General features: G+C 71.5%; 421 protein-coding genes, 1 tRNA gene, 5 pseudogenes and 2 riboswitches. Of the genes and pseudogenes, 189 read left to right on the top strand and 238 right to left on the bottom strand.

Translation table 11 applies throughout. The features are described from left to right. Positions 1-264 precede the first annotated feature (264 nt). A complete protein-coding gene (locus AQI95_RS22240) occupies positions 265-915 on the bottom strand; it encodes a DNA-3-methyladenine glycosylase (RefSeq protein WP_067126249.1) in 651 nt (216 codons plus the stop codon). Between the two features lie 100 nt (positions 916-1,015). Here AQI95_RS22240 and AQI95_RS22235 point away from each other — a divergent pair, with 100 nt between their 5' ends. The 3 genes from AQI95_RS22235 to AQI95_RS22225 all read left to right on the top strand — a co-directional run bounded on the left by AQI95_RS22235 (position 1,016) and on the right by AQI95_RS22225 (position 3,057). Next, positions 1,016-1,798: a sporulation protein gene (locus tag AQI95_RS22235; RefSeq protein ID WP_067126246.1), complete on the top strand. Its 783-nt coding sequence runs from the start codon at positions 1,016-1,018 to the stop codon at positions 1,796-1,798. Between the two features lie 45 nt (positions 1,799-1,843). Continuing rightward, positions 1,844-2,383, top strand: coding sequence for a YbhB/YbcL family Raf kinase inhibitor-like protein (locus AQI95_RS22230; RefSeq protein WP_067126243.1), 540 nt, complete (start codon positions 1,844-1,846; stop codon positions 2,381-2,383). 167 nt (positions 2,384-2,550) lie between these two features. Beyond that, entirely contained in the window at positions 2,551-3,057 is a 507-nt protein-coding gene (locus AQI95_RS22225; protein ID WP_067126240.1) for an HNH endonuclease, read from the top strand. Between the two features lie 109 nt (positions 3,058-3,166). On the opposite strand, the gene AQI95_RS22220 is transcribed toward AQI95_RS22225, so the two are convergent. The 3 genes from AQI95_RS22220 to AQI95_RS22210 all read right to left on the bottom strand — a co-directional run bounded on the left by AQI95_RS22220 (position 3,167) and on the right by AQI95_RS22210 (position 5,521). Continuing rightward, on the bottom strand, positions 3,167-4,126 hold the full coding sequence (locus AQI95_RS22220; RefSeq protein ID WP_067126237.1) for an SPFH domain-containing protein: 960 nt from the start codon (positions 4,124-4,126) through the stop codon (positions 3,167-3,169). A gap of 110 nt (positions 4,127-4,236) precedes the next feature. Next, a complete protein-coding gene (locus tag AQI95_RS22215; RefSeq protein WP_067126234.1) occupies positions 4,237-4,668 on the bottom strand; it encodes an NfeD family protein in 432 nt (143 codons plus the stop codon). 61 nt (positions 4,669-4,729) lie between these two features. After that, positions 4,730-5,521 (bottom strand): ABC transporter ATP-binding protein, encoded by a 792-nt coding sequence (locus tag AQI95_RS22210; RefSeq protein ID WP_067126231.1) that lies wholly within the window; start codon positions 5,519-5,521, stop codon positions 4,730-4,732. Between the two features lie 150 nt (positions 5,522-5,671). On the opposite strand from AQI95_RS22210, the gene AQI95_RS22205 reads away from it, so the two are divergent. Further along, positions 5,672-6,460, top strand: a complete 789-nt coding sequence (locus AQI95_RS22205) for a hypothetical protein (RefSeq protein ID WP_079071388.1) — start codon at positions 5,672-5,674, stop codon at positions 6,458-6,460. 172 nt (positions 6,461-6,632) lie between these two features. Here the strand turns inward: AQI95_RS22205 and AQI95_RS22200 are convergent, their stop codons facing one another. The 3 genes from AQI95_RS22200 to AQI95_RS22190 all read right to left on the bottom strand — a co-directional run bounded on the left by AQI95_RS22200 (position 6,633) and on the right by AQI95_RS22190 (position 8,828). Continuing rightward, positions 6,633-6,878 (bottom strand): chaplin, encoded by a 246-nt coding sequence (locus AQI95_RS22200; protein ID WP_067126225.1) that lies wholly within the window; start codon positions 6,876-6,878, stop codon positions 6,633-6,635. 170 nt (positions 6,879-7,048) lie between these two features. Continuing rightward, the gene (locus AQI95_RS22195; RefSeq protein WP_067126222.1) at positions 7,049-7,690 is read right to left on the bottom strand and encodes a response regulator; all 642 of its coding nucleotides are present in this window, start codon (positions 7,688-7,690) and stop codon (positions 7,049-7,051) included. Further along, complete coding sequence (locus tag AQI95_RS22190; RefSeq protein ID WP_067126219.1) at positions 7,683-8,828, bottom strand: GAF domain-containing sensor histidine kinase; 1,146 nt, start codon at positions 8,826-8,828, stop codon at positions 7,683-7,685. Before AQI95_RS22190 ends, AQI95_RS22195 begins: the two co-directional genes overlap by 8 nt. A 229-nt stretch (positions 8,829-9,057) precedes the next feature. Here AQI95_RS22190 and AQI95_RS22185 point away from each other — a divergent pair, with 229 nt between their 5' ends. The 3 genes from AQI95_RS22185 (at position 9,058) to AQI95_RS22175 (ending at position 11,917) form a co-directional block, all read left to right on the top strand. Further along, positions 9,058-9,753 carry an SDR family NAD(P)-dependent oxidoreductase gene (locus AQI95_RS22185; RefSeq protein ID WP_067126216.1) on the top strand — a complete coding sequence of 232 codons (696 nt, stop codon included), beginning with the start codon at positions 9,058-9,060 and terminating at the stop codon, positions 9,751-9,753. After that, a complete protein-coding gene (locus tag AQI95_RS22180; RefSeq protein ID WP_067126215.1) occupies positions 9,750-10,895 on the top strand; it encodes an S-adenosylmethionine:tRNA ribosyltransferase-isomerase in 1,146 nt (381 codons plus the stop codon). The genes AQI95_RS22185 and AQI95_RS22180 overlap by 4 nt, the downstream gene beginning before the upstream one ends. Before the next feature lie 299 nt (positions 10,896-11,194). Then, positions 11,195-11,917, top strand: coding sequence for a transglycosylase SLT domain-containing protein (locus tag AQI95_RS22175; protein WP_067126214.1), 723 nt, complete (start codon positions 11,195-11,197; stop codon positions 11,915-11,917). An 85-nt stretch (positions 11,918-12,002) separates the two neighbouring features. Here AQI95_RS22175 and AQI95_RS22170 read toward each other — a convergent pair whose 3' ends face one another. Further along, a complete protein-coding gene (locus AQI95_RS22170) occupies positions 12,003-14,642 on the bottom strand; it encodes an ABC transporter ATP-binding protein/permease (protein WP_425264892.1) in 2,640 nt (879 codons plus the stop codon). A 227-nt stretch (positions 14,643-14,869) separates the two neighbouring features. On the opposite strand from AQI95_RS22170, the gene AQI95_RS22165 reads away from it, so the two are divergent. Beyond that, positions 14,870-16,642, top strand: coding sequence for a streptophobe family protein (locus tag AQI95_RS22165; protein WP_244188811.1), 1,773 nt, complete (start codon positions 14,870-14,872; stop codon positions 16,640-16,642). Between the two features lie 213 nt (positions 16,643-16,855). After that, on the top strand, positions 16,856-18,079 hold the full coding sequence (serB, locus tag AQI95_RS22160; RefSeq protein WP_067126206.1) for a phosphoserine phosphatase SerB: 1,224 nt from the start codon (positions 16,856-16,858) through the stop codon (positions 18,077-18,079). Between the two features lie 69 nt (positions 18,080-18,148). On the opposite strand, the gene AQI95_RS22155 is transcribed toward serB, so the two are convergent. The 4 genes from AQI95_RS22155 to AQI95_RS22145 form a co-directional block, all read right to left on the bottom strand. Continuing rightward, positions 18,149-18,667: a SixA phosphatase family protein gene (locus AQI95_RS22155; protein ID WP_067126203.1), complete on the bottom strand. Its 519-nt coding sequence runs from the start codon at positions 18,665-18,667 to the stop codon at positions 18,149-18,151. A 78-nt stretch (positions 18,668-18,745) separates the two neighbouring features. Further along, positions 18,746-18,952 (bottom strand): hypothetical protein, encoded by a 207-nt coding sequence (locus AQI95_RS22150; RefSeq protein WP_067126198.1) that lies wholly within the window; start codon positions 18,950-18,952, stop codon positions 18,746-18,748. A 183-nt stretch (positions 18,953-19,135) separates the two neighbouring features. Continuing rightward, complete coding sequence (locus AQI95_RS49855) at positions 19,136-19,255, bottom strand: SGM_5486 family transporter-associated protein (protein ID WP_279617016.1); 120 nt, start codon at positions 19,253-19,255, stop codon at positions 19,136-19,138. Positions 19,256-19,333: 78 nt separating this feature from the next. Beyond that, complete coding sequence (locus AQI95_RS22145) at positions 19,334-20,677, bottom strand: CynX/NimT family MFS transporter (protein ID WP_208614236.1); 1,344 nt, start codon at positions 20,675-20,677, stop codon at positions 19,334-19,336. A gap of 70 nt (positions 20,678-20,747) precedes the next feature. On the opposite strand from AQI95_RS22145, the gene AQI95_RS22140 reads away from it, so the two are divergent. Then, entirely contained in the window at positions 20,748-21,440 is a 693-nt protein-coding gene (locus tag AQI95_RS22140) for a FadR/GntR family transcriptional regulator (protein WP_067126195.1), read from the top strand. Between the two features lie 235 nt (positions 21,441-21,675). Here AQI95_RS22140 and fabI read toward each other — a convergent pair whose 3' ends face one another. Both fabI and fabG read right to left on the bottom strand, forming a co-directional pair. Then, the gene (fabI, locus tag AQI95_RS22135) at positions 21,676-22,443 is read right to left on the bottom strand and encodes an enoyl-ACP reductase FabI (RefSeq protein WP_067126194.1); all 768 of its coding nucleotides are present in this window, start codon (positions 22,441-22,443) and stop codon (positions 21,676-21,678) included. Between the two features lie 5 nt (positions 22,444-22,448). Then, positions 22,449-23,153: a 3-oxoacyl-[acyl-carrier-protein] reductase gene (fabG, locus tag AQI95_RS22130; RefSeq protein WP_067126193.1), complete on the bottom strand. Its 705-nt coding sequence runs from the start codon at positions 23,151-23,153 to the stop codon at positions 22,449-22,451. A gap of 247 nt (positions 23,154-23,400) precedes the next feature. Here fabG and AQI95_RS22125 point away from each other — a divergent pair, with 247 nt between their 5' ends. The 3 genes from AQI95_RS22125 (at position 23,401) to tyrS (ending at position 27,659) form a co-directional block, all read left to right on the top strand. Further along, on the top strand, positions 23,401-24,924 hold the full coding sequence (locus tag AQI95_RS22125; protein WP_067126190.1) for a TldD/PmbA family protein: 1,524 nt from the start codon (positions 23,401-23,403) through the stop codon (positions 24,922-24,924). Continuing rightward, on the top strand, positions 24,921-26,324 hold the full coding sequence (locus tag AQI95_RS22120) for a TldD/PmbA family protein (RefSeq protein ID WP_067126188.1): 1,404 nt from the start codon (positions 24,921-24,923) through the stop codon (positions 26,322-26,324). The genes AQI95_RS22125 and AQI95_RS22120 overlap by 4 nt, the downstream gene beginning before the upstream one ends. 66 nt (positions 26,325-26,390) lie before the next feature. Then, positions 26,391-27,659 carry a tyrosine--tRNA ligase gene (gene tyrS / locus AQI95_RS22115; RefSeq protein ID WP_067126184.1) on the top strand — a complete coding sequence of 423 codons (1,269 nt, stop codon included), beginning with the start codon at positions 26,391-26,393 and terminating at the stop codon, positions 27,657-27,659. Between the two features lie 100 nt (positions 27,660-27,759). Here tyrS and AQI95_RS22110 read toward each other — a convergent pair whose 3' ends face one another. Beyond that, complete coding sequence (locus AQI95_RS22110) at positions 27,760-28,047, bottom strand: GlsB/YeaQ/YmgE family stress response membrane protein (RefSeq protein WP_067126181.1); 288 nt, start codon at positions 28,045-28,047, stop codon at positions 27,760-27,762. Between the two features lie 246 nt (positions 28,048-28,293). Between AQI95_RS22110 and AQI95_RS22105 the strand changes: the two genes are divergently transcribed. Further along, a complete protein-coding gene (locus AQI95_RS22105) occupies positions 28,294-28,686 on the top strand; it encodes a DUF3099 domain-containing protein (RefSeq protein ID WP_067126178.1) in 393 nt (130 codons plus the stop codon). A gap of 215 nt (positions 28,687-28,901) precedes the next feature. Further along, positions 28,902-29,120: a hypothetical protein gene (locus tag AQI95_RS22100; RefSeq protein WP_067126176.1), complete on the top strand. Its 219-nt coding sequence runs from the start codon at positions 28,902-28,904 to the stop codon at positions 29,118-29,120. A 93-nt stretch (positions 29,121-29,213) separates the two neighbouring features. Here the strand turns inward: AQI95_RS22100 and moaA are convergent, their stop codons facing one another. The 3 genes from moaA to AQI95_RS22085 all read right to left on the bottom strand — a co-directional run bounded on the left by moaA (position 29,214) and on the right by AQI95_RS22085 (position 32,354). Then, positions 29,214-30,203 (bottom strand): GTP 3',8-cyclase MoaA, encoded by a 990-nt coding sequence (gene moaA, locus AQI95_RS22095; protein ID WP_067126172.1) that lies wholly within the window; start codon positions 30,201-30,203, stop codon positions 29,214-29,216. 172 nt (positions 30,204-30,375) lie between these two features. Next, positions 30,376-32,001: a solute symporter family protein gene (locus AQI95_RS22090; RefSeq protein ID WP_067126169.1), complete on the bottom strand. Its 1,626-nt coding sequence runs from the start codon at positions 31,999-32,001 to the stop codon at positions 30,376-30,378. Continuing rightward, the gene (locus AQI95_RS22085) at positions 31,998-32,354 is read right to left on the bottom strand and encodes a DUF485 domain-containing protein (RefSeq protein ID WP_067126167.1); all 357 of its coding nucleotides are present in this window, start codon (positions 32,352-32,354) and stop codon (positions 31,998-32,000) included. The genes AQI95_RS22090 and AQI95_RS22085 overlap by 4 nt, the downstream gene beginning before the upstream one ends. Positions 32,355-32,512: 158 nt before the next feature. On the opposite strand from AQI95_RS22085, the gene AQI95_RS47385 reads away from it, so the two are divergent. The 4 genes from AQI95_RS47385 (at position 32,513) to AQI95_RS22070 (ending at position 36,880) form a co-directional block, all read left to right on the top strand. Beyond that, a complete protein-coding gene (locus AQI95_RS47385; protein ID WP_159056556.1) occupies positions 32,513-32,653 on the top strand; it encodes a hypothetical protein in 141 nt (46 codons plus the stop codon). 130 nt (positions 32,654-32,783) lie between these two features. After that, positions 32,784-34,301: a S8 family peptidase gene (locus AQI95_RS22080; protein ID WP_067126164.1), complete on the top strand. Its 1,518-nt coding sequence runs from the start codon at positions 32,784-32,786 to the stop codon at positions 34,299-34,301. Positions 34,302-34,392: 91 nt separating this feature from the next. After that, complete coding sequence (locus AQI95_RS22075; RefSeq protein ID WP_067126162.1) at positions 34,393-35,769, top strand: CoA transferase; 1,377 nt, start codon at positions 34,393-34,395, stop codon at positions 35,767-35,769. Between the two features lie 100 nt (positions 35,770-35,869). Continuing rightward, positions 35,870-36,880 carry a CopD family protein gene (locus AQI95_RS22070; RefSeq protein WP_067126160.1) on the top strand — a complete coding sequence of 337 codons (1,011 nt, stop codon included), beginning with the start codon at positions 35,870-35,872 and terminating at the stop codon, positions 36,878-36,880. 33 nt (positions 36,881-36,913) lie between these two features. On the opposite strand, the gene AQI95_RS22065 is transcribed toward AQI95_RS22070, so the two are convergent. The 6 genes from AQI95_RS22065 to AQI95_RS22040 all read right to left on the bottom strand — a co-directional run bounded on the left by AQI95_RS22065 (position 36,914) and on the right by AQI95_RS22040 (position 43,152). Next, the gene (locus tag AQI95_RS22065) at positions 36,914-37,960 is read right to left on the bottom strand and encodes a zinc-dependent alcohol dehydrogenase family protein (RefSeq protein ID WP_067126158.1); all 1,047 of its coding nucleotides are present in this window, start codon (positions 37,958-37,960) and stop codon (positions 36,914-36,916) included. Positions 37,961-38,079: 119 nt separating this feature from the next. Next, positions 38,080-38,790 (bottom strand): VIT1/CCC1 transporter family protein, encoded by a 711-nt coding sequence (locus tag AQI95_RS22060; RefSeq protein ID WP_067126157.1) that lies wholly within the window; start codon positions 38,788-38,790, stop codon positions 38,080-38,082. Positions 38,791-38,878: 88 nt separating this feature from the next. Continuing rightward, complete coding sequence (locus AQI95_RS22055) at positions 38,879-40,135, bottom strand: amidohydrolase family protein (protein WP_244188808.1); 1,257 nt, start codon at positions 40,133-40,135, stop codon at positions 38,879-38,881. Then, a complete protein-coding gene (locus tag AQI95_RS22050) occupies positions 40,132-41,454 on the bottom strand; it encodes an amidohydrolase family protein (protein ID WP_067126156.1) in 1,323 nt (440 codons plus the stop codon). The genes AQI95_RS22055 and AQI95_RS22050 overlap by 4 nt, the downstream gene beginning before the upstream one ends. Before the next feature lie 13 nt (positions 41,455-41,467). Continuing rightward, complete coding sequence (locus AQI95_RS22045; protein ID WP_067126152.1) at positions 41,468-42,352, bottom strand: SDR family NAD(P)-dependent oxidoreductase; 885 nt, start codon at positions 42,350-42,352, stop codon at positions 41,468-41,470. A 5-nt stretch (positions 42,353-42,357) separates the two neighbouring features. Next, positions 42,358-43,152: an acetoacetate decarboxylase family protein gene (locus AQI95_RS22040; protein WP_067126149.1), complete on the bottom strand. Its 795-nt coding sequence runs from the start codon at positions 43,150-43,152 to the stop codon at positions 42,358-42,360. A 147-nt stretch (positions 43,153-43,299) separates the two neighbouring features. Here AQI95_RS22040 and AQI95_RS22035 point away from each other — a divergent pair, with 147 nt between their 5' ends. The 6 genes from AQI95_RS22035 (at position 43,300) to AQI95_RS22010 (ending at position 48,983) form a co-directional block, all read left to right on the top strand. Further along, positions 43,300-43,983 (top strand): TetR/AcrR family transcriptional regulator, encoded by a 684-nt coding sequence (locus tag AQI95_RS22035; RefSeq protein WP_067126140.1) that lies wholly within the window; start codon positions 43,300-43,302, stop codon positions 43,981-43,983. 195 nt (positions 43,984-44,178) lie between these two features. After that, positions 44,179-45,162, top strand: a complete 984-nt coding sequence (locus AQI95_RS22030; protein ID WP_067126383.1) for a DEDDh family exonuclease — start codon at positions 44,179-44,181, stop codon at positions 45,160-45,162. Positions 45,163-45,276: 114 nt separating this feature from the next. Then, on the top strand, positions 45,277-45,510 hold the full coding sequence (locus AQI95_RS22025) for a hypothetical protein (protein ID WP_079071386.1): 234 nt from the start codon (positions 45,277-45,279) through the stop codon (positions 45,508-45,510). A 49-nt stretch (positions 45,511-45,559) separates the two neighbouring features. After that, a complete protein-coding gene (locus AQI95_RS22020; RefSeq protein ID WP_079071385.1) occupies positions 45,560-46,357 on the top strand; it encodes an SURF1 family cytochrome oxidase biogenesis protein in 798 nt (265 codons plus the stop codon). 80 nt (positions 46,358-46,437) lie between these two features. Next, positions 46,438-48,222, top strand: a complete 1,785-nt coding sequence (locus AQI95_RS22015) for a glycoside hydrolase family 15 protein (protein WP_067126131.1) — start codon at positions 46,438-46,440, stop codon at positions 48,220-48,222. A 5-nt stretch (positions 48,223-48,227) separates the two neighbouring features. Further along, the gene (locus AQI95_RS22010) at positions 48,228-48,983 is read left to right on the top strand and encodes an SDR family oxidoreductase (RefSeq protein WP_067126130.1); all 756 of its coding nucleotides are present in this window, start codon (positions 48,228-48,230) and stop codon (positions 48,981-48,983) included. Positions 48,984-48,995: 12 nt separating this feature from the next. Here AQI95_RS22010 and amaP read toward each other — a convergent pair whose 3' ends face one another. From amaP to AQI95_RS21985, 5 genes are read right to left on the bottom strand one after another with little or no spacing between them, the layout of a single operon-like run. Beyond that, the gene (gene amaP / locus AQI95_RS22005; protein WP_067126381.1) at positions 48,996-49,577 is read right to left on the bottom strand and encodes an alkaline shock response membrane anchor protein AmaP; all 582 of its coding nucleotides are present in this window, start codon (positions 49,575-49,577) and stop codon (positions 48,996-48,998) included. 5 nt (positions 49,578-49,582) lie between these two features. Next, positions 49,583-50,194 (bottom strand): DUF6286 domain-containing protein, encoded by a 612-nt coding sequence (locus tag AQI95_RS22000; RefSeq protein WP_067126128.1) that lies wholly within the window; start codon positions 50,192-50,194, stop codon positions 49,583-49,585. Beyond that, a complete protein-coding gene (locus AQI95_RS21995; protein ID WP_067126126.1) occupies positions 50,194-50,586 on the bottom strand; it encodes an Asp23/Gls24 family envelope stress response protein in 393 nt (130 codons plus the stop codon). Before AQI95_RS21995 ends, AQI95_RS22000 begins: the two co-directional genes overlap by 1 nt. A 6-nt stretch (positions 50,587-50,592) precedes the next feature. Then, positions 50,593-50,787, bottom strand: coding sequence for a hypothetical protein (locus AQI95_RS21990; RefSeq protein WP_023551711.1), 195 nt, complete (start codon positions 50,785-50,787; stop codon positions 50,593-50,595). A gap of 48 nt (positions 50,788-50,835) precedes the next feature. Continuing rightward, positions 50,836-51,309: an Asp23/Gls24 family envelope stress response protein gene (locus tag AQI95_RS21985; RefSeq protein WP_067126121.1), complete on the bottom strand. Its 474-nt coding sequence runs from the start codon at positions 51,307-51,309 to the stop codon at positions 50,836-50,838. Between the two features lie 99 nt (positions 51,310-51,408). On the opposite strand from AQI95_RS21985, the gene AQI95_RS21980 reads away from it, so the two are divergent. After that, entirely contained in the window at positions 51,409-52,131 is a 723-nt protein-coding gene (locus AQI95_RS21980; protein ID WP_067126117.1) for a nucleopolyhedrovirus P10 family protein, read from the top strand. Positions 52,132-52,232: 101 nt separating this feature from the next. Here AQI95_RS21980 and AQI95_RS21975 read toward each other — a convergent pair whose 3' ends face one another. From AQI95_RS21975 to AQI95_RS21960, 4 genes are all read right to left on the bottom strand, one after another. Beyond that, a complete protein-coding gene (locus tag AQI95_RS21975; RefSeq protein WP_067126109.1) occupies positions 52,233-53,036 on the bottom strand; it encodes an enoyl-CoA hydratase/isomerase family protein in 804 nt (267 codons plus the stop codon). Positions 53,037-53,165: 129 nt separating this feature from the next. Continuing rightward, the gene (locus AQI95_RS21970; protein WP_023551707.1) at positions 53,166-53,387 is read right to left on the bottom strand and encodes a helix-turn-helix domain-containing protein; all 222 of its coding nucleotides are present in this window, start codon (positions 53,385-53,387) and stop codon (positions 53,166-53,168) included. 338 nt (positions 53,388-53,725) lie between these two features. Further along, a complete protein-coding gene (locus tag AQI95_RS21965) occupies positions 53,726-55,324 on the bottom strand; it encodes an ABC-F family ATP-binding cassette domain-containing protein (protein ID WP_067126106.1) in 1,599 nt (532 codons plus the stop codon). 119 nt (positions 55,325-55,443) lie between these two features. After that, complete coding sequence (locus tag AQI95_RS21960) at positions 55,444-55,896, bottom strand: hypothetical protein (protein WP_244188807.1); 453 nt, start codon at positions 55,894-55,896, stop codon at positions 55,444-55,446. Positions 55,897-56,148: 252 nt separating this feature from the next. Here AQI95_RS21960 and ypfJ point away from each other — a divergent pair, with 252 nt between their 5' ends. Beyond that, positions 56,149-57,039 carry a KPN_02809 family neutral zinc metallopeptidase gene (gene ypfJ / locus AQI95_RS21955; RefSeq protein WP_067126103.1) on the top strand — a complete coding sequence of 297 codons (891 nt, stop codon included), beginning with the start codon at positions 56,149-56,151 and terminating at the stop codon, positions 57,037-57,039. Between the two features lie 77 nt (positions 57,040-57,116). Beyond that, the gene (locus AQI95_RS21950; RefSeq protein WP_067126101.1) at positions 57,117-57,530 is read left to right on the top strand and encodes a VOC family protein; all 414 of its coding nucleotides are present in this window, start codon (positions 57,117-57,119) and stop codon (positions 57,528-57,530) included. A 16-nt stretch (positions 57,531-57,546) separates the two neighbouring features. Here AQI95_RS21950 and AQI95_RS21945 read toward each other — a convergent pair whose 3' ends face one another. From AQI95_RS21945 to AQI95_RS21935, 3 genes are all read right to left on the bottom strand, one after another. Further along, complete coding sequence (locus tag AQI95_RS21945; protein WP_208614235.1) at positions 57,547-58,953, bottom strand: hypothetical protein; 1,407 nt, start codon at positions 58,951-58,953, stop codon at positions 57,547-57,549. 180 nt (positions 58,954-59,133) lie between these two features. Further along, a complete protein-coding gene (locus AQI95_RS21940) occupies positions 59,134-60,261 on the bottom strand; it encodes an alpha/beta hydrolase (RefSeq protein WP_067126091.1) in 1,128 nt (375 codons plus the stop codon). 90 nt (positions 60,262-60,351) lie between these two features. Then, complete coding sequence (locus AQI95_RS21935; protein ID WP_067126088.1) at positions 60,352-61,014, bottom strand: class II aldolase/adducin family protein; 663 nt, start codon at positions 61,012-61,014, stop codon at positions 60,352-60,354. 189 nt (positions 61,015-61,203) lie between these two features. On the opposite strand from AQI95_RS21935, the gene AQI95_RS21930 reads away from it, so the two are divergent. From AQI95_RS21930 to cobI, 10 genes are all read left to right on the top strand, one after another. After that, the gene (locus AQI95_RS21930) at positions 61,204-61,959 is read left to right on the top strand and encodes a lysozyme (protein ID WP_067126085.1); all 756 of its coding nucleotides are present in this window, start codon (positions 61,204-61,206) and stop codon (positions 61,957-61,959) included. Between the two features lie 154 nt (positions 61,960-62,113). Further along, the gene (locus AQI95_RS21925) at positions 62,114-63,364 is read left to right on the top strand and encodes an inorganic phosphate transporter (RefSeq protein WP_067126082.1); all 1,251 of its coding nucleotides are present in this window, start codon (positions 62,114-62,116) and stop codon (positions 63,362-63,364) included. A gap of 31 nt (positions 63,365-63,395) precedes the next feature. Next, entirely contained in the window at positions 63,396-63,623 is a 228-nt protein-coding gene (locus tag AQI95_RS21920) for a hypothetical protein (RefSeq protein WP_067126080.1), read from the top strand. A gap of 142 nt (positions 63,624-63,765) precedes the next feature. Further along, positions 63,766-63,907: riboswitch (cobalamin riboswitch) on the top strand. A 98-nt stretch (positions 63,908-64,005) separates the two neighbouring features. Then, positions 64,006-64,971 (top strand): cobalamin biosynthesis protein, encoded by a 966-nt coding sequence (locus AQI95_RS21915; protein ID WP_067126077.1) that lies wholly within the window; start codon positions 64,006-64,008, stop codon positions 64,969-64,971. Next, positions 64,968-66,476, top strand: coding sequence for a cobyric acid synthase (locus AQI95_RS21910; RefSeq protein WP_067126074.1), 1,509 nt, complete (start codon positions 64,968-64,970; stop codon positions 66,474-66,476). The genes AQI95_RS21915 and AQI95_RS21910 overlap by 4 nt, the downstream gene beginning before the upstream one ends. Beyond that, complete coding sequence (cobN, locus tag AQI95_RS21905; protein ID WP_067126069.1) at positions 66,473-70,123, top strand: cobaltochelatase subunit CobN; 3,651 nt, start codon at positions 66,473-66,475, stop codon at positions 70,121-70,123. The genes AQI95_RS21910 and cobN overlap by 4 nt, the downstream gene beginning before the upstream one ends. A 169-nt stretch (positions 70,124-70,292) precedes the next feature. Then, entirely contained in the window at positions 70,293-72,302 is a 2,010-nt protein-coding gene (locus tag AQI95_RS21900; RefSeq protein ID WP_067126066.1) for a putative cobaltochelatase, read from the top strand. Continuing rightward, positions 72,302-72,901 (top strand): cob(I)yrinic acid a,c-diamide adenosyltransferase, encoded by a 600-nt coding sequence (gene cobO, locus AQI95_RS21895; protein WP_067126063.1) that lies wholly within the window; start codon positions 72,302-72,304, stop codon positions 72,899-72,901. Before AQI95_RS21900 ends, cobO begins: the two co-directional genes overlap by 1 nt. Then, a complete protein-coding gene (locus tag AQI95_RS21890; RefSeq protein ID WP_208614234.1) occupies positions 72,901-74,247 on the top strand; it encodes a cobyrinic acid a,c-diamide synthase CobB in 1,347 nt (448 codons plus the stop codon). Before cobO ends, AQI95_RS21890 begins: the two co-directional genes overlap by 1 nt. Then, positions 74,244-74,993, top strand: coding sequence for a precorrin-2 C(20)-methyltransferase (gene cobI, locus AQI95_RS21885; RefSeq protein ID WP_067126374.1), 750 nt, complete (start codon positions 74,244-74,246; stop codon positions 74,991-74,993). The genes AQI95_RS21890 and cobI overlap by 4 nt, the downstream gene beginning before the upstream one ends. Before the next feature lie 14 nt (positions 74,994-75,007). On the opposite strand, the gene AQI95_RS21880 is transcribed toward cobI, so the two are convergent. Continuing rightward, positions 75,008-75,742 (bottom strand): ZIP family metal transporter, encoded by a 735-nt coding sequence (locus AQI95_RS21880; RefSeq protein ID WP_067126059.1) that lies wholly within the window; start codon positions 75,740-75,742, stop codon positions 75,008-75,010. 125 nt (positions 75,743-75,867) lie between these two features. Here AQI95_RS21880 and cobM point away from each other — a divergent pair, with 125 nt between their 5' ends. From cobM to cobC, 6 genes are read left to right on the top strand one after another with little or no spacing between them, the layout of a single operon-like run. Then, complete coding sequence (gene cobM / locus AQI95_RS21875; protein ID WP_067126057.1) at positions 75,868-76,686, top strand: precorrin-4 C(11)-methyltransferase; 819 nt, start codon at positions 75,868-75,870, stop codon at positions 76,684-76,686. Continuing rightward, complete coding sequence (locus AQI95_RS21870; protein ID WP_067126054.1) at positions 76,683-77,972, top strand: bifunctional cobalt-precorrin-7 (C(5))-methyltransferase/cobalt-precorrin-6B (C(15))-methyltransferase; 1,290 nt, start codon at positions 76,683-76,685, stop codon at positions 77,970-77,972. Before cobM ends, AQI95_RS21870 begins: the two co-directional genes overlap by 4 nt. Next, on the top strand, positions 77,969-79,651 hold the full coding sequence (gene cobJ / locus AQI95_RS21865) for a precorrin-3B C(17)-methyltransferase (protein WP_067126051.1): 1,683 nt from the start codon (positions 77,969-77,971) through the stop codon (positions 79,649-79,651). The genes AQI95_RS21870 and cobJ overlap by 4 nt, the downstream gene beginning before the upstream one ends. Continuing rightward, positions 79,648-80,235, top strand: coding sequence for a precorrin-8X methylmutase (locus AQI95_RS21860; protein ID WP_067126048.1), 588 nt, complete (start codon positions 79,648-79,650; stop codon positions 80,233-80,235). Before cobJ ends, AQI95_RS21860 begins: the two co-directional genes overlap by 4 nt. Beyond that, on the top strand, positions 80,232-81,164 hold the full coding sequence (locus AQI95_RS21855) for a sirohydrochlorin chelatase (RefSeq protein ID WP_067126045.1): 933 nt from the start codon (positions 80,232-80,234) through the stop codon (positions 81,162-81,164). The genes AQI95_RS21860 and AQI95_RS21855 overlap by 4 nt, the downstream gene beginning before the upstream one ends. Further along, positions 81,154-82,218: an Rv2231c family histidinol phosphate aminotransferase CobC gene (gene cobC / locus AQI95_RS21850; protein ID WP_079071384.1), complete on the top strand. Its 1,065-nt coding sequence runs from the start codon at positions 81,154-81,156 to the stop codon at positions 82,216-82,218. Before AQI95_RS21855 ends, cobC begins: the two co-directional genes overlap by 11 nt. A gap of 145 nt (positions 82,219-82,363) precedes the next feature. Here the strand turns inward: cobC and AQI95_RS21845 are convergent, their stop codons facing one another. The 5 genes from AQI95_RS21845 to AQI95_RS21825 all read right to left on the bottom strand — a co-directional run bounded on the left by AQI95_RS21845 (position 82,364) and on the right by AQI95_RS21825 (position 87,002). Then, positions 82,364-83,266, bottom strand: a complete 903-nt coding sequence (locus AQI95_RS21845; protein ID WP_067126042.1) for an SCO1860 family LAETG-anchored protein — start codon at positions 83,264-83,266, stop codon at positions 82,364-82,366. Between the two features lie 154 nt (positions 83,267-83,420). Beyond that, positions 83,421-84,512 (bottom strand): amidohydrolase family protein, encoded by a 1,092-nt coding sequence (locus AQI95_RS21840; protein WP_067126039.1) that lies wholly within the window; start codon positions 84,510-84,512, stop codon positions 83,421-83,423. A 17-nt stretch (positions 84,513-84,529) separates the two neighbouring features. Then, complete coding sequence (locus AQI95_RS21835; protein ID WP_067126036.1) at positions 84,530-85,324, bottom strand: amino acid ABC transporter ATP-binding protein; 795 nt, start codon at positions 85,322-85,324, stop codon at positions 84,530-84,532. After that, entirely contained in the window at positions 85,321-86,163 is an 843-nt protein-coding gene (locus AQI95_RS21830; protein ID WP_067126033.1) for an amino acid ABC transporter permease, read from the bottom strand. Before AQI95_RS21830 ends, AQI95_RS21835 begins: the two co-directional genes overlap by 4 nt. Next, complete coding sequence (locus AQI95_RS21825; protein ID WP_067126029.1) at positions 86,160-87,002, bottom strand: transporter substrate-binding domain-containing protein; 843 nt, start codon at positions 87,000-87,002, stop codon at positions 86,160-86,162. Before AQI95_RS21825 ends, AQI95_RS21830 begins: the two co-directional genes overlap by 4 nt. 175 nt (positions 87,003-87,177) lie before the next feature. Here AQI95_RS21825 and AQI95_RS21820 point away from each other — a divergent pair, with 175 nt between their 5' ends. Then, positions 87,178-88,278 carry a pyridoxal-phosphate-dependent aminotransferase family protein gene (locus AQI95_RS21820; protein ID WP_067126026.1) on the top strand — a complete coding sequence of 367 codons (1,101 nt, stop codon included), beginning with the start codon at positions 87,178-87,180 and terminating at the stop codon, positions 88,276-88,278. A gap of 138 nt (positions 88,279-88,416) precedes the next feature. Here AQI95_RS21820 and AQI95_RS21815 read toward each other — a convergent pair whose 3' ends face one another. Beyond that, positions 88,417-89,313, bottom strand: coding sequence for an alpha/beta fold hydrolase (locus AQI95_RS21815; RefSeq protein WP_067126024.1), 897 nt, complete (start codon positions 89,311-89,313; stop codon positions 88,417-88,419). Between the two features lie 641 nt (positions 89,314-89,954). On the opposite strand from AQI95_RS21815, the gene ectA reads away from it, so the two are divergent. The 4 genes from ectA to thpD are packed head-to-tail and all read left to right on the top strand — an operon-like array spanning position 89,955 to position 93,123. Beyond that, positions 89,955-90,482 (top strand): diaminobutyrate acetyltransferase, encoded by a 528-nt coding sequence (gene ectA, locus AQI95_RS21810; protein ID WP_067126022.1) that lies wholly within the window; start codon positions 89,955-89,957, stop codon positions 90,480-90,482. 13 nt (positions 90,483-90,495) lie between these two features. After that, on the top strand, positions 90,496-91,767 hold the full coding sequence (gene ectB, locus AQI95_RS21805; protein ID WP_067126020.1) for a diaminobutyrate--2-oxoglutarate transaminase: 1,272 nt from the start codon (positions 90,496-90,498) through the stop codon (positions 91,765-91,767). Between the two features lie 51 nt (positions 91,768-91,818). Beyond that, positions 91,819-92,223: an ectoine synthase gene (locus AQI95_RS21800; protein WP_067126018.1), complete on the top strand. Its 405-nt coding sequence runs from the start codon at positions 91,819-91,821 to the stop codon at positions 92,221-92,223. 6 nt (positions 92,224-92,229) lie between these two features. After that, positions 92,230-93,123 carry an ectoine hydroxylase gene (thpD, locus tag AQI95_RS21795; protein ID WP_067126015.1) on the top strand — a complete coding sequence of 298 codons (894 nt, stop codon included), beginning with the start codon at positions 92,230-92,232 and terminating at the stop codon, positions 93,121-93,123. A 54-nt stretch (positions 93,124-93,177) separates the two neighbouring features. Here the strand turns inward: thpD and AQI95_RS21790 are convergent, their stop codons facing one another. The 4 genes from AQI95_RS21790 to AQI95_RS21775 all read right to left on the bottom strand — a co-directional run bounded on the left by AQI95_RS21790 (position 93,178) and on the right by AQI95_RS21775 (position 96,649). Beyond that, a complete protein-coding gene (locus AQI95_RS21790; RefSeq protein WP_067126368.1) occupies positions 93,178-94,236 on the bottom strand; it encodes an aminotransferase class V-fold PLP-dependent enzyme in 1,059 nt (352 codons plus the stop codon). 110 nt (positions 94,237-94,346) lie between these two features. Beyond that, complete coding sequence (locus AQI95_RS21785; RefSeq protein WP_067126013.1) at positions 94,347-95,075, bottom strand: DsbA family oxidoreductase; 729 nt, start codon at positions 95,073-95,075, stop codon at positions 94,347-94,349. Between the two features lie 75 nt (positions 95,076-95,150). Next, the gene (locus AQI95_RS21780; protein WP_208614233.1) at positions 95,151-95,654 is read right to left on the bottom strand and encodes a GNAT family N-acetyltransferase; all 504 of its coding nucleotides are present in this window, start codon (positions 95,652-95,654) and stop codon (positions 95,151-95,153) included. Beyond that, positions 95,651-96,649, bottom strand: a complete 999-nt coding sequence (locus AQI95_RS21775; protein WP_244188806.1) for a GlxA family transcriptional regulator — start codon at positions 96,647-96,649, stop codon at positions 95,651-95,653. Before AQI95_RS21775 ends, AQI95_RS21780 begins: the two co-directional genes overlap by 4 nt. Positions 96,650-96,698: 49 nt before the next feature. Here AQI95_RS21775 and AQI95_RS21770 point away from each other — a divergent pair, with 49 nt between their 5' ends. After that, positions 96,699-98,090, top strand: coding sequence for an MFS transporter (locus tag AQI95_RS21770; RefSeq protein ID WP_067126011.1), 1,392 nt, complete (start codon positions 96,699-96,701; stop codon positions 98,088-98,090). Here the strand turns inward: AQI95_RS21770 and AQI95_RS21765 are convergent. Both AQI95_RS21765 and AQI95_RS21760 read right to left on the bottom strand, forming a co-directional pair. After that, the gene (locus AQI95_RS21765) at positions 98,044-98,652 is read right to left on the bottom strand and encodes a DUF1349 domain-containing protein (protein ID WP_067126359.1); all 609 of its coding nucleotides are present in this window, start codon (positions 98,650-98,652) and stop codon (positions 98,044-98,046) included. The two genes, AQI95_RS21770 and AQI95_RS21765, sit on opposite strands and share 47 nt — an antisense overlap. Positions 98,653-98,693: 41 nt before the next feature. Beyond that, a complete protein-coding gene (locus AQI95_RS21760; RefSeq protein ID WP_079071383.1) occupies positions 98,694-100,223 on the bottom strand; it encodes an aldehyde dehydrogenase (NADP(+)) in 1,530 nt (509 codons plus the stop codon). 157 nt (positions 100,224-100,380) lie between these two features. Here AQI95_RS21760 and AQI95_RS21755 point away from each other — a divergent pair, with 157 nt between their 5' ends. The 5 genes from AQI95_RS21755 (at position 100,381) to AQI95_RS21735 (ending at position 105,712) form a co-directional block, all read left to right on the top strand. Then, on the top strand, positions 100,381-101,154 hold the full coding sequence (locus tag AQI95_RS21755; protein WP_067126006.1) for an IclR family transcriptional regulator: 774 nt from the start codon (positions 100,381-100,383) through the stop codon (positions 101,152-101,154). A gap of 124 nt (positions 101,155-101,278) precedes the next feature. Next, positions 101,279-102,271, top strand: coding sequence for a hypothetical protein (locus AQI95_RS21750; RefSeq protein WP_067126004.1), 993 nt, complete (start codon positions 101,279-101,281; stop codon positions 102,269-102,271). Beyond that, the gene (locus AQI95_RS21745) at positions 102,256-103,548 is read left to right on the top strand and encodes a sensor histidine kinase (RefSeq protein ID WP_067126002.1); all 1,293 of its coding nucleotides are present in this window, start codon (positions 102,256-102,258) and stop codon (positions 103,546-103,548) included. Before AQI95_RS21750 ends, AQI95_RS21745 begins: the two co-directional genes overlap by 16 nt. Continuing rightward, complete coding sequence (locus tag AQI95_RS21740; protein ID WP_067126000.1) at positions 103,545-104,204, top strand: response regulator transcription factor; 660 nt, start codon at positions 103,545-103,547, stop codon at positions 104,202-104,204. The genes AQI95_RS21745 and AQI95_RS21740 overlap by 4 nt, the downstream gene beginning before the upstream one ends. A gap of 53 nt (positions 104,205-104,257) precedes the next feature. Then, on the top strand, positions 104,258-105,712 hold the full coding sequence (locus AQI95_RS21735; RefSeq protein WP_067125998.1) for a peptidoglycan D,D-transpeptidase FtsI family protein: 1,455 nt from the start codon (positions 104,258-104,260) through the stop codon (positions 105,710-105,712). Between the two features lie 75 nt (positions 105,713-105,787). Here the strand turns inward: AQI95_RS21735 and AQI95_RS21730 are convergent, their stop codons facing one another. The 7 genes and pseudogenes from AQI95_RS21730 to AQI95_RS21705 form a co-directional block, all read right to left on the bottom strand. Beyond that, positions 105,788-106,585, bottom strand: coding sequence for an HAD family acid phosphatase (locus AQI95_RS21730; protein WP_067125996.1), 798 nt, complete (start codon positions 106,583-106,585; stop codon positions 105,788-105,790). Between the two features lie 186 nt (positions 106,586-106,771). Beyond that, a complete protein-coding gene (gene araD, locus AQI95_RS21725; RefSeq protein WP_067125993.1) occupies positions 106,772-108,514 on the bottom strand; it encodes an L-arabinonate dehydratase in 1,743 nt (580 codons plus the stop codon). Then, positions 108,502-109,413: a dihydrodipicolinate synthase family protein gene (locus tag AQI95_RS21720; protein WP_067125991.1), complete on the bottom strand. Its 912-nt coding sequence runs from the start codon at positions 109,411-109,413 to the stop codon at positions 108,502-108,504. Before AQI95_RS21720 ends, araD begins: the two co-directional genes overlap by 13 nt. Then, positions 109,410-110,075, bottom strand: coding sequence for a GntR family transcriptional regulator (locus AQI95_RS21715; protein ID WP_067125989.1), 666 nt, complete (start codon positions 110,073-110,075; stop codon positions 109,410-109,412). The genes AQI95_RS21720 and AQI95_RS21715 overlap by 4 nt, the downstream gene beginning before the upstream one ends. Before the next feature lie 133 nt (positions 110,076-110,208). Beyond that, positions 110,209-110,970: an MBL fold metallo-hydrolase gene (locus tag AQI95_RS21710; RefSeq protein ID WP_067125987.1), complete on the bottom strand. Its 762-nt coding sequence runs from the start codon at positions 110,968-110,970 to the stop codon at positions 110,209-110,211. Between the two features lie 90 nt (positions 110,971-111,060). After that, positions 111,061-111,290: pseudogene (locus AQI95_RS45045) on the bottom strand (DinB family protein); the annotation flags it as partial. Further along, positions 111,256-111,651: pseudogene (locus tag AQI95_RS21705) on the bottom strand (DUF6010 family protein); the annotation flags it as partial. The pseudogenes AQI95_RS45045 and AQI95_RS21705, both read right to left, overlap by 35 nt. A gap of 143 nt (positions 111,652-111,794) precedes the next feature. Between AQI95_RS21705 and AQI95_RS21700 the strand changes: the two are divergent. Continuing rightward, on the top strand, positions 111,795-113,033 hold the full coding sequence (locus AQI95_RS21700; protein ID WP_067125985.1) for an MFS transporter: 1,239 nt from the start codon (positions 111,795-111,797) through the stop codon (positions 113,031-113,033). Here AQI95_RS21700 and AQI95_RS21695 read toward each other — a convergent pair. Together AQI95_RS21695 and AQI95_RS21690 are read right to left on the bottom strand one after the other, a co-directional pair. Then, positions 112,961-114,133 carry a hypothetical protein gene (locus AQI95_RS21695; RefSeq protein ID WP_067125983.1) on the bottom strand — a complete coding sequence of 391 codons (1,173 nt, stop codon included), beginning with the start codon at positions 114,131-114,133 and terminating at the stop codon, positions 112,961-112,963. The genes AQI95_RS21700 and AQI95_RS21695 overlap by 73 nt on opposite strands. Positions 114,134-114,164: 31 nt before the next feature. Beyond that, positions 114,165-115,106, bottom strand: coding sequence for a 5-dehydro-4-deoxyglucarate dehydratase (locus AQI95_RS21690; protein ID WP_067125980.1), 942 nt, complete (start codon positions 115,104-115,106; stop codon positions 114,165-114,167). 228 nt (positions 115,107-115,334) lie between these two features. Here AQI95_RS21690 and AQI95_RS21685 point away from each other — a divergent pair, with 228 nt between their 5' ends. The 7 genes from AQI95_RS21685 (at position 115,335) to AQI95_RS21655 (ending at position 122,950) form a co-directional block, all read left to right on the top strand. Then, the gene (locus tag AQI95_RS21685; RefSeq protein WP_067125978.1) at positions 115,335-116,144 is read left to right on the top strand and encodes an NAD-dependent epimerase/dehydratase family protein; all 810 of its coding nucleotides are present in this window, start codon (positions 115,335-115,337) and stop codon (positions 116,142-116,144) included. Positions 116,145-116,625: 481 nt separating this feature from the next. Then, on the top strand, positions 116,626-117,396 hold the full coding sequence (locus tag AQI95_RS21680) for a DeoR/GlpR family DNA-binding transcription regulator (protein ID WP_067125976.1): 771 nt from the start codon (positions 116,626-116,628) through the stop codon (positions 117,394-117,396). A 147-nt stretch (positions 117,397-117,543) separates the two neighbouring features. Next, positions 117,544-118,914, top strand: coding sequence for an ABC transporter substrate-binding protein (locus AQI95_RS21675; RefSeq protein WP_067125973.1), 1,371 nt, complete (start codon positions 117,544-117,546; stop codon positions 118,912-118,914). Further along, positions 118,911-119,849: a carbohydrate ABC transporter permease gene (locus tag AQI95_RS21670; protein WP_067125972.1), complete on the top strand. Its 939-nt coding sequence runs from the start codon at positions 118,911-118,913 to the stop codon at positions 119,847-119,849. Before AQI95_RS21675 ends, AQI95_RS21670 begins: the two co-directional genes overlap by 4 nt. Next, positions 119,846-120,673, top strand: a complete 828-nt coding sequence (locus tag AQI95_RS21665) for a carbohydrate ABC transporter permease (protein ID WP_067125970.1) — start codon at positions 119,846-119,848, stop codon at positions 120,671-120,673. Before AQI95_RS21670 ends, AQI95_RS21665 begins: the two co-directional genes overlap by 4 nt. Next, a complete protein-coding gene (locus tag AQI95_RS21660; RefSeq protein ID WP_067125968.1) occupies positions 120,670-121,659 on the top strand; it encodes a zinc-dependent alcohol dehydrogenase family protein in 990 nt (329 codons plus the stop codon). Before AQI95_RS21665 ends, AQI95_RS21660 begins: the two co-directional genes overlap by 4 nt. 88 nt (positions 121,660-121,747) lie before the next feature. Then, positions 121,748-122,950: a TerD family protein gene (locus AQI95_RS21655; RefSeq protein ID WP_067125966.1), complete on the top strand. Its 1,203-nt coding sequence runs from the start codon at positions 121,748-121,750 to the stop codon at positions 122,948-122,950. Between the two features lie 126 nt (positions 122,951-123,076). Here the strand turns inward: AQI95_RS21655 and AQI95_RS21650 are convergent, their stop codons facing one another. The 6 genes from AQI95_RS21650 to AQI95_RS21625 all read right to left on the bottom strand — a co-directional run bounded on the left by AQI95_RS21650 (position 123,077) and on the right by AQI95_RS21625 (position 130,261). Next, complete coding sequence (locus AQI95_RS21650) at positions 123,077-123,643, bottom strand: TetR/AcrR family transcriptional regulator (RefSeq protein ID WP_067125964.1); 567 nt, start codon at positions 123,641-123,643, stop codon at positions 123,077-123,079. Between the two features lie 92 nt (positions 123,644-123,735). Beyond that, entirely contained in the window at positions 123,736-124,404 is a 669-nt protein-coding gene (locus tag AQI95_RS21645) for a 2'-5' RNA ligase family protein (RefSeq protein WP_244188805.1), read from the bottom strand. 37 nt (positions 124,405-124,441) lie between these two features. Next, positions 124,442-125,014: a hypothetical protein gene (locus AQI95_RS21640; RefSeq protein WP_067125960.1), complete on the bottom strand. Its 573-nt coding sequence runs from the start codon at positions 125,012-125,014 to the stop codon at positions 124,442-124,444. A gap of 227 nt (positions 125,015-125,241) precedes the next feature. Further along, on the bottom strand, positions 125,242-126,825 hold the full coding sequence (locus tag AQI95_RS21635) for a TROVE domain-containing protein (RefSeq protein ID WP_067125958.1): 1,584 nt from the start codon (positions 126,823-126,825) through the stop codon (positions 125,242-125,244). A 373-nt stretch (positions 126,826-127,198) separates the two neighbouring features. Beyond that, positions 127,199-128,671 carry an alkaline phosphatase PhoX gene (locus AQI95_RS21630; protein ID WP_067125956.1) on the bottom strand — a complete coding sequence of 491 codons (1,473 nt, stop codon included), beginning with the start codon at positions 128,669-128,671 and terminating at the stop codon, positions 127,199-127,201. Positions 128,672-128,833: 162 nt separating this feature from the next. After that, positions 128,834-130,261 carry a hypothetical protein gene (locus AQI95_RS21625; RefSeq protein WP_067125954.1) on the bottom strand — a complete coding sequence of 476 codons (1,428 nt, stop codon included), beginning with the start codon at positions 130,259-130,261 and terminating at the stop codon, positions 128,834-128,836. Positions 130,262-130,525: 264 nt separating this feature from the next. Here AQI95_RS21625 and AQI95_RS21620 point away from each other — a divergent pair, with 264 nt between their 5' ends. Then, positions 130,526-132,352, top strand: a complete 1,827-nt coding sequence (locus tag AQI95_RS21620) for an endonuclease/exonuclease/phosphatase family protein (RefSeq protein ID WP_067125951.1) — start codon at positions 130,526-130,528, stop codon at positions 132,350-132,352. 12 nt (positions 132,353-132,364) lie between these two features. Here the strand turns inward: AQI95_RS21620 and AQI95_RS21615 are convergent, their stop codons facing one another. From AQI95_RS21615 to AQI95_RS48025, 5 genes are all read right to left on the bottom strand, one after another. Beyond that, positions 132,365-133,102: an SRPBCC family protein gene (locus AQI95_RS21615; protein WP_067125949.1), complete on the bottom strand. Its 738-nt coding sequence runs from the start codon at positions 133,100-133,102 to the stop codon at positions 132,365-132,367. Between the two features lie 14 nt (positions 133,103-133,116). Next, a complete protein-coding gene (locus AQI95_RS21610) occupies positions 133,117-133,770 on the bottom strand; it encodes an ArsR/SmtB family transcription factor (protein WP_067125944.1) in 654 nt (217 codons plus the stop codon). 86 nt (positions 133,771-133,856) lie between these two features. After that, complete coding sequence (locus tag AQI95_RS21605) at positions 133,857-134,111, bottom strand: hypothetical protein (protein ID WP_067125941.1); 255 nt, start codon at positions 134,109-134,111, stop codon at positions 133,857-133,859. A gap of 39 nt (positions 134,112-134,150) precedes the next feature. Beyond that, on the bottom strand, positions 134,151-134,855 hold the full coding sequence (locus tag AQI95_RS21600) for a hypothetical protein (protein ID WP_067125938.1): 705 nt from the start codon (positions 134,853-134,855) through the stop codon (positions 134,151-134,153). Then, positions 134,852-134,992: a hypothetical protein gene (locus tag AQI95_RS48025; RefSeq protein ID WP_167361955.1), complete on the bottom strand. Its 141-nt coding sequence runs from the start codon at positions 134,990-134,992 to the stop codon at positions 134,852-134,854. The genes AQI95_RS21600 and AQI95_RS48025 overlap by 4 nt, the downstream gene beginning before the upstream one ends. Before the next feature lie 167 nt (positions 134,993-135,159). Between AQI95_RS48025 and dapA the strand changes: the two genes are divergently transcribed. Then, a complete protein-coding gene (dapA, locus tag AQI95_RS21595; protein WP_067125935.1) occupies positions 135,160-136,062 on the top strand; it encodes a 4-hydroxy-tetrahydrodipicolinate synthase in 903 nt (300 codons plus the stop codon). A gap of 66 nt (positions 136,063-136,128) precedes the next feature. Continuing rightward, a complete protein-coding gene (locus AQI95_RS21590) occupies positions 136,129-136,635 on the top strand; it encodes an HAD domain-containing protein (protein WP_208614232.1) in 507 nt (168 codons plus the stop codon). Between the two features lie 249 nt (positions 136,636-136,884). On the opposite strand, the gene AQI95_RS21585 is transcribed toward AQI95_RS21590, so the two are convergent. From AQI95_RS21585 to AQI95_RS21575, 3 genes are all read right to left on the bottom strand, one after another. Beyond that, on the bottom strand, positions 136,885-137,562 hold the full coding sequence (locus AQI95_RS21585; RefSeq protein ID WP_067125929.1) for an HNH endonuclease family protein: 678 nt from the start codon (positions 137,560-137,562) through the stop codon (positions 136,885-136,887). A gap of 508 nt (positions 137,563-138,070) precedes the next feature. Next, complete coding sequence (locus AQI95_RS21580) at positions 138,071-138,898, bottom strand: ABC transporter permease (protein ID WP_067125926.1); 828 nt, start codon at positions 138,896-138,898, stop codon at positions 138,071-138,073. After that, on the bottom strand, positions 138,895-139,815 hold the full coding sequence (locus AQI95_RS21575) for an ATP-binding cassette domain-containing protein (protein WP_208614231.1): 921 nt from the start codon (positions 139,813-139,815) through the stop codon (positions 138,895-138,897). Before AQI95_RS21575 ends, AQI95_RS21580 begins: the two co-directional genes overlap by 4 nt. 207 nt (positions 139,816-140,022) lie before the next feature. Here AQI95_RS21575 and AQI95_RS21570 point away from each other — a divergent pair, with 207 nt between their 5' ends. From AQI95_RS21570 to AQI95_RS46555, 3 genes and pseudogenes are all read left to right on the top strand, one after another. Then, positions 140,023-141,198, top strand: coding sequence for a sensor histidine kinase (locus tag AQI95_RS21570; protein WP_067125920.1), 1,176 nt, complete (start codon positions 140,023-140,025; stop codon positions 141,196-141,198). Next, on the top strand, positions 141,195-141,857 hold the full coding sequence (locus AQI95_RS21565) for a response regulator (RefSeq protein WP_067125917.1): 663 nt from the start codon (positions 141,195-141,197) through the stop codon (positions 141,855-141,857). The genes AQI95_RS21570 and AQI95_RS21565 overlap by 4 nt, the downstream gene beginning before the upstream one ends. 179 nt (positions 141,858-142,036) lie before the next feature. Then, a pseudogene (locus AQI95_RS46555) lies at positions 142,037-142,435 on the top strand (UTRA domain-containing protein); the annotation flags it as partial. 176 nt (positions 142,436-142,611) lie between these two features. Here AQI95_RS46555 and dapD read toward each other — a convergent pair. From dapD to AQI95_RS21490, 14 genes are all read right to left on the bottom strand, one after another. Continuing rightward, on the bottom strand, positions 142,612-143,598 hold the full coding sequence (gene dapD, locus AQI95_RS21555; protein WP_067125914.1) for a 2,3,4,5-tetrahydropyridine-2,6-dicarboxylate N-succinyltransferase: 987 nt from the start codon (positions 143,596-143,598) through the stop codon (positions 142,612-142,614). Between the two features lie 63 nt (positions 143,599-143,661). Further along, positions 143,662-144,201, bottom strand: coding sequence for a TetR/AcrR family transcriptional regulator (locus tag AQI95_RS21550; RefSeq protein ID WP_067125911.1), 540 nt, complete (start codon positions 144,199-144,201; stop codon positions 143,662-143,664). Continuing rightward, the gene (locus AQI95_RS21545) at positions 144,201-144,524 is read right to left on the bottom strand and encodes a DMT family transporter (RefSeq protein WP_067125908.1); all 324 of its coding nucleotides are present in this window, start codon (positions 144,522-144,524) and stop codon (positions 144,201-144,203) included. Before AQI95_RS21545 ends, AQI95_RS21550 begins: the two co-directional genes overlap by 1 nt. A 37-nt stretch (positions 144,525-144,561) precedes the next feature. After that, the gene (locus AQI95_RS21540) at positions 144,562-145,260 is read right to left on the bottom strand and encodes a hypothetical protein (RefSeq protein WP_067125905.1); all 699 of its coding nucleotides are present in this window, start codon (positions 145,258-145,260) and stop codon (positions 144,562-144,564) included. Between the two features lie 110 nt (positions 145,261-145,370). Beyond that, the gene (locus tag AQI95_RS21535; protein WP_067125902.1) at positions 145,371-147,962 is read right to left on the bottom strand and encodes a CHAT domain-containing protein; all 2,592 of its coding nucleotides are present in this window, start codon (positions 147,960-147,962) and stop codon (positions 145,371-145,373) included. A 3-nt stretch (positions 147,963-147,965) separates the two neighbouring features. Next, positions 147,966-149,606 carry a tetratricopeptide repeat protein gene (locus tag AQI95_RS21530; protein WP_159056555.1) on the bottom strand — a complete coding sequence of 547 codons (1,641 nt, stop codon included), beginning with the start codon at positions 149,604-149,606 and terminating at the stop codon, positions 147,966-147,968. 186 nt (positions 149,607-149,792) lie between these two features. After that, positions 149,793-150,125: a metal-sulfur cluster assembly factor gene (locus tag AQI95_RS21525; protein ID WP_067125896.1), complete on the bottom strand. Its 333-nt coding sequence runs from the start codon at positions 150,123-150,125 to the stop codon at positions 149,793-149,795. After that, the gene (gene sufU / locus AQI95_RS21520; protein ID WP_067125893.1) at positions 150,122-150,589 is read right to left on the bottom strand and encodes a Fe-S cluster assembly sulfur transfer protein SufU; all 468 of its coding nucleotides are present in this window, start codon (positions 150,587-150,589) and stop codon (positions 150,122-150,124) included. Before sufU ends, AQI95_RS21525 begins: the two co-directional genes overlap by 4 nt. Before the next feature lie 18 nt (positions 150,590-150,607). After that, complete coding sequence (locus AQI95_RS21515; protein ID WP_067125890.1) at positions 150,608-151,864, bottom strand: cysteine desulfurase; 1,257 nt, start codon at positions 151,862-151,864, stop codon at positions 150,608-150,610. Beyond that, a complete protein-coding gene (sufC, locus tag AQI95_RS21510; protein WP_067125887.1) occupies positions 151,861-152,625 on the bottom strand; it encodes a Fe-S cluster assembly ATPase SufC in 765 nt (254 codons plus the stop codon). Before sufC ends, AQI95_RS21515 begins: the two co-directional genes overlap by 4 nt. A 7-nt stretch (positions 152,626-152,632) precedes the next feature. Continuing rightward, positions 152,633-152,968, bottom strand: coding sequence for a non-heme iron oxygenase ferredoxin subunit (locus AQI95_RS21505; protein ID WP_067125884.1), 336 nt, complete (start codon positions 152,966-152,968; stop codon positions 152,633-152,635). Beyond that, entirely contained in the window at positions 152,965-154,149 is a 1,185-nt protein-coding gene (sufD, locus tag AQI95_RS21500; RefSeq protein WP_067125881.1) for a Fe-S cluster assembly protein SufD, read from the bottom strand. Before sufD ends, AQI95_RS21505 begins: the two co-directional genes overlap by 4 nt. Before the next feature lie 57 nt (positions 154,150-154,206). Next, entirely contained in the window at positions 154,207-155,628 is a 1,422-nt protein-coding gene (gene sufB / locus AQI95_RS21495) for a Fe-S cluster assembly protein SufB (protein ID WP_067125879.1), read from the bottom strand. Next, positions 155,625-156,359, bottom strand: coding sequence for a helix-turn-helix transcriptional regulator (locus AQI95_RS21490; protein WP_067125877.1), 735 nt, complete (start codon positions 156,357-156,359; stop codon positions 155,625-155,627). Before AQI95_RS21490 ends, sufB begins: the two co-directional genes overlap by 4 nt. Before the next feature lie 183 nt (positions 156,360-156,542). Here AQI95_RS21490 and AQI95_RS21485 point away from each other — a divergent pair, with 183 nt between their 5' ends. From AQI95_RS21485 to AQI95_RS21470, 4 genes are all read left to right on the top strand, one after another. After that, positions 156,543-157,358 (top strand): AAC(3) family N-acetyltransferase, encoded by an 816-nt coding sequence (locus tag AQI95_RS21485; RefSeq protein WP_067125874.1) that lies wholly within the window; start codon positions 156,543-156,545, stop codon positions 157,356-157,358. Between the two features lie 31 nt (positions 157,359-157,389). Continuing rightward, positions 157,390-158,364: an ABC transporter ATP-binding protein gene (locus AQI95_RS21480; RefSeq protein WP_244188804.1), complete on the top strand. Its 975-nt coding sequence runs from the start codon at positions 157,390-157,392 to the stop codon at positions 158,362-158,364. Continuing rightward, a complete protein-coding gene (locus AQI95_RS21475) occupies positions 158,364-159,140 on the top strand; it encodes an ABC transporter permease (RefSeq protein WP_067125871.1) in 777 nt (258 codons plus the stop codon). Before AQI95_RS21480 ends, AQI95_RS21475 begins: the two co-directional genes overlap by 1 nt. 67 nt (positions 159,141-159,207) lie before the next feature. Further along, complete coding sequence (locus AQI95_RS21470) at positions 159,208-160,218, top strand: COX15/CtaA family protein (protein ID WP_067125868.1); 1,011 nt, start codon at positions 159,208-159,210, stop codon at positions 160,216-160,218. Positions 160,219-160,292: 74 nt separating this feature from the next. Here the strand turns inward: AQI95_RS21470 and AQI95_RS21465 are convergent, their stop codons facing one another. The 3 genes from AQI95_RS21465 to AQI95_RS21455 form a co-directional block, all read right to left on the bottom strand. Continuing rightward, complete coding sequence (locus AQI95_RS21465) at positions 160,293-161,399, bottom strand: amidohydrolase family protein (protein WP_067125866.1); 1,107 nt, start codon at positions 161,397-161,399, stop codon at positions 160,293-160,295. A gap of 92 nt (positions 161,400-161,491) precedes the next feature. Next, entirely contained in the window at positions 161,492-161,812 is a 321-nt protein-coding gene (locus AQI95_RS21460; protein WP_067125862.1) for a hypothetical protein, read from the bottom strand. Positions 161,813-161,904: 92 nt separating this feature from the next. Further along, entirely contained in the window at positions 161,905-162,861 is a 957-nt protein-coding gene (locus AQI95_RS21455) for a heme o synthase (protein WP_067125858.1), read from the bottom strand. A gap of 380 nt (positions 162,862-163,241) precedes the next feature. Between AQI95_RS21455 and tkt the strand changes: the two genes are divergently transcribed. From tkt to pgl, 5 genes are read left to right on the top strand one after another with little or no spacing between them, the layout of a single operon-like run. Further along, a complete protein-coding gene (gene tkt, locus AQI95_RS21450; protein WP_067125855.1) occupies positions 163,242-165,329 on the top strand; it encodes a transketolase in 2,088 nt (695 codons plus the stop codon). Between the two features lie 33 nt (positions 165,330-165,362). Continuing rightward, entirely contained in the window at positions 165,363-166,481 is a 1,119-nt protein-coding gene (tal, locus tag AQI95_RS21445) for a transaldolase (RefSeq protein ID WP_067125852.1), read from the top strand. A 1-nt stretch (position 166,482) separates the two neighbouring features. Continuing rightward, positions 166,483-168,021, top strand: coding sequence for a glucose-6-phosphate dehydrogenase (gene zwf, locus AQI95_RS21440; RefSeq protein ID WP_067125849.1), 1,539 nt, complete (start codon positions 166,483-166,485; stop codon positions 168,019-168,021). Then, a complete protein-coding gene (opcA, locus tag AQI95_RS21435; protein WP_067125846.1) occupies positions 168,018-169,091 on the top strand; it encodes a glucose-6-phosphate dehydrogenase assembly protein OpcA in 1,074 nt (357 codons plus the stop codon). The genes zwf and opcA overlap by 4 nt, the downstream gene beginning before the upstream one ends. Next, a complete protein-coding gene (gene pgl / locus AQI95_RS21430) occupies positions 169,088-169,870 on the top strand; it encodes a 6-phosphogluconolactonase (protein WP_067125843.1) in 783 nt (260 codons plus the stop codon). The genes opcA and pgl overlap by 4 nt, the downstream gene beginning before the upstream one ends. A gap of 48 nt (positions 169,871-169,918) precedes the next feature. On the opposite strand, the gene AQI95_RS21425 is transcribed toward pgl, so the two are convergent. The 5 genes from AQI95_RS21425 to AQI95_RS21405 form a co-directional block, all read right to left on the bottom strand. Further along, positions 169,919-170,758, bottom strand: coding sequence for a carbohydrate ABC transporter permease (locus tag AQI95_RS21425; protein ID WP_067125841.1), 840 nt, complete (start codon positions 170,756-170,758; stop codon positions 169,919-169,921). 10 nt (positions 170,759-170,768) lie between these two features. Next, on the bottom strand, positions 170,769-172,121 hold the full coding sequence (locus tag AQI95_RS21420) for an ABC transporter permease (RefSeq protein ID WP_067125838.1): 1,353 nt from the start codon (positions 172,119-172,121) through the stop codon (positions 170,769-170,771). Between the two features lie 2 nt (positions 172,122-172,123). Then, entirely contained in the window at positions 172,124-173,449 is a 1,326-nt protein-coding gene (locus AQI95_RS21415; RefSeq protein ID WP_067125836.1) for an ABC transporter substrate-binding protein, read from the bottom strand. A gap of 65 nt (positions 173,450-173,514) precedes the next feature. Next, a complete protein-coding gene (locus AQI95_RS21410) occupies positions 173,515-175,125 on the bottom strand; it encodes a glycoside hydrolase family 13 protein (protein WP_208614230.1) in 1,611 nt (536 codons plus the stop codon). Positions 175,126-175,260: 135 nt separating this feature from the next. Further along, the gene (locus tag AQI95_RS21405) at positions 175,261-176,559 is read right to left on the bottom strand and encodes an ABC transporter substrate-binding protein (protein ID WP_067125833.1); all 1,299 of its coding nucleotides are present in this window, start codon (positions 176,557-176,559) and stop codon (positions 175,261-175,263) included. A 304-nt stretch (positions 176,560-176,863) separates the two neighbouring features. On the opposite strand from AQI95_RS21405, the gene AQI95_RS21400 reads away from it, so the two are divergent. Genes AQI95_RS21400 through AQI95_RS21390 form a run of 3 tightly spaced genes read left to right on the top strand, consistent with a single transcriptional unit; the run spans position 176,864 to position 180,467 of the window. Beyond that, the gene (locus AQI95_RS21400) at positions 176,864-177,379 is read left to right on the top strand and encodes a PadR family transcriptional regulator (RefSeq protein ID WP_067125831.1); all 516 of its coding nucleotides are present in this window, start codon (positions 176,864-176,866) and stop codon (positions 177,377-177,379) included. After that, positions 177,376-178,152, top strand: coding sequence for an ABC transporter ATP-binding protein (locus AQI95_RS21395; RefSeq protein ID WP_079071380.1), 777 nt, complete (start codon positions 177,376-177,378; stop codon positions 178,150-178,152). Before AQI95_RS21400 ends, AQI95_RS21395 begins: the two co-directional genes overlap by 4 nt. Before the next feature lie 32 nt (positions 178,153-178,184). Further along, positions 178,185-180,467, top strand: coding sequence for an ABC transporter permease (locus tag AQI95_RS21390; protein ID WP_067126345.1), 2,283 nt, complete (start codon positions 178,185-178,187; stop codon positions 180,465-180,467). A 21-nt stretch (positions 180,468-180,488) separates the two neighbouring features. Here the strand turns inward: AQI95_RS21390 and AQI95_RS21385 are convergent, their stop codons facing one another. The 13 genes from AQI95_RS21385 to uvrC all read right to left on the bottom strand — a co-directional run bounded on the left by AQI95_RS21385 (position 180,489) and on the right by uvrC (position 197,235). Next, positions 180,489-181,241, bottom strand: coding sequence for a hypothetical protein (locus AQI95_RS21385; RefSeq protein ID WP_067125827.1), 753 nt, complete (start codon positions 181,239-181,241; stop codon positions 180,489-180,491). Between the two features lie 136 nt (positions 181,242-181,377). Further along, positions 181,378-183,033 carry a glucose-6-phosphate isomerase gene (gene pgi / locus AQI95_RS21380; RefSeq protein WP_067125824.1) on the bottom strand — a complete coding sequence of 552 codons (1,656 nt, stop codon included), beginning with the start codon at positions 183,031-183,033 and terminating at the stop codon, positions 181,378-181,380. Positions 183,034-183,085: 52 nt separating this feature from the next. Beyond that, complete coding sequence (locus AQI95_RS21375; RefSeq protein WP_079071379.1) at positions 183,086-184,354, bottom strand: MFS transporter; 1,269 nt, start codon at positions 184,352-184,354, stop codon at positions 183,086-183,088. A gap of 120 nt (positions 184,355-184,474) precedes the next feature. Further along, positions 184,475-184,810, bottom strand: coding sequence for an RNA polymerase-binding protein RbpA (locus AQI95_RS21370; RefSeq protein ID WP_079060169.1), 336 nt, complete (start codon positions 184,808-184,810; stop codon positions 184,475-184,477). 216 nt (positions 184,811-185,026) lie between these two features. Then, positions 185,027-185,257 (bottom strand): preprotein translocase subunit SecG, encoded by a 231-nt coding sequence (gene secG / locus AQI95_RS21365; RefSeq protein WP_067125821.1) that lies wholly within the window; start codon positions 185,255-185,257, stop codon positions 185,027-185,029. Positions 185,258-185,371: 114 nt separating this feature from the next. Further along, positions 185,372-186,148, bottom strand: coding sequence for a triose-phosphate isomerase (gene tpiA, locus AQI95_RS21360; protein ID WP_067125818.1), 777 nt, complete (start codon positions 186,146-186,148; stop codon positions 185,372-185,374). A 3-nt stretch (positions 186,149-186,151) separates the two neighbouring features. Beyond that, positions 186,152-187,363 carry a phosphoglycerate kinase gene (locus AQI95_RS21355; RefSeq protein ID WP_067125814.1) on the bottom strand — a complete coding sequence of 404 codons (1,212 nt, stop codon included), beginning with the start codon at positions 187,361-187,363 and terminating at the stop codon, positions 186,152-186,154. A gap of 133 nt (positions 187,364-187,496) precedes the next feature. Next, positions 187,497-188,504 (bottom strand): type I glyceraldehyde-3-phosphate dehydrogenase, encoded by a 1,008-nt coding sequence (gene gap / locus AQI95_RS21350; protein ID WP_067125812.1) that lies wholly within the window; start codon positions 188,502-188,504, stop codon positions 187,497-187,499. Between the two features lie 366 nt (positions 188,505-188,870). Then, positions 188,871-191,825 carry a M14 family metallopeptidase gene (locus AQI95_RS21345; RefSeq protein ID WP_079071377.1) on the bottom strand — a complete coding sequence of 985 codons (2,955 nt, stop codon included), beginning with the start codon at positions 191,823-191,825 and terminating at the stop codon, positions 188,871-188,873. Between the two features lie 172 nt (positions 191,826-191,997). Then, a complete protein-coding gene (gene whiA, locus AQI95_RS21340) occupies positions 191,998-192,987 on the bottom strand; it encodes a DNA-binding protein WhiA (protein WP_067125808.1) in 990 nt (329 codons plus the stop codon). Continuing rightward, the gene (locus AQI95_RS21335) at positions 192,978-194,045 is read right to left on the bottom strand and encodes a gluconeogenesis factor YvcK family protein (RefSeq protein ID WP_067125805.1); all 1,068 of its coding nucleotides are present in this window, start codon (positions 194,043-194,045) and stop codon (positions 192,978-192,980) included. Before AQI95_RS21335 ends, whiA begins: the two co-directional genes overlap by 10 nt. Further along, positions 194,042-195,061 (bottom strand): RNase adapter RapZ, encoded by a 1,020-nt coding sequence (rapZ, locus tag AQI95_RS21330; RefSeq protein ID WP_067125803.1) that lies wholly within the window; start codon positions 195,059-195,061, stop codon positions 194,042-194,044. The genes AQI95_RS21335 and rapZ overlap by 4 nt, the downstream gene beginning before the upstream one ends. Next, positions 195,058-197,235 (bottom strand): excinuclease ABC subunit UvrC, encoded by a 2,178-nt coding sequence (gene uvrC / locus AQI95_RS21325; protein WP_067125800.1) that lies wholly within the window; start codon positions 197,233-197,235, stop codon positions 195,058-195,060. Before uvrC ends, rapZ begins: the two co-directional genes overlap by 4 nt. A 598-nt stretch (positions 197,236-197,833) precedes the next feature. Between uvrC and AQI95_RS21320 the strand changes: the two genes are divergently transcribed. Continuing rightward, positions 197,834-198,781: a hypothetical protein gene (locus tag AQI95_RS21320; RefSeq protein WP_067125797.1), complete on the top strand. Its 948-nt coding sequence runs from the start codon at positions 197,834-197,836 to the stop codon at positions 198,779-198,781. Between the two features lie 143 nt (positions 198,782-198,924). On the opposite strand, the gene AQI95_RS21315 is transcribed toward AQI95_RS21320, so the two are convergent. Continuing rightward, positions 198,925-199,353, bottom strand: coding sequence for a Rieske (2Fe-2S) protein (locus AQI95_RS21315; protein WP_067125794.1), 429 nt, complete (start codon positions 199,351-199,353; stop codon positions 198,925-198,927). A 336-nt stretch (positions 199,354-199,689) separates the two neighbouring features. On the opposite strand from AQI95_RS21315, the gene AQI95_RS21310 reads away from it, so the two are divergent. After that, positions 199,690-200,796, top strand: coding sequence for a LacI family DNA-binding transcriptional regulator (locus AQI95_RS21310; RefSeq protein ID WP_067125789.1), 1,107 nt, complete (start codon positions 199,690-199,692; stop codon positions 200,794-200,796). Positions 200,797-200,816: 20 nt separating this feature from the next. Beyond that, positions 200,817-201,728, top strand: coding sequence for a carbohydrate kinase family protein (locus AQI95_RS21305; RefSeq protein WP_067125786.1), 912 nt, complete (start codon positions 200,817-200,819; stop codon positions 201,726-201,728). Between the two features lie 147 nt (positions 201,729-201,875). Here AQI95_RS21305 and uvrA read toward each other — a convergent pair whose 3' ends face one another. Beyond that, the gene (uvrA, locus tag AQI95_RS21300; protein WP_067125782.1) at positions 201,876-204,902 is read right to left on the bottom strand and encodes an excinuclease ABC subunit UvrA; all 3,027 of its coding nucleotides are present in this window, start codon (positions 204,900-204,902) and stop codon (positions 201,876-201,878) included. Between the two features lie 224 nt (positions 204,903-205,126). On the opposite strand from uvrA, the gene AQI95_RS21295 reads away from it, so the two are divergent. From AQI95_RS21295 to AQI95_RS21235, 14 genes are all read left to right on the top strand, one after another. Then, positions 205,127-205,813 (top strand): maleylpyruvate isomerase family mycothiol-dependent enzyme, encoded by a 687-nt coding sequence (locus tag AQI95_RS21295; protein WP_067125780.1) that lies wholly within the window; start codon positions 205,127-205,129, stop codon positions 205,811-205,813. A 45-nt stretch (positions 205,814-205,858) separates the two neighbouring features. Continuing rightward, the gene (locus AQI95_RS21290) at positions 205,859-206,512 is read left to right on the top strand and encodes an MBL fold metallo-hydrolase (RefSeq protein WP_067125778.1); all 654 of its coding nucleotides are present in this window, start codon (positions 205,859-205,861) and stop codon (positions 206,510-206,512) included. A gap of 100 nt (positions 206,513-206,612) precedes the next feature. Then, complete coding sequence (locus tag AQI95_RS21285; protein WP_067125776.1) at positions 206,613-207,008, top strand: hypothetical protein; 396 nt, start codon at positions 206,613-206,615, stop codon at positions 207,006-207,008. Beyond that, positions 207,005-207,547 carry a hypothetical protein gene (locus AQI95_RS21280; protein ID WP_067125774.1) on the top strand — a complete coding sequence of 181 codons (543 nt, stop codon included), beginning with the start codon at positions 207,005-207,007 and terminating at the stop codon, positions 207,545-207,547. The genes AQI95_RS21285 and AQI95_RS21280 overlap by 4 nt, the downstream gene beginning before the upstream one ends. Beyond that, on the top strand, positions 207,544-207,906 hold the full coding sequence (locus AQI95_RS21275) for a DUF6907 domain-containing protein (RefSeq protein WP_067125772.1): 363 nt from the start codon (positions 207,544-207,546) through the stop codon (positions 207,904-207,906). Before AQI95_RS21280 ends, AQI95_RS21275 begins: the two co-directional genes overlap by 4 nt. Next, positions 207,903-208,103, top strand: a complete 201-nt coding sequence (locus AQI95_RS21270) for a hypothetical protein (protein WP_067125770.1) — start codon at positions 207,903-207,905, stop codon at positions 208,101-208,103. Before AQI95_RS21275 ends, AQI95_RS21270 begins: the two co-directional genes overlap by 4 nt. Beyond that, positions 208,100-208,354 carry a hypothetical protein gene (locus AQI95_RS21265; RefSeq protein ID WP_067125768.1) on the top strand — a complete coding sequence of 85 codons (255 nt, stop codon included), beginning with the start codon at positions 208,100-208,102 and terminating at the stop codon, positions 208,352-208,354. The genes AQI95_RS21270 and AQI95_RS21265 overlap by 4 nt, the downstream gene beginning before the upstream one ends. After that, positions 208,351-209,478: a hypothetical protein gene (locus AQI95_RS21260; protein WP_067125759.1), complete on the top strand. Its 1,128-nt coding sequence runs from the start codon at positions 208,351-208,353 to the stop codon at positions 209,476-209,478. The genes AQI95_RS21265 and AQI95_RS21260 overlap by 4 nt, the downstream gene beginning before the upstream one ends. Beyond that, the gene (locus tag AQI95_RS48020; protein ID WP_167361954.1) at positions 209,478-209,651 is read left to right on the top strand and encodes a hypothetical protein; all 174 of its coding nucleotides are present in this window, start codon (positions 209,478-209,480) and stop codon (positions 209,649-209,651) included. Before AQI95_RS21260 ends, AQI95_RS48020 begins: the two co-directional genes overlap by 1 nt. Next, positions 209,648-209,983 carry a hypothetical protein gene (locus AQI95_RS21255; protein ID WP_067125747.1) on the top strand — a complete coding sequence of 112 codons (336 nt, stop codon included), beginning with the start codon at positions 209,648-209,650 and terminating at the stop codon, positions 209,981-209,983. Before AQI95_RS48020 ends, AQI95_RS21255 begins: the two co-directional genes overlap by 4 nt. Positions 209,984-210,077: 94 nt before the next feature. After that, entirely contained in the window at positions 210,078-210,287 is a 210-nt protein-coding gene (locus AQI95_RS21250) for a hypothetical protein (protein WP_067125744.1), read from the top strand. Next, positions 210,284-210,487: a hypothetical protein gene (locus AQI95_RS21245; protein ID WP_244188803.1), complete on the top strand. Its 204-nt coding sequence runs from the start codon at positions 210,284-210,286 to the stop codon at positions 210,485-210,487. Before AQI95_RS21250 ends, AQI95_RS21245 begins: the two co-directional genes overlap by 4 nt. Positions 210,488-210,507: 20 nt before the next feature. Then, positions 210,508-210,831 carry an NUDIX hydrolase gene (locus tag AQI95_RS21240; protein ID WP_244188802.1) on the top strand — a complete coding sequence of 108 codons (324 nt, stop codon included), beginning with the start codon at positions 210,508-210,510 and terminating at the stop codon, positions 210,829-210,831. Positions 210,832-210,916: 85 nt separating this feature from the next. Continuing rightward, positions 210,917-213,079, top strand: a complete 2,163-nt coding sequence (locus tag AQI95_RS21235) for an FtsK/SpoIIIE domain-containing protein (protein WP_067125738.1) — start codon at positions 210,917-210,919, stop codon at positions 213,077-213,079. A gap of 195 nt (positions 213,080-213,274) precedes the next feature. On the opposite strand, the gene AQI95_RS21230 is transcribed toward AQI95_RS21235, so the two are convergent. Continuing rightward, entirely contained in the window at positions 213,275-213,823 is a 549-nt protein-coding gene (locus AQI95_RS21230; protein ID WP_159056554.1) for a hypothetical protein, read from the bottom strand. 124 nt (positions 213,824-213,947) lie between these two features. Here AQI95_RS21230 and AQI95_RS21225 point away from each other — a divergent pair, with 124 nt between their 5' ends. The 6 genes from AQI95_RS21225 to AQI95_RS49850 all read left to right on the top strand — a co-directional run bounded on the left by AQI95_RS21225 (position 213,948) and on the right by AQI95_RS49850 (position 218,190). Then, positions 213,948-214,679 (top strand): DUF6879 family protein, encoded by a 732-nt coding sequence (locus AQI95_RS21225; RefSeq protein ID WP_067125734.1) that lies wholly within the window; start codon positions 213,948-213,950, stop codon positions 214,677-214,679. A 10-nt stretch (positions 214,680-214,689) separates the two neighbouring features. Next, positions 214,690-215,529 (top strand): helix-turn-helix domain-containing protein, encoded by an 840-nt coding sequence (locus tag AQI95_RS21220; protein ID WP_067125731.1) that lies wholly within the window; start codon positions 214,690-214,692, stop codon positions 215,527-215,529. Positions 215,530-215,616: 87 nt separating this feature from the next. Beyond that, positions 215,617-216,081: a hypothetical protein gene (locus AQI95_RS21215; RefSeq protein WP_067125729.1), complete on the top strand. Its 465-nt coding sequence runs from the start codon at positions 215,617-215,619 to the stop codon at positions 216,079-216,081. 715 nt (positions 216,082-216,796) lie between these two features. Further along, positions 216,797-217,297: a glycine-rich domain-containing protein gene (locus AQI95_RS21210; protein ID WP_067125727.1), complete on the top strand. Its 501-nt coding sequence runs from the start codon at positions 216,797-216,799 to the stop codon at positions 217,295-217,297. Positions 217,298-217,375: 78 nt separating this feature from the next. After that, positions 217,376-218,029, top strand: coding sequence for a class I SAM-dependent methyltransferase (locus AQI95_RS21205; RefSeq protein ID WP_067125725.1), 654 nt, complete (start codon positions 217,376-217,378; stop codon positions 218,027-218,029). A 26-nt stretch (positions 218,030-218,055) separates the two neighbouring features. Continuing rightward, positions 218,056-218,190, top strand: coding sequence for a hypothetical protein (locus tag AQI95_RS49850; RefSeq protein ID WP_279617015.1), 135 nt, complete (start codon positions 218,056-218,058; stop codon positions 218,188-218,190). Positions 218,191-218,255: 65 nt separating this feature from the next. Here AQI95_RS49850 and AQI95_RS21200 read toward each other — a convergent pair whose 3' ends face one another. Genes AQI95_RS21200 through AQI95_RS21190 form a run of 3 tightly spaced genes read right to left on the bottom strand, consistent with a single transcriptional unit; the run spans position 218,256 to position 223,389 of the window. Beyond that, complete coding sequence (locus AQI95_RS21200) at positions 218,256-218,519, bottom strand: hypothetical protein (RefSeq protein ID WP_067125723.1); 264 nt, start codon at positions 218,517-218,519, stop codon at positions 218,256-218,258. Next, positions 218,516-223,162 carry a hypothetical protein gene (locus tag AQI95_RS21195; protein WP_067125721.1) on the bottom strand — a complete coding sequence of 1,549 codons (4,647 nt, stop codon included), beginning with the start codon at positions 223,160-223,162 and terminating at the stop codon, positions 218,516-218,518. Before AQI95_RS21195 ends, AQI95_RS21200 begins: the two co-directional genes overlap by 4 nt. Further along, on the bottom strand, positions 223,162-223,389 hold the full coding sequence (locus AQI95_RS21190) for a helix-turn-helix transcriptional regulator (RefSeq protein WP_067125718.1): 228 nt from the start codon (positions 223,387-223,389) through the stop codon (positions 223,162-223,164). Before AQI95_RS21190 ends, AQI95_RS21195 begins: the two co-directional genes overlap by 1 nt. A 239-nt stretch (positions 223,390-223,628) precedes the next feature. Between AQI95_RS21190 and AQI95_RS47380 the strand changes: the two genes are divergently transcribed. Continuing rightward, the gene (locus tag AQI95_RS47380; protein WP_159056553.1) at positions 223,629-224,111 is read left to right on the top strand and encodes a hypothetical protein; all 483 of its coding nucleotides are present in this window, start codon (positions 223,629-223,631) and stop codon (positions 224,109-224,111) included. On the opposite strand, the gene AQI95_RS21185 is transcribed toward AQI95_RS47380, so the two are convergent. The 11 genes from AQI95_RS21185 to AQI95_RS21135 all read right to left on the bottom strand — a co-directional run bounded on the left by AQI95_RS21185 (position 224,054) and on the right by AQI95_RS21135 (position 231,300). Further along, entirely contained in the window at positions 224,054-225,118 is a 1,065-nt protein-coding gene (locus tag AQI95_RS21185) for a site-specific integrase (protein WP_244188801.1), read from the bottom strand. The genes AQI95_RS47380 and AQI95_RS21185 overlap by 58 nt on opposite strands. Before the next feature lie 500 nt (positions 225,119-225,618). After that, on the bottom strand, positions 225,619-226,107 hold the full coding sequence (locus tag AQI95_RS21180; protein ID WP_067125714.1) for a hypothetical protein: 489 nt from the start codon (positions 226,105-226,107) through the stop codon (positions 225,619-225,621). 16 nt (positions 226,108-226,123) lie between these two features. After that, positions 226,124-226,312: a hypothetical protein gene (locus AQI95_RS21175; protein WP_067125711.1), complete on the bottom strand. Its 189-nt coding sequence runs from the start codon at positions 226,310-226,312 to the stop codon at positions 226,124-226,126. Further along, positions 226,309-226,686 (bottom strand): hypothetical protein, encoded by a 378-nt coding sequence (locus tag AQI95_RS21170; protein WP_067125709.1) that lies wholly within the window; start codon positions 226,684-226,686, stop codon positions 226,309-226,311. The genes AQI95_RS21175 and AQI95_RS21170 overlap by 4 nt, the downstream gene beginning before the upstream one ends. Continuing rightward, the gene (locus tag AQI95_RS21165) at positions 226,683-226,991 is read right to left on the bottom strand and encodes a hypothetical protein (RefSeq protein ID WP_067125707.1); all 309 of its coding nucleotides are present in this window, start codon (positions 226,989-226,991) and stop codon (positions 226,683-226,685) included. The genes AQI95_RS21170 and AQI95_RS21165 overlap by 4 nt, the downstream gene beginning before the upstream one ends. A gap of 323 nt (positions 226,992-227,314) precedes the next feature. Then, a complete protein-coding gene (locus AQI95_RS21160) occupies positions 227,315-229,615 on the bottom strand; it encodes a bifunctional DNA primase/polymerase (RefSeq protein WP_067125705.1) in 2,301 nt (766 codons plus the stop codon). Beyond that, positions 229,612-229,809 carry a hypothetical protein gene (locus AQI95_RS21155; RefSeq protein ID WP_067125703.1) on the bottom strand — a complete coding sequence of 66 codons (198 nt, stop codon included), beginning with the start codon at positions 229,807-229,809 and terminating at the stop codon, positions 229,612-229,614. The genes AQI95_RS21160 and AQI95_RS21155 overlap by 4 nt, the downstream gene beginning before the upstream one ends. Before the next feature lie 181 nt (positions 229,810-229,990). After that, positions 229,991-230,185, bottom strand: a complete 195-nt coding sequence (locus AQI95_RS21150; RefSeq protein ID WP_067125701.1) for a hypothetical protein — start codon at positions 230,183-230,185, stop codon at positions 229,991-229,993. Further along, entirely contained in the window at positions 230,182-230,736 is a 555-nt protein-coding gene (locus AQI95_RS21145) for a hypothetical protein (protein ID WP_067125697.1), read from the bottom strand. The genes AQI95_RS21150 and AQI95_RS21145 overlap by 4 nt, the downstream gene beginning before the upstream one ends. A gap of 136 nt (positions 230,737-230,872) precedes the next feature. After that, positions 230,873-231,058 (bottom strand): hypothetical protein, encoded by a 186-nt coding sequence (locus AQI95_RS21140; protein ID WP_067125696.1) that lies wholly within the window; start codon positions 231,056-231,058, stop codon positions 230,873-230,875. Then, the gene (locus AQI95_RS21135; protein ID WP_067125693.1) at positions 231,055-231,300 is read right to left on the bottom strand and encodes a helix-turn-helix transcriptional regulator; all 246 of its coding nucleotides are present in this window, start codon (positions 231,298-231,300) and stop codon (positions 231,055-231,057) included. Before AQI95_RS21135 ends, AQI95_RS21140 begins: the two co-directional genes overlap by 4 nt. 117 nt (positions 231,301-231,417) lie before the next feature. Between AQI95_RS21135 and AQI95_RS46550 the strand changes: the two genes are divergently transcribed. Further along, complete coding sequence (locus AQI95_RS46550) at positions 231,418-232,101, top strand: hypothetical protein (RefSeq protein ID WP_067125690.1); 684 nt, start codon at positions 231,418-231,420, stop codon at positions 232,099-232,101. A 9-nt stretch (positions 232,102-232,110) separates the two neighbouring features. Here the strand turns inward: AQI95_RS46550 and AQI95_RS21125 are convergent, their stop codons facing one another. After that, positions 232,111-233,628, bottom strand: a complete 1,518-nt coding sequence (locus AQI95_RS21125; protein ID WP_067125688.1) for a recombinase family protein — start codon at positions 233,626-233,628, stop codon at positions 232,111-232,113. Between AQI95_RS21125 and AQI95_RS21120 the strand changes: the two are divergent. The 4 genes and pseudogenes from AQI95_RS21120 to AQI95_RS21105 form a co-directional block, all read left to right on the top strand. After that, positions 233,605-233,846: pseudogene (locus tag AQI95_RS21120) on the top strand (MBL fold metallo-hydrolase); the annotation flags it as partial. The gene AQI95_RS21125 and the pseudogene AQI95_RS21120 overlap by 24 nt on opposite strands. Before the next feature lie 313 nt (positions 233,847-234,159). Then, a complete protein-coding gene (locus tag AQI95_RS21115) occupies positions 234,160-235,044 on the top strand; it encodes an ABC transporter substrate-binding protein (protein ID WP_067125684.1) in 885 nt (294 codons plus the stop codon). Then, on the top strand, positions 235,041-235,961 hold the full coding sequence (locus tag AQI95_RS21110; protein ID WP_067125682.1) for an amino acid ABC transporter permease: 921 nt from the start codon (positions 235,041-235,043) through the stop codon (positions 235,959-235,961). The genes AQI95_RS21115 and AQI95_RS21110 overlap by 4 nt, the downstream gene beginning before the upstream one ends. Beyond that, complete coding sequence (locus AQI95_RS21105) at positions 235,958-236,716, top strand: amino acid ABC transporter ATP-binding protein (RefSeq protein WP_067125680.1); 759 nt, start codon at positions 235,958-235,960, stop codon at positions 236,714-236,716. The genes AQI95_RS21110 and AQI95_RS21105 overlap by 4 nt, the downstream gene beginning before the upstream one ends. A 59-nt stretch (positions 236,717-236,775) precedes the next feature. Here AQI95_RS21105 and aroQ read toward each other — a convergent pair whose 3' ends face one another. Beyond that, positions 236,776-237,249: a type II 3-dehydroquinate dehydratase gene (gene aroQ, locus AQI95_RS21100; RefSeq protein ID WP_067125677.1), complete on the bottom strand. Its 474-nt coding sequence runs from the start codon at positions 237,247-237,249 to the stop codon at positions 236,776-236,778. 210 nt (positions 237,250-237,459) lie between these two features. On the opposite strand from aroQ, the gene AQI95_RS21095 reads away from it, so the two are divergent. Beyond that, on the top strand, positions 237,460-238,731 hold the full coding sequence (locus AQI95_RS21095) for an MFS transporter (protein WP_067125675.1): 1,272 nt from the start codon (positions 237,460-237,462) through the stop codon (positions 238,729-238,731). A gap of 22 nt (positions 238,732-238,753) precedes the next feature. On the opposite strand, the gene AQI95_RS21090 is transcribed toward AQI95_RS21095, so the two are convergent. The 6 genes from AQI95_RS21090 to AQI95_RS21065 form a co-directional block, all read right to left on the bottom strand. Next, entirely contained in the window at positions 238,754-239,854 is a 1,101-nt protein-coding gene (locus AQI95_RS21090) for a calcium:cation antiporter (protein ID WP_067125673.1), read from the bottom strand. 151 nt (positions 239,855-240,005) lie between these two features. Next, positions 240,006-241,007 (bottom strand): TerC/Alx family metal homeostasis membrane protein, encoded by a 1,002-nt coding sequence (locus AQI95_RS21085; RefSeq protein ID WP_067125671.1) that lies wholly within the window; start codon positions 241,005-241,007, stop codon positions 240,006-240,008. A gap of 219 nt (positions 241,008-241,226) precedes the next feature. Further along, entirely contained in the window at positions 241,227-243,278 is a 2,052-nt protein-coding gene (locus tag AQI95_RS21080) for a TerD family protein (protein ID WP_067125669.1), read from the bottom strand. 57 nt (positions 243,279-243,335) lie between these two features. Then, entirely contained in the window at positions 243,336-243,914 is a 579-nt protein-coding gene (locus AQI95_RS21075; RefSeq protein ID WP_067125667.1) for a TerD family protein, read from the bottom strand. 158 nt (positions 243,915-244,072) lie between these two features. After that, positions 244,073-246,211 (bottom strand): excinuclease ABC subunit UvrB, encoded by a 2,139-nt coding sequence (gene uvrB, locus AQI95_RS21070; protein ID WP_067125665.1) that lies wholly within the window; start codon positions 246,209-246,211, stop codon positions 244,073-244,075. Positions 246,212-246,251: 40 nt separating this feature from the next. Continuing rightward, complete coding sequence (locus tag AQI95_RS21065) at positions 246,252-247,130, bottom strand: MHYT domain-containing protein (RefSeq protein ID WP_067125663.1); 879 nt, start codon at positions 247,128-247,130, stop codon at positions 246,252-246,254. 280 nt (positions 247,131-247,410) lie between these two features. Between AQI95_RS21065 and AQI95_RS21060 the strand changes: the two genes are divergently transcribed. Then, complete coding sequence (locus AQI95_RS21060) at positions 247,411-248,280, top strand: glycerophosphodiester phosphodiesterase (RefSeq protein WP_067125660.1); 870 nt, start codon at positions 247,411-247,413, stop codon at positions 248,278-248,280. Positions 248,281-248,321: 41 nt separating this feature from the next. Further along, entirely contained in the window at positions 248,322-248,876 is a 555-nt protein-coding gene (locus AQI95_RS21055; protein WP_067125658.1) for a methylated-DNA--[protein]-cysteine S-methyltransferase, read from the top strand. A gap of 106 nt (positions 248,877-248,982) precedes the next feature. Here AQI95_RS21055 and AQI95_RS21050 read toward each other — a convergent pair whose 3' ends face one another. Then, complete coding sequence (locus AQI95_RS21050) at positions 248,983-249,414, bottom strand: VOC family protein (protein ID WP_067126332.1); 432 nt, start codon at positions 249,412-249,414, stop codon at positions 248,983-248,985. Between the two features lie 98 nt (positions 249,415-249,512). Here AQI95_RS21050 and AQI95_RS21045 point away from each other — a divergent pair, with 98 nt between their 5' ends. Together AQI95_RS21045 and AQI95_RS21040 are read left to right on the top strand one after the other, a co-directional pair. Then, positions 249,513-250,421 (top strand): pseudouridine-5'-phosphate glycosidase, encoded by a 909-nt coding sequence (locus AQI95_RS21045; protein WP_067125656.1) that lies wholly within the window; start codon positions 249,513-249,515, stop codon positions 250,419-250,421. After that, positions 250,406-251,341, top strand: coding sequence for a carbohydrate kinase family protein (locus AQI95_RS21040; RefSeq protein WP_067125654.1), 936 nt, complete (start codon positions 250,406-250,408; stop codon positions 251,339-251,341). The genes AQI95_RS21045 and AQI95_RS21040 overlap by 16 nt, the downstream gene beginning before the upstream one ends. A gap of 68 nt (positions 251,342-251,409) precedes the next feature. Here AQI95_RS21040 and AQI95_RS21035 read toward each other — a convergent pair whose 3' ends face one another. Continuing rightward, positions 251,410-252,255, bottom strand: a complete 846-nt coding sequence (locus AQI95_RS21035; RefSeq protein ID WP_067125652.1) for a methyltransferase — start codon at positions 252,253-252,255, stop codon at positions 251,410-251,412. A gap of 220 nt (positions 252,256-252,475) precedes the next feature. Here AQI95_RS21035 and corA point away from each other — a divergent pair, with 220 nt between their 5' ends. Continuing rightward, positions 252,476-253,603, top strand: a complete 1,128-nt coding sequence (corA, locus tag AQI95_RS21030) for a magnesium/cobalt transporter CorA (RefSeq protein ID WP_067125649.1) — start codon at positions 252,476-252,478, stop codon at positions 253,601-253,603. A gap of 32 nt (positions 253,604-253,635) precedes the next feature. Here corA and AQI95_RS21025 read toward each other — a convergent pair whose 3' ends face one another. Continuing rightward, complete coding sequence (locus AQI95_RS21025; protein WP_067126329.1) at positions 253,636-254,268, bottom strand: nucleoside/nucleotide kinase family protein; 633 nt, start codon at positions 254,266-254,268, stop codon at positions 253,636-253,638. A 417-nt stretch (positions 254,269-254,685) separates the two neighbouring features. On the opposite strand from AQI95_RS21025, the gene AQI95_RS21020 reads away from it, so the two are divergent. The 3 genes from AQI95_RS21020 (at position 254,686) to AQI95_RS21010 (ending at position 257,724) form a co-directional block, all read left to right on the top strand. After that, positions 254,686-255,381: a DUF2293 domain-containing protein gene (locus tag AQI95_RS21020; RefSeq protein WP_079071393.1), complete on the top strand. Its 696-nt coding sequence runs from the start codon at positions 254,686-254,688 to the stop codon at positions 255,379-255,381. A gap of 171 nt (positions 255,382-255,552) precedes the next feature. Further along, a complete protein-coding gene (locus tag AQI95_RS21015; protein WP_067126323.1) occupies positions 255,553-256,032 on the top strand; it encodes an anthrone oxygenase family protein in 480 nt (159 codons plus the stop codon). A gap of 204 nt (positions 256,033-256,236) precedes the next feature. Then, on the top strand, positions 256,237-257,724 hold the full coding sequence (locus AQI95_RS21010) for a glutamate synthase subunit beta (RefSeq protein WP_067125646.1): 1,488 nt from the start codon (positions 256,237-256,239) through the stop codon (positions 257,722-257,724). 45 nt (positions 257,725-257,769) lie between these two features. On the opposite strand, the gene AQI95_RS21005 is transcribed toward AQI95_RS21010, so the two are convergent. After that, positions 257,770-258,288 (bottom strand): carboxymuconolactone decarboxylase family protein, encoded by a 519-nt coding sequence (locus AQI95_RS21005; RefSeq protein ID WP_067125643.1) that lies wholly within the window; start codon positions 258,286-258,288, stop codon positions 257,770-257,772. 46 nt (positions 258,289-258,334) lie between these two features. On the opposite strand from AQI95_RS21005, the gene pdxR reads away from it, so the two are divergent. After that, the gene (pdxR, locus tag AQI95_RS21000) at positions 258,335-259,756 is read left to right on the top strand and encodes a MocR-like pyridoxine biosynthesis transcription factor PdxR (RefSeq protein WP_067125639.1); all 1,422 of its coding nucleotides are present in this window, start codon (positions 258,335-258,337) and stop codon (positions 259,754-259,756) included. Positions 259,757-259,790: 34 nt separating this feature from the next. On the opposite strand, the pseudogene AQI95_RS49085 reads toward pdxR, so the two are convergent. The 3 genes and pseudogenes from AQI95_RS49085 to AQI95_RS20985 form a co-directional block, all read right to left on the bottom strand. Next, positions 259,791-260,063: pseudogene (locus AQI95_RS49085) on the bottom strand (SAM-dependent methyltransferase); the annotation flags it as partial. A gap of 73 nt (positions 260,064-260,136) precedes the next feature. Then, positions 260,137-260,391: a DUF397 domain-containing protein gene (locus AQI95_RS20990; RefSeq protein ID WP_067125633.1), complete on the bottom strand. Its 255-nt coding sequence runs from the start codon at positions 260,389-260,391 to the stop codon at positions 260,137-260,139. Beyond that, positions 260,392-261,252 (bottom strand): helix-turn-helix domain-containing protein, encoded by an 861-nt coding sequence (locus AQI95_RS20985; RefSeq protein ID WP_067125630.1) that lies wholly within the window; start codon positions 261,250-261,252, stop codon positions 260,392-260,394. It abuts the gene before it with no gap. A gap of 224 nt (positions 261,253-261,476) precedes the next feature. Between AQI95_RS20985 and AQI95_RS20980 the strand changes: the two genes are divergently transcribed. Together AQI95_RS20980 and AQI95_RS20975 are read left to right on the top strand one after the other, a co-directional pair. Further along, entirely contained in the window at positions 261,477-262,250 is a 774-nt protein-coding gene (locus AQI95_RS20980; protein ID WP_425264891.1) for an ATP-binding protein, read from the top strand. Positions 262,251-262,414: 164 nt separating this feature from the next. Continuing rightward, complete coding sequence (locus tag AQI95_RS20975) at positions 262,415-262,807, top strand: hypothetical protein (RefSeq protein ID WP_067126320.1); 393 nt, start codon at positions 262,415-262,417, stop codon at positions 262,805-262,807. 152 nt (positions 262,808-262,959) lie between these two features. Here the strand turns inward: AQI95_RS20975 and AQI95_RS48010 are convergent, their stop codons facing one another. The 5 genes from AQI95_RS48010 to AQI95_RS20955 form a co-directional block, all read right to left on the bottom strand. After that, positions 262,960-263,136, bottom strand: a complete 177-nt coding sequence (locus AQI95_RS48010) for a hypothetical protein (protein WP_167361953.1) — start codon at positions 263,134-263,136, stop codon at positions 262,960-262,962. Positions 263,137-263,290: 154 nt separating this feature from the next. Then, positions 263,291-263,953: a DUF899 domain-containing protein gene (locus AQI95_RS20970; RefSeq protein WP_067125628.1), complete on the bottom strand. Its 663-nt coding sequence runs from the start codon at positions 263,951-263,953 to the stop codon at positions 263,291-263,293. A 111-nt stretch (positions 263,954-264,064) separates the two neighbouring features. Beyond that, the gene (locus AQI95_RS20965) at positions 264,065-265,234 is read right to left on the bottom strand and encodes a cytochrome P450 family protein (RefSeq protein WP_067125626.1); all 1,170 of its coding nucleotides are present in this window, start codon (positions 265,232-265,234) and stop codon (positions 264,065-264,067) included. Between the two features lie 20 nt (positions 265,235-265,254). After that, on the bottom strand, positions 265,255-266,607 hold the full coding sequence (locus AQI95_RS20960; RefSeq protein ID WP_067125624.1) for an amidohydrolase: 1,353 nt from the start codon (positions 266,605-266,607) through the stop codon (positions 265,255-265,257). 15 nt (positions 266,608-266,622) lie between these two features. Continuing rightward, entirely contained in the window at positions 266,623-268,470 is a 1,848-nt protein-coding gene (locus AQI95_RS20955) for an FUSC family protein (RefSeq protein ID WP_107121705.1), read from the bottom strand. 386 nt (positions 268,471-268,856) lie between these two features. Between AQI95_RS20955 and AQI95_RS20950 the strand changes: the two genes are divergently transcribed. Together AQI95_RS20950 and AQI95_RS20945 are read left to right on the top strand one after the other, a co-directional pair. Then, complete coding sequence (locus AQI95_RS20950) at positions 268,857-269,195, top strand: Pepco domain-containing protein (protein ID WP_067125622.1); 339 nt, start codon at positions 268,857-268,859, stop codon at positions 269,193-269,195. Positions 269,196-269,202: 7 nt separating this feature from the next. Further along, positions 269,203-271,743, top strand: a complete 2,541-nt coding sequence (locus tag AQI95_RS20945) for a DNA/RNA helicase domain-containing protein (protein WP_341849472.1) — start codon at positions 269,203-269,205, stop codon at positions 271,741-271,743. Positions 271,744-271,891: 148 nt separating this feature from the next. Here the strand turns inward: AQI95_RS20945 and AQI95_RS20940 are convergent, their stop codons facing one another. Both AQI95_RS20940 and AQI95_RS20935 read right to left on the bottom strand, forming a co-directional pair. Then, entirely contained in the window at positions 271,892-272,731 is an 840-nt protein-coding gene (locus tag AQI95_RS20940) for a nucleotidyltransferase domain-containing protein (RefSeq protein WP_067125620.1), read from the bottom strand. A gap of 4 nt (positions 272,732-272,735) precedes the next feature. Next, positions 272,736-274,688, bottom strand: a complete 1,953-nt coding sequence (locus AQI95_RS20935; protein ID WP_067125618.1) for a toll/interleukin-1 receptor domain-containing protein — start codon at positions 274,686-274,688, stop codon at positions 272,736-272,738. 38 nt (positions 274,689-274,726) lie between these two features. Here AQI95_RS20935 and AQI95_RS20930 point away from each other — a divergent pair, with 38 nt between their 5' ends. From AQI95_RS20930 to AQI95_RS20920, 3 genes are all read left to right on the top strand, one after another. Beyond that, positions 274,727-275,347, top strand: a complete 621-nt coding sequence (locus tag AQI95_RS20930; protein ID WP_067125616.1) for a hypothetical protein — start codon at positions 274,727-274,729, stop codon at positions 275,345-275,347. A gap of 165 nt (positions 275,348-275,512) precedes the next feature. Then, the gene (locus AQI95_RS20925) at positions 275,513-275,929 is read left to right on the top strand and encodes a RidA family protein (protein WP_067125614.1); all 417 of its coding nucleotides are present in this window, start codon (positions 275,513-275,515) and stop codon (positions 275,927-275,929) included. Continuing rightward, positions 275,926-276,381, top strand: coding sequence for a GNAT family N-acetyltransferase (locus AQI95_RS20920; RefSeq protein WP_067125612.1), 456 nt, complete (start codon positions 275,926-275,928; stop codon positions 276,379-276,381). The genes AQI95_RS20925 and AQI95_RS20920 overlap by 4 nt, the downstream gene beginning before the upstream one ends. Positions 276,382-276,623: 242 nt before the next feature. On the opposite strand, the gene AQI95_RS20915 is transcribed toward AQI95_RS20920, so the two are convergent. Together AQI95_RS20915 and AQI95_RS20910 are read right to left on the bottom strand one after the other, a co-directional pair. Then, positions 276,624-277,394, bottom strand: a complete 771-nt coding sequence (locus AQI95_RS20915) for an aspartate/glutamate racemase family protein (protein ID WP_067125609.1) — start codon at positions 277,392-277,394, stop codon at positions 276,624-276,626. Between the two features lie 5 nt (positions 277,395-277,399). Further along, positions 277,400-278,866, bottom strand: a complete 1,467-nt coding sequence (locus AQI95_RS20910) for an NCS1 family nucleobase:cation symporter-1 (protein ID WP_067125605.1) — start codon at positions 278,864-278,866, stop codon at positions 277,400-277,402. A 191-nt stretch (positions 278,867-279,057) separates the two neighbouring features. Here AQI95_RS20910 and AQI95_RS20905 point away from each other — a divergent pair, with 191 nt between their 5' ends. Further along, positions 279,058-279,720 (top strand): GntR family transcriptional regulator, encoded by a 663-nt coding sequence (locus AQI95_RS20905; protein ID WP_067125603.1) that lies wholly within the window; start codon positions 279,058-279,060, stop codon positions 279,718-279,720. A 47-nt stretch (positions 279,721-279,767) separates the two neighbouring features. Here AQI95_RS20905 and AQI95_RS20900 read toward each other — a convergent pair whose 3' ends face one another. Both AQI95_RS20900 and AQI95_RS20895 read right to left on the bottom strand, forming a co-directional pair. Next, entirely contained in the window at positions 279,768-280,463 is a 696-nt protein-coding gene (locus tag AQI95_RS20900) for a uracil-DNA glycosylase (RefSeq protein WP_067125600.1), read from the bottom strand. Between the two features lie 130 nt (positions 280,464-280,593). Further along, entirely contained in the window at positions 280,594-281,982 is a 1,389-nt protein-coding gene (locus AQI95_RS20895) for a M20/M25/M40 family metallo-hydrolase (protein WP_279617014.1), read from the bottom strand. Positions 281,983-282,163: 181 nt separating this feature from the next. Here AQI95_RS20895 and AQI95_RS20890 point away from each other — a divergent pair, with 181 nt between their 5' ends. Next, positions 282,164-283,051: an RNA-binding S4 domain-containing protein gene (locus AQI95_RS20890; RefSeq protein ID WP_067125597.1), complete on the top strand. Its 888-nt coding sequence runs from the start codon at positions 282,164-282,166 to the stop codon at positions 283,049-283,051. A 111-nt stretch (positions 283,052-283,162) separates the two neighbouring features. Here the strand turns inward: AQI95_RS20890 and AQI95_RS20885 are convergent, their stop codons facing one another. The 3 genes from AQI95_RS20885 to AQI95_RS20875 all read right to left on the bottom strand — a co-directional run bounded on the left by AQI95_RS20885 (position 283,163) and on the right by AQI95_RS20875 (position 285,508). Further along, positions 283,163-283,630: a DoxX family protein gene (locus tag AQI95_RS20885; RefSeq protein WP_067125595.1), complete on the bottom strand. Its 468-nt coding sequence runs from the start codon at positions 283,628-283,630 to the stop codon at positions 283,163-283,165. A 104-nt stretch (positions 283,631-283,734) separates the two neighbouring features. Continuing rightward, complete coding sequence (locus AQI95_RS20880; RefSeq protein ID WP_067125592.1) at positions 283,735-284,418, bottom strand: class I SAM-dependent methyltransferase; 684 nt, start codon at positions 284,416-284,418, stop codon at positions 283,735-283,737. A gap of 130 nt (positions 284,419-284,548) precedes the next feature. Further along, complete coding sequence (locus tag AQI95_RS20875; protein WP_067125589.1) at positions 284,549-285,508, bottom strand: acyltransferase domain-containing protein; 960 nt, start codon at positions 285,506-285,508, stop codon at positions 284,549-284,551. 111 nt (positions 285,509-285,619) lie between these two features. Between AQI95_RS20875 and AQI95_RS20870 the strand changes: the two genes are divergently transcribed. Beyond that, positions 285,620-285,916: a DUF6343 family protein gene (locus AQI95_RS20870; protein WP_208614228.1), complete on the top strand. Its 297-nt coding sequence runs from the start codon at positions 285,620-285,622 to the stop codon at positions 285,914-285,916. A 123-nt stretch (positions 285,917-286,039) separates the two neighbouring features. Here the strand turns inward: AQI95_RS20870 and AQI95_RS20865 are convergent, their stop codons facing one another. From AQI95_RS20865 to AQI95_RS20855, 3 genes are read right to left on the bottom strand one after another with little or no spacing between them, the layout of a single operon-like run. Next, positions 286,040-286,420: a tetratricopeptide repeat protein gene (locus tag AQI95_RS20865; protein WP_067125583.1), complete on the bottom strand. Its 381-nt coding sequence runs from the start codon at positions 286,418-286,420 to the stop codon at positions 286,040-286,042. Positions 286,421-286,470: 50 nt separating this feature from the next. Further along, the gene (gene coaE / locus AQI95_RS20860; RefSeq protein WP_067125580.1) at positions 286,471-287,082 is read right to left on the bottom strand and encodes a dephospho-CoA kinase; all 612 of its coding nucleotides are present in this window, start codon (positions 287,080-287,082) and stop codon (positions 286,471-286,473) included. A gap of 45 nt (positions 287,083-287,127) precedes the next feature. Next, the gene (locus AQI95_RS20855) at positions 287,128-288,066 is read right to left on the bottom strand and encodes a PAC2 family protein (RefSeq protein ID WP_067125577.1); all 939 of its coding nucleotides are present in this window, start codon (positions 288,064-288,066) and stop codon (positions 287,128-287,130) included. Between the two features lie 255 nt (positions 288,067-288,321). Here AQI95_RS20855 and AQI95_RS20850 point away from each other — a divergent pair, with 255 nt between their 5' ends. Then, a complete protein-coding gene (locus tag AQI95_RS20850) occupies positions 288,322-289,284 on the top strand; it encodes a right-handed parallel beta-helix repeat-containing protein (protein WP_067125575.1) in 963 nt (320 codons plus the stop codon). Between the two features lie 158 nt (positions 289,285-289,442). On the opposite strand, the gene rpsA is transcribed toward AQI95_RS20850, so the two are convergent. After that, complete coding sequence (gene rpsA, locus AQI95_RS20845; RefSeq protein ID WP_067125571.1) at positions 289,443-290,936, bottom strand: 30S ribosomal protein S1; 1,494 nt, start codon at positions 290,934-290,936, stop codon at positions 289,443-289,445. Between the two features lie 373 nt (positions 290,937-291,309). Here rpsA and AQI95_RS20840 point away from each other — a divergent pair, with 373 nt between their 5' ends. Together AQI95_RS20840 and hrpB are read left to right on the top strand one after the other, a co-directional pair. After that, positions 291,310-292,146 carry a class I SAM-dependent methyltransferase gene (locus AQI95_RS20840; RefSeq protein WP_107121704.1) on the top strand — a complete coding sequence of 279 codons (837 nt, stop codon included), beginning with the start codon at positions 291,310-291,312 and terminating at the stop codon, positions 292,144-292,146. A 154-nt stretch (positions 292,147-292,300) separates the two neighbouring features. Next, positions 292,301-294,826, top strand: a complete 2,526-nt coding sequence (hrpB, locus tag AQI95_RS20835; protein WP_067125565.1) for an ATP-dependent helicase HrpB — start codon at positions 292,301-292,303, stop codon at positions 294,824-294,826. Here the strand turns inward: hrpB and pgfA are convergent. From pgfA to AQI95_RS20825, 3 genes are all read right to left on the bottom strand, one after another. Continuing rightward, a complete protein-coding gene (gene pgfA / locus AQI95_RS20830) occupies positions 294,816-295,808 on the bottom strand; it encodes a cell envelope lipid trafficking protein PgfA (RefSeq protein ID WP_067125562.1) in 993 nt (330 codons plus the stop codon). The two genes, hrpB and pgfA, sit on opposite strands and share 11 nt — an antisense overlap. Positions 295,809-295,845: 37 nt before the next feature. After that, positions 295,846-295,980: an SPW_0924 family protein gene (locus AQI95_RS46545; protein WP_107121703.1), complete on the bottom strand. Its 135-nt coding sequence runs from the start codon at positions 295,978-295,980 to the stop codon at positions 295,846-295,848. 193 nt (positions 295,981-296,173) lie between these two features. After that, complete coding sequence (locus tag AQI95_RS20825) at positions 296,174-297,946, bottom strand: lytic transglycosylase domain-containing protein (protein ID WP_067125559.1); 1,773 nt, start codon at positions 297,944-297,946, stop codon at positions 296,174-296,176. Between the two features lie 315 nt (positions 297,947-298,261). On the opposite strand from AQI95_RS20825, the gene AQI95_RS20820 reads away from it, so the two are divergent. Next, entirely contained in the window at positions 298,262-299,149 is an 888-nt protein-coding gene (locus tag AQI95_RS20820) for a DUF4184 family protein (RefSeq protein ID WP_067125556.1), read from the top strand. Here the strand turns inward: AQI95_RS20820 and AQI95_RS48340 are convergent. Together AQI95_RS48340 and polA are read right to left on the bottom strand one after the other, a co-directional pair. Further along, a complete protein-coding gene (locus AQI95_RS48340) occupies positions 299,040-299,477 on the bottom strand; it encodes a hypothetical protein (protein WP_208614227.1) in 438 nt (145 codons plus the stop codon). The genes AQI95_RS20820 and AQI95_RS48340 overlap by 110 nt on opposite strands. Before the next feature lie 390 nt (positions 299,478-299,867). Beyond that, positions 299,868-302,594: a DNA polymerase I gene (polA, locus tag AQI95_RS20810; protein ID WP_067125550.1), complete on the bottom strand. Its 2,727-nt coding sequence runs from the start codon at positions 302,592-302,594 to the stop codon at positions 299,868-299,870. Between the two features lie 181 nt (positions 302,595-302,775). On the opposite strand from polA, the gene AQI95_RS20805 reads away from it, so the two are divergent. From AQI95_RS20805 to AQI95_RS20735, 15 genes are all read left to right on the top strand, one after another. Beyond that, the gene (locus AQI95_RS20805; RefSeq protein WP_067125547.1) at positions 302,776-305,139 is read left to right on the top strand and encodes an FdhF/YdeP family oxidoreductase; all 2,364 of its coding nucleotides are present in this window, start codon (positions 302,776-302,778) and stop codon (positions 305,137-305,139) included. A 48-nt stretch (positions 305,140-305,187) separates the two neighbouring features. Next, positions 305,188-305,652 carry a hotdog fold thioesterase gene (locus AQI95_RS20800; protein WP_067125543.1) on the top strand — a complete coding sequence of 155 codons (465 nt, stop codon included), beginning with the start codon at positions 305,188-305,190 and terminating at the stop codon, positions 305,650-305,652. Positions 305,653-306,068: 416 nt separating this feature from the next. Beyond that, a complete protein-coding gene (locus AQI95_RS20795) occupies positions 306,069-307,079 on the top strand; it encodes a threonine ammonia-lyase (protein WP_067125538.1) in 1,011 nt (336 codons plus the stop codon). 237 nt (positions 307,080-307,316) lie between these two features. Continuing rightward, positions 307,317-308,417, top strand: coding sequence for an acyl-CoA synthetase family protein (locus tag AQI95_RS47375; RefSeq protein ID WP_159056552.1), 1,101 nt, complete (start codon positions 307,317-307,319; stop codon positions 308,415-308,417). Further along, entirely contained in the window at positions 308,414-309,625 is a 1,212-nt protein-coding gene (locus tag AQI95_RS20785) for an aminotransferase class V-fold PLP-dependent enzyme (RefSeq protein WP_067125532.1), read from the top strand. Before AQI95_RS47375 ends, AQI95_RS20785 begins: the two co-directional genes overlap by 4 nt. Then, positions 309,622-311,127 carry an amino acid adenylation domain-containing protein gene (locus tag AQI95_RS20780; protein ID WP_067125529.1) on the top strand — a complete coding sequence of 502 codons (1,506 nt, stop codon included), beginning with the start codon at positions 309,622-309,624 and terminating at the stop codon, positions 311,125-311,127. The genes AQI95_RS20785 and AQI95_RS20780 overlap by 4 nt, the downstream gene beginning before the upstream one ends. After that, positions 311,124-311,381, top strand: a complete 258-nt coding sequence (locus AQI95_RS46540; protein WP_067125526.1) for an acyl carrier protein — start codon at positions 311,124-311,126, stop codon at positions 311,379-311,381. The genes AQI95_RS20780 and AQI95_RS46540 overlap by 4 nt, the downstream gene beginning before the upstream one ends. Next, positions 311,378-312,394, top strand: coding sequence for a TauD/TfdA family dioxygenase (locus tag AQI95_RS20770; RefSeq protein WP_067125523.1), 1,017 nt, complete (start codon positions 311,378-311,380; stop codon positions 312,392-312,394). Before AQI95_RS46540 ends, AQI95_RS20770 begins: the two co-directional genes overlap by 4 nt. Positions 312,395-312,465: 71 nt before the next feature. Further along, positions 312,466-313,443: a DMT family transporter gene (locus AQI95_RS20765; RefSeq protein ID WP_067125520.1), complete on the top strand. Its 978-nt coding sequence runs from the start codon at positions 312,466-312,468 to the stop codon at positions 313,441-313,443. Next, positions 313,436-314,293, top strand: coding sequence for a thioesterase II family protein (locus tag AQI95_RS20760; RefSeq protein WP_067125517.1), 858 nt, complete (start codon positions 313,436-313,438; stop codon positions 314,291-314,293). The genes AQI95_RS20765 and AQI95_RS20760 overlap by 8 nt, the downstream gene beginning before the upstream one ends. 388 nt (positions 314,294-314,681) lie before the next feature. Beyond that, entirely contained in the window at positions 314,682-315,914 is a 1,233-nt protein-coding gene (locus tag AQI95_RS20755; protein WP_067125514.1) for a branched-chain amino acid ABC transporter substrate-binding protein, read from the top strand. A 121-nt stretch (positions 315,915-316,035) separates the two neighbouring features. Next, positions 316,036-316,968: a branched-chain amino acid ABC transporter permease gene (locus AQI95_RS20750; protein ID WP_067125511.1), complete on the top strand. Its 933-nt coding sequence runs from the start codon at positions 316,036-316,038 to the stop codon at positions 316,966-316,968. Positions 316,969-316,973: 5 nt separating this feature from the next. Beyond that, positions 316,974-318,797, top strand: coding sequence for a branched-chain amino acid ABC transporter permease (locus AQI95_RS20745; RefSeq protein WP_067125508.1), 1,824 nt, complete (start codon positions 316,974-316,976; stop codon positions 318,795-318,797). Positions 318,798-318,803: 6 nt separating this feature from the next. Beyond that, positions 318,804-319,688 carry an ABC transporter ATP-binding protein gene (locus tag AQI95_RS20740; RefSeq protein ID WP_067125503.1) on the top strand — a complete coding sequence of 295 codons (885 nt, stop codon included), beginning with the start codon at positions 318,804-318,806 and terminating at the stop codon, positions 319,686-319,688. Beyond that, complete coding sequence (locus AQI95_RS20735; protein WP_067125501.1) at positions 319,685-320,401, top strand: ABC transporter ATP-binding protein; 717 nt, start codon at positions 319,685-319,687, stop codon at positions 320,399-320,401. The genes AQI95_RS20740 and AQI95_RS20735 overlap by 4 nt, the downstream gene beginning before the upstream one ends. Before the next feature lie 74 nt (positions 320,402-320,475). Here the strand turns inward: AQI95_RS20735 and AQI95_RS20730 are convergent, their stop codons facing one another. Next, entirely contained in the window at positions 320,476-321,132 is a 657-nt protein-coding gene (locus AQI95_RS20730) for an ANTAR domain-containing response regulator (RefSeq protein ID WP_067125497.1), read from the bottom strand. 100 nt (positions 321,133-321,232) lie between these two features. Between AQI95_RS20730 and AQI95_RS20725 the strand changes: the two genes are divergently transcribed. Next, positions 321,233-321,307 (top strand) — tRNA-Leu (locus AQI95_RS20725). Positions 321,308-321,383: 76 nt separating this feature from the next. Here AQI95_RS20725 and pyk read toward each other — a convergent pair. From pyk to AQI95_RS20690, 7 genes are all read right to left on the bottom strand, one after another. Next, on the bottom strand, positions 321,384-322,820 hold the full coding sequence (pyk, locus tag AQI95_RS20720; protein ID WP_067125495.1) for a pyruvate kinase: 1,437 nt from the start codon (positions 322,818-322,820) through the stop codon (positions 321,384-321,386). Positions 322,821-323,029: 209 nt separating this feature from the next. Next, positions 323,030-324,442 (bottom strand): lysine N(6)-hydroxylase/L-ornithine N(5)-oxygenase family protein, encoded by a 1,413-nt coding sequence (locus tag AQI95_RS20715; RefSeq protein WP_067125492.1) that lies wholly within the window; start codon positions 324,440-324,442, stop codon positions 323,030-323,032. Then, on the bottom strand, positions 324,439-325,797 hold the full coding sequence (locus AQI95_RS20710) for a pyridoxal phosphate-dependent decarboxylase family protein (RefSeq protein ID WP_107121709.1): 1,359 nt from the start codon (positions 325,795-325,797) through the stop codon (positions 324,439-324,441). Before AQI95_RS20710 ends, AQI95_RS20715 begins: the two co-directional genes overlap by 4 nt. Before the next feature lie 183 nt (positions 325,798-325,980). Continuing rightward, a complete protein-coding gene (locus AQI95_RS20705; RefSeq protein ID WP_067125486.1) occupies positions 325,981-326,811 on the bottom strand; it encodes an NAD(P)H-binding protein in 831 nt (276 codons plus the stop codon). A gap of 110 nt (positions 326,812-326,921) precedes the next feature. Further along, positions 326,922-329,456: an aminopeptidase N gene (pepN, locus tag AQI95_RS20700; protein ID WP_067126309.1), complete on the bottom strand. Its 2,535-nt coding sequence runs from the start codon at positions 329,454-329,456 to the stop codon at positions 326,922-326,924. Positions 329,457-329,562: 106 nt separating this feature from the next. Then, positions 329,563-329,910: a chorismate mutase gene (locus tag AQI95_RS20695; protein WP_067126306.1), complete on the bottom strand. Its 348-nt coding sequence runs from the start codon at positions 329,908-329,910 to the stop codon at positions 329,563-329,565. A gap of 5 nt (positions 329,911-329,915) precedes the next feature. Next, on the bottom strand, positions 329,916-330,833 hold the full coding sequence (locus AQI95_RS20690; protein WP_067125483.1) for a helix-turn-helix domain-containing protein: 918 nt from the start codon (positions 330,831-330,833) through the stop codon (positions 329,916-329,918). Between the two features lie 181 nt (positions 330,834-331,014). Between AQI95_RS20690 and AQI95_RS20685 the strand changes: the two genes are divergently transcribed. Both AQI95_RS20685 and AQI95_RS20680 read left to right on the top strand, forming a co-directional pair. Next, entirely contained in the window at positions 331,015-332,769 is a 1,755-nt protein-coding gene (locus tag AQI95_RS20685; RefSeq protein ID WP_067125481.1) for a glycoside hydrolase family 35 protein, read from the top strand. Between the two features lie 58 nt (positions 332,770-332,827). Next, positions 332,828-333,709, top strand: coding sequence for a hypothetical protein (locus tag AQI95_RS20680; protein ID WP_067125478.1), 882 nt, complete (start codon positions 332,828-332,830; stop codon positions 333,707-333,709). On the opposite strand, the gene AQI95_RS20675 is transcribed toward AQI95_RS20680, so the two are convergent. Both AQI95_RS20675 and AQI95_RS20670 read right to left on the bottom strand, forming a co-directional pair. Beyond that, positions 333,706-334,614 (bottom strand): SDR family oxidoreductase, encoded by a 909-nt coding sequence (locus tag AQI95_RS20675; protein ID WP_067125475.1) that lies wholly within the window; start codon positions 334,612-334,614, stop codon positions 333,706-333,708. The two genes, AQI95_RS20680 and AQI95_RS20675, sit on opposite strands and share 4 nt — an antisense overlap. After that, positions 334,611-335,360: an SDR family oxidoreductase gene (locus tag AQI95_RS20670; RefSeq protein WP_067126303.1), complete on the bottom strand. Its 750-nt coding sequence runs from the start codon at positions 335,358-335,360 to the stop codon at positions 334,611-334,613. Before AQI95_RS20670 ends, AQI95_RS20675 begins: the two co-directional genes overlap by 4 nt. Positions 335,361-335,454: 94 nt before the next feature. Here AQI95_RS20670 and AQI95_RS20665 point away from each other — a divergent pair, with 94 nt between their 5' ends. From AQI95_RS20665 to AQI95_RS20650, 4 genes are read left to right on the top strand one after another with little or no spacing between them, the layout of a single operon-like run. Further along, entirely contained in the window at positions 335,455-336,198 is a 744-nt protein-coding gene (locus tag AQI95_RS20665; protein ID WP_067125473.1) for an enoyl-CoA hydratase family protein, read from the top strand. Continuing rightward, on the top strand, positions 336,199-337,050 hold the full coding sequence (locus tag AQI95_RS20660) for a CoA transferase subunit A (RefSeq protein ID WP_067125470.1): 852 nt from the start codon (positions 336,199-336,201) through the stop codon (positions 337,048-337,050). Further along, complete coding sequence (locus AQI95_RS20655; RefSeq protein WP_067125467.1) at positions 337,047-337,826, top strand: CoA-transferase subunit beta; 780 nt, start codon at positions 337,047-337,049, stop codon at positions 337,824-337,826. The genes AQI95_RS20660 and AQI95_RS20655 overlap by 4 nt, the downstream gene beginning before the upstream one ends. 4 nt (positions 337,827-337,830) lie before the next feature. Next, entirely contained in the window at positions 337,831-338,895 is a 1,065-nt protein-coding gene (locus AQI95_RS20650; RefSeq protein ID WP_079071391.1) for an NAD(P)H-dependent flavin oxidoreductase, read from the top strand. Positions 338,896-338,961: 66 nt separating this feature from the next. Here AQI95_RS20650 and AQI95_RS20645 read toward each other — a convergent pair whose 3' ends face one another. From AQI95_RS20645 to AQI95_RS20635, 3 genes are read right to left on the bottom strand one after another with little or no spacing between them, the layout of a single operon-like run. Beyond that, positions 338,962-340,119 carry an acetyl-CoA C-acetyltransferase gene (locus AQI95_RS20645; RefSeq protein WP_067125464.1) on the bottom strand — a complete coding sequence of 386 codons (1,158 nt, stop codon included), beginning with the start codon at positions 340,117-340,119 and terminating at the stop codon, positions 338,962-338,964. 40 nt (positions 340,120-340,159) lie between these two features. Then, positions 340,160-340,771 carry a TetR/AcrR family transcriptional regulator gene (locus AQI95_RS20640; protein ID WP_067125461.1) on the bottom strand — a complete coding sequence of 204 codons (612 nt, stop codon included), beginning with the start codon at positions 340,769-340,771 and terminating at the stop codon, positions 340,160-340,162. Positions 340,772-340,798: 27 nt separating this feature from the next. After that, positions 340,799-341,584, bottom strand: coding sequence for an SDR family oxidoreductase (locus AQI95_RS20635; RefSeq protein ID WP_067125459.1), 786 nt, complete (start codon positions 341,582-341,584; stop codon positions 340,799-340,801). Positions 341,585-341,644: 60 nt separating this feature from the next. Here AQI95_RS20635 and AQI95_RS20630 point away from each other — a divergent pair, with 60 nt between their 5' ends. After that, complete coding sequence (locus AQI95_RS20630; protein WP_067126297.1) at positions 341,645-342,784, top strand: acyl-CoA dehydrogenase family protein; 1,140 nt, start codon at positions 341,645-341,647, stop codon at positions 342,782-342,784. Beyond that, positions 342,784-343,788 carry an acyl-CoA dehydrogenase family protein gene (locus AQI95_RS20625; protein WP_067125455.1) on the top strand — a complete coding sequence of 335 codons (1,005 nt, stop codon included), beginning with the start codon at positions 342,784-342,786 and terminating at the stop codon, positions 343,786-343,788. The genes AQI95_RS20630 and AQI95_RS20625 overlap by 1 nt, the downstream gene beginning before the upstream one ends. Positions 343,789-343,831: 43 nt before the next feature. On the opposite strand, the gene AQI95_RS20620 is transcribed toward AQI95_RS20625, so the two are convergent. The 4 genes from AQI95_RS20620 to AQI95_RS20605 all read right to left on the bottom strand — a co-directional run bounded on the left by AQI95_RS20620 (position 343,832) and on the right by AQI95_RS20605 (position 351,973). Then, positions 343,832-344,557 (bottom strand): VWA domain-containing protein, encoded by a 726-nt coding sequence (locus AQI95_RS20620; RefSeq protein WP_067125452.1) that lies wholly within the window; start codon positions 344,555-344,557, stop codon positions 343,832-343,834. Between the two features lie 159 nt (positions 344,558-344,716). Beyond that, the gene (locus AQI95_RS20615) at positions 344,717-346,180 is read right to left on the bottom strand and encodes a glutamate synthase subunit beta (protein ID WP_067125448.1); all 1,464 of its coding nucleotides are present in this window, start codon (positions 346,178-346,180) and stop codon (positions 344,717-344,719) included. Continuing rightward, entirely contained in the window at positions 346,173-350,765 is a 4,593-nt protein-coding gene (gene gltB, locus AQI95_RS20610; protein ID WP_208614226.1) for a glutamate synthase large subunit, read from the bottom strand. The genes AQI95_RS20615 and gltB overlap by 8 nt, the downstream gene beginning before the upstream one ends. A 476-nt stretch (positions 350,766-351,241) precedes the next feature. Next, on the bottom strand, positions 351,242-351,973 hold the full coding sequence (locus AQI95_RS20605) for a VIT1/CCC1 transporter family protein (protein ID WP_067125442.1): 732 nt from the start codon (positions 351,971-351,973) through the stop codon (positions 351,242-351,244). 296 nt (positions 351,974-352,269) lie between these two features. On the opposite strand from AQI95_RS20605, the gene AQI95_RS20600 reads away from it, so the two are divergent. The 7 genes from AQI95_RS20600 to AQI95_RS20570 are packed head-to-tail and all read left to right on the top strand — an operon-like array spanning position 352,270 to position 360,039. After that, positions 352,270-353,391 (top strand): ADP-ribosylglycohydrolase family protein, encoded by a 1,122-nt coding sequence (locus AQI95_RS20600; protein ID WP_244188800.1) that lies wholly within the window; start codon positions 352,270-352,272, stop codon positions 353,389-353,391. After that, positions 353,388-354,506 (top strand): ADP-ribosylglycohydrolase family protein, encoded by a 1,119-nt coding sequence (locus AQI95_RS20595; RefSeq protein ID WP_067125439.1) that lies wholly within the window; start codon positions 353,388-353,390, stop codon positions 354,504-354,506. The genes AQI95_RS20600 and AQI95_RS20595 overlap by 4 nt, the downstream gene beginning before the upstream one ends. Positions 354,507-354,514: 8 nt before the next feature. Continuing rightward, the gene (locus AQI95_RS20590; protein ID WP_079071369.1) at positions 354,515-355,726 is read left to right on the top strand and encodes an ADP-ribosylglycohydrolase family protein; all 1,212 of its coding nucleotides are present in this window, start codon (positions 354,515-354,517) and stop codon (positions 355,724-355,726) included. Next, the gene (locus tag AQI95_RS20585; RefSeq protein WP_067125437.1) at positions 355,714-357,090 is read left to right on the top strand and encodes an ADP-ribosylglycohydrolase family protein; all 1,377 of its coding nucleotides are present in this window, start codon (positions 355,714-355,716) and stop codon (positions 357,088-357,090) included. Before AQI95_RS20590 ends, AQI95_RS20585 begins: the two co-directional genes overlap by 13 nt. After that, entirely contained in the window at positions 357,087-357,980 is an 894-nt protein-coding gene (rbsK, locus tag AQI95_RS20580; protein WP_067125434.1) for a ribokinase, read from the top strand. Before AQI95_RS20585 ends, rbsK begins: the two co-directional genes overlap by 4 nt. Before the next feature lie 53 nt (positions 357,981-358,033). Then, positions 358,034-359,230 carry a CaiB/BaiF CoA transferase family protein gene (locus tag AQI95_RS20575; protein ID WP_208614225.1) on the top strand — a complete coding sequence of 399 codons (1,197 nt, stop codon included), beginning with the start codon at positions 358,034-358,036 and terminating at the stop codon, positions 359,228-359,230. Then, on the top strand, positions 359,227-360,039 hold the full coding sequence (locus AQI95_RS20570; RefSeq protein WP_067125431.1) for an HpcH/HpaI aldolase/citrate lyase family protein: 813 nt from the start codon (positions 359,227-359,229) through the stop codon (positions 360,037-360,039). Before AQI95_RS20575 ends, AQI95_RS20570 begins: the two co-directional genes overlap by 4 nt. A gap of 66 nt (positions 360,040-360,105) precedes the next feature. On the opposite strand, the gene lgt is transcribed toward AQI95_RS20570, so the two are convergent. From lgt to hisI, 11 genes are all read right to left on the bottom strand, one after another. After that, positions 360,106-361,077, bottom strand: a complete 972-nt coding sequence (gene lgt, locus AQI95_RS20565) for a prolipoprotein diacylglyceryl transferase (protein WP_067125428.1) — start codon at positions 361,075-361,077, stop codon at positions 360,106-360,108. 105 nt (positions 361,078-361,182) lie between these two features. Beyond that, positions 361,183-361,956, bottom strand: a complete 774-nt coding sequence (locus AQI95_RS20560; RefSeq protein ID WP_067125425.1) for a DsbA family protein — start codon at positions 361,954-361,956, stop codon at positions 361,183-361,185. Positions 361,957-362,074: 118 nt separating this feature from the next. Next, positions 362,075-362,893, bottom strand: coding sequence for a tryptophan synthase subunit alpha (gene trpA, locus AQI95_RS20555; protein WP_067125422.1), 819 nt, complete (start codon positions 362,891-362,893; stop codon positions 362,075-362,077). After that, on the bottom strand, positions 362,890-364,173 hold the full coding sequence (trpB, locus tag AQI95_RS20550; RefSeq protein WP_067125419.1) for a tryptophan synthase subunit beta: 1,284 nt from the start codon (positions 364,171-364,173) through the stop codon (positions 362,890-362,892). The genes trpA and trpB overlap by 4 nt, the downstream gene beginning before the upstream one ends. A 118-nt stretch (positions 364,174-364,291) precedes the next feature. Continuing rightward, on the bottom strand, positions 364,292-364,477 hold the full coding sequence (gene trpM / locus AQI95_RS45010) for a tryptophan biosynthesis modulator TrpM (RefSeq protein ID WP_079071368.1): 186 nt from the start codon (positions 364,475-364,477) through the stop codon (positions 364,292-364,294). Between the two features lie 21 nt (positions 364,478-364,498). Further along, positions 364,499-365,308 (bottom strand): indole-3-glycerol phosphate synthase TrpC, encoded by an 810-nt coding sequence (trpC, locus tag AQI95_RS20545; RefSeq protein ID WP_067125416.1) that lies wholly within the window; start codon positions 365,306-365,308, stop codon positions 364,499-364,501. Between the two features lie 134 nt (positions 365,309-365,442). Continuing rightward, complete coding sequence (locus AQI95_RS20540) at positions 365,443-365,907, bottom strand: DUF2752 domain-containing protein (RefSeq protein ID WP_067125413.1); 465 nt, start codon at positions 365,905-365,907, stop codon at positions 365,443-365,445. Between the two features lie 122 nt (positions 365,908-366,029). Next, positions 366,030-366,290, bottom strand: coding sequence for an HGxxPAAW family protein (locus AQI95_RS20535; RefSeq protein ID WP_067125410.1), 261 nt, complete (start codon positions 366,288-366,290; stop codon positions 366,030-366,032). Between the two features lie 178 nt (positions 366,291-366,468). Beyond that, entirely contained in the window at positions 366,469-367,107 is a 639-nt protein-coding gene (locus AQI95_RS20530; protein ID WP_067125407.1) for a TIGR02234 family membrane protein, read from the bottom strand. Between the two features lie 70 nt (positions 367,108-367,177). After that, positions 367,178-368,656 carry an anthranilate synthase component I gene (locus AQI95_RS20525; protein WP_067125404.1) on the bottom strand — a complete coding sequence of 493 codons (1,479 nt, stop codon included), beginning with the start codon at positions 368,654-368,656 and terminating at the stop codon, positions 367,178-367,180. A gap of 11 nt (positions 368,657-368,667) precedes the next feature. After that, positions 368,668-369,084, bottom strand: coding sequence for a phosphoribosyl-AMP cyclohydrolase (hisI, locus tag AQI95_RS20520; RefSeq protein ID WP_067126289.1), 417 nt, complete (start codon positions 369,082-369,084; stop codon positions 368,668-368,670). Positions 369,085-369,167: 83 nt separating this feature from the next. Here hisI and AQI95_RS20515 point away from each other — a divergent pair, with 83 nt between their 5' ends. Beyond that, on the top strand, positions 369,168-369,803 hold the full coding sequence (locus AQI95_RS20515; protein ID WP_067125401.1) for a TIGR03085 family metal-binding protein: 636 nt from the start codon (positions 369,168-369,170) through the stop codon (positions 369,801-369,803). A 34-nt stretch (positions 369,804-369,837) separates the two neighbouring features. Continuing rightward, positions 369,838-370,236, top strand: coding sequence for a glyoxalase/bleomycin resistance/extradiol dioxygenase family protein (locus AQI95_RS20510; RefSeq protein ID WP_067125398.1), 399 nt, complete (start codon positions 369,838-369,840; stop codon positions 370,234-370,236). A 16-nt stretch (positions 370,237-370,252) separates the two neighbouring features. Here the strand turns inward: AQI95_RS20510 and AQI95_RS20505 are convergent, their stop codons facing one another. The 12 genes from AQI95_RS20505 to hisD all read right to left on the bottom strand — a co-directional run bounded on the left by AQI95_RS20505 (position 370,253) and on the right by hisD (position 378,561). Beyond that, positions 370,253-371,488 carry an MFS transporter gene (locus tag AQI95_RS20505; RefSeq protein ID WP_067125395.1) on the bottom strand — a complete coding sequence of 412 codons (1,236 nt, stop codon included), beginning with the start codon at positions 371,486-371,488 and terminating at the stop codon, positions 370,253-370,255. A 13-nt stretch (positions 371,489-371,501) separates the two neighbouring features. Further along, positions 371,502-372,089 (bottom strand): ArsR/SmtB family transcription factor, encoded by a 588-nt coding sequence (locus AQI95_RS20500; protein WP_067125393.1) that lies wholly within the window; start codon positions 372,087-372,089, stop codon positions 371,502-371,504. 86 nt (positions 372,090-372,175) lie between these two features. Next, complete coding sequence (locus AQI95_RS20495; RefSeq protein ID WP_067125390.1) at positions 372,176-372,550, bottom strand: hypothetical protein; 375 nt, start codon at positions 372,548-372,550, stop codon at positions 372,176-372,178. Next, positions 372,547-372,765 carry a hypothetical protein gene (locus tag AQI95_RS20490; protein ID WP_067125387.1) on the bottom strand — a complete coding sequence of 73 codons (219 nt, stop codon included), beginning with the start codon at positions 372,763-372,765 and terminating at the stop codon, positions 372,547-372,549. The genes AQI95_RS20495 and AQI95_RS20490 overlap by 4 nt, the downstream gene beginning before the upstream one ends. A gap of 67 nt (positions 372,766-372,832) precedes the next feature. Next, the gene (hisF, locus tag AQI95_RS20485; RefSeq protein ID WP_067125384.1) at positions 372,833-373,588 is read right to left on the bottom strand and encodes an imidazole glycerol phosphate synthase subunit HisF; all 756 of its coding nucleotides are present in this window, start codon (positions 373,586-373,588) and stop codon (positions 372,833-372,835) included. Between the two features lie 6 nt (positions 373,589-373,594). Beyond that, on the bottom strand, positions 373,595-373,990 hold the full coding sequence (locus tag AQI95_RS20480) for a RidA family protein (protein WP_067125381.1): 396 nt from the start codon (positions 373,988-373,990) through the stop codon (positions 373,595-373,597). A 16-nt stretch (positions 373,991-374,006) separates the two neighbouring features. Continuing rightward, the gene (gene priA / locus AQI95_RS20475) at positions 374,007-374,729 is read right to left on the bottom strand and encodes a bifunctional 1-(5-phosphoribosyl)-5-((5-phosphoribosylamino)methylideneamino)imidazole-4-carboxamide isomerase/phosphoribosylanthranilate isomerase PriA (RefSeq protein ID WP_067125377.1); all 723 of its coding nucleotides are present in this window, start codon (positions 374,727-374,729) and stop codon (positions 374,007-374,009) included. A 3-nt stretch (positions 374,730-374,732) separates the two neighbouring features. Then, positions 374,733-375,383: an imidazole glycerol phosphate synthase subunit HisH gene (gene hisH / locus AQI95_RS20470; RefSeq protein WP_067125375.1), complete on the bottom strand. Its 651-nt coding sequence runs from the start codon at positions 375,381-375,383 to the stop codon at positions 374,733-374,735. Next, the gene (locus AQI95_RS48005) at positions 375,374-375,538 is read right to left on the bottom strand and encodes a hypothetical protein (protein ID WP_167361952.1); all 165 of its coding nucleotides are present in this window, start codon (positions 375,536-375,538) and stop codon (positions 375,374-375,376) included. Before AQI95_RS48005 ends, hisH begins: the two co-directional genes overlap by 10 nt. A gap of 4 nt (positions 375,539-375,542) precedes the next feature. After that, complete coding sequence (gene hisB / locus AQI95_RS20465) at positions 375,543-376,136, bottom strand: imidazoleglycerol-phosphate dehydratase HisB (RefSeq protein WP_031166423.1); 594 nt, start codon at positions 376,134-376,136, stop codon at positions 375,543-375,545. Beyond that, positions 376,133-377,239, bottom strand: coding sequence for a histidinol-phosphate transaminase (locus AQI95_RS20460; RefSeq protein ID WP_067125372.1), 1,107 nt, complete (start codon positions 377,237-377,239; stop codon positions 376,133-376,135). Before AQI95_RS20460 ends, hisB begins: the two co-directional genes overlap by 4 nt. Continuing rightward, a complete protein-coding gene (gene hisD, locus AQI95_RS20455; RefSeq protein WP_067125369.1) occupies positions 377,236-378,561 on the bottom strand; it encodes a histidinol dehydrogenase in 1,326 nt (441 codons plus the stop codon). The genes AQI95_RS20460 and hisD overlap by 4 nt, the downstream gene beginning before the upstream one ends. Before the next feature lie 173 nt (positions 378,562-378,734). Here hisD and AQI95_RS20450 point away from each other — a divergent pair, with 173 nt between their 5' ends. From AQI95_RS20450 to ybaK, 4 genes are all read left to right on the top strand, one after another. Continuing rightward, the gene (locus AQI95_RS20450; RefSeq protein ID WP_067125366.1) at positions 378,735-380,312 is read left to right on the top strand and encodes an oxidoreductase; all 1,578 of its coding nucleotides are present in this window, start codon (positions 378,735-378,737) and stop codon (positions 380,310-380,312) included. Positions 380,313-380,473: 161 nt separating this feature from the next. Further along, positions 380,474-381,562, top strand: a complete 1,089-nt coding sequence (locus AQI95_RS20445) for a hypothetical protein (protein WP_244188799.1) — start codon at positions 380,474-380,476, stop codon at positions 381,560-381,562. A gap of 11 nt (positions 381,563-381,573) precedes the next feature. Next, positions 381,574-382,314 carry an LON peptidase substrate-binding domain-containing protein gene (locus AQI95_RS20440; RefSeq protein ID WP_067125363.1) on the top strand — a complete coding sequence of 247 codons (741 nt, stop codon included), beginning with the start codon at positions 381,574-381,576 and terminating at the stop codon, positions 382,312-382,314. Between the two features lie 49 nt (positions 382,315-382,363). Continuing rightward, positions 382,364-382,867 carry a Cys-tRNA(Pro) deacylase gene (gene ybaK, locus AQI95_RS20435; protein ID WP_067125360.1) on the top strand — a complete coding sequence of 168 codons (504 nt, stop codon included), beginning with the start codon at positions 382,364-382,366 and terminating at the stop codon, positions 382,865-382,867. 42 nt (positions 382,868-382,909) lie between these two features. Here the strand turns inward: ybaK and AQI95_RS20430 are convergent, their stop codons facing one another. The 4 genes from AQI95_RS20430 to AQI95_RS20415 all read right to left on the bottom strand — a co-directional run bounded on the left by AQI95_RS20430 (position 382,910) and on the right by AQI95_RS20415 (position 386,887). Then, positions 382,910-383,551: an AAA family ATPase gene (locus AQI95_RS20430; RefSeq protein WP_067125357.1), complete on the bottom strand. Its 642-nt coding sequence runs from the start codon at positions 383,549-383,551 to the stop codon at positions 382,910-382,912. 34 nt (positions 383,552-383,585) lie between these two features. Further along, on the bottom strand, positions 383,586-384,407 hold the full coding sequence (locus AQI95_RS20425) for an ABC transporter permease (protein WP_067125354.1): 822 nt from the start codon (positions 384,405-384,407) through the stop codon (positions 383,586-383,588). Positions 384,408-384,492: 85 nt separating this feature from the next. Beyond that, positions 384,493-385,506, bottom strand: a complete 1,014-nt coding sequence (locus tag AQI95_RS20420) for an ABC transporter ATP-binding protein (RefSeq protein WP_067125352.1) — start codon at positions 385,504-385,506, stop codon at positions 384,493-384,495. Positions 385,507-385,672: 166 nt separating this feature from the next. Further along, positions 385,673-386,887: an NYN domain-containing protein gene (locus AQI95_RS20415; protein ID WP_067125331.1), complete on the bottom strand. Its 1,215-nt coding sequence runs from the start codon at positions 386,885-386,887 to the stop codon at positions 385,673-385,675. A 225-nt stretch (positions 386,888-387,112) separates the two neighbouring features. Between AQI95_RS20415 and AQI95_RS48000 the strand changes: the two genes are divergently transcribed. Beyond that, entirely contained in the window at positions 387,113-387,277 is a 165-nt protein-coding gene (locus AQI95_RS48000) for a hypothetical protein (protein WP_167361951.1), read from the top strand. Between the two features lie 93 nt (positions 387,278-387,370). Here the strand turns inward: AQI95_RS48000 and dnaE are convergent, their stop codons facing one another. Further along, a complete protein-coding gene (gene dnaE, locus AQI95_RS20410) occupies positions 387,371-390,910 on the bottom strand; it encodes a DNA polymerase III subunit alpha (protein ID WP_067125327.1) in 3,540 nt (1,179 codons plus the stop codon). Between the two features lie 170 nt (positions 390,911-391,080). Between dnaE and AQI95_RS20405 the strand changes: the two genes are divergently transcribed. The 4 genes from AQI95_RS20405 (at position 391,081) to AQI95_RS20390 (ending at position 395,874) form a co-directional block, all read left to right on the top strand. Then, entirely contained in the window at positions 391,081-392,406 is a 1,326-nt protein-coding gene (locus tag AQI95_RS20405; protein WP_067125324.1) for a DUF2252 domain-containing protein, read from the top strand. A 68-nt stretch (positions 392,407-392,474) separates the two neighbouring features. After that, complete coding sequence (locus AQI95_RS20400) at positions 392,475-393,164, top strand: hypothetical protein (protein WP_067125321.1); 690 nt, start codon at positions 392,475-392,477, stop codon at positions 393,162-393,164. Between the two features lie 132 nt (positions 393,165-393,296). Then, on the top strand, positions 393,297-394,109 hold the full coding sequence (locus tag AQI95_RS20395) for a DsbA family protein (protein WP_067125318.1): 813 nt from the start codon (positions 393,297-393,299) through the stop codon (positions 394,107-394,109). 94 nt (positions 394,110-394,203) lie between these two features. After that, the gene (locus AQI95_RS20390) at positions 394,204-395,874 is read left to right on the top strand and encodes an alkaline phosphatase D family protein (protein WP_067125315.1); all 1,671 of its coding nucleotides are present in this window, start codon (positions 394,204-394,206) and stop codon (positions 395,872-395,874) included. Positions 395,875-395,880: 6 nt separating this feature from the next. On the opposite strand, the gene AQI95_RS20385 is transcribed toward AQI95_RS20390, so the two are convergent. From AQI95_RS20385 to AQI95_RS20360, 6 genes are all read right to left on the bottom strand, one after another. After that, complete coding sequence (locus tag AQI95_RS20385) at positions 395,881-396,459, bottom strand: dienelactone hydrolase family protein (RefSeq protein WP_067125312.1); 579 nt, start codon at positions 396,457-396,459, stop codon at positions 395,881-395,883. 104 nt (positions 396,460-396,563) lie between these two features. Further along, positions 396,564-398,150 carry a Na+/H+ antiporter gene (locus AQI95_RS20380; protein WP_067125309.1) on the bottom strand — a complete coding sequence of 529 codons (1,587 nt, stop codon included), beginning with the start codon at positions 398,148-398,150 and terminating at the stop codon, positions 396,564-396,566. Between the two features lie 95 nt (positions 398,151-398,245). Next, entirely contained in the window at positions 398,246-398,713 is a 468-nt protein-coding gene (locus AQI95_RS20375) for a GNAT family N-acetyltransferase (RefSeq protein ID WP_067125306.1), read from the bottom strand. Next, positions 398,710-399,654: an RluA family pseudouridine synthase gene (locus AQI95_RS20370; protein WP_067125303.1), complete on the bottom strand. Its 945-nt coding sequence runs from the start codon at positions 399,652-399,654 to the stop codon at positions 398,710-398,712. The genes AQI95_RS20375 and AQI95_RS20370 overlap by 4 nt, the downstream gene beginning before the upstream one ends. A 100-nt stretch (positions 399,655-399,754) precedes the next feature. Beyond that, a complete protein-coding gene (lspA, locus tag AQI95_RS20365) occupies positions 399,755-400,399 on the bottom strand; it encodes a signal peptidase II (protein ID WP_067125300.1) in 645 nt (214 codons plus the stop codon). Positions 400,400-400,458: 59 nt separating this feature from the next. Next, complete coding sequence (locus AQI95_RS20360; RefSeq protein WP_067125297.1) at positions 400,459-401,586, bottom strand: TraR/DksA family transcriptional regulator; 1,128 nt, start codon at positions 401,584-401,586, stop codon at positions 400,459-400,461. A 605-nt stretch (positions 401,587-402,191) separates the two neighbouring features. Between AQI95_RS20360 and ileS the strand changes: the two genes are divergently transcribed. Beyond that, a complete protein-coding gene (ileS, locus tag AQI95_RS20355) occupies positions 402,192-405,353 on the top strand; it encodes an isoleucine--tRNA ligase (protein WP_067125294.1) in 3,162 nt (1,053 codons plus the stop codon). A 216-nt stretch (positions 405,354-405,569) separates the two neighbouring features. Here ileS and AQI95_RS20350 read toward each other — a convergent pair whose 3' ends face one another. The 16 genes from AQI95_RS20350 to rsmH form a co-directional block, all read right to left on the bottom strand. Further along, a complete protein-coding gene (locus AQI95_RS20350) occupies positions 405,570-406,730 on the bottom strand; it encodes a DivIVA domain-containing protein (RefSeq protein ID WP_067125291.1) in 1,161 nt (386 codons plus the stop codon). 55 nt (positions 406,731-406,785) lie between these two features. Next, positions 406,786-407,073 (bottom strand): YggT family protein, encoded by a 288-nt coding sequence (locus AQI95_RS20345; RefSeq protein WP_067125289.1) that lies wholly within the window; start codon positions 407,071-407,073, stop codon positions 406,786-406,788. 60 nt (positions 407,074-407,133) lie between these two features. Further along, positions 407,134-407,775: a cell division protein SepF gene (locus AQI95_RS20340; protein ID WP_067125286.1), complete on the bottom strand. Its 642-nt coding sequence runs from the start codon at positions 407,773-407,775 to the stop codon at positions 407,134-407,136. Between the two features lie 128 nt (positions 407,776-407,903). Further along, the gene (locus AQI95_RS20335; RefSeq protein WP_067125284.1) at positions 407,904-408,623 is read right to left on the bottom strand and encodes a YggS family pyridoxal phosphate-dependent enzyme; all 720 of its coding nucleotides are present in this window, start codon (positions 408,621-408,623) and stop codon (positions 407,904-407,906) included. Between the two features lie 6 nt (positions 408,624-408,629). Beyond that, positions 408,630-409,361 carry a peptidoglycan editing factor PgeF gene (pgeF, locus tag AQI95_RS20330; RefSeq protein WP_067125282.1) on the bottom strand — a complete coding sequence of 244 codons (732 nt, stop codon included), beginning with the start codon at positions 409,359-409,361 and terminating at the stop codon, positions 408,630-408,632. Further along, the gene (gene ftsZ / locus AQI95_RS20325) at positions 409,358-410,566 is read right to left on the bottom strand and encodes a cell division protein FtsZ (RefSeq protein WP_067125280.1); all 1,209 of its coding nucleotides are present in this window, start codon (positions 410,564-410,566) and stop codon (positions 409,358-409,360) included. Before ftsZ ends, pgeF begins: the two co-directional genes overlap by 4 nt. A gap of 279 nt (positions 410,567-410,845) precedes the next feature. Then, the gene (locus tag AQI95_RS20320) at positions 410,846-411,640 is read right to left on the bottom strand and encodes a cell division protein FtsQ/DivIB (protein ID WP_067126282.1); all 795 of its coding nucleotides are present in this window, start codon (positions 411,638-411,640) and stop codon (positions 410,846-410,848) included. A 26-nt stretch (positions 411,641-411,666) separates the two neighbouring features. Further along, entirely contained in the window at positions 411,667-412,755 is a 1,089-nt protein-coding gene (gene murG / locus AQI95_RS20315; RefSeq protein WP_067125278.1) for an undecaprenyldiphospho-muramoylpentapeptide beta-N-acetylglucosaminyltransferase, read from the bottom strand. A gap of 6 nt (positions 412,756-412,761) precedes the next feature. Then, a complete protein-coding gene (gene ftsW, locus AQI95_RS20310; RefSeq protein ID WP_067125276.1) occupies positions 412,762-414,123 on the bottom strand; it encodes a putative lipid II flippase FtsW in 1,362 nt (453 codons plus the stop codon). A 68-nt stretch (positions 414,124-414,191) separates the two neighbouring features. After that, the gene (murD, locus tag AQI95_RS20305; protein ID WP_067125273.1) at positions 414,192-415,628 is read right to left on the bottom strand and encodes a UDP-N-acetylmuramoyl-L-alanine--D-glutamate ligase; all 1,437 of its coding nucleotides are present in this window, start codon (positions 415,626-415,628) and stop codon (positions 414,192-414,194) included. Further along, the gene (mraY, locus tag AQI95_RS20300; RefSeq protein WP_079071365.1) at positions 415,610-416,683 is read right to left on the bottom strand and encodes a phospho-N-acetylmuramoyl-pentapeptide-transferase; all 1,074 of its coding nucleotides are present in this window, start codon (positions 416,681-416,683) and stop codon (positions 415,610-415,612) included. The genes murD and mraY overlap by 19 nt, the downstream gene beginning before the upstream one ends. Then, a complete protein-coding gene (locus AQI95_RS20295) occupies positions 416,680-418,086 on the bottom strand; it encodes a UDP-N-acetylmuramoyl-tripeptide--D-alanyl-D-alanine ligase (protein ID WP_067125268.1) in 1,407 nt (468 codons plus the stop codon). Before AQI95_RS20295 ends, mraY begins: the two co-directional genes overlap by 4 nt. 28 nt (positions 418,087-418,114) lie before the next feature. After that, complete coding sequence (locus tag AQI95_RS20290; protein ID WP_067125266.1) at positions 418,115-419,635, bottom strand: UDP-N-acetylmuramoyl-L-alanyl-D-glutamate--2,6-diaminopimelate ligase; 1,521 nt, start codon at positions 419,633-419,635, stop codon at positions 418,115-418,117. Between the two features lie 165 nt (positions 419,636-419,800). Then, on the bottom strand, positions 419,801-421,765 hold the full coding sequence (locus tag AQI95_RS20285; RefSeq protein WP_067126279.1) for a peptidoglycan D,D-transpeptidase FtsI family protein: 1,965 nt from the start codon (positions 421,763-421,765) through the stop codon (positions 419,801-419,803). A gap of 5 nt (positions 421,766-421,770) precedes the next feature. Continuing rightward, entirely contained in the window at positions 421,771-422,346 is a 576-nt protein-coding gene (gene ftsL / locus AQI95_RS20280; RefSeq protein WP_067125264.1) for a cell division protein FtsL, read from the bottom strand. A 42-nt stretch (positions 422,347-422,388) separates the two neighbouring features. Next, positions 422,389-423,345: a 16S rRNA (cytosine(1402)-N(4))-methyltransferase RsmH gene (rsmH, locus tag AQI95_RS20275; RefSeq protein ID WP_079071364.1), complete on the bottom strand. Its 957-nt coding sequence runs from the start codon at positions 423,343-423,345 to the stop codon at positions 422,389-422,391. Positions 423,346-423,765: 420 nt separating this feature from the next. Here rsmH and AQI95_RS20270 point away from each other — a divergent pair, with 420 nt between their 5' ends. From AQI95_RS20270 to AQI95_RS20255, 4 genes are all read left to right on the top strand, one after another. Further along, the gene (locus tag AQI95_RS20270; RefSeq protein WP_067126276.1) at positions 423,766-424,314 is read left to right on the top strand and encodes a beta-class carbonic anhydrase; all 549 of its coding nucleotides are present in this window, start codon (positions 423,766-423,768) and stop codon (positions 424,312-424,314) included. A gap of 260 nt (positions 424,315-424,574) precedes the next feature. Continuing rightward, positions 424,575-425,651 (top strand): AAA family ATPase, encoded by a 1,077-nt coding sequence (locus tag AQI95_RS20265; protein WP_425264890.1) that lies wholly within the window; start codon positions 424,575-424,577, stop codon positions 425,649-425,651. After that, positions 425,651-427,012 (top strand): DUF58 domain-containing protein, encoded by a 1,362-nt coding sequence (locus AQI95_RS20260; protein WP_067125258.1) that lies wholly within the window; start codon positions 425,651-425,653, stop codon positions 427,010-427,012. Before AQI95_RS20265 ends, AQI95_RS20260 begins: the two co-directional genes overlap by 1 nt. After that, positions 427,009-429,393: a transglutaminase TgpA family protein gene (locus tag AQI95_RS20255; protein WP_067125255.1), complete on the top strand. Its 2,385-nt coding sequence runs from the start codon at positions 427,009-427,011 to the stop codon at positions 429,391-429,393. The genes AQI95_RS20260 and AQI95_RS20255 overlap by 4 nt, the downstream gene beginning before the upstream one ends. 258 nt (positions 429,394-429,651) lie before the next feature. Here the strand turns inward: AQI95_RS20255 and AQI95_RS20250 are convergent, their stop codons facing one another. The 3 genes from AQI95_RS20250 to AQI95_RS20240 all read right to left on the bottom strand — a co-directional run bounded on the left by AQI95_RS20250 (position 429,652) and on the right by AQI95_RS20240 (position 431,829). Beyond that, positions 429,652-430,035 carry a DUF3040 domain-containing protein gene (locus AQI95_RS20250; protein ID WP_067125252.1) on the bottom strand — a complete coding sequence of 128 codons (384 nt, stop codon included), beginning with the start codon at positions 430,033-430,035 and terminating at the stop codon, positions 429,652-429,654. Positions 430,036-430,312: 277 nt separating this feature from the next. After that, on the bottom strand, positions 430,313-431,140 hold the full coding sequence (locus AQI95_RS20245; protein WP_067125249.1) for a class I SAM-dependent methyltransferase: 828 nt from the start codon (positions 431,138-431,140) through the stop codon (positions 430,313-430,315). 125 nt (positions 431,141-431,265) lie between these two features. Beyond that, positions 431,266-431,829, bottom strand: a complete 564-nt coding sequence (locus tag AQI95_RS20240) for an SAV_6107 family HEPN domain-containing protein (RefSeq protein ID WP_067125245.1) — start codon at positions 431,827-431,829, stop codon at positions 431,266-431,268. A gap of 171 nt (positions 431,830-432,000) precedes the next feature. Between AQI95_RS20240 and AQI95_RS20235 the strand changes: the two genes are divergently transcribed. The 5 genes from AQI95_RS20235 (at position 432,001) to AQI95_RS20215 (ending at position 438,095) form a co-directional block, all read left to right on the top strand. After that, positions 432,001-432,813 carry an ATP-binding cassette domain-containing protein gene (locus AQI95_RS20235; RefSeq protein WP_067126273.1) on the top strand — a complete coding sequence of 271 codons (813 nt, stop codon included), beginning with the start codon at positions 432,001-432,003 and terminating at the stop codon, positions 432,811-432,813. Further along, the gene (locus AQI95_RS20230) at positions 432,800-434,884 is read left to right on the top strand and encodes a YhgE/Pip domain-containing protein (protein ID WP_067125241.1); all 2,085 of its coding nucleotides are present in this window, start codon (positions 432,800-432,802) and stop codon (positions 434,882-434,884) included. Before AQI95_RS20235 ends, AQI95_RS20230 begins: the two co-directional genes overlap by 14 nt. 47 nt (positions 434,885-434,931) lie before the next feature. Further along, on the top strand, positions 434,932-435,561 hold the full coding sequence (locus AQI95_RS20225) for a TetR/AcrR family transcriptional regulator (protein WP_067125238.1): 630 nt from the start codon (positions 434,932-434,934) through the stop codon (positions 435,559-435,561). Positions 435,562-435,933: 372 nt separating this feature from the next. Beyond that, the gene (locus AQI95_RS20220) at positions 435,934-436,536 is read left to right on the top strand and encodes a DUF4126 domain-containing protein (protein ID WP_067126270.1); all 603 of its coding nucleotides are present in this window, start codon (positions 435,934-435,936) and stop codon (positions 436,534-436,536) included. 47 nt (positions 436,537-436,583) lie between these two features. After that, positions 436,584-438,095, top strand: a complete 1,512-nt coding sequence (locus AQI95_RS20215; protein ID WP_067125235.1) for a phytoene desaturase family protein — start codon at positions 436,584-436,586, stop codon at positions 438,093-438,095. Positions 438,096-438,109: 14 nt separating this feature from the next. On the opposite strand, the gene AQI95_RS20210 is transcribed toward AQI95_RS20215, so the two are convergent. The 6 genes from AQI95_RS20210 to AQI95_RS20185 all read right to left on the bottom strand — a co-directional run bounded on the left by AQI95_RS20210 (position 438,110) and on the right by AQI95_RS20185 (position 443,058). Then, a complete protein-coding gene (locus AQI95_RS20210; protein WP_067125232.1) occupies positions 438,110-439,048 on the bottom strand; it encodes an SCO2102 family sporulation regulator in 939 nt (312 codons plus the stop codon). 56 nt (positions 439,049-439,104) lie between these two features. Further along, the gene (metF, locus tag AQI95_RS20205; protein ID WP_067125229.1) at positions 439,105-440,028 is read right to left on the bottom strand and encodes a methylenetetrahydrofolate reductase [NAD(P)H]; all 924 of its coding nucleotides are present in this window, start codon (positions 440,026-440,028) and stop codon (positions 439,105-439,107) included. A 109-nt stretch (positions 440,029-440,137) separates the two neighbouring features. After that, a complete protein-coding gene (gene thiE / locus AQI95_RS20200; protein ID WP_067125226.1) occupies positions 440,138-440,785 on the bottom strand; it encodes a thiamine phosphate synthase in 648 nt (215 codons plus the stop codon). A gap of 93 nt (positions 440,786-440,878) precedes the next feature. After that, complete coding sequence (locus AQI95_RS20195; RefSeq protein WP_067125223.1) at positions 440,879-441,244, bottom strand: Rv2175c family DNA-binding protein; 366 nt, start codon at positions 441,242-441,244, stop codon at positions 440,879-440,881. A gap of 186 nt (positions 441,245-441,430) precedes the next feature. Beyond that, positions 441,431-442,675, bottom strand: coding sequence for an NAD(P)/FAD-dependent oxidoreductase (locus AQI95_RS20190; protein WP_244188798.1), 1,245 nt, complete (start codon positions 442,673-442,675; stop codon positions 441,431-441,433). Between the two features lie 32 nt (positions 442,676-442,707). Beyond that, a complete protein-coding gene (locus tag AQI95_RS20185) occupies positions 442,708-443,058 on the bottom strand; it encodes an avidin-fold protein (protein ID WP_067125218.1) in 351 nt (116 codons plus the stop codon). 53 nt (positions 443,059-443,111) lie between these two features. Then, positions 443,112-443,223: riboswitch (TPP riboswitch) on the top strand. Here AQI95_RS20185 and thiO point away from each other — a divergent pair. From thiO to AQI95_RS20170, 3 genes are all read left to right on the top strand, one after another. Further along, entirely contained in the window at positions 443,221-444,381 is a 1,161-nt protein-coding gene (gene thiO, locus AQI95_RS20180; RefSeq protein ID WP_067126266.1) for a glycine oxidase ThiO, read from the top strand. Its footprint overlaps the riboswitch before it by 3 nt. Further along, positions 444,378-444,596 (top strand): sulfur carrier protein ThiS, encoded by a 219-nt coding sequence (thiS, locus tag AQI95_RS20175; protein WP_067125215.1) that lies wholly within the window; start codon positions 444,378-444,380, stop codon positions 444,594-444,596. Before thiO ends, thiS begins: the two co-directional genes overlap by 4 nt. Positions 444,597-444,599: 3 nt before the next feature. Then, on the top strand, positions 444,600-445,394 hold the full coding sequence (locus AQI95_RS20170) for a thiazole synthase (RefSeq protein WP_067125212.1): 795 nt from the start codon (positions 444,600-444,602) through the stop codon (positions 445,392-445,394). Positions 445,395-445,441: the final 47 nt, after the last annotated feature.

Below are 445,441 nucleotides of genomic sequence, written 5' to 3'. Positions count from 1 at the left end.
CCTTTCGGCGTCCGATTCCCGGTCGGCGGGATTTGTCTTGGGGCTTTTGGCTTTCGCCGCGGCCCTTTCGACATTCACTACGTTAGCGCATTCTCTCGGCGACTCATAATCGAGTCTCGCGGCTTCGAATTCGGGCACACGGGCGCGCCGAAATCGACCCCGCTGAGGGGTTGTAGCTAGGTAGTGGGTGGCCGCTCCGGCTGCTGGCTATTGCCGTACCCGGTTCAGTGGCTCGGGCCACATTACGCACCTTCGTAGGGTGCGTCAACTTGAGCGGCGCCTCGGCGCATGGGCCCGATAGGGGCTCACCGTCGGGTCGTTGGCCACCCAATAGCGCCAGGGATGGATGTCGCCGTTCCCGCCTTCGCCGGCGACTCCGGTGCGGGGGCCGCTTCGTACCTGGTCAGCGGGGACGGGCATACCGGTCAGCATGCGCAGCGGGGTCTCGCCCAAGGCGCACGCGTCCGTGCCGTCCAGGCTTCGGTCGACTTCCAAGGCCGTCGCCAGGCGGGCCGGGCCCTTGGCCAGTTCCTTGTCGTTCCGGGCCGAAAGTCGCCGTTTGCGAGCCAGTTCGACGCCCTCGACGATCTCGCCGGCGCGGAGAAGGACGGCGCTCGCCCGGCCCTCGGGCCCGCAGACGAGGTTCATGCAGTGCCACATGCCATAGGTGAAGTAGACGTACACATGGCCGGGCGGCCCGAACATCACCGCGTTGCGGGCGGTGCGACCGCGGTAGGCGTGTGAGCCGGGGTCGTTCGGACCGTCGTACGCCTCCACCTCGGTGAGGCGCAGGGCGATCGGGCCGTCGGGGGTCGTGCGGACGAAGACGCGGCCGAGCAGGTCCGGTGCCACGTCCAGGACCGGGCGGTCGAAGAACTCTCGGGGCAGTGGCGTACGGTCCGGGGGCGCGATCATGCCGTCCGAGGGTAGTGCAGCCGGGACACCGGGTCGGCGGAACCGGTCGGGGACGGATCGCGTTTGTAGGGGTCGAGGGTCCTTCGTAAAGGGAGAGTCAATGGCGTTCAAGAAGCTGCTCGCGAGCCTCGGTGCCGGTGGGGCGTCGGTCGAGACCGTGCTGACCGAGGTCAATGTCGTGCCGGGCGGGGTCGTCCAGGGTGAGGTGCGCATCCAGGGCGGGTCGGTGGACCAGGCCATCGAGGGGCTGTCCGTCGGTCTGCAGGCCAAGGTCGAGGTGGAGAGCGGCGACCAGGAGTACAAGCAGGACATCGAGTTCACGAAGGTGCGGCTCGGTGGGGCCTTCGAGCTGCAGGCGGGTGCCGTGCACGCCGTTCCGTTCGGACTGGAGATCCCCTGGGAGACGCCGGTCACCATGATCGACGGGCAGGCGCTGCGCGGGATGCACATCGGGGTGACGACCGAGCTGGCGATCGCGCGTGCGGTGGATTCCGGCGACCTGGACCCGATCAACGTGCATCCGCTGCCGGCGCAGAAGGCGATTCTGGACGCCTTCATCCAGCTGGGCTTCCGCTTCAAGAACGCGGACATGGAGCGTGGTCACATCCGGGGTACGCGTCAGCGGCTGCCGTTCTACCAGGAGATCGAGTTCCACCCGCCGGCGCAGTACCGGGGTCTGAACCAGGTCGAGCTGAGCTTCGTGGCCGATGAGCACGCGATGGACGTCGTACTGGAGATGGACAAGAAGCCGGGCCTGTTCAGCGAGGGCTCGGACACCTACCGGTCCTTCCAGGTGGGGCAGCACGACTGGCAGGGGACCGACTGGGCGGCTTATCTGAACCAGTGGCTGTCCGAGGTCGGCAGCAAGCGCAACTGGTTCTAGGCTCGGAAGCTGCTGGTTGCAGATCATCGATCAGGAGGTACCGAGGTGACCGAGCTCAAGCGGCGGCCGCTCCCCCACGACTTCCATCCGCCCGTGCCGTCGTTCACCGTGACGAGCGCGGACCTCGCGGAAGGTGCGACGTTGGGCAGCGCCCAGGTCTATGCGGAGGGCAACACCTCGCCGCAGCTGCGCTGGGCGGGCTTCCCCGCGCAGACCAAGAGCTTCGCCGTGACCTGCTACGACCCCGACGCGCCGACCGGCAGCGGGTTCTGGCACTGGGTCCTGTTCGACATCCCGGCCTCCGTGACGGAGCTGCCGGCGGGTGCGGGCAGCGGGAAGTTCGAGGGGCTGCCCGAGGGTGCGCTGCATGTGCGCAACGACTACGGGTCGAAGGACTTCGGTGGTGCCGCGCCGCCGCCCGGGGACGGGCCGCACCGGTACGTCTTCACGGTGTACGCGGTGGATCAGGAGAAGCTTGGACCGGACGCCGATGTCTCGCCCGCCGTGATCGGCTTCAATCTGCGGTTCCACGCGATCGCGCGTGCGCAGCTCATCGGTGAGTACGAGAATCCCGCGCAGAGCTGAGCGCAGCGCCACGATTCAGCTGAGCGTTCATTGAACGTTTGCCCGCCCCCGGTCTTGGAAGTGATCGGGGGCGGGCATTTTTTATTGCGTTGTCCATCTCGGCGCGCCCGTCCAGAGTTGATCCAAGCCCGCCGGGGGTGGGCAGGTGCGCACGGGAGGTGGGCTGGATGCGGGACACACTGGTTCTGAATGCGAGCTTCGAGCCGCTGTCGACGGTGACGCTGAATCGAGCCGTCGTCCTGGTGCTCCAGGACAAGGCCGTCGTGGAGGCTGCCCATCCCGAACTGCGCATGCGCGGTGCCGATGTGGACATACCCGCGCCCCGGGTGATCAGGCTGTGCAGATATGTACGGGTGCCGTTCCGAAGACAAGCTCCCTGGTCGAGGCGGGGTGTGCTGGTCCGGGACCGGCACCGGTGCGCGTACTGCGGGCGCAGGGCCACAACCGTGGACCATGTGCTGCCGCGGGCGCAGGGTGGGCAGGACACCTGGCTGAACACGGTGGCCGCGTGTGCCGAGGACAATCACCGCAAGGCCGCCCGGACTCCTGAGGAGGCGGGGATGACCTTGCTGAAGGAGCCGTTCGAGCCGACGCCGGCCGATGCGATGCTCTTGGCCCTGGGCCGGGACGACTTCGACGCGCTTCCTGAGTGGCTGGCTCGTGATGCGGCCTGATCGTCTGCCCGGCGGTTTCAGTCGGCGGCTGCGGGTCGTGTGTGGTTTCTCGCGCAGTTCCCCGCGCCCCTGAAGGGCGCGGGAGGAACCCCGCGTTCTCCAGCGGCGCTCAGTCGATGCTGGGCTTCTCCCAGCGGTCCGGGCCGTTGTTCTGGGGCGGGACGGACTTGCCGTTGTTGCCCGAACCGCCGCCCAGGGGGCCGAAGTTGCCCATGGCGCCGGAGAGGCCCTTGAGGGCGTCGCCGATCTCGCTGGGGACGATCCAGAGCTTGTTGGCGTCGCCCTCGGCGATCTTCGGGAGCATCTGGAGGTACTGGTAGCTCAGCAGCTTCTGGTCCGGGTCTCCGGCGTGGATGGCCTCGAAGACCGTACGGACCGCCTGGGCCTCACCCTCGGCGCGCAGGGCGGCGGCCTTGGCCTCGCCCTCGGCGCGCAGGATCTGGGACTGCTTCTCGCCCTCCGCGGTGAGGATGGCGGCCTGGCGCGTACCTTCGGCGGTGAGGATCGCGGCGCGCTTGTCACGGTCGGCGCGCATCTGCTTCTCCATCGAGTCCTGGATGGAGGTGGGGGGCTCGATGGCCTTGAGTTCCACGCGGTTGACGCGGATGCCCCACTTGCCCGTCGCCTCGTCGAGGACGCCGCGCAGGGCGGCGTTGATCTCCTCGCGGGAGGTCAGGGTGCGTTCGAGGTCCATGCCGCCGATGATGTTGCGGAGCGTGGTGACCGTCAGCTGCTCGATCGCCTGGATGTAGCTGGCGACTTCGTAGGTGGCCGCGCGGGCGTCCGTCACCTGGTAGTAGATGACCGTGTCGATGTTGACGACCAGGTTGTCCTGGGTGATCACCGGCTGGGGCGGGAACGGTACGACCTGTTCGCGCAGGTCGATGCGGTTGCGGATGGTGTCGATGAACGGGACCACGATGTTCAGGCCCGCGTTCAGGGTGCGTGTGTAGCGGCCGAAGCGCTCGACGATGGCGGCGCTGGCCTGTGGAATGACCTGGATGGTCTTGATCAGGGCGATGAAGACCAACACCACCAGAATGATCAGGACGATGATGACCGGTTCCATCGTGGTCCCCGTACCCCTCTCCGCCTCGGCGCCTTCGGCAGATCTCATGCTTGCAGAAGATCTTGCTGGTCGAGTCTGTCAGACTTCGCCCAACTCGTGGGCCGGTTGTCTCAGATGACGATGGCGGTGGCCCCTTCGATGTCCACGACGTCCACCTCCTGGCCCACTTCGTAGGCGCGGTCGGTGGCGAGGGCGCGAGCCGACCAGATCTCTCCGGCGAGCTTGATACGGCCGCCGGAGCCGTCGACGCGTTCCAGGACGACGGCCTGCCTGCCCTTCAAGGCGTCGATACCGGTGGCGAGTTGGGGGCGTTGCCTGCTGTGCCGGGCCGCGATGGGGCGGACGACGGCGATGAGCGCGACGGAGACGACGACGAAGGCGAGGACCTGGATCACGGTGCCGAGGCCGAGTCCCGCGACGACCGCCGCCGCGACGGCTCCCACCGCGAGCATGCCGAACTCCGGCATCGCCGTCACCACGAGCGGGATTCCGAGTGCCCCCGCGCCGACGAGCCACCACACCCATGCGTCGATGTCGTCCACGTGGTCATGGTAGGACCGGGGCCGGGCGGCGGACAGGGCGCGAACCGGGGTTGGGGCAGCGTCAGGACAGCGGCAGGCCCTGAGCGGTCCAGCGCTCGCCGACCTGTTCGACGACGAGCGGGAGACCGAAGCAGCGGGAGAGGTTGCGAGAGGTCAGTTCCAGCTCGATCGGCCCGGCGGCGAGCACCTTGCCCTGACGGATCATGAGGACGTGGGTGAAGCCGGGGGCGATCTCCTCGACATGGTGCGTGACCATGATCATCGAGGGGGCGATGGGGTCACGGGCGAGTCGGCCGAGGCGGCGCACCAGGTCCTCGCGGCCGCCGAGGTCGAGGCCGGCGGCGGGCTCGTCGAGCAGGAGCAGCTCGGGGTCGGTCATCAGGGCGCGGGCGATGAGGGTGCGCTTGCGCTCGCCCTCGGAGAGGGTGCCGAACTTCCGGTCGACGTAGTCGGTCATGCCGAGACGGTCGAGGAAGGCGCGGGCGCGCTGCTCGTCGACCTCGTCGTACTCCTCGTGCCAGCCGGCGGTCATGCCGTAGGCGGCGGTGAGGACGGTCTGCAGGACGGTCTGGCTCTTGGGGAGCTTCTCGGTCATGGCGATGCCGGCCACGCCGATGCGCGGGCGCAACTCGAAGACGTCGACCCTGCCGAGGGTGTCGCCGAGGATGGTGGCGGTGCCCTTGCTGGGGAAGAGGTAGCTGGAGGCGACGTTCAGGAGGGTGGTCTTGCCGGCGCCGTTGGGGCCGAGGATGACCCAGCGCTCGCCCTCCTTCACCGACCAGGAGACCTGGTCCACCAGAGCCCGGCCCTCGCGGACCACGGATACGTCCTGAAGCTCCAGAACATCGCTCATGAGCGCGTTGTCTCCCCTTGCAGTGTGGCCGGTCTCGGCTCTCGCGTACGCCTGTGGCTCGGTCCGCCGCGCCGGTGGGCGCAGCCCCCATGAAATCTACGCCACGAGTGCCCGGCTCCATTCCATCGGTCCGGTCCTTAGGGTGGAGGCATGCTCTCGGAACCGCGTTCAGGACGCCTTGCCGCTTGGGGAAATGCCCTTTTGGCCGGACTTGTCTCGCCGGATGACGCCGTTCTCGCCATTGTGGGCGAGGACACGGTGCACCGGGTGGAGGGGCTGCCCGGGGAGTCCGCGCCGGTCGGGCTGACGCTCGCGCTGGGGCGGCTGCGGACGCTGGGGGTGACCGGCTTGCGGGTGGCACTGCCCGCGCCGGGGCATCCGCTGGGTCTGAGCGGGCCGCCGGACTTCAATGCGCGGGCCTTGGCGGCCGAGGAGGCGGTGGTCTGCTTCGGTGCCGCGTACGGCCTGGTGCCTGAGGCGTACGAGGCCGGGCCCGAGGGTGATGTACATGCCGAGGTGGTCTGGCACGTACTGCCGGTGCGGGAGGCTCCGCCGGCCGACGTGCCGTCGCTGGGCGAGGCCGAGCGGGAACTGGCGGAGGCGCTGCACGAGGCGACCGCGGTGCTGTCGAAGCTGGATGTCGCCGGGTCGGGCCCGGTGGCGGAGGCGGCGATCGACGCGTACCGGGCGCGGGCCGAGCGGGGGCGCGAGGTGCTGGCGCCGGGATACCCGCCGCGTGCGGTGCGGGTGTTGGAGCTGGCGCAGCGGGTGGGGCTGCTGGTCTCGCTCGCGCACGACCGGGGGCACGGGGCGGCGGTCACCTCCGCGGAGATGGCTGCCCGGTCCGAGGCTCTGCGACCTGTGGAGCGGACGGCCCGGAGGGCGCAGGTCGCGGCGTACAACTCCATCGTGGAGGAGCGGGAGCGGGGGGTGCGGTAGGCCGCCCGGTTCCTGACGGCGGCGGGGGGGTCCGAAGGGCGGCGCCCCTCGGACCCCTATCGGCCTGGACGGCCTCGTCCTCGCAGCGCCGGACGGGCTGAGGGGTGAGCGGTACCAAGCCGACAGGCCCCCCGGTGCACACGGGAGGCCTGTGGTCGCTGTGGGCCGCGCCTCAGTGGTTGGTGGCGCTGTTGCCGAAGGCCGGGTTCAGCACGCCGACCACGCTCAGGCTGTTGCCGGACACGTTCACGGGGATGTGCACCGGGGCCTGGATGACGTTGCCCGAGACAACGCCCGGGGAGCCCTGGGCGTCGCCGCAGGCGTGGGCGCCGCCCGTGGCGGAGGCCATCCCCGCACCTGCGGCCACCAGGCCACCGGCCACCATCGTCACGGCCGCGGCCTTCTTCAGGTTCTTCACTTTCCAACCCCTCCTAGACATTCACCGCGGCGGTTCGCCGCAGCACGCACTGAGAACGGCGGAGATCGCCGGTGGTTGCGCCGTCCGGGGGACATTCCCACGACGGTATGAATCTCAGTCCATAGCCTGACCCTTCACGTTGCCCTCGGTGATGCCGTGGCGAGGGCGTTTCAGCCGGTCAGGCCGTGGCGAACGGCCCACAGCGCGGCCTGGGTGCGATCGGCGAGGTCGAGCTTCATCAGGATGTTGGAGACATGCGTCTTGACGGTCTTCTCGGACAGGACGAGGGCGCGGGCGATCTCGCGGTTGGAGCGGCCGTCCGCGATCAGGCCGAGCACCTCGCGCTCCCGCTCGGTGAGCGAACCGCCTCTGCTCTGTGGGGAGTTGGCCTCGTCCTGGGAGAGCAGGACGCCGGCGACCTCCGGCTGGAGCAGGATGTGTCCGGCGTACACCGAGCGGATGGCGCCGGCGAGGGCGTCGGGGTCCACGTCCTTGTAGACATATCCGGCGGCGCCCGCACGCAGGGCCGGTACGACCGTGCGCTGCTCGGTGAAGCTGGTGACGATCAGCACGCGCGCGGGGTTGTCCAGTTCGCGCAGGCGGCGCAGGGCGTCGACGCCGTCCATGCCCGGCATCTTGACGTCCATCAGCACGACGTCCGGTCGCAGTTCCTCGGCCTGGGCGACGCCCTCGGCGCCGTCGGCGGCCTCGCCGACGACCTCTATGTCGTCCTGCACTTCCAGGAAGGTGCGCAGGCCCCGGCGGACGACCTGGTGGTCGTCGACGAGCAGCACCCTGATCGCGTCAGCCACCGGGGACCTCCATCTCGATCGTGGTGCCCTTGCCGGACACCGATTCCACGGTCAGCGTGCCGCCGACGCCGCTCGCGCGGTCCCGCATCGAGACCAGGCCGAGATGCCGCCCGGCGCGGCGGACCGCCGTCGGGTCGAAGCCGCCTCCGTCGTCGGTGACGCGCAGCACGGCCCCGCCGCCGCGCCGCCGCACGCTCACGTCGACGTGCTCGGCGCCGGAGTGGCGCAGTGCGTTGTGCAGGGCCTCCTGGGCGACCCTGAGCAGGGCTTCCTCCTGGGCGGCGGGCAGGGCGCGAAAGCCGGTGCTGGCGAAGGTCACACGTGCGGTGTGGGCGCGGTCGAGCACCTGGGTCTGGGTGCGCAGGGTGGCGATCAGGCCGTCCTCGTCCAGGGCGGCGGGGCGCAACTCCACGACGGCGGCGCGCAGTTCGTCCGCGGCCTCGGCGGCGAGCGCGGCGACCTGGTGCAGTTCGCCCTTGGCGCGGGCGGGGTCGCGGTCGACGAGGGCCGCCGCGGCCTGGGCGGTCAGGCGCAGCGAGAAGAGCTTCTGGCTGACCGCGTCGTGCAGTTCGTGTGCGAGGCGGGAGCGCTCCTCGGCGATGGTGAGTTCGCGGCTGCGTTCGTAGAGCCGGGCGTTGGTGAGGGCGATGGCGGCGTGCTGGGCGAGGATGGCGAGCAGTTCCTCGTCCTCGGCGGTGAAGCCGCAGCCGCCCTCCGGCTTGGGGCAGTTCTTGTTCGCCAGGAAGAGGGCCCCGATCACCTCGTCGCCGTCGCGGATGGGCAGGCCGAGGAAGTCGGCCAGGTCCGGGTGCGCGGCCGGCCAGCCCTCGAAACGGGGGTCCTTGCGCACGTCGGCGAGGCGCTCGGGGCGGGCCTCGTGCAGCATCGCGGCGAGGATGCCGTGCTGGCGGGGCAGCGGGCCGATGGCCTTCCACTGGGCATCGCTGACGCCGTCGACGACGAACTGGGCGAAGCCGCCGTGGTCGTCGGGGACGCCGAGGGCGGCGTACTGCGCGTCGAGCAGCTCGCGGGCGGAGGCGACGATCGTCTTGAGGACGTCGCGCACCTCCAGATGCCTGCTCATGGCCAGCAGCGCGGAACTGACCGCGGCGAGGCCGGACCGGGGGCCTTGACTCATGACCTCACGGTACCGGCGGGGTGTGACAGCGGGGATCGGACCTGTGGCGGCCGTGCCCGGTCCGTCGGCCCTAGGACCGCCGGTGTAGGTCCCCGGGCCCCGGACGTGCGGAGTACGCCGAAGGACCCCTCCGTTTCGGGGCTCGCGTCCGAGGCGGCCGGGGCGGTGCCGTCCCTACGTTGTGGTCACCGCCCGACGGCGGGCGGTGGGCGACGAGGGGACGGTAGTCATGCCGGTGGCGATCATCACGGGGGCCTCGAAGGGCCTGGGGCGGGCGCTCGCGACGGCGCTGGCCGCGCGGGGCTGGGATCTGGTGCTGGACGCCCGGGGCGCGGCCGCCCTGCGGGAGGCCGCGCAGAGCGTCGCGGGGCACGGCACGCGCGTGGAGGCGCTCGCCGGGGATGTGGCGGATGCCGGGCACCGGGCCGCGCTGGTGGCGGCCGCGGGTCGGCTGGGCGGGGTGGATCTGCTGGTGAGCAATGCGAGCGCGCTGGGGTCCGAGCCGCTGGTCCGGCTGGCCGAGCTGCCCCTGGAGGGACTGCGGCGGGCGCTGGAGGTGAACGTGGTGGCCGCGCTGGGCCTGGTCCAGGAGGCGCTGCCGCTGCTGCGCCGGGCGCCGGGCGGCACGGTGATCGCGGTCAGTTCGGACGCGGCGGCCGAGGCGTATGCGACATGGGGCGGCTACGGCGCCTCGAAGGCTGCCCTGGACCAGCTCGCGGCGGTGCTGGCCGTGGAGGAGCCCGGTCTGCGGGTGTGGGCGGTGGATCCCGGGGACATGGCGACCGACCTGTACGCGGCGGCCGTACCCGGCGACGGTGATCCGCGTCCGGCGCCGGACACGGTCGTACCGGCGTTCCTGCGGTTGATCGAGGAGCGCCCGGCCGGTGGGCGGTACGCGGCGCCGACACTGCTGGAGCGGCGATGAGGACGGGGTTTCGGGTACCGGAGGGGCTGTCCGCGCGCGTGCCCGTCGAGCAGCGCGGTCCGGGGCTGGACCGGGACGCCGTACGGCTGCTGGTGTCGTGCGGTACGCGGGTGACGCATCACGCGTTCTCGGAGCTGCCCCGGCTGCTGCGGGCCGGGGACCTGCTCGTGGTGAACACCTCGCCCACGCTGGCCGCGGCGGTGGACGGGCGGATCGGGCACGCGCGCGTGGTGGTGCACTTCTCCACGCGCGGGGACGACGGCCGGTGGGCGGTCGAGCTGCGGGAACCGGACGGACGGGGTACCACGCACCCGCGTGCGGGCACGCGCGCGGGGACAGAGGGGATAGAGGGGATAGAGGGGACGGAGGTGGTACTGCAGGGGGCGGGGCGGCTGGTGCTGGAGGAGCCGCTCGGCCCGCGCGGGCAGCGGCTGCGGTGGGCGCGGGCGGCCGGGGACGTGCTGGAGGTGCTGCGCGCGCACGGGCGGCCGATTCGTTACTCCTATACGGAGCGGGATCAGCCGCTCTCGGCGTACCAGTCGGTGTTCGCGCTGCCGCCGCCGGACGGGGCGGGCAGCGCGGAGATGCCGAGTGCGGCGCGGCCGTTCACCGCGCGGCTGGTGGCGGAGCTGGTGAGCCGGGGTGTGTGGTTCGCGCCGGTCACGCTGCACACCGGGGTGGCGTCGGCGCAGGCGCACGAGCCGCCGTATCCGGAGCGGTTCGTGGTGCCGGAGGCCTCCGCGCGGCTCATCAACGCCGTGAAGGCGGGCCGGACCGGGCGTGCGGCGCCTGCCGGGCCGAGCGGTGGCGGGAGGGTCGTCGCGGTCGGTACGACGGCCGTACGGGCCGTGGAGTCGGCGGCCGGGCCGGACGGGGTGGTGCGGGCGGCCGAGGGGTGGACGGATCTGGTCGTGACGCCGCAGCGCGGGGTGCGGGTGGTGGACGGGCTGCTGACCGGGCTGCACGAGCCGGAGGCCTCGCATCTGCTGATGCTGGAGGCGGTCGCGGGGCGGGCCGGGGTCGACCGGGCGTACGAGGAGGCCCTGCGGGGGCTCTACCTCTGGCACGAGTTCGGCGACGTCCATCTCATCCTCCCGGAGGAGAGCCCTCACACAGAGCGTTGCGACGGCAACTCCTGGTGAGACTGTTACGTCTCCGATGTGAGCCCGCACATAGGGCCCACATCACGTACGACCGGACATAGGAGGTAAACCCTCCCGGGGTGAACGGGGCAGACGGTCCAATCTGTCCCGTTTTGCCCTTCCCTGATCCACTATCGAGGATCGTACGTCACACCTTTGCCTGGGCATTTTGCGGCCGCTAAGAATTGCTCCCGTCGCTCAGCGCCGCGGGTCTTCGGACCCCGGCGTTCGTGCGGGAGGACCGATTCCCCCGGCGGACGCAGGAGCGACCTCCGCGCCAACGAAGAGGTCCAGCAGCCATGCCCAAGAACATCCTCAGCCGTGCTCATAGCAGTACCCTGACCAAGCAGACCAAGATCGCCATCGCCGGCGTCGCCGCCCTCGGCACCGCCGCCCTGGCCCTCTCGGCCGTCCCCGGCAACGCGGACACCGTCACCACCGGCGCCCCGGCCACCACCTCGCAGGTCGCCGCCGGCGCGACGCTGAAGAACGTCAAGGGCACGGTCACCGACCAGCTCGCCACCGAGTCGGTCAAGCTCGACAAGCTCGCCGCGCAGAAGAAGGCCGCCGCCGAGGCCGCCGCCAAGAAGGCCGCGGTCGACGCCGCCGCCAAGAAGGCCGCGCAGGAGCGCGCCGGCCAGCCGGCCGCGAACCGTTCCGCCGAGCGTCTCGACATGCAGCCGGTCGCCGCGAAGATCTACGCGAACAACCTCGACGGCTGGATCCGGCAGTCGCTGGACATCATGAAGCAGCACAACATCCCGGGCTCCTACTACGGCCTGCACCGCAACATCATCCGTGAGTCCTCGGGCAACCCGATGGCCATCAACAACTGGGACATCAACGCCGTCAACGGCATCCCGTCCAAGGGCCTGCTCCAGGTCATCCAGCCGACGTTCAACACGTACCACGTGCCCGGCACGTCGTGGAACATCTACGACCCGGTTGCCAACATCACCGCCGCCGCCAACTACGCGGCCCACCGGTACGGCTCGATGGACAACGTCAACAGCGCGTACTGAGGTCGGCGCGGACCTCTGACGTACGCCGAAAGGGCGGCACCCCGCTGGGGGTGCCGCCCTTCGGCGTTGCCGAGCCTGCGACCGGCTACTTGCGCATGACCTCCGGCTCGTGGCGACGCAGGAAGCGGGCCACGAAGAAGCCGCAGATCACACCGAGCAGGATCAGGATGACCATGTCCATGCCCCAGGCGCCGGCCGTGTGGTTCCACAGCGGGTCGGTACTGCCCGGGTCGTCGGTGTTCGGGGCGATGTTGTTGAAGTCCAGCGTGGTGCCGGCGGCGGCCACACCCCAGCGCGACGGCATGAGGTACGACACCTCGTTCACACCGAGCGTGCCGTGCAGGGTGAACAGGCAGCCCGTGAAGACGACCTGGATGATCGCGAACATCACCAGCAGCGGCATGGTCTTCTCGGCGGTCTTCACCAGCGAGGAGATCACCAGACCGAACATCATCGAGGCGAAGCCGAGCGCCATGATCGGCAGGCACAGTTCCAGGAGGGTGGAGGCGCCGAGGATGAGCCCCTGGTCGGGGATGTCACGGCTGGAGAAGCCGATCACGCCGACCAGCAGGCCCTGCAGCACGGTGACGGTGCCGAGCACGACCACCTTGGACATCAGGTACGCCGACCGGGACAGGCCGGTCGCCCGCTCCCGCTCGTAGATCACCCGTTCCTTGATCAGCTCACGCACGGAGTTCGCGGCGCCCGCGAAGCACGCGCCGACCGCGAGGATCAGCAGCACCGTGGTGGCGGTGCCGTTGGGGACGTGCAGGCCCGTCTGCGGGTTGATCGCCGCGTTGACCCGCAGGCCGCGGTTGTGCTGGATCGGCAGGCTGACCGCGCCGAGGACCGCCGGCAGGACCACCGACAGCAGCAGGAAACCGCGGTCGGAGGCGATGACCGACACATAGCGCCGGATCAGGGTCAGCAGCTGCGAACCCCAGGCCTGCGGCTTGGGCGGCCTGATGGCCTGCGGCGGAGGCATGTGATGCACGGACTGCGGAGCGACCGAATCGATGTCCGCCGCGTACATCTGGTAGTGCTGCGAGCCCTTCCAGCGGCCCGCCCAGTCGTAGTCGCGGTAGTTCTCGAAGGCGGAGAAGACATCGGCCCAGGTGTCGTAGCCGAAGAAGTTCAGCGCCTCCTCCGGCGGGCCGAAGTAGGCCACGGAGCCGCCCGGCGCCATCACCAGCAGCTTGTCGCACAGCGCCAGCTCGGCCACCGAGTGGGTGACGACGAGGACCGTACGGCCGTCGTCGGCGAGGCCGCGCAGCAGCTGCATGACATCGCGGTCCATGCCCGGGTCCAGACCGGACGTCGGCTCGTCGAGGAAGATCAGCGACGGCTTGGTGAGCAGCTCCAGGGCCACCGAGACACGCTTGCGCTGGCCACCGGAGAGCGAGGTGACCCTCTTCTCCTTGTGGACGTCCAGCTTCAGCTCGCGCAGCACCTCGTCGATGCGGGCCTCGCGCTCCTGCGCCGTGGTGTCGGCCGGGAAGCGCAGCTTGGCCGCGTACTTCAGGGCCTTCTTGACGGTCAGCTCCTTGTGCAGGATGTCGTCCTGCGGGACCAGACCGATGCGCTGACGCAGCTCCGCGAACTGCTTGTACAGGTTCCGGTTGTCGTACAGCACCTCCCCCTGGTTGGCGGGCCGGTAGCCGGTGAGCGCCTTGAGCAGGGTGGACTTGCCGGAGCCGGACGGGCCGATGACCGCGACCAGGGACTTCTCCGGGACGCCGAAGGAGACGTCCTTCAGGATCTGCTTGCCGCCGTCGACCGTGACGGTCAGATGGCGCGCGGAGAAGGAGACCTCACCGGTGTCGACGAACTCCTCGAGCCGATCGCCGACGATACGGAAGGTGGAGTGGCCGACGCCGACGATGTCGGCCGGGCCCAGCTGCACCGAGCCGCCCTTGGCGATCGGCTGGCCGTTGACGTAGGTGCCGTTGTGCGACCCGAGGTCGCGGATCTCCAGACGGCCGTCGGGCGTGGCGTGGAACTCGGCGTGATTCCTGGAGACCTGCAGGTCGGAGACGACCAGGTCGTTCTCCAGGGCACGGCCGATGCGCATGACCCGGCCGAGGGAGAACTGGTGGAACGTGGTCGGGCTGCGGTCGCCGTGGGCCGACGGCGCCCCCGCGCCACCACCGGGTGCCTGCTGCGCGAACTGATCGGCGGAAGCCGACTGCTGCTGCGGGAACGCGGGCGCCTGCTGCTGCCAGTCCGGCTGCGGGGCCTGCGGCTGCGCGGGCGCCTGCTGCGGGATCGATGCCTGCGGCGGTGCGCCGGCCGCCTGCTGATGTGCGGCGGCCGCCTGCTGCGGGGCCGGCTGAGCCCAGCCGGGCGCGCCGGCGCCCTGCGCGGCGTACGGCGCCGGCTGCTGCTGGCCGGCGGCGGCTCCGGAGAGGTTCAGCCGCGGTCCGTCGGTCGCGTTGCCGAGGTGCAGCGCCGCGCCCGGACCGATCTCCATCTGCTGGATCCGCCGGCCCTGCACGAAGGTGCCGTTGGTGCTGCCGTGGTCCTCGATGACCCAACTGCGGCCGTTGAAGCTGACCGTCGCATGCCGCCAGGACACCCTGGCGTCGTCGAAGACGATGTCACCCTGCGGATCGCGGCCGAGGGTGTAGGGCCTGGACGGGTCGAGCGTCCAGGTCTGTCCGTTTGATTCCAGTACGAGTTCCGGCACTCCATGCCCCACTGAGTTGTCCCCCGAAGTTACCCCCATCACAGGGAGTCTAGGGATGTCGAACATCGTGGGGAACTATTCCAGGCTCCGCCCTCTGACCGAAAGCCGGGCCTTGTCATGAGCGCCCGCGCGCGCTCCAACTCGCCCCCTCGACGGGGTTGAAACCGGGCCGGAGAGTGGTAATTCCGGCGAGGGGGACAAGCGCGGCCGCGCCGCGTGTGGGGGTCTGCCAGGAAGCGGATCGGGGGGCTGCGATGAACACCGCCATGAGGGCCGGCGGGAGTGCCGGGCGCGCGCGACGCGCTTCGGCGGTGCCCGTCAGGGACGTCCTGCTGTCCGCGATCGCCGCGGTGAGCTGGGCGTTGACGGCAATGGCGGGCACGGCCGCGCTCGGCCTGCACCTCCTGAAGGCGGACGCGGCGGGTCCACTGGGCCCCATGACGGCGGCCGTTGTGGCACTCGGGGCGGGTGGTTCGGTCACACCGTCGGGCAATGTGTCCGCCTTCGGCCTGAAAGGCGCGGAGTCCCACATCGCCGTCGAGATCGCGCCACTCGGGGTGGGCCTGGTCGGTGCCCTGCTGGTGTCGTGGTTCTTCCTACGGTCCCTGCGTACGGCCGGAGTTGCCGTCGCGCCCGCCGAACTCCTTGTCCGCGCGGGCACGGTGGTCGCGCTCTTCGTGGCGATGCTGGCCGCTCTCGCCCAGGCCGGTCATGACGTCGTCACCGTCGACGGCGGCTCGCTCGCGCCGCACCGGATCGACGCCCTCGTCCATGCCAAGGCCGCGGTCGGCTTCAGGGTGGACACGGCGGCCACGCTCCTCGGTGGCGCGGGCTGGTGCAGCGGCGCCTTGCTGATCGCCCTGCTCGCCTCCCGGCGCACCCCCCTTCCGCCCGGTTGGTCCGTCGTGCACCGGGTGGTACGGCCCGCGGTCTCGGCGCTCGTGACCGTACTGCTGACGGCCGTCGCGGCGGGGCTCGCGGCGGCGGCGTACGCGGCGATCGGCGACGACCACCCGGGGCGGATCGCGGGCGCGGCCCTGCTCGGTGCGCCGAACGGCGTCTGGCTCGGCCTTCCCCTCGGTCTCTTCGTCCCCTGGGACGGCCACGCCACCGGCGTCCTCGCCGGGTTCCTCCCGCACCCGCTGGACCGGCTCCTCGGCACACGGTCCGACGGGCCCGTGACGCTGGGCCGTCTGGCCGAGCTGGACGGCCGGGTGTGGCTGCTGGCCGTGGCGGCGGCCCTGGCGATGCTGCCGGCCGGTGTCCTGACCGCGCTGCGCACGCCGGTACTGCGACCGCCCGACAGCGCCCTCGGGCTCGCCGCCCGGTGCGCCCTGGGCCTCGGCATCAGCACCGCGCTCGCCCTGCCGCTGCTCGCCCGTCTGACGGACGTCTCCCTGACCGCCTCCCTGTCCGTCCTCGGCGCCGACGCCCTCGGCACGGCCCTCCGTCTGCACGGCCACCTCGGCGCGGCTCTCCTGCTCGGCGCGGCGTGGGGAGCGGGCGCGGGAGCGGGCGGAGCCCTGACGGCTTGGGCGACCGGGGCGGTGGGGGTGCGGGCCGTACGGACGACCGGGGCGGTGGGGGCGCAGGCGCCACGGGTGGGCGAGGCAGCGGAGGCGAGGGCGGTGGGGGCGACGGAGGCAGCGGGAGGCCGGGCGGGGCGTGGCGCGACGGCGAAGCGGGGGGCGGCGGAGCGAGAGTGGCCGCCGGAGCGGGGCGGGGCGGCGGAGGCGGGCATGCCGGCAGAGCGGCACGGGTCGGTGGGGCGGCACGGGCCGGTAGAGCGAGGCGGGGCGGTGGGGGCATCGACCGGGAGCGGCTCCGGTGCAGGAGGTGGCCGGCGACCTGGGGAGGACGGTGGTCCTGGGCCGTACGCACCGAGTGCGCCGTATCGGCCGCCGAACCCGGACACGAACCCCTATCTCCATCTCCAGGTGCCGGAGGACCTGCGCGACGCGGCGCCGGAGGCCGGGCAGGACGGTGCCGGCGGGCGGCCGCCCTCAGCGCCGCCGGGGAAGCCGGGGCACCGCGGGTGACTCGGCCGGAGCAGCCGCCCGGGATCGCCCCCGGCCCTGCCCGTCAGGGCATCTCGTGGCACAGTCGTGGTGGAGCCGGGGCCGCCGTGCCGGGCGCGCGAGGTGTCTCGCGGTCGCAAGATCCCTGACACCGGGGCGACACCCATTGTTCCGTGTCCGTCAGGCGGACCTCGGCGGCGGACGGCACTGGGTGCCGGATACGGTGGTGACACCATGAGCGCTTCGCAGACCGCTGCTTCACAGACCCCCGAGGTCCCCACTCTCCTTGTCAAGATCTTCGGCAAGGACAGGCCGGGCATCACGGCGGGCCTCTTCGACACCCTCGCCGCGTATCTCGTGGACGTGGTCGACATCGAGCAGGTCGTCACCCGGGGTCGCCTGGTGCTGTGTGTGCTGGTCACCCAGCCTCCGGCCGGCCTGGAGGGCGATCTGCGGGCGACCGTGCACAGCTGGGCCGAGTCGATGAAGATGCAGGCGGAGATCATCTCGGGGCACGGCGACAACCAGCCGCGCGGCCTCGGGCGCTCGCTGGTGACCGTCCTCGGCCATCCGCTGACCGCCGAGTCGACAGCCGCCATCGCCGCCCGGATCGCGAAGACCGGCGGCAACATCGACCGTATCTTCCGTCTCGCCAAGTACCCGGTGACGGCTGTGGAGTTCGCCGTCTCCGGTGTGGAGACCGAGCCGCTGCGCACCGCTCTCGCCTCCGACGCGGCGGCACTGGGTGTCGACGTGGCCGTGGTGGCGGCGGGGCTGCACCGGCGCGCTCAGCGTCTCGTGGTGATGGACGTGGACTCGACCCTGATCCAGGACGAGGTCATCGAGCTGTTCGCGGCGCACGCCGGCTGTGAGGACAAGGTCGCCGAGGTGACGGCGGCGGCGATGCGCGGGGAGCTGGACTTCGAGCAGTCGCTGCACGCGCGCGTGGCGCTGCTGAAGGGGCTGGACGCCTCGGTGGTGGAGAAGGTGCGCAACGAGGTCCGGCTGACCCCGGGGGCCCGCACCCTGATCCGCACGCTGAAGCGGCTCGGCTACCAGGTCGGGGTCGTCTCAGGTGGCTTCACCCAGGTCACGGACGATCTGAAGGAACGGCTCGGCCTGGACTTCGCGCAGGCCAACACGCTGGAGATCGTCGACGGCAGGCTCACCGGCCGGGTCACCGGCGAGATCGTGGACCGCGCGGGCAAGGCGCGGCTGCTGCGCCGGTTCGCCGCGGCGGCCGGGGTGCCGCTGTCACAGACGGTGGCGATCGGCGACGGCGCCAACGACCTGGACATGCTGAACGCGGCCGGGCTGGGTGTCGCCTTCAACGCCAAGCCGGTGGTCCGCGAGGCGGCGCACACGGCGGTGAACTTCCCCTTCCTCGACACCGTCCTGTATCTGCTGGGCATCACCCGCGAAGAGGTCGAGGCGGCGGACACGCACGACGAGGACTGACCCCGCTCCGGCCGTCCGGGACACCCCAGGGCCCGGTGCCGCCTCTGTGGTGCCGGGCCCCTTCGTCCGTCAGCTGTGCGGAGTCCAGAAGTCCACGAGCTTGGCCACGCCGTGCTCCACGGACTTCCAGGAGCCCTCGAAGCTGAGCACCGCGAAGGCGGCGGTCGGGAAGCCGCTCTGGTTCATCCGTGCGAGGAGATCGCCGTCGGCTTCTCCCGCGAGGGCGTCGGCGAGCGCGTGGACGCCCGGGTTGTGGCCGATCAGGACGAGGTCGCGCACGTCGTCCGGTGTCTCGTTGAGCAGGGCGATCAGCTCGCCCAGGGAGGCCTCGTAGACCCGCTCCTCATAGACGGTCCTCGGTCGCTGCGGGAACTCCTGGACGGCGAGCTTCCAGGTCTCGCGGGTCCGGACCGCGGTGGAGCACAGGGCCAGGTCCAGGGCGATTCCGGTGTCCGCCAGCCTGCGGCCCGCGACCGGGGCTTCCTGACGGCCGCGCTCCGCGAGGGGCCGTTCGTGGTCGGCTTCCTGGCCCCAGTCGGCCTTCGCATGCCGGAGGAGGACGATCCTGCGAGGTTGTTCGACGCTCATGGCGCCCAGCTTCGCATGAAACGGGCCGTGCGGCGCAGGGAGTTGACATGCGGATTCACCGCGCACAGGGGCTTGTGGTCAGCGCGTGAGAAGTTGCTGGGCGCGCTCGAAGAGATGCGTGATCGCGGGGTCGCTGCTCGCCGCGTGTGCGTCGGACGGGTTCAGTATGAGCACGAGCAGCGCGATGAAGGCGAGCGCGGGCAGCGCGAGGGCCCACCAGGGCAGCCGGATGTCCACGCCGCCCGTGGTCGCCGGGTGGGGCCGGGAGTGGGTGCGGGCCGACATGATCGCCTCCGTGGGGCTTCGAGCGGGTCCGTGACCGCGTCGTGCGGTCACATCTCGAAGCTACGGAATCCGGGGCCGCCAACCCATCCGGACTTCCACCCAGTTGACCCTGACCCTCACCCCCTAGGGGATGGTGGGGCTAGCCCCACCATCCGCCCGCGGAGGCGGTCCGGGAAGCGGCCGTCACGGGGAGGCGAGGGTCGCGACGATGGCGATGATCACGAAGATGGCGAAGAACGAGCCGAAGACGATCACCATCTTCTTCTGGCCGTTCTGCGGGTTCGGGTCGAGCACAGGCTGCATGCGCCCAGTTTCGCACCCGCCCTCGGGCGCCCGGCGCCGGGGTCGGCACACCACCCCCGCGGGACCCACCCGCGAAGGTCAGCCCGCGGTCGCCTCCTCCTCCACCGTGCGGTCGCGGCCCGCCAGGAAGCCGACCACCATCTGCGGCACCATCAGGGCCGCCATGAGGGCGATCGGCACCCCCCAGCCGCCGCTCTGCTGGTAGAGCACGCCGACCAGCAGCGGGCCGGGGATGGAGATCAGGTAGCCGGTGCTCTGCGCGAACGCGGACAGCTGGGCCACGCCCTGGCCGCTGCGGGCCCGCATCCCGACCATCGTCAGGGCCAGCGGGAAGGCGCAGTTGGAGATGCCGAGCAGCAGGGCCCAGGCCCAGGCGCCGCCGGCGGGCGCGAGGTACAGGCCGGCGTATCCGGCGAGCCCGCACACGCCCAGGACCAGCACGATGGGCCCCTGGTGGGGCAGGCGGGTGGCGACCCGCGGGATGACGAAGGCCAGCGGCACGCCCATCGCCATGGTCACGGCGAGCAGCACGCCCGCGGTGCCGGCCGGGACACCGGCGTCCCGGAAGATCTGCGGCATCCACCCCATGGTGATGTACGCGGCGGTGGCCTGGAGGCCGAAGAAGGCGGCGAGCGCCCAGGCGGTGCGGCTACGGGTGATGCGCAGGGGCGCGGGCTGCGCCACGGACGCGTGGTGTTCCCGCGCCGGGCGCTCCTGCGGCGGTGCGGACGCGGCGGCGCGGCCGCGTACGAGCGGCAGCCAGGGCAGCACGGCGGTGCCCGCGAGGACGGCCCACACGGCGAGGCCGGACCGCCAGCTGCCGCCCATGGCGTCGGTCAGGGGCACGGTGACGGCGGCGGCGAGCGACGTGCCGAGGGCGAGGGCCATCGAGTACAGGCCGGTCATGGAGCCGACCCGGTCGGGGAACCAGCGCTTGACGATGACCGGCATGAGCACATTGCTGACGGCGATGCCCATCAAGGCGAGCGCGCTGGCCGCCAGGAAGCCGACCGTGCCGCCGAGGAACGGCCGTATCAGCAGGCCCGTGGTGATGGCGACCATGCCCGCGCACACGACGGCGGCCGGCCCGAAGCGGCGGGCGAGCCGGGGGGCGGTGACGCCGAAGACGGCGAAGCACAGCGGGGGCACGGAGGTGAGCAGGCCCGCCACGCTCCCGCTCATGCCGAGCCCGTCGCGGACCTCCTCCAGGAGCGCGCCGAGGCTGGTGATGGCCGGACGGAGGTTCAGCGCGGACAGCACGATGCCCACGACGACCAGGCGGGTCGTCCACGCGCGCGTGCGGCTCGCGCCGGGGGTCGTCTCGGGGGTTCTCGTCGCGGCGGCCGTACCGCGTTCGGGCGATGACATCGCCGTACGGGTCTCCACTGTCCGGGTTTCCTCACATGCCATGAGACCCATCATAGAATCATGGGATGATTGGTTGTCCACTCTCGGAGCGTCCAGGCCCGGGACTGTCGTGCGAAGGTGTGCCATGCCCTTGAGCCACCCGCGCCGTTCGGCGCTGTCCGAGCAGGTCATCGCGGAGTTGCGAAGCCAGATCACCTCCGGCGAATGGCCGGTCGGCTCGCGTATCCCGACGGAGCCGGAGCTGGTCGAGCAGCTCGGTGTCGCCCGCAACACGGTGCGCGAGGCCGTCCGCGCGCTCGCGCACAACGGACTGCTGGACATCCGGCAGGGCTCCGGCACCTATGTGGTGGCGACGAGCGAGCTGGCCGGTGTGATGCACCGCCGGTTCGCCGGCGCCGACCCCCGGCACATCGCGGAGCTGCGCGCGGCCCTGGAGTCGGCGGCGGCGAAACTGGCCGCCGAACGGCGCACCGAGAAGGACCTCAAGCAGCTGGACGCGCTCATGGAGCGGCGCGAGGAGGCCTGGGAGACGGGCGACGCGGAGGCCTTCGTGGCGGCCGACGCCACCTTCCACCTGGCCGTCGTGGCCGCCTCGCACAACGACGTGATGACGGCGATGTACGCCGATCTGGGCGAGGTGCTGCGGGACTGGCTGCGCGCGGACGTGGGCGCGGAGCTGACCCCCGAGACGCACATGGACCACGCCCGCCTGGTGGACGCGATCCGCGCCGGGGACGCGGAGGCGGCGGCGGCCGAGGCCGCGAGCTATCCGTTCCTGTGCCGGCCGGACCGGTTCAGCGCGCGCTCCGGCGGCTGAGCCGGACGGGGCGGACTTCCCTCCGGCACCGACCCGCGAGCCGTACGGTCATGGCGGGCCCGGTGTCCACCGGTGCGCTGTCGGTGTCGCCGTCCCCACCGTGGCGCACCGCGGTGCCTCGCCCCAGGCCGTCGCCGCGTCCCCGTCGACGTGTCCCGTGTCCCCTGCGGCACGGCCGAGGCCCGCGCCCCGGAAGGGACGCGGGCCTCGGCCGTCGCTCATGCGTCGGCGGCGGTCACGCGCCGATCGCGTGCAGACCGCCGTCGACGTGGATGATCTCGCCGGTGGTCTTCGGGAACCAGTCGCTCAGCAGGGCGACGATGCCCTTGCCGGCCGGCTCCGGGTCCTTCAGGTCCCACTCCAGCGGGGAGCGGCTGTCCCACACGGAGGCCAGCTCGCCGAAGCCCGGGATGGACTTGGCGGCCATGGAGCCGATCGGGCCCGCGGAGATGAGGTTGCAGCGGATGTTCTGCTTGCCCAGGTCACGCGCCATGTAGCGGTTGGTGGCCTCCAGGGCGGCCTTGGCCGGGCCCATCCAGTCGTACTGCGGCCAGGCGAACTGGGCGTCGAAGGTGAGGCCGACGACCGAGCCGCCGTTCTGCATCAGCGGCAGGCAGGCCATGGTCAGGGACTTCAGGGAGAACGCCGAGACGTGCATGGCGGTGGCCACCGACTCGAACGGGGTGTTGAGGAAGTTGCCGCCGAGCGCGTCCTGCGGCGCGAAGCCGATGGAGTGCACGACGCCGTCGAGGCCGCCCAGCTCCTCGCCCACGACGTCGGCCAGCCGCGCGAGGTGCTCCTCGTTCGTCACGTCCAGCTCGATGACCTTGGTGGGCTTCGGCAGCTTCTTGGCGATGCGCTCGGTCAGCGTGGGTCGCGGGAACGCGGTCAGGATGATCTCCGCGCCCTGCTCCTGGGCCTGCTTGGCCGCGTGGAAGGCGATGGAGGACTCCATCAGCACACCGGTGATCAGGACGCGCTTGCCCTCGAGGATTCCGCTCATGGTGATCAGTGACCCATTCCCAGTCCGCCGTCAACAGGGATGACGGCTCCAGTGATGTACGAGGCGTCGTCCGAGGCGAGGAACCGCACCGTCGCGGCGATCTCCTCCGGCTGCGCGTAACGGCCGAGCGGCACCTTGGACACGATCTCCTGGCGCTGCTCGTCGGTGAGTGCCTTGGTCATGTCGGTGTCGACGAAACCGGGCGCGACGACGTTGAAGGTGAGGTTGCGCGAGCCCAGCTCACGGGCGAGGGAGCGCGCGAAGCCGACCAGGGCGGCCTTGGAGGCGGCGTAGTTCGCCTGACCCGCGGAGCCGAGCAGGCCGACCACGGACGAGATCAGGATGACGCGGCCCTTCTTGGCGCGCAGCATGCCGCGGTTGGCCCGCTTGACGACGCGGAAGGTGCCGGTGAGGTTGGTGTCGATGACCGAGGTGAAGTCCTCCTCGGACATGCGCATCAGGAGCTGGTCCCTGGTGACGCCGGCGTTGGCGACGAGGACCTCGACCGGACCGTGCTGGTCCTCGATCTCCTTGTAGGCCTGCTCCACCTGCTCCGGGTCGGTGATGTCGCACTTGACGCCGAGGAACCCGGCCGGCGGCTCACCCGAGCGGTACGTGATCGCGACCTTGTCCCCGGCATCGGCGAATGCGCGGGCGATGGCGAGGCCGATGCCCCGGTTTCCTCCGGTGACGAGAACCGAGCGGCTCAACGGATCACCCTTTCCCTAGCGGTCTGCAGCAGTCGTACCCGCCGCCCGAACACGTCGATGACAGGCGGCTTCGTCAAAAACCTATCGGTAGCGCCGCTCGCTCGGGCAATCGGGCACCGACAGTGGCGCGAGTGAGTCCCTGTCGGATCCCTACAGAAAGACCGGCGCGGGAGGGAAACCGTGTAGTCCGCGGGGCACGTCCACGACATGATCGGACCCGACAGGCCACGACAGCAGGGAGACCTCGGTGCCTCATTCCATCGACGAAGCCTTCACGGCGCTTCCCCTACGGTCCCTCGCCGACGCCGCGCTGGCACGCGCGCGTGCGCTCGGGGCCGAGCACGCGGACTTCCGGTTCGAGCGGGTGCGCAGCGCGTCCTGGCGGCTGCGGGACGCCAGGCCCGCCGGATCGTCGGACACCACCGACCTCGGCTACGCGGTCCGGGTCGTGCACGGCGGCACGTGGGGCTTCGCCTCCGGTGTGGATCTGACCATGGACGCGGCCGCCCGGGTGGCCTCCCAGGCGGTGGCCATGGCCAAGCTGTCCGCTCAGGTCATCAAGGCCGCAGGCGCGCAGGAGCATGTCGAGCTGGCCGACGAGCCGGTGCACGCGGACCGGACGTGGGTGTCGTCGTACGAGATCGATCCCTTCTCGGTGCCCGACGAGGAGAAGGCCGCGCTGCTGGCGCAGTGGAGCGCACGGCTGCTGGCCGCGAACGGGGTCAGCCATGTGGACACCTCGCTGCTCACCGTGCACGAGAACAAGTTCTACGCCGACACCGCCGGGACCGTGACGACCCAGCAGCGGGTGCGGCTGCATCCGGAGCTGACCGCGGTGTCGGTGGACGACTCCAGCGGCGAGTTCGACTCGATGCGGACCCTCGCGCCCCCGGCCGGCCGGGGCTGGGAGTATCTGACCGGCACCGGCTGGGACTGGGACGAGGAGCTGGAGCGGATCCCGGAGCTGCTGGCGGAGAAGATGCGGGCGCCGAGCGTGGAGCCGGGCCTGTACGACCTGGTGGTCGACCCGTCCAATCTGTGGCTGACCATCCACGAGTCCATCGGCCACGCCACCGAGCTGGACCGCGCGCTCGGCTACGAGGCCGCCTACGCCGGCACCTCCTTCGCCACCTTCGACCAGCTGGGCAAGCTGAGGTACGGCTCCGAGCTGATGAACGTCACCGGCGACCGCACCGCCGAGCACGGCCTCGCGACCATCGGGTACGACGACGAGGGCGTCGCGGCGCAGTCCTGGGACCTGGTGAAGGACGGCACGCTGGTCGGCTACCAGCTGGACCGGCGGATCGCGCGGCTCACCGGGTTCGACCGCTCCAACGGGTGCGCCTACGCCGACTCCCCCGCGCATGTGCCGGTGCAGCGCATGGCCAACGTCTCGCTCCAGCCGGACCCGGCCGGGCTGTCCACCGAGGACCTGATCGGCGGCGTCGACCGGGGTGTCTACGTGGTCGGCGACCGGTCCTGGTCCATCGACATGCAGCGGTACAACTTCCAGTTCACCGGGCAGCGCTTCTTCAAGATCGAGAACGGGCGGATCACCGGGCAGCTGAGGGACGTCGCCTACCAGGCGAACACGACCGACTTCTGGGGCTCGATGGCCGCGGTGGGCGGTCCGCAGACCTATGTCCTCGGCGGTGCCTTCAACTGCGGCAAGGCCCAGCCCGGACAGGTGGCCGCCGTGTCGCACGGGTGCCCGTCCGCTCTCTTCAAGGGCGTCAACATTCTGAACACCACGCAGGAGGCCGGTCGATGAGCGCCCGTACGAACAAGCCGCACGAGATCGTCGAGCAGGCGCTCGCGCTGTCCCGGGCCGACGGCTGTGTCGTCATCGCCGACGAGCACTCCACCGCCAACCTGCGCTGGGCGGGCAACGCGCTCACCACGAACGGTGTGACGCGCGGTCGTACGCTCACCGTGATCGCGACCGTGGACGGCAAGGAGGGCACGGCCTCCGGTGTCGTGTCGCGCTCGGCGGTCACCGCGCGGGAGCTGGAGCCGCTGGTGCGGGCCGCCGAGAGCGCCGCGCGTGGGGCAGAGCCCGCCGAGGACGCGCAGCCGCTGGTCGTCGACGTGCCGGAGGCGCCGGACTTCACGGACGCGCCGGCCGAGACCTCCTCCGCCGTGTTCGCCGACTTCGCGCCGGCGCTCGGCGAATCGTTCGCACGCGCGCGTGCGGGCGGCCGGGAGCTGTACGGCTTCGCCAACCACGAGCTGGTCTCGACGTACCTGGGTACGTCCACCGGACTGCGTCTGCGGCACGACCAGCCCACCGGCACGCTGGAGCTGAACGCCAAGTCGCCCGACCACACCCGCTCGGCCTGGGCAGGCCGCTCCACACGGGACTTCAAGGACATCGACCCGGGCGCGCTCGACGCCGAGCTGGCCGTACGGCTCGGCTGGGCCGAGCGGCGGGTGGAGCTGCCCGCGGGCCGCTACGAGACGCTGCTGCCGCCCACGGCCGTGGCGGACCTGCTGATCTACCAGCTGTGGTCGGCGTCGGGCCGGGACGCGGCCGAGGGCCGCACGGTCTTCTCCAAGCCGGGCGGCGGCACCCGCGTCGGCGACAGGCTCTCGGAGCTGCCGCTGACCCTGCGCAGCGACCCGAACGAGCCGGGCCTGGAGTGCTCGCCGTTCGTGGTCGCCCACTCCTCGGGCGGCGACCAGTCCGTGTTCGACAACGGGCTGCCGGCCCACGCCACCGAGTGGATCGGCCAGGGCGTGCTGAGGCACCTGACCACCACCCGGCACAGCGCGGCCCTGACCGGGCTGCCCGTGGCCCCGGCGCTGGGGAACCTGATCCTGGACGGCGGGAACGACCGCTCGCTGCAGGACATGGTCGCGGACACCGACCGTGGCGGGCCCTGCCTGCTGCTGACCTGCCTGTGGTACATCCGCGAGGTCGACCCGGCGACGCTGCTGCTCACGGGCCTGACCCGGGACGGCGTGTACCTCGTGGAGAACGGCGAGGTGACCGGGCAGGTGAACAACTTCCGGTTCAACGAGTCGCCGGTGGACCTGCTGCGGCGGGCCACGGAGGCGGGGCGTACGGAGAAGACGCTGCCGCGCGAGTGGAGCGACTGGTTCACCCGGGCCGCGATGCCCGCGCTGCGGATCCCGGATTTCAACATGAGCTCTGTCAGTCAGGGCGTATAACCTCGTAGGCGTTCGCAGTCGGGCGTCGTCCGGCTGCCCGAAGATCACCGAGGAGACAAGAGAACCGTGACGGACATCGTCGACGAGCTGAAGTGGCGGGGGCTCATCGCCCTCTCCACGGACGAGGACGCATTGCGCAAGGCGTTCACGGACGGTCCCGTCACGTTCTATTGCGGCTTCGACCCGACCGCGCCCAGCCTGCACCTCGGCAACCTGGTGCAGATCCTGACGATGCGCCGCATCCAGCAGGCGGGCCACCGCCCGCTGGGCCTGGTCGGGGGGGCCACCGGTCTGATCGGTGACCCGAAGCCCACCGCGGAGCGCACGCTGAACGCGCCCGAGACCGTCGCCCAGTGGGTGGAGCGGCTGCGCGCGCAGATCGAGCCGCTGCTGGACTTCGAGGGCCCGAACGCCGCGGTCATGGTCAACAACCTGGACTGGACCCAGGGCCTGTCGGCCATCGAGTTCCTGCGGGACATCGGCAAGCACTTCCGGGTCAACAAGATGATCGCCAAGGAGGCCGTCTCCCGTCGGCTCAACTCCGAAGCGGGCATCAGCTACACCGAGTTCAGCTACCAGATCCTGCAGGGCATGGACTTCCTGGAGCTGTACCGGCGGTACGGCTGCACGCTGCAGACCGGCGGCAGCGACCAGTGGGGCAATCTCACCTCCGGCACCGACCTGATCCACCGGGTCGAGCCGGACGCCGTGGTGCACGCGCTCGGCACCCCGCTGATCACCAAGGCGGACGGCACCAAGTTCGGCAAGACCGAGTCCGGCACGGTGTGGCTCGACCCCGAGATGACCACGCCGTACGCGTTCTACCAGTTCTGGGTCAATGCCGACGACCGGGACGTCGCCAAGTTCCTGCGCATCTTCAGCTTCAGGTCCCGCGAGGAGATCGAGGAGCTGGAGCGGCAGACCGAGGAGCGTCCGCAGGCTCGCGCCGCGCAGCGGGCGCTCGCCGAGGAGCTGACGACGCTGGTGCACGGCGCCGACCAGACGGCGGCGGTGATCGCCGCGTCGAAGGCTCTCTTCGGGCAGGGCGAGCTGGCGGATCTGGACGGCAGGACGCTGGCCGCGGCGCTGTCCGAGGTGCCGCACATCCAGGTCGCCGAGCTGGGTCCCGTGGTCGATCTGTTCGCCGAGGTCGGGCTCGTCGCCAGTAAGTCCGCGGCGCGGCGGACCGTGAAGGAGGGCGGGGCCTACGTGAACAACGTGAAGGTCGCCGCCGAGGATGCGGTGCCGGCGGCCGAGGAGCTGCTGGACGGGCGGTGGCTGGTGCTGCGGCGAGGGAAGAAGAACCTGGCCGCGGTGGAGGTCACGGGCGCCTGAGCGCCGAACGGGGCGTGGGTGATCTGGCGACTGCGGCTTCGTCGTGGTCGATCGCGCAGTTCCCCGCGCCCCTTTCGGGGCGCCTCCCCTCAGCGGGTTGTCAGGCTCCGACGCGCTGCTGCTTCTTCTTCCCCAGCGTCGCCATGTAGAGGGCGTCCACGGCCGCGACGATGATGATCGCGGCCACCAGCTGGAAGATGTGCCGGCTCCAGTCGATGCCGGGGGTCGCCGCGACTCCCACGGCGCGGGCGACCGCGTTGCCCACGATGGCGCCCAGAATGCCGCAGATGGTGGTCAGCCACAGCGGGCTGTGCTGTTTGCCCGGGATGACCGCCTTGGCGATGATGCCCAGCACGAATCCGACGATGATCGCCCACAACCAGCCCATGACTGCCTCCTCGTACGGCTCGACGTGAGCATTACGGCCAGTGTGGGTCGGTGCGCCGTACGGCGCATGTCGGGGTCCCCCGTGCGCGGCAGTGCCGAGGGGATTACCGCAGGCAGCGGGCGACCCGGTCTCGTAGGCGGCGCAGCCGCGGCGTAACGTGGGAGAGGTCCCGGCCGGTTCCCCGCCGGGCCTGGGACGACGGTGCGGGCCGGGGGAGAGTCCGATGCGGGCGGATGGTGGAATGTGATGCGGAAACAGCACGGTGGCGGCGCCCAGGTTTTCCGGATCACCGGTGCCCGGACGGGACTCGCCGAGGATGTACGGGGCCGGCAGCGGCGGTACGTCATCTCGATGACGATCCGCACGGCGTCGGTGATCCTCGCCGTCACGCTGTGGAACGTCGAGCGGTACGTCGCCGTCGTCGCGCTCGTGGCGGGCGTTCTGCTTCCCTATGTGGCCGTGGTGATCGCGAACGCGGGCCGGGAGCGGCCGCCGTCGCTGCCCTCGACGTTCGTCACCGCGCCGATGCGGCCGATGATCACGCCGCCGCGGGCGGAGGAGCCGGAGGCGGAATCCGTTCCGGAGGACGCGGCAGCTCATCCGACGGGGGCGCACGGTGAGCGGTCCGACCCGGCGTGAACGCGGCGGGCGCGACGCAAACGGAATGCGACCCCCCGTCAAGCTCAAGAAAAGCTCAGATCAATCGTGCAGTTCCAGTGCCGGGCGGCGGGGTACCCGTGACATACTGCGTACGCGCTCCGCATCCCCCGTCGGAGCGACGGACCGACGCCGGGCAGCTCCCCCCGTGGCTGCTCGGCGTCGCCTTGTCCGGGCCTCTTTCTGCGAGACGAACCGTGAGTGACGAGACCCCCATCTGCTCCGCCAAGGGCTGCCGCACCGCTGCGGTGTGGGTGCTGGCGTGGAACAACCCGAAGATCCATACGCCGGAGCGGCGCAAGACATGGCTCGCGTGCGAGGAGCACCGCGAGCATCTTTCGCAGTTCCTCGGGGTTCGGGGATTCCTCAAGGACGTGGTCCTGCTGACGCAGTGGCAGGAGGAAGGAAGCGGCTGAGGACCGGGGTCGGTCACGGCTTCGGTGCGCTCTCGCGCCCGCGCGGCGCAGCCGCACATCCACGCAGTCCGCGTGCCCTTTCGGGTCGGCCGCTCAGCCCCCGATCGCGGACATGGGCCTGTCCGGCTGCACGAACGACGGGTCGTCCAGGCCCGCCCCCGCCTTCTTCCCCCACATCGCCAGCTTCCAGATGCGGGCGATCTCCTCGTCCGGGGCGTCGGAGCGCAGGGCTGCGCGCAGGTCGGTCTCCTCGGTCGCGAAGAGGCAGGTGCGTATCTGGCCGTCGGCCGTGAGGCGGGTGCGGTCGCAGGCCGCGCAGAAGGGGCGGGTGACCGAGGCGATGACACCGACCCGGTGCGGGCCGCCGTCCACCAGCCAGCGCTCCGCCGGTGCCGAGCCGCGGGCGCCGGCGTCCTCGGGGGTGAGGTCGAAGCGGGTGCGCAGGGAGGCGAGGATGTCCCCCGCGGTGACCATGCCGTCGCGCTTCCAGCCGTGCTGGGCGTCCAGGGGCATCTGCTCGATGAACCGCAGTTCATAGCCATGCTCCACGGCCCAGGCCAGGAGGTCGGGGGCCTCGTCGTCGTTCAGCCCCGGCATCAGGACCGAGTTGATCTTGACGGGGGTGAGACCGGCCGCGTGCGCGGCTTCCAGACCCTCGATCACGTCCTTGTGCCGGTCGCGCCGGGTCAGGGTCTTGAAGACCTCCGGGCGCAGGGTGTCCAGGGAGACATTGACCCGGTCCAGACCGGCGGCCTTCAGGGCGGTCGCGGTGCGCTTCAGGCCGATGCCGTTGGTGGTGAGGGACATCTGAGGCCGCGGCGCGAGGGCGGCGACGCGCTCGACGATGCCGACCAGGCCGGGGCGCAGCAGGGGCTCGCCGCCGGTGAAGCGGACCTCCTCGATGCCGAGCGTGCGCACGGCGATGTCGATGAGGCGGACGATCTCGTCGTCCGTGAGCAGGTCGGGCTTGGCCAGCCACTGCAGGCCCTCCTCGGGCATGCAGTACGTACAGCGCAGATTGCAGCGGTCGGTCAGCGAGACCCTCAGGTCGGTGGCCACTCGGCCGTAGGTGTCGATGAGCACGTGGGCCCCCTCCCTCTTCGCTCCACTCAGTTTCCGTCACGGGTGAGCCGCCCGTCACCGACGAGCCTACGTGACACCGCTGACATCGACGGCGACCCGATCCGACGAGGTGCGGGGCGGCCGCGTCGTAGGACCGTACAGGCCCGGACGACGCGGCCGTCGTACGAAGGTGTCAGTGTGCTCCGGTGCCGGTCAGGGACCGCACCTCCAGTTCGGCGTACTTGCCGGCGTCCGGGGCCTCCTTCGACAGCAGGGTGCCCACGGCACCGAGCAGGAAGCCGACGGGGATGGAGATGATGCCGGGGTTCTCCAGCGGGAACCAGTGGAAGTCCACGTCGGGGAACATCGAGGCCGGGCTGCCGGAGACCACCGGTGAGAACAGCACCAGGCCGACGGCGGTGACCAGGCCGCCGTAGATCGACCACAGGGCGCCCGAGGTGGTGAACCGCTTCCAGAACAGGCTGTAGAGGATGGTCGGCAGGTTGGCGGAGGCGGCGACCGCGAAGGCGAGGGCGACCAGGCCGGCCACGTTCAGGTCGCGGGCCAGGGCGCCGAGGAGGATCGAGACCGCGCCGATGCCGACGGTCGCCCAGCGGGCCGCGCCGATCTCCTGCTTCTCGGTGGCCTGCCCCTTCTTGATGACGTTGGCGTAGATGTCGTGCGCGAAGGACGACGAGGAGGCCAGGGTCAGGCCGGCGACGACCGCGAGGATGGTGGCGAAGGCGACCGCCGAGATGCTGGCGAGCAGGACGGCGCCCCAGGTGGAGTCGACGCCGCCCAGATGCAGCGCCAGCAGCGGTGCCGCCGTGTTGCCCGCCTTGTTGGAGGCGATGATCTCGTCCGGCTTGATGAGGGCGGCCGCACCGAAGCCCAGGGCGAGGGTCATCAGGTAGAAGGCGCCGATCAGGCCGATCGCCCAGATGACCGACTTCCGGGCGGCCTTGGCCGTGGGCACGGTGTAGAAGCGGATCAGGATGTGCGGCAGGCCCGCGGTGCCGAGGACCAGGGCGATGCCGAGCGAGAGGAAGTCCAGCTTGCTGGTGCCGGTGGCGCCGTACTTCAGGCCGGGCTCCAGGAAGGGCGCGCCCTTGCCGCTGTTGTCGGCGGCCTTGCCGAGCAGGTCGGAGATGTTGAAGTGGAACTTCAGCAGCACCAGGAAGGTCAGCAGCAGGGCGCCCAGGATCAGCAGGACCGCCTTGACCATCTGGACCCAGGTGGTGCCCTTCATGCCGCCGATGGTGACGTACACGATCATCAGGACGCCGACCAGGGCGACGATGCCGATCTTGCCGCCGTCGCTGGTGATGCCGAGCAGCAGCGAGACGAGGACTCCGGCGCCGGCCATCTGGGCCAGCAGGTAGAAGATCGAGACCACGATGGTGGATGTGCCCGCCGCCGTACGGACGGGGCGCTGGCGCATCCGGTACGCCAGCACGTCGCCCATGGTGTAGCGGCCGGAGTTGCGCAGCGGCTCGGCGACCAGGAGCAGGGCGACGAGCCAGGCGACGAGGAAGCCGATGGAGTACAGGAAGCCGTCGTAGCCGAACAGGGCGATGGCGCCGGCGATGCCGAGGAAGGACGCGGCGGACATGTAGTCGCCGGAGACGGCGAGGCCGTTCTGGAATCCGGTGAACTGCCGTCCACCGGCGTAGAAGTCGGCGGCGTCCCGGGTCTGACGGCCCGCCCAGACGGTGATGACGAGGGTCGCGGCGACGAACACCGAGAACAGCGTGATGATCAGCGTCCGGTGTTCGCTCGCCTCACCGGCGGCCAGCAGGGTGTGCGCTGCGGGGCTCATGCGCCGCCCTCCATCCGGGACTTGATGGCCTCGGCCTTCGGGTCGAGTTCGGTGGCGGCGTGCCGGGCGTACCACCAGGCGATGAGGAAGGTGGTGAGGAATTGAGCGAGACCCAGGACGAGCGCGACGTTGATGTTGCCGACGACCTTGGTGCCCATGAAGCCGCCCGCGTAGTTGGAGAGCAGCACGTACAGCAGGTACCAGGTGATGAAGGCGATGGTCAGCGGGAAGGCGAAGGAGCGGTGGGCGCGGCGCAGTTCACCGAACTCCGCGCTCTGCTGCACCTCGGCGAACTCCTCGGTGGAGGGAAGGGGGGTCCCCGGTGCGGCCGGGGGCGGTGTCTCGGTGGCCACGAAATCTCCTCGCGTGCGGATCCGATGACGAACGGGGGGGATCGATGGTGCTCACGCTCTCTGCCCAAGGTCCACGACGCCACGCGAAGATCGGTTCAAGTCCTATGAGTTCTTTCGCAAGCGGTCTGGGCAAGCCATTGCCAAGACATTGCTGTGCGGTGGGCCATGGGGATAGCTTCTGCCTGCACCAGTGGACGCCGCCTGCACCGGCGGAGCACGCGTCAAGCGCCAACGGCTTCTACGGCTTCTACGGCTTCTACGGCTTCAGCGCGGTCGACGCGCCGCGCGCCGTCCGGTAGTCAAGTAGCCGCATTGATCAGGCAGTTCCCGCAGCGCTCAAGGCCCTTCCCGCACTACCCGGACCTCCCGAGCATCCCGGATTTCCCGCACGCCACGCTCGCACCGCGAACGAATGGAGAGAACCGACCCATGACTGCGCCCGAGCCGCGCTACCGCCGCGCTCTCGCGATCCCGGCCGGAATGGCCTTGGCCACGGCACTCGCGTTCCTGCCGAACGTCACCGCGTCCGCGGCGGACCGCACCCCCGCGGCCACGGCCGACGGCCCCCTGCTCAGCTATGTCGTCAACATCCCTCCGGGGCACGGCGTTTCGGCGCATGTGCGCAGGGCGATCACCGAGGCCGGCGGCTCGGTGGTGATCGCCTACGACCAGATCGGTGTGATCGTCGCCCACTCGGCCGACCTCGACTTCGCCCGGGAGATGCGCGCGGTGCCCGGGGTGGACTCGGCCGGTGCCACGCGCAACGCGCCGCTGCCCGCACAGTCCACCACCGACGTCGGCACGCCGAGGGTGCTGAGCGCCGAGCAGGTGGCCGAGGCGAAGGCCACGGACGGTCAGGACCCGCTGGAACCGCTCCAGTGGGACCTGCCGGCCATCAAGGCGGACAAGGCGCACGAGAAGACCCTGGGCAGCCCGGACGTCACGGTCGCGGTCATCGACACCGGCGTGGACGACACCCACCCGGACATCGCGCCCAACTTCGACCGCGCGGACTCCGCCAACTGCGTCACCGGCAAGCCCGACACGACGGACGGGTCCTGGCGGCCGAGCACCACGGAGAGCCCGCACGGCACCCATGTGGCGGGGGAGATCGCGGGCGCGAAGAACGGCGTCGGCATCACGGGCGTGGCGCCGGGCGTCAAGGTGGCCGGCATCAAGGTCGCCACCCCGAAGGGGTACTTCTACACCGAGGCCGTGGTCTGCGGCTTCATGTGGGCGGCCGAGCACCACGTCGACGTGACCAACAACAGCTACTACACCGACCCCTGGTACTTCAACTGCACCGGCGACCCGGACCAGAGGGCACTGGTGGACGCCATCACCCGGGCCTCTCGGTACGCGGAGAGGAAGGGCACGGTCAACGTCGCGGCGGCAGGCAACGAGCGCTACGACCTCGCGTCCGACTCGATCACCGACCCGGCCTCCCCGAACGACGGCACCCCGGCGGACCGGGTGATCGACCCACACACGTGCTACGACATACCGACCCAGCTGCCGGGGGTCGTGACGGTCGCGGCGACGGGCGCCAAGGGCCTGAAGTCGTCCTACTCCAACTACGGCCTCGGGGTCGTCGACATCGCCGCGCCCGGCGGCGACTCGACCGCCTACCAGAAGCCGGAGCCCCCGGCGACGAGCGGGCAGATCCTGGGCCCGCTGCCGGGCGGCAAGTGGGGATACATGTCCGGCACGTCGATGGCGACCCCGCATGTCGTGGGCGTTGCCGCATTGATCAAGTCAACCCATCCACATGCACCGGCCTCGCTGGTCAAGGCGCTGCTGTACGCGGAGGCCGACGCCACACCGTGCACGGACCCGTACGACATCGACGGTGACGGCAAGGTCGACGCGGTCTGCGAGGGGTCGAGGAACCACAACGGCTTCTACGGCTTCGGCACGGCGGACGCACTGGCCGCGGTGACCGAGTAACCGATCACGGGCAGTCAGGCAGCCGGGCAGTCGGGCAGCATGGGTGCCGACCGCGCATATATTGATCCAGTCGATAATGCATAGTGCATTCATGACTGCTATCAAGTTCGCGTGGTCCGCCCTGGGCGGCGATCCCGCCCGTCTCGCCCGGCTGACCACGGTGGCGCGGGAGGGCGCGCTGGAGGCGCGCCTTCCCGTACGGGATCTCGCCCGCGCCTGCGTCGGCGCCTGTGCGCTGGCCGCCGCCGAGCTGGCGGGCCGACGGGCCGGGCTCGCCGAGGTACCCGCCGTCCGGGTCGACGACGGCGCCGTGGCGGCCGCCTTCCACAGCGAGCGGCACCTGCTGGTCGACGGGCGGGCGCCGGTCGCCTTCGCGCCGCTGTCGCGGTTCTGGCGGACCGCCGACGGCTGGGTGCGTACGCACGCCAACTACCCGCACCACCGGGCCCGGTTGCTCGGCGCACTGGACCTGCCGGCGAACGCCCCGGTGGCGGCGGTGGCCGCCCGGTTCGCCCAGTGCTCCGCGCTGGCGGCCGAGGAGGCCGTCCACGGCGCCGGCGGCCTCACCGTGGCCCTGCGCGACCCGAAGGAGTGGCAGGCCCACGAGCAGGCCGCCGAGGTGGCCGCACGGCCCCTGGTCGAGCGCGAGCGGCCGACCACCGCGCCCGCGCGCGTGCTCGCGCCGCTGGACCCGGCCACCGCTCCCCTGCTGCCCGCCGCCGGACTGCGGGTGCTGGACCTCACCCGGGTCCTCGCCGGCCCGGTGGCCACCCGCACCCTCGCCCTGCTGGGCGCGGACGTGCTGCGCGTGGACGCCCCCTGGCTTCCCGAACTCCCCGACCTGCACGCCGACACGGGCTTCGGGAAGCGGTCCGCCACGCTCGACCTGGGCGCCGAACCGGACGCTTTCGAGGAGCTGTTGGCCACCGCCGACGTCGTCGTCACGGGCTACCGGCCGGGCGCCCTCGACCGGTTCGGGCTCTCCCCGCAGGCGTTGTTCGCGCGCAGGCCTGATCTGGTCGTGGCACAGGTCTCGGCGTGGGGCGCGTACGGCCCCTGGGCCGCGCGGCGCGGCTTCGACAGCCTGGTGCAGGTCGCGACCGGGATCGCCGTGACCGAGGGCTCGGCCGAGGAGCCCGGCGCGCTGCCCGCGCAGGCGCTGGACCACGGCACCGGCTATCTGCTCGCGGCGGCCGTCCTGCGGGCGCTGACCGAGCAGTCGTACGACGGAGGCGGACGGCTCGTACGGCTGGCGCTGGCCCGGACCGCTCACTGGCTGACGGACGGGATCCGGCCGACCGCGGGCGCCGGGGCGCCGTACGAGGGGCCGGAGGCCTGGCTGACCGAGACGGACGGCCCGCTGGGGCGGCTGCGGCACGCACGGCCGCCGGTGACCTTCGCCGGCGGCCCCGCCGACTGGGCCCGGCCGCCGGTGCCCTGGGGGTCGGACAGCGCGCGCCGGCACTGAATCCGCGGGCAGCCGGAAGCGCACGCATGCATGAAATGCCGTACCCTCGTTCGTTTTCCGGGACTTGCCCGGTTCTGCGGTGGCTGGCGAAGATCGCGGGGTGCGCTTGATACGACCGACCGCCGGGGCGACCGACGCGAGGAGCCCCGCCCGGCGGCCCGGCATCGGCCGAGCCGCCGCTCTTGTGATCCTGGTGGCGCTGGGCGCCCTGATCCCGCTGCTCGGGCCGTCGGCGGCGCTGCACGGCACGGGGGAAGCCGCCGCGCCGGGGGTCGGCGGCATCGGGCTGCTGCGCACGGTGCTGATCGCCGCCGCGAGCGTGCCCCTCGGCGAGCTGTTCGTGCACCGGCTCGCCCGGCGTCTGCCCGGGGCCCCGCCCGAACGGCCGCGCAGCTGGGCGCCGTTCGCCACCACGGCCGGATTCGTGGCCGCGCTGGCGCTCGCCGCGGTGGTGTCCGCCGGCGATCTGGTCCCGCACCGCCTCGGCCAGATCGACGTCGGCGGCCTGTACGGCTCCCGTGACGGCCGGCTGGCGCTGCTGGAGGTCAACGGCTTTCTGCTGGCGGCCCTGTGCGCGCTCGCCCGGCGCCCGGCGGCACAGGTGTGGCCACTGGCCGCGGTGGTGGTCGCGGAGGCCTTGCGCGCGCATCCCACGACCGAGCAGAGCCCGCTGATCGGCTCGGGTCTGACGCTGGTGCACCTGACGTGCGCGGCGCTGTGGAGCGGCGGTCTGCTGTCCGCGCTGCGGCTGCTCAGGCGGTGGCGGGGCGACCCGGCCGGGGCCGCGCTGCTCGCCCTCTACGCGCGCGTGGCGGCCGCCCTGCTGGCGGCCATCACCGCGACGGGCGTGTGCAGTTCGCTGCGCCGCATGCCGTCGGCCACGATCCTGGACCAGCTGACGACGACGGCGTACGGACGCACCCTGCTGGCCAAGGTGATCCTGGTCGCCGCCGTCGCGCTGCTCGCCCTGTGGGCCCGGGTACGGCTCGGCCGCGCCGCCGACCCGCTGACCGCGTACACGCCCGCGCGGGCCGAGGTGATCGCCCTGGGCGCGGTCGTCGCGGTCTCGGGACTGCTCACCGCGCTGCCGCTGCCGATCCGCTGGACCTAGCGGGGTCCAGCGGATCCAGGCGACCTAGGAGATCTAGCCGTTGGTGACGAGCACCTTGAGGGCGGTGCGCTCGTCCATGGCCTTGTAGCCGTCCGGCACGCCCTCGATGCCGACGGTCATGTCGAACACCGGCGAGGGGTCGATCGTGCCGTCCAGGACGTCGGGCAGCAGCTCGGGGATGTAGGCGCGGACCGGGGCGACACCGCCGCGCAGGGCGATGTTCCGGTCGAACATGACGCCGAGGTCGAGGCCGGTGCCGCTGCCGTGGGGCACGCCCACGAAGCCGATCGCGCCGCCGTCGCGGGTGATGTTGACCGCCGTCCGCATGGACTGCTCGGTGCCTACGGCCTCCACGACGGCGTGCGCGCCCTGGCCACGGGTGAGTTCCCGGACCGCCTCGACGGCCGCGTCCCCGCGCTCGGCGACGACGTCGGTGGCGCCGAAGCGGCGCGCGATGTCGGTACGGACCTCGTGCCGGCCCAGCGCGATGATCCGCTCGGCGCCGAGCCGCTTGGCGGCCAGGACGGCGCACAGGCCGACGGCGCCGTCACCGACGACGGCGACCGTGGCGCCGGGGCGGGCGCCCGCGCCGAGGGCGGCGTGGTGGCCGGTGCCGAGGACGTCGGAGAGGGTCAGCAGGGCGGACAGCAGATGGTCGTCGGAGGCCGCGTCCGCCGGCAGCTGGACCAGGGTGCCGTCGGCGAAGGGCACGCGCACGGCCTCGCCCTGGCCGCCGTCGTAGCCGACGGAGCCCCAGAAGCCGCCGTGCTCGCAGGACGTCGTCAGGCCCTCGCGGCAGTAGTCGCAGACGCCGTCGGACCACATGAAGGGCGCGACCACGAGATCGCCCCGCTTGACCGTGCTCACCTCGCCGCCGGTCTCCTCCACGACACCGAGGAACTCGTGCCCGATGCGCTGGCCCGGCTGCCGGGCCGCCTCGCCGCGGTAGGCCCACAGGTCGCTGCCGCAGATACAGGCGCGCAGCACCCGTACGACGGCGTCGGTGGGCAGCTGCACCACCGGCTCGGGAACGTCGTCCACGCGCATGTCGTACGGGGCGTGGATGGTGGTGGCGCGCATGGCGAGGGTCCTTCTCGTGCGGGGTCGTGCGGTGTGCTCAGGGGGTGGTCGAGCGCACCTCACGGTACGCCGTGGCCGGTGGTCGCCGCTCGGCGAGGGTGCCGTACCCGCGGGGAGGGTCAGACGCCCACCGCGCCCAGCAGGCTGCCCGCCGCATAGGTGACCCCCATGGCCAGCGCCCCGCCCACCACATTGCGCAGCACCGCCCGCTCGGGGCCCGCCGAACCGAGCCGGGAACTGGTCCAGCCGGTGAGGACGAGCGCGGCCAGGACGGAGACGACGGTCACGGGCAGCCGCCAGGCGGCCGGGGGCAGGACGATGGCCAGCAGGGGCAGCAGTGCGCCCACCGTGAAGGCCAGGAAGCTCGCCCAGGCGGCGTGCCAGGGGTTGGTCAGGTCGTCCGGGTCGATGCCCAGCTCCACGCGCGCGTGGGCCCGCAGCGCGTCCCGCGCGGTGAGCTGTTCGGCGGCCTCCCGGGCCACCTCGCGGGACAGGCCGCGCTCCTCGAGCAGCGTGGTCAGCTCCTGCAGCTCGGCCTCCGGCTGCTCCCGCAGTTCCCGCTTCTCCAGGGCCAGCGCGGCCACCTCGGAGTCGCGCTGGGTGGACACGGAGACGTACTCGCCGGCCGCCATGGACATCGACCCGGCGAGCAGACCGGCCAGTCCGGCGGTGAGCAGGGCGGACCGGCTCTCGGTCGCGCCGGCCACGCCGACGACGATGCCGGCGGTGGAGACGATGCCGTCGTTCGCGCCGAGCACGGCGGCCCGCAGCCAGTTCAGCCGCGAGCCGAGCGCGCCCCCGTGGGCCTCTTGGTGGGTGGGTGCCGTCACAGCAGGGAGGATCGCACCCCGACGCCCACCCGCGCCGCACCGACGCTCCCCCACCGCCGCCGACAGCCGTGATCACCGGCTCCCGCCCTCACCACACCCGAAGCGACGCCCCCCGGGCGAAAACGGGGCTGGTCGCGTCTGCCGGAGGTTCCGGCAGCGGCTCGGCGACCTCGGTCACCGTGGGGCCCACCTTCGCCGCGACCGGGTCGAGGAGGGCGAGGTCGAAGCCGTAGAGGCGGGCCGCGTTGCCGCCGAGCATGGCGGTCAGCTCCTCGCGGGGGACGCCCGCGTAGGCGAACCTCAGGGCCTCACGGGTGTAGGGGTGGGTGCCCTCGTCGTGCGGGTAGTCGCTGCCCCACATGATCTTGTCGACGCCGATGCGGTCGCGCAGCGGCACCTCGTGCGGGCGCATGAAGCTGGCGCCGACGTAGCAGTGCTCGCGCCACACCCGGGACGGCGCCTCGCCCATGCTCTCGGTCAGTCCGGCGCCGAACCTGGCTTCGGCGGTGGCGGCGTTCGAGGCCGCCGACACCAGCCGGCCGTGGTAGTAGTCCAGCATGTCGAGGACGCCGGGGATCCAGCCGGAGCCCTGCTCGGTGAGCACCAGCTTCAGCCCGGGGTGGCGGCGGAAGACACCGCCGAAGACCAGGTGCCACAGGGCGCGGTGGGAGAACCAGGTCGTCTCGACCATGAAGACGGCGCGGGCGGCCGGTTCGTTGCCGAGCGGTGGTGAGGCGCCGCCCGCGTGGTGGTTGACGGGGACGCCGAGTTCCGCGCAGGCGGCCCAGATCGGGTCGTACGCGCGCGAGTACAGCTCGGGCAGGCCGGAGCCCGGCGGGGCACCGGGCAGCATCAGGCCGCCCTTCATGCCCGCCGACGCGGCCCGCCTGATCTCCTTGACCGCCTCGTCGACGTCGCCCAGGAGGATCTGGAAGACACCGGCCCGGCGGCCCGGTGCGGCCGCGCAGAAGTCCGCGAGCCAGCGGTTGTGGGCACGCAGGCCCGCCCAGCGCCGCTCGAGGTCGTCGGCGGTCAGCGGCTGCGTCATCAGCGAACTCGACGGGAAGAACGGCGGGATGGTGTTCGGGAATATCACCTCCGCGACGATCCCGTCCGCCTCCAGCTCCGCAAGGCGCCGCTCGGAGTTCCAGTTCCGGTCGGCCGTGTCGGCGAGCAGGTCCTCGTGCGGATTGACGTAGGTGGCCGCCCAGACGTCGAAGTCGTCGTGGTAGCGCTTCTCCAGGTACGGCTTGTAGTCGAGGAGATCGGCGCCGGCGTGGCAGTCGGCGGAGATCACGGTGTAGCGGTCGTCGTTCATCAGGTCACCCCCAGAGCCGTCGTTCATCGGGTCGCCTCCGGCGTCGGCAGGCCCGAGGCCGGGCCCAGCACCGGGAAGTCGTGGTCCGTCAGCCAGTGCCGGCCCGTCTCGCGGGAGCGCGCCCAGGACGCCTCGACCGCCGTCTGGTCGGCCGGCTGGCCGAGGTCGGCGGGGGTCGGGCCGATACGGCGGGCCAGGGGCGCGAGCTTCGCCACGTCGAAGCCGAAGACCTCGGCGGCGGCGAGGCCCAGCATGCGGCGGGTCTCGGCGACGGGGATGTCGTGGAAGGTGCGGCGCAGCCACGCGCGCGTGTCGGGCCAGGTGCCCTCGGGGTGCGGGAAGTCGCTGCCCCAGAGGATGTTGTCGACGCCGATCTCGTACCGCTGGGCCAGTTCGCGCCGCTTGGTGTTGGTGGCGCAGACGAAGACCTGCCGGTCCAGGTACTCGTGCGGAGCGCGCTTCAGCTCCTGGAACGGGGAGAGCTTCTTGCCGCCGTGCGCGCCGAGGTAGAGGCGGTCCATGAACCACAGCAGGTTCGGCAGCCACCAGCAGCCGGACTCGGCCACGCCGAAGCGCAGGCCCGGGTGGCGTTCGAAGACGCCGGACCAGAGCAGGAACCACAGCGGCCGGGCGGGCCACCAGGTCACCTCGCTCACATAGATGCCGAGGTGCTCGCCGTACTCCTCGCGCGGGGCGGCGCCGGAGTGCGTGAGGACCGGCATGCCGCACTCGGCGGCGGCCGCCCACACCGGGTCGTAGCGCCGGTCGTGGTACGGCTCCCGGCCGGCCCACATCGCCGGGATCATCAGGGCGCCCAGGCCGGACTCCTTCGCCCGGCGGACCTCGGCGACGACCTCGGGCACCTCGCCGGTGATCGGCAACAGGGCGACTCCGCAGTGCCGTTCGGGGTGTTCGGAGACGAACTCCGCGAGCCAGCGGTTGTGCGCCCTGGCGCCCGCCATGCCCAGCTCGGGGTCCTGGTCGCCGGAGAGGCCGAGGCCCACGCCGAAGGGGGCGGCGGTGCGGCTGTCGACGGCGTCGGCGTCCGGGAAGACCACCTCGGCGGCGACACCGTCCCCGTCCAGCTCCTTCAGGCGCTGCGCGGTGTCCCAGCCGCCGCGCAGGCCTTCCTCGTTGTCCCGGAACCACCGGTCGGCGAAGGCCTCGTTGCGGATGCCGAGCCGCGTCGCCTCCTCGCGGCGCCGGTCGCGGCCCGCGAGGAACTCGTCGAAGTCCCGGTGGAAGCGGGACTCCAGATAGGGCCGGTACTCCTCGGTGGGCAGTCCGGCGTGGCAGTCGGAGGAGATGATCAGATACGGGTCCCCGCCGGAAACAGCGTCGGTCACAGCAGCCTCCCGGTCAGTCGAGTACGAAGCTTTCGAGGTACGACGGGTTCGCCCGGTCCAGCATCGAACGGGACCGCGCGTGGATCTGGGCGTCGCTGTGCTCGCTCGTCGGCAGCAGCCAGAAGCGGTCCTCGCGCAGGCCGGCCACGACGAGGTCGGCGACCTCCTCGACGGGCGTGAAGCGGATCTCCTTGCCGGCCTCGCGCATCGCCGCCTCCCACTGGTCGAGGCTGCGGTACGGGGTCCTGCGCGGGCGCTGCTTGGCGTAGCGGGCGGGGCGGTTGCGGTGCGACTCCCACAGGCCGGTGCGCAGCATGTGCGGCCCCGGAAAGAGCACGGAGGCGCCCACGCGCGCGTGCTCGGCCTTCAGATGGGCGTACAGGGACTCGGTCAGGGTGACGACGGCCGCCTTGGTGACCGCGTAGACCGAGGCGGTCGGCAGGGGGGCGATCCCGCCGTCGCTGGAGGACGTGTTGACCACATGACCGGGTTGACCCGACTTGATCATCCTGGGCACGAACGCCTGGACGCCGTGGAAGACACCCCACACGTTGACGGCGAAGGCCCACCGCCAGTCGTTCGGGTCGTGCTCCCACATCCGGCCCTCGGCGCCCGAACCGACGCCCGCGTTGTTGCACAGGACGTGCACGGCGCCGTAGGTGTCGTAGGCCTCCTCGGCCAGCTCCATGACCTGGGCGCGTTCGCCGACGTCGACCACGCGCGCGTGCACGTCGGCGCCCTCGGCCCGCAGATCCGTCGCGGCCTTGTCGAGGGCGGTCTCCTCCACGTCGGCGAGGACCACCTTGAGGCCCTCGGCGGCGAACCGCCGGGCCATCGCGAGTCCGATCCCGCTCGCCGCGCCCGTGACGACGGCGACCTGTCCGGCCTGCAGGTCCATGCGGCTCAGCTCCCCTCGGGCGGCGCGTCGAGGATCTGCAGCGGATCGTCGTAGCGCTGGTGGACGTACGGCAGCAGCGCCTGGGCGTCGACCCGTTCGACGACCCGGCCGCTCTGGTCGCTGGTCTTCTCGCCGATGGTGATCTCGCGCAGCCGCAGCACCGGGAGGTCGGCCACCGGGTCGTACGCCGACTCGCGCAGGACGACCTCACCGGCGACGCGCTCCAGTCGGCGCACCTTCTCGTGGCGGACGCAGTGCACCAGCACCGGGTCGGTGTCGAAGCCCGAACCGTCCACCGCGGGAAGGAACTTGAAGTAGAAGTCGGTCTTGCGGCTCGGCTCCGGCAGCGGCAGTTCGGCGTCCACCGTGCCGCGCACCTCGGCGAAGGCGATGCCGTGCCGGCTCATGACCGCGCGCACGCCCGCGCCGTCGCGCTCGACCGTCACCTCGCCGAGCTTCTTGGGCTCGCCGAAGACCTCGCGTCCGCCCGTGAGGGCGCGCTCGTGGGTCATCGGCATGACCAGCGGATACCAGCCCTCGACCGCACCGTGCGCGGCGGCCACCGCGAACGAGCCCGCGCCGAGCGGGTATCCGGGCAGGTCGACCGCGCTGATGTTGACCCGCGCGAGCGGGCTGCCGGTGGGTTTCAGGGGTGGCGGCAGCACCGCCGCGACCGCGTCCGGGTCGGTCTCCCAGACGGCCACCACCCCGGTGGACCAGATGTCGGGAAGCCGCGTGCTCGCGGTGCGGGTCGCCTCGATCTCCCGTTCGGTCCGTGCGCCGTACCGTACGCGTGCCATACGTCGTACCGCCCTTCTTCTGGCGCGCCCATGTCCGACGGCCCCCATTTCTGACGGGCCGTCATCTGTAACACTGTTACAGCAGTCCTCGCCCGGGGTAAAGAGCCGGGGGTAAAGACACGCGTACGCCTACGACTTGGGAGGATCATGGCGAGCGGGACGAGGAGTGCGCTGACCCGGGAGGCGGTGCTGGAGGCCGCCGCTGATCTGGTGAAGCGGCACGGGCCGGACGCACTCACCATGCGGGCGCTCGCATCGGCGCTGGGCACCGCCGTGACCTCGATCTACTGGCACGTCGGCGGCCGTGAGGCCCTGCTCGACGCCCTGGTGGAGCGGACCGTGGCCGAGCTGGGCGAGATCCGCCCCCGCGGACGCACGCCGGAGGAGCGCGTGGTCGGCGTCGCGGGCGACCTGCGCCGGCAACTGCGCGACCATCCGCATCTGGTGGCCCTGGTGCACGAGCGGGGGCTGACCGAGCGGATGTTCCTGCCCGCCCAGCAGGCCCTGGTGCGCGAGGCGCACGCCGCCGGACTGCGAGGCACCCGTGCAGCCGAGTTCGTGCGGGCCGTGCAGTTCCAGGTCGTCGGACATGTGCTGGTGGAGCGCAACCGCGAGCGGGCCCCCGCCCAGCACCCCGACGAGCACGACCTGTGGCGCACCGAGACCGCCGGGGACGACCCCGCGCTGGCGCGTGCGCTGGCCCGACCGGTGGACAGCGAGCGGCTGTTCGTGACGACCGTGAGAGCGCTGGTACGGTCCCTGCTGCCGGCCGACGCGGCAGGTCCCACCCACCTGTCCGGCTCGTCCGACTCGTCCGGCTCGGCCGGCTGAGGAACACCGGTCGGCGGTCGGCGGTCGGCGGAGGAACACCGACACGAACGACGGGGAAGCTCCGGCCGGGTCGTCCGAGAGACGCACGACGCGCACGCGCGCGTGTGCGACGTTCGAGCGGCCGGACGGCCTCGCGGGCCGCCGGAGCGCCCTGAAGGTCGGGGCTGTCGGTCGCGGCCCGTATCCTCAATGACCATGCTCGAAGACCGTGCGACCGCAGTGTCCTCCCCCACCCAGTGGCCGGCCGCGTACCCGAAGGGATACGCGGTCGTTGACGTGGAGACCACCGGCCTGGCCCGGGACGACCGGATCATCTCGGCGGCCGTCTACCGGCTGGACGAGCGCGGCGAGGTCGAGGACCACTGGTACACCCTGGTCAACCCGGAGCGCGATCCGGGGCCCGTGTGGATACACGGTCTGACGAGCGAGGTGCTCGAAGGAGCGCCGCTCTTCGCGGACGTCGCCGAGGAGTTCGCGGCCCGGCTGGACGGCCGGGTGCTGGTCGCGCACAACGCCGTCTTCGACTGGCAGATGATCGCGCGGGAGTACGCGCGCGCACAGCGCGAGGCGCCGGTGCGTCAGCGGCTGTGCACCATCGCACTGTCGAAGGAGCTGGGACTGCCGCTGCCCAACTTCAAGCTGGAGTCGCTGGCGGCGCACTACGGCGTCGTACAGCAGCGGGCGCACCACGCGCTGGACGACGCGCGCGTGCTGGCGGAGGCGTTCCAGCCCAGCTTGCGCGCCGCCGCGGCGGGCGGCGTGCGGCTGCCGCTGCTGGAGTGCCGGCCGCTGACGGAGTGGTCGGACCGCCCGGTGCCCCGCCAGTCGTCCGGCGGCTACGGCGCCTATCGGCCGACCAGTTGGCGTCCCTCCCGCAGGAAGACCGCGTGCCCCTACCCCAATCCGGGTCGCTACGAGGACGGCAAACGCCTCAAACAGGGCATGCGGGTGGCGTTCTCCGGAGACACCTCCGTGGACCGCGAGCTGCTGGAGGACCGGGCCACCGAGGCCGGTCTGCACATCGCGTCCAGCATCTCGCGGCTGACCAGCCTGCTGGTGACCAATGACCCCGACTCGGGTACGTCCAAGGTGGTCAAGGCGCGCCAGTTCGGCACGCCGGTCGTCGACGAGGCCGCGTTCGGGCAGCTGCTGCGGGACGTCGAGCCCGCCGACGGGTGAGCGCGGGAGACGAGGGACCGCACCGAGACGAGCGATCGTACGAAAGAGTGATCGGCACACGACTCACCCGGAACCCGCTCGCCCTCGCCTCGGCGACGGCTCACCCTGTGGCGCATGGCGAAATGTGAAGTTTGCGGCAATGACTACGGGATGACCTTCGAGGTCCATGCACAGGGCTCGGTTCATGTGTTCGACTGCTTCTCCTGTGCGATCCACCGGATGGCTCCCCTCTGCGAGCACTGCAGGGTGCAGATCATCGGCCAGGGCGTGGAGGCCGACGACAAGTGGTACTGCGGCGCGCACTGCGCCCGCGCCGAAGGGAAGACGGGAATCGTCGACCGGGTGTGACCCGGTACCCGCCTGAATGCACCCCACGGCCCGGAGGTACCGTCGTGGGGTGCACCGCTACCGCTTCCTGTTGTCCCGCCAGTGGGTGATCCTCACCATCGTCGCGATCGCGCTGATCCCGACGATGATCAGGCTGGGTTTCTGGCAGAAGCACCGCTACGAGGAGCGCACCGCGCGCAACGACCTGGTGTCCTCGGCGCTGCACGCCGAGCCGGTCCCGGTCGAGCGGCTGACCTCCCCGGGGCACGCCGTGACCCGCACCGAGAGGTACCGCACGGTCACCGCGACCGGCACCTTCGACACCGCCCGGGAGGAAGTGGTCCGGCGCCGGACCAACTCCGACAACGAGGTCGGCTTCCACGTCCTCACCCCGTTCGTCCTCACCGACGGCAAGGTGGTGCTCGTCAACCGCGGCTGGATCCCCGCCGACGGAGCCCAGACCGCCTTCCCGAAGATCCCCGCCCCGCCGTCCGGCCGGACGACCGTCACCGGGCGGCTGATGGTCGACGAGACGACCGCGGCGAGCGGCATCAAGAACGTCAAGGGCCTCCCCGACCGCCAGGTCATGCTGATCAACAGCGAGCAGGAGGCGCACCGGCTCGGCGCGCAGGTGCTCGGCGGCTACGTCGAGCAGACCGCACCGATGCCCAAGAACGGCTCGCCGGAGCAGATCTCCGACCCGGGCAGCGAGGACGCCCCGCTGAACTACGCGTACATGCTCCAGTGGTGGCTGTTCGCCGCGGGCGTCCCGGTCGGCTGGTGGTTCCTCGTCCGGCGGGAGATCCGCGACCAGGAGCAGGCCGCGGCGGAGACGGAGCCGAAGGAGACGGAACCGGCCGCCGTATGACGCGGGGCCGCCCCGCACCGCGTCACTCCCCCGGCGCACCGACTGGTTGAGCCCGCCGACCCGCCGGGAAACCGGATCGCGTGAACGCACGCATCGAGGACTACGCCCTCATCGGCGACGAGCAGACCGCCGCGCTGGTCGGCAGGGACGGCTCGATCGACTGGCTGTGCCTGCCCCGCTTCGACTCCGGCGCCTGCTTCGCCCGGCTGCTCGGTGACGAGGACCACGGCCACTGGCGGATCGCCCCCGAGGGAGCGCGCACATGCACCCGGCGCGCCTACCGGCCCGACACCCTCGTCCTCGACACCGAGTGGGACACCCCCGACGGCACGGTCCGCGTCACCGACCTGATGCCGCAGCGCGACCGCGCCCCCGACGTCGTACGCATCGTCGAGGGCGTCGGCGGCCGGGTCACCGTGCACAGCACCCTCCGCCTGCGTTTCGACTACGGCTCGGTCGTGCCGTGGATGCGCCGCTCGGACGGACACCGGGTGGCCGTCGCGGGGCCGGACTCGGTCTGGCTGCGCTCGGAACCGGCCGTGCGCACCTGGGGCGAGGACTTCGGCACCCACTCGGAGTTCACCGTCGCCGAGGGCGACCGGGTCGCGTTCGTGCTCACCTGGCACCCCTCGCACGAGCGCCGCCCTCCGCTCACCGACCCCTACGAGGCGCTGAGCGGCAGCGTCCACGACTGGCGGCGCTGGACGAACCGCTGCCGCTACGACGGACCGTACCGGGACACCGTCGTACGGTCCCTGATCACTCTCAAGGCGCTCACCTACGCCCCGACCGGCGGGATCGTCGCCGCGGCCACCACCTCGCTGCCCGAGGAACCGGGCGGCGTGCGCAACTGGGACTACCGCTACTGCTGGCTGCGCGACTCCACCCTCACCCTCAACGCCATGCTGGCCGCCGGCTACCACAAGGAGGCCGAGGCCTGGCGCGACTGGCTGGTGCGCGCGGTGGCGGGCGACCCGGCAAAGCTGCAGATCATGTACGGCCTCGCGGGCGAGCGCCGGCTGCCGGAGTGGGAACTGCCGTGGCTGCCCGGCTTCGCCGGCTCGGCGCCCGTACGCGTCGGCAACGGCGCCGTCGACCAGCTCCAGCTGGACGTGTACGGCGAGGTCATGGACTCGCTGTCGCTGGCGCGCGGCGAAGGCCTGCCCGGCAAGCCGCACATGTGGGCGCTGCAGCGCGCGCTGATGACGTTTCTGCAGTCGGCCTGGCGGCAGCCCGACGAGGGCCTGTGGGAGGTGCGGGGCGGCCGGCGCCAGTTCGTGCACTCGAAGGTGATGGTGTGGGTGGCCGCCGACCGCGCCGTACGGACGCTGGAGGCGTACCCGGAGCTGGAGGGCGATGCGGACGGCTGGCGGGCGATGCGCGACGAGGTGCACCGGGAGGTGTGCGAGCAGGGCTACGACTCCCGGCGCCGGACCTTCACCCAGTACTACGGCTCGCGCGAACTGGACGCCGCCCTGCTCCTGATCCCCCGGGTCGGTTTCCTGCCGCCCGACGACCCCCGCGTCATCGGCACGGTCGACGCGATCCGCGCGGACCTGGGCCACGGCGGCTTCGTGCGCCGCTACGACACCGACGCCGTCGGCGTCGACGGCATGCCGGGCGGCGAGGGCGCCTTCCTCGCCTGCTCGTTCTGGCTCGCGGACGCCCTGCACATGACGGGCCGCACGGCCGAGGCCCGGGAACTCTTCGAGCGGCTGGTGGCCCTCACCAACGACGTGGGACTGCTGTCGGAGGAGTACGACCCCGGGCTGGGCCGCCAGGTGGGCAACTTCCCGCAGGCCTTCAGCCACATCGCCCTGGTGAACACCGCTCTCACGCTCTTCGGCGACGGGCGGGCAGGATAGGGGCCATGGATCTTGGACTGAAGGACCGGGTGTACGTCGTCACCGGGGCGACCCGCGGGCTGGGCAACGCCGCCGCGCGGGAACTCGTCGCCGACGGGGCGAAGGTCGTGATCAGCGGCCGGGACGCGAAGGGGGCGGCCGACGCCGCCGCCGAACTCGGCCCGAACGCGATCGGCGTGGCCGTGGACAACTCCGACCCGCGGGCGCCCGAGCGGCTGATCGCGGCCGCCCGTGAGCACTTCGGGGGCTTCCACGGCGTTCTGGTGAGTGTGGGCGGGCCGCCGCCCGGGTTCGCCGCGGACACCACCGACGAGCAGTGGCAGAGCGCGTTCGAGTCGGTGTTCCTCGGTGCGGTGCGGCTCGCGCGGGCGGCGGCGGCCGAGCTGGAGCCGGGCGGGGTGATCGGGTTCGTGCTGTCGGGTTCGGTGCACGAGCCGATTCCGGGGCTGACCATCTCCAACGGGCTGCGGCCCGGTCTCGCCGGGTTCGCCAAGTCGCTCGCGGACGAGCTGGGGCCGCGGGGTGTCCGGGTTCTGGGACTGCTTCCGGGGCGCATCGACACGGACCGCTTGCGCGAGCTGGACGCGTTGTCGGCGGATCCCGAGGCCACCCGGGCCGCGAACGAGTCCCGGATTCCGTTGCGCAGGTACGGGACGCCGCAGGAGTTCGGGAAGGTCGCGGCGTTCCTGCTGTCCCCGGCGGCTTCCTATCTGAGCGGGGTCATGGTGCCTGTGGACGGGGGCATGAGGCACGGGTTCTGACGGGGCCGGGCCTCAAGTGACCCTATCCGCGCGGTGCTTGACCGCCCTCAGGCGTACCTCGGCCGGCAGGGACGCCAGTCCCGTCGACTCGCGGGCGTGGGCCAGGGCCTGGGCCGTGACCTCGTTCAGGGCCGTCGACGGATCCACGTACGGGTCGAGCTGGAGCCGGATCCTCGCCGTGGGTGCCGTACGGCGTCCGCGCAGGTAGACCTCCGCGTGGGCCACGCCCTCCTGCCGGACCGCGTCATGGGCCAGAGCCGTCTCCAGGGCGCGGCCGCGCAGGAGTGCGCAGGCGCCGTCGCCGGTGTCGAGAAGGATCTCGGCCGGCCGACGGCGGCGCAGGAGCGTGGTCAGCCACCACAGGGCGAGCAGGACGAGGACCGTCAGACCGGCGAGGACGGCCGGCCACCACCAGGCGGTGCCGCGCCAGCGGGTGCGCTCGGCCCGGGTGAGCAGGACGTCGTGCGGGCCGGTGTGGATCCACCAGGAGGGCGGCGGCGCGCCCAGGCCGACGGCCAGGACCGCGCCGCCGAGCCCGAGCAGGAGCAGCCCGGCGAGGGCCAGCGGGACGCGGTGGAGGCCACCCCGGCGCATCGCCGTCACCTCTTCCGTCCGAGCCGTGCCACTTGGAGGGACAGCGCGGGCGGCCGGTCCAGGCCGAGCCCCCTGACCGTGTCCGTGAGCACGGTGTCCAGGTCGGCGCGTACGTCGTCCAGGTCGCGGAAGTGCGAGACGGCACGCACGTCGGCCTTCCGACGGCGCATCCGCACCCGGACGGACCGGACCCCGGACACGTCCATGGCCCGGTCGCGCAGCAGCAGTGCCGCCGTCTCCCGGTCGACCGCGGCGCGCACGTCGGGACGCGGGCGCCGCATGGGCAGCAGACCGCGCAGGCCCGGGGTGGCCGCGAGGGCGATGAGCCAGAGGCCGAGTGCGGCGGCGACGGCCGCGCCGGCCAGCACCCAGGTGTCGTCCAGGGGCCGTTCGGCCAGTTGCCGGGCCAGGGCGCGGCGCCAGCGCATCGCGGGGTGATGGGCGCGTACGGCGGCGATGTCGTACAGCAGGAGACCGGCGCCGGCCAGCAGCAGGACCGCGACGGCGGCGGCCGGGGCGCGGCGCGGCGACCAGAAGCGGCCACTGCCCGCGGCGGCGGGCGGCGTGGGGGCGGGGTCCTTGTCGAGGGTCGGGGTGCTCGTACGCGGCTCGCTCATCACGCCCTCCCGTGCGGTGCCGGGTGCAGCCGTTCGACCTGGACGGCGACCTCGGTCACCACCATGTCCACCAACGCGCCTACCCGCTCGGTGACTCGGCGACGCACGGCGGCGCAGTGGGCGCCGATGTCGCAGGGGTAGCCGAGTTCGAGATGGACGCTCAGGCGGGCCCGCTCCGTGGGGGTCTCCCCGTTCGAGCGATGCCGGGGGTGGGAGAGCACCACGACCGTCGCGTGCGGGGCGGCGGCGTCGGCGGGCAGTGGCGGCAGCGCCTCGCGGGCGGCCTGCGCGGCGATCTTCGCGACCACGCGGTCGGCGATCCGGGTGGCGCCGCGCTCGCCCGGCGGCACGAGGGCCGACGGCGGGCGCTCCGCCCCGGTCTCGGCGGTCACCGCCGCTCACCGCCGCCGGTCGCGCCGGTCGTCGCGGGTACGGAAGAAGTCACCCAGTTCCAGGTCGCCCTCGGCGAACCGGCCGGCGACGAACCCGATCGCCCCCAGCGCCGCCACCAGCAGGAAGGCGCCGAAGCCGCCGAAGTAGCCGGCGAAACCCAGCGCCATTCCGGCGATCATGCCGACCACGGCCATGCTCATGCAGCGCTCCTCAGCTCGTCGCGTGTGCGGTGTCGGGTCGCCGGTGCGTCACTGGATGCGCGGCGGCTCGGGTTCCTCGTCCTCTTCCTCGGGCAGCTTCACGTCGCTGACCGCGATGTTGACCTCGACCACCTCGAGACCGGTCATGCGCTCCACGGAGGCGATCACGTTCTCCCGTACGGCATGGGCGACATCGGCGATCGAGACGCCGTAGTCCACGACGATCTCCAGGTCGAGCGCGGTCTGCACCTCGCCGACCTCGGCCTTCACCCCCCGTGTCACCGACTTGGAGCCGCCCGGTACCCGGTCGCGCACGGCGCCGAAGGTGCGGGCGAGGCCACTGCCCATGGCGTGCACGCCGACGACGTCCCGGGCGGCGAGCCCGGCGATCTTCTCCACGACACCGTCGGCGATGGTCGTTCGTCCCCGGGTCGCCGGATCCCCGCCGCCGCGCCGGGTCGTCTTGCGGGTCGGCACCTGCGGCTCGTGCTCGCCCTCGGGGGTCGTCGTCGTGTCGGTCATCACCGTACGTCCCTTCGGTCGTCGTCCCCTTCGGTCGTCCTGTGCCCACCGTATGCAAGGTTCCCCGGTCGCGCGCCGGTGATACGGCAGGCTGGAGGAATGACGGCGGACCGGTGGACGGAGTCAGTGCGGCGCCAGGTCGCGCTGGGCAGGCTGCTGCCGCTCGGCGGGCCACGCGACGGCGCGTGGATCGCGGAGGGCGCGGCGGCCGCGGTACTGCGGCGGGCGGCTGGGGACGAGGTGCCGGAGATCCGGCTGGGCACGCTGCGGCTCGCGCTCGCCGCCCCCGAAGAGGCGGACGAGCCCGTCGTGCCGGCTCCGCCGAGCGCGCTGCCGCCGGGCGGACTGCGGTTGACGGCGGACTTCGCCGCGACGGCCGCCGAGCCGCTGCCCGCCGTGGCGTCCCGGCTGCGGCTGACGCTGGCGACGGCCGCGACGCGGCTGCTCGGGCTCATGGTGAGCGAGGTGGACCTGCGGGTGACCGACCTGCTGGAGGCGGCGGAGCCGCCCCTTCGGGTGCGCGTGCCGCAGCCGGCGGCCGCGCGAGAGCCCACGGACCTCGACGAGGCCCGGGTGGCCGCGGCCGCCCTGGCCGTCCCCGGCGTCCGCGCACTGACGGCTTGCCTCGGCGGCCTCGGCCGTGCGGTGCTGCTGCAGGAACGCGCGACCGAGTCGGCGCTGGCGCACCGGCACGCCCGCGTGGAGCTGGCGACGACGGCGGACCGCCGGACCCTCGACGTGGCCCGGCAGGTCCGCACGGCCGTACGGGACACGCTGGAGGACCGACCGACGGTGGCGGTGCTGGTGACGGCGGTCGGCTGAGCGCGCGGGCTACGGGCGGCCGTTGCGCCCGCTCGGGCGAGGTCGGGAGTGGGGGCGGGTGGGCGCAGCGGCCGGTGCGGGACGCCCGGCCGGTGCGGGGCTCATTCGCCGAGCCCGGCCAGCTCCCGCAGTCGCCGAGCCTGAGCGGCTCGCTCCGCCGCACGCTGGGCCTCGTAGTCCCGGCCCTGCGCCCCGCGCAGCAACGCCTTGGTCTCCACGACCGCGTCCCTCGGCGCGGCCAGCAACGCCGCGGTCAAGTCCCCTACGGCCGCGGTGAGTTCCGCCGCCGGCACGGCGGCATTGGCCAGCCCGCACGCCACCGCTTCCGCCGCGCCGACAGACCGTCCCGTGGCGCAGATCTCGAGCGCGCGGGCGTACCCGACGAGACCGACCAGCGGGTGCGTGCCGGTCAGGTCGGGTACGAGGCCGAGGCTGGTCTCGCGCATGGCGAACTGCACGTCGTCCGCGACGACTCGCAGATCGCACGCGAGCGCGAGCTGGAAACCGGCCCCGATGGCGTGGCCCTGCACGGCGGCGATGGACACGATGTCGTTGCGCCGCCACCAGGTGAACGCCTCCTGGAACTCGGCGATGCTCGCGTCGAGCCCGGCGTCGTCACGGCGCGCGAGATCGATGAAGGTCGGCTCGCCCGGGATCCCCTCCGGAGTGAACATCTGCCGGTCCAGCCCGGCGGAGAAGGACTTGCCCTCGCCGCGCAGCACGACGACGCGGACGGAGCCCGGCAGCAGCTGACCGGCCTCGGTGAGCGCCCGCCACAGAGCGGGGCTCTGCGCGTTGCGCTTGTCCGGGTTGGTCAGCGTCACCGTGGCGAGCGCGTCGTCGACGGTGAGCCGTACGCCGTCCTTGTCGAGTACAGGAGCGAGGTCCTGGTCGGGCGAAGCCATGGGGCGCCTCCGATGGGTGCGGTCATCCGGGCATGCCCGAGGGCATGCTTAAGTGACTGCACAGTAACCACCCGGCCGATCAGATTCCCGACCGGGTGGCCACCATCGAAGTCGATGGACCGCCCGGCGTCAGACCGATGCGGCCTTCTTGCCCCGGGTCGCTCCGCCACGCCCACGCAGGACGACGCCCGACTCGGTGAGCATCCGGTGCACGAAGCCATACGAGCGGCCGGTCTCCTCGGCCAGCGCCCGGATGCTCGCACCGGAGTCGTACTTTTTCTTGAGGTCTGCCGCGAGCTTGTCGCGCGCGGCGCCGGTCACCCGGCTGCCCTTCTTCAGAGTCTCGGCCACCCGTGCCTCCTCATGGGAAGTGCGCTCTGGTCTCCTCATGATCACCCCTCTTGGGCGTGATGGCCACCCATTCGGCAAGGTCCGTGAGACATCGTTGTGACGACAGGAGCGGATCCCCACAAGCGGAATGGGAGATTCCATGGGGTGGTGTCCACGGGGCCGTCCGGGTGGATTCGTGAAGTACCAGGTCAGCGATGCGAAACGGCCGATCCCTTGGCGCGCAAGGGATCGGCCGGAAAATTCGTGTACGACACACCCCGATACGAGGAGATCTCACACAGATGATGGATCACGGATGAGCCGAATGATCCATACGAAGTGGATCAGCGGGCGTCGACTCAGGCCAGGGCGACGAGATCCGCGTAGTCCGAGCCCCACAGGTCCTCGACACCGTCCGGCAGCAGGATGATCCGCTCGGGCTGGAGCGCCTCGACGGCACCCTCGTCGTGGGTGACGAGGACGACCGCGCCCTTGTAGGTGCGCAGGGCACCGAGGATCTCCTCGCGGCTCGCGGGGTCGAGGTTGTTGGTCGGCTCGTCGAGGAGGAGCACGTTCGCCGAGGAGACGACCAGGGTGGCCAGGGCGAGCCTGGTCTTCTCACCACCGGAGAGGACACCGGCCGGCTTGTCGACGTCGTCGCCGGAGAAGAGGAACGAGCCCAGCACCTTGCGCACCTCGACCAGGTCCATGTCGGGGGCGGCCGAGCGCATGTTCTCCAGGACCGTGCGCTCGGGGTCGAGCGTCTCGTGCTCCTGGGCGTAGTAGCCGAGCTTGAGTCCGTGGCCGGGGACGACCTGGCCGGTGTCGGGCTTCTCGACGCCGCCGAGCAGGCGCAGCAGGGTCGTCTTGCCGGCGCCGTTGAGGCCGAGGATGACGACCCGGGAGCCCTTGTCGATGGCCAGGTCGACGTCGGTGAAGATCTCCAGGGAGCCGTACGACTTCGACAGACCTTCGGCCATCAGCGGGGTCTTGCCGCAGGAGGCGGGCTCGGGGAAGCGGAGCTTGGCGACCTTGTCGGACTGGCGGACGGCCTCCAGGCCGGAGAGCAGCTTGTCGGCGCGGCGGGCCATGTTCTGCGCGGCGACGGTCTTGGTGGCCTTGGCGCGCATCTTGTCGGCCTGCGCGTTGAGCGCGGCGGCCTTCTTCTCGGCGTTGGCGCGCTCGCGCCTGCGGCGCTTCTCGTCGGCCTCGCGCTGCTGCTGGTAGAGCTTCCAGCCCATGTTGTAGACGTCGATCGTGGAGCGGTTCGCGTCCAGGTAGAACACCTTGTTGACGACCGTCTCGACCAGGTCCACGTCGTGGCTGATGACGATGAAGCCGCCGCGGTACGTCTTCAGGTAGTCGCGCAGCCAGATGATCGAGTCGGCGTCGAGGTGGTTGGTCGGCTCGTCGAGCAGCAGGGTGTCGGCGTCCGAGAAGAGGATGCGGGCCAGCTCGATACGGCGGCGCTGACCACCGGAGAGGGTGTGCAGCGGCTGGCCGAGGACGCGGTCGGGCAGGTTCAGCGCGGCGGCGATGGTGGCGGCCTCGGCCTCGGCGGCGTACCCGCCCTTGGTGAGGAACTCCGTCTCCTGGCGCTCGTACTGCTTGAGGGCCTTCTCGCGGGTGGCGCCCTTGCCGACGGCGATGCGCTGTTCGTTCTCGCGCATCTTGCGGATCAGTACGTCGAGGCCGCGCGCGGACAGGACCCGGTCGCGGGCGAGGACGTCCAGGTCGCCCGTGCGGGGGTCCTGCGGGAGGTAGCCGACCTCGCCGGAGCGGGCGATCTGGCCGGCGGCCGGGATGCCCTCGCCCGCCAGGCACTTGGTCAGGGTGGTCTTGCCTGCGCCGTTTCGGCCGACGAGGCCGATGCGGTCGCCCTTGGCGACACGGAAGGTGGCGTTCTCGATGAGGACGCGCGCACCGGCGCGCAGCTCGATACCGGAGGCGGAGATCACGGACAGACTCCAGGGCGTACTGGGATTGACGGGTGGGCGGCTGAGGACGTTCCCGCCGTCTAATGCGCGAGGAGAATGGCCATGAGGATAAGTCTAACGGGGGCGTGCAAGCGGTTTTTCTACGTCCGCGCGTTCGGTCCGTGCCGCGGGAGATCGTTGTCGAGGGGCGTGCGGTCCGGGGTGATCCGCCCGAGATCGTCCAGGGCCACGAGCCGCCCCGTCCAGGCGCCCTGCGCGCACGGCTGGGCGATCAGCAGGGCCGCGCCGCGCCGTACGGCTCCCTCGGGCCGGAAGGCGCAGCTCGGGCGGGCGGGCAGGATCCGGCGCAGATCGCCGTCGGCGATGCGGTACGCGGTGACGCGGGGCGGGGCGACGACCGCGAGGATGCCGCGGTCCAGGGGGCGCAGGACGCCGGTGCCGCCCTGGACGGGGAGCCACTCGGCCGCGTCGGGCAGGGCACGGTGCCAGCGGACCGAGCGGCCGTCGGTGTCGGTGAGCAGCCCGTCCTCCCAGAGGGCACGGTCCGAAGGGCTCGGGGCGGGGCGCGAGGAGGCGGTGGAGGGCGGGGGCACGAGGTGCGGGGAGGCGGTGAGGGGGCCCGCTGGGCGGGTGGCGGGTGGCCACCTCTCCCCCTTCCGTGTCCTCGGCCTCGGAACAGGCGCCGAGCGTAGTCGTGGGCGGTGGTGGGCACGCAGCGCCCGGGCGGGTGGGCGTGGGAAGTCGCCCGTTCGGGTGTTCGTCCGGCGGTGGGGCGGCGCGGTGGGTACGGATGCCGCCAGGCTTCGGACGACGGACGTGACGGTGCGGGCAGAGGGCGGTGACGCGTGCAGTTCGACGACGACGCGAACCTCGACACCTCCGAGGTGCAGGACCGGCGCGGCAGCCGGATCCCGGGCGGCCGGACGACCGTCGGGGGCGGTCTGGCAGGGCTGATCGCGCTGCTGCTGGCGCTGTTCCTGGGCGTGGGCCCGGAGCAGCTGGGCCTGTCCTCCGGCGGTGACACGGCCGCGCCCGCCGCGTCCTCGCTGGCGCAGGTCCAGCAGACCTGCCGTACCGGCAGGGACGCGAACGCCCGGGACGACTGCCGGGCGGTGGCCGTCGTGAACAGCGTGCAGGACTTCTGGACGCAGGAGTTCCGGCGGCGGCACGCGACGTACAGCACCTCGCCGACCGTGTTCTTCAGGGGCCGGGTCGCCACGGCGTGCGGGACGGCGAGTTCGGCGGTGGGGCCGTTCTACTGCCCGGGTGACCGCAAGGTCTATCTGGACCTGGGCTTCTTCGACGAGCTGCGCACGAAGTTCGGGTCCACCGGCGGCCCCTTCGCGCAGGCGTACGTGATCGCGCACGAGTACGGCCACCACGTCCAGGATCTGCAGGGGATCCTCGGCCGCTCCCAGGACGGGCTGACCGGTGCGAACAGCAACTCGGTGCGCACGGAGCTGCAGGCGGACTGCTACGCGGGCGTCTGGGCGCATCACGCGACGACGACACCGGACGAGTCGACCGGGCGGCCGCTGATCACCAGCCTCACCGCCGCCGACATCCGCGACGGCCTGGACGCCGCGGCGGCCGTGGGCGACGACCGGATCCAGGAGCGGTTCCAGGGCCGGGTGACACCGGAGGCCTGGACGCACGGATCGGCGCGGCAGCGGCAGCAGTGGTTCCAACAGGGCTACCGGACCGGCGACATGAAGCAGTGCGACACATTCCGCTGAGGCGTTGTCAGTGGGGGCTGCAAGACTGAACGGGACGCCACGGAACCGGCGTACGACGGCGTACGAAGGAGATCGGCATGGCAGGCATGGGTGGTGGACGGCCGAGCATCTATCCGTCGCTGCTGTACACGGACGCGAAGGCGGCGATCAGGCAGCTGACGGAGGCCCTCGGCTTCACCGAGCTGTCGGTGTACGAGACGGAGGACGGCAAGGTGATGCACGCCGAGCTGGTCCAGGGCAACGGCGCGGTGATGATCGGATCCAAGGGCCGGGGCGGCCGTTTCGACGCGCTGATGAAGGGCGCCGGGCCCACCGGGGTGTACGTCGTCGTGGACGACGTGGACGCCCACCACCAGCGGGCCCTGGAGCACGGCGTGGAGATCCTGATGCCCCCGACGGACCAGGACTACGGCTCGCGGGACTACATGGCCCGCGACGCCGAGGGCAACGTCTGGAGCTTCGGGACGTACGCCCCGGAGATCGGCGCCTGAGCGACCCCCGCGTCGCTCATCCCCCGGTGTGCACCTGGAAGGCGGCCCGGCGCACGGCCTTGGCCAGGGCCGGGTCGGGGTGCGCGGCGGCGAGCGCGACCAGGACCTGCACGGTGCGCGGGTGACCGACGGCGCGGACCTCGTCGAGCAGCTGGGGGACGGTGGGCTGCAGCGCGGACTCCAGATGCCGGACCAGCATCGGCGCCTCTCCGTGGTCGGCGACGGCGGCGGCGGTGTCCACCCACAGCCAGGTCGCCTCTTCGCGGGTGAGGACCTCGTGGGCGTCCTCCGGGTCGACCCCGTCGTGCTCGGCGAGCCACAGCAGGGCGTACGGCCGCAGGGCCGGCTCGTCCACGACGGCGCGCACGTCGGGTTCGGCGGGGGCGCCGACGACGCGCAGCGCCTCGAAGGCCAGGCCGCGCAGCAGGGCGTCCTCGCCGCGCGCGCCGTGGATCAGCTCGGTGACGGCGTTGCCGACGGGGCGGGCGGCGAGCCAGGCGCGGTATTCGGCGCGGGCGGCGTTGGGGCGGAGCTGGGCGCAGCCGCGGAGCATGTCCTCGGCGGACTGCTCGATGTTGCCGGCCGGACTCTGCGCGGCCACGCAGATCTGCTCCAGCTTGACCCACACCGCCCAGCTGCCCAGTGGGGTGAGGGTGGCCTGGCCGGCGCCGTGGGTCAGGGCGCCGACGAAGGCGAGGGCCTGCAGTGCCCAGTCGAGGAGCGGGGCGAGCGGGGTGTCGTCGGCGGGTGCGAGGTCGGGCGCGGCGGGGGGCTCGGTGCCGGGCCCGTAGGGGACCTCGCAGCGTTCGGTGCGCAGTTCGGTGACCCGCTGCTGGAGCAGGTCGAGCAGCTGCTCGACCGGGACGGGACCGGCGGACAGCTGGAGGAAGGAGAGCACCTGGGGCATGGCCGAGACGACTTCGGCGACGGCGGCCGGCCCCTGCTCCTCGGGCTCCGGGGAGGCGAGCGACCAGGCGTCGAAGAGGGCGACCCAGCCGCGCAGTACGGCGCTGTCGTCGCGGTCCCAGGCGCGCAGTCGCCAACCGGGGCGCGCGCTGTCGCCGTGCACCTCGACCAGTCCGGCGAGGCGCGCGATGTCCCAGTCGGCGCAGACCTGAGCGGTGCTCAGGCCCAGATCGACGGCGGCCCGTTCGGCGGTGGCGGCGGAGAGGGTGGCCTTGCCGTCGGCGGTGGCGCCGTCGCTGCCGGGGCCGAGCGCGGTGTCGGCCCAGCGGGCGACGCGGACCGGGCCGGCCAGCCCGATGCGGGCCATTCCGGCCAGTTCAGCGGGGGCGGGGGTGCCCTCCGGCGGCCGGGGTGCGGGGCGGCGAGGGCGCCGCTGGTTCACAGCTCTGGGGGCGGCGGCCAGGGGTCGCGGTCGGACGAGTCGGAGCCTGGAGTCGCGCGGGATACGGGACGTCACGGGTGCAGTCTTCCGGTTGACGGTCCGAAAACCCAAACGGAATGTCACGGCGGGCGACGGGGCTGGCCAAGGCACGGGGGCCGACGCGGGGCGAAGAGCCACGATCAGGCCAGTCGTACGACCTTAAACGGAATGCCTGGCACCGGGGCGGACGGGGTGGGTGCCGAAGTGGACGACCGGTCACACCAGTGGAGTCAGGAAGCGGCGCAGTCGCTCCTCGTACTCCTTCGGGTCGGCGTTCCACATCGCCGCGTGCGGGGCCTGCCGCACCGTGTGCAGGGCGACCAGACCGCTGCGGCGGGCGGCGAGGCGGCGGGACAGCTCCCAGGGGGCCACCTGGTCGTCGGGGCCGTGGAAGATCAGGGTCGGTACGGTGAGCCGCTCGGAGTCGGTGATCTCGGCGAGCCCGTCGGCGTGCAGGCCGGCCCGGCCCTGCGCGGCCCGTACGGCGAGCGGCAGCAGCGGCTGCGGGGTGTGGCGGGCCCGGGCGAGGGCGCGCAGCGTGGCCTCCCAGCTGAGCACCGGCGAGTCGAGGACGAGCCCGACGACGCGCTCGCGCACCGGGGAGTACTCGGCGGCGCGCAGGGCCATGGTGGCGCCGGTGGACCAGCCGAGCAGGACGACCCGGCGGGCGCCGTAGCGGACGGCGTAGCGGATCGCCGCGTCCAGGTCGCGCCACTCGGTCTCGCCGAGGTGGTTCAGTCCGTCCGGCGGGCGGGGGGCGCCGAGGTCGCCGCGGTAGGCGAGCGCGAGGACCGGCACCCTGCGGGCGTGCAGCGGGGCCATGAGGTTCATGGCCTGTTCGCGGGTGGTGCCGAGGCCGTGCACGGCGATCACCCAGGTGTCCCGGGCCCCGGGCACGAACCAGGCGGGCAGTTCGCCGAGTTCGCCGGGGATGTCGATGTCGGCGTGGTCGAGGCCGAGGGCGGTGCGGGGATTGCCCACGTACAGGTTCGGGGTGAGCCACACCGTGTCGCCGGAGGCGAGGGTGCCGTGCGTGACGCGCTCCAGGCGGCGTACGACGGTGTCGGCCGCGTGCCGGGCCGCCTCCAGGACGGGGCCGACGACCGCGTGGGAGCCGTCGCCCGCGAGGCCGTAGGTGCCGGGGCGCAGCGAGGCCAGATCGCGGGTGAGCGTGATCTGGCCGGCGGCGGTGCCGTGCACGGTGAGGCGGGGTTCGGTGGGCAGCGGGCGGCCGGCGGGCGCCTTCAGCGCGGCGTCGCTGGCGAGCCGGCCGGCGGCGACGGACGCCATGCCGGCGGCGAGGACCGCGGTGACCGCGGTGGCGGTCGCTTTGACGGTGCGCACGGGTCCAGTGTCCTGGGGGTTGCCGTCACCGGCCAGCCGAGGTGAGGGGGCCTGGGCAGGCCGTAAAGGCGGGGACGGCCCGGCGAGGGGTCACCTCCGCTGTCCGTACCCCCGCAACCGCTCCCCCACCTCCGCCAGTTGCGCCGGCGTCAGCAGGGACGGGGTGCGGCCCGGTACGGAGGACGCCGTCAGCCACAGGCGGCACATCCACTCCAGCTGGGCGGTGCGGTCGTAGGCCTGGTCGAGCGTGGTGCCGTAGGTGATCGTGCCGTGGTTCTGCAGGAGGCAGCCGGAGCGGTCGGCCAGGGCGCGGAGCATGTGCGCGGCCAGTTCGTCGGTGCCGTAGGCGGCGTAGGGGGCGACGCGGACGGGGCCGCCGAGGGCGGCCGCCATGTAGTGGACCAGCGGCAGCTCGGGGACGAGGGTGGAGACCGCCGTGGCGTGCACGGCGTGGGTGTGGACGATCGCGCGGGCGTCGGTGGTGCGGTAGACGGCGAGGTGCATGGGCAGCTCGCTGGTCGGCACCAGTGTGCCGAGCACCTGGCGTCCGGTGAGGTCGACGCCGGTGAGGTCGTCCGGGGTGAGCCGGTCGTAGGGCACGCCCGAGGGGGTGACCAGGACGAGGTCGCCGACGCGTGCCGAGACATTGCCCGAGGTGCCGACCACCAGCCCGTCGGTTACGGTGCGCCGTGCCGTGGCGACCAGTTCCGCCCAGATCCGTTCGTGCTCCGCGTCCCGCCGCTGCTCAGCCATGCCGCGATCCTGCCAGCCGGGCTCGTGGACAGGGGGCGAGCGGGGGCTTGTGGCCGGAAGCGCGTACCCCCGAACGGGCGGAAATCAGGATGAATCGCTCCGAAAGGGCGCTGATTCGCTGATCGTCAGGCCTTCAATGGTCCCCCTTGCCCGCCGGACGATCCCGCGTCCGCCGACCCGGGGAGACACATGGCCCGTGAACGCACCCGTCCCCGTCGCCGCGCCGGTGTCCTCGTGGCGACGACCGTCGCGCTCACCCTCGCGAGCACCGCGACCGCGACGGCCGGACCTGCGGCACTGGCCCCGGGCAAGCCCCGCGGCCACGACGTCTCGTCGCACCAGAAGAGCGTCGGCTGGCCCGCCGCCCACTCCAAGGGCGCACGGTTCGTCTACGTGAAGGCGACCGAGTCCACGAACTACCGCAACCCCTATTTCGCACAGCAGTACGACGGCGCGCGCGAGGAGGGCCTGATCCGGGGCGCGTACCACTTCGCGCGGCCGGACAAGTCCTCCGGCGCCAAGCAGGCCGCGTACTTCGTGCGGCACGGCGGCGGCTGGCGGCCGGACGGCTGGACGCTGCCGCCCGCGCTCGACGTCGAGTACAACCCGTACAACAAGAAGCACAAGTGCTACGGGCTGAGCAAGGCGCACATGGTCCGCTGGATCCGTTCCTTCAGCAACGAGGTCAAGCTGAAGACCGGCCGCCGCCCGGTGATCTACACCTCGCCCCAGTGGTGGAAGCTGTGCACCGGCAACAGCCGCGCGTTCTCGAAGAGCCACCCCTTGTGGATCGCCCGCCACGGCGCCAAGAAGCCGGGTGCACTGCCGGGCGGTTGGCGGTACTGGACGTTCTGGCAGCACCAGGCCAAGGGCCGGCTGCCGGGTGACCAGGATCTCTTCAACGGGTCCACGAGCCGGCTGCGGCTCTTCGCCCGGACCCGGTAGTCAAGGGGCGCTTGGGGCGCCGGAGCCGAACCGGTGCGAAACGGAACACCACCCCCTCCCCCAAGACACCCTCAAGCCCGTCTCAGTTCACCTTCCGTTCATCCAGGTTGCCTACGTTCGTCCAGCCAACGACCTCAAAAGATTGCCTGGGTAAATGGAAAGCTTCTCGCTGATCCTCGCGATTGTGGTGGTAACCGCACTCGCGTTTGATTTCACGAACGGTTTCCACGACACCGCGAACGCGATGGCCACCACCATCTCCACAGGCGCTCTGAAGCCCAAGATCGCGGTGACCATGTCCGCCGCGCTCAATCTGGTGGGCGCCTTCCTCTCCGTGGAGGTCGCGAACACGATCTCCAAGGGTCTCGTCGACGAGACCGGCATCCGCCCCGAGGTCATCTTCGCCGCCCTGGTCGGCGCGATCCTCTGGAACCTGGTGACCTGGCTGGTGGGCCTGCCCTCGAGTTCCTCGCACGCCCTGATGGGCGGTCTGATCGGTGCCGCCATCGCCTCCGCCGGCTTCGGTGCCGTGCACGGCGACGTCCTGGTCACCAAGGTGCTGCTCCCGGCGGTCGCCGCACCGGTCGTGGCAGGCATCGCGTCGATGCTGGCCACCCGCTTCTCCTACGGCATCGGCGGCAAGGCCGAGGGCGAGGCCACCCGCAAGGGGTACCGCGCCGGCCAGATCGCCTCCGCCGGCCTGGTCTCCCTCGCCCACGGCACCAACGACGCCCAGAAGACGATGGGCATCATCACCCTCGCGCTGGTCGCGGGCGGTGCCGTCGCCCCCGGCTCCAACCCGCCGGTCTGGGTCATCCTCTCGGCCGGCCTGGCCATCGCGCTCGGCACCTACATCGGCGGCTGGCGCATCATCCGCACCATGGGCACGGGCCTGACCGACCTGGAGCCGCGCCAGGGCTTCGCCGCCCAGACCAGCGCCGCGACCGCCATCCTGGCCTCCTCCCACCTGGGCTTCTCCCTGTCCACCACGCATGTCGTCTCCGGCTCGGTGATGGGCGCGGGCCTCGGCCGCAAGGGCGGGGTGGTCCGCTGGTCCACCGCGACCCGCATGGCCGTCGCCTGGGTGCTCACCCTGCCGGCCGCCGCGCTGGTCGGCGCGGGCGCCGAGACCGTCACGGACCTGGGTGACTGGGGCACCGCCGCCGTCGCCGTCTTCCTGGTCGCCGCCAGCGCCACGATCTGGAAGATCTCCCGCCGTGAGGTCGTCGACCACACCAACGTCGTCGCCGACACCGCGGAGCCGGCCGGCGTGGTGACCACCGCCATCGCCGCGGTGACCCCGCCCCCGGCGGGCACGATCAGCGAGGACCTGACGGCCACGATCCCCTCCCCGGCCGCTTCGGAGCCCGCGCCCCGGGCCGTCCCGCCGACCGCCACCGTCTGACCCCGGCCACCCGGTTACCGAAGGAAGCATCATGAAGATCGACTGGGCAGCCATCGGCTCCGTCTTCGGCGTCAGCCTCGTGTCCACCGTCGCGCTGGTGGCCCTGTTCACCCTCGGCATCAACGGTCTGGCCCGACGCGAGAAGGCGGCCGCGCAGGGCGGCTCCGCCGGCCTCGCCGTCACCGGCGCCTACGTCTGCTTCGCCGCCTGCGCGGCGGCGGTGGCGTACGGCATCTATCTGATCGTCGCCAAGGCCTGACGGCCCGCCACGCGCCCAGCACCGCCGAGGCTCCCCTCCGTTCACCGCGCAGGGGGGCCTTTGCCGTGCCCGAAGGCCCCGGGCACCCCGCGATGTGGGGATCGGCACACTCTCCTCGTGCAGGTCAACGGCAAGTTGACGGCCGTTCCGGGCCCGTGGTGGACTGCCCGGGCCATGTACGGCGGCAGAAGAGGAAGCCGGTGCGAATCCGGCGCGGTCCCGCCACTGTCACCGGGGAAGAACCCCCGGGAGCCAGGAACTCTCGCCGCCGCATCTCGTCGTACCAGGGCGCGGACACCCTGAGTGAGGACACGGATCACCATGCCCGGCTGCCGAAGGACCCGTACCAGGCCCGCTCCTGTACCCACGGCCGGCTGAGCCGATGGGTGCCGATCGCAGTTACGCGTACGGCGCCGCCGCCGGCCTTCTCGGTGATCTGCTCCTCGGCGATCCGCGCCGCGGGCATCCGGTCGCCGCGTTCGGGCGTGCGGCGGCTGCCGTGGACCGCGCGTTGTGGCACGACCACCGCGGCTGGGGCGCCGTGCACACCGTGGTGTGCGCCGGCGGCGCCGTCGCACTCGGCACGCTCGCCGCACGCGCCGTACGCCCCTGCCCCGCCGCCTCCGTCGCGCTGACCGCCGCCGCCACCTGGGCGGTCGTGGGCGGCACTTCGCTCGCCCGGGAGGCCCGTGCCGTCGGCGCCGCCCTGGAGCGCGGGGACGTCGAGGCGGCGCGGGCGCGGCTGCCGCATCTGTGCGGCCGGGACCCGCAGGCGCTGGACGCCGACGGGATCGCGCGGGCCGTGGTCGAGTCGGTCGCCGAGAACACCTCCGACGCCGTGGTGGGCGCGCTGGTGTGGGGCGCGGTGGCCGGGGTGCCGGGGCTGCTCGGCTTCCGGGCGGTCAACACGCTGGACGCGATGGTGGGTCACAAGTCCCGCCGCTACCGGCGCTACGGCTGGGCCTCAGCCCGGCTCGACGACCTGGCCGGCTGGCCGGGGGCACGGCTGACCGCCGTACTCGCCACCGCGGCCGGACCCGACCCCCGGGGTGCCCTGCGCGCCTGGCGGGCCGACGCCGGCAAGCACCCGAGCCCCAACGCGGGCCCCGTCGAAGCGTCGTTCGCGGGCGCCCTCGGCGTGCGCCTCGGCGGCACGCTCTCCTACGGCGGCCGGGTCGAGCACCGGCCCGTGCTGGGCGGAGCCACCGGCCGGGCGGTCCGGGCCCCCGACATCGACCGGGCCGTACGGCTCTCGCGCCGCGTCGGCCTGCTCGCGCTCGGCACCACGCTCGGCGCGCGCCTCGTCGTCAAGGGCCTCGTCAAGGAGTTGAAGGGACGTGGGAAGTGAACGGGGGACTCCTCGTCGCCGGCACCACCTCCGACGCCGGCAAGAGCGTCGTGACGGCCGGGATCTGCCGGTGGCTGGTGCGTCAGGGCGTGAAGGTCGCGCCGTTCAAGGCGCAGAACATGTCGCTCAACTCCTTCGTGACCCAAGAGGGCGCGGAGATCGGGCGGGCGCAGGCCATGCAGGCCCAGGCCTGCCGGATCGAGCCGACCGCGCTGATGAACCCGGTGCTGCTCAAGCCGGGCGGCGAGCAGAGCAGCCAGGTGGTGCTGCTGGGCAGGCCGGTGGGCGAGCTGAGCGCGCGCGGCTACCACGGCGGGCGCCAGCAGCGGCTGCTCGGCACGGTGCTGGACTGCCTGGCCGAGTTGCGGGGCACGTATGACGCGGTGATCTGTGAGGGGGCGGGTTCTCCGGCGGAGATCAATCTGCGGCGGACGGACATCGTGAACATGGGGATCGCGCGGAACGCGCGGCTGCCCGTGCTGGTGGTGGGCGACATCGACCGAGGGGGCGTGTTCGCCTCCTTCTTCGGAACCGTCGCCCTGCTCTCGCCCGAGGACCAGGAGCTGATCGCCGGATTCCTGGTGAACAAGTTCCGGGGCGATGTCTCGCTGCTGGAGCCCGGGTTGGAGATGCTCCAGGGCCTCACCGGGCGGCGCACCTACGGCGTGCTGCCCTTCCGGCACGGGCTCGGCATCGACGAGGAGGACGGGCTCCGGGTGTCGCTGCGCGGCACGGTCCGCGAGTCGGCCGTGTCCCCTCCCGTCGGCGAGGACGTGCTGCGGGTCGCCGTGTGCGCGATCCCGCTGATGTCCAACTTCACGGACGTGGACGCGCTGGCCGCCGAACCGGGCGTCGTGGTGCGGTTCGTGGACCGCCCGGAGGAGCTGGCGGACGCGGACCTGGTGGTGGTCCCGGGCACGCGGGGCACGGTGCGCGCGCTGGCGTGGCTGCGCGAGCGCGGGCTCGCCGACGCCCTCGTCCGCAGGGCCGCCGCGCACAAGCCCGTCCTCGGCATCTGCGGCGGGTTCCAGATCCTCGGCGAGCACATCGAGGACGAGGTCGAGTCGCGCGCCGGCGCGGTCGACGGGCTCGGGGTGCTGCCCGTGCGGGTGCGGTTCGCCCGCGAGAAGACCCTGACCCGGCCGGTCGGAGAGGCGCTCGGCGAGCGGGTCGAGGGGTACGAGATCCACCACGGCGTCGCCTCGGTCGAAGGCGGCCGGGCCTTCCTGGACGGCTGCCGGGTCGGCCAGACCTGGGGCACCCACTGGCACGGCTCGCTGGAGTCGGACGGCTTCCGGCGGGCCTTCCTGCGCGAGGTGGCCGCCGCCGCGGGCCGCCGCTTCGTGCCCGCGCCGGACACCTCCTTCGCCGCGCTGCGCGAGGAGCAGCTCGACCGGCTCGGCGACCTGATCGAACAGCACGCGGACACCGACGCGCTCTGGCGGCTCATCGAGTCGGGCGCGCCGCAAGGACTGCCTTTCATTCCACCGGGAGCGCCCGCATGAGCACAGTGTTGTTGTTGTCCACCGCCGACACGGACCTCCTGGCGGCCCGGGCCGCCGGCGCGGACTACCGCATCGGCAACCCGACCCGGGTGGACGTCACCGAGGAGCTGCCGGGGCTGCTCGACGGCGCCGACCTCGCCGTCGTACGGCTGCTGGGCGGCAAGCGCGCCTGGGAGGAGGGGCTGGCCGCGCTGCGGGCGGCCGGGATCCCGACCGTGCTGCTGGGCGGCGAGGCCGTACCGGACGCGGAGCTGATGGCCGAGTCGTCGGTGCCGGCCGGTGTGGTGGCGGAGGCCCTGAAGTACCTGGTCGAGGGCGGCCCGGCGAACCTGCTGGAGCTGTCCCGGTTCCTGTCCGACACCGTGCTGCTGACCGGCGAGGGCTTCGAGGAGCCGCGCAAGATGCCGGAGTACGGCGTCCATGGCTCCTACGCGGTGCGGGAGGGCCGTCCGACCGTGGGGGTGCTCTTCTACCGGGCGCACGAACTGAGCGGCAACACCGCCTTCGTGGACACCCTGTGCGAGGCGATCGAGGCGAAGGGCGCGAACGCGCTTCCCGTGTACTGCGGGTCGCTGCGCGGTGCGGACGCCGGGCTGTACGAGCTGCTGGGGCGGGCCGACGCGCTGGTCGCCACGGTGCTCGCGGCGGGCGGCACGCACGCCTCGCAGGCCTCGGCGGGCGGCGACGAGGAGTCCTGGGACATCGGCGCCCTCGCCGATCTCGACGTCCCCGTCCTGCAGGGACTGTGCCTCACCTCCTCGCGCGCCGCCTGGGCGGAGTCGGACGCGGCCCTGTCCCCCATGGACGCGGCGATGCAGGTCGCGATCCCGGAGTTCGACGGCCGGCTGATCACCGTGCCGTTCTCGTTCAAGGAGCAGGGCCCGGACGAGGTCCCGGTGTACGTCGCCGATCCCGAGCGGGCGGGCCGGGTGGCCGCCATCGCCCTGCGCCACGCCCGGTTGAAGCACAAGCCGAACGCCGAGAAGAAGGTCGCGCTGGTCTTCACGGCGTACCCGACCAAGCACTCGCGGGTCGGCAACGCGGTCGGTCTGGACACCCCCGCGTCGGCGGTGCGGGTGCTGGACGCGCTCCGGGACGCCGGGTACGGGCTCACCGAATACCCGAGCGGCGGCGACGAGTTGATCCACCGGCTGATCGCGGCCGGCGGCCACGACGTGGAGTGGCTGACGGAGGAGCAGCTGGCGGCGGCGCCCGCGCGGGTGCCGCTGGCGGACTACCGGGCGTGGTTCGAGCAGCTCGACCCGGGCCTGAAGGAAACCATGCTGGAGGCGTGGGGCGAGCCGCCGGGCAGCCTGTACGTGGACGGCGAGGACATCGTGCTCGCCTCCCTCCGGTTCGGGAACGTCGTGGTCATGATCCAGCCGCCGCGCGGCTTCGGCGAGAACCCGATCGCGATCTACCACGACCCCGACATGCCGCCCTCGCACCACTACATGGCGGCGTACAGGTGGCTCGAGAACTCCTTCGGCGCGGACGCGATCGTGCACATGGGCAAGCACGGCACGATGGAGTGGCTGCCGGGCAAGGGGCTCGGGCTGTCGCGCGGCTGCGCGCCGGACGCCGTACTCGGCGACCTGCCCCTGATCTACCCGTTCATCGTCAACGACCCCGGTGAGGGCACCCAGGCCAAGCGGCGCGGGCACGCCACGGTCGTCGACCACCTGGTGCCGCCGATGGCCCGCGCCGACACCTACGGCGACCTGGCCAAGCTGGAGCAGCTGCTGGACGAGTACGCGCTCGTCTCCGACCTGGACCCGACGAAGGCCCCGGCGGTCCGCGCCCAGATCTGGACCCTGGTCAAGGCGGCCGAGCTGCACCACGACCTGCACGTGGACGAGCAGCCGGACGACGGCGACTTCGACGAGTTCGTCATGCACATCGACGGCTATCTGTGCGAGATCAAGGACGTGCAGATCCGCGACGGTCTGCACATCCTGGGCGGCGGACCGGTCGGCGAGCCGCGCGTGAACCTGGTGCTGGCCGTGCTGCGGGCGTCCCAGGTGTGGGGCGGCCGGGCGAACGCTCTGCCGGGTCTGCGCGCGTGCCTGGCCGCCCACTTCGGGCTGGTCGAGAAGGAGCTGCTGGCCGAGCCCGGTGCCCCGGTGAAGGTGCCGGTGGAGCTGACGGACCTGGTGGAGGGGCCGGCGCGGACGGCGGCCGACGCGATCGACCTGCTGGAGCAGCTGTGCCGGCGGATCGCGACGGACATGGAGGAGCGGGCCTGGGAGCGGGTGGCCGTACCGGCGGTCCTGCGGGACGCGCTCGGCGCCGAACTCCCCGACGGTGTGGCCGTGCTGGAGTTCGCCTGCGACGAGGTCGTCCCCCGGCTCGCGCGGACCACGGACGAGATCGGGCACATCCTGCGGGCCCTGGACGGCGGTTACGTCCCGGCGGGCCCGTCGGGTTCGCCGACCCGAGGCCTGGTGAACGTCCTGCCGACCGGGCGGAACTTCTACTCCGTCGACCCCAAGGCCATTCCGTCCCGGCTGAGTTGGGAGGTCGGCCAGTCGCTCGCGGACTCGCTGGTGCAGCGCTACCTCCAGGACACGGGCGAGTACCCGAAGTCCGTCGGCCTGACGGTGTGGGGCACCTCCGCCATGCGGACCCAGGGCGACGACATCGCCGAGATCCTGGCGCTGCTGGGCTGCCGTCCGGTGTGGGACGACGCCTCGCGCCGGGTGACCGGCTTCGAGGTCGTGCCCCTGGCGGAGCTGGGGCGCCCGCGCATCGACGTCACGGTCCGGATCTCCGGGTTCTTCCGGGACGCGTTCCCGCACGTCGTCGGGTTGATCGACGACGCGGTGCGGGCGGTGGCGGAGCTGGACGAGCCCGCCGGGAGCAACTTCGTCAAGGCGCACGCCGACGAGGACACCGCCGAGCACGGTGACCGGCGACGAGCGACGGCCCGGGTCTTCGGCTCGAAGCCGGGCGCGTACGGCGCCGGCCTGCTGCCGCTGATCGACGCCCGCAACTGGCGCAGCGACGCCGATCTGGCCGAGGTGTACGCCGTCTGGGGCGGCTACGCCTACGGGCGCGGGCTCGACGGGCGGGCGGCGCGCGGGGACATGGAGACCGCGTTCAAGCGGATCGCGGTGGCGGCGAAGAACGTCGACACCCGGGAGCACGACCTGGTCGACGCGGACGACTACTTCCAGTACCACGGCGGCATGGTCGCCATGGTCCGGCACCTGACCGGCGCCAACCCGGAGGCCTACGTCGGCGACAGTGCCGTACCGGACCAGGTCAGGACGCGGACGCTGGGCGAGGAGACGCACCGGGTGTTCCGCGCCCGGGTGGTCAACCCGCGCTGGATGGCGGCCATGCGCCGGCACGGCTACAAGGGCGCCTTCGAGATGGCGGCGACCGTGGACTACCTGTTCGGCTACGACGCGACCGCGGGCGTGGTCGACGACTGGATGTACGAGAAGCTCAGCGCGGAGTACGTCTTCGACCCGGAGAACCGGGACTTCATGAAGCAGTCCAACCCGTGGGCGCTGCGCGGCATCACCGAGCGGCTCCTCGAGGCTGCGGACCGGGGCCTGTGGGCGGAGCCGGACCAGGAGACCCTGGACCGGCTCCGGGCGACCTACCTCGAGCTTGAGGGAGATCTGGAGGGCGACGAGTGAGTGCCCTCGGAACCCCCGCGTCGGCGGGGAGCACAGTGCGCGGACTGCTGTCGACTTGGCAGCGCCCGGGCCACCCCCGCTGCTGCGGGGAGCTGCGAGGCAGCATGACACGCCGGTTCCAGACGTACGACCGACTCCCGCACCAGCCGCTCGAAGGAGTGATCGCAGCGTGAGCAAGCCGTTTCCCTTTACTGCTGTCGTTGGACAGGACGACCTGCGGTTGGCGCTGCTCCTCAACGCGGTGAGCCCCGCCGTCGGCGGTGTTCTCGTGCGTGGCGAAAAAGGCACCGCGAAGAGCACGGCCGTACGCGCCCTTTCGGCGCTGCTGCCCGAGGTGGCTGTCGTCCCCGGCTGCCGCTTCTCCTGTGCCCCGGCGGCGCCGGACCCGAACTGCCCCGACGGCCCGCACGAGCCGGGGGCCGGTTCGGCACGTCCGGCGCGGATGGTGGAACTGCCCGTCGGCGCCTCCGAGGACCGGCTGGTCGGCGCACTGGACATCGAGCGGGCGCTCGCGGAGGGCGTGAAGGCGTTCGAGCCGGGCCTGCTGGCCGACGCGCACCGGGGCATCCTCTACGTCGACGAGGTCAACCTCCTCCACGACCACCTGGTCGACCTGCTGCTGGACGCGGCGGCGATGGGTGCCTCGTACGTGGAGCGCGAGGGCGTCTCCGTGCGGCACGCGGCGCGCTTCCTGCTCGTCGGCACGATGAACCCCGAAGAGGGCGAGCTGCGGCCGCAGTTGCTGGACCGGTTCGGGCTGACCGTGGAGGTCGCGGCCTCGCGGGAGCCCGACCAGCGGGTCGAGGTGGTGCGCCGCCGGCTGGCGTACGACGACGATCCGGGCGGGTTCGCCGCGAAGTGGGCGGACGAGGAGGCCGCCGTACGGCAACGGATCACGGCGGCAAGGGAGTTGCTGCCGCAGGTGCGGCTGGGCGACGGTGCGCTGCGGCAGATCGCGGCGACCTGCGCGGCCTTCGAGGTGGACGGCATGCGCGCCGACATCGTGATGGCGCGTACGGCGACCGCGCTGGCCGCGTGGGCCGGGCGGACGGACGTGCTCGCCGAGGACGTCCGGCAGGCGGCGCTGCTGGCGCTGCCGCACCGCAGGCGGCGCAACCCGTTCGACGCTCCGGGGCTGGACGAGGACAAGCTGGACGAGACGCTGGAGCAGTTCTCCGGCGAGGACCAGGGCGACGACGATCCCGACCCGGACGGACCGGGTGGACCGGACGGCGGGGGCGGCCGGCCGCAGCCCGACTCCGGACCCCAGGGCGGCGGGGAGAGCGCCGCGCAGCCAGAGGCCGGGGAGGACGGGCAGCCGCAGGCGTCCGGTGCGCGCGAGCAGTCGGCCGTACGGGCCGCCGAGCCCTTTCGCACCAAGGTGCTGAGCGTGCCCGGCATCGGCGAGGGTGCCTCCGGGCGGCGGTCGCGGGCGCGCACCGAGCACGGGCGGACGACCGGGGCCCGGCGGCCCCGGGGGACGCTGACCAAGCTGCACCTGGCCGCGACCGTGCAGGCCGCGGCCCCGCACCAGCGGGCGCGCGGCCGGTCCGGACCGGGGCTGGTGATCCGCCGCGACGATCTGCGGCAGGCGACCCGCGAGGGCCGCGAGGGCAACCTCGTGCTGTTCGTGGTGGACGCCTCGGGGTCGATGGCGGCGCGGCAGCGGATGGGCGCGGTGAAGGGTGCGGTGCTGTCGCTGCTGCTCGACGCCTACCAGCGGCGGGACAAGGTGGGGTTGGTGACCTTCCGGGGGTCCGGCGCGCAGGTCGCGCTGCCGCCGACGTCGTCCGTGGACGCCGCCGCCGTACGACTGGAGTCGCTGCCGACCGGCGGCCGTACGCCGCTGGCGGCCGGGCTGCTCAAGGCGCACGAGGTGCTGCGGGTGGAGCGGCTGCGGGATCCGGCGCGCCGGGCGCTGGTCGTGGTGGTGACCGACGGGCGGGCCACGGGCGGGGCGGAGCCGGTGGCGCTCGCGGGGCGGGCGGCGCGGCTGTTCGCGGCCGAGGGGGTCGCCTGCGTGGTCGTGGACTGCGAGTCGGGGCCGGTGCGGCTGGGGCTCGCCGGGCAGCTGGCGGGCGAGCTGGGCGGCAGCGCCGTCACGCTCGACGAGCTGCGGGCCGACTCGATCGCCGGGCTGGTCAGGGATGTGCAGGGGACGTCGAGGAGGGCCGCGTAATGCCGCAGGGACAGCCGAGTGTCGTACCCGATGACGGTCTGACGACCCGTCAGCGTCGGAACCGGCCGCTGGTCGTCGTGCACACCGGTGTCGGCAAGGGCAAGTCCACGGCCGCGTTCGGGCTCGCGCTGCGCGCCTGGAACCAGGGGTGGCCGATCGGGGTGTTCCAGTTCGTCAAGTCGGCGAAGTGGAAGGTCGGCGAGGAGAACGCGCTGCGCGTGCTCGGCGCCAGCGGCGAGGGTGGCAGCGTCGACTGGCACAAGATGGGCGAGGGCTGGTCGTGGGTCCAGCGGGACGCCCAGATGGACAACGAGGAGAAGGCCCGGGAGGGCTGGGAGCAGGTCAAGCGGGACCTGGCGGCCGAGACCTACCGGCTGTACGTGCTGGACGAGTTCGCCTATCCGATGCACTGGGGGTGGGTGGACACCGACGAGGTCGTGGAGGTGCTGCGCGAGCGGCCTGGCACCCAGCATGTCGTGATCACCGGACGGAACGCGCCCGAGAAGCTCGTCGACCTCGCGGATCTCGTCACCGACATGTCCAAGGTCAAGCACCCCATGGACGCCGGGCAGAAGGGCCAGAAGGGCATCGAGTGGTGATGAAGTCGGTGCCTCGGCTGGTCGTCGCCGCGCCCTCCTCGGGCAGCGGCAAGACCACCGTGGCCACGGGGCTGATGGCCGCCTTCGCCGCGCGGGGGCTCGCCGTGTCCCCGCACAAGGTCGGACCGGACTACATCGACCCCGGGTACCACGCGCTGGCGACCGGGCGGGCGGGGCGCAACCTCGACGCGTACCTGTGCGGGCCGGAGCTGGTCGCTCCGCTGTTCCTGCACGGGGCGCGCGGGTGCGACCTGGCCGTGGTCGAGGGTGTGATGGGGCTGTACGACGGGGCGGCGGGGGAAGGCGAACTGGCCTCCACCGCCCATGTCGCCAAGCTGTTGCGGGCGCCGGTGGTGCTGGTCGTCGACGCGTCCTCGCAGTCCCGGTCGGTGGCGGCGCTGGTGCACGGGTTCGCGTCGTGGGATCCGCAGGTGCGGGTCGGGGGCGTGATCCTGAACAAGGTGGGCTCCGACCGGCACGAGGAGCTGCTGCGTCAGGCGCTGGACTCGGCCGGGGTGCCTGTCCTCGGTGTGCTGCGGCGGGCCCCGCAGGTGGATACGCCTTCTCGGCATCTGGGGTTGGTGCCGGTGGCCGAACGGCGGACCGACGCCGTGGACGCCGTGGCGGCGATGGCCGCGCAGGTCGGTCAAGGGTGTGATCTCGAAGCCCTGCTGGCACTGGCGCGAAGCGCGGGAGGGCTCTCCTGCGCGCCTTGGGAGGCGCCGGTCACCGCAGCGGGCAGGCGCGAGGTGGTCGCCGTCGCCGGCGGTCCCGCCTTCACCTTCTCCTACGCCGAGCACACCGAACTGCTCACCGCCGCCGGTGCCGAGGTCGTCACGTTCGATCCGCTTCGGGACGAGCAACTCCCGAGCGGCACGGCGGGCCTGGTCGTCGGCGGCGGCTTCCCCGAGGTGTACGCCGGTGAGCTGTCCGCCAACGAGCCGCTGCGCAGGGCCGTCGCGGAACTGGCTCTCGGCGGCGCGCCCGTGGCCGCCGAGTGCGCCGGGCTGCTCTATCTCTGCCGGGAGCTGGACGGAGCGCCCATGTGCGGGGTGCTGGACGCCACGGCACGCATGACGGAACGGCTCACGCTGGGCTATCGGGACGCCGTGGCCGTCGGGGACAGTGTGCTGGCCGTCGCCGGGACGCGGATGCGGGGGCACGAGTTCCATCGCACGGTCGTCGAGCCCGGCGCCGGCGCCGCTCCCGCGTGGGGCGTGCGGGCGCCCGTACGGCGGGTCGAAGGTTTTGTACAGCAGGGCGTGCACGCGAGTTATCTGCACACGCACTGGGCGTCCGAGCCCGGTGTCGCCCGTCGGTTCGTGGAGAGGTGCCGGACGTCATGAGCAGCAGGCTGATCGGTGTCGGGGTCGGTCCCGGCGATCCGGAACTGGTGACCGTCAAGGGGGTCAACGCCCTGCGCGCGGCCGATGTCGTCGTCGTACCCGTCATGGCCGATCCCGACGGGAGAGACGGCGGCGAGCCGGGGCGCGCCGAGGCGACCGTGTTGCACTACGTGCCCGAGGACAAGGTCGTCCGGGTGGTGTTCGCGCTGAACGAGCGCAGCGACCGGGCACGGCGGGAGGCCGCCTGGGACGCGGCGGGCGAGCGGGTCGCCGGGCTGCTGAAGGAGCACGCGGCCGTCGGCTTCGCCACCATCGGCGATCCGAACGTGTACTCCACGTTCACCTATCTCGCGCAGACGATCGCCGAGCTGGTGCCGGGTGTCGTGGTGGAGACCGTGCCCGGGATCACCGCCATGCAGGATCTGGCGGCGCGGTCCGGTGCCGTGCTGACGGAGGGCACCGAGCCGCTGACGCTGGTGCCGGTGACGGCCGGGTCGGCGGTGCTGAAGGAGGCGCTGGCCGGGCCGGGGACCGTCGTCGCGTACAAGTTCGGGCGGCAGGCCGCCGAGGTCGCCGAGGCGCTCGAGGAGACCGGGCGGCTCGGCGACGCCGTGTGGGGTTCGGCGCTGGGTCTGCCGGAGGAGTCGGTACGGCCGGCCGCCGACCTGGACGGGACGCCGCTGCCGTATCTGTCGACGCTGATCGCGCCCCCGCGCCGGGACGGCGGACGGGGCGGCAAGCTGTGAGGCGGCCGGTCCGCTCAGCCGCCGGAGAGGCCGACCACCAGCCAGATGAAGGCCGCGCCGGCCACCGTGCACAGCAGGGTCGAGCGCGCGGGGTGCTCGTGGTGGGCCTCGGGCAGGATCTCGGCCGCGGCGAGGTAGAGCAGGACGCCGCCGAAGAGGCCGAGGTAGCCGCCGAGCACCGCTTCGGGGATGTGGAAGAAGGCGGTCGACAGCGCGCCCACCAGGGGTGCGCAGGCGTCGGCCACCAGCATCCCGATGGCGCGGCGGCGGGCGTTGCCGTACAGGCTCGTGAGGGTGAAGGTGTTGAAGCCGTCGGCGAAGTCGTGCGCGATCACGGCGAGCGCGACGGCCGTGCCCATGCCTCCGCCCACCTGGAAGGCGGCGCCGATCGCCACGCCGTCCATGGCGCTGTGCCCCACCATCGCGGCGGCGGCCGTCAGGCCCACCTCGGGCGCCCGGTGGTTGTGCCCCTCGGCACCGCCGTGGGCCGCCTGGCGTGCGGCCAGCGTCCGCTCCACCAGGTGGGCCAGCAGGAATCCGGCCACGAACAGCAGCAGGGCGGCGGGTACGCCGAAGACCTCGCGGTCGGCGGCGTGCAGCGCCTCCGGCAGCAGGTCCAGGCCGACCACGCCGAGCATCAGACCGCCGGCCAGGCCCAGGACCAGGTGCCGACGGTCGGTCACGCGCTGAGCCGTCCAGCCGCCGGCCAGCGTCATCAGGAACGCGCCGAGCGCGACGAAGACCGCCATAGGCCCTTGCTATCCGATCGAGGCGCCTTCGCGCACATCCGGCACCGATCGCACTCCCCCAGACCCTGACATTTCACCGATTTCGACTTGCGTCTCCGACGCTCCCGCACGAGAGGACCTTTCCCATGGCCGATGCCCCCACCGGCAAGGTGACGTTCGTCGGTGCCGGCCCCGGCGCCGCCGATCTGCTGACATTCCGCGCCGCGCGCGCGATCGCGGAGGCGGACGCGGTGATCTGGGCGGCCAGCCTGGTCCAGGCGGAGGTCCTCGAGCACGCGCGTGCCGAGGCGGAGATCCTGGACTCGGCGGCCATGTCCCTGGAGGACGTCGTCGCCGTCTACCGGCGCGCCCGCGCCGAGGGGCTGAAGGTGGCACGGATCCACTCCGGCGATCCGGCACTGTGGGGCGGCACGCAGGAGCAGTTGGACCGGTGCGCGGAGATCGGGATCGCCACGGAGGTCGTGCCCGGCGTCTCGTCCTTCTCCGCCGTCGCCGCTCTCGCGCAGCGCGAGCTGACGATCCCCGAGGTCGCGCAGTCCGTCGTGCTGACCCGGCTGGGCGGCGGCAAGACGCCGATGCCGCCCGGCGAGGAGGTGCGCGAGTTCGCCCGGCACGGCACGACGATGGCGATCTTCCTGTCGGCGGCGCGCAGCGGGCAGCTGGTGCGCGAGCTGCTGGAGGGCGGGTATCCGACGGACACCCCGGTCGTCATCGCCTACCAGGCCACCTGGCCGGAGGAACTGGTCGTCAGGTGCACGATCGGCACGCTGGAGGAGACGGTCAAGGAGCACAGGCTCTGGAAGCACACGCTCTTCCTGGTCGGCCCGGCGCTGGACGCGCACGGCACCCGCTCGCACCTGTACCACCCGGGTCACTTCCACGGGTACCGCAAGGCCGACCCGGAGGCCCGGCGGGCCCTGCGCGAGCAGAGGACGAAGAGTTGATCACGGTCGTCGGTACGGGGACGGGCGCCCCGGTCGCCGAGGACGTCCTCGCGGGCGCCGCGCTGGTGGTCGGCGGACGCCGGCACCTGGACGCGGTACGGCTGCCCGAGGGGGCCGAGCCGGTCGTGCTCGGGCCGCTGGCGCCCGCCCTGGACACCATCGCCGAGTACCTCGGCAAGGACCTGCCGGTGGTGGTGCTGGCCTCCGGTGACCCCGGCTTCTTCGGGATCGTGCGGGCGCTGGCCGAGCGGTTCGGCGCCGAGCGGCTCGATGTGCGGCCGGGGGTGTCCTCCGTGGCGACGGCGTTCGCGCGGATCGGGCTGCCCTGGGACGACGCGGTCGTGGTGAGCGCGCACGGCCGGGATCTCCGCAGTGCGGTGAACGTCTGCCGGGCCCGTCCCAAGGTGGCCGTCCTCACCGGCCCCGGAGCCGGCCCGGCCGAACTGGGCGCCGCGCTGACCGGTGCCCGGGTGCCGGCCGGCGACCGGGGGGCCGCTCCCGGCCCGGTGGCCGCCGGTGGCCGGGTGTTCGTCGTCGCGAGTGCGCTCGGTGATCCGGGGCGGGAGCACGTGGAGCGGGTGACGCCCGCCGAGGCGGCGGCCCGGGACTGGGGGACGGCGGTCAGTGTCGTGCTGTGCCTGGACGAGGCGCGCGCACTCGGCGCGGCGCGCACCGTCGCGGGCGTGCCGGAGCGGCCGACGCGCTGGGCGCTGGACGAGGGCGAGTTCGCGCACCGGGACTCGATGATCACCAAGTTCGAGGTACGGGCGCTGGCGCTGGCCCGGCTCGGGCCCCGGCTGGGCGACCTGGTGTGGGACGTGGGCGCCGGCTCGGGCTCGGTGGCGGTGGAGTGCGCGCGGCTCGGCGCGGCCGTCGTCGCCGTCGAGAAGGCGGCGGACGGGGTGGAGCGCGTCCGGGCCAACGCCCGCGCCCACGGCGTCGACGTCGACGTGGTGCACGGCTCGGCGCCCCACGCGCTGGCGGGTCTCGCCGACGATCCCGACGCGGTCTTCGTCGGCGGCGGGGGCGGCGAGCTGCCCGCCGTCGTCGCCGAATGCGCCCGGCGGGCACGGCGGACCGTGGTCGTCGCCATGGCCGCACTCGACCGGGTGCCGGCGGCGCGCGAGGCGCTCACGGCCGCCGGGTTCGCCTGCGACGGGGTGCTGCTGCAGTCCTCGCGGCTGGCACCGCTGCCGGGGGACGTGACCCGGCTCGCGGCGACCAATCCTGTGTTTCTGCTCTGGGGCGTGCGAACCCCGGTTCTCAGCAAGGGAGTTGACGAGTGATCGGCCTCATTTCCGCCACCGCGGCGGGGGCGGCGGCGCGGGACCGGCTGGCCGCGGCCTGGCCGGACCGGACGCGGGTGTACGAGGGTCCCGTCGGGGAGGCGGTACGGGCCGCGTTCGCCGAGTGCGAGCAGCTGGTGTGCTTCCTGGCGACGGGCGCGACGGTACGGCTGCTCGCACCGCTGCTCGGCGACAAGACGTCCGACCCGGGTGTGGTGTGCGTGGACGAGGGCGGCCGGTTCGCGGTGTCGCTGGTCGGCGGACACGGCGGCGGCGCCAACGAACTCAGCCGTGCGGTAGGTGCGTTGCTGGGCGCGGAGCCGGTGGTGACGACCGCCACCGACTCGGTCGGACTGGCCGCCCTGGACACGCTGGGGCTGCCGTACGAGGGCTCGGTCGCCCTGGTCTCGCGCGCCCTGCTGGACGGCGAACCGGTCGCCCTGGAGGTCGAGTCGCCATGGCCGCTGCCGCCGCTGCCGGTCTCGGCGCACGGGTCGTACACCGTCCGGCTGACGGACCGGGCCGCCCCGGCCGGTGAGCGCGAGGTGCTGCTCAGGCCGCCGTCGCTGGTGGTCGGGGTCGGTGCGTCCAAGGGCGCGCCGGCGGCGGAGGTCCTCGGGCTGATCGAGGAGGCGCTGCGCGAGGCGGGGCTCTCGGCGCGGTCCGTGGCCGAACTCGCCACCGTGGACGCCAAGTCGGCGGAGCCCGGCATCGTCGCCGCCGCCGAGCGGCTCGGGGTGCCCCTGGTGACGTACTCCGCCGAGGAGCTGGCGGCGGTCGAGGTGCCGAACCCCTCCGAGGCGCCGCTCGCGGCCGTCGGCACGCCGTCCGTGGCGGAGGCCGCGGCCCTGGTGCGCGGCGGTGAACTCCTCGTGCCCAAGCGGAAGTCCAGCGCCCGGCCCGCCATGGCGACCTGTGCCGTCGTCCGGCGTCCGGGGCGCGGGCGGCTCGCGGTGGTCGGGCTCGGACCCGGCGCCCGGGATCTGCTCACCCCGCGGGCGGCGGCCGAGCTGCGCCGGGCCTCGGTGCTGGTCGGGCTCGACCAGTACGTCGACCAGATCCGCGACCTGCTCAGGCCCGGCACCCGGGTGCTGGAGTCCGGGCTCGGCGCCGAGGAGGAGCGGGCTCGCACGGCGGTCGCGCAGGCCCGCCTGGGGCATGCGGTGGCGCTGATCGGCAGCGGGGACGCGGGCGTGTACGCCATGGCCTCCCCGGCGCTCGCCGAGGCGTCGGACGACATCGACGTGGTCGGGGTGCCCGGGGTGACGGCCGCGCTGGCCGCCGGGGCGATCCTGGGCGCGCCGCTGGGCCACGACCACGTCTCCATCAGCCTGTCCGACCTGCACACGCCGTGGGAGGTCATCGAGCGGCGGGTGCGGGCGGCGGCCGAGGCGGACCTCGTCGTCACCTTCTACAACCCGCGCTCCCGGGGCCGCGACTGGCAGCTGCCCAAGGCGCTGGCGCTCCTCGCCGGGCACCGGGAGCCGACGACGCCGGTGGGTGTCGTACGCAACGCGTCCCGGCCGGACGAGTCGAGCCGGGTGACCACCCTCGGCGGACTCGACCCGGCGACGGTCGACATGATGACGGTCGTGACCGTGGGCAACACCGCGACCCGGATCATCGCCGGGCGCATGGTGACCCCGCGCGGCTACCGCTGGCAGGAGGACAACCGGTGAACCGGATCGTGCACCCCATCGAGCAGGAGTCCTTCCGGCGGCTGCGCGCCCGCCTGGACACCTCGCACTTCCCGCCGCTGACCCGGGCGGTGGTGGAGCGGGTCATCCACTCCGCCGCCGACCTGGAGTACGCGAGCGACCTCGTCATGGACGAGGGCGACCTGGAGCGGGGCCGGGCGGCGCTGCACGCCGGGGCGCCGGTCGTCGTGGACGTGGAGATGGTCGCGGCCGGCATCACCCGCCGGGAGACCGTCTGCCGGCTGGGGGAGGCCGTCTCCGGCCCCGGGCTGACCCGTTCCGCGCATGCCGTCCGGCTCGCCCACGAGCAGGTGGGGCCGGGCGCGCTGTGGGTGATCGGCTGTGCGCCGACCGCCCTGGAGGAGCTGCTCGCCCTGGACGCCTCCCCCGCGCTCGTCATCGGCCTGCCCGTCGGCTTCGTCGGCGCGGCCGAGTCCAAGGCCGCGTTGCGCGAGAGCGGGTTGCCCGCCGTGAGCAACGTGTCCGAGAAGGGTGGCTCGGCGGTCGCCGCCGCGGCGCTCAACGCCCTTCTGTACCACCCCGTTTCAGCTGAGGAGACCTCGTGACCACCCCGCCCGCCCTGCTCATCGCCGGACACGGCACCCGTGACGACGCCGGAGCCGAGGCGTTCCGCGACTTCGTCCGGCAGCTCGGGCGCCGCCACCCCGAGCTGCCCGTCGCGGGCGGCTTCATCGAACTGTCCCCGCCGCCGCTGGGCGACGCCGTCGCCGAGCTGGTCGAGCGGGGCGTACGCCGGTTCGCGGCGGTGCCGCTGATGCTGGTGTCCGCCGGGCACGCCAAGGGCGACATCCCGGCCGCGCTGGCCCGTGAGAAGGAACGGCACCCGGGCATCTCGTACACCTACGGCCGCCCGCTGGGCCCGCACCCGGCGCTGCTGAACGTGCTGGAGCGGCGGCTGGACGACGCGCTCGGGGGCACGGCCCGCACGCCCGAGGACCGGGCGGACGTCACCGTGCTGCTCGTCGGGCGCGGTTCCACCGACCCCGATGCCAACGCCGAGGTGTGCAAGGCGGCGCGGCTGCTGTGGGAGGGCCGCGGGTACGCCGGGGTGGAGACGGCGTTCGTGTCGCTCGCGGCGCCGGACGTGCCGAGCGGGCTGGAGCGGTGCGCGGCGCTCGGGGCGCGCAGGATCGTCGTCCTGCCGTACTTCCTGTTCACCGGGATCCTGCCGGACCGGGTGCGGCAGCAGACCGAGGGATGGGCCGCGGCGCACCCGGAGATCGAGGTGCGGTCGGCGGACGTCATCGGGCCCGAGCCGGAGCTGCTGGACCTGGTGATGGAGCGGTACGAGGAGGCCGTCAAGGGCGATCTGCGCATGAACTGCGACTCGTGCGTGTACCGGATCGCGCTGCCGGGCTTCGAGGACAAGGTGGGACTGCCGCAGCAGCCGCACTTCCACCCGGACGACGACGGCCACCACCACGGTCACGGGCACCACCCGCACGGGGGGCACGCACACAGCCATGCGCACTGAGGACACCGGCGGGTCCGGGCACGATCTGCGGCATCACGGGGACGCCGAAGTGCGGGACGACGGGGCCGCGTTGGTCGACCTCGCCGTCAACGTGCGGGCGGACACCCCGCCGCCGTGGCTGCGCGAGGAGATCGCCGGTTCGCTGTCGTCCCTCGCGGCCTACCCGGACGGGCGGGCGGCGCGGGCGGCGGTGGCGGCGCGGCACGGGCTGCCGGTGGAGCGGGTGCTGCTGACGGCGGGCGCGGCGGAGGCGTTCGTGCTGCTGGCCCGCGCGCTGAAGGTACGGCGACCGGTCGTCGTGCACCCGCAGTTCACCGAGCCCGAGGCGGCGCTCAGGGACGCGGGGCACACCGTGGACCGGGTGCTGCTGCGGGAGGAGGACGGGTTTCGGCTGGATCCGGCGGCGGTGCCGCAGGACGCCGATCTGGTGGTGATCGGGAATCCGACGAACCCCACGTCCGTACTGCATCCGGCGGGTGCGATCGCCCGACTGGCCCGTCCCGGGCGGGTGCTGGTGGTCGACGAGGCGTTCATGGACGCGGTGCCCGGTGAGCGGGAGGCGCTGGCCGGGCGGACGGATGTGCCGGGGCTGGTCGTGCTGCGCAGTCTGACCAAGACATGGGGGCTGGCCGGGCTGCGCATCGGGTACGTACTGGCCGCTTCGGAGATCGTCGCCGAACTGGAGCGGGCCCAGCCGCTGTGGCCGGTGTCGACGCCCGCACTGGCCGCGGCCGGGGCGTGTGTGACGCCGCGGGCGCTGGCGGAGGCGGGGCACGCGGCGCATCGCATCGCGGCGGACCGGGCGCATCTGGTGGCGGGGCTGTCGGATCTCGCTTCGCGGGGAGTGCGGGTGGTGGAGCCCGCGCAGGGGCCGTTCGTGCTGGTCCGGATGGCGGGGGCGGCCGGGGTGCGGCGTCGGTTGCGTGACCTCGGCTATGCCGTGCGGCGGGGGGACACCTTTCCGGGGCTCGGCGAGGAGTGGGTGCGGGTCGCTGTGCGGGACCGGGTGACGATGAGCGGATTCCTGGCGGCCCTGTCCGCATCCCTTCGGTGACCGGGGCCAGTCCCGCCGCCCCGCCCACGGCGGGAGCCGCTCCCTGCCCGGTGTGACGGCGGGCAGGGAGCGGCGCACGGGGAACCGCGGGTGGGGAGCCGCGGGTGGGGAGCCGCGCGTGGGGCGCGCGGTCGGGGACGTGGCGTCAGTTCCTGCGGCGTCGGGCCACCGCCACCGCTCCCCCGCCGACCAGCACCAGCGCCAGCGCGCCACCCGCGATGTACGGGGTCGCGGAGCTGCCACCGGTCTCCGCGAGGTCGGCCCGGGCCCCCTGCGGCTTCACGTCGGCGCCCGGGTCGTGGCTCTGCACCGGGTGCCCGGTGGGCGCGGCCATCGGCGACTCGCAGGTCGCCTTGGCCAGAGTGATCGTTCCTTCTACGTCGGCCACGTTGAGCTTCAACGGGTTGACGGAGACCTTGAGTTCGAGGGCGGTGGCGGCGGCCGTACGGGTCGTGGTGCGCCGCTGGGCGAGGTCGAGCCGGACCTCGCCGACGCCGGGCACCTTCACCTGCGTCGCGCCGCCGGCGGTGAGCGTGACGCGCTTGCCGAGGACCGTGACCGCGCCGAGGACGTTCGCCGAGGCGGCCGGGGCCTCGCCGACCTCGCAGGTCGCCTTGGCGGTGACCGTGCCGACCTCGATCAGGGACAGCAGGGGCAGGCCCGGGACGTGCAGCCGGGCGTCGACGAGCCGGACCGAGCCCTCGGCGCGCCGCGACGTCACCGTGGCCTTCGCGGCGGCGACGTCCGCGCCGAGGATGGTGAACGGCTTGCCGCCGGCCACGCCGTCGAGCCGGGTGGACAGCGCGGTCCGGTCGGCGCTTCGCGGTGCCTGGACCTCATTGAGGGAGACCGCGAGCGGGATGTCGACCGATCTGTTGAGCAGGGACACGTCGAGCCCGGTACGCAGGACGACGGCGGAGGCGCGACCGTGGTCGGCGGTCGCGTGCGCGGCGCCCGCGCCCAGGACCGCGGGAGACGCGGCCAGGGCGGTGACCGTCGCGACGGTGGCGAGACGGCGTGCGGGCATGCGGAAGTTGTTGCTGTTCAAGGTGGTGGGACCCCCAGAGGAAACGTGCTTGGGACCCGTCAACCTTGTACGCACTGTGGGTGAACGGTCAGCGATCCTCGGTCACTTCACTCATTCGAGGAGAATCGGCACATCTCTTCGAATCGTGAGGCACACGCGTTCCCTCGCGTCTCGATCACTCCACGACCCGCCCGTCGAGCACCACCCGGCGCGGCGCCGCCAGCACCCGTACGTCCGCCCGTGGATCGCCCTCGTACACCACCAGGTCTGCCGGCGCGCCCTCCTCCAGGCCGGGGCGGCCGAGCCAGGCGCGGGCACCCCAGCTCGTCGCCGACACGGCCGCCACGGCGGGGACGCCCGCGGTGACCAGCTCCGCCACCTCGCCCGCGACCAGGCCGTGGGCGAGGGAGCCGCCCGCGTCCGTGCCGACGTACACCGGGATCCCGGCGTCGTAGGCGGCGCGCACGGTGTCGTAGCGGCGCTCGTGCAGCCGGCGCATGTGCGCGGACCAGCGCGGGAACTTGCTCTCGCCGCCCGCCGCGAGCTGCGGGAAGGTGGCGATGTTGACCAAGGTGGGGACGATCGCGACGCCCCGCTCGGCGAAGAGCGGAATCAGGTCGTCGGTCAGGCCGGTGGCGTGCTCGACGCAGTCGATGCCCGCCTCGACCAGGTCGCGCAGGGGGTCCGTCGCGAAGCAGTGCGCGGTGACCCGGGCGCCGAGCCGGTGCGCCTCCGCGATCGCCGCCCGCACCGCCTCGCGCGGCCAGCAGGCGGACAGGTCGCCGAGGTCGCGGTCGATCCAGTCGCCGACCAGCTTGACCCAGCCGTCGCCGCGCCGGGCCTCCTGGGCGACGTAGGCGACCAGGTCGTCCGGTTCGATCTCCCAGGCGTAGTTGCGGATGTAGCGGCGGGTGCGGGCGATGTGCCGGCCGGCCCGGATGATCTTCGGCAGGTCGGCGCGGTCGTCGATCCAGCGGGTGTCGGAGGGCGAGCCCGCGTCCCGCAGCAGCAGGGCGCCCGCCTCCCGGTCGGTGAGCGCCTGCTTCTCGGCGGTGTCGGCGTCGACCGGGCCGTGCGCGTCGAGGCCCACATGGCAGTGCGCGTCGACCAGGCCGGGCAGCACCCAGCCCTCGACGGTGCGGATGTCGCGGGCGCCGGCGGGGCGGTCGTAGGACACGCGGCCCCCGACCACCCACAGCTCGTCGCGGACGTCCTCGGGTCCGACGAGGACCCGCCCCTTCACGTGCAGCACGGCGCCATCGCTCATGCCCGCACCCTAACGACCTAGGACCGGTCCTTCCCCACCCGGTCGGAGGTCCCCTCCTCCACTTCGGCCATCGCCGGGTCGAGCAGCCGGGAGAGGAAGTGCCGGGTGCGTTCGTGCTGGGGGTCGCCGATGACCTGCGCGGGGTTGCCGTCCTCGACGATCACGCCGCCGTCCATGAAGACGACCCGGTCGGCGACCTCGCGGGCGAAGGTCATCTCGTGGGTGACGACCATCATGGTCATGCCCTCCTGGGCGAGCCTGCGCATCACCGCGAGGACGTCGCCGACCAGCTCCGGGTCGAGCGCGGAGGTCGGCTCGTCGAAGAGCATCACCTCGGGGCCCATGGCGAGGGCGCGGGCGATCGCCACGCGCTGCTGCTGGCCGCCGGAGAGGGAGGACGGGTAGGCGTCCGCCTTCTCGGAGAGGCCGACGCGGGCCAGGTTCTCGGCGGCGATCCTCGCGGCCTCCGCCTTGTCCCGCCCGAGGACCCGGCGCTGCGGGAGCGTGAGGTTCTCGGTGACGCTCAGGTGCGGGAACAGGTTGAACTGCTGGAAGACCATGCCGATCCGGCGGCGTACGGCGTCGATGTCGACGTCCGGGTCGGTGATCTCGGTGCCGCCGACGAAGACCTGGCCCTTGGTGGGCTCCTCCAGCAGGTTGACGCAGCGCAGGAGGGTCGACTTGCCGGAGCCCGAGGGGCCGATGACACAGACGACCTCGCCCTGGCCGATCTCCAGGTCGATGCCCTTGAGCACCTGGTTGTCGCCGAAGGACTTGTGCAGGTCGCTTACCTGGATCTCCGGGCGGCTCACCGGATCGCCTCCTGGGACTTGGATTCCATGCGCCGGACGACATAGCTGAGCGGGATGGTCACCAGCAGGTAGCACAGGCCCGCGACGAGGATCGGCGTCGAGTTGGCGGTCGTACTGGCCAGATCGCGGCCGAACTTGGACAGCTCCCGCTCCTCCAGGGTGACGCCGAGGAACAGCACCAGCGAGGAGTCCTTGAACAGCAGGACGAGTTCGTTGGTGAGCGGCGGCAGGATGATCCGGAAGGCCTGCGGGACGATGATGGAGACCATGGCCTTCGCGGGCGAGAAGCCGAGCGAACGGGCCGCCTCCATCTGCCCCTTGGGCACGGCCTGGATGCCGGCCCGGATGGTCTCCGCCATGTACGCGGCCGAGACCAGGCCGAGGGCGAGGGCGACCTTGCCGTAGGTGCCGCCGACGATCTCCGTGCCGGGGAAGGCGAGCGGGACGGCGACGCCGACGAAGATGAAGATCAGCAGGGCGGGCAGGCCGCGGAAGATCTCGATGTAGACCGTCGCCAGCCAGCGGTACGGGCCCACGGAGGACAGCCGCATCAGCGCGATGACCATGCCGAGGACGAGTCCGACGACAAAGCCGGACAGCGTGTAGAGCACGGTGTTCTTCAGCGCCAGCGTGATGACGTCCGGGAACATCTGCCGGGCGATGCTGCCCTGGGCGAACTGGTTCCGCAGCCGGCCCCAGTCCGCCGTGGCCGCGAAGGCGGCCACGGCGGCGACGAAGACGACGTACTGGACACCGCGCGAGAGCCGGCGCTTCTGGCGTCGCGTCAGCCTCTTCTTCTTCGGCCGGCTCGGCTGGAGTTGTGTGCCGGTGTCGGTCATGAGGCGGCCGGGGAGGCGACGGAGGCGTCGTACGGGCCGATCCACTTCTCGTAGATCTTCTTGTAGTCGCCGTCGGCCTTGGCGTCCTTGAGGGCCTTGTTGATGGCGTCGAGCAGGGCCTTGTTGCCCTTCTTGACCGTGAAGCCGTACTGCTCGCCGGTCTTGAGGTTGTCGACGACCTTGAACTTGTCGGCGTTGGCCTTGTCCTTCAGCCAGCCCTGGACGACCGGGTAGTCGATGACGACCGCCTGGACCTGTCCGGTGCGCAGGCCGTTGAGGACCGCGTCGGAGGACTCGAAGGAGATCGGGTCGTAGCCCTTGCTCTTGACGTAGTCCTCACCGGTGGTCTGCGCCTGGGAGCCGAGCTTCTTGCCCTTGGCCTTGACGTCGGCGAGCGAGTTGACGCCGCTGCTCTTGTCGACGAGGACGGCCTGGGTGGCCTCGAAGTACGGGTCGGAGAAGTCGACGTTCTTCTTGCGCTCGGGCGTGATCGTCATGCCCGCGGCGGCCACGTCGCACTCGCCGGAGTTCAGGAAGGCGCCGGTCTTGAAGTTCTCGAACGGCGTGTCGAGGATCTGCTGCTTGACGCCGAGGTTCTTGGCGACGAGGTCGATCAGGGAGACGTCGAAGCCCTGCACCTTGCCGTTGATCTCCGACTGGAACGGCGGGTACGGCAGGTGGGTGCAGGTGGTCAGCTGACCGCCCTTGGCGAGGTGCACGCCCTTGACGGTCGTCGGGCCGCCCCCCGAGCCGCTGGAGGTGCAGCCGGCCACGAGCACCAGCCCGGCCGTCGCGGTGGTGGCTGCCAGAAGGCGGGTCCGGCGTCCGAGCGTTTTCATGGGGGGATCTCCGTCTGAGGGACCTTGTGCGAGAACTGTGGGTTCCGATTATAAGGAAGAGTTTGAGTCTCTCAAATCAAACCCATGGTTACAGACGCGTTCCACTTAAGATCGGTGGAGTCATCCCCGGGCCGTCAACCCGGCAATCACGCCCTTGGACGAAGAGAGAAGCGCCGTGACCCACCCCTTCCTCGACCTGCCCCCGCTGAGTGCCCAGCGCTTCGCCGCGATCGAGGACGGGGTGGCCCGGCTGCTGGACACCCGGCAGGACGTGCTGATCACGCAGGGCGAGGCCCTGCTGCCGCTGGAGGGTGCGATCCGCGCGGCGGCCGGGCCGGGCACGGTGGCCCTGAACGTGATCACGGGCCCGTACGGCCAGACCTTCGGCGACTGGCTGCGCTCCTGCGGCGCGACCGTGCACGACATCTCCGTCCCCTTTCACACGGCGGTGACCGCCGCACAGATCCGGGAGGCGTTCGCCGAGCACCCCGAGATCGACTTCGTGTCCCTCGTCCACGCGGAGGCGGCGACCGGCAACACCAACCCGGTCGCGGAGATCGGCGAGGTGGTACGGGAGCGGGGTGCGCTGTTCTACCTGGACGCGGTGGCCTCCGTGGGCGCGGAGCCGGTGCTGCCGGACGCGTGGGGCGTGGACCTGTGCGTGATCGGGGCGCAGAAGGCGATGGGCGGCCCGGCGGGTGTGTCGGCGATCTCGGTGAGCGAGCGGGCCTGGGCCCGGATGGCGGCGAACCCCGACGCGCCGCGCCGCTCCTATCTGTCCCTGCTGGACTGGAAGGAGCGCTGGATCGACGCCGGCCGGCGGGCGCTGCCGCACGCTCCGGCCCAGTTGGAGATGCTGGCGCTCCAGGCGTGTCTGGAGCGGATCGAGTCGGCGGGGCTGGACGCGGTGATGGCCCGGCACCGCACCGCCGCGCTGGCCACGCGGGCGGGCGCGGTCGCCCTGGGCGGGGGCCTTGAGCCGTATGTGCACGAGGCGAAGGACGCGGCACCGGTCGCCACGACCCTGCGGGTGCCGCCCGGCGTCGTCGCCTCGGAGCTGGTGGCTCGGGCGCTGCGCAGCGACCCCGCGCTGCCGCTGGCCGCGGGCGGGGGTGCGCTGGCCGAGGAGATGATCCGGGTCAACCACTACGGCGCGGACGCGAATCCGGGAGCCGTACGGGCAAGCCTGACGGCGGTGGGCACCGCGATGGCGGAGGCCGGGGTGCCCGTGGACCTGGTGGCCGCCGGTCGGGCGGTGGACGGCCACTGGCGCTGAGCGTCCGCCACAGGATCCTGCCGACGTGCGCCGGGCCGACCCGTGATCCTGCGGCGTCGACGGCCCGGCGCGTCGGGCGGGGGCAGCCTGCCGGCCGCCCCCGCCCGGCCCGCTGGGTGACGCTTCGCGCCCGGCGGGTCAGACGATCAGCCGGTCGAGGATGCCCGCCGTCTCGGCCGGCTTGAGCAGGAACCCGACGTGACTGGTGGCCAGGGTGTGCACGTCGTAGGGATTGCCGGGCGTCAGGGCGTCGGCCTCGGCGATCAGACGGTCCTGCATGGCCACGGGAAGCGACCGGTCGTCGGAGAGGCGGATGTAGGTGCGGGCGATGGTGCCCCAGGTGTCGGCGTGGCCGCGTGCGTCGGACATCATCACCGCCAGGGACTCGTCCGGCTGCAGGATGTTGAGGAAGGCCCGGAACTGCTCGTCGCTGCCGTCCGCCATCATCGCCGCCTTGAGTGCGGCCAGCATGACCGGGTCGGCGGTGCGGTAGTTGGCCCGGCCGACACCGAGCGCGGTGGGGTCGCCGACGTTCAGCGCGGCCAGCGGGGCCAGCAGGTTGTCGGCGAACTCGGGCTCCTGCATGTAGGCGACGGGGGTGGGGCGTTGCACGCACGACCAGCCGGAGATGTAGACGAGCCGGCTCACCAGGTCGGGGATCGTGTTGCCCACCCCGGTGATCGTGGTGCCGCCGAGGCTGGCGCCCACCAGGACCACCGGCCCGTGCTCGGCCACCCGCCGGACGACGTCGACGACCATGTCGACGTTGTCCTGGAGGGTGACGTCGGCCAGCCCGGACGGTTCGGCCGCCCACGCGTCGAGGTCCTGCGGGGCCTGGTAGGCGGCGGGGTACTGCGCGTCGAAGCCGTGCCCGGGCAGGTCCACGGCGAGGCTGCGATGCCCGAGCAGCGCCAGCTCGCGCTGGAGGGGCGTCCACATCAACGAGCTGGAGCACACGCCGTGTACGAGCACGAACGTCGCGTTCGCGTCGCGGGCCGGGCGCGGGCGGGGAGAGGTGCTGGAGACAGAAGTCATACGGGTCGGTCCAATGTCCGGTGGGCGGCGCGGCGGGCATGCCTGACGGGCCGTTGCCCGCGCGGTGCACCGCGCGGCTGAAGGGAGAAACGGGCGCACCTGTCACCAGGCGCGACGCGGATCTGCGGCCGGGCGCACACAAGCCGACGGCAGCGCTCGACGAGCGCGTGCCGGTCGCTCGGGCGACTGCGGCGACAGAAGTCTCAGACGGTCCGGAGGCGGACGAACATGTAGGACATGGCAGGGACCCTACCCGATCATGGATCACCGACGGGTCCGATTTCCCGCCGCCGGGGAGGACCGGGCTCGGCGGCCGGGCGGGCCGAACGGGAGCCGGCGCGGACGGAACCAGCGGACGGAACCAGCGAGGCGTGAATTCAATTTACTTTCACAATTCCCGCCAATTCCCTGAAAGATAGCTTCCCGTATTCTTCTGCCCGCTTTTCACGAGGCTAAACGGGGGAGTTTTCCAGCGGGTTTCTGGCGGGCCCTTGACGGTTTCCTGGCTGTGACACACTCCACACGAGTGGCGATTTGCACTGATTTTTCATGGGGTAATCCGGGCATTTAGGTCGGGTTCCTGCACAGCACAGCGACCACGCCCGTGCATTTCTCAATTCGCCTCGCTAAATTCGTGCCGCATGACTGCCGCACCCGCAGACCTGTTGATCGACCAGCCGGCGGTGACCGACGGAGCAGCGCTCTGGCGTCTCGCCAAGGAATCGAAAACCCTCGACCTGAACTCCTCGTACAGCTATCTGCTGTGGTGCCGGGACTTCGCCGGCACCTCGGCGGTGGCACGTGGGGAGGGCGGGGAGCCGGTCGGTTTCGTCACGGGCTATGTGCGGCCGGAACGCCCCCGCACGCTGCTCGTGTGGCAGGTGGCCGTCGACTCCGCCCACCGCGGTCTCGGCATCGCCGCCGCGCTGCTGGACGGGCTGACCGCTCGGCTCACCGCCGAGCACGGCGTCACCGACGTGGAGACCACCATCACCCCGGGCAACACCGCGTCCGAGCGGCTGTTCGCCTCGTTCGCCGCCCGGCACGGGGCGCGCCTGGAGCGCGAGGTGCTGTTCCCCGCCGAGCTGTTCCCTGAAGGCGCGCACGACCCCGAAGTGCTGTACCGCATCGGCCCGTTGACCGACGTCACCCCCCACTCCGCCCACTGAGGAGCGATTCACCGTGACCATCACCCAGCCCGACCTCAGCGTCTTCGAGACCCTCGAGTCCGAGGTCCGCAGCTACTGCCGCGGCTGGCCCACGGTCTTCGACCGCGCGCAGGGCAGTCGGATGTACGACGAGGACGGCCATGCCTACCTCGACTTCTTCGCCGGGGCCGGCTCACTCAACTACGGCCACAACAACCCCGTGCTCAAACGGGCGTTGATCGACTATCTGGCACGGGACGGGGTGACCCACGGCCTGGACATGTCGACCACGGCCAAGCGGTCCTTCCTGCAGGCCTTCCAGGATCTGGTGCTGCGCCCGCGTGATCTGCCGTACAAGGTCATGTTCCCGGGCCCGACCGGCACCAACGCCGTGGAGTCCGCGCTGAAGCTGGCCCGGAAGGTGAAGGGGCGCGAGGCGATCGTGTCGTTCACGAACGCCTTCCACGGCATGTCGCTGGGGTCGCTCGCCGTGACCGGCAACGCCTTCAAGCGGGCCGGCGCCGGCATCCCGCTGGTGCACGGCACGCCGATGCCGTTCGACAACTACTTCGACGGCACGGTCCCGGACTTCCTGTGGTTCGAGCGGCTCCTGGAGGACCAGGGCTCCGGGCTCAACAAGCCCGCCGCCGTGATCGTGGAGACCGTGCAGGGCGAGGGCGGCATCAACGTCGCCCGGCCCGCGTGGCTGCGCGCGCTGAAGGAGCTGTGCGAGCGGCAGGACATGCTGCTGATCGTCGACGACATCCAGATGGGCTGCGGCCGTACCGGCGCCTTCTTCTCCTTCGAGGAGGCGGGGATCGTGCCGGACATCGTCACGGTGTCCAAGTCGATCAGCGGCTACGGGCTGCCGATGTCGCTGTGCCTGTTCACGCCGGAGCTGGACGTGTGGGAGCCCGGCGAGCACAACGGCACCTTCCGCGGCAACAACCCGGCGTTCGTCACCGCCACCGCGGCGCTGGAGACGTACTGGGCCGACGGCTCGGCCATGGAGAAGCAGACCCGCAGCCGCGGTGAGCAGGTCGAGCAGGCGCTGATCTCCATCACCGAGGAGAACCTCGCCGATGTGAAGGAGTACCGCGGACGCGGTCTGGTGTGGGGCATGGAGTTCCACGACAAGGACCGGGCCTCGCGGATCGCGCGGCGGGCCTTCGAACTCGGGCTGCTGATCGAGACGTCCGGCCCGCAGGGCGAGGTCGTCAAGCTGCTGCCCGCCCTCACCGTCACCCCCGACGAGCTGGACGAGGGTCTGCGCATCCTCGCCCGTGCCGGCCGGGAGACCGTCTGAACCGCACGAACCGACAGAGCCGACAGAGCCGACCAGGAGGAAGAGCACCACGTGATCGTCCGATCGTTCAAGGACATCGAAGGCACCGACCGGCACGTCAGGGCCGAGTCCGGCACTTGGGAGAGCAAGCGGATCGTCCTCGCCAAGGAGCGGGTCGGCTTCTCCCTGCACGAGACCATCCTGTACGCCGGGACCGAGACGTCGATGTGGTACGCCAACCACGTCGAGGCCGTCGTCTGCACCCGGGGCGAGGCCGAACTGACCGACCGGGAGACCGGCACGACGTACACCATCACCCCCGGCACCATGTACCTCCTCGACGGGCACGAGCGGCACACGCTGCGTGTCAAGGAGGACTTCCACTGCATCTGCGTGTTCAACCCGCCCGTGACCGGACGGGAGGACCACGACGAGAACGGCGTCTACCCCCTGCTCACCGAGCCCGAGGAGGTGTGAGAACCCATGACCACTGCCACCGTCACCGATCTCTACCCGACCCGCGGTGCCACCGAGGCGACCGTCCCGCGCCAGGACCCGGTCCTGTGGGGCTCCCCGGACGCGCCGGGCCCGATCCCCGCCGCGGACCTGCACGCGTACGACCGTGACGGCTTCCTCGCCGTCGACCAGCTGATCGGCCCGGACGAGGTCGAGGTCTACCGCCGTGAGCTGGAGCGGCTGGTCACCGACCCGGCGATCCGCGCCGACGAGCGCTCCGTCGTGGAGCCGCAGTCGAAGGAGATCCGCTCGGTCTTCGAGGTGCACCGGATCAGCGAGGTCTTCGCGAACCTGGTGCGTGATCCGCGCGTGGTCGGCCGGGCCCGGCAGATCCTCGGCTCGGACGTGTACGTCCACCAGTCCCGGATCAACGTCAAGCCGGGGTTCGGCGCGAGCGGCTTCTACTGGCACTCGGACTTCGAGACCTGGCACGCCGAGGACGGCCTGCCGAACATGCGCACGGTGTCCGTCTCGATCGCCCTGACCGAGAACTTCGACACCAACGGCGGCCTGATGATCATGCCGGGCTCGCACCGTACGTTCCTGGGCTGCGCCGGTGCCACGCCCACGGACAACTACAAGAAGTCGCTGCAGATGCAGGACGCGGGCACCCCGTCCGACGAGGCGCTGACCGCGCTGGCGGGCGAGCACGGCATCCGGCTGTTCACCGGCCGGGCCGGCTCGGCGACCTGGTTCGACTGCAACTGCATGCACGGCTCCGGCGACAACATCACGCCGTTCCCGCGCAGCAACGTCTTCATCGTGTTCAACAGCGTGGAGAACGCGGCCGTTGCACCCTTCGCGGCTCCGGTGCGGCGGCCCGAGTTCATCGGGGCGAGGGACTTCACCCCGGTCCGCTGAACCCATGAGCGCCACAGGGGCCTCCACCCGCGCGGTGGAGGCCCCTGGCACGTGTCAGGCCAGGGCGTTCAGCAGGCGGTCCACGTCCGTCTCGGTGTTGTAGAGGTGGAAGGCGGCACGGAGGTTGCCCGCGCGGTCGGAGACCTCGATGCCGGCGCGGCTCAACTCCGGCTGGCGGGAGCCGAGTCCGGGGACGGAGACGATCGCCGAGCCGGGGGCGGGCACCGGTTCGTGGCCGAGGGTGACGGCTCCGGCGCGGAAGCGGTCGGCGAGACGCACGGCGTGGCCGTGCAGGGCGGACACCCCGATCTCCTCGAGCAGTTCGAGGGAGCCGCGCAGTCCGGCGTAGGTGAACAGGGCGTGGGTGAGGTCGAAGCGCCGTGCGGAGTGGGCGAGTTCGGCCACCGGGCCGTAGCAGCTGTCCCAGGGGGCCTCGCCCGCGACCCAGCCGGCGAGCAGCGGGACGAGTCCGCCGAAGTCCTCGGGGACGGTGAGGAAGGCCGCGCCGTGCGGGCCGAGCAGCCACTTGAAGGAGACGGTGGCGGTGAAGTCGTACTGCGCGGCGTCCACGGGGAGCCAGCCGGCGGCCTGGGAGAAGTCGACGTAGGTGCGGGCGCCGTGCTCGCGGGCGGCCTCGCGCACGGCGGTCAGGTCGGCGAGCCGCCCGTCGGCGGACTGGGCGGCGCTGACCGCGACGAGCGCGGTGCCCGGTCGGACGGACTCGGCGATCCGTTCCAGCGGGGCCGTGCGCACCTTGAGATCGCCGCGGACGTGGAACGGGTTCAGCACGGAGGTGAAGTCGTCCTCGGCGGTGAGGACTTCGGCGCCCGCGGGCAGCGAGTGGGCGAGCACGCCGGTGTGCGCGGCGACCGAGGCGCCCGCGGCGACCCTGGTGGCCGGGACACCGGCCAGCCGGGCGTACGCCGCCCGGCAGATCTCCACGTTCTCGTAGAGCGGGAGCAGCGGCCGGCCCTCGGCCCGCATCAGCGCCGCCTCGTGCAGGGCTGCGACCGCGCGGGCGGGCAGCAGGCCGGTGCTCGCGGTGTTCAGGTAGCTGGTCTTCGGGCTGAACTCGGCGCGGACGAGGCTGTCGAGCTTCTCCGTGGTGCCCATCTCCGTGGTGTCCATGGGACCACTCTGCGTCCCCTGGGACCACCCGTCCATTGCCGATTTCTGCGTGGTTGGTCCCAGGGCTCCTTATACAACGGCTCCGGCCTGCGGTTTCAGCCCTGCTGGGGCACCGCGCACCCGTCGGGACCGCAGGCCGCGCCGTCTCCCCCGTCACTCTGATCGACCAGCGTCAGCGGGGAGCGCTCGCCCCAGGCCTGGTCCAGCGCCCGGCTGAAGACCTCGGCGGGCTGGGCGCCGGAGACGCCGTACTTCCGGTCGAGGACGAAGAACGGCACGCCGGTCGCGCCGAGCTGGGCGGCCTCGCTCTCGTCGGCCCGGACCTCGTCCGCGTAGCGGGACGGGTCGGCGAGCACCGCGCGGGCGGCCTCGGCGTCGAGACCGGCCGCCACGGCCAGCTCGACGAGCCGCTCGTCGCCCTCGGTGAAGACGGAGCGCTCCTCGGCGAAGTTCGCCCGGTACAGGATCTGGATCAGCTCGTCCTGCCGGCCCCGCTCCTTGGCGAAGTGCAGCAGGCGGTGCATGTCGAAGGTGTTGCCGTGGTCGCGGCCCCGGGTGCGGTAGTCCAGGCCCTCGGCGGCGGCCTGGGCGCCCAGGTTGTCCTCGCCGGCCTCGGCCTGGGTCTCGCTCATGCCGTACTTCCTGGTGAGCATGGTGATCACCGGCTGGACGTCGCCCTTGGCGCGGCCCGGGTCCAGCTCGAAGGAGCGGTGCACCACCTCGACGTCGTCGCGGTGCGCGAAGGCGGCCAGCGCCTTCTCGAAGCGGGCCTTGCCCACATAGCACCAGGGGCAGGCGATGTCGCTCCAGATCTCGACGCGCATGTCTTCGGCTCTCCAGGTCGTACCGGCGCGGAGGCTCTCCCCGCCGCCAGTACGTGAACGTTCAAACAGCCGTGTTCATTCCCCGGGGACGGAGAAGCGCAGGAACAGGTGGTGGTCGCCCTCGGCGGGCGGGTTCTCGGGGTCGGGGACCCAGCCCTGGCGGGCGTAGAAGCCCTGGGCGCGGGTGTTGTCCGTGTGCACGTCGAGTACGGCCGTGCGCCTGCCGTCGGCCCGCCACTCCTCCACGCAGGCCGCGTGCAGGGCCGTTCCGATGCCGGAGCGCCAGCGGTCGGGGTCCACGTGGAACTGGAAGAGCTTGACCGTGTGGGCGGGTGCGCCGTCCGGGGTGCGGAAGGAGGCGATGCCGACGATCCTGCCCTGCTCGACGGCGCACAGCACATGGCCGTCGGGGCGCTCGATGGAGCCGCGCCAGGCCTCGACCCAGTCGAAGCCGGCCTGCGGGAGGCCGGCCGGGTAGTACGTCGAGCGGGCCCGTACGTGCAGATCGGCGATGACCTCGGTCTCGGCGGGCACGGCGGTGCGGATCACCACAGCGCCCCCGGCGCGTTCACTGATCATGCAACGGAGGACGTGACGGTGTCGGTGCCGGTTCCCAGGCGGCTGAACTGGACCCGGTACGCGCTCGGGGTGAGACCGGTGCGGCGGACCATGTGGGCGCGCAGCGAGTCGGCGGTGCCGAGACCGCAGGCGCCGGCCACCTGGTCCATCGGCAGCGTGGTGGTCTCCAGCAGTTCCTTGGCCCGTTCGATGCGCTGGTGCAGCAGCCACTGCAGGGGACTGACCCCGCTCTCGGCGTGGAAGCGGCGGGTGAGGGTGCGCACCGAGACCCTGGCGTGCCGGGCCAGGTCCGTGAGGGTGAGCGGCTTGTCGAGGTTGCGCATGGCCCAGCCGCGGGTGTCGGCGCAGACGGTGCCGCGTTCGGGCGGCAGCGGGGTGTGGGTGAACTGGGTCTGGCCGCCGGGGCGGACCGGCGCGACCAGGGCGAGCCGGGCGACCTCGTTGGCGACGGCGGCGCCGTAGTCGGTGCGGATGACGTGCAGGCACAGGTCGATGCCGGCGGCGTAGCCGGAGGACGTGAGGAACTGGCCGTCCTGGGCGTACAGGACGTCGCCCTGGACCTCGATGTCGGGGTGGCGGCGGCGCAGTTCGTCGGCGTGCGCCCAGTAGGTGGTCGCCTTGCGGCCCTTGAGCAGGCCGGCCTCGGCGAGCGAGAAGGCGCCGGTGCAGATGGAGGCGATGCGCACACCCCTGTCGGCGACCTCGCGCAGCGCCCGCAGCACCCGCGGGTCGGGCGAGAGAGGCCGGCCGGTGCCCGCGACGATCACGGTGTCCGCGTCCCGCATCGCCTCCAGGCCGTGCGGGATGTGCAGGTCGAGGGTGCCGGTGGTGGACACGGACCCGGGTTCGGGCGCGCAGATGACCACCTCGTAGCCGGGCTGCGTGTCGATCTCGACCTTGTTGAAGAGCAGTTCGGGGATGGCGAGGTTGAACATCGACACGGGCGGGGACGCGACGACCGCGACACGCAGCATGGCCAGAACCTCCGGATGCATGGCATTCAGGTCACTACTGTATGCCCACGCGGGTCAGCAGCATGGAGTCATGTCGACCGACCAGACCCTCCAACCGGACCGAACCGCCCTCGACAAGGGCGAGTTGGCATCCGGCCACACCCCGGCCCTCACCCTGACCACCGCTCTGCTGGGCTTCGCGTTGATCACCCTCGACGCGTCCGTGGTGAACGTGGCCCTCCCGGACATCGGCTCCGCGCTCGGCGGCGGCATGTCCGGCCTGCAGTGGGTGGTGGACGCATACACACTGGCCTTCGCCGCTCTCATGCTCTCCACCGGCGCCTTCGCCGACCGGGTCGGGGCGAGCCGGGCCTACGCCCTCGGCCTCACCGTCTTCACGCTCGCCTCGGCGGCCTGCGGCCTCGCGCCGACGCTCCCGGTGCTGATCGGCGCGCGGGTGCTGCAGGGCGTCGCGGCGGCCGTCGTCCTGCCCGCCTCGCTGTCCCTGGTGCGGCAGGCCTACGGCGAACCGGCGCGCCGGGCCAAGGCGGTGGCGCTGTGGGCGGCCGGGGGCTCGGTCGCGGTGGCGCTGGGCCCGGTGGCGGGCGGCGCGCTCACCACGGCCTGGGACTGGCGCGGGATCTTCTTCATCAACCTGCCGCTGGGCGCGGTCGCCCTGCTGATGCTGACGCGCGCGCCGCGCTCCGAGCGCCGCCCGGCCCCCCTGGACCTGGCCGGCCAGCTGACGGCCGTGCTCGCGCTGACGGCCCTGACGTTCGCGGTCATCGAGGGCGGTCCGACGGGCATCGTGGCCTTCGTCGTGGCGGTGGCGGCCGCCGCCCTGTTCGTCCGGGTCGAGTCACGGCAGTCGCACCCGGTCGTCCCGCTCGGCCTGTTCCGGGATCGCGCGATCCGGGTGGCCGTGGCCGCCGGGGCCGCGTGCAGCGTGTCCTTCTACGGCGTGGTGTTCGTCTTCTCGCTCTTCTTCCAGCAGGTGCAGGGCCGTTCAGCACTGTCCACCGGGCTGCTGTTCCTGCCGATGTCCGGGCTGATCGCGGTGACCAACGTGGTGTCCGGAAAGCTCGCCGGCCGCTACGGCCCCCGCATGCCGATGCTGCTCGGCCAGGCGCTGGCCGCGGCCGGACTGCTGGGTCTGCTGTCCGTCGGCTCCGGCACGCCCGCGGCCGTGGTGGCCCTGCTGCTCGTCCCGATGGCCCTCGGCTGCGCGCTGACCGTCCCGCCGCTGACGGCCGTCATGATGGACGCCGTACCGGCCGAGCGTGCGGGGCTCGCGGCCGGGGTGCTCAACGCGGCCCGACAGGTGGCCGGCGGCCTCGGGATCGCGGTGTTCGGCGCGCTGGTGAGCGGGGGCTTCGCCGCGGGCATGCGGGCGAGCCTGCTGCTGGGCGCGGCCCTGTTCGTCCTGACCTTCGCCCTCAGCTGCCGTCTCGGAGGTCGTCCGGCCAGCCGGGCCGGAAGGTGAGGTGGTCGTACGTCACCACGCACCCCTCCCCCAGCGGCGACTGGGTCATGAAGCCGACGAGGGCGGCGCCGGTCTCCTTCTCGTCGCCCAGCGTGAACAGCCGGACGAAGGTCCACCGCTCGCCGTCCCGGGAGGCGTGGAAGGCGAGGGCCCGACCGGTCCTGCTGATCCGCAGCCACACCGAACTCCCGTCGACCGTGAAGGAGTTGCAGTCGTCGGAGTGCCCCCGGGTGACCACCGTGCAGACGGTGGGCACGTCCGGGGAGTACTCCAGGCACAGCTTGGCCCAGGCCCGCTCGCCGACGTGGACGTACAGCACTCCGGCGTCGAAGGAGGCGCCGAACCCGACCGTGACACGGGCGATCAACTGGAAGTCCCCTTCCGGCGCGCCCAGCAGCCGCGGCGCGTCGGCGGCGGGGTCCAGGGCCTGGCCGGTGGGCGTGACGAACCGGTCCTGCCGGGGCCCGGCCCACCCGGTCAGCACGCCGTCCTCGTACGACCAGTGCCCGTCGGGTCCATAGGTACGGAGGGGAAAGGGGATCTCGGGAAGTTCCACGTCCATCGGCCGATTGTCGCAGGGGAACCGCACGTGCCCGAGGGGCGCTACCGCTCCAGCACCCCGTTGAACCTGCGCGGAAGCCCCAGGGGGTTCTCGTCCGTCAGCTCGACCGGCAACAACGCGGCGGGCGCGTTCTGATAGGCCACCGGCCGCAGCCACCGCTCGATGGCCGTACCCCCGACGGAAGTCGACGTGGAGGTCGTCGCGGGGTACGGCCCGCCGTGATGCTGCGCGGGCGCCACCGCGACCCCCGTGGGCCACGCGTTCACGACCACACGGCCCGCCAGCGGAGTCAGCTCGGCGAGAAGCTCCGCGCCGCGGCCCTGCCCGGCCGCCTCCTCGGCGGACAGCTGCACGGTCGCCGTCAGGTTGCCCGGCAGCCGGGACAGGACGCCCGCCGCCTCGTCCTCGTCCGCGTAGCGGGCCACCACGGTGACCGGCCCGAAGCACTCCTCCAGGAGCTGGTCGTACGCCCCTTCCTCGGCCAGCCTGGCGGCCGGCACCGCGAGGAACCCTGCGCTGACGCTGTGCTCGCCGCCCGCGCCCGGGGTGACCGGGGAGTCCACGTCGGGCAGCTTCGCGCGCTCGGCGACCCCGGCGATGAAGTCGTCCCGCATCCGGTGGTCGAGCAGCACTCCCGCCTCGGTGTCGCTCACCGCGTCCGTCAGGGCCTTGACCAGGCCGTCCCCCGCCGCACCGGACGGCACCAGCACCAGTCCGGGTTTCACACAGAACTGCCCGACCCCGAGCGTCATGGACCCGGCGAGCCCGACGCCGATCGCCTCGCCCCGCTCGGCGGCGGCGGCCTGCGTCACCAGGACCGGGTTGAGCGAGCCCAGCTCGCCGTGGAACGGGATCGGCACCGGACGGGCGGCGGCCGCGTCGAACAGCGCACGCCCGCCCCGGATCGAACCGGTGAAGCCCGCGGCGGCGACCGACGGGTGCTCGATCAGGTCGATGCCCGCCCGGAAGCCGTGCACGAGGCCCACGACGCCTTCGGGGATGCCGTGCTCCGCGGCGGCCCGGCGCAGCACCTTGGCGACCAGTTCGGACAGGGCCGGGTGGTCGGGGTGGGCCTTGACGACGACCGGGCAGCCCGCGGCGAGCGCGCTCGCGGTGTCGCCGCCGGCGACGGAGAAGGCGAAGGGGAAGTTGGAGGCGCAGTAGACGGCGACGACGCCGAGCGGGACCTTGTAGCGGCGCAGGTCCGGGATGGGCGGGGTCGCGGTGTCGTCGGGGTGGTTGATGACGACGTCCAGGAAGGCGCCCTCGTCGACGATGTCGGCGAAGGCCCGCAACTGGTAGCCGGTCCGGGCGAGTTCGCCGGTCAGCCGGACCGGGCCGAGGGCGGTCTCGGCGTCCGCGGTCTCGATCAGGCCGTCCCTGGCCGCTTCCAGGCCCGCGGCGGCCGTGCGCAGGAAGGCGGAGCGCACCGCGCGGTCGGCGAGGGCGCCCCGCGCGGCGTGGGCCGCCCTGACCGCGGTGTCCACCTCCTCGGCTGTGGCCTCCACCGCAACCTGCTCACGCCGCTTCCCGGTGCGCGGGTCGACACTCCAGACTGGTACTGCTGCCACCGCGGGTCCCTCCAGACGAGACTGCGCTTCACTGGGTCACCCATCAGCCGCGTTCGATATACTGAACGCTGTCTCTGATGATGAATTCGCTGTTCGGAGACTACATATCTCGGGACCTGAATATCCAGGCCCCCGTCGGACGAAGGGGTCAAGGGCGATGACGGCAGGCGACGCAGCTGGCGGGGCGCAGGTCAAGTCCGCGGTACGGACCGTTGAGCTGCTGGAGTACTTCGCCGGCCGGCCCGGCATGCACTCCCTCGCGGCCGTGCAGGAGGCCGTGGGATACCCCAAGTCCAGCCTGTACATGCTGCTGCGCACACTCGTGGAGCTGGGCTGGGTGGAGACGGACGCGACCGGCACGCGGTACGGCATCGGGGTGCGGGCGCTGCTCGTGGGCACGTCGTACATCGACGGCGACGAGGTCGTGGCCGCCGCGCGGCCGACCCTGGACCGGCTCTCCGACGACACCACGGAGACCATCCACCTGGCCCGGCTCGACGGCATCAACGTCGTCTACCTGGCCACCCGCCAGTCCCAGCACTACCTGCGCCCCTTCACCCGGGTGGGGCGCCGGCTGCCGGCCCACTCCACCTCCCTCGGCAAGGCGATCCTCGCCACGTACTCCGACGAGCAGGTGCGCAAGCTGCTGCCGGAGACCCTGCCCGCGCTCACCGAACACACCCTCACCGACCGCGAGAAGCTCATCGAGGAGCTGCATCAGGTGCGGGAGCAGGGCTTCGCGGTCGACCGCGAGGAGAACACGCTGGGCCTGCGCTGTTTCGGCGTGGCGATCCCGTACCGCACCCCGGCCCGGGACGCGATCAGCTGCTCGGTGCCGGTGGCCCGGCTGACGCCCGCCCACGAACAGATGATCAAGGACGCGCTGTTCGACGCGCGCGACCGGCTGACGCTGGCGACGCGTCGGCTGTAGACCGCGCCGCGGGTCGGACCGGGTGCCGTGTCCCCCTCGGCACCCGGCGTCTCCCCCGTGCGGCGGAGACGGATCGTCGGCGGGCAGGAAGCGCACCGGCCCGCTCGCACGGGAGCGTTGGGGCATGACCCAGTCAACCGCTCTCGGCCCGGCCGCCACCGGCATCTCCGCATGGTCCCGGCTGCTGCGCCTGCTCGCCGTCACCGCCTGTCTGCCGTATCTCGCCCTCAAGGTCGCCTGGATCGCCGGGAGTCATGCCGGGATCCCGGACGGAAGCCCGCTGCTGGAGCACCGGGTGACCATGATCGTCGCCAATGGGCTCACCGTGCTGATGGACGCGGCCGTGGTCGTGCTGGCGCTGCTGCTGACCCGTCCCTGGGGTCGGCGGGTGCCCGCCTGGCTGCTGGCCGCACCGATGTGGGTCGCCACCGGCCTGCTCGCGCCGATCATGGCCGGATTCCCGGCGCAGTTGGTGCTCCATGCCGTGCACGGAGGCGGCGACAGCGGCGGGAGCGGCGGCGGGGACAAGCCGTTCCTGGCCGGCTGGGTGTTCGACGTGGTGTACGGCGGGTTCATCGTGCAGGGCCTGGCCCTCGGGGCGCTGTTCGCCGCGTACGCCCGCAACCGGTGGGGGCAGCTGTGGCGGGGACGGCTGCGGGAGCTGCCGTCCCGCGGCACCGCGACCGGCCGGTGGGGCCCGGTGACGGTGGCGGTGCTCGCGCTGTTCCCGCTCGGCACCAGGCTGCTGTGGGCCTGCGGCGGCACGGCGGGGCTGGGCACGAAGCACCCCGGGGGCCGGCTGATGGACGTGCTGATGCTGGTCTCCCTGGCCGCCGCCGTGCTCGGCGTCCGCCAGCTCGCGCTCCCCCGCGGCGGCGCACTGCCGGTCGCGGTGCCGCTCGCCCTGGCCTGGATCGGCTCCGGTGCCGCCGCCTGCTGGGGCGCCTGGACGGCCCTCGGCGCCCTCGCCACCGCGCAGAACGCCGCCGATCGCCCGACAACGACGCTGGCTCTCACCTACGCTGGGCAGGTGATCACCGGCTTGCTCGTGCTCTCCCTCACTGCCCGCTTCCTCGCGGACCGGTCCACCGAGGCCGCCCGGTGCGCGGGGCGTTGAGGCGGCTCTTCGGCGGGCGGGCGCGGCGCCGGTGGGTCCATCTGATCCTGGGCGGCGCGCTCGCGATGCCGTACGTCCTCGTCGGCTCGGTGATCGTCGGACCGCTCACCGGCGTGGACGACGTCTTCGGTTCGCTGCCGCTGCAACTCGCCTCGTTCGCCCTGGGGTTGCCGCTCGCGGCGGTGACCTCCCTCTTCCCGCTGACCCGGCCGCTGGAGTCCGCCGCCGTACGCGCCCTGTGCGGTGTCGACGGGGACGACGCCCTCGCCCACGGCCCGGCCCGCACCCGGGCCGAACGGGCGCGCACCGCCCTCTGGTTCACGCTGCATCTCGGGTTCGGCGGGATCGTCGCGGGGATGTCGCTGGCGGTGCCCCCGTTCGCGGTCGTCCTGATGGTGCTGCCGCTGTTCGCCGGGCTCCGCCACTCCCCGCTCGACCTGCCCGACGTCCTCGACCACGGCTGGACGTCGGCGCTCAGCCCGCTCGCCGGCCTGGCCGTACTGCTCGCGCTCGCCGGGTGCGCGGCGGGCTGCGGGGCCCTGCTGGCCCGCTGGGCACCGGCGCTGCTCGGGCCCACCCCCCAGGACCGGCTGGCCGCAGCCGAGGCCCGCGCCGCCGATCTCGCTGTACGCAACCGGCTCGCCCGCGAGCTGCACGACTCCGTCGGCCACGCCCTGAGCGCCGTCACCCTCCAGGCGAGCGCGGCCCGCCGACTCCTCGGCACCGACCCGGAGTTCGTCCGCGAGGCGCTCGCCGCGATCGAGGAGACCACCCGGCGCACGGTCGGTGAACTCGACGCCGTGCTCGGCGTGTTGCGGGACGGCGACGCTCCGGGCACCGCACCCGCGCCGACGCTCGCGACCGACCTGGACGGACTGCTGCGCCGCACCCGGGCCGCCGGACAGCCCGTGTCGGCCACCGTCGGCACCGACCCCGCCGCGCTGCCCCCGCTGGTCTCCCGGGAGGCGTACCGCATCGTGCAGGAGGGCCTGAGCAACGCCCTGAAGCACGCCGGCACACCGGTCGCGGTGCGCATCGCCGCCGACGACGGCCATCTGGAGATCACCGTCGAGAACGCCCTGGGCACCGCACGCTCCCCCCGCCCCGGCGGCGGTCACGGTCTGCGGGGCGTCGCCGACCGGGTGCGGCTGCTCGGGGGCACGGCGCGGGCGGGGCCGTCGGCGGACACCTGGTGCCTGTCCGTACGACTGCCCCTGACCGCGCCCGCGACCACGGCCGAGGCATCCGCCCGGCCACTGCCGAGAGGAACCGCATGACCCGGCCCGCCGTCCGGATCGTCCTCGCCGACGACGAACGCATGGTCCGCACCGCCCTGCGCGCCATCCTCTCCGCCGAACCGGACCTGGAGGTGATCGGCGAGGCGACGACCGGCGCGGAGGCCGTGTCGCTGGTCCGGGAACTGCGCCCCGACGTCGTGCTCATGGACGTGCGCATGCCGGAGACCGACGGCATCCGGGCCACCGAACAGATCCTCACCACCCTGGAGCCGCCGCCCCGGATCGTCGTCGTGACCACCTTCGAGAACGACTCGTACGTGTACGACGCCCTGCGCGCCGGCGCCGCCGGCTTCCTGCTCAAGCGGACAGACGCCGACACCCTGGTGCAGACGGTACGGCTGGTCGCGCACACCGACAGCCTGCTGTTCCCGGCGGCCGTACGGGCCCTCACGGCCGGACACGCGCGCCGGACCACCCCGTCCGCGCCCTGGGTGGGCAAGCTCACGGGACGCGAGCGCGATGTGCTGCGGCACATGGCCGACGGGCTGACCAACGCCGAGATCGCCCGGCGGCTGGAGGTGGGACCCGCGACCGTGAAGTCGCATGTGGCGGCCGTCCTCGCGAAGACCGGCGCCCGCGACCGCACCCAGGCGGTGATCGCCGCGTACGAGGCCGGTTTCCTGAACACACGATGAGAAAACGGACGTACGGGAACGACCGGCCCCCTTCCGATCGTCTACGAAGCGGGATGAACAAGACGATCAGGCGGGCGTCCGTCTTCGCACTGCTGCTCGTGCTCGCTCTGCTGGCCAGGGCGACATGGGTGCAGTTCTACGACGGCAAGGCCCTCGCGGACGACAACGACAACCGGCGGAACGCGATCCGGACCTACTCGCAGCCGCTCGGCAACATCATCGTGGCCGGAAACGCCGTCACCGGCTCCACCCGGACCAAGGGAGGTGATCTCGAGTACAAGCGGACGTACACGGACGGCAAGCTCTACGCGTCCGTGACGGGCTACGCCTCGCAGGCCTACGCCCCCACCCAGCTGGAGGGCATCTACCAGGACCTGCTGGACGGCACGGACAACCGGCTGAAGACCGTGATGGACACGCTCACCGGCAAGCGCGCCGACCCGGGCGACGTGCTCACCACGATCGACCCGACCGTGCAGAAGGCGGCCTACCGCGCGCTCGGCGACAAGAAGGGCGCGGCCGTCGCGATCGACCCGAAGACCGGCAAGATCCTCGCCGTGGTGTCGACGCCGTCGTACGACCCCTCCACACTCACCGATGCCAACACGGCCGGGAGCGCCTGGAAGCAGCTGACCACGGACGGGCAGAAGCCGCTCGTCAACCGCGCGCTGCGCCAGCCGCTGCCGCCGGGTTCGACGTTCAAGCTGGTCGTGGCGGCCGCCGCGCTGGAGAACGGGCTGTACAAGAACGTGGACGATCCCACCGACAGCCCCGACCCGTACATCATGCCGGGCACCACTCGCCCGCTGGAGAACGAGAACAGGTCGGCGCCCTGCAAGAACGCCTCGATCCGCACGGCCCTGCGGTACTCCTGCAACAACGTCTTCGGCCATATGGCCGTCGAGCTCGGCCAGGACAAGGTCAAGGCCATGGCCGAGAAGTTCGGCTTCAACGACGACAAGCAGGACGTGCCGGTGCGCGCCTACGCCAGCGTGTATCCCTCCGGCATGGACAAGGCGCAGACCGCGCTGTCCGGCATCGGCCAGTTCGACGTCACCGCGACCCCGCTGCAGATGGCCATGGTGTCCGCGGCCATTGCCAACGGCGGCAAGCTGGTCTCGCCGCACATGGTCTCGAAGATCGCCGACAGTGACGGCGATGTGCTGCAGAACTTCGACGACGGCGCGGACGACAAGGAGATCGTCAGCTCCTCCACCGCCGAGCAGCTCCAGTCGGCGATGGAGACGGTGGTCAAGGACGGCACGGGCACGAACGCGCTGATCGACGGGGCCACGGTCGGCGGCAAGACCGGCACCGCCCAGCACGGCGAGAACAACAGCAAGACGCCGTACGCCTGGTTCACGTCCTTCGCGAAGTCCGACAGCAACGGCAAGGAGGTCGCCGTCGCGGTCATGGTCGAGCAGTCGGACGCGGCGCGGTCGGAGGTCAGCGGCAACGGACTGGCGGCGCCGGTGGCCAAGGCGATGATGCAGGCGGCCCTGAAGTAGGCGGCCCCGAAGGGCGTGCCGCGGGGTGATCGCGCGCGCGGTTCCCGCGCCCCTGGGGGCGCGGGAACCGTACCGTCAGGAGACGAAGTAGGTCGGGTTCGGCAGCTTGTACGTGCGGTCGGCGTAGCCGCCGTCGAGGTCCGAGTACTGGTCGCCGAAGTTGGCGATGACCTCGTAGCCGAGGTCGTCCTCGATGTGCTTGCGGGTGCCGGACTTGTACTGCACGGTCGTGCAGTTCCAGGTGCCCGGGGTGGCGCAGTCGCCCAGGTAGGCCGGCGGGTTGGCCTTGTCCTTGAGGAACATGTGGTCGGCGTCGAGGTTCACATCGGCGCCGACCTTCTTCAGGTTGGCGACGGCGGCGGTGCGCTGTGCCTCGCTCAGGCCGGAGTTGTAGAAGACCTCGACGCCCTTGGACTCGGCGTAGCGGACCAGCTCGGGGCTGCCGAAGACGGCGGGCCGGTCGGCGCGGTTCACGTAGTCGTTCCACGTCGTGGAGTTGTACGTGTAGTTGTAGCGCTTCTCGTAGTCGAGGCTGAGCAGCAGCGTGTCGTCGATGTCGAAGACCACGGCCGGCTTCTCGCCGTGACGGTGCGCCTTGCGGGCCGCCTTGTCGATGTAGCGCTTGGCGTCGGCGTCGAGGTGCGCCAGGTCCTCGGCGTACGGGCTGTCCGGGGACGCCTGGTAGACGCCGTTGGCGTCGGCGGTCGTGCCGTAGTAGGTGTCGATGTCCTTCACCAACTGCCCGATGTTGTAGGGCTCGTGGGTGGAGTTCGCCGTCGACTGCCCGGCGGTGGCCGCGCCCGCGCTGTACAGCGCGAGGCCGGCAAGAGCGCAGGCGGCACCGGCGGCGACGACTCTGTGGGACTTCCGCATGGATTCTCCGGATCTGGTGGATGAGAGTGATGTGCCAGGTCAGAGACTGTCTACGCGCATCACACCGCTGTGCGCGAGCGGTGTTATCCGATCGATACGCCGCCGATCGGGAAATCCACTGCACCGGTGGGCAGTTCACCACGCCGGCCGAGGCCGGCGGTGGCCGGGGAGGGCGCGGGGGCGCGCTCAGCCCGCGTACGGTTCGGGCACCGTGCCCGGCCGCGCCAGGAACTCGAAGTCGCAGCCGGTGTCCGCCTGGGTGATCTGCTCGGTGTACAGCGCGCCGTACCCGCGCTCGTACCGCACGGGCGGCGGCGTCCACTGCGCCCGGCGCCGCGCCAACTCCTCGTCGTCCACGACGAGTCGGAGCGTTCGTGCCTCGACGTCCAGGGCGACGAGGTCCCCGGTGCGCACGAGCGCCAGCGGGCCGCCGACGTACGACTCCGGCGCCACGTGCAGCACACAGGTGCCGTAACTCGTGCCGCTCATCCGGGCGTCGGAGATGCGGACCATGTCCCGCACGCCCTGCTTCAGCAGATGGTCCGGGATGGGGAGCATGCCGTACTCGGGCATGCCGGGGCCGCCCTTGGGACCGGCGCCCCGGAGCACCAGCACACTGTCCGCGGTGATGCCGAGCGCGGGGTCGTCGATGGTGCGCTGCATGGTCCTGTAGTCGTCGAAGACGACGGCCGGGCCGGTGTGCCTGAGCAGACGGGGCTCGGCGGCGATGTGCTTGATGACCGCTCCGTCGGGGCAGAGGTTGCCGCGCAGGACCGCGACGCCGCCCTCCCCGGCGACCGGCCTGTCGCGGGGTCGGATCACGTCGTCGTCGTGCACCCGCGCGCCCTCCAACTGCTCGCGCAGGGTGTCGTACGACACCGTCGGCCGGTCCAGGTGGAGCAGATCGGTGATCCGGGTGAGGAAGCCGGGCAGGCCGCCGGCGAAGTGGAAGTCCTCCATGAGGTACTTCCGGCCGCCGGGGCGGACGTCGGCGAGGACGGGCACGGTCCGGGCGATGCGGTCGAAGTCGTCCAGCGTGAGCCGCACACCGGCCCGGCCCGCCATCGCGATCAGATGGATCACGGCGTTGGTGGAGCCGCCGAGGCCGAGGACGGTGGTGACGGCGTCCTCGAAGGCCTCACGGGTGAGGACGTCGTTCACCGTGCGGCCCCGGTGGACCAGTTCGACGGCGGTCATGCCCGCCCTGGCGGCCATCCGGTCGTGCCCCGAGTCCACCGCGGGGATGCTGGACGCGCCCGGCACGGTCACGCCGAGCGCCTCGGCGGCGGCCGTCAGCGTGGACGCCGTGCCCATGGTCATGCAGTGACCGGGCGAGCGGGCCAGGCCGCTCTCCAGCTCGGCCGTCTCGCAGTCGCCGATGAGGCCCGCGCGCCTGTCGTCCCAGTACTTCCACATGTCGGTGCCGGAGCCGAGGACCTCGCCTCGCCAGTGGCCCGGCAGCATGGGCCCGGCCGGTACGAACACGGCGGGCAGGTCGACGGAGGCGGCGCCCATGAGCAGCGCCGGGGTCGACTTGTCGCAGCCGCCCATCAGCACCGCGCCGTCGACGGGGTAGGACCGCAGCAGTTCCTCGGTCTCCATCGCGAGCAGGTTGCGGTAGAGCATCGGGGTCGGCTTCTGGAAGGTCTCGCTGAGGGTGGCGACCGGGAACTCCAGCGGGAAGCCGCCCGCCTGCCACACTCCGCGCTTCACGGCCTGGGCGCGATCCCGCAGATGCACATGGCAGGGATTGATGTCGGACCAGGTGTTGAGGATCGCGACGACCGGCTTGCCGAGGTGCTCCTCGGGGAGGTAGCCGAGCTGACGGGTGCGGGCGCGGTGGCTGAAGGAGCGCAGGCCGTCGGTGCCGTACCACTGGTGGCTTCTGAGTTCCTCCGGCCGCTTGCGGGGCGCGTTCACCTCGACCATCCGGCGGCGATGGCGGCGACCTCGGCGCGCGCCTCCTCGGGCAGGGGCCTGCTCGGCGGGCGGACGTCGCGGCGGCACAGGCCGAGGGCGGCGAGGGCCTCCTTGACGACGCTCACGTTGTCGGCCGAGCCGTGGGCTGCGCGCAGTTCCTCGAAGCGGCGGATCTGCTCCCAGACCTTCATGGCGGCCGGGTGGTCGCCGCACCGGAGCGCCGCCAGCATGGCCAGGGCCAGGGACGGGGCGACGTTCACGAGTCCGGAGGTGAAACCGGTGGCACCCGCGGAGAAGTAGGACGGGGCGTACGGCTCGGCGAGGCCGGCGACCCAGACGAAGCGGTCGAGGCCGGCGTCCCGCGCGAAGCCCGCGAACCGGACGGCGTCCGGTACGGCGTACTTCACGCCGATGACGTTCGGGCAGTGGTCGGCGAGTTCGGCGAGCCGGGCGCCGGGCAGCCGGTCGCCCCGGATGTAGGGCACCACGCCCAGCTCGGGCACGGAGTCGGCGATCGCCCGGTGGTAGTCGACCCAGCCGGCCGCCGAGACATAGGGGTGGACGGGCTGGTGGACCATGACCATCGGGGCGCCGACGTCGCGGGCGTGCGAGGCGGAGGCGACGGCGGTGGGCAGGTCGTGGCCGACGCCGACCAGCACCGCCGCGCGGTCACCGGCTTCCTCGACGGTCGACTCGGTGACCAGACGGCGCTCCTCGGGGGCCAGGGCGTAGAACTCGCCGGTGTTCCCGCCCGGGGTGAGGGTGCGGATCCCGGCGTCGAGCAGGCGGCGCAGCAGGGCCCGATGGGTGCCGGTGTCGACGGAGCCGTCCGCGGCGAAGGGTGTCACCGGGATGGCCACCACGTCGGCCAGGGCCGCCCGTTGGGACTCGAACGTCACGCCGCTCATCGATGCCCTTCCTCCTGCCGAGGGTCGGTGTCCGAGGGGAAGGCACGCGCCACGAAGGACGCGATGTGGGCGTGCAGGGCGCCCGCGGCGCCGTCGGCGTCACCGGCGAGCGCGAGCCGGAGGATCTCCCGGTGCTCGGCGGCCTCCCGTTCCCAGGAGGAGTCGGCGGCCCAGGCGACGGCGGAGACCAGCGCGGCCTGGTCGCGGACCTCGTCCAGCATCCGGCCGAGCAGCGGGTTGCCGCAGGGCAGGTACAGGGCACGGTGGAACTCCCGGTTGGCGAGGGAGCGTTCGGCGGTGTCGGTCGCGGCGTCGGCCCGGTCCAGCGCGTCGTGCGCGGCGTCGAGGGGCGCCCCTCGCCCGACGGTCCTGCGCAGCGCCTCCGGTTCCAGCAGCAGCCGCACGTCGTAGACCTCGCGCGCCATGTCCGCGTCCACCATGCGCACCGTGACGCCCTTGTACTGGCTCATCACGACGAGTCCGGTCCCCGCGAGGGTCTTCAGCGCCTCGCGCACCGGGGTCTTGGACACCCCGAACTGCGCGGCCAGCTCCGTCTCGACCAGGGCCTGCCCCGGGGTCAGCCGGCCGGTGAGGATGCGGTGTCTGATCGCGTCCAGCACGACCTGCGTGCGGGACGGGATCGGGGTGGGCACGGAGGTCATACGGCCCTCTCTGATCTCACGTAGTGCGTCTCATATATCGCGTCTCATATATGACGTACGAAGTACGACGCGTCGAAAGTAGGAGGGGTCCCGCCTTTCGTCAATGCTTCCGACAAAGGAGGGCCGGGGCTTCTCAGACGGTGTGGACGTCGCCCTCGACGGCGGCACGGGTGAGCCGGCCGGAGACCGCGGCGGCGCGTGCGGTGGCCTGCTCGCGGGTGAGCGTGGGGCCGACATGGGTCACGAGCAGGGCGCGCACCCGCGCCTCGAAGGCGATGCGCCCGGCGTCCTCGGGCGTCAGATGCACCTGCTCGCGGTCTTCGCCGTCGCGATGCGCGTCGATGTCGGCTTCGCACAGGAACAGGTCTGCGCGCGAGGCGAGTTCACCGAGCGCGGCACAGGGTCCGCTGTCCCCGGAGTAGGCGAGGACGCTCCCCTGGCACTCGGCGCGCAGCCCGTACGCCTCGGTGTCGTGCGCGACGGCACGGGCGGTCAGCCGGAGGTTCCAGTGCCGGACGTCATGGCCGTCGTACAAGGTCCGGAAGTCGAGGACGCCCTTGAGGAAGTCGACGTCCGCCCGCCCGAGGAAGCCGGCCAGCCGATCGGCGCAGTCCTGCGGGGCGTACACCGGGATCGGGGCGGGCGGAGTCGCCCCGCCGTAGGCGAACGCGTAGGCGGCCGCCAGCAGATCGGCGCTGTGGTCGGCGTGCAGGTGGGAGATCCAGATCGCGGTGAGCCGCGCGGGGTCCGTGTGCCGTTGCAACGCGGCGAAGGTGCCGGGCCCCGCGTCCACCCACACCTCGGCACCCCCGCCGGACAGCAGATATCCGGAGCAGGGCCGGTCGGGGCCGGGGTGCGGGGAGGCGGTGCCGAGGACGGTGAGGGTGAGTGGCATGGGGGGAGAGTACGACGGCCGGGGCCCCCGCTTCGGCGCACTCGGCCAAGTGGAACCCTGGCGTCACATGGTCGTGCCTCGGCACGGGAACCGGCCGGTGGCGCGGGCCAGGTCCCATCCGTGGATGACGAGTTCGTCGGCGACGGCACCCCTGGCTCGCCCGGCAGGTCCACCCCGCCGGCGCGGGTCGTACCGGTCCGGGCGGCCGGATCGCGCCAGGCGTCGGCGAGTTCGTCGAGGGCCTTGGGCAGCTCCTCGCACCGGTCGGGGCCGATGTCCGGCACGGCGGCGTTCGGGTCGGTGTCGGTCGTCGTGCCGAGGTGACCGGCCCCCGCCGAGGCACCACACCGCGATCACCGGGTCGCACAGCGCGCACCCGAACGAGGAGTCGTGGGCGAACGGGACGATCGGGTGGCCCTTGAGGTGGTGCACGACGTCCCAGGCCGTGTGCAGCAGCCAGCCGACGCCGATCCAGGCCCAGGAGTCCAGCCCCTTGTAGGCGACGAAGGTGGCCACCGCGGTGAACGCGAACTCCCAGCCGCCGAGGCCGCCGCCACTGAGGTAGGCGGCACCCGCCCCTGCCACCATGACCGCGTTGAGGCGGCGTCGCTGGGGCTCGGGGACCAGGGACATGAGGAGGACGTAGAGGAGTCCGATCAGGATCGGGGCGATGTAGCGCATGCGGCCGACAGTAGGTTCGGGCCGGCGGGCGCCCCAGGGGCATTGCCGACAGGTTCCGACGGATTGCCGCCGCCTCGCACAGCGCCCGGATAAGGCACCTTGCCGATCCGCCCCGGCTCTCCTTAGCCCCACGATGAGCAGGCATGACGACTTCCTGGCCCCTGCTGCGCGTCCTGCGGGACCGCAACGCCGGGCTGTATCTCACGAGCCTGCTGGTGTCCGCCTTCGGCACCTCCTCGCTGTGGCTGGCGTCGGGCGTGTGGGTCAAGGACCTCACCGGGTCCGACGGCCTGGCCGCCCTGTGCATGCTCGCCATGTGGGCGCCCGCCCTCGCGGGCCCGGCGCTCGGCACGCTCGCCGACCGCGTGCGCCGCAGGCCCCTGCTCATCGCCATGGACCTGGGACTCGCGGCCGCCCTGCTCACGCTCTTCACCGTCCGCTCCCCGGGTGGACTGTGGCTGCTGTTCGCCGTCCTGCTCCTGTACGGCACCGTCGCCGTCGTCGCCGAGGCCGCCGAGTCGGCCCTGGTCGCCGCCGCCGTCCCCGGCGACCTCCTCGGCGACTTCAACGGGCTGCGGCTGACCGTCACGGAGGGCATGAAAGTCCTCGCGCCGCTGACCGGAGCGGGCCTGTACGCGGCGTTCGGCGGTGCGGCCGTCGCCTGCCTGGACGCCGGCACGTTCGTGGTCGCCGCCGGGCTGTGCGCACTGCTGCGGGTGCGCGAGGCCCGGCCCGCCCGGTCCGCCGGCTGGCGGCGGGAGACCGTGCGGGGCGTCCGGCATCTGTGGGGGCACCCGGGGCTGCGCCCGCTGGTCCGGGCGGCCGGTACGACGATGCTCCTCGGCTCCCTGAGCGCGACGACGACGTACGCCGTCGTGGACCGCCTGGGCCACTCCCCCGCCTACACGGGCGTGCTCTACGCCGTCCAGGGCGCCGGTTCGGTGACGGCCGGGCTCGTCGCCGGGGCCGCGCTGCGGCGGCTCGGCGGGCACCGGCTCGCGGCGGCCGGGATCGCGCTGAACGCTTTCGCGGTCGCCGCGCGGGCACTGCCGTGGGACGCGGTGGCCCTCGCGTCCGCGCTGGCGATCGGTCTCGCCCTGCCCTGCCTGCTCGTCGCGACCTTCACCGCCGTCCAGCGGGAGACGCCCGGCCCGATGCTGGGCCGGGTGACGGCCACCGCCGGCACACTGGTCCTCGGGCCCAACGCCATCGGGCTGGGCCTCGGCGCGGGCCTGGTCGAACTGGCCTCACCCGCGCTGCTGTTGCCCCTGTACGGCCTCGCCCTGCTGCTGACGGCGGCCACGCTGGCTCAGCGCGCGGACCGCGCCGACAAGGCCTCACGCACCGCGGCGAGGTCCGGGTCCGACGCCAACCCGACGTGATAGAGCCGCAGTTCCGTCGCACCCTGCGCACGCGCGCGTGCCGCGTCCGCCGCGAGCGTGCCGGGGCTGCCGCCCATCCCGGAGACGACGGTGAAGTTGGCTGCCAGCACCGTCCGCTCCCGCGCCTGTTCGGCGAAGGGCGCCAGCAGGCCCGTACCGCCCGTGCACGGGACGACCACGCCGTCGGCGACGGAGAGCACATGGGCGGGGTCGACGCCGACGTTGGCCCCGCAGCGGTAGGAGACCGGATCGGCGTGCAGCAGCACCTGGAAGCCGGCCGGTGCGGCGGCGCGCACGGCGGCGACGGCCTCCTCCTGGAGCGTGGCGGCGGTGCCCTCGCGCCACGCGCGCGTGCGGGCCGCCGTCTCCTCACCGAGCAGCTTCGCCACCGTGGGCCAGCCCTCGTCGGCCGCCGCGCCCCGCCACAGCGGCTCCAGCGCGGCCCGCACGGAGGCGGCCAGCACGTCGGCGTCCAGGGCCTGTTCGCCGTACCCGGCACGGCAGGACGGGCAGAAGCACAGGGACATCAGATACTGCCCGGCCTCGCCGAGACCGACCCCGGAGATCTTGTCGTGGGCGTGCAGATGCGCCAGCCCGTACCAGCCGAGGGACTCCAGCTCGGTGCCGTGCGCGCCGGGCCGTACGGCGGCCTCGGCGGCCAGGTCCACCAGGTACGCGCGCGTGCCGGGCTGGGCGATGCAGGGCGCCCAGGGGTAGCGGTCGCCGTAGGCGTTGACGACGCAGATGTCGGGATGCTCGGCGCCGAGGCGGGAGTTGTGGGCGAGGACGACCCAGGTGTGCACCGCGAGACCGGCGGCGGCCAGCGCCCGCGCGGCCTCGCCGTAGGCGTCGCCCGGGGCCCAGCGGCCGGCGCCGTAGGGGCGCAGGCCGCGGCCCGCCCAGCGGTCGCCCGGCGGGTAGAGGACGGCCGCGTACTCGGCGGTGACGATGCGCCTGCGGGGGTGGCGGGGGGTCAGGGCGCGGGTGGAGTGGTAGGCGGCGGCGAGGGTCACCTGCTCCACGCCCAGCGCGGCGATGCGCGCCGGGGCGTCCGGGTCCCCGTCGACGTCCCAGGGGTAGACGAACGCCGATGCCTTCACGCGTCCTCCTCCGAGCCGTTCCGGCGTGCGCTCACGCGTCCCCCTCCAGCAGCGCGTATCCCCGTTCGATCAGCTGGGCGAGCTGTTTGACGTGGTCCTCCGCCGGCTCGTGCAGCGGGGACCGGACCTCGCCGACGTCCAGGCCGCGCAGCCGTACGCCCGCCTTGACGAGCGAGACGGCGTAGCCGCGGCCCTGGGCGCGCAGTTCCACGAAGGGCCGGTAGAAGCCGTCCAGGAGGCGCCGCACGGTCGCCGTGTCACCGAAGGTCAGGGCCTGGTGGTAGGCGAGGGCGATCTCCGGGGCGAAGCAGAAGACGGCCGAGGAGTACAGCGTGACGCCGAGGGCGTGGTAGGCGAGCTGGGTCTGCTCGGCGGTGGGCAGACCGTTGAAGTACAGGAAGTCGCCGGGGACCTCGGTGCGTACGGCGCTGATGATCCGCTGCATCAGATCGAGGTCGCCGAGGCCGTCCTTGAGGCCGGTGATCCCGTCGGTACGGGCGAGTTCCACCACCGTCCGGGGCGTGAAGACGGCGTTGTCGCGCTGGTAGACGATGACCGGCAGGGCGGTGGCCGCGGCGATCTCCCGGTAGTGCCGCAGCAGGCCTTCCTGGTCGGCGAGGACGAGGTACGGCGGCATGGCGAGCAGGCCGTCGGCGCCGGCCGCCTCTGCGAGACGCGCGTAGCGGACGGCGAGCGCGGTGCCGTAGCCGGCGCCCGCGACGACCGGGACGCGTCCGTCGGTCGCCTCGACGGCCGCCCGGACGCAGGCCTCGAACTCCTCCGGCAGCAGCGCGTGGAACTCCCCGGTGCCGCAGGCGGCGAACACGGCGGAGGCTCCGGCGGCGACGCCCCGGCGGACATGGGTGCGGTAGACGTCGAGGTCGAGGGCGCCGTCCGGGCCGTAGGCCGTGACGGGGAAGAAGAGCGGCCCGCGGGGATCGCTGAGCCGTTCGGTGAGAGGGGCTGGCGTCACGGGCTCTCCCTTGAAACACACCGGTACCGAAACCCACCGGTGCACGTTTATGATTCACGTCTACATTTCTGAACGTGACCACGCTACGGGGCCTTCTTGCGGCAGGTCAAGCAGGCAAACTGGCAACTCCGAAGCGGATTCACGGAGATCAGGCACCACTTGACGTTGCACGGCGAGACTCTCTAACTTGTCCACGTATGTGAATATCGGCTACAAGGAGAATCCAGGATGCCCGCTCCCCGCACCGTCCTGCTCACCGGCGCCGCCGGCGGGCTCGGCACCCTGATGCGGTCCCTGCTGCCGGAGTACGGCTACACGCTGCGCCTCTTCGACATGCGGCCCGTCGAGGGCGAGCCGGACGCGATCACCGCCGACCTCGGCGACAGGCAGGCGCTGCGCGAGGCCGTGCGGGGCGTGGACGCGGTGCTGCATCTCGCGGGCATCTCCCTGGAGGCCCCCTTCGAGAAGATCCTGAAGGCGAACATCGAGGGCACCTACAACCTCTACGAGGCCGCCCGCGAGGAGGGCGTGCCGCGGATCGTCTTCGCCTCCTCCAACCACGCCGTCGGCTTCACCCCCGCCCCGCGCGCGGGCGAGCCGCTGATCCCGGTCGACACCCCGCGCCGCCCGGACACCTTCTACGGCCTGTCCAAGTCCTTCGGCGAGGACCTCGCCCAGCTGTACTGGGACAAGCACGGCCTGGAGACCGTCTCGGTGCGCATCGGCTCCTGCTTCCCGGAGCCGACCGGCGTGCGCATGCTCTCGGTGTGGATGAGCCCGGCCGACGGCGCCCGCCTCTTCCACGCGGCCCTGACCGCCGAGGGGGTCGGCCACACCGTGGTCCACGGCTCTTCCGCCAACACCCGGCTGTGGTGGGACCTGACCAGCGCGCGGGCGCTCGGCTACGAGCCGCGGGACGACTCCGAGCCGTACGCCGAGAAGCTGATCGCCGAACAGGGCGAGCTGGACCCGGAGAACCCGGCGCACAGCCACCTCGGCGGGCACTTCGTGAACGATCCGCCGATCTGGCCGTACTGAACCCTCCGGGGACCCGCTCCGGCGGACCGGGGGCGACCGCGCGGGCAGTGTCCGCGCACTCACCGGACACTCCTGGAGCGCCTGCCGGGCCCCACCGGGCAGCCCTGGAGCGCTCCCCGAACACGCCGCGAGCGCGTGCGGAGCGCGTCCGGAAGCCCGCGGGTGACGGAAAACGAACCCCGAGCGCACGGGCGGGCACCGAACGGGCCCGCCCGCCGTCGTTCCCGGGCATCCGGGACGCCCGCTCTCACCCCGCCCCGCACGATCCCGCAGGTCCGCGCCGGGCACCCGGTCGGGCAAACGGGCACAGACGGGCAGGATCGGGCGCCCGCCAGGCTTGGCCACCACCGCACACCCGCTGTAGAACTTTGCCCACGGGCCCGAACGGGCAGCAACCGATCGAACCGCGGACGCGTGACATCGGTTGAGGCGTCCCGAAGGCGAACGGGCCATGGGGCACAGAGGGAAGGCGGGTGACGGCATGAGCACGAGGACGGCGGAGGAACGCCAGCGCGCGATCGTACTGGCCGCGCGTGCGACCGGCGCGGTCGACGTCACCGCCCTGGCCACCCAGCTGGGCGTGGCCAAGGAGACCATCCGGCGCGATCTGCGCGCCCTGGAGGACCATGGCTTGGTCCGTCGTACACACGGCGGCGCCTATCCGGTGGAGAGCGCCGGCTTCGAGACGACGCTCGCCTTCCGCGCCACCAGCCATGTCCCCGAGAAGCGCCGGATCGCGGCCGCCGCGGCCGAGCTGCTCGGGGACGCCGAGACGGTGTTCGTGGACGAGGGCTTCACCCCGCAGCTCATCGCCGAGGCCCTGCCGACCGACCGGCCGCTGACCGTGGTCACGGCGTCCCTGCCGGTCGCGGGCGCCCTCGCCGAGACCGAGAACATGTCGGTCCTGCTCCTCGGCGGCCGGGTCCGGCCCGGCACCCTGGCCACCGTCGACCACTGGACGACGAAGATGCTCGCCGGATTCGTCGTCGATCTCGCCTTCATCGGCGCCAACGGCATCTCCCGCGAGCACGGCCTGACCACACCCGACCCGGCGGTCAGCGAAGTCAAGGCACAGGCGATGCGAGCCGCGCGGCGCACCGTCTTCGCGGGCGTGCACACCAAGTTCGGCGCGGTCAGCTTCTGCAGGTTCGCCGAGGTCGGCGCGCTGGAGGCGATCGTCACGAGCACCCTGCTGCCGACCGCCGAGGCCCACCGCTACTCCCTGCTGGGCCCACAGGTCATCCGGGTCTGAACGTCCACCCCCAGGAACACCCCACTCCACTCCCCAGGAACACCTCACTCCCCAGGTCCGACTCACTCCTCAGACCCCTCACACTCCCCCAGGGGCGTTCCACTCCTCCGAGCGCCCCTTATGTCCCCATATCTCCAGGAGCGATCCATGCGTATCCCGAGCCGACGGAGGCCGCGAGTCACACTCGCCATGGCCGCCGCAGGGACGCTGCTCGCCCCGCTGCTCTCCGGCTGCTGGGTCGGTGCGGGCGGGACCGGTTCCGGCGGCGACTCCATCAACGTCCTGATGGTCAACAACCCCCAGATGACCGAGCTGCAGAAGCTGACCGCCGCCCACTTCACCAAGGAGACGGGCATCAAGGTCAACTTCACCGTGCTGCCCGAGAACGACGTCCGCGACAAGATCAGCCAGGACTTCGCCAACCAGGCCGGGCAGTACGACGTGGCCACCCTCTCCAACTACGAGATACCGATCTACGCCCGCAACGGCTGGCTGCGCGAGATGAACTCCTATGTGGCGAAGGACCCGTCGTACGACGAGCAGGACGTCCTCAAGCCCATGCGCCAGTCCCTCACCGCCGACGACGGCAAGCTCTACGGGCAGCCCTTCTACGGCGAGTCGTCCTTCCTGATGTACCGCAAGGACGTGTTCGCGGCGAAGGGCCTCACCATGCCGGCCCACCCCACCTGGCAGCAGGTCGCCGACCTCGCCGCGAAGGCGGACGGCGCGAAGCCCGGCATGAAGGGCATCTGCCTGCGCGGGCTGCCGGGCTGGGGCGAGTTGATGGCCCCGCTGACCACGGTCGTGAACACCTTCGGCGGCACCTGGTTCGACAAGCGGTGGAAGGCCCACCTCGACTCCCCGGAGTTCGAGAAGGCGACAAAATTCTATGTCGATCTCGTCCGCGCGCACGGCGAGTCCGGCGCCGCGCAGTCCGGGTTCGCCGAATGCCTCAACGACATGACCCAGGGCAAGGTCGCCATGTGGTACGACGCCACGAGCGCGGCCGGCCTGCTGGAGGCGGCGGACTCCCCTGTCAAGGGCAAGTTCGGCTACGCCCCGGCCCCCGTCGTGAGGACGCCGTCCTCGGGCTGGCTCTACACCTGGGCCTGGGGCATCCAGAAGGCCTCCCGCAACCCCGACAAGGCCTGGAAGTTCATCTCCTGGGCGTCCGGCAAGGGCTATGAGCAGCTGGTCGGCCGGACCGGCGGCTGGCCGAACGTCCCGGCGGGCAAGCGGGCGTCGACGTACACGAACGCCGACTACCGCGCCTCGGCCGCCGCCTTCCAGGAGATGACCAAGGAGGCCATCGAGAGCGCCCGACCGAACGACCCCGGCGTGCAGCCGCGGCCCGCGCCCGGCATCCAGTTCGTCGGCATCCCCGAGTTCACCGACCTCGGCACCAAGGTCTCCCAGGAGATCAGCGGCGCCATCGCCGGACGCCAGTCCGTCGATTCGGCCCTCAAGAAGTCACAGGCGCTGGCCGAGAAGATCTCCAAGGAGTACGAGGGACGATGACAGCGACGACAACGGCCCGCCTCGCGGCCGCCCCCGCGGGCACACGGAAGCAACCCTCGGCCCGGCTGCGCGCCTGGGCCACCCGGGCCCCGCTGCTCCCGGCCCTCGTCTTCATGATCGCCGTGACCCAGCTGCCGTTCGTGGCCACACTGGTGATCTCCTTCTTCGACTGGAACGCCCTCTACCCCAAGGCCCGCCACTTCACCGGCCTCGACAACTACCGCCAGGTGCTGACCGACGCCGACCTGCGCCACTCGGTGTGGACGACCGTCCTGCTCACGGCGGCGGTGGTGCTGGCCAGCCTGGTCCTGGGGCTCGCGCTCGCCCTGCTGCTGGACCGCAGGTTCCGCGGCCGGGGCATCGTACGCACCCTGCTCATCGCCCCCTTCCTGGTGGTACCGGTGGCCGCGGCCCTGCTCTGGAAGCATGTGCTCTACAACCCTGAATACGGGCTTCTGAATGGGTTGTTGCACTATGTGGGCGGCCCACAGCCCGACTGGATCTCCCGCACCCCGCTGCTCGCGGTCGAGGCCTCCCTGGTGTGGCAGTGGACGCCGTTCATGATGCTGATCCTGCTCGCCGGGCTGCAGAGCCGGGACCAGCAGCAGATCGAGGCCGCGCGGGTCGACGGCGCGAACGACTGGCAGATCTTCCGCCATCTGACGCTCCCGCACCTGCGTCGCTACCTCGAACTCGGCGCCCTGCTCGGCTCGATCTACATCGTGCAGAACTTCGACGCGGTGTTCACGATCACCTCCGGCGGCCTCGGCACCGCCAACCTGCCCTACACCGTCTACCAGAGCTTCTACCAGGCCCATGAGAACGGTCTCGCCTCGGCCGCCGGCGTCCTGGTCGTCATCGGCTCGATCATCATCGCGACCTTCGCCCTGCGCGTGGTGTCGTCCCTGTTCCGCGAGGAGGTGTCCCGCGCATGAACGCCGTACTGCGCCGCAACGGGCTGGGTCTCGTGGCCTGGCTGGCGGGGATCGTGTTCTTCCTGCCGATCGCCTGGATGGCCCTGACCTCCTTCCACTCGGAGGCGGACGCGGCGACCAACCCGCCGTCCCTCACCGCGTCGTTGACGCTCGACGGCTACCGCGAGTTCTTCGGCAGCGGCGGCGGGCAGAGCCCGTGGCCCGCGCTGATCAACTCCACGGTGGCGTCCCTGGTCTCCACGCTCTGCGTCCTCCTGCTGGCCTTCCCGGCGGCGTACGCGCTGTCGATCCGGCCGGTGAAGAAGTGGACGGACGTGCTGTTCTTCTTCCTGTCCACGAAGATGCTGCCGGCCGTGGCGGGGCTGCTGCCGATCTACCTGTTCGCCAAGAACGCCGGGATGCTCGACAACATCTGGCTCCTGGTCATCCTCTACACCTCCATGAACCTGCCGATCGCGGTGTGGATGATGCAGTCCTTCCTCGCCGAGGTCCCGGTCGCCGTCATCGAGGCGGCGCGGGTGGACGGCGCCCGGCTGCCGACGATCCTCGCGCGCGTGGTCGCCCCGATCGCCCTGCCCGGCATCGCCGCCACCGCCCTGATCTGCTTCATCTTCAGCTGGAACGAGCTGCTGTTCGCCCGAGTGCTCACGGGCGTGGTCGCCGAGACCGCCCCCGTGTTCCTGACCGGCTTCATCACCAGCCAGGGCCTGTTCCTGGCCAAGGTGTGCGCCGCGTCGCTCGTCATCTCCCTGCCGGTGCTCGCCGCGGGGTTCGCCGCCCAGGACAAGCTGGTCCAGGGCCTGTCACTGGGAGCCGTGAAATGAAGGCCGCCGTCATCGAGTCCGTGGGCCGAGCCGTCGTCACCGAGGTGCCGGACCCGACACCGGGCCCGCGCGAGGTCGTCGTCGAGGTGGCCGCCTGCGGGCTGTGCGGCACCGACCTGCACATCCTCCAGGGCGAGTTCGCGCCCAAGCTGCCGATCGTCCCCGGACACGAGTTCGCGGGCGAGGTGGTCGGGGTCGGCAGCCAGGTCACCGAGGTGGCGGTCGGCGACCGGGTGGCCGTCGACCCCTCCCTGTACTGCTACGAATGCCGCTACTGCCGTACCGGCCACAACAACCTGTGCGAGCGGTGGGCCGCGATCGGCGTCACCACGGCGGGCGGTGCCGCCCAGTACGCCCTCGCACCCGTGGCCAACTGCGTGAAACTGCCCGAGCACGTGCGCACCGAGGACGCGGCCCTCGTCGAGCCGCTGTCCTGTGCGGTGCGCGGCTACGACGTCCTGCAGTCCCGCCTGGGCGCCCATGTCCTGGTCTACGGCTCCGGGACCATGGGTCTGATGATGCTGGAGCTGGCCAAGCGGACGGGCGCGGCGAGCGTGGACGTCGTCGACGTGAACCCGGCCCGGCTGGAGACGGCGCGACGGCTCGGGGTCTCCGCCTCGGCGGCGAGCGCGGACGAGCTGGACCGGCCGCAGGGCTGGGACGTGGTCGTGGACGCGACCGGCAACGCGGCCGCGATCCAGGACGGCCTGGACCGGGTGGCGAAGGCGGGTACGTTCCTGCAGTTCGGGGTGGCCGACTACGCGACGCGGGTGACGATCGACCCCTATCGCATCTACAACCAGGAGATCACGGTCACCGGCTCCATGGCGGTGCTGCACAGCTTCGAGCGGGCGGCCGAGCTGTTCGCGAACGGGGTGCTGGACCCGCAGGTCTTCATCAGCGACCGGATCCCGCTGGAGCGGTACCCGCAGGCGCTGGAGCAGTTCGCAGCCGGGGTGGGACGGAAGATCGTGGTCGTGCCCTGAGCCGGCTCGGGGTCGCGACCCTGAGCCGATTGGGGGTTGGGTAAGGGAACGGTAAAGCGGTGTCGTTCGTTCACCCGGCATGACAGCTATGACCCCTGGCTCGAACATCCCTCTCTCGACCGCGCGCGTGACGGTGGACGTCGCCGCCCCGGTGCGGCTCGACGTGTCGGGCCTGCTGCTCACCGCCGACGGCAAGGTGCGCTCGGACGCCGACTTCATCTTCTACAACCAGCCGACGGGTCCGGGCGTGGCCTACGCGTCCGGCGGCGGTGCGGCGCCGGACGCGATCACGGTCGACACCGCCGCCGTCCCGCCGGACATCGAGAAGATCGTGGTGACAGCCAGCCCGGACGCGGCCGGCCAGAGCTTCCAGGGCATCGAGCCGACGGCCACCATCCGCGACGCGGACGCCGGCGCCGTGCTGGCCACGTTCACCCCGCCCCAGCTCGGCACGGAGACGGCGCTGGTCGTCGTGGAGATCTACCGCCGGGGCGGCGCCTGGAAGGCCCGCGCGGTGGGCCAGGGGTACGCCGACGGCCTGGCCGGCATCGCGACGGACTTCGGCGTGACGGTGGAGGAGCCGGCCGCCGCGCCCGCCGCCCCGCCGCAGCAGCCGGCCGCCCCGCCGGCGCCCACCGCACCGCCCTCCGTCACCGCGCCCGCCCCGCCGGTCTCCGCTCCCCCGCCGCCGCCCGCCCCCGTGCCCGGCGCCGGGAAGATCAACCTGGACAAGGGCCGGGTCAGCCTGCAGAAGAACCAGACCGTGTCCCTGGTCAAGGGCGGCCGGCCGCTGCTCTCGCAGGTGCAGATGGGGCTCGGCTGGGAGCCCGCCTTCCGGGGCAAGGACATCGACCTCGACGCCTCGGTCATCGCCTACGGCCCCGAGCGCAACCCCATCGACAGCTGCTACTTCGGCAAGCTGACGATCCTGGGCGGCGCGATCAGGCACTCCGGGGACAATCTGACCGGCGAGGGCGGAGGCGACGACGAGATGATCACCGTGGACCTCGGCCGTCTCCCCCAGGAGGTCACCGGCCTGGTCTTCACCGTGAACTCCTTCTCGGGCCAGAAGTTCACGGAGGTGGCCAAGGCGTACTGCCGCCTGATGGACGCCGCCACGGGCGAGGAACTGGTCCGCTTCGACCTCACCCACGCCGAGCCCCAGACCGGCGTGATGATGGCCAAGCTCATCCGCCAGTTCTCCGGCGAGTGGGACATGACGGCCATGGGCGAGTTCGTCAAGGCCCGAACGGTCCGCAACATGGTGGAACCGGGAGCGAGGGCGCTGTAGCCGACCGAGGCGCGGGCGCGTGGGGACTGATCGCGCAGTTCCCCGCGCGCCCTGCCCGAGCCGCAGGACGCGGCGCCCTCCTGGGAGCCGCGGTGCCGTCGCCCTCGTGACGCCGCCGCCCGGAGGCTACGGCCGCAGCCCCTCCAGCAGCAGCGTCAAGTACCGCTGGATCTCCCGGCCCTGATGGTCCGCCAGTTCCGACGCCGTGGCCACCCCGTGAGTCAGCCGCAGCACCTCGATCGGCTCCAGGTCGGCCCGTAGGAACCCGGCCGCCCGGGCCGCCTCCACCAACCTCTTCGCCGCACCCTGCACCGACGCCCCGCACGCCGTCCTCGCGACCGGGCCGCCGTCCGCGACCGCCGAGCCCAGCAGGGACTTCAGCCCCCGCACCTGGATCGTGGCCACGCACAGCTCGTGCAGCCACGCCATGAGCGCCTCACCCGGCGGCAGCTCCCGCGCCAGTTCGTCGGCCCGCGTCCCCAGCGCCTCGAAGCGGTCGACGTACGCGGCCTCCAGCAGCGCCTGCCGGGTCGGAAAGTGCCGGTAGAGCGTGCCCGCGCCGACGCCCGCGCGCTTGGCGATGTCGTCGAGGGACGCGTTCTCCCCATGCTCGGCGAAGGCCTCCACCGCCGCCTTCAGCAGCCGCTCGTAGTTGCGCCGAGCATCCGCACGCATGGGTCTGACCTGCGGCATCCCATTCCTCCCCGCATCTCGCCGTCCTCGTCGCCGACAGCGTCGGCGCGGATCCACCTTCCCCTCGAACCGCCGGGTCGGGCAAGCAGACCTCATGCGCCTGAGGGGGGACGGCGTACGGCGTCCGCGCCCAGGCCGATCGTGGCCCGCGTCCGCATGGGGCCGTCACCACGGCGGGAGAGCAGTTCGATCTCGGCCACACGCGCGTGCAGCACGCCGAGCCGGGCGGCGCATTCGGCCGCGAGGACACGCGGAACACGGGTGCGGCCGAGCGAGAGATGCGGGGTGAAGCGCGGGAAGCGATCCGTGCAGTACGGGAAGGGTTCGGCCAGCGCGCGGCGGAGTTCCGTCCAGGGGGCCGGTCCGGCCGCGGCGGGATCGAGCCACACGGTGGCGTAGGACCGGTGACGGAAGGCGCGGACCCCGCTGAGCCGGATGTCGAAGGGCTCGCACCCGGCGGCCGCGGCGGCCAGCAGCGCGAGAGCCGCCGGGAAGTCCTCCTCCGGTACGAAGCCGTAGATCAGGTTCACATGGGGTGGCCAGCGGCGGATCTGCGGGTCGTGCTCGGCGCGGATGCGCTGGATGGCGGGCCAGAGTTCGGCCGGCGGGAGCCACGCCACGGCGGTCCGGGGCGTGGGGGCCGACTCCAGGCGACCGAGGGCCTCGACGGGGCGGGGCGGAGTCGGGGGGCGGGGCACGGTGCCGTCATGGCTCCGCCCGCCGACGCCGCCGCCGACGCTGGAGTCGGGCGGGTGGCTCACGCCCCCCGGACGCCGACCCGCCGCGTCGTCCGAGCCCTCACTCAACCGACGTGCTCACGGAGGCCCAGGCGTCGGAGAATCGCTTGTGCTCGTGCTTGGCCTTGTGGTGCCCGTGCGCGGACTTCGCCCCGTGGCGCTTGTGGCTCCGCTTCGACCCGTGGTGGCTGCGCTCCGACTTCGATTCGCCGCCCTTGCGACGGGACTTCGCCTCGTCGTCCGAGTGCCCCGGCTTCACCTCGTCGTCGGCCTGCCCCGGCTTCACCTCGTCGTCCGCCTGCCCCGGCTTCGACTCGTCGCCCGTCTGACCTGGCTCGGCCTCGTCGTCCGGCTTCCCAGGCTTCGCCTCGTCATCCGCCTGACCCGGCTTGGTCGGCTTCGCCTCGTCATCCGTCTGACCCGGCTTCGACGCGTCGCCCTGCTGATCGTGACTCCCTCCCGGGTGCTTGTGGTCGTGGTTCCCCGCCGTGGCCACGGCGACGGCCTGGGCGGAAGCCACCGCGACGACCGGGTGCGGATCGTCGTTGTCGTGGGCGACGCCCGTGCCGGCACCGAAGGCGGACAGCCCCGTGACCGCGGCGGCCACGAGCGCGGCGCGCTGAAACGTATGCATGGTTTGACCCTTTCTCACCTGACTGTGAAGTCACTTGACTACTCAGAGTGAGAATAGACGCACGGATCGTAGGAATTTGCGATCTACGTCCGGGCGCGCGCCGTGTCGGCTGCGACGCGTGGAACCCGGCGACCGGGCCCACCGGGGTGGACCCGCTCGCCGAGCACACGATCACGCGTCGGAGAAGATGCCCGACTCCCGCTCCCGCTCTGCGACTTCGCGGGCGCTCAGGCCTGCCACGGCCACCGTGTGTCACGGGCCGCTTCGAGCAGCGGCACCATCCGGAACGCGGCGTCGGAGAGGCCGCCGAAGGTGTGCCGGTTGCCCGTGCCCGACGGGCCCTGGCCCGCCCGGTAGCCCTCCAGGTTCCAGGTGTAGACGGGCACATGGGCCGGGATCTGGGCGGTCGGGTCGCCGTGCCGGTTCGGCGCGTACTGCTCGTCGGTGACGATCAGCACCCGGTCGTGCTTCTTGTAGTGCCGGCGCACCGCGTCGGTGGTGTCGGTGCCGCCCAGATCGCCGAAGCGCTCCAGGATCTTCAGCACCGACTCGCCCTTGCGGAACCGCACCTCGTTGCTGTGCGTGCCGAACTCGACCAGGTCGGCGTCGGCCGCCCGCAGCGCGAGCGCGGTGCCGAAGACGGCCGCCGCGTCGGCCCGGTTGAGCTGCGAGCGCTCCGCGACCTGCGACCAGAACATCGAGCCCGACCGGTCGACCAGCACCAGCGTCCGGCCGGGCAGCGCGGGCACATTGGCCAGCGAGTGGCCGAGCGCCTGCTCCAGCGGATACGACCAGCGCAGCGAGGGCGCGTGCCGGTACGCGGCCAGGTAGCGGAACGGGAACTGCCGCGAGCGTGCCACCTGCTCCGGGTCGCTGATCTTCGCCGCGACCTCGGCGGCGACCTCGTCCGAGACGCCCGCCTCGTCGAAGTTCCGCAGATTGCGGACCAGTGCCATCGCGCCCATGGACGGGATCACGGCCTCCCAGGCCGCCTTGTCCATCGGGCCCTGGAGCCAGCCGGCCAGCGCCTCCCAGGTGAGACCGGCCGCCGCGAGCCGCTCGGCGCCGCCGGGCGAGGTGACGACCGCCCGCCGCTGTGCGACCGGCAGCGCCATCAGCTCGCGGTGCGCGGTGAGCACGGGCAGCGATGCGGGCGGCACGGCGGTGTCCGGGTTGTGCCGACGGTCGAGCGCGTACCGGAACAGCTCGCCCTGCCACGGCCTGTCCGGGTCCGGCGCCGCGTGCACCAGGTTGAGGATGTCGCCGAAGCGGTAGCCCTTGGACGCGGTGTCGTACTTCAGCAGCGACCTGCCGTGGTAGAGCCGTCGTACGGCGTCGGCGACCCCGCGCTTGACGGGCTTCGGAACGGCGCGGCCGTGGGCCGACGTCCAGTACGCGAGCAACTCGCCGGGCTCGTCAGGGCGCTGGAGAACGGAGTCGACGACCTGCCGGTTCGACGGGCCGTCGGTGGCACCCGCCACCAGCCGGGCGTGCACGTACTCGGCGGCGCCCACGATCGACGCCGTCCGCAGCTGCCCCTCACCGCGAAGCCAGCCGAGCAGGCCGGCCGTCCACTCCGGGTCGCTCACGGCGAGGTCGCGCACGAGCCGGTCGAACCGGTCGTCCCGGTCGGTGCCGGACTCGTAGAAGGTGTTCTGCGTGACGAAGTGGGAGACCGCGAGCAGAAAGAGCTGCGAGCGTGCGTCGCGCTCGTGGCCCCGGCCGCCCTGGTACGTCCGCAGGGTGCGGCCGGTCGTGGTGACGGGCGAGACCGCCCGGGCCTGCGCGGTACGCGTGTTGAATCGCGCCATGATGAATTCCCCCGAATTCGTTTCCGTTTCGGCGGGAGGCGCAACAAAAGGAGGGAGTCCGAGATCAGGGATCGGCGGCGGACTTTAGTCAGATGCTCTGCCCATTGAGCTACACCGACCCGAAGTCGATGACGGGAGTCGAACCCGCAGCCTTCTGATCCCATTGAAGTAGCCGCTGCCTGCGCACCGGACACCCACCATGAGCTGCTCCTCCCGAGATCAAGTCGGCCGCGGCTGTATTTCATTCCAGGAAAGGGAAGTAGCCGCTGCCATCGCACCGGGAGGTGCGTGACGTTGTGATCTCACTGTAGGAGGCGCAGCGTCGGCCGTGCGAGCGAATTAGTGGCCGCTTCTGCCGTTGCCGCTTCTGCCGTTACCGCTTGTGCCGCTTCCACGGCCCCGTGACGGCCAGCATGATTCCGGGCGTCTGGATGTTGGCGAACAGGGTCCGGCCGTCGGGCGAGAAGGTGACCCCGGTGAACTCGCTGTACTCGGGGTCGTCCTCGGTACCGATGTTCAGCTCGTTGCGGGCGATGGGGTACGTCCGGCCGCTCTCGGTGGCGCCGAACAGATGCTGGACGCCCTCGCCGTCCTCGGCGATGACGAGTCCGCCGTACGGGGAGACGGTGATGTTGTCCGGGCCGTCGAACGCGCCGTCCTCGGTCGGGTCGGGGTTCACACCGAGCAGCACCTTCAGGGTGAGGGTGCGGCGCCTCGGGTCGTAGAACCAGACCTGGCCGTCGTGCTGGACCGGGCTCTCCTCACGGGCGAAGGAGGAGACGATGTAGGCGCCGCCGTCGCCCCACCACATGCCCTCCAGCTTGCGGGCGCGGGTGATCTGGCCGTCGCTGAACTGCTTGCGGGTGGAGACCTGCTCGGCGTCGCGGTCGGGGACGTCCACCCAGTCGACGCCGTAGACCGTGCCGATCTTCGTGGCGCGGGAGAGGTCGTCGACGAACTTGCCGCCGGAGTCGAAGCACTTGAAGGCCTGGAGGACGCCCGCGTCGTCGGCGAGGGTGCGCAGCTTGCCGCGGCCGTGCCGGAAGCCCTCCGGCGGGGTCCAGCGGTAGAGCAGGCCGTTGGGGCCTGCGGCGTCCTCGGTGAGGTAGAGGTGGCCGCGCTTGGGGTCGAGGACGACGGCCTCGTGGGCGTAGCGGCCGAGGGCCTTGACGGGCTTCGGGCCGCGGTTGGCCCGGCGGTCCTCCGGGTCGACCTCGAAGACGTAGCCGTGGTCCTTGGTGAAGCCGTTCTTCCCGGCCTTGTCCTCGGTCTCCTCGCAGGTCAGCCAGGTGCCCCACGGGGTGCTGCCGCCCGCGCAGTTGGTGGCGGTGCCGGCGATGCCCACCCACTCGGCGACCTCGCCGCCGCGGCGGACCTCGACGACGGTGCAGCCGCCGGCCGCCGCCGGGTCGTAGACGAGGCCCTCGGTGAGCGGCACCGGGTGCGGCCACTGGGCGCGGGCGCCGGCCAGTTCGTGGTTGTTGACGAGGAGGACGGTGCCGCGGGGGCCGTCGAAGGTGGCGGTGCCGTCGTGGTTGGACGGCGTGAACTCGCCGGACTCCAGCTTGGTCCTGCCGCTGTAGGTGATGATCTTGTACGTGAAGCCCGCGGGCAGGGCGAGGATGCCGTTCGGGTCGGGGACCAGCGGGCCGTAGCCGACACCGTGGTGGTGGCCTCCGTGCGCCGACTCCGCCCCGGCGCCCTCGGTCTCCGTCCCGGTGCCTTCGATCTCCGCCGCGGCGAGGGCGTTCGGCGCGGTGGCGAGCGCGCCGACACTGCCCGCCAGGGCGACCCCGGCACCGGTGATCGCGGACGTTCTGGCGAAGTCCCTGCGGGTGAGCGACATGGTGTGTCTCCTGAGACGGTGGGAGTGCCGTGGAGGGTGGCGGACCTCGGTTCGGCGCACACGCTCTCGCCACACCTTGAACGGGAGTTGAACAAAGGCCGACTTCAGAGGCCCTTGTTCAAGAATCCGTATGCACCGACCCATGGCCGACTCAAGAGATCGTCAACCGCCCTGCTGGGACCGGGCCTTGAAGGCGGCCTTCCGTGCCTCCTTCGCCACCTTCTTGTCCGGGTGCAGCCTCCCCATCGCCTCCAGCACGTCGGCGGTGGCCGGATGCTCCACCCGCCAGGCCGTCGAGAAGAACCCGCCGTGCTGCGCCGCCAGCCCCTCCACCAGCGCCTGGAGCTCCTCGGAGTTGCCCTCGGCGGCCAGTTGCGCGGCCACCGTGTCGATGGTCAGCCAGAACACCAGCTCCTCGGACGGCGCCGGCACCCCGGCCGCGCCCCGCTCGCTCAGCCACACGCGGGCCAGGCCGCCCAGTTCGGGATCGTCCAGCACCTCCCGCAGCGCCGGTTCGGCCTCCGCGCCGATCAGGGAGAGGGCCTGCTGGCAGCGCAGCCTGCGCAGCGGCGCTCCGGCGTCGGTGCCGCGCGCCGCGGCCAGCAACTCCCCGGCCGCGGGCGACGGTTCGCGCCGGGCGAGCCACTGCTCGGTCTCGGCCTGCGCCGCCGCCCGCCCGAACCGCGCCGTACCGTCGAGCAGCGCGTCCGCTCCCTTGTCGGCGAGTTCACCGACGGCGGGTGCCTCGAACCCGGCCTCCAGCAGTCGGGCGCGCAGTCCGTAGGCACCGAGCGGGGTGAGCCGGACCATGCCGTACCGGGATACGTCGGTGTCGTCCACCGGCACGGCGGGCTCGTCGTCGGCGTCGGCCATGAGGGCCTCGTCCACCGGCTGGTACACCACGAGCCCGACCGGCTCGAGCATCCTGAACTGGTCGTCGAGCCGCATCATCGCGTCGGAGACCTGCTCCAGGACGTCGTCGGTGGGCTCGCCCATGTCATCGGGGACGATCATGGAGGCGGCGAGGGCCGGCAGCGGGACCGGGCTCTCGCCGGGCCCGTCCTCACTCACGGTCAGCAGATAGAGGTTGCCGAGGACTCCGTCGAGGAAGTCGGCCTCGGCCTCCGGGTCCCAGTCGAGTGACGAGAAATCGATCTCGCCGCCGTCGTCCAGGGCGTCGACCAGGTCATCCAGATCGGGGACGCCCGCGTCGGCGACGACGGTCTCCAGCGCGGCGAGCCACACGGCGAGCACATCGGCCGGGGAGCCCCCGGTCAGCAGTTTCAGCTCCTCGCCCGGCCGGACGGTCCCGGCCTCCTCGTCCACGATCTCGACCAGGCCGGCGTCCACGGCGACCCGCCAGGCCTCGCCGGCGTACGCCGCCGCGTCGTCCCCACTCAGTCCGAGCAGTTCGGCGGCGGCCGGAAGCTGCTCCTCGATCAGCTCGCCGCCGGCGTCCACACGGGTGTCGGGTCCGGCCCAGCGGGCGAGGCGGGCGGCGCGGGAGAGCAACGGCGTGGACAGCGCGGCGCGTGCCAGCTCCGCTTCGGGGTGCAGCCGTACGGGCGGCAGGGGGGAGCTGTCTGGCATCGGCTGGTTCTCCTCGGACCGTGAACGGGCTCAGCCGCTCAGCCTAGACGGATTTCCACCCATGCCGCCCGGTTCATCTCGCTGTCGGCCGCCGTACATGGCCGAAACCTTGACAACTCCCGTACACAAGCTGGAGATTGACGCGCGTAGAAGTTGGGGGGACAACTGTTCACTCGGCTCTACGCGTGTCACGGAGGGCTACGAGCCCGCCACACTCCCGTTCCACCTCGTCCCGGCACTTTGTCATGTCCCTGGAGGGATCCCTTGCCGAGCAGGTCTTCCGCGCGTCTTGCCGCGCTCACCGTCGCCGCCGTCTGCTCCGCCGCGTCGGCCGTCGTCCTCACCTCGCCCGCACACGCCGACGCGGTGCGCATCCACGACATCCAGGGCACGACCCGGATCTCGCCGTTCGCCGGGCAGAAGGTGACGGACGTGCCCGGCATCGTCACGGCCACGCGTACGTACGGCTCCTCCAAGGGCTTCTGGATCCAGGACCCGAACCCGGACGGCGACCCGCGCACCAGTGAGGGCGTGTTCGTCTTCACCGGCTCCACGCCGAAGGTCGCGGTCGGCGACTCGGTGACGGTGACCGGCACGGTCTCCGAGTACGTCCCGGGCGGCGCCTCCTCCGGCAACCAGTCGCTGACGGAGATCACCAAGCCGACCATCACCACCGTCTCCACCGGCAACGCGGTCCCGGCGCCGGTCGTGATCGACGCGAAGTCGGTCCCGGACGAGTACGCCCCGGCCGGCGACACGGCCGCGAGCGGCTCGATCAACGCCCTGACCCTGGACCCGTCGACGTACGCCCTGGACCGCTACGAGTCCTTGGAGGGCATGAACGTCCAGGTCGCGAACGCCCGTGTGGTCACCGGCACCGACCCCTACAGCGAGCTGTGGGTCACGGTGAAGCCGAGTGAGCACCGGAGCCACCGCGGCGGCACGGTCTACGGCTCCTACGACTCCCAGAACACCGGCCGACTGCAGATACAGTCGCTGGGCTCCACCGCCGACTTCCCGAAGGCGAACGTCGGCGACACCCTGGAAGGCACCACCACCGGCCCGCTGGACTTCAACCAGTTCGGCGGCTACACCCTCGTCGCCGGCGAGCTGGGCACGCTGAAGAGCGGCGGGCTGCAGCGGGAGACCACGCGCAAGCAGTCGAACCGCGAGCTGGCGGTGGCGACCTACAACGTCGAGAACCTCGACCCGTCGGACAGCACGTTCGACAAGCACGCCGCCGCGATCGTGAACAACCTGCAGTCGCCGGACATCGTGTCCCTGGAGGAGATCCAGGACAACAACGGCGCCACGGACGACGGCACGGTCGACGCGAGCGCGACCGTGAACAAGCTGATCGACGCGATCGTCGCGGCAGGCGGCCCGAAGTACGACTGGCGCTCCATCAGCCCGGTCAACGACCAGGACGGCGGCGAGCCGGGCGGCAACATCCGCCAGGTGTTCCTGTTCAACCCCGAGCGGGTGTCCTTCGTGGACCGCCCGGGCGGCGACTCCACCACGGCGGTCGGCGTCACGCAGGTGCACGGCAAGGCCGAGCTGACGGCGTCCCCGGGCCGGATCGACCCGACGAACGCGGCCTGGAAGAACAGCCGCAAGCCGCTCGCCGGCGAGTTCGTCTTCCGCGGCAGGACCGTCTTCGTGATCGCCAACCACCTGATCTCCAAGGGCGGCGACCAGGGCCTGCCCTCGCAGTACCAGCCGCCGACGCGCAGCTCGGAGATCCAGCGCCACGCCCAGGCGACCGAGGTGAACGCGTTCGTCAAGGACATCCTGAAGGTCCAGAAGAACGCGGACGTCATCGCGCTCGGCGACATGAACGACTTCGAGTTCTCCGGCACCGCGAAGATCCTGGAAGGTGACGGCGAGCTGTGGTCGGCGATCAAGTCGCTGCCCAGGAGCGAGCGTTACACCTACGACTACCAGGGCAACGAGCAGGTCCTGGACCAGATCCTGATCAGCCCGGCGATCCGGCGCGGCTGCGACTTCGAGTACGACAGCGTGCACATCAACTCGGAGTTCAACGACCAGATCAGCGACCACGACCCGCAGGTGCTGCGCTTCCGCCCCTGAGCGGCACCGGTGTCAGGACTGGTTGAAAACCCCGTTCAGCCAGTCCTGCCAGGCGCTCTCGTTCGCCTCGGCATCGGCGTCCGGCGCGAAGTCGTGGATGCTGATGCCGAGCGGGGCGCCCCAGTGGCCGCGCCCGAAGAAGCGGATGAGGGCGCGGTCGGTGCGCAAGCCGATGAAGTACGGGGTCCGGTAGTCGAGTACGGCCGCCAGGGTCCGCCCGCCGGGGCCCCGCAGGGCGACCTTCGTACCGGCGGCGGCGTCGTCCGCCAGGCCGAGGGCGTGACCGGCGGCGGCGAGCGCCTGCCGGGTCGCCGAGGCCGCGGGCCCGTTCAGCTGGGCGAAGGCGACCGGGCGGGGCGCGAAGTGCGTGAGGTACTCGCACAGGGTGTGCAGATAGAAGTTGGTGTGCTTGCTCGCGCCGTCGTACTGGTTGTTCCAGTCATCGGTGAAGATGCCGCTGTGGACATAGCGCACCCAGGCGCGGCGGCCCTCGTCGCGGGGCTCGATGGTGTAGTCGAGCTGGTTGACCGACTGGACGGGCATGCCCACGTTCTCGCTGCGGTTGGTGTAGCGGTGCGGCGGGTCCCAGGCGGTGACGGTGGAGCCGAAGGGGCCGGAGCCGCCCACCCGGGGTTCCGGCGGGTCCATCGGCCAGAGGTAGGCGCCGGACGCGTGGACGACCGCGTCCCACACCTGCTCGGGCGGTACGTCGACCTCGAACTCGCGGACGATCTCGAATTCCTTGGACATGGCGGGGCTCCTGCTCACTGGTCCAGTGTCGGGGTGGGCCGGTCCTCGGCCACGGGGTCTTGGGCCACGGCGTCTTGGGCCACGGGCTCCTTGACCGTCGGGTGCAGGGCGACGACGATCCGGTGGTCGCGGCCGGCCTCGGCGTCGGGGGCGTCGTACTTGCGGATCAGCGCGCTCACGCCCGCCGTCAGCTCCTGCACGAAGGCCGCGCGGTCGGCGGCGGAGGCGAACCGCACCTGGCCGTCCAGCGCATAGGTCGCCAGCCGTTTGCGGGCCTTGGCGGCGCCGGTGATCAGCTCGCCGACGTCGCGCACCAGACGGGCGCCGAGCGCGAGCAGCCAGCGCGCGGAGAGCTGGTCGCGGAACCGGTCCGGATCCGGCTGCACGCCGGGCAGGGCGGCCGGCGAGATGACGTACGACGCGGCGGTCGCGCGCATCAGCCGCTCGGTGACATTGCCCTTGCGGCGCTCTCCTGCCAGCTCGATCAGGCCGTGCCGCTCCAGCGCCTTGAGGTGGTAGTTCACCTTCTGCCGAGGCAGTCCGACCTTGCCGGCCAGCATCGTCGCCGAGGCGGGTTCGGTGGCCAGCTCGGCGAGCAGCCGGGCCCGAATGGGGTCCAGCGACACGGCCGCGGCCTCGGGGTCCTCGATCACGGTCACGTCCAGCATGCACCCACCTTCTCACCGAAAACTTTTCTTGTCCAGAAGGGGTCAGTTGTCGGTGGGGAGTGCGGCGACGCCCCGACCGGGCAGGGTCAGCGACGACGCCGGCGGCGCAGCACACCCGCCGTGGCCCGGCCGGCCCGGCCGGCGCTCTCGCACAGCTGCACGGTCATGGCACCGGCCTTGTCCAGCAGGTCGGCGGCCCGCACCTGGACCCGGCCCGTCACCTCGGCCTCGCCGACCAACCGGGCGACGGTGCCGCCGAGCCGGCGTCCGCCGCGCCCCTTCCGCCACCGCGGCCCGTCGGGGCCCTCGGCGCCCGCGCCGTGCGGGATCCTGTGCGTCATCGAAACGCCCTTTCCCGAAGGGGGCGCGGGCTCGGGCGGTCAGCCCTGCCCCGCTCCCCCGGTCCCGCGTTCCCCGAGGCGGGCGAGTTGGCTCTGGAACCAGTCGAGTCGCGCCTGCAACAGGGCCGCCTCCGCGACGAGTTCGGGCACGCCGGGCTCGGTGGCGGCCGCCGCCTCGCCGGGCTCGGCCGAGGGGGATCCCGTACCGCCGCCCGGCGCCACCACTCGCAGCCCTTCTCCGGCCAGCCGGGCGAAGCCGGCGAGCGAGAGGGACGGACGGCCGTGCGCACAGCCGGCGCACGAGGGGGCGAGGGCCCGCCAGCCGGGCCTGCCCCAGCCGGCGTCGGCCAGCGCGACGGCGGTGCTGCCGCAGGCGCACGGGCCGACGGCGGCCGTGCGCACCCGCTGCCGGGCGTAGCGGAAGCCGCGCTCGAAGCGGATGTAGGCGCCGAGCACGGCGACCTCCAGCACGAGGGCCGTGCGGTGTTCGGCGGTGCACAGCATGGCCTCGGCGGCGGCGCGCTCATGGACGCAGTGGAAACCGCAGTCGCACAGGCGCGCGGGCGGGCGGTGCCGCCTGCCGTAGACGCAGGAGGCGTCGTCGAGCACGCCGTACGGCAGCGCGCCGCCGAGCGACACACCGGTGAACCCGGCCCGGGTGCCGTCCTGGGACAGCACCGGGTGGGCGATCTTGTATCCGGTCGGCGGCTCCGTCGGGCGTTCCGCGGGGAGCCGCAGTCTCATCGGGCGGCCGGGACCTCTTCGCGGGCCGGCTCGGCCGGTTCGACGCGAGCGGCCTCCTCCGGCAGCGGGGCCTGCTCCTCGCGGACGAGCGGCCGCTCCTCGGCGACTCCGGTGGCCAGTGCCTTGCCGAGCTTCATGGTGCCTCCCATGACGGACGTCGGTGACCCTGCGGCCATAGTGACCCATCAGGGGGCCAGTTGGACACAGCGCCGTCGACCGCCGCACAGACATATCAGCAATACTTACCAATACCTCTTAGGAGAATTAAGTAGAGCTTCATGGAGGCGGTGTCGAGACTACTCCCATGACGACCACACGCACCGCCGCCCGGCCCTTCGGCCGCACCCTCTGCGCGATGATCACGCCGTTCACCGAGGCGGGCGACCTCGATCCGGACGGCGCCCGCGAACTCGCCGAGCGGCTGGTCGCCGAGGGCTGCGACGGCCTGGTGCTGAACGGCACCACGGGCGAGTCGCCCACCACCTCGGACACCGAGAAGACCCAGCTGATCACGGCTGTCCGGGAGGCGGTCGGCGACCGGGCGTCCCTGGTCGCGGGCGTGGGCACGGCCGACACCCGGCACACCGTCGAGCTGGCCCGCGCGGCCGGAGCGGCGGGCGCCGACGGTGTGCTGGTGGTGACGCCCTACTACAGCAGGCCGCCGCAGGAGGCGGTGGAGGCGCACTTCCGCGAGGTCGCCGACGCGAGCGACCTGCCCGTGATGCTCTACGACATCCCCGGCCGCACCGGCACCCGGATCGAGCCGGAGACGATGATCCGGCTCGCCGCGCATCCGCGGATCGTGGCCGTCAAGGACTGCTCCTACGATCTCCTCGGCACCCAGAAGGTGCTGGCGCGCACGGACCTGGCGTACTACGCGGGCTGCGACGAGCACGTCCTCGCGCTGTACGCGATCGGCGCGGCCGGCTGTGTGAGCACGGTCGCGAACGCCGCCCCCGGCCACATCGCCGCGATCCTCGACGCCTTCGACACCGGCGACACCGCCCGGGCGACCGAACTCCAGCTGCGGGCCACGCCGTTGATCGAGGCGATGATGGGCGCGGGCCTGCCGGGCACGGTCACCGCCAAGGCCCTTCTCGCCCGGCTCGGTCTGCCCGCGGGCCCGGTGCGCGCACCGCTGCTGCCCGCCGGCCAAGAGCCGGCCGACGGGCTGCTGGCGTCGTACGAGGAACTGGTCGCGGCCTGAGCCGGCGGTCGGCGAGGGCGGGCGGCGGCAGCCGGCCGGTCCGCATGCCTGCCGTACGGTGTCCCCGTGACCCGTCCCCTGCTGTTCCTGGACGTCGACGGCCCCCTCAATCCGTACGCGGCCCAGCGGGAACGTCGGCCCGAGGGCTATACGACGATCCGGGTGCCCCTGGACGCCCGGCGCTCGCTGCGGGTCTGGCTGAACCCGGAGCACGGCCCGGCGCTGCTCCGGCTCGGCTTCGAGCTGGTCTGGGCGACGAGCTGGATGGAGGAGGCCAACATCTGGATCGCGCCGGTCGTCGGCCTGCCCCCGGACCTGCCGTACGTCGACTTCGGCAACGGCCTGTTCGCGATGCGCCCGGACGGCGTGCACTGGAAGACGGAGGCGATCGTGGCGTACGCCGAGGGCCGCCCGTTCGCCTGGGTGGACGACGAGCAGAGCCCCGCGGACACCCTCTACGTCAGGGCCCGCCATCCCGGCCCCGCCCTGCTCCACCACGTCGATCCGCGCCTCGGCCTGGGCGCGGGCGACTTCGCGGCACTGCGGGAGTTCGCGCACACCGCACCCGGATGACGGCAGGCGCCCGGCACCGTGCGGTGCGGGGCGCCTGCCGTCGGGTGCGAGGCGTCAGTCGTGGCTGTAGCGGGTCGGGCCGTTCTCGTCGCCGGAGTGCTGCCGGCCGAGCAGGACCTGGTTGTTGCAGTTCGGATCCTGCCAAGTGAGCCCGGCCAGAGGCCTCGGAGTGTTCCGGGGCCTCTGGCGTCTCAGGGGTGCTGAGAAGCGCCTCCTGTTGCCTCCTGTTGCTGAGGCGAGGCTGCAGCTTTATGGAACGGGCTGATAGGTCACGGTCGTGCCGGGGCACGCCTCTGCGAGTTGTTTGAGTGCTTCGAGTTCGACGGCGTCTGCGGTGAGTCCCCAGCGGAGTTTGGTTCCGGTCCATTCCGAGACGTACCGACACGTGGCTTCGACAGCCGGAGGCAGCCACTCGGCCGGGTCCTGGTCGGCCTTGCTGCGGTTCGCGGCTGCTGATACGGCGACGAGGGAGGTCGGGACGTCGAGATCATTGGCGTAGGCCTCGCGCCGCGCCGCCGTCCACTGCGACGCCCCGGAGTCCCAGGCTTCGGCCAGCGGCACCATGTGGTCGACGTCCAAGGCGCCGGCCGGGGTGATCCACTTGGAGTCGTAGTACGACCACCAACGCCCTCCGGACAGCTTGCAGCCCGGGAGGACCTGGGGAGGGTCGACCGCCTCGGAGAGGAGTACCTCGGCTCGGGTGTTGCAACCATCGGTCGGGTTCCGGCCCGCGTTCCAGTGCTTGAAGCTCGTGCGCTTGTAGCCGTCGCGCACCTCCGCGGCGACCGGGAGTGCCCGGACCGCCGCTGCCAAGGGGACGGTGAACACCGGGGTGGAACGGTCCTGCGCTTGAGCTGGAGTGGGTGCCACGAGGGACACGACGAGGAGTGCGACCGCAACGGCGGCCCGCCTGAAGCTCTTGATCACGTCAAGCAGAGTTGACCGCAAGTACCTCGCTCGAGTGGTCTGACTCGAATGAATGAGCCATATGGATGTCTCAGTTCACCGGACAGGTGTGCAAACAGTCATCCAATGAGGAATGGCGTCGCTGGTAGGACGACGGCGACGGCAGCGCTCCGCACAGTGCGCAGCCCGTCTCAGTTCCCTTCTCATTCAGCACCGTTCACGGCCGTTCAGAGCAGGCCGACAGCCGAGCCCGCCTCACCGGTCAACCCGCCAATAGACGCAGCTTTCGAAGGGTGTCCCTGAGCCGACGCCGCCCGGCAGCTGTTCGAGTCGCTCCCCCTGCCATGGAGACGGTGGGGGCCACCGCTCTCTTGTTCCTTCGTCGGCGGCGCATGCCTCGCATCACCCAACTGCCGCCTGACAAGACTCCGATGATGGCGAGTCACCCGATCGTCTCGCTCAACGCACCCTGGTCGATTGCGTCCCAGGGCTGCGACGAGCTACCAGGACCTCGCCTCCGGAGGCACACTCACACGTCGCGGCGCCTCACGACGAGAACGGCGAGTGCGATCGCGATCAGCGGCCAGAGCGTGTACACGATCCAGGAGCCGGGGACCGTGGCGGTGTAGCCCAGGGATCCGGGCTCCGGCTCCCAGGTCTGGATCAGGCGGTTCCAAGCGGCCGACACCAGCGCGTGTTTGATGTCCGCCGACCAGCGGCTGCCCTCCGAGAACATGGGGGGCAGCATCACCAGGGTGAAGACGCTGGTGACCATGGTCGCGGCGGCATGCCGGAGCAGAACGCCGAGGCCCAGACCGACCAGGGCGCAGACCGGAGCCAGCAACGCGGATGCGACCAGCGCCCGGAACACCCCGGGGTGGGTGATCGGAACACCGGCAAGGCGCCCGGCCAGGATGGCCTGGGAGACCAGGAAGGAACCGGTGGAAGCGGCCGTGCCGACCGCGGTCCACAGTGCGGCGATGACGGCCGCCTTGGCCAGCACGACCGAGCCGCGGGCCGGGACGGCCACGGTGGTGGTGCGGATCAGCCCGCTGTTGTACTCGCTCACCACGGTGAGGGCGCCCACGGTGCCGGCGACGAGGATCAGCGTCCAGTAGCCGGCTGGCGGATAGGCGTCATGGGGCCGGAAAAGATCATCGGGGCCGGAGGGCGCGGCCTTGTCCGCCTGCGTGGCCACGACGGTGGACCCGATGACGAACAGGAGGGTGAGTGCGATCGTCCACGGTGTGGACCGCAGGGACCGCATCTTGATCCACTCGGAGGCGATCAGGTCGCGGAAGCGGGCGGGAGGAGCGGTGACGGGAGTGGTCCGGAGCGCGGAGGTGAGCGTGGTCATCGGGGCTGTCCTGCCTGGTATTCGGTGCTGTCGGCGGTAAGTTCCATGAAGGCCACCTCCAGCGAGGCGGTACGGGTGGTCAGCTCGTTCAGCCGGATCCCGTTCTCGAAGGCGAGCGCTCCGATCCGGTCGGCCGGGATCCCGGTCACGGCGAGCTTCTCGGCGCCCGCCGAGCCCTCCGGCTCGACCGAGGCGCCCGCCGCCGTCAGCACGGCTGCGAGCTCGGCGGCTCGCGGTGTCCCCACCATGACGCTGCTGCGGGTACCGCGGGCCGCGAAGTCCCGTACCGACTCGGCGGCGATGAGGCGGCCCCGGCCGATGACGACCAGCTGGTCGGCGGTGTTCTCCATCTCCGACATCAGGTGACTGGAGAGGAAGACGGTGCGTCCCTCGGCGGCCAGGCGCCGGAAGAGCCGGCGTACCCAGCGGACGCCCTCCGGGTCCATGCCGTTGATGGGCTCGTCGAACATGAGCACAGGCGGGTCGCCGAGCAAGGCGGTGGCGATGCCCAGTCGCTGCTTCATACCGAGGGAGAATCCGCCGATGCGGCGGTCCGCCACCTCGGTCAGCCCCACCTCCTGAAGTACCTCGTCCACCCGGCGCCGCGGGATGCCGTTGCTGCGGGCCAGAGCGGACAGGTGGGCCGCGGCGCTGCGGCCGCCGTGGACCTGTCCGGCTTCGAGGAGGGCGCCGACGTGACGCAGTCCGCGCGGGTGGCGGTGGAAGGGGACGCCGCTGACGGTGGCGGCGCCGGTGGTGGGCGCGTCCAGGCCGAGGATCATCCGCAGGGTGGTGGACTTGCCGGCTCCGTTGGGGCCGAGGAATCCGGTGACCTGGCCCGGCCGGACGGTGAAGGACAGATGGTCGACGGCCCTTTTGCTGCCGTAGCACTTGGTGAGTTCGCTGACTTCGATCACGGCCCCCACACTGCCGAGAGGAGCCCCGTCAGGGCATGCGGCCGTGGGCGGCAATCGTGCGGCCGAGTTGGCCCGTGGGCGTACGTCCCCGGGCTGATGCCGCGCTGGTGGTGCCCCGGTTAGTCTCGCGGCGTGAACCATGACGACCATTTCGTTGCCTGCGCGCGTTGCGCACCGTGACTTTGTTCCTGGGAGGGCGCACCGCTGATGACGAGAACGAAGGCCGTGGCTTGGGCGGGGGGTGCTTCCTATCTCCTCGTCGTGGGTCTGCTGGTGGGGGCCGCACCGCGGGCGTCGGGTACGGTCCACGGTGTCGGGGCGCTGCTGGCTGTGAGCCTGCTCGCCGGTGTGGTGCGACGGATGCCGCTGCTGGCTCTGGCCATGGCACTCTTCGGATCCACTGCCGTGGTGGTGGGCCCTCCGAGTTCCGCCCATGAGAGCCGGGCGGCGTCATATCAGGGCCAGTTCCTGTCGTATCTGGCGGCGGATCTCGTGCTCGGTTTCATCGTCGCCACTTGCGCACGGCGCGCTTCGACTGTTGCTGTGGCCGTGTCTTTCACGGTGCAACTCCTGGTGATCGGCGGCTTTGCGCACGGGGACAGTCTGGCCGTCAACGGGGTGATCGCCCTCCTGGCGTTGGCCGCATCCTGCATGGCCGGTCTGCTGAGCCGCGAGCGTCGAGAGCACGCGGTGGCGCTGCGGGCACAGGAGGTGGCCGAGGCGGTGACCGCCGAACGGCTGCGGATCGCACGGGAGTTGCACGACATGGTCGCGCACAGCATCGGCATCATCGCGATCCAGGCAGGTATGGGCAGCCGGGTCATCCAGACCCAGCCGACGGAGGCACGCGAGGCTCTGCGCGCCATTGAGACCACCAGCAGAGAGACCCTGTCGGGCCTTCGGCGCACGCTGGTGTCACTCCGTCAGGCCGACCGGGGCGCGACCTCCTCGGAGCAGTCACCGCTCGCACCCTCGCCAGGGCTGGCGGACGTCGAACAACTGGCGGCAGCGACCGCGGGCGCAGGGGTACGCGTCGACGTACGACGCAGCGGGGAGCAGCGTCCCGTGCCGGCCGACATCGGCCTTTCCGCCTATCGCATCGTGCAGGAGGCGCTGACCAACGTGGTCCGGCACGCGGGCACCGGGCGTTGCCGGGTGGCCATCGAGTACGGAGACGAGGAGCTGTCCGTGGAGGTCGTCGACGACGGGCGCGGCGCCTCCGAGCACGACTCGGACCACGGCTTCGGCCTCATCGGGATGCGGGAACGAGTCGGTCTGCTGGGCGGCCGGCTCAGCGCCGGGCCGCGCCCTGAGGGCGGCTTCCGGGTGGCGGCCCGGCTGCCGCTGCCCGCACCCGTCGGAGTTCCGGTGGAGGCCCGATGACCGTTCGTGTGGTGCTCGCCGACGACCAGCCGTTGGTTCGGTCCGGTCTACGTGTGATCTTGGCCGATTACCCCGATCTGGAGGTCGTCGGTGAAGCCGCCACTGGCGCTGAGGCCGTCCAACTGGTCAGGGAGGCCAGCCCCGACGTCGTGGTCATGGACATCCGGATGCCCGGTATGGACGGGATCGAGGCCACCCGTCTGATCACGGCCGGTTCGTCAACCACACGCGTCCTCGTCCTGACCACCTTCGACGAGGACGACCATGTCTACGGCGCGCTCCGGGCCGGCGCGAGCGGCTTCGTGGTCAAGGACATGGCGCTGGACGACATCCTCGCGGCGATCCGCGTGGTCGCCGCCGGCGACGCACTGATCGCGCCGGGTGTGACGCGCCGTCTGATCGCGGACTTCATCGGGCGGCCCGCGGCTGTCCCGGAGAGCTCCCCACGGCCGGTCGAGGGCATCACCGAGCGGGAACGCGAAGTGCTGACCCTGGTCGGCCGCGGCCGGTCCAACACCGAGATCGCCGAGGACCTCTTCATCACGGTGGCCACCGCCAAGTCGCACGTCTCACGGCTGCTCACCAAACTGGGCGCCCGGGACCGGGTCCAGCTCGTCATCACTGCCTATGAGATGGGGCTCGTCACCCTTCCTCGCTGATGGTGTCCCCGGCCCCCGCGGTGAAGCCGGACATACCCGGTCGCTCGCGTCTCGGTTCCGAGCCGCCGAAGGAGCAGCCCTTGCCAGGCCGGCCTGCGGCTGTAAACAGGACTAGCCGGTCCCAGGCCGGCTCACTCCTCGCCGTCGTCGTCATCGTCGAGGTTGACGGCGTCCGGGCCGCGGAGGGGCCGCAGCCCGCCAACCGGCTGGGAGGCGGTGAAGCTGCAGCAGCCCAGTTCCTGGCCGACGGCAGGCCCGTGCAGCTGTCCACGAGCTGGGAGCCGTACGACCTCACCGCCGGCAGACTCGTCGTCCTCCCCGAGGGAGGGCCGCACGCCGGGGCGGGCGTCGTGAACCGCACGGCCGCGATCGGCGTCACCGTCAGCCACGCCGTGGCGCAGCCCGAGCCGCGGCAGGCGACCGCCGAGGAGGCGTCGATACTCGGCATTCAGAAGGCCGCGCTCGTCACCCACATCCGGCAGACGTACCACAGCGACCAGGCGCGGCCCGTGGAGACGGCGGACATCGTGGTGCCCGCCGCCCACTGCGAGATCGTCTACGAGATCCCGATCAACCGCTGGCCGCTGCTCACAGCCCGACTCCTAATGCGGTGCTCATGCACGAGCGCCCTCCCGGGCCGTCCCGGGGCCGTGGAAGGGCGCTCAACGATGACCAACGTCGACAACTGCCGACAACTCGGCAGCAGGTCAGGACGTTGATCGAGTAGGCAGCCGCAGGTCACGGCCGCCGGTGGTCAGTTGTGGCTGTGCAGGATGTCGTTCAGGCCGCCCCAGACCGCGTTGTTCGGGCGGGCCTCGACCTTTCCGGTGACCGAGTTGCGGCGGAAGAGGATGTGGGAGGCGCCGTTCAGCTCGCGGGCCTTGACGATCTGGCCGTCGGGCATGGTGACCCGGGTGCCCGCGGTGATGTACAGGCCGGCCTCGACCACGCACTCGTCGCCGAGGGCGATGCCGACGCCCGCCTCGGCGCCGATCAGGCAGCGCTCGCCGATGGAGATGATCACGTTGCCGCCGCCGGACAGGGTGCCCATGGTGGACGCGCCGCCGCCGATGTCGGAGCCGTTGCCGACCACGACTCCCGCGGAGATGCGGCCCTCGACCATCGATGTGCCGAGCGTGCCGGCGTTGAAGTTGACGAAGCCCTCGTGCATGACCGTGGTGCCCTCGGCGAGGTGCGCGCCGAGGCGGACCCGGTCGGCGTCGGCGATACGCACGCCCTTGGGGGCGACGTAGTCCGTCATCCGCGGGAACTTGTCGATCGAGGTGACCTGCAGATGCAGGCCCTCGGCGCGGGCGTTCAGCCGCACCTTCTCGATGTCGTCCACGGCGACCGGACCGAGCGAGGTCCAGGCGACGTTGGCGAGGAGGCCGAAGACGCCGTCCAGGCTCTGGCCGTGCGGCTTGACCAGGCGGTGGGAGAGGAGGTGCAGGCGCAGGTAGGCGTCGTGCGCGTCGATGGGCTTCTCGTCCAGCGAGGCGATGACCGTGCGGACCGCGACCACCTCGACGCCCCGGCGGGCGTCCGGGCCGACCGCCTTGGCCGCGCCCTCGCCCAGCAGCTCGGCCGCCTGCTCGGCGGTCAGCCGCTCGGTGCCGGCGGGGCCCGGCTCCTCGACCAGCTCGGGAGCCGGGAACCAGGTGTCGAGAACGGTGCCGTCGGAGGCGAGGGTGGCGAGGCCGGCGGCGACGGCGCCGGTGGTACGGGAAGCAGAGTCGGTCATGCGGGCAAACCTAACGCGGGCGGGGCGGTCAGGGCGAACCGCGTCTCACGTGCCGGGCGACGTTCAGGGGATCAGCCGAGCCAGTGCGGCGCGGGCGTGCTCCTCGTCGTACGAACCGCCCGTCAGCAGCACCTGCAGGCAGATCCCGTCCATCAGCGCGAGCAGCGCGCGGGCGGTGACCGGGTCGGTGCGACGGGCCAGCAGCGCCGCCGCGTCCTCGGTCCACTCGGCGGCGACGGGACGCAGCGCGGGGCGGCGCAGCGCCGCCAGGTACAGCTCGTACTCCAGCTCCACGCCGGTGCGGTCGCCGCCCAGCCACTGCCCCAGCGCACCGGCCAGATCCGCGGCGAGGTCGCCCCGGCCCCGCCCCTGCTCCGGCAGCCGCTCGGCCAGCACCCCGGCGAAGTTCTCGTTCGCCTGCCTCAGCGCGGCCACCATCAGCTCTTCCAGGGTGGCGAAGTGATACGTGGTGGAGCCGAGCGGGACGTCGGCCTCGGCGGCGACCGAACGATGTGTCAGACCCGCGATGCCGTCCCGGCCGACCACGCGGATCGCGGCGTCGATGAGGCGCCGGCGCCGGTCGGGGTCGTAGCGGCGGGGCATCAGTGGCTCGCCCCGCCCAGGTTCAGCACGACCACTCCCCCGACGATCAGCAGGATCCCGCCGACCTTGGCGGCGCTCAGTCCTTCCCCGAACAGCAGCAGGCCGAGGACGGCGATGGCCGCGGTGCCCACCCCGGACCAGATCGCGTACGCCGTGCCGATCTGGACGGTCTTCAGCGTGTGGGCGAGCAGGGCGAAGGAGACGAGGTAGCCCAAGGTCGTCACGAGCGAGGGCCAGAGCCGGGTGAAGCCCTCGCTGTACTTCATCGCCGTCGTCGCGGCGACCTCGGCGGCTATGGCGCCGGCGAGTGTCAGGTATCCCATGTGTACGAGCGTACACAACGCGCAGGTGCGGTCCGCTTCACCCCGCCCCGCCGGGGGCCGGGACCAGCTGGACCGTCGTCTCCAGGCCCCCCTTCTTCCGTACGGGCACGAGGTTCTTCAGTCCGGGCATGCGCAGCCTGGCCCGGACCGAGAAGGAGCCCACGACGGGCGCGTCGGCGGGCGCGCTCACCAGCAGCCGCAGTTCCCGGTTGGTGTGCAGATAGCTGTCGTCCTTGGCCATGAAGTCCCAGTAGGCCTTGCGGAACCCGGTGCCGGAGGCCGTCACGGTCGGGAAGTGGACGGTCCGTCTCCTGACCAGCTCCGGCCGGGCCTCGACGTCGACGGCCGAGAGCACGGTGGCGAACTTCAGCCCCGCACCGAGCCGCGCCTCCACCTCGACGGCGGTCTCCTCCACCTCGCTCGGGACCATGTCCTGGACGACCGCTCCCGGCGTCGCCGTCAGATCGACCACCAGACGTGACCACACGAAGCGGCACTCGGGGTGCGCGTGGACGACGAGCATCAGACCGATGTCGTACACCGCGTCGCCCTGCCCCGGACCGGCAGCCGCGTCGGGGGCACGCTCGGGAGCCCGGATCGCGATGCCGATCCGGTTCTCGTGGCCGAACAGCCTCAGGGCCTGTTCACCGGAGACGGTGTACGCGGACCGGTCGGCTTCCTCCTCGTCCACTTCGAGGGCGAATGCGTCGACCAGGGTGAAGTCGTCGTCGTGCACGAGCAGTTGTTCCCCTCTTGTCGGCTCATGTCAGTTCTCGTCAGTTCTCGTCAGTTCTTGTCGCTTCTTGCGAATGCCCGCCGCTTGCCACCACTCGCCACCGCTCGCCGTCAGAGCCATGAGCCGGCCAGTGCGAAGGCGGCCCAGCGGTCGAAGCGGTCGCTGTCCTCGCGGAGCGCGAGTGCGGCCGCACGCAGGGCGTGGGCCTTGGAAGCGGTGCCGTCGAGCGCGGAGTAGAACGCGGTCATCAGGCGGTACGCGGCACTGTCCGGGACCTTCCACAGACTGACCACGACCGAGTGGGCGCCCGCGAACAGCAGGGCGCGCAGCAGCCCCATGGGGTCCTCGGCGCCGTCGGCCGTGTAGACACCGCTCTCACAGGCCGAGAGGGTCACGAGGTCCGGGCCCGACGCCCGGACCCCGAGGATCTCCCGGGCGCTCAGCAGCCGGTCGGCCATCCGTACGCCCGAGGCCAGCGGGTCGTCGGCGGTGAAGGCCGCATGGGCCGCGACATGGACGGTCCCGTCCGTGGCCAGCGCTTCGAGCAGGGCGCCGGCCGTGGCCCGCGCCCCGATGCGCGGCAGCACTCCCCAGCGCTGCGCCAGCTCGGCCGCCTCGCGCCGGGCACCGGCCAGGTCACCGGTGGGGTCGCCGAAGACCGCGTACGACCGTGCGGTGCGGCGGCGCTCGACCAGGCGCCGCGAGCGCAGCAGCGACGCGCTCGGGCTGAGCACCAGCGGGTTGCGGGCCAGCAGTACGTCCTGGCCCAGCCGTGCCGCACCGAGCGGCACGTTGTGCACCGGTCCCGCCGGGCAGAGCACGACCGTGTCCCCCGGTTCGCAGAGATCGGCGAAGGGGGCCACGACGCCCGCCAGCTCGTGCTGGAACAGATCCTCCATGTCCGTCGCCAGCTCCCGGACCCGCGCGGCCGAACCGAAGTTGGCCGCGGCGAACCGGGCCAGCCGCGTGCGGTCGACCCGTGCCGTGGCGACGCGGACATGGGGGTCGTCACCGGCCACGGCGAGGAAGGCGAGCCGCGCGTCGTCGAGGAAGAGCATGTTCACCGCGACCACCCGGCCGCCCGGACCCGGCGGGGCCGTGCGCAGCAGCGCGGCGACCTCGGCGTGCGAGGTGGGGCGGGCCTGCCGGGTCGCCACGTACTCGGCGGCGTCCGGCGACCGCGCGGCCATGGCCCGCCAGACGTCCGCCAGTTCCTGTTCGACGGCCCGGTGGGCCGACCAGAATCCGCTGTCGCGGCGCGGTGCGGCGCGCAGCGCCCGGCGTCGCTCCAGCAGCTCCGTCTCGCGCGCGGCCAGCTCTGCGGGGACGCCGCCCGGCGGGGTCAGCGCCGCGTCACCGACCATGTCCAGGAAGGTGCGCGCACGGAGCGTCTCGACCGTCTGCCAGGCGGCGTCCGCGTGCTGCGGCGCGTGCGTCGTCCCGGCCAGGGCCAGCTGCGCGCGGGCCAGCGTCACGAGCGCCTGGCCGCGCTGTTCCTGGACCGCGAGCCGGGACGTCTCGTCGACGGCCCCGGCGCGGACCTCCTCGGCGATGCCGGTCGCCACCCGGAGCAGCTCGCACAGGTCGGTGAGGTGCCCGCGCTCCTGAAGGATCTCGGCCGCCTCCAGCAGGATCGGCCACGCGTCGGCCGGCGCCGCGACCCGCAGCCGGCGGCCGTCCGCGGTGGTCCAGCTGTGCGGATCGCCCGGCCCGGCGGGCAGACAGCAGTGCTCCAGGGCCAGCAGCAGGTGGGCCATGGGGTCGCCGAGACCGGGGTGACGGCGCAGGACGCGTGCGGCGGAGACCTCGACCCACGCGAGCCGGTTCCGTTTGGGCGCCGTCTCGTCCGCGAGCACGGCCCGCGCCCTGTCGAGGGTGGCGAGGGCGGTGCGTGGCGTGCCGAGCCTGCCGTACGCCTCGGCCAGGTACCGGTAGGCGTTGCTCCTGATGTCGGCGACCTGCATCTGGGTCTCGGCGCTCTCGGCGAGGTCGACGGCCTGCTGGAAGTGGCGCAGCGCGATGTCCGGACGGTCGCCGTCCAGGTGGAACCTGCCCCGGAGGATCAGTTCCTCGATCTCGCCGTAGGCGCTCGGGTCGTCCCTGCGGTGCGCGATGGCGAGGTCGCGGTAGCGCCGTGCGCCCTCCTCGTCCCCGATCTGCACGGCCAGCTCGGCCAGTTGCGCGTAGAGGTCGTCGCGGAAGTCCCCGCCCGTCCCCAGGATCCGCTCGGCGGCCGGTCGTTCGGTGATCCCCAGCCGGTCGCGGACCTCCTCCTCGGCCAGGAAGTGCCGCTCGGCATCGCGGAGCAGGCTGTACGCGTGCTCGACGGCCCCGCGCATGGCCTCCACCCGGGCGAGCCCCGTGAGGGCGACGGCGATGTGATGGTCCCGGCCGTAGCCCAGACGGCTCTGCCGCGGATCGAAGGACGCGGGCAGCGTCCGGGTCAGCCGCAGATGGGTCTCGGCCCAGAACGCCGCCTGCCCGAGGTCGTGGTCCCGGTCGCGGTAGCCGATGGACAGGGCCTGCGCGGCGATGACGACCGGCTCCCGCAAGTCCGGTGCGGTGCCGGCCAGCCAGGGCTCCCAGGACGCCGTGTCATGGGCGAGATTGCGCTGGAAGAAGCCCGAGAGGTTCACATCCTCGCGGACCTTGGACAGCAGCAGGTCGCCGTAGGAGCCGGGGTGCCGGGGCGGCGTGGTCATCGGTCACCGGCTCCGTCGCTCCAGGTGGGCCAGTGCCGCGCGGGCGCCGCCGTACTCGGGGTCGAGGGCGAGGGCCTGCTCGTAGCACTCCTTCGCGCGCCGGCGGTCGTCGCGCCCCTTCAGCAGCGCGTCGCCGAGGAACCGGTACGCCTGGGGTGTCGGCCTGATGGCGATGGACTCGGTGAAGTGGGCGGCGGCCGCGTGGAAGTCGCCGAGCATGTAGTACGCGTCGCCGAGGCCGAGATGGGCGTATTCCAGGTTCGGATCGGCGGCGAGCGCCTGTTGGTACGCGGAGACGGCCTCGCGATAGCTGCGCCGGGCGAACAGGCCCTCGGCTCGGGCCAGATGCTCCTCGGCCGTCGATCGAGGACGCGCGTCAGGCCGCAGCAGGGCCATGACCTGGGGGTACAGCTCCGGTTCCTTCCGGGCGATGTCGGCGAGGAGCCGCGCCCCCTCCTCCCGGGGGAGCCCGCGGACCATCGCCGCCCTCAGCTGCGCGGCGATCGCGTTCTGGCCCTGTCCGGCGAGGCTCGGGTCGATGGTCAATGTGCCGTCCTCGAAACGGACCTGCGGTACGGGGCCCGCCGACCCCGCGATCTGGGACGGCGGCGGCATCGCCGACTCCGGCAGGTCTCCGCCGAGTGCGCGCAGTTCGGCTGTCCAGGCGGACGCGTCCGGATCCTGTGTGGTGATGCACAGCATCGCGAGCAACTGGACCAGTTCGAGGTGTTCCGGTCCCGGCCGGTCGCCGACGCGGGCGACGAGCACGGCCTTCGCCTCTCCCCAACGGCCCACATCGGTGAGGGACTTGGCGAGCCGGGAGGTGGTTCCGGGCCGGCGGTCGCCGTGTGCGATCAGGTCGCGCAGCAGGTGGATGCGCGGCTCGGGCTCGTGGACCTCGCCCAGCAGGTGCACCATGCTGTCCAGTTCCTCGGTCGAGTCGGCCGGCAGGCCGCGCAGCGACTGGATCCAGCGTGCGAGGAGCGCCACCCGCTCGGGCCGGTCCAGCGCGGCGACCATGGCGCTTCTCAGCGTGTGGAGGTCGTCCCCGGTGACGGCGGGCATCCCGGCGGGCGGGGCGCCTCCCGCCATGAGGTCACGGGTGACCTGGAGCACCAGCAGGAACTGGCGGACCCCCGGCGCCACCCGGTCCGAGCAGTCCCGGTCGGCCGCCGCCAGTGCGCCGAACGCCTCGGTGAGGCCGCGGGCGGACCGGTCGCTCTTCGGCTCCAGCCTGCTCGCCTCGGCGGCCAGCGCCGACAGGCGTTCGGGTACCGGCCTGCCGAGGTCGCGGTAGGCGAGCCGGGCCAGCTCGAAGTGGCGCGCGCCCTCGCCCAGGGACCGCTGGGCGTAGCCCACGAGGAAGTGTCCAGCAGCCTGCGCCTCGGTGCTCAGGTACCCGAAGGCGGCCAGCACTTCGCCCAGTTCCCCGACGTCCCGTCGATCGTCGAGGGCGTCGGTACGGGCCCGCTCGACGAGACGGGGCAGATGCCTCGACAACTCCGGTCCACGGGCCTTGACATGGGCGGCAAGCCCTCCCGACGCCGCGGCCGCGAGCGCCTCCCGGATCGCCCGCTCGGCCGACTCGCTCCGGTCGGACGGTCCCGGCGGCAACAGGCGCGCCCACTCCCTGCCGATCTGCACGAACAGCACTGTCTTCCCCCGTCGTCGAGACAAGTGGCCGTTGAGAAGCGTGACTTCACTCTACGGTTCAGGGTGCCTGGTGGGGCGGGGACGACGGGATACGCGAAACGGCCGTACCGCGGACGGTACGGCCGTTTCCCCACGTGCCGCCGGCATGGCCGCCGCCGTGGGATCGGACAGTGGATCTCAGACGTTGAACCCGAGCGCCCGAAGCTGCTCGCGGCCGTCGTCCGTGATCTTGTCGGGGCCCCACGGGGGCATCCAGACCCAGTTGATGCGCAGTTCGCTCACGAGGCCGTCCGTGGCGGACTTGGCCTGGTCCTCGATGACGTCGGTCAGCGGGCAGGCCGCCGACGTCAGGGTCATGTCGATCGTCGCGATGTTCGCGTCGTCGATGTGGATGCCGTAGATCAGGCCGAGGTTGACGACGTCGATGCCCAGTTCGGGGTCGACGACGTCGTACAGCGCCTCGCGCAGTTCCTCTTCCGAGGCCGGCTTCATCTCGACGGTGTCGCTCATGCGGTCTTCCTTTCGGCTTCGGCGCCACCCAGCGCCTGGGCCGTCGCGTCCTTCCACGCCATCCAGCTCAGGAGGGCGCACTTGACCCGCGCGGGGTACTTGGAGACACCGGCGAACGCGACCGCGTCCTCCAGGATGTCCTCCATCGCGTCGTCCGGCTCGATCCGGCCCTTGGACTGCATCAGCTCCAGGAAGGCCTCCTGGATCTTCTGCGCGTCGGCCAGGTCCTTGCCGACCAGCAGCTCGTTGAGGACCGACGCGCTCGCCTGGCTGATCGAGCAGCCCTGGCCCTCGTACGAGACGTCGGCGATCTTCGTGCCGTCGTACTTCACGCGGAGGGTGATCTCGTCGCCGCACGTCGGGTTCACGTGGTGCACCTCGGCGTCGCCATCCCTCAGACCACGCCCGTGCGGGTTCTTGTAGTGGTCCAGGATGACTTCCTGGTACATGGAGTCCAGCTTCACGGTTTCAGCTCACGCCTCTCAGCCGAAGAAGTTCCGTACGTGCTCCAGGCCGTCGACCAGTGCGTCGATCTCGGCCGGCGTGGAGTACAGATAGAACGACGCTCGCGTGGTCGCAGGAATTCCGTAACGGAGGCAGACGGGCCGCGCGCAGTGGTGGCCGACGCGGACCGCGATGCCCTGCTCGTCGAGGACCTGGCCCACGTCGTGCGGGTGGATGTCGCCCAGCGTGAAGGAGATCGCGGCGCCCCGGTCCTCGGCCGTGGTCGGGCCGATGATCCTCAGGTCCGGGACCTCGGCCAGGCGCTGCACCGCGTACTCCGTCAGCGCGTGCTCGTGGGCGAGGATCTTGTCCATGCCGATCGAGTTGAGGTAGTCGATCGCCGCGCCCAGGCCGACCGCCTGCGCGATCGGGGGCGTGCCCGCCTCGAACTTGTGCGGCGCCGGGGCGTACGTCGACGAGTGCATCGAGACGGTCTCGATCATCTCGCCGCCGCCCAGGAACGGGGGCAGGTCCTCCAGCAGCTCCTGGCGGCCCCACAGGACGCCGATGCCGGTCGGGCCGCACATCTTGTGGCCGGTGAAGGCCACGAAGTCGGCCTGGAGGGCCTGCACGTCCAGCGGCATGTGCGGGGCGGCCTGGGACGCGTCGATGCAGACCAGCGCGCCGACCTCCTGCGCACGGCGCACGATGGCCTCGACCGGGTTGACCGTGCCCAGGATGTTCGACACCAGCACGAAGGAGACGATCTTCGTCTTCTCGGTGATGATCTCGTCGATGTTGGACAGGTCCAGACGGCCGTCGTCGGTGAGGCCGAACCACTTCAGCTTCGCGCCCGTGCGCTGCGCGAGCAGCTGCCACGGCACGATGTTGGAGTGGTGCTCCATCTCCGTGATGACGATCTCGGTCTCGTGGTCCACCCGGTAGGGCTCGTCGGCCCAGCCGAGCATGTTCGCCACGAGGTTCAGCGACTCGGAGGCGTTCTTGGTGAAGATCACCTCGTCGCGGCTCGGCGCGTTGACGAACTCGGCGATCTTGTCGCGCGCGCCCTCGTACAGCGCCGTGGCCTCCTCGGCGAGCACATGCACACCGCGGTGGACATTGGCGTTGTAGCGCTCGTAGTACTCGCTCAGGGCGTCCAGCACCTGGCGCGGCTTCTGCGAGGTCGCCGCGTTGTCCAGGTACACGAGCTTCTTACCGTCGTGGACCTGGCGGTCCAGGATGGGGAAGTCCTTGCGGATCGCCTCGGTGTCGAGGAGGCCCGGCAGCTGTGTCACGCGGATGCGCCACCCTTCGTGTAGGCCTCGTAGCCCTCGTCCTCCAGCTTGTCGGCGAGCTCGGCGCCGCCGGACTCGACGATGCGGCCGCCGGAGAAAACGTGGACGTAGTCGGGCTTGATGTAGCGCAGGATGCGCGTGTAGTGGGTGATCAGCAGGGTGCCGACCTCGCCGGTCTCGCGGACGCGGTTGACGCCCTCGGAGACGATGCGAAGGGCGTCGACGTCGAGGCCGGAGTCGGTCTCGTCGAGGATCGCGATCTTCGGCCTGAGCAGTTCGAGCTGGAGGATCTCGTGGCGCTTCTTCTCACCGCCGGAGAAGCCCTCGTTCACGTTGCGCTCGGCGAAGGAGGGGTCCATGGAGAGGCGCTCCATGGTCTCCTTGACCTCCTTCACCCAGGTGCGCAGCTTGGGGGCCTCGCCGCGGATCGCGGTGGCGGAGGTGCGCAGGAAGTTGGAGACCGAGACGCCGGGGACCTCGACCGGGTACTGCATCGCCAGGAACAGGCCCGCGCGGGCGCGCTCGTCGACGGACATCTCCAGGACGTCCTCGCCGTCGAGGGTGACGGTGCCGCTGGTGATCGTGTACTTGGGGTGACCCGCGAGCGAGTAGGCGAGCGTGGACTTGCCGGAGCCGTTGGGGCCCATGATGGCGTGCGTCTCGCCCTGCTTCACGGTGAGGTCGACGCCCTTGAGGATCTCCTTCGTGGCGTTGTCGGCCTCGACGGTGACGTGCAGGTCTCGGATTTCAAGCGTTGCCATGGATGCCTCAGGACTCCTGGGTGAGGGAGACGAGCACGTCGTCCCCTTCGATCTTTACGGGGTATACGGGGACGGGGCGCGTGGCCGGGAGGCCGGACGGCTTGCCGGTGCGCAGGTCGAAGGCGGAGCCGTGCAGCCAGCACTCGATCTGGCAGTCCTCCACCTCGCCCTCGGAGAGGGAGACGTTCGCGTGGGAGCAGATGTCGTAGATCGCGAAGACCTCGCCCTCGGTCTTCACGACCGAGACCGGCGTGCCGTCGAGTTCGACCCGCTTCGGGGTGTCCTCCGCCAGCTCGCTCAGCCCGCAGGCCCGAACGAAACGGGCACGGTCGAAGGTGGTCATGCGACCGACGCCTCCAGCTCCTCCTCGATCTTGGCGAGCAGGCGCTCCTCGATGTCGGCGACACCGATCTGCTGGACCAGTTCGGCGAAGAAGCCGCGGACCACCAGCCGGCGGGCCTCGTGCTCCGGGATGCCGCGGGCCATCAGGTAGAAGAGCTGCTCGTCGTCGAAGCGGCCGGTGGCGGAGGCGTGACCGGCGCCGACGATCTCGCCGGTCTCGATCTCCAGGTTCGGCACCGAGTCGACGCGCGCGCCGTCCGTGAGGACGAGGTTGCGGTTCATCTCATAGGTGTCCGTGCCCTCGGCCGAGGCCTCGATGAGCACGTCGCCGATCCAGACCGCGTGCGCGCTCTCGCCCTGCAGTGCGCCCTTGTACATGACGTTGGACCTGCAGTGCGGGGTGTTGTGGTCGACGAGGAGACGGTGCTCCTGGTGCTGGCCGGAGTCGGTGAAGTACAGACCGAACAGCTCGGCCTCGCCGCCGGTGCCGGCGTAGGCGACGCGCGGATGCAGGCGTACCAGGTCGCCGCCGAAGGTGACCACGAACGACTTGAACGTGGCGTCCCGGCCGATCAGCGCGTTGTGCTGGCCGACGTGGACCGCCTTGTCGTCCCAGTCCTGGACGGAGACGACGGTCAGCTTGGCGCCGTCGCCCAGGACGTAGTCGACGTTGGCGGCGAGGACGGCGTCACCGGTGTGGTCGATGACGACGACGGCCTCGGCGAAGGCTCCCAGCTCGACGACCTGGTGGCCGTAGGCGACCCCGCCCTCGCCGTGCACGGCGATGCGGATCGGCTCGGTGAGCACCGTCTCCTTGGGGACGGTGACCACACCGGCCTTCTCGAAGGCCGAGTACGCCTGAGCGGCGACACGGTCCACCGGGGTGCCCGCCCTGCCGAGCCGCGCGTCGTCGCGGCCGACGGTCTCGACGGTGACTCCCTCGGGGGCCTGTACGTCGACCTTCACGCCCTCGCCGGTGGCGGTCGCGGTGCCGTCGTGCAGCCCGCGCAGGCGCTCCAGCGGGGTGAACCGCCACTCCTCCTCGCGGCCGTGCGGGACCGGGAAGTCCGCGACGTCGAAGGACGGGGGCGCGCTCATGCGCGTCGCGACGGTCGACTCGGCGGCCACCGCGATCTGGCCGGCGGTGGTGGAGCCCACCGGAATGTTCTGAGCCTCAGCCATGGCTGTCGGTCTGCTCGCTTTCTTGCGTAAGGGCTTGATGGGAACGACGGCGGGGGCTTAGCCGACCGCGCCTTCCATCTGGAGCTCGATCAGCCGGTTGAGCTCGAGGGCGTACTCCATGGGCAGTTCCTTGGCGATGGGCTCGACGAAGCCGCGCACGATCATCGCCATCGCCTCGAACTCGGAGAGACCGCGGCTCATCAGGTAGAACAGCTGGTCCTCGGAGACCTTGGAGACGGTCGCCTCGTGGCCCATGGACACGTCGTCCTCACGGACGTCGACGTAGGGGTACGTGTCCGAGCGGGAGATGGTGTCGACCAGCAGCGCGTCGCAGAGCACGTTGGACTTGGAGCCGGCGGCACCCTCGCCGATCTCGACGAGTCCGCGGTAGGACGTACGGCCGCCACCGCGGGCCACCGACTTCGACACGATGTTGGACGAGGTGTTCGGCGCCATGTGGACCATCTTGGAACCGGCGTCCTGGTGCTGGCCCTCGCCCGCGAAGGCGATGGACAGGGTCTCGCCCTTGGCGTGCTCGCCCATCAGGTAGACGGCCGGGTACTTCATCGTCACCTTGGAGCCGATGTTGCCGTCGATCCACTCCATGGTCGCGCCCTCGTACGCCACGGCGCGCTTGGTGACCAGGTTGTAGACGTTGTTCGACCAGTTCTGGATGGTCGTGTAGCGGCAGCGGGCGTTCTTCTTGACGATGATCTCGACGACCGCGGAGTGCAGCGAGTCCGACTTGTAGATCGGGGCGGTGCAGCCCTCGACGTAGTGCACGTAGGCACCCTCGTCGACGATGATCAGGGTCCGCTCGAACTGGCCCATGTTCTCCGTGTTGATGCGGAAGTAGGCCTGGAGCGGGATCTCGACGTGCACGCCCTTCGGCACGTAGATGAACGAGCCACCGGACCACACGGCCGTGTTCAGCGCGGCGAACTTGTTGTCACCGGCCGGGATGACCGTGCCGAAGTACTCCTTGAAGAGCTCCGGGTGCTCCTTCAGCGCGGTGTCGGTGTCCAGGAAGATGACGCCCTGCTCCTCCAGGTCCTCACGGATCTGGTGGTAGACGACCTCCGACTCGTACTGCGCGGCGACGCCGGCGACCAGGCGCTGCTTCTCGGCCTCCGGGATGCCCAGCTTGTCGTAGGTGTTCTTGATGTCCTCGGGAAGGTCCTCCCAGGACTCCGCCTGCTTCTCCGTGGAGCGCACGAAGTACTTGATGTTGTCGAAGTCGATGCCCGAGAGGTCCGAGCCCCAGTTCGGCATCGGCTTCTTCTCGAAGAGCTTCAGGCCCTTCAGGCGCAGCTTGGCCATCCACTCCGGCTCCGACTTCTTGCCGGAGATGTCGAGGACGACCTCCTCGTTCAGGCCGCGCCTGGCGGAGGCACCGGCCACGTCGGAGTCGGCCCAGCCGTATTCGTACGTGCCCAGGCCCTCCAGCTCAGGGTGGGCAGTCTCCGTGGGGAGAGTCATGCGGGGTTCCTCCCGGCCGTGCTTGCAGGTGCGTCAGTGGAAATCTTGGGGATGAACGTCGTGCAGACGCCGTCGCCGTGCGCGATGGTCGCCAGTCGCTGGACGTGGGTCCCGAGCAGCTCGGCGAAGATCTCCGTCTCCGCCTCGCACAGCTGTGGGAACTGCTCCGCGACATGGGCGACCGGGCAGTGGTGCTGGCAGAGCTGCTCGCCGACCGGTGCGCTGCGCGCCGTAGCAGCGTACCCGTCCACGCTCAAGGCCTTGGCCAGCGCTTCGGCGCGCTTGTCCGGGGTGACGGCCTCGATCGCCTTGCGGTAGGCACTGGCCTGGGCCGTGATCCGGGCGCGGGCGAAGGCGGTGACGGCCTCGGCGCCGCCGCCCTGCTCGGCGATCCAGCTCAGCGCGTCCGTGGCGAGCTTGTCGTAGGACTGGTCGAAGGCGTCCCGGCCGCAGTCGGTGAGCGCGAAGACCTTGGCGGGCCGGCCGCGGGTGCGCGCCCCGTACACCCGCTGCTCCCGCGCTTCCACGACGTCGTCGGCGACCAGTGCGTCCAGGTGGCGTCGGACGGCTGCCTGGGTCAGGCCCAGCCGGCCGGCCAGTTCGGCGACGGTCGACGGGCCGTGGTCCAGGATGGAGCGCGCGACGCGGTTGCGCGTGGAGCGCTCACCGGTCGCGAGTTCCTCCTGCGGGGCCCCCAAGGGGGTCTCCCGAGCCTCGCCGACGTTTTTCACAACGCCATTGTTGCGTAATTCCTCCGAGCCTGACAAGCGCCGTGCGGATCAACGAGCGGTGCCCTGCGTCACTTAGGCATACCTAATGTGACCTGCGGAAACGATCTTTGATCGATCATTCCCCACCCCTGTGAACAGGCAATTCGGTAGCGCCGAGCACCCTTGTCGACAAGACTCCGGACCATGCCCACACCCCCTCCGACCGGCCCTCTCGTCACCCGGGACGACATCTCCACCCAGCTGCGCCTGCTGGGCGTCGAAACCGGGGAGACCCTCCTCGTCCACACCTCCCTCAGCTCCCTCGGCTGGGTCAACGGAGGCGCGGTCGCGGTCGTCCAGGGGCTCCTCGACGCCCTCGGCCCGTCGGGCACCCTGGTCGTCCCCGCCCAGTCCGGCGATCTGTCCGACCCGGCGGTGTGGGGAGACCCGCCGGTGCCCGAGGGCTGGTGGGACCGGATCCGGGCCACCATGCCGCCCTACGACCCGCTGACCACCCCCACGCGCGGGGTCGGCGTGGTCCCGGAGACCGTGCGGACCTGGCCCGGCGCCGTGCGCAGCGCGCACCCGCAGACCTCCTTCGCGGCCGTCGGCCCGCACGCGCGCGCGATCACCGACGGCCATGCCGTCGACTGCCGGCTCGGCGAGCACAGCCCGCTGTCCCGGCTGGAGAAGGTGGGCGCCCGGGTCCTGCTGCTGGGCGCGGGCTACGCCGCCTGCACCGCCTTCCACCTGGCCGAGTACCGGATACCCGCGCCGCGCGTGGTGGTCGGCAGGCCCGCCCCCGGCGGCGGCTGGGAGAGCGTGATCGAGGTGTCGATCAGTTCCGACCGGTTCGAGGAGCTGGGGCACGACTTCGAGCGGGACCGGACTGTCGTGCGGGGCACGGTGGGCGCGGCGCGGGCGCGGCTGTTCCCGGTGGCGGACGCGGTGGCTTACGCGCAGCGGTGGCTGCCCCTGCACCGTCCCCGTGAGGAGGAGATCTCCCACCCGCCCGTCTGAACGGCTCGGTCCCTCCCTAGACTCTGGGTCCATGCGAAGTGAGCCCGCCCACCCGTCTCCCGACCACCACCCCTCGACGAGACGCTTCGCGCCGCACCCGCTCATCGAGATCCAGGCCCTGGTGAAGCGGTACGGCACGAAGACCGCGGTGGACGGCCTCGACCTCGTGGCCGAGGCGGGTGTGACCGCCGTGCTCGGCCCCAACGGGGCGGGGAAGACGACCACGGTCGAGACCTGCGAGGGGTACCGGAAGCCGGATGCCGGCACGGTGCGCGTCCTGGGCCTCGACCCGGTGCGCCAGTCCGCCGAGCTGCGTCCCCGTATCGGTGTGATGCTCCAGTCCGGCGGCGTCTACTCCGGCGCCCGCGCGGACGAGATGCTGCGGCACGTCGCCAAGCTGCACGCGCATCCGCTGGACGTGGACGCGCTGATCGAACGGCTCGGGCTCGGCTCCTGCGGCCGCACCTCCTACCGCCGGCTCTCCGGCGGCCAGCAGCAGCGGCTCGCGCTCGCCATGGCCGTCGTCGGACGCCCGGAGCTGGTCTTCCTGGACGAGCCGACCGCCGGGCTCGACCCGCAGGCCCGCCGGGCCACCTGGGACCTGGTGAAGGACCTGCGCGCCGACGGCGTCTCCGTGATCCTCACCACGCACTACATGGAAGAGGCCGAGCAGCTCGCCGACGACGTCGCGATCATCGACGGCGGCAAGGTCATCGCCCAGGGCTCCCCGGAGGAGCTGTGCAAGGGCGGCGCCGAGAACACCCTGCGCTTCACCGGCCGCCCCGGCCTCGACGTGGGCTCGCTGCTCAAGGCGCTTCCGGCCGACTGCACGGCCGCCGAGCTGACCCCGGGCAGCTACCGGGTCGTCGGCAAGGTCGACCCGCAGCTGCTGGCCACCGTCACCTCCTGGTGCGCCCAGCACGGGGTGATGCCGGACCGGATCTCGGTGGAGCGGCACACGCTGGAAGACGTCTTTCTCGAGCTCACCGGCAAGGAGCTGCGCTGATGACCACCGCCGCAACGGGCACCCACTCCCCCGCGCCGGGGGCCGCGCCACTGCCCCGCATGATCGCCGCCCAGGCGGCCCTGGAGACCAGGATGCTGCTGCGCAACGGCGAGCAGCTGCTGCTGACGGTCGTCATCCCGACCCTGCTGCTGGTGCTCTTCAGCTCGGTGGACATCGTCGACACCGGCAAGGGCAAGGCGGTGGACTTCCTCGCCCCCGGCATCCTGGCCCTCGCGGTCATGTCGACGGCTTTCACCGGGCAGGCCATCGCGACCGGCTTCGAGCGCCGCTACGGCGTGCTCAAGCGGCTCGCCTCCTCACCGCTGCCCCGCTGGGGCCTGATGGCCGCCAAGACGGTGTCCGTGCTGGTCACGGAGGTTCTCCAGGTGATCCTGCTGACGGCGATCGCGTTCGCGCTGGGCTGGTCCCCGCACGGCAACCCCGCCGCCGTCCTGCTCCTCCTCGTCCTCGGTACGGCCGCCTTCTCCGGGCTCGGTCTGCTGATGGCGGGCACCCTGAAGGCGGAGGCCACACTGGCCGCCGCCAACCTGGTCTTCCTGCTGCTGCTCGTCGGCGGCGGCGTCATCGTGCCGCTGGACAAGTTCGGCTCGGCCGGCCAGCACGTGCTGGGCCTGCTGCCGATCTCCGCGCTCTCGGACGGCCTGCGGGACGTGCTTCGGGACGGGGCCGGGACGCCCTGGGGCGACCTGGGGATCCTCGCGGTCTGGGCGGTCGTCGGGCTGGCCGCCGCGGGAAGGTTCTTCCGCTGGGAGTGAGCGGGAGCGGCGCGACGGGCACGGGAGCGGGGACCCTCGTGAACACGTGCACAAGCGGCGGCCTACGATGGTGCGCGTGCCAAAGCTGAACACCGCCGATGCCGCAGCGGCCCTGCGCAACCCGCTCGCCTTCATCGCCGACCGCTGGACCCCGCACCCGAGGACCGTCCGGCGGGCGGCCCTCGCCGCGCTCGTCATGTCGGTGGTCATCGTCGTCACCGGCGGTGCCGTCCGGCTGACCGGCTCGGGCCTCGGCTGCCCGACCTGGCCCGAGTGCACCGACGGCTCGCTGACGCCGACGACCGCGCTGAGCTACCACAGCGCCATCGAGTTCGGCAATCGCATGCTGACGTACGTGCTGTGCGCCGCCGTCGGCTGGGCGATCATCGCCGCCCGCTCCGAGAAGCCGTACCGGCGCAGCCTGACCCGGCTGGGCTGGGCGCAGTTCTGGCTCGTGATGGGCAACGCGGTCCTCGGCGGCATCGTGGTGCTCGTCGGCCTCAACCCGTACACCGTCGCGGCGCACTTCCTGCTGGCGACCGCGCTGACCACGGTCGCCGGGGTGATGTGGCAGCGCACGCGCGAGGGCGACGGCGCGCCGCGGCCCCTGGTCGGCAAGGCCGTGCAGCAGCTGGTGTGGTTCCTCGTCGTCGCCTCCGTGCTGCTGATCGCGATCGGCACGGTCGTCACCGGAGCGGGCCCGCACGCGGGCGACTCCAGCGACGTCAAGCGCATTCCGATCGACTGGGAGACGGTCGCCAAGCTGCACTCGGTGCTGGCCTGGATCGTGGTGACGCTGACGTTCGCGCTGTGGTTCGTCCTCAAGGCGGTCGACGCCCCCAGGGGGCCGCTGGACCGCACCCGGGACCTCTTCGTGATCCTGCTCTCCCAGGGCGTCATCGGCTACATCCAGTACTTCACGCACCTGCCCGAGGTGCTCGTCGGTCTCCACATGCTCGGCTCGTGCCTGGTGTGGATCGGCGTCCTGCGGGTGCTGCTGTCGCTGCGCGAGCGCCCGGAGGCCGGCGTGGACCTGCCCGGCCCCTCGGCCGCGGTGACGGTGGGCACGCGCGCGTGAGCCGCGTCCTCGTCCGTACGCGGTGACGGGCGAGTCGGTCGCGGGGCCCGGGTGGCCCCGCCGGCCGACTCGGATCATCCGAGCCCGTACACGCGGCGCGCGTTGTCCGCCGCGACCATCCGGGCCACCCGCTGGGCGTCCTCCAGGCACCACGCGCCCTCGGCGACCCAGCCGCCCAGGACCCGGCCCAGCGCCTCGCGGAACAGCCGGGCCCCGACGACATGCAGTTCGGGCAGGCCGTGCGCGCCGGTGGAGAAGAGGATCTTGCCGAAGGGGGCCAGCTCCAGGATCTCGGCGAGGACGGTGGCCGCGCGGGCGCCGGTGCGCACGAGTGCGGCACCGGAGTCGGTGTAGACGTGCGGGAAGACGCCGGCCAGATGGGCGGCGTGGCGGTGGTACGGGTAGCCGTGCAGCAGGATCAGATCCGTGCCGAGGCCGGCCGTGGCCCGCACGAAGTCGGTGAGCAGCACGGGGTCGGTGCGGTCGATGCGGGAGCCCGGCTCGCCGAGCCCCGCGTGGAGTTGGAGCGGCAGGCCCGAGGCGACGGCGATCCACAGCAGATGCCGCAGCAGCACGGGATCGGTGAGTGCCCCGCCGACCCGCCGCCCGGCCAGCCAGCGGCCGGCCACGCCCCGCACCTCCCCCGGCCCCGGCGGTTCGGGCGCGAGTGCCAGGCCGTGTCTGAGGCCCGCGACGGAGGTGAAGGCGACGGCGTTCGCGGCGGCGCCGTGCACGGACTCGGCGAGGTTGGCCAGGAAGGACTCGACGGTCCCGGAGGTGTCGGCGACCTGCTCCGCGAGCAGTTCGAGCCGGATGATCTCACGGGCCTGGGCGGCACCGGCCTGGGCCATCTCGCCGGGGCCGGTGAGGTCGCCGGGCAGCCCGGTGTCGACCAGGTACGTCGTGATGCCGCTGCCGCGCAGCAGCCTGCGTCCCGCTTCCAGTACGCCCAGTTCACGGCGCTGCGCGAGATAGCGGGCGGGCGGGCAGTGCGGTTCCAGGCCGAGCAGGGGCGGGCACCAGCGCCGTACGGCGAATCCCGTCTGGGTGTCGAAGAGCGTGGTGCCGGGCGCCGGTGGGCCCTCGGTGCGGGCGAGTTGGGTCTCGAAGGTGCCGAGGCCCAGCTCGGTCCGCAGTACGCCGTGGCAGTACTGGTCCACGAGGGACGGCGTTTCGATCATTCCGGCTCCCCGTGAGGACGCGTGGGCGCGGCGCTGGCTTACACGTCCTAACGGGTGAACGGGGTTCGAGGTCGCGGTTTCGCTCTCGCCGCTCAGCCGCCGAGCTGGATGCCGGCCATGCGCTTCCACTCGTACGGCCCCGTCTTCACCTTGGCCGCGAACTCCCCGTCGAAGGACTCGTGGACGGTGATGCCGGACTTCTCGACGGCCTTCTGGGCGATCTCGGTGCTGGGAGCCACCAGGTCGCCCCAGCCGCCGTCCTCGCCGACGAGGACGATCCGGGCGCCGCGCTCGCCGATGTGGGCCACCTGGCCCTCCGCACCGCCGTGCGCCTTGGCGAAGGCGCTGATCCGGTGGGCGAGCCGGGCCACCGTGCGCTCGGCCTTGGGGTCAACCTGCTGCGTGTCTGCCATGGCCAGGATGCTACCGACGAGTAGATCAAACGGCGACGGGAGGGGTGCGTGGCCTTGACCACGCGCCCCTCCCGTCGGGGAAAAAAGGGGGGTCAGCGCAGGAACGGGTCGACCGCGACCGCGACGAAGAGGATCGACACATAGGTGATCGACCAGTGGAAGAGCCGCATCTCCTTCAGCTTCGAGCCGGTCACCTCGGCCTTCGCCCGGTTCTGCAGGCCGTGTGCCTCCCAGAGCCAGAAGCCGCCGGCCGCGAGGGCGACCACCGTGTAGAGCCAGCCGGTGTAGCCGAGCGGGGTGGGGAGCAGCGAGACCAGGACCATCACCCAGCTGTAGATGACGATCTGCCGGGCGACGACCTTGTTGGAGGCGATGACCGGGAGCATCGGCACGCCCGCGCGCGCGTAGTCCTCCTTGACCTTCATGGACAGCGGCCAGTAGTGCGCCGGCGTCCAGAAGAACATGACGAGGAAGAGGATGATCGGCGCCCAGGACATCGAGTTCGTGACCGAGGACCAGCCGATGAGGACCGGGAGGCAGCCGGCGATGCCGCCCCACACGATGTTCTGCGACGTACGCCGCTTGAGGAGCATCGTGTAGACGACGACGTAGAAGAGGAGCGCTCCGAGCGAGAGCCAGGCGCTCAGCCAGTTGACGGTGAAGCCGAACAGCAGCGTCGAGACGACCGCGAGGGTGATGCCGAAGGCGAGGCACTCGGGCGGGCTGACCATGCCGGTCACCAGGGGCCGCTGCGAGGTGCGGTCCATCAGGGCGTCGATGTCCCGGTCGATGTACATGTTCAGCGCGTTGGCGCCGCCGGCGGAGAGGTAGCCGCCGACGCAGGTGAGCAGGACCAGCTTCAGGTCCGGCACACCCTGCTGCGCCAGGAACATCACCGGAACGGTGGTGATGAGCAGCAGCTCGATGATTCGCGGCTTGGTCAGCGCCACGAACGCCTTGACACGGGCCCCGAACGGCCGGTGAACCGGGCCCTGGCTCGCACCACCCAGCACGCCCGCTGGACGTGATTCGACGGCCGTCACGCACACCCCTGACAGAGACATCCCAGCAAGCCTCCCCGTGTGAAGCACCGGTAAAGGCTCGCGCGTACCACGCCACTTTAGACGTTGCCCATACCCCGGCCTTCGCGGGGGTGGGGTCGTGTTGGCGCACGTCCCATCCGAGGGCTTCCACCCCTCGTTTGAGCGGTCAGATGAGCGCATCCGTATTCAAGTGCCAAATGGCGTGTCGGCCAGTCGGGAGGCGGATCGCACAGACTCCCGGCACTCTGGAATGAGTCGAAAAAACGCACGTCTTTACGGGGGTAGGCTCGGCAGCGGCCGGTGGGCGCCAAGCACGCCGGCGGCCGGGTGCGGGCGTATGCCCCGACGACCGGCGACCGACATGTGGAGAGGAGCCCTGACCCAGGGTGAGCACCAAGCCGACCACCACAGACCTTGAGTGGACCGACCTGGACCAGCGGGCCGTGGACACCGCCCGCGTACTGGCCGCCGACGCCGTACAGAAGGTCGGCAACGGCCATCCCGGTACGGCGATGAGCCTGGCTCCGGCCGCCTACACCCTCTTCCAGAAGGTGATGCGGCACGACCCCGCCGACCCCGAGTGGGTGGGGCGCGACCGCTTCGTGCTGTCCGCCGGCCACTCGTCCCTGACCCTCTACACCCAGCTCTACCTGGCCGGCTTCGGCCTGGAGCTGGAGGACCTGGAGTCCTTCCGCACCTGGGGTTCGAAGACCCCGGGCCACCCGGAGTACGGGCACACCAAGGGCGTCGAGACCACCACCGGCCCGCTCGGCCAGGGTGTCGCCAACTCGGTGGGCATGGCGATGGCCGCCCGCTACGAGCGCGGGCTGTTCGACCCGGACGCGCCGCAGGGCGACTCCCCCTTCGACCACTTCATCTACTGCATCGCCGGTGACGGCTGCCTCCAGGAGGGCATCTCCGCCGAGGCCTCCTCGCTCGCCGGCCACCAGAAGCTCGGCAACCTGATCCTGCTGTGGGACGACAACCACATCTCGATCGAGGGCGACACGGAGACGGCCGTCTCCGAGGACACCGTCAAGCGCTACGAGGCCTACGGCTGGCACGTGCAGCGCGTCGAGGCCCAGGACGACGGCGACCTGGACCCGGCCGCCATCTACGACGCCGTTCAGAAGGCCAAGGCGGTCACCGACCGGCCGTCCTTCATCGCGATGCGCTCGATCATCGCCTGGCCGGCCCCGAGCGCCCAGAACACCGAGGCCGCGCACGGCTCGGCGCTGGGCGAGGAGGAGGTCGCGGCCACCAAGCGCGTCCTCGGCTTCGACCCCGACAAGCACTTCGCCGTCGAGGACGAGGTGATCACCCACACCCGCAAGGCCCTGGAGCGCGGCGCCCAGGCGAAGGCCGAGTGGGAGAAGTCCCTGCAGCTGTGGCGGGACGACAACCCGGAGCGGGCCGCCGAGTTCGACCGCATCGGCAAGGGCGAGCTGCCCACCGGCTGGGAGGAGAAGATCCCGGTCTTCGAGCCGGGCAAGGGTGTCGCGACGCGTGCCGCCTCCGGCAAGGTGCTGCAGGCGCTCGGCGCGATCCTCCCCGAGCTGTGGGGCGGCTCGGCCGACCTCGCCGGGTCGAACAACACGACCATCGACAAGGAAAGCTCCTTCCTGCCCGAGGGCAACCCGCTGCCCGAGGCCAAGCCCTACGGCCGCACGATCCACTTCGGCATCCGCGAGCACTCCATGGGCGCCGAGATGAACGGCATCACGCTGCACGGCAACACCCGTGTGTACGGCGGTACGTTCCTCGTCTTCTCCGACTACATGCGCAACGCGGTACGTCTGTCGGCCCTGATGCACCTGCCGGTGACGTACGTGTGGACGCACGACTCCATCGGCCTCGGCGAGGACGGCCCGACCCACCAGCCCGTCGAGCACCTGGCCTCGCTGCGCGCGATCCCCGGTCTGAACGTCGTCCGCCCGGCGGACGCCAACGAGACCGCGATCGCCTGGCGCGAGATCCTGGGGCGCTACACCAAGGAGTTCGGCAAGGGCCGGCCGCACGGCCTCGCCCTCACCCGCCAGGGCGTGCCGACGTACGAGCCCGACGAGAACGCGGCGAACGGCGGCTACGTCCTGTTCGAAGCCGAGGGCGGCGAGCCGCAGGTGGTCCTGATCGCCACCGGTTCCGAGGTGCACGTGGCCGTCGAGGCGCGCGAGCAGCTGCAGGCCGAGGGCGTTCCCACGCGTGTCGTGTCGATGCCGTGCGTCGAGTGGTTCGAGGAGCAGGACCAGACGTACAAGGACTCCGTGCTCCCGCCGTCCGTCAAGGCCCGGGTGGCCGTCGAGGCGGGGATCGGGCTGACCTGGCACCGCTACGTCGGGGACGCCGGCCGCATCGTTTCCCTGGAGCACTTCGGTGCTTCCGCCGACGGCAAGGTGCTCTTCCGCGAGTTCGGCTTCACTGCCGAGAACGTGGCTGCCAAGGCCCGGGAATCCATCGCCGCCGCCCGGCGCTGACGCTCATATACGACACGTAGGAGATGTAATTCCATGACAGACGCACTGAAGCGCCTCTCCGAGGAAGGCGTCGCGATCTGGCTGGACGACCTGTCGCGCAAGCGGATCACGTCCGGCAACCTCGCCGAGCTGATCGACGATTCGCATGTCGTGGGCGTCACCACGAACCCGACGATCTTCCAGAAGGCGATCAGCGGCGGCGACGGCTACGAGCAGCAGCTCACGGACCTCGCCGCCCGCAAGGTCACCGTCGACGAGGCCATCCGCATGATCACGACGGCGGACGTCCGCGACGCCGCCGACATCCTGCGCCCGGTCTTCGACGCCACCGGCGGCCAGGACGGCCGGGTCTCCATCGAGGTCGACCCGCGCCTCGCCCACAACACCAGGGCGACCGTCGCCGAGGCCAAGCAGCTGGCCTGGCTGGTGGACCGCCCCAACACCCTGATCAAGATCCCGGCGACCAAGGCGGGTCTGCCGGCGATCGCGGAGACGATCGGCAACGGCATCAGCGTCAACGTCACGCTGATCTTCTCCCTCGAGCGCTACCGCGCGGTCATGGACGCGTACCTGACCGGTCTGGAGAAGGCGCGCGAGAAGGGTCTCGACCTGTCGCTGATCCACTCCGTGGCGTCCTTCTTCGTGTCCCGCGTGGACACCGAGATCGACAAGCGCCTGGACGCCCTCGGCACCCCGGAGGCCAAGGCGCTGCGCGGCAAGGCCGCCCTCGCCAACGCGCGCCTCGCCTACCAGGCGTACGAGGAGGTCTTCTCCACCGACCGCTGGAAGGCGCTGGAGAAGGCGGGCGCCAACAAGCAGCGTCCGCTGTGGGCGTCGACCGGCGTGAAGGACCCGGCGTACAAGGACACCCTGTACGTCGACGACCTGGTGGCGCCGAACACGGTCAACACCATGCCGGAGGCCACCCTGGAGGCCACCGCCGACCACGGGCAGATCACCGGCGACACCATTCGCGGCACGTACGAGCAGGCCCGTGCCGAGCTCGACGCGCTCGAGAAGCTCGGGATCTCGTACGACGACGTGGTCCAGGTGCTGGAGGACGAAGGCGTCGAGAAGTTCGAGGCGTCCTGGAACGACCTGCTGAAGTCGACCGAGGCGGAACTCAAGCGCCTCACCCCCTCGGAGGGCTGATTTGTCACCCCTTTCCGGTTCCGGAGCGAACCCGCTTCGTGACCCGGCCGACCGACGGCTCCCGCGCATCGCGGGGCCGTCAGGTCTGGTCATCTTCGGTGTCACGGGCGACCTGTCCCGCAAGAAGCTGATGCCCGCGGTGTACGACCTCGCCAACCGAGGTCTGCTGCCGCCGGGCTTCTCGCTGGTGGGCTTCGCCCGCCGCGAATGGGCGAACGAGGACTTCGCACAGGAGGTCCACGACGCCGTCAAGGCGCACGCCCGCACTCCCTTCCGTGAAGAGGTCTGGCAGCAGCTCATCCAGGGGATGCGCTTCGTCCAGGGCACCTTCGACGACGACGACGCCTTCGAGCGGCTGCGCTCCACCATCGAGGAGCTGGACAAGGCACAGGGCACGGGCGGCAACTTCGCCTTCTACCTTTCGGTGCCGCCGCGCTCCTTCCCGGTGGTCATCCAGCAGCTGAAGAAGCACGGGCTGGCCGACCAGACCGGCGGCTCCTGGCGGCGCGCCGTCATCGAGAAGCCGTTCGGGCACGACCTGAAGTCGGCCGAGGAGCTGAACAAGGTCGTGCACGAGGTGTTCGAGCCGGACCAGGTGTTCCGGATCGACCACTACCTCGGCAAGGAGACCGTCCAGAACATACTGGCGCTGCGCTTCGCCAACACCATGTTCGAGCCGATCTGGAACCGGTCCTTCGTGGACCACGTACAGATCACCATGGCCGAGGACATCGGCATCGGCGGCCGCGCCGGCTACTACGACGGCATCGGCGCCGCCCGTGACGTCATCCAGAACCATCTGCTCCAGCTCATGGCTCTCACGGCCATGGAGGAGCCCGCCTCCTTCGGCGCGGACGCGCTGGCCGCCGAGAAGGAGAAGGTGCTCGGCGCCGCCCGGCTGCCGAAGGACCTGGGCAAGTCGACCGTGCGCGGTCAGTACGCGGGCGGCTGGCAGGGCGGCGAGAAGGTCATCGGCTACCTCGAAGAGGACGGCATCGACCCGAAGTCGAAGACCGACACCTACGCGGCCATCAAGGTGGAGATCGACAACCGCCGCTGGGCGGGCGTCCCCTTCTATCTGCGCACCGGCAAGCGCCTCGGCCGACGTGTGACGGAGATCGCCGTCGTCTTCCAGCGGGCCCCGCACTCCCCCTTCGACCACACGGCGACGGAGGAGCTGGGCCAGAACGCGATCGTCATCCGCGTCCAGCCCGACGAGGGCATCACGGTCCGCTTCGGCTCCAAGGTGCCCGGCACCTCGATGGAGATCCGGGACGTCTCCATGGACTTCGCCTACGGCGAGTCCTTCACGGAGTCCAGCCCGGAGGCCTACGAGCGGCTCATCCTGGACGTGCTGCTGGGCGACGCCAACCTCTTCCCGCGCACGGAAGAGGTCGAGCTGTCCTGGAAGATCCTCGACCCGATCGAGGAGTACTGGGACAGGCACGGCAGGCCCGCACAGTACAAGTCGGGCACCTGGGGCCCCGCCGAGGCGGACGAGATGCTCGCACGAGACGGACGGAGCTGGCGCCGGCCATGAAGATCGACCTGACCGACACCACCGCCGGCGACATCAACAAGGCGCTCGTGCAGGGCCGCCGCGACATCGGTACCCCCGCCGTCGGCATGGTCCTGACCCTCGTCATCGTCACCGACGAGGAGAACGCCTACGACGCGCTGAAGGCCGCCAACGACGCGTCGCGCGAGCACCCCTCGCGCACGCTGGTGGTCATCAAGCGGGTCTCCCGCTCCCCCCGCGACCGTACGACGTCCCGGCTGGACGCCGAGGTGCGGGTCGGCGCGGAAGCGGGCACCGGCGAGACGGTCGTACTGCGGCTGTACGGCGAGGTCGTCGACCACGCCGACTCGGTCGTGCTGCCGCTGCTGCTGCCGGACGCACCGGTGGTCGTGTGGTGGCCGGTGAACGCCCCGCTGGACCCGGCGAAGGACCCGCTCGGCGCGCTCGCGCAGCGCCGGGTCACCGACACCTACGCCGCCGAGCAGCCGGTGCGGGAGCTGTCCGCCCGCGCCGCGGCCTACACGCCCGGCGACACCGACCTGTCCTGGACCCGGATCACGCCGTGGCGTTCGATGCTCGCGGCGGCCCTGGACCAGGTCACCTGTGAGGTGAAGGCCGTCGAGGTGGAGGGCGAGGAGTTCAACCCGAGCTGTGAGCTGCTGGCGATGTGGCTCGCGGAGCGGCTGGACGTCCCCGTCAAGCGCCTGCTGTCGTCCGGTCCCGGTCTCACGGCAGTCCGGATGAACACGAGCTGCGGCCCGATCGTGCTGGACCGCGCGGACGGTTCGCTGGCCACGCTGTCCATCGAGGGCCAGCCGGCCCGCGCCGTGGCGCTGAAGCGGCGGGAGACCGCCGAGCTGATCGCGGAGGAGCTGCGCCGGCTCGACCCGGACGACACCTACGCCTCGGCGCTGCGCTACGGAGTGGAGCGGCTGAACACCGCACCGGAGCCGCAGTCCACGGCCGCCGAGCCGGAGCCGCTGGAGGAAGCGGCCGAGGAAGCGGCGGCAAAGACGGCGAAGGCACCGGCGAAGAAGGCCTCGGCCAAGACCGCGAAGAAGGCACCGGCGAGGAAGGCGGCGGCGAAGTGAGCACTCCGCAGCTGGTCGTCCACCACGACAAGGAGCTGATGGCGCAGGCCGCCGCGGCCCGCCTGATCACGAAGATCGTGGACGCGCAGGCCTCCCGGGGCACCGCGTCCGTGGTCCTCACCGGCGGCCGCAACGGCAACGGCCTGCTGGCCGCGCTGGCGGCGGCGCCCGCACGGGACGCCATCGACTGGGCCCGCCTCGACCTGTGGTGGGGCGACGAGCGCTACCTGCCCGAGGGCGACCCGGAGCGCAATGTCACGCAGGCCCGCGAGGCCCTGCTGGACTCCGTACCGCTGGACCCGGAGCGCGTGCACGCCATGCCCGCCTCCGACGGCCCGTACGGCACGGACGTCGACGCGGCCGCCGAGGCGTACGCGGCGGAGCTGGCGAAGGCGGCAGGGCCGGAGAACCACGGCCCGGTGCCCACCTTCGACGTGCTCATGCTGGGCGTCGGCCCGGACACCCACGTGGCCTCGCTCTTCCCCGAGCTGCCGGCCGTACGGGAGACCGAGCGCACCGTGGTCGGCGTGCACGGCGCGCCCAAGCCGCCACCGACCCGGATCAGCCTGACCCTTCCGGCGATCCGCTCGGCGCGCGAGGTGTGGCTGCTCGCCGCCGGCGAGGACAAGGCGGAGGCCGCGGCCATCGCCCTGTCGGGCGCCGGCGAGATCCAGGCGCCGGCGGCGGGGGCGTACGGCCGCTCCCGGACGCTGTGGCTGCTGGACTCGGCGGCAGCTTCGCAGCTGCCCCGGTCGCTGTACCCGCCGGCTTCGCCGTGAGGCCGAACCACCTGTAGCGGCGGCGGGAACTCCGGTTCCCGCCGCTTCTCATTTCACCGACCCCGCCATCACGCCCTGCACGAAGTGCCGCTGGAAGGCGAAGAACACGACCACCGGCACGATCAGGGACAGGAACGCGCCCGGCGCCAGCACGTCGATGTTGCTGCCGAACTGCCGGATCTGGGACTGGAGTTCCACGGTCAGCGGCTGGGAGGAGCTGTCGGCGAAGAGCAGGGCGACGAGCATGTCGTTCCAGACCCACAGGAACTGGAAGATCGCGAGTGAGGCGATCGCCGGGCGTCCCACCGGCAGCACCAACCGGGTGAAGATGCGCCACTCGCTGCCGCCGTCCATCCGCGCCGCCTCCAGCATCTCCTTCGGCATCTCCGCGAAGTAGTTGCGCAGCAGGAACACGGCGAAGGGCAGTCCGTAGGCCACGTGGAACAGCACGACGCCGGGGATCGTGCCGAACAGGCCGAGCGCGCCGAAGAGTTTGGCCACGGGCAGCAGTCCGATCTGGACCGGCACCACCAGCAGGGCCACCACCAGCAGGAAGAGCGGCTCGCGGAGCGGGAAGTCCAGCCAGGCGAAGGCGTATCCGGCGAGGGCCGCGATGACCACGACGAGCGTCGTGGCCGGTACCGAGATCAGGACCGTGTTCCAGAAGGCCTGGGTCATGCCGGAGTTCTTCAGCAGCGCCGTGTAGTTGTCGAAGGACAGTCGGCCGGGGCTGGCCAGCGCCGTCCACCAGCCGCCCTTCGCGGTGTCCTGCGCCGAGCGGAGCGAGGAGAGGAACAGGCCCGCCAGCGGGGTCAGCCAGACCAGGCCGATCACCACCAGGAAGGCCTGCACCAGGCCGTTGCCCAGGCCCCGCCTGATCGCGTTCATCGCTGACTCCTCATCGTTGGCTGTTGCGGAAGCGGCGGACGTTGAACACCATCGCGGGGATCACCAGGAGCAGGAGCAGCACGCCGAGGGCGCTGCCGAGGCCCTGGTTGTTGCCGCCGCCGAAGGAGACCAGCCACATCTGTGTGGCCAGCACCGTGGCGTCCTCCTGCACCGGTCCGGGCGCGATGATGTAGACGAGGTCGAAGACCTTCATCACATTGATCACGAGGGTCACGAAGACCACGGTGAGCACGGGTGCGAGCAGCGGCACGGTGATCCTTCGGAAGATCTGCCACTCGTTCGCGCCGTCCATCCGCGCGGCCTCCAGCGCGTCCCGGGGCAGGGCGGACAGCCCCGCGCCGATCAGGACCATCGCGAAGCCGGTCCAGATCCACAGGTAGGCGCCGATGATCGCCGGGGTGACGAGTGTCGGTCCGAGCCAGGAGACGCCCTGGTAGGGCGGGGCGAAGTTCGATTCCGGGAGTTTCACGGTGTACGGGCCCGCGTGCAGCCCGGAGAACGTGAAGGAGCCGTCGGCGGCGGTCGTCGTGCTCGCGACCGTGCCGCCGTCCCGTACCGCCTCGACCTTCATGCCGGGCAGCCCGCTCTCCTTCGGGTCGACCTTGCCCTGCCTGCCGCCCCCGCCGGGGGTGAAGTCCAGGTAGACGACACCGCGCACCTCGCCGGACGCGGCCTTGCGGCCGGCCGCCGGGGCCGCGGGCGAGGTGTTCCGGGGCAGGTCCTTGGGCAGCACGCCGACCATCGGGAGTGTCACCGAGTGGCCGGCGGAGGCGGTCATGCGGTACGAGCCGTCCCGGTCCTCGGTGAGCAGGCCCTCGCGGCCGCGGGCCGTCGGGTAGGACGACGTGCCCGTGAAGGCGTCGTGGACGGAGACGACGGCCGCGTTCAGCACGCCCTTGTCCGGGTCCTCGTCGTAGGCGAGTCGGAAGATGATGCCGGCGGCGAGGAAGGAGACCGCCATCGGCATGAAGAGCAGCAGCTTGAACGCGGTGGCCCAGCGGACCTTCTCCACCAGGACGGCCAGGATCAGGCCGAGGCCGGTCAGCAGGGCCGGGGCCACGACCACCCAGATGGTGGTGTTGCGGACGGCCTTCAGGGTCGCCGGGTCGCGGAACATCTCGGCGTAGTTGTCGCCGCCCACGAACCGGGTGCCGGAGGCGTCGAAGAAGCTGCGGCCGACGGAGAACAGCACCGGGTAGACGACGAGCGCGCCGAGCAGGAGCAGCGCCGGGAAGACGAAGAGCAGGGCGACCAGCCGGGCGGGCCGCCGGCCGCGGCGCCCGTGCGCCGCGCCGGTGGCCCGCGGGGCCGCCTGCTGTTTCACAACAGTGGTCGTTGTCATGGTCAGTCCTGGTAGGCCTTGGCCGCGGCGGACTCCAGTTGTGCGGCGGTCCCCTTCGGGTCCGAGGGGTCGCGCAGGAAGTCCTGCAGGAGCTTCCACTCCCCCGCCCCCTTGGTGCCGCCGAAGGCCGCCGGGGCCTGGTCGGACATGTCGAAGCGGACCGAGTCACCGGCCGAGACGAGGGACTTGGCGGTGGCGCGGGAGACGTCGTCGCCGTACGAGGAGAGGTCGAGCTTCTTGTTCGGGGAGAGGAAGCCGCCCGCCTTGGCCCAGACGGCCGCGGCCTCGGGGGTGGCCAGGTACTCCAGGAGCTTCATGCCGGCCTTGGCGTTCTTGCCGTCCTTGAGGACGACCGCGGCGTCACCGCCGCTGACGACCGGTGCGGTGCCGCCGCCGACCGCCGGGAACGGGAAGAAGTTCGCGTCCTTGCCGATGGCCTTGCCGAACTGGTCGTGCGCGACACCGGCCACGAAGTCGCCCTCGTAGACCATGCCGGCCTCGGGCCCCGGCCCGAACACCTTCTCCACCGAGCCCGGGAAGTCGGTGTTCAGGGCCTCCTTCTGGCCGCCCGCGATCAACTGCTTGTCCTTGAACAGCTTGCCGAGGGTGGTGAGCGCCTCGACGACGCTCGGGTCGGTCCACTTCAGCTTGTGGGCGGCGAGGGCGTCGTACTTCTCGGGTCCGGCCTGGGAGAGGTAGATGTTCTCGAACCAGTCGGTGAGGGTCCAGCCGTCCTGGCCGGCGACCGCGAAGGCGGCGAGCCCGGAGTCGGAGACCGTGTGCCCGGCCTTCAGCATCGCGTCGTACGTCTTCGGCGGCTTGACCCCGGCCTGGGCGAGGGCGGCGGGGCTGTACCAGACGGTCGACTTGTGGGCGGCCTTGAAGTACAGGCCGTACAGGGTGCCGCCGACGCTTCCGTACTTCTTCCACACGGGGGCGTAGTCGGCGGTGATCGTCGCTCGCGCGGTCGGTGAGAGCGGCTCGAGCCAGCCCTTCTTCGCGAACTGGTCGAGGACGCCGACCTGCGGGACCATCACCACGTCGGGCGCGTTGCCGCCCTCGATCTTGCTGCCGACGACGGTGGAGACGTTGTCGCCGGTGGACACGAACTGGGTCTTGGCGCCGGTCTTCTCGGTGAAGGCGTCCAGCACCTTCTGGAAGTTCTTCTGTTCGCTGCCGGACCAGACACCGGCCACCGTGACGGTCTGGCCGTCGAGTGCCTTGTCGCCGCCGCCCGCGGAGACCGGTCCGCCGCCGCAGGCGGTGGCGCCGAGCGCGAGGGCGAGGGCGGTGCAGCTCGTGAGCAGGGTCGTGCGTCGTCGCATCATCGTTGACGGACCTTTCGGTCGAGGGGAGTTGACGAGGTGGGTTGACGAGATGGGTTGACGGGGGATCAGAGGTCGCTCAGCCACCAGGCCGCCGTGGCGGCGGGCAGGACGCCGGGCGGGCAGGGGCCGCTGGAGAGCAGCGGGGTGCCGGAGACCGGCGCGGGTGTGGGGGCCGTACCGAAGTTGACGGCGCAGACCAGGCCGTCGCCGCGGGTGAAGGCGAGGACGCCGGGCGGGGTGTCCAGCCAGTTCAGCGCGCCTTCGCCCAGCTGGGGCAGTGAGGCGCGCAGGTGGAGGCCGTCGCGGTAGAGGTGCCAGAAGGAGCGGGTGTCGGCGAGGGCGCGGTCGGTGGCGTGCTCGGCGAAGTACTCCGGCTGCGGCAGCCACGGCTTGGCGCCGTCCGCGCCGGAGGTGAAGCCGAACGGGGAGGCCTGTCCGGACCAGGGCAGCGGCACCCGGCAGCCGTCACGGATCCGGGCGCGGCTGCCGGTGCGGCGGAATATCGGGTCGGTGAGCACGTCGTCGGGCAGGTCGACGACCTCGGGCAGGCCGAGTTCCTCGCCCTGGTAGATGTACGCGGCTCCGGGCAGCGCCAGCATCAGCAGCGCGGCGGCCCGGGCGCGGGCGGCACCGAGGCCGCTGCCCCCGGTGGCGGGTTCGCCGTAGCGGGTGACGGTGCGCACCTGGTCGTGGTTGTTGAGCACCCAGGTGACCGTCGAGCCCGTGCCGGCGATGTCCTGCATGGCCTCGGAGACGACCTTGCGGAAGGCGTCGGCGTCCCAGGGGGCGCCGAGCAGGTCGAAGAAGAAGGCCTGGTGGAGTTCGTCGGGGCGGACGTACAGGGCGTGTTCGCGGGCGGTGGGGACGGAGACCTCGCCGACGAGGAGCCGTTCGCGGCCGTCGCGGGCGGTGTACTCCTCGCACACGGCGCGCCACCAGCGCCACACCTCGTGCACCTCGGGCTGGTTCCAGGCGAGCGGGTTGACCGAGTCGCGGGTGCGGGCGTCGGCCTCGGGGTCGTCGGAGTCGGGCAGTTCGGGGTGCTTGTACAGCCCGGCCGCCACGTCGATGCGGAAGCCGTCGACACCCCGGTCCAGCCAGAACCGCAGCACCCGGTCGAACTCGGCGGTGACCTCGGGGTCGCGCCAGTTCCAGTCGGGCTGCTCGGGCGTGAACATGTGCAGGTACCACTGGCCGTCGCCGACCCTGCTCCAGGCCGGGCCGCCGAACATCGCGTGCCAGTTGTTGGGCGGCTCACCGCCGTCCGGGCCGCGACCGTCGGCGAAGTGGAAGCGGGCGCGGGCCGGGCTGCCGGGTGCGCTGTCCAGGGCCTCGCGGAACCAGGGGTGCGCGCTGGAGCAGTGGTTGGGCACGATGTCGAGCAGCACCTTGATGCCGAGCCGCCGGGCGGCCGCCATCAGCAGGTCGAACTCGGCGAGGTCGCCGAAGAGCGGGTCGACTCCGCAGTAGTCGGCCACGTCGTAGCCGTGGTCGTGCTGCGGCGAGGGATAGAACGGGCTCAGCCAGATGCCGTCGACGCCGAGCTTCTTCAGGTACGGCAGCCCGGCGCGGACGCCGGCCAGATCGCCGATGCCGTCACCGGTGCTGTCCAGGAAGCTGCGGACGTACACCTGGTAGATCACCGCGTCGCGCCACCAGTGGTACTTACTCAACATGCATGCATGTTAGGTAGGCGTATCGCGAAGGTGTCAATGAAAAGAACGGATGCTACTGCTGAGTTGCGGTCTCAAATACGGACTTATCCGTGCACTTCCACGAGAGATGAGATGTCCGCGTTACTTAACAAGTAACTAGCGACCGGAGACGGCCGCCAGCTCCCGGGCCAACCGGCGCACCGCTGCCGCGGGCGTCTCGTGCCCGGTCAGCGCGTCGTGCACGACGGCCTGCACGACCAGGCTGACCTGGTCGTACCGCGCGCTCTTGGGGCGCGGGGCGGCGGTGAGCACGGCCGTGCGCAGGGTCGGGAGGTAGGGGAACCGCCGCACCAGCGCGGGATCTTCGTAGAGCGCCGCGCGTACCGGCGGCAGCGCGCCCCGGGTGAGCACCTGGCGCTGGACGGGCGCGCTGGTGAGGTAGGCGATCAGGCGCGCCGCCGAATCGGGGTGCCGGGCATGGGAGTTGACGGCGAGGTCGGAGCCGCCGAGCACACTGGTCCCGGGCCCGTCGGGGCCGGGCAGCGGTACGGCGCCGATCTTCCCGGCCACCTCGGAGCCCTTGGCGGAGGCGACGGCGTAGGCGTAGGGCCAGTTGCGCAGGAAGAGCAGCCTGCCGTCCTGGAAGGCCTGCTTGGACTCCTCCTCCTTGTACGTCAGCGCGGCCTTCGGTATCCAGCCCTCGCGGATGCCGCGGGCGAGGAAGCCGATTCCCTCGCGGGCGGCGGCGGAATCGACGGTGACGCGGGTGCCCTCGTCGCCGAGGATCGTGCCGCCCGCCGAGTAGACCGCCTCGGCGGCGTTCACGGTGAGGCCCTCGTAGGGCAGGAACTGGCCCGCGTAGCCGCCGAGTCCGTACTTGGGCGCGATGGTCTTCGCGTCGTGCTCCAGTTCGGCCCAGGTGCGCGGCGGGGGCACGCCCTCCTTGGCGAGGATGTCCTTGCGGTAGAGGAGGAGTCCGGCGTTGGTGACGTACGGGACCGCGTACAGGCGTCCGTCGTAGGTGGCCGTGTCCACGACCGGCGGCAGGAAACTGTCGAGGGGGAAGCGGTCCCTCGGGAGGGGCCGTATCCAGCCGGCCGCCGCGAACTCCGAGGTCCAGTTGACGTCGATGTTGAGGACGTCGAACCGTCCCCGGTCGCCGCCGCGCAGATCGGTGGTCATCTGCGCATGGGTCTCGTCGGCGGAGTCCGGCAACTCGACCAGGGTGACCTTCTCGCCGGGGTGGGTGCGGTTCCAGCCCTGGAGCAGCGGGCCCAGATAGCCGGTGAGGTCGCCGGCGGTGGCCAGGGTGAGCGGGCCTCGACCGGATCCGGCGCTCTCGTCGGCCCGCGCGCCGGAGGCGACGTACCCGGTCATGAGCACGGCAAGGACGAGGAGAGCCCGGCCGACGGCACGTATCCGGGGCCCCCTACCGGCGGTGCTTGTCCACCGCATAGGTTCCTCCCTGAACACGTACACACGACTTCGGCGTCCTCGCCGGGAGTCAGAGGCCATGTATACCTGTTAGGTATGGGCGATACTAGGGGCTGGCGTCATTCTCCCGTCGTCCGCCCATGGGGCGGGCCCGGCGGCGTCTGGTGCGTGCGATCGCAAGGCGCCGGATCGCCCTCGTGGCGGAGTCACGTGGGCGGTTCGGCAACGCGGCGAGCGTGCGTGCCAGACGCCGCCGGGCAGACGGGAGAATGACGGCAGGCCCTAGGGGCCTGGAGCACATTGAGCAGACAGGAGGACAGCACGAGTGCGCCTGCCCCTCCTGGCACTCCTCGCCCGCGGCCCGGCCCACGGCTACGAGCTGAAGCAGGACCTTGAGCAACTGCTGGGCTCCGCGTACCCTCAGCCGAACGTCGGCCAGATCTACGTCACCCTCAGCCGCCTCGAGAAGTCGGGACTGATCGAGGGCGAGGACATCGAGCAGTCCAGCCGGCCCAACAAGAAGGTCTACCACCTCACCGACGCCGGGCGGGAAGCGCTGCACGCCTGGTTCGAGGAGACCGAGGACGAGCCGCGGGTGCGGGACGAGTTCTTCATGAAGCTCGCCCTCGCCCCGCAGACCGGTCTCGCCGACCAGATCGCCCTCATCAACAAGCAGCGGCGCCAGTACCTCACCACCATGCGCAATCTTTCGAAGCTGGCCACGGCCGAGAACCGGGACAACCGCATCGCCCACCTGCTCATCGAGGGCGCGATGCTGCATCTGCAGGCCGACCTCGACTGGCTCGAGCGGTGCCAGGAGGAACTGGAGGAGCTGGAGTGAGCGACGGCCACCCTCCGACACCGCCCGCCGAGCAGGCTTTGGTGCTTCGGGCCGAGGGCCTGGTGAAGACGCACCGCGGCGAGGGCGCGCCCGCGCACGCGGTCCGCGGGGTCGACCTGAGCGTGGCCCGGGGCGAGTTCGTCGCGATCACCGGGCCGTCCGGAGCCGGAAAGTCGACGCTGCTGCATCTGCTCGGCGGACTGCAGCGCCCCGACGAGGGCAGCATCTGGCTCGACGGCCGCCGCACGGACTCCTTCAGCGAGGCGCGCTGGGCGGTGGAGCGCCGCACCGCCATCGGGATCGTGTTCCAGTTCTTCAACCTGGTCTCGAACCTGTCCGTCGCCGACAACGTCGAGCTGCCCGCCCTGCTCGCCGGCGTCCCGCCGAAGAAGGCCCGCGCCGAACGCGAGGCGCTCCTCGCCGAACTGGGCCTCGCGGGCAAGGAGCGCAGCATGCCGGGCGAGCTGTCCGGCGGCGAGCAGCAGCGGGTCGCGCTCGCCCGTGCCCTGGTCAACCATCCCCCGCTGCTGCTGGCCGACGAGCCCGCCGGAAGCCTGGACAGCCGGGGCACACGCGAGGTGATGCGGCTGCTGTCCCGCTTCCACGGGCGCGGGCAGACCATCGTCCTGGTCACCCACGACGCCCGGCTGGCGAGCGCCGCCGACCGCGTGATCAGCTTCTTCGACGGGCGCATAGCCGACGACGCGGCCCTGGACGACGCCCCGGTGTCCCGAAGGCCGGGGATCTCGGGTGTGCTGGAGCTGAGGGACTGATGGCGGCGGGTCCGCCGGGCCTGGGCTCCGGCGTGCGGGGCAGTCTGCGCTGGGCGCACTCCGATCTGCGGACGCATCGCGGCGAGGCGCTGTTCCTCGTGCTGGCCACCGCCGGGATCGTCGCCTCGCTGCTGCTGGCCACCGCCCTGTTCGGGTACGCCACCAACCCCTGGCAGCGGGTGTTCGCCCAGGCCCGCGGGGCGCATGTGTGGATCCACACCGTGCCCTCGGCCGACGCGCACGGGCTGGCCCGCATCGACGGCGTCGCGTCCGTGGCCGGCCCCTACCGCACCGAGGCCACCACCGTCGCCGTCCGCGGCACCCGCGCCTCCGTGGAACTGCGCGGCACCCCCGGCCCGCCCTCCGTCGGCCGGCCGCTGCTCACCGCCGGGCACTGGCTGGACGGGGCCGAACCGGACGGCGTGGTCCTGGAGAGCAGCCTGGCCCGGGCTCTGCTGGCCGAGCCCGGAGACACCCTCACGCTGCCCGGCACCGCCCGCACCCTGACCGTCGAGGGCATCGCGGACAGCGCCGAGCCCCACTACAGCCCGGGTGAGCAGCCGGGGCTGGTGTGGGCACTGCCGTCCGCCGTACGCGCCCCGGGCGGCCAGGTGATCGGGCTGCGGCTGGACGACCCGGCCGACACGGACTACGCGGTGCAGCGGGCCGTCACGGTGCTCGGCGCGGGCGCGGTCGGCGAGGTCTCCACCTGGCAGCAGGCCCGCTCCGCGGCCCAGGGCGACAACCGGCTGCTGGGGCAGGTGCTCGGCCTGTTCGGTCTCGGCGCGCTGATCGCGGCGGGGTTCGCCGTGCACGGCGCGATCGCCACCCGCATCCGAGGGCATCTGCGGGACCTGTCGGTGCTGAAGGCGATCGGATTCACGCCGGGCCAGGTCGTCCGGATCTTCCTGCTGCAGCATCTGGCGTACGCACTGCTCGGCTCGGTGGCCGCCGCTGCGCTCACCGAGACCCTGGGCCGTCGGATCCCCGGCCGGCTCGGCGATGCGGTGGGCGTGTGGCAGGGGCTGCCGGGGCACACCGCGGCGCTGTGCGCGGTGCCCCTGGGCGCGGTGCTGTTCATCGGCCTGACCACGGGGCTCGCGGCCTGGCGGGCGGGGCGGGTGCCGCCGGTTCCGGTGCCGCGCCCGGCCGCGGCGGCCGGCGGACGGCTGGGCGGCCCGGCCCGGCGGGCGCTCGGGCTGCGGTTGCCGGCCGCGCTGGTCCTCGGTGTCCACAAGGCGTGTGCGGGGCGCGGCCGGTCGCTGGCCGGCGTGGCACGGCTGACGCTGCCGCTGCTGCTGATCGTGGTGGCGCTCAGCGCCTGGACCACGATCGACCGCTTCCACAGCAGCCCGGAGCGCATGGGGCTGCCGACGGCCCTCACGGTCCGCTCCGACGGCACCCTGGACGCATCCGCCGTACGGGCCCAGCTGACCGCTGACCACCGGGTCGCGGCGGCCTACCCCGGGGTCGAGGTGGCCGCGCTGGTCCCCGGCCAGACCGGCACCATCGCGCTGCGCGGGGTAGGCACCAGCGCCGAGCCCTACCCGTACGCCCTCGCCGAGGGCCGCGCCGCACGCGGACCGGACGAGGCGGTGGCCGGCCAGGGCCTGCTGGATCTGCTGCACGCCCGGGTCGGCGACTGGGTGCGCATGACGGTGGGCGACCGGCCGCAGATCCTGCACATCGTGGGCCGCAGCATCGAACCGCAGAACGCCGGGCGGGTCGTGACGACCTCCCTGGACACCCTCCGCGCGAACGACCCCGGGCTGACCGCCGCCTTCCTCGAACTGCGCCTGCGCCCCGGCGCCGATCCGCAGCAGGTGGCCGGCGCGCTGACCCGGGCCGGCCACGGCCGTCTCGACGTGCACACGATGACGAATCCGGCCGACGGCCTGTCCCCGCTGCGCGCCGTCGTCGCCGGGCTGATCGCCGTACTGGCCCTGATCGGGCTCGTCGAGCTGCTCACCGCCATCGGCGGCAGCGTCCGCGAGAGCGAACGGGACGTGCTGGCACTGAAGGCGATCGGCATGTCCCCACGGCAGATCACCGCGATCACCGTCACGGCGACGAGCTGTACGGCCCTGGCCGCGGCGCTCGCCGCCACGGCACTGGGGCTGCCGCTGGCCCGCAGGCTGATCGACGCCCAGGGCGGCTCCAGCGGCATCGGCGCCGGTATCGCCCAGTCCCCGTCACCGCTGCTGCTCGTGTCGGTCGGCCTGGCCGCGGTCCTGGGTGCCGCGCTGCTGTCCGCGCTGCCCGCGGGCCGTGCCGCCCGCAGACGGCTCGCGGACACGACCGGCGCGGTGGCCTGACCCGCGGCGCCCTCAGGCGGCTCAACTGCCGTACGGACTACGGAGGTTGTGCGGATCCTGCGCGGGATGCCGCGCCGGGTGGTCGGTCAGCCGGATGCCGTGTCCCCGCTTGAGCCGGGCCATCTCGTACAGCGCGATGGCGGTGACCGTCACCGGGGCGCCGAGGATGAACACGATGCCGAGCTTGAGCCCGAGCCCGTGCAGATCACCGGTGAGCAGGTCGGGCAGCGCCATCAGCCAGCTGGTGACCATGGCGAGCAGGGGCGGCAGACAGCGGTGGACGGCTGCCGTGCCGAAGAAGTTCCCGGTGACCCGCAGGGCACCGGCGCCGACGAACCAGACCGTCCACAGCGTGAACAGCCCCATCGGGATGATCAGCAGCGAGCCGCTGAAGCTGCTGCTGGTCTGCAGCAGCAGGACGGTCGCGACGACCGAGCCCACGAAGGTGAGCAGCAGCCCCAAGGCCTTCAGCAGTGCCGGGCGCAGGGTGCGCAGGCTGCCGGTGCGCCGCCAGATCCACAGCATCACCCCGACCGTCAGCGGGGCGATCACCAGCAGCACGCCGGAGGCGATCAGCAGGTTCTGCAGCATCTCCGTGAGGGCGAAGCCGCCCTCGACGAAGGTGTAGACACCGACGGCGGCGACCGTCCCCGCGGCGACCCGGATCCGCTTCAGCCCCTCGACGGACGGGTCGAGCGGCTCGGGTATCCAGGCGGGATGGAACACCGCCCAGGCCGCGTGATGCGCCTTCAGCCAGTTCCTGCGGCGCGGCACGCCCGTTGTGCGGTTCCCCCGTGAACCGGCCACTGCACGCTCCCCCGAGTTGTGGTGCTCATGAGCAACGGGGAGTGTACGGGACACCGGGCGGCGTGCGCCGCCCGGTGCTCCGTGCCCCCGGCCGGACCGGCGGTCAGCTCCGGCCGCGCAGTCGGCGGTACGTGCCGACCAGCGCCTTGGTCGAGGCGTCCAGTCCGGGCACCTCCGCGCCCTCGGTCAGGGCAGGCTCCACGCGCTTGGCGAGGACCTTGCCGAGTTCGACGCCCCACTGGTCGAAGGAGTCGATGTTCCACACCGCGCCCTGTACGAACACCTTGTGCTCGTACAGGGCGATCAGCTGGCCGAGGGCGGACGGGGTCAGTTCCTTCGCGAGGACGGTCGTCGTCGGCCGGTTGCCCTGGAAGGTCTTGTGCGGGACCAGTTCCTCCGCCACCCCCTCCGCACGGACCTCCTCGGCGGTCTTGCCGAAGGCGAGGGCCTGGGTCTGGGCGAAGAAGTTGGCCATCAGCAGGTCGTGCTGCGCCTTCAGTTCACCGCTCAGCTCGGCCACCGGCTCGGCGAAGCCGATGAAGTCCGCAGGGATCAGCTTGGTGCCCTGGTGGATCAACTGGTAGTAGGCGTGCTGCCCGTTGGTGCCCGGCGTGCCCCACACGACCGGCCCGGTCTGCCAGTCGACCTGCCTGCCGTCCCGCGCCACGTACTTGCCGTTGGACTCCATGTCCAGCTGCTGCAGGTAGGCGGTGAACCTCGACAGATAGTGGCTGTACGGCAGGACCGCGTGCGACTGGGCGTCGTGGAAGTTGCCGTACCAAAGGCCCAACAGGCCCAGCAGCAAAGGCGCGTTGGACTCGGCGGGCGCGGTGCGGAAGTGCTCGTCCATCAGCCGGAAGCCGTCGAGCATCTCGCGGAAGCGGTCGGGGCCGATCGCGATCATCAGCGACAGTCCGATCGCGGAGTCGTACGAGTACCGGCCGCCGACCCAGTCCCAGAACTCGAACATGTTGGCCGTGTCGATGCCGAACTCGGCGACCTTCTCGGCGTTCGTCGACAGGGCGACGAAGTGCTTCGCGACCGCTTTGGCGTCGCCCTCCAGCCCGTCGAGCAGCCAGGTGCGCGCGGAGGTCGCGTTGGTGATCGTCTCGATGGTGGTGAAGGTCTTGGAGGCGATGATGAACAGCGTCTCGGCCGGGTCCAGGTCACGGGTGGCCTCGTGCAGGTCGGCGCCGTCCACGTTGGAGACGAAGCGGACCGTGAGAGCGCGGTCGGTGAAGCTGCGCAGCACCTCGTAGGCCATCGCGGGGCCCAGGTCGGAGCCGCCGATGCCGATGTTGACGACGTTCTTGATGCGCTTGCCGGTGTGGCCGGTCCAGGCGCCGGAGCGGACGCGGTCCGCGAAGTCGCTCATCTTGTCGAGCACGGCGTGGACCTTGGGGACGACGTTCTCGCCGTCGACCTCGATCACCGCGTCGCGCGCGGCGCGCAGCGCGGTGTGCAGCACCGCGCGGTCCTCGGTGACGTTGATCTTCTCGCCGCGGAACATGGCGTCCCTGAGCCCGAACACGTCCGTGGCGGCGGCCAGCTCGCGCAGCAGCCGCAGCGTGTCATCGGTGACCAGGTGCTTCGAGTAGTCGATGTACAGATCGCCGACCTGGAGCGTGTACCCCTCGCCGCGCCCGGGATCGGCGGCGAACAGCTCCCTCAGATGGGTGCCGGCCAGCTCCTCCCGGTGCTTGGCGAGAGCGGTCCATTCGGGCGTCTGGTTGAGCCTGGTACGGCCGTCTGCGTTCATTTCCGACTTCCGCCTTCTTTCGTGCCTGTCCCAGCTGTTCCAACCTAATTGATCACCGCGCGGCGCGAGCCGTCATGACGTCGTCGTCCGGTGCAACAGCACGTACGTCCGGCTTGCCGGCCGGTATCAGCGAGGTGACCGCCAGGGCGAACAGGACGGCCGCGAGCAGGGCGGGCGCGTTCAGGCCGTACAGCCGGGCCGCGGCCCCGCCGAGGATCGCGCCGAGCGGGGCGCCGGAGGTCGAGGCGGTACGGAAGGCGGCGGCGATGCGGCCCGTCATCGACGCGGGGCTGCGCTGCTGCATCAGCGTGACCTGGTTGACGTTCCACACCATGTTCATCGCGCCGAGCAGAAGCATGCCGACGACGAGTGCGGACAGGTCCCGGACGGATCCGACGAGCAGCAGCGACCCCGTCTGCACGCTGCCGGCGACCAGCAGGGCCCGCACCCGCCCGGTGCGGCGCGCGAGGCGCTGGGCGATGAAGCCGCCGCTGATGCTGCCCGCCGAGTACGCCGTCATCGCGGCCGCGTATCCGGTGTCGCCCGCGTCGAGCCAGCGCGTCACGTGCAGCGCCAGGGTGGCGATCAGCGCGCCCATCCCGATGTTGCACAGCAGCGTGGCCAGGCAGGTCGCCCGCAGCGTCCGGTCGCCCCACAGAGCGCGCAGCCCCGCGCCGATCTCCGCCCTCAGCGTGCTGCCCGCCGGGCGCGGTCCGCTCTGCGGCGGCCGTATCCGCAAAGAGGCGACCAGGGCGGCGGCCACCAGGAACGTGCCCGCGTCGGCCACGAAGGGCGTGCAGGCGCCCGCCGTCAACAGCAGCGGCACGAGCGGAGCGGCGATCAGGCCGCCGGCGATCTGCTGCCCGGTCATCAGCCGGGCGTTGGCCCCGCCCAGGGCGGCACGGTCCACCAGCGCGGGCAGCAGGGCCGTGGAGGCGTTGTCGAAGAGCGTCTGGAGCGTGGTCAGCGCGAAGGCGAGGGCGAGCAGCAGCGGGATCGAAGCGTGCCCCAGGCCCACGGCGAGGGCGAACGCGGCCACGAGCAGGCCGCGCACCGTGTCCACCACCCACATCGCCCGACGCTGGTCGACCCGGTCGGCGACGGCTCCGCCGAGCAGCCCGAAGAGCAGCCAGGGGACATAGCCGCAGGCCGTCACCGAGGCGATGACCAGTGGTTCGGCACTGAGCCGCACCGCGAGCAGGGGCAGCGCGGCATTGCGTAACGCGTCCCCGAACCGCGAGACCACGGCGGCCGTCCACAACCGCCCGAATCCCCCGTGCCACGCGGGCGCACGCCCGCTGTCCACCTCGCTCGCAGCCATGGCTCCCCCTCACGATGCGTCGGTGCATTCACCGTAGAGGTCGCCACTGACAATCGGCCGGGCCCGCGGGCGGACACGGCTGCGGCCAGGCGCCTTGGGGCGCCCGGCCGGTGTCAAGTCCTAGATCTCGCCCCGCAGTTTGGCGAGCGCCTCGGCGAGGATCGCCTCGCCGTCCGCGTCGCTGCGCCGCTCGCGCACATACGCGAGATGCGTCTTGTACGGCTCGGTGCGCGGCGGGTCCGGCGGGTTGTCCTGGTCCTGACCTGCCGGGAAGCCGCAGCGCGGGCAGTCCCAGGTCTCGGGCACCTGCGCGTCGCTGGCGAAGCTCGGCTGGGTCTCATGCCCGTTGGAGCACCAGAAGGAGATGCGCAGACGCGGCGCGGACTCGCCGCGCTCGGCCTCGCCCATCGGCCCCGCTCCGACCCGGCTTCCCCGGATCGCGTTGCCACTTGCCACGGTCGTAACTCCCTGCGTGATGGTGCCGCGAAGCGAGTCGGCGTTCCGCTTCGCTGCGAGCGCCTCAGTCTACGTAAGGCCCAACGCGCGTCCAGTGATTGGAGTTACAACCCCCACACCTAGACGCAAGCCCCATGATAGGCCGCGCTCACGAGCGCGTACCGAACATGGGGCCCTACGTACCGAATATGCGTGATGTGTGTGCTGAGCGGAGTATCAGCTGTTCGTCTTCATCAGGATGCCGAGAACGATGATGCACGCGAACCACAGCACGCCGATCACGATGGTGATCCGGTCGAGGTTGCGCTCGGCGACCGAGGAGCCGCCGACGGAGGACTGCATGCCGCCGCCGAACATGTCGGAGAGGCCGCCGCCCTTCCCCTTGTGCATCAGCACCAGCAGCATCAGCAGCAGGCTGAAGACGATCAGGGCGATCGAGAACCCCAAAACCACGGCTGGACCAACTTCCTCGGATTCGGATGGACGACAGGGGCACAGCACACCGGCTGTGCCCCCGCAAGGGTACGACGTATCGCCGCTACCGCCTACTCACAGCCCGTCCTACTGATCGCGGAATCGCACGATCTTGACGAACTCGTCGGCGTCCAGCGAGGCGCCGCCGACCAGGGCGCCGTCGATGTCGGCCTGGGCCATGATCTCGGCGACGTTGCCCGACTTCACGGAGCCGCCGTACTGGATGCGGACCTTGTCGGCCACGTCCTGCGAGTACAGCTCGGCGATCTTGGCACGGATGGCGGCGCAGACCTCCTGGGCGTCCTCGGAGCCGCACACCTTGCCGGTGCCGATCGCCCACACGGGCTCGTAGGCGATCACTACGGTCTCGGCCTGCTCGGCCGGGAGGTCCTTCAGACCGCCCTCGAGCTGGGCGAGGGTGTGACCGACGTGGTTGCCCGCCTCGCGGACGTCCAGCTCCTCGCCGACGCACAGGATCGGGGTGAGGCCGTGCTTGTAGGCGGCCTTGACCTTGGCGTTGACCAGCTCGTCGGTCTCGTTGTGGTACTGGCGGCGCTCGGAGTGGCCGATGACCGCGTAGGTGCACTTCAGCTTGGCCAGCATCGGGCCGGAGATCTCGCCGGTGTAGGCACCGGAGTCGTGCTGCGAGATGTCCTGGGCGCCGTACTTGATCTTGAGCTTGTCGCCGTCGACCAGGGTCTGCACGGAGCGCAGGTCGGTGAAGGGCGGCAGGACGGCGACCTCGACGGCCTCGTAGTCCTTGTCGGCCAGGGCGAAGGCGAGCTTCTGGACGTGTGCGATGGCCTCGAGGTGGTTGAGGTTCATCTTCCAGTTGCCCGCCATCAGCGGCGTGCGCGTGCTCAAAGGTCAGTCCTCCAGTGCGGCGAGGCCGGGGAGCGTCTTGCCCTCGAGGTATTCGAGGGAGGCGCCGCCACCGGTCGAGATGTGGCCGAATGCATTCTCGTCGAAGCCGAGCGTACGCACGGCCGCGGCGGAGTCACCGCCGCCGACGACGGTGAAGCCGTCCGACGCGACGAGCGCCTGGGTGACCGCCTTGGTGCCCTCGGCGTAGTCGGGGTGCTCGAAGACGCCCATGGGACCGTTCCAGAAGACGGTCGCGGCGTCGGCGAGCTTCGAGGCGTACAGCTCTCGGGTCCTGGGGCCGATGTCCAGGCCCTCCTGGTCGGCGGGGATGGCGTCCGCGTCGACGGTGGTGGGGTTGGCCGGGGCCTTGGTCTTCAGGTCCGGGAACTCCGGCGCGACGAGGACGTCGACAGGCAGCACCAGGTCCACGCCGTTCTTCTCGGCGCGCTCCATGTACTCGGTGACGGCCGGGATCTGGTCCTCCTGGAGGAGGGAGATGCCGACCTCGTAGCCCTTGGCCTTGAGGAAGGTGTACGCCATGCCGCCGCCGATGAGCAGGCGGTCGGCCTTGCCGAGCAGTTCGTCGATGACGGCGAGCTTGTCGGAGACCTTGGCGCCGCCGAGCGCGACGACATAGGGGCGCTTGACGTCCTCGGTGAGCTTCTTCAGGACGCCGACCTCGGTGGCGATGAGGTCGCCGGCGTAGTGCGGCAGCTGCTTCGGCAGGTCGAAGACGGAGGCGTGCTTGCGGTGCACGGCCCCGAAGCCGTCGCCGACGTAGACGTCGGCGAGGGCGGCGAGCCGGCCGGCGAAGGCGGCGCGCTCGGCGTCGTCCTTGCTCGTCTCGCCCGCGTTGAACCGGAGGTTCTCCAGGACGGCGACCTCTGCGTCCGCCAGGGCGGCCACGGTGGCCTTCGCGCTGTCGCCGACGGTGTCGGCGGCGAACGAGACGTTCTTCCCGAGGATTTCACCGAGGCGCGTCGCGGCCGGTGCGAGGGAGAACTGCGGGTCCGGGGCGCCCTTGGGACGGCCCAGGTGGGAGGCGACGATCACCTTGGCGCCGGCTGCCGCGAGCTTGGCGATGGTGGGGGCGACGGCGCGGATGCGGCCGTCGTCGGTGATGGTGGTGCCGTCCAGCGGGACGTTGAGGTCGGCGCGGACGAAGACCCGCTTGCCTTCGACACCGTCCTGGATGAGTTCGTCGATCGTCTTCATGAATGGGGCTCCCGAGGGCTGATGGTGCTCCGTGATCGTAGCCATGGCTGTTCTGTACGTGAGTCAGGGCCCGGACAGCGCGTCCCTGCGCTGCCCGAGCCCTGCACTCACACTGAGGTGCCTGGTGCGGCGATCAGAGCTGGCCGCCGACGAAGACCGTCAGGTCCACGAGGCGGTTGGAGTAGCCCCACTCGTTGTCGTACCAACCGATGACCTTCACGTTCTTGCCGTCCTGGACCATGGTCAGGGACGAGTCGAAGGTGCAGGACGCCGGGGCGTTGACGATGTCGGAGGAGACGATCGGGTCCTCGGTGTAGTCGAGGAGGCCCTTCAGCTCGCCCTCGGCGGCCTTCTGGAAGGCGGCGTTGACCTCTTCCTTGGTGACCTCGCGGCCGAGCTCGACGACGAGGTCGGTGACCGAGCCGGTCGGGACCGGGACGCGCATGGCGATGCCGTCCAGCTTGCCCTTGAGCTGCGGCAGCACCAGCGCGGTGGCCTTGGCGGCACCCGTGGTGGTCGGGATGATGTTCTCGGCGGCGGCACGGGCGCGGCGCAGGTCCTTGTGCGGGAAGTCCAGGATGCGCTGGTCGTTCGTGTACGCGTGCACCGTGGTCATCAGACCCTTGACGATGCCGAAGTTCTCGTCCAGGACCTTCGCCATCGGCGCCACGCAGTTGGTGGTGCAGGAGGCGTTGGAGATGACGTGGTGGCTGGCCGCCTCGTACTTGTCCTGGTTGACACCCATCACGATGGTGATGTCCTCGTCCTTGGCCGGAGCCGAGATGAGGACCTTCTTGGCGCCACCGGCGAGGTGCTTGGCGGCGTCCTCGCGCTTGGTGAAGATGCCGGTCGACTCGATGACGATGTCGACACCCAGCTGGCCCCACGGGATGTTGGCCGGGTCGCGCTCGGCGAGCACCTTGATGGTGTGGCCGTCGACGGTGATGGTGTCGTCGGTGTGGGAGACCTCCTTCTTGAGGCGACCCAGGATCGTGTCGTACTTGAGCAGGTGGGCCGTGGTGGCGGTGTCACCCAGGTCGTTGACAGCCACAACCTCGATGTCCGCACCTTGCTCCAGCAGCGCGCGGAAGTAGTTACGGCCGATGCGGCCGAAGCCGTTGATGCCTACGCGGATCGTCACGAACCGATCTCCTCGTGGTACGCCGGCCATGCGGTGCCGGCGAGCTCTGTTTGGGATGTCCCCGACCACCACCGACCCTACCTCCCTGCGGGCCCCGGGGTGACATCGAGATGGCCCATACACGGGCAGGCGGTCCGTACCCGTCAGTAGGGGTACGGACCGTCTCGGATCGGCAGTTGTTTCACCCGTATTTAGTAGGGAATGTCGGGCGGTTTTTGCACTCTCTTCACTCGTTCGTGAGCGGGTCGGCTCACTTGATCAGGAAGCCTTTCGCGCACCGTTGAGAGCGCTCCCGCTCACCTGTTGGAACAAGGGGGGCGGGTTCTGTCAACGTGGCGGCCCTCACGTGCCGGCAGAGGGCCGCCCTCACCCGTCGAGCGCCGCGAACGCCTTCTTCACCAGGGCCGTGCGATCGGCCGCCGACGGCACCTGCTCCAGGCCGAAACCGAGCAGCACCGTGTCGTCCGTGGTGACCGCTCCGTACGTCTGGAACAGCGCCCCCGAGCGCGTCCAGTCCTTCAGGACGGCCGGGCTGCCCACGGGCGGGCCGGCCACGTGCCAGGCCCCCAGGGACGACTCGAATCCCTCGGTCTCCCGCGCCGTGCCGCCGACGACCAGCGAGGCGTCGTCGACGAGGACGCCGTGTCCGCCGGTGCCCGGATCGGTGACGTAGCCGATCGACACCTCGACGGACTTCCCCGCGTAGGCGCTGAGATCGAAGGTGACCTGGCGCCAGCCGCCGGAGCTGCCGGTGAGGCTGTTCCAGGAGCCGGTCGCGCCGGTCGCGGTGCAGGCGCCCGCCGTGAGCGTCAGATAGTGCTTCAGCCACGGATGCTCGGCGATCAGGAAGCCCTGCCCGCAGTCCGCCGGCACGGCCGTCCTCGTGGCGCCGCCGGCCTCCGGCAGAGTCGTCCAGTCCTCGGCGCCCACCGTGTGCGCCTCGACCACCGCGTGGTCGTACCCCGGTTCGGTGTCCCACAGCATCCGGGCGCTCAGGGCCGGCTTGTCGGCGGCACTGACACCGGTGAGGTCGATGGTGCGGGTGAGGCGCTTGTAGGCGTCGTCGGTGTGCACGGCGGCGGCCATGTACGACCCCGAGTACGGCCCGTACGGGTTGACGGTCCCGGCGAACCGGCCCGCGCCCGCGCTCTTGAACTGCGGGTACGTGGCGCTCGGCAGCTCGTCGGAGGTGACGCCGTAGGTGCCGGCCGCCTCCAGCGGGCTGCCGGGCGCGTCACCGAGGGCGCCGGTGTAGCCGTCGAGGGCGCCGGAGCCCGTGAACCCGGTGGCGCCCTTGGTCGACGTACGGCTGTAGGCGCCCAGGTAGTACTGGCTGAAGTCGTCCGAGGGGGTGCCGTCGCCGAGGTCGACGCTGCCGCCGGCCAGCTCACCGGCCTCGATCAGCCTGCCGCCCTCGTTCAGATAGGCGCGCAGTTGCAGCTGGGTGGCGTTTCCGGGGCCCTTCGCGCCGGAGTAGTGCACAACCGTCCGGAAGTGCTTCAGCACGCCGAGCGCGTCCGGGGCGCCCTGGGTGGCGACGTCCCACACGATCGCCTTGTGCCCGGCCGCCTTCAGCGCGTCCACGTACTTCTGGGTCTGCGTGGCCGCCGCGCCCTCCTCGGCGACGACGAGCGTGTCCGCGGCGGGCCGCTCGGCGACCGTGTACGTGAAGTGCGGGCCGGTGACCTTCTTGCCGCTCCCCGTCTCGCCGGTGAACCACACCTCGACCTTGTCGCCCGGCTCGCCGTCGCGCACCTTGGCCCGGTACTCGTCGAAGTACAGGTCGTCCTCGCCGCCGTAGGTCTCGCCGCCCTTCCAGCGCCGGAGTGCCTGGTCGAGAACGCGGCCGCCGTTGACGCGGTACTTCAGCTCCTTGTCGCGGATCGCCTTGCGGACGACGACGGAGACCTCCTGGTCCGCGCCCCGGGAGTACGACGTGGGGAACGCGGCCGGGGTGAAGTCGGCGGCGCTCAGCCCGACCGAGGAGGCCGGCTCGTCCGGGTGTACGGCGGTCTCGGCGACGGAGAGCGCGAACGGGATGTTCTTGGCGAACTCCTGCTGGATCAGCTTCTCGTCGTCGGGGAACTCGAACACCGAACGGCAGTCCTCGGGCCGCCACGCGTCGTTCGGGTCGACGTTCGCCGCGGTCTCGCAGGTCGACATCTCGGGAGTGAACATCGCGACGCCGTTGACGTTCGACGCGTGTCCGTCCGCCTCGCCGTTGGTGGTGTACAGCTCCGAGGAGAGCTGTGAACGGTAGCCGGGGACGGCCGGGTTGTCCGGGGTGCCGGCGAGGGCCTTGTACAGGACGTCGTCCGGGGTGGGCGTGGCGACCTGCCAGCCGACGCCGTAGAGGAGCAGTTCGGCGGCCGAGTGGTAGTTGACGGCGTATCTGAACCCGACGCGCTTCTCGAAGCGGTCGAGCGCCTTGGTCTCGGGCTCGGACTCGGGGCTCGCGCCGCGGTAGGTCTCGCTGGTGGGGTTGGGGGACGAACCCTCGTCGTCGTAACCCCACTTGTAGGGGAAGTTGCGGTTGAGGTCGACACCGTCGCCCGTGTCGATGACGCCGTCGCCGTTGACGTCGCGCAGGTTCTTGCGCCACAGGCGGGTCTCGGAGTTCTTGAACGTGTAGTCGTAGCCGTCGGGGTTGGCCGAGATCACGAACCACAGTTCCGTCGAGTCGACGATCTTCCGGATGCGCCGGTCGGTGCGGTAGTGATCCAGGTAGTAGTGCATCAGACGGCGGGTCATCTCCGGGGTGATCCACTCGCGCGCGTGCTGGTTGGACAGGTACAGCACGGACGGCTTGGAGCCGTCCTTCGACCGCTTCGCGTTCTTGGTCAGCTTGAGCGCGAGGATGTCCTGGCCGTTGACCGTCTTTCCGATGGATTCGACCTTGGTGAGAGTGGGGTCGGCCTGGGCGGTGTCGAGAATCTCCTGCTTCAGCCCGCCGGCTCCGCCGTACGGGCGGAACACGCCCTGGGACGCCTTCGCGAGGCGCGCCCGCGCCTTGGCCGGGACGGTGCGCTCGGTGAGGTCCACGCCCTGATCGCGGAGCCTGGCGGCCTGCTGGTCGGTGAGGTAGACCTCGACCTCGGACTTTCCGCTGCGGGTGACCTGCTCGCCGAGTTCGTCACCGTCCTGGCCGGCCCGCAGGAGCAGCGGTATCTGCGCTTTGGTGACATCGGCGCGGAAGACCTTGACCGCGTCCGGGTCGGACTTCGCCGGACTTCCGCTCTGCGCCTGGGCTACGGGTGCGAGGCTCGCTCCGCCGATCAGGAGCGCGCCGACAGCGAGGATCGATCTCGCTCTGTGTCTCATGAACCCCCCTAGCGGTGGTCCGCCACGACGGCGAACAAGTTGCCAGGCTCATGTCAGTTCATGATCGAGTCAAGAGCGCCTGACGGCCACGTAAACGAGGGTCCCTCGGACACGCGAAGGCCGGTGCCGAGACCCAAGTGGGCCCCGGCACCGGCCTGTTGACGTGAGTGGGTCAGCCGGCGAGGTTGTCCGCCAGCTCCTCCGAGAGGTTCGCCTCCGTGCCCGGGATGCCCAGGTCGGCGGCGCGCTTGTCGGCCATCGCCAGCAGCCGGCGGATACGGCCCGCGACCGCGTCCTTGGTCAGCGGCGGATCGGCGAGCGCGCCCAGCTCCTCCAGGGAGGCCTGCTTGTGCTCCATGCGCAGCCGGCCGGCGGCCGCGAGGTGTTCGGGCACCTCCTCGCCCAGGATCTCCAGGGCGCGCTGTACCCGGGCACCGGCGGCCACGGCCGCGCGGGCCGACCGGCGCAGGTTGGCGTCGTCGAAGTTGGCGAGCCGGTTGGCCGTCGCCCGCACCTCACGGCGCATCCGGCGCTCCTCCCAGGCCAGCACGGACTCGTGCGCACCGAGGCGGGTCAGGAGCGCGCCGATCGCGTCGCCGTCCCGGACCACCACCCGGTCCACCCCCCGCACCTCACGGGCCTTCGCGGCGATCGACAGCCGGCGAGCGGCGCCGACCAGCGCGAGCGCGGCCTCCGGACCCGGGCAGGTCACCTCCAGCGAGGAGGAACGGCCCGGCTCGGTCAGCGAACCGTGCGCCAGGAAGGCACCGCGCCAGGCCGCCTCCGCGTCACACGTGGCCCCCGAGACCACCTGTGGCGGCAGACCCCGGATCGGGCGGCCCCGGCCGTCCACGAGCCCCGTCTGACGGGCCAGCTGATCACCGCCCGCGACGACCCGGACCACGTATCTCGAGCCGCGGCGCAGCCCGCCGGGCGCCATCACGATCAGTTCGGAACTGTGCCCGAAGATCTCCAGGATGTCGCGCTTGAGCCTGCGGGCCGCCATCGCGGTGTCCAGCTCCGCCTCGATCACGATGCGCCCGCTCACCAGGTGAAGGCCGCCGGCGAACCGCAGAATGGCGGAGACCTCCGCCTTCCTGCAGCAGGTCCGGGTGACGGGGAGCCGGGAGATCTCGTCCTTCACCGCTGCCGTCATCGCCATGGGCCGATCCTTCCATGCATCCGAAAAATACGGTCGTACGCGGCGGCCAACAGCTCCGGATCGTGCCGGGGTGATCCATCGGTTCGGGCCACCGGAGCCAGCTCGATCGCGGCTCCCAGCCGTTTGGCGGCCTCGGTGAGCAAGTCGCGGTCGGGCACGGCGGCCTCGTCGGCCAGCACCACGTCCAGGGCGAGTTTAGGGGCGTGTCGGCCCAAAACCTCCAAATGACGCTGCGGTGAGAAGCCCTCGGTTTCTCCCGGCTGCGGGGCGAGGTTCAGGGACAGCACCTTGCGCGCCTTGGTCTCGGTCAGGGCGTCCAGCAGCTCGGGCACGAGCAGGTGCGGGATCACCGAGGAGAACCAGGACCCGGGACCGAGCACCACCCAGTCGGCGTCCAGGACCGCGGCCACGGCCTCGGGGACCGCCGGCGGGTCGTTCGGCACGAGATGGACCGACTGCACCTCACCGGGCGTGAGCGCGACGGTCGCCTGCCCGCGCACCGTGTCCACATCCTCCGGGCGCTGCGGGTCGTGCCCCTTGACCAGGGCCTGCAGCTCCAGCGGCACGGCCGACATGGGCAGCACACGGCCGTGCGCACCGAGCAGCTTGCCGACCAGGTCCAGGGCCTGCACATGATCACCGAGCTGCTCCCACAGGGCGACGATCAGCAGATTGCCGACCGCGTGCTCGTGCAGGTCGCCCTTGGACTGGAAGCGGTGCTGGATGACCCGGGCCCAGGTCTGGCCCCACTCGTCGTCGCCGCACAGCGCGGCCAGCGCCTTGCGCAGATCACCGGGCGGCAGCACGCCCAGCTCGTCACGGAGCCGGCCGCTGGAACCGCCGTCGTCGGCCACGGTGACGACGGCGGTGAGGTCGCCGGTGATCCGGCGCAGCGCGGCGAGCGAGGCGGACAGGCCCATGCCGCCGCCGAGCGCGACGACCTTGGGCTGCGCGCCGCGCCGACGGGGCCGGGCGCCGCGAGCCTCGGCCGGGCGGCCGGCACGCGAGTCGGGCACCATTCGGCGCAGCCTGCTCAGCCGCGGTGTACGTTCCGTCATTCCCGTCCCATGTCCCGGTGTACGAGCACCGTCTCCACACCCTCGGCCGCAAGACGCGCGGCGAGTTTCTCCGACATCGCGACCGAGCGATGCTTACCGCCCGTACAGCCGATCGCGATGGTCACATACCGCTTGCCCTCGCGCCGGTAGCCGGCCGCGATGAGCCGCAGGAGTTCGGCGTACCGATCGAGGAACTCCTTGGCACCGGGCTGGTTGAAGACGTAGGCGGAGACCTCCTCGTTCAGACCGGTGAACGGGCGCAGCTCCGGGACCCAGTGCGGGTTGGGCAGGAACCGCATGTCCGCGACCAGGTCGGCGTCGACCGGGAGGCCGTACTTGAAGCCGAAGGACATCACGGTGGCCCGCAGCTCGGGCTCCTCCTCGCCGGCGAACTGGGCGTCCATCTTGGCGCGCAGCTCGTGCACATTGAGGCTGGAGGTGTCGATCACCAGGTCGGCGTCGCCGCGCAGCTCGCGCAGCAGCTCGCGCTCGGCGGCGATGCCGTCGACGATGCGGCCGTCACCCTGCAGCGGGTGCGGGCGGCGCACCGACTCGAAGCGGCGCACCAGGGCCTCGTCCGAGGACTCCAGGAAGACGATGCGCCGGGTGACGCCCCTGGTGTCCAGGTCGGCGAGCGACTCGCGCAGATTGTCGAAGAAGCGGCGGCCGCGCACGTCCACGACGACCGCGATCCGCGCCACATTGCCCTGCGAGCGGGCGCCCAGCTCCACCATCGTGGGGATGAGGGCGGGCGGGAGGTTGTCCACGACGAACCAGCCGAGGTCCTCCAGACACTTGGCCGCCGTCGACCGTCCCGCTCCGGACATGCCGGAGATGATCACCAGCTCGGGGATGGCCGCTTCGGGCCCCCCGGCCGGCGTACCGTCCGTGCTCACCTGTTCTCCGTTTTCCTGCGCCTCGGGCTCCTCACCGGCCGCGGGCTCAGGCTGATCCTGCCCCGCTTGGTTGTGGGCCCGGTCTCTCTTCGCTGTGGGCTGTGCCTCGTGCTCGGTCATGTCTCCTGCCCCCGTCGTTCGTCCGGGAGGCCCGCGGTTACGGGCTCCCCCGAGGAACCGTCCGTCGTCTCCGGTTCCTCGTCTTCAATGATCTCTCCAGTCGCCGTGTTCACGGCGGGCGCGGCCGGGGCCGCCTGGGCGAGGGCCACGGCGATCGTCTCGGCCGTCTTCCGGCCTATCCCGGGCACCTCCTGGATCTGTTCGATTGTGGCGGACCGCAGCTTCTTCACCGAGCCGAAATGCTTGATGAGCGCCTGTTTGCGGGTAACGCCGAGGCCGGGGACGTCGTCCAGGGGGCCGGCCCGAAAGCGCTTGGCGCGCTTGGTGCGCTGGTAGGTGATCGCGAACCGGTGGGCCTCGTCCCGTACGCGCTGGAGCAGATACAGGCCCTCGCTGGTGCGGGGCAGGACCACCGGGTCGTCGTCGCCGGGCAGCCAGACCTCCTCCAGGCGCTTGGCGAGGCCGCAGACCGCGATGTCGTCGATGCCCAGCTCGTCCAGGGCGCGCCGGGCCGCGGCGACCTGGGGCTGTCCGCCGTCGACGACGACCAGCTGGGGCGGGTACGCGAACTTCTTGGGACGGCCCTCGTCGTCCTTGAGGGAGTCGGTGATCACGTCCGTGCCGGTGAGCACGTCCGTGTCGGTGAGCGCGCCGTCGCCGTCGGCGAGGGCATCGTCGGTGCGGGCGAGGGCATCGCCGGTGCCGGCGAGGATGTCATCGGTGCCGGTGAGAGCGTCTGCGCCGCCGGGGTCCTCGGCCCACTCCCCCGTCTTCTGCTTCTCGGCGAGGTAGCGCTTGAAGCGGCGGGTGATCACCTCGTGCATGGAGCGGACGTCGTCCTGGCCCGCGAAGCCCTTGATCTGGAAGCGGCGGTACTCGTTCTTGCGCTGCAGACCGTCCTCGAAGACGACCATGGAGGCGACCACGTCGTCCCCCTGCAGGTGCGAGATGTCGTAGCACTCGATGCGCAGCGGGGCACTGTCCAGGTCGAGGGACTCGGCGATCTCCTCCAGGGCGCGCGAGCGCGTGGTCAGGTCGGAGGCACGCTTGGTCTTGTGCAGCGCGAGGACCTGCTGGGCGTTGCGCTGCACGGTCTCCATGAGCGCCTTCTTGTCGCCGCGCTGCGGGATGCGCAGTGAGACGTTGGCCCCTCGGCGGCCGGTCAGCCACTCCTGGACCGGTTCGACGGGCTCGGGCAGCGCCGGGACCAGCACCTCCTTGGGGACCCCGTCCCCGGTCTCCTCGCCGTAGAGCTGCTGCAGGGCGTGTTCGACCAGGGCGCCGGTGGTGATCTCCTCGACCTTGTCGGTCACCCAGCCACGCTGGCCGCGCACCCGGCCGCCCCGCACATGGAAGATCTGCACGGCAGCCTCCAGCTCGTCCTCGGCGACGGCGACGAGGTCCGCGTCGGTCGCGTCGGCGAGCACGACGGCATTCTTCTCCATCGCTTTCTTCAGGGCCTCGATGTCGTCGCGCAGCCGGGCGGCTCGCTCGTACTCCATCTCCTCCGCCGCCTCCATCATCTGCTTCTCCAGACGGCGGAGGTAGGTACCCGTGCGGCCGGCCATGAAGTCGCAGAACTCCTCGGCCAGCTCCTGGTGGTCCTCGGCGCTGATCCGGCCGACACAGGGAGCCGAGCATTTGCCGATGTAGCCGAGCAGGCAGGGGCGGCCGGTGCGGGCGGCGTTCTTGAACACGCCGGCCGAGCAGGTGCGCACCGGGAACACGCGCAGCATCAGATCCACGGTGTCCCGGATGGCCCACGCGTGCCCATACGGCCCGAAGTACCGGACGCCCTTCTTCTTGTGACCGCGCATCACCTGCACGCGCGGAAACTCCTCGTTCAGCGTCACCGCGAGGTACGGGTAGCTCTTGTCGTCGCGGTACTTGACGTTGAACCGGGGGTCGTACTCCTTGATCCAGGAGTACTCCAGCTGGAGCGCCTCGACCTCCGTGGACACCACGGTCCACTCCACGGACGCGGCGGTGGTCACCATCGTCCGGGTGCGCGGGTGCAGGTTCGCCAGGTCCTGGAAGTAGTTCGCCAGGCGCTGGCGCAGGCTTTTCGCCTTTCCGACGTAGATCACCCGGCGGTGCTCGTCACGGAACCTGTACACCCCGGGAGAGTCCGGGATCTCACCCGGCCTGGGGCGGTAGCTGGAGGGGTCGGCCATGTCTCACACCCTACTGGCGAGCACCGACACCACGACGAGCCTGTGGACAACCCCCACGTCCGTGCCGCTCACCGCCGCACGCGCCATCCCGTGTCCACGGGCGGCAGTCCCGTACCGATCATGTACCGGACGATCCGGAAGGCCTCGTCGAGCGGCACGGTGCCCTCGTCCGGGCAGGTGCCGCACCGCCCGGACACCCGGCGGAGCCGGTCAGCCAGGTCTCGACACGGCCCTCGGCGATCCGCCGCCGCAGGACGGCTGCCGCCTCGTCGGCCGTCACGGCCGCGCGCTCACCGGCTCGTGTCCGGATCTCTGTCACCCGCCGATGCTCCCACCGGCAGGGCAACGGGCGTGATGCCCGCGAACGGCCGGCCACGACACGCCGTCGCAACCCGGTCGGCTTCGGTCGTGGCGGGTTCCAGGTGTTGTCGGGGTCTGGTCAACACGCTTCAATGCGGGGGAACTCGGGGCCGTGCACGCACACATACGGGGGCGGTGTGCGCAGTCACGGGCGTTCACAGCGCCCACGGGGGGCCTCGCACACCGGCGCAGACGGTCTGACCAGCCGTAGCGACACCTCACAGAAAGGCGCCCCGGCATGCGGCATGCCACAGAGCACGCGCACCTCCCCACCGCGGAACTGGACACGGCCCTGCGGGGCGGCCCCTTCCATGTGGCGCTGCGCGCCGCCATCGCCGCACGCGGGCTGCCGCTCCAGCGCGTCCAGCACCACCTGTCCCGGCACGGGGTCAAAGTCGGTGTCACCAGCCTGAGTTACTGGCAGCAGGGCGCCCGCCGCCCGCAGCGCCCCGAGTCGCTGCGCGCCGTACGGGCGCTGGAGGAGATCCTCCAGCTGCCGGACGAGTCACTGATCCGGCTGCTCGCCGAGGTCGACGAACGCGTGGCGACGGGCCGCCCGGCAGGGCGCTCCTACCGCTCACTGATCCAGGCCTCGGACGTCCTGGACCGGCTCCGGACCGAGCTGGGCTGTTCCCTCGACGGCGGGCTGCACACCCTGGGCCACCACGAATGCGTCCGTATCGGCGCCCGGCGCGAACTGGCGGATCGCGAGGCCCACCACATCGTGCGGGCCCACCGCGACGGCGTCGACCGTTTCGTGGCCGTGCACCACGGCGACCCCGGTTGCCGCCCGCACGACATCAGAGTGCGCGCGCTGGAGAACTGCCGCACGGGCCGTGTCAGCTGGGACCGGGAGACCGGCGTGCTGGTGGCGGAGCTGCTCTTCGGCACGCGGCTGCGCACCGGCGACACCTTCCTCTTCCGGTACGGCATCGAGGACGGCACGGCCGGGCCCTCTCGCGAGTACCTCCACCGCTTCGGCTTCCCCGGCGGCCAGTACGCGCTCCAGGTGCGCTTCGACGCGGCCTCGCTGCCCGCCCGCTGCCATCGCTTCACCCAGCACTCGACGGCGGCCCCCCGCAGCGGCCGACACGAACTGCCGGTCACCGGCCCGCACCACTGCGTCCATGTGGTCGAGCCACGGATACGTCCGGGCATCGTCGGCATCGCCTGGGAGTGGGAGTGAAGTCGCCGCGGGAGCATACCTGTTGATGCGGTCCGGGCTGGACCTGCCACAGCGGGGGGTCAGCCGCGCGGCGAGCTGATCGCCGGGACTGGGTCACATGGTCCGTGCCGATCCGGGTCGCGCAGCCGGTCCGCCGAGGGGCTTCAGGCGCCCGGGCCGGCGATGATCCTGCCGTTCGTGTTCCTCACCGGCAGCTCGGCCAGCGGCTCGGTGGCCGGCGCCTGGACCACCTTGCCCGTCACGGCGTCGAACTGGCTGCCGTGGCAAGGGCAGACCAGGGTCGTCCCCTGCAGCTTGTCGATGGGGCACCCGGCGTGCGTGCAGATCGTGCTGTACGCCTTCAGCTCGCCCCTCCCGTCGCGGCTGACCACCACGTTGTGGTCACGGTAGAGCTTGGCGCCACCCTTCGAGACCTCGCTCTCGGCGCCGAGGTCCACCGGCGCCGTCGGAGTGGCCGCGCCCCCGCTGCCCTGCCCCGGCGCCGAGCAGGCGGCCAGGCCGAGCCCGGCGACCGGGGCCACGGCGGCCCCTCGAAGGACGGTACGGCGGCTCGCGGAGGGGTGCGCAGGCATCTGGTGACTCCACTGCTCAGGGGGTGTGCGGGCGACGATACCCGGGCAGAAGGGTCGGCCCCGGGCCGGGGTGGCGATGGCGACGACACGTGGGCGCGCCACAAAGCGTCGGTCGGGACGGAACAGTGCCGGTGAGGAGTGAGGGGCAGGGGGCTAGGGGCGGCGGTCAGGGGCCGAAAGGTGCAGTGGGTGGCGGTGAGGGGTGTGGGGTGCCGATGGGGGCGGCGGCTGAGGGGCGGGACGTAAACGCTTGCGCAAGCGTTTACGCGAGGGCGGTCGATGGGATAGCGTCCCGGCCGGAATGCCTGCACTCGATCGGTTCGGGAGGGAGACACGATGCCCACCATGGCCGACGTCGCGCGAAGCGCCGGGGTCTCCGTGGCGACCGTCTCCCACGTCCTGAACGGCACGCGCCCGGTGCTGTCCCACACCCGCCGGGCGGTGCTGGACGCCGTCGACGCCCTCGGCTACACGCCCAACACCCTGGCCCGCTCCCTGGTGACCTCCCGCACCCGCTCCATCGGGCTCGCGGTGTCGGCGATCAGCAACCCGTACTTCACGGAGATCCTCCAGGGCGTCGAGGCCGCCGCCCTGGAAGCGGGCTACAGCCTGCTCATCGCGGACCCCCATGACGATCCCGGGCACGAACGCAAGGTCGTCCAGCTCCTGCACGAGCGCCGGGTGGACGGGGTGATCGTCGCTCCATCCGCGCATCCGGACGATCTGGTCGGCTATCTGCGTCGCCACGCCGTGCCGACCGTGTTCCTCGACCGGGTGATCGACGCGGGCGTGATGAGCGGCATCGCGACCAAGGGCGGGGCGGACACCGCCCACGGCGAGGACGCGCCGTGGTACGACCAGGTGTGTGCCGAGAGCGCCGGACCGACCGCCCGTCTCGTCCGGCACCTCGCCGGGCTGGGACACCGCCGGATCGGCCTGGTCGCGGGCCAGCCCGGGTTCAGCACCACCGGTGAGCGGGTGGCCGGATACCGGGACGGCCTCACCGCCGCCGGCCTGGCCCACGACGAACGGCTCCTCGTGTCGGGGAACTCCGAGGCCACGGGTGCCGAGCAGGCCACGGCCGCCCTGCTCGGCCTGCCCGATCCGCCCACGGCACTTGTCACCGCCAACAACGCGATGACCATCGGCGCCCTGCGCACCCTGCGCCGACAGGGCCTGTCCGTTGCGGACGACGTCGCCCTGTGCTGCTTCGACGACTTCGCCTGGGCCGATCTGTTCTCACCCCGGCTCACCGCGATCGCCCAGCCCAGCAGGGAGTTGGGCGCGCAGGCGGTCCAGGTGCTCCTGGACCGCCTGGACGAGCCGCACCGGCCGACCCGCACGGTGCGTCTGCCCTGCGCGTTCGTCCATCGCACGTCCTGTGGGTGCCCGGAGGAGCCGGGCACCTCCGAGGGCCCCGAGAGCACCGCATCATCCACGTAGTCGCAGAAGGGACCCGTCTCGTGATCGTCGTCGCCGGTGAGGCACTGATCGACCTGGTACCGCAGGGCTCCGGTGCCCTCGCGGACCTGAAGCCGGCGCTCGGCGGCGGCCCGTACAACACCGCCGTGGCCCTCGGCCGGCTCGGCTCCCGCACCGCCTTCTGCTCCCGGACGTCGCACGACGCGTTCGGCGAGGCCCTGCTCGACGGGCTGCGGCAGGCGGGGGTGGACGTGTCCGGCGTGCAGCGCGGGGCGGAGCCGACGACCCTGGCGGTGGCCACGATCGACGGCAGCGGCTCGGCCGCCTACTCCTTCTACGTCGAAGGCACTGCCGACCGCCTGTTCACCGCCCCCGCCACGCTCCCCGCCGGCACGCGCGCGGTGTCCTTCGGCACCTGCTCGCTCGTGCTGGAACCGGGGGCGAGCGCCTATGAGGAGCTGATGCGCACGGCCGCGCGACAGCGGCTGTTCACCGCGCTCGACCCCAACATCCGGGCGGGGCTGATCCCGGACGCGGACGCCTACCGGGCGCGTTTCAAGAGCTGGCTGCCCTCGGTGACGCTGCTGAAGCTCTCCGCGGAGGACGCCGAGTGGCTGGGCGGCACCCCGGGCGAGTGGCTGGCCTCGGGGCCGACGGCCGTCGTGGTGACCCGGGGCGGGGACGGGCTGAGCGTGTTCACCCGGGATGGCGCGGAGTGCTCCGTACCGGGTGAGAAGGTCGCCGTGGTGGACACCATCGGCGCCGGTGACACGGTGAACGCGGCCCTGCTGCACGGGCTTTCGGCCCTGGAAGCGCTGTCCGCGGACGCGCTCGCCGCCCTCGGGACGGAGGGCTGGACGCGGCTGCTGCGCTTCGCGGCACGCGCGGCGGCGATCACCTGCTCACGGGCGGGAGCCGAGCCGCCCTACGCCGCCGAGCTCGGTCAACTGTGAGCGGTCCCTTTCCTCTCTGCTGTTGTCAAGGTGCGGCCGGACCCGGGGGACGGGATCCTGTCGGACCTCAGGGCCGGGGTGTCTGATGGTGGAACGAGCGGCGCCCCGCGGGGAGTTCCCGCGGGGCGCCGCTTTTCTGCTGGTGTGTCAGGACTTTCGTGCCCGCGTCGTCTTCTTCGCGGGCGTCGCCTTCTTCGTGACGGCGGCAGCCTTCTTGGTCGCCGTGTTGTTGGCCCTGGCCGTCACCGTCTTCTTCGCCGCCGTCTTGGCCGCAGCCGTCTTCTTGGCCGTGGTGGCGCGCGGCGCCTTCATCGGTTCCGCGTCGCTGATGCGGTCGGCGCCGAGGATCTCGCGCAGGAATTTTCCGGTGTGGCTGGCCGGAACCCCGGCGACCTCCTCGGGCGTGCCCTCGGCGACCACGAGGCCGCCGCCGGCGCCGCCTTCCGGACCCATGTCCACGATCCAGTCGGCGGTCTTGATCACGTCGAGGTTGTGCTCGATGACGATGACCGTGTTGCCCTTGTCGACCAGGCCGCCGAGGACCGTCAGCAACTTGCTGATGTCCTCGAAGTGCAGACCGGTGGTCGGCTCGTCCAGGACGTAGACCGTGCGTCCGGTGGAGCGCTTCTGCAGTTCGCTGGCCAGCTTCACGCGCTGGGCCTCACCGCCGGAGAGGGTGGTGGCGGACTGACCGAGACGCACGTAACCAAGGCCGACGTCCTTCAGCGTCCGCAGATGCCGGGAGATGGCCGGGACGGCCTCGAAGAAGTCGGTGGCCTCCTCGATCGGCATGTTCAGCACATCGGCGATGGACTTGCCCTTGTAGTGGACTTCCAGGGTCTCCCGGTTGTACCGGGCGCCGTGGCAGACCTCGCACGGGACGTAGACGTCCGGGAGGAAGTTCATCTCGATCTTGATCGTGCCGTCGCCCGCGCAGTTCTCGCAACGGCCGCCCTTGACGTTGAAGGAGAAGCGGCCGGGCTGGTAGCCGCGGACCTTCGCCTCGGTGGTCTCGGCGAACAGCTTGCGGACGTGGTCGAAGACACCGGTGTACGTCGCCGGGTTGGACCGCGGGGTGCGGCCGATGGGCGACTGGTCGACGTGCACGACCTTGTCGACCAGGTCGTCGCCGTCCACGCGCGTGTGCCGTCCGGGGACGTTGCGCGCGCCGTTCAGCTCGCGGGCCAGGTGCGTGTAGAGGATGTCGTTGACCAGCGTCGACTTGCCGGATCCGGACACGCCCGTGACGGCCGTGAACACGCCCAGCGGGAAGGACACGTCGATGTCCTGCAGGTTGTTCTCGCGGGCGCCGTGCACGGTGAGCCGCCGGGAGGGGTCGCGGGGACGGCGGACGTCCGGAACCGGGATCTCCTTGCGGCCCGAGAGGTACGCACCGGTCTGCGACTCGGTGTTGGCGAGCAGTTCCTTGAGGGAGCCGCTGTGCACGACCTTGCCGCCGTGTTCACCGGCACCGGGACCGATGTCCACCACCCAGTCGGCGACCTTGATGGTGTCCTCGTCGTGCTCCACGACGATGAGCGTGTTGCCCATGTCGCGCAGCCGGACGAGGGTCTCGATCAGTCGGTGGTTGTCCCGCTGGTGCAGACCGATGGACGGCTCGTCGAGGACGTAGAGCACGCCGACGAGGCCGGAGCCGATCTGGGTGGCCAGGCGGATGCGCTGGGCCTCACCGCCGGAGAGCGTGCCGGCCGCGCGGTTCAGCGAGAGATAGTCCAGGCCGACGTCGACCAGGAAGCGCAGCCGTTCGTTGACCTCCTTCAGGACCCGCTCGGCGATCTTCTTGTCACGGGCGTTCAGCTGCAGCCGGCCCAGGAACTCCGCACAGTCGCTGATCGACATCGAGGAGACCTCGGCGATCGACTTCTCCATGATCGTGACCGCGAGGACGATCGGCTTCAGACGCGTGCCCTCACAGGAGGGGCAGGGCACCTCGCGCATGTAGCCCTCGAAGCGCTCGCGGCTGGCGTCGCTCTCGGCCTCGCTGTGCCGGCGCTTCACGAACGGCACCGCGCCCTCGAAGGGCGTGGTGTACACGCGCTCGCGGCCGTAGCGGTTGCGGTACCGGACCTCGATCTGGGTCTTGTGGCCGTGGAGCAGGGCCTTCTTCGCGCGCTGGGGCAGGCCCGCGAACGGGATGTCCGTACGGAAGCCGAGGGCGTCCGCGAGTGCGCCGACCAGACGGCCGAAGTAGTCCTTGGTGTGCCCGTGCGACCAGGGGTGGATGGCGCCCTCGTCCAGCGACTTGTCCTCGTCCGGGACGATCAGCTCCGGGTCGACCTCCATGCGCGTACCGATGCCGGTGCACTCGGGGCAGGCGCCGAAGGGCGAGTTGAAGGAGAAGGAGCGGGGCTCCAGCTCCTCGAAGGACAGGTCGTCGTACGGGCAGTAGAGGTGCTCGGAGTACATGCGCTCGCGCTCGGGGTCGCCCTCGGGGAGATCGACGAAGTCGAGCACAATCATGCCGCCGGACAGGCCGAGGGCGGTCTCCACGGAGTCGGTGAGGCGGCGCTTGGCGGAGTCCTTGACCGTGAGGCGGTCGACGACCACCTCGATGGTGTGCTTCTCCTGCTTCTTCAGCGTGGGCGGTTCGGAGAGCTGGATCGTCTCGCCGTCCACGCGCGCGCGGGAGTAGCCCTTGGTCTGGAGGTCGGCGAAGAGATCGACGAACTCGCCCTTGCGCTCACGCACGAGAGGCGACAGCACCTGGAAGCGGCTCCCCTCCGGCAGCTCCAGGACCTTGTCGACGATGGCCTGCGGCGACTGGCGCGAGATCGGGCGCCCGCACTCGGGGCAGTGCGGCTTGCCGATGCGCGCGAAGAGCAGACGCAGATAGTCGTAGACCTCGGTGATGGTGCCGACGGTCGAGCGCGGGTTGCGCGAGGTCGACTTCTGGTCGATGGAGACGGCCGGGGACAGGCCCTCGATGAAGTCGACGTCCGGCTTGTCCATCTGGCCGAGGAACTGCCGGGCGTACGAGGAGAGCGACTCCACGTAACGGCGCTGGCCCTCCGCGAAGATCGTGTCGAAGGCCAGGGAGGACTTGCCCGACCCGGACAGGCCCGTGAAGACGATGAGCGAGTCACGAGGCAGGTCGAGCGAGACATTCTTCAGGTTGTGCTCGCGCGCGCCACGGACGATGAGACGGTCGGCCACGCCGGTCCGCACCTTTCTTGAGAGAAGTGACAGGGGCGGGGCCCCCGTGCTTCTTCAGACTAGGGGGAGCCACTGACAACGCCGGTCGGATTGCCCGGTTGCATAACAACCTCCGGGCATCCAGCATGCCCGACGCCGTTCCCGACGATATAGCACGTGCTTTCGATTTGCGGACGGCCTTCACCACCTTCACCCGAAGGTGTGGCAGGACTAGGGTCAGGCCCATGATTGATCACGCTCATGACCTGGCATGTGTACGTGACGCGACCGAACGGCTCCTCACTGCGGTCGCCGGACTGGACAACGCCTCGCTCGCCGAGCCGTCACGGCTCCCGGGCTGGACCCGTGGACACGTCCTCGCTCATCTGGCCCGCAATGCGGACGCTCTCGTGAACGTTCTCGAGGGCCGCCCCATGTACGCGAGCGCCGAGGTGCGGGACGACGACATCGAGCGGGACGCCCCGCGCCCCCTCGACGCCCAGCTCGCCGACCTGCGCGGGAGCGCGGCCCGCTTCCTGGCGACGGGTGACGCGCCGGCGGACTGGACGCGCACCGTCGAGCTGCGCAACGGGGTCACCGACTCCGCGTCCCGGGTGCCGTTCCGGCGGTGGATCGAGGTCGAGCTGCACCATGTGGATCTCGGTGTCGGGTACGAGCTGGAGGATCTTCCGGCGGAGTTCGTGGAGCGGGAGGTCGACTTCCTGACGCAGCGCTTCGCCGGTCACCAGGAGGTGCCCTCGACCGGCCTGGCCGCCGGCGACGGCCGGATCTGGACCACGGGCGGCGGCGCGGAGGGCGGACCGGTCGCGGTCGAGGGCACGGCCGCCGACCTGCTGGGCTGGCTCGCCGGACGGCGCGACGGCTCCGGCCTGACCGTGAAGGGCGCTCTGCCGAAACTGCCTCCTTTGTAGGCCGCCGCCGGTCCGCGGACTTCTCCCCGCTATAGGCTGATCACCATGACGTACACCGGAGAGGTCAGGGTCGGCGGACCGGCGGATGTGCACGAGCTGAAAGACCTGATGATCACGAAGATCGCGGTCGGCCCGATGGACAACAACGCCTATCTGCTGCGCTGCCGGGCCACCGACGAGCAGCTTCTGATCGACGCGGCCAACGAGGCGGAGACACTCCTCGGCATGATCGGTGACGACGGCATCGCGTCCGTCGTCACCACGCATCAGCACGGCGACCACTGGCAGGCGCTCGCCGCGGTCGTGGCCGCCACGGGCGCGCGTACGTACGCCGGCCGGGAGGACGCCCCCGGCATCCCGGTGCCCACGGACGTCCTGGTGAACGACGGCGACGTCATCACCGTGGGGCGCGTGGAGCTGACCGCGCGGCATCTCGTCGGGCACACCCCGGGTTCGATCGCGCTGGTCTACGACGACCCGCACGGCCACCCGCACGTCTTCACCGGCGACTGCCTCTTCCCGGGAGGTCCTGGAAGGACAACAAATCCGGGGGACTTCACGAGTCTGATGGATGGGCTGGAAGAGAAGATCTTCGGCCCGCTGCCTGACGAAACGTGGATCTATCCGGGCCACGGGAACGACACGACGCTCGGAGCCGAAAGGCCACAGATCGCCTCGTGGAGAACCCGAGGCTGGTGATTTAACCGGGGCCGCCCAGCAATGGGACGGCCCCGCTTTGGTGTTGGAGCACCGCGGCAGGGCCTGACCGAAGTCCTTGGATCAGAAGGAGCTTCGGCTGATGCAGAAGTCTGCCATCCGTCGTGAACGCCGCACCACCCGCCGCACTCTCCGCGCCACCTTGCGCGCCCGCTCCGCCCACCAGCGCCTCGCCGCCAGCTGCCGCCGCCGGCCCCGCTCGCTGGCCACCGTCGCCATTGCGTCCGGTGTCGCGAAGAACTCCGCGGCCGGCGTCGCCAACGGCCTCCGCAGCGTGGCAAAGCGCCTCGGCGTAGCCCCCGCCGCCACCGCCCGCACCCGCCGCACCGTCGCGGGTGGCCGCGCCCACCGCACCCACACCGTCAGCCGGTACAGCCTCGGCCAGGTCGCCCGCCTCACCTCCGCGTACCGGCCCCGTAAGGCCGAGTATGTCGCCGCCGTCGCCCTGATCGCCGCCTTCGCCGGCACCACCCGATGACCGGCCGCAAGGCCACGCAGGCGCCCGCCACCGCGGCGGGCGCCCTGCCCCCGGCCCTCACCGAATCCACCGACCTGCAGACCGCCGTCCGGATCGCGCGCCGCATGCTCCTTGCTTATAGCGACACCACGGGCTTCGACCTCGTCGCCTACGCTCAGGCACACAGCGGGCTGCACGCCACCGTCCGCATGCTGCTGCGGGCCCTCGACACCGAACCGGTGTCCGGAATTGCAGACACGCCGCGTTGCCCGGCCGCCCATCCGGAGGACCTGTCACCGTGCGTCGGTCCGGTCGTCGTGACCGTTCTGGATGCCCAGAACGCAGGCGCCCACGGGTGTGAGCACCACGGCGCAAGGCTCCTCGCCTCGCTGGAGGGCGGCAGGGTCTACGCCCTTGGCACCTCTCCCGAGGCCGCCGCCATTCGCGTCTTCAAGGCCGCAGCCGGCCTCCGCCCGTTCTGCTGGCTCACCGACGCCCCGCGCATCGATCCCTCCCAGCTCAGCGACGCCGAGAACCGTGCGAGGGGTGAGGTCCAGTGAACGAGCCCCGCACCGTCACCGTGCCCACCCTCGACCACGGGGACGTCACCGTGCCGGAGCCCGATTGGTGCACCGGGCACGGCCCCTTCCCCGAGCACCGAGCCGACCTGACCCACTACGGGCTTGAACACCGGCTCACCTACAACGGCGCCGAGTTGTTCCGGCTGATGCTCGCCCAGACCCCGCTCGCCGAGCGGGCGAGCCGCGAGGTCTGCGGATACGTCGAGCAGGCCGGCTACACCGGATCCCTGGACCAGGGCGGCCTGTACGACCTGGCTGCCGCCCTCGATGCGGCTGCCGACCAACTGCGCGCCTTCGCTGACCAGCACGCCGCACTCCTCGCCGGAGGTGCGCAGTGAACTCTCGCAGGCCGGTGCGGCGGCCGACCGAGCACGCCGCCGTCCGCGCGGCGGCCCGGTCCGCCCGGCCCACTCCTCCCGTTCCCGCCCTCATGGCTGCGCTGCTCGAAGCGAACGACCGCGGCGACCGCGAGGCCGTGACCCTGTGCGCGCACCGTGTCGTGCGCGCCTCCGACCCGAAGGTGGGCGAGCAGTGAGCCTCCGCGACCGCATCCGAGACGCCGCCTACAACGCGGCCACCACTTCCGACGGTGACCCGGCCGGCGCCCGCCGAGCCACACAGACCGCCTCGGTCCTGGCCCAGGCCGCATCCCAGCACGGGCACACCGGGACGGCCGCCGCGGTCGCCACCCTCGGCGCTGCTGCCGTGGCCGCCGAGGGCGCCCTGTCCAACTACGTCTATCCGCCCGGCAAGTACGCCACGTTCCGTGAGGACGGACAGCAGTGACCAGCACCACCACACGAGAACTCACCCAAGGGCAGTACGTCGTCCTCGGCGCCGCCGCCATCGCCATGGTCGCCGTCGGCGGCTTCGGCGCCTGGGGTACCTACTCGAACGCCGTCTCCGCCTTCCACCGGCAGGCGACTGCCGCGGGTGTTGTCGCGGCCGACGAGGGCCTCACCCTGATCCTCGCCCTGATCATGCTCGGCCGAACCATGCTCGGCATGGCATCGCCCACCGTCGTGCGTGGCGGGATGTGGTTCGCGCCGGTCTCCGCCAGCTGCATCGGTGTGGCCATCGCCAGTGACACCCGCGAGGCTGCGGTGTTCGCGGTCACACCGCTTGCTATGTCCGGCGCCGCTGAGGGCCTCGGGCTGATCGCCCGCTCGGTCGTCGTGTACCGGACAGGCCTGGACGCCGAGGTGATGCGCCGCAACGCCGACGCTGCCCGGCAACTGGCCTTTCAACGCGCCGTTGCCAACGGTCACCCCGGCCAGTGGCGACGCAAGATTGCCGTTCGCCAGTACTGGCGCCTCGCCCGGTACGTGGGCGTGGGCGACGCCGAACTCGGTGCCGGCCTGGTTGACGTCCAACGTGTCCGCGTCCGCGAGGGGGCTGATGCGGCGCTCACCGGAATGTACGGCGCCGGAACCGACACACCGTCGACCAACCCCGCCGCGTCGGCCCGGCCCGCCAGCGCCACGGTCAAGCTGCGCAGCACCCTCGCTGCCATGGATCCGGCCGACGCAATCCGGTTCGCCCATGAGGCGCGCCCTGATGCGGACGCCATCGAGCTGGCCGACATCCTCGGCGCCTATGGCGTCACCGTCGACCCCGTCGCGGTCGCTCTCGTGCTGGGTCAGCAGCCGGCCGAGTACACCGTCGAGCGACCTGATGCGGCTGATGCGCCGCAGGTCAAAGCGTTGGAGCCCCTCACCGTCGAGGGCGCCATCGTCGAGGCCGCATCCATCCTCGGCCCCGACGTATCAGCCCGCGAGATCGCCGAGCACGTCGCCCGGACACGCCGCCTGGTCGTGACCGAGCCCTACGTCCGGACGGCCCTGTCGAGGGCCGCGAAGAAGCAACAGGACGGCCCCGGCCGCGACGACATGGAAGGCGGATACGCCTGATGCGCTGGCTCCTCTTCGGCATCCTGCTCGGGCTGCTGCTCCTGATCCCGTCCGTGTTCACCTTCGCTGGCGCGGTCGTCGCGTGGCTACTCGACAAGCCCGTGTTCGTCGCGTTCGTCCTCGGCGCCGCCGCCAGGCCGCACCTGCCCCGGCTGCGGGGGTGGGTGCGATGACCGAGTCGACCCCGCTCGCCAAAGCCGAAGCCGCCGTCACCGAGGCCGCGACGAACACCGACGTCATCCGCCTGGCCCTGGCCGCCGTCGAGCTGGCCAAGACCGCCCAGCAGCAGGCGCCGGCCTGCGGACACCACCACCAGGGACAGGACTTCAACGCGAAGAAGTGGGTGACCATCGGCGGCCTGGTCGTCGCCGGCGGGTGCATCGCCTGCTTCCTGGCCGCCGCGCTCGCCCTCGTCGCCGTCGCCGTCGCCGTCGGCGGGACCTGCGCCACCGCCTGCGTGCTCATCCTGCGCGCTATGTGGCGCGACCTCTCCAAGGGCCGCTGACCTGCCCTTCCGTCCTCCGCCAGGTGTTCAGTTCTGAACACCTGCGGGGGTGCGGTGGGGCCGGACAACCCGGCCCGTAACCAAGGAGGACATCGTGACCCGTGAACAGGCCCTCGCCGAGGCCATCGACGCCGCCGCCAAGGCCAAGGCCCTGGCCAGCAACGCCAGGGACGCCGCCTACCAGACCGAGAGCCAGGCACGCACGTCCGTGTACGCCACCGCCTCCGGCGCCTGGGCGGACGTCGCCCGCGCGTACACCGACATCGCCGTCCAGCTGGCTGCCGACGAGAAGCCGGAGGCGTGACCGTGGCACTCACCGACAAGGACCCGCACAACCTTTCCGAACTGGCCCGCGTGGTCGTCCTGGGCGTCCGTATCCAGCGCCGCGAGGCCCGCGGCAGGTCCACGAAGGCCCTTGAGAACCGGGTCGACCGCATCCGCGAGGAGGCGCAGGCCCGGGAAGACGCCCGCGCCGCCGCCCGCCGCAAGCAGCAGGGCAAGTAGCCATGACCAAGGAGACTCAGATGACCGAAACGTTCGAGACCATCCGCTTCACCGCCGACGTCGTCGTCACCACGACCGACGGGTACGTCCTGCTGATCGAGCGCGGCTGGCCGCCGTACGAGGGCGCGGCGCCGGAAGAGCTGGACCAGATCGGCGTCTTCGACCGGCCCGACCGTGACCCGCGCGGCCGGTACGTCACCGTCGCCTACCACCTGACCGTCGTCCCCGGAACGCCCGTCGAGGCTGGCGATGACGCGACCAAGGCCGAGTGGTGGCCCCTGAACAGCCTGCCGCCGCTCGCGTTCGACCACGCCGACATCCTCGCCGCCGCAACGCGCAAGTAGGTACGCCACGGGGCGGCCGTCCTACCGCCAAGCAGCCGGCCGCCCCGTGCCCCTCATCCCTCCTATGGAGAGAGGAACCACCAGCATGACCGAGACCGCGCCGGAGCGCGTGAACGGGCACGTCAAGCCGCAGGTGTCCCTGCTCAAGTTCGCCCCCGAGACCACCGCCGAGCCCGCGCCACCGACCGTCGAAGAAGTCCCCGACGTTCTGACCGAGACCATCATCGACGTCGTCGCCAACGCCGAGCCCCGGCCCGTCGACCCGCCCACCGCAGGCCGCGAGCCCGGCAGCTGGCTCGCCGAGAAGCAGGCTTATCTCGCCGAGGCGCCGCCCGTCGTGCCCACCTTCCTGCGGAACGCCGCCGAGTTCGTCGACGCCGCCCGCTGGACCGTGTCGTACTACGCGCACGTCACCGCCTTCCACGCCCTCCGGGCGCCCGTCTACCTGGCCCGGCTGCTGCTGCGCGCACCGCGCGGCACCTGGCGGCTGATCGTGCGCTGGGGTAAGTGGGTCGCCGACACCGAGGCCCGCCCGGTCGAGGCCAAGGCCGCCGCCTCCGCGGACATCGAGGCGTGGCTCGCCCTGTCCCGCGAGCACTCCCGCCGCGTCCGACCGCGCCGTATCGCCTCCCTCGCCGTGGCCACCTCCACCGGCATCACCACCATCGTGGCTGGCTTCCTGGTGCCCGGCTGGACCCTCACCGCCTACGTGGCCGCCGCCGCGGTCACCGGCTGCTTCGGCAAGAAGGGCGACAAGCCGCTCATCACCCGTTACGTCGCTACCAACGTCCTGCGGCGCCTCGACTCCACCGAGGTCTTCGACGCGCTCGCCGCGATCGGCATCGAGGGCAAGAAGGGCCGTCGCGGCGTGGAGTTCGCCTCCGAGGCGATGCGCGACGGCCCCGGCTGGCGGGCCGAGGTCGACCTGCCGCCGGGCGTCGAGGCCACGGCCGTGCTGGAGAAGCGGGCCGCCCTGGCTGCAGCCATGCGCCGCCCCATCAGCACCGTTTGGCCGGAGGCCGACCGCACCGCGCACCCCGGCCGCCTGGTGCTGTGGGTCGCCCAGCGCGACCCGGCCAAGGCCGGCCGGAAGCTGTGGCCGCTCATGAAGGACGGCCAGGCCGACGTGTACGAGCCACTCCCCTACGGGTTCGACCCGCGCGGAAACCTCATCGAGATCACCCTCATGTACTCGAACCTGCTCGTCGGCGGTATCCCCGGCAGCGGCAAGACGTCGTGCGCGCTCGCCATCGTCCTCGGCGTCGCCCTCGACCCCACCGCCGAACTGTGGATCTACGAACTCAAGGGCTCCGGCGACCTCGACTCAGTCAAGCCAATCTGCCACCGGTACGTTTCCGGCGACGAAGACGAAGACCTCGAAGCCGCGCTCGCTGGCATGCGGTCCGGGATCGCCGAGTACCAGCGCCGCGCCGCGTTCATCCGCTCCCTGCCCGCCTCCGAAGTGCCGGAAGGCCGCAAGGTCACCCGCGCCCTGGCGCAGAAGTACCCCGAGCAGAACCTCGGCCCGCGCGTCATCGTCATCGACGAGGTCCAGGAGCTGTTCACGCACGCCGACTACAAGGACGAGGCTGCCGCCCTGGCCACCCGCCTGATCAAAAAGGCGCGGGCCTACGGCATCATCCTGATCCTGCTCACCCAGAACCCCGACGCCCCGTCGCTGCCGACCTCGGTGTCCTCCTCGGTCGGCACGCGCCTGTGCCTGGCCGTGATGGACTGGCGGGCCAACAACAACGTGTTGGGCACCAGCGCCTACGAGCGGGGGCTGCGCGCCACGGACATCAGCATCGACGAGCAGGGAACCGGCATCCTCGCCCGCGGCCGTGAAGGCATCACCGTGCGGGCCGCGTTCATCAAGCAGACCGAGGCCGAGGACATCGCCAAGCGCGCCCTGGCGCTGCGGACCGCGGCCGGCACTCTCTCCGGCCAGTCCGTGGGTGCCCTGGTCGAGGAGCTGGACGTCGAGACGATCGTCGACCACGTCCAGGCGATCTGGCCCGGTGGCGTCGAGGCCGTCCACTCCCACCGCCTCGTCGAGGCCCTCGCCACCTACCGGCCCGACCTATACCGCCCCTGGACCGAGATGGACGCGACGGCGGCGTCCACGGCACTCAGCACCGCACTGAAGCCGTTCAAGGTCTCCACCCGACAGCTGCAGATCCGGGAGTGCTGCGGTGGCGCCAAGGGGCTGCGGTACACGGATCTCCCGGCTGTCGAGGAAGACGAGTAGACCCCTTCGAGCCGGTTTCGGGAAGGGCTGGAGGTTTCACCCCGGCCCGAAACCGGTTTCGCCCCTGATATCGCGGCTGAGCTGCAAATTTTCGGGTTTCGGCTTCTGCGGCGACCCCCTGAAAACCCACCGAAACGAGGGCTGGAGACAGCCCTGAGCCCTGAACCCGCATGGCCCCCGACAGGTTCTATGCGGCTAGGGGGTGGGGTCGATCTCGTCCAACCTGCCGTTCTCGTCCAGCCGCCACCGCACCCCGGCATCGTCGGTGAACATTGCCACGACCGGATCGCTGCTTCGTTCTGGCCTCGCACATCCGAGTTGTTGGCCGCTGCCCAGCACCGGGTAAGGATCCGCAACTGGTTCGAGGCCGATACCCGACGGGTTGGCTGCGGTTTGCTCGACTGTTCCGACGTCGAGGGCCCCCGACGGGTGTTGCATGTGCACGTCGGTGATCGGCGCACGGCTGCGGTTCGTCAGGATGAGGAACCATCCCTGCCGCTCCCAGGTGATTGCCTCGGCCTGGCCGCGCCGCCGGTCTGCGGCTGCGTCGACCAGGGCGGTCCGCTCAAGGATGAGCGTCGCCGACTGCTCAGCGATCAGTGCCCGCTGCTCGGCGATGAAGTCGCGTTGTTCGTCGATCTGGTCGCGCTGGCTCTTCAACGTCCACACGGCCGCGCCCGCGGCTGCCGCCGCAAAGACGGCCCCAAGCCAGGTCGGGGCGTCCCCCCAGTCGATCGCACTCATGGCTGCAGCGTAAGGGCTCAGCCCCATCTGCTCCGTCTGTCACAGGCGTTCGGCGCACTGTTGCCGGCAGACGCCCGAAGGCTACGGTGCGCGGGCAGATCACCCGACCCACGAAGGGACCGCCATGACCAGGCGACTGTGGAAGGTTGGCACCAACTCGGGCAACGACGGATGCCCCACCCTCTACACCGAGACCGGCACCGACACCTACGTCGTGCAGGGCGACCCGATCACCGACCCCGCTGAGCTGTCGCAGCTCGACCTCGCGGACGGGGAAGCCGCGGTGACCGTGCCCCGAGAGCTGCTCGCGAACTTCGGCCCGAAGGAGGCCGTGCACGTGCCGCAGCCCATCACCTTCGCCGAGTTCGGCCGAATGTTCACCACGCTCCGGCACTCGGCCTGGCGGCTGGAGACCCGCGCCCGGTACGCCGAGGACGAGGCCGCCGACACCTACCGGCAGTTCGCCGCCGGCCAGCCCGTGACGTGGGACCTGGACGACCCGTGGTGCACCAACCGGCGCGAGCAGTCCGCACTCGGCAAGCGATTCGAGCGGGTCCGGATCCTCGACGAGCCCGCGACGTTGGGCCAGCGGTACCTCCTCGACAACGCCCGCCGCAACACCGCCGTCGGCGAGACCATCCGCGTCCTGCCGCGCAGCAAGGCCGAGGAGTTGCAGCTTCCGCGTGAGGACTTCTGGCTGTTCGACGCCCGCGTCGTCGCCTTGCTGCAGTTCAACGATGCCGACGAGATGACCGGCGTGGAGCTGATCACTAACCCGGTCGAGGTGCTCCGCTACGCCCAGGTCCGCGAGGCTGCTTGGCACCACGCCGTGCCGTACGACCAGATCAGCGGGTAACTTCGCCAGTGTGACCACGGACTTCCAGCAGGCCCGCGAGGCGCTCGGCCGCCGGCTCCGTGAGCTGCGCGGCCAGCGCACGCAACGGGACCTGGCGGCCCTGCTGCAATGGCCGCAGGCCAAGGTGTCCAAGCTGGAGACCGGCCGGCAGACCGCCACCCCGGAAGACCTCACTGCCTGGGCTACGGCCACCGGCCACCCCTCGACCGCAGGGGAACTCACCGCCCGCCTGCAGGGTCTGGAGACTCACACCCGGTCGTGGCGCCGCCAACTGCGCGCCGGGCATAGGCCCGTGCAGGACGTCCTCACCATCGAATACGAGCGCTCCACCGAACTGCGAGCCTGGCAGGGGTCCATGGTGGTCGGGATGCTGCAGACCGCGGACTACGCCCGTCACGTCTTCGGCCACTACGCCGAACTCCAGCAGTCGCCGCGCGACGTCGAGGACGCCGTCCGGGCCCGTATCGCCCGCCAGGCGCTGCTGTACGAGCCCGGCCGGGTCTTTCACATCCTGCTGTGGGAAGCGGCCCTGTACGCCTGCGTAGCGCCCCGCGACGTCCTCGCCGGGCAGATGGACCGACTCGCCTCCGTCATCGGCCTGGACACCGTGCAGCTGGGCATTGTGCCCTTCGGTGCGCAGCTCGCCATCCCGCCGGCCAACGCATTCTGGCTGTACGACGACCGCCTCGCCATCGTCGAGGACTGGCATGCCGAGCTGTGGCTGGACGACGCCGAAACCGTCACTCTGTACCGCCGCGTGTGGGACACGCTCGCCGCGGCGGCCGTGTACGGCACGCAAGCGCGCCGGCTGCTGGCACGGGCCCGCGCCCAGGCTGCCGACCTCGCGTGAGCATCACGCCGAATCACGCCAGTTGGTAGCCGAATATTCGCGAATCAGACTGGGTCCTGATTCGCCGCCGTCTCTAACGTCCTAGTCATGGCCCACCCGTTGCGCTCCGCCGCGCAGTACGAGGCCGGGGACAAATGGCTCGCCGAATGCAGCGAACACCCGGCCGTCGTTCGCGCGGCGTGGGATCAGGAGATCCTGGCCCCTATCGCCTCCGGCGCTCACTGGCTCGTCGCCGAGTCCAGCCTCATGCGGGGATGGCCGGCGGCCTCCCGGATCCGCGAGTCGCCGCACGGCCCCGTCCTCGCCGACCCGGACGGCAACCGCATGTTCTGGCTGGTGGCCCCGAGCGCCGCCGAGGAACTCGCCGATGTCCGTCAGCTGGTCGTGCACCCCGCGGGCTGGCTGCTGCCGTCCCCGCCGACGGGCTGGCAGGTGGAAGGCCGGTTCTGGCTGTGGCGCCCTGACGGGACGGGCCAGCTCAACGACCCCGCGCTCATCGCCGCCGCGTTCGGCCCTGGCGGATACCGCACCGAAGCGGAGGCCCGCGCATGACAACTACTGAGACTAGAGCCCTGGTCGACATCCCTGCCGCTCTCCTGCCGCTCATTCCACTGCCGCCGGTGGAAATCCTGCCGGACGCCAGGGCGCGCGGAGCTGAGTGCGTGTGGGGCGGCGAGCCCCTGTCCACCGCGACGGCGATAGACCTCGGGGAGCGCAGGACGGACGGTGGGCACTGGTTCCCTCGTGCATGCCGGCCGTGCACTCGCCGCGCCGTGTTGGCCGCACGCAACGCCCACCCTGGCCGGTGCGAGCAATGCACCGACGACGCCAGCCTCTGTGAGACCCGCCGCGCCCTGCACGCCCTCGCTATGGGGTTGGGTCGATGACTGCCAAGCGGAAGGATCTCGCCACGCGTCAGGCAGAGGCCGCCCGGTCCGGGGCTCGTGCGGCCGGGTACTGCGCTTTGGAGCACCCCAACGGCGGGGCGTCCTGCACTCGCTCGCCTGGCCACGGCGGGCCGCATCGGGACTTCTACAACGGCCGACAGTCCGTGACGGACGCGTCCGGCACTGAGTGGGTCGAATAGACGCCGTGCCCGACGTGGACGCCGATTACGTCGGGCACGGGCACAACTCCAGCGGGACCTATCTGACGGCGAAGGACGAGGGTCAGGGCGCTGGAGACGTGGCCGTCCTCGTCGCCCCTGTCGGGGGCGGCCACACCGCAAGCCCCAACCGGGGAGACCTTTCACGACAGGAGGAAAGCCGTGACCGTCGCCTTAGAGCGTCCCGCCGCAACCAGCATCCGCAACCCGCAAGAACTGCTCAACGCGGTCGCACCCCACATCACCGAGCTGACCGTCAACGTCTTCGACTCGGGCATGGCCCTGTGGGACCGCGAGATCGCCCTGCTCCTGCGCGATCACACCATGGTTCGCGACATGGCAGAACGGATCCTCGGCAACGCCGTCATGTATGTCATGGGCTCCATCGAGAACCCCGACGTACACCTCGGCGTCGGCAAGCTCGTCGACATCGGCGTGCACCAGCTGATCCTCGACACCCCCGTCTGGTGGGGCATCTGCCGCCTCTACAACGGCGGCCGCTTCAAGCACCACGCCCCGTTCATCGAACGGCGCCGCGACGGACTGTGCCTGCGCACCGGCGACTTCCTCCGCTCCCAGGGCTGGCCCATCGACGAGGAACTGTGGGCCATCGACGGCACGGACTGCTCGCCCTGCGACGACAAGGTCCCCGACAGCCACTGACCCCCGCTACAGTCGCCCCCGCCCTCACGGCTCTCCGAGGGCGGGGGCTCCCGTATCACGACGACCAGAGGAACAGCCGTGCCCGTACCCCACGACATTCCCACCGAGACCGAACTGTGGGACGCCTTCGCAGAGTCCGCGTTCAAGGACGACGCGGAACCTTCGTTCTGCTGGACCCAGTACGCCGGCCACGGCCCCGGCCCCGAACTCCTCGGCGCACCGGATTCCGTACTGGAGATCGGCTGCGGCACCGGCCGCGCCCTCGCCCACCTCGCTCAGCAGGGCATCAAGGCCACCGGCGTCGACCTGTCCCCGCGCATGGTGGAACGCGCTGGTGAGAAGTGGGCACCGCTCGGTGTACGGATCGAGCGCGGGGAAGTCCTCGACTGGCTCGCCGCCGACGAGGGCCGGTACGACGCCGTGTATTCCATCTTCGGAGCGGCTTGGTTCACCGACCCGTCCCGGCTGTTCCCCTTCGTGCGCGAGCATCTCAACGAGGGCGGCACGTTCGTGTTCTCCCAGCCGCCGGCCATCCCGGGCGCCTACGGACCTCAGGGCATGTACAAGGGCGGGTTCGCTGGGAAGGCGATGTTCACCTACCGGTACAGCTACAAGCCTGCGGTGTGGGAGCGGCACCTTCTCCGAGCCGGATTCACGGACGCCACGGCGACGGTGGTGGACGCTCCGAAGGTCGGGCACATCGGCACCCTCGTGGTCCAAGCCTGCGTCTAACCTGCCGCAGCAGAGAGGAGGCTCGCATGCCTGAGCCTGAGTGGATCGACCCCCGGTACGCAGACCTCGTGAAGACGTGGAAACGCACGCAGCAACCGACGTCCAGGGATCCGCAGCAGATCAGGCCGGTGCGGGGATTCATCGTCCAGCCCAAGCCCTGACAGCGGCATCAGCAGCCCGCCCGCCCTCGACGCTCCCAGGCGGTCACGAGGGCGGGCGGCCCGTCTCACAGCCTTTGTGCCTCAGACCAATCGATCAAGTCGGGCCGCTCACGCGCCCTGATAGCCAAGAGTTCCGCGCCGATCCTGCGAGGTACACGCGGCTCAGCCCACTGGTGCGCGTCATCGCAGCGCAGCAGCGCCGCTGTCTCACTGAAGTCCTGCGAGTCGATGATCAGGGTCAGATCGTCGTCCTGGCCACAGACCGGGCATGCGATGGCCTGGCCGTCCTTGAACAGCGGCGGGACCTGCAGTTCAGCGATGACGTTCACAGCCGGCTCCTGTCGCTCTTGCGGATCGCTTCCTTCATTTCCTTGACCAGTGCGTTCGCTGCCTCGCGGCGTGCAGAGGGGGTGGAGAAGTCGAATGTTCCGGACACGGTGATGTTCTCGATGACGACGCTTCCCCCGTTGGTCTGGGCACTGGAGACGAGCTGCTCGAACGCGGCGTTCTGCCCGGCAGTCAGGACCCGCTCAGGCCGCCCGGTCGCGTTGATCGCCATCGTGGCGCCTGGGTTGAGCAGGCCACCCGAGTCGTACTTCGCGGCCGGGGCGAAACCCCACTGCGACGTGAACAGCGGGTCGTCGTAGCCGCGTGCGGTCTTGCCGTAGTGGACGCCGAGCCCGCCGGACGACTCGACATTCACACCGGCCAGCGTGCCCGCGGTGTGGCCCACACCGGCGTTCGTGATTCCGATCATGAATGGGGACTTCAGGTTCTGCACCCACCCGGACGTTCCCGGCGGGAACGAACCGGTCGCCCAACGCCGGTGCGGCTTCTCCCCGCGTATCACAGACTCGATCGCCGACATGAAGCCGGAGCAGTCCCAGCTCGGGTTGCCGTTACCAGCCCACTGATAGGGCAGGCCGCCCTGCGACTTGGCCCACGCGAGCGCCCGCTGTACAGCCGGACCGCCCATGGCCTTCTTGTCCTCGTTACCAAGGAAGCTGAGCATGCTGTCGACCGTGTTGTTCGCCAACCCCTTCAGCAGGTCACCGAACCCGCCGCCGGGGATCCGGTTGATGAGCGGCTTCACGAGCGAACTCAACGCCTTCTGCGCGGCAGCCTTCAGACCACCGATCACTAGATCCTTGGCCCAGCTGAACGCGCCGCCGATGGCGCCGCCGATGCCGGAGGTGATCGTGCCGACGATGCCACCGGAAGCGAAGTGCTGCGCGCCGGCCTGCTCGCGCTGTCGTTCCTGCTGCTTGGTCGGGTTCCCGCCGGTCCGGGTGGGGTGGTCCTGGCCGAGCATGGCATCGATGCCCTTGTGGCCGCCGAGGGCGGCCACCTGCTGTTTGGACAGGATCCGCTCGCCGGGGGTGAGCATGGCGGGGACGGTGTCGCTGTTGCCGGAGCCGGGGACGACGCCGCCCCTGTTGAAGTTGAGGCTGATCGTTGGCAAGGTCAGGCTGCTGCTGATCTTCCCGGCGATGGTGTTCCACATGCGGCGGATGCCGTTGTTGTAGACCGTGTTGACGACCCACTTCACCGGCGACGAGATCTTCGATTCGATGCCGTTCCAGATCGTGCCGAGCGCGTTCTTCAGGCTTGTGAAGGCGTTCCGCATGCCGGTCCCGAAGCCGGAGATCTTCGAGCTGATTGTGGAGAAGATGCTGCTCACGGTGTTCTTCGCGCCGTTCCACAGCGACGACCACGTGTTCGTTATCGCGTCCTTGACGCCGGACACGCTGGATTTGATCCACGACCAGGCGCCCGAGATCGCCGACTTCAGGCCGCTGTAGAAGCTGTCCCACTTGGAGCGGGCCCCATCCCATATGGACTTCCACGTGCTGACGACCCAGTTCTTCAAGTCCGTGAAGATCTGCTTCGTCTTGTCCCAAAGGCCGGTGAACCAGCCGACGATGGCGTTGACCAAATCCGGGATGATCGAGTGGCCGACCAGCTCGTCGTACAGCCACTGGAAGAACTTCACGATGTCGTTGACGCCATCGCTCATGGCCTGCACGAACGTTGTGATCCACCCAATCACCGTCGTGATGACCGGGATCAGGATGTTGATCGCCCCGGCGAGCACGGTAGACAGCAACTCAGCCAGCCCAGTGATCAGCGGCATCAGAGGCGTCAGTACCTGCACCACCAGATCCAGCAGGGCCAGCGTCAGCTGGGTGATCGGCGGGATCAGCGGCAGCAGCGCCTGAATCAGCGTCGGGAACATCGGCGCCAGCGCACCGAGGAACTGCCCGAGCATCTGCACGACCGGTACCAGCGCGACCACGATCGGCATCAGGCCCCGCGCGAGCGCAGCCACCAGCGGCACCAGTGCGGCCCCGATCGCCTGGAGTACCGGAGCGACCGCCTTGATGATCACGGCGACCAGGTCACCCAAAGGCTTGAGGAGCGGCAGCACCGCTCGCACCAGTCCGACCACGACTGTGCCGACGTTCTGCACCACCGGCAGCAAGGCGTGAATGATCGGCGTCAGCGCCTGGCCGAGCCCCGTCAGCAGCTGACCGATGACCGGTCCGAGTTCCCTGGCCAACTGGGAGACGATCGGGGCCAGCTGCGCCAGCAAAGGCAGCAGCGCTTGGATGGCCTGCCCGAGGGCGCCGGCCAGTAGCTTCCCGACATCGTTGAGGGCTCGGAAGATTGAGGTCAGCGCCTTCTGCACTTCCGGCATCGCGGTGATTTTCCGGAGTTCCGCGAAGACGGAGCCCAGCGAGCCGAGTGCGTCGCCGCCGGCTTTCCCTGCTGCCTTCATCAGGTTGCCGAGGACGCCGAAGACGTTGCCGATCAGCTTGCCGAACTGCTTGGCGATGCCGAGAGCCTGATTGATGATCTTTTCCAGGTGCCCGTTTTTGGCTGCGGTGTCGATCTGCTTGCTGATGCGGTCGAAGACTCCGCCGGTCGCCGTGGTGATCCGGCGGAATGCCGGCGCCGCGGCAACGCCGATCTGAGCGAAGCCTTTGATCATCTGGCCGGGGATCCGGCTGAGTGGCGACAAGCCCTCATTGAGTCCGCTGAAGAGCTTCTTGATCGTGCCGCTCTTCCCCAGCCCCGCGATGGTGGAAGCGACACCCCTGCCCATGCGGTTCAGGACCCCGGCCGTGCCGACCAGCCCTGTCCTGAGGTCCGGCAGGATCGCGTGCGACATCGTCGTGAACGACTGCCCGAGCCCCTGGAAGAGGCGGTTCTGTACGTCCAGCTTCAGCGCCCGCCACGCGCCCGACTGGGCTAGGACTGCCTGCACGAACGCGCGAGCATTCGGGGCGAGCTTGGCGAAGGCGTCAGCCGTCTTCGAGGTGGCCGTCGCACTCTTGGTCTGCGCGTCCGCGAGAGCCTCGGCGGCCACCGTCGCGTTCTCCTGCGCGTCCGCGATCTGCCGCGCCCCATCCTTCGCGGCCTGCGCCGCCGCAGCCTGAGCGTCCGCGACGTCCCGCTGAGCCTTCGCGATCCGCTGCGCCCCGTCCTCCTGCGCGCGAGCCGCTTCGATCTGAGCGTCCTTCAGCGCCTGCGTCTTGTCGGCAACAGTCTGGTTGGCGTCGGCTTCCTTCCGCTTGGCGTCCTGGACGGTCTTGCTGCCCTCGACACCGGCGGCGTTCGCATCGGTGGTCTGCTGCTGCAGCCGCTCCGTCTGGGTCTGCTGTTCCTTGAGGGCCTGTACTGCCTGGTCGTAGGCGAGCTGATCTTTGGCTAGTTGCTCCGCGGATACCTTGGCCCCGGCCGCCTTGTCCGCGGTGAGCTGCTGTTCGGCGTCTTGAAGGTCGAGAACCTTCTGCCGCTGCGACAGTTGCGCGTCAGCGAGCTGGTTGTTGAGATCCTCCAGCTGCTGCGCGGCATCCTTGCGGGCCTGCGTGAGATCGACCTGGGCCTGCTTCGCGGCGCGCTGCGCGTCGGCGAGATCACGTTCGGCGGTCGCCACCTGTTCGGCGTTGCGCCGGTTGGAGTCGGCCACGTCCGAGATGGTGTTCTTCAGGTTCTGTTGCGCATCCGCGATATCCCGGGCTGCCTTGACACGGGCGGCAGCTGCGTTGACCTCCGCATCCTTGACAGCTTGCTGTGCTTTCGCGAGAGACCGCTGCGCGGATTCCACCTGCCGTGTTGCCGTGGCCGCGGTGTTGGCCGACGCGGCGGCCGGCTGGAAGGCCTGCTTGAACGCGTCGCTGATACCCGACGTGCCGAGCTTGACGGCCGCGAACGCCGCACCGAGCGACAACACCGCCGGCGCCGCGATCGCCGCCGCAGGGCCCATCTGGATGAGAGCCTGGCCGAGGGACGCCACGGTCGGCAAGGCGCCGCCCACGACGGCGGTCAACCTGGCGACGGTGCCGATCAGGCCGGATAGGGCGCCCCCGCCTCCGCCGCCGAGGTTGGACAGGGAAGACAAGCCTGCCCGGTCGACGTCGACCCGCAGGTTAAGGCGCCGGTCTCGGGAGAGCGCGTCGATGCGGGCGCGGGCGTCCGTGGTGTTGGCGTTGACGCCGACGGTCATCTGCCGGCGGCGGGTGAGGTTCGCGAGGCTATCCGCGGCGACGCGGGTATCGACGTCGATGCCGATACGCACCTGGCGCCGTTGGGTCAGATTGCGGATCTCGTCAGCGGCGACCCTGGTATCGGTTGTCGCGCGAATGTTGACGACGCGGTCGGCGGTGAGCTTGTCCAGCTGGGCTTTTACCCGGTTGTACGCGGCGTCGGAGATTTTCGGGGTGACGCTGACGGATACGTCCGTCAGCCGGAGGCGAGCGAGGGCGGCATCGTCGAGGTCGAGTTTGACCCCGAGGGTGCGTTCGCGGAGGAACCGGTCCAACCGCGAGGTGGCGTCCTTGTCGTCAAGGTCGAGACCGATCTTGACCTGGGTCTTCTTCGACTTCAGCCGGTCGATCGCACGGTCGTAGCCGGACTCATCGGCCGTGACCTCGACATACCCCTCCGCGATGCGGAACTGGCCGGCCATCAGGCAGTCACCGCCTTCACGCCATCGTCGGCGAGGAGGGCGGCGAGCGAGGTGCCGACGACGTCAGCCAGCGCGTCGGCTACCTCGATCGGTGGTTGTGCGGCGCCGCGTTCGTAGGCGTACACGCTCCAGCAAGTGCGCCCGACCTGGTCGGCGACCTGGTGCACGGACAGGCCGGCGGTTCGGCGGGCGGAACGGAGCTGGTGGCCGGAGAAGCGGCGGGCCATGGCGTCTCCCTGTTGCGGAGGGCTGGCGGTTGGGAGGCCAGGCCGTGGCTCGGATCACGGGTGAGCATCGCGCTCAGGCATCACGCCTTCGGATCGTCGGCCTGTGACGTCGCTGGATGCGCCGTCCATTGGAACGATACTCCATGCAGCCTTTGATTCGAAGGTTGAAGGTCTATCGTTCCGATGAATCGAAGCCACGGAGGTGTCCGGATATGCCGTCACCCATGTCCCCGCGATGGATGCCCCTGCCATCGGGCATCGGCGCCATGCTGCGCAGTGCCCGCCTTGACGCCGGCCTGTCCCGACAGGCCCTCGCTACCACTGTCCTCGCCTCGCCGGGATGCCTTCGGGCCGTGGAGGCCGAGCAGCGGCCACCGTCGTCCACGCTGGCGGACCGGATCACCCACGCGCTGCAGCTCGACCCATGGCGGGCCGCCCTGCTTCAGGCCGTGGCCGTCGACGAGGCGCAGCTGCGTAGCCGCCGCGGCACACGGCATGTGCACCGGCGCGGCGTCCCCGTGCCGCTGGCCGTCCGCGCCCGCATCCGCACCGAGCGCGCGGCAGGGCGCAGTTGGAACACCATCGCCGCAGACCTGAACGCCGACGGGGTGCCGACCATGGTGCGCGGGGCCTGGTGGAGCACCTCCGTCCGAAACGTGCTTGTTCACAGCCCCGTTCCGGCGACGGGGTTCTCCTCCCACTTGTCGGAGTCCTCGAAGTAGCTGAGCAGGGCCCGGGAGCCGTCGGCCCATCCGCCATGCCGGCCGATGCGGACCAGGTCGTGCCCGGCCTTCCGGGCGGCCGTAGCGAACCCGCGGCGCAGGCTGTGCCCGGACCACTGTCCCTCAAGTCCTGCGGCCTCGGCGGCGCGCTCTACTACCTGTGCGGCGGCCTGCGCGGTGAGCCGGCCGGCCGGGTCGCCAATCGGTACGCCGTGGCGGTACATCGGCGGGGCGATGCGTCCGTGTCGGTCGATGCGGATGAACAGCGGCCCGTCGGCGCGGCCCGCCTCGGCCATGGCCTCGCGCAGTGCGCGGACAGCACGGACGGGGCACGTGGCGGGGTTGTTACCGAACGGCACCGCCGTGTCCGTGAAAGCCTTGATCTTCCTCCGGTACACCGAGGCTTCGACGCCGTGTTCGGTCTCGGGGGCGTCGGCCAGGTCGAGCGCGACCAGCTCGGAGACGCGGGCGGCCGTGGCGAAGCCGAGCAGCAGCAGGGCGGCGTCCCGCTTCCCGATCAGCGCAGTGCGATCGAGGGTGGCGAGCATGGCGCGCAGCACGTTGGGCACGGCTGGCTGCGCCTTGCGGGGCTTGGCGGCCGGGTCCTTGGAGCGGGCGAGTCGGTCGCGGTAGCCACGCAGGACGACGCGAGCGCCCTTCGTGCTGGGCGGGGTGATGTTCGCCGCCGTGTGGGCGGTGCGGATGGCGGCGATGGCCCGCTCGATGCTGCTGGGCGAGTACGGGCGCCCGGTCCGCGGCCTCGGGATGGTCGTGAGCGCGGCGGTGTACTCGACGACGGTCTCGGGTGTGGCGGGGAGCGGTCGGTGTCCGGTGGTGGCGCACCAGGCGGTGAACTCTTGCCAGTCCGTGGAGTAGGCGCGGCGGGTGGAGTCGGCGGTGCCGGCGTCGAGTGCGTCGCGGGCGGCGGCGGACAGGGGCGGGGTGGCGTTGGAGACGACGGCCGACTGACCGTTGTCGGGTACAGCAATCTCCGAACTCTGGCTCATAAGAAGGGACATTATCGGGAGCCAGACCACTGCCGCTGACTGTCTGCCGAATTCCCGTCCCGACAGGTACCGTGCCCCGATGGAAGCTGGAGACGTAGCAACCTGGGTGGGGTCGACGGCCGCGGTAGTCGCTGCAGTCGCGTCGGTCGCGGCGTGGCGGCAGAGCCGCTCCGCAGTCAGTTGGCAGCTTGAACCTGCTCGCGGCGGCGGCCGGGACAGGGTCGTGAACACCGGGAGCAGGGCAGCCCGGGACGTCACGGTGCGGGCAGGATCGTTGTCATCCCCTCACCCCGGGGACCATACCGAGCAGGCCGCCAGCGTTGGCCCCGGTGAAGCGGTCCCGATCCTCGTCGTGCCCGGCGTAGGCACCGGCGACTTCGCGGTGGTCGTTACCTGGCGAGGCCGCTTCGGGCGCGAGGAGCGGTGGACCTACCGCACGCACTGACACGACCGTGCCCGGCCGCCGCGACGACGACCGGGCACAGTGCTGCGCTGCGTACCTACGACGCCGGCTTCTGCCAGCGATCGGCGTACCGGTGGGGCTGCGCCAGCTTGGCCGCCTGCTGATGACCCTGCGGGCCCAGCGTCCTCACCGCGCCCCTGTGCGCCGCCAGCGTCGCCGCCCGCTCGGCCTGCTGGCGCTTCCGCTCGCGCGCGGCGTACCGCTCAGCCGTGCTCACCGGCTCTTCATCGGTCTCCGGCTCCTCATCCTCGTACTCCTCAGCCTGGTCGTACTCCTCGCGATCGCCCTCCTCTTCGGACGCGTCGTCCGGGACCCACACGCCACGCGCTCGCAGCTCCCGCTTACGGGCCCCCTCGCGCAGCTCCTCATCGGCACGCGCCTGGGCCGCCGCCCGCTCGCCGTAGATCTCATACGTCTGCCGGGTGTCCCGCTCCCCCGACGCCGACGCCCACTCCTCGTCACGGGCACGAATCCGAGCAGCGTGCGCGGCAGCGCTCGGCGCGACCGGGCGGTTGACGTTGGACATGGTGATCTCCTTCAGATCAGGCCCCGGACGCTGCCGGGACGGTGTTGTCGAAGGCGGCTTCGGCGAGCCGCCGCAACTTGGCTGCGTGCCTGCGGGCGACGCCTATGCGGCGGGCTTCCGCCAGTTCCTCGCGGCGCCGCTTCTCCCGCTCGGCCTTGATGCGGGCCTGCTCGATCCGCTCGCGTATGACGTCGTCGACGTTCACGACTCCGCCTCCCGCACTGCTCGCAGACCACGGGCAATCGCACGCGCGGTCAGCCGCTCTGCCTTCCGCGGGGACGTGCCGGACGGAATGCTCACCCTGACGGTCACCGACCCGTCCTCGTGCACCCGCGGCCCGGGAGGTACGAGGCGCTCCTCGACGTCCTCAGCTGCCGCCATCACGGCCGCAGCATCGAACGGTTCCCGCCGTACCACCTGCCGCAGCGCGTCCATCTCCCGCGCGAACTCGGGGTCTTTCTTCCAGATGGCTATCGTGCCGGGGCTGACGCCCGCCGCCCTGGCAGCTGCCATGTTGGTGCTGCCGGCAGCAAGTTGCAGCAGCGCGTCGACCTTGCGCCGCGCGGGAGTTGCACTCATCGCACCCTTCCCTTCTGAGCGGGGCCGTCGAGGGTCGGCATCCACGGCCGGCCTCGCGGGCACGCTCGGGTGCCGCGTTGCGGCGGGATCGGGCCGGGCTTGCAGCCGTGGCGTTCGGGGGTGCCCATGTCCATCACGAACCAGAACCTTCTCCAGCAGGTGGTGAGGCTGAGGTCGAGGGCGGCGGCTGCCTCACGGAAGCTGCGGCCCTGGCCGAGGACGAGGTCGACGGCGGCGACGCCGTCGCGGACTTTCACGCCGAGGTCGAGGCGGAGGTGGGGGTAGGGGCCGCCGCGTTTGGTCATGGCGTTTCACCTTCTTCGGGGTGTTCGGGGTGTTGGTGTGGCGCGTTGGGGGGGTGGCCCGCGGCCGCCGGGTGCGTTTCGTGCTGTATGTCCGCTACTGGACTCCTGGACCCTTCCGCTGGACCCGTGCGAGTCCAGACCAGAAGGGGTCTCGTGTGCGAATACAGGTTCTCTTAGTTTAGATTTCAACTACTCACGTTTTCGCAGTTCAGGAGGCCCGCACCCCCTTCGTGGGGCGATCTTCGACACCCGTCGCCGATCACTCACCCACCCCTCGCGCCACTCGGTCCAGCGGGGTCCAGGGGTCCAGGGGGTCCAGCGCGTCATGGGGCACCGTCCCCCACCTCGGCGCGGCCCTCGTCGTCCTCCACCAGCCAGCCCTTCGAAAGCGCGAATTCGTACCCGGCGGGGACTTCCTTGCGCCACTTACTACTGGCCTTCTCCATCAGTTGCTCGCGGCGTACGCCTTCGCGGATCTTCTTCACGCACCAACGGGCCCGGGTCTCCAGGCGGGCATCGACGCGGGCGACGGCAGCGTGCGTCTTCACCGCGTCCTCGACACGTTCGTCACGCTTCGCCTGAGCGGCCGCGGCTTCTTCCCGGGATGCGCGCTGCAGGATTGCGGCACGCAGCTCACAGCTGGTCGCCCACATCTGCTCGGCGAGGTCCCAGTCTTCGGCCGTGATCTCCAAGCGGGCACCGTCGAGAAGCGCGAGCAGGCCGGCCAGCTTCGTCTTCGCCAGGTTCGCATGCGTGTCGAGTGGGTCGATCTGCATCTTCCCGGCCTGCCGTAGCACCAGCTCGGTCCGGATCTTCCGCTTGATCTCGTCGGGCATCGTCATGAGCGTGGGCCCGTAGACGTCCTGCGGGCCGCCAAAGTCGATGTCCGGGCAGGGGATCGGGTCCATCGGGATGTCCGGGTCGATGGCCACGCACCAGACGAAGCGCTGCGCGGTGCCGGTGACGCTGTCCCGCAGGACGACAAGGGCATTGGTGAACTGAAAGCCGACCACCATGCCCATCGCGTAGGTGCCGCGTTTAATGAACCGGCGGCGCTCGGCAGAAGCATTTGTCTGCCCCAGCGTGCCGGACTGCCATGCCGATCGGATCGAGGGCCACAGGGACGACCCGTCGCGAGAGCCGATGCGGATCAGCCCTTCGCCTTCGTCCTGGTAGAAGTACAGGTTGTGCCGCACCTGTTCGCGGGCTTTGATGACCTTGGGGTTGTTCTTCTTGTCGAGCTGGCTGAAGTCCTCGCGCTCGACCTCACCCATCATCGCCTCGGCGATGCCCTCACCCGTTCCGAGGGGAACGCCGTCCAGGAAGTCCCGGTCTTCTGGCGCTTCAAGCAGGTCTTCGGATACCTCGTTGGATGAGCTCTTGTTGCTGCCCGAGGTATCGATGACACCGACGAACAGGTTCAGCGAGGCGGGCTTCTTGACGCCCGTCTGGACCTTGACTCGGTGGTCGACCATGCCCGAGAGACGAGCCAGTGTGGCGTACAGCACCACATCGGAAGAGCAGCACATCGCGTGCGCGTACTGGCGGATCCTCTTCAAGACTTCGCGACGGTCGTAGAAGGCGGCGGGCAACTTCCCGATCAGGCGATCCTGCTGGGGTTCCTCTTCGTCGTTGAGTTCGTCGTCGGCCAGGTCCGGAACGAGCACGTGAGAGAAGTCGTTCCTGGCGTGCTCGCGGCCCACGGGCGGCCATGGATGCCGAGGTTCCGCTATCCCGGCGCGGAGCCCAGATTCGACGGTGGGGATGGCGCGCCCGTCGGGATGGTTGCCCGCGCGTGCCGCCGCGAGCAGGTGTTCGCGGGCCTCGGACTCGCCGAGTGCGCCCGCTCCGACCAGAGTGCCGAGGTTGAACGCGGCCGTGTTGAGCGTGTTGTTCTGATCGCCGTCGGGTGCACTGGCGATGGCGTCGCACTCCTCCTGAACCACTCTTCGCGTGTAGGAGTCGAGGCGCTCCACGCTCAGGACGACGCCGGAGACCGGAGGTGTCGCGGGCTTCTCGGGCCGGGCGAGCAGTGCCTCGGTGAGCCACTCAGGGGCGTGCACGGGCGGCTGCTCAGGGTTCTCCAGGGTGTAGATGACGCCGGATGCATGGAGGGATCCGGGCCCGATGACGAACGCGTTCCCGGCGCGTACGTCTCCGTCGAACTCGCCCTTCAACGCGCCCAAGCCATTGCCCAGCTTCAGCTCGGCGGGCGCCCAGAGGTAGTCGTGATACCCCTTCGCGGTACGGACCCGCATCGTTGGCGCCCATGCCTGGCCGCGGGCTTGGGCCACGTCCTCGATTGCACCCGGGCGGTCGCTGTCGATGACGATGAGCTGCTCGCCGGCCGGACCGCGGCAGCCCCCGACGAACACGCCGATGTTCTGAGGCCGTTGGGCGAGCTGGCGGCGGATCTGCTCGGCGTCCGTCGTGTGCCCGCGGGTGAAGGGCACAGATGGGTGCTTGCCTCGCTGATCGCACGTCGCTGGATCGTGGCCGCGACCGACGCCGGAGCACTGAGGCAGCTCCGGGTGGTCGGCCAGGAAGACGGCGAACTCGCGCTGTACGAGCCAGAGGGCACCATCGAGCGGCGTCTCTGCCGCTGTCTGCTGCTCGGTGGTCACTCGTGCTCCTGGTTCCTGCGGGCCGTGATGACGTCGTCGGCCATGGCGGTGATCTGTGCGCACCAGCCGCGTGCGGCGGTGCGGATGGTGCGTGGGCTCGGCTGCTCTTCGAGGTGGGCTCGGATGGAGCCGAGTACGGCTGTGCGGCGTCCGCACTCGCGTGCCCACTGCTGCCGGAACTGGTCCATGTCCATGGGCTGTTCACTGGGCTGGCTGTCGGCGTCGTGTTCTACGCTGGTGGGGACGTGGTTCGACGTCGGGGTGGGGTCTAGCAGTGCGGCTGCTGGGCCCCTTCGTCGTGTTGTCACGCTGTGGTCCGTTTCGCGAGGGCTCGGCCGAATGCGGGTTCCTCCATGTGGAGCGGCCTCGCGGTGGTCAGGTCTGGTCGTAGAAGCGGCTGCGGATCTCCCACAGCTGCCAGCCGCGTGCGGTGAGCCGGCGGATCTCGGCGCGGGCCTCACGGATGCTCAGGCCGTATCGGTTGCGCGCGAGGTTGTGGTCGGTTGCCGTGTGGCCCCGCCCGGCCACGAGGGTCAGGCGGGGTGCACGGCGGCCGGGACGGGCTGTCACCCGCGGGCCTTGTGGTCGGCGAACACTCGGTCGGCCATGGCGTCGGCCTCGTCGAGCAGCTGCCGAATCTCGGCGGTCTTCGCGCGGACGGCGGCCGCGTCGGTGAACTCCTCGTTGCGGACGTAGACGACCGCGCCCGCTTCACTGCCGGACAGTGCGGCCATGCCGGCGTCGAGGATGGTGCTGCCGTCCTCGCCGGTCACACGAAGCCTGTGGTTGTAGTGGTCGTAGTGGCCGGGCTCGGTGTCTTCGCAGTCCCGGTACTGGCACGCGGACGGCTTGTCCTCGTACCGCTGGCGGAGGCGGGCGATCATGCCAGCGGCGATCCGCTCCGCCACCTCCCGCGAGTAGTGGCCGGGCAGCGCGGTCCGCATGGCCTGGTCGACCACGGCCGGCAGCGCGGCGCAGAGCTGGTCGAGGGTGACGCCCTCCGCCAGGCCAAGCTCGGCGGCGATGTTCTCGGGGTGCCGATCGACGGGAGCGGGGATGTACGGGAGCGCGCGGCCGGTCGGCTGGAAGTCGATGCGCGATGCGATGGTCGGCTGTGCCATGCTGTTCTCACGTCCGTTCTTGTTGGAGCCTCGGGGTCGCCTGCCAGCGATCAGCCCCGGGGCTTCGGCGTTTCTGGTTCGGATGGGCCCCTGTCGCGTTGGTGCTGGAACACCTGCGGTCTGGCGGGGGCCGCTTTCACGCGGCGGTCGACTCGACGCTGCTGGGAGCGTGCGGCTCCGGGGCCTCGATCACCGGGCGGAAGATCGTCCGGAGTGCGGCCTTCTCTTCGCCGGTGAGCGGGGGGCGAGCCGCGACGATGCGGGCGATGAAGTCGCTGGTCGACTCCCCCGGCAGCTTGCGAAGCGTGATGTTCTCACTCACGCCGCGTCCCGGTCGCGCATCGCCCGGATGGCGTCGATGTACCGGTCCAGGAAGATGCCCCGTGGGGTCCTGATGCCGGCTTCCCAGTGGCTTACTGCCTGGCGGGTGACGCCGATGGCGTCGGCCAGTTCCTGCTGCGAGAGGTCCGCCGCTTCCCTGATCGCCCGGCGTTCCTCGGGCATGGGCAAATCGCGGCGTACCTGCAGGCGAGAGCGGATTTTCTCCGCCACCGTTGCGGTCATGTAGCCACCTTGACAGACCCGGCCACATATTTCAACCATGTCGATCGACCCGGTGACATGACCCGGTGATAGGGGGTGGCCGTTGCACGCTGTCACCAGGTTTGGGATGCTCACCCGGTGACAGCCGCCGAACCCCCCACTGGTTTCCTGCTGCCGGGCGCGCAGGACGACATCAGGCTCGACATCCGCGAGACCGTAGACCCCGATCACTTCGGGTTCGAGGCGCACCCGGCCACCGGGGCGCGCAGCGAGGTGTGGCAGGTCGAGGGCGACGTCGTCCGCACTGAGCGCGGGCTGAAGGTCTCGCGCATCGAGGTCAGCGCAGACCCGTCAGGCTCGGTGGAGATTACGGGCACGCTGATGCGACAGATCCCGATCGGCACGCTCCTGGACTACGTGCGCGCGCACATTTCCGCGAACCTCACCAACGAACTCCCGGGCACGCCGTCAGCCGCGCAGTCGGTGCCGGCGGGTCGCACGCCGCTGACGGATGACTTCTTGCGGGACGTGGCCTTGTCATATCTGCGGGAAACAGCGCCAGGCCAACCTCGGGGCGCGACGCGACGCATGGCGGAGGCGTACGGGCGGCCGGAGGAAACCATCCGGACATGGATCGGTCGGGCGCGCAGGGCCGGCTGGCTTGGCCCTAGCGCCAAGGGGCGGGCCGGCGCTGAGCCAGGGTCAAAGCTGTCCGAGTGGCAGCTGAACGAGATCAAGCGTCAGCATCCGGGCCTGGTCAGTCACGTCGGGGTGAACGCGGACGGTAGCACCGCAGACTTGTCCACCTCAGACCCTGAATAGGCCTCCCTCTCAATCGCCAGCAGCGCCCTTCCAAGTGACCTCGATGGTGGAGTCGTCGAAGCCGGGCCCCTTTCTGGCCGCCGGGAAGATCTTGATGCGCATGCGGATCGCCTCGAGGACGCGACGCTTCTGCGTGACCTCCAGGCGCTTCCACTTCTCCCCCGCCTGCGGCCCGATCAGCCCATCGAGCGCGGACATGTCCACGGGCTGAAGCCGCCGCGCCTCCGCCATAGCCTCGTCGATCTGCCCCTTCAGTTTCTGCGTGATCCGGCGCAGTTGCTCCCTGGTGATGTGACCCTCAGCGAAGTCATCGGCAGCGGCCGTCTGCCGGGCCCGTAGCCCCTCGGCACGTTCCAGAGCGGCCAGGGCGGCGCTCTCGTCGGGCTGGAAGACATCGGAGGCGCCAGGGTCGGACAGCACGCCTACGACGATCGTCTCGACGAACCTGTCCAGCGCCTCCATGTTGCGGCCCACACAGCCCGCGTTGCTGGCGCAGCAGTAGGTGGGCTTACGAGCTCCCCGTTTGGCGTTGCCGCGCATGGCCACGCGCAGGTGGCCGCAGCAGACTCCGCAAGTGGCGATCTCGCCCCATGACAGCAGGTAGCGGCGTTGCCCCGGCTTCTCCCGGCTCTCGGCGCGGGTGGCGAACAGCTCCTTGACCCGAGCGTGCTGTTCGGGGCTGACGAGGGCGGGCCACGCGGCCGGGTACTCGACGCCGCGGTGCACACGGATCCCCGCGTTGGCCGGGCGCAGGGCCACCTTCTTGACCGAGGTCTTGTTCCACAAGCTGCCGTCCTCGTTCTGGCCGAGGGTGCGGTGCTTGCGGTTCTGGCCGGCGCCCGGGGAGGCAATGCCGCGCTTGTTGAGGTCGGTGGTAATGCCGATCAGGGTGTCACCAGAGAGCAGGCGGGTCACGATCTCGCGGACGACCGGGGCCTGCTCGGGGTGCTCGATGTCGTGGAAGCCGCTGACCTGGCCGCGGTCGTCGTACTCATACTGGCGGCGCCAGCCGTAGGCGACTTGGCCGTTGGACCGCCCTTCCTGGGCGCGCTCCAAGGCTGCTCGCGCCACCCGCTCGGACTTCACCTCGGACTCTGCGGTGTCGCTCTCGCCGAGGTTGGCGAGCTGGCTGCGGTCGCTGGCCTTGGTCATGTTGAAGAACCCGCCGGACTCGAAGGCCACGAAGCACCGGGCGGAGCGCAGATCCTCGATTGCCTGGGCACGCTCAACGCGGCGGCGCCAGACTCGTGATGGGTGGTAGCCGGCGAGGATGACGCGGGTTCCAGGCTGCGTTGCGGCGGCGAGGACGTCGGCCATCAGCCGGTCATACTCCGGGCGTTCCTCGCCGCTGTGGGCGCTGACGTCGTTCTCGACGTACTCGCCACCGACCTCCCAGTTGTTGTCGGCGGCGAACCTGCGGAGGTCCTCCAACTGGCGCTTGACGCCGCGCCTCTTGTCGCGCGGATCTTCGCTGATCCGGGCGTAGAGGAAGACCAGGGTGCGGATGATCCCGAGGGTGACTGTCACCCTTGCATGTTACCCATGGATGTGCTTTTGTGTTCCCGGGCGGCGTCGGCAACACGCGCAAGGATCCGAAGGCCTTCGCCAGCCTGATCCACGACGTGGAGACGAAGATCTTCGACGCGCTGCCCGATGAGACCTGGGTGTACCCCGGGCACGGCAACGACACGACGCTGGGCTCGGAGCGGCCGCATCTGCCGGAATGGCACGCGCGGGGGTGGTGAGCGCCCGGCGCGGATGGTGAGCGCGGGCGCGTTCTTCACGGTGCGCGCCCCGTGTGAACCATTCGCACACGCTGGAGGCGCGTGCGCGCTCCCGGCGCACAGCGTCACGCAGTCAACTGGGAGCAGCCCCGCAGAGGATGACGGCTCCTGTGCGGTGGGGCCGCCGGTCTCCTACCCCGCCCTCGACCGGCGGCCCTGGCCAAGGGCCCGCTCCGTGCGCGGTGTTCACACGACCGCAACACCCGCTCCCAATATCCGGACAGTTGTCGTCGTGACCTGGACAATCGTCGGGGTTCACTGCCAATCTCCCGCCATGTACCTTGCCCCTCGCGCCCTGCGCGGTGCGCTGGCCGCCGCCACCGTAGCCCTGCTCGCCACCGCTGTCGGCTGTGCGCCGCAGCCCGAGGAGAAAGCGTCGGCCTCCCCGTCCGGCTCGGCCGCGAAGAGCTGCGCCAAGGGAAAGCTGGCCACCAGGACGCCCGGAAAGCTGACGATCGCGACGGACGAACCGGCGTACGAGCCCTGGTTCAAGGACGACAAACCCGCGAACGGCAAGGGCTTCGAGTCGGCGGTCGCCTACGCCGCGGCCCGGCAACTGGGCTATGACAAGAGCGCGGTCGTATGGCAGAGCGTGCCGTTCAACAAGGCGTTCGCGCCCGGCGTGAAGACCTTCGACTTCGACATCAACCAGGTGTCGATCAGCGCTGAACGCAAGAAGGCCGTCGATTTCTCCTCCGGCTACTACGACGTGCGCCAGGCCGTCATCGCGCTGAAGGGCAGCAAGGCCGCCAAGGCGACGAGCATCGCGGACCTGAAGGACCTCAAGCTGGGCGCCCAGGTGGGCACCACGAGCCTCGACTACATCTCCGACGTGGTGAAGCCGAACCAGGAGGCCGCCGTCTACGCCAAGAACGACCAGGCCAAGTCGACGCTGAAGAACGGTCAGGTCGACGCCATCGTGGTCGACCTGCCGACCGCGTTCTACATCACCTCGGCCGAGGTGACGAACGCGAAGATCGTCGGCCAGTTCGAGAACCAGGGCGGTACGCCCGAGCAGTTCGGGCTGGTTCTGGACAAGGGCAGTGCGCTCACCTCATGTGTGAGCGGCGCCGTGGACGCGCTGCGCAAGGACGGCACGCTGGCGAAGCTCGAGAAGCAGTGGCTCTCCGACGCCGTCGACGCCCCGGTGCTCAAGTGACGCTCGCCAAGGACGAGTCGGCCCGGGAGGGAGCCGACAGCAAGGACGACACGACCGGCGGCGCCGGTGACGGCTACGTGCCCTCCGAACGGCGCCTGGAGCGCGAGCGGTACAAACGCGCGCGTGCCCGCCGTGCCACGGCCGTCGCGGCGCTCTCGACCCTGCTCACGGCCGTCGTGCTCTACCTGGTCGTGGTCAACGCACCGGGCTGGCCGCGCACCAAGGAGACGTTCTTCAGCGCACAGTACGCGCGCGAGGCGCTACCGAAGGTCCTCGAAGGGCTGTGGCTGAACGTCCGCCTGCTCGCGGTCTGCGGCGTCGCCGTCCTGGTTCTCGGCATGCTGATCGCGATCGCGCGCACCCTGCGCGGCCCGGTGTTCTTCCCGCTGCGCGTACTGGCGGCGGCGTACACCGACTTCTTCCGCGGCCTTCCGCTGATCATCAACCTGATGATCGTGGTCCTGGGCGTGCCGGCGCTGCGGCTGCAGGGCGTGACGGTCGATCCGGTGCTCCTGGGCGGTACGGCGCTGACACTGACGTACTCGGCGTACGTGGCCGAGGTCTTCCGGGCCGGCATCGAGTCGATCCACCCTTCGCAGCGCGCCGCGGCCCGCTCACTGGGCCTCACCAATCGACAGGCCCTGCGCTACGTCGTACTGCCCCAGGCGGTACGACGTCAGGTGCCACCGCTGCTCAACGACCTGGTGTCGCTGCAGAAGGACACCGGTCTGGTGTCGATCGGCGGCGCGGTGGACGCCGTGCGGGCGGCCGACATCATCGTGGGCCGCAGTCTGAACTACACGCCGTACATCGTCGCCGGTCTGGTGTTCGTGGCGCTGACCATTCCGATGACTCGCTTCACGGACTGGGTGACGGCCCGGATGGACCGGCAGCGGGCCCAGGGAGGATCGCTATGAGCGACGCGGAAGCGCCCGTTCTGCGCATGGAGTCCGTCCGCAAGACCTTCGGCGGCTCCGTCGTGCTGCGGGACGTCGATCTGGCGGTCGCGCCGCACACGGTGACCGCGCTGATCGGCGCCTCCGGCTCGGGCAAGTCCACGCTGCTGCGCTGTGCCAATCTCCTGGAGGACATCGACGACGGCGCGATCTGGCTGGACGGCGAGGAGATCACCGATCCCCGCGTCGACCAGGACGCGGTACGGCGCCGGATCGGCGTGGTCTTCCAGGCGTACAACCTCTTTCCGCACATGAGCGTGCTGGACAACATCACGCTGGGGCCGCGCCGGGTGCACGGCGCCTCCCGCGCGGAGGCCGAGGAACGGGCCAGGGGACTGCTGGAGCGCCTGGGACTGGGTGACAAGGCGGATGCCTACCCCGACCGGCTCAGCGGCGGTCAGCAGCAGCGTGTGGCGATCGTACGGGCCCTTGCCGTGCGCCCCCGGTTGCTGCTCCTGGACGAGATCACGGCAGCGCTCGACCCCGAACTCGTCGGCGAGGTGCTGGAGGTGGTCCGGGGCCTGAAGGACGACGGCATGACCATGGTGCTGGCGACGCACGAGATGGGCTTCGCGCGGGACGTCGCCGACCAGATCTGCTTTCTGGACGGTGGAGTCGTCCTGGAGCGCGGCACCGCCGAGCAGGTCTTCGGCGACCCGCAGCAGGAGCGCACGCGGCGCTTCCTGCGGCGGATCGTGGAGGCGGGCCGTCTGTAGGCAGGCCGGCTGCAGGCGAGCCGTTTGTCGCCGAACCCGGGCCCGGCCGCGGGTTCCGACTACGCGTCGGCCTGGGCCGCACCCACCAGGGCGGCCACGCGCTCCACGCCGAAGACATACCCCTGCACTCCGCATCCGGCGATCACTCCGTCCGCGCGCAGCGAGACGTAGGAGTGATGCCGGAACGACTCGCGCTGGTGGATGTTGGAGATGTGCACCTCCAGCACGGGCAGTCCGTCACAGGTGTTGAGTGCGTCCAGAATCGCGACCGACGTGTGGGAGTAGGCGCCGGGGTTGATGACGATCCCGCAGTGGTTCAGGCGCGCCTCGTGGATCCAGTCGACCAGCTCGCCCTCGTGGTTGGACTGCCGGAAGTCCACCGTGCCGCCGTGCGCGGCCGCTGCCTTGGCGCACAGCGCCTCGATGTCGGCCAGTGTGTCCCTGCCGTAGATCTCGGGCTGGCGCTGGCCGAGCAGGTTCAGGTTGGGCCCGTTGAGGATCATGATCGGGGCGTTGGCCAGGGTGCGGGGCACGTTTCCTCCGGTCCGTTCGGGGCGGTACGCCGACGACCGCCGTTCGCACCCGGTCTATCACGGTGGCCGGAGCGGCCGGCGAGCCGTGCACGCCGTCGCCTCGGCGCACACTCCGGTCGCTTCGTCACCTCCATGCGCCCCCCGTAACCCGTGATCACCGTGGGTAGTTGACGCATCATGGAAGCTACACGCACCGTAAGCGCACCGTCGATGCTGCGACTCGCCGCCGCCTCCGCGGCGGGGACAGCGATCGAGTTCTACGACTTCTTCGTGTACGGCACGGCGGCCGCCCTGGTCCTGGGGCCGCTGTTCTTCCCGACGTTCTCGCCGCTCGCGGGGACGCTGGCGGCGTTCGCGACGTTCGGGGCGGGGTTCGTGGCCCGGCCGCTGGGCTCGGTGCTGTTCGGGCACCTGGGCGACCGGCGCGGACGGCGGCCGGTGCTGGTTCTCTCGCTGCTGGTCACCGGCGCCTCGACGGTCGCCGTGGGCTGTCTGCCGACGTACGGATCGATCGGTGTGGCCGCGCCCGTGCTGCTGCTCGTCCTGCGCTTCCTGCAGGGGCTCGGCCTCGGCGGGGAGTGGGGCGGCGCGGTGCTGCTGACGGTCGAGCACGCACCGCCCGGCCGACGCGCCCTCTGGTCCAGTTTTCCGCAGGTGGGGCCCGCTTTCGGGTTCGTACTCGCCAACGGGGTGGTGCTCGCGCTGTCGGCGGGACTGTCCGATGCCGCGTTCGCCTCGTGGGGATGGCGGGTGCCGTTCTGGGCGGCTGGAGTCCTGGCGCTGGCCGGGCTGTGGCTGCGCTCGTCGATCGCCGAGAGTCCTCGCTTTCTGGAGATCGACGACCACGCGCGCGTGCCGTTCCTCGAGGTCGTACGGCATCACGGACGGCTGGTGCTGCTGACGGCGGGGGCACTGGCCGCGGGGTACGCGATCTTCTACGCGGTGACGACCTGGTCGCTGGCGTACGCGACGGAGCGGCTCGGGGTGAGCCGGACGGTGATGCTGACCTGTGTCATGGCCGCGGTGGTGGTGGAAGCGGCGCTCACCCCGCTCATGGCACTGCTCGGCGACCGCTACGGGCGCCGGCCGATGTGTCTGACGGGGTGCGCGGCCTGCTGTCTGTGGATGCTCCCGATGGTCGCGCTGCTGGCCACCGGCCAGCCCCTGCTGATGTTCCTCGGCATCCTGGGCGCCCTGGCCGCCTTCATCACCATGTTCGCAGTGATCGCCGCCTACCTGCCGGAGCTGTACGAGGCGCGGGTGCGCTGCACCGGTGCCGCGGTGGGCTACAACCTCGGCGGAGTCCTGGGCGGCGCGCTCACCCCGATCGTGGCCACGGCGCTCGCACAGCACAGCGGGCGGATCCCGTGGAGCGTGGGTGCCTATCTCACCGGCGTCTCGCTGCTCAGCCTCGCGTGCTTCGCCATGCTCCCCGAGACCCAGCCGGTGCCCGTACCGGCTGTGGAGCCGGCCACCGGCTGACCGGTCGGCACCGGAGAAAGCGCTACGGGTTGATCGCCAGTTCCAGGTAGGCCGCGAAGATCACCAGGTGGACTCCGCCCTGCAGGGGGGTGGCCCGTCCCGGCACCACGGTCAGGGAACTGACCACGACGGTCAGCGCGAGCAGCAGCATGTGGGTCGAGCTGAGGCCGAGGACGAGTGGTCCGGAGAGCCAGATGGAGGCGAGGGCGACGGCCGGGATGGTCAGACCGATGCTGGCCATGGCCGAGCCGAGTGCGAGGTTGAGGCTGGTCTGCACCCGGTCGCGGCGTGCGGAGCGCAGCGCGGCGATCGTCTCCGGCAGCAGGACGAGCAGGGCGATGATCACACCGACGACGGCATGGTGCAGGCCGGCCGCCTCCACACCCGACTCGATGGTGGGCGACACGCCCTTGGCCAGGCCGACCACGCCGATCAGGGCCAGGCCGAGCAGGCCGAGGCTGATCCAGGCGGTGCGCGCGGACGGCGGTGCAGCGTGGTCGTCGGCGGTGATGACCTCGCCCTGTCTGGTGATCGGGAGGAAGTAGTCGCGATGGCGGACGGTCTGGGTGGCCACGAACAGGCCGTACAGGATCAGTGAGGACAGCGCGGCGAAGGTCAGCTGTACCGAGGAGAACTCGGGGCCGGGCTTGCTGGTGGTGAAGGTCGGCAGGACCAGGCTGAGCGTGGCGAGCGTCGCCACGGTCGCCAGGGCGGCGCCGGTGCCCTCGGGGTTGAAGACCGCGGTGCCGTGCCGCAGGGAGGCGGCGAGCAGGCAGATGCCGACGATTCCGTTGCAGGTGATCATCACGGCGGCGAAGACCGTGTCCCTTGCAAGGGTGGAAGTCTTGTCACCGCCGTCGGCCATCAAGGTGACGATCAGGGCCACTTCGATGATCGTGACGGCGATGGCGAGCACCAGGGAGCCGAAGGGCTCGCCGACTCGGTGGGCGACGACTTCGGCGTGGTGCACCGCCGCCAGGACGGAGCCGGCGAGTACCAGGGTCACCAGCGCGACGACCGCGCCCGGCAGGTCACGGCCCCAGGTGAAGGCCAGGAGGACGATCGCGAGGACGGGCACGAGGATCGTCCATTGCCGGGTGAGCGACCGGAGCCGAGTGATCATGCCGCGATAGTCGCAGAGACGTACAGGGTTCGCATTCTGTTCTTTTCGGATACCTCGCATCCTTTCCGTGGCGGGGACCGGCACCGGCGGGAGCGGGTGTGCGCTGCGCGCAGTCCCGCTCCCGCCACGGCCGTACCGCTCACAGGTTCGGTCAGGCGTCGACGCTGCCCTTCGAGGCGCCTTCGCCGTCGGTGTGCGCCGCCTCGACGGCGGCCTGCCTTCTGCCGGCCATCAGGCTGGTGATGGTGGTGACGACCAGGACCGCACAGATCACGCCGAGCGAGACCGGGATGCTGATCTCGGGGACGTGGACGCCGGACTCGTGCAGGGCGTGCAGCACCAGCTTGACGCCGATGAAGCCGAGGATGACCGACAGACCGTACGAGAGGTGGACCAGCTTCTTCAGCAGGCCGCCGATGAGGAAGTACAGCTGCCGCAGACCCATGAGGGCGAAGGCGTTGGCGGTGAAGACGATGTACGGGTCCTGGGTCAGGCCGAAGATCGCGGGGATGGAGTCCAGGGCGAAGAGGACGTCCGTGGTGCCGATGGCGAGCATCACGACCAGCATCGGGGTCATGACCCGCTTGCCGTTCTGCTGGATCCACAGCTTGGTGCCGTGGTAGCGATCGGCCACGCCGAACCTGCGCTCCACCGCCTTCAGCAGCTTGTTCTCCTCGTACTCCTCGTCCTCCTCGTCCGCGCGGGCCTCCTGGATGAGCTTCCAGGCGGTCCAGATCAGGAAGGCGCCGAAGAGGTAGAACACCCAGGAGAAGCTGGCGAGGATCGCGGCTCCCGCGGCGATGAAGATGGCTCTCAGGACCAGGGCGATGAGTACGCCGACGAGCAGGACGCGCTGCTGGTACTGGGTGGGCACCGCGAACTTCGCCATGATCAGGACGAAGACGAAGAGGTTGTCGACGCTCAGTGACTTCTCGGTGATGAAGCCGGCGAAGAACTCACCGGCAGGCTGTCCGCCGCCGAAGACGAGGAGACCGAGGCCGAAGAGCCCGGCCAGGACGATCCAGACGACGGTCCAGATACCGGCTTCCTTGATCGACACGTCATGAGGCTTGCGCCCGATGAAGAAGTCGACCGCGATCAGGGCGGCGAGACCCACGATGGTCAGGACCCATAGGGTCACGGAAACGTCCATTGCTCCTCCGGCTTACGTAGCGGCAAACATCAGCGTCGTCGCTGCCGGAGGTCTCTTCCACCCGCGTCGGGCCGACGCCCCGGGACCGGAACCGGTCCGTACTGATGGGTGCGCCGCAGTCAGGGAGTACTCCCCTCCGTACGGAAGACAGTACCTCAATCACCAAGGAAAGGTAAAGAGAAAGGCAGAATGAGGGCTAAAGTCCCTGGTCGGAGACCTTTACCTGTGCTTGGTGATGGCTCGCGCCACCTCAGTGAGGACCTGGTGCACGATCTGGCTTCCCGTCGGCACCAGCGAGGGTTCGTAGGTCCAAGCGTGCCCGACCCAGGGGTCGGCGAAGTGGTCGTCGGGGACGGGCGTGAGTCGCATCAGCGAACGCCACAGCGGATCGAGCAGGGGGCCGTAAGCAGCGGCATCCGCACGGTCCGCCACCAGCAGGAGGTGCACGCCGACGGCGGGCCCCTCGTCGGCCAGATAGCGCAGCCGGGTCACCGCCCGGTCGTCGAAACCGTGCGGGAAGTCGTGGACGATCAGCAGCTGCCTGGCGGTGTCGACATCGGCCGGCAGCGACTCGGGCGCGCCGCCGCGCAACGCCATCTGCACCAGGTCGACCCGCCGGGTGAGCCGTTCCAGCAGCTCCGCCACCCCCGCCGCCTCGGTCGCAGGAGGGCACGCGAGCACGCCGGCCCGCAGGAGCGGGCCAAACGCCGCGGTCCCGGCGCCGGCCGGGTCGATGACCTGCAGGGCGAAGTCCCCCGCCGGATGTACGGCCAGCAGCCGTGCCGCGAGCGCCACCGCCGCCTCCAGGGCCAGCTGCCGCAGTTCGGCGGAGTCCAGGAAGCCGTCGGCCGCCGCCGCGCCGCTGTCGAGCCACAAGCCGCGCTCGAGCGGAAGCCTGACCAGCAGGGGGATGCTCAGCACCGCGCTCTCCGGCAGATGGAGATCACCGAGGCGCAGGGCCATCGGTGGCTCGGCGGGCACGTGGTAGCCGTGCCAGACGGGGTTGTCCCAACGGGCGTAGGCAGGCGGAAGCGCGGGCTCGACCACCTCGGACTCGGCGCTGAGCTGGGCGAGGTCTCGGTCGAGGACCGCGCGCGCCTGGTCCACCAGCTGCGCCCGGCGGGCGTGGGCCGCCTCGCGCGCGGTGTCGCCCGCGGTGCCGAGCCGGCCGCGGGGGTCGGTGAGAGCCTGGTCGAGATCCTTTTCCAGGCGGGAGTCGGCGAAGTCGACGGCGCTGCGGTACGCGGCCGTCGTGCGGGCCAGGTCCTCGAACATGCCCCAGACCTGGTTGTACAGCCGCTCCTCCATCGACCAGCCCACGGCGTCGCCGGCGACGGGCGGCGCGGGCCGGTCGTCGGCGGCCGGGCCCGCCGGGGGCGGTGTGCCGTGCGGGCGGCGGCCGGGGTGCGTGTAGTCGACCCGGGCGCCGGGGTCTCGCGGGGCGGTGCTGGACGCGTCGGCGTCGTACGGGTTCCGTCCGCCCCGCGAGGGTGCCGGCTGCGGCTGCTCAGGGGAGTCCGCGAGGGGCCGCCTCGACGGCCCGGAGGCAGTGGTGTCCCGCGACTCGGGCAGGTGAGGGTCGTGCGGCAGGGACGGCGGGGTGTCGCGCGCTGTGGCGGCGGACAGGTCGGGCGGCACGGTCGCGGAGGTGTCGTACGGTGCGGGAGCCCGCGAGTCGTCCTGTGACCTCGCAGAGGGCGGTGTCGGCAGTGCGCGGGAGGAATCCTGGGCCGATGCCTCATGGACGGCGGAGGCGAGGTCGGCGCTCTCGCGCAGTCCCCGGTCGGCGAGGAGCGCGGTGAGCCCGGCCGCGTAGCCCTGACCCGTCGCACGCACCTTCCAGGCGCCCTGTCTGCGGTACAGCTCCAGGGCGAACACGGCCGTCTCGCTGTCCAGGCCGGTGAGGGTGTAGCAGGCGAGTTCGGTGCCGTCGAGGCCCTCGATCGTGGCGTGCGGGGCGGCGACGGCACCGAACCGGAATGGTCCCCCGGCTTCTGTGGGCAGGGCGAGGAAGACGTCGACGCGGTGCACGGCCTCGGGCAGGGCGCCCAGGTCGACCGCCAGCCGGTGTCGGGTGGCGGCCTGCCGGGGCACCTCGACGCCGGGCAGGGCGGGGGCGCCGGGATGAGCCACCCACTGGGGGCCGTGCACCAAGCCGTTCTCGTCGCCGAGCATGGCTCCGGTCAGGACCGGCGCCGCGGCCGAGATCCGGATCACCAGCCGGTTCTGGGACAGCGGGTGGTTCTGCCCCCGCACCAGCTCGGCCGTCATCGCCGTCGCCCCCCCTGTGTCGCTGTGTCGTGCGCGCTGCCGGTCGAGCCGGCGGTCCTACAGGTGCGGCAGGATCGCCGGCATCAGGTCCTGGAAGGTGCGGCCGTTGGCCGCGGTGCCCAGGGCGGTCATCGACCAGCTCGAGCCCGCGCGGTGCACCTTCGCCATGATCTGGGCGGTGTAGTCACCGCCGCCGTCCAGCGTGTAGCGGGCGAGTTCCTGGCCGTTAGTCTCGTCCACGAGGCGGCAGAACGCGTTCTGCACCTCCTGGAAGGTCTGGCCCGTGAAGGAGTTCACGGTGAAGACGATCTGGTCGATGTGGACCGGAACGCGCTGCAGGTCCACCAGGATCGCCTCGTCGTCACCGCCCTGGCCGACGCCCCCGACGAGGTTGTCGCCGGTGTGGCGGACGGAGCCGTCGTCGCTCACCAGGTGGCGGAAGAAGACGACGTCGACCGGCTGCTTCTCGGCGAAGAGGACCGCCGAGGCGTCCAGGTCGATCTCCCGGGTGCGGGAGCCGAACAGGCCGCGCCGCTTCGCCGCCTGCCAGCCGAGCCCCATGCGGACCGCGGTCAGGGTGGCCCCGTCCTTCTTCTCCAGGCTGATGGCCTGACCCTTGCTCAAGTTGACGGACACCGCTGATTTCCCCTCTCGATGATCCCCTGTTGCCGCGCAGCGCGCGGTTGTCCAAAACCCTACGCAGGCGCACCGACAGTGCCGAACCCCGGCTCGCGCTTTGTGTCGGGGTTGCAACACTTGGCGCGTATACCGAGGTCCGGCGGGGTGGCGTCGCCTCAGGCGAGTCCGGCTTCCCGCATCTGACGCAGTTCCTTCTTCATCTCCGAGACCTCGTCGCGCAGCCGGGCCGCGATCTCGAACTGCAGCTCCGCAGCGGCGGCACGCATGCGTTCGGTCATCTCCTCGATCTGCTCGGCGAGTTCGGCCGCCGGACGGTCCGTGGGCACCGCCTTGCCCTTGGCGGCCTTGCCGGCCTTCGCGCCCTTGGCCGCCTTGCCGCCCAGCGACGGGACGGGCGCCTTGGCGCCCTTGCCGTCCTTGGACTTGCGGTAGCCGGAGCCGAGGAGCTGTTCGGTGTCGACGTCCTCGCGGGCGATCTGCGCGACGATGTCGTTGATCTTCTTGCGCAGCGGCTGCGGGTCGATGCCGTTGGCCTTGTTGTAGGCAATCTGCTTCTCCCGGCGGCGGTTGGTCTCCTCGATGGCCCTCTCCATCGCCGGGGTGATCTTGTCGGCGTACATATGGACCTGGCCGGAGACATTGCGCGCCGCGCGGCCGATGGTCTGGATCAGCGAGGTGCCCGAGCGCAGGAAGCCTTCCTTGTCGGCATCCAGGATCGCCACCAGGGACACCTCGGGCAGGTCGAGACCCTCACGCAGGAGGTTGATGCCGACCAGGACGTCGTACTCACCTGCGCGCAGCTCGCGCAGCAGCTCGACACGGCGCAGGGTGTCGACGTCGCTGTGCAGATAGCGCACCTGGATGCCCAGTTCCAGGAAGTAGTCGGTGAGGTCCTCGGCCATCTTCTTGGTGAGCGTGGTGACGAGGATGCGCTCGTCCTTCTCGGTGCGCTTGCGGATCTCGTGCACCAGGTCGTCGATCTGGCCCTCGGTGGACTTGACGACGACCTCCGGGTCGACAAGTCCGGTCGGGCGGATGATCTGCTCGACGACGCCGTCGGAGCGCGACATCTCATAGGTGCCCGGCGTGGCCGAGAGGTAGACGGTCTGGTCGATGCGCTCCTGGAACTCCTCCCACTTCAAGGGGCGGTTGTCGAGCGCGGAGGGCAGTCGGAAGCCGTGGTCGACGAGGGTGCGCTTGCGGGAGGCGTCGCCCTCGTACATGGCGCCGATCTGCGGGACGGTGACGTGCGACTCGTCGATGACGAGCAGGAAGTCGTCCGGGAAGTAGTCCAGCAGGGTGTTGGGCGGAGAGCCGGGCAGGCGGCCGTCGAAGTGCATCGAGTAGTTCTCCACGCCGGAGCAGGTGCCGATCTGGCGGAGCATCTCGATGTCGTAGGTGGTGCGCATCCGCAGGCGCTGGGCCTCCAGGAGTTTGCCCTGCTTCTCCAGCTCGGCGAGGCGCTCTCCCAGCTCCTTCTCGATGTCGTTGACGGCCCGCTCCATGCGTTCGGGGCCGGCGACATAGTGGGAGGCGGGGAAGACGTACAGCTGCTGGTCGTCGCTGATGATCTCGCCGGTGAGCGGGTGCAGTGTGGACAGCGCCTCGATCTCGTCGCCGAACATCTCGATGCGGACGGCCAGCTCCTCGTAGACCGGGAAGATCTCGATGGTGTCGCCGCGGACCCGGAAGGTGCCGCGGCTGAAGGCCATGTCGTTGCGGGTGTACTGGATGTCGACGAAGCGGCGCAGCAGTTCGTCCCGGTCGATCTCGTCGCCGATGCGGAGGGGGACCATCCGGTCCACGTACTCCTGTGGAGTGCCGAGGCCGTAGATGCAGGACACCGAGGCGACCACGACGACGTCACGGCGAGTGAGCAGCGAGTTCGTCGCCGAGTGGCGCAACCGCTCGACCTCCTCGTTGATCGAGGAGTCCTTTTCGATGTAGGTGTCCGACTGGGGGACGTAGGCCTCGGGCTGGTAGTAGTCGTAGTACGAGACGAAGTACTCGACCGCGTTGTTCGGCAACAGCTCGCGGAACTCGTTGGCCAGCTGGGCGGCCAGGGTCTTGTTCGGCGCCATCACGAGTGTGGGGCGCTGGAGCTTCTCGATCATCCACGCCGTGGTGGCGGACTTGCCGGTGCCGGTCGCGCCCAGCAGGACGACGTCCTTCTCACCGGCCTCGATGCGCTTGGCCAGGTCGGCGATGGCCGCCGGCTGGTCACCGCTGGGCTGGTAGGGGCTGACGACCTCGAAGGGCGCCACCGTGCGTTCGATGTGGGAAACGGGCCGCATGGCATCCACCGTACGACCCCCCACTGACAACGGGTCCGGATCAGCGGTTCTGCGGGGTCCGGGAGGCGTGGTGCTCGGCCGTGCCGACCGGCAGGCGCCCGTCGTGGAGGGCGGGACGGCGGTCCGGGTGGGCGGTGACGGAGGCGGCCGGGACACCCGGTTTCTCCTCGACGGGCATCCGGACGGGACGGCCCATGACCATGAGCGGATCGAAGATCACGACGACGCCCGCGAGGAGCAGGAAGGCGAGCGGGCCGATCAGCATGGGCGCGAGCACGGACGGCTCCGGCACTCCTCCGGCGGCGTGGGACGGGCCGTCGAGGTGGACGCCCAGGGCTGCCATGCCCATGTAGTGCATTCCGCTGACCGCGAGCCCCATGACGAGGCTCGCCCCCACGCTCCACATGAATCCCCGCACGCGTCCGGCGGCCCACAGGGCGGCGGTGGCGGCCACGACCGCTATGACGACGGAGGCGGCGACGGTGAGCGTGTTGTAGGTGAAGTGCCCGTGGAAGCGGACGCCGGCCATGCCGAGGTAGTGCATCGACGCGACGCCCAGACCGGTGATCGTGCCGCCGGTGTACAGAGCGGTGCCGGTCGCGCCCCGGTAGCCGACGATGAAGATCCCGACACCGACCATGACGATGGCGAGGCCGAGGCTCGCGTAGGTGATCGGTTTGTCGTAGTGGATCGGCGCCTCATCGATGGCGAAGCCCATCATGGCGACGAAGTGCATCGTCCATATGCCGGAGCCGATCGCGGCCGAGCCGAGAGCCAGCCAGGCGGGGCGCCAGGAGTGGGTGACCAGCAGGGACCGGGTGGTGCAGCGCAGGCCGAGGGCGCCACCGAGGCAGGCCATCAGATAGGCCACCAATGGGGTGACGGCCCCGTAACTGAATCCGTCGACCGTGCCTTGCATCCGCGGCTGCCCTTCCGCCCTCTTGCGTCCCGGAATCCCCGACTTGTTCCCCCGGCCCAGGACCGCGCGGGCGGTCAGGGTTGTCGCAGAGAGTATGGCCCCCACCGGAATGGTCGAACGATTTTCCGGCAAAGAAACACGGCCTTGCCCCAGTTGTGCGGCACTGGTGAGCAGGCCTGGACATCTCGATTGAGTGTGTGGCCATCGTGCGCCCGGGTGTCGTTGACCCTCTGCTGTCACTCTGGTTGCTGTCCGTATTCGCTCGACGCGAGGAGTCTGCATGCACGCGCGCGTAGTGGCCGCCACGGCCGCCGCGGTCCTGGGTACGGCGGCCCTGCTGAGCCCCGCCTCCGACGCCCGGGCCGGGGACGTCGGCGCGACCACGGTGATCGCCCACCGGGGTGCCTCCGCCTACGCTCCCGAGAACACGCTGGCCTCGATCGACAAGGCCGCGCAGCTGGGCTTCTCCTGGGTCGAGAACGACGTCCAGCGCACCAAGGACGGCGAGCTGGTCGTCATCCACGACGACAGCCTGCAGCGCACGACCAACGTCGAGCAGGTGTTCCCCGGCCGGGCGCCGTGGAAGGTGAAGGACTTCACCGCGGCCGAGATCGCGCGGCTGGACGCGGGCAGCTGGTACTCCCCCGCGTACGCGGGCACGCGCGTGCCGACGCTGAAGGAGTACATGTGCCAGGTCGAGCACAATCACGAGAAGCTGCTCCTGGAGATCAAGAACCCGGAGCTGTACCCGGGCATCGAGCAGCAGACCCTGAAGCTGCTCGGCAACCAGAGCTGGCTCGACCAGAAGCATCTGGGGCGGCTGATCGTGCAGAGCTTCAGCGCCGACAGCATCCGGACCGTGCACAAGCTGAGGCCCGCGGTCACCACCGCCTACCTCGGGGCACCCGGCGTGGCACAACTGCGTGATTACGCGCGCTTCGCCGATCTGATCAACCCGTCGTACGGATCGCTCTCCCCGGCCTACGTCTCGGCCGTCCACTCCTTCGACGGACCGCACGGAAAGCCGCTCGAGGTGTTCGCCTGGACGGTGAACGACGCGCCCACCGCCCGCAAGGTGGCCGGTTACGGCGTCGACGGGCTCATCACCAACAAGCCCGACGTGGTGCGGGCCGCACTGGGTTCGGACTGATCGCGGCGGGCGTTGTCAGTGGCGGGTCGTACCGTGGGCGCATGGACAGCCATGGGCAGGATGAGCAACGGGTCGTGTGGGCCGTCGTGGGCACGGACATCGGGCCGCTGATGCTGGCGGCGACCCGGGACGGACTGGTCAACGTCGTCTTCCACGCCACGGACGCGGTGCGCGACCGCACCCTTGAGCGGCTGGCGGAGCGGCTCGGCGGCGCTCCCCTGGAGGATCCGGACTCGCCGCTGCTGACCGAGGCGATACGGCAGCTGCGGGCGTATCTCGCGGGCGAACGGCACGACTTCGACCTGCCCCTGGACTGGTCGCTGATCTCCGGCTTCAACCGGCAGGTGCTGCGCGAGCTGGCGGCCGGTGTGCCGTACGGCACGGTGGTGGGGTACGGCGACCTCGCCGGGCGGGTCGGGCAGCCCGGCGGGGCGCAGGCGGTCGGCGCGGCCATGGGTGCCAATCCGCTGCCGGTGGTCGTGCCGTGTCATCGGGTGGTGGAGAGCGACGGCGGCATCGGCGGCTTCGGGGGCGGGCTGGAGACCAAGCGCAAGCTGCTCGCTCTCGAGGGTGTGCTGCCCGAGCCGCTGTTCTGACCGGGCCCTGCCGCTCGTCCCCGGCCGGTCCGGCCGCTTCCCTCCGACCGGGCCCGGCTCCCTCTCGCAGTGCCGGGCCCGGCTCCCTGTCGTGGCGCCGGTCCGGCTAGTCGGTGTAGTGCCGAGCTTCGAGGACGTTGCCGTCGGGGTCGTGGAAGTAGAAGCTGCGCGGGGCGTTGCCACGGGCACCGAAGGAGTCGTGGCCGATGTCGCTCATGGGCACGCCGCGCTCCTCCAGCCGGGTGCGCAGGGCGTCGAAGGCGTCGGCGGACAGGGACAGGCAGAGATGGTTGACCGGATGGCCGGCCCGGTCGGCCGCGCCGGTCAGCATGGTCATGCGTTCCGCGAAGGCGAGCGGGGCGAGGTCCAGGAGGGTCTCCTCGTTGACGCGCACGGACGGGAAGGCCGCCTTTCCCTCGGCGAACTCGGTGACCCTGACAGGCTCCAGGCCGACGGCCTCCTGGTAGAAGCCGGCCGCGGCGACCGGATCGGCCACCCACAGGACGACGTGGTCAAGACGGATGCTGTTGTTCGTCATGCGGCCCAGGCTGGTGGCGTCCCCCACACGCGGCAAGCGTTTATCGGCCGCCGGTGCCCGCCAGAGATGAGGGAAAGCCGACGGACAGGAGGCGGTGCGTGGTGCTGATGGTGTCGGAAGAGGTCCGGGAAGCGAGCGACGCGCGGCGGCCGGTGGTGGCCCTGGAGTCCACGATCATCGCGCATGGCCTGCCCCGCCCGCGCAACCTGCAAGTGGCGCTGGAGCTGGAGGACGCCGTGCGGCGGGAGGGCGCCGTACCCGCGACCGTCGCCGTGCTCGACGGCCACCCCCGTGTCGGCCTGGACAAGGAGCAACTGGAGCGGGTCGCGAACGAGGACGGCATCCGCAAGCTGGGCCACCGCGATCTGCCGCTCGCCGTGGCGGCCGGCGTGAGCGGGGCGACCACGGTGTCGGCGACGGCACAACTGGCCGCGCTCGCGGGCATCCGGGTGTTCGCCACCGGCGGTCTGGGCGGTGTGCACCGGGAGTGGACGGTGACCCAGGACGAGTCGGCCGACCTGGGCCTGCTGGCACGCACTCGGATCACCGTGGTCTGCGCGGGTGTGAAGTCGATCCTGGACGTGCCGGCGACCCTGCAACGGCTGGAGACCCTCGGCGTGGCCGTCGCCGGGTACGGCACGGACCGGTTCCCAGGCTTCTATCTGTCGGACTCGGGGCATCCGGTCGACTGGAGGCTGGACACCCCCGCTCAGGTCGCGGATGTGATGCGGGCCCAGGACGCGCTCGACGCGCCGGGGGCGGCGCTGATCGTCGCCAACCCCGTCCCCGAGGCGGAGCAGCTCGATCCCGAGCTGCACGCACGCGTGCTCGCCGACGCGTTGCGCGCCTGCGCGGAGCAGGGCGTCACCGGGCAGTCGGTGACCCCGTTCCTGCTGGACTACCTGGTCCGGCACACCGACGGCGCCTCCCTGAGCGCCAATCTGGCGGCCGTGCGCGGCAACGTACGGCTGGCGGCGCGGATCGCCACGGCGTGGACCAGGGGGTGACCGCGCAGCGGAGCGGGGCCCTGCTGGTCGTCGGTGACGTGGTCACGGATGTGGTCGCCCGGCACCGGGGTCCGCTCGCGGCCGGCACCGACACGGCCGCCGGAATCCGGACGGTGCCGGGCGGCGCGGGCGCGAACGTGGCCTGCTGGGCCGCGCACACGGGCTGTGCGGACGTACGGCTGCTCGGACGGGTGGGCGCGGACGCGGCCGCATGGCACGAGCGGGAGCTGGTCGCGGCCGGGGTGCGGCCCCGGCTGGTGGTCGATCCGACGGCCGCGACCGGGACGGTGATCTGCCTCGTCGACACGGGTGCGGCAGCGGAGCGCACGTTCCTCACGGACAGCGGCGCGTCGTTGCGGCTCGAACCGGCCGACTGGTCGGACGCGTTGCTCGACGGTGTGGCCCGGCTGCATCTGTCGGGCTACCTGCTGTTCACGGAGGCGAGCCGGAAGCTGGCCGGGACGGCGCTCGCGGCGGCACGCGCGCGTGGTGTGCCGGTCAGTCTGGATCCGGCGTCGGCCGGCTTTCTGGTGCGGCTGGGCGTGGATCGGTTCCTGGCGTTCGCGGAGCGGCTGGATGTGCTGCTGCCCAGCCGGGACGAGGCGTGTCTGCTGACCGGGCTGCCGGATCCGGTGGACGCGGCGGCCAAGCTGAGCCGTCTCGTGCCGCTGGTCGTGGCCAAGGCGGGCGCGGACGGTGCGCTGGTGGTCCGCTCCGGCAGCGCGCCGGTCCGGGTCCCCGCGGCTCCGGCGGCCCCCAGGGACACCACGGGCGCCGGTGACGCCTTCACCGGGGCGTTCCTCGCCGCCCTGATCGCGGGCGCGGACCCGCAGGAGGCGGCCGCGCAGGGCTGCCGGGCAGGCGCGCAGGCAGTGGAGCGGGTGGGTGGCCGACCGCCGCGCATGGGGGACACCGGCTAGCCCGCCGCCGACGCGTCGGGACGCGGGCCGCTGCGCCATGCCTGCCCGGGCAGCGTGGACGTCAAGGCTCAGCGCCTTGATCCGCACGGCCTGGGCGCCCGCCCCGTGGTGGGCGCCTGGGCTTTCCGTCCCCACACCGAGATCATCGGCGCGGTGGCCAGGTCCATGCCGCCGGTCTCGACGTTGGCCAGGTGCCGGTCGATGTCCTCGTCGGTGGCGATCCCTGCGGTGACGAGTCGGTCCCGGATCTGACGGATCGTCGCGGCTTCCAAGGCGGTGCAGGCGGGTGAGGCCACCGGGAAGAAGGCGTCCGCCTCCACACCGCCCAGTCCGGCCTCGCGCAGCAGACGCGGGAGTTTGCGGCCGTAGGACAGATCGGCGCCGCGTTCGGCGAGCAGCTTGCGAAAGCCCTGGCGCAGCCGGTTGGCCAGCTGCTGCTCGGGCCCGTACTCGTCGGGGCAGAGCAGGGGCTGAAGGGCCGGGTCGGCGTCCTCGACCAGCAGCCGTCCGCCGGGCCGCAGGGCCTGGATCATGGACCGCAACGCCCTGTCCCGGTCCGGGACATGGACGAGGACGAGTCGGGCGTGGACCAGGTCGAAGCCCTCGCCCGGCGGTTCCTCGGCACCCACGTCGTGGACGCGGACCTCCACCGGAGGCCGGGCGGCGGCAGCCGAGACCAGCGAGGTGTCGATGTCGGTCGCGACGACCCTGCCGGTGGGGCCCACCTTCTCGGCGAGCCAGGACACCACGGAGGTGCCGCCGGCCCCGACTTCCCAGCACCGCATGCCGGGCCCGATGCCGAGTGCCTCGATGTGCCGGAACGTCGTGGGATCGAAGAGGGTGGCGAAGGCGTCGAAGCGCCGTCCCGCCTCGTTCTGCTGGTTGTCCAGGAGGTAGCCGTCGGATCGCGTCATGCCACGATCATCCCAGTCGCCCGGCTTGTCGGGATCGGCGAACGTTCCGTCGAGGGGTGGGAGCCGATCCGCGCACTGGTCGGAGCCCGTCCGTCCACAGACGGGAACCAAGCGGAACATCCTGTTCCCACAGGCTTACCCGCGTTTTGCACTCGGCTGGCAGACTTGCCCGGCAAGGCGCGGAAGCGTTGTGCGGGGAGATCCATGCGAGGGGATCCAGATGTCCATGGCGGGGAATCTGCGGAAGGTCACGGGGCTGAGCCGGGTCGGCGGCCTGCGCAAGGTGGCGCGGCTGACCCGGCGGCGGCCGCGTGTCGACCTGAGTCATCCCGCCAGGTCTCCGCTGGGCTCGTCGGTGGTCAACTGCGTGACGTACCAGGACGGTGTGCGGGTGCCGCAGTGCACGGATCTGGTGGACGCCGTGCGGATGGTGCGCAAGACCGGCGAGGGGTTCGTCTGGTTGGGGCTGCATGAGCCGACGGACCGCGAGTTCGCGGGCATCGCCGAGCTGTTCGACCTGCATCCGCTGGCGGTGGAGGATGCGGTCGAGGCGCATCAGCGCCCGAAACTGGAGCACTACGGGGACACGCTCTTCGCGGTGTTCAAGACCGTCTGCTATGTGGAGCACGAGAAGCTGACGGCGACCAGCGAGGTCGTGAACACCGGCGAGATCATGGTGTTCGTCGGCGAGGACTTCGTCATCACGGTCCGGCACGGCCGACACGGCTCGCTGGGCCCCCTGCGCGAGGACCTGGAGGCCCATCCGTACCAGCTCTCGAAGGGCCCGGCGGCGGTGCTGCACGCGATCGCCGACCATGTCGTCGACGACTACCTCAACGTGACGGACGCGGTGCAGGCCGACATCGACCAGGTCGAGACCGAGGTGTTCTCGGAGAACGGCGCGCGGCTCGACCCCGGCCGCATCTACCAGATGAAGCGTGAACTGCTGGAGCTGAAGCGAGCGGTGGTACCGCTGGGCCGCCCGGTGGAGGACCTGGCCACCCGGCCCATACGTGTGGTCGCACCGGAGATACAGGCCTATTTCCGGGATGTGCTCGACCATCTGATCCGAGCCAAGGAACAGATCGCCGCGTTCGACGAACTGCTCAACTCGATCCTGCAGGCCCATCTCGCGCAGGTGACCGTCGCGCAGAACGAGGACATGCGGAAGATCACCGCCTGGGCCGCGGTGATCGCCGTGCCGACGATGGTGTGCGGTGTGTACGGCATGAATTTCGACAACATGCCGGAGCTGCACTGGCGGTTCGGCTATCCGCTGGTCATGGCTGTCATGGCGGGGGCGTGTGTGGTGCTGTATCGGGGCTTCCGGCGCAACGGCTGGCTCTGAGAGCCGCAGGGGGCTGTGGCCGGGCCTGCGGTTCAGCCACTCCAGGCAGGGTGGCGCGGGTCGTCGGTGCGTACCAGGACGTCGGCCGTGCCGGCGGGGTCGGTCTCGCCGTCGTAGCGCTCGAAGGCGGGGAGCGTCCAGTGGTCGGCCTCCGGGGTACGGCGGCGCAGGGCACCCGGGGAGAGAAGGAGGTGCACGGTCAGGTCGAAGGGGAACCAGTGGCGCAGCAGGAGGGGGCCGTGGAGCAACAGGATCCCGCCGGGCGGGAGTTGGACATAGGGACTGCGGGTGGCACGGTCGGTGACCGGATCCCACAGGTCGGGCAGGACGCGGCCGCTGCCGCCCGGGTCCAGCGGGCCGAAGACCTCGCGCCACAGGGCGCCGGTGTCGAACCATCCGCCGTAATACGACTCCGCGTCCCGCCGTCCGTGCTCCAGGCGGAGTGAGGCCGGGCGCAGAAAGCCCTCGGCATCGACCACGAGCGAGGGCCGGCCGCGTACCCGCAGCGCCTGCCCGACACGCTCGGCGAGGTCGCCGGGCCGGGCGGCCGGGGCCCCGTCGAGGCCGACCCGCGGCCAGGCACCTCCGTCGGCCGGCTCCAGGCCGGCCAGCCGGTCGGCGAGCAGCTCGGCGAGCCGGTCCCAGGTGATCGCTTCGAGTCGCACAGGGCCCATGATGCCGGGTCGCGGTGGGGCCAGGTGACGGAGCCTCCCAGGAGGGGCGGGCAGTGGGCCACTGCCGGGAGAAGGTCGCAGTCGGCAGAGGACACGGCAGTGGCAGCAAAGCCGTAGCAGCGGCGCACGAGATCCGATCCAGGCTCCCGGTGCGGCACCGTTCGCAGGCCCCGGCGTTCGACTTCGGAGCCGGAGACGCGGACGCAAGCGGAGCGACGCGAGCGCAAAGGAAGTCGGCAGCCGGAAGGAAGGAAAAAGGAAGAAGAAGTCAGCAGCCGGAGGGGAGGAAGAAGAGGAAGAGGCGAAGCGAAGCGAAGCGAGGAGAGGGAGGGACGCCGGCGGGGGGAAGGAGGAGAAGGAGCGGGCAATGTGTGGGAGGCGCGGGCGGCGACGGGGAAAGTACCGCGTATGGCGCTTCCCTCAACTCCCCACTCTCCTGGTCGGCTTGTCGTCATTCAGGCGCTGAAGCCCAAGCGGTGCGCCGGGTGCCGGCGCGGGCCGCTGTCACTGCTGGTGCTGGAGGACGGGGCACCGCGCTGCCTGCACTGCGCGGACCTCGGGCACCTGGTGTTCCTGCCGCGCGGGGACACCGCGCTGACCCGCAGATCCAGGGAGGAGAGCGGACTGTCGGTCGTGGTGGTGCGGTTCAACCGGCGCAAGAGCCGTTACGAGCGACAGGGCGTGCTCGTGGAGGAGGCGGCGCTTGCCCGGGCCGAGGCCCGCTGTCTGGCGGACGCGGAGGCACGGCGCCGGCGGCGGGCGCGGGACGCGCGGCACAGGACTGCGCAGGACGAGCGGTTCGCGGCGGCGTTCGCGGCCGAGATCCTCCGGCTGCTTCCCGGCTGCCCGGCCGACCGCGCGCGGGCCATCGCGGCGCACGCGTCCGCGCGGGGCAGCGGCCGGGTCGGGCGCAGTGCGGCCGGGCGGGCGCTCTCGGAGGGGGCGGTGATCTCGGCGGTCGTGGCGGCCGTACGGCATGTGGATACGCCGTACGACCAGCTGCTGATGAGCGGGGTGTCGCGGTACGAGGCGCGGCGCCGGATCGCCCCGGCCGTGGAGAGCGTGCTGCTGGCCTGGCAGGACATCGGGACGGACGTGGGCTGAGAGCGGCGAGGAGGAGGCGAGGGGGGAGGAAAGGAGACAAAGGAGGGGGAGACGCTCGCGTATGTCGGCGCGTTCCTCGACCATGGTCGGCGCCGCTTCCTGGGCGTGGACTGGAAGCGATGCGGTTGTCGGGCCCGTTGCGGGTGGCGCGAGACGAGATGGGGCGTGGAGATGATCGGCGGGCCGTTCTTTGTGCTGGTCGTGGTGGGGATTCTCGGCACCGGGCTGATGGCCGGGGTCTTCTGCGCGTTCTCGACCTTCGTGATGCGGGGGCTCGCCGCGCTGCCACCAGCGCAGGGCGTCGCGGCCATGAACGCGATCAATGTCGCCGCGGTGCGGACTGCGTTCATGACGGTGTTCACCGGCTCGGCGGTGCTGAGCGCGATGATCGCCGTGGTGACGTTCGTGGTGTGGCCGGGGGAAGGGAAGCTGGAACTGCTGCTGGGCAGCGCGCTGTATCTCTTCGGCTCGTTCGGGCTGACCGTGGTCGCGAACGTCCCGCGCAACGACAGACTGGCCCGGCTGACCCCGGGTGCTCCGGAGGCCGCCGCGTACTGGCCGACGTATGTGCGCGAGTGGACGTTCTGGAACCACGTCCGGGCCGTTGCCGCCGGCGCGGCGGCCCTGGTCTACGTACTGGCCCTCACCTGAGTTCCCGAGGAGCCCCTCGCCCGGCCCACCCCTGACCCTCCACCGCGAGAAAGCGCTCTCCACCACCCTCGCGCTGGTCGGCACGGACGTATCGTGGCCGAAAGAGTGCCGAAGGCGGCCGCCGGTGACATGGCTGCCGCCGATGGCGCACAGCCCGTCGTACACCCGGTACCCCTGCGGTGCCCGTACGCGAGGAAGACGACCATGGCCGATCCCAAGGGGTTCATGACCACGCCGCGCCAGGAGTGGCCGCGGCGGCCCGTCGAGGAGCGCGTGCGGGACTGGGACGAGGTGTACGTCCCCCGGGCGCTGCTGCCCATCATCAGCAAGCAGGCCGACCGGTGCATGGACTGCGGGGTCCCGTTCTGCCACGACGCCTGCCCGCTGGGCAACCTGATCCCGGAGTGGAACGACCTGGTCTCGCGGGAGGACTGGCGGGCGGCGAGCGACCGGCTGCACGCGACGAACAACTTCCCCGAGTTCACCGGCCGGTTGTGTCCGGCGCCCTGTGAGGCGGGCTGCGTCCTCGCGATCAACCAGCCGGCCGTCACCATCAAGAACGTCGAGTGCGCGATCGCCGACCGGGCGTGGGCGGAGGGCTTCACCCCGGCACGGCCGCCCGAGCGGCTGTCCGGGAGGACGGTCGCCGTCATCGGCTCCGGGCCGACCGGACTGGCGGCGGCGCAGCAGCTGACCCGGGCCGGACACACGGTCGCCGTGTACGAGAAGGACGACCGGATCGGCGGGCTGATGCGGTACGGGATCCCCGAGTTCAAGATGGCGAAGCGGCATCTGGAGCGGCGGATCGAGCAGATGCGGGCCGAGGGCACGAAGTTCCGTACGTCGACGACGGTCGGGCGGGACGTCGGCGCGGTGGAGCTGCGCGGGCGGTACGACGCGGTGGTGATCGCCACGGGCGCGACCGCGTGGCGGGAACTTTCGGTGCCGGGACGGGAGTTGGAGGGGATACAGCAGGCGATGGAGTATCTGCCACTGGCCAACCGGGTGTGCGAGGGGGATCTGGAGGTTTCACCGTTGTCGGCGGCCGGCCGGCACGTGGTGATCGTGGGCGGCGGGGACACCGGCGCGGACTGTCTGGGGACCGCGGTGCGCGAGGGGGCCGCGTCCGTGACCCAGCTGGACATCTACGCGCAGCCGGGCGCCGAGCGCGACGAGGACACCGAGCCCTGGCCGACGTACCCGAAGATCTACCGGCTGTCGGCCGCGCACGAGGAGGCCAGGGACCTGCGCACGGCGCCGGCTGCGGACGCGGACGCACGGCTGTTCGCGGCGTCCACGCTCCACTTCGCCGGCGACGACAGCGGGCACGTGCGGTCGCTGCATCTGGTGGAGGTCGACGAGTTGCGCCGACCGCTGCCGGGCACCGGACGGACGCTTCCCGTCGATCTCGTGCTGCTCGCCCTCGGGTTCTCCGGGCCGGATCAGGAGGACGGGCTGATCAGGCAGTTGGGGCTGCAGCTCGCCCCGCGTGGCACGCTCGCACGGGACGACGGCTTCGCGACCAACGTCCCCGGGGTGTTCGCCGCCGGGGACGCGGCGCGCGGGCAGTCGCTCATCGTCTGGGCGATCGCTGAGGGGCGGGCGGTGGCGGCGGCCGTCGACCGCTATCTGACGGGCAGTTCACAGCTGCCGGCACCGGTCGCTCCGAGGGATCGGCCGATGAGGGTGTAGCCGTGGCCGACCGGTGGGGTGACGGTTCGCCGTGATGTGCGGCGGTCAGCGCTTCCGTTCGTCCGTGCCCGCCACCTTGCCCGTCGACAGGGCCACCCGGTTCCACGTGTTGATCGTGCAGATCAGGGCGATGACGTGGGCCAGTTCCGCCTCGTCGAAGTGGGCGGCGGCCTCCGCGTAGACGGCGTCGGGGACGCCCGCGTCGGCGACGAGGGTCAGCGCCTCGGTGAGCGCCAGGGCGGCCTGTTCCTTCGGGGTGAAGAAGTGCCGGGCCTCGCGCCAGACGGCGACCATGTGCAGCCGGTCCTCGCTCTCGCCTGCCTTGCGGGCGTCGGCGGTGTGCATGTGCAGGCAGTAGGCGCAGTGGTTGAGGTGCGAGGCGCGGATCTGGATCAGCTCGACCAGCGCCGGGGCGAGGCCGTCACGGGCGGCGGCGTCGAAGCCGATGATGGCGCGGAAGACCTTCGGAGCGGACTTCGCGAGGTCCAGTCGGGTACGGGAGCCCTCGGCCTCGGCGATCGCGCTGGTGAGGGAGGTTGCGGTGGTGGTCGTGTGCGTCGTCATGGCTTAAACCTACGAGCCCGATAGACCGGCTGTAGGGTGCATTTCCATGACGGAATCATGGGTCAATTCCGCGGAGCGCATCGGTGCCGATCTGCATCTGGAGCTGTCGGGGCCGGGGGGCCGGCGGGCGGCGCTGACCCGGGCGCTGCGGGAGGCCGTGCGCGGCGGTCGGCTGGCTCCGGGCACGCGGCTGCCGCCGTACCGGTCGCTCGCCGCCGATCTGGGCGTGGCCCGCAACACGGTGGCCGACGCCTATGCGGAACTGGTCGCGGAGGGCTGGCTGACCGCCCGGCAGGGTTCGGGAACCCGGGTGGCCGATCGGGCGGAACCGCTGCGACACGCCGTACGGACGCCCGTAAAGGCACCTTCACGCGCGCGTGGCCCGCGGCACGATCTGCGGCAGGGTGCGCCGGACGCCTCGGCGTTCCCGCGCGCGGCCTGGTCGGCCTGCTACCGGCGGGCGCTCCAGGGGGCGCCGAGCGAGGCGTTCGGGCCGGGAGATCCGGCCGGGCGCCGGGAGCTGCGGGAGGCGCTGACCGAGTATCTGGCACGCGCGCGTGGCGTGCGGACCGAGCCGGACCGGATCGTCGTCTGCTCGGGCTTCGCACACGCGCTGCGGCTGCTGTTCGGCCAGGGCGCGGGCGGGGTGCTGCGCGGGCCGCTGGGCGTGGAGGCGTACGGGCTGGAATTCCACCGGGGGCTGCTCGCCACGGCCGGGGTGCGAACGGTCCCCTTGCCGCTGGACGAGCACGGCGCGCGCGTGGACGTGCTCGGCCGGGAGCGGGCGGTGCTGCTCACGCCGGCGCATCAGTTCCCGACCGGCGGCCCGCTGCACCCGGAGCGCCGGGCGGCCGTGATCGACTGGGCACGCGCGCGTGGGGCGGTCGTCCTGGAGGACGACTACGACGGCGAGTTCCGGTACGACCGCAAGCCCGTCGGCGCGCTCCAGGGCCTCGATCCGGAGCGGGTGATCTACGTCGGGTCGGTCAGCAAGAGCCTGTCGCCCGCGCTGCGGCTGGGCTGGATGGTCCTGCCGCAGCGGTACGTCGGGCCGGTGCTCGCGGCGAAGGGCGAGCGGGAGAGCTGGGCGAGCGTCCTGGACCAGCTGGCGCTGGCGGAGTTCCTCGTCTCCGGGTCGTACGACCGACATGTGCGGCGCATGCGCCAGCGCTACCGGCACCGGCGTGACCGGCTCGTCGCCGCGCTCGCCGCCGACGCGCCCCAGGTCGAGGTGACGGGCATCGCGGCCGGGCTGCACGCGGTGCTGCGGCTGCCGCCGGGCACGGAGCGGTCCGCAGTGAAGGCCGCCGCGTGGCAGGGCGTCGCCCTGGACGGACTCGCCGCGTTCCGGCATCCGCAGGCGGCGGCGAGCGCCGGTGACGGCCTGGTGGTGGGATACGCGGCCGCGGCGGAACACGCCTACGGCGCCGCGCTGGAGGCACTGTGCGGGGTGCTGCCTCCCGGGTGAGGAGCCGGGCTGCCCCCGGAGGGCGGTGGCCGGCCTCCCGGGCGCCCGGCGCGAGGGTGATGCCGGCCGCCCTCAGTTTCCCGGTGGCCGCAGCCGACTCCTCGGGGGTGAGGTCGACCGTGGCGTGGGTCATCATCAGACAGCTGCCGGAGGGCAGTTCGGCGAGCAGCCGGGCGACCGGTTCGTGCGCGCCGTCCTCGTCGGAGACGAAGTGCAGCAGGGCCGCCGCGTGGGCCAGCACGATCGGGTCGTTGTCGCAGTGGACGACCCGCGCGTCGGGCGCGGTCCGCCATGCGGCACTCCGCAGACGTCCGACGCGGTGAGTGATCAATTCGAAACCACGACAAGGAGGTTGAGCGAGAGGCAGCACATGGTCGGGATCAGGACAGCAGGAAGTCGGCCTCCCCCGCCTTGGCACCCGCGATGAACGCGGTCATCTCGTCCGCGGTGTAGATCAGCGCCGGGCCGTCCGGGTCGGTGGACTGGCGCACGGCGATCCGGCCGTCGGCCAGCTTCATCGCCTCCAGGCAGTTCCCGCCGTTGCCGCCGCTCCAGGGCTTGTGCCAGCCCTCGCTGCCCAGCTCCCGCGCGGGCATGCCGTTGTAGACGTGCCCGCGCGGCTCGATGCGGTCCATTCACAGCTCCTTGCGGAGATCCTGGAGGATCCCCTTCGTGCGTTGTGCCGTAGCAGCCTGCGCCGCCATGCGGTCCATGACCTCGAGGTGGGTGGCCACCTCGGTGCGCGCGTCCAGGTAGACGGCTCCGGTCAGGTACTCGCTGTAGACCATGTCCGGCAGCTCCGGCATGGCGAATCGGAACAGCACGAACGGCCCGTACGTCCCCGGATGCGGCCCGCTCGCGAACGGGGCCACCTGGAGCGTCACATGAGGCAGCTTCGTGGCCTCGAGCAACTTGTCGATCTGCGCACGCATCACCTCCGGACCGCCGACCGGGCGGCGCAGGGCCGTCTCGTCCATCACCGCCCAAAAGCGCGGGGCGTCGGCACGGGTGAGCAGCTGCTGGCGCTGCATGCGCAGCGCGACATGCCGCTCGATGTCGTCCGGGCTGGTCTGGCCGATGGCACCGGACTTGAGCACACCGCGCGCGTAGTCCTCGGTCTGGAGCAGGCCGGGGACGAAGTGCGGCTCGTAGGAGCGGATGAGGCTGGCGGCGCCCTCCAGGCTGACGTACATCGAGAACCAGCCGGGCAGGATGTCGTGGAACCGTTGCCACCAGCCGGGCCGATTGGCCTCCTCGGCCAGCTGGACGAAGAGTTCGGCCTCGTCGTCGGGCACGCCGTAGGCCTTGAGCAGCAGTTGCAGGTACGGGATCTTGAGGGCGACCTCGGCCATCTCCATACGGCGGACGGTGGCGGGAGCGACGCGCAGTACGCGGGCGGCTTCCTCGCGCTTCAGCCCGGCGCGTTCCCGCAGGTCCAGCAGGCGCCGGCCGAGGACCACCTGGCCCACCGTCGGCGCGGACCGCGGTTCGCTCACGCTCCCACCTCCACCGAAGACTCCACCGAAGACTCCACCGAAAGCCCCACTGATGCTCCACCGAAATGTTTCCCGACAGCCCTACGGCGCCATTCGAAGATGCATTCGAAGACCAGGGCGGATCTCCGATGACCCCAATTGGCGCCGCTCTACATGCTGTTGCGAGCAGTGTGCCACGGCCCCTCACCGAGTCACACAGCACTCTGCAACTTTCAGAGTGGTACTTGCCAAGTGTTCACGGCGGGGAGATAGTGGCAAGCGTGATTCCGTCCGCGCCCTTAGGAACAGACGCCGCCGCAGACCGTCCCGGTCACGGCGCAGCCACGGGAGCAGCCCCCCAGGGGGGCGCTGCCGGGCGCCGGTTCCGCTTCGAGCTGGCCGCACATCCGGGTTCCGTCGCCCAGGCCAGACGCCTGACGCGTGCCCGGCTGACCGGCTGGTCGGTGTGCGCGGACACCTGTGACAGCGCGGCCCTGGTCATGTCCGAGCTGGTCACCAACGCGATCGTGCACACCGCGAGCAGTCGCGTCGTGTGCGAGTTGCACGACCACGACGACACCGTGCGCATAGCCGTACGCGACTGGGGCTGTGCCCCCGGTGAACCCCACCCGTCCCCGCAGCGCCCTGACGAGGAGCACGGGAGGGGATTGCTTCTCGTCGACGCGCTGTGCCGGGCCTGGGGTGCCCAGGAACACGGGCCGGGGCTGCTGGTCTGGGCCGAGCTGGCCCGTCGGACCGACGCGGCCCACGACACCACGGAACCGTGCAACGACCTGGGCTGGGGTGCCCGCACCAAGCCGGGCCGTCCGGACGACTCGGACGAGGACGAGTCGCCGGAGGGCCGGCACCCGGGTTCCGGGCACCCCATCTATCGGGACGGCGAACAGCAGCACCGCCACGGGACACCGGAGCCGCACCGGCACCACGCCCCGGACGTGCCGTCGCACCGGACTCTGCGCCGGCCCCCCGAGCAGCGCCGGGCGGGGGAGCGCCCGTGAGCGCAGGCCACGGCTCCGGCGGCCACGACTGCGATCCTCGGGGTGTCCCCCACTCCGAGCAGCACCGTCCCGCCCCCACCCGCGTCCGCCGGCCCGACACCACGAGCCCTTCCGAGCCCGGCCAGGTCGGTGCCGTCGGCCCCGGCGGCGAGCGACCTCTCGGCCTGGACACCCTGGTGCGGCTGCAGCGGCGCAGACCCGTCCCGGACGCGCCTCGCCATCTCGCGCTGCCGGACGGCATGACCGCACCGCTCGGCTGGGACGCCGTGGCCGTGCCCGACCGTCTCGGCCCCCTGGTCGTGCCCCGGCTGCCCCGGCTGGGCTGTGTGTACACCGACGGCGCCCGCTGGTGGTGGATCGTTCCGTCGGACTCCGACTACGCCCTTCCGTGGCCGTCTCCGGCCCACTACGCCCCCGGCGCCGTGGTCACCGGCAGCGCGCGGCTCATCCACCGCCCGGACGGCACGGTCCCCTACACCCCGCCGATCCCGCTGTACCTGGCCCTGTGCCGGGTGATCGGGACGGCCCCGGACTGGTCGCGAGCGGTCTCGGCGTAGCCGCCGCGCTCGCTTCGGCCGCGGCGCGGCGCCCCGAGGTGCCGGGTTCTGTTCATGGGCGGCCGCGGGGAGCGCGGCCGGCGCGGGGCGTACGTGGCGGATCGCGGGGCGTACGTGGCCGGTCGCGGAGTTCCCCGCGCCCCGCGGTCGGCTCAGTCCGCGCCGTCGCCGCTGCGCACGATCACCAGGAAGGTGTCCGTCGCGAGGTCCATGACGACCTCGGCGGGCAGCCCTTCCTGACGCCGCGCGTGCGCGAACTCCTCGGCGGGCCAGGAACCTCGTGGACCACCGGCGGGAAAGCGTTCGAGCACGGTTCGCCCGTTCACCATCTCGCACCTCCAGAAAAGCGTCGTCCTCAGGGGAGTTAACGCCCTGGAGAAGGGAAACACCTCGCTCGGTGACGGGACTGAGACATTGTCTACACGTGTTCGGTGCGGACCGTGAGGATCCGTTCACTTTGTGACACAAACAGTACTCTTCGTGTCAGAAGTCGTACTCGTCGTACTCGTCGTGAAAGCGGAGCCGGTCGCTGCCCGCAGGACTGCGGCCGAGCGCGGTGAAGTCGAGCAGGCCGGCGAGGGTGCCGAGTCCGTCCAGCCCGTCGTCGTACGCCGAGTAGGTGTGGAAGACCCGGTCGTGGTCGCGCAGGAAGCAGCTCAGGCCCGGGCGCTCGGCGAGGCCGCCGTCCAGCTCCACGGTGGCCTCGAAGTCGAGGTTGAAGTCGCCGTGGGACGAGGGGTCCGTCGAGTACCAGGGCACCGCCCAGCCCATCCGCGCCTTGAACGGCAGGATCCGGGTGAACGGCGCCCGGGAGACGGCCGCGAAGGAGGTGTTCCGGGCGCGCAGATGGGCGAGGTGGCCGACCTGGTCCAGGAAGGCCGAGCAGCACGGGCAGCCGGTCTCCTGCTCCGGCGCGAACATGAAGTGGTGGACGACGAGCTGGGCCCGTCCCTCGAAGAGGTCCAGGAGGGTGGCCTTTCCGTCGCCGCCCTCGAAGACGTACTCCGTGTCGACCTCGACCATGGGCAGCCGCCGCCGCTCCGCACCGAGGGCCGCACGCGCCCGCCCGACCGCCTCCTCCTTGCGCCGCAACTCCTCGCGCGCCGCGCGCCACTGCTCGCGCGAGACGATCTCCGGGATCGACATGAGCCCTCCTGACAACGGTCGGTTCGCAAGGGGTGACCGTCGGTGGATACGGAACTCATCGCCGCGCACGGAGATTCTTTCCGGCCTGTTTCCCATTCCGTCGGCCCGTGCTCAGTACCTCACCGGCAGGGCCAGCAGCCCGCGGCCCCGCAGCGACGGACGCCACTCCAACTCCCCGTCGTCCAGGGCAAGTTCGGGAAAGCGCTCCAGCAGGGCCGTCAGGGCGATCTCCGTCTCCGCGCGGGCCAGGGGCGCACCGAGGCAGAAGTGGACGCCGTGGCCGAGGGCGAGATGTCCGGCGGCGTCGCGGGAGAGGTCGAGGCGGTCGGGGTCGGGGAAGCGGGCGGGGTCACGGTTGGCGGCGGACAGGGACACCAGGACCGTCTCCCCGGCGGGGACGGTGACGCCCGCGATGGTCACGTCCTCGACCGGGAACCGGCGGATCGCGAGCAGGGCGGGGCCCTCGTAACGGACCAGTTCCTCCACGGCGGCGGGCAGTCGGGTCGGATCCTCGCGCAGGACGGCGAGCTGGTCGGGGTGGCGCAGGAGGGCGAGGGCGGCGTTGCCGATGAGCTGGACCGTGTTCTCGTAACCGGCGAACAGGATGAGGAAGGCCAGCGACATCAGTTCGTCCTCGCCGAGCCGGTCGCCGTCCTCGTCGCGTACGGCGATCAGGTCGGAGAGGAGGTCGTCGGCGGGCTCGGCCCGCTTGGCGGCGAGGAGCCGGGTGAAGAAGCCGAGCATGGCGACCACCGCTCCCCGGGCGGCTTCGGGCCGGGCCGGGTCCGGGGCGACGAGGGTGTCCGTCCAGATCCGGAAGTCCAGGCGATGGCTCTCCGGCACACCGAGCAGGTCGCAGATGACGGTGATGGGCAGCGGGGCCGCGTAGGAGGCGATCAGGTCGGTGGTGCCGTGCGGGCCGAGCGCGTCGAGGAGCTGGTCGGCGGTACGGCGGATGGGCTCGTGCAGTTGCCGGACGCGGCGCGGAGTAAAGGCGCGGCTGACCAGGCGCCGGATGCGGGTGTGGTCCGGCGCGTCCATGTTGAGGAGGTTGGCGTCCAGCGCGGGCGGTAGCGAGAACCCCTTGTAGCTGCCGGCCGTCGCGTGCCGCTTGTCCAGCGAGAGCCGGGGGTCGGCGAGCGCGGCCCGGGCGTCCTCGTACCGGGTCACGAGCCAGGCGGGGGTGCCGTCGGGGCCGGTGATGCGGTGCACGGGCGCGGTGTCGCGCAGACGTCGGTAGACGTCGTAGGGGTGGTCGATGAGACCGTCCGCGAGATCCATGATCCGCAGCCTACGCGGGCTCAGGTGTCGTACTCCTGGATGCGCCGACCGTGACCGCGGTCGGTCAGCGCGGGCAGGCGGCGCTCCAACTCGCCGACGGCGGCGGGCAGGTCGAGGGTGAGCAGGGCGCGGTCGCGCATCAGGATCCGGCCGTCGACGACGGTCGTGCGGACGTCCGCCGCGCGGGCGCTGTGCACGAGGGTGGCGGCGAGGTCGTGGACGGGCTGGGTGTGCGGGCCGGTGAGGTCGACCAGGATGATGTCGGCGCGCCGGCCGGGCGCCAGGGTGCCCACGCTGCCGCCGAGGCCGACCGCGCGGGCGCTCTGCAGGGTGGCGTGGTGCAGGGCCTGACGGGACGTCAGCCAGCGGGCGTCGCCTTCGGTGGACTTCTGGATCAGGGCGGTCAGCGTCATCGCCTCCCACACGTCGAGGGAGTTGTTGGAGGCGGCGCCGTCCGTGGCCAGACCGACGGGGACACCGGCCGCGCCCAGGGCTCGTACCGGGGTGGTGTCCGGCCAGGCGAACCGGAGGTAGCCGCGGGGCGCGGTCGCCACGGCCGTACGGCCTCCGGTGCGGGCCAGCAGCGGGAGGTCGCGTTCCAGGATGCCGGTGCCGTGCGCGATGAGCAGGTCGGTGTCGAGCAGTCCGGTCCGCTCCAGGACCTCGATGGGGGTGAGGCCGTGCCGGGCGAGGCTGGTGTCGGTCTGGTCGCGGTTCTCGGCGGCGTGGAGGTGGACGGGCAGCCCGTGCCGGCGGGCGAGTTCGGCGGTGGCGGTGAGGTCGGCGTCGGTGACGGTGTAGGGGGCGTGCGGGGCGAGGGCGGTGGTGACACGGCCGTCGGCGGTGCCGCGGTGGCGCAGCGCGAACTCCGCCGAGCGCTCCCGGCCCGCCGGGCCCTGGCTGGAGAAGTAGGCCTCGCCGAGGTGGGCGCGCAGCCCGCACTCGGCGACGACGGCGGCGACGGTGTCCATGTGGAAGTAGTGGTCGGCGAAGCAGGTCACCCCGCCCCGGATCATCTCGGCGCAGGCGAGCCGGGCGCCCAACTCGACGTCATCGGGCGTGAGATTGGACTCGACGGGCCAGACGACGTCGTTGAACCACTCCTCGACGGGCAGATCCTCGGCGAGGCCGCGCAGCACCGCCATCGGCGCGTGCGTATGGCAGTTGATCAGTCCCGGCATGGCGACCTGCCCGCGCGCCTCGATCCGCTCCACGGCGGGCAGATCGCGCACCTGCGCGGCTGTCGTCACCGACTCGACGAGGCGGTCGCGTACGACGATCGCGGCGTCCGGACGGAACCCGATCCGTTCGTCCTCGTCGTGGACGAGCACGGTGCAGCCGGTGATGACGAGATCGGCGGGGGAGGCGCACATGCGCCCACCGTGCGGCTACGCGGCCGCCGGCAACGGCACTTCGACGCCCTGTGTCTCCAACTCCTTCAGCGCCTGGTGGAGTTGTCCGATGTGCCGAGGCGTGAGCCGACCGGTGTCGTCGAGGTGGACGGCGCAGGCGGTGGTGGTGTCGACAAGTCGCTCCAGCGTGTCGGCGACGGCGCCCGTGCCCGCGGTGTGCCGGGCGAGGGCCGGCAGTTCGGCGGCGGCGACCGCGATCGCGGTACGGGCCTCGGCGAGGGTGCGATAGGCCTCCCGGCGCAGTACCCACCGCTCGGCCCGGTCGCCGGACTCGCCGAGGACGTGCACCAGGTAGGCGTGCGCGGCGCCTCCTGCCGCGCCGAGCCGCGCCCGCACCCCGCCGCCGCGCTCCCCCGGCATCGGAAGATGCCCGACGACCAGCACGAGCGCGCAGGCCAGCAGGGTCTCGCCGATGCGGCTGACGGAGGCCTGCGGCTCGCCGCCGGCCATCACCAGGGCGAGGACGAGGACGGTGACGACGGCGGTCTGCGCGGCGAAGTGCCGGGTGGCGACCGGGACCAGCGCACCGCAGACCGCGACCAGCGCGATCAGCCCGGCGGGCCGGGGCAGCACCGCGGCGAGCCCGGCGAAGACCAGGGCGCCGAACACGGTCCCGGCGGCCCGGCACAGCACCCGCGAGGCGAGCGGCCCGAGATCGGGCTTGACCAGGAAGACGGCGGTGGCGGGCAGCCAGTACCAGTGCTGGTGCTGGCCGTACCAGCGGGTGTGGTGCAGCGCCTGGGCGATGGCGGCGCTGGCCCCGAAGCAGAGGGCGACGCGCAGCCCGTACTCGCGTCCGCCGACGCCGAGCGCGGCGCGTACGGCGCCCTTGGCGCCCCGGCGCCGGGCGAGCGGCCGCTGTTGCGCGCCGTCCGTCCGGTCGAAGGTCTCGGCGGCGCGCAGCAAGGCGTCGTCGAGGGCGCGCAGGGCGGGAACGGACCGGCTGGGGGCGGGCAGCGGACCGGTACCGGTGTTGCCGCGGACGGCGGCGGCGAGTCTGCGGGGGCCTTCCGCGGCCCGCGCGGAGACCGGCTCCCCCGCCCAGAACAGGGCGGTCGCGGCCTCGGCGAGAGGGAGGGCGGCCGTGTACTGGGCGTGCAGCCGGCGCTCTGCGCCGGAACTGGCGTACCGGCGCAGCCGGGGCCCGGCGAGGGCGTCCTGGGCATGGTCGAGGGCGGCGGTGAGCGCGGCCCGCCGCGCGGTGGCCCGCGGCCCGCCCACGGCTCCGAGCAGCGCGGCGACGGCGTCGTACACCTCGGCGACCGCCGCCCGCTCCCCGTCGAACCGGAAGTCCCCGGCGAGCGAACCGGGCGTGGGCAGGGCGAGCCGCAGCGCAAGGAGCCAGCCGGCCCCGGCGAGGAAGGCGAGGGCCCGCTGCCCGCCGCTCTCGGCCGCCGGCATCCCGGCGCCGAGCGCGGCTCCGACGAGCAGCTGCGTCCCCGCGGCGGACGCGACGGGCCCGACCGCGCTGATGCCGCCGGCGAGCAGCCCGAGCCCGGTGAGCGCCAGGGTGAGCGGTACGGCGGCCAGCCCCTGCCCGGCACCGGTGCCCACGAGCAGCCCGAGGGCACCGGCGGCCGCGGGCACCCCGAGCCGCTTGACGGAGACCCGCCGGCCGCCGGGCCGGTCGTTGATGCCGGCGAGCATCGCGGCGATGGCGGCGAGCACACCGAGGGGCGTCCGCCCGGCGAGCACCCCGGCGAGCAGCAACGGCCCGGCGGCGAGCCCGCCCCGGATCACCGCACCCCAGGGAACGGGGCCGCGCTGAGCCCGCAGGGCATGGGCGAGCCAGAGAGGCACGGACAGTGCGGCGGGGCGCGACATGGGGCTCCTGTTCGTACGAGGGCGGGGTGGGCCTTCGGACGACGGTGGCCGGCGGGCTGTGCCTCAACGGTAGAGCCGTTTCGGGGGGCAAACGGGGCGGACACGTTTCGGGGAGGTGAAAGATGCCGGGGACGGCCGAGTTCTTTATGAACGCAATCCCTTCGAAGCCGAGCGCCGGCCCTCCATGGAGGGCCGGATCAGCACAGATGGCACCGCGCCGTCCCATGCAGGGCTCCGACGCACGAGCAGGACGGGTGCACGGCAACAGGTGCCCCGGCGGGCGCAGTCCGCGGAACCCATCCCTGTCCCGGACCGGCATCGGACGGATCTGTAGCACCCTCACCACCTAGGGTTGTGACACACCTTCCGTTGATCAAGGGAGAAACATGAGCCAGAACACCGATCACATAGCTCCGGAGACGCTTCCTTTCTGGGTGACGCTGGAGGAAGACGACTCACGTGCCGACGACACCATGGGGGTCTTCGGCCGCGACCCGGAAGCCGTTCTGCGCTCCGTACCGCTGGGGCCGCTACGCAAGAACCTCACCGAGACCGTGGACGCTCTGCAGCAGATCTTCGCCGACGTGGCGGCACGGGGAGGGGCCCTTCCCCTGGCCGAGGCTCAGCTCTCTTTCCAAGTGACTGCCAGCGGCGGCGTTCAGCTGCTAGGAACAGGACAGATCCAGAACGGACGGGGGCTCACGCTCACGTTCAAGCGTCCGTAGGAGCGCGATGATGCCACGTTTCAGAGCTCTCCTGATCGGCGCGAGCGATTACGACGACCCGGCACTGACCAACCTCCCGTTCGTACCGACAGATCTTGAGCGACTTGCAGACGCTCTCCGCGCCCGCGGATATCAGACTGTCGACGTTCCCACATCCCGGCGCGGTGTGACGCCGAACTTCGTGCACGGTGAGATCCGCAAGCTTCTTGCCAGCGCCGGCCGGAACGACGTGCTCCTGATCATGCTGAGCGGGCACGGCGTTCACATCAACGGCGCGGACTACTTACTCCCGGAGGACGCATACCTCAACATCGTCGACCGTGCCGGCATCGAGATCGACTGGGCTCGAGAACTGGATCACAGTGCGGCGGAGAGCGTTGTCTTCCTTATCGACGCGTGCCGGGAAGGAGTCGATCCTGGCACCATGTCCGTCGCCAACAGGCAGTGGGGTACACGGAAGAGCGCAGCTGCCACACAGCGCAAAGTCGCTTATGTCTATGCTTGCTCGCCCGCCCAGCTTGCCCTCTATGTTCGGCACGACGACACCGCGGTGGACCCGGACAGCATCGACACGACTTCGGGTGACACCTTCAGCCTCTTCTCCCGCGCCATGACGGACGTCGTGGCAGGACAACCCCGAGTGGGCAGTCTCGATCGTCTCGAGGCGGCGGTCCAAGACCGTATCGGCGACTTCCACAGAGCCTATGCGAAGTCGCGTCCGCTGCAGCAGATTCGCGTACTGACAGATGTACCGAAGGAAGATTTCCTCGTTCTACCGACGGACGCATCACTATCCGCAGAAGCCACAGACGAACAGTCATTGCACGTCGTTCTCAACAAATTGTTGACCTCGGCAGGGCTTGACCAGGTCGAGGTACTGAGAAACGTTGATCTCCCGCTGACCAGCATGCGTGCTGCCGTGGTACTGGCAGGGCACCATCCGGACACCGGACGCCCGTCCTACTTCGTCTTGGAATTGAAGGACTGGGCCTCAGTCTCTCCATACGACGGAGCCTCCACCCTCTGCAGCGTAGACGGCGACCCCGCCCCCGTCCTCAACCCCGCCGAGGAGGTCAAGGGCACCTGCGACTATCTTGCCGCGTTCAATGGGGCAATTATCGACGAAACCGGACACGTGGCTGGTGCGGCGTTCCTGCACAACACCACCGCACCAAAGGCAAGCGGTGTTCAGGCCGTCCCCCAGGGCGAGCAAACGATGCTGTTCACGAGTGACGGTCAGGACCAACTCATCGACGCTCTGCGCTCACGGCTGGCGCCTGCACCGGGCGCTGACGCGGCTGCCGCTCTCCTGAACTCGGAGCCGCGTCCAGCCACGCAACTCATGGGGGTAGCAGCCGACGAGGTCCGTTCCGCTGAGCAGTTCATCCTGCTCAAGCAGCAGCGTCTGGCCTACGAACTCGTGTTGAACGCCGTCCGCAAGGCCGAGGGAATCGGGCCTAAGGAGATCGTGATCGTCACCGGCGGTCCGGGGTCGGGAAAGAGCGTTATCGCCCTGTCGCTGCTGGGCGAATTGGACCGGAATGGCTACAAGGCAGCACATGCCACCGGATCACAGTCCTTCACGAAGACGATGCGCAAGATCGCGGGGGCTGGCGACACGCGGGTAAAGGGCCTCTTCAAGTATTTCAACAGTTTCATGCAGTCGAAGCCCGAGGAATTCGACGTACTCATCTGCGACGAGGCCCATCGCCTGAGGGAGACGTCCGTGGACCGATACACACCCGCAGCCCAGCGCACAGGCAGGCCACAGATCGACGAGCTGCTCGACGTGGCGCGCGTTCCCGTTTTCCTTCTCGACGAGCACCAGGTCGTGCGCCCCGGGGAGACCGGAACGGTGGAGTTCATCAAGTCAGCCGCTGCTGCGAGGGGGTACACCTGCCATGTGGTGCCCCTTGCAGACCAGTTCCGGTGCGGTGGAAGTGAGGAATACCTGCGGTGGGTCGTACGCCTTCTCGAGCTCGCGCCGGGAGGACCGATCGAGTGGGTGCCGGACGGCAAGGTGACTCTGCAGGTCGCCGAGACCCCTGAAGAACTCGAGTCCGTGCTCCGGGCCCGGCGTTCGGAGGGGTACAACGCGCGCATCTCCGCCGGATACTGCTGGCCCTGGACGAAGAAGATCCCGGCAGGACAGGACTTGCCGGAAGACGTCGTGATCGGCGAGTGGCGCCGCCCGTGGAACGTCGCCGGTGACAAACGAGTGGCAGGTGCTCCGCCATCGGCCCTCTGGGCAACGGATCCGGCGGGATTCGGCCAGGTGGGGTGCGTGTACACGGCTCAAGGATTCGAGTACGACTGGAGCGGCGTCATCCTCGGCCCGGATCTCGTATGGCGTGAGGATCGCTGGGTGGCTGATCGCTCCGCGTCCAAGGACACGGCTTTCAAGAAGTCGACGCCGGACGATGAACTGGACCGACTGATCCGGAACACCTACAAGGTGTTGCTCACCAGGGGGATGATCGGAACGGTCATCTTCTCCACGGATGCCGAGACGCGAGCCAAGCTCAAGGAACTCGTAAGCCAGCAGTAGGTCGAACTGGTGGGGAGCAGGCGGCAGCCATCGTGCCGCCTGCTCGCGGCTGACGCGGTCGACGCCGACCTGCCACTGGCGCCGAGCAATTCATTGGATACGGCGACGTGCTTTCCAGCCAGGTCCCGAGAGGTCGTCGATATTCATCTCATGAGTCCGCGAAGAATGCGGCCTCGGCGCTTGTGATTGCCTGAGACAGCACCTCAGGATCCACTCGTAGCGTCCCCAACACATCGTCCATGCACCGCAGCCCGGCCCGCTCCAGCAGCCGCTTCTCGTTGGTCACCCACTCCCCGCGTGCCGCGAGCACTCCGTGCGCGGCCTGGGCGGCGGCCGTGGCGATGGCTCCGGCGGTCTCGGTGAGGCGGCCGTGCGGGGCGTGGTGGGCCTTCGCGTAGGCGAGGGTGGCTCGGGCGGTGCCGTGCCAGCGGTCGGCGGCGGTGACGCGCAGCTCGGCCGGGTAGCCCGCCGGACGGGGCAGGGTGCCCCTGAGCACCTGGTTGAGGGCCAGTTCGGCCACCAGCAGATAGGTGGGGACACCGGCCAGGTGGAAGAGGAGCGGCTCCACCCGGAACCGTCCCGCCGCCGCCTCCGTCAGCTCGTGCTCGACCACGTCCAGGTCCCGGTAGTGGACATCCACCCGGCGGCCGATGGGGGTCCCCCCGCGCGAGCGGAGCCGAGCGTCGGGGATGGTCAGCCAGGCCCCGCCGTTGAACACTCCGCCGCCCCAGGCCCCGACCTCGGACACCTCGCCCGCCCAGCCGACGGCCCGCAGGGCGTCGGGGTCGAAGGGGCCGCGGTAGTAGATGGCCAGGTCCCAGTCGCTGTCGGGGCGGTGGGTGCCCTGGGCCCGGGAACCGCCGAGGGCGACGGCTCGCACAGTGGGGAGGGCGGCCAGGCGGTCGGCGGTGGTGGCGAGGAACTCGGAGTCGGGAGGGAGGTGGTCGGGGGCGGGAGGGAGGTGGTCGTGAGCGGGTGGCTGGGGCATGGCCTCAGCCTGCCGCAGGCATCCCGAAGTCCGCTCCCGAGATTTCCGCGAGCCCCTCCGCGATGCGCCGCAGCGGCTCGCGCAGCGCCGCGAGGTCGGCCCGCATCTGCGAGGCCTCCGGCCAGCCGAGTTCATGGTCGAGCGGTGCGGCATCGGCGGGTCGGCGGGCCTCGTACGCGGCGAGCCGGGGGTGCCAGGTGGTGGTGAAGGGCCGGATGGTGCCGTTGATCAGGGCGTAGGCGAGGCTCTGCACCGTGGCGGCGCCGTCGGCCGTGCCCTGCTCCAGCCGGATGCTGTAGGTGTGCAGCGTCGCGCGCGTGAAGTCGATGAGCGACTTGAGCGACGACAGCGCCTCGCGCAGGCTTCCCGTGCCGGGGGCCAGTTCCTGCACACCGATCCGGGTGACCAGCTCGACCTGGATGTCGAAGGCCGCCATCCGCTCCGACTCGCTGGGGGCTGCTGACACAAGGGCCTCCCTACGGCTTCCGGGTAGGGCCAGCGTAACGGTCTCGCGGTGGCCGCAGAGGGTGCGCAGGGCCGCGTGCCGCAGGGCTTCGGTGCGGGCGGGCGCGGGGTCGTGCTGGTGCCAGGCGTGCAGGGTCACGGGGTGGAGGGACCAGCGGTCGCCATCCGCAGGTCCCTGGGCCGTCTCGACGGCCGGGGTCAGCAGGCTGCGGGTGCGCAGTTCCGCGATGCCGTTGCCCGCCCGCAGGCTCGCCACGACCTTCGGCACCCGGTCGACGGCGGCCAGCACCCGGCGCACGTCGTCGGCCGTCACCGGCAGGGGGTGCAGGGCCGCCGCGCAGCGCAGTGCGTCCGCCGCGTCGGCGGTGTCCACGTCGTGGACGACAGCCGCCGTGACGTCGTCGCCGGCGAGCGCGTCGAGGAGGGATCCGCCGCGGGCGTGCAGCCGGTCGTACAGGTCCTGGGTGCGGTGGCCGGCCTGCAGGGCGCGGCCCAGCAGCGTGAGGGCGAGGGGGTGGCCGCCGACCGCGTCGGCCAACGCACGGTCGCCGCCGACGAGTTGGCGCGCCTGGGCGTCGTCCAGCGGTCCCAGGTCGACCGGTGTGCCGAGGGTGTCGTACGCGCGGCTGCGCAGCGTGAAGACGGTGTGCCCGAGCGGGTGGGGCGCGGCCGTCGCCGCGATGGCCCGCAGGGGCGTCCTCTCCACGTCGACGCCGTCGACGATCCACAGGAACGGTTCGCCGACGGCGTCGAACTGGCGGAAGACGGACTGGGCACCGCCGCTCAGTCCGGAGGCGCGCAGTGACGCGTCGAAGTCCCGTCCGTCGAGCCGGAACACACCGCCGGGGTACGCCGCCTCGAAGCGGACCGCGTACTCCTCGGCGAGGAGTGTCTTGCCGATGCCGGCCATGCCCCGGATCTGCACGGCACGGGCCGCGGACCGGCCGACCGTGAGCGGAGCGGCGTGGGCGTGCAGGGCGGAGTGCACACGCCAGAGTTCCGAGAGCCGGCCGAGGAACTCGGGGTGCGGCTCCGGTGCCCGATACCGGCCCCGCCCGCCGCCGCGCTCCGGGAGGGTCATGGGTCCGGCCAGCCGAGCGACATGCTCGCGTACGACGGCCACGAGGGCGGCGGGGTCGTCGGCGGAGGCGTGCCGGGCGTCGCGCAGCTCGACGGGATGGATGTGCCCCGTGAACGCCTCCGGATTGACGACCATGACACGGCGCCGCGGATCGCCCTCTCCGAGTCCCGCGAGATAGGCGGTCGTCAGCTCCCACTGGCAGGCCTCCCGCTCGGGATAGGCGGCCGAGTAGTACGCCAGCAGCGCCTTGGAACGGCCCAGTTCGCGCCGGATGGTGTCGCTGATGCCGGCGAAGGAGGCAACGCCGGTCTCGTCCGTGAACACCGTCAGCCCGCCGTCACGCAGCGCACGGACGAGCGGACGGACCCGCTCCACATCACCGCGGCTGTAACTGAGGAAGACGTCCCACACGGCGACTTACCCTACTGTGGGTACCGGGGAGGGCGATCATGGCACACAGGCAGCGCAGGCGGCGGCGACCGAGTGGTCCCTCGCAGATCACGGCCAAGCTGACGATCCCGTTCGTCGGCGAGATCTCCGGCACCTGGGAACCCGCCGACGCGGAGCGCAGCGCGGCCTGGGAGCTGTATCTGGAGCTGGTGACCCGGGTCTCGGTGGAGGAACTGGGCCGCGACGAGGGGTTCCTGCGCGAGGCGCTGTCCTCCTTCTACACCTTCTTCAACACCACCCGGGAGATCCTGCGCCGCTACGGCCCCGACGTCGCTCCACCCCTGACGCCCGGCAACGTCAGCTTCGGATTCCTCGCGGTCACCGTCCTCAACCGCGTCCTGCGCCCGCTGCTGTCGTCGTGGCATCCCCGTCTCACCGCGTACGAGTCCCGCCGGCCCGAGGGCAGCGATCCGATGGTGTGGGAGCGGGAATGGGAGCACTCGGACGCGCTCCGTGTGGAGATCGCGGCGGTGCGCCGGTCCCTGACCTCGCTCGCGCGAACGCTGCAGGAGGTGGCCGGGGTCAGCGATCTGATCACCCTGCCGACGCCTCCCCCACCGGGCCCGGGGCGCGATTTGGGACACCCCCCCCCCGCAGGCCGGAGGGACAGTGACGGCTGAGGGGACGGAGCGCGCGCCCCTCCTGCTCGCTGCCTGAAGCCGGGCGCACTCGGGCATCCCCGGCGGCGCGGAAATTGAGGTGCGGGCGGGGGCGGTGCGGCCCGATGATCGGAGGCGCTGACCGCCCGGCCGGCCGTTGTCGCGCACCCAGGTCCAGGAGCCGCCATGATCCGACGCATGAACGCGCCCGGACTCTTCCCACCGCCCACCTATGCGCATGCCTCGGTGGTGGAAGCGGGCACCAGGCTCGCGTTTCTTGCGGGAGCCGTGCCGCTCGACGAGAAGGGGGAGATCGTCGGACCGGGTGACCCCGTGCGGCAGGCCGAGCGGGTGATCGCCAATCTTCGGGAACAACTGACGGCTGTCGGGAGCGACTTGGCGCATGTGGTCGCCACGGAGGTGTACGTGGTCAGCGGCGAGCCCTCCGTGCTGTCCGCGGTGTGGGAGGTCGTGGAGGCCTCCGGGCTGAGCGCGGGGCCCCACTCGTCCACGCTGCTCGGCGTCGCCTGCCTCGGCTACACCGGGCAGTTGGTGGAGATCACGGCCACGGCCGTGGTGCCGGAAGGGGAGGAGGACCGGTGACGGACGAGGTGACGCTGCGCCGGGCCGTGCCGGCGGACGCCCGCGCCGCCGCCGATGTGTGGCTGCGGTCCTTCCGTGCCGCGCTGCCGACGGTCGTCCGGCCGCACTCCGACGACAACGTACGGGCGTTCTTCCGCGATGTCGTGGTGCCCTCGCAGGAGACCTGGGTGGCGGATGCGGGCGGTGGCGGGGTCATCGGTGTGATGGTCCTGCACGAGGAGGAGTTGTCCCAGCTGTACCTGGACCCGCGATGGCGGGGGCGCGGCATCGGCGACCGGTTCGTGGCGCTGGCCAAGGAGCGCAGTCCGGGCGGTCTGACCCTGTGGACCTTCCAGGTCAACAAGCCCGCCCATCGCTTCTACGAGCGCCACGGCTTCTGCGCCGTCGAGTCCACCGACGGCAGCGGCAACGAGGAACGGGAGCCGGACGTGCGTTTCGTCTGGCGGCCCTGACCCCGGCCCGCGCAGCCGCCCGCCCAGGGATCAGGCCGCGGTCCGGTTCACCGGAGCGGAGACCGCCTTCCGGACTCGCCCCGGGAGAGACCACCTGCCGACTCGCCGAAGGTGTTGCTGCTTTCCGGCCCGCCGGAGGCGCGGCTGCCGTCCGGCCCGCCGGAGATGCGGCTGCCGTCCGGGCCGCCCGAGGATGGGCGGCCTGCCCGCTCGCCCGAGGCCCGGTTGCCTTGCGGCTCACCCTAGGAGAGGGCGCCGCCAGGCTCGCCCGAGGACCGGTCGCCTTGCGATTCGCCCGAGGGCCGGCCCCACAGCCGGGTCTTCGGCAGGGGCGTGCCGTAGCTGCCCGTTCGGCTCGTCGTCAGGCCCAGGGTGACCAGGGATTCCGCGAGCTTGACCGCCGCCGCGACCCCGTCGACCACCGGCAGCCCGAGCTTCTCCCCCACCGCCCGCTGCAGTCCCGTCATACCGGCGCAGCCGAGGACCAGGACCTCGGCGCCGGCGTCCCGGGCCCGCTCGGCCGCCGCCAGGAACGCGGCCTCCGTACGGCCGACGTCGTCGGCGAGGTCGAGGACGGCGAGGCCGGTGCCGACGACGGCGGCGCAGTTGCGGGCCACGCCGGCGGTCTCCAGGCTGTCCTCGATCTGACCGCGGGAGCGGTCGAGGGTGGTGACGACACCGTACCGACGGCCGAGGAGGCAGGCGAGGTGGGCGGCTGCCTCGGTGATGTCGACGACGGGGACGTCGACCAGCTCTCGTACGCCTTCCCGGCCGTGCTCGCCGAAGCCGGCCAGGACGACGGCGTCGTACCCGGGTCCGTCGTAGGTGCGCAGCGTGTCGAGGACGGCGGCGGCGGAGAGATAGCTGTCGAGCCAGCCCTCGGCGGAGGCCGGGCCCCAGGCGGGGGTCAGACCGGTCACGGTGGTGCCTGCTCCCGCGGCGGCCCGCGCGCCGCGGACGATCTCCTCGGTCATCTCCTGGGTGGTGTTGCAGTTGGTGACGATGATCCGCACGTCCGTCAGATCCCCTCTGCCGTCTCCGCCGACGCCGAGCGCTCACCGCGGCTGAGCAGCGTGTACAGGGCGGCGGCGAGTGCCGTGCCGATGAACCAGGAGTACGGCGCCACATCGCTGAAGCCCTTCACCAGGGCCATGACGGCGGCGACCGCGGCGGCGGGCAGGAACGCCCACAGCGCCCTCGGGTTGACGCCCCTGCGATAGAGGTACGGGGCCCCCGGCCGGGCGTCGAACAGCGCGTCGACGTCGATCCTGCCGCGCTTGACCCAGTAGTAGTCGGTCATGATCACGCCGAACAGGGGGCCCAGGAAGGCGCCGAGCCCGCCGAGGAAGTAGTTGACGACGGTCGGGTTCGAGAAGAGGTTCCACGGCGTGACGACCAGCGCGGCCACCGTGCTGATCATGCCGCCGACCTTGAAGGTGATCTTCTGTGGCCAGACGTTGGCGAGGTCGTACGCCGGTGAGACGAAGTTGGCGACGATGTTGACCCCCATGGTGGCGATCGCGAACATGAGCGCGGCGACGACGAGCACCCAGGTGTCGCCGACCTTGGCGACGAGTTCCGCCGGGTCGGTGATGGTCTGTCCGAACGCCTTCAGCGAGCCGGCCGTCACGATCACCGAAACGACGACGAACGCGGTGGAGTTGATGGGCAGACCCCAGAAGTTGCCGCGCCGGACGGTCCGGTAGTCGGGTGCGAAACGCGAGAAGTCGCAGAAGTTGAGCATCAACGTGCCGTAGGTGGCGAGGATGAGCCCGATCGCGCCGAACCACTGCCGCCACTGCTCGCCCGTGGACACCGGGTGCGGGGTGGAGGTGAGCGAGATGCTCCAGTGGGCCTTGGCCAGGACCCAGACGGCGAGCGCGATCATCACCAGCCAGATCACCGGGCCGCAGAAGTCCTGGAACTTGCGCACCGCCTCCATGCCCTGACTGATGATCACCCACTGAAGCAGCCAGAGCGAGACGAAGGAGATCCAGCCGAGCGCGTCCAGGCCGAGGAAGGAGTGGTGGGTGAGCGACACGAGGCCGGGCCAGGCCGCCAGCAGCATCACATTGACGGCGACGGAGGCGAGATAGGTCTGGATGCCGTACCACATGATGGCGATCACGGCTCTGATCAGCGCGGGGATGTTGGCGCCCCACACACCGAAGCTGATGCGGCTGACCACGGGGAACGGCACGCCGTGACGCTGGCCGATCCGGCCCATGCGGTTCATGCCGGCGTAGATGAGCACGAAGCCGACGAGCAGGGCGGTGAAGACCTGCCAGACGTTCATGCCGAGGACCAGCAGACCGGCGGCGAAGGTGTAGTTGCCGAGGTTGTGGACGTCGGACATCCACATGGCGAAGAGGTCGAAGACCTTCCAGTTCCGCTCCTTGGCGGGGGCGAGGTCCTCGTTGACGAGGCGGGGGTCGGGGACGAACGCGGGGGCGCCGGTGGCTTCGGCGCGGTCGGCGAGGGACACGGGGCCTCCTGGACAGGGGGACGAAGGGGCCGTACCGCAGGAACTCGGACGGACCGCCGGCAAGAAGAGTCGGCGGCGAGTCGAATTTGGTATACCAAACTGCCGACATGGTGCCGTCGTCAAGCGTTCGGACCGATGTCGCTGCCGTTACGGCCCCGTAAAAGTCGCCTCGCGTCGGCGAAGATGGGCACATGACGAAGATCGAACCCCTGGGCGCGGTGCGCGAGCGGGTCCTGGCGAGCCTGCGGGAGGACATCATCGCCGGGCGCCTTGGACCGGGTGACCGACTCGTCGAACGGGAGCTGGCCGAGCGGTTCGGCGTCTCGCGCGTGCCGGTGCGGGAGGCGATCCGCGCGCTGGTCGCCGAGGGCTTCGTCCTCTTCGAATCGGCCCGCCGCACGGTCGTACGCCGGCTGACCCCGACCGACGTCCGGGAACTCTTCGAGCTGCGCGAGGCGTTGGAGGTGTACGCGGCAGGGCTGGCGGCGTCCCGGGTGACCCCGGAGGCACTGACGGAGCTGCGGGAGCTGCTCGACCAGGCGGCGCGGGCCACGAAGGAGGGGGACGCCGAGGCGATCACGGACATCAACACACGCTTTCACGACCGCATCCGCGCCCTGGCCGGCAACAGCCTGCTGATCTCAGTCATGGAACCGGTCGACGGCCGCCTGCGCTGGCTCACCCGGAGGAACGAGGAATGGCCCCAACTCCTCACCGAACACCGCGAGTTGTACGAGGCGATCGCCTCCGGCGACCCCGACCGCGCCCGCGCCCACGCACTCGGCCACGTCCGCGCCAACTACCGCTCGACGGTACGGCACCTGTTCGGAACGGATCCGGGCGACGGCGACTGAGCCGGACAGCGGTCGCGCCGACGGCGACCGGAGTCTGACGGCACTCCCTAACGCAGCCCGGCCGACTCCGCCGCCGTGTGCAGCACCTCGCGCAGCATCTCGGGAGTGAGCCGGCCGGTGAAGGTGTTGCGCTGGCTGACGTGGAAGCAGCCGAAGAGGTCCAGTCCGTCGAGCGGGACTCGGGTGCCGTGGGCGAAGGCCGGACGGGGCCGGGGCACGGTCCAGCCCGCCTCGGCGAACGCGGGCAGCGCGGCCTGCCAGCCGAAGGCACCGAGGACGACCGCGGCCCTCAGCGTCGGGCGCAGCAGCCTCAGCTCCTGGACCAGCCAGGGGCGGCAGGTGTCGCGTTCTTCGGGGGTCGGCTTGTTGGCGGGCGGGGCGCAGTGCACGGGCGCGGTGACGCGGACGCCGTACAGGTCCAGCCCGTCGTCGGCGTGGACGGAGGTGGGTTGCGAGGCGAGCCCCACGTCGTACAGCGCCTGGTAGAGCACATCTCCGGAGCGGTCGCCGGTGAACATCCGGCCGGTTCGGTTGCCGCCGTGCGCGGCGGGGGCCAGCCCGATGATCACCAGGCGGGCATCGGCCGGGCCGAAGCCGGGCACCGGCCGCCCCCAGTACGTCCAGTCGGCGAACGCGGCCCGTTTCGTACGGGCCACCTCCTCACGCCACTCGACCAGCCGGGGGCAGTCACGGCAGTCCGCCACACGCCGGTCGAGGCGGGCGAGAGCGCTGCTGTCGTCCATACGGCCACGGTATGCCCCTCGCCGCGGGACGCCTCGTGAGCCGGTGGGCGCCTCGTGAGCCGGTGGGCGCCTCGTGAGCCGGTGGGCGCCTCGTGGGCCGGCGGTTCCCCGGTGGTCGTGGTCGCCCCCGTCATCCGTCCGTCCCGTCGCGGCCCCCGGCCGCGCGGCTCCCGTGCGTCGCGCGCGTCGCGTACTTCGCGTACTTCTCGACGAACGCACACATCGCCACGACCGTGTTGCGCAGCTCCGACAGCAGCACACGCTCGTTCGGGGCATGCAGATTGCACAGGTTGTCCTGGGCGCCGAAGAGCAGCACCTCCGCGTCGGGCGCGGCCCGTGCCAAGCCGTTGACCAACGGAATCGAACCACCCGTCGCGATGTACGACGCCTCGGTGCCCCATGCCTGGGCCAGCGCCTCCAGAGCCGCCCGGTAGGCGGGACCGCCCGTGACGGCCTCGAAGCCGGGGCCGGTGTCACCGGGTGTGACGGTGAGCGGCACGCCGAAGGGCCTGAGCGACCGCAGATGCCCGACCACCGCCGACTGCGCCTCGCGGGGGTCCTGCTGCGGATGAAAACGCACATTCAGCTTGGCGCGGGCGTACGGAACGACGGCGGACGTCGCGTGGTCGACGCTCGGTGCGTCGAGCCCGATGACCGTGATCGCCGGACCGCTCCACAGCCGCTCCCCCAGCGTCCCGCTGCCCATGAGCGGCATTCCTTCCCGCACCCCCGCCAGCTCCCGGAACTCCTCCTCGGCATAGGCGGCCCCTGCCCATGCCTGCCTTCTGAGGCCGGCCACCGCGACGTCACCGTGCACATCGTGCAGGGTGGCCAGTGCCTTGAGCAGGACGAGCAGCGCGTCGGGCGCGGCCCCGCCGAACTCCCCGCTGTGCAGGGCCTGGTCCAGCGTGCGCACCTCCACGGTCACCTCGGCGACACCGCGCAGTCCGGTGGTCAGGGACGGGGTGCCGGGACGCAGATTGCCGCAGTCGGCGATGACGACGGCATCGCACGCGAAACGCTCCGGCTCGGTCGGTGGATGCTCGTCGAACGGGCTGCCGTACTCCTCCTGCCCCTCGAACACGATCTTCACCCCGACCGGCGGCCGCCCGTCGAACGCCCGCAGCATGCCGAGGTGCGCGATCGCATTGGCCTTGTCGTCCGCGACACCGCGGCCCCGCAGACCGCCCTCGATCGGCGTGGGCTCGAACGGCGGTGACGTCCACAGTCTCTCGTCACCGGCCGGTTGGACGTCGTAGTGGGAGTAGAGCAGGACGGTGGGCGCGACGGGGTCCGGCGGCGGAATCTCGGCGAAGATCACCGGGGCGGTACCGGGCAGATCGATCCGCTCGATGTGCTCGACGCCGACGCCCTGCAACAACTCCACGAGAAGGTCGTGCGCCGCGAGCACCGGTTCCGCCGGATAGCCCGGAAAGGCCACGGACGGAATCGCGGCCAACCGCACCAGATCGGCCCGCAGCCCCTCCATCAACGCGTCAACCCTGCCTGCCGTGTCCACGCCACCTCCTGTACTCCCCCGGCCAGCCCTCCCGGAGACCGGCACCGGGTGCCGACGTCGAGAAACATCGGGAACAGCCTCGGCCGTACGGGATCCCGGCGCATCCGGGGTGCGCCAGGGGGGTACGGCCCACCGGGAAAACGGCTCCGGCTCACCCGGCCGAGGGAGTTAAGGTCGGGACATGGCTTCCGAGGATGCGGACGAGAACGTGAACCGTGGCAGCGGCGGACCGGACGCGCCCAGCCCCGCCCACGGCGATCCGGACGCCCAGGACGCCCCGGCCGCCGAGGACACCCGGGCCGCTCACGGGTCCGCTGCCTCCGCTGACCAGCCCGTCGATGCGAAGATCGCCGCCGCGGTGGCCGCCGCCGAGGCCGCGGGGCCGGCCAACGGCGGGACGGTCCGGATCGACAGCTGGATCTGGGCCGTGCGCCTGATCAAGACACGTTCCCTCGGCGCCGCCGCCTGCCGGGGCGGCCACGTCCATGTGAACGGCGAGCGGGTGAAGGCCGCCCACTCCCTGCACATCGGCGACGAGGTGCGCCTGCGGCACGAGGGCCGCGAGCGGATCGTGATCGTCAAGCATCTGATCCGCAAGCGCGTCGGCGCCCCCGTGGCCACCCAGTGCTACGTCGACAACTCGCCCCCGCCGCCACCCCGTGAGGCCATCGCCCCCGCGGGCTTCCGCGACCGAGGCGCCGGCCGCCCCACCAAGCGCGACCGCCGCGAGCTGGAGCGCCTCCGCGGCCTCGCCGGCCCGGGCTCTCCGCGCGGCTTCGGCGCCTTGGGCGGCACCATGAGCCCCGGTGGCTTCGCCGGACTCGGCGGGCCGGGTGCCCCCGGCGGCAGGGGCGGCCCGGGACCCGACGACCGGAGCGGCTCGGGGCCAGACGGCCGGAGTGGCTCCGGACCCGACAGCCGAGGTGGCTCCGGGGCGGACGGGCACGGTGGATCCAGGGCGGACGGGCACGGTGGATCCCGTGGCAACGGCAAGCGCGGCGGGTCCGGGACCGGCCGGCGCGGTGGATCCACATCCGGCGAGCACGGCGGGCGCCCCCGGGGACGGTGACCGGAAGGCGCTACCCCATCGGCCTGCCCACCGGCCTGCCCATCGGCTCACGCCGACGCCGTCGGCCGGGCCCCCGCGCCCGGTCGGCGGCGTCGGCGCCGCGCACCAGGGTCACCGCCGCCGCACCAGCCGCAGCAGCTCACCGTTGTGCCCGCGCCGCACCCAGGCGATCAGGGCGAGCGGCACCAGCAGGATCAGCGGGGTCGCCGCGTTCTGGCCGTCGAAGACCGTGAGCTGGACGACGAACGCGCCCACCATGAGCGTGCCGAGCGCGATCGCCGCCACGGACTGCAGCACGGGTATCAACAACGCGACGGCTCCGGCGAGTTCGAGCGCGCCGATGGTGTACATGGCCCCGCTGCCCCAGCCGATCTTGTCGAAGGACTCGACCGCCGTGGGGTGCGCGATGAGCTTGGGCAACGCGCTGGCGATGCCGTAGAACAGCGCGAGCAGCACCTGCACGGAACGCAGCGCGATCCGGGCCGCGCGCCACCGGCCACCGCGAGAGCTGGTGGAGGCGTGGGAGGCGGCGGAGGTGACAGGAGTGGTGGGAGCGGCGGAAGCGACGGTCTCGGACATGGGGGTCTCCTGAGGGAAGCGGTGCCGATTGCTTTCACCGAGGTAGACCCGACATGGTCCGGTAACTCATCGCTCTCCGGCCGGCCGATGCGAGCGAGTCACCGCTATTGCGTGCGCACTGCCCGCACCCATGTCCCGTCCGGTGTCAGATACGCGTCCACCTCCAACCCCGCTTCCTCCAGCGCCGATTCGAACTGCTTCTTCGTCAGGGGCCGGGCGAGGAAGGTCTGGGTCCAGACCGCGTCCGGGAAGACGTACTCCGCGCGGACCGAGTTCACTCCGTCTCCGGCGGGCTCCACCGAGGCGATCCGCAGGGTGAAGCCGGTCGGGTCGACGCGCTCCCTCGGTACGTTCGTATGGTAGTCCTCGCCTTCCCGCTGGATGAGGACACAGCCGCCGTCCGCCACATGCCGGGCGCAGCTGCGCAGCATGCCCCGGCGGACCTCCTCGTCGCCGTTGTGCACGAGGAACGACGCGAGCATGACCACATCGAACTTCTCGTCGTCCAGGTCCAGATCCTCGATGGGGCCGCATATCGTGCGCGCCCCGCGGACCCGGCTCAGCATGTCGGCGGACTCGTCCACCGCCGTGACCGTGAAACCGCGTTCCAGCAGAGGGTGGGTCATCCTGCCCACTCCGCTGCCCAACTCCAGGATGTGCGCCCCGGCCGGTACCGCCGCGGCGATGATGTCCGGCTCGTCGCCCACCGGCAGGCGTTCGTACAGCTCGACCGCGCAGCCGTCCGGGGTGATCGCACCGGGTCCCGTGCCCTCGTATCCCTCACGCATTTCGACCGTCATGCCCGAACAACGGCCGGCCTTCGCATGCCCGTTCCCGTTCGGCACGGGTTCACCCGTTCGAGTTCATTCATGGCCTTAGCGGCAACCACGGCGACCTGGGCGACCGCAGCGACCCCGACTACGCGCCGCCGGAAGCCGGTTCGGTTGTCAACGGCAACGGGAACGGGAACGGGAACGGGAACGGGAACCATCCGTGCCCGATGTACCAGTGACCGCCCGCCCGCAGATGGTCCCCCACGGCCCGCTCCACGGACGTGCGGCGCGGCAGCCGAGCGACCGGCAGGTCGGGGGCGCCGAAGACGAACTGGACGGGTTCGGTGTCGGACGGCTCGGTGTCCTCGCGGGCGGTGCGGAACCGTTCCTGGAAGCGGACGATGTTGGAGTCGGCCGGCAGGTACTGCTTCAACTGCGGGTCGAGCAGCCAGGAATGGCACAGCGCGGCCACCGGCCGCTCCTCGGGGAAGTGCAGGGCGAAGAACTCGCGGGCCAAGGCGAGGGAGCGGTCGCAGGCGGCCGGGGTCAGCGGGCCGTGGAAGTCGGGGATGTGCAGGTTCAGACAGGGCGTGCCGGGGACGGCGTCCAGGCCGGCGGCCGCGAGCACCGGTGCCGAGCGCTGTCCGAGCCGCGCACGCTCGAACTGGAGTCGGCCCAGCTGGTACAGCTCGCCACGGAAGTGACGGACGAGCCAGCGCCGCGCATGCACGCCGAGGGTGCCGTACCGCCTGCGGTGCACCGCCATGTGCCGGCCAAGATCGGCCAGGGTGCGGCGGGAGGTCTCGGTCGGGATGCCGCGTTCCCGGTGCCGGGCGAGGGTGTGCGGGACCGCGGCGAGGAAGACGTACACGGCGAAGGCGCCGCCCAGCCCGGCCGGCGCCGCGTCGAGGAGTTCGGCGAGGTCGGGAGTGCGACCGGTCTCCTGCGGGTCGCGGAACAGTTCCTCGACGCACTCCCGCAGGAGTCTCAGCGCGCCGGGGTCGTCGTTCACCCTGCGCAGCCCGGCCACCAGTTCGTTGATCTCCTCGTGCGGCACGGCCAGGTCGAGGAGCAGTTCGGGCAGGTCGTCGCCGTCCGGCAACAAGGGAGTCCCCCTCCGACGCGGCACCGGACCTCCCTTCGGCGAACGGCGGTCGAGCGCCGTTGGTGAACGTCGTCGTCGAAGAGTACGTTGACAGCAGGAGTGGCGATCCAGATGCGTACGGGCAGTGAACCGGCGACCGCGCGCAGTGCTCTGCGGGCGCGGTTCTGGCTGTGCGTGTGGGGGCTGGTCTGGGCGGTCTTCGGCACGGCGGCGTTCGCGCTCGCCGGGCGCCCCGGCTGGGCGGCGGCCTGCGGGGCGCTGTGGCTGGTGGCCACCGTCGACATGACCCTGATCCTGCGGCACATCCGGCAGGGCCCGCACTACCAGCCGGGCCGCGCTGTACCGCCGTACCGGCCGCCGGAGAGCGGACCGCCGTTCCCGCGCCCGCCGAGGCACCGCCACCCGTGATCGACCGTGCCGTCGGCATCGCCGAGCGCCCGACGGGCATCCGCCCCCGCGTGTCCCATCCGGACCGCGCCCGGCTCGGACGCGCGATTGACGCACCCAGGTGTACGAGCACGCGGCGCCCGCTCAGTCGTCGAAGCGGGCCGCCTTCAGGTACCGCGGGTTGGGGTCCAGCGCGGCCGCGAGGCGGAAATGGCGTTGGGCCTGGTCGGAACGGCCCTGGCGTTCATAGGTGCGGGCCAGCGCGAAGTGCGCGAACGCGTTGTCCGGCTCGCGCTCGAGGACGATCGTGAACTCCAGCTCGGCGGGCCGCAGTTGCGCGGCGGCGAAGAACGCACGCGCGCGAAGCAGCCGAGCCGCGGTGTTCTCGGGGTGCGCGGCGATGACTCCGTCGAGCAGCTTCACCGCGCCCCGCGGGTCCCGTGAGTTGAGCAGATGCTCGGCTGCACGGAAGTCGATGACATGCGTCTCCGGAGTACGTCCGGTGGAACCGCTGGTCTCGGGCACGGCAGAGTCCTTCCCTCGCTGCGGCGTTTCAACGCCCAAGGAGGGGGCCGCTATTCCGCGGAGCCCTCACGCGCTCGCCGTACGAGGTCCTCCCACACCTCGGCGACACGCTTGCGCAGCGCGTCCAGGGGGACGTCGTTGTCGATCAGGATGTCCGCGATCTCCCGGCGCTGCTCGCGGGTGGCCTGCGCGGCCATACGCGCGCGTGCGTCCTGCTCGGTCGTCCCACGCAGCCGGACCAGCCGGTCGAGCTGGGTCTCGGGGCTCGCGTCCACGACGACCACGAGGTCGTACAGCGGTGCCAGGCCGTTCTCGGTGAGGAGGGGTACGTCGTGGATCACCACGGAGTCGGCGGCCGCCGCCTCCTCCAGCTCGCGGGAGCGGGCACCCACCAGGGGATGCACGATCGAGTTGAGGACGGCGAGTCTCTCGGGGTCGGCGAAGACGATCGAACCGAGCTTGGGCCGGTCCAGGCTGCCGTCGGTGGCGAGGACGTCCGGCCCGAAGGCCTCGACCACGGCGGCGAGGCCGGGCGTACCCGGTGCCACGACCTCGCGCGCGATGCGGTCGGCGTCGATCAGCACGGCCCCGTGCTCCACGAGCAGCCGTGACACCTCGCTCTTGCCGGCGCCGATCCCACCGGTCAGGCCCACTTTCAGCATGGGCGAAAGCTTAGGCGCTGCCACTGACAGCGCGGCCGGCGGAGGTCAGTTGTCGCCTTCCCGCTCCGCCAGGAAACGCTCGAACTCGCGCCCGATCTCGTCGGCCGAGGGGATCTCCACGGGTTCGGCGAGCATGTTGCCCCGGGTCTCGGCGCCCGCGGCCGCGTCGTACTGGTGCTCAAGGCCCTGGACGAGAGCGGTGAGTTCCTCGTCGCCCTCCTGGATCTGCCGGTCGATCTCGGTCTGTGTGCGGTGCGCGTCCGTGCGCAGCGCGTGGGCGACGCCCGGCAGGACCAGTCCGGTGGCGGCCGTGATGGCTTCCAGGACGGTCAGGGCGGCGTCCGGGTACGCCGAACGGGCGATGTAGTGCGGAACGTGGGCGGCGACGCCCAGCACGTCGTGCCCGGCCTCCATCAGGCGGAACTCCACCAGTGCCTCGGCACTGCCGGGCACTTGGGCCTCCTCGAAGGGGCTGCGGTGCCCCGGGACGAGGTCGCTGCGATTGCCGTGCGGGGTCAGACCCACCGGGCGGGTGTGCGGGACGCCCATCGGAATGCCGTGGAAGTTCACCGACAGGCGGACGCCGAGCCGCTCGACGATCTGCTGCACGGCCGCCGCGAAGCGCTCCCACTCCACATCCGGCTCGGGGCCGGACAGCAGCAGGAAGGGCGCACCCGTGGCGTCCTGGACGAGGCGGACCTCGAGGGCGGGGATCTCGTACTCGGTCCAGCGGTCCCGCTTGAAGGTCAGCAGGGGCCGACGGGCCCGGTAGTCCACGAGCCGGTCGTGGTCGAAACGGGCGACGAGCTGGTGGGGCAGTGAGTCGAGCAGCCGGTCGACGATCTGGTCTCCGGTCTCACCCGCGTCGATGTATCCGTCGAAGTGGTAGAGCATGACAAGGCCGGCCGACTCCTGGGCCAGCGCCATGTCGACAACGGCGAGCCCTTTCGGCTCCCATGCGTACAAACCCTGCGGATCAAGCACTGTGACCGCTCCTCCTCGTGTTCCTCATGGACAACGCGCCCTGGAACGCGGGCATTCCCGAAACCGGCCACTGATCAGGGCCATCCCTCCGGGCGCCTTGACGCCCCGTCAGTTGGTCCGTACCTTCACGAAGAGCCTCCGTTCACATAGGCGGCCAATGTTCATATAGGAGATCCGGCGGGATCGCGCGGCGCGCACGACAGGCGACCGCAAGACAGCCACGACAGGCACGACAGGCACGACAGGAGGCACTTCATGCGCACACGCACGCTGCTCACCTCCCTGCTCGCCACGACCGCCGCCACCGGCGGCCTGCTCCTCGCCACCCCGGTCGCGGCCTCGGCCGCCCCGACCGTCGAGGTGACGACGGCGGCCCAGCTGAAGACGGCTCTCGCCGACGCCCGGCCCGGCGACACGATCCACCTCGCGGACGGCACCTACACGGGCAACTTCAAGGCGTCCGTGCCGGCCACGTCGTCCGCCCGCATCACCCTCACCGGCTCCCCCGGGGCCGTGCTCACCGCCGGCGGCGGCTACGGGCTGCATCTGAACGGCGCCTCCTACTGGACGGTCAGCGGGCTGACCGTGACCGGCGGCCAGAAGGGCATCATGATCGACGCGGCCAAGGGGGTGATCGTGGACGGCGTCACGGTGCACGGCCTTGACATGGAAGGCGTGCACTTCCGCAACTCCAGCACGGACGGCGTGATCAGGAACTCGAAGATCTACGACACCGGCAACGACGGCAGCGGCATGGGCGAGGGCGTGTACGTGGGCACCGCCGGCAATCTGTCCGACAAGAGCGACCGCGTCCAGATCCTCGACAACACGATCGGCCCGGACGTGGGCGGCGAGAACGTCGACGTCAAGGAAGGCACGACCGGCACGCAGATCATCGGCAACGTCTTCGACGGCAGCGGGCTGACCGGCGCCAACTACGACGACTCCTGGGTCGATGTGAAGGGCAACGCCGTACTCGTCCAGGACAACACCGGAAGGAACACCAGCAACGACGGCTATCAGACCCACACCCAGCAGTCCGGCTGGGGCTGCGGCACGGTCTTCAAGGGCAACAAGTCGACATTGACGGGCGCGACCGGCGCGACCCAGCTCGCGATCGACGTCACCAACAACAGCTCCGGCTGCAAGACAACGGTCTACAGCAGCAACACGGTGACGGGCGGCAAGGGCCTGACCAACATCCCGGTCATTTCCTGAGGCCGGCAGGGCCCAGAAACGCGGGGAACTGCCCGGCACGCCACCGACGGCCCGCGCCCGAAGAACGCCCCGTAGTCCCCCAGAAACGCCTGAGGGGCCGCACCCCCGAAAGGGTGCGGCCCCTCAGCCAGCTATCGGCTAAGCCTCAGCGGCAGCGCTCAGCTCTGCCCACCGGCCAGCTTCTCGCGCAGCGCGGCCAGCGCCTCGTCCGAGGCCAGGGCACCAGAGGTGTCCGCGCCCTCGGAGGAGTACGAGCCGCCACCGGACGCGGCCGGAGCCGCAGCCTCGCCGCCCTCGGCCGCAGCAGCGGCGTCGGCCTCGCGGGACTTGATGACCTGCTGCTGGTGCTGCTCGAAGCGGGTCTGCGCCTCGGCGTACTGGTGCTCCCACGCCTCGCGCTGGGTCTCGTAGCCCTCGAGCCAGTCGTTGGTCTCGGGGTCGAAGCCCTCGGGGTAGATGTAGTTGCCCTGGTCGTCGTACGACGCGGCCATGCCGTACAGGGTCGGGTCGAACTCGACCGAGGCCGGGTCGGCACCGAAGGACTCGTTGGCCTGCTTCAGCGAGAGGCTGATGCGACGACGCTCGAGGTCGATGTCGATGACCTTGACGAAGATCTCGTCGTTGACCTGGACGACCTGCTCCGGGATCTCCACGTGGCGCTCGGCCAGCTCGGAGATGTGGACCAGACCCTCGATGCCCTCGTCCACGCGGACGAACGCACCGAACGGAACCAGCTTCGTGACCTTACCGGGCACGACCTGGCCGATCTGGTGGGTGCGGGCGAACTGCTGCCACGGGTCTTCCTGGGTCGCCTTCAGCGACAGGGAGACGCGCTCGCGGTCCATGTCGACGTCGAGGACCTCGACGGTGACTTCCTGGCCGACCTCGACAACCTCGGACGGGTGGTCGATGTGCTTCCAGGACAGCTCGGAGACGTGGACCAGACCGTCGACGCCACCCAGGTCCACGAAGGCACCGAAGTTGACGATCGAGGAGACCACGCCGGAGCGGACCTGACCCTTCTGCAGGGTCGTGAGGAACGTCTGGCGGACCTCGGACTGGGTCTGCTCCAGCCAGGCACGGCGGGACAGGACCACGTTGTTGCGGTTCTTGTCCAGCTCGATGATCTTGGCCTCGAGCTCCTTGCCGACGTACGGCTGGAGGTCGCGGACACGGCGCATCTCGACCAGGGAGGCCGGAAGGAAGCCGCGGAGGCCGATGTCGAGGATGAGACCACCCTTGACGACCTCGATGACGGTACCGGTGACGATGCCGTCCTCTTCCTTGATCTTCTCGATGGTGCCCCAGGCACGCTCGTACTGGGCGCGCTTCTTCGAGAGGATCAGGCGGCCTTCCTTGTCCTCCTTCTGGAGGACCAGGGCCTCGATCTCGTCGCCGACGGCCACGACCTCGTTGGGGTCGACGTCGTGCTTGATCGAGAGCTCGCGGCTCGGGATGACACCTTCGGTCTTGTAACCGATGTCGAGCAGGACCTCGTCCCGGTCGACCTTCACGATGACGCCGTCGACGATGTCGCCGTCGTTGAAGTACTTGATCGTCTCGTCGATCGCGGCGAGGAAGGCTTCCTCGTTACCGATGTCGTTGACCGCTACCTGCGGGGTGGTGGCGGTGGTCTCGGTGCTGCTCGTCATGTGGGAAAGGGCTCCGGTACGGACATTGAAGTCGTAGGTACTGCTTACGCCGGGAGCCCGTTTCGCTCTGCAGAAGCCGGACAGCCAAGGAAGCGCCACCCTGTGGACACCAGGTGTCCGGTGGCGCCTCGAGAACCGAGGGGACATACAACAGATGCGAGCGCAGCCTGCTACGTCTGAGGTGCGCAGGCCCGCAGCGCAACTTGTAGCATACGGGGGCAGCCCGACAGGGTCAATGCGCGAAGGCGCACACCAGGGGCGGATCGCCGTATATCCGGCAGAAGAAACGTCCTTTGAGGCCACGCGGGCCCGTTGGACCGCCGGTGTGACGGACCCCTGACGGGTTGGACGGAAGAGTACGACGAGGGAGCCGATCATCCAAGAGCCGGAAGCGTACGAGCCCGAAGGACCCGAGGCGGACGAGCCGGAGGCCACGCGACGTGACGCCGGGGTCGCGGAGAGCGCACGGGCCAACCGGGGCTGGTGGGACCGCAACGCGGACGAGTACCAGGTCGACCACGGCACGTTCCTCGGCGACGACCGCTTCGTGTGGGGTCCGGAGGGCCTGGACGAGGTGGAGGCCGAGCTGCTCGGCCCGCAGGAGGAGCTGAAGGGCAAGGACGTCCTGGAGATCGGCGCGGGCGCGGCGCAGTGCGCGCGCTGGCTGGCCGCCCAGGGCGCCCGCCCGGTGGCCCTGGACCTCTCGCACCGCCAGCTCCAGCACGCCCTGCGGATCGGCGGATCGTTTCCGCTGGTCTGCGCGGACGCCGGCGCGCTGCCCTTCGCGGACGGCTCCTTCGACCTGGCCTGCTCGGCGTACGGGGCGCTGCCGTTCGTGGCCGACCCGCGGCTGGTGCTGCGTGAGGTGCGCCGGGTGCTGCGGCCGGGCGGCCGGTTCGTGTTCTCGGTGACGCATCCGATCCGCTGGGCGTTCCCGGACGAGCCGGGCCCCGAGGGCCTGTCGGTGTCCTCCTCCTACTTCGACCGCACGCCGTACGTGGAGCAGGACGAGGAGGGCCGCGCGGTCTACGTCGAACACCACAGGACGATCGGCGACCGCGTCCGGGACATCGTGGCGTCCGGCTTCCGGCTCGTGGACCTGGTCGAGCCGGAGTGGCCGTCCTGGAACACCTCGGAGTGGGGCGGCTGGTCCCCTCTGCGCGGGAACCTGATCCCGGGTACGGCGATCTTCGTGTGCGAGCGCGACTGAGCCCCTGACGACGGTGCACGCGCGCGTGGGGGCCGGTTTCGCCGTCGCACGCGCGCGTGGGGCCGGTTTCGCCATCGCACGCGCGCGTGGGGGCCGGTTTCGCCATCGCACGCGCGCGTGGGGGCCGGTTTCGTCGTCGTACGACACTGGGGGCGTGATCCGTTACGACGCCCTGGACGCGCTGCCCGTGCGCTCCGCCCTGCCCGCCCTCACCGAGGCCCTGGAGGACGCCGGCACCGCCGTGCTCGTGGCGCCACCCGGGACCGGCAAGACGACGCTGGTGCCGCTCGTGCTGGCGGGGCTGGTCGGTGGCGGGCCGGCGCGGCGGGTCGTGGTGGCCGAGCCGCGCCGGATCGCGGCACGGGCGGCGGCCCGCCGGATGGCGTGGCTGCTCGGTGAGAAGCCCGGTCGGAGCGTGGGCTTCACGGTCCGCGGAGAGCGGGCGGTGGGGCGGCACACGCGCGTGGAGGTCGTGACGACCGGCGTGCTGCTGCAGCGGCTGCAACGGGACCAGGAGCTGCCGGGGATCGATGTCGTCGTCCTCGACGAGTGCCATGAGCGGCATCTGGACGCCGATACGGCGGCCGCGTTCCTGTGGGACGTACGGCAGGCGCTGCGGCCGGAGCTGCGGCTGGTGGCCGCGTCGGCGACGACGGACGCGCAGGGTTGGGCGCGGCTGCTGGGCGGGGCGCCGGTGGTCGAGGCGGAGGGCGTCGCGCATCCGGTGGAGGTGGTGTGGGCGCCGCCGGTGCGTCCGGTACGGCCGCCCCACGGGATGCGCGTCGATCCGGCGCTGCTGGCACATGTGACCTCGGTGGTGCGGCGGGTGCTGGCCGAGCGGGACGGGGACGTCCTGTGCTTCCTGCCGGGTGTGGGCGAGATCGCGCGCGTGGCGGGGCAGCTCGGCGGACTCGGCGAGGTCGACGTGCTCCAGGTGCACGGGCGGGCACCGGCCGCCGTGCAGGACGCGGTGCTGGCGCCCGGGGCGCGGCGCCGGGTGGTGCTGGCGACCTCGGTGGCGGAGTCGTCGCTGACGGTGCCCGGGGTGCGGGTGGTGGTGGACTCGGGGCTCGCGCGGGAGCCCCGGGTGGACCACGCGCGCGGGCTGAGCGGTCTGACGACGGTACGGGCCTCGCGGGCGGCCGGGCGGCAGCGGGCGGGGCGGGCCGGGCGAGAGGCGCCGGGGGCGGTGTACCGCTGCTGGGCTGAGGCCGAGGACGGGCGTCTGCCGGCGTTTCCGGCACCGGAGATCAAGGTGGCCGACCTGACGGCGTTCGCCCTGCAGGTGGCTTGCTGGGGCGATCCGGACGCCTCCGGGCTGGCGTTGCTCGATCCGCCGCCGGGCGGGGCGATGGCGGCGGCGCGCGAGGTCCTGTCGGCCGTGGGCGCGGTGGACTCTGCCGGTCGGGCCACGTCGGCCGGCGTGCGGTTGGCTCGGCTCGGGGTGCATCCCCGGCTGGGGCGGGCTCTGCTGGACACGCCCGGGGAGGGTGCGGACGTCGTCGCCCTGCTCTCCGAGGAAGTGCCGCGGGACTACGGAGACGATCTTGCCGGTGCTTTGCGGCGGACCCGGCGTGGCGGCGACGCCTACGCCGCGCGGTGGGCCGCGGAGGTGCGGCGGCTGCGGGCCGTGTCGCAGGAGATCTCCCACCCGCTCGCCGGTGACCGCCGGCCGGAAGGCGCCGGCCGGTCCGGATCCGGCGACGGTGCCGACCGGCTCGCGGGGGCCGTCGCCGCGCTCGCCTTCCCCGAGCGGGTCGCAAGGCTCGACGGCGGGTCGTACCTCATGGCCTCCGGGACGCGCGCCGAGCTGGTGGAGGGGTCCGCGCTGCGGGGTGCTCCGTGGATCGTCGTCGCCGTCGCCGACCGGGTCGCCGGGAAGGGGCACGCGCGCGTGCTGCTCGGAGCCGCCCTGCACGAGGACGTGGCGCTCACCGCCGCCGGAGCCCTGCGCGCGGAGCAGGACGAGGTGCACTGGGCCGACGGCGACGCCGTGGCCCGGCATGTCGAACGGCTCGGGGCGATCGAGCTGGCCGTGCGGCCCCTGAAGGACGCCGATCCGGCGCTCGTCCGCGCCGCCCTGCTCGACGGGCTGCGCCAGGAGGGGCTCGGGCTGCTGCGGTGGACGCCGGACGCGGAGACGCTGCGGCAGCGGCTGGCGTTCTTGCGCGCGCGTCTCGGGGAGCCGTGGCCGGACGTGTCCGACGACGCGCTGCACGCGCGCGTGGACGAGTGGCTGGAGCCGGAGCTGGGCCGGGCCCGGCGGCGGGCGGATCTCGCGCGGATCGACGCCGGGCAGGCGCTCGCGCGGTTGCTGCCCTGGGCGAGCGGGGAGGCCGGCCGGCTGGACGAGCTGGCGCCGCAGCGGATCACCGTGCCGAGCGGGTCCGCGATCCGGATCGACTACCGGGATCCGGAGCAGCCGGTGCTCGCCGTCAAGCTGCAGGAGATGTTCGGGCTGGCGCGGACGCCCGCGGTGGCGGGTGTGCCGCTGCTCGTCCATCTGCTCTCGCCCGCGGGGCGGCCCGCCGCCGTCACCGCCGATCTCGCCTCCTTCTGGAAGGACGGCTACAAGGGCGTACGCGCGGAGCTGCGCGGGCGGTATCCGAAACATCCGTGGCCCGAGGACCCGGCGACCGCCGAGCCGACCCGGCACACCAACGCCCGGCTCAGACGCTGACCGGTTCCGGCTCCGGGGTCTCGGTGGGTGCCGGGTCCTCGGGGCGGCGGGCGCGGGCTTCCAGGTAGAGGGCGAGGGCGAGGAGCAGCACGCCTGCGGTCAGGGAGCCCCAGGGGACGTAGGAGGTGAGCATCAGGACCAGGGTGCGGTTGTGCTTGACCAGGGCGACGGTGTGCTCGATGTAGTCCTCGCGCATCTTCACGTCCCCGGCGAACGCGGTGACCTTGGCCCGGCCGCCGAGCAGACTGCCGCCGCGCAGTTCCTCCTTGTGGAGTTCCTCGCCGTAGACGGGGGCGCCGGTGACCGGTTCGACCCAGAACTTGCGGACGGTGCTGTACCAGCGGGTGGTGCCCGTCTTGGCGACCGTCTCCGGTGTGATGCCCTCGACGGGCATGCTCTTGGGCATCGGGACCTTGGTCCAGGGGATGGTCTGTTCGAAGTAGTAGACCTTCAGGCCGCGGAAGGTCTGCGTGCCCTTGTAGTGGATGGGGCTGGTGGTGCGGGTCTGCGCGTCGAAGTACTCGTAGTCGCGTTTCTGCGTCAGGAAGGGCCACTTGAACTCGATGCCCTGGCGGGTGACCGGGTCGCCGTCGACCGTCTCGCCGGTGGCGTGCACGGGGTCCTGGCTGTGGGCGTCGAAGATGTAGCGCTCGGGGACGCGGGAGACCATCTTGCCGTCGGGGCCCTGGACGTAGGAGAGGCTGTCCCAGACCACGACCGGCCGGCCCGCCGTCTTCTCGATCTTCTTCGCCGCCTCCACGTTGCCCTTGAGGGTCTGCACGATGGTGACCTTGGAGACCTTCTTGGCCCGTATGTGGTCGTAGTCGAGGAGGGTCGCGCCCTTGGCCTCCAGGACCATGTCCTGGTACTGGTTCGCGGGGATCCTGGCCAGGCGCGGGAAGGCGTACCAGCGCATGAGCGGGGACAGCGCCGCGAAGAACACGGCGCAGGCGAGCAGGATCAGGCTTGCCCTGCGGCGCATGGCGGGCCTCCTTCCCGGACGGGCGCGGCTGTGGCGGCTACGGGTGCGAAGGCACCGTCGACAGCAGCGGCTTGGGGGACGTCCGGCCCGACGGTGTCCCCATGGCGGTCATCGCCAGGACCAGGGCGAGCGCGAGGGCGAGACCGGTCGTGGCGGCGATCAGAGCGCGCATACGGGCCTCCCGGCGGTGTTCCTGACAGTCGTGCCAGACGGTCGTGCCAGACGTTCGTCGCCCGACGTTCCTGATGGAGCGTCAGCTTCGGCACCGTAGCAACGGGCGGGTGAGATGAGAACAGCGGTGCACGGACGAACGAGGGCGCCCTCCCCGCCACCGCGGAGAGGGCGCCCTGTCGGTGCGCGTGGTGTCAGGAGGAGGACGAGGACGAAGGCGAGGAAGACGGCGAGGACGAGGACGAGCCGGAGGGGCTCGGCGACGGGCTCGCGGACGGGCTCGGCGAGGTGACGTCGGCGGCGACCGTCAGCTCGACGGTGAGCGTGGTGCCGCCGGCGGTGGTGATCCGGAGCAGGAAGATGCCGGTGGTGTCGTCCGCGTACAGCTTCGGCAGCGTCAGCAGGCCCTTGGCGTCCGTCCGCAGGTCGGCAAGCGTGCGTACGGGCTTGCCGTCCTTGTCCTTGAAGTAGGGGCCCTTGTCGTTCTCGGTGGTGTCGAGAGGCGACTTGATCAGGGTGGCGGTGGCCGCGACCTTGTCCGCCACGGCGCCCTTGTACGTCGCCTTCACCTTGACCTGGTCGGCGAACTCGCCGCCCGGGGTGCAGGTCAGCGGGGTGTCGCTGGTGCGGGTCAGGGTGTCGGCGACGCGCTCGGTGACGGTGGCGGTGTAGTCGACGCCGTGGACCTTGCGGCCCACGACGGTGGCGGTGACCTTGAAGTCGCCGGTCTTCTCGCCCGCCTGGAGCGCCGGTGCGAGGGCGACGCCCTTGGCGTCGGTGGCGACCGTGGCCACGCTCTCGCCGCCGGTGAAGGTGGCGTCGGTGTCCCCGCTGATCGTGAAACGGATCCGCACCTTGGCGACGGACTTGTCGGCCTTGGTCTCGGCGCGGGTGCCGATCTGCTCGGTGAAGTCGTGGCCGGCCATCGCGGTGAGCGTGGCGGTGTCCGCGTCCTGAAGGTGGTCCACCGTGTCGGTGGGGGTCTGCGGGGTCGTCGGCGGGACGGGCGGCTTGGGCGGCTTCGGGCTGGGGCTGCCGCCACCGGGCTTGCCGGGTTTCGGGGACGGCTTCTTCCCGGGCTTGGACTTCTGCGGGTCCGAGGGCTTCGGGGACGGCGTGCGCGGAGTCCCGTCGCTGCGGTGGGCGGGCAGGCCGCCGCTGCCGTCGGGCACGGAGTGGGTGCCCTTGCGGTAGTACTCCAGCCAGGACAGGACGGTGTTCAGATAGTCCTGCGAGTTGTTGTAGCTGAGGATCGCGCTGTGCAGGTCGTCCTCGCGCGAGAGGTCCCAGCCGTCGCGGCACAGGTAGTGACCTGCGGCGAGGGCGGCGTCGTAGACGTTGTTGGGGTCCTTCTTGCCGTCGCCGTTGCCGTCCCGGCCGGCCCAGGCCCAGGTCGACGGGATGAACTGCATGGGGCCCACGGCCTGGTCGTACTCGGTGTTGCCGTCGTACTGGCCGTGGTCGGTGTCCTTGATGAGCGCGAAGCCGTTGCCGTCGAGCGCCGGGCCCAGGATCGGGGTGATCGTGGTGCCGTCGGCGTCGACGGCACCGCCGCGGGCCTGGCCCGACTCGACCTTGCCGATGGCGGCGAGCAGTTGCCAGGGCAGGTTGCAGCCGGGCTTGCCGGAGCGCAGTTCGGCCTCGGCCTTCTTGTAGGCGTCGAGCACCGTCGCCGGTATGCCGGCCTCGGCGTCGCCCTGGGCGACGGGGGTGCCGACGGTCGGCGAGGGGCTGGGGTTCGGGCTGTTGAGCGGCGGAAGGTCCGTGTAGTACGGCGAGTTGCCGGTGGCGTTGCCGTCGGAGGGCGCGTCGGGAACCGGGGCGGAGGCGCCGGCCGTCGCCCGTCTGGCGTGGTCCTCGCCGGTCGCTCCCGGAGCCTGGGACGCGGACAGGGCCGCGACCGCTGCTGCGGCCACGGCGGTGGTCGCCGCCCCCTTGCACAGCCGCCTTCCGAATTGCGCCGCCATCGAGTGAACCCCTCCCGTGGACGCCCCGCGCCCGTCTCCGTCGGCCTGTCTCACTCGGTGTGACGGTTGCCCCGGTGCGCCGGTTGCGCGTGTTGCGTCTTTACGTCCCTGTGATGTGTGTACGACTGTGCGATCGGCACGGTGACGCAGGTGACCCTACGGCAACTTGTCGCGTATCGGGACCCGTTCCCGTCCGTTATTCACCGGTTGGCCGACTCTCGTTGTCGCGTACGGTCCCTGGCAGGGTCACGCATACTGGACGAAATCCGATCACCGGCTCGATGCCACGGCCGACGAGCGTTCCAGGGAGCTGTGTTGCCGTTCACGCTCAGCCATGCGGCAGCCGTCCTGCCCGCGGTCCGCCGGGACGGGACCGGCCGCGGCCCGCTGGTTCCGGCGGTGCTCATCGCGGGTTCCTTCGCGCCCGACATGACCTTCTATGCCGCGAGTGTCCTGCCCGGCGGGATGGAATTCGGCACCGTCACACACGCGTTCGCCGGGGTCTTCACGGTCGATGTGCTCATCTCCTGGGGGCTGGTGGGGCTGTGGCTGCTCGTCCGCGAGCCGTTGGTGGCGCTGCTGCCCCGGAGTCTGCGAGGACGACCGGCCGTGCTGCTGCGCTGCGGTGCGCCACGCGCGCGTGCCTCCGTCGCCGCGGTGTCGTGGTGGTACGTCTCCGCGGTGCTGGGTGCGCTGACCCATGTGGTGTGGGACGCGTTCACCCATGACGGGCGGTGGGGGACACGACTGATTCCGGCCATCGAACGGGACCGCCTGGCGGGCATGCCGCTGTTCACGTGGCTGCAGTACGGCTCGTCCGTGGCGGGCGCGGTCGTGATCGCGGTGTTCGCCGTGCGGGCGCTGCGGCGGGCGGCGGGCGGGGAGCCGGTGGGGGTGCCCGTGCTGTCCGTGCGGGACCGGTGGGTGGCCGGGGTGGTGATCGGCGGTTGCGCGGCGGCCGGTGCGGTGCAGCGGGCGGCGCGCTGGTGGGCCGCCACGGGTGCGCCGAGGAGGCTGTGGGACCTGGTGCCCGCCCTGTGCTTCGGTCTGGGCGCCGGGCTGGTCCTGGGGCTGGTCCTGTATGCCGCCGGGGTCAGGGTGTGGCGTCGGGACCGGGCTCCGGGCGGCCCTGCGGGTCCCCGTGGTTCCGGTGCTCCCGGGGTGGTCGGTGCGCGCCGGGAGCGGCCGCCGGTCGCTCGGTGAGGGACGCGACGAAGACCGTGAGGGTCGGCCGGGGGCGCGATCTCGGGATCGCGGTGAGTGCGAGGGCGAGATAGCCGCGGGCGAGGTCGGCCCACTGGCGCCAGTACGCGGCACGGCCCGCGTGGGCGGTCCGGCCGGTGAGTCCGTGCCCGAGGTCCGTGGCGGCCCTGCGGACGGTCGCGGCCGGGTTGGCGGGGATGCGGGCGGTGCTTGCGTCGGCCGCGAGGGCCGGGACCGGCGAGGCGGGCATGGCCTGCGCCGAGGCGGTGTCCGCCCAGGCCCGGGTGTCTGCCTCGGGCGTCCGGCGGTGAAGCATGCGTATACCCATGCCCGCAGTTTTGCGGCTCTGAGGGGTGGGGGGCGTTTTGGCGGGGGCCACGTGAGTGACGGTCCCTGCGGGGACCGGCCGACGGTCCCCGGCGGGCGCCAGCTCCCGTGCTCGTGGAGGCAGGGGGCGTAGGGCGGGGCCCATGGGGTGCGGCGGGGTCGGCGCCGGCGGAATGCGACGTGGGGGCCGGGCGCCGCCGCGGCGGAGGAGTGGGCGCCCGCCCCCGCTCCGGTGCGGGCGCGGCGGAGCAAGGGGCATCCGCGACGACTGGGGTGAGGCGGCTGCCAAGCAAGGGGCACCCGCGCCGATGCCTTCGTCGGTCCCGGTGCAGCGGGCGGAGGGGCGGCGCAGCCGGCCTTGGCCGCGGCGCCCCCTCCACCCCGGTGACGGCTAGTGCGCCGCCGATTCCCAGTCCGGTCCGACGCCGACCGAGACGTCCAAGGGGGCGCGGAGCCGGACGGCGTCGGCCATTTCGCGGCGGACGATCTCTTCCACGGCCGCCCGCTCACCGGGGGCGATCTCCAGGACGATTTCGTCGTGGACCTGGAGCAGCATCCGGGACTTCAGGTCCGCCGCCCGCAGCGCGCTGTCCACCTTGAGCATGGCGATCTTGACGATGTCCGCCGCCGTGCCCTGGATGGGCGCGTTCAGGGCCATGCGCTCGGCCGCCTCGCGGCGCTGTCGGTTGTCGCTGTTGAGGTCGGGGAGGTAGCGGCGGCGGCCGAAGAGCGTCGCCGTGTAGCCCGTCGCCCGCGCCTCGTCGACCGCCCGGCGCAGATAGTCCCGCACACCGCCGAAGCGCTCGAAGTACGCGTCCATGAGGGCGCGTGCCTCCGCCGCCTCGATGTTCAGCTGCTGGGAGAGGCCGAAGGCGGAGAGGCCGTAGGCCAGGCCGTACGACATCGCCTTGATCTTGCGGCGCATCTCCGCGTCCACCGCGGCCGGCTCGACACCGAACACCTGGGACGCGGCCGTGGTGTGCAGGTCCTCGCCGGAGGTGAACGCCTGGATCAGGCCCTCGTCCTCGGAGAGGTGGGCCATCACGCGCAGCTCGATCTGGCTGTAGTCCGCGGTCATCAGGGCCTCGAAGCCCTCGCCGACCACGAAGCCGCGCCGGATCGCCCGGCCCTCGTCCGTGCGGACCGGGATGTTCTGCAGGTTCGGGTCCGTGGAGGACAGCCGGCCGGTGGCGGCCACCGTCTGGTTGAACGTGGTGTGGATGCGGCCGTCGCCCGCGACCGTCTTGATCAGGCCCTCCACCGTGACGCGGAGCTTGGCCTGCTCGCGGTGGCGGAGCATGATCACGGGCAGTTCGTTGTCGGTCTGGGTGGCGAGCCAGGCCAGGGCGTCGGCGTCCGTGGTGTAGCCGGTCTTGGTCTTCTTCGTCTTCGGCAGGGCCAGCTCGCCGAAGAGGACCTCCTGCAGCTGCTTGGGCGAGCCCAGGTTGAACTCGTGGCCGGCGGCCGCGTGGGCCTCCTTCACGGCCTGCTGCACCGCGCCCGCGAAGGTCTGCTCCATCGCCTCCAGGTGCGCGCGGTCGGCCGCGATGCCGTGCCGCTCCATGCGGGCGAGCAGGACGGACGTGGGCAGCTCCATGTCACGCAGGAGGTCCACCGCGCCAACCTCCTCCAGGCGGGTCCCGAAGGCCTCGCCGAGGTCGAGGACAGCGCGGGCCTGGACCATCAGGGACTCGGCCTCGGCGCCCTCGTCGGTGCCGAAGGCGAGCTGGCCGTCGGCCGCGGCGGCGGGCGCCAGCTCGCGGTGCAGGTACTCCAGCGACAGCGCGTCCAGGTCGAAGGAGCGGCGGCCCGGCTTGACCAGGTAGGCGGCGAGCGCGGTGTCCATGCTGACGCCCTCGACGGACCAGCCGTGCTCGGCGAAGACGCGCATGGCGCCCTTGGCGTTGTGGAACACCTTGGGGCGGCCGGCGTCGGCCAGCCAGGCCGCGAACGCGTTCTCGTCGGTCTCGTCCAGCTCGGCCGGGTCGAACCAGGCCGCCGCTCCCCCGGCCGCGGCCAGGGCGACCTCGGCGACCGAGCCGGTGCCCAGCGCCCAGGTGTCGACGGTGGCGACGCCCAGGGGCTCGGCGCCGTGCTCGGCGAGCCAGGGGGCCAGCTCGCCGGTGCCCAGGACCGTGCCGTCGATCTCCACGCCGTCCGCCGCGACCGGGGCGGCCTCGGCCTCCTCGCCGCCGGGGTCGACGGCGAACAGGCGCTCGCGCAGGGACGGGTTCCGGATCTCCAGGGTGTCCAGGACCATCGTGACGGCCGTGCGGTCGTACGGGGCCCGCTCCAGGTCGGGGACCGACTTCGACAGCTCGACCTGGCGCTCCAGTTCGGTCAGGACGCGGTTGAGCTTGACCGACTCCAGGTGGTCGCGGAGGTTCTGCCCGACCTTGCCCTTGACCTCGTCGACGCGCTCGACCAGCTCGGTGAAGGAGCCGAACTGGTTGATCCACTTCGCGGCGGTCTTCTCGCCGACGCCGGGGATGCCGGGGAGGTTGTCGGACGGGTCGCCGCGCAGGGCCGCGAAGTCGGGGTACTGGGCGGGCGTCAAGCCGTACTTCTCGAGCACCTTCTCCGGGGTGAACCGGGTCAGCTCCGAGACGCCCTTCGTCGGATAGAGCACGGTGACGTGGTCGGTGACCAGCTGGAAGGAGTCGCGGTCGCCGGTGACGATCAGCACGTCGAAGCCCTCGGCCTCGGCCTGCGTGGCGAGGGTGGCGATGATGTCGTCCGCCTCGAACCCCTCGACGGCGAAGCGCGGGGCGTGCATCGCGTCGAGCAGCTCGCCGATCAGCTCGACCTGGCCCTTGAACTCGTCCGGGGTCTTGGAGCGGTTCGCCTTGTACTCGGTGAACCGCTCGGAGCGCCAGGTCTTGCGCGAGACGTCGAAGGCCACGGCGAAGTGCGTGGGCTCCTCGTCACGCAGGGTGTTGGCCAGCATCGACGCGAAACCGTAGATCGCGTTCGTCGGCTGGCCGGTCGCGGTCGTGAAGTTCTCCGCGGGCAGCGCGAAGAACGCGCGGTAGGCCAGCGAGTGCCCGTCCATGAGCATCAGCCGGGGACGGGTGCCGCCGGGGGTCTTGTCGGTCTTCTTCGATGCTGTCTCTGCCACGTCCCCGATCCTGCCACGCCGCACTGACACTCCGTTCCGGGGCGCAGGCAGTGGTCGCCCGGTCACTCGTCGTGCGGGCGGTGGACAGGGCCCGGACGGCGAAGGGGGACGGAGTCGTTGTCACTGGTCCGTGGGAGGATCGGCATCTCGGTCGGGATGCGCAGTCGAAGGGGAGCGGGCGATGGCGACGAAGCCGCCCAAGGGTGATCCGGTTCAGGACGCACCGCAGGTCGCGGAGCCGAAGCGCGCCGCCGCGGGACTGCCCGCCATCGGGCACACGCTGCGCATGGCTCAGCAGCAGATGGGTGTGCGGCGCACGGCGCTGACGCTGCTGCGGGTGAACCAGAAGGACGGCTTCGACTGCCCGGGCTGTGCCTGGCCGGAGCCCGAGCACCGGCACAAGGCGGAGTTCTGCGAGAACGGCGCGAAGGCGGTGGCCGAGGAGGCCACCCTGCGCCGTGTCACCCCGGAGTTCTTCGCCGCGCACCCGGTCGCCGATCTGTCCGGCCGCAGCGGCTACTGGCTGGGCCAGCAGGGCCGGCTCACCCATCCCATGTACCTCCCCGAGGGCGGCACGCACTACGAGCCGGTGAGCTGGGAGCGTGCCTTCGGCATCGTCGCCGAGGAGATCGCCGCGCTCTCCTCCCCCGACGAGGCCGTCTTCTACACCTCTGGGCGTACCAGCAACGAGGCCGCTTTCCTGTATCAGCTCTTCGCGCGCGAGCTGGGCACGAACAACCTGCCGGACTGCTCGAACATGTGCCACGAGTCGTCCGGTTCGGCGCTCGTCGAGACCCTGGGCGTCGGCAAGGGCAGCGTCCTGCTGGAGGATCTCCACAAGGCCGACCTGATCATCGTCGCCGGGCAGAACCCCGGGACGAACCACCCGCGCATGCTCTCCGCGCTGGAGAAGGCCAAGGCCGGCGGCGCGAAGGTGATCAGCGTCAATCCGCTGCCCGAGGCCGGCCTGGAGCGGTTCAAGAACCCGCAGACCCCGCAGGGCCTGCTGAAGGGCGCCGCCCTCACCGATCTGTTCCTGCAGATCCGCATCGGCGGCGACCAGGCGCTCTTCCGGATCCTGAACAAGCTGATCCTGGCCGCGCACGACACCGCCTCCGGCGCGGGCACGGCTTCGGGCGCAGCTTCGGGCGCGGACTCGGGTACGAGCGCGATCGACGAGGACTTCATCCGCGAGCACACCCACGGTTTCGAGGAGTTCGCCGCGGCCGCGCGGGCCGCCGACTGGGACGAGACGCTCAGGGCGACCGGCCTCTCGCGCGAGGAGATCGAGCAGGCGCTCGGCATGGTGCTCGCCTCCCGGCGGACCATCGTGTGCTGGGCCATGGGCCTGACCCAGCACAAGCATGCCGTGCCGACCATCCGCGAGGTGGTCAACTTCCTGCTGCTGCGCGGCAACATCGGCCGGCCGGGGGCGGGCGTGTGCCCGGTCCGCGGCCACTCGAACGTGCAGGGCGACCGCACGATGGGCATCTTCGAGCGGCCCGCGCCGGCCTTCCTGGACGCCCTGGAGAAGGAGTTCGGGTTCGCCCCGCCGCGCGAGCACGGCTTCGACGTCGTGCGGGCCATCCGCGCGCTGCGCGACGGCGAGGCGAAGGTGTTCTTCGCCATGGGCGGCAACTTCGTCTCCGCCTCGCCCGACACCGAGGTGACCGAGGCCGCGATGCGGCGCGCACGGCTGACGGTGCATGTGTCCACCAAGCTCAACCGCTCGCACGTCGTCACGGGCGCGCGGGCGCTGATCCTGCCCACGCTCGGCCGCACCGAGCGCGATCTGCAGGCCGGCGGTGAGCAGTTCGTGACCGTCGAGGACTCGATGGGCATGGTGCACGCCTCGCGCGGGCGGCTCGCGCCGGCGAGCCCGCACCTGCGGTCCGAGCCCGCGATCGTGTGCGGTCTCGCGCGTCGCGTGCTCGGCGCGGAAAGCGTCGTGCCGTGGGAGGGGTTCGAGAAGGACTACGCGACGATCCGTGACCGCATCGCGCGTGTGGTCCCCGGTTTCGAGGACTTCAACGCGCGGGTGGCCCGGCCGGGCGGCTTCGCGCTGCCGCACGCCCCGCGCGACGAGCGCCGCTTCCCGACCGTCACGGGCAAGGCGAACTTCACGGCGGCACCGGTGGAGTACCCCGAACTGCCCGAGGGCCGGCTGCTGTTGCAGACCCTGCGCTCGCACGATCAGTACAACACCACGATCTACGGCCTGGACGACCGCTACCGGGGCATCACCGGTGGCCGCCGGGTGGTGCTGGTGCACCCCGAGGACGCGCGGGCGCTCGGGTTCCCCGAGGGGTCGTACGTCGACCTGGTGAGCGAGTGGAAGGACGGCGTGGAGCGGCGGGCGCCCGGCTTCCGCGTCGTGCACTATCCGACGCCCCGGGGATGCTCGGCGGCGTACTACCCCGAGACGAACGTCCTGGTCCCGCTCGACGCGACGGCCGACACCAGCAACACCCCGGCCAGCAAGTCGGTCGTCGTACGCCTCGAAGGCCACACCGGAAGCCGTCTGGAACAATCGGCGACCGACTGAGCGTTTGCTCAGCGAGCAGATCAGGTGACGAAGAACGGAGCCGGGCCCATGGGCGAGCAGCAGCAAGTGAAGTTCCCTCAGGAGATCATCGACGAGTACGCGGCGCTCGGTGTCGATCTGCCCGCCCTGTTCTCGGCCGGACACCTCGGCACGCGGATGGGTGTGCAGATCCTGGAGGCCTCGCCGGAGAAGGTCGTCGGGACCATGCCGGTGGAGGGCAACACCCAGCCGTACGGCCTGCTGCACGGCGGCGCCTCGGCGGTGCTGGCGGAGACCCTGGGTTCGGTCGGCTCCATGCTGCACGGCGGCAGCTCGAAGATCGCGGTCGGCGTGGACCTGAACTGCACGCACCACCGCGGGGTCCGCTCGGGCCTGGTGACCGGTGTGGCCACGCCGGTGCACCGGGGGCGTTCGACGGCGACGTACGAGATCGTGATCAGCGACGAGGAGGGCCGCCGGGTGTGCAGCGCGCGGCTGACCTGCCTGCTGCGGGACGTGCAGCTGCCGGGCTGACGGGCGCGGTACGGGCGCGGGCCGGTACGGCGCGATACGGCCCCCGCCGACCGGCGCCGGACGCGGAATCTCCCATTTCCGTTGACTGTGAACAGGCCATTCCATGCCCACGTCGGCGCACGGCATCGCCACGGAAGGAAAACTTCCAGCCAGACCGCGCACTCCATGGCCAGCGAAACGACCAGATTTTCCGAGTTTCGAAGGCATGCGGGCACCGCATTCACGCCACACTCCGAGCGCGCCCAAAAATTCAAGATCAGAAGTCTCCACGAAATACTTTGGAAATTTTCGCCACTCCACCCGAACGACGGTCAAGCGCACGCAAATTCGGCCGGGCGGGGACTTGAAGTCGATCAATAGGACGATTAAATTTCGACGAAGTCCGCGCCAAAAGCGTTCAGGGAATATGGAGTGTGATGTCCCAGCCAGCCGAATCGCCCCTGGTCGGGGTCGGTGAGATCGTGGCCGCGACCCGGCGGTCCGCCGGGCTGATCCGCCGCACACCGATGCTGCCTCTCGACGTTCCCGCGTCCGAGAAGGCCGGGCCGACCGAGCGACGGCCGGATCTGCTGCTCAAGGCCGAACACCTGCAGCTGCTGGGCTCGTTCAAGGTGCGCGGCGCCTTCAACGCGGTCGCGTCGCTGCCGGAGGAGGTGCGCGCCCGTGGCGTCATCACCTTCTCCAGCGGCAATCACGGCAAGGCCGTCGCCCATGCCGCCGCTCTGCACGGCGTCAAGGCCACCGTGGTGATGCCCGACACCGCCCCGGCCGTGAAGATCGACGGGGTACGGGCGCTCGGCGCCACGGTCGAGCTGGTGCCCCCCGAGCGGCGGGACATCCACCCGTACGAGCTCGCCGCGCGAAGCGGCGCGCAGGTGGTGCACCCCTTCGACGCGCGGGACGTCATAGCCGGCCAGGGCACGCTCGGTCTCGAGATCCTGCAGCAGGCACCGGATCTGTCAGCGGTGCTGGTGCCGGTCAGCGGGGGCGGACTGATCAGCGGCGTGGCCGTCGCGATCAAGACGCTGCGCCCCGATGTCCGGGTCATCGGCGTGGAACCCGAGCTGGCGGCGGACGCGGCCGTAAGCCTGCGCACCGGCGAACGGGCGGTCTGGCCCACCGAGGACGTCTACCGGACCCGGGCGGACGGCCTGCGTGCCACCTCGCTCGGCGCGCTTCCCTGGGAGCACATACGCCGGCTCGTGGACGACATCGTGACGGTCTCGGAGGACGACATCAGCCGTGCTCTGCGCTGTCTCGCCTGCCACGGAAAGCAAGTGGTGGAGCCGTCGGGAGCAGTCGCCCCGGCGGCTCTTCTCTTTGGGAGCTTCGTCCCGCCGGCAGGGGCGGGCCCCGTGGTGGCCGTCGTGTCCGGCGGAAATGTCGACCCGGCCGTGGTCTCGTCGGTGCTCGCCACGCCACTCTGAGCGCGAACCCACGTTTCATTTCTAGGGGGATCATTGTCATCGCACATACGCATGTCGCTGTCTGCGGCATGCGAGGAAGCAGAATTCTCGTACCGCACCATTCCCTTCTACCGTGAACTCATCGACGGGGCAGGTCTGGCATCGTCGGGGCAGTTACGCCTCGACGGACCGGATGCGTTCCGGAAACTCCCGTTCACCAGCAAAGCGGATTTTCGGCGCGGTTTTCCGGCCCGCGTCGTGAACCACGAGGAATCCCTGCCGGAACTGACCTACACCAGCAGAAGTTCGGGAACCACCGGGGATCGTCTGGTCACGGTCGTGCACCGTCCCCTGCTGGCCGAGCGCATGGCCGTCACCGCCGCCACGCACCCGGCCCTGAGCGAGCGGCTGCTCGGCGCGGCGCACCGCAAGGTGGCCCGCCTGGCCGCCCCCAACTGCTCGGACGTGGAATGCGCGACCCCGCTCTCCACTCTCGCCGACCGCACCCTGCCCGACGGCACCCTGGTGCTGTCCATCGCGCACGACGTGCTGGCCACGCCCGGGGCGATGATCGACAAGATCTTCGACGAACTGGACGCCTACCGACCGGCGTGGCTCTACACCGACCCGACCCACCTGGCCTTCCTCTGCGGCCACCTGCGCAGGCGGGGCCTGGCCACACTGCCCGTCGGGGCCGTCGTCCTCACCTACTCGCTGCTGACCCATGCCGCGCGCCGAGCCGTCACCGCCGCCGTGCCCGAGGGCACACCGGTGGCCGAGGTGCTCTCCATGTCCGAGTTCGGCTGGCTCGGCATCGAATGCCCCGCCGGGGCGCGCCACCTGAACGAGGAGAACTACCACCACGAGATCCTCCGGGAGGACGGCGAGGACGCCCGCACCGGTGAGATCGGCGAACTCGTGATCACCAGCATCGGAGACCAGCTCTCTCCGCATGTCCGCTACCGGACCGGGGACCTGGTCGAACCAGGTGGCCGATGTCCCTGCGGGGCCGAGGGACGCACCGTGATCCACCACGGCCGCGCCTCGACATGCCTCGCCGACGGCGCCGACGGACGCTTCGTGACCCCCCGCCAGGCGGACGACGCCCTGTGCGACGTCGTCGGCATCGGCCACTACCGCATCGACCAGAGCGCCCCGGACAGCGTCCACTGCCGGGTCATCACCCGCGAGGACGCACCGCTCGACACGGTGCCGGCCGTGCAGGACCGGCTCCGGGACCTGCTCCCCCATGTGCCGCGGGTCGAAGCCACCGCCGTGACCCACATCGAGGCCGAGCGCTCGGGCAAGTTCAGCACCTGCGCCGGACCGGGCCGGGTGCGCGAAGGAGCCCTGCTGTGACCGCCGCCGTGGACTTCCGTGCGGACTTCCCGGTTCTGCGGCGCGTGGTGGACGCGGGCCCCCTCGTCTACCTCGACAACGCTGCCACCTCGCTGAAACCGCAGTCGGTGATCGACGCGATGGCGGGCTACTACGACTCCGTCAGCGCCAACATCCACCGCGGCAAGCACATCCTGTCCGAGGAGGCGTCCGAACGCTTCGAGCAGGTGCGTGCCAGGATCGCCGCCCGTCTCGGCGTACCGCCGCGCAACATCGTGTTCACCACCAACACCACCGACGGCATCAACCTCGTGGCGAGCGGGCTGCCACTGACCGAGACCGACCTGGTCGCGATCCCGCTCGACGCGCACCACTCGGCTCAGCTCCCCTGGCGGGAACGGTGCCGGACGGTCTGGCTCGCGGCGAGCCCGTACGCCACCGTGGACGAGGAGTCCTTCCGCGCGGCGCTGGACCGTTCCCCCCGGGTCGTGGTCCTCACAGCCGCTTCCAACGTCACGGGGCACACCGCCGACCTCGACCGGCTGACCGCGCAGGCCCGGGAGGCGGGCGCCTGGACCGTGGTGGACGCGGCGCAACTGGCGCCGCACCGGTTGCCGCGGATCGGTGAGTCCGTCGACGCGCTGGCGTTCTCCGCCCACAAGATGCTCGGGCCCACCGGCATCGGTGTGCTGTACCTGAGCGACCGGTTGATCGAGGAGCTGACGCCGAGCAAGCTCGGCGGCGGCACCGTCGACTGGGCGGACGAGCACGAGTTCCGACTGCGCCGTGCCCCCTATCGCTTCGAGCCGGGCACCCCGAACATCAGCGGCGTCTACGGACTCGGTGCCGCCCTGGAGTATCTCGACGCGATCGGCGAGGCCGAACTGGCCGCACGCGACCAGGACCTGCTCACCGTGCTGCTCGCGCAGGCGAAGTCCCGTCCCTACCTGACGGTCCTGGGAGGTCTGTCGGATCGGGACCGGCTGCCCGTACTGACCGTGGCCCTCAGAGGCGTTCCCGATCCCTCCACGATCGCCCGCGCGCTCAGCGACTCGTACGGGGTGATGTGCCGCTCCGGGTACTTCTGCGCCCAGCCGTACTTCGCGGCGCACGGTCAGACGGCGGGACTGCGCATCGCGCCCTATCTGTACAACACCGAGGGCGAGATCGAGCACACCTTCGCGGCGCTCGACGAGCTGCACCCGCTGCTTGCCGAGAGGGCCCGATGACCGAGTACGCCGAGGAGCTGTACGAACGGTTCCGTGCCGTCGCCGCGTCCGCCCCCGACCGCACGGCGGTCATCAGCGGTGACGGAGCGCGGACGACCTACCGGGAGCTGGCCGGCCTCACCGACCTGGCCACCCGCGCCCTGAGCGCTCGCACGGACGGTGAGGACACGGTGGCGGTCGAGGTCGAGCGCTCGCCGCGGCACCTCGCCGCCGTGCTGGCCGGCTGGCGACTCGGACTGGCCTACGCGCCGATCCGGCATCACGAGACACCGGCACGCCGCAGCCGTGTGCTGCGGCAGCTCGGCGGGCGTGCCCTGCTGGTCTCCGGCGACGCCCGGGCGGCCCGGATCGGCAGGGTGGATCCGCGCGAGCACGGGGAGCTGACGCAACCGCTGCGCTGGCCCAGCGGCCAGGCCGCCTATGTGGTGTTCACGTCCGGCAGTACCGGCGCCCCCAAGGGCACGGTCCTGTCGGCGGAGGGCTTCGCCAACCGGATCGACTGGAGCCAGCGCGCCTATCCGCTCGCCGCGGACGACGTCCTGCTGCAGCACACCGCCGTCTCCTTCGACTTCGCGGTGTGGGAGACGGCGGCGGCGCTCGTGCACGGCGCCACCGTGCTGCTCACCGAGGACGCGCCGTACGCGGACCCCGAGGAGGCCGTGCAGGCGGCGGTGCGGCACCGGGCCACCGTCGCCCACTTCGCGCCGTCCGTCCTCTCCCTCGTGGAGCTGTCCGGGCTGCTGGCGGACTGGACCTCGCTGCGGCTGCTGTACTCGGGCGGGGAGCAGCTGCAGAGCACGCTGGCGAGCCGGGTGCTCGACCAGGCGCCGCACACGCGCCTGGTCAACCAGTACGGCCCCGCCGAGACCTGCGTCGACTCCACCCATCACCCCTGTGCCCTCCCCCTGCCCGAGGGGCCGGTGCCCATCGGGCAGGCCATCGACCGCACCCGGCTCTCGCTGCTCCCCGTCGACGGACTCGGTTCCGATGCGGGCGAGTTGGTGATCTGCGGCCCCGGGGTCGCGTTCGGCTACCTGGACTCGGCCGAGCCCGCCGGAGACCGCTTCGGCCAGGACAGCAACGGCCGTACGTTCCGCACCGGTGACGTGGTGCGCCGACTGCCCGACGGCGAGCTGCTGTTCCTCGGGCGCCGCGACGACCAGCTGAAGGTCGGTGGCGTACGAGTGGAACTGGGCGAGATCGAAACGGTGGCCGCCGCCGTACCCGGGGTGTCCGCCGCGGTCGCCTGCGCCGTGGACGGGCCGGGCGGCCCCGTGATCGATCTCGTCGTGGAGAGCCGCGACGACTCGCTGGATCTGCGGGAGCTGCGCGCCGCACTGACGGAGCGGCTGATGGGTCCGGTGACGCCCCGCCGGCTGCGCGTCGTCGCCTCCCTGCCCCGCACTCCCGGCGGCAAGGTCGACCGGTCCCGGGCGCTCGACCGCGCCCGGCCCGACGCCGAGAAGACTCACCCCGTACAGACGAACGAGGAGACACGTTGAACCCCGCGAACAACACCGTGAGCGCGGACGCCGAGGCCTGTGTCCGCGCAGTGTGGACGGACGTGCTCGGCTGTCCGCCGCCGGAAGGGGACCAGGACTTCTTCGAGGACCTGGGCGGCAACTCGCTGCTGGCCTTCCAGGCGACCGTCCGGCTGCGCGAGGCGCTGGGGCGGCATGTGCCGCTGAAGCTGCTGTTCACCGCACGCACGTTCAACGACTACACCGCCCGGCTCCAAGGGGAGTGCTCTTCATGACCACCCACGACGACGCCGTAGGCCGGGCGCTCGAGGACTGCACGACACATGGAACGTTCCCGCTGGTCGTCACGTGCGCCGGTGCCGGTGACGCCCCTGGCTGGGCCGCCCGGCACGCCGAGCCGCTGCGGACGGCGTTGCGCCTGCACGGCGCGTTGATCCTGCGTGGCTTCCCCGTCCCCGACGAGGGTGTCTTCCAGGACGTCGTCGGCGCGCTCAGCGGCGGCACCTGGGCCGAGTACCAGGAGCGGGCGACGCCCCGCTCCCATGTGTCGGGGGCCGTGTTCACCTCGACCGAGTACCCGGCCGACCGGTCGATCTTCGTGCACAACGAGAGTTCGCACGTGCTGCGCTGGCCGCGCCACCTCTACTTCTGGTGCGACACCCCCGCGGCCGAGGGCGGGGAGACCCCGCTGTGCGACACACGGCGCGTGTACCGGGAGCTGGACCCCGGGCTGCGCAACCGGTTCGCCGCCGAGGGCTGGATCTACCAGCGGAACTTCGGCACCGGCATCGGCTTCGACTGGCAGTCGGTGTACGGGGTGAAGACCTTCGGCGAACTGGAGGAGTACTGCGCCCAGAACCACACGGCGGTACGCCGGGACGGCGACAACGTCCAGGTGCGGTACCGTCGTTGGGCGACCATGCGGCATCCCGACACCGGTGAGGACAGCTGGTTCAACCACGGCGTCTTCTTCAACCGCTGGAACCTCGAACCGGAGTTGCAGGAGTTCGCCGAGGAACTCGGCGAGTCCGCACTGCCGTACAACACCCTGCACGGGGACGGCAGCCCGGTCGACCGGGAGGTGATCGAGGAGATCCGTGCGGCCTACGACGCGGCGACGGTCGCCGAGCCCTACCAGGCCGGTGACGTGATGGTCGTCGACAATGTCGCCGTCGCCCATGGCCGCAGGCCCTACCGGGGCCGGCGCCGGATCCTGGTCACCATGACCGACCCCACCGACGGTACGGCCCTCGCGCCGCCCGCCGTCGTGGCGACTCCCGGCTGGTAGAGGGCCGGAACCCGGTGCGGGCCCGGACGGGCCCGCACCGTCAGGAGCGAGCACCGAAGGAAAGAACTCTCGTGAACATCGTGCTGTACGCGGTGATCGTGCTGTTCTGGGGCACCACCTGGATCGGCATCAAGTTACAGCTGGGCAGTGTGGATCCGGCCGTCTCGGTCGCGTACCGCTTTCTGCTGGCCGCCCTCTGCATGTTCGTCTGGACCGGTGTGCGCAGGCTGCCCATGCGCTTCCCGCTGCGCAGCCATCTGCGTCTCGCACTCGTCGGTCTGCTCATGTACTCGGTCAACTACGTACTCTTCTACTACTGTTCCGAACACCTGATCTCCGGACTGGTGTCGATCATCTTCTGCCTCTCGGTCGGGTTCAACATCGTCAACGGCCGGATCTTCCTCAAACGGCCCATCTCCCGCACCGTGGTGCTCGCCGCCGCCGCCGGCCTGGTGGGGCTCGCCATGGTGTTCGGCAAGGACATCGCCGACACCAAGGCGTCCTCGGGCCTGCTGACCGGTGTCCTGCTCGGCCTCGGCGCGACCCTCCTGTTCTCGTTCGGCAACATCGCCTCCTCCTGGAACCAGACCAGCGGGGGCCTGCCGGTCGTGCAGTCCACGGCGTGGAGCATGCTCTACGGCGGGATCTTCACGACGATCGGCTGCCTGTTCGCGGGGAACTCGTTCACGGTGGAGCCCTCGTTCCGGTACGTGGCGGGCCTGGCGTACCTGTCGGTGTGCGGCTCGGCGATCGCCTTCGTCACCTACCTGACGCTGCTCTCACGCATCGGCCCCGACCGTGCCGCGTTCGCCACCGTGGCCTTCCCGGTCATCTCGATGTCGCTCTCGACGATCTTCGAGGACTACCAGTGGAGCGCGCTGGCGGTGTGCGGCGTGCTCGTCGTCCTCGCGGCCAACGCGGTCATCCTGGCCGGTCCCCAACTGCGCCGCCTGCTCGGCAGGTTGATGCCGGACGCCGCGGGAGCGACCGGCGCCGCCGCGACGGCGGAGCGTCCGGCGGTGCCGGAGAGCAGAGGCGGCCGTGGCTGAGCCGGGCGGGGCCGTGGCGGTCCCGGCCCCGGCCGCGCACCCGGGCCCGCACCCGAACGGCCGGGCGCCGGGACGCTATTACCTGCTCCCCTATGCGGGCGGCGGCCATGCGGCCTACCGCCTGCTGACCGACCACTGGGCGGCCCGCCCGGACCGGCATCCCGCGGCGGTGCCGTTCGCCTGGGACTCCGCCCGGTACCTGGGCGGGAGCGGGCTGCGCGGACTGGCCGGGGAGCTGGCCCGGCGGATCGCCGACGACCTGGCGGCCCGCCCGGTGGACCGCTACGGCCTCTTCGGACACAGCATGGGCGCGCTCCTGGCGTACGAGACGGCCGCCGCGCTGCTGGAACTGGACTGCCCGCCACCCGCCGTCCTCGCCGTCTCCGGGCGGGTCGCGCCCCAGTACGGCTTCCGACCGGCGGTCGACCTCGACGATCCGAGGAGCACGGCCGAGTATCTGCGCTCCTGCGGGGGTGCGCTGGCGCAGGCCGCCGAGGACCCCGAGTTCGTCGAACTCGTCCAGGAGCGGCTGCGGGGCGACGTACTGCTCGGCGCCGAGCACGTCCACCAGGAGCGGCCGCCCCTGCCACTGCCGGTGATCGCCCTCGGCGGCCGCGACGACCCGCTGGCCGCCCACGAGGAGATGGCCGGGTGGCTGCGGCACGGAGTCGGCACCGGGGAACTGCGGCTCTTCCCGGGCGGTCACTGGTTCCTGTGGGATCACGTTCCGGCCGTGGCGGCACGGCTGGCAGAGGCTCTGCGAACCGGGGCGGTCACGGCCGAAGGTGGTGAAACCACCGAAAGGCCTGCGGAATGCCGGAATACGTTTCCCGGGAGTAACACTGCGTAATGCGCAGGCAATGCCGAATACCGGTTTCTCCCCCGGTTCCCTTCCCGCACAACACGTCGCACAGACCCGGGAAGACCACCGCAGCAACAGCGGCACGTAATCACCAAAAGCCCCGAGACACCTGAACGGATCAAGGTGCGTCCTGCGGTTCTCACCATGCGGACCGGGCGAATCGGCAGTAATTCCGGCGCTTCTCCCATGGAGTACCGCTCTGCATTACCTCGTGTCATAACAAGAGCGTCACAGCATTGGTCAGACTCTCCTCCACGTTCCCCACACACGCTTAGAGTCACGGCCAGTCACCGCGCCGTGGGTTTGTCAACTTCGGCCAGGCGTGCGGCTCGACCGTTTCCATCGGGAGACGGTTGTCCAGCGGAAAGGACTGATCGTGCGTCAACGTTCCCTCATCGCCGTCACCGCCGCGCTGGCGGCGGGAGCACTCACCCTTACCGCCTGCGGCTCGCGCGACAGCGGCGGCAAGGGCTCGGACTCCAAGGGCGGCACCACCGTCGTCATCGGCGTCGACGCCCCCCTCACGGGCGACCTGACCGCGATCGGCCTGGGCATCAGGAACTCGGTCGACCTCGCCGTCAAGCAGGCCAACAAGCTGAAGATCGTCGACGGCGTCACATTCAAGATGCAGGCCTTGGACGACCAGGCCCAGCCGTCGTCCGGCCAGCAGAACGCCTCCAAACTGGTGTCCAACGCAGATGTCTACGGCGTCGTCGGCCCGCTGAACTCCAGCGTCGCCCAGTCCATGCAGAAGGTCTTCGACGACGCCAAACTGGTCGAGGTGTCCCCGGCCAACACCAACCCGACGCTCACCCAGGGCAACGACTGGCAAAAGAGCAAGGTCCGCGGGTACAAGTCGTACTTCCGCACCGCGACCACGGACGCCATCCAGGGCCCGTTCGCGGCACAGTACGTCTACAACAAGGCCAAGAAGAAGAAGGTCTTCGTCATCGACGACAAGAAGACCTACGGCGCCGGCCTCGCCAGCACCTTCAGCGAGGAGTTCAAGAAGCTCGGCGGCACGATCGTGGGCACCGAGCACATCAACCCCGACACCAAGGACTACTCGGCCGTCGCCACCAAGGTGAAGAACTCCGGCGCCGACATCGTCTACTACGGCGGCGAATACCCGCAGGCCGGCCCGCTCAGCAAGCAGATCAAGGCCGCCGGCTCCAAGGTCCCCCTCGTCGGCGGCGACGCCGTCTACGACCCCACCTACATCAAGCTCGCCGGCCCGGCCAGCAACGGTGACCTCGTCACCTCCGTCGGCGCCCCGCTCGACCAGCTGCCCTCGGCCAAGGAGTTCCTCGCCAACTACAAGGCCGGCGGCTACTCCGAGGAGTACGGCGCCTACGGCGGATACGCCTACGACTCCGCCTGGTCGATCATCCAGGCCGTGAAGAAGGTCGTGGACGACAACAGCGGCAAGCTGCCCAGCGATGCCCGCGCCAAGATCACCGCGGCCGTGCAGAACGTCTCCTTCGACGGGGTGACGGGCAAGGTCTCGTTCGACGAATACGGCGACACCACCAACAAGCAGCTCACCGTCTACTCCGTCACGAACGGCGCCTGGAAGACCGTGGAGTCCGGTACCTACAACGGTGGCTGACACCACCTCACATCTGCACCACCGATGAGCCGCGCGGGGCGTCCCACTGGCGCCTCGCGCGGACTCACATCCGGACATCCGGCACATCCGTCGCACATCCGAAAGTCTCGGAGGACTTGCGGTGAACGAACTGCCGCAGCAGCTGGTCAACGGCCTGCTACTGGGATCCATGTACGGGCTGGTCGCCATCGGGTACACCATGGTCTACGGCATCGTCCAGCTCATCAACTTCGCCCACGGCGAGATCTTCATGACCGGCGCTTTCGGCGCCCTCACCGTCTACGCGTACGTCCTGCCCGACGGCACGTCCATGTGGATCGCCCTCCCGCTCATGCTCATCGGCGGCATCCTCGTCGCCGTTCTCGTCGCCGTGGGAGCGGAACGGTTCGCCTACCGCCCTCTGCGCAACGCACCGCGTCTGGCCCCGCTCATCACGGCCATCGGTCTCTCGCTCGCCCTCCAGCAGGCGGTCTGGGCCTGGTACCCCGACGCCAAGTCCGCGCGCACCTTCCCGCAGATCGGCGGCGGCCCCTTCCACATCGGCAACGTCACCATCCAGACCGGTGACATCTTCCTGCTGATCGCGGCTCCCGTCAGCATGGCCTTTCTCGCCTACTTCGTCATGCGGACCCGCACCGGACGCGGCATGCAGGCCACCGCGCAGGATCCGGACACCGCCAAGCTCATGGGCGTCAACACCGACCGCATCATCGTGATCGCGTTCGCCCTCGGTGCCGCCTTCGCCGCCGTCGGCGGTGTCGCCGACGGCCTGAAGTACGGCCAGATCGACTTCCGGATGGGATTCATCCTCGGCCTCAAGGCCTTCACCGCCGCCGTCCTCGGCGGCATCGGCAACATCTACGGCGCCATGATCGGCGGCGTCGTCCTCGGCATCGCCGAGACCCTCGCCACCGCCTACATAGCCGACCTCCCCGGCATGGAGAAGTTCGGCACCCAGTCCTGGGCCGACGTCTGGGCCTTCGTACTCCTCATCCTCGTGCTGCTGTTCAGGCCGCAAGGTCTGCTCGGTGAGCGCGTCGCGGACAGGGCGTGACACCGATGACCACACAGACCACCGCGCCGAAGACCCCGAGCACCCCCGCCGGCAGCGCGGCCGGCCTCATCGGCCTCCCGCCGCGCCTCGGCCGTGCTCTCGCCACCGGCGGCGGCCTCCTCACCATCGTCTCCACCTTCCTGGCCTGGACATGGACCCAGGACTTCCCCGGCGACCTCACCATCAACGGCTACCCGGGCGGCCTGCAGGTCCTGGTGCTCATCAGCGCCGTCCTGACCACGCTCCTCGGCCTCGCCTCCCACGGCGTCAAAGGGCTGGGGTGGCTGGCCCCGGCAGGCGCGGACGCGGCGCTGAAGTTCGCCGCCCTCGCCACCTTCGCCACCGCCTGGTACACGGTCATCGCGATCAGCGTCGAACTCGGCGGCCTCGTCAACCTGGAGCCCGGCGGCTTCCTCGTCGCCGTCACCAGCCTGGCCTCCCTCGTCGGCGCCCTCGCCCTCCCCTTCCAGCGGCCCGAACCCGACCCCCTCGACCCGGACGCGGGCCGCGTCGAGCGCGTCAAGCACCGCTCCGCGCACACCTGGGAGACCGTCAAGGCGGCCTTCACGGCGGACCGGCCGCGCCCGCTCGGCAAGCTTCCCGCCTACGCCGAGATCCTGATCATCGTCGCCGTACTCGCCGTGTCCCTGACCGTCTTCACCTACGGCATCGGCACCGAGTACGACGAGTTGTTCATCGGCTTCCTGATCACCGCCGGCTTCGGCTTCGCCGCCCTGAGCAAGTCCGGTCTCATCGTCCACGCCTCGCAGATCACGAGCCGGCACCAGAACATCACCGTCTGCGGCGCGTTCGCCACCGCCGCGCTGTTCCCCTTCACCCAGACCGACGACCAGTACGCGACGTTGGGTGTCTACATCCTGATCTTCGCCACCGTCGCCCTCGGTCTGAACATCGTCGTCGGTCTCGCCGGTCTGCTGGACCTCGGTTACGTCGCCTTCCTCGGCGTCGGCGCCTACGCGGCTGCCCTGGTCTCGGGCTCCCCCAGCTCGCCGATCCACGTGCACTTCCCGTTCTGGGCCGCCGTCCTGGTCGGCGCACTCGCCTCCCTGGTGTTCGGTGTCCTCATCGGCGCCCCCACCCTGCGGTTGCGCGGCGACTACCTCGCCATCGTCACGCTCGGCTTCGGTGAGATCTTCCGGATCACGGCCAACAACCTCGACGGCACCTCCGGCCCCGACATCACCAACGGCTCCAACGGCATCTCCTCGATCCCCAACCTGAAGATCCTCGGCTGGGACCTCGGCGCCCAGCACGACGTCGCCGGCTTCACCATCGGCCGGTTCGCCAACTACTTCTTCCTGATGCTGATCATCACCGCGGTGGTCGTCCTCGTCTTCCGGCGCAGCGGTGACTCCCGTATCGGGCGGGCCTGGGTCGCCATCCGCGAGGACGAGACCGCCGCGCTCGCGATGGGCATCAACGGCTTCCGGGTCAAGCTCATCGCCTTCGCCGTCGGCGCCAGCCTCGCCGGCCTCGCCGGCACGGTCCAGGCACACGTCACCTACACGGTCACACCCGAGCAGTACTACTTCGCCGGCCCCGTCCCGCCGAACTCGGCGTTCCTGCTCGCCGCGGTGGTCCTCGGCGGCATGGGCACCATCGGCGGCCCGCTCATCGGCGCCTCGCTGCTCTTCCTCATCCCGAACAAGCTCCAGTTCCTCGGCAACTACCAGCTGTTCGCCTTCGGTGTCGCGCTCATCCTGCTGATGCGCTTCCGGCCGGAGGGCCTCGTCCCCAACCGGCGCCGCCAGCTCGAGTTCCACGACGAGGCCGAGGCGCCCGCGGTGCTCGGCAAGACAGGGGCCTGATCCGAGATGACCACGCAGACCATCACCCGAGGCGAGACCGTCCTCGACGCCCGCGGCGTCACCATGCGCTTCGGTGGCCTCACCGCGGTACACAATGTCGACCTCACCGTGGACAGCGGCGAGATCGTCGGCCTCATCGGCCCCAACGGCGCCGGCAAGACCACCTTCTTCAACTGCCTGACCGGCCTGTACGTCCCCACCGAGGGCGAGGTCCGGTTCAAGGGCCAGGTGCTGCCGCCGAAGTCCTTCAAGGTCACGGCGGCCGGTATCGCGCGTACGTTCCAGAACATCCGGCTGTTCGCCAACATGTCGGTCCTGGAGAACGTCCTCGTCGGCCGGCACACCCGGACGAAGGAGGGCTTCTGGGCCGCCATTCTTCGCAGCCCCGGCTTCCACCGGGCCGAGCGGGCCTCCCGCGAACGCGCCATGGAACTCCTCGAGTTCGTGGGCCTCGCGCACAAGGCCGAGCACCTGGCCCGCAACCTGCCCTACGGCGAGCAACGCAAGCTGGAGATCGCGCGCGCTCTGGCCAGCGAACCCGGTCTGCTGCTCCTGGACGAGCCGACCGCCGGCATGAACCCGCAGGAGACCCGCGCCACCGAGGAACTGGTCTTCGCCATCCGCGACAAGGGCATCGCCGTCCTCGTCATCGAGCACGACATGCGGTTCATCTTCAATCTGTGCGACCGCGTGGCTGTGCTCGTGCAGGGCGAGAAGCTGGTCGAGGGCGACAGCGCCACCGTCCAGGGCGACGAGCGGGTCGTCGCCGCCTATCTGGGCGAGCCCTTCGAGGACGCTCCCGGCGCGGAGGAGATCGCCGAGGTCGAGGCCGCCGAGGCCCAGGCCGCACCCACCACGGACGCCGCGCCCGGCAAGGAGAGCGACCGATGACCGCACTGCTCGAGGTCGAGGACCTCCGCGTCGCCTACGGCAAGATCGAGGCCGTCAAGGGCATCTCCTTCAAGGTCGAGGCGGGCGAGGTCGTCACCCTGATCGGCACCAACGGCGCCGGCAAGACCACGACCCTGCGCACGCTGTCGGGCCTGCTCAGGCCCGTCGGCGGCCAGATCAGGTTCAACGGCAGGTCGCTGAAGAGGGTCCCCGCCCATCAGATCGTCCAGCTCGGCCTCGCCCACTCGCCCGAGGGCCGGCACATCTTTCCGCGCATGACGATCGAGGACAATCTGCGCCTCGGGGCGTTCCTGCGCAACGACAAGCCGGGCATCGAGCGGGACATCCAGCGGGCCTACGACCTGTTCCCGATCCTCGGAGAGCGGCGCAAGCAGGCCGCGGGCACCCTCTCCGGCGGTGAGCAGCAGATGCTGGCGATGGGCAGGGCACTGATGTCCCAGCCGAAGCTGCTGATGCTGGACGAGCCGTCGATGGGCCTGTCGCCGATCATGATGCAGAAGATCATGGCGACGATCGCCGAGCTGAAGTCCCAGGGCACAACGATTCTGCTGGTCGAGCAGAACGCCCAGGCGGCACTCTCGCTCGCCGACCACGGCCATGTCATGGAGGTCGGCAACATCGCCCTGTCCGGCACCGGCCAGGACCTGTTGCACGACGAGTCCGTGCGCAAGGCGTACCTGGGCGAGGACTGACCGGGAGGACCGACCGGTACGACGAGGCCCGCGCCCCCTTCTCCGGGGCGCGGGCCTCGTCGTACGAAGGGAGATCAGCCCTTCTTCGCGGCCTTCTTCTCGTCGTTGTCCGCGATGACCGCCTCGGCGACCTGCTGCATCGACATACGGCGGTCCATCGAGGTCTTCTGGATCCAGCGGAAGGCGGCCGGCTCGGTCAGCCCGTACTCGGTCTGCAGGACGGACTTCGCGCGGTCGACCAGCTTGCGGGTCTCCAGGCGCTGGGTGAGGTCGGCGACCTCCTGCTCCAGCTGCTTCAGCTCGGTGAAGCGGGAGACGGCCATCTCGATGGCCGGTACGACGTCGCTCTTGCTGAACGGCTTGACCAGGTACGCCATGGCGCCGGCGTCCCGGGCCCGCTCGACGAGGTCGCGCTGCGAGAAGGCGGTCAGCATCAGGACCGGCGCGATGGACTCCTCGGCGATCTTCTCGGCCGCGGAGATGCCGTCCAGCTTGGGCATCTTCACGTCCAGGATGACCAGGTCCGGCTTGTGCTCGCGGGCCAGCTCCACGGCCTGCTCGCCGTCCCCGGCCTCGCCGACGACGGTGTACCCCTCCTCCTCGAGCATCTCTTTGAGGTCGAGCCGGATCAGGGCCTCGTCCTCGGCGATGACGACTCGGGTCGTCAGCGGAGGCACGTGCGACTTGTCGTCGTCGGGCGCGTCTACGGGCTGGGGCGACTCGGCGGTCACGGGGGCTCCTCGTTCCAGGCAGAGGTACTGCTGACAAGAGCCTACCTAGCTACGGTATGGTGGACGCGCGGAGGGTCGGGGGAAACCTTTGATTCTGCGAGCCCCGGTAGCCCAATTGGCAGCAGGCAACGGATTCAAAACCCGTACAGTGTCGGTTCGAGTCCGACCCGGGGCACTTTTCCTTGGATTCCAAGGTCAGCGCTTCTGATGGGCCCCTCTCAACGAGGGGCCTTTTGTCGTCGTGGGGATCTCTACCGCGGGCTGTCGTCCTCGCCGATGTGGTGAACCCGGACCATGTTGGTCGAGCCGGAGACCCCGGGCGGGGAACCCGCCGTGATCACCACGACGTCGCCCTTCTCGCAGCGGCCGTACTTCAGCAGCAGCTCGTCCACCTGTTCGACCATGGCGTCGGTGGAGTCGACGTGCGGACCGAGGAAGACCTCGGCGCCCCAGGTCATGCTGAGCTGGGACCGGGTGGCCGGCTCCGGGGTGAAGGCGAGCAGCGGGATCGGCGAGCGGTAGCGCGACAGCCGGCGTGCGGTGTCCCCGGACTGCGTGAAGGCCACCAGGAACTTCGCGCCGAGGAAGTCGCCCATCTCGGCGGCGGCCCGGGCGACCGCGCCGCCCTGGGTGCGCGGCTTGTTCCGCTCGGTCAGCGGTGGCAGGCCCTTGGCGAGCATGTCCTCCTCGGCCGCCTCGACGATCTTCGCCATGGTGCGCACGGTCTCGATGGGGTACTTGCCGACGCTGGTCTCGCCGGAGAGCATCACCGCGTCCGTGCCGTCGAGGACCGCGTTGGCCACGTCGGAGGCCTCGGCGCGGGTCGGCCGGGAGTTCTCGATCATCGACTCGAGCATCTGGGTGGCGACGATGACCGGCTTGGCGTTGCGCTTGGCGAGCTTGATCGCACGCTTCTGCACGATCGGCACCTGCTCCAGCGGCATCTCCACGCCCAGGTCACCGCGCGCGACCATGAGCCCGTCGAAGGCGGCCACGATGCCGTCGAGGTTCTCCACGGCCTGCGGCTTCTCGACCTTGGCGATCAGCGGGAGGCGGCGGCCCTCCTCGGCCATGATCCGGTGCACGTCCCCGGCGTCGTCGCCGCTGCGCACGAAGGAGAGGGCGATGACGTCGAAGCCGGTGCGCAGCGCCCAGCGCAGGTCGTCCTCGTCCTTCTCGGAGAGGGCGGGGACCGAGACGGCGACGCCGGGGAGGTTCAGGCCCTTGTGGTCGGAGATCATGCCGCCCTCGACCACCCGGGTGCGGACGCGGGGGCCGTCGACGGCGGTGACCTCCAGGCAGACCTTGCCGTCGTCCACGAGGACGCGCTCACCGGGAGAGACGTCGGCCGCGAGGCCGGCGTAGGTGGTGCCGCACCGATGGCGATCGCCCTCGACGCCCTCCTCCACGGTGACGGTGAAGGTGTCGCCGCGTTCAAGGAGTACGGGGCCCTCGGCGAAACGGCCGAGCCTGATCTTCGGGCCTTGAAGGTCGGCGAGGATCCCGACGCTGCGGCCGGCCTCTTCGGCCGCCTTGCGCACCCGCCGGTAGCGCTCCTCGTGATCGGCGTGGGTGCCGTGGCTGAGATTGAAGCGGGCGACGTCCATTCCGGCGTCGACCAGTGCCTTGATCTGGTCGTACGAGTCGGTGGCGGGCCCCAGAGTACAGACGATCTTTGCTCGGCGCATACGTCGAGCCTAGGCCTTACCCGCGGGTAGAGAATCGGCCGGACATGACCACTCAACAACCTTTGCGTAAAGGGTTATTGACAAGTGTTGAATTGTGCGGCCACTCGCTCCAATGAGCGAATTCCGCCCGTCCGGACGGCCGCCGACGCCTCGGTCCACGTCGAGAAGCCGGGCGACACCGGCGGCCCGCCCGGACTACGCCCCGACCGTCACCTTCCTTCGACCAGGGGGGTGAGGTGCAGTTCCTGCCGGGCCCGCGGAATCCGGGGCCGGGTGCTCTGGAGACCGAAGGTCGTGAAGGCCGTTCTCGCGGCCGGCGGGTAGGGGTTCTCCCCGGTGAGGGAGTTCAGGATGGCGGCGCTGCGCCAGGCGGCGAGGCCCAGGTCGGGCGCGCCCACGCCGTGCGTGTGCAGTTCGGCGTTCTGGACGTACACCGAGCCGGTCACGGACGGGTCGAGGACGAGCCGGAACTCGTCGTCGATCCGCGGGCGTTCGCTGTTGTCGCGGCGCATGTAGGGGTCGAGTCCGGCGAGGATGCGGTCGAGCGAGCGCTCACGGTAGCCGGTGGCGAGGACGACCGCGCCGGTGGTGAGCCGGGAGCGGCTGTCCTGCTGGAGATGTTCCAGATGGAGTTCGACCTTGGTGGTGGCGATCCGGCCGGCCGTGCGCACCCGGACGCCCGGGGTGAGGACGGCGTCGGGCCAGCCGCCGTGCAGGGTGCGCCGGTACAGCTCGTCGTGGATGGCGGCGATCGTACCGGCGTCGATGCCCTTGTGCAGCTGCCACTGCGCGGCGATCAGCCGGTCCCGGACGGGTTCGGCGAGTGCGTGGAAGTAGCGGGTGTAGTCGGGGGTGAAGTGCTCCAGGCCGAGCTTGGAGTACTCCATCGGCGCGAACGCCTCGCTGCGGCCGATCCAGTGCAGCCTCTCGCGTCCTGCGGGGCGGTGCCGCAGCAGGTCGAGGAAGACCTCGGCGCCGGACTGTCCGGAGCCGACGACGGTGACGTGGTCGGCGGCCAGCACCTCGGACCGGTGGTCCAGGTAGTCGGCGGCGTGCACGACCGGCACCCCCGGGGCGTCCACCAGCGGCCTGAGCGGGTCGGGCACATAGGGCGCGGTGCCCACGCCGAGGACGACGTTGCGGGTGTAGGTACGGCCGAGGGCCTCGGCCTCGCCCTCGGCGTCGAGCTGGGTGAAGTCGACCTCGAACACGTCCCGTTCCGGGTTCCAGCGGACCGCGTCGACCTGGTGGTGGAAGCGCAGCGCGGGCAGGCTCTGCGCGACCCAGCGGCAGTAGGAGTCGTACTCGGCGCGCTGGATGTGGAAGCGCTCGGCGAAGTAGAAGAGGAAGAGCCGCTCGCGGGCTCTGAGGTAGTTCAGGAAGCTCCATGGGCTGGTCGGGTCGACGAGGGTCACCAGGTCGGCCAGGAAGGGCACTTGGACGGTGGCGCCTTCGATGAGCAGGCCGCGGTGCCACGCGAAGTCGGGACGCTGTTCGTAGAAGACGGCGTCGAGTTCGGCGAGCGGGTGGGCGAGCGCGGCCAGCGAGAGGTTGCAGGGGCCGATGCCGATGCCGACCAGGTCGCGGGGGGAAGCGGCGTCGTGGTGTGGGGGGTTGGTCATCCGAGGGTGCCTTCTTCTACGAGTTTCAGGAGCTGGACCAGGTCGTCCGGCCGGGTGTGGGGGTTGAGGAGGGTGGCCTTGAGCCAGAGGCGGCCGTCGAGCCGGGCGCGCCCGAGGACGGCCCGGCCCTCGTGCAGCAGCCTGCGTCGTACGGCGGCCACGGCGTCGTCGGCGGCGTCGGCGGGCCGGAACAGGACCGTGCTGATCACGGGCCGGTCGTACAGCTCGAAGCCGGGGTGTTCCCGCACGAGCGCGGCGAACTCGCGGGCGCGGGCGCAGACCTGGTCGACCAGGGCGCCGAGGCCGGTGCGGCCGAGGCTCTTCAGAGTGACCGCGATCTTGAGGACGTCGGGGCGGCGGGTGGTGCGCAAGGAGCGGTCGAGCAGGTCGGGGAGTCCGGCTTCGGTGTCGTCGTCCGCGTTCAGGTAGTCGGCGTGCCGGTGGAGCACGGCGAGTTCGCGGGGGCGGGCGACGGCGAGCAGTCCGGCGGCGACCGGCTGCCAGCCGAGCTTGTGCAGGTCGAGGGTGACGGTGTGGGCGGCCTCCAGTCCGGCGAGTCTGTCCCGGTGCCGGTCGCTGAAGAGGAGGCCCCCGCCGTAGGCCGCGTCGATGTGCAGCCGGGCTCCGTGGGCGGTGCACAGGCCGGCGATCTCGGGCAGCGGGTCGATGAGGCCGGCGTCGGTGGTGCCGGCGGTGGCGGCGACCAGCAGCGGGCCGGAGAGCGTGGTGAGGGCCTCGTCGAGGGCGGCGAGGTCGAGGGTGCCGCCCGCGGCCGGGACGACCACCGGGTCCGGCAGGCCGAGCAGCCAGGCGGCACGGGGCAGCGAGTGGTGGGCGTTGGCCCCGTGCACGAGGCGCACGCTGCCGCCGTACGCCTCGCGGGCGAGCAGCAGGGCGAGTTGGTTGGACTCGGTGCCGCCGGTGGTGACGAGGGCGTCGGCGAGCCCGGCGGCGTGGGCGAGCGCACGGGTGACCGCGGCCTCCAGGGCGGAGGCGGCCGGGGCCTGGTCCCAGGAGTCCAGGGACGGGTTGAGTGCGCTCACGGCCAGGTCGGCGGCGGTCGCCACGGCGAGCGGCGGGCAGTGCAGATGGGCCGCGCACAGCGGCTCGGCGGGGTCGGCGGCACCCTCCGCCAGGGCGTGCACGAGGACGGGCAGGGCCTCGGGGTCGCCCTGCTCCGGCAGGACGTCCCCGAGGATCTCGACGACCCGCGCGGCGACGGTCTCGGGTCCCCCGGCGGGCAGCGGCCCGCCGCGCGCCCGGCCGCCGGCCGCGAGCGCGTCGAGGACGGTGCCGAGGAGGGGGCGCAGAGCGGCGGAGCCGTGGGGGCCCGACGCGAGGGGCGGCGTGCGCAGAGGTCCGGCGTCGCTCATCGGCTTCCTCCGCTCCTGGGCCTTCCGGCTTGTGCCTGGAATTCCAGCTTGTACGGAAAGAGGCCCGTGCGTCCCGAAAAACCAACGATCACAACCCGAAAGTGGGTATTCCCGTACGAGGAAGGCGCGTTGAGGCGGAGACTGTGCGCGGACGCCGGTCGGCCGTCAGGCCGGTCCCCGGAAATCCTCGGTGTGGTCGCGCGTCCACGCGGCGAAGGTGCGGGCCGGGGTGCCGGTGACCTTCTCCACCGTGTCCGTGATCTCCGGTGGCACGCCGACGCTGTCCGCGAAGGTCTGCAGCAGCCGTTCGACCATCTGCGGCGGGGCGTGCGGGAACAGCTCCGGGCCCGCCTCTCGGGGATCGCTCTCCACGAACGTCAGCTCCCTGCCGACGGCCGCGCCGATCACCGCGACCTGCTCGGCGTTGGTGGTCGCCGCGGGCCCGGTCAGCCGGTGCACGGCACCCTCGTGACCGCCGTCGAGCAGGGCGCGCTCGGCGACGGCCGCGATGTCGTCCTCGTGGACGGGCGCGGAGAGCGCGCCCGCGAAGACCCCGCGGACGGTGTTCCCGGCGCGGATCTGCGGCGCCCACTGCAGGGCGTTGGTCGCGAACGCGCCCGGCCGCAGGAAGGTCCAGTCGAGCCCGCTGTCGCGGATCTGCTGCTCGACGGTGGCGTGCATGACGTGGATGGGGTGGGTCTCGTCGGCACCCTCCTGGACGATGGCGCTGGAGAGCAGCACGACCTGCCGCACCCCGTGGGCGCGGGCCCCCGCCAGCAGATCGGCGGCGCGGGGGTGGGCGTAGAGGAAGAGGGCCGTCGCCCCGTCGAACAGGGTGGCCGGGTCGTCCGGCTGGAGCCGCACCACGTCGGCGCCGGCGGGCAGCGCGGCCCGCTGCGGGTCACGGGTGAGCGCCCGCACGGGCCGGCCCGCGGCGAGGAGACGGTGGACGAGGGCACGGCCGACGTTGCCGGTCGCGCCGGTCACTGCGATCACGAAGGTGCCTCCGAAGGCTCGGCTGATCGTTCCTGACCTTGCCGAGCCTAAGCAGGTGCCCGGACCGGGGCATCGTCGCAAGGGACGATCCAGGCCCTAGGCCACCGGACCTACTCCGCTCGCGCCCCCTGTTCCACCGGCTCCTCCCGCCCGTCCCGTTCGCCCTGTCCGTCCCGTACCCGCGTGGCCCGGGCCAGGTCGTCCAGGCGGTCGGCGAGGGTGCGGCGCAGGGCCGGGGTGGGGTCCGCGTCACGCAGACAGGCCTCGCCGAGCCGCAGGTTCTCCGGGCCGACGGCATGGGCCGGGAAGGCCCAGCGGCCGGCGGCGACCGCCATGGCGGGGCCGCGCCGGGCCGCGACGGCCACGGCGTCCGGGTAGAAGCGCGGCACGTACTCCCTTACCAGATCGGCCTGTTCGGGCTGCCAGAAGCCCTGCGCGGTGGCCGTGAAGAGGTAGTTGGACAGATCGTCGCCGGCGAACATCGCCTCCCAGGCCGCCCGCTTGGCCTCCGGGTCGGGCAGGGCGGCCCGGCAGCGGGCGGCGCCTTCCTGGCCGGTGGCGCTCGGGTCGCGCTCCAGCTCGGCGGCGATGGCGGCCTCGTCGGTGGCGCCGAGCACGGCGAGCCGGCCGAGGATGCGCCAGCGCAGCTCGGGGTCGAGTTCCGGCCCGCCGGGCACCGTGCCGTCGGCGAGCCAGGCGGCGATGGCGTCGGGGTGGGCGGCCACGGCGATCAGGTGCCGTACGGCGATCAGGCGCAGGCCGGGGTGGTCGCCGTCCTCGGTGCGCCGCAGCAGGTCGCGGCACAGGGCGGTGAGGGTCGACAGGGCGGCCGGGCGGTCCTCGGGCTTCAGGTACTGGTCGGCGATCTGGCCGGAGGCGAAGGCGAGGACGCCCTGGACGAGGGCGAGGTCGGTCTCGCGCGGGAGGTGGGCGCGGGCCGTCTCCAGGTAGGCGGCGGGCGCCAGTTCGCCGTCGCGCACGGCGTCGCGCAGGGCGTTCCAGACGACCGCGCGGGTGAGCGGGTCGGGCAGTCCGGCCAGGCCGGCCCGGATCGTGGCGAAGGACTCGGGGTCGAAGCGGACCTTGGCGTAGGTGAGGTCGCCGTCGTTGAGCAGGATCAGCGCGGGGCGCTTGCCGATGGTCTGCGGAGCGGTCTGCGGGACGTCCAGGTCGAGGCGCGTGCGCAGCACCAGCCGGCCCTCATCGGTGACGGCGTGGTCGTACAGACCGGCGGTGAGGCGGTGCGGACGGCTGCCCGCGCGGTCGACGGTCAGGGTGTGGCCGCCGTCACCGGAGGCGACGACGGGCGTGAGCTTGTCCACGCCGGTGGTGCGCAGCCAGCTGTCGGCCCAGGCGGGCACGTCACGGTCGGTGGCGGAGGCGAGGGAGTCGATGAAGTCGGCGAGGGTGGCGTTGCCGAACTTGTGCCGGGCGAAGTGGGTGTTGATGCCCGCCAGGAAGTCCTTCTCACCGAGCCAGGCGGCCAGTTGGCGCAGCGCGGAGGCGCCCTTGGCGTAGGAGATGCCGTCGAAGTTGAGCAGCGCGGAGGCCGTGTCGTCGACCTTCTCGGGGGCGACGGGGTGGGTGGTGGGCCGCTGGTCGGCGTCGTAGCCCCAGGCCTTGCGGGTGACGCCGAACTCGGTCCAGGGCCCGGCGAAGCGGGTGGCCTCGGCGGTGGTCTGGTAGCCCATGTACTCGGCGAAGGACTCGTTGAGCCAGATGTCGTCCCACCACTTGAGGGTGACAAGGTCGCCGAACCACATGTGGGCCATCTCGTGCGCGATGACCATGGCGCGGGTCTGCCGCTCGGTGTCGGTGACGGCGGAGCGGTAGACGAACTCGTCGCGGAAGGTGACCAGCCCCGGGTTCTCCATGGCGCCGGCGTTGAACTCGGGAACGAACGCCTGGTCGTAGGAGTCGAAGGGGTACGGCTCCTCGAACTTCTCGTGGTAGCGGTCGAAGCAGGCGCGGGTGACCTCGAAGATCTCCTCGGCGTCGGTGTCGAGATACGGCGCGAGGGAGCGGCGGCAGTGGATGCCGAAGGGCAGCCCCCGGTGCTCGGTGCGCACCGAGTGCCAGGGACCGCCGGCGACGGCGACGAGGTACGTGGAGATCGGCGGGGTGGGCGCGGCCTGCCAGACGCCGTCGGGGCGCTGTTCGGTGATGCCGTTGGCCAGCACGGTCCAGCCCGCGGGCGCCGTCACCGAGACCTCGAAGACGGCCTTCAGGTCGGGCTGGTCGAAGGCGGCGAAGACACGCTGGACGTCGTCCATGAACAGCTGCGTGTAGACGTAGGTCTCACCGTCGCTCGGGTCGGTGAAGCGGTGCATGCCCTCGCCGGTGCGGGAGTAGCGCATGGCCGCCTCGACGCGCAGCTCGTGCTCGCCCGCGGAGAGGTTCTTCAGCGCCAGCCGGCCGTCGTGCAGCGACTCCGGGTCGAGGGGCTGTCCGTCGAGCGTGACCGTGCGCAGCTCGGCGGGCTTCAGCTCGACGAACGTGTCCCCGGCGGACCGCGCGGTGAACCGGATCACGGTACGGGAGTCGAAGGTCTCGTCCCCGGTGGTCAGGTCCAGTCCGACCGTGTAGCGGTGGACGTCGAGGAGCTGTGCTCGCAGCTGCGCTTCATCGCGCGTGAGAACGGACATGCAGGCCATGCTGCCTGATCGCACTGACAGCGCACAGGGGGTGGACGGTTTCGCGGCTTTTGTCCGGCCCACCGGTCCCGGGAGTCACTCGCGACCCACCCGGGGGTCAGTCGTCCGGCTGCTGGCCGTTGGCCGCGTCCTCGGCGATGCGCTCGTGGTGCCGGATCACCTCCGCGATGATGAAGTTCAGGAACTTCTCGGCGAAGGCCGGGTCGAGCTTGGCGTTCTCCGCCAGGCGGCGCAGCCGGTCGATCTGGCGGGCCTCGCGGGCCGGGTCGGCGGGCGGCAGCTGGTGCACCGCCTTGAGCCGACCGACCTGCTGGGTGGCCTTGAAACGCTCGGCGAGCAGGTGGACGACGGCCGCGTCGATGTTGTCGATGCTGTCGCGCAGCCGCTCCAGTTCCCGACGGACCTCGGGGTCCACGGCACCGGTTCCGGTTTTGCTGGTGGTCATGAACGTCACCCTATGGGGTCGCCGGGCCCGGCCTTCGGGGTGTCCGGGGAGTGGATCATCGGTGGATCGTCCGGGTCCGGGACGCGGTCGCTCCAGCCGCCGGGCACGCTGCGGCCCTGCTGGGCCCGGAAGCGGACCGGGGCGAGGCCCACCCGGCGGGTGAACAGGCGCGAGAAGTACGCGGGGTCGTCGTAGCCCACGCGGCGGGCCACTGCGGCGACGGGAAGCTCGGTGGCGGCCAGGAGTTCCTTGGCCCGGCCGAGGCGGATGCCGAGCAGATAGTCCTTGGGGCTGCACCCCGCGGCCCGGCGGACGGCGCCGCGCAGCTCGGCGGTGGTCATCCCGTGCCGGGCGGCGTGGTCGGCGACGCTCAGCGGCGCGCAGGCGTCGCGGGCGAGCGCCTGGAGCACCTGGTCGCCGTCCGGGGCGAGGTCGGCGCGGGCGCGGCGCAGGGCGACGAGCAGCTCGTGCACGGCGGCGCCGGTCTCCACCTCCAGCAGCGGGTTGCCGCGGCGGGCGGCGCGGGCGATGCGGGCGACCACCGCGCGGGGTCCGGCGGCGTCCGAGAGCGCTACGACGGGCCGTTCGGGCTCGATGTAGCCGAGTTCGGTGTAGGTCGCGGCGGCGGGGCCGGCGAAGTCGACGAAGCCCTCGTCCCAGCCGGCGTCCGGGTCGGGAGCGTAGTGGTGCGGCACGCCGGGGGTGAGCCACAGCAGCGCGGGCGCGGTGACGGCCGTACGGCGCCCGTCGGCACCCCGGTACCAGCCGCGGCCCGTGCTGATCACGACGGCCACATGGTGGTCGAGGGTGCGGGGGCCGACCGTGGGCAGCGCGCCGTGCTGGAGTCCGACGCCGAGGCAGACCAGGCCGAGGCGGTGGTGGGCGGGGCCAGGGCTGAAGAACCGCATCCAGGTGTGGTACATCGGCGCTCCTCCCGGCATCGGCGACCACGGACTTCCGCCCGGGCGTCGCGTCCCGCGGGCGTCGCGGCCCACAGGCGTCCCGTCCCAGCGTTTGTCCCAGCGTTTTGTCCAAGCGTTTTGTCCAAGCAGCGCCGATCTTCGTCCATGGCGCTGATCGTCGGAAGGGGTGAGGCTTTCGCTCATGAGCGAGTTCACGGTGGGGGAATCCGACTTCCTGCTGGACGGCCGGCCGGTGCGGCTGCTGTCCGGGGCGCTGCACTACTTCCGGGTGCACGAGGAGCACTGGCGGCACCGGCTGGCGATGCTGCGGGCGATGGGCCTGAACTGCGTGGAGACGTACGTCCCCTGGAACCTGCACCGGCCGGTCCCGGGCGGCTGCCGGGACGTGCCGGCGCTCGGCCGCTTCCTGGACGCGGTCCGGGAGGCCGGTCTGTGGGCGATCGTGCGGCCGGGCCCCTACATCTGCGCCGAGTGGGAGAACGGCGGCCTGCCGCCCTGGGTCACGGGCGAGCCGGGCATGCGCGTGCGCACGCGTGACGCGCGCTATCTCTCCCACGTGGAGCACTGGTTCCATCAACTGATGCCCGAGATCGTGCCCCGGCAGATCGACCGCGGCGGCCCGGTGGTCCTGGTCCAGGTCGAGAACGAGTACGGCAGCTACGGCAGTGACACCGGCTATCTGGAGGAGCTGGCGGCCCTGCTGCGCGCCGAGGGCGTCACGGTCCCGCTGTTCACCTCGGACGGCCCCGAGGACCACATGCTGACCGGCGGTTCGCTGCCCGGGGTGCTCGCCACGGTGAATTTCGGCTCCCACGCGCGCGAGGCCTTCGCGACACTGCGCCGCCATCGCCCCGAGGGCCCGCTGATGTGCATGGAGTTCTGGTGCGGCTGGTTCGACCACTGGGCCGGCGAGCATGTCGCACGGGACCCCACCGAGGCTGCGAAGGCGCTGCGGGAGATCCTGGAGTGCGGGGCGTCGGTGAACCTCTACATGGCGCACGGCGGCACGAGCTTCGGCGGCTGGGCGGGCGCCAACCGGGGCGGCACGCTCCACGAGGGCCCGCTGGAGCCCGATGTGACCTCCTACGACTACGACGCCCCCGTGGACGAGTACGGCCGCCCCACGGAGAAGTTCTGGCGCTTTCGCGACGTGCTGGCCGACCACCACGACGGGCCACTGCCCGAACTGCCGCCGCCGCCCGCCTCGTTGGGCCTCCCGGCCGAGGTGGCGCTGGACGGCTTCGCCTCCCTGGGGGACGTCCTGGAAGCGCTGGGCGGCGAGGAGACGGTGGCGCCGGTGCCGCCCACCTTCGAGGAGCTGGACGTCACCCGCGGACTGGTGCGCTACGAGGTGGACGTGCCCGGCCCCCGGCAGCCGTATCCGCTGGCCCTGCGCGGGCTGCGGGACCTCGCCGTGGTGTACGTCGACGGCGAGCGGGCCGGGGTGCTCACCGAGGAGGAGCCGCGGCTGGAGGAGCCCGTCGCGAGCCCCGCGCGCGTGGAGCTGTGGGTGGAGTCCCTCGGGCGGGTGAGCTACGGGCCGCGCTTCGGCGAGGCCAAGGGAATCACCGGCGGCATCCTGCACGAACGGCAGTATCTGCACGGGGTACGCGCGCGTGGCCTGGATCTGGACGCCTTCTCGGGCGGCGTCGCGAAGGTGGGGTTCGGCGCGCTGCCCGAGGAGGGCGCGGCGGGCCTGTACCGGGGCACCGTCCTGGTCCGCGGGGCCGGGGACGCCCGGCTGGAGCTGCCCGGCCGGACCCGCGGTTTCGTCTGGATCAACGGGTTCGGCCTGGGCCGCTACTGGTCGGTGGGCCCGCAGCGGTCCCTGTACGTCCCCGGCCCGGTGCTGCGCGAGGGCGAGAACGAGGTGTGGGTGCTGGAGCTGCAGGAGACCGACCCGGACCGGCCGGCGCCCCGGCTGCTGCCGGTGTGACCGGCCGCCCTTGCCGCCTACAGTGGAGAGGAGTTCCGGCGTCATTGGGGGTGCGGACGTGGCGAACGGCGGACCGGTCCAGCACGGCTACCCGCACCTGGAGACGGTACGGGCCGCCATCACCGCGCTGTACAGGCGCCTGTCCTACGACACCGTCCAGACGTTCTCGACCAGCCTGGCCCCGGCCGACGCGGCCTTCTGCGACACCGACGATCTGCACCTGGGCGCGCAGCGCGTGGCCCGCGAGATCGTGCGGCACTTCCGGCTGCCGGACGCGCGGCTGATCGTCGGATTCCGCGAGATGACCCACGCGGCGCATGTCGAACTGGCGGCGGGCCCCGAGTACTTCGTGGAACTGAACGACCGCTTCCGCACCCACCGCCGGGACATCGGCGCGGCGCTCGCCCACGAGGTGGCGCACGTCTATCTGCACCGCCTGGACCTGTCCTTCCCGTCCACGCCGGACAACGAGATCCTCACGGACACGGTGACGGCCTATCTGGGCGCGGGCTGGCTGCTGCTGGACGCCTTCCGGGAGGACGCGGTCTCCTCGCAGAAACTCGGATACCTCACCCCGGAGGAGTTCGGGTACGTCCTGGCCAAGCGGGCCCTGCTCTTCCACGAGGATCCCTCGGTGTGGTTCACCAGCCCGCAGGCCTACGACGCGTACGTCAAGGGAATGGCCCAGGCCCGCCGGGACGAGCAGCAACCCCCGCTGACCGGGGCCGGCTGGGCGGGCCGGCGCCGCTACGCCCACGACCGCAGGCACGCGCCGTCCGCTCCGCCGGAGGCGCCCTACGCCTTCACCCCCGACCCCACCGGCCAGCTCCGTGTGACGTTCCCCTGCCCGACCTGCCACCAGCGGATCCGGGTACCGGTGAAGGGGCGGGTACGGGCGCGGTGCGGATTGTGCCGGACGGTCCTGGAGTGCGACACCTAAGAGGCGCCGTAGACCGCCCCCGGCCCTTCCGCCGCCGCCAGCAGCTCGCGGGCCCGCTCCCCCGCCTCGGCCGGTGTCCATCGGGTGCCCTTGTCGGCGGTGGGGCCGGGGCGCCAGCCCTCCATGACGGTGATCCGGCCGCCCTCCGCCTCGAAGACCCGGCCGGTGACCCCCGCGCTCGCGGCCGAACCCAGCCAGACCACGAGCGGGGAGACGTTCTCGGGCGCCATGGCGTCGAAGCCGGTGGCCGGGGCCGCCATGGCCTGGGCGAAGGCGCGTTCCGTCATACGGGTGCGCGCGGCGGGCGCGACGGCGTTGACCTGGACGCCGTAGCGGGCCAGTTCGGCCGCGGCGACCAGGGTCAGCCCGACGATCCCGGCCTTGGCGGCGCTGTAGTTGCCCTGCCCCACCGAGCCCAGCAGTCCGGCCCCGCTGCTGGTGTGGACGATCCGGGCCTGCGGGAGGCGCCCCGCCTTGGCCTCGGCCCGCCAGTGCGCGGCGGCGTGCCTCAGGGGCAGGAAGTGGCCCTTGAGGTGGACGCGGATCACCGCGTCCCAGTCGTCCTCGTCGAGGTTGACCAGCATCCGGTCGCGCAGGAACCCGGCGTTGCTGACGAGCGTGTCGAACCGGCCGTACGCCTCCAGGGCGGTGTGGACCAGGCAGGCCGCGCCGTCGGTCGTGGCGATGTCACCGTCGTGCACGACCGCCTCGCCGCCGGCGGCCCGGATCTCCGCGACGACGGCCTCGGCCGGGCTCTCCGCGCCGGGTGCCCCGTCCAGCCCGACGCCCAGGTCGTTGACGACGACCCGGGCGCCCTCGGCCGCGAAGGCGAGGGCATGGGCGCGGCCGAGCCCGCGGCCCGCGCCGGTGACGGCGACGACCCGGCCGTCGCAGATTCCGCTCATCTGACTTCTCCCGGTTGACGGTTGACGGTCGAGGCGTCCAGAAAGGCGGGCCGCTCCCCGCCGCCGTGGACGTGCAGACTGGCTCCGCTGATGTAGGCGGCCGCGTCGGAGGCGAGGAAGACGGCGGCGGCGCCGACGTCGGCGGGAACGGCGAGCCGGCCGAGCGGGACGGTCCCGGAGACGGCGGCGATGCCGTCCGGTCCGCCGTAGTGCACAGGGGACAGCTCGGTGCGGACCATGCCGACCACGAGCGTGTTGACGCGGACGTCCGGCGCCCACTCCACGGCCATGGAGGCGGCCAGGTTCGCGAGACCGGCCTTGGCCGCGCCGTACGCGGCCGAACCGGGCGAGGGCCGGCCGCCGCTGACGCTGCCGACCATCACGACCGAGCCCCGGCTGCGGCGCAGCTGTTCGTACGCGGCGAGGGACGCGGTCAGCGGGGTGATCAGGTTCAACTCGATGACCTTGGCGTGCCGTTCGGAGTCGGCGTCCGCCAGCCGCCGGTACGGCGTGCCGCCCGCGTTGTTGACGAGCACGTCGAGTCGGGGCAGCGCGCCGAAGAAGGTCCGGACGGCGGGCGGGTCGCGCAGGTCGAGGGGGATGAACTCGATGCCGTCCAGCGGCTGTTCGGGAGGTCTGCGGGCGCAGGCCACGACCCGGGCGCCGGTCTCGGCGAAGGCCCGGGCGATCCCGGCCCCGACCCCCCGGGTGCCGCCGGTGACGACGACGGTTGTGTCGCGCGGCAAGTTGTCCACAGGCTCTCCCGCTCGTCTGTGCCGACTGCTAGCTTCGAAGCCTCGCACCTAACAAATGTTTGGTGGAAAGGTAGCTGATGCGCCCATGGGTGTCTCCCGTTCGTCCCCGGAAAAAGGGATTTCCGTGGTCACCGTCGACGTCCCGCCGGTCAACGCGCTGCCGGTGCGCGGCTGGTTCGAGCTGGCCGACGCCGTGCGCGAGTCCGGCCGCGACCCCGAGGTCCGGTGCGTGGTGCTGGGCGCCGAGGGCCGCGGGTTCAACGCGGGCGTGGACATCAAGGAGATACAGGCACGGGGTCAGGAGGCGCTGATCGGCGTCAACCACGGCTGCGCCGAGGCTTTCGCGGCGGTCTACGAGTGCGCGGTCCCAGTCGTCGCGGCGGTGCAGGGCTTCTGTCTGGGCGGCGGGATAGGCCTGGTGGGCAGCGCGGACGCGATCGTGGCGAGCGAGGACGCCGTCTTCGGGCTGCCCGAGCTGGACCGGGGCGCGCTGGGGGCCGCGACCCATCTGGCCCGGCTGGTCCCGCAGCACCTGATGCGCGCCCTGTACTACACGGGGCGCACGGTGAGCGCGGCGGAGCTGCACCGGCACGGCTCGGTGTGGCGCGTGGTGCCGCGCGCGGGGTTGCGGGCGGCGGCGCTGGAGCTGGCCCGCGAGATCGCCGCGAAGGACGGGCGGCTGCTGCGCATGGCCAAGGCGGCGATCAACGGCATCGACCCGGTCGACGTGCGCCGCAGCTACCGCTTCGAGCAGGGCTTCACCTTCGAGGCCAACCTGAGCGGACTGGCCGACCGGGTCCGCGACACGTTCGGGAAGGAGGGCGCATAGATGGGCGACAAGACGATGACCGCCGAGGAGGTGGTCTCCCGGCTGGAGAGCGGCATGACCCTCGGCATCGGCGGCTGGGGTTCCCGGGGCAAGCCGATGGCGCTGGTCAGAGCCCTGCTGCGGACATCCGTCAGCGATCTGACGGTCGTGTCGTGCGGCGGCCCGGACGTCGGGATGCTGGCCGCGGCCGGCCGGATCCGCAGGCTGGTCACCGCCTTCGTCACCCTCGACTCCATCCCGCTGGAACCGCACTACCGCGCGGCACGTGAGCGGGGTGCCTTCGCGCTGACGGAGATCGACGAGGGGATGTTCCAGTGGGGCCTGCGGGCGGCGGCGCACCGGCTGCCCTTCGCACCGGTGCGGGCGGGCCTCGGCTCGGACGTGATGCGGGTCAACCCCGGCCTGCGGACGGTCACTTCGCCCTACGAGGACGGGGAGACGTTCGTGGCCATGCCCGCCCTGCGGATGGACGCGGCGCTGGTGCACGTGGGCCGCGCCGACCGGCTGGGCAACGGCCGGTGCCTGGGCCCGGACCCGTACTTCGACGACCTGTTCTGCGAGGCGGCGGACGCGGCCTACGTCTCCTGCGAACGGATCGTGGACACGGCCGAGCTGACCAAGGAGGCGCCCCCGCAGTCGCTGCTCCTCAAGCGGCTCGCGGTGACCGGCGTGGTGGAGGCCCCGAACGGCGCACACTTCACCTCCTGCGCACCGGACTACGGCAGGGACGAGGAGTTCCAGCGGCACTACGCGTCCACCCCGTGGCCGGAGTTCGCCCGGAGGTTCCTCGGCGGGGACGAGGAGGCGTATCGGGCGGCGGTGCGGGACTGGCGGGAGGAGAGCGAGGAATGAACATTCCGCAGACGACGGCGAGCCGCGCCCCGGCCGGCCCGCCCACCCGGGCCGAGTACTGCGTGATCGCCTGTGCCGAGGCCTGGCGCGGGGCCGGGGAGATCCTGGCGAGCCCGATGGGCCTGATCCCCTCGCTGGGCGCGCGACTGGCCCGGCTCACCTTCGCACCGGACCTGCTGCTGACCGACGGCGAGGCCCTGCTGGTCCGCCCGGACGGCACGCCCGAGGGCTGGCTGCCCTACCGGCAGCATCTGGAACTGGTGGCGGGCGGACGCCGGCACGTGATGATGGGCGCGAGCCAGATCGACCGCCACGGCAACCAGAACATCTCCTGTGTCGGCGACTGGGCACAGCCGCGCCGACAGCTGCTGGGGGTGCGCGGTGCGTCCCTCAACACGCTCAACAACCCGACGAGTTACTGGATCCCGAGACATTCCCGGCGGGTGTTCGTGGAGCGGGTGGACATGGTGTGCGGGGTGGGGTACGACCGGGCGGCCGCCCTGGGCGCCACGGCCCGGTTCCACCGCCTCGTGCGGGTCGTCTCCGACCTCGGCGTCTTCGACTTCGCCACCCCCGATCACACGATGCGGCTCGCCTCGCTGCATCCGGGGGTCGACGTGGCGCAGGTGCGGGAGGCGACGGGCTTCGCGCTGGCCGTGCCGCAGGAGGTGCCCCGCACCCGGGAGCCGGAGCCGGCGGAACTGCGGCTGATCCGCGAGGTGCTGGACCCGGACGGGGCGCGCCTGCGCGAGGTGCCCGAGGGCGGAAGGGGGTGACGTGGTGAGGGAGACCGCGCTGACCCGGCTGGTCGGGGTGCGGCATCCGATCGTGCAGACCGGGATGGGCTGGGTGGCCGGCCCCCGGCTGGTCTCGGCGGCGGCGAACGCGGGCGCGCTCGGCATCCTGGCCTCCGCGACGATGACGCCGGACCGGCTGCGCGAGGCGATACGAGAGGTGCGGTCCCGTACCGACGCGCCGTTCGGGGTGAATCTGCGCGCCGACGCGGGCGACGCGGCCGACCGGGTGGAGATCATGCTGGCGGAGGGGGTCCGGGTGGCCTCGTTCGCCCTGGCCCCCTCGCGCGAGCTGATCGCCCGGCTCAAGGAGGCGGGTGTGGTCGTCGTCCCGTCCGTCGGGGCGCGCCGGCACGCCGAGAAGGTGGCCGCGTGGGGTGCGGACGCAGTGATCGTGCAGGGCGGCGAGGGCGGCGGGCACACCGGCGAGGTGGCGACGAGCGTGCTGCTGCCGCAGGTGGTGGACGCGGTGGACATCCCGGTCGTGGCGGCGGGCGGCTTCTTCGACGGACGGGGCCTGGTGGCGGCGCTGGCGTACGGGGCGGCCGGGGTGGCGATGGGCACGCGGTTCCTGCTCACCTCCGACTCGACCGTGCCGGACCCGGTGAAGGCCCGCTATCTGGCGGCGACGGTCCGGGACGTGACGGTCACGCGGGCGGTGGACGGCCTGCCGCACCGGATGCTGCGCACGGATCTGGTGGACGCGCTGGAGCGGTCGGGCCGGATACGGGTCCTCGCCCACGCCCTGCGCAAGGCGGCCGGATTCCGGCGGCTGTCGGGGCTGACCTGGCCGCAGCTGATCCGCGACGGTCTCGCGCTCAAGCACGGCAAGGAGCTGTCCTGGAGCCAGGTGGTACTGGCCGCGAACACGCCGATGCTGCTGAAGTCCGCGATGGTGGACGGCCGTACGGACCTCGGGGTGATGGCGTCCGGGCAGGTCGCCGGGGTGATCGACGACCTGCCGTCGTGCGCGGAGCTGGTGGAGCGGATCGTGAAGGAGGCGCAGGAGGTGCTGGACGGACTGGCAGGCCCGCGGGGCCGGGAGAGGTGACGGGGAGGGGAGGGGTGACGGGGCCGGGAGGGGGTGGCGGGGCCGGGATGACGGGGCTGGGAAGGCTCAGAGGCGTTCGATGATCGTCACATTGGCCTGGCCGCCGCCCTCGCACATGGTCTGCAGGCCGTAGCGGCCGCCGGTGCGCTCCAGTTCGTGCAGCAGGGTCGTCATCAGGCGGACGCCGGTCGCACCGAGCGGATGGCCGAGGGCGATCGCGCCGCCGTTGACATTGACCTTGTCGGGGTCGGCGCCGGTCTCGCGCAGCCAGGCCAGGACGACCGGGGCGAAGGCCTCGTTGATCTCCACGAGGTCGATGGCGTCGATGGTCAGGCCGGTCCTCTTCAGCGCGTGCGCGGTGGCCGGGATGGGGGCGGAGAGCATCCGGATGGGGTCCTCACCGCGTACGGAGAGGTGGTGGACGCGGGCGCGGGGGCGCAGCCCGTGGTCGTGGACCGCCCGTTCGGAGGCGAGCAGCATGGCCGCGGCACCGTCGGAGACCTGGGAGGAGCAGGCCGCGGTGATGGTGCCGCCGTCGAGGACGGGTTTCAGGGCGGCCATCTTCTCCAGGGAGGTGTCCCGACGCGGTCCCTCGTCCACGGCGACCGCGCCGTAGCGGACGGTCTCGCGGTCGAAGCGGCCGGTGTCGAGGGCGTGGATCGCCCGCCGGTGCGAGCGCAGGGCGAACTCCTCCTGCTCCTCGCGGCCGACGCCCCACTTGGCGGCGATCATCTCGGCGCCGGCGAACTGGTTGACGGGCTGGTCGCCGTAGCGGGCGCGCCAGCCGGGGCTGCCGAGGAAGGGGCCGTCGGTCAGGCCGAGCGGTGCGGCGGCCTGCCGGGAGGCGAAGGCGATGGGTATCAGGGACATGTTCTGCACCCCGCCGGCGACCACCAGGTCCTGGGTGCCGGAAAGCACCGCCTGGGCGGCGAAGTGCACGGCCTGCTGGGAGGAGCCGCACTGCCGGTCGACGGTCACGCCCGGCACCTCCTCGGGGAGGCCCGCGGCCAGCCAGCAGGTGCGGGCGATGTCCCCGGCCTGCGGCCCGACCGCGTCCAGACAGCCGAAGACGACGTCCTCCACGGCGGCCGGGTCGATTCCGGTCCGCTCCACCAGCGCCGTCAGCACATGCGCGCCCAGATCGGCCGGGTGGACCGCGCTGAGCCCTCCCCCGCGCCGCCCGACGGGCGTGCGGACCGCTTCGACGATATAGGCCTCGGCCATGACAACTCCCAGACAGGAAAGGGGCGTTATGCGACAGGTGTCACTCGCGTACGGCGATCCCGTCCAGCACCATCGACAGGTACTGACGGGCGATCTCCTCGGGGCTGTGCTGTCCGCCGGGCCGGTACCAGGAGGCGGCGACCCACACGGTGTCGCGCACGAACCGGTAGGTGAGGCGGACGTCGAGGTCGGCGCGGAAGGCATGCTCGGCCACACCTCGCTCCAGCGTGGACAGCCAGGCCCTCTCGAACCGGCGCTGGGACTCCGCGAGGAACGCGAACCGGTCCTGGGCGACGAGCTGCCTGCTCTCCTTCTGGTAGATCGCGACGGCCGCGCGGTGCCGGTCGATCTCCCGGAAGGACTCGGTGACGAGCGCCTCCAGCGTCTCGCGGGGCCCGAGCCCCGCGGCGAGGACGGTGTCGTAGCCGTCCCACAGCTCGTCGAGGAAGGTGCGCAGGATCTCCTCGAGCATCGACTCCTTGGAGTCGAAGTGGTAGTACAGGCTGCCCGCGAGCATCCCGGCGTGGTCGGCGATCCGGCGGACGGTGGTGGCGTTGTAGCCGTGCTCGGCGAAGACCTCGGCTGCGGTGGTGAGGAGTTCGCCGCGCCGGGCCGCTGCCGCGGTCACCTGGGGCTTCTTGTTGGTCGGCACGCACCCATTGTGGTCTGCCCCCGGTCATCAGGGATGCTGGCTGCTGACGGCGACGACCTCGCCGGTCAGGTACGAGGAGTAGTCGGAGGCCAGGAACACGATCACGTTGGCCACCTCCCAGGGCTCCGCGTAGCGCCCGAAGGCCTCCCGCTCGGTCAGCTCCTGGAGCAGTTCGGCGGAGGTGACCTTCACCAGGTGCGGATGCATGGCGAGGCTCGGCGCCACGGCGTTGACCCGCACTCCGTAGGCGGCGGCCTCGATCGCCGCGCACCGGGTCAGCGCCATCACCCCGGCCTTGGCGGCGGCGTAGTGCGCCTGTCCGGCCTGGGCCCGCCAGCCGACGACGGAGGCGTTGTTGACGATCACTCCGCTTCCGGTCCCCCGCATGGCCCGCAGGGCGGCGCGTGTGCACCGGAAGGTGCCGTTCAGTGTCACGTCCAGCACTCGGGACCACTGCTCGTCGGTCATGTCGACCAGGTCCGAAGTGCCGCCCAGGCCCGCGTTGTTGACGACGACGTCCAGCCGTCCGTGCTCGGCCACGGCCGTCTCGAACAGGGCCCGCACCTGGCCTTCGTCGGTGACGTCGCACGGCAGCGCCGTCACCGCGCCCGGGAACCGCCGGGCCAGTTCCGCCTCGTGCTCCTTCAGCCGGCGCGCGTGCGCGTCGCTGATGAGCACGCGCGCGCCCTCCTCCAGGAAGCGGCGCGCGGTCGCTCCGCCGATGCCGGCACCGGCCGCCGCGGTGATGACGGCGGTGCGGCCCCGCAGCAGTCCGTGCCCGGGTACGTAGGCCGGGCTCTCGACGCCTGTCATAGGGGCACGCTAACCTACCAAACACTTGTTAGGGAAGGTCGAGGGAGGAAGGTGTCGGTGGTGGATCTGTCTCACTCCCCGGCCGACGAGGAGTTCCGCGCCGAGGCCCGGGCCTGGCTGGCGGCGCATGTGCCGCGCACGCCGTTCCCGTCCCTGGAGACGGCGGAGGGCTTCGCGGCCCACCGCGGCTGGGAGGGCGAACTGGCCGCGGACCGCTGGTCGGTGGTGTCGTGGCCGAAGGAGTACGGCGGCCGGGACGCCGGGCTCCTGCGCTGGCTGGTCTTCGAGGAGGAGTACTGGGCGGCGGGCGCGCCGGGCCGCGTCGGCCAGAACGGCGTCAGCCTGCTCGCCCCGACACTCTTCGAGCACGGCACGCAGGAGCAACGCGCGCGCGTGCTGCCGTCGATGGCCACCGGCGAGGTGGTCTGGGCGCAGGCCTGGTCCGAGCCGGAGGCGGGCTCCGACCTGGCCTCGCTGACCTCCAGGGCGGTGCGGACGGACGGCGGCTGGCTGATCAGCGGGCAGAAGACGTGGTCCTCGCGGGCGGCCTTCGCCGACCGGGCCTTCGGTCTCTTCCGCAGTGCCCCGGACACCCCGAGACCCCATCAGGGGCTCACCTACCTGATGTTCGACCTGCGGGCACCGGGTGTCACGGTCCGCCCGATCGGCCGCCTGGACGGCAGGCCGGCCTTCGCCGAGCTGTTCCTGGACGACGTGTTCGTGCCGGACGAGGACGTGATCGGCGAGCCCGGCCAGGGCTGGCGGATCGCGATGTCCACGGCGGGCGAAGAACGCGGGCTCACCCTGCGCTCACCGGGCCGTTTCCTCGCCTCGGCACACCGGCTGGTCGAGCTGTGGCGCTCGCGCGGCTGCCCGGAGCACGCGCGCGCCCGGGTGGCCGACGCCCTGATCGGTGCGCGTGCCTATCAGCTGTTCACCTACGCGGCCGCCTCCCGCTTCCTGGAGGGCGAGCGGCTCGGTCCCGAATCCAGCATGAACAAGGTCTTCTGGTCCGAACTGGACCTCGCGCTGCACGAGACGGCGCTCGATCTGCTGGAGGAGGACGGCGAGTCGGCCGACACCGCCTGGTCCGAGGGGTATGTGTTCGCGCTCGCGGGCCCGATCTACGCGGGCGCCAACGAGATCCAGCGGGACATCGTCGCCGAGCGGCTGCTCGGCCTGCCGAAGGGACGCCGCTGATGCGCTTCCTGCCCGACGCCGAACAGCGCGCCTTCACCGCGTCGCTGCACGCGATGCTGTCGGCCGCGGACACCCCGGCGGTGGTCCGGGACTGGAGCCGCGGTGACCACGCGAGCGGGCGCGCACTGTGGTCGCGGATCGCGGAGGCAGGGGTGTTCGGCCTCGCGGTGCCGCAGGAGTACGGCGGGCTGGAGCCGCATCCCGTGGAACTGGCGCTCGCCTTCGTGGAGCTGGGGCGTCATGCGGTACCGGGTCCGCTGGTGGAGACGGTCGCGGCGGCCGTACTCCTCGAAGACCCTCCGTCGGCCGGACGCTTCCTGCCCGGACTCGTGGCCGGGACCGACCTCGCGACGGTGGCGGCGCCCGCCGGACCCGCCCTCGACGGCCACGCGTCCGCGCTCCGCCTCGCTCTCGACGGCGACGCGGCCACCCTGCGCCTCGCCGTCACCGCCGACGGGCTGTACCTGTCCACCGGCGCCGCGGGCCCGGTGCGCCGCTGTCTCGACCCCGCCCGCCGGCTGACGCCGCTCGCCCCGCAGGGCGAACTCCTCACCGCCGATCCCCCGCGCGAGCGCGCCCTCACCTGGGGCCGTCTCGCCGTCGCCGCCCAGGCCCTGGGTGTCGGACTCGCCCTGCTGGACCGCACGGTCGCGTATGTCGGGCAGCGCACCCAGTTCGGCGTCCCCATCGGCTCCTTCCAGGCGGTCAAGCACCGCCTTGCCGACGCCATGACGGCCCTGGAGTTCGCCCGGCCGCTCGTCCTCGGCGCCGCGACCTCACTGCGGCCCGCCGACGTCGCCGCCGCCAAGCTCAAGGCCTGCGAGGCGGCGTACGGCGCGGCCCGTGCGGCGCTGCAGCTGCACGGCGCGATCGGCTACACCGCGGAGTTCGACCTGTCCCTGTGGCTGACCAGGGCCCGCGCCCTGCGGACGGCGTGGGGCGCACCCGAGGAGTGCCGGAAGCTGGTTCTCGACGACGCACTCAAGGGACCGGCAGGACCCTGAGCGAGATCCGGGCACCCTGCCCCTCCTGTGCCGGGGTGTGCCGTCAGGCCTGCCGTACGATCCCCGCGGTGCGCGCGGCGACCAGCCACTGCGGGAACTCGCCGACGAGCCGGTCGTACAGCTCGGCGTCGGACAGGCTCCGCGGGTTCCGGCCGGCGTGGAAGAAGCCCGCGTTGTCCACGATCCGCCGGTCCGGGACGGCCAGCTCGTCGAGCTTCCGCAGGAACTCGAACTGCCGGCTGCCCGGATCGCCGAAGCCGACGAACTGCCAGAACAGCGGCAGCCCGGCCGCCTTGCACAGATGGCGTTCGGCGGCGAACTTGTCGATCGGGCCGCCGTCGGTCTGGAAGACCACCAGGGCGGGGTCGGTGGCGCCGCTGTCCAGGTAGTGGTCGATGACGGCGTCCATCGCCCGGTGATAGCCGGTCTTTCCCATGTGCCCGAGCCCGGCCACGATCCGCTCGACGCTGCCCGCATGGCTCGCCAGGTCGATGTCGGTGACCGCGTCGACGTCCGTGGAGAAGAACACCACCGGCACCCGGCCGTCGTCGTCCAGGTGCGCGGACAGGCCCAGCACCCGGTCGGCGAGCGCCTGCACACTGCCGTCCTTGTAGTACGGCCTCATCGAGCCCGAGTAGTCGACCACCAGGTAGACGGCGGCGCGCAGCCCGTCCAGGCCGTGCTTGGCGAGCGACATCCCCGCGGACCGGTAGGCGCCGACGAGCGCGGGCGCGGTCTCCTCCACCTTCCTGAGGCTGATCGCGGCCATGGCCCCCCTGTCCCCCTCGGCTGTCCGGAGCGCCGAGCCTACGTGATCAACCGGCGGGGCGGACATGCGACGACGCCTGCCCAGGGTCCGGTCGGGGACAGTGGGCAGGCGCCGTCTGGTGTTCCGTACGCCGTTGTACGGGACGCTTTTCGGATGCCGTCAGACCGCCAGGGCGCGGTCGGTCGGGCGGATCGGGGCCGGCAGGTCGCTGGCACCGGTCAGGAACCGGTCGACACCGCGGGCGGCCGAGCGGCCCTCCGCGATCGCCCACACGATGAGGGACTGGCCGCGGCCGGCGTCACCGGCGACGAACACACCCGGCACGTTGGTCTGGAATTCGGCGTCGCGGGCGATGTTACCGCGTTCGTCGAGGTCCAGGCCGAACTGGTCCACGAGGCCGTTCTCCCGGTCCGTGCCCGTGAAGCCCATCGCGAGGGTCACCAGCTGGGCCGGGATCTTGCGCTCGGTGCCCGGCTTGGAGGTCAGCCTGCCCTCGACGAACTCCACCTCGGCCAGGTGCAGCCACTGCACGTTGCCGTCCTCGTCGCCCTCGAAGTGGGTCGTCGAGGCGGAGTAGATCCGCTCGCCGCCCTCCTCGTGGGCCGAGGTGACCTTGTACAGGATCGGGAAGGTCGGCCACGGCTGGCTGGTCGGGTGCCGCTCGTCGTTCGGGCGGGGCATGATCTCCAGCTGGGTGACGGAGGCCGCGCCCTGGCGGTGGGCGGTGCCCACGCAGTCCGCGCCGGTGTCACCGCCGCCGATGACGACGACGTGCTTGCCCTCGGCGGAGACGGGCGCGGTGACGTAGTCGCCCTCCTGGACCTTGTTCGCCAGGGGCAGGTACTCCATGGCCTGGTAGATGCCCTTGAGCTCGCGGCCCGGAACCGGGAGATCGCGGGCCTTGGTCGCACCGGCGGCGATCACGATCGCGTCGTACCGCTTCTTCAGGTCGGTCGCCTTGAGGTCGCGGCCGATCTCGATGCCGGTACGGAAGCGGGTGCCCTCCGCCCGCATCTGCTCGATACGGCGGTTGATGTGCCGCTTCTCCATCTTGAACTCGGGGATGCCGTAGCGCAGGAGGCCTCCGACGCGGTCCGCGCGCTCGTAGACGGCGACGGTGTGGCCGGCCCGGGTCAGCTGCTGGGCGGCGGCGAGGCCCGCCGGACCCGAGCCGATGACCGCGACCGTCTTGCCGGACAGGCGCTCGGGGGCCTGCGCGGCGACGGTGCCCGCGTCCCAGGCCTTGTCGATGATCGCGACCTCGACGTTCTTGATGGTGACCGGCGGCTGGTTGATGCCGAGCACACACGCCGACTCGCAGGGAGCGGGGCACAGGCGGCCCGTGAACTCCGGGAAGTTGTTGGTGGCGTGCAGGCGCTCGGAGGCGGCGGTCCAGTCCTCGCGGTAGGCGTAGTCGTTCCACTCGGGGATCAGGTTTCCGAGCGGACAGCCGTTGTGGCAGAACGGGATGCCGCAGTCCATGCAGCGGCTGGCCTGCTTGCTGATGATCGGCAGCAGGGAGCCGGGGACGTAGACCTCGTTCCAGTCCTTGACGCGCTCACCGACGGGACGGGTCCGGGCGACCTCGCGGCCGTGGTTCAGGAAGCCCTTCGGGTCAGCCATTGATCGCCGCCTCCATCATCTTCTCGGTGATCTCGGTCTCGGTCAGACCGGCTCGCTCGGCGGCGTCCTTGGCGGCGAGCACTGCCTTGTACGTGCTGGGGATGATCTTGCTGAACCGAGCCGCGGCCACATCCCAGTCGGCGAGCAGCTTCTCGGCGACCGTCGAGCCGGTCTCCTCGGCGTGGCGGCGCACGGCGTCGTGCAGCCACTGCCTGTCCGCGTCGTCCAGCGCCTCGACCGCGTCGGCGTTGCCCGCGTTGACGTTGTCGCGGTCGAGGTCGATGACGTAGGCGATGCCGCCGGACATGCCCGCCGCGAAGTTGCGGCCGGTCGGGCCGAGGACGACCGCGTGACCGCCGGTCATGTACTCGCAGCCGTGGTCGCCCACGCCCTCGGAGACGACGAGCGCGCCGGAGTTGCGGACGCAGAACCGCTCACCGGTACGACCGCGCAGGTACAGCTCGCCGCCGGTGGCGCCGTAGCCGATGGTGTTGCCCGCGATGGTCGAGTACTCGGCGAGGTGGTCGGCCGCGCGGTCCGGGCGCACGACGAGCCGGCCGCCCGAGAGGCCCTTGCCGACGTAGTCGTTGGCGTCGCCCTCCAGGCGCAGCGTGACGCCGTGCGGCAGGAAGGCGCCGAAGGACTGGCCGGCCGAGCCGGTGAAGGTGATGTCGATGGTGTCGGTGGGCAGGCCCGCGCCGCCGAACTTCTTCGTCACCTCGTGGCCGAGCATGGTGCCGACCGTGCGGTTGATGTTGCGGATGGCGACCTGGGCGCGCACCGGCTGGGCCTCGGTCGCGTCGTTCGCGGCGAGGGCGTCGGCGGCGAGCTTGATCAGCTCGTTGTCCAGGGCCTTCTCCAGGCCGTGGTCCTGGGGGACCACCTGGTGGCGGACGGCACCCTCGGGCAGCGACGGCACATGGAAGAGCGGCTCCAGGTCCAGGCCCTGCGCCTTCCAGTGGTCGACGGCCCGCGCCACGTCGAGGGCCTCGGCGTGGCCGACGGCCTCCTCGATGGAGCGGAAGCCCAGCTCGGCGAGGATCTCGCGGACCTCCTCGGCGATGAACTGGAAGAAGTTCACCACGTACTCGGCCTTGCCGGCGAAGCGGTCGCGCAGGGTCGGGTTCTGGGTGGCGATGCCGACCGGGCAGGTGTCCAGGTGGCAGACGCGCATCATCACGCAGCCGGAGACGACGAGCGGAGCGGTCGCGAAACCGAACTCCTCGGCGCCGAGCAGCGCGGCGATGACCACGTCACGACCGGTCTTCAGCTGGCCGTCGGTCTGGACGACGATCCGGTCGCGCAGGCCGTTGAGCAGCAGGGTCTGCTGGGTCTCGGCGAGGCCCAGCTCCCAGGGGCCGCCCGCGTGCTTCAGCGAGGTCAGCGGCGAGGCGCCCGTGCCGCCGTCGTGGCCGGAGATGAGCACGACGTCGGCGTGCGCCTTGGAGACACCCGCGGCGACCGTGCCGACGCCGACCTCGGAGACCAGCTTGACGTGAATCCGCGCCCGCGGGTTCGCGTTCTTCAGGTCGTGGATCAGCTGGGCCAGGTCCTCGATGGAGTAGATGTCGTGGTGCGGCGGCGGGGAGATCAGGCCGACGCCCGGCGTCGAGTGCCGCGTCTTGGCGACCCACGGGTAGACCTTGTGGCCGGGCAGCTGGCCGCCCTCGCCGGGCTTGGCGCCCTGGGCCATCTTGATCTGGATGTCGTCCGCGTTGACCAGGTACTCGGAGGTGACGCCGAAGCGGCCGGAGGCGACCTGCTTGATGGCGCTGCGCCGCGCCGGGTCGTACAGGCGGTCCGGGTCCTCGCCGCCCTCACCGGTGTTGGACTTGCCGCCCAGCTGGTTCATGGCGATGGCGAGGGTCTCGTGCGCCTCCTTGGAGATGGAGCCGTACGACATGGCGCCCGTGGAGAAACGCTTGACGATCTCGCTCGTCGGCTCGACCTCGTCGAGGGGGATCGGCCGGCGGCCGGAGTCGAAGCCGAACAGGCCGCGCAGCGTCATCAGGCGCTCGGACTGCTCGTTCACCCGCTCGGTGTACTTCTTGAAGATGTCGAAGCGGCCGCTGCGCGTGGCGTGCTGGAGGCGGAAGACCGTCTCCGGGTCGAACAGGTGCGGCTCGCCCTCGCGGCGCCACTGGTACTCGCCGCCGATCTCCAGCGCGCGGTGCGCCGGGGCGATCCCGGAGGCCGGGTAGGCCTTGGCGTGGCGGGCGGCGACCTCCTGGGCGATGACGTCGATGCCGACGCCGCCGATCTTGGTGGCGGTGCCGTTGAAGTACTTCTCGACGAAGGCCTCGTCCAGGCCGACGGCCTCGAAGACCTGGGCGCCGCGGTAGGAGGCGACGGTGGAGATGCCCATCTTCGACATGACCTTCAGCACGCCCTTGCCGAGGGCGTAGATCAGGTTCTTGATGGCCTTCTCCGGCTCGATGCCGTTCAGGAAGGTGCCCGCGCGCAGCAGGTCCTCGACGGACTCCATCGCCAGGTACGGGTTGACGGCGGCGGCGCCGAAGCCGATCAGCAGGGCGACGTGGTGGACCTCGCGGACGTCGCCGGCCTCGACCAGCAGGCCCACGTGGGTACGCTGCTTGGTGCGGATGAGGTGGTGGTGGACGGCCGCGGTGAGCAGCAGCGACGGGATCGGCGCGTGCTCGGCGTCGGAGTGCCGGTCGGACAGGACGATCAGGCGGGCGCCGTTGTCTATGGCGGCGTCGGCCTCGGCGCAGATCTCGGCGATGCGCGCGGCGAGGGAGTCACCGCCGCCGGAGACCCGGTACAGACCGGAGAGGGTCGCGGCCTTGAAGCCGGGCATGTCGCCGTCGGCGTTGATGTGGATGAGCTTGGCCAGCTCGTCGTTGTCGATCACCGGGAAGGGCAGTGTCACGGACCGGCAGGAGGCGGCGGTCGGGTCGAGCAGATTGCCCTGCGGGCCCAGCGAGGAGCGCAGCGAGGTGACCAGCTCCTCGCGGATCGCGTCCAGCGGCGGGTTGGTGACCTGCGCGAACAGCTGGGTGAAGTAGTCGAACAGCAGGCGCGGGCGCTCGGAGAGGGCCGCGATCGGGCTGTCGGTGCCCATGGAGCCGATCGGCTCGGCGCCGGCGCGGGCCATCGGGGCGAGGATGACGCGCAGCTCCTCCTCGGTGTAGCCGAAGGTCTGCTGGCGGCGGGTGACCGAGGCGTGGGTGTGGACGATGTGCTCGCGCTCGGGCAGGTCGCCCAGCTCGATCTCGCCCGTCTCCACCCACTCGGCGTAGGGCTGCTCGGCGGCGAGGGCCGCCTTGATCTCGTCGTCCTCGATGATGCGGCGCTCGGCGGTGTCGACGAGGAACATCTTGCCGGGCTGCAGCCGGCCCTTGCGGACGACCTTGGCCGGGTCGATGTCGAGGACGCCGACCTCGGAGCCGAGGACGACGAGGCCGTCGTCGGTGACCCAGTAGCGGCCGGGGCGCAGGCCGTTGCGGTCGAGCACGGCGCCGACCTGGGTGCCGTCGGTGAAGGTGACGCAGGCCGGGCCGTCCCAGGGCTCCATCATCGTGGAGTGGTAGCCGTAGAAGGCGCGCCGGGCCGCGTCCATGGAGTCGTGGTTCTCCCACGCCTCCGGGATCATCATCAGCACGGAGTGCGGCAGCGAACGGCCGCCCAGGTGCAGCAGCTCCAGGACCTCGTCGAAGGAGGCGGAGTCGGAGGCGTCCGGCGTGCAGACCGGGAAGACGCGCTCGATGTCACCGGTGCCGAACAGGTCGGAGACCAGCTGCGACTCGCGGGCGCGCATCCAGTTGCGGTTGCCCTTGACGGTGTTGATCTCACCGTTGTGCGCGACGAAGCGGTAGGGGTGCGCGAGCGGCCACGACGGGAAGGTGTTCGTGGAGAACCGGGAGTGCACGAGCGCGATCGCGGAGGCGAAGCGGCGGTCGGACAAGTCCGGGAAGAAGGGCTCCAGCTGGCCGGTGGTCAGCATGCCCTTGTAGACGATCGTGCGCGCGGAGAGCGACGGGAAGTAGACACCGGCCTCGCGCTCGGCGCGCTTGCGCAGCACGAACGCCTTGCGGTCCAGCGCGATGCCCTCGCTGGTGTGGTCGGCGACGAAGATCTGGCGGAACACCGGCATGGTGGAGCGGGCGGTGGCGCCGAGCAGCTCCGGGGCGACGGGGACCTCACGCCAGCCGAGGACGGTGAGGCCTTCCTCGTCGGCGATCGTCTCGATCCGTGAGACGGCACCCTCGGTGCCCTCCCCGGGCAGGAAGGCGATGCCTACCGCGTAGGAGCCCGCCGAAGGAAGGTCGAAACCGGCCACCTCACGGAAGAACGCGTCGGGCACCTGGGAGAGGATGCCGGCGCCGTCCCCTGAGTCGGGCTCGGAGCCGGTGGCTCCGCGGTGCTCCAGGTTGCGCAGCACGGTGAGCGCCTGCTCGACCAGCGTGTGGGACGCCTCGCCGGTAAGGGTGGCGACGAAACCGACGCCGCACGCGTCGTGTTCGTTGCGGGGGTCGTACATACCCTGAGCAGCAGGGCGAGCATCCATGAACGACCAGTTCTGGCCATTCGCGGAATGCTGGGACGGCTGGCGCGGCGTACGCATCGGCTCTCCCGTCGTCGTCATGTGGCATGTGGCAGGTGCCGAGGGACGACGTTGGCCCTCTGCGTGAGATCAAAATTTCGTGCAGGTTACATGATGGAGCGGTTCTCGGGAAGCGGATACTCCGTTCCAACATGCGGACACCACGGGGTCCGTGGCCGGGATGCCGCGCGAGGGCGGCGGAGCGCCGCACGGGGCGGCGGGGGTACCGCGCGAGGGCGGCGGGAGCCGCGCGTGGCGGCCTGGAGTGCCGCACGCGGCGGCGAACGCGTCAAAGGGACCGTTGCGGACACGATCGATCGGATCGGTGTCCGGCGGTCCGAGGGGGCGGGGGGAGCGTCTTCACTCACTCCGCGGGGGTGCGGCAGGCGTCATTGCTTGCGGCGCTTACGGCTCATGCCCCGTGGTCACGCGGTCGAAACCAGCGAGTAACGGGCTGGCGAGTACCTATGCGTCCCGTTGCATAGGTACCGACGACGTTATCCTACGGCCGTTCCGAACAGGCTGCCCAGGGCGTACGTCACACCGGCCGCAGCACCGCCCAGCGCAAGCTGCCTGAGGCCGCTGTACCACCAGCTGCGCGCGGTCACCTTGGCCACCACCGCGCCGCAGCCGAAGAGCCCGACGAGAGCGAGCAGCAGGGCGGGCCACAGCGCGGTCGCGCCGAGCAGGAACGGCAGCACGGGCAGCAGGGCGCCCAGGGCGAAGGACCCGAACGAGGACACCGCGGCGACCAGCGGCGACGGCAGGTCGCCCGGGTCGATGCCCAGCTCCTCCCGGGCGTGTATCTCCAGCGCCTGCTCCGGGTCCTTGGACAGCTGCCGCGCGACCTCGCGGGCCAGCTCGGGCTCCACCCCACGGGAGACGTACAGGGCGGCCAGCTCGTCCTCCTCGTCCTGCGGGTGCCTGCGCAGCTCACGGCGCTCGACATCGAGTTCGGCCTCGACCAGCTCCCGCTGGGAGGCGACGGAGGTGTACTCGCCGGCCGCCATGGAGAAGGCGCCGGCGGCGAGGCCCGCGAGACCGGTGATGACGATGGTCTGATGGCTCACGGCCCCGCCGGCCACACCGGTCATCAGGGCGAGGTTGGAGACGAGGCCGTCCATGGCGCCGAAGACGGCGGGGCGCAGCCAGCCGCCGTTGACATCGCGGTGCGTGTGGTTGTCCCGGTGCGCCTCGTGCAGCGCGGCCTGGGTTTCGATGACGGCCATGCGGACCCCCGGATAGCTTAGCCAAAGCTAACTTTGGACGAGTTCTACTTTTCGACCATCCAGAATCTACGCCCATTCCCACCCGCTCGCCACCAAGGAAAGGCTGGGCTAACCTGCACCTTTACCTGACTTTGCTCATCCGTGCATGATCTTGCTCAGATGCCAAGCGGGTGACGGGAACCCCGCGGAGGCTCGGCCGGCCGGACGCCGTGGCACACATCCGCAAAGCGTCTTCGTGGTCCCGCCGGCCCTCGTGGTCCCGCCGGCCCTCGTGGTCCCTCTGAAGGAGGCCGCCCATGGCATCGATCGCCTGCACTCCCCCGGTCCCGGCGCCCGACGACGCCGCCGGACTGCACGAGAGAGCCCGCGGCGCGCTGCTCGGCCTGGCCGTCGGAGACGCGCTCGGCGCGCCCGCGGAGAACCTCAGACCGTCCGAGATCCGGGCTCGCTGGGGCCGCATCACCGGGTACGTCACCGACCACCCCTGCGGCACGGACGACACCGAGTACGCCATCTTCTCCGGACTCCTGCTCGCCCGGCACGGCTCCGCGCTCACCCCGACCCATGTGGAGGCGGCCTGGCACGAGTGGATCGCCGACCGCGCCGAGGGCCCCTTCCGAGGAGCGGGCTTCAGCGAACGCGGCACCCTGGAGAACCTCCGCCGCGGGCTCGCCGCCCCCATCTCGGCCCAGCACCGTCACGCCTGGAGCGACGGCCTGGCGATGCGCGCCGCCCCCTTCGGCGTCTTCGCGGCCGGCCGCCCCGCCGAAGCGGCCCGGCTGGTGGCGATCGACGGCTCGATCAGCCATGAGGGTGAGGGCATCTACGGCGGTCAGGCGGTCGCGGCGGGAGTGGCGGCGGCGATGACGGGCGCACCGGTCCCGGTGGTGATCGCCGCGGCGCTCGCGGTCGTCCCGGACGACTCCTGGACGGCACGCTCCCTGCGCCGTGCGGTGGCCGTGGCCCACCGCGGCGAACGCGCGGTGCGCTGCGCGGTCGTCATCGGCGGCTACCCCTGGACCGACCTCGCCCCCGAGGCGGTCGCCCTCGCCTTCGGCGCGTACGCGGCGGCCGACGGCGACTTCGCAGAGGCGGTCCTGACGGCCGTCAACATGGGCCGCGACGCGGACACGACGGCCGCGGTGGCGGGCGCCCTGGCCGGCGCGACGCGGGGCGCGGCGGCGATCCCCGCCCACTGGGCCACGGCGATCGGACCGTCCCGGGGGCGCTGTCTGCCGTCGATGGCAGGCCATCACGTACTGGAGGTGGCGGAGCTGCTGGTGCCCGCTCCCCCACGACCGGCCGCGCCCCTGCCCTGCGCCTCTCCACCGGGCGAGCCGGGCGGCCGGACGAGCGAACGGGGAACCGGCAGGGGCAGCCCGCTGGCCGGGTACGCGGACAGCGAGGTCCGGTCATGACCGTGCGCCGCATCGAGGGGCTCCTGCTCGGGCTCGCCGCGGGTGATGCCGCCGGCTGGCCGGCCGCGCGGCACCGGGCCAGCCGTATGCCGGAATGGACCCGACGCCTCACCCGCGAGCTGGACACCTTCGCCGAGCAGAACGCCACCACCACCCTGCCGGTGCCGATCGCCCTCAACCAGCCCCCCGAACCCCTCCGCCTCGGCCCCTCCGACGACGCCGAGTGGGCGGCCTTCGCCGCGGAGGCGGTGCTGCGGGCAGGCGACGACGACGTGCTCGGCGACCTCAGCCGGGAGCGCCGTACCCGCGCCGCCATCGACCTCACCTGGACCGCCGTGGCCGCGGAAGTCGCCGCGGCGGCGGACCGCGCGCCCGAGATCGAGTCCGCCGTCCTGCCCCTGCGCGCCCGTATCTCCGTCCGCGCCGGCCTCGGCAACCTCGCCGCCGGCCTGCGCCCGCCCGCCACCGGCCACGACAACCCGCACTACTTCGACGACGCTGCCTGCGTCCGCGCCTGCGTCCTCGCCGTCGCCCACCCCGGCGACCCCGAACGTGCCGCCGGCCTCGCCGAGTTCGACGCCCGCTACACCCAGGACGGCGACGGTGTGCACGGCGCCCGCGCCATGGCCGCGGCGCTCGCGCTGGCCCTCGCCGGCGCCGGCCCCGACACCTGTGTGACCGCGGCGCTCGCCGAGCTCCCGGCGGACACCGAGATCGGCCGCAACACCCGCCACGCCCTCGCCCTCGCCGAGGACAGCGAGTCCGCCTTCGCCCTCGTCCCGCTCCTGGAGCACCAGATCGTCGACCACGTCTACAGCTACGGCATCGCCGCCGCCGAGACGGTCCCGGTCGCCCTGGCCCTCGCCACCGCGGCCGGCGGCCGGATCGCCGCGGCCGTACCCGCCGCCGCCTGCCTGTCCCGGGTGGCCGACTCCGCCCCCGCCCTCACGGGCGCCCTCACCGGGGCCCTCGGCGGCGGCGCGGCCGTCCCGCGGACCTGGCGGGACGCCTGCCGCACCCTGTCCGGCTGCGCGCTGCCCCGTCTCGCCGGCACCGACCTGGTGGAACTCGCCGGACTCCTGGAAGCCGTACAACCGGCCCGCCCAGGAGGATGATTCGGGGCATGACGCCCACAGAGCCCGAATGCCCCGCAAGGCCCGAAGAGCAACAAAGCGGCGGGACAGCCCTTTACGGACTCGCCGAACGGATCACCGGTGCCCTCGTCGGAGCCGCCGTCGGCGACGCCCTCGGCGGCCCGGTCGAGGGGTACGCCCCCGAGCAGATCGCCGAACGCCACGGCGGGCGCGTCCACGGCGTCGTCGGCCCCTGGCACGGCGACGCCTGGCGCACCGCGCGCCCCATCGCCCCGTACCACAAGGGCGACGGCCACGTCACCGACGACACCCTGATGACCCACGCGTTGATCCGCGTCTACGCCCGGGTCCGCGACCACCTCGACGCCTATGCGATCGCCGACCACCTGGTCCCGGACCTGATGACCAACCCGCGCTGGATCCCGGAACTGGAGACCGAGGCCCTGCCGCTGCACCGCCTCTTCCTCGCCGAGAAATGGCTCGTGGCGCGGCTCGCCTACGGCCATGTCGACCCCCGGGAGGCGGGCGTCGGCAACATCGTCAACTGCGGTGCGGCGATGTACATGGCCCCCGTCGGCCTGGTCAACGCGGCCGACCCGGCCGCCGCCTACGCCGAGGCACTGGACATCGCCGGTGCGCACCAGTCGTCGTACGGCCGTGAGGCGGCCGGTGTCCTCGCCGCCGCCGTCGCCGCCGCCATGGCACCCGGCGCGAGCCCCGACTCGGTCGTCACCGCCTGTCTGTCCCTGGCGAAGGACGGCACGCGCGAGGCGATCGAGAAGGTCTGCGAAGTCGCCCGCGGCCACCGCGACTTCGAGTCCGCACTGCGCCCCCTGCGCGCGGCGGTCGCCCCCTACGACACCGTCGGCCCGGACTACCGCGCCCCCTCTGCGGCCGCCCGCCGCCCCTCCCGCCTGCACGCGATCGAGGAACTGCCCGTCGCCCTCGGCATGCTGCTGGTCTCCGGCGGCGACTACCGGCAGGCCGTCCTCGGCGCGGTCAACTACGGCCGTGACTGCGACTCGATCGCCACGATGGCCGGTGCCCTCGCGGGCGCCCTCGGCTCACCCGTCCCGCGGGACTGGGCGAAGACGGTGGCGGAGGCGAGCCGTCTGGACCTGTGGGCGCCGGCCCGCACGCTCACCGAGGTCACCCAGGAGATCTTCGCCCGGGACGTGCGCCGGCGCCGGGCGCACGAGCGGGCCTTCGCGGCACTCGGAGGCAGCGCATGCTCCGACTGACCTGGGTCCAGCCCGAGGACCTGCTGGGCCACGAACTGCGCCAGGCCCGTCTGGACGGCCGGGAGCCCTCGGCGATCGAGGCGCGCTGGCGAACGGCGGGCGGCCAGGACGCCCCGCCCCGGGCGGGCGCGTCCCCCCACCCCGCGTCCCGCTACCTCCGCCTCCTCGCCGAGGACCTGCTGGACGAACTGGCCGATCTGCCCAGCGCCCTGTCCGAGGACGAGCCGACGGACCTGGCGCGCATCAAGTCCCTGTGCGCGGACTGGCCCGGTCCGCTCGGCCGCGCCCGCCCCGCCCCCGCCCCGGCCGCCCTCGAAGCCGCCTGGCTCGGCCGGGCCATCGGCTGCCTCCTCGGAAAGCCCGTCGAGAAGCTTCCCCTCGACGGCATCCGCGCCCTGGCGAAGGCCGCCGGCAACTGGCCCCTCACCGGCTACTTCAGCGCCGTCGGCGTCCCGGCGGACCTCCTCGCCGCGCACCCCTGGAACCGCCGCTCCGCCCGCACCTGCCTCGCCGAGAACATCGACGGCATGCCGGAGGACGACGACCTCGACTACCCGCTGCTGAACCTCCTTCTGCTGCGTCGGCACGGACGGACCTTCACCACCGCCGACGTGGCACGGCTCTGGCTGGACGAACTCCCGCCCGGCCGCGCCTTCACCGCCGAGCGCATCGCCCACCGCAACCTCCTCACCGGCATCGAGCCCCCGCACACCGCCCGCCATCGCAACCCCTTCCGCGAGTGGATCGGCGCCCTGATCCGCGCCGACGTGCACGGCTGGACCAACCCCGGCGACCCGGCCGCCGCGGCCGAACAGGCGCACCGCGACGCGGCCCTCACGCACACCGCCAACGGCGTCTACGCGGCGATGTTCACGGCCGCCGTCATCGCCACCGCCGCCGGGGCGGCCCCCGGCGGCCAGGACGTCCACGCCTGTCTGCGCGCCGGCCGGCGGGTGATCCCGCCCCGCTCCCGGCTCGCGCGAGCGATCGACCACGCGGTCCGGCTGGCCGGGTCCCACGAGGACTTCGACGACGTCGTGGACGAACTCCACGCCCGCTACTCCCCCGCCCACCACTGGGTCCACGCCATCCCCAACACCGCCCTGCTCACCGCCGCCCTCACCCACGCGGACGGCGACTTCGCCGGCTCCATCTGCCGTGCCGTGTCCGGTGGCTGGGACACGGACTCCAACGGGGCGACGGCCGGCAGTGTCGCGGGCCTGCTCGCGGGCGCACCGGCCGCCCTCCCCGACCGCTGGCGGGCCCCGCTGAAGAACCGGCTCGCCACCACCGTCGCCGACTTCGACGGCAGCGGCTTCGACACCCTCGCCCACCTCACCCTTTTGGAGGCGACCCGCCCATGACCCACATCGTCGTCCTCGGCAGCACGAACATGGACCTCGTCACCTATGTCGCCAAGGCCCCGCAGAGCGGCGAGACCGTCACGGGACGCGAGTTCCGTACGATCCCCGGCGGCAAGGGTTCCAACCAGGCGATCGCCGCCGCCCGCGCCGGCGCCACGGTCTCGATGATCGGCGCGGTCGGCAACGACGCCTTCGGCCTGCGGCTGCGCGACACCCTCGAACACTCCGGCGTGGACACGGACTTCCTGCGCACGGTCGAGGGCCCGTCCGGCACCGCGCACATCGTGGTGGACGACGGGGGCGCCAACTCCATCGTCGTCATCCCGGGCGCGAACGGCACCGTCGACCATCTCTCCCCCGGCGACGAGGGCGTGATCGCCTCCGCCGACGCCCTGCTGATGCAGCTGGAGATCCCCTCGGCCGCGGTCGTCGCGGGCGCCGAGGCCGCGCACCGGCACGGGGTCCGTACGGTCCTCACCCCCTCGCCCGTCCAGCCGCTGGCACCCGAACTCCTCGCCATGGTCGACCTGTTGGTGCCCAACGAGTACGAGGCGGTCACCCTCACCGGCCGCACCGACCCGCGCGAGGCCGCCGCGGCCCTGCTGGACCTGGTGCCGGAGGTCGTCGTCACCCTGGGCGCGACCGGCAGCCTCTACCTCGCCCGGGGCGTCGAGCCGCTCGTGATCCCGGCACCGAAGGTGACCGCCGTCGACTCCACGGGCGCCGGCGACACCTTCGTCGGCGCGCTCGCGGTGGCCCTCGCCGAGGAGAAGCCGGTGCGGGAGGCGCTGTCCTGGGCGGCGGCCGCCGCGGCGATCTCCGTCCAACGGCCCGGAGCCTCGGTGTCGATGCCGTACCGCCCGGAGATCGATGCCCAGTTCACCGCCTGAGGAAGCACGCATGAGGGACAGCGCATGAGGTACGGACGCATGAGGAACACCGCATGAGTACGACGACACCGGCCCTCGCCGGTCTGCGGGTGCTGGACCTCGCGACCCTCTTCGCGGGCCCGCTGGCCGCCACCCTGCTCGGTGACTTCGGCGCCGAGGTGATCAAGGTCGAGCATCCGCGCCGGCCCGACCCGTCCCGGGGGCACGGACCGGCCAAGCAGGGCGTCGGCCTGTGGTGGAAGGTGCTCGGCCGCAACAAGCGCACCATCACCCTGGACCTGTCCACGCCCGGCGGCCGGGCCACCCTGCTCCGGCTCGCCGCCACCGCCGACGTGGTGATCGAGAACTTCCGCCCCGGCACCCTGGAGAAGTGGCACCTCGGCTGGCCGGAGCTGTCCGCGGCCAACCGGCGGCTGGTCCTCACCCGGGTCACCGCCTTCGGCCAGTTCGGGCCGTACGCGCACCGCCCCGGATTCGGCACCCTCGCCGAGGCGATGAGCGGCTTCGCCGCGATCACCGGCGAGCCCGGGGCGCCGCCCACGCTCCCGCCCTTCGGACTCGCGGACTCGGTCGCAGGCCTCGCGACCGCCTGCGCCGTGCTCACCGCGCTGGCCGCGCGGGGGCGCAGCGGCAGCGGGCAGGTCGTCGACATGGCCATCATCGAACCGATCCTGTCGGTCCTCGGCCCCCACGCCACCTGGTACGACCAGCTCGGCCACGTCCAGGAACGCACCGGCAACCGGTCCGCGAACAACGCCCCGCGCAACACCTACCGCACCGCCGACGGCCTCTGGGTCGCCGTATCCACCTCCGCGCAGTCGGTCGCGGAACGGGTGATGCACCTGGTGGGCCGCCCCGAGCTGATCGACGAACCGTGGTTCGCCACCGGCGCGGACCGCGCCCGTCACGCCGACGCGCTGGACGAGGCGGTCGGCTCCTGGATCGCCGCCCGCACCCGGGCCGAGGTCCTCGCGGCCTTCGAGAAGGCCGAGGCGGCGGTGGCCCCGGTCCATGACGTCCGGGACGTCCTGGACGACCCCCAGTACCAGGCACTGGACACGATCACCACGGTCCCCGACCCCGAACTGGGCCCGCTGCGCATGCAGAACGTCCTTTTCCGGCTCTCCTCGACCCCCGGCGCGATCCGCTGGCCCGGCCGGCCGCACGGCGCCGACACCGACGCCGTCCTCACCGAGCTGGGTCTCACCCCGGCCGAGCTGCGCGCCCTGCGCGAGGAGGGTGCCCTGTGAGGCCGTACCCCCTCACCTGGCTCTACGCCCCCGGCGACCGCCCGTCCGTGGTGGCCAAGGCGCTGGCGGCGGGCGCCGACGTGGTGGTGATCGACCTGGAGGACGCGGTCGCCCCGGACCGCAAGGAGTACGCCCGCGCGGCCACCGCCGACCTCCTCGCCGACCACCAGCCCCTCCCGGTCCAGGTCCGCGTCAACGCCCTGGGCACCCCCTGGGCCGCCGCGGACCTGGCCGCCCTGACCGCGCTCCCCGGCCTCGCGGGCCTGCGACTGCCGAAGGTGACCACCCCGGACGAGATCAGACAGGTCGCCGCGGCCACCTCCGTCCCGCTGTTCGCCCTGCTGGAGACGGCCCTCGGCATCGAGCACGCCTTCGCGGTCGCCACCGCCCACCCCGCCCTGCGGGGCATCGCCCTCGGCGAGGCCGACCTACGGGCCGACCTGGGAGTACGAGCCGACGCGGGCCTCGACTGGCCGCGCTCCCGGGTGATCGTCGCCGCCCGCGCGGCGGGCCTCGCCCCACCCCCGCAGTCGGTCCACCCCGACATCCGCGATCCGGAGGGTCTCGCCGCCTCCTGCGCCCACGGCCGTGCCCTCGGCTTCCTGGGCCGCGCCGCGATCCACCCCCGGCAGCTGCCGGTGATCGAACGGGCCTACCTGCCCACTCCGGCGGAGATCGAGCACGCGGAAACGATCCTCAAGGCAGCGGCCGCCCAGGAAGGCGCCCAGGCCCTGCCCGACGGCCGCTTCGTCGACGCGGCCGTGGTGGCGCTGGCCCGGCGGACCCTGTCACTGGCCCGGACGAACTGATCCCTGTCGCGCCGGAGGGCGCCCGGGAAACCCGGGCGCCCTCCGCGTCGTACCAGCAAGCAGTCGTCAGCTCTTCTTCGTCGCCGACCCGGCCTCGTCCTTCGCCTCGACGGCGTCCGCCTTCGGCTCGGCGGCATCCGCCTCGGGCTCGGCCCCGTCCTCCGTCTCGGCAGCGGCTTCCGTCTCGGCAGCGGCTTGCGCACCGTCGGCCGGAGCCGTCGAGACACCCGGCTCGACCACGGCTTCCCGCCCCGGCCGCTTCTTCGAGGACACGACGATGTACGCCACCGCCAGCAGGAACACGAGCAGCGCGGTCCAGTCGTTCAGGCGCAGGCCCAGGATGTGGTGCGCGTCGTCCACGCGCATGTACTCGATCCAGCCGCGGCCCACGCAGTACGCCGCGACATACAGGGCGAACGCCCGGCCGTGGCCCAGCTTGAAGCGGCGGTCGGCCCAGATGACCAGGAAGCCCACGCCGATGCACCACAGGGACTCGTACAGGAAGGTCGGGTGGTAGTAGCCCGGCACCCGGCCGCCCTCGGAGGAGGTGATGTGCAGCGCCCACGGAACATGCGTCTCACGGCCGTACAGCTCCTGGTTGAACCAGTTGCCCCAGCGGCCGATGGCCTGTGCGAACGCGATGCCGGGCGCGACGGCGTCGGCGTACGCCGGCATCGGGACGCCCCGGCGCCGCGCACCGATCCACGCGCCGAGCGCACCCAGCGCGATCGCGCCCCAGATGCCCAGGCCGCCTTCCCACACCTTGAAGGCGTCCACCCAGTCACGGCCCGGGCTGAAGTACAGCTCGTAGTCCGTGATCACGTGGTACAGCCGGCCGCCGACCAGGCCGAACGGCACGGCCCAGACCGCGATGTCGGCGACCGTGCCGGCCCGCCCACCGCGAGCGATCCAGCGCCTGTTGCCGAGCCAGACGGCGACGAAGACACCGATGATGATGCAGAAGGCGTAGCCGCGCAGCGGGATGGGGCCGAGATACAGCACCCCGCGCGACGGGCTGGGAATGTAGGAAAGTTCCATGGCAAGTCCGACGCTACCGTGCCGGCCCGTGGGGACGGCAAGCAGCCCGGCTACGGCTCCATAACGGGGACGTGAGAAAAATCAGCCGCGGAGGCGGGGATTCCCTTACCCGCGGTTGGCGTCCTCCACCATCTGCTTGAGCTTGGCCGGGGTCATCGTCTGGTCCTGGTAGATGTTCTTCCCGCCGAGCAGGACCGTGGGCGTGCCGGTGAAGCCGCCGCCCTGGAAGGCCTTCTGCGCCTTGTTCACCCAGCTGTCGTGGGTGCCGTTCTTGACGCACTTCTGGAAGGCGGGCGTGTCCAGACCGCCGACCTTTCCGGACAGGGAGATCAGCTTGGCGTTGTCGGCGAACGCGTCGTCGGTCTCCTTGGGCTGGTTCGCGTACAGCGCGTCGTGGTAGTCGCGGAACTTTCCGGCGTCCTGGGCGCAGGCCACGGCGTTGGCCGCGCGCAGGGAGCCGGTGCCGCCGAGGTTGGCGTCGATCAGCCGGACCATGTGGTACTCGATCCGGAGCTTGCCGGAGTCGGCCAGTTGGTGGAGCGTCGGGCGGTAGGCGACCTCGAAGGCCTGGCAGGCCGGGCAGCGCATGTCCTCCCAGATGGTGAGCGTCGACTTGGCGCCGTCCTTGCCGACCGGGATCGCGAGGCTGTCCTTGCCCTGCGCGCCCGAGGGCGCCACGACCGGGCCCGCCTTCTCGCTGCTCTCCTTGCCGGCGTTCGCGGCCAGAACGCCGATCACCGCCGCGAGGCCCAGGACGCAGACGATGCTGGCGCCCACGACCAGAGTGCGCCGTCGCTTGTCCGCGGCCTTCTGCTTGTCGCGCTCGACCGCCAGCCGCTCCCGGGCGGTGCGCTTTCCGTCACGGTTCTTCTCGCTCACACCCCCAGAACGAACCGGGGAGGCGCAGCGCGCCTCCCCGACCTCAGGTCCACTCGTTCGAGTGACCGAATCTTTCGTTGTGAGTGACGGGCGAGTGACTCCGGTCGCTCACCGGCGGTCACACCTGTCCGCGCACGCCCTTGGCCAGTTCTCCGGCCAGTTCACGGACCGCCGCGAGACCCGCCGCGTGGTCGGGTGCGTCGAGCATCCGCTTCACGAAGGCCGAACCGACGATGACACCGTCGGCGAAGCCCGCGACCTCGGCGGCCTGAGCGCTGTTGGAGACACCGAGTCCGACGCAGACGGGCAGCTCGGTACCGGTGCCGCGGGTGCGCTCGACCAGGTCCTGGGCCTGCGCGCCGACCGATTCACGGGTGCCGGTGACGCCCATCAGCGAGGCCGCGTAGACGAAGCCGCTGCCCGCCCGGGTGATCTGGGCGAGCCGCTCGTCCTTGCTGCTCGGCGCCACGACGAAGACCGTCGCGAGGCCGTGCTTCTCGGCGTGCTCCCGCCACAGCGCCGACTCCTGGACGGGCAGGTCGGGCAGGATGCAGCCCGCGCCGCCCGCCTCGGCCAGCTCGGTGGTGAAGCGCTCGACGCCGTAGCGGTCGATGGGGTTCCAGTACGTCATGACGAGGACGGGCTTGCCGGTGGCCTCGTGGGCCTCCTGGACCGTCCGCATCACGTCCGCGATCTTGACCCCGCCGCGCAGGGCGATGTCGTCGGCGGTCTGGATGACGGGGCCGTCGAGGACGGGGTCGCTGTGCGGCAGGCCCACCTCCACCACGTCCGCGCCGCCGTCGAAGACGGCCTTGATCGCCTCGATGCCGCCGTCCACGGTCGGGAACCCGGCCGGGAGGTAGGCGATGAGCGCGGACCGGCCCTCGGTCTTGGCACCGGCGAGCGTGTCGCTCAGCAGCTGAATGTTCCCGCTCACTTGGCGTCCCCCTCGATCTCGGCGGTGTCGGTGGTGTCGGCGGCGACCTCGGCGTCGGTGTCGTAGAGGCCGAAGTAGCGTGCGGCGGTGTCCATGTCCTTGTCGCCGCGGCCGGAGAGGTTGACGACGATCAGGCCGTCCCTGCCCAGCTCCTTGCCGACCTCCAGGGCGCCGGCCAGGGCGTGGGCGCTCTCGATGGCCGGGATGATGCCCTCGGTGCGGGACAGCAGGCGCAGGGCCTGCATGGCCGCGTCGTCGGTGATCGCGCGGTACTCGCCGCGCCCCGAGTCCTTCAGGTACGCGTGCTCGGGGCCGATGCCCGGGTAGTCCAGACCGGCCGAGATCGAGTACGGCTCGGTGATCTGGCCTTCCTCGTCCTGCAGGACGTAGGACCGGGAGCCGTGCAGGATGCCGGGCTCGCCCGCGGTGAGGGTGGCCGCGTGCTCGCCGGTCTCGATGCCGTGGCCTGCCGGTTCGCAGCCGATGAGGCGGACGGACGCGTCGGGGATGAAGGCGTGGAAGAGGCCGATCGCGTTGGAGCCGCCGCCCACGCAGGCGACGGCGGCGTCCGGCAGCCGGCCGGCGCGCTCCAGGAGCTGCCGCCGGGCCTCGACGCCGATCACGCGGTGGAAGTCGCGCACCATGGCCGGGAAGGGGTGCGGTCCGGCGACGGTCCCGAAGAGGTAGTGGGTGTGGTCCACGTTGGCGACCCAGTCGCGGAACGCCTCGTTGATGGCGTCCTTCAGGGTGCGGCTGCCGGACTTCACCGAGACGACCTCGGCGCCGAGCATGCGCATCCGGGCCACGTTCAGGGCCTGGCGCTCGGTGTCGACCTCGCCCATGTAGATGGTGCAGTCGAGGCCGAACAGCGCGCAGGCGGTGGCGGTCGCGACACCGTGCTGGCCGGCGCCGGTCTCCGCGATGACCCGGGTCTTGCCCATCCGCTTGGTGAGCAGGGCCTGGCCGAGCACGTTGTTGATCTTGTGGGAGCCGGTGTGGTTGAGGTCCTCACGCTTGAGGAACACCCGTGCGCCGCCGGCGTGCTCCGCGAAACGCGGGACCTCGGTGAGGGAGCTGGGGCGGCCGGTGTAGTTGACCATCAGGTCGTCGAGTTCGCGGGCGAACTCGGGGTCGTGCTTGGCCTTGTCGTACTCGACGGCGACCTCGTCCACGGCGGCGACGAGGGCCTCCGGGATGAACTTGCCGCCGAACACGCCGAAGTAGCCTTCGGCGGTGGGGACTTGACCCTGTGGGTCAGGGAAGAAGAAGTTGCTGGGCATGCCGGAACCTCACGGTGAGTGCGTGTGAAAAGACACTGTTCGCCGTGGGGGGCGGAGCCTGTCGTACGACCTCGGGCCGTGTGGCGCCGGTCGCGCCCACGCGGCGGAGCCGCACCGTTCAGAACGCCCCGCGCCCCTCGGGGGCGCGCTGCCATCGACGTCCGTTGACCTGTCCCGGCTCGTCACCGATGACGTACCGCACGCGACGGCCGTGGACGCGCCGGGCCGGGGCACGGCAGCCCCTCGGCCGGCAGCCGCGCGCCAGGCGGGCGTACCGGTCCACGGTCGTCATGGTGGGAGTCATCGGGGTCAGCCTACCGGGCGATCAGCTCCGGCCGTGCCGCAGCGCGGGATGCTCGCCCGCGGCGACCAGGTCGGCGACGGCGGTCTTCGGGTCGCGGCCCGTGACCAGCGACTCGCCGACCAGGACCGCGTCGGCGCCGGCGTTGGCGTATGCGATCAGGTCGTGCGGGCCGCGGACACCGGATTCGGCGATCTTGACGATGTGGTCCGGGATCTCCGGCGCGACCCGCTCGAACGTGCCGCGGTCGACCTCCAGCGTCTTCAGGTTGCGCGCGTTGACGCCGATGATCTTGGCACCCGCGTCCACGGCGCGCTCGACCTCGTCCTCGTCGTGGACCTCGACGAGCGGGGTCAGGCCGATCGACACCGCGCGCTCGATCAGCGACTCCAGGGCCGGCTGGTCCAGGGCGGCCACGATCAGCAGCGCGAGGTCGGCGCCGTACGCCCGGGCTTCCCACAGCTGGTACGACGTGACGATGAAGTCCTTGCGGAGCACCGGGATGTCCACGCGTGCGCGGACGGCCTCCAGGTCCGCGAGCGAGCCGCCGAAGCGGCGCTGTTCGGTGAGGACGGAGATGACGGCCGCGCCGCCCGCCTCGTAGTCCGCGGCCAGCCCGGCCGGGTCGGCGATCGCCGCCAGCGCGCCCTTGGAGGGGCTGGAGCGCTTGACCTCGCAGATGACCTTGACGCCGTCGCCCTTGAGCGCGGCCACCCCGTCCTTGGCGGCGGGAGCCTTGGCCGCGCGCTCCTTGAGCTCGTCGAGGCTGACGCGTGCCTGCCGCTCCGCGAGGTCGGCACGGACTCCGTCGATGATCTCGTCGAGCACACTCACGCGAGCGGCCCCCTTTCAGACGGTGGTTCCTTCAGGTTTTGAAAACCCGTGGTCATTGCGATGGTATCCGCAGGAGCGCGGAGGTTTCGCATCCGGTGGACGCCGATTCCAGTAGCTGGACCATCTCCGTTCGATCAAGGATGCAGCCAGCCGCCCGAGGGCAGGTTCCGGACGGCCGTGAAGAGCAGCAGCAACACTCCGATGCCCCACAGATGCGCCGACCCGAGGCCCCATCGCATCGGCCGGCCGCGCACCGCGCGGGCCGTCCATACGGTCCACAGCACCGCGAAGCCCACGTACCCGGCCACACCCAGCGCGTTGTCGCGCAGCGCGGTGAGGAGATCGCCGTGGACGAAGGCGTGCGCGCTGCGCAGTCCGCCGCAGCCGGGGCAGTACAGGCCGGTGAGCCGGTACAGCGGGCAGACGGGGTAGTGGCCGGGCTCGTTCGGGTCGACGGCGCCGACGTAGGCGAAGGCCCCGGCGACGGCCGCGAAGATCCCCGCCGGGACGGCGAGCCGGCGCCACACCGGATCGGCACAGGCGCCGGACGGAGCCGGGTACGGGACCCCCGGCGCGGCCGGGCGGCTGTCAGCGTTCACGCGAGCATTGTCCCCTCCGCGGCGGCACCACGCGCGCTGGTCCGCCCGCACCTATGCCACGAGGGGCGGCCCGCACCCGCGTACGGGTGCCGGGCCGCCCCTCGGGGAAGCGGGGTGTGTGCTCAGCTCTCCACGCCGACCGGCTCACGGGTCACGGCGGGCGACCCGGCCACCACGAGGGGCTTCGGGTCCGAGCCGAGGCCCATGGCCTTCATGATGCCGGCGACCACCGCGCCGAGGAGGATGAGCGCAGAGCCGGCCCAGAAGCCGACGGGCTGGGCCATCACCATGAAGGCGCCCGCCACGCAGAAACCGATGAAGGAAATGATGACACCGGTCCAGGCGGCCGGGGTGTGGCCGTGGCCGTGGCTGCTGCCCGCCATGTCTGTGCTCCTCGTTGCTGTGTACGTGTCCAGTAGGCGTCGTACGTGTCGTACGGCTGCGAGCCCGTCCGTCACTGTCCGAGCCGGACGCTCGCCGTCCATTGTCCCGTACGCGGGCGCGCCGCGGACGCGGGGGTGGCGTCTGGTTCGCCACACCCGCCTCGCCCTGGCCGACGGCTCAGGCTCCGGTCGGGTCCTCGCCCCGGTCCAGGGCTTTCCAGATCTCCTCGGGCCGCTCCGGGTCGACCGGGCGGGCCTTGCGGCGCGGACGGTCGGTGCCGCGCTCGTAGCGGCCGGACATGGCGGGCCACAGGGCGCCGTAGCGCAGCGCCAGCAGTCCGGCGAGCAGGATCAGCACACCGCCGGCGGCCGCGACGTAGGGCCAGCCGGTGTGGCTGAGCGCGGCCACCGTGGCGGAGGTGTCACCGCTCGCCTGGGCGGCCTTCTCGTCCAGCGCGGAGGCGTCGGAGGCGGCCAGCAGGGCGGCGGTCACGATGCCGGCGCCGGAGAGCGCGAGCAGTCCGGCGACGACGAAGCGGCCGGCCCTGCGGACGGCGAAGACGGCGACGAGCGCGGCGAGGCCCACTATGGCGAGGGCCGCCGGAACGCCCGTGACGTCGCTGCCCTTGGCAGTGAGCGGGAACGTGCCGCCGGCCACCGACGCGGTGCCGTCCGCCCAGCGCTGCCGGGTCGCGAGCAGCGCCACGGCCGCGCCGAGCGCACCGCACAGGAGGGCCACGGCGAGGCTGCGCCGGCCGGACCGGGCGGGGGCGGCGGCTTCGGTACGGGGGTGAGGTACAGCAGTCACGTACTCCACTATCGCCTGAACCCCGGGCGAACCGTCACCCGGGGTTCGTATGAGAAACGCCCCATGGGCCGAAAGCGCCCTACTCGGCCAGCCGGTTGGCGGTGTGCACGGCCCGCAGGACGGCCGCCGCCTTGTTGCGGCACTCCTGGTCCTCCGCCACCGGGTCGGAGTCGGCGACGATGCCGGCGCCGGCCTGGACGTAGGCCGTGCCGTCGCGCAGCAGGGCCGTGCGGATGGCGATCGCGGTGTCGGAGTCGCCCGCGAAGTCCAGATAGCCGACGCAGCCGCCGTACAGACCGCGCCGGGACGGCTCCAGCTCGTCGATGATCTGCATGGCGCGCGGCTTGGGGGCGCCGGACAGGGTGCCCGCGGGGAAGCACGCGGTGAGCACGTCGAAGGCCGTACGGCCGTCGGCCACCGTGCCGGTGACGGTCGAGACGATGTGCATCACGTGCGAGTAGCGCTCGATGGACATGAAGTCGACCACCTCGACCGAGCCGGGCTCGCAGACCCGGCCGAGGTCGTTGCGGCCGAGGTCGACGAGCATCAGGTGCTCGGCGCGCTCCTTGGGGTCGGCGAACAGCTCCTCGGCGAGGGCCTGGTCCTCCTGCGGGGTGGTCCCGCGGGGGCGGGTGCCGGCGATGGGGTGGACCAGCGCGCGCCCGTCCTCGACCTTCACCAGGGCCTCGGGGGACGAACCCACCACGTCGAACCCGTCGAAGCGGAAGAGGTACATGTACGGCGAGGGGTTGGTGGCGCGCAGGACCCGGTAGACGTCCAGGGCGCTCGCCGTGCACGGGGTCTCGAAGCGCTGGGAGGGCACGACCTGGAAGGCCTCGCCCGCGCGGATGCGCTCCTTGACGTCCTCGACGGCCGTCATGAAGTCGGGGCCGCCCCACAGCGCCGTGTACTCGGGCAGTTCCGAGGGCGGGAGGACGGCGGGCGGCTGGGCCACCGCGCGCGTCAGGTCGGCCTCCATGGCGTCGAGGCGGGCCACGGCGTCGGCGTAGGCCTCGTCGACACCGGTGTCGAGGTCGTTGTGGTTGATCGCGTTGGCGATCAACAGGACCGAGCCCTCCCAGTGGTCCATGACGGCGAGGTCGCTGGTCAGGAGCATGGTCAGCTCGGGGAGCCGGAGGTCGTCGCGCTCGCCGGGGCCGATCTTCTCCAGACGGCGGACGATGTCGTAGCCGAGGTAGCCGACCATGCCGCCGGTGAAGGGCGGGAGGTCCTCCTGGTGCGGGGTGTGCAGGGCCTGGAGGGTGGCGCGCAGGGCCTTCAGGGGGTCGCCGTCGACGGGGACGCCGACCGGCGGGGTGCCGAGCCAGTGGGCCTGTCCGTCGCGTTCCGTGAGCGTCCCGGCGGAGCGGACGCCGACGAAGGAGTAGCGGGACCAGGAGCGGCCGTTCTCCGCGGACTCCAGCAGGAAGGTGCCGGGGCGCTCGGCGGCCAGTTTGCGGTAGAGCGCGACCGGGGTGTCGCCGTCGGCGAGGAGCTTGCGCGTGACCGGGATGACGCGCCGGTCGGCGGCGAGCTTGCGGAAGGTCTCGAGGTCCATGACGGCCGACCTTACTGAGCGGTGCTGTTCGAGTGCGCCTTCGGGGCGGCCGAAGCGGCGTCCTTCAGAAGCACGTCCTCGTCGAAGCAGGTGCGCGCCCCGGTGTGGCAGGCCGCGCCCACCTGGTCGACCTTGACGAGCACGGTGTCGGCGTCGCAGTCGAGCGCGACGGACTTCACCCACTGGAAGTGGCCGGAGGTGTCGCCCTTGACCCAGTACTCCTGGCGGCTGCGCGACCAGTAGGTGCAGCGGCCGGTGGTCAGCGTGCGGTGCAGTGCCTCGTCGTCCATCCAGCCGAGCATGAGCACCTCACCGGTGTCGTACTGCTGGGCGATGGCGGGCACGAGACCGTCGGCGCTGCGCCTGAGGCGGGCGGCGATCTCCGGATCGAGGCTGCTGGGTCGGGGCGTACCGGTCGTACTGGTCATGGCAGCCATTGTGCCGCGCGGGTCGGACAGTGCCGGTGCCGTGTCCGCTGCGCGGACTCGCCGCCTGGTCGTAGGCTGATCACATGTCGACCTTCGCCCAGCGTGAACGGCTGCTGCTCGCCGACCTCTTGGAAACCGTCGGTCCGGATGCCGAGACCCTCTGCGAGGGCTGGCGGACGCGAGACCTGGCCGCGCATGTGATCGTGCGCGAGCGCCGTCCGGACGCGGCCGGGGGCACGCTGATCAAGCAGCTCGCGCCGCGCCTGGAGAAGGTGATGGCCGAGTACGCCGCGAAGCCGTACGAGGAACTGATCCAGCTGATCCGTACCGGCCCGCCGCGCTTCTCGCCGTTCCAGCTCAAGCAGGTCGACGAGGCGGCCAACGTCGTCGAGTTCTACGTCCACACCGAGGACGTGCGCCGCGCCCAGCCGGACTGGAGCCCGCGCGAGCTGGACCCGGTCTTCCAGGACGCCCTGTGGTCCCGGCTGGAGCGCACGGCCCGGTTGGTGGCCCGGGGTGTGCCGACGGGCCTGGTGCTGCGCCGTCCGGACGGGCAGACGGCCGTGGCGCACCGGGGCGCCCCGGTGGTGACGGTGACCGGTGAGCCGTCGGAGCTGCTGATGTACGCGTTCGGCCGGCAGGACAAGGCCAAGGTGGGGGTGGACGGCGACGCGGACGCGATCGCCAAGCTGCAGGAGTCCAGGCAGCTGGGCTTCTGATCCCAGCGGTCGGGCAGCCGAGAGGGGCCGTGCCGTGATCAAGGTCGCGATGACCGGTGTGTACGTGGACGACGTGGCCCTGGCGCACGCCTTCTACACCGACGTCCTCGGCTTCGAGACCCGCACCCGCATGGACCTCGGCGGCGGCACGCTCTTCGTCACCGTCGGGGCTCCCGAGGGCGCCCAGCCCGATCTGCAGCTGCTGCTGGAGCCGGGCGAGGGCCCCGTCGCCGAGCCGTACCGCCGGGCGCTGTACGAGGCGGGCATCCCGTGCATCGTCTTCTCCGTGGGGGATCTCGCGGCGGAGTACGAGCGGCTGACCGGCCGGGGTGTCCGGTTCACCCATGAGCCGCAGCGGCAGGGGCCGGTGCTGGCGGCGGTGTTCGACGACACCTGCGGCAATCTGGTGCAGCTGGTTCAGCCGAAGGAGTGAGCGCGGCGCACCGCGCTCAGCCGGGAAGCTCCGCGCGCCGCAGCGCCGGTACGGCGAGCGCGACGACCCCGCCGAGGCCGCAGACGGTGGCGCTGACGACGTAGACCGGCCCGAGCCCGAACGCCCCGATCGCGGCGGCCGCGAACGGCATGCTGAGTGGGGTGAGGCCGAGGCTGACCAGGCTGGCGACGGCGGTGACCCGGCCCAGACGGGCGGGGTCGGACTGGGTCTGCAGCAGGGCCCCGCACAGCGCGCCGCTGAGCCCGGCGAGCAGGCCGACGAGCAGCGCCGTACCGACGGCCGCGGGCAGGGTGGGTACGAAGGCGAGGGCGCCGACGGCCACGGAGCCCGCGGCACACGCGCACCCGACGACCAGCCCGGCGCGCGGCAGCCGGCCCCGGACGGTCAGCAGCAGCGAGGCGGCTCCGGCGCCGACTCCGAATCCGGCGAGCACCCAGCCCATGCCGAAGGCGCCCCAGCCGCGCCGGTCGGCCAGCAGGGTCAGACCGACGTTCAGCGGGCCGACGAAGCCGAGGTCGCCGAGGGCGATGGCCACCATCAGCGGGGCGAGGACGCGGTGGCGGCGGACGTAGGCGAGGCCGGCCACGAGGTCGCTCCAGGCGGTCGTGTTCCCGGCGCCCTCCGCCGTCGGCAGGTCCCGTATCCGCACGCGCAGCAGCAGCGGCACCGAGACGGCGATGAGCAGCCCGGCGAGCGCGAAGGCGGCGGCCGCTCCGCCGAGGGCCACGCCGAGCCCGCCGAGCGGGGCGCCGACGACGGAGGCGAAGCGGATCGCGAGGCCGCGCAGACCCTGTACCCGGGCCAGCTGGTCCTTCTCGGTGAGACGGGCCGGCAGGGCGCCCACGGCGGGTATGAAGACGGCGTCGACGGTGCCGAAGACCAGCGCCAGCAGGGCCAACGGCCACAGCCCGGGGCTGGTGAGGAACAGCAGGGCGGCCGCGGCGAGGACGGCCGCGCAGCGCACGGCGTCGCTGCCGATGACGACCCGGCGCGGGCCGAACCGGTCGGCGATCACCCCGCCGCCGAGCATCAGCACGGCCCGGGGCAGCGCGCTGACTGCCATCACGAGACCGGCCTGGGCAGGCGTTCCGCTCTGGACGGCCGCCCAGGACAGGGCCAGGTAGTAGACGCTGTCGCCGAGCGTGGAGGAGGTGTAGGCGGCGAGCCAGCGCAGCACGTTGGGGTCGCGGTGGGCCTGCGCGGCCGGCGCCGGCAGGAGGGTGGCGGTCACGGTGGGGGGCCTCTCAGACACGGAAGGGGAAGCCGTACATGTAGAGCGCCACGTGCTCGCGTCCCTCGGTCTCGCCCGCGGCCTCGGCGGCCCGAGCCTGCGCGTCGTACGTGCGCAGAAGCGCCTCCAGCTCGCCCCTCAGTGCGGTGAGTTCCGCCGGGGTCAGACGCATCCAGGACTCGTTGTCCATGGAGGCGGTGTTCCACTCGGGCCCCCAGGTGGGGCGCTGGTCCAGGAAGCGGCGGTACTGGTCGGCCCGCTGGTCGTGGAAGAGGCGGCTGGCCGCGAGGTGGGCGGCGGCTCTGGCGGGCTCGCCCCGGAAGTCCTCGTCGCGGATGCTCACGCCGTCCGACGCCGGCTGCCACCAGCGCTCCCGCCCGTCCGCCGTCTGCGGCTCGGCCTCCTCGATCAGGCCGTGGTCGGCGAGCTTGCGCAGGTGGTAGCTGACCAGGGACACGGCCTCGTCCACGTGCTCGGCGAGCTGGGACGCGGTAGCCACCCGCTCCATGCACAGCAGCCGGTACAGGTTGGCCCGCAGGGGATGCGCGAGGGCCTTCAGCGTGCCGACGTCCGTGATCCGTCGGTTCTCCTTGCTCGCCATACCCCGACCATAGATACGAAAGAAAAGTTGCACAATGGATCTTGCGCAACTTCCCTTTCATGTCTTGTTTTCGGTGACCCGGAGGGTCAGGCGGCCCACTCGCGCAGCAGTCGGGCGACTTCCGTCAGGTCGGCTTCGTCGCTGCGGATGTCTGCGACGAGCTTCGCGACTTCGCCGTAGGGCAGATCGAATCGCACCCCGGACTGCTCCATGTACTCCCAGGCGCAAGCGATGCCGATGGAGGCGTTGTAGTCGGTGAAGGGCCGCAGCCTCAGGGCCGTGTGCAGGAATGTCGCCGCCCGTGCGGGGATCTCCCCGTAGTACGGCTCACCGGCGACGCGTTCGTACCTGTGGCGCTCGACCATGCAGTTCAGTGCGCCCCAGTCGCGAATCGGCGTGTTCTGCGGCGAGACGTTGACCTGAACGTTGAGGACCCAGCCGGCGTCTACATACAGCGTCACCGCAGGCCCGCCGGGAACCGCTCCTCGAAGTCGGCCATGATCTCCCGAGCCTTCTTCGTGGCCCCCTCGACGAACCTCTGCTTCTGCCGCCGGCGCACGACGTCCTCGGTCAGTATGTCGTGCGCCAGCCTCTTGATCGCGACGCCCTGCTCCTTGGCCTCAGCGCGCAGCTCGGCCAGCTCTTCCTCGGTGAACTCGATCGTGATTCCAGGCATACGAGCAGCCTAGCCACCTCGACACCTCAACCACTACCGCGTTCGCTACCAAGAGTGTCACCTCGAACTAGCGAACGGGGTGCCCCGCATCCCGCAGGGTCTGCTTCACCTCGCCGATGCGCAGGTCGCCGAAGTGGAACACCGACGCGGCCAGGACCGCGTCCGCGCCCGCGGCGACGGCCGGCGGGAAGTGGGCCAGCTTGCCGGCGCCGCCCGAGGCGATCACGGGGACGGTCACGTGCTTGCGGACGGCGGCGATCATCTCCAGGTCGTAGCCGTCCTTGGTGCCGTCCGCGTCCATGGAGTTCAGCAGGATCTCGCCAGCGCCCAGATCCGCCGCGCGGTGCGCCCATTCCACCGCGTCGATGCCGGTGCCCTTGCGGCCGCCGTGGGTGGTGACCTCGAAGGAGCCCGGCCCGGTGCGGCGGGCGTCCACCGAGAGGACGAGGACCTGACGGCCGAAACGCTCCGCGATCTCGCGGATCAGGTCCGGGCGGGCGATCGCGGCGGTGTTCACGCCCACCTTGTCGGCGCCCGCCCGCAGCAGCCTGTCCACGTCTTCGGCCGTGCGGACGCCGCCGCCGACCGTCAGCGGGATGAACACCTGCTCGGCGGTGCGACGCACCACGTCGTACGTCGTCTCCCGGTTGCCCGAGGACGCGGTGATGTCCAGGAACGTCAGCTCGTCGGCGCCCTCGGCGTCGTACACCTTGGCCATCTCGACGGGGTCGCCGGCGTCGCGCAGGTTCTGGAAGTTGACGCCCTTGACGACCCGGCCGTTGTCCACGTCCAGGCAGGGGATGACTCGGACCGCCAGGGTCATGACTGCTCAGGCTCCTCTGAATGCTTCAAGCTCTACTTCGACCAGGATGCGCGGATCGACGAAGCCCTCGACCACGAGCAGGGTCGAGCAGGGGCGCACGGAGTCGAACAGCTCCTTGTGGGCCCGGCCCGCCTCGTCGACGTCGCGCACATGGCTCAGGTACATACGGGTGCGGATCACGGACTCGATGCCGAGCCCGAATTCCTTCAGCGCCTCGATGGCGTTGCCGAAGGCGACCTTGGCCTGCTCGTACGGGTCGCCCTCGCCGTAGAGGACGGTCCCCTTGAAGGACGTGGTGCCCGCCACGGACACCCGGTCGCCGGCCGCCACGGCGCGCGCGAAACCGAAACTCTCTTCCCAGGGGCTTCCGCTCTGCACGCGCCGTACGGCTTCGGACGTCATGACACCGTGCCCTTTTTCAAGATGTGGCCTCCAAGGCCTCTTCCAGGGTGAACGCCTTCGCGTACAGGGCCTTCCCGACGATGGAGCCCTCGACACCGAGGGGTACCAGCTCGGCGATGGCGCGGAGGTCGTCCAGCGACGACACGCCGCCGGAGGCCACGACCGGCCGGTCCGTCGCCGCGCAGACGTTCCTCAGCAGCTCCAGGTTCGGGCCCTGCAGCGTCCCGTCCTTGGCGATGTCGGTGACGACGTAGCGGGCGCAGCCCTCCTTGTCGAGGCGCGCCAGCGTCTCGTAGAGGTCGCCGCCGTCGCGGGTCCAGCCGCGGCCGCGCAGGGTGGTGCCCCGTACGTCCAGGCCGACCGCGATCTTGTCACCGTGCTCGGCGATGACCCTGGCGACCCACTCGGGGGTCTCCAGGGCGGCGGTGCCGAGGTTCACCCGGGTGCAGCCGGTGGCCAGGGCGGCCGCCAGCGAGGCGTCGTCGCGGATGCCGCCGGACAGCTCCACCTTGATGTCCATCGCCTTCGCGACCTCGGCGATCAGCTCACGGTTGTCCCCGGTGCCGAAGGCGGCGTCGAGGTCGACCAGGTGCAGCCACTCGGCGCCGGACCGCTGCCAGGCGAGGGCGGCCTGAAGCGGGGAGCCGTAGGAGGTCTCGGTCCCGGACTCGCCGTGCACGAGGCGGACGGCCTGGCCGTCGCGGACGTCGACGGCGGGGAGGAGTTCGAGCTTGGCCATGGTCTACAGGGTTCCGATCCAGTTGGTGAGGAGCTGGGCGCCGGCGTCGCCGGACTTCTCGGGGTGGAACTGGGTGGCCCACAGGGCGCCGTTCTCCACGGCGGCGACGAAGGGCTTGCCGTGCGTCGACCAGGTGACCTTGGGGGCCGCGATCAGCGGGTTGTGCGATTCCAGCGCCCAGTCGTGGACGGCGTAGGAGTGCACGAAGTAGAAGCGGGCGTCGGCGTCGAGACCGGCGAACAGCTCCGAGTCGGCCGGGGCGTCGACGGTGTTCCAGCCCATGTGGGGCACGACGTCGGCCTGCAGCGGCTCGACCGTGCCGGGCCACTCGTCCAGGCCCTCGGCCGCCACGCCGTGCTCGATGCCGCGCGCGAACAGGATCTGCATGCCGACGCAGATGCCCAGCACCGGACGCCCGCCGGACAGCCGGCGGTCCACGACCCAGTCTCCGCGCGCGGCGCGCAGGCCCTGCATACAGGCGGCGAACGCGCCGACACCCGGCACCAGCAGTCCGTCGGCGTTCATGGCCTTGTCGAAGTCACGGGTGATCTCGACCTCGGCGCCCACGCGCGCGAGGGCGCGTTCGGCGGAGCGGATGTTGCCGAAGCCGTAGTCGAAGACGACGACCTTCTTCGAGAGCACGGTCAATTCCACACCTCCAGCCGCATGACGCCGGCGACCAGGCACAGGGCGGCGCCGATGGAGAGCAGCACGACAAGGCTCGTGGGCATCTTCTGCTTGACGAAGGAGACGATGCCGCCGACCAGGAACAGGCCGACGACGATCAGCAGGGTGGAGAGGCTGTTCATGGGGTTACAGCGCGCCCTTCGTGGAGGGGAGGATGCCGGCCGCGCGCGGGTCGCGCTCGGAGGCGTAACGCAGCGCCCTGGCCAGCGCCTTGAACTGGCACTCCACGATGTGGTGGGCGTTGCGCCCGTACGGCACGTGCACGTGCAGCGCGATCTGCGCCTGGGCGACGAAGGACTCCAGGATGTGCCGGGTCATCGTGGTGTCGTACTCGCCGATCATCGGCGCCATGTTCTCGGGCTCGGTGTGCACGAGGTACGGGCGGCCGGACAGGTCGACGGTGACCTGGGCGAGGGACTCGTCCAGCGGGACCGTGCAGTTGCCGAATCGATAGATCCCCACCTTGTCGCCGAGCGCCTGCTTGAAGGCGGCGCCCAGGGCGAGGGCGGTGTCCTCGATGGTGTGGTGGGAGTCGATGTGCAGATCGCCGTCGGTCTTCACGGTCAGGTCGAACAGACCGTGCCGGCCGAGCTGGTCGAGCATGTGGTCGTAGAAGCCGACGCCGGTGGCGATGTCGGTCCGGCCGGTGCCGTCGAGATCGATCTCGACCAGGACCGAGGTCTCCTTGGTCGTGCGTTCCACGCGTCCTACGCGGTTCATGCCTCAAGCTCCTTCTTCACTTCACGGACCGCGTCGAGGAACGCGTCGTTCTCCTCCGGGGTGCCGGCGGACACCCGCAGCCACCCCGGTACGCCGTTGTCCCGGACCAGGACGCCCCGGTCGAGGATCTTCCGCCAGACGGTGTGGGCGTCCGCGAACCGTCCGAACTGCACGAAGTTCGCGTCGGACTCGATGACGTCGTAGCCGGTCGCGCGCAGCTCGGCGACCAGCCGGTCCCGCTCCGACTTCAGTTGCTCGACGTACTTCAGCAGGGTGTCGGTGTGCTCCAGCGCGGCCAGCGCGGTCGCCTGGGTGATCGCCGACAGGTGGTACGGCAGCCGGACGAGCTGGACGGCGTCGACGACCGCCGGGTCGGCGGCGAGATAGCCGAGGCGCAGGCCCGCCGCGCCGAACGCCTTCGACATCGTCCGGGAGACGACCAGGTGGGGGCGGCCCGCCAGCAGCGGCAGCAGCGATTCGCCGTGGCTGAACTCGATGTAGGCCTCGTCCACGATCACCATCGACGGCTTGGCCGCCTGGGCTGCCTCGTACAGCGCGAGGACCGTCCCGGCCGGAACCGCGTTGCCGGTGGGGTTGTTGGGGGTGGTGATGAAGACGACGTCCGGCTTGTGCTCGGCGATGACCCGCTGCGCCGCCGCCAGGTCGATGGTGAAGTCCTCGCGGCGGGGCCCGGAGATCCAGCCCGTGCCGGTGCCGCGCGCGATGAGCGCGTGCATCGAGTACGACGGCTCGAAGCCGATCGCCGTACGGCCCGGTCCGCCGAAGGTCTGCAGCAGCTGCTGGATGACCTCGTTGGAGCCGTTGGCGGCCCACACGTTCTCGATGCCGAGGGGGTGCTTCGCGGTCTTCGTCAGGTACGCGGCCAGCTCGGTGCGCAGCTGGACCGCGTCCCGGTCGGGGTAGCGGTTCAGGTCACGGGCGGCCTCCCGCACCCGCTCCGCGATCCGCTCGACGAGCGGCTCGGGCAGCGGGTAGGGGTTCTCGTTGGTGTTCAGCCGTACGGGCACGTCCAACTGCGGCGCGCCGTAGGGGGACTTGCCGCGCAGCTCGTCGCGGATGGGGAGATCGTCGATGCCGGTCACTTGCCCTCAGGAACCTTCCAACCGAACCGCGCCTTGACCGCCGCGCCGTGCGCCGGCAGGTCCTCCGCCTCCGCCAGCGTCACCACATGACGGGCGACCTCGGCGAGCGCGTCCTTCGTGTAGTCCACGATGTGGATGCCGCGCAGGAAGGACTGGACGGACAGGCCCGAGGAGTGGCAGGCGCAGCCGCCGGTGGGCAGGACGTGGTTGGACCCGGCCGCGTAGTCGCCCAGCGAGACCGGGGCCCAGGGGCCGATGAAGATCGCGCCCGCGTTCTTGACGCGATCGGCCACCTCGGCGGCCCGGGCGGTCTGGATCTCCAGGTGCTCGGCGCCGTACGCGTCGACCACTTTCAGGCCTTCTTCGATGCCGTCGACCAGCACGATCGCGGACTGCCGGCCCCGCAGCGCGGGCACGATCCGGTCCTCGACGTGCTTGGTCGCCGCGACCTGCGGCTCCAGTTCCTTCTCCACCGCCTGCGCCAGCTCGACGGAGTCGGTGACCAGCACGGCCGCCGCGAGCGGGTCGTGCTCGGCCTGGCTGATCAGGTCCGAGGCGACGTGCACCGGGTCGGCGGTGTCGTCGGCGAGGATCGCGATCTCGGTCGGACCGGCCTCGGCGTCGATGCCGATCCTGCCGGTGAAGAAGCGCTTGGCGGCGGCGACCCAGATGTTGCCCGGACCGGTGACCATGTTGGCCGGGGCGCAGGACTCGGTGCCGTAGGCGAACATCGCGACGGCGGTGGCGCCGCCCGCGGCGTAGACCTCGTCCACGCCGAGCAGGGCGCAGGCGGCGAGGATCGTCGGGTGCGGCAGCCCGCCGAAGTCGGCCTGCGGCGGGGAGGCGAGCGCGATCGACTCGACGCCGGCCTCCTGCGCCGGTACGGCGTTCATGATCACGGAGGAGGGGTAGACGGACCGGCCGCCCGGCGCGTACAGCCCGACGCGCTCGACCGGCACCCACTTCTCGGTGACCGAGCCGCCCGGCACCACCTGGGTGGTGTGCGTGACGCGGCGCTGCTCGCGGTGGACCAGACGGGCGCGGCGGATGGACTCCTCCAGCGCGGCGCGCACGGCCGGGTCGAGGGCGGCCAGCGCGTCGGTGAGCGCCTGGGCCGGGACACGGACGGATTCCAGCCGTACTCCGTCGAACCGCTCGGCGAAGTCGATCAGCGCCGCGTCGCCACGATGATGCACGGCCTCGCAGATCGGACGCACCTTCTCCAGGGCGGCCGCAACGTCGAAGTCGGCTCGGGGCAGCAGGTCGCGCAGGGCGGGGCCCTCGGGAAGGGCGTCGCCGCGCAGATCGATTCGGGAAATCACAGTCCCAATTCTCTCAGACCGGTGTCGCGGGCCGTGGACGCGTATCAATGGCTGATACAGAACGTGGCCGAACTCGGAAGATCGCCTTCACCTCTAGTGTTCCGGACGTCACTCAGCGGGCATGAACGGCTGTACGAAACGGCTGAGCTGCGAGAAGTGAGAGAGGAAGAGCGGTGACCGAGGGGGCCGACCTGGTTGCCGGAGACCTGCCGGACGAGCTGACCGCGGCCGAGGCGGGCATGTGGCAGGCCTTCCGCAACGGCAGTGTGTACGACCTGAGCGGCGGGGACCGCGTGGTGGACGATCCGCACGGCGGCCATCCCTGGGGCCCCGAGCGCACGGTACGGGCGCGGATCGTGGCCTGGCTGCTGCTGGACGGCCCGCCCGCGCTCGCGGGCCGGGTGTCCTCGCTGAAGCTGACCGGCGTGCGGATCACCGGCACGCTGGACCTGTCGGGCGGCACGGTGCAGCCGTACGTCGAGCTGCGCGGCTGCCGCTTCGACGACGAGGTGCTGCTGCCGGAGGCCCGGTTCACGACCCTGCGCATGGTGGACTGCGCGGCGCCCCGGCTGGAGGCGGCCCGGGTGCACACCGAGGGTGATCTGCATCTGCCACGCTGCCGCTTCCAGAACGGGGTCCGGCTGACGGACGCGCACATCGGCACCGATCTGCTGCTCAACCAGGCGGTCGTGTACCGCGACCGCAGCGGGCGGTCGATCGCGGCGGACGGCATGACCGTCGGCCAGGACCTGCAGGCGGAGATGCTGGAGTCGCACGGCGAGCTGAGCCTGCGCGGCGCCAAGGTCGGGGTCTCGCTCAGCCTGCGCGGCGCGCAACTGAACAACCCGTACTCCCGCTACGCCCTGAACGCGCCCCAGCTGACCGTCGAGCGCACCCTGTATCTGACCCCGGCCGGCGTCGGCAGCCCCATGCTGAGCGGCACGACACCGGCGCGCGGGACGCGGATCCAGCGGTTCGAGTGCCGGGGCGGGCTGCGGCTGGACGACGGCCGGTTCGGGGACGCCGTCGACCTGGAGCGGGCGCGGCTCGCCTTCACCGAGGACCAGGAGCTGTCGCTGCGCCGGATCCACGTGCCCGAGCTGCGCTTCCTCGGGGACAGGCCGCAGCGCGGCAAGGTGGTGCTGTCGGGCGCGCGGATCGTCAACCTGGTGGACCGGGCGGCGAGTTGGCCCGGCCCCGGCAGCCTGCACATGGGCGGGTTCGTGTACGAGAGCCTCGTCCCGCGCGGCCCGTTCCCGCTGACCGGCCGGCTCGACTGGGTGGCTGCGGCCACCGCCGAGTACGCCCCGGAGCCGTACGAGCGGCTGGCGGCGGTGCTGCGGGCGGCCGGCGAGGACGAGGACGCGCGGGAGGTGCTGCTGGCCAAGCAGCGCCGGCGCCGCGAGACGCTGCCGCTGGCGGCCAAGTGCTGGGGGTACGTCCAGGACTGGACGGTGGCCTACGGCTACCGTCCGGGCCGGGCCGCGGTGTGGATGGCGGTGCTGTGGGCGGCGGGCACGCTGGCCTTCGCGCACGCGGACCATCCGCCGATGAACCACGACGGCCATCCGTACTGGAGCCCGGCCCTGTTCACGCTGGACCTGCTGCTGCCCGTGGTCGACCTGGGCCAGGTCGGCCAGTGGCAGCTGCGCGGCGGCTGGCAGTGGCTGGCGGCCGCGATGATCCTGCTCGGCTGGATCCTGGCGACGACGGTGGCGGCGGGGGCGACCCGGCTGCTGCGCCGGGGCTGAATCAGCCGGTCCGACCCGTTTTCCGCACATCGGCCGCATTTTCGGCACAGCGGGCGCACAAAAGCGGAACAGTCACCTTTTGCCGGTCCTTGACTCACGGCCGTACAACTTTCCGCAACTTCCCCCAAGCCTCTGGCGCGCTCCCGACCTGCGGTCTTTCAATGGTCGACACCATGGCTCTGCTGCCCTCGTTCATCCGCCCCACACGGATGGCCAAACGCTCCGCGCACCTCGTCCCCGGTCTCGGTCCGGCCGGGGACGAGGCCGTGCTCGACGCGCCCGACGACCGGCTCTCGCCCGCGCTGGTCGCGGCCGGCCGGGGCGAGTACGAGGCCGCGGCCGCTCTGCTGGCCGCCACCCGCGCCGCGGCGGCGTGGGAGAACCACGACCGGTACGTACGGCGCCTCGCCGCCTTCGCCCGCTCGCGCCCCGAATGGTTCGAGGCCTGGTGCGGGGACGCTCCCGGGGACCCCGGTGCCCTGCTGGTCGGGGCACAGCTGGCGGTGGACCGCGTCTGGCCCTCGCCGGCCCGCGCCGAGCTGCTGCGCGAGGTGAGCCCGCTCATCACCGCCGCCGCCCGCGCCGACGACCGCGACCCGGTGCCCTGGCGGATCGCCCTGGACCACGCGCGCGGCTCACGGGCCGGCCACCGGTACTTCGAGGAGCTGTGGGAGGCGGCCGTCCGGCGCGCCCCGCACCACTACGGCTGCCATGTGGCCGCGCTGCGCTATCTGGCCGACTGCTGCTGCGTCCTGTGGGGAGACGCCCCCCACACACCCCGTGCCTCGCACCGCGAGTGCTTCGACTTCGCCGACCGGGCGGCGCAGGACGCGCCCGCCGACTCGCTCGTGCAGGCGCTGCCGGTCCGGGCGGCGCTCGGCTACCTCACCGACGGCTGCGGCCCCGAGATCCCGCGCGCCCGGCTGGACGCCGCCGCCGACCGGGCGCTGGAGCTGTCCGCCCGCTTCCCGGCGGCCGATCCCTGGCCCGCCCAGATCCGCAACAAGCTCCTGTACGTCCTGCTGCGCCTGGACCGCCGGGAGGACGCCCGCGCCCAGCTGCGCCTGATCGGCCCGTACGCCACCTCGTTCCCGTGGGACCGGTTCTCCGACGACCCGCTCGGCCACTTCCTGCGGCTGCGCGAACACCTGCTGACGGCGGCTGCCGGACCCGTCCCCGCGAGGCTGCCGGCCTGGCTGACGGGACCGCCCGGTGAGCGCGGCGGACACGCCGACGCCGGCGACCATTAGGCTGAGGCGTCGTGACCACCGTCCGTCTCCCGCTCTTCCCGCTGAACACGGTGCTGTTCCCGGGTCTCGTGCTGCCGCTCAACGTCTTCGAGGAGCGCTATCGCGCCATGATGCGCGAGTTGCTCAAGACCCCGGAGGACGAGCCGCGCCGGTTCGCCGTCGTGGCCATCCGCGACGGCCACGAGGTGGCGCCGAGCGCCCCCGGCATGCCGGACCCCACGGCACAGCCAGCGCGGGGACCGGCCGCGGGCTTCGGCCCCGAGCCCCTCAAGGCCTTCCACGGGGTGGGCTGTGTGGCGGACGCGGCGACCGTCCGCGAGCGGTCCGACGGCACGTTCGAGGTGCTGGCGACGGGCACGACCCGGGTGCGGCTGCTCTCCGTGGACGCGTCCGGCCCGTTCCTCACGGCGGAGCTGGAGGAACTCGCCGAGGAGCCGGGCGACGAGGCGGGCGCGCTGGCCGAGGGGGTGCTGCGCTCCTTCCGCCAGTACCAGAAGCGCCTGGCGGGCGCCCGTGAGCGCTCGCTGTCCACCGGCGCCGAGCTGCCGGACGAGCCGAGCGTGGTGTCGTACCTGGTGGCCGCCGCGATGGTGCACGACACGCCGACCAAACAGCGGCTGCTCCAGGCCCCCGACACCGCGTCCCGTCTGCGCGACGAACTGAAACTCCTGCGCGCCGAGACCTCGATCATCCGTAGTCTGCCGTCGCTGCCCGCATTCGAACTGACCCGGGCACCGACGAGCCTGAACTGACGAGCCTGAACTGAGGGAAGACGGCCCGGGAAGACGCTGAGGAAGACGGATGGCGAAGAAGTCGAAGAAGCAGCAGCAGTCCGGCGGCACGCCCGCGACGGTCGCCCTCTCCTCGGCCGGCGTCGACTTCACGGTCCACGCCTACGACCACGACCCCTCCCACCCCTCCTACGGCGAGGAGGCCGCCGAGGCGATGGGCGTCAGTCCCGACCGGGTCTTCAAGACCCTGGTGGCGGACGTCGACGGCACCCTGACGGTCGCGGTCGTCCCGGTCTCCGGCTCGCTGGATCTGAAGGCCCTGGCGGCCGCGGTGCACGGCAAGCGGGCGACGATGGCCGACCCGGTGCTCGCGGAGCGGACCACGGGCTATGTCCGCGGCGGCATCTCCCCGCTCGGCCAGCGCAAGCGGCTGCCGACGGTGCTGGACGACTCGGCACAGGCGCACGAGACGATCTGTGTGTCGGCGGGCCGGCGAGGCCTGGAGGTGGAACTGGCCCCGACCGAACTGGCGAAGCTCACGGAAGCGGTGCTGGCACCGATCGGACGGGACTGACCGCGACGGGCAGACAGCGGTCCGAGGAGCGGTGCCCCTGGGTCACAGCTGGTGCGGATACGGCGGCTCAGGATCCCGGGGCCCGAACAGGGCGGTGAGCCCGAGGTGGACCACCAGCGCGCCCAGCGGCCAGGCCAGCAACGCGCCCTTCGTCCCCAGCTTCAACGGCGCCGAGAAGGTGACCCCCTTCCCGACCTCCTTCGCATGCGCGAGCACGTCGGACTCGGGCCCCAGATACACACCCAGCCGCCACGCCAGCACCGAACCGAGCAGCCCGCCGAGACCCAGCGCCACCACGAGCGGCACGCCCCCACGCCGCCGCAGCAGGAACACGAGGACGGCACTGACGACCCCGAGGGCGAGCCCCAGCAGGGTGAACGTGCCGTCCACGCCTATCGCCTGCTCCCCCTCGCTGTCCTTCAGATAGACGACCCAGCTCTTGCCGACCACGTCGCCGACCAGCGGCACATGCGGCGCCAGCCACCACCACAGCAGCCCCAGCAGCACCCCGCCCAACAGCCCGGCCGCCGTGATCACGGCGGCGTCCCGCAGTTCGGTCTTCATCCCGGGGCCGTCCTGTTCGTACCAGCCCCCGTCCTGGGCCCCGGCAGGCGGCGGCGCCTGCCAGACCTGGTGCCGGGAGTCGTCGTGCGGTGGCGGTGGCGGAGTCAGCGGTGCGGTCACCCTGACATCGTGCCAGGTCGCGCTGTCCGCCGCGTCACCGGACGGCGGCCCTGCGGTACGCCCAGGTCGCCACGGCCAGCGAGACCACCCCGACACCTGCGCAGACGCCCAGGTCGACGAGGACGACGGCCCAGTCCGGGTGCGCCCCGAAGGTGCGGGCATAGGCCTCGACACCGTAGGTCGACGGCAGCAGATCCCGCGCCAGCCGTACGATCTCCGGCATCCGGTCGGCCGGCAGCACACCCAGCAGCAGCGCCGCCGACATGCCCAGCTGGCCGAGCAGCGTGGCCAGTTCGGGCCGCGGCGCGAGCAGCCCGCAGGCGGCGCCCAGCCCGGACAGCGCGGCCCCGGCCAGCGGGATCACGGCCACCAGGATCCACAGATTGGACAGCGGCAGCCCGAACAGCACGCACCCGAAGACGGCCGTCACCAGCGTCCCCGGCACGGTGAAGGAGGCGTACGCCGCCGCCGCGCCCAGCACCACCGCGGCCGGCGGCACCGGCAGGGTGGCGTAGTGGTCGAGCCCCCCACTGGCCCGCAGCTGACCGAAGTACTGCGACAGCAGGTTCAGGGCCACATAGGCGACGACCAGCACCGACGAACCCGCCACCACGGACTGGGCCTCGCCGCCGCTGTCGACGACACCCCGCATCATCACGGTGATGCCGATGGACTGGAAGGTCGCCACGAACAGCAGCGGGATCCGGGCCACCCGGGCCCGGGACAGCTGCGCGCGGTAGACGGCGGCCAGCGACGGCCACAGCCGCGCGGGCGGCCCGAGTTCGGCCGCGCCCCGTGCCGTCTCGGGCACGGCCGGGGCATCGCCCGGCAGAACCTCCGCGGGTACGACACTCACGTCGAGCTGCTCCTCTTCCCTACGGCAGTCGCACAGACCCCTGTGACACTCGCGCAGACCCGTACGCATCGCACGGCCGCCGCGCTCACGCCTTCACCAGCCCCTGCCGGGCCGCGCCGCCGAGCGCCAGGTAGACGTCCTCCAGGCTGGGCGTCGCGAGGGTGAAGTCGTCCAGGGCGGCGAAGGCGGCCCCGCCGGTCACGGTGGCGACGACGGCACGGGCCTGTTCGGGCGCGAGCCGCAGCGTCCAGCGCCGCCCGGACTCCACCGCGCGCTCGCGCAGCACGGCGACCTCGGGCACCTCCAGCGGCGCCCGCTCCCGCCACACCAGCTCGACCCGCACCTCGCCGGCGACCTGTTCCTTCAGCCCGGCGGGTGTGTCGCAGGCGATGACCCGGCCCCGGTCGAGCACGGCGACCCGGTCGAGCACGGTCTCGGCCTCGATGACGTTGTGGGTGACCAGCAGCACGGTCGTACCGCGTTCGGCCCGCCGCCGGTCCACGGCCGCCCAGACCGCGCGCCGGGCCACCGGGTCCATGCCGGTGGTCGGCTCGTCCAGCACGAGCAGCGGGCGCTCCCCGACGAGGGCGGCGGCGAAGCAGGCGAGCCGCCGCTGCCCGCCGGACAGCTTCTTCAGCGCCCGCTCCGCGAGCGGAGTGAGCCCCAGTTCCTCCAGCACGGCGTCCCGCTCGGCCCGCGCCCGGCGTACGTCCAGCCCGCGCAGGCGCCCGGTGGTCTCGGCGGCGAGGGAGACGGTCAGCTCGTCCAGCGCGGAGGATTCCTGACCGAGGTAGGCGAGCAGGCGCGCGGCCCGCTCGGGGTGCCGGACGATGTCGTGCCCGAGGATCTCGACGCTGCCGGTGTCCGGCCGCAGCAGCCCGGTCAGCTGTCGTACGAGAGTGGACTTGCCGGCGCCGTTCGGCCCGAGCAGCCCGAAGACCTCGCCGCGCCGCACCTCCAGCTCGACCCCGTCGGTGGCCCGCACCTCGGGGGTGCCGGGCGCACCGCGCCGGCCCTTCACGGCCGGATAGCTCTTGCCGAGCCCGCGCACACGTACGACCTCGTCCTGCCGAGGTACCTGTGCCGAGCGCGTATTCACAAAGGACGAGACTAAGGGGTCGGAGCCCTTTACTCGCCTTTGGGGCCGTATCCGGGGGCGGGCCACCGGTCATCCCGAAAGCGTCGCCCAGGACGTCCCCGCCGCGCCGGTGCTCGGCCATCCAGGCGGAACGCGGGGGTGCCGCACGCGCAGCGCCCCCGGCGGCTCACTCCCCCGCCACGTTCTCCGCCGCGGCCGGCACATCGATCTCCCGCCAGAACCCCGCTCGAATGGCGTAGCGGTCGTGCTCGTCGATCTGGTCGTCCTTGTGGGCGAGGAGCCCGAACCGCGCGGCGTAGCGCAGCAGCTCTCCGTCGATGCGGTGCGGGATGCGCGGATACAGCTGCGACAGCCTCTGCAGATGGCCCTGGTCACCGAGCCGGGACATCCAGCGGCGGGCGAAGACCTGTCCCACCTCGTACGGGTCGCCGCCGACGGTGGTGATGTCCTCCTCACGGTCGGCCCAGCGCTGCTCGGCCGTGGTGAGCTGGGCGAGCGTCGGCATGGAGGCGACCTCGGGCGGCTCGGTGACGGCGCCCGGCCGGTCCACCCAGCCCTTGTCGGAGGACCAGCGCAGGGTCGCGGTCGTGGGCTGCTGCACGGGCTGGGCGCCGGGGGCGCGCAGCGCGGCGAGATCCTTGGGGGTGGGTACGCCCTTGGGGGCGACGGCCCGCTCCTGGGTGCCGTTGGCCGTCGCGGCGGCCGCCGGGGGGGTGTTCTGCTCGGCGGGCCGCTCGGCCGTCGCGGCGAGCGCGGACTCGGGCAGCGGCGCGGACAGGATCGCGGCGATCTCGGGCCGGGGCACGGGCGGCGGGGCGCAGACGCCGGTCAGTTCCTTGGCGCGGACGGCCTGGGTGATCCAGGCGCGGTCCAGGACCCGCCGCTCGTCGGCCTCGGCGACCAGGTCCTCGGACTGGTTGTAGTCGCCGTCGGCGGCCTGTACGGCCCACAGGTGGACGGCGACACCGTGCTCCTTGGCCGCCATCATCCCGGGCAGCAGATCCCCGTCGCCGGTGACGAGGACGACGTCGGAGCAGGCGCGGTTGCGGGCCAGTTCGGTCAGCTCGGCGTGCATGGCGGCGTCGACGCCCTTCTGCGCCCAGCGTCCGTCACTGCGGGTGAGGGCGCCGAGCCGGACCGTGACGCGCGGCATCACCCGCAACCGGCGGTGTTCCGGCTGGGGGACGCGGTCGGGGGCGCCGTCGAACCAGTAGATGCGCAGCAGTGGACGCTCGGTCTCCGACTCGGCGCGTTCTCGCAACGCCTGGATCAACGCGGGGTGGTCGACGGTGATCCGGGACCGTGAGGGCTCACCGGCGAGGAGGCTGGCGGCGGCACCCAGCAGGTACCCGGCGTCCACCAGGACGATGCAGCGGTCCACGCGACTCACCCTCTTCCCGGGAGGCTTTGCTTCGGACTTCCTTCGAGTCTGCCCGACCGCGCGAAGGTTAACGGCCGGAACTGGATCTTCGGCGTGGCGTTTCCCGCTCGCGCGCGTCCACCCGCCCTGTCACACACGGTAATTATCCGACATGCGCCCGATGTCAGCGTATGTGAATCTGATTGCGGCCCTGGCCCCTAGATCCCCCACAGGAGGCAGATCACCATGGCCAAGAACAAGAAGGAACGTAAGCAGCCGAAGGCTTCGCAGAGCGAGCGCGGCCAGCAGCAGGCCGAGAAGGCCACGCTGGACGCGATCCAGCATCGTGACGCGCAGGGTACGCCCGCGGACGTAGCCCGCACGCACCAGCGTCGCTTCGGCCACAACTGACATCTGCATAAGGGCATTTGAAGCCCAGGCACACATGAGGGGCGCACCCGTGACGGGTGCGCCCCTTCGCGCGCGTCCTCGCGCTGGTGCGGGTCAGCCGGCCAGGCAGGACGGACCGAGCAGCACCTTCAAGTCGCCGAAGAGCGCCGGGTCGGGCTTGACCCGGTGCCGGTCCAGGCGCAGCACGGTGGTCTTGCGCGGGCCCTGCAGCTTGATCCGCACCTCGCTGTCGCCCTTGTGATGGCTGAGGATCTCGCCGAGGCGGCTGACCATGGGCGGGGTGACCCTGGTGGCCGGGATGGTGAGGATCACCGGCGCGTTGGTGCCCGCGTTGGACAGGTCCGGGACCATCAGTTCCATCGCGACGAGCCGGGGGACGTCCTCGCGCTTGTCGAGGCGGCCCTTGACGAACACCACGGCGTCCTCGACGAGTTGGGTCGACACCAGCTGGTAGGTGGCCGGGAAGAACATGCACTCGATGGAGCCGGCGAGGTCCTCGACGGTGGCGATGGCCCAGGCGTTGCCCTGCTTGGTCATCTTGCGCTGCAGGCCCGAGATGATGCCGCCGATGGTGACGACCGCGCCGTCGGCGTGCTCGCCGCCGGTGAGCTGGGAGATGCCCGCGTCGGCCTTGTCGGACAGCACGTGCTCCAGACCGAAGAGCGGGTGGTCGGAGACGTACAGACCGAGCATCTCCCGCTCCTGGGCGAGCAGATAGGTCTTCTCCCACTCCTCGGTGGTGAACTCCACGTCGAGCCCGAACCCGGGCTCGCTGCTCTCCTCCTCGCCCATGCCGCCGAAGAGGTCGAACTGCCCCTCGGCCTCTTTGCGCTTGACCGCGACCACGTTGTCGATCATCGGCTCGTACTGCGCCGTGAGCCCCTTGCGGGTGTGGCCCATGGTGTCGAAGGCGCCGGCCTTGATCAGCGATTCCGTGGTGCGCTTGTTGCACGCGACCGCCTCGACCTTGTCGAGGTAGTCGGGGAAGGAGGCGTACTTGCCCTTCGCCTTGCGGCTCTTGATGATCGACTCGACCACGTTGGTGCCGACGTTGCGCACGGCCTCGAGGCCGAAGAGGATCACGTCGTCGCCCTGGGCGGCGAAGTTGTGCACCGACTCGTTGACGTTCGGCGGGAGCACCTTGATGCCCATGCGGCGGCACTCGTTGAGGTAGATCGCCGACTTGTCCTTGTCGTCCTTGACGGAGGTCAGGAGCGCGGCCATGTACTCGGCGGGGTAGTTCGCCTTCAGATAGGCGGTCCAGTACGAGACCAGGCCGTACGCGGCCGAGTGGGCCTTGTTGAAGGCGTAGCCGGCGAACGGGACCAGCACGTCCCACAGGGCCTGGATGGCCTCGTCGCTGTATTCGTTCTTGCGGGCGCCGGCCTGGAAGATGGTGAAGTTCTTCGCCAGTTCCTCGGGCTTCTTCTTGCCCATCACGCGGCGGAGGATGTCGGCCTCGCCGAGCGAGTAGCCCGCGATGATCTGGGCGGCCTTCTGGACCTGCTCCTGGTAGACGATCAGGCCGTAGGTGACGGCGAGGACCTCTTCCAGGGGCTCCTCCAGCTCCTTGTGGATCGGGGTGATCTCCTGGAGCTTGTTCTTGCGCAGCGCGTAGTTGGTGTGCGAGTCCATGCCCATGGGGCCCGGGCGGTACAGCGCCGACACGGCGGAGATGTCTTCGAAGTTGTCGGGCTTCATCAGCCGCAGCAGCGAGCGCATGGGGCCGCCGTCGAACTGGAAGACGCCGAGGGTGTCGCCGCGCTGGAGCAGTTCGAAGGTCGTCGGGTCGTCGAGCGGGAGGCCGAGGAGGTCGATGTCGACGCCCTTGTTGACCTTCACCATCTTGACGGCGTCGTCCATGATCGTGAGGTTGCGCAGGCCGAGGAAGTCCATCTTCAGCAGGCCGAGCGACTCACAGCTCGGGTAGTCCCACTGCGTGATGGTGACGTTGTCGGTGTGCCTCACCCAGACCGGGACATGCTCGGTGATGGTCTCGCTGGACATGATCACGCCGGCCGCGTGCACACCCATCTGCCGGACCAGGCCCTCGACGCCCTTGGCGGTGTCGATGACCTTCTTCACGTCCGGCTCGTTCTCGTACATCCCGCGGATCTCGCCCGCCTCGCTGTAGCGCGGGTGCGAGGGGTCGGTGATGCCGTTCAGGTCGATGCCCTTGCCGAGGACGTCGGCGGGCATCGCCTTGGTGAGCCGGTCGCCCATGGCGTACGGGTAGCCCAGCACGCGCGCGGAGTCCTTGATCGCGTTCTTGGCCTTGATCTTGCCGTACGTGCCGATCATGGCGACCTTGTCGGCGCCGTACTTCTCCGTCACGTACCGGATGACCTCGACGCGCCGACGCTCGTCGAAGTCGATGTCGACGTCGGGCATGGAGACGCGCTCGGGGTTGAGGAAGCGCTCGAAGATCAGGCCGTGCGGGATCGGGTCGAGGTCGGTGATGCCCATGGCGTAGGCGACGATCGAGCCGGCCGCGGAGCCTCGGCCGGGGCCGACCGCGATGCCGTTGTTCTTGGCCCACATGATGAAGTCGGCGACCACGAGGAAGTAGCCGGGGAACCCCATCTGGATGATGACGTCCATCTCGTACTCGGCCTGCTTCTGGCGGTCCTCGGGGACGCCGCCGGGGAAGCGGCGCTCCATCCCGAGGCGGACCTCTTCCTTGAACCAGGTGACCTCGGTGTAGCCGTCGGGGATGTCGAACTTCGGCATGAGGTTCTTCGCCTCGAACATGCCGGTGGTGTCCACCATCTCGGCGACGAGGAGCGTGTTGGCGCAGCCCTCCTGCCAGGCGTCCGAGGAGTCGATGGCGTACATCTCGTCCGTGGACTTCAGGTAGTAGCCGGTGCCGTCGAACTTGAAGCGGTCCGGGTCGGAGAGGTTCTTGCCGGTCTGGATGCACAGCAGGGCGTCGTGGGCACCGGCCTCGTGCGCGTACGTGTAGTGCGAGTCGTTGGTGACCAGCGGGGGGATGCCGAGCTTCTTGCCGATCTCGAGCAGGCCTTCGCGGACCCGGTGCTCGATGTCGATCCCGTGGTCCATCAGCTCCAGGAAGTAGCGGTCCTTGCCGAAGATGTCCTGGTAGTCGGCGGCGGCCTTGAGGGCCTCCTCGTCCTGGCCCAGGCGCAGCCGGGTCTGCACCTCTCCGGAGGGGCAGCCGGTGGAGGCGACGATCCCCTTGGACCACTGGGCGATGGTCTCCTTGTCCATCCGGGGCCACTTCTGCAGCCAGCCCTCGGCGTAGGCGTCGGAGGAGAGCCGGAAGAGGTTGTGCAGGCCCGTCTTGTCGGTGGCCCACATCGTCTTGTGGGTGTAGCCGCCGGAGCCGGAGACGTCGTCGCGCTTCTGGTGCGGCTGACCCCACTGGATCTTGCGCTTGTTGCGCCGGGACTCGGGGGCGACATACGCCTCGATCCCGATGATCGGGGTGATTCCGGCCTTCTGCGCGGAATGGAAGAAGTCGTACGCCCCGTGCAGGTTGCCGTGGTCGGACATGGCGATGTGCGTCATGCCCATCTCGTTGCAGGCGTTGAACATGTCCTTGAGCCGCGCGGCACCGTCCAGCAGCGAGTACTGGGTGTGGACGTGCAGGTGCGTGAAGGGCGGCTTTGACACGGTATGGCCTCCAACGGAAACACTCGGCGACAGGCGGACGGACAGTTCTGGGGTCAGCGTCGAAGTCTATGCCCCGCCACTGACACTGGGCGGGCACTCCCACGTACCTTCGTGCGTTGGGTACGGCAGAGACGCTGTCGTACAGGCAATGCACCAGGAGGCACCCCGCGATGTCGGTCCCCCAGCTCAGCGACGAGCAGCGCGGCGAGGAGATCCTCGCCGTCTTCGACACCGCCTTCGGCCGGCTCCTGGCCGCCGACCCGGCCGCGTTCCGGGTGAAGTTCCGGAAGATGGCGGCTTCGGCTTTCGCGTTCTACCGGGGCACCGCGTGCCTCTTCTACCGCGACCTGGAGACGGACAGGCGCGGCGGCCCGTACCTGGACGACCGCACCTCGCGCGTGTGGATCCACGGCGACCTGCACGCGGAGAACTTCGGCACGTACATGGACTCCAACGGCCGCCTGGTCTTCAACGTCAACGACTTCGACGAGGCGTACGTCGGCCCCTTCACCTGGGACCTGAAGCGCTTCTCGGCGTCGATCGCGCTGATCGGGCACGCGAAGGCGCTCAGCGACGAGCAGATCGCCGAGCTGGTGACGATCTACGCGGCCGCCTACCGCGAGCGCATCCACGCCCTGGCCACGGGCGCCAAGAGCGACGAGGTGCCGCCGTTCACCCTGGACACCGCCGAGGGCCCGCTGCTGGGCGCCCTGCGGGCCGCCCGCTCGCTGACCCGCTTCGAGCTGCTGGAGTCGATGACCGAGATCCGCGACTTCGAGCGCCGCTTCGCGCCGGGCGGCGGCTCGATCGAGCTGGACGCGGCCACCCGCTACAAGGTCCTCGCCGCCTTCGACGGCTATCTGGAGACGCTGCCGGACTCCTCCCTGGCCCGCCCGGACTCCTACCGCGTGAAGGACGTCGTCGGCCGCCGCGGCATCGGCATCGGATCGGCCGGCCTGCCGTCGTACAACATCCTCCTGGAGGGCCACAGCGACGCCCTGGAGAACGACGTCGTGATCTACATCAAGCAGGCCCAGACCCCGGCCGTCTCCCGGCACATCACGGATCAGGCCGTCGCCGGCTACTTCCAGCACGAGGGCCACCGCACGGTGATCTCCCAGCGCGCCCTGCAGGCGCACGCCGACCCGTGGCTGGGCTGGACCGAGCTGGACGGCTCGGGCCAGCTGGTCGCCGAGGTCTCGCCGTACGCCGTCGACCTGGACTGGAGCGACATCGACGACCCGGAGGAGATCGCGCAGGTCGTCGCCGACCTGGGCCGGGCGACCGCGGCGATGCACGCGGCGGCGGACGACACCTCCGGCGAGTCCCTGGTGCCGTTCTCCACCGAGCGGGCCATCGACGCGGCGCTCGCCGCCGACGAGGAGGGCTTCGCGCCGCTCCTGGTGGACTTCGCCCACAGCTACGGCGCACGCGCGCGTGCCGACCACCAGATCTTCGTCGACCTGTTCCGCAACGGCCGGATTCCGGGGCTGTAACCTTCGCGCACTCACAGGCACCCTTTAGGGGTCCTTTACTCCCGTGCGTGACAGACTCTTCTTTTGCTATGGACATATCCGGGACCCAGCTCAGAGCCGTGCGCGCGGCGCTGTTCACGGCTGTCGTCGTGACGCTCAGCACCGCGTCGCACGTGCTGCTGTCCCGGGCCCCGCTGCCGGTGGCGACCGTGCTGGCGGTCTCCGCAGGCGTGTTCGTCACCGCGTACGCGCTGGCGGGCCGCGAGCGCGGTTTCGGTGCGATCGCGGCCCTGCTGATCCCGCTGGAACTGACGGCCGACACGGTGTTCACCACCGGCCAGTACACCTGCTACGGCCGCGCGGGCGGCCCGGTCGCCGGCCCGCTGCACGCCTTCGGCTTCAAGGTGCTGTGCGAGGGCGGTGCCGTCGGCACCCCGCTGGCCCGGATGACCGGCGCTCACGGCCGTCCCGAGGCAGTGCTCGCGCACGCCACTCCGGCGGCCGCCTGGCTGCTGCTCGCCGCGCACGTCGGCGTGGGCCTGCTCGCCGCCGCCTGGCTGCGCCGGGGCGAGCGGGCGCTGCTGCAGCTGGCGCGCGCCGTCGCCGCCACCACCTTCCGGCCGCTGCTCCTCGCGGTCGCCGCGGTCGCCGTCCGGCTGACCCCGGTCCGCCGGCAGCCCCGGCCGGCTCCGCGCCGGGCCGCCGCCCGCGACCGGCTCTTCGTGCACTCCCTGGGTCGGCGTGGACCGCCGTGCTCGCCCGTCCTCGCCGCCTGCTGAACGTCGGCGGTTGAGCGACGCCGGCTCCCAGCGCCCATCGGACGGCGCCGGAGCGCCGGCATCCGAGCACACCCAGTCCCCCACACGTATCCCGCGTACGGCATGTGCGCGTCCCACACGGAGATCACCAGTATGAGCAAGCGGAACAGCCAGTCGGAGAAGTCGGCGGCCCGAGAGCGCCTGCGCGCCGAGCGCGAGCGGCAGGCCAAGCGCGACAAGGCCAGGCGGCAGGTCGTCGTGGCCGCCTCGGTGGTGGCCGTGCTGGCCGCGGCCGGCGGCATCGGCTACGCCGTCGTCCAGGCGAACAAGCCCACCGGGTGGGACGCCGCGAAGGACCAGAAGCTCGTGAAGCCGGCCAACACCACGGGCTCGGACGGCACGACCGTCGTCCTCGGCAAGAGCACCGCCAAGAAGACCCTCACCATCTACGAGGACCCGCGCTGCCCGGTCTGCGCGCAGTTCGAGCAGTCCGTCGGCCCGACCGTGCGCAAGGGCATCGCCGACGGCACGTTCAAGCTCCGCTACGTCGGCGCCACCTTCCTCGACAACAACCTGCCCGGCGTGGGCTCCAAGAACGCCCTCAGCGCCCTCGGCGCCGCGCTCAACGTCAGCCCCGAGGCGTTCCTCGAGTTCAAGGCCGCGATGTACTCGACGAAGTGGCACCCCGACGAGCAGGACGACAAGTTCAAGGACGACGCCTATCTGATCAAGATCGCCGACACGGTCCCCGCCCTGAAGGGCAACGCGGCGTTCCAGAAGGCCGTGAAGGACGGCACCTACGACAGGTGGGCGCTGGAGGAGTCCAAGATCTTCGACAAGGACGGCATACAGGGCACCCCGACCCTGAAGGTGGGCGACAAGACGGTGACGGGCCCCGACGGCAAGAACCCGCCCATGACCGCGGCCGACTTCGACAAGGCCGTCGGCGCGGCGCTCAAGGGCTGACGAGGCGTCGGAATCCGACCTTCATGTGAAGAGCGGGCGAACATTGGCTGTTCGCCCGCTCTTATGTGCGTACCGGTCAGTAACCTGATCGGCCGTGACCAGTCGTAAAAGATCACTTCCGGCCATCGAAGGCCTCAGCTCCCTCTCGCCCCGCCGCCGTACGGTCGTCAAGGCCGCGGCGGCGACCGCTGTGCTGGCCGGCCCCCTCGCCGCCACCCTTCCGGCGCGCGCCGCCGGCCAGGCCCCTGCCTTCCTGCACGGTGTCGCCTCCGGTGACCCGCTGCCCGACGGCGTCCTGCTGTGGACCCGGGTGACCCCGACCCCGGAGGCCGTACCCGGCTCCGGGCTCGGCCCGGACACCGAGGTGAGCTGGGTCGTCGCCAAGGACAAGGCGTTCACCAGCATCGTCGCCAAGGGCTCCGTCAAGGCGACCGCCGCCTCCGACCACACCGTGAAGGCCGACGTCCGCGGCCTGCAGCCGGCGACCGACTACTGGTTCCGCTTCTCGGCCGGCGGCACCGACTCCCCGGCGGCCCGCACCCGTACCGCCCCGGCGGCGGACGCGGCCGTGTCCGGACTGCGCTTCGGCGTGGTCACCTGCGCCAACTGGGAGGCCGGCTACTTCGCCGCCTACCGTCACCTCGCGGCGCGCAGCGACCTGGACGCGTGGCTGCACCTCGGCGACTACATCTACGAGTACAAGTCGGGCGAGTACGCGGCCCGCGGCACGGTCGTGCGCCCGCACGCGCCGGCCAACGAGATCATCACGCTCGCCGACTACCGGATCCGGCACGGCAAGTACAAGACCGACCCCGATCTCCAGGCCCTGCACCTGAAGGCGCCGGTCGTGGCGATCTGGGACGACCACGAGTTCGCCGACAACGCGTGGTCGGGCGGCGCGGTCAACCACACCGAGGGCGCCGAGGGCACCTGGACCGCCCGCAAGGCGGCCGCCAAGCAGGCCTACTTCGAGTGGATGCCGGTGCGCCCCGCCGTCGAGGGGACCACCTACCGGCGGCTGCGCTTCGGCAAGCTCGCCGATCTGTCCCTGCTGGACCTGCGCTCCTTCCGCTCCCAGCAGGCGTCCGCGGGCAGCGGCTCGGTCGACGACCCGAACCGGACGATCACCGGCCGCGCCCAGCTCGACTGGCTGAAGGCGGGACTCAAGGCCTCCGACACCAAGTGGCGGCTGGTCGGCAACTCGGTGATGATCGCCCCGTTCGTCGTCGGCTCCCTCACCGCCGACCTGCTCAAGCCGCTCGCCAAGCTGCTCGACCTCCCGCAGGACGGCATCGGCGTCAACACCGACCAGTGGGACGGCTACACCCACGACCGCCGCGAGCTGCTCGACCACCTGCGCTCGAACGCCATCGGCAACACCGTCTTCCTGACCGGTGACATCCACATGTCCTGGGCCAACGACGTGCCGGTGGACGCGGGCACCTACCCGCTGTCGCCGTCGGCGGCCACCGAGTTCGTCATCACCTCGGTGACCTCCGACAACCTCGACGACATCGTCAAGGTCCCCGAGGGCACGGTCTCCGTGATCGCCGCGCCGCTCATCGAGGCCGCCAACCGGCACGTCCACTGGGTGGACACCGACCGGCACGGCTTCGGCGTGCTGGACATCACCGCCGACCGCGCCCAGATGGACTACTACGTCCTGTCCGACCGCACCGACGCGAGTGCCACCGCCAAGTGGGAGCGCTCGTACCGCACCCGCAGCGGGACGCAGAAGATCGAGCGGACCTACGACCCGGTGTAGCGGCGGCTACGCGGACTGCAGACCGTCGAGGAAGCCGAGCGCCACCCGCCAGGTGGACTCGGCGGCCTCGGCGTCGTAGTCCGGCAGCTCGGGGTCGGTGTACAGGTGCCCGGCGCCGGCGTACCGGTAGACCTCCACGTCGGCGCCCGCGCGACCCATCTCCAGATACCAGGCGCTCAGCCAGTCGTCGGTCTCGAACGGGTCCGGCTCGGCCACATGCAGCTGCACGGGCAACTCGTCCACCTGCGCGTTCGGCGCGATGTCCGACGTACCGTGCAGAAGCAGCAGCCCGCGCGCCTTGTCATCGCCGAGGGCGAGGGTCTGGGCGATGGAGGCGCCGAGCGAGAACCCGGCGTACACCAGCCCGCGGTCCGAGTACGGAGCCGCCGCCAGCACAGCCCGCTTCAGCAACTCCTCCTTGCCGATCCGGTCCTTGGACTCCATGCCCTCCTCGACGGTGTCGAACGTGCGCCCCTCGAAGAGGTCCGGCGCCCACACCTCGTGGCCGGCCGCGCGCAGCCGGTCCGCCGCCTGGCGCACCGCGGGCCTCAGGCCGTAGGTCGAGTGAAAAAGCATGATGTTCATGAGGCCATGGTGCCAGCCGGTGCGGCGGCGCCGAACGGGCCACCCCGCACACCTGCTCCGGCTCGGCGAGGTCCACCGCGCGGGTCAGCACCCCCCACCCCAGGTCACCGCAGGCTGCGCACATCGAGATGCCGCAGCACCCGGTCCACGATCTCCGGATCCGCCCCCGGCTCGCTCCGCGCCGCCAGGACCTCGTGCCGCGCCGCGCTCAGCATCTCGTTCTGGATGTTCCGGATCCGCTTGATCCGCTTGATCCGCTGGTGCTGCGCCTCCCGCCGCTCCTCCCCGCCCATGTCGGGGCTGATCCGGATGCCGATGTCGAAGGCGCGCCGCAGCATCTGCTCCGACAGCTCCTCGGGCAGGTCCTCCACCTGCTCGATCTCCCGCAGTCTGCGCCTGGCCGCCTTCGCGGCCCGCACCGCCAGCTCCTTCTCGACCTGCTTCTCCCGCTCGGAGTCGGCCCGCACCCCGAGCCGCTTCACCAGCCACGGCAGGGTGAGCCCTTGCAGGACCAGCGTGACGATGATGACCCCGAAGGCGATGAAGACGATCTCGTCCCGGTCGGGAAACGGCGAGCCGTCGTCGGTCTTCAGCGGGACGGCCAGCGCCAGCGCCACCGAGGCCACCCCGCGCATCCCGGACCACCACATCACGACGGTCTCCCGCCAGCTGACCGGGATCTCCTCGTCGTAGTCCCGCCGCGCGTGCAACCGCTTGGTCAGCCAGGTGGCGGGCAGCAGCCACACGAGCCGTACGACGACCACCACGCCCACCACGGCGGCGGCCCAGCCGAGCAGCTCGCCCCAGCGCCCCTCGGCCGTGCGGATGGCGTTGTGCAGCTCGAGACCGATGAGCCCGAAGGCGACGCCCGTGACGAGCGTGTCGATGATGTCCCAGAAGGTGTGCCCGGCCAGCCGGGTCATCACGTCGTCGGCGCCGGTGGCGTACTCGGCGAGGAAGAGCGCCGTGGTGAGCACCGCCAGCACCCCCGAGCCGTGCAGCTTCTCCGCGAGCACGTAAGAGGCGTACGGCACCAGCAGGGTCATGCCGATCTGCAGTGTCGGATCGCCCAGCAGGTCCATCAGCCTGTTCGCACCCCAGCCGAGCACCAGGCCGACGACCACCGCGACGACGGCGGACAGCACGAGGTCCAGCCCCGCCTGCCACGGCGAGAACGAGCCGCTCACGACCGCGGCGATCGCCACGTGGTACAGCACGATGGCCGTCACGTCGTTGAAGAGCCCCTCGCCCTCCAGGATCGACACCAGACGGCGGGGCAGCCCGAGCTGCCCGGCGACACTGGTCGCGGCCACCGGGTCGGGCGGGGCGATCAGCGCGCCGAGTGCGACGGCCGCGGCCATCGGCAGCCCCGGCACGATCGCGTTGGCGACGAACGCCACGCTCACCGTCGTCACGAAGACCAGGGCGACGGCCAGCAGGAAGATCGGGCGGACGTTGGCCGCGAACTGGCGCCAGGAGGTGCGCCGCACGGCGGCGTAGAGCAGCGGCGGCAGCAGACCGGGCAGGATCAGATCCGGCGGGATGTCGACGTCGGGCACGAAGTCGGCCACCGCGAGGATCCCGCCGAACACCGTCATCAGCACCGGCGCCGGTACCCCGAACCGGTCGCCCACCGGGACGCTCACCAGGGCCCCGAGCAGCAGGACGAACAGCAGAGCCAACTGATCCACGGCCGACGCTCCGAGGGTCGACGATCACACGGCAGGTCTCAAGCCTGCCATCCGGCCGGCGCGCACGCCTGCCACCGCAAGGCGCCGCGCAACACCTACAGGGCGCGGCGCATCGCGCGGTGCGGGATGCCGGCGTCCGGGAACTGCGGACCGTACGGCGCGTAGCCGAGGCGCTCGTAGAAGCCGAGGGCCTGGGTCTGGGCGTGCAGGTCCACCGCGGTCAGGCCACGCGCGCGTGCCACGTCCTCGATGGCCCGGACCAGGGCCACGCCGACGCCGAGCCCACGGGCCTCGCGACTGACGGCGAGCCGGCCCAGGGAGCCCACCGAAGCGTCCCCGCCGGTCTTCGCCGCCGCGGCCGCGCCGTGCAGCAGCCGCCCGGTGCCGAGCGGCACACCGTCCTCGCGGACCGCCAGGACATGCACGGCGACCGCGTCGTAGGCGTCGTACTCGATGTCCTCGTCCACGCCCTGTTCGAGGACGAAGACCTCCTTGCGGACCGCGAAGCAGGCCTCGCGGTCGGCCGGGTTCTCGGCGATCCGGACGGTGTACGGCCCGCTCATGTGTAGGTCTCCTCGCGGACCTTGTCGAGGGCCGTCTGCAGGTCCTCGGGGTACCCGCTCTCGAACTCCACCCACTGGCCGTCCCCGGGGTGCTCGAAGCCGAGGCGCACGGCGTGCAGCCACTGGCGGGTCAGACGCAGCCGCTTGGCGAGGGTGGGGTCGGCGCCGTAGGTGAGGTCGCCGACGCAGGGGTGGCGGTGGGCGGACATGTGGACGCGGATCTGGTGGGTGCGGCCGGTCTCCAGCTTCACGTCCAGCAGGGAGGCGGCGCGGAACGCCTCGACGAGGTCGTAGTGCGTCACCGAGGGCTTGCCGTCGGCCGTGACCGCCCACTTGTAGTCGTGGTGCGGGTGGCGGCCGATCGGCGCGTCGATCGTGCCGCTCGTCGGGTCCGGGTGGCCCTGGACGAGGGTGTGGTAGCGCTTGTCGACCGTGCGCTCCTTGAACTGGCGCTTGAGCGAGGTGTACGCCCGCTCCGACTTGGCGACGACCATCAGGCCCGAGGTGCCGACGTCCAGGCGGTGCACGATGCCCTGGCGCTCGGCGGCGCCGGAAGTGGAGATCCGGTACCCGGCCGCGGCCAGGCCGCCGATGACGGTGGGGCCGCTCCAGCCCGGCGACGGGTGCGCGGCCACGCCGACCGGCTTGACGATCACGACCACGTCATCGTCGTCGTGCACGATCTCCATGCCCTCGACCGGCTCGGCGACCACCTGCACCGGCGCGGGCGCCTGCGGCATCTCGACCTCGAGCCAGGCACCGCCGCTCACCCGCTCGGACTTGCCGACCACCGCGCCGTCGACCTGGACCTTGCCGGCCGCGGCCAGCTCGGCCGCCTTCGTGCGGGAGAAGCCGAACATGCGGGAGATGGCGGCGTCGACGCGCTCGCCCTCCAGGCCGTCGGGCACGGGCAGGGTTCGGATCTCGGGAATCGTGCTCACCCGTCGAGTATGCCGGACGGGCGGAAGGGGCCCGACCGAGCCTGTGGAGAACCGGCTGTGGAGGGCGTCGGTCCCGGGCCTTGCGAAGCGTGCCGTGACCTCAGTCCTTGTGGACCGTGCCGTCCGGGTCCAGACCGCGGAAGGACAGCAGCACGATCAGGATGCCGCCGCACACGATCGCCGAGTCCGCCAGGTTGAACACCGCGAAGCCCCTGGGCGCGATGAAGTCCACGACCTCGCCCTCGAACACGCCCGGCGACCGGAAGATCCGGTCGGTGAGGTTGCCGAGGGCGCCACCGAGCAGGAGGCCGAGCGCGACGGCCCACGGGTAGCTGTAGAGCTTGCGGGCCAGGCGGATGATCACCACGATCACGGCCGCGGCGATCACGGTGAAGATGACCGTGAAGGCCGCACCGAAGCCGAAGGCCGCACCCGGGTTGCGCAGGGCGTTCAGCTCCAGCCAGTCCCCGACGAGCTTGATCGGCGCGCGGCCCTCCAGCTTGGCGACCACCAGCATCTTGCTGATCAGATCGAGGGCGTACGCGAACGCGGCCACCGCGAACAGCAGGGCGATCCGGCGCCCGCGACGGCCACGCGCGTCCGCCGGGACCTGCTGCTCGCCCGTACCGGACGCGCCGCGCGCGGCGGGCGCGCCGGAGCCGGCGGGTGCCCCGGCCGCCGCCGTCCGCTCGCCGCTGTCGTCCGGGGTGTCCGGCGTACCGATGATGCGCTCCGCCTCTGCCACGTGAGTCCCTCAACCTAGGTGCCTGGCTGAGGACGAGACTACGGCACGGCCCGGCACGCTCAGGAGCGACGTTCCTGCTTCTGTTTGCACTCGACGCACAGCGTGGCCCTGGGGAAGGCCAGCATCCGGGCCTTGCCGATGGGGTTGCCGCAGTTCTCGCACAGGCCGTAGGTGCCCGCGTCCAGCCGCTCCAGGGCGTGCTCGTTCTGAATGAGCATCTCGCGCGCGTTGGCGGCCAGCGCCATCTCGTGCTCACGCGTGATGTTCTTGGTGCCGGTGTCGGCCTGGTCGTCTCCGGCGCCGTCGCCGGAGTCCCGCATCAGGCCCACGAGGGAGGCCTCGGAGGAGCTGATCTCGGCGCGCAGCCGCTCCACCTCGGACAGCAGTTCGGCACGGGCCTCGGCGACCTCTTCCGGGGTCCAGGGGTCCTCGCCGGGGCGCACCGCCAGCTCGCCGGGTTCCACCGCGGCGACGCGCGCCTTGGGAACGGCGGTGTCCGCCGTGGCCGTGCCAGGAGTCTTCTTCGCAACCACTGTCGTGGCTCCCGTCTGCTTCGCGGCCCGCGCCGCGCCCGCTTTCTTGGCCGTGCTCGTGTCGGCCGCCTCCGTGGAGACGCCCTCGGCGGCCGCCTTCCCGCCGCCGGCCTTCTTCGCCACCGGCTTCCTGACGGCCGTCTCCTCCGCCGCCCCTTTCCCCTTGGCGGCCGCCTTCTTCCCGGCGGCCTCACCGGCCGGCGCCTTCTCGGCAGCGGCTCTCTTCCCCGAGGTCTTCTTCACCGAGGTCTTCTTCACCGCGTTCTTCTTCGCCGGGGTCTTCTTCGCTGCGGCCTCCTTCGCCGTGCTCTTCTTGGCTGCGGTCTCCTTCTCGGCGGCCGTTTCCGTCACCGCCGCCTTCCGGGCAACCGTCTCCTTCGCCGCGGCCTTCTTGGCGGCGACCTTCTTGGCGACAGCCTTCTTGCCGGCCGAGCCCTTCGCCTCGGACTTCTTTGCCTCGGACTGCTTGGCCTCGGACTGCTTGGCCTCGGACTGCTTGGCCTCGGTCTTCTCGGGAGCCTTCTCCTGGGCGGCTCTCTTCTTGCCGGCCGCTCCCTTGGCCTCGCCACCGGAGGCAGCCGCAGTGCCGGAGGCGGCCGCGCCCCCGCGCCGGCCGGTCGCCGGCTGCTGTACGGCGGTCTCTTTCGCCACCATGGCCGCGACCCCTTCACATATTGTGATCGTGTCCGCGAATTCGTGCTGGGACGATAAATCGACTTGAGTCCCGCGGCAACGGGGCACACCGCCCGATTCGCCCGCCCGCACCCCCACGCAGCGGGCCTGCATCCGTTGTGCCCAGCTCCCCGGCGGGTAATCCGCCGGGCCCGGCCTCCAGGGACCCGGGCGCCGGGCCTCACGCCATTCGGGTCATCCCGGCCCCCTGCACCGCCGGCGACCGCGCCGCGCGGAAATCCGGTCCGCGGCTGTCCGTGCGGCGCCGTACACTGGGCGCAGCGAAAAGCGTGGATGGGGACGAGTAGCGGCGTACGCAGCCCAGAGCGACCCGGGGACGGTGTGAGCCCGGGGGCGAGCGCGACGTGAAGATCACCCCGGAGCCGCCGGAAGAAAGCCGCAGCCAGTGCGCTGGGACGAGTAGAACCGGTTTCGCGACCCCAATGAGGGGGCTCACCGGCGCGCACGGCGCGACGGAGGGCCAAGGAGGGTGGTACCGCGGGAGCGCGCCGCACACGGCGTAGACAGGATCGAAGGCTCTCGTCCCTCCGACGGAAGGCAGCAAGTCCGTTGGAGGATGCTCGCAGATGACAGCGCCGACGTACCGCCAGGTGCCCGCACAGGTCGACCTGCCCGCTCTTGAGCACGCCGTGCTCGACTTCTGGCGCGACCAGAAGATCTTCACCAAGAGCCTGGAGCAGTCCGAGGGCCGCCCGGAGTGGGTGTTCTACGAAGGCCCGCCCACCGCGAACGGCATGCCCGGCGCCCACCACATCGAGGCGCGTGTCTTCAAGGACGTCTTCCCCCGCTTCCGCACCATGCGCGGCTACCACGTGGCCCGCAAGGCCGGCTGGGACTGCCACGGCCTGCCCGTCGAGCTGGCCGTCGAGAAGGAGCTGGGCTTCTCCGGCAAGCAGGACATCGAGGCGTACGGCATCGCCGAGTTCAACGCCAAGTGCCGCGCGTCGGTGACCCGGCACACCGACGCCTTCGCCGAGCTGACGACCCGCATGGGCTACTGGGTCGACCTGGACGACGCCTACCGCACCATGGACCCCGAGTACGTGGAGTCGGTCTGGTGGTCGCTGAAGGAGATCTTCACCAAGGGCCTGCTGGTCCAGGACCACCGTGTCGCCCCCTGGTGCCCGCGTTGCGGCACCGGCCTGTCCGACCACGAGCTGGCGCAGGGCTACGAGACGGTCGTCGACCCGTCCGTGTACGTCCGCTTCCCGCTCACCTCCGGTCCCCTCGCCGGCCAGGCCGCGCTCCTGGTGTGGACGACGACCCCCTGGACCCTGGTGTCCAACACGGCGGTCGCCGCGCACCCGGAGGTCACCTACGTCGTCGCGACCAACGGCGAGGAGAAGCTCGTCGTCGCCGAGCCGCTTCTCGCCAAGGCGCTCGGCGAGGGCTGGGAGAGCACGGGCCAGACCTTCACCGGCGCCGAGATGGAGCGCTGGAACTACCAACGTCCCTTCGAGCTGGTGGAGTTCCCGGAGCCGGCGCACTTCGTGGTGAACGCCGACTACGTCACCACCGAGGACGGTACGGGTCTGGTCCACCAGTCCCCCGCCTTCGGTGAGGACGACCTGAAGGTCTGCCGCTCCTACGGCCTGCCGGTCGTGAACCCGGTCCGCCCGGACGGCACCTTCGAGGCGGACGTGCCGATGGTCGGCGGCGTCTTCTTCAAGAAGGCGGACGAACAGCTCACCGAGGACCTGGGGCAGCGCGGCCTCCTCTTCAGGCACCTGCCGTACGAGCACAGCTACCCGCACTGCTGGCGCTGCCACACCGCGCTGCTCTACTACGCGCAGCCCTCCTGGTACATCCGCACGACGGCGATCAAGGACCGCCTCGTCCAGGAGAACGAGAAGACCAACTGGTTCCCCGACACGGTCAAGCACGGCCGGTACGGCGACTGGCTGAACAACAACATCGACTGGGCGCTGTCCCGCAACCGCTACTGGGGCACCCCGCTGCCGATCTGGCGCTGCGAGGACGACCACCTCACCGTCGTCGGCTCCCGCGCGGAGCTGACCGAGCTGTCCGGCACCGACCAGTCGAACCTGGACCCGCACCGCCCCTACATCGACGAGGTCACCTTCGCCTGCCGCCACGACGGCTGCGGAAAGACGGCCACGCGCGTGCCGGAGGTCATCGACGCCTGGTACGACTCGGGTTCGATGCCGTTCGCGCAGTGGGGTTACCCGTACAAGAACAAGGAGCTGTTCGAGAGCCGCTACCCGGCGCAGTTCATCTCCGAGGCGATCGACCAGACCCGCGGCTGGTTCTACACGCTGATGGCCGTCGGCACGCTCGTCTTCGACAGGTCGTCGTACGAGAACGTCGTCTGCCTCGGCCACATCCTCGCCGAGGACGGCCGCAAGATGTCCAAGCACCTGGGCAACATCCTGCAGCCGATCCCGCTCATGGACGCCAACGGCGCCGACGCGGTGCGCTGGTTCATGGCGGCCGGCGGCTCCCCGTGGGCGGCCCGCCGGGTCGGCCACGGCACCATCCAGGAGGTCGTCCGCAAGACCCTGCTGACGTACTGGAACACGGTCGCCTTCCAGGCCCTGTACGCCCGTACGTCCGAGTGGGCGCCCAGCGCGGCGGACCCGGCCCCGGCCGAGCGCCCGCTGATCGACCGCTGGCTGCTGTCCGAACTCCACGCGCTCACCGACCAGGTGACCCAGGCGCTGGAGGCCTACGACACCCAGCGCGCCGGCAAGCTGCTGTCCGCGTTCGTCGACGACCTGTCCAACTGGTACGTCCGCCGCTCGCGCCGCCGCTTCTGGCAGGGCGACAAGGCCGCGCTGCGCACGCTGCACGAGGTGCTGGAGACGGTCACCAAGCTGATGGCGCCGATCACGCCGTTCATCACCGAGCGGGTGTGGCAGGACCTGATCGTGCCGGTCACCCCGGGCGCGCCGGAGTCGGTCCACCTGGCCTCCTGGCCCAAGGCGGACCTGTCGGCGATCGACCCGGAGCTGTCGAAGCAGATGGTCCTGGTCCGCCGGCTGGTGGAACTGGGCCGGGCCACGCGCGCGGAGTCGGGCGTCAAGACCCGTCAGCCGCTGTCCCGCGCGCTGATCGCGGCGACCGGCTTCGAGGCCCTCGCCCCCGAGCTGCACACCCAGATCACGGAGGAGCTGAACGTCTCCTCGCTGGCGTCGCTGTCGGATTCCTCCGCTGGTCCAGCGGGAGGCGGCAGCCTGGTGGACACCACCGCCAAGGCCAACTTCCGTGCGCTGGGCAAGCGGTTCGGCAAGCGGGTGCAGGACGTGGCGAAGGCGATCGCCAACGCGGACGCCGCCGCACTGTCCCTGGCCCTGCGCGAGGGCACGGCGTCGGTGGCCGTCGACGGTGAGACGGTCACGCTCGCCCCGGACGAAGTGATCATCACCGAGACCCCGCGCGAGGGCTGGTCGGTGGCGTCCGACTCCGGTGCCACGGTGGCACTGGACCTGGAGATCACCGAGGAGCTGCGGCAGGCCGGCCTTGCCCGGGACGCGATCCGGCTGATCCAGGAGGCGCGCAAGAACAGCGGGCTGGACGTGGCCGACCGGATCGCGCTGCGCTGGGAGTCGACCGACCCCGCGGTGATCGCCGCTCTGGCCGAGCACGCCGAACTGATCGCCGACGAGGTCCTGTCGACCGACTTCGCCCAGGGCGAGGCCGACGGCGGCTTCGGTGAGCCGTTCACCGACGAGGGTCTGAGCCTGACGTTCCGGCTGCGGAAGGCGTAGGCGCCGGGCAGTGCGAGAAGGGCCCGGCCTCCACTCGGTGGAGGCCGGGCCCTTGTGCGTGGATTCCGTCGGACCACGGACCGTGCGGGGTTCCCCGAGCCCCTGAAGCACACCCGCAACCCGCGTAAAAAGGGCGGGGCCCCGGACCGAAGTCCGGGGCCCCGCCCTGTTGAACGCTGCCGACGCCTAAGGCGTACTACTCACCGTGCCCGGCGCTCAGTTGTCGTCCTCGTCGATCAGGAACCCACGCATCGGCGAGGGTGCCTGGCCCATCGGGGACGGGCCCTGCGGGCGGACCGGGGCCATGGGCTGCGTCATGGCCGGGGTCATCTGCTGCTGACCGCCGTAGGACGGGGCGGACGGAGCGGGGTTGCCGCCCATCGTCTGGTTGCCGCCGTAGGACGGGGCGCTCGCGCCGGCCGGTGCCATGGAGGGCGCCGGGGACGGCGGCAGCGACGCGGTGGCCGGGGTGCGCGGCGGGGCCAGGGAGTCGTCGGCCTGGGTCTCCAGCTGGCGCAGCTGGGACTCGAGGTACGACTTCAGGCGCGTGCGGTACTCGCGTTCGAAGCCGCGCAGGTCCTCGACCTTGCGCTCCAGCGTGGCGCGGGCGGACTCCAGGGAGCCCATCGCGACGCGGTGCTTCTCCTGCGCGTCCCGCTCCAGGGCGTCGGCCTTGGCACGGGCGTCACGCTCCAGACCCTCGGCGCGGCTGCGGGCCTCGCCGACGATCTTGTTGGCCTCGGAGCGGGCCTCGGCGATCGCCTGGTCGGCGGTCTGCTGGGCCAGCGAGAGGACTCGGGCGGCGCTGTCGCCACCGGGGCCCTGACCGGGCATACCGGGTCCACCCATGGGACCGCCCATGCCCATCTGCTGCTGCATGGGCGGCTGTCCGCCCATCGGGCCCTGCCCCATGGGGCCCTGGCCCATCGGACCCTGACCCATGGGGCCCTGGCCCATCGGACCGGGACCCTGCGGGCCGCCCTGACCGCCGGGACCGGCGGGCAGCTGCGGGGCGCCGCTCGGCAGCTGGGGCGGACCACCCATGGGGCCACCCATCTGCTGCTGCGGCGGGCCCGATATGCCGGCGGGCACCGGAGCGCCGGGACCTCGCATCCCCTGCTGCGGCATGCCCTGCTGCTGAGGATGCTGCTGCTGGTCCTGCTCCGGCGGACCCTTGCGCATGTTCTGCTGGTTCTGCGCGGCCGCACGGGTCGCCGCGGCCAGCTTGGCGCGCAGGTCCTCGTTCTCACGGAGCAGACGGGTCAGTTCGGCTTCGACCTCGTCGAGGAAGGCATCGACCTCGTCCTCGTCATAGCCTTCTCGGAGGCGGACGGTCGTGAACTGCTTGTTCCGCACGTCCTCGGGGGTCAACGGCATCTCTTCACCTCAACGTAGTCATCGGCAGTCGGCAAGACCGTATCGTCCACCCTCATCACACGAAGTTTTCCGTGATGGAGAGGAGGATGTAGACGATGATCATCAGTACGAAGAAGGACAGGTCGAGCGCCACGCCCCCGAGACGCAGCGGCGGGATGAACCGCCGCAGAAGCTTCAGCGGTGGATCGGTGACAGTGTAGGTGGCCTCGAGTACGACCACCATCGCCTTGCCGGGTTGCCACGAGCGGGCGAACTGGAACACGTAATCCATGACCAGCCGGAAGATGAGCACGGCGAGAAACACCAGTAGCGCGGTGTGGACCACCGTGACGAACACGCTCATGGCCTGCGCTTCCCTCTCCCCTGTTCCGTGCTCTTCCGAACTTCGATCCGGTTGTGCGTCTCAGCTCTGGTTGAAGAACCCGCCCTCTGCGATGCGGGCCTTGTCCTCCGCCGTGACATCGACGTTAGCAGGAGACAACAGGAACACCTTCTGCGTCACCCGCTCGATGCTGCCGTGAAGACCAAACACCAAACCAGCCGCAAAGTCGACAAGTCGCTTCGCGTCTGTGTCATCCATCTCAGTCAAATTCATGATCACCGGGGTGCCCTCACGGAAGTGTTCCCCGATGGTACGGGCCTCGTTGTACGTCCGCGGGTGAAGCGTGGTGATCCGGTACGGCTCTCGTTCCGACACGACCTTGGGCATGATCACCGGTGCGTTCTTCTCCAGGGACTGACGTTCTTGTGTGATGGATGCCACGGGCGCGATGCGCGCGGGACGTCCGGATTCCGCGGCGAGCGAAGTCGAACGGGGCACCGACTCGCGGGGCGCGGGCGGTTGCACGATTCGCACCTCTTCGTCCCTTTGGGACTGATGTGCGTTGTGCGATTGGTGTGCGGGTTCGTGTCGTCGATGGTCCCGCTCGGGCTCCGGGTCCAGCTCAGGCTCGAAGTCGTCGTCGGGGTCGAATCCCCGGCCGTCGTACCCATCGTCCTCCACGAGGCCGAGGTAGACCGCCATCTTGCGCATCGCGCCGGCCATGCTCTGAGTCCTCCGCTCTGTGGTGGATCGGCTGACGACTGCCAAGTGCCCGCGATCCACGCGGTCGTTGTGCCCGCCTTCACAGGCACTGACCATATTTTCTGCTGTGGTCCGACTTCTTGGCGACGTTACCCGAGCTTGGGGCGGACTCCGAGTACCGCAGTGCCGACGCGCACATGTGTCGCCCCAGCGGCCACGGCCTGTTCGAGATCCGCACTCATCCCTGCCGACACCATGGTTGCAGCCGGATGAGTTCGGCGCAGGTCAGTCGACAAATCCATGAGCCGCCCGAACGCCGCCTGTTCGCGTCCCGCGTACTCCCCGGCGAGCGGAGCGACGGTCATCAGCCCGTCGAGCCGCAGCCCCGGCGCCTCGCCGACGAGATCGGCCAACTCTTCGATTCCGCCGGGCGCGGCGCCTCCGCGCTCACCCCGGCCACTCGCCCCCGCGTCCAGCGCCACCTGGATCAGGCAGCCGATCTCGCGCTGCGCCCGCACCGCCTCCGTGGACAGCGCGGTGACGAGGCGGGCACGGTCGACGGACTGGACGACATCGGCATAACCGATCACGGAACGGACCTTGTTGGTCTGCAACTGGCCGACGAAATGCCATGTCAGTGGCAGATCCGCGCACGCGGCGGCCTTCGGCGCAGCATCCTGGTCCCGGTTCTCCGCGACATGGCGCACACCGAGTTCCGACAGGATCCGCACATCGCTCGCCGGGTAGGTCTTGGTGACCACGATCAGGGTCACCTCCTCCCGCCCTCGCCCCGCCGCCGCACAGGCGGCGGTGATGCGTTCCTCCACTTTCGCCAGATTTGCGGCGAGTTCGGTCTTACGGTCCGTCATGCCCCATCAGTCCAGCCAGACGTAGCTCGCGAGCCGCCCCGTGGTGCGGTCGCGGCGGTACGAGAAGTGGTTGTCCGACTCCAGCGTGCACACCGGCGCCTGCGCCCGGTCGCACACCCCGAGCCGGTCGAGCTGCGCGTGCACACCGGCGCTCACATCGACCGCCGGCGTACCCCAACTCGTTTCGGCGTGCGCCGCCGGCTCGACGGCGGCCACTTCGGCGCGCATCCGCTCCGGCACCTCGTAGCACCGTCCGCACACGGACGGTCCGGTGCGGGCGACGATCCGGCCCGGCTCGGCGCCGAGTTCGACCATGGCCCCTACGGCGGCGGGGACGACTCCCCCGACCATGCCGGGCCGGCCCGCGTGCGCCGCCGCGACGACCCCGGCGACGGGATCGGCCAGCAGCACCGGCACGCAGTCGGCGGTGAGAACGGCGAGGGCGAGTCCGCGGCGGGTGGTGACGACGGCGTCGACCTCCGGCACCGGCCTCCCCGTGCCCCAGGACTCTTCCACGACGGCCACGTCGGCGCCGTGCACCTGGTTCATCCAGACGACCCGGCCCGGGTCGAGGCCGAGCGACTTGGCGGCGATGTCCCGGTTGGCCCGTACGGCCTCGGGGTCGTCGCCGACCGCGCCGCCCAGGTTCAGCTCCTCATACGGAGCGGCGCTCACCCCGCCCCACCGGTCGGTGAAGGCGAAGTGCGCGCCGCTCACGCTCTCGCGCGGTCCTATCACTTCAGGAAGTCCGGCACGTCCAGCTCCTCGGCGGTGCTGTCCGAGTAGGACCGGGGCGCCGGCGGCATCGGCGGGGCGATCGGGATCTCCGCCACCGGCTCGGGCACCTGCTCCGGCTCCTCCTTCGGCTTGACGCTGCCCAGCGAGCCGAAGGACGGACGGCTGGGCTCGCTCGGCCGGGCCGGGGCGGGCTCCTCGCGGCGGGTGGAGCTCGAAGTGGATGACGAGCCGAGGACGTTGTCCCGGCGGGCGGGCGGCTGGCCGCCGTCGAAACCGGCGGCGATCACGGTGACCCGGACCTCGTCGCCGAGGGCGTCGTCGATGACGGCGCCGAAGATGATGTTGGCCTCGGGGTGGGCGGCCTCGCTGACCAGCTGGGCGGCCTCGTTGATCTCGAACAGACCGAGGTCGGAGCCGCCGGAGATGGAGAGGAGCACACCGCGGGCGCCGTCGATGGACGCCTCCAGCAGCGGCGAGGAGATCGCCATCTCGGCCGCGGCCACCGCGCGGTCGTCACCGCGGGCCGAGCCGATGCCCATGAGGGCCGAACCGGCCTCGGACATGACCGACTTCACGTCGGCGAAGTCGAGGTTGATCAGGCCGGGGGTGGTGATGAGGTCGGTGATGCCCTGGACACCGGAGAGCAGGACCTGGTCGGCGGACTTGAACGCGTCCAGGACCGAGACCTGGCGGTCCGAGATGGACAGCAGCCGGTCGTTGGGGATGACGATGAGGGTGTCGACCTCTTCGCGCAGCTCGGCGATGCCGTCCTCGGCCTGGTTCGCGCGGCGCCGTCCCTCGAAGGTGAACGGGCGCGTGACCACGCCGATGGTGAGGGCGCCCAGCGAGCGCGCGATGTTGGCCACCACGGGGGCGCCGCCGGTACCGGTGCCGCCGCCCTCGCCGGCCGTCACGAAGACCATGTCGGCCCCCTTGAGGACCTCCTCGATCTCCTCGCGGTGGTCCTCGGCGGCCTTGCGGCCGACGGCCGGGTTGGCCCCGGCGCCGAGTCCGCGGGTGAGTTCACGACCGACGTCGAGCTTGACGTCGGCGTCGCTCATCAACAGCGCCTGTGCGTCGGTGTTGATGGCGATGAACTCGACACCCTTGAGACCGACCTCGATCATCCGGTTGATGGCATTGACACCACCGCCGCCGACACCGATGACCTTGATGACTGCGAGGTAGTTCTGCGGTGCTGCCACGTCGAAGGCCTCTCGCCTCGAATTACGTTGTCGCCGCCGTGCGGTGCCCCGCACCGGGACGACGGATGCCGAATGGGACGGTCCGTAACGCCGACCCGAACCCTAACCCTGAAGTTTAGGGTTACCAGTGTGTGTGTTCCCTGAAGTCTTCTGAACAGGACACTAAGTCGACAAGTGGCGCACGTTCAACGAACACGCCGAACCTCCCGTTTTTCTTTTCACCCTATGTGATCAGCCGTAGCAGTGCCCAACCAGGGTGCTGGCCTGCGCAGATGTGCGTCAACTCCCCGATGACGCAGGGGCGGTGGGAACGCTGACATCGAAGTGCCGTGCGCCGGGAGCTGCTTTCATGAGAGCCGTGAGGGTCCGCGCCTTGGCCCGGCCGTTGTCACCACTGCCCCATGCCACCGTGCGGCCGTCCGCCAACGCCAGCGAGATGGTGTCGTAGGAACGGACTTGGACGGTCCGGGTCTCCTTCGCCACGGCGGCCGGCAGGTCACCCGCGACCCGGACGGCCTCGCGCACGAGCCGGTCGACGCCGAACCGCCGGAAGCCGGCGGCTGCGGAACCCTTACGGGAGGCGGACAGTTCCAGCGTCGGTACGGCCTTCGGCGCCTGCGCAACCGTAGCGAAACGGACACCTTCGCCATCGACTTCGACGAAGTCCCCACCCTTTCGGACAAGCAGGACCGGAGTGCGCTCGGTCACCTTCAGCCCGATCCCATGGGGCCAGGACCGAACCACGTCAACCGTGTCAATTCGGGGCAGTTTCCGGCGCAGTCGGGCTTCGATGGCGTCGGTGTCGACGGAAATCATCGGCGCCCCGACCGGTACGGCCGCCGCCTCGCGCACCTCGGCGGAGGTCAGGACGTCGGCGCCGGACACCGAGACCTGCCGGACGCGCAGCCACGCGGAGCCGTACAACACCCAGGCGCCACCGACCCCGAGGAGTACGGCGACCACAGCCAGAATGACCATCGTACGAAGGCGCGGTCTCCTGAGCCCGCGGGCGGGCGGCGGGCCGGACGACCCCTGCTGGCGTTCACCGCGCTCGGCGGTAGTCGGTCCGGCCACGCTCACTGCCCTTTCGTCATACGGTCCTAACGGCGCGAGGCGATCGCCTCGTACACCATGCCGACGAGCAGCTCGTCGGCGTCCCGGCGGCCGAACTCGCTTGCCGAGCGGGACATCTCGTACAGCCGGTGCGGATCGGCGAGCACGGGCAGGACGTTCTGCTGCACCCACTCGGGCGTCAGCTCCGCGTCGTCGACCAGGAGCCCGCCGCCCGCCTTCACCACCGGCTGGGCGTTCAGCCGCTGCTCCCCGTTGCCGACGGGCAGCGGGACGTAGGCGGCCGGGAGCCCGACGGCGGAGAGTTCGGCGACGGTCATCGCGCCCGCGCGGCAGAGCATCATGTCCGCCGCGGCGTACGCGAGGTCCATCCGATCCAAGTAACTTACCGGGACATAGGGGGGCATTCCCGGCATCTGATGCACCTGCGGCAGTTCGTTCTTCGGGCCGACCGCGTGCAGGATCTGGATACCGGCCTGCTGCAGCCACGGGGCGACCTGCTGGGTCACCTCGTTCAGACGCCGGGCGCCCTGGGAGCCGCCGGAGACGAGCAGCGTGGGCAGGTTGGGGTCGAGGCCGAAGCGGTGGCGGCCCTCCGGCCGGGCGGCGGCCCGGTCCAGGGTGGCGATGGAGCGGCGCAGCGGGATGCCGATGTAGCGGGCGTCGCGCAGCTTGCTGTCCGGCGTGGAGACGGCGACCCGGGCCGCGTACCGCGAGCCGATCTTGTTGGCCAGACCGGGGCGGGCGTTGGCCTCGTGGATCACGATCGGCACGCCGAGCCGCTTGGCGGCCAGATAGCCGGGCAGGGCCACATAGCCGCCGAAACCGACCACGACGTCCGCCTTGGTGCGCTCCAGGATCTGCTCGGCGGCCTTGATGGTGCCGCGCAGCCGTCCCGGGACGGTGATCAGCTCAGGGGTGGGCTTGCGGGGCAGCGGCACCGCGGGGATCAGCGCCAGCTCGTAACCGCGCTCGGGGACGAGCCGGGTCTCCAGGCCGCGCTCCGTGCCCAGGGCCGTGATCCCCACGGTCGGGTCCTGCCTGCGCAGGGCGTCCGCGAGGGCGAGCGCGGGCTCGATGTGGCCGGCGGTCCCCCCACCGGCGAGTACGACATGCACCGAAATTCACCGCTCTCCGGACGAGCGCGCCACCGAGGCACGCCGTCGCATCGTGTTCCATCTCCGAGGCTTCCGGCCGGAGCCGGGGCCTCCCGCCCGCTTTCTACCAAAGCGAGGTTGCCGCATCGCAAGCGCTGCCCGCGCAGCGGGCTCGTCGCGCGCGAAGGCGATCAGCAACCCGATGGCGAACATGGTCGGCAGCAGGGCGGACCCTCCGTAGGAGAACAGCGGGAGGGGGACGCCGGCGATCGGCAGCAGACCGAGCACCGCACCGATGTTGATCACCGCCTGGGCGGTGATCCAGGTGGTCACGCCTCCCGCGGCATACCTCACGAAGGGGTCCTCCGTGCGTCCGGCCACGCGGATACCCGCATAGCCTAGAGCCGCGAACAGGGCGAGCACCGACAGCGTCCCCGCCAGCCCCAGTTCCTCGCCGGTGACGGCGAAGATGAAGTCGGTGTGGGCCTCCGGGAGTTGCCCCCATTTTTCCACACTCGCACCGAGACCGGAGCCGAAGAGTCCGCCGGAGGCGAGGGCGTAGATGCCGTGCACGGCCTGCCAGCAGTCGGCGGCCCCCGCCTTGGGCTCGGTGGCGCCGATGCAGGCGAGCCGGGCCATCCGGTTGGGGCTGGTCTTGATGAGGACGAAACCGATCAGGACGGCGATCTGGAGCACGCCGACGAAGAGTCTCGTCGGCGCCCCGGCGAGCCACAGCAGGCCGAACAGGATCGCCGTGAGAATGATCGCGGTGCCCATGTCACCGCCGAGCATGATCAGCCCGAGCAGCAGGAAGGTGCCCGGCACCAGCGGCACGAGCATGTGCTTCCACTGGGTCAGCAGCTTCTTCTCCTGCTTGCGCGCGATCAGGTCCGCGCCCCACAGCACCAGGGCCAGCTTGCCGAACTCGCTGGGCTGGATCTGGAAGGAGCCGCCGAGGGAGATCCAGTTCTGGTTGCCGTTGACCGACATCCCTATCCCGGGCACCTGCACCAGGGCCATCAGGAAGACGGCGGCGATCAGGATCGGGTAGGCCAGCGCGCGGTGCAGCTTCACCGGCATGCGGGAGGCCACGAACAGCAGTATGCCGCCCAGCACGGCGGCCAGCAGCTGCTTGCGGAAGAAGTACGACCCCGGCAGCGACATCTGCAGCGCGGTGACCTGGGAGGCCGAGTAGACCATGACCAGGCCCAGCACGGTGATCAGCACACTGCCGCCGAGGATCAGGTAGTAGGCGGTCAGCGGACGGTCCCAGGCCTTTCGCGCGCGCGCGTACAGCCGTTGTACGGGGCTGTGGCGCCGGGGCCCGGGGACGGCGGGCCGGCGGGCCGCCCCCTGCACGGGCGGCCGACCGGTTCGGCTACTGGGCATCGGCGCCTCCACTGAACGTCGACCGTCCCACGCGTCCCTCCCTAGATCCGCCCGGCGGGCGGCCGGGGTCAGGCTTCGAGTTCGCGGACCGCCGCCGCGAACGCGTCACCGCGCTGGTTGTAGTTGGTGAACATGTCCATGGAGGCGCAGGCCGGGGCCAGCAGCACCGTGTCACCGGGCTGCGCGAGCCGTTTCGCTTCCGTCACCGCCTGGACCATCGCCTCAGTGTCGGTCCGGTCGAGGTCGACGACGGGTACTTCCGGGGCGTGTCGCGCGAGGGCCTCGCGGATCAGGGCACGATCGGCGCCGATCAGGACGGCACCGCGCAGCCGCCGCGCCGACTTGGTGACCAGCTCGTCGAAGGTCGCACCCTTCGCCAGACCGCCCGCAATCCATACAATCGACTCATATGACGCCAACGACGCTTCGGCGGCATGCGTGTTGGTGGCCTTGGAGTCGTCCACGTAGGCCACGGAGTCGATGTCGGCGACGTGCGCGATGCGGTGGGCGTCCGGCCGGAAGGCCCGCAGGCCGTCGCGTACGGCCGTGGCGGGCACCCCGAAGGCACGCGCGAGGGCCGCCGCGGCAAGGGCGTTGGCGATGTTGTGCGGGGCCGGCGGGTTGACGTCGCCGACCTCGGCCAGCTCCTGCGCGTTCTTGTGCCGGTTCTCCACGAAGGCGCGGTCGACCAGGACGCCGTCCACGACCCCGAGTTGGGAGAGCCCGGGGGTGCCGAGCGTGAAGCCGACGGCCCGGCAGCCCTCCTCGACGTCGGCCTCGCGCACCAGCTCCTCGGTGAGCTTGTCGGCCACGTTGTAGACGCAGGCGACCCGATTGCCCTCGTAGATACGCCCCTTGTCGGCGGCGTAGGCCTCCATCGAGCCGTGCCAGTCGAGGTGGTCCGGGGCGAGGTTGAGGACGGCCGCCGAGTGGGCGCGCAGGGACGGCGCCCAGTGCAGCTGGTAGCTGGACAGCTCCACGGCCAGGACGTCGTACCGCTCCTCGCCGAGGACCGCGTCCAGCAGGGACACGCCGATGTTGCCGACGGCGGCCGTGCGCAGGCCCGCGGCCTCGAGGATCGACGCCAGCATCTGCACGGTCGTGGTCTTGCCGTTGGTGCCCGTGACGGCGAGCCAGGGCGCCGCGTCGGGGCCGCGCAGGCGCCAGGCCAGCTCGACATCGCCCCAGACGGGCACGCCCGCCTTCCCGGCCGCCAGGAACAGCGGTTTGTCCGGCTTCCAGCCGGGCGCGGTGACGATCAGCTCGGTGCCCTCCGGCAGGGTGGCCCCGTCGCCGAGGCGCACGGTGATGCCGAGCGCCTCCAGCTCCGCGGCCTGCTCACGCGCGCGTGCGTCGTCGCCGTCGTTGACGACCGTGACGATCGCCCCGCGCGCGTGCAGCACCTTGGCCGCCGGTACGCCGGAGACGCCGAGGCCGGCGACGACGACGCGCTTGCCCTGGAAGTCGGAGGGCTCCGAGGTGGAGGTCACTTTTCCGCTGCCCATCCCGCATAGAAGAGGCCCAGTCCGACGATCACACAGATTCCCTGGATGATCCAGAATCGGACCACCACCAGGACTTCGGACCAGCCCTTGAGTTCGAAGTGGTGCTGGAGCGGTGCCATCCGGAAGACGCGTTTGCCGGTGAGCCGGAAGGAGCCGACCTGGATGACGACCGACATGGTGATGAGGACGAACAGGCCGCCCATGATGGCCACCAGCAGTTCCGTGCGGGAGAGGATGGCCAGACCCGTGAGGACACCGCCGAGGGCGAGCGAGCCGGTGTCGCCCATGAAGATCTTCGCCGGCGAGGTGTTCCACCACAGGAAGCCGAGGCAGGCACCCATCAGCGCGGAGGCGATCACCGCGAGGTCGAGCGGGTCGCGCACCTCGTAGCAGGCGGCCGGGTTGGTCAGGGTCTGCGCGTTGGCGCAGGACTCCTGGAACTGCCAGACGCCGATGAACGTGTAGGCGCCGAAGACCAGCACGGAGGCGCCGGTGGCCAGACCGTCCAGACCGTCGGTCAGGTTCACGCCGTTCGACATCGCGAGGATCATGAACAGCGCCCAGACGACGAACAGCACCGGGCCGATCGTCCAGCCGAAGTCGGTGATGAAGGACAGCTTGGTGGAGGCCGGGGTGTTGCCGCGCGCGTCGGCGAACATCAGCGACAGCACGGCGAACGAGATGCCGACGATCAGCTGGCCGGCCATCTTCGCCTTGGCCCGCAGACCCAGCGAACGCCGCTTGACGATCTTGATGTAGTCGTCGAGGAAGCCGACCAGGCCCATGCCGAACATCAGGCCGAGGACCAGGATCCCGGAGTAGGTGGGCGGGTAACCGGTGATGAGCTTGCTCAGGAAGTACGCGGCGATCGTCGCCAGGATGAAGGCGATACCGCCCATCGTCGGCGTACCGCGCTTGCTGGCGTGCTCGCGCGGGCCGTCGTCACGGATGTACTGGCCGTAGCCCTTGCGCGCGAGGAGCTTGATCAGCAGCGGCGTGCCGATCAGCGTCAGGAAGAGGCCAATGACTCCTGAGAACAGGATCTGCTTCATCATCGGGCGGCAACCTCGCCCTCGGCAGCGGTCTCGACGAGCGCCTGGGCGACGCTCTCCAGACCCACCGATCGGGACGCCTTCACGAGGACGACGTCCCCCGGGCGCAACTCGCTGCGCAACAGGTCGATCGCCGCCTGTGCGTCGGACACGTGCACCGACTCCTCACCCCACGAACCCTCGTTATATGCGCCCAGTTGCAGCCAGGAGGCCTCAATCCCCCCGACGGCGACGAGCTTGCTGACGTTGAGCCGGACGGCGAGCCGTCCGACGGCGTCGTGCTCGGCGAGCGCCTCGTCCCCCAGCTCGGCCATCTTGCCGAGCACCGCCCACGTGCGGCGCCCCTGGCCCATGGCCGCGAGCGCCCGAAGGGCGGCCCGCATGGACTCGGGGTTGGCGTTGTAGGCGTCGTTGACGATGGTCACGCCGTCCGGGCGCTCGGTGACCTCCATGCGCCAGCGGGAGAGGGTGCCCGCCTCCGAGAGCGCGGTGGCGATCTCTTGCGCGGACATGCCCAGCTCATGGGCGACGGCGGCCGCGGCGAGCGCGTTCGACACGTGGTGCTCACCGTACAGGCGCATGGTCACATCGCTTGCACCGGAGGGTGTGTGAAGCCTGAAGGCTGGTTGTCCGCTGTCCGTGAGTCGCACGTTCTCGGCGCGTACGTCCGCTTCGGCCGACTCTCCGAAAAGGACCACCTTCGCCTTGGTACGGGGGGCCATGGCCCGGACCAGCGGGTCGTCCGCGTTGAGGATCGCCGCGCCGTCCTCCGGAAGGCCTTCGACGATCTCGCCCTTGGCCTCGGCGATCTGCTCACGGCCGCCGAACTCGCCGATGTGGGCGGTGCCGACGTTGAGCACCAGGCCGATCTTCGGCGGAGTCAGGTCGGTGAGGTAGCGGATGTGCCCGATGCCGCGGGCGCCCATCTCCAGCACGAGGAACTGCGTCTCCTCGGTGGCGGTCAGCGCGGTCAGCGGCAGGCCGATCTCGTTGTTGAGCGAACCGGGCGTGAACACTGTCGGCGCCTTGCTCCGCAGGACCTGCGCGATGAGGTCCTTGGTGCTGGTCTTGCCGGCCGAGCCGGTCAGGGCGACGAGGGTCGCGCCGAGCCGGCGTACGACGTGCCGGGCGAGGGCGCCGAGGGCGGTCTGCACGTCCTCGACCACGATCGCGGGCACGCCGACCGGGCGCGACGCCAGTACGGCGACCGCGCCCGCCTCGACGACCTGCGGTGCGAAGTCGTGGCCGTCCACGCGCTCACCGACGAAGGCGGCGAACAGGCTGCCCGGCACCACCTCGCGGGAGTCACGGACGACCGGCCCGGTGACCTGGACGGACGGATCCGGTATGTCGTGCGTCTGCCCGCCGACGACTGCTGCGATCTCGGCGAGGGAGAGGGCGATCACAAGTTCATCCCCTGGGTCTTCTGGATTTTCATCCCTGGGTCTTCTGGATGGCTGCGCGGAGCACCTGGCGGTCGTCGAAGGGACGGACCACACCGGCGATGTCCTGGCCCTGCTCATGGCCCTTGCCCGCGACCAGCACGGTGTCGCCGGCCTGGGCGCGGTCCACGGCGGCGGCGATCGCCGCGGCCCGGTCCTCGAAGAGGAGCACCTCGCCACGCTCGTGCGCGGGCACCGAGGCGGCTCCCTGGAGCATGGTCGCGAGGATCGCGAGCGGATCCTCGGAGCGGGGGTTGTCGGAGGTCAGTACGGCCGTGTCGGAGAGCCGGGCCGCGGCGGCACCCATCGGGGCGCGCTTGGTCTGGTCGCGGTCGCCGCCGCAGCCGAGGACGACGTGCAGCCGGCCCTTGGTGACCTTGCGCAGCGCCTTGAGCACCGATTCGACCGCGTCGGTCTTGTGGGCGTAGTCGACGACCGCGAGATAGGGCTGGCCGGCGTCCACGCGCTCCAGACGGCCCGGGACGCCCGGTACGGCGGCGATGCCGTCAGCCGCGGTCTGCGGGTCGAGACCGGCGGCGGCGAGGGCCACGACGGCGGCGAGGGTGTTCGCCACGTTGAAGGGGCCGGCGATCGGCGACCTGGCCTGGATCCGCTCGCCGTTCGGGCCGACGACGGTGAACGTGGAGTCCATCGGGCCGACCTCGACGTGCTCGGCGCGCCAGTCGGCGTCGGGGTGGCCCTCGGCGGAGAAGGTGACGACCGGGACGGTGGCCTCCTTCGCCAGCCGGCGGCCGTAGGCGTCGTCGGCGTTGATCACGCCGAGTCTGCTGCGTTGCGGCGTGAACAGCTGCGCCTTGGCCCGGAAGTAGTCCTCCATGTCGGAGTGGAACTCCATGTGCTCCGGGCTGAGGTTGGTGAACACGGCGATGTCGAAGACACAGCCGTCGACCCGGCCGAGGACCAGGGCGTGGCTGGAGACCTCCATGGCGACCGCCTCGACGCCGCGCTCCCGCATGACGCCGAACAGGGCCTGCAGGTCGGTGGCTTCGGGGGTGGTGCGCTCGGACTTGATGCGCTCGTCGCCGATGCGCATCTCGACCGTGCCGACCAGGCCGGTGGACTTCGCGGTGCGCAGCCCGCCCTCGACCAGATAGGCGGTGGTGGTCTTGCCCGAGGTGCCCGTGATGCCGATCTGGAGCAGGTCGCGGCCGGGGTGGCCGTAGATCGTCGCCGCGAGTTCGCCCATCCGCGCGCGCGGGTCGGCCACGACGAGGACCGGCAGCCCGGTCGCGGCGGCGCGCTCGGCGCCGGTCGGGTCGGTGAGCACGGCGACCGCGCCGAGGCCGGCGGCCTGGGTGACGAAGTCGGCGCCGTGCAGGCGGGCGCCCGGGAGAGCGGCGTACAGGTCGCCGGGGCGGACGGCGCGCGAGTCGTGGGTGATCCCCGTGACCTCGGCGGAGCTGTCCGCGGCGGCGGCACCCAGCTGATCGGCCAGTTCCGCGAGGGGTGTGGCGGAGACCTGAACCGGACGCGGCGGTCCCGGATATGTCACGGAAGCGCCCTTCTGGGTGGTTTGGGACTGATCAGCGTGTGGCACGGCGGTGAGCGTACCGGGCGCACCCGCTCCGGAGCGAAGTGAGGGGCGGGGGGCACCTTGGTTCCCGGGGTCCGGGGTGATCGTCGTCACGAGTTCGTTCCTGGTGTTCCGGTGTGCTGATCAGGGCTTGTAGTCGACGGGCAGGTCGGCGGACCGGCCCCCGGTCGGCGGGACCTGGAGGGTCTTCAGGGCGAACTCCATCACCTGCTTGTAGATGGGGCCGCAGATCTGGCCGCCGTAGTAGCTGCCGGAGGTGGCGTTCTGGATGGCGCAGTAGACGGTGATCCGGGGGTTGTCGGCGGGGGCGAAGCCGGCGAACGACGAGGTGTAGCCGCGGTACTTGCCGGTGGCCGGATCCACGCGGTTGGCCGTGCCGGTCTTGCCGGCGACGTTGTAGCCGGGGATGCGGGCCTTGATGCCGGTGCCCTGCTCGTCGTCGACGACGGACTCCAGCATCTGGGCGAGCGTCTCGGCGGTGGTGTTGCTGACCACCCGTGTCTCCTGGGGCTTCGGCGAGGGGGTGAAGCGTCCGTCGGCCCCCTTGGTGCCGCGCACCAGGGTCGGCTCGATGCGGACCCCGCCGTTGGCGATGGTCGAGTACACGGAGGCGGCCTGTACGGCGTTGATGGAGAAACCCTGGCCGAAAGGAATCGTGTACTGCTGCGAGGTGGACCACTTCTGGTACGGCGCGAGGATGCCGGGGGTCTCGCCGGGGAAGCCGAGTCCGGTGTAGCTGCCGATGCCGAACTTGCGCAGGTAGGAGTAGAGGACCTTGTTCGCCTGGGACTGCGTCGCGCCGAGCTGGCCGGTGGCCAGGATGGTCCCGATGTTGCTGGACTTGGCGAGCACGCCGTTCAGCGTGAGGTACCAGGTGTCGTGGTCGACGTCGTCCTGGAAGAGCCGGTCGCCGCGGTGCAGCCGGTTGGGGACGACGACATGGGTGAGCGGGGTCGCCGCCTTCTGCTCCAGCACGGCGGCCATGGACATCACCTTGGCGGTGGAGCCCGGCTCGTAGGCGTCCTGGAGGGCCGCGTTGCCCATGGCCTCAGCGTCCGCCTTGGACAGGTTGTTCGGGTCGAAGCCGGGGGCGTTGGCCATGGCCAGGATCTGCCCGGTACGGGTGTCCTGGACGACGACGTACCCGCGGTCCGCGTCGGACTTCTCCACCTGCTCGGTGATGGCCTTCTGCGCGGCCCACTGGATGTCGCGGTCGATGGTCAGCTCGACGTCGGAGCCGGGTACGGCGGGTGTCTCGTTGGACCCGGCCGTGGGCACCTCGCGCCCGCCGGACTGGGCGTAGCGGATCTTGCCGTCCTTGCCCGACAGCTTCTTGTTCAGCTCCTGCTCGATGCCGCCGCCGCCCTGGCCGTCGGCGTTGACCCAGCCCAGCAGCCCGGCGGCGAGGTCGCCGTTCGGGTACACGCGCTGGCTGCTGGGGTCGGCGAAGACGCCGGCCAGCACATTGGCGGTGCTCTTGTCCGTCCCCGCCTTCGTGGCGAGCGTGCTCTTCAGGTCCTTGATCTGTTTCCAGACCTGCGGGGTCTGCCGGGTGGCGAGCCGGGTGTACCGGGAGTTCTTGTTCTTGGGCCGCAGCTTGTCCACGATCGCGGACTGGTCCTGCCCGAGGATCGGGGCGAGCAGCGCGGCGGCCTGCTCGGGCCCGTCGTCGATATTCAGCTGCTTTCTGGTGAACATCGTCGGATCGGCCGTGATGTCGTACGCGTCCTCGCTGACGGCGAGGGCCACACCGCCGCGGTCGGTGATCCCGCCGCGCGCTGCGGCCAGCGTGTGCACGACATACCGGTTCTGCTCGGCCCGCGCGGCGTACGCGCTGGCGTCCACGGCCTGTACCTGCAGCAGCCGTACGACGAAGGCGAGCAGCACCAGCGTCAGCATGAGGCTGACCATGCGCAGCCGGGGCCGCGGGCTCCCGAGCCGGAGGGTCTGCTGGGCCGACGACCGCGCGTCGCCCGGCCGCCGCACCGGACGCGCACCGGGCCCGGGCCTGCGCTGCGCGGCGCCCGCGGGCCGCGATGGCTTGGCAGGTCCCGGCACACGACGGCGTGGTGCTTCCCTGTCGGACACGTGCGTCACCCTCCGGGGGTCGGGGTGGGCTGGGGGAGCGTGGGCGGCGGGGGGACTGCCGCTGCCGGGGCGGGGAGCGCGGGAGTGGGCTGGGGGCCGCCGGGGACGGACTGGTCCGGGGCCTGCGCGGTGGCGGGGAGCGTGGCCCCCGTCGGGGAGAGGGCAGGGGCCGGGGTCAGCACCTCGGGGGCGACCGGGACGGTCAGGGCGGCCGACCGGGGGGCGGCGCTCGGGACGCCCTTGACCCTGCCGTCGGTGCCGAGGAAGGCCGGGTCGCCGCCGGGGACCATGCCGAGCTCGCGGGCCCGGCGCTGGAGGGCGTCGGGGGCCGAGTAGGCGTCGATGTCCCGCTGGAGGGCCTGCTCCTCGTCGGTGAGGTTCTTCGTCCGCTTCTGCAGGTCGGCCAGTTTGAACGAGCCCTCGCTGAGGGCCGAGTTCAGCACCAGCAGCCCGATGAGGCCGCCGCCGAGGAACAGGACGACGAGAAGGACGAACGGGGCGCGGGCGGCCCGGGCCCGGCCGGCCGGGAAGAGCCGGGCCAGTCGCGCGGCCCGCCCCCTCAGTTCGGGTCTCCTACCCACAGCTCCCCCGGTGAGTTCGGGAATCCAACCGGCCCGTCTCGCTCACTCGGCGTCCTCCCTGATGCGCTCGGCGCCGCGGAGCCTCGCCGGTGCGGCCCGGCGATTCTCGGCGACCTCTTCCTCGGTGGGAAGTTCGGCACCCCGCGTGAGCAGCTTGAGCCGCGGCTGGTACCGCTCCGGTACGACCGGCAGCCCGGGGGGCGCGGTGGACGCGGCACCGGCCGCGAACACCTGCTTGACCAACCGGTCCTCGAGCGACTGGTACGACAGCACGGCGACGCGCCCGCCGACGTCGAGGGCCTTCACCGCCGCCGGGATCGCCCGCTCCAGGACGGACAGCTCGCCGTTGACCTCGATGCGCAGGGCCTGGAAGGTGCGCTTGGCGGGGTTGCCGCCGGTGCGCTTGGCGGCCTGCGGCAGGGCGTCCCGGATCAGCTCGACGAGCCGCGCGCTGTTGCTGAACGGCTCCTTGTCCCGCTCGCGCACGATCGCGGACACGATCCGCTTGGCCTGCTTCTCCTCGCCGTACGCGCGCAGGATGCGCACGAGTTCGCCCGCCGGGTAGGTGTTGAGGACCTCGGCGGCGCTGATGCCGCTCGTCTGGTCCATGCGCATGTCCAGGGGTGCGTCCTGGGCGTAGGCGAAGCCGCGGTCGGCCTCGTCCAGCTGCATGGAGGAGACACCGAGGTCGAACAGGACGCCCTGCACGCGCGCGATGCCGAGCCGGCGCAGGACGTCGGGCAGTTCGTCGTAGACGGCGTGCACGAGGGTGGCGCGCTCGCCGAAGGGCGCCAGCCGCTCGCCGGACAGGCGCAGCGCCTCCTTGTCCCGGTCGAGGCCGATCAGCAGCGCCTCGGGGAAGCGGGCCAGCAGCGCCTCGCTGTGCCCGCCGAGGCCGAGGGTGCAGTCGACGACCACCGCTCCCGGGCGCTCCAGGGCGGGCGCCAGCAGGTCCAGGCACCGCTGGAGCATCACCGGGACGTGTCGACTCTGGCTCAAGGGGGCCTCTCATCTTCCGGCGAGGCCCGTACGCACCGCCGGGTCCCCGCCAGCTCGTGAAGGGGAGGCCTGCCGGCGCCGGAAGCGTCAGCCGGACCGGGAGCGGGAGGAGGCCGAGCCGTACGTACGCGCCGCGCACGTGGGGAGACGGTCCGGGGTGAGCCGGGGTCTCCGGGGGTTTCACCAGCAGGGAGAGCCGCGCCTCCCGCTTCGCGTCACTTTAGTCCACCGTGTCTCGCGGTCAATCAACCGGCCTGCGCGTCGCCTACCGCATCGCGCGGGGCGCCGCAATTCGAAGCGATTCACCCGTGCGGCCCTGGTTTGCCCTCCCTGTGGGTTAGCTCACAACAAGCCACGATGACGTTCTTTGTCCTCTCTCACAGCGGGCCAGGACCGAGCGTGACCAGTAACGTCGTCACCATGACGACTTCCGCAGCAGTTCCCACTGGATCCGAAGGCGCCATAGCGAACGGCGGCACCGTGACGGACCGCCTGGTCGAAGCCAACCAGCGGTACGCCGCAGAGTTCACCGACCCCGGAATGGACGCCCGCCCCGTCCTCCAGGTCGCCGTCGTGGCCTGCATGGACGCCCGCCTCGACCTGCACAAGGCGCTTGGCCTGCAGCTCGGCGACTGCCACACCATCCGCAACGCGGGCGGCGTCGTCACCGACGACGTCATCCGCTCCCTGACCGTCAGCCAGCGGGCGCTCGGCACCCGCAGCGTGGTGCTCATCCACCACACCGGCTGCGGCATGGAGTCCATCACCGAGGACTTCCGGCACGACCTGGAGATGGAGGTCGGCCAGCGGCCGGCCTGGGCCGTGGAGGCCTTCCGGGACGTCGACCAGGACGTGCGCCAGTCCATGCAGCGCGTGCGCACCTCGCCGTTCCTGCTGCACACCGACGACGTGCGCGGTTTCGTGTTCGACGTGCGCACCGGTCTGCTGCGCGAGATCGACCCGGCCTGACGGGCCGGACCGGCCGCCCCGGAAGCACGGCACCCCCCCACCGCCCCTGTGTCGAAGTATCGAAAACAGGGTCGAAAACGCCGTAGGACCGACATCGTGCGGGCAGTTGTCCACAGGCGAGTGACACGAATCGGTAACGGCGGCAAGAATGCGGGGTGTGGCATCGCGCGGAACCTTTCCCGCGTGGTGTCCGTGTTTCGGGGTGGGCCGGTTTCGCAAGCAGCGTCGGCCCGGGAAAAGTACGGGCCGAGGAGGGCCGGGTGTCGACCTATGACGATCCAGCGAGCCATGGGGGCGCCCCCGCCCGAGCGTATGCGCGGGTGGGGGAAGATCTGACCGCCACTGTGGAGCGGGTGCGCGCTTCGGTGGAGGGCGTGATCGAGGGCAAGCCCGAGGTCGTACGGCTTGCGCTGACCGTGCTGCTCGCCGAGGGCCACCTGCTGATCGAAGACGTCCCCGGCGTGGGCAAGACGATGCTGGCCAAGGCGCTGGCGCGGTCCATCGACTGCTCGGTGCGGCGCATCCAGTTCACGCCCGATCTGCTGCCCTCGGACATCACCGGTGTGTCCATCTGGGACCAGCACCGCAGGGACTTCGAGTTCAAGCCGGGCGCCATCTTCGCGCAGATCGTGATCGGCGACGAGATCAACCGCGCCTCGCCCAAGACCCAGTCGGCGCTGCTGGAGTCCATGGAGGAGCGCCAGGTCACCATGGACGGGCAGACGTACGAACTGCCCAGCCCCTTCATGGTGGTGGCCACGCAGAACCCGGTCGAGATGGAGGGCACCTACCCGCTGCCCGAGGCCCAGCGCGACCGCTTCATGGCCCGCGTCTCCGTCGGCTACCCGAGCGTGGAGGCAGAGCTGCAGATGCTCGACATCCACGGTGGGGTGAGCCCGCTGGAGGACCTGCAGCCGGTGGCGCACGCCCACGAGATCATGAAGCTGATCGAGGCGGTGCGCGGCGTCCACGTCTCCGAGCCGGTCCGGAGGTACGCGGTGGAGCTGGTCTCCGCCACCCGCTCCCACCCCGACCTCAGACTCGGTGCCTCCCCGCGCGCGACGCTGCATCTGCTGCGCGCGGCGAAGGCGTCCGCGGCCCTCGCCGGCCGGGAGTACGCCCTGCCGGACGACGTACAGGCACTCGCCGTCGCCGTCCTCGCGCACCGCCTGCTCCCCACCGCCCAGGCGCAACTGAACCGTCGTACGGCCGAGCAGGTCGTGCAGGAGATCCTCCAGCGGACCCCGGTGCCCTCGGCGCCCGGGCAGCAGAACGGCTTCGGCGGTCTGGGCCGCGCGATCCCGGCGTATCCCCAGCAGCCCCCGCGGAGTCTGTGATGAGCACCGGGGGGACCGGGCACGCGGAGGCCGACCCCGAGGAGACGGGCGGCTTCCGTACGGCCCTCGCCGGCCTCACGACGCGTGGCCGTTCCTTCCTGGCGGCCGGGATCGCCGCCGCGATCTGCGCGTACGTCCTCGGCCAGAGCGATCTGCTGCGGGTCGGCCTGCTGCTGGCCGCGCTGCCGCTGATCTGCGCGACGGTGGTGTACCGCACGCGCTACCGGGTGGCCGCCTCCCGCCGGCTCGCCCCCGCGCGCGTGCCGGCCGGCAGCGAGGCCCGGGTGCATCTGCGGATGGACAACGTCTCCCGGCTGCCCACCGGCCTGCTGATGCTCCAGGACCGGGTGCCGTACGTGCTCGGGCCGCGCCCCCGGTTCGTGCTGGACCGGGTGGAGCCGGGCGGCCGCCGCGAGGTGTCCTACCGGGTCCGCTCCGACCTGCGCGGCCGCTACCCGCTGGGCCCGCTGCAGCTGCGGCTGACGGACCCCTTCGGGATGTGCGAACTGACCCGCTCCTTCTCGACGTACGACACCCTCACGGTCATCCCACGCGTGGAGCCGCTCTCCCCGGTCCGCCTGAGCGGCGAGGCCAAGGGGTACGGCGACGGACGGCAGCGCTCGCTGGCCCTCGCGGGCGAGGACGACGTGATCCCGCGCGGCTACCGCCACGGCGACGACCTGCGCCGGGTGCACTGGCGCTCCACCGCCCGCTACGGCGAGCTGATGGTGCGTCGCGAGGAGCAGCCCCGGCGCGCGAGATGCACCGTCCTGCTGGACACCCGGGGCGGTGCCTACGAGGGCGCGGGCCCCGACTCGGCCTTCGAGTGGGCGGTCTCCGCTGCCGCCTCGGTGCTGGTGCACATGCTCGAACGGGGCTTCTCGGTACGGCTGCTGACCGACAGCGGCAGCCTGGTGCCCGGTGAGGGCGCCGACGGGTTCGCGGGCAGCGGCCACGAGACCGCGGAGGCGGCCGGGCTGATGATGGACACCCTCGCGGTGATCGACCACTCCGACGGCACGGGCCTGTCCCGGGCCTACGACGTGCTGCGCGGCGGGAACGAGGGACTGCTGGTCGCCTTCCTGGGCGACCTGGACGAGGAACAGGCCACGACCGTCGCCAAGATGAGCCGGCGCAGCGGCGGTGCCGTCGCCTTCGTGCTGGACCCGGACACCTGGGTGCGGGAGGCGACCGACGTGCGCCGGCCCGGCGACCGGCACGCCGAGCGGCTGCGCCTGCTGCGCGAGGGGGGCTGGACGGCACTGAGCGTGCCGCGCGGCGCCACGCCGAACGCGCTGTGGCAGCAGGCGGACCGGGAGCGCTCGGGCCTGGCCGCCCTGGGCGGGGAGGCGACGCGATGAGCGGGCGGGCACGACTTGCGCTGTGCGCGGCGGCGGCCACGCTGATGACCTCCTGCGCGCTGCTGCCCCTGGTGGCCGAGCCGACCTGGCTGCTGCAGCTGGTCCCGCTGGTGGCCGTGCAGACCGGGGTGGGGGCGGCGGCCCGCCGGGTGCCGCTGGGCCGACTGCTGACCGTGGCGGCGCAGGCGCTGGTCACCCTGGTGCTGCTGACCCTGGTCTTCGCGCGGCAGTACGCGCTCATCGGTCTGATCCCGGGACCGGACGCCTGCCGTCACTTCGCCGACCTGATCCAGCAGGGCTCGAACGACGTCAGCGAGTACGCGATCCCCGCGCCGCTCACCGACGGCATCAAGCTGATGCTGATCGGCGGCGTCCTGATCGTCGGCCTGCTGGTGGAGACGCTCGCGGTGACCTTCCGCAGCGCGGCCCCGGCCGGACTGCCGCTGCTCGCGCTGTACTCGGTGGCCGCCGGGCTGTCCGACGGCGGCGCCGACTGGCTGTGGTTCCTGGTGGCGGCGGCCGGCTATCTGATGCTGCTGCTCGCCGAGGGCCGGGACCGGCTGGCGCAGTGGGGCCGTGTCTTCGGCGGCGCGCCCCGTGCCCCCGGCTCCCCGGAGGGCGGCGCGGTCGCCCCGGTGCGCACCGGCCGCCGGATCGGCGCGGTCGCGCTCGGCGCGGCCCTGGTGGTTCCGCTCGCCCTGCCCGCGATGCAGGGAGGCCTGCTGGACGGCGCGGGCGCCGGAGTGGGCGCGGGCAACGGCGACGGGGGGACGATCTCCGCGGTCAACCCGCTGGTGTCGCTGCGCGACAGCCTGAACACGGACGACGACCGCCAGGTGCTGTCGCTGAAGACCAGCGCGAACGACATCTCGGACCTGTACCTGCGGATAGTCTCCCTGGACGATTTCGACGGCACGACCTGGAAACCGGCGCAGCGCCACATCGTCGGCGTCCCGGACAGGTTCCCCACGCCCATCGGCCTCGACGCGGACGTCAAGCGCAGCACCGTGACGACCACGATCTCGGCGGCGAACTGGTACGCCCAGGACTGGCTGCCGATGCCGTACCCGCCGAGCGGGGTGAGAGTCGGCGGCCGCTGGCGCTACGAGCCGGTCGGCATGACCCTGGTCGGCGACCACGGCCAGACCACCCGGGGCGCGGTCTACCAGGTGAACAGCCTGGACGTGCAGCCGACCGCCGGGCAGCTGTCCAGCGCGCCGGAGCCTCCGGCCGCCCTGAAGCGCGAGTACACGAAGGTGCCGTCCGTGCTGCCGAAGGTGGTGGCCGAGACCGCCAGGCAGGTCACGGCGGGCGCGCGGAACCACTACGAGGAGGCCGTCAAGCTCCAGGACTACTTCGCCGTCGCGGGCGGCTTCCAGTACGACACCCAGGTGGAGGTCGGCCGCGGTGCCGACGCCATCGCGAACTTCCTGAAGAAGAAGGAGGGCTTCTGCGTCCACTTCTCCTTCGCCATGGCGGCGATGGCCCGCACCCTGGGCATCCCGGCCCGGGTCGCGGTGGGCTTCGCGCCGGGGACCCCGCAGCCCGACGGCTCGGTCACGGTGAACCAGAAGGACGCGCACGCCTGGCCCGAGCTGTACTTCGCGGGCGTGGGCTGGACCCGTTTCGAGCCGACGCCGACCCGTGGCACCACGCCGTCGTACACCCTGTCGAACACGCCCGGCACCTCCGTCCCCGATCAGGACCTGCCGTCGCACCGGCCGTCCACGGCGCCCTCGGCGGCGGCGTCGCCGAGCGAGAGCTGCTCGCCCCAACTGGTCAAGGTGCAGGGCTGTGACACCGCCTCGGCCGCGGCGGCCCCGCACAGCGGCGGCGGAGGCTCGGGCCCCTGGTGGTATCTGCTGATCGGGCTGGGCGCCCTGGTGGTGGCCGCGGTTCCGCTGGCGCCGTTGCTGTGGCGGACACGGGTGCGGTCGGTGAGGCTGGGCGGGCATGCCCGGACCGAACAGGGCGCGGTGGCGCACACCCTGGCCGCCTGGCAGGAGCTGACGGACAGTGCCTGGGACCACGGCATCGCACCGGACGACTCACTGACGCCCCGCCGGGCGGCGGCCCGGATCGTCGAACTCGGTCAGCTGGATCCGGCGGCCGGTGCCGCGGTGCACCGGGTGGCGGACGCGGTGGAGCAGGTGCTGTACGCGCCCGCGCCACGCCCGGTGGCAGGGGCGGCGGATGACGTGCGCCGGGTGAGCGAGGGGCTGCGCGCCGCGGTGAGCACCGGTGCGCGGCTGCGGGCGCTGTTCCTGCCGCGCTCGTCGGTGCGGGTGCTGTGGGCGGTATCGGCTCGCTGGTCGGTGCTGAAGGCCCGGGTGACGGCGGCCCGGACGACGGTGCGCGGGCCCTCGGAGCAGCGGAGCTAGGGCCTGGCCGGCGGATCAGGCCGGAGGAAAGCAGCGGTGCCTCGTCGGCGCACGTGAGTGGGGCGTGCCAAGCCCCGCGTCTCCGGCAAGATCCGCCGGACAGGCCCGAGTGCCCCGGCAGGCAACCTTTGCTCGTCAAGGAGCGGCGTCCGGTGCGGCGAGTGGGGACGCCCCCGCGCCGTCGGGCGCATGCGTGAGGGGTGACCACCGGTCGGTGGTCACCCCTCAACGACGATCTGCCGAGGGCCGCGGCCGCGGCTAGCGGCCCTGCTCGTCCCGGCGGCGCTGCCAGCGCTCCTCGATCCGGTCCATCATGGAGCGTTTCGGCCGCGCCTGGCGGCGGCCGGCGCCGGCGGGCTGCTCGCCCGGCTTCGGGGCCTTGCGCCAGCCCGTGACGGCGAGTACGGCGCAGCCCAGCATGACGAGGAAACCCACCACGCTGACCCAGATCAGCTGCATGACCATTCCGGTCATGAGGAGCGCGATACCGATGAGGAAGCCCGCGACCGCCTGGTAGACCCGCCGCCGGGTGTACGTACGCAGCCCGCTTCCCTCAAGCGCCGACGCGAACTTCGGATCTTCGGCGTACAGCGCTCGCTCCATCTGCTCGAGCATGCGCTGCTCGTGCTCCGAGAGCGGCACGGAGTCCTCCTCATCGTGCAGTCGCCGGGGCGACCCGGGGGGTCCCTTCAGGATAGGCAGGGAATCGCCCCCGTGAAACCCGCCCCTCTACGCCAATTGGCCAACCAGAACCCGCCATGGCCGTCCCGGCTCGCTGAGGCTTCCATTCCCCTGCGGCCGACCCGTCATGCCGGGTGGTGTACCTCGATCATACGGCGCAAACCCCTCGATCGGAGGTCTTGTGGCGTACTCCATCCGCTGTCGAGGCCCTGATCAGCGCTGTGTCCCGGTGGTGGGCTCAGGCCTCGGCGGCACCCCGCGTCTCACCGAGCACGTGCAGCTGGGTGGCGACGGAGTGGAAGGCGGGCAATTCGGCCGCGGCCACCTCCAGCTTCAGGAGCGCGTCGAGGGCGCCGGGCTCGGTGTCCACGAGGACGCCGGGGACGAGGTCGGCGAAGACCCGCACGCCGTGCACGGCGCCGACCCTCAGGCCCGCGCCCTCGACCAGCGCGGTGAGCTGCTCGGCGGTGAACCGGCGCGGCATCGGGTCGCCGCTGCCCCAGCGGCCCTCGGGGTCCTGCAGCGCTTGCCGGGCCTCCGAGAAGTGGCCCGCGAGCGCACGGGCGAGCACGGCCCCGCCGAGGCCGGCGGCGAGCAGGCTGAGGACGCCCTCGGAGCGCAGGGCCGCGACGGCGTTGCGGACGCCCTCGGCCGGGTCGTCGACGTACTCCAGGACGCCGTGGCACAGCACGGCGTCGTAGCCACCGCGCTCGACGACGTCGAAGAGGCCGTGCGCATCGCCCTGGACGCCCCGGACGCGGTCGGCGACGCCGGCCTCGGCGGTGCGGCGCTCCAGCGCGAACAGGGCGTTCGGGCTGGGGTCGACCACGGTGACGCGGTGACCGAGCCGGGCGAGGGGCACGGCGAAGTTGCCGCTGCCGCCTCCGGTGTCGAGGACGTCCAGAGCGTCCCGTCCCGTGGCCTTGACCCGGCGGTCGAGGGCGTCCTGGAGGACCTCCCAGACCACGGCCGTACGGAGGGAGGCGCGGGATCGGGACGGGTCGGAGCGCAGCGACGCCCACTGCGGGTGGTGGGGGGAGACGGGCGGGCGCATCGGGTCCGACACGGCAGTTGACTCCTCGGCAGGGCGGAACGCTTCAGGCGAACTCCACCCTATTGCCTCCGGCGCTCTGCCCGGTCACCGCGGCCGGGTACGGCCGGGCGCGTCTCGCACGGCGGACGAACCGGTGGTCAGCCCGCGTCCGGGAGGTCACCGCGCGCACTCGGGCCGTCCCGTTCGCCGGCGTCCTGGCGGGGCTGGGGCAGGACCGGCTGGAGGACGAGCATCCGCTCGACGATGCGCAGGAACATCGCCACGTCCCGTATCAGGTCGTCGGCGTCCCGTCGGCTCGCCGCGCCCTGGATGCCGGCCTCGGCACGGGCGCGGCGGGCGGCGCCGGAGGCGAACAGCGCGCTCCACTCGGTCAGTTCGGGGGTGATCTCGGGCAGCACTTCCCAGGCGCTGCGGATCCGGGTGCGGCGGCGCGGGGAGGTCTCGGGGCGGCCCCGGGCGGCGAGCACGGCCGCGGCGGTGCGCAGCGCGGCGAGGTGGGCCGTCGCATAGCGCTCGTTCGGCGTTTCCAGGGCGGTGGCCTCCTCCAGTGCGGCGCGGGCCTGGGCGAGCAGGTCGAGGGCGGCGGGCGGGGCCGTGGCCCGGCGGGGCACGGGGTGGACGTCGCTCGCCGGGCCGGTCAGTGAGGGGGCAGGGCCGGTGGCGCGGCGCCGACGGGCGGCGGCTGCGGACGGATTGGCCATGACGAACCTCCTGTCGTCTGGGTGACGGCACGGGTGCCGTATGTGCCCATCGTGAGGTATGGCACTGACAATCCGTTCTGACCTGGGCTTTTGCTTCGATCGTAGGTTCGGGAGTATTTTTACACTGACCAGTCAGTGCAAAAAGCCAAAGGGTGGGGGCTTGTGGACGGCGTGGACGGCGTGGACGTCAAGGCCGAGGGCCTGGGGCTCAAGGGCCCGCGGGGGTGGGCCTTCCGCGGCATCACGCTCGACGCGGAGCCGGGCTCGCTGATCGCGATCGAGGGACCGTCCGGCTCCGGCCGCACCTCCCTGCTGCTCGCGCTCACGGGGCGCATGAAGCCCACCGAGGGAGCGGCCGGCGTCGGCGGGTTCGCGCTGCCCCGGCACATGGCCCGGCTGCGCCGCATCAGCGCGGTGGCCAACGTGGCCGGCGTGACCGATCTGGAGCCGGCCCTGACCGTCGGCGAGCACCTGCGTGAACGCGCCCTGCTGCAGAGCCGCTTCGGCGACTCCCTGCGCGCCCTGCTGCGCCCCCGCGCCCAGCGCGCGCACGAGGCACGACTGCGCGTCGACGCGGCCCTGGCCGCCGCCGGACTGGACCTCGAATCGCTGCCCAAGGGCTCCCGGACGGCCGTACGCGACCTGGAGCGGCCGCAGGAAGTGCGCCTGTCCATCGCCCTGGCCCTGCTCGGTGGGCCCGGGCTGCTCGGCGTCGACGACGTCGACCTGAAGCTCTCGGACGCCGAGCGCGCCGAACTGTGGGACCTGCTGCGGTCCCTCGCGCGCGCGGGGACGACGGTGGCCGTCGTCTGCCGCACCGCCCCCGGCGACTGCGTCGTCGTGACGACCGGGCCGCAGGGCGCCGCCGCGCGGGCCGGCACGGGCGCGGTGCGGGACGGCGGCACGCGGGGTGCCGAACGGGCCGGCACGGACGAGGACGACGACAAGAGCCACCCGGAGGAGGACGTCGATGCGCTCGCCTAGGCTGGCCGCGCTGGAGCTGAGGCGCTTCGGACGCGGGAAGCTGCCGCGCGCCGCCCTGGTCGCACTGCTCGTGCTGCCGCTGCTCTATGGCGCCCTGTACCTGTGGTCGTTCTGGGATCCGTACGGCCGCCTGGACCGCATCCCGGTGGCGCTGGTGAACGACGACAAGGGCGCCACCGCGGCCGGCAAGAAGATCACCGCCGGTGACGACATCGTCGACGGGCTGCGCGACAGCCGGACCTTCGCATGGCACGAGGTGAGCGACGAGGAGGCCCGCAAGGGCGTCGAGGACGGCACCTACTACCTGTCGCTGACCATGCCGGCCGACTTCAGCCGGCGGATCGCCTCCAGTTCCGGCGACTCCCCGAAGACCGGCGCCCTCCGGGTGCGCACCAACGACGCGAACAACTACATCGTCGGCCAGATCTCCCGCACGGTCTTCAACGAGGTCCGCTCGGCCGCCTCCACCAAGGCCTCCCGCTCCTTCCTCGACAAGATCTTCGTCTCCTTCTCCGACATCCACGACAAGACGGTCACGGCCGCCGAGGGCGCCGACAAGCTCAACACCGGTATCGGGAAGGCGGAGAAGGGCTCGAAGGACCTCGCCGACGGGCTCAGGGACGCCCGGAGCGGCAGCGGCAAGCTGGCCAAGGGCCTGAAGAAGCTGAACTCGGGCGCCGGTGACCTTCAGACCGGCTCCGGGCAGGTCGCCGACGGCACCCAGGCCCTCGCCGACAAGGTCAACGGCGTCTACGGCAGGACCGGCCCGTTCCTGAAGGACAACGAGAAGACCATCGGGGACACCGCCGGGCTGGTGGCCGACTCGGCCAAGACCGTGAAGGACAATCTCGACGACCTGGTGAAGCTCGCCCCCGGTACGGCGAAGATCGCCCATCTGAACTCCGCCGTCCTGGCCGGGATCTACGAGAAACGCTGCGAGAGCGCCACGATCCCCGACCCGATCTGCCCCGACCTCAAGCGGGCCGAGAAGGCCGCCGCCGAGGTGGCCACCGTGGCCGACGACCTCAACACGCTGATCGCCGACCAGGACGGCGACCTGAAGACGATGCGGGACAACCTCGGCGCCCTCCAGAAGCAGGCGCAGGACCTGCGAAAGCGCGCACCGCACCTGTACGAGGACGTCGACGACGCGGTCAAGAAGATCGACAAGCTGAACGCCGGCGCGCAGAAGGTCGCCGCCGGTGCCAAGAAGCTGCACGCCGGGCTCGGCACCGCCCAGACCGGCGCCACCGCGCTGGACAAGGGCATCGGCACGGCCGCGTCGGGCGCCGAGACCCTCGACGGCGGCCTGTACAAGCTGTCCGACGGCTCCGGGAAGCTCGCCGGCGGACTGCACGACGGCGCGAAGAAGATCCCGGACTACGACAGGAAGGACCGCGACCAGCGCACCGACGTGATGGCCGACCCGGTCCAACTGGCCTCCCACGACCTGCACAAGGCGCCGAACTACGGCACCGGCTTCGCCCCGTACTTCATCCCGCTGTCCCTGTGGGTCGGCGCGATGGTCGCCTACATGCTGATCCCGCCGCTCAACCGGCGTGCCCTGGCGGCCGGTTCGCCGGCCTGGCGGATCGCGCTCGCGGGCTGGCTGCCGGTGGCCGCGGTGGGCGTGCTCCAGGTGGGCGCCCTGATGGCCGTACTGCACGGGGCGATCGGTCTGCAGATGTCGCGCGCGACCGGCACGATCGGCTTCCTGTGCCTCGTCACGGCCTGCTTCGCGGCGATCGTGCAGTGGCTGAACGCCCGCTTCGGCGCGGCCGGCCGGATCCTGGTGCTCGCCCTGCTGATGCTCCAGCTGACCTCCGCGGGCGGCACGTACCCCGTGCAGACCAGCCCGGGGTTCTTCAACGCGATCCACCCGTTCCTGCCGATGAGCTACATCGTGGAGGCGCTGCGCCGGCTGATCACGGGCGGCGGGCTCGGCCCGGTCTGGCAGGCGTGTGCCGTACTGGCCGCGTTCACCGCGGGCGCCCTGGCCCTGAGCGCCCTCGCGGCTCGGCGCCGCCAGGTGTGGACGCTGGACCGGCTGCACCCGGAGCTGAGCCTGTGACCCCCGAGCGGCCGCCGCACGCGCGCGTACCTGTGAGAATCAGGGCCATGGAAAGCAGCAGCGCCAGGTCCGGCGGCAGCACGCGCCGTGAGGCCACCCGGCAGAAGCTCTACGAGGCGGCCGTCACGCTCATCGCCGAGCAGGGCTTCTCCGCGACCACGGTGGACGAGATCGCCGAGCGGGCAGGAGTCGCGAAGGGCACGGTCTACTACAACTTCGCGAGCAAGTCGGTCCTCTTCGAGGAGCTGCTGCGGCACGGCGTGGGCCTGCTCACCGCCTCGCTGAAGGAGGCGGCGGAGCAGACCGCGCGCGCGGGCGGCAGCAAGGTGGACGCGCTGGACGCGATGGTCCGCGCGGGTCTCGTCTTCATCGACCGCTACCCGGCCTTCACCCAGCTGTACGTCGCCGAGCTGTGGCGCACCAACCGGGCCTGGCAGTCCACGCTGATGGTGGTCCGGCAGGAGGCCGTCGCCGTGGTCGAGGGCGTGCTGCGCGAGGGCGTGGCGGCCGGTGAGTTCAGCGACGAGATCGATGTGCAGCTGACGGCGGCCGCGCTGGTCGGCATGGTCCTGGTGGCCGCGCTCGACTGGAAGTCGTTCCAGCCGGAGCGCTCCCTGGACGACGTCCACGCCGCCCTGTCCCGGCTGCTGCAGGGACGCGTCAGCGGCAGGGTCTGAGCACCCCTCAGGCATGGGAAAGGCGCCGGTCCGCTGTCGGACCGGCGCCTTTCCGTTCCCCTTGTGTTCCCCGTACTCCCGTATTCCCCGTACGGTTCTCCCCCGATGGTCCCCCGTGGGTGGTCGTTCCCCCGGGTCCCCCGACTCGCTTCCGCCGACGTGTCGGCGGAAGGAGTGGCCAGGTGACGGGCGCCGTTCCGCCGCCCCGTGTCGGCGGTGCCGGGCCGTGTCCCCTGCCGTGTCTCCACTGTCGCGTCCGCACAGGTCGCGGCTCATCCGCGCACGTACTCATCTCACGACCTAGGTACGGATACTCAGGCACCCGCGCGCGTGCCCACGACGACGGCCCGCCATCTGGCTACGATCGCGTCCGTGTCCGTACTCCCCCTGGTCTTCACCAGCGGCTGGGCCAGCGGCATCAACGCCTACGCGGTGGTGCTGCTGCTCGGCCTGTTCGGCGTGACGGGCGTGAGCGCCGACGTCCCGCAGACACTGCAGCGGCCCGAGGTGCTGATCGTCGCCGGTGTGCTGTTCCTGTGCGAGGCGGTCGCCGACAAGATCCCCTATGTCGACTCGGCGTGGGACTCCGTGCACACCGTGATCCGGCCGCTCGCCGGTGCCTGGGTGGGTGCGCTGCTCGCCGGGCACAGCGGTTCGCTGTCGGACGTGGCGGCGGGTCTGGTCGGCGGCTCGACGGCGCTGGCCAGTCATACGGTGAAGGCCGGGACGCGGATGGCCGTCAACACCTCGCCGGAGCCGTTCAGCAACTTCGTGCTGAGCAGCGCCGAGGATCTCGGGGTGGCCGGCGTCGTCTCGTTCGCCATGTTCCATCCGGGGGCGGCGGCGGTCGTCGCGGCCGTGCTGCTGGCCGGCGGTCTGCTGGCGCTGGTGTTCCTCGTCTCGCGCATCCGGCGCTTCCTGCGGCGGCGGGCGCAGCGGCGCGAGGAGCGGCGGATGGCCGACCGCTCCCCCTGACCCGCCCGCGGGCCCGATTGTCGGTGGCGGTCGATAAAGTCGCAGGCATGGCACGGATTGCGGTGATCGGCGCCGGGATGGGCGCGATGGCGGCTGCCGCCCGGCTGGCCGTCGCGGGCCACCGGGTGGTGGTGTACGAACGCACGGACACGTACGGCGGCGGGGTGCGCCGGTTCGAGCGGGACGGGTTCGGATTCGACACCGGTCCCGGTCTGCTGACGCTGCCCGCCGTCTACCGCGACCTGTTCGTCAAGACCGGCAAGGAGCCGCTGGAGGACTGCGTCGAGCTGGTCCAGGTCGACCCGTCCTCGCGGCATGTCTTCGCGGACGGCACCGAGGTGGCGCTGCCGAACGCCTCGCGCGCGGGTGTGGTCGCGGCCCTGGACGAGGCACTGGGCGCGGGCGCGGGCCGGCGCTGGGGCGAGTTCCTGGTGCGGGCCCGGGAGGCCTGGGACCGTACCCGCAGGCCGCTGCTGGAGGAGCCGCTGTGGCCGAACTGGCGGGTGCTGGCCGACAAGGATCCGTATCCGGCTGTCCCGCAGCGCCGCCTGCTGCGCACCCGGCAGGCGCGCACCCTGTCCGAGATCGGCTCCTCGGAGCTGCGCGACGAGCGCCTCGCGGCCGTGCTGGACAGCTGCGCGCTCGCCCACGGCCTCGATCCGCGGACCGCTCCGGCGAGCGCGGCGGTGCTGCCCTACATGGAGCATGCCTTCGGCACCTGGTACGTGCGCGGCGGCATCCGGGAGTTGGCGCGCGCGGTGTACGAGCGGTGCCTGAAGCGACGGGTCGAGTTCGTCTTCGACGCCGAGGTCATGCGGATCCTGGACAAGGACGGCCGGGCCGTGGGCGTGGAGCTGAGAGACGGCACGGTGGTCGAGGCCGACCATGTCGTGGCGGACGTGGACCCGGCGCGGTTGAAGGTGATGACGGACCGCCCCCTGGACAAGGGCGAGGACGTCCGGGCCGATCCGTTCGCGACCCGGCCGGGGCGGTTCACCGTGCTGCTGGCTCTGCGCGGCGGGCGCGAGGCCGGTGCCGCGCACCGCACGGTCGTCCACGCGCCGGACCCGGAGTCCGAGCTGGACTTCCTGGCCTCGGCGGACGGGGATCGGCCGCCGTCACCCACGGTGACCGTGCTGCGCCCCGGCGACCCCGCGCTCAGACCGGACGACGGGCATGAGTCCATGGTGCTGTCCGCGGTGGTGCCGAGCGCCGCCGACTGGGACGAGGAGGGCATCGTCCGGCAGTACACGGACCATCTCCTCGATGCCGCCGAGGCCGCGATACCGGGCCTGCGGGACCGCGTGCTGTGGCAGCAGGTGCGCACCCCCGACGACACCGACGACGAGACGAGCGCGTTCCTCGGCGCGGTGCCGGCCCCCTCGCTGGCCGCCGGTCGGGGCCGTTACCTGCACCCGGCGAACACCACACGGCTCCCGGGGCTGTACCGGGTCGGTGGCTGGTCCCACCCCGGCGGCGGCCTGCCGCACGCGGGCATGTCGGGCGCGCTGGTGGCCGGGCTGATCGTGGAGGGCTCGGGGTTCCGCGGCTCCCAGTGAGCCGGGCCCAGGGCTCAGAAGCGGTACTGCTCGTCGTACCCGGCGCCGGGCTGCTGAGGCTGCTGCGGCTGGCCGTGCCCCTGGTACGGGTAGGGCTGCTCCTGCGGGAGTTCGCCGCCGTAGGTCTCGTCCGTGCGCTGCTGCGGCACCCACACCCCGCCCGCCGGGGTCTCGCCGTAGCCGCCGGTGTACGGCTCCTGGGGATAGCCCTGCTGGCCGTACTGCCCGGAGTAGCCGGTGTCGTACGACGAGGCGCCGCCGTAGGACTGGTTGCCGATGTACGGGTCGGAGTAGTTGGCGTAGGCCTGCTGCTGGCCGGCGGCGTCGTAGCCGTAGCCCTGCTGGCCGTAGCCCGAGTAGTCGTAGGCGTAGGCCTGCTGTCCGGCGTCCTGCTGCTGGGCCGCGGCCGCGTGGGTGGCGGTGTCGCCGTAGACGCCGTAGGAGCCGGTGTCCTCGGGCATGGGCTGCGGCTCGTAGACGGCATTGGTCTCGGCGGCGGCCGGGTCGGCGGCGCGCGCCGGGGTGAAGACGTCGTCGCGGTCGTAGGTCTCGTAGTCGCCGTGCGCCTGGCCGTAGACGGGCTGGTCGGCGCCCCCGCCGTCGGCGGTGCCGTCGTACTCCGGGTCGGCGGCCTCCGGCTCCTGGTCGTACCGCTCCGCCTTGCCGCGGCGGCGCTTGGTGCCGCCGGTCTCGGCCTCGGGGCGCTTGACCGCCCACCCGGCGGCGAAGCCGCGACGGAAGGACAGGGTGACGTAGGTCTGACCGAGGGCGAAGGCGATCGCGCCGACGCCGATCACGATCACGGACGGCATCAGCACACCGACCACGACACCGAGGAAGCCGACGAAGGCGAGCAGCCGCCAGCGCAGGCGCGCCTTGTACTGCAGCAGCACCTCGCCCAGCAACCACAGTGCGACGACACCGAACGCGATGTAGAGGACCGTCCAGCCCATGTACGCCCCTCTCCCAGTGACCGCTACGCAGTGTGTCGTATCTCGGTGCGGCCGGTCTAGGCCTGCGGGGGGTGGTGCAGGCCCAGGTTCTCGTAGATTTCCAGGGTCGCCGTGGAGTTGTTGAGCGTGATGAAGTGCAGTCCGGGCACTCCCTCGGCGAGCAGCCGAGCACAGAACTCCGTGGCGAAGTCGATACCGATGGAGCGTACCGCCGCCGGGTCGTCCTTGGCTGTGACGATCCGCTCTTTCAGAGCGTCGGGGAAGACCGCATTGCTGAGTTTGGGCAACCGTTCCAGCATCTTCACGCTGGTGACGGGCAGGACCTCGGGAATCACCGGGGTGTCGCAGCCCGCGGCCACCACGCGGTCGCGCAGTCGCAGATACGACTCCGGTTGGAAGAACATCTGTGTGATGGCGTAGTCGGCGCCCGCCCGGCACTTGTCCACGAAGTGGGCGACGTCGGTGTCCCAGTCCGCGGAGCGGGGGTGCATCTCCGGGAACGCGGCGACGCCCACACAGAAGTCGCCCGACTCCTTGATGAGCCGGACGAGATCGGCCGCGTAGGTCAGGCCCTTGGGATGGGAGACCCACTCGCCCATGGGGTCGCCGGGCGGGTCGCCGCGCACGGCGAGCATGTTGCGGATCCCGGCGTCCGCGTACTGGCCGATGATGTTGCGCAGCTCGGCGATGGAGTGGTCGACCGCGGTGAGGTGGGCGACCGGGGTGAGCGTGGTGTCGGCGACGATCTGCTGGGTCTCCTTGACCGTGCCGGCGCGGGTGGAGCCGCCGGCGCCGTAGGTCACGGAGACGAAGTCGGGCGCGACCGCCTCGACCCGCCGGAGCGCGCTCCACAGGTTCCGCTCGCCCTTGGGGGTCTTCGGCGCCGAGAACTCGAACGAGTACGTGGACTTGCCGGTGGCGAGGATCTCTCGCACGGTGCGTGCGCGATCAGTCCTGGTGGATGGGGTTCCGAGGGCCATACGGGCAGGTTAGCCAGGGGCGGGCGGTCCCCCAACCGGACGCCGATAATTTGCCCGAATTGTCGACCTGTTGTCCATCCCTTGGACATATTGCCGGATCGGCCGCGCGTCAGGCCTGCCGCAGGCGCTTGGCGAACTCGGCCGCCGCGGCACCCGGGTCGTCGGCCTCGGTGATCGCGCGCACGACGACCACCCGGCGGGCGCCCGCGGCCAGCACCTCGTCGAGGTTCGCGAGGTCGATGCCGCCGATGGCGAACCAGGGGCGGTCGGTGCCCAGGCCGGCCGTGTACCGGACCAGGTCGAGGCCGGGGGCGTGGCGGCCGGGCTTGGTGGGGGTGGGCCAGCAGGGGCCGGTGCAGAAGTAGTCCACGCCGTCCTGCGAGGCGGCCGCGGCCGCCTCGGACTCGGCGTGTGTGGAGCGGCCGATCAGCACCTCGTCGCCGAGCAGGGCGCGGGCCGCGGGGACCGGCAGGTCGCCCTGGCCGAGATGCAGCACGTCGGCGCGGGCGGCGTGGGCGACGTCCGCGCGGTCGTTCACCGCGAGGAGCTTGCCGTGCCGGGCGCAGGCATCGGCGAAGACCTCCAGATGCGCCAGCTCCTGCGCGGCCTCCATGCCCTTGTCGCGCAGCTGCACGATGTCGACACCGCCGGCCAGGACCGCGTCCAGGAACTCCGGGAGGTCACCCTGGCGGGTGCGCGCGTCCGTGCACAGATACAGGCGGGCGTCGGCGAGCGCGGTGCGTGCGGTGTCGGACATACGTGGTCCCCCTGGTCGGTGTCCCCGGCGGCTTGTGCGGGTGGCGTACGGGCTGCGACGGCCCGCACGCCACCTCTCGTGGTGCGGGTCGGCTCAGAAGGCGAGCGCCTGGGCGCGGCGCTTCACCTCCGTGCCGCGATTCTCGCTCAGGGCCTGCGCGGGGGTGCCGGGCAGGGTCGGGTCGGGGGTGAAGAGCCACTCGATCATCTCTTCGACCGTGAAGCCGTCGTCCCGCAGCAGCGTCAGGGTGCCGGTCAGGCCCTTGACGACCTTGTCCCCGTCGATGAAGGCGGCGGGGACGTGCAGTGCCCGGTTCTCACCTCGGCGTACGGCGATGAGCTGGCCCTCCTTGACCAGCTGCCGCACACGCGTCACCTCGACGCCGAACTGTTCGGCGATGTCGGGGAGAGTGAGCCAGGCGGGGACGAGAGCATCAATCTTTGCGTCAATCTCGGTCACGACGACAAGCGTAGGCGCTCCGCCGGAGTGGCCGCGATGGGAAGTACCGGGTGGTGTCGTCGGTCGGGTGCCGCGCCGTCGTGGCTGGTCGCTCCCCCACGTTCTCGGCTTCGCTCGAACCCGGGGGACCCCCATCGCGGCGGAGCCGCCTGCCGGTGCGGCCCCGCGCCCCCGGTAAGCCGCTCTTCAGGGCGTTTCCCCGTCCGCGGTGGCGTTCTTCAAAGGGCGGGCCGGGTCGGCCAGGGCCGCCGCGTCCATGGTTCGGCCCGCCTCGATCAGGCGGCGGCCCTGGGCGAGGTCACGCGGTCGGCCGACGGCCAGGAGGGCCACGAGGCGGTCCTCGCGCAGCCAGCACACCGTCCACGCGGGCCCCGCCGGGTCGCCGCGCCACACCAGGCGGTCGGCCGCCGCGTGATGGCCGGCGTACTGCACGAACCGGCCGAACTGCTCGGACCAGAAGTACGGCACCGGGTCGTAGGCCGCGAGGGTCTCGCCGAGGATGTTCGCGGCGACCGTGCGCGGGCCCTGCAGGGCGTTGTCCCAGTGGTGGACGAGCAAGCGTTCGCCGTAGCGGGCGGACGGGAAGGAGGCGCAGTCGCCGACGGCGTACACGTCCGCGACGCAGGTGCGCAGGTGCGCGTCGGCGAGGACGTCCCCCTGCGGGCCCAGCGCGATGCCGGACCCGGCGAGCCAGGCCGTGGCGGGGCGGGCGCCGATGCCGACGACGACGGCGCCCGCGGCCAGCCGGGTGCCGTCGGCGAGGACCACCGCGCCGGGCTCGACGCGCTCCACGCGCGCGTGCGTGCGCAGCTCGGCGCCGCTGTCGGCGTACCAGAGGGCCATCGGAGCCGCGACCTCGGCGGGCAGGACGCCGGCCAGCGGCCGGTCGGCGGCCTCCACGACGGTCACCGCGCAGCCGGACTCACGGGCGGCAGTGGTGAACTCGGCGCCGATCCAGCCGGCCCCGACGACCACGATGTCGTGCTGCTGGGTCAGCACCGGCCGCAGCCGCTCGGCGTCGTCCAGGGTGCGCAGCAGATGCACACCGGGCACGCCCTCGGTGCCGGGCAGGGCGATCGGTTCGGCGCCGGTGGCGAGGACCAGGACGTCGTAGGGCACCGGGCCCGTCTCGGTGTCCAGCTCGTGCGCGGCCGGGCGCACGCCCCGCACCTGGCAGCCGAGCCGCAGCTCGACGCCGAGCGTCTCGAAGTCCACGTCGAAGGCGGAGCCCTCGGCCTTGCCGAGCAGCACGGCCTTCGACAGCGGCGGGCGGTCGTACGGCTGGTGGGGCTCCGCGCCGAGCACGGTGATCGCGCCCCTGAAGCCCTGTTCCCGCAGGGCGACCGCGGTCTGCACCCCGGCCATGCCCGCGCCGACGACGACCACGCGCCGCCCCTGTGACGTGCCCTCTTGCGCTGTCTGCTCGCTCACCCGATCACCATAGTCAGGTGACGGAGTGTCAGTCAGCGGGCGTGCTCGGTGACCTGTTCCACAACGCTCGTGCCGGAGCCGGTCCGGGACTCCCACTCCCAGGCCTCCACGAGGCGCAGCCGCCCGTCCGGCAGTTCGGCGACCGTGGACGCGCAGTGCCCGCAGGCGGTCGTCCCGTCGGTCCTCAGCTGGACGTACCGGAAGTCCAGCCGGTCGCCCTGCCGGGTGCCGACCAGATGGCCGCGTACGACGTCGCCGCCCGCGTACTCGGCCCAGACCTCGCCGTTCTTCTCGTGGTACGCGAACCGGGTGCTGGTGCCCACCTGACCTGGGGCTTGGTCGGCCACGGGGGCGAAGGTCAGGCCGTCGAGGGATCGGGGCACGGGCAGGGGCTCCCTTACGGGTGAGATGCGGGGCGGGCTAGGGTGGCCACCGTACAAGCACTCGCGGGAGCCCGGACGCACCGGGCTGAGAGGGAGGCTGGCGGCCTCCGACCGTACGAACCTGATCCGGGTCATGCCGGCGAAGGGAGGGGCTGGACGCCCATGTCGTCACGTACGTCCGACGTCCTCGTCATCGGGGGCGGAATCATCGGCCTGGCCACGGCCTGGCGCGCGGCGCAGCGCGGGCTCGCCACGGCCGTGGTCGACCCTGCGCCCGGCGGCGGGGCCGCACAGGTCGCGGCCGGGATGCTGGCCGCGGTCACCGAACTGCACTACGGCGAGGAGACCCTGCTCGCCCTCAACCTGGAATCGGCCCGCCGCTACCCGGACTTCGCGGCCGAGCTGACCGAGCTGACCGGCCACGACCTCGGCTATCGACGCTGCGGCACCCTCCAGGTCGCGCTCGACGCCGACGACCGCGCCCATCTGCGCGAGCTGCACGCGCTGCAGCGGCGCTGCGGCCTGGAGTCGGAGTGGCAGTCCGGGCGGGAGTGCCGGCGTCTGGAGCCGATGCTGGCACCCGGGGTGCGCGGCGGGCTGCGGGTCGACGGCGACCACCAGATCGACCCGCGGCGGCTGGCGGCGGCCCTGGTGGCCGCGTGCGAGCGGGCCGGCGTCGCGTTCCACCGTGTGTGGGCCGAGCGGCTGGACGTCGTCGGCGGCCGGGCCGCCGGGGTCACCACGGCGGACGGCACCGTGCTGGGCGCCGGGCAGGTGGTGCTCGCGGCCGGCAGCCTGAGCGGACGGCTCGCGGGGGTGCCCGAGGCGCTGCTGCCTCCCGTGCGGCCGGTCAAGGGGCAGGTGCTGCGGCTGACCGTGCCGCCCCGGTACGCGCCGTTCCTCAGCCGTACCGTACGGGCCGTGGTGCGCGGCGGCCATGTCTATCTGGTGCCCCGGGAGAACGGCGAACTGGTCGTCGGCGCGACCAGCGAGGAGCTGGGCTGGGACACGACGGTCACCGCCGGCGGGGTGTACGAGCTGCTGCGCGACGCCCATGAGCTGGTGCCGGGCATCACCGAGCTGCCGCTCACCGAGACCCGGGCCGGACTGCGCCCCGCCTCCCCCGACAACGCGCCGCTGCTCGGCCCGTCCGGGCTCGACGGGCTGCTGCTGGCCACCGGGCACCATCGCAACGGGGTGCTGCTGACGCCGGTCACCGGCGATGTGCTGGCGCAGCTGCTGGCCGACGGCGAACTGCCGGAAGAGGCCCGCCCGTTCACGCCGCAGCGCTTTCGCGCCGTACTTCTGGAGCAGCCCGCATGACCGTCTCCGCCACTCTTTCGATCTCCGTCAACGGCGAGCACCGGGAGGTCGCCTCGGGCACCTCGCTCGACACCGTCGTACGGTCCCTGGCCGCCGCGCCCTCCGGGGTGGCCGCGGCCGTCAACGAGACCGTCGTGCCGCGCGCGCAGTGGCCGGGCACGGCGCTGAGCGAGGGCGATCGCGTGGAGATCCTCACCGCGGTCCAGGGGGGTTGAGCCATGGCCGACGATTCTTTCGTCCTCGGGGGTACGGCCTACTCCTCGCGGCTGATCATGGGCACGGGCGGTGCGCCCAGCCTGGAGGTGCTGGAGCGGGCGCTGGTCGCCTCCGGTACGGAGCTGACGACGGTCGCGATGCGGCGGGTGGACCCCTCCGTGCACGGTTCGGTGCTGTCGGTGCTGGACAGGCTGGGCATCCGGGTGCTGCCGAACACGGCGGGCTGCTTCACCGCCGGCGAGGCCGTGCTGACCGCGCGGCTGGCGCGGGAGGCGCTGGGCACGGACCTGATCAAGCTGGAGGTCATCGCCGACGAGCGGACGCTGCTGCCGGATCCGGTGGAGCTGCTGGAGGCGGCGGAGACGCTGGTCGACGACGGGTTCACGGTGCTGCCGTACACGAACGACGACCCCGTGCTCGCGCGGAAGCTGGAGGACGCGGGCTGCGCGGCGGTGATGCCGCTGGGGTCGCCGATCGGGTCCGGGCTCGGGATTCGCAACCCCCACAACTTCCAGCTGATCGTCGAGCACGCGCGCGTGCCGGTGATTCTGGACGCGGGTGCCGGTACGGCCTCTGATGCGGCCCTCGCGATGGAGCTGGGGTGTGCGGGGGTGATGCTCGCCTCGGCGGTGACGCGGGCGCAGGAGCCGGAGCGGATGGCCGCCGCCATGAGGCATGCGGTGGAAGGGGGGCGGTTGGCTCGGCTGGCCGGACGGATTCCGCGCAGGCACTTCGCGGAGGCGTCGTCCCCTACGGAGGGCATGCCCCGGCTGGATCCCGAGCGACCGGCGTTCTAGGGCCTGTCCGATGGGTCCGGCCGGGTGTCGGAGCGGTGCCTTCTCAG

Source organism: Streptomyces yokosukanensis (genome assembly GCF_001514035.1).
In the GTDB taxonomy this organism is placed as follows: Bacteria; Actinomycetota; Actinomycetes; order Streptomycetales; family Streptomycetaceae; genus Streptomyces; species Streptomyces yokosukanensis.
Note: the sequence above shows the minus strand (reverse complement) of the source record. Positions and strands in the feature narration are given on the sequence as shown.

Excerpts from the sequence above, each read along its gene's own strand:
- AQI95_RS22240 (WP_067126249.1), bottom strand. The coding sequence starts at position 915 with ATGATCGCGCCCCCGGACCGTACGCCACTGCCCCGAGAGTTCTTCGAC.
- AQI95_RS22235 (WP_067126246.1), top strand. The coding sequence starts at position 1,016 with ATGGCGTTCAAGAAGCTGCTCGCGAGCCTCGGTGCCGGTGGGGCGTCG.
- AQI95_RS22225 (WP_067126240.1), top strand. The coding sequence starts at position 2,551 with ATGCGGGACACACTGGTTCTGAATGCGAGCTTCGAGCCGCTGTCGACG.
- AQI95_RS22220 (WP_067126237.1), bottom strand. The coding sequence starts at position 4,126 with ATGGAACCGGTCATCATCGTCCTGATCATTCTGGTGGTGTTGGTCTTC.
- AQI95_RS22210 (WP_067126231.1), bottom strand. The coding sequence starts at position 5,521 with ATGAGCGATGTTCTGGAGCTTCAGGACGTATCCGTGGTCCGCGAGGGC.
- AQI95_RS22205 (WP_079071388.1), top strand. The coding sequence starts at position 5,672 with ATGCTCTCGGAACCGCGTTCAGGACGCCTTGCCGCTTGGGGAAATGCC.
- AQI95_RS22190 (WP_067126219.1), bottom strand. The coding sequence starts at position 8,828 with ATGAGTCAAGGCCCCCGGTCCGGCCTCGCCGCGGTCAGTTCCGCGCTG.
- AQI95_RS22185 (WP_067126216.1), top strand. The coding sequence starts at position 9,058 with ATGCCGGTGGCGATCATCACGGGGGCCTCGAAGGGCCTGGGGCGGGCG.
- AQI95_RS22180 (WP_067126215.1), top strand. The coding sequence starts at position 9,750 with ATGAGGACGGGGTTTCGGGTACCGGAGGGGCTGTCCGCGCGCGTGCCC.
- AQI95_RS22175 (WP_067126214.1), top strand. The coding sequence starts at position 11,195 with ATGCCCAAGAACATCCTCAGCCGTGCTCATAGCAGTACCCTGACCAAG.
- AQI95_RS22170 (WP_425264892.1), bottom strand. The coding sequence starts at position 14,642 with ATGGGGGTAACTTCGGGGGACAACTCAGTGGGGCATGGAGTGCCGGAA.
- AQI95_RS22165 (WP_244188811.1), top strand. The coding sequence starts at position 14,870 with ATGAGGGCCGGCGGGAGTGCCGGGCGCGCGCGACGCGCTTCGGCGGTG.
- serB (WP_067126206.1), top strand. The coding sequence starts at position 16,856 with ATGAGCGCTTCGCAGACCGCTGCTTCACAGACCCCCGAGGTCCCCACT.
- AQI95_RS22155 (WP_067126203.1), bottom strand. The coding sequence starts at position 18,667 with ATGAGCGTCGAACAACCTCGCAGGATCGTCCTCCTCCGGCATGCGAAG.
- AQI95_RS22150 (WP_067126198.1), bottom strand. The coding sequence starts at position 18,952 with ATGTCGGCCCGCACCCACTCCCGGCCCCACCCGGCGACCACGGGCGGC.
- AQI95_RS49855 (WP_279617016.1), bottom strand. The coding sequence starts at position 19,255 with ATGCAGCCTGTGCTCGACCCGAACCCGCAGAACGGCCAGAAGAAGATG.
- AQI95_RS22145 (WP_208614236.1), bottom strand. The coding sequence starts at position 20,677 with ATGATGGGTCTCATGGCATGTGAGGAAACCCGGACAGTGGAGACCCGT.
- AQI95_RS22140 (WP_067126195.1), top strand. The coding sequence starts at position 20,748 with ATGCCCTTGAGCCACCCGCGCCGTTCGGCGCTGTCCGAGCAGGTCATC.
- fabI (WP_067126194.1), bottom strand. The coding sequence starts at position 22,443 with ATGAGCGGAATCCTCGAGGGCAAGCGCGTCCTGATCACCGGTGTGCTG.
- AQI95_RS22120 (WP_067126188.1), top strand. The coding sequence starts at position 24,921 with ATGAGCGCCCGTACGAACAAGCCGCACGAGATCGTCGAGCAGGCGCTC.
- AQI95_RS22110 (WP_067126181.1), bottom strand. The coding sequence starts at position 28,047 with ATGGGCTGGTTGTGGGCGATCATCGTCGGATTCGTGCTGGGCATCATC.
- AQI95_RS22105 (WP_067126178.1), top strand. The coding sequence starts at position 28,294 with ATGCGGAAACAGCACGGTGGCGGCGCCCAGGTTTTCCGGATCACCGGT.
- AQI95_RS22090 (WP_067126169.1), bottom strand. The coding sequence starts at position 32,001 with ATGAGCCCCGCAGCGCACACCCTGCTGGCCGCCGGTGAGGCGAGCGAA.
- AQI95_RS22080 (WP_067126164.1), top strand. The coding sequence starts at position 32,784 with ATGACTGCGCCCGAGCCGCGCTACCGCCGCGCTCTCGCGATCCCGGCC.
- AQI95_RS22075 (WP_067126162.1), top strand. The coding sequence starts at position 34,393 with ATGACTGCTATCAAGTTCGCGTGGTCCGCCCTGGGCGGCGATCCCGCC.
- AQI95_RS22065 (WP_067126158.1), bottom strand. The coding sequence starts at position 37,960 with ATGCGCGCCACCACCATCCACGCCCCGTACGACATGCGCGTGGACGAC.
- AQI95_RS22055 (WP_244188808.1), bottom strand. The coding sequence starts at position 40,135 with ATGAACGACGGCTCTGGGGGTGACCTGATGAACGACGACCGCTACACC.
- AQI95_RS22045 (WP_067126152.1), bottom strand. The coding sequence starts at position 42,352 with ATGGACCTGCAGGCCGGACAGGTCGCCGTCGTCACGGGCGCGGCGAGC.
- AQI95_RS22040 (WP_067126149.1), bottom strand. The coding sequence starts at position 43,152 with ATGGCACGCGTACGGTACGGCGCACGGACCGAACGGGAGATCGAGGCG.
- AQI95_RS22035 (WP_067126140.1), top strand. The coding sequence starts at position 43,300 with ATGGCGAGCGGGACGAGGAGTGCGCTGACCCGGGAGGCGGTGCTGGAG.
- AQI95_RS22030 (WP_067126383.1), top strand. The coding sequence starts at position 44,179 with ATGCTCGAAGACCGTGCGACCGCAGTGTCCTCCCCCACCCAGTGGCCG.
- AQI95_RS22025 (WP_079071386.1), top strand. The coding sequence starts at position 45,277 with ATGGCGAAATGTGAAGTTTGCGGCAATGACTACGGGATGACCTTCGAG.
- AQI95_RS22010 (WP_067126130.1), top strand. The coding sequence starts at position 48,228 with ATGGATCTTGGACTGAAGGACCGGGTGTACGTCGTCACCGGGGCGACC.
- amaP (WP_067126381.1), bottom strand. The coding sequence starts at position 49,577 with ATGCGCCGGGGTGGCCTCCACCGCGTCCCGCTGGCCCTCGCCGGGCTG.
- AQI95_RS22000 (WP_067126128.1), bottom strand. The coding sequence starts at position 50,194 with ATGAGCGAGCCGCGTACGAGCACCCCGACCCTCGACAAGGACCCCGCC.
- AQI95_RS21990 (WP_023551711.1), bottom strand. The coding sequence starts at position 50,787 with ATGAGCATGGCCGTGGTCGGCATGATCGCCGGAATGGCGCTGGGTTTC.
- AQI95_RS21985 (WP_067126121.1), bottom strand. The coding sequence starts at position 51,309 with ATGACCGACACGACGACGACCCCCGAGGGCGAGCACGAGCCGCAGGTG.
- AQI95_RS21980 (WP_067126117.1), top strand. The coding sequence starts at position 51,409 with ATGACGGCGGACCGGTGGACGGAGTCAGTGCGGCGCCAGGTCGCGCTG.
- AQI95_RS21975 (WP_067126109.1), bottom strand. The coding sequence starts at position 53,036 with ATGGCTTCGCCCGACCAGGACCTCGCTCCTGTACTCGACAAGGACGGC.
- AQI95_RS21950 (WP_067126101.1), top strand. The coding sequence starts at position 57,117 with ATGGCAGGCATGGGTGGTGGACGGCCGAGCATCTATCCGTCGCTGCTG.
- AQI95_RS21935 (WP_067126088.1), bottom strand. The coding sequence starts at position 61,014 with ATGGCTGAGCAGCGGCGGGACGCGGAGCACGAACGGATCTGGGCGGAA.
- AQI95_RS21930 (WP_067126085.1), top strand. The coding sequence starts at position 61,204 with ATGGCCCGTGAACGCACCCGTCCCCGTCGCCGCGCCGGTGTCCTCGTG.
- AQI95_RS21925 (WP_067126082.1), top strand. The coding sequence starts at position 62,114 with ATGGAAAGCTTCTCGCTGATCCTCGCGATTGTGGTGGTAACCGCACTC.
- AQI95_RS21920 (WP_067126080.1), top strand. The coding sequence starts at position 63,396 with ATGAAGATCGACTGGGCAGCCATCGGCTCCGTCTTCGGCGTCAGCCTC.
- AQI95_RS21915 (WP_067126077.1), top strand. The coding sequence starts at position 64,006 with ATGGGTGCCGATCGCAGTTACGCGTACGGCGCCGCCGCCGGCCTTCTC.
- cobN (WP_067126069.1), top strand. The coding sequence starts at position 66,473 with ATGAGCACAGTGTTGTTGTTGTCCACCGCCGACACGGACCTCCTGGCG.
- cobO (WP_067126063.1), top strand. The coding sequence starts at position 72,302 with ATGCCGCAGGGACAGCCGAGTGTCGTACCCGATGACGGTCTGACGACC.
- AQI95_RS21890 (WP_208614234.1), top strand. The coding sequence starts at position 72,901 with ATGAAGTCGGTGCCTCGGCTGGTCGTCGCCGCGCCCTCCTCGGGCAGC.
- cobI (WP_067126374.1), top strand. The coding sequence starts at position 74,244 with ATGAGCAGCAGGCTGATCGGTGTCGGGGTCGGTCCCGGCGATCCGGAA.
- AQI95_RS21880 (WP_067126059.1), bottom strand. The coding sequence starts at position 75,742 with ATGGCGGTCTTCGTCGCGCTCGGCGCGTTCCTGATGACGCTGGCCGGC.
- cobM (WP_067126057.1), top strand. The coding sequence starts at position 75,868 with ATGGCCGATGCCCCCACCGGCAAGGTGACGTTCGTCGGTGCCGGCCCC.
- cobC (WP_079071384.1), top strand. The coding sequence starts at position 81,154 with ATGCGCACTGAGGACACCGGCGGGTCCGGGCACGATCTGCGGCATCAC.
- AQI95_RS21840 (WP_067126039.1), bottom strand. The coding sequence starts at position 84,512 with ATGAGCGATGGCGCCGTGCTGCACGTGAAGGGGCGGGTCCTCGTCGGA.
- AQI95_RS21830 (WP_067126033.1), bottom strand. The coding sequence starts at position 86,163 with ATGACCGACACCGGCACACAACTCCAGCCGAGCCGGCCGAAGAAGAAG.
- AQI95_RS21825 (WP_067126029.1), bottom strand. The coding sequence starts at position 87,002 with ATGAAAACGCTCGGACGCCGGACCCGCCTTCTGGCAGCCACCACCGCG.
- AQI95_RS21815 (WP_067126024.1), bottom strand. The coding sequence starts at position 89,313 with ATGACTTCTGTCTCCAGCACCTCTCCCCGCCCGCGCCCGGCCCGCGAC.
- ectA (WP_067126022.1), top strand. The coding sequence starts at position 89,955 with ATGACTGCCGCACCCGCAGACCTGTTGATCGACCAGCCGGCGGTGACC.
- thpD (WP_067126015.1), top strand. The coding sequence starts at position 92,230 with ATGACCACTGCCACCGTCACCGATCTCTACCCGACCCGCGGTGCCACC.
- AQI95_RS21790 (WP_067126368.1), bottom strand. The coding sequence starts at position 94,236 with ATGGGCACCACGGAGAAGCTCGACAGCCTCGTCCGCGCCGAGTTCAGC.
- AQI95_RS21785 (WP_067126013.1), bottom strand. The coding sequence starts at position 95,075 with ATGCGCGTCGAGATCTGGAGCGACATCGCCTGCCCCTGGTGCTATGTG.
- AQI95_RS21780 (WP_208614233.1), bottom strand. The coding sequence starts at position 95,654 with ATGATCAGTGAACGCGCCGGGGGCGCTGTGGTGATCCGCACCGCCGTG.
- AQI95_RS21775 (WP_244188806.1), bottom strand. The coding sequence starts at position 96,649 with ATGCATCCGGAGGTTCTGGCCATGCTGCGTGTCGCGGTCGTCGCGTCC.
- AQI95_RS21770 (WP_067126011.1), top strand. The coding sequence starts at position 96,699 with ATGTCGACCGACCAGACCCTCCAACCGGACCGAACCGCCCTCGACAAG.
- AQI95_RS21765 (WP_067126359.1), bottom strand. The coding sequence starts at position 98,652 with ATGGACGTGGAACTTCCCGAGATCCCCTTTCCCCTCCGTACCTATGGA.
- AQI95_RS21755 (WP_067126006.1), top strand. The coding sequence starts at position 100,381 with ATGACGGCAGGCGACGCAGCTGGCGGGGCGCAGGTCAAGTCCGCGGTA.
- AQI95_RS21750 (WP_067126004.1), top strand. The coding sequence starts at position 101,279 with ATGACCCAGTCAACCGCTCTCGGCCCGGCCGCCACCGGCATCTCCGCA.
- AQI95_RS21740 (WP_067126000.1), top strand. The coding sequence starts at position 103,545 with ATGACCCGGCCCGCCGTCCGGATCGTCCTCGCCGACGACGAACGCATG.
- AQI95_RS21735 (WP_067125998.1), top strand. The coding sequence starts at position 104,258 with ATGAACAAGACGATCAGGCGGGCGTCCGTCTTCGCACTGCTGCTCGTG.
- AQI95_RS21730 (WP_067125996.1), bottom strand. The coding sequence starts at position 106,585 with ATGCGGAAGTCCCACAGAGTCGTCGCCGCCGGTGCCGCCTGCGCTCTT.
- araD (WP_067125993.1), bottom strand. The coding sequence starts at position 108,514 with ATGGTCGAGGTGAACGCGCCCCGCAAGCGGCCGGAGGAACTCAGAAGC.
- AQI95_RS21720 (WP_067125991.1), bottom strand. The coding sequence starts at position 109,413 with ATGAGCGGCGTGACGTTCGAGTCCCAACGGGCGGCCCTGGCCGACGTG.
- AQI95_RS21715 (WP_067125989.1), bottom strand. The coding sequence starts at position 110,075 with ATGACCTCCGTGCCCACCCCGATCCCGTCCCGCACGCAGGTCGTGCTG.
- AQI95_RS21710 (WP_067125987.1), bottom strand. The coding sequence starts at position 110,970 with ATGCCACTCACCCTCACCGTCCTCGGCACCGCCTCCCCGCACCCCGGC.
- AQI95_RS21700 (WP_067125985.1), top strand. The coding sequence starts at position 111,795 with ATGACGACTTCCTGGCCCCTGCTGCGCGTCCTGCGGGACCGCAACGCC.
- AQI95_RS21685 (WP_067125978.1), top strand. The coding sequence starts at position 115,335 with ATGCCCGCTCCCCGCACCGTCCTGCTCACCGGCGCCGCCGGCGGGCTC.
- AQI95_RS21680 (WP_067125976.1), top strand. The coding sequence starts at position 116,626 with ATGAGCACGAGGACGGCGGAGGAACGCCAGCGCGCGATCGTACTGGCC.
- AQI95_RS21675 (WP_067125973.1), top strand. The coding sequence starts at position 117,544 with ATGCGTATCCCGAGCCGACGGAGGCCGCGAGTCACACTCGCCATGGCC.
- AQI95_RS21670 (WP_067125972.1), top strand. The coding sequence starts at position 118,911 with ATGACAGCGACGACAACGGCCCGCCTCGCGGCCGCCCCCGCGGGCACA.
- AQI95_RS21665 (WP_067125970.1), top strand. The coding sequence starts at position 119,846 with ATGAACGCCGTACTGCGCCGCAACGGGCTGGGTCTCGTGGCCTGGCTG.
- AQI95_RS21660 (WP_067125968.1), top strand. The coding sequence starts at position 120,670 with ATGAAGGCCGCCGTCATCGAGTCCGTGGGCCGAGCCGTCGTCACCGAG.
- AQI95_RS21655 (WP_067125966.1), top strand. The coding sequence starts at position 121,748 with ATGACCCCTGGCTCGAACATCCCTCTCTCGACCGCGCGCGTGACGGTG.
- AQI95_RS21650 (WP_067125964.1), bottom strand. The coding sequence starts at position 123,643 with ATGCCGCAGGTCAGACCCATGCGTGCGGATGCTCGGCGCAACTACGAG.
- AQI95_RS21640 (WP_067125960.1), bottom strand. The coding sequence starts at position 125,014 with ATGCATACGTTTCAGCGCGCCGCGCTCGTGGCCGCCGCGGTCACGGGG.
- AQI95_RS21635 (WP_067125958.1), bottom strand. The coding sequence starts at position 126,825 with ATGGCGCGATTCAACACGCGTACCGCGCAGGCCCGGGCGGTCTCGCCC.
- AQI95_RS21630 (WP_067125956.1), bottom strand. The coding sequence starts at position 128,671 with ATGTCGCTCACCCGCAGGGACTTCGCCAGAACGTCCGCGATCACCGGT.
- AQI95_RS21625 (WP_067125954.1), bottom strand. The coding sequence starts at position 130,261 with ATGCCAGACAGCTCCCCCCTGCCGCCCGTACGGCTGCACCCCGAAGCG.
- AQI95_RS21615 (WP_067125949.1), bottom strand. The coding sequence starts at position 133,102 with ATGTCCAAGGAATTCGAGATCGTCCGCGAGTTCGAGGTCGACGTACCG.
- AQI95_RS21610 (WP_067125944.1), bottom strand. The coding sequence starts at position 133,770 with ATGCTGGACGTGACCGTGATCGAGGACCCCGAGGCCGCGGCCGTGTCG.
- AQI95_RS21605 (WP_067125941.1), bottom strand. The coding sequence starts at position 134,111 with ATGACGCACAGGATCCCGCACGGCGCGGGCGCCGAGGGCCCCGACGGG.
- AQI95_RS21600 (WP_067125938.1), bottom strand. The coding sequence starts at position 134,855 with ATGAGACTGCGGCTCCCCGCGGAACGCCCGACGGAGCCGCCGACCGGA.
- AQI95_RS48025 (WP_167361955.1), bottom strand. The coding sequence starts at position 134,992 with ATGAAGCTCGGCAAGGCACTGGCCACCGGAGTCGCCGAGGAGCGGCCG.
- dapA (WP_067125935.1), top strand. The coding sequence starts at position 135,160 with ATGACGACCACACGCACCGCCGCCCGGCCCTTCGGCCGCACCCTCTGC.
- AQI95_RS21580 (WP_067125926.1), bottom strand. The coding sequence starts at position 138,898 with ATGACCACGCTCACCTCCGCGCTCCGGACCACTCCCGTCACCGCTCCT.
- AQI95_RS21570 (WP_067125920.1), top strand. The coding sequence starts at position 140,023 with ATGACGAGAACGAAGGCCGTGGCTTGGGCGGGGGGTGCTTCCTATCTC.
- AQI95_RS21565 (WP_067125917.1), top strand. The coding sequence starts at position 141,195 with ATGACCGTTCGTGTGGTGCTCGCCGACGACCAGCCGTTGGTTCGGTCC.
- dapD (WP_067125914.1), bottom strand. The coding sequence starts at position 143,598 with ATGACCGACTCTGCTTCCCGTACCACCGGCGCCGTCGCCGCCGGCCTC.
- AQI95_RS21550 (WP_067125911.1), bottom strand. The coding sequence starts at position 144,201 with ATGCCCCGCCGCTACGACCCCGACCGGCGCCGGCGCCTCATCGACGCC.
- AQI95_RS21545 (WP_067125908.1), bottom strand. The coding sequence starts at position 144,524 with ATGGGATACCTGACACTCGCCGGCGCCATAGCCGCCGAGGTCGCCGCG.
- AQI95_RS21535 (WP_067125902.1), bottom strand. The coding sequence starts at position 147,962 with ATGACCACGCCGCCCCGGCACCCCGGCTCCTACGGCGACCTGCTGCTG.
- AQI95_RS21525 (WP_067125896.1), bottom strand. The coding sequence starts at position 150,125 with ATGAGCGACACCGTCGAGATGAAGCCGGCCTCGGAAGAGGAACTGCGC.
- sufC (WP_067125887.1), bottom strand. The coding sequence starts at position 152,625 with ATGGCAACGCTTGAAATCCGAGACCTGCACGTCACCGTCGAGGCCGAC.
- AQI95_RS21505 (WP_067125884.1), bottom strand. The coding sequence starts at position 152,968 with ATGACCACCTTCGACCGTGCCCGTTTCGTTCGGGCCTGCGGGCTGAGC.
- sufD (WP_067125881.1), bottom strand. The coding sequence starts at position 154,149 with ATGGCTGAGGCTCAGAACATTCCGGTGGGCTCCACCACCGCCGGCCAG.
- sufB (WP_067125879.1), bottom strand. The coding sequence starts at position 155,628 with ATGACTCTCCCCACGGAGACTGCCCACCCTGAGCTGGAGGGCCTGGGC.
- AQI95_RS21485 (WP_067125874.1), top strand. The coding sequence starts at position 156,543 with ATGCCCACACCCCCTCCGACCGGCCCTCTCGTCACCCGGGACGACATC.
- AQI95_RS21480 (WP_244188804.1), top strand. The coding sequence starts at position 157,390 with ATGCGAAGTGAGCCCGCCCACCCGTCTCCCGACCACCACCCCTCGACG.
- AQI95_RS21475 (WP_067125871.1), top strand. The coding sequence starts at position 158,364 with ATGACCACCGCCGCAACGGGCACCCACTCCCCCGCGCCGGGGGCCGCG.
- AQI95_RS21470 (WP_067125868.1), top strand. The coding sequence starts at position 159,208 with ATGGTGCGCGTGCCAAAGCTGAACACCGCCGATGCCGCAGCGGCCCTG.
- AQI95_RS21465 (WP_067125866.1), bottom strand. The coding sequence starts at position 161,399 with ATGATCGAAACGCCGTCCCTCGTGGACCAGTACTGCCACGGCGTACTG.
- AQI95_RS21460 (WP_067125862.1), bottom strand. The coding sequence starts at position 161,812 with ATGGCAGACACGCAGCAGGTTGACCCCAAGGCCGAGCGCACGGTGGCC.
- tal (WP_067125852.1), top strand. The coding sequence starts at position 165,363 with ATGACAGACGCACTGAAGCGCCTCTCCGAGGAAGGCGTCGCGATCTGG.
- opcA (WP_067125846.1), top strand. The coding sequence starts at position 168,018 with ATGAAGATCGACCTGACCGACACCACCGCCGGCGACATCAACAAGGCG.
- AQI95_RS21425 (WP_067125841.1), bottom strand. The coding sequence starts at position 170,758 with ATGAACGCGATCAGGCGGGGCCTGGGCAACGGCCTGGTGCAGGCCTTC.
- AQI95_RS21420 (WP_067125838.1), bottom strand. The coding sequence starts at position 172,121 with ATGACAACGACCACTGTTGTGAAACAGCAGGCGGCCCCGCGGGCCACC.
- AQI95_RS21415 (WP_067125836.1), bottom strand. The coding sequence starts at position 173,449 with ATGATGCGACGACGCACGACCCTGCTCACGAGCTGCACCGCCCTCGCC.
- AQI95_RS21410 (WP_208614230.1), bottom strand. The coding sequence starts at position 175,125 with ATGTTGAGTAAGTACCACTGGTGGCGCGACGCGGTGATCTACCAGGTG.
- AQI95_RS21405 (WP_067125833.1), bottom strand. The coding sequence starts at position 176,559 with ATGCGGTGGACAAGCACCGCCGGTAGGGGGCCCCGGATACGTGCCGTC.
- pgi (WP_067125824.1), bottom strand. The coding sequence starts at position 183,033 with ATGAACGCAGACGGCCGTACCAGGCTCAACCAGACGCCCGAATGGACC.
- AQI95_RS21375 (WP_079071379.1), bottom strand. The coding sequence starts at position 184,354 with ATGGCTGCGAGCGAGGTGGACAGCGGGCGTGCGCCCGCGTGGCACGGG.
- AQI95_RS21355 (WP_067125814.1), bottom strand. The coding sequence starts at position 187,363 with ATGAAGACGATCGACGAACTCATCCAGGACGGTGTCGAAGGCAAGCGG.
- AQI95_RS21345 (WP_079071377.1), bottom strand. The coding sequence starts at position 191,825 with ATGAGACACAGAGCGAGATCGATCCTCGCTGTCGGCGCGCTCCTGATC.
- whiA (WP_067125808.1), bottom strand. The coding sequence starts at position 192,987 with ATGGCGATGACGGCAGCGGTGAAGGACGAGATCTCCCGGCTCCCCGTC.
- AQI95_RS21335 (WP_067125805.1), bottom strand. The coding sequence starts at position 194,045 with ATGACGGAACGTACACCGCGGCTGAGCAGGCTGCGCCGAATGGTGCCC.
- rapZ (WP_067125803.1), bottom strand. The coding sequence starts at position 195,061 with ATGACCGAGCACGAGGCACAGCCCACAGCGAAGAGAGACCGGGCCCAC.
- uvrC (WP_067125800.1), bottom strand. The coding sequence starts at position 197,235 with ATGGCCGACCCCTCCAGCTACCGCCCCAGGCCGGGTGAGATCCCGGAC.
- AQI95_RS21320 (WP_067125797.1), top strand. The coding sequence starts at position 197,834 with ATGCGGCATGCCACAGAGCACGCGCACCTCCCCACCGCGGAACTGGAC.
- AQI95_RS21315 (WP_067125794.1), bottom strand. The coding sequence starts at position 199,353 with ATGCCTGCGCACCCCTCCGCGAGCCGCCGTACCGTCCTTCGAGGGGCC.
- AQI95_RS21310 (WP_067125789.1), top strand. The coding sequence starts at position 199,690 with ATGCCCACCATGGCCGACGTCGCGCGAAGCGCCGGGGTCTCCGTGGCG.
- AQI95_RS21295 (WP_067125780.1), top strand. The coding sequence starts at position 205,127 with ATGATTGATCACGCTCATGACCTGGCATGTGTACGTGACGCGACCGAA.
- AQI95_RS21290 (WP_067125778.1), top strand. The coding sequence starts at position 205,859 with ATGACGTACACCGGAGAGGTCAGGGTCGGCGGACCGGCGGATGTGCAC.
- AQI95_RS21285 (WP_067125776.1), top strand. The coding sequence starts at position 206,613 with ATGCAGAAGTCTGCCATCCGTCGTGAACGCCGCACCACCCGCCGCACT.
- AQI95_RS21280 (WP_067125774.1), top strand. The coding sequence starts at position 207,005 with ATGACCGGCCGCAAGGCCACGCAGGCGCCCGCCACCGCGGCGGGCGCC.
- AQI95_RS48020 (WP_167361954.1), top strand. The coding sequence starts at position 209,478 with ATGCGCTGGCTCCTCTTCGGCATCCTGCTCGGGCTGCTGCTCCTGATC.
- AQI95_RS21255 (WP_067125747.1), top strand. The coding sequence starts at position 209,648 with ATGACCGAGTCGACCCCGCTCGCCAAAGCCGAAGCCGCCGTCACCGAG.
- AQI95_RS21240 (WP_244188802.1), top strand. The coding sequence starts at position 210,508 with ATGACCGAAACGTTCGAGACCATCCGCTTCACCGCCGACGTCGTCGTC.
- AQI95_RS21235 (WP_067125738.1), top strand. The coding sequence starts at position 210,917 with ATGACCGAGACCGCGCCGGAGCGCGTGAACGGGCACGTCAAGCCGCAG.
- AQI95_RS21230 (WP_159056554.1), bottom strand. The coding sequence starts at position 213,823 with ATGAGTGCGATCGACTGGGGGGACGCCCCGACCTGGCTTGGGGCCGTC.
- AQI95_RS21225 (WP_067125734.1), top strand. The coding sequence starts at position 213,948 with ATGACCAGGCGACTGTGGAAGGTTGGCACCAACTCGGGCAACGACGGA.
- AQI95_RS21215 (WP_067125729.1), top strand. The coding sequence starts at position 215,617 with ATGGCCCACCCGTTGCGCTCCGCCGCGCAGTACGAGGCCGGGGACAAA.
- AQI95_RS49850 (WP_279617015.1), top strand. The coding sequence starts at position 218,056 with ATGCCTGAGCCTGAGTGGATCGACCCCCGGTACGCAGACCTCGTGAAG.
- AQI95_RS21195 (WP_067125721.1), bottom strand. The coding sequence starts at position 223,162 with ATGGCCGGCCAGTTCCGCATCGCGGAGGGGTATGTCGAGGTCACGGCC.
- AQI95_RS21190 (WP_067125718.1), bottom strand. The coding sequence starts at position 223,389 with ATGGCCCGCCGCTTCTCCGGCCACCAGCTCCGTTCCGCCCGCCGAACC.
- AQI95_RS47380 (WP_159056553.1), top strand. The coding sequence starts at position 223,629 with ATGCCCCTGCCATCGGGCATCGGCGCCATGCTGCGCAGTGCCCGCCTT.
- AQI95_RS21185 (WP_244188801.1), bottom strand. The coding sequence starts at position 225,118 with ATGAGCCAGAGTTCGGAGATTGCTGTACCCGACAACGGTCAGTCGGCC.
- AQI95_RS21180 (WP_067125714.1), bottom strand. The coding sequence starts at position 226,107 with ATGTCCAACGTCAACCGCCCGGTCGCGCCGAGCGCTGCCGCGCACGCT.
- AQI95_RS21170 (WP_067125709.1), bottom strand. The coding sequence starts at position 226,686 with ATGAGTGCAACTCCCGCGCGGCGCAAGGTCGACGCGCTGCTGCAACTT.
- AQI95_RS21165 (WP_067125707.1), bottom strand. The coding sequence starts at position 226,991 with ATGACCAAACGCGGCGGCCCCTACCCCCACCTCCGCCTCGACCTCGGC.
- AQI95_RS21155 (WP_067125703.1), bottom strand. The coding sequence starts at position 229,809 with ATGGACATGGACCAGTTCCGGCAGCAGTGGGCACGCGAGTGCGGACGC.
- AQI95_RS21145 (WP_067125697.1), bottom strand. The coding sequence starts at position 230,736 with ATGGCACAGCCGACCATCGCATCGCGCATCGACTTCCAGCCGACCGGC.
- AQI95_RS21135 (WP_067125693.1), bottom strand. The coding sequence starts at position 231,300 with ATGACCGCAACGGTGGCGGAGAAAATCCGCTCTCGCCTGCAGGTACGC.
- AQI95_RS21115 (WP_067125684.1), top strand. The coding sequence starts at position 234,160 with ATGTACCTTGCCCCTCGCGCCCTGCGCGGTGCGCTGGCCGCCGCCACC.
- AQI95_RS21105 (WP_067125680.1), top strand. The coding sequence starts at position 235,958 with ATGAGCGACGCGGAAGCGCCCGTTCTGCGCATGGAGTCCGTCCGCAAG.
- AQI95_RS21095 (WP_067125675.1), top strand. The coding sequence starts at position 237,460 with ATGCTGCGACTCGCCGCCGCCTCCGCGGCGGGGACAGCGATCGAGTTC.
- AQI95_RS21090 (WP_067125673.1), bottom strand. The coding sequence starts at position 239,854 with ATGATCACTCGGCTCCGGTCGCTCACCCGGCAATGGACGATCCTCGTG.
- AQI95_RS21085 (WP_067125671.1), bottom strand. The coding sequence starts at position 241,007 with ATGGACGTTTCCGTGACCCTATGGGTCCTGACCATCGTGGGTCTCGCC.
- AQI95_RS21080 (WP_067125669.1), bottom strand. The coding sequence starts at position 243,278 with ATGACGGCCGAGCTGGTGCGGGGGCAGAACCACCCGCTGTCCCAGAAC.
- uvrB (WP_067125665.1), bottom strand. The coding sequence starts at position 246,211 with ATGCGGCCCGTTTCCCACATCGAACGCACGGTGGCGCCCTTCGAGGTC.
- AQI95_RS21065 (WP_067125663.1), bottom strand. The coding sequence starts at position 247,130 with ATGCAAGGCACGGTCGACGGATTCAGTTACGGGGCCGTCACCCCATTG.
- AQI95_RS21060 (WP_067125660.1), top strand. The coding sequence starts at position 247,411 with ATGCACGCGCGCGTAGTGGCCGCCACGGCCGCCGCGGTCCTGGGTACG.
- AQI95_RS21055 (WP_067125658.1), top strand. The coding sequence starts at position 248,322 with ATGGACAGCCATGGGCAGGATGAGCAACGGGTCGTGTGGGCCGTCGTG.
- AQI95_RS21050 (WP_067126332.1), bottom strand. The coding sequence starts at position 249,414 with ATGACGAACAACAGCATCCGTCTTGACCACGTCGTCCTGTGGGTGGCC.
- AQI95_RS21035 (WP_067125652.1), bottom strand. The coding sequence starts at position 252,255 with ATGACGCGATCCGACGGCTACCTCCTGGACAACCAGCAGAACGAGGCG.
- corA (WP_067125649.1), top strand. The coding sequence starts at position 252,476 with ATGTCCATGGCGGGGAATCTGCGGAAGGTCACGGGGCTGAGCCGGGTC.
- AQI95_RS21020 (WP_079071393.1), top strand. The coding sequence starts at position 254,686 with ATGGCGCTTCCCTCAACTCCCCACTCTCCTGGTCGGCTTGTCGTCATT.
- AQI95_RS21015 (WP_067126323.1), top strand. The coding sequence starts at position 255,553 with ATGATCGGCGGGCCGTTCTTTGTGCTGGTCGTGGTGGGGATTCTCGGC.
- AQI95_RS21010 (WP_067125646.1), top strand. The coding sequence starts at position 256,237 with ATGGCCGATCCCAAGGGGTTCATGACCACGCCGCGCCAGGAGTGGCCG.
- AQI95_RS21005 (WP_067125643.1), bottom strand. The coding sequence starts at position 258,288 with ATGACGACGCACACGACCACCACCGCAACCTCCCTCACCAGCGCGATC.
- pdxR (WP_067125639.1), top strand. The coding sequence starts at position 258,335 with ATGACGGAATCATGGGTCAATTCCGCGGAGCGCATCGGTGCCGATCTG.
- AQI95_RS20990 (WP_067125633.1), bottom strand. The coding sequence starts at position 260,391 with ATGGACCGCATCGAGCCGCGCGGGCACGTCTACAACGGCATGCCCGCG.
- AQI95_RS48010 (WP_167361953.1), bottom strand. The coding sequence starts at position 263,136 with ATGGTGAACGGGCGAACCGTGCTCGAACGCTTTCCCGCCGGTGGTCCA.
- AQI95_RS20970 (WP_067125628.1), bottom strand. The coding sequence starts at position 263,953 with ATGTCGATCCCGGAGATCGTCTCGCGCGAGCAGTGGCGCGCGGCGCGC.
- AQI95_RS20965 (WP_067125626.1), bottom strand. The coding sequence starts at position 265,234 with ATGGATCTCGCGGACGGTCTCATCGACCACCCCTACGACGTCTACCGA.
- AQI95_RS20960 (WP_067125624.1), bottom strand. The coding sequence starts at position 266,607 with ATGTGCGCCTCCCCCGCCGATCTCGTCATCACCGGCTGCACCGTGCTC.
- AQI95_RS20955 (WP_107121705.1), bottom strand. The coding sequence starts at position 268,470 with ATGTCGCGCCCCGCCGCACTGTCCGTGCCTCTCTGGCTCGCCCATGCC.
- AQI95_RS20950 (WP_067125622.1), top strand. The coding sequence starts at position 268,857 with ATGAGCCAGAACACCGATCACATAGCTCCGGAGACGCTTCCTTTCTGG.
- AQI95_RS20945 (WP_341849472.1), top strand. The coding sequence starts at position 269,203 with ATGATGCCACGTTTCAGAGCTCTCCTGATCGGCGCGAGCGATTACGAC.
- AQI95_RS20940 (WP_067125620.1), bottom strand. The coding sequence starts at position 272,731 with ATGCCCCAGCCACCCGCTCACGACCACCTCCCTCCCGCCCCCGACCAC.
- AQI95_RS20930 (WP_067125616.1), top strand. The coding sequence starts at position 274,727 with ATGGCACACAGGCAGCGCAGGCGGCGGCGACCGAGTGGTCCCTCGCAG.
- AQI95_RS20925 (WP_067125614.1), top strand. The coding sequence starts at position 275,513 with ATGATCCGACGCATGAACGCGCCCGGACTCTTCCCACCGCCCACCTAT.
- AQI95_RS20905 (WP_067125603.1), top strand. The coding sequence starts at position 279,058 with ATGACGAAGATCGAACCCCTGGGCGCGGTGCGCGAGCGGGTCCTGGCG.
- AQI95_RS20900 (WP_067125600.1), bottom strand. The coding sequence starts at position 280,463 with ATGGACGACAGCAGCGCTCTCGCCCGCCTCGACCGGCGTGTGGCGGAC.
- AQI95_RS20890 (WP_067125597.1), top strand. The coding sequence starts at position 282,164 with ATGGCTTCCGAGGATGCGGACGAGAACGTGAACCGTGGCAGCGGCGGA.
- AQI95_RS20885 (WP_067125595.1), bottom strand. The coding sequence starts at position 283,630 with ATGTCCGAGACCGTCGCTTCCGCCGCTCCCACCACTCCTGTCACCTCC.
- AQI95_RS20880 (WP_067125592.1), bottom strand. The coding sequence starts at position 284,418 with ATGCGTGAGGGATACGAGGGCACGGGACCCGGTGCGATCACCCCGGAC.
- AQI95_RS20870 (WP_208614228.1), top strand. The coding sequence starts at position 285,620 with ATGCGTACGGGCAGTGAACCGGCGACCGCGCGCAGTGCTCTGCGGGCG.
- coaE (WP_067125580.1), bottom strand. The coding sequence starts at position 287,082 with ATGCTGAAAGTGGGCCTGACCGGTGGGATCGGCGCCGGCAAGAGCGAG.
- AQI95_RS20850 (WP_067125575.1), top strand. The coding sequence starts at position 288,322 with ATGCGCACACGCACGCTGCTCACCTCCCTGCTCGCCACGACCGCCGCC.
- rpsA (WP_067125571.1), bottom strand. The coding sequence starts at position 290,936 with ATGACGAGCAGCACCGAGACCACCGCCACCACCCCGCAGGTAGCGGTC.
- pgfA (WP_067125562.1), bottom strand. The coding sequence starts at position 295,808 with ATGCGCCGCAGGGCAAGCCTGATCCTGCTCGCCTGCGCCGTGTTCTTC.
- AQI95_RS46545 (WP_107121703.1), bottom strand. The coding sequence starts at position 295,980 with ATGCGCGCTCTGATCGCCGCCACGACCGGTCTCGCCCTCGCGCTCGCC.
- AQI95_RS20825 (WP_067125559.1), bottom strand. The coding sequence starts at position 297,946 with ATGGCGGCGCAATTCGGAAGGCGGCTGTGCAAGGGGGCGGCGACCACC.
- AQI95_RS48340 (WP_208614227.1), bottom strand. The coding sequence starts at position 299,477 with ATGGGTATACGCATGCTTCACCGCCGGACGCCCGAGGCAGACACCCGG.
- AQI95_RS20805 (WP_067125547.1), top strand. The coding sequence starts at position 302,776 with ATGGCGACGAAGCCGCCCAAGGGTGATCCGGTTCAGGACGCACCGCAG.
- AQI95_RS20800 (WP_067125543.1), top strand. The coding sequence starts at position 305,188 with ATGGGCGAGCAGCAGCAAGTGAAGTTCCCTCAGGAGATCATCGACGAG.
- AQI95_RS20795 (WP_067125538.1), top strand. The coding sequence starts at position 306,069 with ATGTCCCAGCCAGCCGAATCGCCCCTGGTCGGGGTCGGTGAGATCGTG.
- AQI95_RS20780 (WP_067125529.1), top strand. The coding sequence starts at position 309,622 with ATGACCGAGTACGCCGAGGAGCTGTACGAACGGTTCCGTGCCGTCGCC.
- AQI95_RS20770 (WP_067125523.1), top strand. The coding sequence starts at position 311,378 with ATGACCACCCACGACGACGCCGTAGGCCGGGCGCTCGAGGACTGCACG.
- AQI95_RS20745 (WP_067125508.1), top strand. The coding sequence starts at position 316,974 with ATGACCACACAGACCACCGCGCCGAAGACCCCGAGCACCCCCGCCGGC.
- AQI95_RS20740 (WP_067125503.1), top strand. The coding sequence starts at position 318,804 with ATGACCACGCAGACCATCACCCGAGGCGAGACCGTCCTCGACGCCCGC.
- AQI95_RS20735 (WP_067125501.1), top strand. The coding sequence starts at position 319,685 with ATGACCGCACTGCTCGAGGTCGAGGACCTCCGCGTCGCCTACGGCAAG.
- pyk (WP_067125495.1), bottom strand. The coding sequence starts at position 322,820 with ATGCGCCGAGCAAAGATCGTCTGTACTCTGGGGCCCGCCACCGACTCG.
- AQI95_RS20715 (WP_067125492.1), bottom strand. The coding sequence starts at position 324,442 with ATGACCAACCCCCCACACCACGACGCCGCTTCCCCCCGCGACCTGGTC.
- pepN (WP_067126309.1), bottom strand. The coding sequence starts at position 329,456 with ATGTCCGTTCTCACGCGCGATGAAGCGCAGCTGCGAGCACAGCTCCTC.
- AQI95_RS20695 (WP_067126306.1), bottom strand. The coding sequence starts at position 329,910 with ATGACCACCAGCAAAACCGGAACCGGTGCCGTGGACCCCGAGGTCCGT.
- AQI95_RS20690 (WP_067125483.1), bottom strand. The coding sequence starts at position 330,833 with ATGTACCACACCTGGATGCGGTTCTTCAGCCCTGGCCCCGCCCACCAC.
- AQI95_RS20685 (WP_067125481.1), top strand. The coding sequence starts at position 331,015 with ATGAGCGAGTTCACGGTGGGGGAATCCGACTTCCTGCTGGACGGCCGG.
- AQI95_RS20675 (WP_067125475.1), bottom strand. The coding sequence starts at position 334,614 with ATGAGCGGAATCTGCGACGGCCGGGTCGTCGCCGTCACCGGCGCGGGC.
- AQI95_RS20665 (WP_067125473.1), top strand. The coding sequence starts at position 335,455 with ATGGGTGTCTCCCGTTCGTCCCCGGAAAAAGGGATTTCCGTGGTCACC.
- AQI95_RS20660 (WP_067125470.1), top strand. The coding sequence starts at position 336,199 with ATGGGCGACAAGACGATGACCGCCGAGGAGGTGGTCTCCCGGCTGGAG.
- AQI95_RS20655 (WP_067125467.1), top strand. The coding sequence starts at position 337,047 with ATGAACATTCCGCAGACGACGGCGAGCCGCGCCCCGGCCGGCCCGCCC.
- AQI95_RS20645 (WP_067125464.1), bottom strand. The coding sequence starts at position 340,119 with ATGGCCGAGGCCTATATCGTCGAAGCGGTCCGCACGCCCGTCGGGCGG.
- AQI95_RS20635 (WP_067125459.1), bottom strand. The coding sequence starts at position 341,584 with ATGACAGGCGTCGAGAGCCCGGCCTACGTACCCGGGCACGGACTGCTG.
- AQI95_RS20625 (WP_067125455.1), top strand. The coding sequence starts at position 342,784 with ATGCGCTTCCTGCCCGACGCCGAACAGCGCGCCTTCACCGCGTCGCTG.
- AQI95_RS20620 (WP_067125452.1), bottom strand. The coding sequence starts at position 344,557 with ATGGCCGCGATCAGCCTCAGGAAGGTGGAGGAGACCGCGCCCGCGCTC.
- AQI95_RS20615 (WP_067125448.1), bottom strand. The coding sequence starts at position 346,180 with ATGGCTGACCCGAAGGGCTTCCTGAACCACGGCCGCGAGGTCGCCCGG.
- gltB (WP_208614226.1), bottom strand. The coding sequence starts at position 350,765 with ATGCGTACGCCGCGCCAGCCGTCCCAGCATTCCGCGAATGGCCAGAAC.
- AQI95_RS20605 (WP_067125442.1), bottom strand. The coding sequence starts at position 351,973 with ATGGCCGTCATCGAAACCCAGGCCGCGCTGCACGAGGCGCACCGGGAC.
- AQI95_RS20600 (WP_244188800.1), top strand. The coding sequence starts at position 352,270 with ATGGCATCGATCGCCTGCACTCCCCCGGTCCCGGCGCCCGACGACGCC.
- AQI95_RS20595 (WP_067125439.1), top strand. The coding sequence starts at position 353,388 with ATGACCGTGCGCCGCATCGAGGGGCTCCTGCTCGGGCTCGCCGCGGGT.
- AQI95_RS20590 (WP_079071369.1), top strand. The coding sequence starts at position 354,515 with ATGACGCCCACAGAGCCCGAATGCCCCGCAAGGCCCGAAGAGCAACAA.
- AQI95_RS20585 (WP_067125437.1), top strand. The coding sequence starts at position 355,714 with ATGCTCCGACTGACCTGGGTCCAGCCCGAGGACCTGCTGGGCCACGAA.
- rbsK (WP_067125434.1), top strand. The coding sequence starts at position 357,087 with ATGACCCACATCGTCGTCCTCGGCAGCACGAACATGGACCTCGTCACC.
- AQI95_RS20575 (WP_208614225.1), top strand. The coding sequence starts at position 358,034 with ATGAGTACGACGACACCGGCCCTCGCCGGTCTGCGGGTGCTGGACCTC.
- lgt (WP_067125428.1), bottom strand. The coding sequence starts at position 361,077 with ATGGAACTTTCCTACATTCCCAGCCCGTCGCGCGGGGTGCTGTATCTC.
- trpB (WP_067125419.1), bottom strand. The coding sequence starts at position 364,173 with ATGCCCAGCAACTTCTTCTTCCCTGACCCACAGGGTCAAGTCCCCACC.
- trpM (WP_079071368.1), bottom strand. The coding sequence starts at position 364,477 with ATGACTCCCACCATGACGACCGTGGACCGGTACGCCCGCCTGGCGCGC.
- AQI95_RS20535 (WP_067125410.1), bottom strand. The coding sequence starts at position 366,290 with ATGGCGGGCAGCAGCCACGGCCACGGCCACACCCCGGCCGCCTGGACC.
- AQI95_RS20525 (WP_067125404.1), bottom strand. The coding sequence starts at position 368,656 with ATGGACCTCGAGACCTTCCGCAAGCTCGCCGCCGACCGGCGCGTCATC.
- hisI (WP_067126289.1), bottom strand. The coding sequence starts at position 369,084 with ATGACCAGTACGACCGGTACGCCCCGACCCAGCAGCCTCGATCCGGAG.
- AQI95_RS20515 (WP_067125401.1), top strand. The coding sequence starts at position 369,168 with ATGTCGACCTTCGCCCAGCGTGAACGGCTGCTGCTCGCCGACCTCTTG.
- AQI95_RS20500 (WP_067125393.1), bottom strand. The coding sequence starts at position 372,089 with ATGGCGAGCAAGGAGAACCGACGGATCACGGACGTCGGCACGCTGAAG.
- AQI95_RS20490 (WP_067125387.1), bottom strand. The coding sequence starts at position 372,765 with ATGCCTGGAATCACGATCGAGTTCACCGAGGAAGAGCTGGCCGAGCTG.
- hisF (WP_067125384.1), bottom strand. The coding sequence starts at position 373,588 with ATGACCCTGGCGGTCCGAGTCATCCCCTGCCTGGACGTGGACAACGGC.
- AQI95_RS20480 (WP_067125381.1), bottom strand. The coding sequence starts at position 373,990 with ATGACGTCCGAAGCCGTACGGCGCGTGCAGAGCGGAAGCCCCTGGGAA.
- priA (WP_067125377.1), bottom strand. The coding sequence starts at position 374,729 with ATGGCCAAGCTCGAACTCCTCCCCGCCGTCGACGTCCGCGACGGCCAG.
- AQI95_RS48005 (WP_167361952.1), bottom strand. The coding sequence starts at position 375,538 with ATGAACAGCCTCTCCACCCTGCTGATCGTCGTCGGCCTGTTCCTGGTC.
- hisB (WP_031166423.1), bottom strand. The coding sequence starts at position 376,136 with ATGAACCGCGTAGGACGCGTGGAACGCACGACCAAGGAGACCTCGGTC.
- AQI95_RS20445 (WP_244188799.1), top strand. The coding sequence starts at position 380,474 with ATGGTCGACACCATGGCTCTGCTGCCCTCGTTCATCCGCCCCACACGG.
- ybaK (WP_067125360.1), top strand. The coding sequence starts at position 382,364 with ATGGCGAAGAAGTCGAAGAAGCAGCAGCAGTCCGGCGGCACGCCCGCG.
- AQI95_RS48000 (WP_167361951.1), top strand. The coding sequence starts at position 387,113 with ATGGCCAAGAACAAGAAGGAACGTAAGCAGCCGAAGGCTTCGCAGAGC.
- AQI95_RS20405 (WP_067125324.1), top strand. The coding sequence starts at position 391,081 with ATGTCGGTCCCCCAGCTCAGCGACGAGCAGCGCGGCGAGGAGATCCTC.
- AQI95_RS20400 (WP_067125321.1), top strand. The coding sequence starts at position 392,475 with ATGGACATATCCGGGACCCAGCTCAGAGCCGTGCGCGCGGCGCTGTTC.
- AQI95_RS20395 (WP_067125318.1), top strand. The coding sequence starts at position 393,297 with ATGAGCAAGCGGAACAGCCAGTCGGAGAAGTCGGCGGCCCGAGAGCGC.
- AQI95_RS20385 (WP_067125312.1), bottom strand. The coding sequence starts at position 396,459 with ATGAACATCATGCTTTTTCACTCGACCTACGGCCTGAGGCCCGCGGTG.
- AQI95_RS20375 (WP_067125306.1), bottom strand. The coding sequence starts at position 398,713 with ATGAGCGGGCCGTACACCGTCCGGATCGCCGAGAACCCGGCCGACCGC.
- AQI95_RS20360 (WP_067125297.1), bottom strand. The coding sequence starts at position 401,586 with ATGGTGGCGAAAGAGACCGCCGTACAGCAGCCGGCGACCGGCCGGCGC.
- ileS (WP_067125294.1), top strand. The coding sequence starts at position 402,192 with ATGACAGCGCCGACGTACCGCCAGGTGCCCGCACAGGTCGACCTGCCC.
- AQI95_RS20350 (WP_067125291.1), bottom strand. The coding sequence starts at position 406,730 with ATGCCGTTGACCCCCGAGGACGTGCGGAACAAGCAGTTCACGACCGTC.
- AQI95_RS20345 (WP_067125289.1), bottom strand. The coding sequence starts at position 407,073 with ATGAGCGTGTTCGTCACGGTGGTCCACACCGCGCTACTGGTGTTTCTC.
- AQI95_RS20340 (WP_067125286.1), bottom strand. The coding sequence starts at position 407,775 with ATGGCCGGCGCGATGCGCAAGATGGCGGTCTACCTCGGCCTCGTGGAG.
- AQI95_RS20335 (WP_067125284.1), bottom strand. The coding sequence starts at position 408,623 with ATGACGGACCGTAAGACCGAACTCGCCGCAAATCTGGCGAAAGTGGAG.
- ftsW (WP_067125276.1), bottom strand. The coding sequence starts at position 414,123 with ATGCCCAGTAGCCGAACCGGTCGGCCGCCCGTGCAGGGGGCGGCCCGC.
- murD (WP_067125273.1), bottom strand. The coding sequence starts at position 415,628 with ATGGGCAGCGGAAAAGTGACCTCCACCTCGGAGCCCTCCGACTTCCAG.
- mraY (WP_079071365.1), bottom strand. The coding sequence starts at position 416,683 with ATGATGAAGCAGATCCTGTTCTCAGGAGTCATTGGCCTCTTCCTGACG.
- AQI95_RS20270 (WP_067126276.1), top strand. The coding sequence starts at position 423,766 with ATGACGACTTCCGCAGCAGTTCCCACTGGATCCGAAGGCGCCATAGCG.
- AQI95_RS20260 (WP_067125258.1), top strand. The coding sequence starts at position 425,651 with ATGAGCACCGGGGGGACCGGGCACGCGGAGGCCGACCCCGAGGAGACG.
- AQI95_RS20255 (WP_067125255.1), top strand. The coding sequence starts at position 427,009 with ATGAGCGGGCGGGCACGACTTGCGCTGTGCGCGGCGGCGGCCACGCTG.
- AQI95_RS20240 (WP_067125245.1), bottom strand. The coding sequence starts at position 431,829 with ATGGCCAATCCGTCCGCAGCCGCCGCCCGTCGGCGCCGCGCCACCGGC.
- AQI95_RS20230 (WP_067125241.1), top strand. The coding sequence starts at position 432,800 with ATGCGCTCGCCTAGGCTGGCCGCGCTGGAGCTGAGGCGCTTCGGACGC.
- AQI95_RS20225 (WP_067125238.1), top strand. The coding sequence starts at position 434,932 with ATGGAAAGCAGCAGCGCCAGGTCCGGCGGCAGCACGCGCCGTGAGGCC.
- AQI95_RS20215 (WP_067125235.1), top strand. The coding sequence starts at position 436,584 with ATGGCACGGATTGCGGTGATCGGCGCCGGGATGGGCGCGATGGCGGCT.
- AQI95_RS20210 (WP_067125232.1), bottom strand. The coding sequence starts at position 439,048 with ATGGGCTGGACGGTCCTCTACATCGCGTTCGGTGTCGTCGCACTGTGG.
- metF (WP_067125229.1), bottom strand. The coding sequence starts at position 440,028 with ATGGCCCTCGGAACCCCATCCACCAGGACTGATCGCGCACGCACCGTG.
- thiE (WP_067125226.1), bottom strand. The coding sequence starts at position 440,785 with ATGTCCGACACCGCACGCACCGCGCTCGCCGACGCCCGCCTGTATCTG.
- thiO (WP_067126266.1), top strand. The coding sequence starts at position 443,221 with ATGTCGTCACGTACGTCCGACGTCCTCGTCATCGGGGGCGGAATCATC.
- thiS (WP_067125215.1), top strand. The coding sequence starts at position 444,378 with ATGACCGTCTCCGCCACTCTTTCGATCTCCGTCAACGGCGAGCACCGG.
- AQI95_RS20170 (WP_067125212.1), top strand. The coding sequence starts at position 444,600 with ATGGCCGACGATTCTTTCGTCCTCGGGGGTACGGCCTACTCCTCGCGG.